The sequence below is a fragment of the Rhodococcus sp. NPDC059179 genome (assembly GCF_042754885.1).
GTDB lineage: Bacteria > Actinomycetota > Actinomycetes > Mycobacteriales > Mycobacteriaceae > Rhodococcus_G.
Genome location: NZ_JBHZBV010000002.1, coordinates 401,730 through 733,707, shown reverse-complemented (window position 1 = coordinate 733,707; position 331,978 = coordinate 401,730). Strand labels below are relative to the sequence as shown.

Genomic DNA, 331,978 nt, shown 5'->3' with positions numbered 1-331,978 from the left:
ATCCTCAACCGGAGGCCGACGGTGTGAACGCCGGCGAGATAGCTGCGGAATCAGAGGATGTCGGGTCGGCGCCCGAGAGTGATTGCGAGAGGAGCGCTTCCGCACCCGGCACGGCGCCCTGGGCGCCAACCCCGACCGACCCTTACCGCCGCCGTACCCGTCACCGGCCCGCCGGACCGGTGCCCCCTCCGCCGCCCGAACCGCCACCGAGTTGGCAGGACCCACCACTGCCCCCGCCACAACCGGTCACCGACACCACCCCGACGATCGCCGACGTGATCGCCGCGATCGAAGCCGACCCGACCCTGCTCGCCGGCGAGTTCCCCGACGGGCACGGCGGACTGGACGCCCCACCGCCCGGAGCGCTCACCTACAATCCCGGCAAGGCCGTCCGGACCGCAACGTTCGACAAGTACGCCACCTGCACCTTCCCCGGCTGCCCCGTGCCCGCCCCCAAATGCGACTGGGACCACCTCGTCGAGTACGACCCCGACAACCCCGAGGCGGGCGGCTGGACGATCGAATCCAACGGACAACCCGCCTGCGGCTGCCACCACCAGGCCAAGACCGACCGACTGTTCCGCGTCGTCCGCCTCGCCGGTGATGTGATCGTCTGGATCAGCCGCAACGGCAGCATCGGTGTCACCCTGCCGACGCCTGTGGAACAACGCCCCAGCAGACAGGACAAGGAGCCCACGCCCCGACCGGCCCCGAAACTGACACACGCGTCCCCGCCGCCGGAACCCCCGGACCTCGGAATCTACGAGCCGACCTGGTGGGAAACCCACATGCACCCGGCAGACCTACCGCCCACCCTCGCCGACCTCACCACAATCACCGACCCGAACCACCTCGCCCAATGCCAACGACTCCGCGCCCACCACGACGAACACCAGGCGATCCTGCGCGAACGCTTCCGCCACCAACCCCCGCCGTTCTGAGAGATATCCACGGGCGGGGAGGTGAGACTTTTCCGCCCCGGTGGTGATGGTCGGACGGGGCGGGGCGAAACACACTTGAGGAGCGCAATTCCTCGAGTTGAGAAATACCTGCACCCGAGGTGTAAGAAACCGCACCCTCGGGTCGATATAGCGAGTACTGGGGTTGCTGGCTCCGAATCACTGCTCGGAGCAGATTGGTATGTACCCGCAAAAGCGGGCGGACCAGGTCGAATCCGGGTATGGAGGACGCAATGTTGAGCACGCCGAGCGCACGAGACCACACCGGCCGCCGCGTCACCGTTCTCGCCGACGACGGCGTGCCGCTCGCAGTTCAGGAATTCGGTCGGGTGGATGCCCCGATCACCGCCGTGTTCGTGCACGGTCACTGCCTGCGCACGGAATCGTGGTCCTTCCTCCGCGAGTACCTGTCCTACTCCTGGGGAACCGACGTCCGCATGGTCTTCTACGACCATCGAGGGCACGGCGACTCCGGCCATGGCCCCGTCGACACCTACACGATCGACCAGCTCGGTCGAGACCTGGACGCCGTCATCCGCACGGTGGTTCCCGAGGGCCCTGTGGTGCTGATCGGTCACTCGATGGGCGGGATGACGGCCCTGGCCTATGCGCGGCAGTACCCGGACTCGATCGGCTCGAGGATCGTCGGGATGGCGCTGATCTCGTCCGCTGCGAACGGACTCACCGAGGCCGGCCTCGGTCGGCTCCTGCACTCCCCGATGGTGTCGTTCTTCCGCTCGGCCGTCCGGCGGGCGCCTCGCGTGATGCAGGGCTCGAAGCACGTCAGCCGCATGCTCTGTGCCGGCATCGTCCGGGTTGTCGGATGCGGCAGCGGTCGCGTCGATTCGCGGGTCGTCGCGCTCGCTGCAGCGATGGTCAACGACACCTCCGTGGTGACGATGTCCAGTTTCCTGGAATCGCTGATCGGTTTCGACGAATCGGCATCTCTGTCCGCGTTGGCGAGCATCCCGTCGTTGGTCCTGTGCGGCGACGCCGACGTGATGACCCCGTTCGAGCATTCCGCGTCGATGGCGTCACGGCTGCCGGCCTCGGAGCTGGTGCGTGTCAGCGGGGCGGGCCACTCGGTGATCCTCGAACGCGCGGCCGAGGTCGCACACGCGGTTGCCGCTCTCGTCGCGCGGGCGGGGCACGGCGAGCGGCTCGCAAACGTCGGCTGAGCTAGTGCCTCGTGCTCGAAGTCCATTGATGGTTGCGTGGGCCCCGGCAACCGCGGGAAGACTTCGGGCGCGGGGCACTAAAGGTCGCGCTCGTTGATGATGCCGCTCTGCATCGCCAGTTCGGCCAGCCGCACCCGCTTCTGGTTCTGCGGAAGGTCCTCGACGTCGAACTTGGCGAACAGCGCGCGCAGATGCGTCTTGATCGCGTCCACGCTGAGGAACAGCTCCGCCGCGATCTGCTGATTCGACGCCGGGTTGGCGAACGTCGCCCCGTGCTTGTAGGGCCGGCACAGTCCCGTCAGCACCGCTCGCTGGGTTTCCGTCAACGAGCGCACGTTCGGCATGTTCGCGGCGATCATGGTCGCGTCGTCGAGCGCGCCGCCGAACTCGTTGTAGGTCAACAGGGTTCCGCCGATCCTGATGCTGTCGCCCTGGCGCAGCCGCCGGCGTCCGGCGATCCGCTCGCCGTTGACGAACGTGCCGTTACGGGACATGCCGTCGTCGACGACGGTCCAGTGACTGCCCACGCATTCGATCACCGCGTGCAGTCGAGACACCTCCTCGTCGGAGGTGAGGGCCAGGCCGGAATCCGGTGAGCGCCCGACCGTCAGGCGCGGGCTATCGGGGGAGAGGTCCAGCCTGTGCTGTCGACCTTCCCTGTCCGAGTAGATCAGGCGAGACTCAGTGGCTCGGTCCACGACAACCCCAGGGCACGGTTCCATCGTGCCCTCCGGATGTGCGTGCAGCAAGATCGGAAACTCCGATAGGCCCCCTGGGGAGGGAATCTGTCATCTTGACGCCCATCTCAACCGGTCGAATACTTCTTCGGACAGGCCGAATTCGACCGAACAGCGTATCCGACTACTCGTCAGACGTTCGGCGTATCCTGATAAACCTGCGTCAAAGGTGGATTCGATGGTCGACTTCGACCCAGAGGTAACCCGGGCAGCTGGCCGCGGCATCGCGGCAGAGTTGGCCGCTGCCGGGTTCGAGGGGGCCACGGAGGTCGGCCGCGGCGGATTCGGCGTTGTGTACCGCTGCCTGCAGCCTGCGCTTGGGCGGATCGTCGCCATCAAGGTGCTGACCTCCGATCTGGACGCGGAGAATCGGGAACGCTTCCTGCGTGAGGGTTACGCGATGGGCGGCCTGTCCGGTCACCCGAACATCGTCAACGTCCTTCAGGTCGGCGTGACCACCACCGGTCGGCCGTACATCGTGATGCACTATCACCCGCGCGACTCGCTCGCGATCCAGGTGCGCCGGGAGGGCCCGCTGCCCTGGCCTGAGGCGATAGGCATCGGGGTGAAACTGGCCGGGGCACTGGAGACCGCGCACCGGGCGGGCACGCTGCACCGCGACGTCAAGCCGGCGAACATCCTGCTCACCGACTACGGCGAGCCCCAGCTGACGGACTTCGGCATCGCCCACATCGCAGGCGGCTACGAGACGGCGACGGGCGGCTTCACCGGCTCGCTGGCGTTCACCGCCCCCGAGGTGCTCAAAGGCGAATCGCCCACCGCGAGATCGGACGTCTACGGACTCGGGGCGACGATCTTCGCGCTCATCACGGGCCGTGCGGCGTTCGAACGCAAGACCGGCGAGGCCCTGGTCGCACAGTTCCTGAGAATCGGTACCCAGCCGGTGCCCGACCTGCGTCCTCAGGGCATCCCGAACGACGTGTGCGCCGTGATCGAGAAGGCGGTGGCCACGGATCCCGCCGACCGGTACGCATCGGCGGCGGACTTCGGCCACGAACTCCAGGTCGCCCAGCGCCGGCTGGGCCTGCGATCGGACCAGATGGCCCTGGCCGCGGAAGTCCAGACCGGGCAGGTCACCGAGGCGCATCCTCCGGGGTTCGTCGTGCACTCGGATCCCCCGTATCTGCCCCGGCTCGAACCCCATCCCTCCGGCCCTCCGGCGTGGCCGCCGACCGGCCCGCCGCCATGGCCGGGCCCAGGGCCACCCGGTGGACCGCCCGCAGGCAGTCGCAGGCGCGGGGTCCTGATCGCCCTCGCCTTGATCACGGTGGTGGCCGCGGTCGTGGGCGGCGGCTACCTGTTGGTCCGGCAGACATCCGGCGGGAACGGCGCAGGCCCCGAGGGCGGCACCGTCGCGGCACACGTCGACCCGACCGCCGCCTGGCGTCCGGTCAAGGACGCCCGTGTCGCGCGCCAGCAGACCGCGACGACGGAGGCCGACGGCACGATCTGGGTGTTCGGCGGGCTGGACAACGACGGGGTCTCCGCGAAACAGGAGGGCTACGACCCGGCCATCGACACCTGGAAGGCCGGGCCCGACCTCCCGGTGCCGCTCAATCATGCGATGGCCGTCACCTTCAACGAGGAGCCCGTGGTGCTCGGCGGGTGGCAGGCGGACGGTCAGAACCTGACCGCGGTCGCCTCCGATCGGGTGATGGCGATGCGGGACGGACGTTGGGTCGATCTCCCGCCGATGAACCGGCCACGCGCGGCGGGGGCCGCGGCCGTCGTCGGGGGCAAGATCGTGGTGACGGGTGGGCAGGCCGACGGCGCGCTGGTGCCGACGACCGAGGTGTTCGACGGGGTGGCGTGGACCGCCGCCCGAGACCTGCCGACCCCGAGAGAGCATCTGGCCGCGGTGTCCGACGGCAAATTCGTGTATGCGCTCGGTGGCCGAGACCTGTCCTCGGACAAGAACTCCGGAGCGTTCGAGCGGTTCGACCCGGCGACAGGGACGTGGTCACCGATGCCGGACCTGCCCACCCCGCGAGGCGGACTCGGCGCCACCTTCGTCGACGGTCGGATCATGGCGGTCGGCGGCGAGGAACCGACCCGGGTTCTCTCGACCGTCGAGGCCTTCGACGTCGTGGCCGGGACGTGGATGCAGATGCCTGCCCTGCGTACCCCTCGTCACGGCATGTCGGTCGCGTCGGTCGGCAACACCGTCTACGCGATCGGCGGTGCCACCGAGGCAACCCACGCCGAGTCCACCGCGGTCTCCGAGGCCCTGCAGCTCGCGCCGCGCAAGACCCAGTGGGCGCCTGCGTGGCGGCCGTTGCGGGACGCGCCGATCGCCCGCCAGCAGGCACCGGCGGCGATGTCGGACGGGACGATCTGGGTGTTCGGCGGCCTCGATGCGACGGGTTCGACCCCCAAGGTCGAGGGCTACGACCCGGCCATCGACACCTGGAAGTCGGGCCCCGACCTCCCGCTGCCGCTCAACCACGCGATGGCCGTCGACTACCGGGGCGAGCTGGTGGTCCTCGGCGGCTGGGTGCCGGAGGGGCCGAATCAGACCGCGAAGGCCTCGGACCGCGTGTTCGCGCTGCGCGACGGGGCCTGGGTGGACCTTCCCCGCCTCGACAGGCCCCGCGCGGCGGGTGCCGCGGCGGTGGCGGACGACAAGATCGTCGTGGCGGGTGGTCAGGCGGATGGCGAGCTGTTGTCGTCGACGGAGGTGTTCGACGGCAACACGTGGGCGAACGGCGCGGACATCCCCACCCCGCGCGAGCATCTGGGCATGGTGTCCGACGGCCGGTACGTGTACGCCGTCGGAGGCCGGAATCTGGCTTCGGACAAGAACACTGGAGCCTTCGAGCGGTTTGACCCGGCGAGCGGGGACTGGACGGCACTGCCGTCGATGCCGACACCGCGAGGCGGGCTCGGCGCGGCGTTCATCGACGGGCGAATCGTGGTGATCGGCGGCGAGGAACCGACCCGCGTGCTGTCGACGGTCGAGGCCTACGACGTGTCCACCGGTACCTGGTCGACGCTGCCGGCCATGCCGACGGTGCGGCACGGGATGGCCGTCGCGGTGGTCGGCCATACCGTCTACGCCATCGGCGGCGCGATGCGCCCCACGCACGCCGAATCCACCGCAAACGCACAAGCATTGGACTTCTGGTGATGATCGAGGGTGGCTTGTCGCCACCCCTTGGGTTGGTTTCGGCGCCGGCGTCGATGAATCAGGGTTGTAGGTGTTCACAGATCGGGAGTTCCGCACAACGGAGAAACCTTCCCGGAACCCAAGCAACAATCAGGAGGAATCATGCTCGGACTCATCATCGGACTCGGCGGCGCCGCGGTCGGAATCGGACTCAGCCTCGGACTCTCGGCACTCGGTCTCGGATTCGGACTCTTGCTCAGCGACGTCAGGATCAAGCACGACGTCACGGAACTCGCGGACTGACCCGGCGGACGATTCGGTGTCCGAAGCCATGAACGTGAGCACGGAGAGCGCGCAGCACGCCCCTGGCCGGTGGGTGACCACCGGCCAGGGGCGTGCGCGAGCACGCTTGTCTGCCCGCACCCGTCACCCGGTGGCCTGGCTCAATTCGGCATTGAGCCAGCGACGCGGGGTCGAGACCGAACGGCCGATACCGGCCGGAGCCGACGAGGTGCTTCAGCGCCTCGCCGAGATGCCGCTCAGCGTGTGGACCTACGGGTTCGATCATCCGTCGGTGCGCCACATGGGACCGATGGCACAGGATTTCGCCGCAGCCTTCGGGTTGGGATCGACCGACCAACGGATCGCCGCGGTCGACGCGAACGGGGTGTGCATGGTCGCCGTTCAGGCCCTGCATCGACGCCTCATCGAACTCGAGACCGAGGTCGCCCAGTTGCGCTCGGCCCGTGAGGAACTCTGAAAGGAGCCCGCCGTGGCTTCCCCCATTCCCGCCGGAGCCATTCCTCTCTCGGCTGCGCAGCGCGCGATGTGGTTCGCTCAGCAGCTCACCCCCACGGTCCCGATCACCATCGCGCAGTACATCGAGCTGCACGGGGACATCGACTTCGAGTTGCTCCATGAGGCGGCGAAGACGGCTGCGCACGAGTTCCAGTCGCCGTACCTCCGGGTGATCGAGGTCGACGGCGAGCCATTCCAGCTCGTCGACGAATCCATCGGCCTACCGCTCGGTTTCATCGACTTCCGGGGAGAGTCCGACCCCGCCGCCTCGGCCGACGCCTGGATGCATCGGGACTACGCGACCCCGGTGAACCTCGCCACCGACCGCCTGTTCGACATCACGATCCTTCAGGTCGGCGATCGGGACTACCTCTGGTACAGCAGGATTCATCACGTCGCACTCGACGGTTACGGCGGGGCGACGCTGATGAACCGGATCGCCGCGCTGTACACCGCCGCGGCCATGGGACGGGACCCCGAACCGCCCAAATCGTCTCCGCTGACGGATCTGTACGAGCTCGACGTGAAGTATCGCGCGTCGAGCAGGTTCGAGTCGGATCGCGCGTACTGGGCGGACCGTGTCGGCGGCGTCGACGAGGGCGTGAGCCTGGCGTCGGGCGCCGCGCCCGCCGCCGCTCGAAGCGGACTCGAGAGCACCCCGCTGTCGGGCGAGGCCGTCCGGCGACTCGAGGACGCCGATTTCCGGCGCGGAGCGACGTCGGCCGCCGTGGTGATCGCGGGATTCGCCTGCTACCTGTCCCAGATGACCGGCTCCGAGGAGGTGCTGGTCAACATTCCCGTTTCGGCGAGGACCACCTCGGTCCTGCACCGTTCCGGCGGCATGCTGGTCAATGTCGCGCCGCTGCGGCTGAGCGTGCGGCCGACCGACACCGTCGCCGAGTTGGTGCAGCGGGTCAACCTCGAGTTGATGGGCGCGCTGCGGCATCAGCGGTGCAGCCTCGAGGACATCCGCAGGGACGCCGGGCGCAGCGGCGCTCGAGCGCTGCACGCCCCGATGGTCAACGTGATGCTGTTCCACCAACAGATCACGCTCGGATCCGTCGTCGGCGAGAACCACATCGTGACCTCGGGGCCGGTCGAAGATCTGCTGGTCAACGTCTATCAGAGCGGCAGCCCGCCGAACACCGTCATCGACTTCCGGGGCAACCCGAACCTGTACGAGGACGACGACCTGCGATCACACCACCATGCCTTTGTCGAACTGTTCGAGGGGTTCGTCGCCGCCGACCCCGACACCAGGCTGATGGAGATCCACGCGCGAAGCTTCCGGATGGGTGGGCGAAAGCACAAGGCGGCGTCGTTGCTGGCGCACTGGTCGCGGGTGCTGTCCGGGATGCCCGACGTGCTGTCGCTGCCCGCCGACCGACCGCGGCCGATCGTGTTGTCGGCGCGACGAGATCGCGTGGAATTCGACATCGGCACCGACATCGCCGACCGGTTGATCTCGCTGACCCGGGATCGGAGCTCGAGCGTGTTCGCCGCGGCGCACGCGGCACTGGGGGTGTTGCTGAGCAGGCTCGGCGACACCGACGATGTCGCGATCGGGACCCCGGTCGCGGTGCACGTGGCGGCGGAGAACGGCGCCGCCGAGTCCTTCGAGAACACGGTGGTCCTGCGTACCCGGGTCGACGGCGGGGCATCGTTCGGCACGCTCCTGCACGAGGTGTGCCTCGGCGAGCTCGGCGCGTTCAGTCATGCCGAGCAGTCGTTCGAGCGACTGGTCGAGACGGTCTGCCCGGTCCGATCGACCGCATACGCACCGCTGGTCCAGGTGCTGCTGGAGGTGCGGAACGCGTCGCGTCCGCACCTCGAACTGCCCGGGCTCACAGTGGAATCGGTCGACGCGGACGGTATTGCCGCCGAGGTGGATCTGCGACTGACCATCGCCGAGCGGCACGACGCGGACGGCGCCCTGGCGGGCATGTCGGCGGCGTTCACCTTTGCCACCGACCTGTTCGATCCGGACACCGTCGCGGGCTTCGCGACCCGCTTCGTCCGGATCCTCGATGCCGCAACCCGGGATCCGGCGGTCGCGGTGGGGGACATCGAACTGCTCGACGAGGCCGAACGTGCGGCCCTGGCACCGGTGCGCGGGGGCGCGGAGGTGCCACCGCGCACGCTGCCGGAGCTGTTGACCGACGCTGCGGGGATCGATCCCGAATCGGTGGCGCTGGTGTACCAGGACGTGAGCCTGACGTACCGCGAACTGGACCAACGATCGAATCGCCTGGCGCGGATGCTGATCGACCGGGGAGTCGGTCCGGAATCCATAGTGGCGCTGGGGATGGCCCGGTCCATCGAGTCCGTGCTGTCGGTGTGGGGAGTGGCCAAGTCGGGTGCAGCGTTCGTGCCGGTCGACCCGAACTATCCGGCCGAGCGAATCGAGCACATGCTCACCGATTCCGGAGCCGCGCTCGGCCTGACCGTCGCGGATCGCAGGCCCCGGCTTCCGGACGCGGTGCCGTGGCTGGTCCTCGGAGATCCGGTGTTGCAGGCGGAACTCGACGGTTACTCCCCTTCGCCGGTCACCGACGCGGATCGGCGCGCCCCGCTGCAGCTGGCGCATCCGGCCTACCTGATCTACACCTCCGGCTCGACCGGCGTGCCCAAGGGGGTGAGCCTGACCCACAGCGGCATCGCCAGCCTCGCAGCCGAAGAACGAGACCATTTCGCCGTCACGCCTGCGTCGCGGACCCTGCACTTCTCGTCGCCGAGTTTCGACGCGTCGGTGCTCGAGCTGCTGATGGCGTTCGGTGCGGGCGCCACGATGGTGGTCGCACCGCCGACCGTCTACGGCGGCGCGGAACTGGCCGAACTGCTCGGCCGTCGTCGCGTCACCCATGCCTTTGTCACCCCGGCCGCGCTGGCCTCCGTCGACCCCGCCGGCCTCGACGATATCGAGTGCCTGATCACCGGCGGCGACACCTGCCCGCCGGAATTGGTGCAGCAGTGGGCGCCCGGGCATCGGATGTTCAACGCGTACGGACCGACCGAGACCACGATCGTCTCGTCGATCAGCCCCCGGATGACCCCGGGCGAACAGATCACCATCGGCAGGCCACCGCTCGGGTGTGGTGAGGTCGTCCTCGACGGACGGCTGCACCCGGTACCCGCGGGGGTGCCAGGCGAGCTCTATGTCACCGGCGCGGGCCTGGCCCGCGGCTATCACCGCCGACCGGTGCCCACCGCGGACCGCTTCCTGGCCAGTCCGTTCGGGGAGCCTGGCACCCGGATGTACCGCACAGGGGACCTGGCCCGCTGGACGAAGACCGAGGACGGGCTCGGCTACACCCTGGAGTACCTCGGACGCAGCGACTTCCAGGTGAAGATACGTGGCTTCCGGATCGAGCTCGGCGAGATCGACGCGACCCTCACCATGCATCCCGACGTCAGCTTCGCCGCCACCGTCGGTCACCCCGGACCCTTCGGTGACACCGTGCTGGTGTCGTACGTGCACCCGACCAACGACGCCGCGATCGCCGCAAACGAGTTGACCGCGCACCTGGCCGCCCGGTTGCCCGGACACATGGTGCCCTCGACCATCGTGCTGCTCGACGAGATCCCGCTGACACCCGCGGGAAAGTTCGATCGAAAGGCGCTGCCCGCACCGGAGTTCGTCACCTCGACCACCGAGTTCCGCGCGCCGGCCACCCCGAGCGAGGATGCGGTCGCCGGGGTGTTCGCCACGGTGCTCAGCGTGGAGCGAATCAGTACCAGGGACAGCTTCTTCGACCTCGGCGGGAACTCGCTGATCGCGACCCGGGTGGTCGCGCGCATCAACGCGGTCCTCGGCAGTGAGATCGGGGTGCTCGACCTGTTCGAGGCGCCGACGGTCGAGATGCTCGCCGAGCGTATCGACCGGACCGGCCGCCGGGAGTCGGGCAGGCCCGTGCTGGTGGCGGGGGAGCGGCCGTCGCGCGTTCCGGTCTCCCTTGCGCAGCAACGGATGTGGTTCATCAATCAGTTCGACCCGTCCTCGCCTGCCTACAACATCCCGATCGCCGTGCGCATCGCGGGCGAACTGGACCCCGATGCGCTCGCACGGGCGATGGCCGACGTGCTCGAACGGCACGAGTCGCTGCGCACCATCTTCCCCGACTCTCCGGACGGTCCGCTGCAGCAGATCCGGCCCGCGTCCGAGGTGGTGCCGGATCTCACGCCGGTACCCGTCTCCGAGACCGGCCTGCGGGAACGGATCACCGGGTTGGCCTCCGCCGGCTTCGATGTGACCACGGAGGTGCCGGTGCGGACCGAGCTGCTCCGGGTCGGTCCGACCGAGCACGTGTTCGTCCTGGTGGTCCACCACATCGCGGCCGACGGATTCTCGATGGCGCCGCTCGCGCGGGATGTGATGACCGCCTACAACTCCCGCCGGTCCGGCACCGCCCCGGACTGGACGCCGCTCGAGGTTCAGTACGCGGACTATTCCCTGTGGCAACGCGAACTGCTGGGGGAGGTTCGCGATCCCGACAGCCTGATCTCCGGCCAGCTCGACTACTGGACGACTTCGCTCTCGGGTGCCCCCGACGTGCTCGAGCTGCCCGCCGATCGGCCCCGGCCCCCGGAGCAGTCGTTCCGGGGTGCGATCGAGGAGTTCACCATCTCACCCGAGCTGCACAACAAGCTCATCTCGCGGGCGGGGCAGATGGATTCGAGCCTGTTCATGGTGCTGCACTCGGCGTTGGCGGTGCTGCTGGCGCGGCTGAGCGGCTCGGCGGACATCTCCGTCGGCACGCCGATCGCGGGCCGTGGTGAGGCAGCGCTCGACGACCTGGTCGGCATGTTCGTCAACACGCTGGTGCTGCGCACGCCCGTCGACGTCGGCGTGACGTTCTCGGAACTGCTCAAGCAGACCCGCGGGGTTGACCTGTTGGCGTTCAGCCACACCGACGTCCCGTTCGAACAGGTCGTGGAGGTGCTCAACCCGACGAGATCCACCGCCTACTCCCCGCTGTTCCAGGTGATGCTGGTGCTCCAGAACACCGGCCACACGCGACTCGAGCTACCCGACCTGATCGTCGACGTGGATGCGCTGGACAACGGGACCGCCAAGTTCGACCTGCAGCTCACGCTGACCGAGACCTACGACGACCAGGGAACGCCGGGCCGGATCGCGGCGGCGTTCTCCTACGCGACGGACCTGTTCGACGCGCCGAGCATCCGCCGGTTCGCGCAGCGCTTCGTCCGGGTGCTCGAAGCGGTCACCGACGACGTCGCGGTGACGATCGGCGACATCGACCTGCTCGACCGGAGCGAGCGCGAACACGTGCTGACCGAGTGGAACGCCACCGGACGGGAGTTGCCTGCCCTCACGCTCGGCGACCTGTTCGACGAGCAGGTCGCGCGCACGCCGGACGCCGTTGCCCTCGTGTACGGTCCGGACCGGCGCAGCTACGCCGAACTCGACGCCGAGGCGAATCGCCTGGCCCGTCACCTGATCTCGCTGGGGGTCGCCCCGGAGTCGACCGTCGGCCTGGCCATGCGGCGCAGTATGGACCTGGTCGTCGGCATGTACGCGATCGTCAAGGCGGGCGCCGCCTACCTGCCGATCGATCCGGATCACCCCGCGGACCGCACCGCGTACGTGCTCGGCAGCGCCCGGCCGGTGTGCGTGCTCACCACCCACGCGGATCGCGCGCTGCTCCCGGACCCGTTGGAGGCGGTGGAGATCGACCGCCTCGACCTCGCCGGGCAGGATCCGTCCCCGATCACCGACGCCGACCGACTGGGTCGGGTGCGGCCCGATGGCGTCGCGTACGTGATCTACACCTCCGGCTCGACGGGGAGGCCGAAGGGCGTCGCGGTCACCCACGCAGGCATCGCCAACAGGTTGTCGTGGATGCAGCACCGGTATCCGCTCACGCCCGCGGATGCGGTGCTGCAGAAGACCCCGGCCACCTTCGACGTCTCGGTGTGGGAGTTCTTCTGGCCGCTGCAGACCGGCGCCCGACTGGTGGTCGCCGCCCCCGACGGGCATCGCGACCCGGCCTACCTGTCCCGGCTGATCGACGAGGAAGCGGTCACCACGGTTCACTTCGTGCCGTCGATGCTGGCGAACTTCACCGCCGGTGCGCAGCCGGACCGATGCCGGTCGCTGCGGCGGGTGTTCTGCAGCGGTGAGGCCCTGGCGCCGTCGACCGCCGAGTCGTTCCGGCAGATCAATGACGCCGAACTGCACAACCTTTACGGACCGACCGAAGCCTCGGTGGACGTGACGTCCTGGGCGTGCAGCGCGGCCGACGAGGTGAGCGTGCCGATCGGTGCCCCGGTGTGGAACACCGAGGTGTACGTGCTCGACGGCCGGTTGAACCCGGTCCCGGTCGGCGTGGCGGGCGAGCTGTACCTGGCGGGCGTCCAACTGGCGCGGGGCTACTTCGGTCGCGGCGACCTCACCGCGGACCGCTTCGTGGCCAACCCGTTCGCGGCAGGCGAACGGATGTACCGCACCGGGGACCTGGTGCGGTGGAACGAAACCGGCAACATCGAGTACATCGGTCGCACCGACTTCCAGGTCAAGCTGCGGGGCCTGCGAATCGAGCTGTCCGAGATCGAGCTGGCATTGCTCGACCACCCGGCGGTGGCGCAGGCCGCGGTGACGCTGCACACCGACGCGCTCACCGGCGAATCACTGATCGGGTATGTGGTCGCCGAGCGGGGCCTCGAGATCGACCCCGACGGGGTGATCAAGCAGGCGGCCGTGCGGTTGCCCGGCTACATGGTCCCCGCGCAGCTGATGGTGCTCGAGGACTTCCCACTCGGGTCGACCGGCAAGCTGGACCGGTCCGGATTGCCGGAACCGGACTTCTCCGTACGCTCGTCCGAGTTCGTGGCCGCGCGGAACCCGATCGAGGAGATCATCGCATCGATCTTCGCGGACCTGTTGGGCCTGAGCCGGATCGGGGTGTACGACAACTTCTTCGACCTCGGCGGGAACTCGCTGGTGGCGACGAGGCTGGTGGCCAGGGTCAACGCCGGAGTCGACACCCGGATCGGGGTGCGGGATCTCTTCGACTCTCCGACGGTGGCGGCGCTGGCGGTCCGTGCCGAGACGCAGAGCGCACGCGCGTTGCCGCGTCCCGCGCTCCTCGCGGCCGATCGGCCTGCGCTGGTGCCGGTTTCGCTGGCGCAGCGACGAATGTGGTTCATGAACCAGTTCGACACGTCATCAGCTGCCTACAACGTGGCGTTGCCGGTCCGGCTGTCCGGCAGCATCGACGTACACGCGATGCGTGCGGCCCTGCTCGACGTCGTCGACAGGCACGAGGCGCTGCGCACGAGGTTCCCGCTGGTCGGCGGGGAGCCGACGCAGGTGGTCGTCGACGCAACCGACGTGATCGGGGATCTGACGCCGGTCGCCGTGTCGGGGAATGCGCTGCCCGAGCAGCTCGCCCGGTTCGTCTCGGCAGGCTTCGATGTGACCGCACAGGTCCCGCTGCGGGCGGCGCTGCTGCGGCTGGGCGAGACCGAGCACGTGCTCGTCGTCGTCGTGCACCATATTTCGGCGGACGGCTTCTCGATGGTCCCGCTGGCCCGGGATGTCATGGCAGCGTACAGCTCCCGGATGGTCGGGGAGTCCCCGCAATGGGCGCCGCTCGCGGTGCAGTACGCCGACTACGCGCTCTGGCAGCGCGAGATGCTCGGGTCCGAGGACGACCCAGAATCAGTGATCGCGCAGCAGTTGCGATACTGGACCGCGACACTGTCCGACCTTCCGGAGGTGCTGGCACTGCCGGTCGATCGGCCGCGGCCGATCGAGCGCTCGCTGCGCGGTGACCGGGTGGAGTTCTCCATCGACCCGGACTCCCACCGCAGGCTCGTCGCGCTGGCACGCGAAACCAGCTCGAGCGTGTTCATGGCGATGCACGCCGTCCTGGCGGTGCTGCTGAGCAGGCTCGCGGACACCGATGACGTCGCGGTCGGGACGCCGATCGCGGGCAGGGGCGAGGCCGCCCTCGACGACCTCGTCGGCATGTTCGTCAACACCCTCGTCCTGCGAACCCGCGTCCCGCGCTCGGCCTCGTTCGGTGAGCTGCTCGACGCGGTGCGCGAGAGTGACCTCGGTGCGTTCGGCCGCGCCGATGTCCCGTTCGAGCGGCTGGTGGACGTGCTGGCCCCGCACCGCTCGACCGCGCATTCCCCGCTGTTCCAGGTGATGCTCGAGTTCAAGAACACCGAACGGGCCCGGCTGGAGCTGCCTTCGCTCACCGTCGAACCTGTCGAACTCGGCTCCGTCACAGCGAATTTCGACCTCCAGCTGACCCTCGATGAGCGCTACGGCGGGGACGGCGCCCCGGACGGGGTTGCGGCCGCGTTCACCTTCGCCACCGACGTCTTCGACGCCGCGACGGTCGAACACCTGGCGGCGCGGTTCGTCCGGGTACTCGAGGCCGCGACCGCCGATCCGTCGATCGCCATCGGGGACATCGACCTGCTCGGCGCCGACGAACGCCTGGCGCTGACGCCGGTCACCGGCCCCGCTGAGGTGCCGCCGCGCACCCTGCCGCAGCTGCTCGCGGCCGCCGCAGAGATCGATCCCGACGCCGTCGCGGTGAGGTACGGGGACGCGGCGCTGACCTATGGCGAGCTCGACCGACGCTCGAACCAGTTGGCCCGGTTGCTCATCGGACGCGGAATCGGTCCGGAATCGATCGTGGCGCTGGGGATGGCGCGGTCGATCGAATCGGTGCTGGCGGTGTGGGCGGTGGCCAAGGCGGGCGGCGCGTATGTACCGGTCGATCCGAGCTACCCGGCCGAGCGGATCGAACACATGCTCACCGATTCCGGGGCCGAGCTCGGCCTCACGGTCTCGCGGTGGCGCGGCCACCTGTCGGACACGGCGGCGTGGATTGTCCTCGACGATCCGGGATTCGGGGCCGAGGTCGACGGATACCCCGGAGCCGCGGTCACCGACGCCGACCGGCGTGCGCCCCTGCTGCTCGGGCACCCTGCCTACCTGATCTACACCTCCGGCTCGACCGGCGTCCCGAAGGGCGTCGTGCTCACCCACCGCGGCATCGCGAACCTCGCCGCCGACGAGCGCACCCGGTTCGCCGTCAGCCCGACGTCGCGGACCCTGCACTTCTCGTCGCCGAGCTTCGACGCGTCCGTGCTCGAGCTGCTGCTGGCGTTCGGTGCGGGCGCCACGATGGTGATCGCCCCGCCCACCGTCTACGGCGGCGCGGAACTGGCAGATCTGCTCGCCCGCGATCGCGTCACGCACGCGTTCATCACCCCGGCCGCGCTGGCCTCCGTCGACCCCGCCGGTCTCGAGTCCGTCGAATGCGTGGTGACCGGTGGTGACACCTGCCCGCCGGAACTGGTGGCGCAGTGGGCAGCTGAGGCAAGAATGTTCAACGCGTACGGGCCGACCGAGGCCACCGTCGTCGCGAGCGTCAGCGATCCGATGCTCCCGGGTGCCGCGGTCGCGATCGGCCGACCCCCGGTCGGCTGCGGGGTCGCTGTCCTCGACGAGCGCCTGCACCCGGTGCCCGCAGGCGTCGCGGGTGAGCTCTATGTCACCGGGCCCGGGCTGGCCCGCGGGTACCACCGCAGGCCGACGGCGACCGCGGACCGGTTCCTGGCGAACCCGTTCGGCGGCCCCGGATCCCGGATGTACCGCACCGGGGACCTGGTGCGGTGGAATTCCGATGGGCAACTCGCCTATCTCGGGCGCAGCGACTTCCAGGTCAAGGTCCGCGGATTCCGAATCGAACTCGGCGAGGTCGAATCGGCGTTGCGGGGCTGCGCAGGCGTCGCGGGCGCGGTGGCCGCCGTCCGGGATGACGGTCGCGGGGTGGGACGGCTGGTCGGCTACGTGGTGCCCGAGGAGGGGGCGGAGCTCGGCGCGACGGAGATCCTGGCGTCGGTCGGGGAGGTGTTGGCCCCGCACATGGTGCCTGCCGCGCTGGTGGTGCTCGGTGGGCTGCCCCTGACGCCGGCGGGAAAGGTCGACAGGAAGGCGTTGCCCGCACCGGATTTCGGTGCGCGCACGACCGCGAGTCGGGCGCCGGTCACCGAAGCGGAGCACGTGCTGGCCGGGCTGTTCGCCGAGGTCCTCGGGGTGGAGTCGGTCGGCGTCGGCGATTCGTTCTTCGCGCTCGGCGGGGACAGCATCATGTCGATCCAGTTGGTCTCCCGAGCGAAGGCGGCGGGTGTGGTCCTGTCGCCGCGGGATGTCTTCGAACACAAGACCGTCGCGGCGCTCGCCGAGGTGGCCGTCGTCGGAGAGACGGCGAGCGTGCCCGCGCTCGAGGAATTGCCGGGCGGCGGAGTGGGCGAGGTTCCGTTGACGCCGATCGTGGCATGGCTGCTCGGCCGCGAGGGCAACTTCGATCGCTACTCCCAGGCCGTGTTGCTGACCCTGCCCCCTGGCATCGACCTGCCGGGACTCGAGGGTGCCCTGCAGGCCGTCCTGGAGCGCCACGACATGCTCCGGTCCCGATTGCACGGCGGGGCGCTGGAGGTGCTGCCCGCCGCAGCGGCGACGGCCGAGACGGTGCTGCGCCGGATCCTGGTCGATGCCGTCAGCGGACCGGACTTCACCGCCACGGTCGGCGACGCGCTGGCGCAGGCCCAGGGACGACTCGACCCGGCCGGGGGAGTCATGCTGCAGGCGGTGTGGTTCGAGACCGCCGCCGGGGTCGGACGCCTGCTGATGGTCGTGCACCACCTCGCGGTCGACGGGGTGTCCTGGCGGGTGCTGATCCCCGACCTCGCGACCGCATGGGCGCAGCTGGAGGCGGGTGAGCGGCCGGAGCTCGCGGCCGTCGGCACCTCGATGCGACGCTGGGCGCACGCGCTGGTCGACGCCGCGCACGACCGGTCGGGCGAGCTCGCCCTGTGGCGCCGGATGCTGGCGGAGCCGGACCCGCTGCTCGGGGCGCGGCCACTCGATCCCGCCGTCGACGTGAACGCCACGGTGGCCAAGGTCCAGGTCGAGTTGCCGCCCTCGGTGACCGAGTCGGTGCTCACGACGCTGCCCTCGGCTTTTCACGGCAGTGTGAACGACGGACTTCTCACGGCGCTCGCGCTGGCGCTGACCCGGTGGCGAGAGAACCGGGGCGTGCGCGCGAGCGGCGCACTCGTCAACCTCGAGGGCCACGGCCGCGAGGCGCAGGTGGTGCCGGGAGCGGACCTGACCCGCACAGTCGGCTGGTTCACCGCCGTGTTCCCGGTGCGCCTCGACCTGTCCGGCATCGACCTCGACGATGCCTTTGCAGGCGGCCCGGCGGCAGGGGCGGCGGTCAAGTCCGTGAAGGAGCAGCTGCTGGCGATCCCGGATCACGGGATCGGGTACGGCATGCTGCGCCACCTCGATCCGGCCGCCGCCGCGGAACTCGGCGAACTTGCGGCACCCCAGATCAGCTTCAACTACCTCGGCCGGTTCGCCACGGCCGGCTCCGATCACGGTGACACCGGCTGGATGCCGGTCGATGACGCGGGGGACCTGGCAGGCGTCGCGGATCCGCGGCTGCCGGTAGCAGCGGCCGTGGACGTGAACGCGGTCACCGCGACGACCGCTGACGGCCCACAACTGAAGGCCACCTGGGCATTTCCCACCGGCGTGCTCGCCGAGGACGCGGTCGCGGAGCTCGCCGAGCTGTGGGTGGCGGCCCTGACCGCGCTCGCCGACCACGCCTCGGCGCCGGGGGCGGGTGGCCTGACGCCCTCGGACCTCGGCCTGGTGTCGATGGATCAGGCCGCGATCGACCGGCTCGAGAGCCGGTACCCGAGCCTGTCGGATGTGTGGTCGATGGCCCCGCTGCAGCAGGGCCTGCTGTTCCATGCGCTGCTGTCGGACCGGTCCGTGGACACCTACCTCGTTCAGCTCGGCCTGGAACTGGACGGCGTCGTTGACCCGGAGCGGATGCGACGAGCAGCGCAGGCACTGCTCGACCGGCACCCGAACCTGCGTGCCGCCTTCCACCAGGACGGCGACGCCGCGCCGGTCCAGGTGATCGCCGCGCACGTCCCGGTGCCGTGGGTGGAATTCGATCTGTCCGAGCGGGATCCGGCCGCGGCGGAGGCGGAGCTCAGGGCGATCCTCGCGGCGGACCGTGCCACCCGCTTCGACATGGCTGCGCCCCCGCTGATGCGGTTCATGCTGATCAAGACGGCGCCGAACCGGTACGGACTGATGATGACCAACCATCACATCCTGCTCGACGGCTGGTCCACGCCGCTGCTGCTCAAGGAGTTGCTCGTCTGCTACGCCACCGATGGCGACACCGGCGTGCTACCGCGGGTAGCGCCGTATCAGAACTACCTGGAATGGCTGGCGCGGCGGGACACCGCGGATTCGACGGATGCCTGGGTGCGCGCCTTCGCCGACGTCGACGAGCCGACGCTGCTCGTCCCAGCAGATCCGGGACGTGAGGTGAGCACCATCCCTGGCGAGGTGCTCGTCTCGCTGAGCGAGGAGCAGACCGACGCCCTGCGCGAGGTGGCCCGAACGGGCGGGTTCACGCTGAACACGATGGTGCAGACGGCCTGGGGGATCGTGCTGGGGCTGCTGACCCGTCGCGGCGACGTGGTGTTCGGGGCAACCGTCTCCGGCAGGCCACCACAGATCTCGGGCGTCGAGTCGATGATCGGACTGTTCATCAACACCCTGCCGGTTCGAATCACGCTGGACCCCAACGAGACTCTCGGTCAGCTGTTGACGCGAACCCAGTCCGAACAGGCCGCCCTGCTCGATCACCACCACCTCGGCCTGCCGGAGATCGCCCAGGCGGTCGGATCGGGGCTTGGCTTCGACACCCTCACGGTGTTCGAGTCGTATCCCGTCGACCGCGCCGGGCTGTCCCAGGTCACCGACATCGCCGGGATGCGGATCGCGGGCGTGCTCGAGGGCGGCGACGCGACGCACTACCCGCTGACGGTCATCGCCTCCGCCGACGCCGAATTGCGGCTGAGGCTCACGTACCTGCCCGAGCTGCTGGAGCGGGATCGGGTGGAATCGATCGCCGACCGGGTGGTCCGCGTGTTGGCGGCCGTGGCCGCCGATCCCGACACGGCGCTGGCAGGCCTTGACCTGCTCAGCCCGGCGGAGCGCGCGCGGCTCGCGCCCGTGCGTGGGCCGCAGGGATTCTCGATCCGGCTGTTGCCGCAGCTGCTCTCCGATGCGGCCGCGCGCCGACCCGACGCGGTTGCCGCGATCTGTGCGGGCGACTCGCTGACCTACCGCGAACTCGACGAACGCTCGAACCGGTTGGCTCGAGTCCTGATCGAACGTGGAGCAGGTGCGGAAAGCTTTGTGGCGGTGGCCATGTCCCGGTCGCTCGAATCGGTGCTCGCGGTGTGGGCTGTCGCCAAGAGCGGTGCGGCGTTCGTGCCGGTGGACCCGAGCTACCCTGACGAACGCATCGTGCACATGCTCACCGACGCGGGCGTCTCCGAAGGCCTGACCGTCGCGGCCGAGCGCGACTCGCTGCCGGACCTGGTCGACTGGATGGCGATCGACGATCCCGAGTTCGATCGGGACTGCGCGCGGATGTCCGCGGCGCCGGTCACCGACGCCGACCGGCGCACGGCGATGCGCTTCGAACACCCGGCCTACCTGATCTACACCTCCGGATCGACGGGCGTGCCGAAGGGTGTCGTGGTCACGCATCTGGGGCTGGACAACTTCTCGGCCGAGCAGCGGGCCCGGTACACGACCGATTCGACGTCGCGGGTGCTGCACTTCTCCTCGCCCAGCTTCGACGCCTCGGTTCTCGAGTACCTGCTGGCCTTCGGGGCGGGCGCGACGATGGTGATCGCGCCGCCCACCGTCTACGGCGGCACGGAACTCGCGGACCTGCTGCGCACCCACCGCGTCACGCACGGCTTCCTCACCCCGTCCACCCTCGCCTCGATCGACCCCGACGGACTGGACGCGTTCGCCTCCGTCGTCGTCGGCGGGGAGGCCGTTCCGCGCGAGCTGGTTGGCGCCTGGGCGGCTCCTCCGCGGCGGCTGTTCAACGCGTACGGACCCACCGAGGCCACCGTCGCGCCGAACATCAGCGACCCGATGAGCGTGGGTGAGCCCGTCACCATCGGCGGTCCGATCCGCGGCGTGGCCGAGGTCGTCCTCGACTCGCGGTTGCAGCCCGTGCCAGCGGGCGTGCCAGGCGAGTTGTACGTCAGCGGTGTCGGTCTGGCCCGGGGCTACCATCGCCGTGGTCCGCTGACCGCGGAGCGGTTCGTCGCGAATCCGTACGGCGAACCCGGCTCGCGGATGTACCGGACCGGCGACCTCGCCAGGTGGACAGACGACGGGCGGCTCGAGTATCTGGGGCGCGGCGACTCGCAGGTGAAGGTCCGCGGGTTCCGGATCGAACTCGGTGAGATCGACGCCGTCCTCACCGACCATCCGGACGTCGGCTTCGCCACCACGGTCGGGCACACCGGGCCCTCCGGGGACACCCGGCTGGTCGCCTACGTGATGCCGGTATCGGATGCGGCCGACCTCGCGCCCCGGCTAACCGCGCACGCCGCCACCCGCCTGCCCGCGCACATGGTCCCGTCCTCGGTCGTCATCATCGAGGAGATCCCCCTGACCCCGGTCGGCAAACTCGATCGGAAGGCGCTACCCGCACCGGACTACGTGCTGTCTTCCGCGGAGTTCCGCGCGCCGGGGACCCCCGCGGAGGAGGCCATCGCGGAGATCTTCTCCGCAGTCCTCGGTGCCGACCGGATCGGTGTCGACGACGACTTCTTCGACCTCGGCGGCAACTCCCTGATCGCCACCCGCGTCATCGCCCGGGTCAACGCCACGCTCGGCTCCGAGATCGGGGTGCGCGTGCTGTTCGAGGCACCGACCGTGCACCGGCTGGCCGCCGTGATCGAGCATCACACCGCGGACCGGCCGAAGGGCCCCGGCCTGCGGCCCATCCCGCGCCCCGACCGAATCCCGCTCTCGCTGGCGCAGCAGCGGATGTGGTTCATCAACCAGTTCGACACCGACTCGTCCGCCTACAACATCCCGCTCGCGATCCGGCTCACCGGACGGCTGGATGTCGGCGCCATGCGAGCGGCGATCCGCGACGTGCTGACCAGGCACGAGTCGCTGCGCACCGAGTTCCCGACGATCGACGGTCAGCCGGTCCAACGGATCGTGGACGCGGCCGAGGCCGGACCCGATCTGGTTCCGGTGACGGTCGCCGAGGCGGACCTCGCCGACCGGATAGCGTCCTTCGTATCGGCCGGATTCGACGTCACCCGTGCGGTTCCGCTGCGCGCAGGCCTCTTCGAACTCACCGAGACCGAGCACGTCCTCGCGGTCGTCGTGCACCACATCGCCGCGGACGGCTTCTCGATGGCGCCGCTGGCGCGCGACGTCATGACCGCGTACAGCTCCCGCGTCGCGGGGCGCAGCCCCGAGTGGGCCCCGCTGGCGGTGCAGTACGCCGACTTCACGCTCTGGCAGCACGAATTGCTCGGCTCGGAGGACGATCCGGATTCGGTGATCTCGCGGCAGCTGGCGTACTGGACGGCGAACCTGGCCGGGCTGCCGGACCTGCTGCAGCTGCCGACGGACCGGCCGCGCCCGCTCGCGCGCTCGTTCCGCGGGGACGCTGTCGACTTCGACATCGGCCCGCGACTCCACCGGGAGCTGGCGACGGTTGCCCGGCAGAACAACTCGACGATGTTCATGGTGGCGCACGCCGCGCTCGCGGTGCTGCTCGCCCGGCTGTCCGGCAGCACCGACATCGCGGTCGGCACCCCGGTGGCCGGGCGCGGCGAGGCGGAGCTCGACGAGATGGTCGGGATGTTCGTCAACACCCTCGTCCTGCGCAGCGAGGTCGATTCCGCGACGACGTTCACCGACCTGCTCGCACAGGTGCGCGAGACCGACCTGGCCGCGTTCGGCAACGCCGACCTGCCGTTCGAGCGGCTGGTCGACGTGTTGGCGCCGGAACGCTCGACCGCCCACTCGCCGTTGTTCCAGGTGCTGATCGAGTACCAGAACAATCTGTCGGCGCACCTCGAACTGCCGGGACTGACCGTCGACGCGATCGACCACGACCTGGGTGTGTCGAAGTTCGACCTGCAGCTCACGCTCGGCGAGCATCACGACGACCACGGTGAGCCCGCCGGCATGCGCGCCGGGTTCACTTTCGCCACAGAACTTTTCGACCGGGACACGGCGGCGAGCTTCTCGTCCCGCTACCTGCGTGTCCTGGAGGCGGTCGCGGCGGACCCGGACTGGGTGATCGGGGACATCGACATCGTCGATCCCGCCGAACTGGTCCGGGTGCTCGTCGGTGAAGAGGGCGCCCCGGTCCCGGCGGCGACGCTGGCCGACCTGTTCGCCGACGTCGCCGCGGATCATCCCGCCGCCGTCGCGGTCACCTTCGAGAACACCTCGCTGACCTATGCGGAGCTGGACGGGCGCGCCAACCGCCTGGCCCGCCACCTGATCTCGCTTGGCGTGGGGCCGGAAGACCTGGTGGCCGTGGCGATGCCGCGGTCCGCCGATCTGGTCGTCGCGCTCCTCGCGGTGATCAAGGCTGGCGGTGGCTACCTGCCGGTGGACGTGACGTACCCCGCGGAACGGCTCGCGTTCATGCTCGAGGACTCGCACCCGGTGTGTGTGCTGACCACCGTCACCGAGGCGGAGTCGGTACCCGCGTCGGCCATCCCGACCGTCATGCTCGACGCGGCGGAGGTCGTAGACCGACTGGACGCCCTGCCCTCCTCGCCGATCACCGACGCCGATCGGATCGGCGCGCTGGAACCGTCGGCCTTGGCGTACGTGATCTACACGTCGGGGTCGACGGGCAGGCCCAAGGGCGTCCTCGTCTCCCATCGGAACGTGGTGACGCTGATGGCGAACACCGTGGGCAAGTTCGGCTTCGACCACACCGACGTGTGGACGATGTTCCACTCCTACGCATTCGACTTCTCGGTGTGGGAGCTGTGGGGGCCGTTGCTCCACGGCGGCACCCTGGTCGTGGTCGACTACTTCACGGCGCGGGCGCCCGAGATGTTCCTCGAACTGTTGCGGCGCGAACGGGTCACCGTGCTGAACCAGACGCCGACCGCCTTCTACCAGCTCGCCGAGGCCGACCGGGTGGCGTCCGAGCGGGGCGACCCGGCGGGGCTGCACCTGCGGTACGTGATCTTCGGCGGCGAGGCCCTCGACCTGGGTCAGCTCTCGCGCTGGTACGGCCGCCATGGTGACACGGCGCCCGCCCTGGTCAACATGTACGGGATCACCGAGACGACCGTCCACGTCAGCCACATCCCGCTCGACCGGGAGTTCGCGGCCGCCGCGTCCGCCTCGGTCATCGGCCGCGGCCTGCCGGGCCTGCGCGTGTACGTCCTCGACGAGCGCCTGCACCCGGTTCCGCCCGGCGTGGCCGGCGAGATGTACGTCTCCGGCGCGCAGGCGGCACGCGGCTATCTCGGTCGGGCCGGGCTCACCGCCGGTCGTTTCGTGGCCGACCCTTGGGGTTCGGCCGGCGCGCGGATGTACCGGTCCGGCGACGTGGCCAGGTGGAACGCCGACGGAGAGCTGGAGTACCTGGGCCGCAGCGATTTCCAGGTGAAGGTCCGCGGGTTCCGGATCGAACTCGGCGAGATCGAATCGGCGCTGCTGCGTTGCCCCGGCGTCGCACAGACCGTGGTGGTCGCGCGCGACGACGAGCACGGCGGTGTCCGACTGGTCGGGTACCTCGTGCCGGAGTCCGGTACCGGACTCGACGTCGACACGGTTTCGGACTTCGCGGGGGAGGTCCTGGCCGCGCACATGGTGCCAGCCGCGTTGGTGGTCCTCGGCGAGTTGCCGCTGACGGCGAACGGCAAGCTCGACCGGAAGGCGCTGCCCGCGCCGGACTTCGGGGCGCGTGTGACGGCAAGCCGGGCTCCGGTCAGCGAGGCGGAACAGGTACTCGCCGGATTGTTCGCGGATGCGCTCGGCCTCGAGTCCGTCGGCGTCGAGGATTCGTTCTTCGCCCTCGGCGGCGACAGCATCATGTCGATCCAGCTGGTGGCGAGGGCAAAATCCGCCGGGGTCATCATCACGCCTCGAGATGTCTTCGAGCGCAAGACGGTTGCCGCGCTCGCCGAGGTCGCCCGCGTCGCTGAGGCGGCGGAGGTACTGGAGGAACTCCCCGATGGCGGCGTCGGATCGGTTCCGCTCACACCCATCGTGGCCTGGATGCTCGAGCGCGGCGGCGAGTTCCACCGCTACGCCCAGGCGGCGATGCTGGCCCTGCCGTCCGGGGTCGACGAGGTCGCGTTGCAGCGCACCGTGCAGGCCGTCGTCGACCAGCACGACGCGCTGCGCGCGCGGCTTCGCGCCGACCGGGGCGGCTGGTGTCTGGAGGTGCAGCCCGTCGGGTCGGAGCGCGCGGATCGCCTGGTCCGGCGGGTCGCAGTGCCGTCGGTGTCGGGGGACGAGTTCACCGAGATCGCGGCGGCCGAGCTGGACGCGGCCGCGGACCGGCTCGACCCCGGGGCCGGAATCATGCTGCAGGCGGTGTGGTTCGACCCGCCAGAGGGGCAGGGCAGGCTGCTGGTGCTCGCCCACCACGTGGCGATCGATGGGGTGTCCTGGCGGATCCTGGTCCCGGACCTGGCCACCGCGTGGGCACAGATCGCGGCGGGCGGTGAGCCCGAGCTCACGCCCGTCGGGACATCCATGCGCCGGTGGTCGCACGGGCTGACCGAGGCCGCGCACCGCGAGGATCGCCGCGCCGAACTGGACCTGTGGCAGGCGATGCTGGCTGCCGACGACCCGGTGCTCGGCAGCCGACCGCGCGACCGAGCGGTGGATCTGAACTCGACGGTGCGGAAGGTTCAGGTCACGGTGCCGACCGAGGTGACCGAGTCGGTCCTGACCTCGCTGCCACAGGCCTTCCACGGCAGCGTCAACGACGCACTGCTGACCGCGCTGGCGATGGCCCTGACCCGGTGGCGGCGCGGCAGGGGAGTGCCCGCCGACGGCGCGCTGGTCAACCTCGAGGGCCACGGCCGCGAGGAGCAGGTGGTTCCGGGTGCGGACCTCGCGCGCACCCTCGGCTGGTTCACCACGATCTTCCCTGTCCGCCTTGATCTCGCGGGCCTCGATCTCGACGACGCGTTCGCGGGCGGGCCCGCGGCGGGTGCGGCGGTGAAGGCGGTCAAGGAGCAAATGCTGGCGATCCCGGACCACGGCATCGGCTTCGGCATGCTGCGGTACCTCGATGCGGATTCGGCGGCCGTGCTCCGCGAACTGCCTGTCCCGCAGGTGAGTTTCAACTACCTGGGTCGGTTCGAGACCGCCGCGGCCGACGACACCGGCGACGCGGCGTGGCTGCCGGTCGACTACGCAGGGCTGGGCGACCCGAACAACCCGGGGATGCCGGTCGCGGCGGTGCTGGACATCAACGCCATGACCAGGGCCACCGAGACCGGCCCACAGTTGCGGGCGACCTGGTCGTACGCCAGCGGCGTGCTCACCGAAGCCGATGTCGAGGAGATGGCGGCGCTGTGGACCGGCGCGCTGCAGGCGCTCGCGACGCATGCCGCAGGCCCGCGGGTTGGCGGGCTGACCCCGTCGGACCTGAACCTGGTGGACCTCGATCAGTCCGCGATCGACCGGCTCGAGCAGCGGTACCCCGCGCTGACCGACGTCTGGTCGATGTCGCCGCTGCAGTCCGGAATGCTGTTCCACGCCTTGCTGTCGGACGAGTCCGTCGACTCCTATCTGGTGCAGCTCGCCCTTGACCTGCGTGGGGCCGTCGATCCGGAGCGGATGCGCCGGGCCGGGCAGGCGCTGCTGGACCGGCACGCGAACCTCCGTGCCGCCTTCGTCTACGACGAGCAGGGCCGGTCGGTGCAGGTCGTCCAGGACCGGGTGACGTTGCCGTGGACCGAGATCGACCTCTTCGACCTGGATCCGGTGGTGCGGGAGGCCGAGCTGACCGCGCGCCTCGCCGCGGATCGCGTCACCCGATTCGACATGGCGCAGGCGCCGCTGATGCGGTTCACCCTGATCACGACGGCGCCGGGGGAGTACCGACTGGTGATGACCAACCATCACATCCTGCTCGACGGCTGGTCCACCCCGCTGCTGCTGCGGGAACTGCTCGTCCTCTACGCGACGGACGGCGACCCGGCCGTCCTGCCGCGTACCCGCTCGTACCGTGACTACCTGGAATGGCTGTCGGAGCGCGACGCCGCCGAGTCCACCGCGGCGTGGACCTCGGCCCTCGCCGGGGTCACCGAGCCAACCCTGCTCGTCCCCGCCGATCCCGGACGGGAGATGTCCACGGTGTCGAACGAGGTGGGGCTGTCGCTGACCGAGCAGCAGACCGACCGGCTCAAGGCCGTTGCCCGCGAGCGCGGGTTGACCCTCAACACCGTCGTGCAGGCCGCCTGGGCGATCGTGCTCGGTGCGCTGACCGGCCGCACCGACGTGGTGTTCGGCGCCACCGTCTCCGGGCGCCCGCCGCAGATCTCCGGCATCGAGTCGATGATCGGATTGTTCATCAACACGATCCCGGTCCGGGTTCGGCTGGTGGCAGGAGAGACGCTCGGCGAGTTGCTCGACCGGGTTCAGACCGAACAGGCGGCCGTACTCGATCACCACTACATGGGCCTGCCCGAGATCCAGCGCGCGGTCGGCGCCGGAATCGGTTTCGACACCCTCGCGGTGTTCGAGTCCTACCCGGTGGACCGGTCCGGCCTGTCCGAGGAGACGGACATCGCGGGGATGCGGGTGGTCGACGTGTCCGGGAGCGATTCCGCGCACTACCCGCTGTGCCTGGTCGCGTCCGTGGATTCCCGCATTCACCTCAAGCTCGAATACCTCCCAGACCTGTTCGACCGCGCCGGTGTCGAGTCCATCGCCGGTCGGGTGGCCCGCGTGCTCGACCTTTCAGACCTCGACAGCCCGCTGGCGCGGGTGCAGGTGCTCGACGAGCAGGAGCGGCGCGAGCTGTCTCCGGTGCGCGGACGGCCCGGCGGCTCGAACCGCACACTGCCGCAGATCTTCTCGGACGCGGCGGCGGCAGATCCCGAGGCGATCGCGGTCAGCTTCCGAGGCTCCCAGGTCAGCTACCGCGACCTCGACGAACGCTCGAACCGGATCGCCCGACGGCTGATCGCGCACGGCGCCGGACCGGAGACCTTCGTCGCGCTCGGCATTCCGCGATCCGTCGAATCGGTGCTCGCGGTCTGGGCGGTGGCCAAGACCGGGGCCGCGTTCGTGCCGGTCGACCCGAACTATCCGGCCGAGCGGATCGAGCACATGCTCACCGACTCCGGCGCCACGCTCGGTCTGACGACGGCGGCCGAGCGGGATCGACTTCCTGCCGCCGCGCAGTGGATCGTGCTGGACGACCCCGCGTTCGAGTTCGACTGTGCGGCACAGTCCTGCGCCGACCTGGCCGACGCCGACCGGACCTCGCCGATCACCCTGGACACCGCCGCGTACGTGGTCTACACGTCGGGCTCGACCGGTGTGCCGAAGGGGGTCGTCGTCACCCACCTCGGGCTGGACAACTTCGCGGCGATGCAGACCGAGCGGTTCCACGCGACCCCCGAATCTCGGACGCTGCACTTCTCGTCGCCCAGTTTCGACGGGTCCATCTACGAGTACCTGCTTGCCTGCGGCGCGGGCGCGACGATGGTGGTCGTGCCCCCGACCGTCTACGGCGGCACCGAGCTGACGCGCCTGCTGGCGGAGGAGCGGGTCACGCACGGGTTCATCACCACCGCTGCGTTCTCCACCATGGACCCCGAGGGTCTCGATGACTTCCAGTTCGTGGTGTTCGGCGGCGAGGCCTGCCCGCCGGACCTGGTGGCACGGTGGGCGCCGGGACGCCGCCTGTTCAACGCTTACGGCCCGACCGAGACCACTGTCATGTCCAACATCAGCCCGGCGCTGACCCCTGGCGAGCCGATCTCCATCGGCGGGCCGCTCCGCGGCGTCGCGGAGACGGTGCTGGACTCGAGGCTGCAACCGGTGCCCGTCGGCGTCGCGGGCGAGCTGTACCTCGCCGGGGCCGGGCTGGCGCGCGGCTACCACCGTCGGGCGGCGCTGACCGCCGGGCGTTTCGTGGCGAACCCGTTCGAGCCGGGCGGCCGGATGTACCGGACCGGGGACATCGTCCGGTGGGTGCGGGACGCCGAGAGCGGCGACCTCCTGATCGAGTACGTGGGGCGCAGCGACTTCCAGGTCAAGGTCCGCGGGTTCCGCGTCGAGCTCGGCGAGATCGACACGGTGCTCACCGATCATCCCGAGGTCGGCTTCGCCGCGACCATCGGACACACCGGCCGCTCGGGCGACACCGTGCTGGTCTCGTACGTACTGCCGGTCGGCGGCTCGGGGGTTCAGACCCGCGAGCTCACCGAGCACCTCGCCAGCCGGTTGCCCGCGCACATGGTGCCATCGGCGATCACGTTGCTCGACGAGATCCCGTTGAACCCGGTCGGCAAGCTCGACCGAAAGGCGTTGCCGGAACCCGACTTCGTATTCGCAGCCACCGATTTCCGGGCGCCGACGACGCCGATCGAGGAGACCATCGCTGACGTCTTCACCGCGGTCATCGGATGCGATCGCACCGGCCTCGACGACAACTTCTTCGATCTGGGCGGCAACTCCCTGACCGCGACCCGTGTGATGGCCCGGCTGAACACCGCGCTGCACACCGAGATCGGCGTGCGCGCGCTGTTCGAGGCACCCACCGTGCGCGCACTGGCCTACCGCGTCGAGGAACACACCGCGGTCGGCAGCACCCGGCCCGCGCTCACCGCCCGCCCGCGCCCCGCGATGATCCCGCTCTCCCTTGCCCAGCAGCGGATGTGGTTCATCAACCAGTTCGACCCGTCGTCACCCGCGTACAACATCCCGCTCGCGGTCCGGCTCACCGGATCCCTCGACCGGCAGGCGCTGCAGACCGCCCTGTCCGACGTCCTGGCCAGGCACGAGTCGTTGCGTACCACCTTCCCGGAGTCGACAGAGGGTCCACGCCAGGTGGTCCATCCGGTGGCGCGGGTCGTTCCCGACCTCACCCCCATCGACCTCGGCGCCGAAACCGATCTGCCGGGTCGCCTCGGCCGATTCATGGCGACCGGCTTCGACGTGACCACGGCGGTGCCGCACCGGATCGCCCTGTACCGGCTTGCCCCGGACGAGCACGTGCTCGCGATCGTCGTCCACCACATCTGCGCCGACGGCTTCTCGATGGCGCCGCTCGCGCGGGATGTGATGACCGCGTACACCTGCCGAATCGACGGTCGCGCGCCGGACTGGGCGCCGCTGGAGGTCCAGTACGCCGACTACGCGCTGTGGCAGCACGAGTTGCTCGGCTCCGCGGACGATCCGGGCAGTCTCGTGTCGCGTCAGCTCGACTACTGGACCGAGGCACTGGCAGGCCTGCCCGACGTGTTGGCGCTGCCCGCGGATCGGCCCCGACCCGCGCAACAGTCGTTCCACGGTGACCGAGTCGACTTCACCGTCGACCCGGAGCTGCACCGACGGGTGGTGGCGCTGGCGCGGGAGAACAACGCGAGCGTGTTCATGGTCGTGCACACCGTGCTGGCCCTGCTGCTCAGCAGGCTCGGCGGCACCGAGGACGTCGCGATCGGCACGCCGGTCGCGGGCCGGGGGGAGGCGGAACTCGACGACCTCGTCGGGATGTTCGTCAACACGATGGTGCTCCGCAGTCGCGTCGATCCGGCCGCGTCGTTCACCGAACTGCTCGCCCGTGCCCGCGAGATCGACCTCGCCGCGTTCGGTAATGCCGACGTCCCGTTCGAGCGGGTCGTCGAGGCGCTCAACCCGATCCGCTCCACCTCCTACTCGCCGATCTTCCAGGTGTCACTGGAGTTCCAGAACAACCTCCGTCCCCGCCTGGAACTGCCGGGTCTGACCGCGGCGGGCGTCGAGCTCGAGGTGAACGTGGCGAAGGAGGACCTGGAACTGCTGCTGTCCGAGGAGTTCGGAACCGATGGCACGCCCGCGGGGATGACGGCAGGCTTCGACTTCGCCACCGACCTGTTCGACCCCGGCACGGTGCGCGGATTCGCGGAGCGGTTCCTGCGCATCCTCGAGGCCGTCACCGCCGACCCGACCGGGCCGGTCGGCGACATCGAGATCCTCGATCGCAGCGAACGTGAGGCGCTGGCCCCCGCGCTGGGGCGGCCTGGCGAGCGGTCGCGGACCTGGCCGGAGCTGCTGGCCGACGCCGTCGCGGCGAGGCCCGATTCGGTGGCGCTGACGTACCAGGGGTCCTCGATGACCTACCGAGAACTGGACGAGCGCTCGAACCGGTTGGCGCGGGCCCTCATCGATCGTGGTGTCGGACCCGAATCGGTGGTCGCACTCGGCCTGACGCGGTCCATCGAATCGGTCCTGTCGGTCTGGGCGGTGACCAAGGCGGGCGGCGCGTTCGTTCCGGTGGACCCGAACCATCCCGCGATGCGGATCGGCCACATGCTCACCGATTCCGGGGCTCGGTTGGGGCTCACCGTGACCGGCAGGAGGGCGGACCTGCCGGACCTGGTGCCGTGGCTCGCGCTCGACGCGGCCGAGGTGAAGGCCTGGGTGCACGGGTACTCGTCCGCCCCGATCACCGATCTGGACCGGACCGCACCCCTCCACCGCGAGCACCCCGCCTACCTGATCTACACCTCGGGCTCGACCGGCGTTCCCAAGGGCGTCGTTGTCACCCACGGCGGGCTGGCGAACCTCGCGCGGCAGGAACGCGAGCTCTTCGAGGTGACACACGAGTCGCGGGTATCGCACCTGGCGTCGCCCAGTTTCGATGCGTCGGTGTACGAGCTGCTGATGGCGTTCGGGGCTGCGGCCCGCCTGGTGATCGTCCCGCCCACCGTATTCGGCGGGCCCGAGCTGGCCGACCTCCTTCGCGAGGAGGGCGTCACGCACGCACTGGTCACGCCGACGGCGCTCGGGTCGATCGACCCCCGCGGACTCGACGGGGTGCAGGTCCTGGTCGTCGCGGGGGAGGCGTGCCCACCGGAGTTGGTGGCGCGCTGGGCCCCTGGAAGGCGGATGTACAACGGTTACGGTCCGACCGAGACGACGGTGCAGGCCAGCGTCGGTGGGCCGATGCTGTCCGGGAAGGCGGTGGACATCGGCGGGCCCGCGATCGGTTTCGGTGTGGCGGTTCTCGATTCGAGGATGCAGCCGGTGCCGATGGGTGTGCCGGGCGAGCTGTATGTGTTCGGTCCAGCCCTCGCGCGCGGCTACCACGGCAAGGGCGGGTTGACCGCACAGCGGTTCGTGGCAAACCCCTTCCAACCGAACGGGTCTCGGATGTACCGGACGGGGGATCTCGTGCGTTGGCTGCCCGACCACACTCTCGACTACCTCGGCCGCAGTGACTTCCAGGTAAAGGTGCGCGGGTTCCGGATCGAGCTGGGCGAGATCGACGCCGCCCTGATGGGGCACCTGGGGGTCAGCTTCGCGACCACGATCGGGCATGCCGGGCCCACCGGCGACACCGTGCTGGTGTCCTATGTGCTGCCGCATCACGGCATCACCCTCGAGCCGGGGGAGGTCAAGGCGCATGCCGCGGCGTTCCTGCCCGCGTACATGGTGCCCTCGTCCATCCGCGTGCTGAGCGAGGTCCCGCTGACCCCGGTCGGAAAGCTCGACCGAAATGCCTTGCCCGCACCGGAATTCGGGTCGCACACGGAGGAATACCGCGCCCCGGGCAGCCCGCTCGAGGAGGCCGTCGCCGGAGCCTTCGAGGCGGTGCTCGGCATCGAGCGGGTCGGTGTCGACGACAGCTTCTTCGACCTCGGCGGGAACTCGCTGGTCGCCACCCGGGTGATGGCGGATCTCCACGAGCGGCTCGGGCGGCCGATTCCGCTACAGCTGATGTTCCTCGACCCGACTCCCGCGGGCCTTGCCAGGCGCATCGCCGAGCTGGACGGCGCGGTGACCGGGGTCGGCGCGACGGGAATCGAGGAGGCGCTCTCGGTGGTGATCGGGCTACGCGCGACCGGCAGCAAGGCGCCGTTGTTCTGCGTGCATCCCGGGATCGGCCTCTCCTGGGGGTACGCAGGCCTGGCGGCGCATCTCCCGGTAGACCGGCCCGTCTACGGACTGCAGCTGCCGACGATCAGCGAGGGGGTGCACTTCGGCTCCGTCGAACAGCTCGCGCACCGCTACGTCGAGGAGCTGCGGTCGATTCAGCCACAGGGGCCATACCACCTGTTGGGGTGGTCGCTGGGCGGGGCGATCGCGCACGCGATGGCGGTCGAGCTGCGCGGCGCAGGCAACGAGGTGGCGACCCTGGCCCTCATGGACACCTACGCGGTGACCGGGGAGCCTGTCGTGTCGAGGCTGAGCGCCTCGGAGCTGCTCGCCGGCCTCGGCCTCGGCGACGAGGGTGCGGGCGACGCCGCGCTGACCTATGAGCGTGCCGCCGATCTGCTGAACGAATCGCTTGGCACCGGCACCGGTCTGACCGCGGCGCACCTCGAGCGGATCGCAGACGGCTTTGCCGATTCCGCGGAGAACATGCACCGGTTCGCACCGGCGGTCTTCGACGGTGACCTGCTCTTCTTCTCCGCCCGAGCGGAGGGCGGGCGCTCCGCCCAGGAATGGCAGCAGGCGATCACCGGCGAGATCCGGGAGGTCGAGGTGGACTGCGAGCACAACCAGATGATCGAGCCCGATGCGCTCGCGGTGATCGGCCCGGTGCTGGCGGCACATCTCGAGTCGCAGGGCCAACCCGAAAGCGTATCCTAAGAGGGGCCGTGCTGGCGGCGATTTCGAAAAATTGCTTGTGGCCACCGGCCTGGCGACTGCCAATCTAGGAGGAGATCCATCATGCTTGGACTCATAGTGGGCCTCGGCGGTGCTGTGCTCGGACTCGGACTCGGTCTCGGCGGAGCCGCGCTCGGCCTCGCGTTCGGACTCGGTGGCGCCGTGCTCGGGCTTGGGCTCGGTGCGCTCAGTCTCGGATTCGGACTGTTGATCAGTGACAGAAGCATCAAGTACGACATCGAAAGACTCGCAGGCTGAGTCGCCTGCGATGAACGGGCGCGGCCGGGCGCGGCTGACCGCATGTACCCGGCACCCGGTGGCGTGGCTGCAGTCGACGATCACCCACCGGCGGGGCGTCGCCGCCGATCGTCCGATTCCCGCCGGTGCCACGGAAGTACTCGAACGAATGAACGAGCTGCCGGTCAGTGTGTGGACCTACGGCTTCGATCATCGATCGGTGCGGCACATGGGGCCGATGGCCCAGGACTTCGCGGCCGCGTTCGGCCTCGGATCCTCCGACCGACGGATCGCGATGGTCGACGCGAACGGCGTGTGCATGGCGGGGATACAGGCGCTGTATCGCCGTGTGCTCGCGCTCGAGGCGGAGGTCGCCGAGCTACGAGCGCACCCCCGGTAGGGGACTGTCCGCGTCCGCGGCGACGAAGCCCTCGACGAACACCAGGAACCGCTCGTGCAGCTGCCTGGTCTCCGTCTCGGAGTACAGGTTCGGGTTGGCCAGGAAGTCGATGCGGGTGGCGCCGTCGATCGCCCCGGGATGGACCCGAACGGTCAGGTCCTCGACTCGGCCCGAGCACAGCACATGGAGGTTGCCGTCCAGCGGCCCGAGCGGGATCGCGCTGTCGGCGAGCATCAGCTCGATGGTGGGGCCGAAGGACGCAGCCCGCTCGCCGACCACGCCGGCCTCGCGCGCAATATCTTCCCGGCGGTAGCGCTGGCGGCTCAGCGCGCCCGCGAGCTCCCGGCCGGCGGCACTGCTCGCGTCGCCGACCGTCATGTCCGCGCCCGACGACAGCCGAAGCGGTACCGCGTTGGCGAGGGATCCGCCCGAACGGCGCAGCCCGGCGGTTCCCCGCGCCGGGGTCGGGAGGGTGACCGTGACCTCGTCGCGGCCGGTGTACTGGGCCAGAAAAGCGCCGAACGCGGCGACGATCGTCGGCGCCGAGATGACGGCGTCCTCGCCTGCGGGGGCCAGTTCGCCGCGCACAACGACGGGCTCGGACTGCGCCGGCGCGGCCCTGCCCGCGAACGTGACCGCCTCCGCGACGCCTGCGAGGTGCCCGGCCCACGAGTCGCGGTCCCGCTCGAAGCGGGCAGACTCGCGGTAGGCGGCGTCGGACGCCACGACGGCCTCGAGGTCGAGTGCCTCGGACGGGCAGGCGGCGGCGCCGACGAACGCGTGGGTGTACAGCTCGGCGGAGCGTTCGATCAGCATGCGCAGTCCGTTGGCGTCGAGGGCCACCTGGTGGGCGCGCGCATACCAGTAGGTGTGGTCGTCGCTGATCCGCAGCACGGCAGCGGTGACGAGCTGGTCGGCCGACATGTCGACCGGGCGCGAGTGCTCGTCGCGCATCCATTCCTGCGCGGCTGCGGCCGGATTCGCCTCGCCGCGGAAGTCGACCTGCTCGACGAAGTCGTCGTCGGCCGCGGCGAGGGTCAGGTACGGGTACCCGTCGACCTCGTGCACGTGCAGCCGTCCAGCCCCGAATTCCCGTCCCGCCCAACGGATCGAGTCCATGAGCAGATCGACGTCGAACGTGCCCCGGATATCGACGTACTGCGCAACGGCGATGGGTGCGTCACCGGAGACCCGCTGGGAGAACCAGACCGAGTGCGCTGCGGCGGAAAGGGCGAGTACCCGCGGCCGGGCGCCGCAACCGGAGAACCTGGTGGGCTGCACTGGCTGATTCACGAAACTCTCCCTCGACTCGGGCTTGGTGACCGGGAACTGCTCTGGTCTCAAAGTCTGGTCGGAGGGGGAGGTCGCGGACAGGCACCCAAGCGGTGGTGGGACGAGCCCCGAGGGTGATGGATCTGCCACCCTGGGTGAGGCCCGTCCCGTCCGCGTCAGTACAGCGGGCCGCCGCCGAACGCCGCGCGATGCGAGGTCGGCTGGGCGCCGTCCACGTCGGTGATCCCGTACTCGAGCGCGGTCTCCGCGGTGATCTGGGTGCGTCCGCTGCGCTCGCCGACGTCCGGGTCGCCTGCAAGCGCGACGATCACCCGGCCGATGAACTCCGGCGATTCCGCCTCGGAGAGCGGGAAGCCGGCGAAGCTCTCCATCCCGCTCGCCAGCATGCGCTCGTTGCGCACCAGACCGGGCCAGAAGGACAGCGCCGTGACGCCGGTGCCCTTGAGTTCGACCGCCATGTCCGCCGCCATCTTGTCCAGTGCGGCCTTGGACATCCCGTACAGGACCGAGTGCAGGTAGCCGCGGGTGCCGAACGACGAGATGTTGCCGATCACGCCGGACCCGCGCGGGACCATCAGCTTGGCGGCCTCGACGCTGGCCACGTAGTGCGCCCGGAGCCCGACGCCGATCAGCGAGTCCCAGTCGCTGATCGGGCGCTTCCAGAACGGCTCGGAGAAGCCCGCGAATCCCTTGGGGTGCGCCCAGACGTTGTTCACCAGCAGGTCGAGCCTGCCGTCCTGCTCGTCGGCGATGCGGGCGAACAGCGCCTCGATCTGGGCGTCGTCGGTGTGGTCGCACTGCACCGCGATCCCGGTGCCGCCGCGCCCGGTGACCTCCGCGGCGGCCGCGTCGAGCGGGCCACCGGTGCCGACCTCGCCGCGGGCGGTGACGTACACGGTCCAGCCGTCCGAACCGAGCGCGAGCGCGATTCCCTTGCCGACGCTGCGGCTCGCCCCGGTGACCAGGGCAACCTTCTTGTCGCTCACTGCGCCGACCCCGCGAACTGCCCCTCGCGGACGACGGCGTCAGCGGACAGCGGGCGCGTCAGCGACCAGGTCTCCGTGAAGTGGCACTTCGACATCTTCCACTCACCATCCTCGATCAAGTACTCGTCGTCGTATTCGCCGGTCGTGACGGATTCGGTGTTGTCGAGCAGGTTCACCTGCCGAAAACGGAGCGTCCAGCGGCCGGTGGCGGTGTTCTCCCCTGTGAGGGTGATGTCCGGATGCAGCCCGTGGTGCATGTCGAGGATGACGTGCTTCCCGTCGACCTTGTGCAGCGCGATCTTCTCGAAGATCGCGGCCAGCGGGGCTGCGTCGTCGAACGCGCCGATCCGGCCGTAGTCGATGTCCGCGCCCGAGCGGATGAAGCAGGCGCGGAAGGTCTGCGGGTCCTTGGCGTCGCAGGCCCGCCAGTACCGGTGCTTGAGTTTCTTGATCGCCTCGATCTGTTCGAGGGCGTCGATCCGTTGCGCGAGGTCCAAGGTGCGTCCCGTTCTCTTGTCACTGATCGGTTGTGACCTGGACGATAGGTGGCCGGGGTCACGCCCGCAGCAACGCCTCCCACCCTGCGGGCTGCGGCACACACCTTTTGCCGGGATCACACACGCATTGGGGGTCCAGAACGTGTGTGATCCCGTCAGCGGGTGTGTGATGTGCGAGTGGCCTAACCCCGCGCGGCAGCGGCGGCCTTCAGGATGGCCGCCGACCCCGAGATCGCGGCCTCCAGGGTCTGGCCGAAGGCGCATTCCGAGAGTTCGGCGAGCGCCGGGTCCTCGTCGAAATGCTCGGGTGCCTGCATGGCGAGCAGGATGTTGAGCAGCATTCCCTTCGCGATGAACTCCCGCGCCTTCTCCGGCGTGCACCCCGTTCGGGTGCGGATCTGGGTGTAGATCTCCGACATCGCGGCCCGTGCCTGCGAGCCGATCTCGGGGGTTCCGCCTGCGGAGAAGCCATGCATCATCACCAGCAGCAGGTCGCCGTCGGAGACGAGTTCGCCATAGGACGCTCCGAGGGTGGACCAGAAGTCCTCGCTCTCGGGGTCGATGCCCCCCGGCAGGGCCGCGATCCGGTCGAGTTCCTGGTCGAACGTCGCCACGATGCTCTGCAGCGCCCTGGTGAACACCTCGCGGAAGAGTTCGGCCTTGGTGCCGAACATCCGCACCACGTACGGCTGGGACACCCCGGCTTCCCTGGCCACCGCGTCCGTACTGGTGCCCGCGTAGCCGCCGCGCGCGAATGCCCGTGAGGCCGCGGCCAGTACGAGCTCGCGACGCTCCGGTGCGCTCATCCGGGTCGCGGGGCGGGGAACCGCCGGGTCGCCTTGAACAGACATGTTGACAGGTTATCACTCGATACCTTAGCTTTTAGTAATCATTCGATGCTTACAAGGGGGAGTACTGATGACCGCGACAACCGATCAACTCGACATCCCGACCGAAGGCCAGGGGAGGGCGCCAGCAGGGCGCCGGGTACCGATCTGGCTGGCGATGCTCGCGGCCTCGCTGCCGATGTTCATGGCCACCCTGGACAACCTGGTGATGACAAGCGCGCTGCCCGTGATCCAGGCGGATCTCGGCGCCTCGGTTGGGCAGCTGCAGTGGTTCATGAACGCGTACACCCTGTGCTTCGCGACGTTGATGCTCTCGGCCGCCACCCTCGGCGACCGGTGGGGCAGGCGGCGCATGTTCCTGTACGGCATCGGGCTGTTCACGCTGGCCTCGATCGCCTCCGCGCTGTCCACGACGCCGGAGCTGCTGATCGCGTCGCGGGCAGTGCAGGGGGCTGGCGCGGCGGCGATCATGCCGCTGTCGCTGACCCTGCTGGCGGGCGCGGTGCCCGCATCCAAGCGGGCACTCGCCATCGGCGTGTGGGGCGGCGTGTCCGGACTCGGTGTTGCGCTCGGACCGGTGGTCGGCGGGGCCGTCGTCGACGGCGTCTCCTGGCAGGCGATCTTCTGGCTCAACGTCCCGGTCGCACTGGTCGCGGTGCCGCTGGCCCTGTATGCGCTCAGCGAATCCCACGGTCGGCGCGAGCGACTGGACGTGCTCGGGGTGGTGCTGGCGGGTGCCGGCGTGTTCCTGGGCGTCTGGGGAATCGTGCACGGCAACGACGACGGCTGGACCTCCGCGAGCGTGTTGGGCGCGCTGGTCGCCTCCGCGGTCGCGCTCGGCGCGTTCGTGTTCCGCGAGTCGCGCACCTCGAACCCCGTGATGCCGCTGCGGCTGTTCCGTTCGCGCAGCTTCTCGATGGCCAACATCATCGGGCTCGCGTTCACCCTCGGCATGTTCGGGGCGGTGTTCCTGCTGGCCCAGTACCTGCAGATCGTGATGGGGTACAGCCCCTTCGAGGCGGGACTGCGCACCCTGCCGTGGACGGCCGCGCCCATGGTGGTCGCGCCCATCGCGGGCATCCTGGCGCCGAGGGTGGGCCTGCGGCCGCTGCTGATCGCCGGTCTGACCCTGCAGGCGGCGTCCCTGGTCTGGATGGCACTCCTGCTCGAGCCCGGCGCCGCCTACGGCGAGATGATCCCGGCCTTCGTGATGGCAGGGGTCGGCATGGGCCTGACCTTCGCCCCGAGCGCGACCGCGGTGCTCGTGGACATGGCGGAGGTGGACCACGCGACGGCCAGTTCCGCGAACTCCACCATCAGGGAGATCGGCGTCGCCCTCGGCATCGCGATCCTCACCGCGGTGTTCCTCGGCAACGGCGGCAGCCTCACCCCGACCGGCTACGCGGAGGGGCTGCAGCCGGCCCTGTTCGTCGGCGCGGCCGCTGTCGGGGTGGCCATCATCGCGGCCCTGTTCATGCCCCGCCGAAACCTCTGAAACTCGTCGCCGGAAATGTGTCGCATTCTCGGCCTCGGGAACGACATATGAGTAGAAGCACGAAGGGTCACGAGGAGGTGAGAGCGATGCTGTTGACGCACATGTTGAGCGACCTGACCGAGGACGAGGTCGACATGGTGGTCGCCGACGAACTGCGCCTGCTCGACACCGCCTCGTCTATCTCCTAGGGCTGACCTGGGAATGGCACCGTTGGTGGTGCCATTCCCAGGATCGCCCGCCAATTCGCTGCGCGCAGAGCGGTTTCCGTCAGCGCGTCGACCGCAGCTCCGCGGGTGTGCTCGGATTCGGCCCGCTCGATCACCGATCGCCAGGCGACCGCGGTGTCGGCCTCGACCTGTACCGCCAACCGGATCGCGGTGATCGGATCGACGACCGGGAACGGCACGGTGTAGCCCGAATCGGCCGCGGGCGCGCGCACCCCGGCTGCGGTGAGCGCGTCGATCGTGGCGTCGCGCCTGGCCCGGTGCGCGGCGGCGTCGGCTGAGATGTCTCCGATCCGGGCGGGGTTCGAGAAGGCGGCGATGAGGCCGTAGGCGTAGACGGCGGCGTGTTCGGCGGTCAACGCGTCGACCAGGGCCTGCTGCTCCGGCCCGAGTGACTGGTTGGGGCTGGGGGAAGTCACAGCAGCAACACCGCCTGCTGCGTCGCGACGGCAGCGCTGACCGAGCCCAGCAGCCCGGCACGGTAGCCGGACAGGCGACGGGCCAGGCCCGCGGCCTCGCGCTGTGAGTCGGCGAGTTGGGTGCGCAGCTGGTCGATGGTCGGCGGAGGCGGGGCCGGTTCGGTGGGGGCACCGGTCGGGCTGGGCGAGGGCATCGATGACGGATCGACTCCGGCGGCTCGCGCGACCTCGGCCGAGAGTGCGTCCGCATGGGCCCCGCGCTCGCCTGCGATCACGCTCAGCGCCCCTGCCCGCTCGGGTGCGAGCGCGGCAGCGGCGGTCGCGGTGGCCGCGTCCCGACGCGCCGATTCCGCCGCCGAGATCAGCGGATCCGGTTCGTCGGAGTCGCGGTCGGTGGAGCCGGTCGCGCAGCCGACGGACAGCGAGAGCGCGGTCAGGCCGACCGTCGCGGCACCCGCGATCCGAAAGGCCGAACGCCGGGAGATCGGTGACGGGGTGACGGCTACAGGCACCGGACCATCTTGTCAGGTGCCCCGTCGATCGCGGGCACCCAGGCTGGTCACGAAGCCGTCGAATGCGCGATATCCTTGGTCATCGCGCTGACCACAACTTCAACGAGGAGCTCCACTGATGCCGGTTCCGCCGAAGGAGAGGGTGATCGAGCTTCTCTCCGATCTGGTTCATCGCCAGGGATACGACCTGGAGGATGTGGTCGTCACCCTCGCGGGCAAGCACAGCGTCGTCCGCGTGATGGTCGACAGTGACACCGGACTCGACCTCGATGATGTCGCAGAGCTCAGCCGGGCGATCTCCGAGACCTTCGATGCCACACCCGAATTCGGGGAGGCGCCGTACACGCTCGAGGTCACCTCGCCCGGGATCGACCGACCGTTGACCCAGGACCGGCACTGGCGCCGGGCACGCGGCCGCAAGGTCCGCATCGACCTCGCGGACGAGAGCCTGACCGGTCGCATCGGCGCGCTCGGCGACGGTGTGATCGCGATCGTGCTGCCCGGCAAGGGCGGTCCGTCGGTGCGCGAGATCGCGCTCGCCGACATCGGTTCGGCGGTCGTGCAGGTGGAGTTCTCGCCGCCGAACGAGCGCGAGCTCGAACTGGCGGGTGGCGTCGCCGAGGGTCGTGTGGCTTCGGCGCAGCTCGACGAAACAGATTTTCAGGTTGATGAAGATGAAGAGGTAGAGGGGTAGACAAGTGAATATCGACATTGCTGCGCTGCGCGCGATCGAGGTGGAGAAGGGCATTTCCGCCGGCACCATCATCGCGGCGATCCAGACGGCGTTGCTGACCGCGTATCGCCACACGGAGGGCCACCGCGCGCATGCGCGGATCGACGTGGACACCAAGACCGGTGTCGTCCGGGTCATGACCCACGAGGCCGACGCCGACGGAAACATGATCGGTGAAGAGGTCGACGACACCCCGGAGGGTTTCGGCCGGATCGCCGCGACCACCGCCCGCCAGGTGATCCTGCAGCGCCTGCGTGACGCAGAGCACGAGCGCAGCTTCGGCGAATTCTCCACGCACGAAGGCGAAATCGTCGGCGGCATCATCCAGCGCGACACCCGGGCCAATGCCCGCGGCATGGTCGTCGTGCACATCGGCAGCGAGGCCAGCGGCGCGGAGGGCATCATCCCGGCGGCCGAGCAGGTGCCGGGGGAGAGCTACGAGCACGGCGAGCGGATCAAGTGCTACGTCGTCGGGGTCACCCGCGGCCAGCGCGGCCCGCAGATCACCCTGTCCAGGACCCACCCGAACCTGGTCCGCAAGTTGTTCGCGCTCGAGGTCCCGGAGATCGCGGACGGTTCGGTCGAGATCATCGCCGTCGCCCGTGAGTCCGGTCACCGCTCGAAGATCGCCGTCCAGTCACGGGTTCAGGGCCTCAATGCCAAGGGCGCGTGCATCGGTCCGATGGGCCAGCGGGTGCGCAATGTGATGAGCGAACTCGCGGGCGAGAAGATCGACATCATCGACTACGACCCCGATCCGGCCCGGTTCGTCGGAAACGCACTCTCCCCGTCGAAAGTGGTGTCGGTCACAGTCGTGGACGCGGATGCACGTGCCGCCCGGGTGGTCGTCCCCGATTTCCAGTTGTCCCTTGCCATCGGCAAGGAAGGGCAAAATGCCCGCCTGGCAGCGCGGTTGACGGGATGGCGAATCGACATCCGCAGCGACGCCGAACCCGCCGCGGATCGGCCCGCCGGACCCGCTCCCACGCGTGTCTAGGGGCGCTATGCGCGAAACTGGCCCGAACAGCGGTAGAGTGGTCAATGGCTCAGCATGAGTTGTCGGCACAGGCGCGTGCGCAATCCGGTGAACCGGTCCGTACGTGCATCGGGTGCCGTAAACAATCGCTGGCCGCTGATCTGCTGAGGATCGTCGCGCAAGAGGTGCAGCCGCAGGGCTGGACGCTGGTGCCCGACCCGCGACGCAGACTCCCGGGGCGAGGTGCCTGGTTGCACCCCGACCCGCAGTGTCTGAGTCAGGCCGAGAAGCGCCGAGCATTCGGCAGAGCACTGCGAGTGTCCGGAGGTCTGGACACGGCGGCCCTCGATCACATGATCGAATCGCTCCCACAACAGAGCAGTACCTCTCGAGAAGTCAGGCAAACACAAACATGAGCACACCGTGAAGCACCAGCGATGATCGTCCATCGGAGATAACCCGAGGTCGTGCGGGCACCCAGCCGCGCTCGACCTCTCAGTGAGGAGAGCAGTGGCAGGCAAGGCCCGCGTGCACGAGTTGGCAAAAGAACTCGGTGTCACAAGCAAGGAACTACTCGCGCGGCTCAAGGAGCAGGGCGAATTCGTGAAGTCGGCGTCCTCGACCGTTGAGGCCCCGGTTGCACGGCGCATCAGGGAGTCATTCCCCGGCGCAAAGTCGGCGGATGCCGAAGCAGCGAAGCCCCAGGCCCCGTCGCCAAGCGCGGCGAAGCCCGGTGCGCCGCGCCCCGGCCCGAAGCCGGCGCCGCCCGCTCCGGCGGCCCCGGCCCAGCCGGTCGCCCCCGTGGCCCCGGCCGCGCCCGCCCCCGTCGCCGCCCAGCCGGCGCCGCGTCCGGCCGCACCCGCGGCACCGGTCCCGGCGGCTCCCGCAGCACCGGCGCCCGCGGCTCCGGCCGCACCCGTCGCTCCGGCGGCGAGCGCGGCACCTGCGGCTCCCGCAGGTCCGAAGCCCGGACCGAAGGCGCCGCGCGTCGGTAACAACCCGTACTCCTCGGCACCGGCGGAGCGCCCCGCGCCCCGTCCGGCGCCCGGCGCACCCCGCCCCGGCGGACCGCGTCCCGCACCCGGCCAGGGCGGTCCCCGCCCCGCGCCCGGCGCCCCGCGCCCGGCCGCAGGTCAGGGCGGTCCCCGTCCGGCTCCCGGCCAGGGCGGACCGCGTCCGAGCCCCGGCTCGATGCCTCCGCGCCCGAACCCGGGTGCCATGCCGTCTCGTTCGGCTCGTCCCGCTCCCGGTGCCGGTCGGCCCGGTGGTCCGGGTGGTCGTCCCGGTGGTCCGGGCGGTCGTCCGCCCGGTGGCGGCGGCTACCGCGGTGGCGGAGCTCCCGGTGCAGGTGCAGGCGCGGGCGCTCCCGCCGGTGGCGCTCCCGCCGGTGGCTTCCGCGGTCGTCCCGGTGGCGGCGGTGGCCGTCCCGGCCAGCGCGGTGCCGCGGCCGGTGCGTTCGGTCGTCCCGGTGGCGCGGTCCGTCGTGGTCGTAAGTCGAAGCGGGCGAAGCGCGCCGAGTACGAAAGCATGCAGGCGCCCGCCGTCGGCGGCGTCCGTCTGCCCCGCGGCAACGGCGAGACCATCCGTCTGGCCCGCGGCGCATCGCTCTCCGACTTCGCGGACAAGATCGACGCGAACCCGGCAGCACTCGTGCAGGCGCTGTTCAACCTCGGCGAGATGGTCACGGCCACCCAGTCGGTGAACGACGAGACCCTTGAGCTGCTCGGCGGCGAGATGAACTACGTCGTGCAGGTCGTCAGCCCGGAGGACGAGGACCGCGAGCTGCTCGACTCGTTCGACCTCACCTACGGCGAGGATGCAGGCGGCGAGGAGGACCTCGAGTCCCGTCCGCCGGTGGTCACCGTCATGGGCCACGTCGACCACGGTAAGACCCGACTGCTCGACACGATCCGTAAGGCCAACGTCCGCGAGGGCGAGGCAGGCGGCATCACCCAGCACATCGGCGCCTACCAGGTGCTGACCGAGCTGGACGGCAACGAGCGTCTGGTCACCTTCATCGACACCCCCGGTCACGAGGCCTTCACGGCCATGCGTGCCCGTGGCGCGAAGGCCACCGACATCGCGATCCTCGTGGTCGCGGCCGACGACGGCGTCATGCCGCAGACGGTGGAGGCGATCAACCACGCCCAGGCGGCCGACGTGCCGATCGTGGTCGCGGTGAACAAGATCGACAAGGAGGGGGCAAACCCCGACAAGATCCGCCAGCAGCTCACCGAGTACGGCCTCGTCACCGAGGAGTACGGCGGAGACACCATGTTCGTCAACATCTCGGCCAAGCAGGGCACCAACATCGATGCCCTCCTGGAAGCGGTGCTGCTGACCGCGGATGCCTCCCTGGATCTGCGCGCCAACCCGGACATGGACGCACAGGGTGTCGCCATCGAGGCGCACCTCGACCGTGGCCGTGGCCCCGTCGCGACCGTGCTCATCCAGCGCGGAACCCTGCGGGTCGGCGACTCGATCGTGGCGGGCGACGCCTACGGACGCGTTCGCCGCATGGTCGACGAGCACGGCGAGGACGTCCTGGAGGCGCTCCCGTCGCGTCCCGTCCAGGTGGTCGGTTTCACCTCCGTGCCCGGTGCAGGCGACAACCTGCTCGTGGTCGACGAGGACCGGATCGCCCGGCAGATCGCGGATCGTCGTAATGCGCGCAAGCGCAACGCTCTGGCCGCGCGCAGCCGCAAGCGGATCAGCCTCGACGATCTCGATGCAGCGCTGAAGGAGACCTCGCAGCTCAACCTGATCCTCAAGGGCGACAACTCGGGCACCGTGGAGGCACTCGAGGAGGCCCTGCTGGGCATCCAGATCGACGACGAGGTGCAGTTGCGCGTCATCGACCGTGGTGTCGGCGGCGTGACCGAGACGAACGTGAACCTGGCCTCGGCCTCGAACGCGATCATCATCGGCTTCAACGTCCGCGCCGAGGGCAAGGCCACCGAGCTGGCGAACCGCGAGGGCGTCGACATCCGGTACTACTCGGTGATCTACCAGGCCATCGACGAGATCGAGAAGGCCCTCAAGGGCATGCTCAAGCCGATCTACGAAGAGGTCGAGCTGGGTACGGCCGAGATCCGTGCCATGTTCCGGTCCTCCAAGGTCGGTAACATCGCCGGCTGCCTGGTCACCTCGGGCGTCGTCAAGCGCAACGCCAAGGCCCGCCTCATCCGCGACAGCGTCGTGGTGGCGGAGACGGTCACCATCTCCTCGCTCAAGCGGGAGAAGGAGGACGTCACCGAGGTCCGCGACGGTTACGAGTGCGGCCTGACCGTGACGTACAACGACATCAAGGTCGGTGACGTGATCGCTGCGTACGAGCTCCGCGAGAAGCCGCGCGACTAGTAGCGCGACACGTGGTGTCCCGCGGGCCGATTCGGCCCCCGGGACACCCTTGAGCACGGGAGGCCTCGTTGTATCTCGGCGCTCTTGAGCTGGACATCCTGCTCGGCGACGTGCGGTCGCTCAAGGAGAAGCGGTCGGTGGTCAAACCGGTGATCGCGGCCCTGGCCCGATACGGGGTGTCCGTCGCGGAGACAGGTGAACACGACCGATACCGGCGATCGATGCTCGGTGTTGCGGTCGCGAGCGCGGACGTCGGCCACCTCAACGAGGTGCTCGACACATGTGAACGTCACGTCGCGGGCCGACCCGAGTTGCAGTTGCTCGCGGTACGGCGAAGGATCTTCGGACCCGAGGACTGACCCGGGATCCACGTGAAATCGGACCGGAGGTCCGTGTGAAACTGAATGGCTTTTACTGACGGCATCGCCGTTGTGAAGAAGGGACCACTGTCATGGCAGATCCGGCGAGGGCGCGCAAGCTGGCCAAGCGCATCGCGACGATCGTCGCGTCGGCGATCGGGGGCGAGATCAAGGACCCGCGCCTGGACTACGTCACGATCACAGACGCCAAGGTGACCGCGGACCTGCACGACGCGACGGTCTACTACACGGTGCGGGGCGTCGACCTCGAGACCGAACCCGACTACGAAGGCGCCGCGGCCGGCCTGGCGAAGGCCACCGGATCGCTGCGGTCGAAGGTGGGCGCGGGCACAGGCGTCCGGTTCACCCCGACGTTGACGTTCGTCGCCGACACCGTGCCCGATGCGGCCCGGCACATGGAGGAGCTCCTCGCCAAGGCCCGCGCGGCCGACGACGAGGTCGCCCGTGCCAGGGAGAACGCCACGCATGCTGGCGAGGCGGATCCGTACAAGGAGCCGCGGTCCGTGGATGACGAGGACGACGACCGGATCGGCGAGGACGACTAGGGTCCGGGGAATGACCGTGACCGAGCAGAACTCTGACGTGGACCTGGCCGGTGCGATCGGACTGCTGTCCGCCGCCGCCTCGGTGACCGTGCTGTGCCACATCCAGCCGGACGCGGACACCGTCGGGAGCGGGCTCGCGCTGGCAATCGTCCTCGAGCGCAAGGGCATTCCCGTTCAGGTTGCCTTCGCCCGGCCGGAGAAGCTGCCCGACTCGATGGGCGGTCTGCCAGGAGTGCATCTGTTGGTGCCGGCCGCACAGGTCAACGCGGAGGTGGACCTGCTGGTGACCGTGGACTGCGGTAGCCGTGGTCGGCTCGGGCACCTGGCCGATCGATTCGACGGTGCCCGCACCAGCCTGGTCATCGACCACCACCGCTCCAACACCCGGTACGCCGAGCACAACCTGGTCGACGATTCCGCCGAGTCGACCACCGCGATCATCGCCCGCCTGCTCGACGGGTGGGGCGTCGAGATCGACGAGGACATCGCGCACTGCCTGTACGCGGGCCTGGTCACCGACACCGGGTCCTTCCGGTGGGTCCAGCCGGGTACCCACCTGCTCGCCGAGCGGCTCATCGACACCGGTATCGACTCGACGGCGATCGCCCGTCGGTTGCTCGACACCCACCCGTTCGGCTGGCTGCCGATGCTGTCCTCGGTGCTCGGGTCGGCGCAGCTGGTCCCCGAATCCGCGGACGGACTCGGTCTCGTGTACGCCCTGCTCCGGTTCGAGGACACCGTCGGCATGCGCTCGGAGGAGATCGAGAGCGTCATCGACATCGTGCGCACCACCTCCGAGGCGGAGGTCGCGGCGGTGCTCAAGGAGACCGCACCCGGTCAGTGGTCGGTGTCGCTGCGGTCGAAGGCCGCCGTCGACGTGTCTGCCGTCGCGGGTCGGCTCGGCGGCGGCGGGCACCGCTTCGCCTCCGGGTACACCGCCGAGGGAGACAGCGAGTACGTGGTGGCCGGGCTACTCGGTGCACTGTCCGACTGACTGTGTATGAACCGTCCGCCCGCCGGATTCTTGGTCTCGCGCTGCCCGCGCTTGGCGTGCTGGCCGCGGAACCGCTGTACCTGCTCTTCGACATCGCGGTGGTCGGGCGGCTCGGGGCCCTGCCCCTCGCCGGGCTCGCCGTCGGCGGGCTGATCCTGGCTCAGGTCAGCACCCAGCTCACCTTCCTGTCCTACGGCACGACCGCCCGCGCGGCCCGGATGCATGGGTCCGGCGACGAGCCCGGTGCGGTCCGTGAGGGCGTGCAGGCCACCTACCTCGCAGCGGGCATCGGGCTCGCGATCGTCGCGGTGGTCCAACTTCTCGCCGAGCCCGTCACGTCACTGATCGCCGGCGGCGGCGACATCGCCGCGGAGGCACTCTCGTGGCTGCGCATCGCGGTGTTCGGTGCGCCGCTGATCCTGGTGGCGATGGCGGGCAACGGCTGGATGCGTGGGGTCCAGAACACGCTGCGACCGTTGCGCTTCGTCCTGGTGGGGCTCGGGCTGTCCGCGGCCGCGTGCCCGATCCTGGTGCACGGCCTGCTCGGTGCACCGCGCTGGGAATTGGTCGGCTCCGCGGTCGCCAATGTCGTCGGGCAGGCGGTCACCGCGGGGTTCTTCGCCGCGGCGCTCATCCGGTCCGGGGTGCCGCTGCGGCCTGACCTTGCGGTGATGCGGGCCCAGGTGGTGCTCGGCCGGGACCTGATTCTGCGGAGCCTCGCGTTCCAGGCCTGCTTCCTCTCCGCCGCGGCGGTCGCGGCGCGCTTCGGCGCGGCCGCCGTCGCCGCGCATCAGGTGGTGCTGCAGCTGTGGAACCTGGTCGCGCTGACCCTGGACTCGCTCGCGATCGCCGCCCAGACGCTGGTCGGGGCGGCGCTCGGCGCGGGACGGGCGGCGCAGGCGAGGGGGCTCGCGCGCCGGCTCACCGAGTGGTCCACGGTGTTCGCGGTGGCGCTGGCCGCGGCGTTCGCCCTCGGGCACACCGTGCTCCCGGCGTTGTTCACCGACGATGCCGCCGTGATCGACCAGATCGACGTGATCTGGTGGTTCTTCGTCGCGATCATGCCGGTCGCCGGGGTGGTCTTCGCATTGGACGGGGTGCTGCTCGGTGCGGGTGACGCGCCGTTCCTCAGGAACGCGACGCTCGGCTGTGCGATCGTCGGGTTCCTGCCACTCATCTGGCTGTCGCTGGTGCAGGACTGGGGTCTGGCGGGAATCTGGACGGGGCTTACGGTGTTCATGGTGCTGCGGATGCTGGCCGTCGTGTGGCGGGTTGCTTCCGGGCGATGGGCTGTGACCGGCGCCGACATTCAGGCGGGAAGGTAGGGCACGTGACACGGAAGCTGTGGGCGGTCAGCGACACCCATGTGGGGCATCGCGGGAATCGCCCGATCACCGAGGAGCTGTACCCGGAATCGCCGGAGGACTGGCTGATCCTGGCCGGCGACGTCTCGGAGAAGACCGATGACATCGCCTGGGCGCTGAAACTGCTGCGCAGCCGGTTCGAGAAGGTGATCTGGGTGCCCGGTAACCACGAGCTGTGGACCACGGCGAAGGATCCCGTCCAGATCCATGGCGCGGCCCGGTACGACTATCTGGTCGCCATGTGCCGTGAGCTCGACGTGATCACCCCCGAGGACCCCTACCCGGTGTGGGAGGGCGAGGGCGGCCCGGCCACGCTGGTGCCGATGTTCCTGCTCTACGACTACACGTTCCGGCCGCCGGGCTCGATCTCCAAGTCGCACGCGCTGAAGATCGCGCGGGACAAGAACGTGGTCGCCACCGACGAGTTCCTGCTCTCGTGCGAGCCGTACAGCACCAGGGAGGCCTGGTGTCACGCCCGGGTTGAGTCGACCAGGGCCCGGCTCGATGCGTTGGACCCCACCATCCCGACGGTCCTGATCAATCACTTCCCACTGGTCCGCGAGCCCACCTCGGTGCTGTTCTATCCGGAGTTCTCGCTGTGGTGCGGAACCGTGCTGACCGCCGACTGGCACACCCGGTACAACGCCATCTGCAGCGTCTACGGCCACCTGCACATCCCACGCACCACCTACTACGACGGCGTCCGCTTCGAGGAGGTGTCGCTCGGCTATCCGCGCGAGTGGCAGCGTCGCGGGATGCCCGAGCGGTTGTTGCGGCAGATCCTGCCGGTACCCGAGTACGCGCCCGGCACGCTGAACAAGTGGGGCGGTCACTTCAAGGTCACCCCGGAGCAGGAAGCCGAGTTCGATGCGATGAGGGCGGGGCGCGCATGATCGAGAAGATTCTGCCGAGTGGAGTCGCCTACGCCGAGCTGTTCGAGGATCCGCCGGGACTGGTCCCGCACCCGCAGGAGGAGGCGCTGGTCGCCAGGGCGGTGGACAAGCGCCGACGCGAGTTCACCAGCGCGCGACACTGCGCGCGGGTCGCGATGGGCAAGCTCGGCATGGAGCCGGCCCCGATCCTGAAGGGGGAGCGGGGCGTTCCGCTGTTCCCGCGCGGGGTCGTCGGCAGCCTGACGCATTGCGACGGCTACCGCGGCGCGGTGCTGGGCTACTCGATGCAGGTGCGGTCGGTCGGCATCGACGCGGAACCGCACGGCCCGCTGCCGGACGGCGTCCTCGATGCGGTGAGCCTGCCGGAGGAGCGCACCGCGATCGCGGCGTCCGACGAGGGCGCCGTGCACTGGGACCGGCTGCTCTTCTGCGCCAAGGAGGCCACCTACAAGGCCTGGTTCCCGCTGACCGGGCGCTGGCTCGGCTTCGAGGACGCGCACATCACCTTCACATTGGCCGACGCCGCGGCCGGTGCCGCGTCGGGCACATTCCACTCGAAGCTGCTGGTACCGGGGGAGACGGTGTCGGGCCCGCCGTTGGCGTCGTTCGACGGTCGCTGGATGGTCGCCGATGGCCTGGCGATCACCGCGATCACCGTCCAGTAGTCTCGAAACCCGTGTCTTCCCACCGCAAACCGTCCTCCGGCCTCGTTGGCGCCGGGCTGCTGATCGTCGACAAGGACGCGGGGATGACCAGCCACGACGTCGTGGCGCGGTGTCGCAAGATCCTGAACACGCGCAAGGTCGGGCACGCGGGCACCCTCGATCCGATGGCCACCGGCGTGCTGGTGCTCGGCATCGAGCGGGCCACCAAGATGCTCGGGCTGCTGGCCCTGACCACCAAGGCGTACACCGCGACCATCCGGCTGGGCCAGGCGATGACCACCGACGACGCCGAGGGCGAGCTGATCTCGCAGGCCGACGCGGCCGCCGTCACCGACGCCGAGATCGCGGCCGTGATGGGCACGCTGACCGGTGACATCTCGCAGGTGCCTGCCAGCGTCAGCGCGATCAAGGTGGACGGGCAGCGGGCGCACAAGCTGATCCGGGCAGGCGAGGAGTTCGAGCTCAAGGCCAGGCCCGTCACGGTGGACCGGTTCGAGCTGACCGCGACCCGGCGCGAGGGAATGTTCATCGATCTCGACGTGGAGGTCGAGTGCTCGTCCGGCACCTACGTCCGGGCGTTGGCCCGCGATCTGGGCGCCGCGCTTGGCGTCGGCGGCCACCTGACCGTCCTGCGGCGCACCCGAGTCGGGCCGTTCACCCTGGAACACGCGCGCACCCTCGAGCAGCTGGCCGAGGATCCGGCGGTCAGCCTCGACATCGACCAGGCCGCTCAGACCGCGTTCGCGCACCGGCAGATCGACGCCGCCCAGGCGGAGTCGATCAGCCAGGGGCGCTGGCTCGAGCCGGTCGGGATCCCGGGCACCTACGCGGCGATCGACCCGAGCGGGCACACCATTGCGCTGCTGCAGGAGCGCGGCAGGCGGGCGAGCTCGGTGATGGTGGTGCGTCCGGCGACGCTACGCGGGCACTGACGTAACCCGGTCAGCCCTCGACGAGCCAGATCGCCTCGGCCGCGGGATTGCCCAGGTCGACGGTCTCGTCGCCGGCGTCCCCGAGCCGGACGGAGACGGTGCCCGCGAAGTCGCGCCGCTCGATCACGGTGATCCTCAGGTCGAGGGCGATCCCCACCGAGTCGAAGTAACGCAACATCGCCGGATCGGCGTCGGAGATCCGCGCCACCGTGCCGCTCTGGCCGTCCGTGAAATCGCTGAGCTGACGAGCGGGAGGGGTCGGGATGGCGCCGTCGGCCGTCGGGATCGGGTCGCCGTGCGGGTCCCGTTCCGGGTGGCCCAGCTTGGCGTCGATCCGGGCGATCATCAGCTCCGAGACCGCGTGCTCGAGCACCTCGGCCTCGTCGTGCACCTCGTCCCAGCCGTAGCCGAGCTCATTGACCAGGAAGGTCTCGATCAGGCGATGCCTGCGGACCATGCCGATCGCTGCCGCCCGTCCCCGGTCGGTCAACGCGATCGAGCCGTACCGGGCGTGGTCGACCAGGCCCTGTCCCGCGAGCTTGCGGATGGCCTCGGACACCGTCGACGCCGACACCCCGATCTTCTCGGAGAGCATTTTCGTCGAGACGTGCTCGCCGGACCATTCGCCCGCCGTCCAGATCACCTTGAGGTAGTCCTGTGCGACGGTGGTCAGGGATTCCGGTGCCGCCGCATTCCCCGTCTCGATCGGTCCACTCTTACTCTCGGCCACGATCATGAGCTTAGGCAATGCACGTCTGCGGGCATACGCCGACACTCTCGGGACCCGCAGTCGGGGGATCGGACCAGGGGGGTGGCCGGCGCATAGGGGGTGGTGACCCCGGCCGGCCCCTAATCTCCCCCTAACGTGGGAGCGCCATCTCGGAACCGTTCGTTTCCGCTGGTATCAATATGCGATGACCTCCACGATGACGACCGACACGCTGATTGTCTCGGGTTGCTCCGCAGATACCGCGCAGGCACCGACCGCCCGGCTGACCGCCGAGCAGCGGCGCACGCAACTGCTCGAGTGTGCGCTCGACCTTGCCGAGCGCGGCGGTATCGGCGCCGTCACCGTGCGCGCGATCGCACGGGAGGCGGGCATCTCGCTCGGCATGGTGCATTACTGCTTCGCGAGCAAGGAAGTGATGCTGACGGAGATGGCCGAGCGGCTGGTGCTCGAGTTGAGCACGGCCTCGCAGATGGTCCTCGCGGCCGTCGGTGATGCGCCGCAAGCGCCCGGCCGTGCGGGCCTACGCGATCTGGTGCTGGTCGGGCTGAACGCCATGTGGTCGATCGTCGAGGCGAACCCGAACCGCCGGTTGCTGACCTACGAGATCGCCACGCACGCCCTCCGCCTGCGTGCGGCCGGGTCGTCGGTGGCCGGCGACATCGCAGGCGACCAGTACCGGATCATGGACAACGAGGTCAGGGCGTTTCTCGACGAGTGCGCGGTCCGCACCGGGATGACGTGGGCGGAGCCGGTCGCGAGGATCGCGCACCGGAGCCTGTCCATTGTCGACGGCCTGGTCCTGCGCTGGTTGGTCGACCGGGACACCGATGCGATCGCCGCGGAACTCGGCCAGGTCGCGACCGCCATCGCCGCGAAGGCCGTCGAGTCCTGAGCCAAACGTGACGCACATCGGCGGGGGCCGTAGGCTGCCACTCGTGCAGAGATGGCGTGGTCTCGACGAAGTACCTGCGGACTGGGGTCGTTGCGTTCTCACGATCGGCGTTTTCGATGGCGTGCACCGTGGGCACGCGCAACTGATCAGCAGGGCGGTCAAGGCGGCCAGCGAGCGCGGAATCGCAAGTGTGCTCATGACTTTCGATCCGCATCCGGCCGAGGTCGTGCGTGCGGGCAGTCACCCGGCGCAGCTGACGACGCTCGCGCGCAGGGCGGAACTGGCCGAGGAACTCGGTATCGACGTCTTCTGCGTGATGCCGTTCACCCCGGAGTTCATGAAGCTGACTCCCGAGCGCTACGTGCACGAGATCCTCGTGGAGCGATTGCACGTTGCCGAGGTCGTGGTCGGTGAGAACTTCACCTTCGGGCGCAAGGCGGCAGGCAACGTCGACCTGTTGCGCAAGACCGGGGAACGGTTCGGCTTCGCGGTTGACGGGGTCAGCCTGCTGGCCGAACACGCGGTGACCTTCTCGTCCACGTACATCCGGTCCTGCGTGGACGCGGGCGACGTCGCGGCCGCATCCGAGGCGCTCGGTCGCCCGCACCGGGTCGAGGGCGTGGTGGTGCACGGTGACGGGCGCGGTCGGAAGCTCGGCTACCCGACGGCGAACATCGCACCCCCGATGTACTCGGCCATCCCGGCGGACGGCGTGTACGCGGCCTGGTTCACGGTCCTTGGCCCTGGCCCGCTGATCGGAACCGTTGCGCCGGGCGAGCGGCACCAGGCGGCGGTGTCGGTGGGCACGAACCCGACGTTCTCCGGCCGGACCCGCACGGTCGAGGCCTTCGTGCTCGACGGCGAGGCCGACCTGTACGGCCAGCACGTGGCGGTCGACTTCGTCGAGCGTCTGCGCGGCATGGAGAAGTTCGACTCGGTCGATGCGCTCGTCGAGGAGATGGGCCGGGACGCACAGCGCGCGCGAGAGATCCTGCTCGAGGCGGACCTGCGCCACGGCGAGTAGTTCACCCCATCTGTGCTGGTAGTATCTCCTCTCGGTGTGTGCTGCGGTGCGCGGTGGCCGCACCAACGTGGACCCCGGTCCTCGTTCCAATCACGCGGACGTCAGTTACAGGAGATTCACAGTGGCGTTGACCACCGAAGAGAAGAAGGCCGTGCTCGGCGAGTACGGACTGCACGAGACCGACACCGGTTCGCCGGAGGCGCAGGTGGCGATGCTCACCAAGCGCATCGTCGACCTCACCGAGCACCTGAAGAAGCACAAGCACGACCACCACTCCCGCCGCGGCCTGCTGCTGCTGGTCGGACGCCGTCGTCGTCTGCTCAAGTACGTTCAGAAGGTGGACATCGCGCGTTACCGTTCGCTGATCGAGCGTCTGGGCCTGCGTCGATAGTTCGGAGCGCACGGTGACCCGCGACACGTTGCGGGCCACTTGGACGTGAACTTCCCGGTAGCCAGCGAGGCGAGTGCATAGACTTGGTCTCGCTGGCTACCGGCGTTTTTTGCACCACCCCGGATCCACGGGATCCAGCCGTACGTACCTGAAGCCGCGATGTTCCCGCCCGCCTCGGGCGCAGGACCGTCGTGAAGGTGCGCGTCGCAGCCAGGAGGGCTGCGCCGCCCACGCGGATACGGCAAAGACGAGAGGACGAGAAGAGAAAAGATGACAGAGAATTCCGCAGTAGAGGTCGACGAGGGCGTGTTCGAATCCACCGCCGTGATCGACAACGGGAGCTACGGCACCCGCACCATCCGTTTCGAGACCGGTCGTCTCGCGCAGCAGGCGGCAGGCGCCGTCGTCGCCTACCTGGACGACGAGACCATGCTGCTGTCGGCCACCACGGCCAGCAAGCACCCCAAGGAGCACTTCGACTTCTTCCCCCTGACGGTGGATGTCGAGGAGCGCATGTACGCCGCGGGCCGCATCCCCGGCTCGTTCTTCCGTCGCGAGGGTCGTCCCTCCACCGACGCGATCCTGACCTGCCGTCTGATCGACCGGCCGCTGCGCCCGTCCTTCGTCGACGGCCTGCGCAACGAGATCCAGGTCGTCGTCACGGTCCTGAGCCTCGACCCGAAGGACCTCTACGACGTGGTGGCGATCAACGCCGCGTCCGCGTCCACCCAGATCGCCGGCCTGCCGTTCTCCGGCCCCGTCGGTGGCGTGCGGGTTGCGCTGATCACCTCGGACGAGAACAAGGCCGGCCAGTGGGTCGCGTTCCCGACCGTCGAGCAGCTCGAGAACGCCGTCTTCGACATGGTCGTCGCCGGCCGCATCGTCTCCGGTTCCGGTGACGACGCCGACGTCGCGATCATGATGGTCGAGGCCGAGGCCCCCTCGCATGTCATCAGCCTGATCGACGGCGGCGCGCAGGCACCGACCGAGGCGATCGTGGCCGAGGGCCTCGAGGCCGCCAAGCCGTTCATCGCGCGGCTGTGCACCGCTCAGCAGGCGCTCGCCGCCAAGGCCGCCAAGCCGACCGGCGATTACCCGGTGTTCCCGGCCTACCAGGACGACGTCTTCGCCGCAGTGGAGAAGGCCGCCGCCGAGAAGCTCACCGCCGCACTCACCATCGCGGGCAAGCAGGAGCGCGACGACAAGACCGACGAGGTCAAGGTCGAGGTGCTCGAGCTGGTGGCCCCGAACTTCGAGGGTCGCGAGAAGGAGATCGGCGCGGCGTTCCGCTCGCTGACCAAGAAGCTCGTGCGCCAGCGGATCCTCAAGGACCACTTCCGCATCGACGGCCGCGGCATCACGGACATCCGTTCGCTGTCGGCCGAGGTCGCGGTCATCCCGCGGGCCCACGGCTCCGCCCTGTTCGAGCGTGGCGAGACCCAGATCATGGGCGTCACCACCCTCGACATGGTCAAGATGGCGCAGCAGATCGACTCGCTGGGACCCGAGACCAGCAAGCGGTACATGCACCACTACAACTTCCCGCCGTACTCCACCGGTGAGACCGGTCGTGTCGGGTCGCCGAAGCGTCGCGAGATCGGCCACGGCGCGCTCGCCGAGCGCGCCCTGATGCCGGTGCTGCCGAGCCAGGACGAGTTCCCGTACGCGATCCGTCAGGTCTCCGAGGCGCTCAGCTCCAACGGGTCCACCTCGATGGGCTCCGTCTGCGCCTCGACGCTGTCGCTGCTCAACGCCGGTGTGCCGCTGAAGGCCCCGGTCGCGGGCATCGCCATGGGTCTGGTTTCCGACCAGGTCGACGGTGAGACCCGGTACGTGGCGCTGACCGACATCCTCGGCGCCGAGGACGCGTTCGGCGACATGGACTTCAAGGTCGCGGGCACCAAGGACTTCGTCACGGCGCTGCAGCTGGACACGAAGCTCGACGGCATCCCGTCCAAGGTCCTGGCGGGCGCGCTCTCGCAGGCGCACGACGCCCGCACCACCATCCTGGAGGTCATGGCCGAGGCCATCGACACCCCGGACGAGATGAGCCCGTTCGCCCCGCGCGTCACGGCCATCAAGGTGCCCGTCGACAAGATCGGCGAGGTCATCGGGCCCAAGGGCAAGATGATCAACTCGATCACCGAGCAGACCGGTGCGAACATCTCCATCGAGGACGACGGCACCGTGTTCGTCGGCGCCACCGATGGACCGTCTGCGCAGGCCGCGATCGACATGATCAACGCCATCGCCAACCCGCAGCTGCCCAAGGTGGGCGAGCGTTTCCTCGGCACGGTCGTCAAGACCACCGCCTTCGGCGCGTTCGTCTCGCTGCTCCCGGGCCGCGACGGACTGGTGCACATCTCGAAGCTGGGCAACGGCAAGCGGATCGCCAAGGTCGAGGACGTCGTGAACGTCGGCTCCAAGATCCGGGTCGAGATCGCGGACATCGACAACCGCGGCAAGATCTCGCTGGTCCCCGTCGAGGACGAGGCCGCCGAGGCCCCGGCCGAGACGGAAACCGACGCCTAGTTCGTCGAGTTCGAACACGAGGTGCCCTCGACCCAACGGGTCGGGGGCACCTCGTGTTTCGGGGCCGTGACGGGAAAGTTGCGCCTCAAATGCGTGTTTCGCACTGCGAAGAACGATCACAAGTGCTTTCCTGGACAGGTGAACTCAGGGACTCCTGTATTCGACAAATCGGCCCAGGTTCGGAACTTGGTTCTGGCGACCTGGACGTCGACAATCTGCTTCTGGGCCTGGAACATGATCGGGCCGATGTCCACCACGTACGCCGACCGCCTGGATCTGAGCAGTTCGCAGGCGTCGATGCTGGTGGCGACGCCCATCCTGGTCGGTTCGCTCGGCCGGATCGTGACCGGACCGCTCACCGACCGATACGGCGGCCGGGTTCTGTTCATCTTCGTCGCCCTCGCGTCGATCGTGCCGGTGCTCGCCGTCGGGTTCGCCGCCGAGGCCGATTCGTATGTGATGCTGCTCGTTTCGGGGTTCGTGCTTGGCGTCGCGGGCACGGTGTTCGCCATCGGCATCCCGTTCGCGAAATCCTGGTACGAGTCGAGTCGCCACGGCTTCGCGACCGGCGTGTTCGGTGCAGGCATGGTGGGCACCGCACTGTCGGCGTTCTTCACCCCGCGCTTCGTCCGCTGGTTCGGGTTGGTCCCGACTCACATCATCATCGCCGTCGCGCTTGCGGCCACCGCCGGCCTGTGTGTGGCGTTCATGAGGGAGTCTCCTGGCTTTGCCCCCAACTCGGAGCCGGTGGTGCCCAAACTCGTCGCGGCCGCGAAACTCGGTGTGACATGGGAGATGTCGTTCCTGTACGCCATCGTGTTCGGCGGCTTCGTGGCGTTCAGCAACTACCTGCCGACCTACATCAAGACGATCTACGACTTCTCGGCGGTTGACGCAGGCACCAGGACCGCTGCGTTCGCTCTTGCCGCGGTGATCGCCCGGCCGATCGGCGGATCGCTCTCGGACCGCATCTCGCCGAAGTGGGTCGTGCTTGCCTCGCTGGCCGGTACCGGGGCGCTCGCGGTGGTAGCGGCGTTCCAGCCGCCGCCGGACTTCTGGTCGGCGGTCACGTTCACCGCGCTCGCGATCTTCCTCGGCATCGGCACCGGCGGTGTCTTCGCCTGGGTGGCGCGCCGGTCGCCCGCCAAGAGTGTCGGCAGCGTGACCGGAATCGTCGCTGCCGCAGGCGGACTCGGCGGTTACTTCCCCCCGCTCATCATGGGCGCGACCTACGACGAAGCCGACAACGACTACACCGTCGGCCTGCTCCTGCTGGCCCTGACCGCGGCTGTCGCGCTGGTGTACACCGCGGTCAAGCTCTCCAGCCGTGAACCAGAGGCTGTGACAGCGCACCAGAAATCCTGACGTATCCGACGCGAAGGAGATCACGTGGCAGCCAGCACCGGTACCGGAGGTTCGGCGGAGGAACTGCTACTGCGGAGCGGGCGGTTCTTCGCCCCGGGGAAATTCTCCTCGGACCTGCGCACGGTGACCCGCGAGGGCGGCCGCGAGGGCGATGTCTTCTACCGGGACAGGTGGAGTCACGACAAGGTGGTGCGGTCCACGCACGGCGTCAACTGCACCGGGTCCTGCTCGTGGAAGATCTACGTCAAGGACGGGATCATCACCTGGGAGACCCAGGAAACCGACTACCCCTCGGTCGGCCCGGACCGTCCCGAGTACGAGCCGCGCGGGTGCCCGCGCGGGGCGGCCTTCTCCTGGTACACGTATTCGCCCACGCGCGTGCGGTATCCGTATGGCCGCGGGGTGCTCGTCGAGATGTACCGCGAGGCCAAGGCGCGTCTCGGCGACCCGGTGGACGCCTGGGCTGACATCCAGGCCGACCCGGAGCGCCGCCGCCGCTACCAGCGGGCCCGCGGCAAGGGCGGACTGGTGCGGATCACCTGGGAGGAGGCCACCGAGATGGTGGCCGCCGCGCACGTACACACCATCAAGACCTACGGCCCGGATCGGGTGGCGGGCTTCTCGCCGATCCCCGCGATGTCGATGGTCTCGCATGCGGCGGGCGCGCGGTTCGTGGAGTTGCTCGGCGGCGTCATGACCTCGTTCTACGACTGGTACGCGGACCTGCCCGTCGCGTCGCCGCAGGTGTTCGGCGACCAGACCGACGTGCCCGAGTCCGGCGACTGGTGGGACGCGTCATACCTGCTGATGTGGGGGTCCAACGTCCCGGTCACCCGGACCCCGGACGCGCACTGGATGACCGAGGTTCGGTACCGCGGCTCCAAGGTGGTCTCGATCAGCCCGGACTACGCGGACAACACGAAGTTCGCCGACGAGTGGATGCCGTGCGCGGCGGGCACCGACGGCGCGATGGCGATGGCCATGGGTCACGTCATCTTGAAGGACTACTTCATCGAGCGGCGGGTGCCGTTCTTCGTGGACTTCGCGCAGAAGTTCACCGACCTGCCGTTCCTGGTCAAGCTCGAGGAGCGCGACGGGGCCTATGTCGCGGGAAAGCACCTGATGGCCTCCGACCTGGGACAGACGGTGGAGGGGGCGAATCTCAAGCCGGTGCTCATCGACGGCAGCACCGGGGAGGCAGCCGTCCCGAACGGCTCCCTTGGTCACCGGTACACGGAATCCGGCATGGGCAAGTGGAACCTGGACCTGGAGGGGATCGTCCCGCATCTGACCATGGCGGATTCGGCTGGGGAGTCCGTCGAACTGCTCATGACCGGCTTCGACAGCGTGGACGGCACGGCCGGGGTCTTGCGCAGGGGAGTGCCGATCCGCCGGGTGGGCGGGCACCTGGTGTGCACCATCTTCGACCTGCTGCTGGCCCAGTACGGCGTCGCGCGCCCGGGTCTGCCGGGGTTGTGGCCCACCGGGTTCGACGACCCCTCCCAGCCGTACACGCCCGCATGGCAGGAGGCGATCACCGGCGTCAGTGCCGAGCAGGTCGTCCGCGTCGCGCGGGAGATGGCCGACAACTCCGAGGAGTCGGGCGGCCGCACCATGATCATCATGGGCGCAGGCATCTGCCAGTGGTTCCACGGCGATGCCACCTACCGTGCGGTGCTCTCACTGCTGCTGCTCACGGGGTCGATGGGCCGCAACGGCGGCGGCTGGGCGCACTACGTGGGCCAGGAGAAGGTCCGCCCGATCACCGGATACAGCACGCTCGCGATGGGCCTGGACTGGAGCAGGCCCCCGCGCACCATGACCGGCACGTCGTACTGGTACACCCACACGAACCAGTGGAGCTACGACGGCTACCGGGCCGACGCGCTGTCCACGCCGCTGGGGCGCGGCCGGTTCAAGGGCAAGCACACGATGGACGTGCTCACCGCCGCGACCGCGATGGGCTGGTCCCCGTTTTTCCCGCAGTTCGACCGCTCCAGCCTCGACCTGGCGGATGAGGCGGAGAAGGCCGGTGTGGACGCCGCGGAGTACGTGGCAGGCAGGCTCGGCTCCGGCGAGCTGAAGCTCTCGGTGACGGACCCGGATGCGCCGGAGAACTGGCCGCGGGTGCTCAGCGTGTGGCGCTCGAACCTGCTGGGCTCGTCGAGCAAGGGCAACGAGTACTTCCTCAAGCACCTTCTCGGCACGTCGTCGAACCTGCGGGCCGAACGGACCCCCGGGGGGCTGCGACCGCAGAGCGTGGTCACCCGCGACGAGGTCCCCGAGGGCAAGCTCGACCTGGTGATGTCGATCGACTTCCGGATGACCTCGACCACCCTGCTCTCGGACATCGTGCTGCCCGCCGCGACCTGGTACGAGAAGTCGGACCTGTCCAGCACGGACATGCATCCGTACGTGCACGCGTTCACCCCGGCGATCGACCCGCCGTGGGAGTCCCGCTCGGACTACGAGGCGTTCGAGGCCATCGCGAAGGCGTTTTCCGTGATGGCCGCCAGGCACCTCGGGGTTCGCAGGGATGTCGTGCTCGGCACTCTGCAGCACGACACCCCCGGCGAGACGGCCTACCCGGGCGGGGTCGAGAACAACTGGCTCGAGACCGGCGCGACGCCGGTCCCCGGCAAGACGATGGGCCCGATCGCGGTGGTCGAACGCAATTACCCGGCGATCGCGGAGATGTGGGGCTCGCTCGGCCCGCTGGTGGACACGCTCGGCATGACGACCAAGGCCATCACCTTCCGCCCCGACGAGGAGGTCCGGCAGCTGGCGGAGCGCCACGGCGTGATGAGCCACGGTGTCGCGGCGGGCAGGCCCGCGCTGGATACCGACGTGAAGATGTGCGAGGCGATCCTGCTGCTCTCGGGCACCACGAATGGACGGCTCGCGGTGCAGGGCTTCCGCCAGTTGGAGCAGCGTACAGGTCAGCGACTCGCGGACCTCGCGGAGGGGGAGGAGGGCAAACGGATCACGTACGCGGACACCCAGGCGCGCCCCGTGCCGGTGATCACCAGCCCCGAGTGGTCCGGGAGTGAGCACGGCGGCCGCCGATACGCCCCGTTCACGCAGAACATCGAGCACCTCAAGCCGTTCCACACGGTCACCGGCCGGATGCACTTCTTCCAGGACCACGACTGGCTCGAGGAGATGGGCGAGCAGTTGCCGGTGTACCGGCCGCCGCTGGACCTGCACAAGCTGTTCGGCGAGCCGCAGCTCGGCGACACCGGCGAGCTGGGCCTGGCGGTGCGCTACCTGACGCCGCACTCCAAGTGGTCGATCCACTCCGAGTACCAGGACAACCTGCTGATGCTCTCGCTCTCCCGCGGCGGCCCGACCATGTGGATGAGCCCGGTCGACGCGGCCAAGATCGGTGTCGCGGACAACGACTGGATCGAGGCGGTCAACCGGAACGGCGTGCTGGTGTGCCGCGCGATCGTCTCGCACCGCATGCCCGAGGGCGTCGTGTACGTCTACCACGTCCAGGAGCGCACCATCGACGTCCCGCTGACGGAGACCACCGGCACCCGCGGCGGCATCCACAACTCGCTGACCCGGGTGCTGGTCAAACCCTCGCACCTGGCGGGTGGGTACGCCCAGAACAGCTACGCCTTCAACTATCTCGGCCCCACCGGCAATCAGCGCGACGAGGTCACGATCGTCCGCCGCCGGTCCCAGGATGTGACCTACTGATGCACCCGAGCGAAGCGAGGCATTCATGAAAGTCATGGCTCAGATGGCAATGGTGATGAACCTCGACAAGTGCATCGGCTGCCACACGTGCTCGGTCACGTGCAAGCAGGCGTGGACCAACCGCTCCGGCGTCGAGTACGTGTGGTTCAACAACGTGGAGACCCGGCCCGGCCAGGGATATCCGCGCACCTACGAGGATCAGGACAAGTGGCAGGGCGGGTGGGTCAGGGACAAGAACGGACGGCTGCGTCTGCGGGCCGGTGGCCGGGCGCGCAAGCTCATGTCGATCTTCTCGAATCCGAAGCTGCCCACGATGGACGAGTACTACGAACCCTGGACCTATGACTACGAGAACCTGACCACCGCCCCGCTCGGCGAGCACATTCCGGTGGCCCGCCCACACAGCCTCATCAGCGGCAAGCCGATGAAGATCGAGTGGTCCGCCAACTGGGACGACGACCTCGCGGGCAGCCCCGGGATCGTGCCTGGCGATCCGATCCTGGCGAAGGTGAGCGAGCAGGTCAAGCTCGAACTCGAAGAGACCTTCATGTTCTACCTGCCGCGGATCTGCGAGCACTGCCTCAACCCATCGTGTGCCGCCTCCTGCCCCTCGGGCGCGATCTACAAGCGCAGCGAGGACGGCATCGTGCTGGTGGACCAGGACAAGTGCCGCGGCTGGCGGATGTGCGTCTCCGGCTGCCCGTACAAGAAGGTGTACTTCAACCACAAGACGGGCAAGGCCGAGAAGTGCACGTTCTGCTACCCGCGCATCGAGGTCGGGCTGCCGACCGTGTGCGCCGAGACGTGTGTGGGCCGGCTGCGTTACATCGGGCTGGTGCTCTACGACGCCGACGCGGTGCTCGCGGCCGCCTCGGTCGAGGACGAGAAGGATCTCTACCAGGCGCAGATGGACGTCATCCTCGATCCGGGCGACCCGGCCGTCATCGCGGGGGCCCGCGAATCCGGCATCGCCGACGAGTGGCTGGACGCCGCCCGCAGGTCACCGATCTACGCGCTGATCAAGACGTACAAGGTGGCGCTCCCGCTGCACCCGGAGTACCGGACGATGCCGATGGTCTGGTACATCCCGCCGCTCTCGCCCGTGGTCGACGCCGTCGCCAGGGACGGGCACGACGCGGAGGATGTCGGGAATCTGTTCGGCGCCATCGACGCGCTGCGCATCCCCAAGGAGTACCTCGCCGAGATGTTCACCGCAGGCGACGTCGGGCCGATCGACGACGTGCTGCACAAGCTCGCCGCGATGCGCTCCTACATGCGCGACATCAACATGGGGCGCGAGCCGCAGGAGCACATTCCGCACGCCGTCGGCCTGACCGAGGAACAGATCTACGAGATGTACCGGCTGCTCGCGCTGGCCAAATACGACGAGCGCTATGTCATTCCCACCGCGTACGCGGCCGACGGCCACAAGCTGGAAGAGACCGCCACCGAGTGCGCACTGGACTTCGAGGGTGGACCCGGAATGTACGAGGGCTCCGGACCCTTCGGCGAGACCAGCGGCGGCCCGACCCCGGTCGCCGTCGAGACCTACCAGGCGCTGAAGAACCGGCAGACCAGCGAATCCTCGGTGCGCCCGGGCGGTTCCCGGGTGAACCTGCTGAACTGGGACGGGCAGGGCTCGCCGCAGGGGATCTTTCCCACTCGCGACGGCGGCGGCCAGAAGGGCGCAGGCCAGTGAGGATGTTCGGCAGGGCGCCACGGGTCACGGACCGGCACCGGAAACTGGTCTGGCAGGCGTCCTCGCTGCTGCTGGCCTACCCGGATGAGGAGCACGAGGCGCGGCTGGCGCTGGTCTCGCGCGTCCTCGGCGAGCTGCCCGCCGGCCTGGCCGCGCCGCTCGCGGAGGCCGTCACCGGGCTCGAATTGCTGAGCGCGCACGAGGCGGCCGCGGACTATGTGGAGACCTTCGACCTGCGGCGCAAACGGTCGCTGTTCCTCACCTACTGGACCGACGGGGACACCCGCAACCGCGGCAACTCGATGCTGCTGTTCGCGAACACCTACCGGGACTGCGGCGTCGAGCCGCCGGAGGGCGAGCTGCCGGATCACCTTGCGGTCGTGCTGGAGTTCGGCGCGACCGTCGACGTGGCAGGCGGGCTGGCGCTGCTGGCCAGGCACCGCGCGCCGCTGGAACTGCTGCGGCTGGCGCTCGCGGAGATGCCGTCCCCCTACGTCGGGGCAGTCGCCGCGGTGCTCGCCACGGTGCCAGAGCCGCACCCGGACGCGACCCGCCTCGAGGCACAGCGCCTGGCGGAGCAGGGACCGCCAGCGGAATCCGTCGGCCTGCGCCCGTACGCGGTGACCATCCCCGTGGAGAACGTGACCGCGTCGCTGCGCGGGCCGGGATCTCGCACCATGAACGAGGCAGGAGCGGTCCGATGAGCGTGTTCGAGAGCGAGATCTTCTGGGACGTCGTCCCGTACGTGAGCCTGGCGATCCTCATCGTCGGGCTGATCTGGCGATATCGCTACGACAAGTTCGGCTGGACCACGCGGTCCTCGGAGCTGTACGAGTCGAAGCTGTTGAGCGTCGCCAGTCCGATGTTCCACTTCGGCATCCTGGTCGTCGTCATCGGCCACTTCGTCGGACTGGTCATCCCGCAGAGCTGGACGTCGGCCATCGGCATCGACGAGCACATGTACCACTGGAGCGCGCTGGTGCTCGGCGGCATCGCGGGCCTGGCCACACTGGTCGGCATCGTGCTGTTGATCTATCGGCGCCGCACCGTCGGTCCGGTGTTCATCGCGACCACCAAGAACGACAAGCTCATGTACGTGGCGCTCGTCGCGGCGATTGTCGCGGGCCTGTCGACCACGGTCATCGGCATGATGCCTGCCGGTCAGACCCCCGAGGCGAACTACCGCGACACCGTCGCACCCTGGTTCCGCTCCATCTGGATCCTCCAGCCCGACGGCGCGGCGATGGCCGCGGCGCCGCTGCAGTTCCACATCCACGTCGCGATCGCGCTTGTGCTGTTCGCGCTGTGGCCGTTCACGCGGCTGGTGCACGTCTTCAGCGCGCCCATCGGATACCTGTTCCGGCCATACGTGGTCTACCGCAGCCGGGACACCGCGCGCCGGGACGAGCTGCTCGGCTCCGCTCCGCACCGTCGAGGGTGGTGACCGCGCCCCGGGGCCGGCCCCGCCGCGGTGTGTACTGTTTGGTCCTCATGCCCGTACAGCTCTGACGAGGACCGCTGACCCACTGATATGGCCGCCCACACACGCAGTCGCACGTCCGCACGGACGACCAGAACCACGGAATTCGGCGTCCGGCGCACCGTGTTACCCGGTGGCCTGCGGGTGGTCACCGAGCACATGCCGGGGGTCCGGTCCGCCTCGGTCGGCGTGTGGGTCGGCGTCGGGTCCCGCGACGAGAAGCCGTCGGTGGCAGGCGCGGCGCATTTCCTCGAACATCTGCTCTTCAAGTCGACCCCGACCCGAAGCGCGCTGGAGATCGCCCAGGTGGTCGACGGTATCGGCGGCGAGCTCAACGCGTTCACCTCCCGCGAGCACACCTGCTTCTACGCGCACGTGCTCGACGACGACCTGCCGCTGGCCATCGATCTCGTCAGCGACGTGGTGCTGCGCGGGCGCTGTCGATCCGACGACGTCGACATCGAGCGGCAGGTGGTCCTCGAGGAGATCTCGATGCGGGACGACGACCCGGAGGACCTGCTCGGTGACGACTTCCTGACCGCGCTGTTCGGCGACCACCCGGTGGGCCGGCCCGTGATCGGCAGCGTCGAGTCGATCGAGTCGATGACCCGAACGCAGCTGCACTCGTTCCACGTCCGCCGGTACACGCCGCAGCGGATGGTCGTCGCGGTGGCGGGCAATGTCGACCACGACAAGACCGTCGAGCTGGTCCGGCGCAGCTTCAAGGGACACCTGCAGCGCGGTGCGAAGCCGGCCGCCCGCCGCGAGGGGAAGCTGCGGCTGCGCACGGTCCCGGAGCTGACGCTGCGGGGGCGCGACAGCGAGCAGGCGCACCTGTGCATGGGAGTGCGTGCCTTCGGGCGGCACGAGGGACATCGGTGGGCGTTGTCCGTGCTCAACACGGCGGTCGGAGGGGGACTGAGTTCCCGTCTGTTCCAAGAGATCCGGGAGTCGCGCGGCCTTGCCTACTCGGTGTACTCGAGCATCGACACCTTCGCCGACAACGGGGCCTTCTCGGTGTACGCGGGCTGCCAGCCGGAGAACCTGGGCGAGGTCACCACGGTGATCCGCGAGGTGCTGTCCCAGGTTGCGAGCAACGGCATCACCGACGCCGAATGCGCTCGGGCCAAGGGCTCGATCCGCGGCGGACTGGTGCTCGGGCTGGAGGATTCCGGCTCCCGGATGCACCGGATCGGTCGCAGCGAGCTGAATTACGGGAACCACCGCAGCATCTCGGAGACGCTCGCCCGGATCGACGAGGTGACCACCGAGGAGGTGCGCGAGGTCGCCGCGATGTTGCTGAACCGGCCGTTCGGCGCGTCGATCGTCGGCCCCTACAAGCGCAAGAGGGACCTGCCCGCCTCCGTCCGCGGGATCGTCTGACCGGTGTCTTTGTCCGGCTACAGGCCGGCGAAGAAGGAGCGGATATCGTCGATCAGCAGGTCAGGGACCTCGAGGGCGGGGAAGTGACCGCCCTTGTAGAACTCTGACCAGTGCGTGATGTTGTGGGCCTTCTCGGCGAAGCGGCGGATGGCGTAGTCGCCGTCCTTGAACACCGCCACGCCGGTGGGCACGGTGCCGCGCGGCTTGGGCGCGAACATTGCCGCGTCGTGGAAGCGCTCGTAGTAGTAGTTGGCAACGCTGCCGGCGGTGTCGGTGAGCCAGTAGATGCTGACAATGGTGAGCAGCCGATCCCGGTCCACGGCGAGTTCCGGCAGTTCGTGCGACTGGTCGGTCCACTCCCTGAACTTCTCCACGATCCAGCCCAGCTGCCCGGCAGGCGAATCGGCCAGCAGCTGCGCGATCGTGTTCGGGCGGGTGCCGTTCAGCTGCATGTACGCCGAACCGTCGTCCTGGAAGTTCTTCATTGCACCCAGGCGCTGCTTCTCAGCATCGGTCAACGCCGCCATATCGGCCGGATCGCCGGTCGGGAAGGTGACCAGGGCATTGGCGTGCACGCCGATCACGCGGTCGGCGAAGTCGCGGCCGATCCGCGGGCCGATGAAGGCGCCGTGGTCACCGCCCTGCACGCCGAAACGCTCATAGCCGAGGCGGGTCATGAGTTCGGTGAGGGCCGCCGCCACCCGGCCGTCGTCCCAGCCGGTGTCGGTGAGGGGACCCGAGAACCCGTGGCCGGGGAGGGAAGGGATGACCAGGTGGAAGGCGGGGGCATCGCCGGACGGGTTGGTGAGCGGGTCGATCAGGTCGAGGAAGTCGACTACCGAGCTGGGCCAGCCGTGAATGAGCAGCAGCGGGGTGGCATCCTCACGGGCTGAGCGGATGTGCAGGAAGTGGATGTTCTGCCCGTCGATGAGGGTGGTGAACTGTGGCTGCTCATTGAGCTCGGACTCGGCTGCGCGCCAATCGAACTTATCGGCCCAGTAGTTGGCCAGCTCCTTCAGGTAGGAGGTGGGTACGCCGCGCTCCCAGCCGACGCCGGGGACTTCGTCGATCCAGCGGGTGCGAGTCAGGCGGTCATGCAGATCGTCGAGGTCGGCCTGCTGGATGTCGACGCGGAAGGGGCGAATCTCTGTGTTTGTCATGGCATTCATGGTTCCGGGAACGAGGGGGTCTGCGAATCATGAATATTCGTTATTTCTGGCCGGCGTCGCTCTGCCCGGCTCTTTACGGCATGATCGGTTCGGTGGTGAACCTCCCGGTCAGCAGCACCTTCGTCGGTCGGGGCGGTGAGCTGGCCACATTGCTCGACGGCCAGCGGGATCCATTGGTGCACGCCGTGCTGGTGGCGGGTGAGGCCGGTATCGGGAAGTCTCGGCTGATACGCGAGTTCACCGATCGGCTTCCAGCGGAGACGCCTGTACTGATCGGTCGGTGCCCGGAATTCGGTAACGAGGGTGTGCCGTTCGCGCCGTTCATCGCCATCATGCGCACGCTGATTCGTCGGTTGGGCGCCGAGCGGCTGGCAGCACTACTCCCGGTGCGCCCGGCGCTGGGCCGGTGGCTTCCCGAGCTGCCACCGGATTGGAGTTCGGACCCAGCGGAATCTGATCGCATCCGGCTGTTCGGGGAGATTCTCACGCTGTTCGAACGACTCGCCGCCGCTGAGCCCGCAGTGGTGGTGATCGAGGACCTGCACTGGGCCGATGACTCCAGCCGGGAGTTGCTCGCCTTCCTGGTCGCCAATCTGGCTGCCACCCCGGTGCTGTTGGTGGGCACCTATCGGCCGGTCGGCGCGCCTGAACTGCGGCAGATGCTCGCCGAACTCGCGCGCAATCCGGGGGTGCGGACCATTGCGCCGACCCCGTTCACCAAGCATGAAGTGGGCCGCCAGCTTGCGGCGATAATGGGGAATGAGCCCGAATCTAATTTGGTGGCAAGGGTTTTCGAACGCAGTGCTGGCAATCCACTGTTCGTCGCGGCACTGAGCCTGTCCGCGGAGGACACGCCGGCGGAGCTGAGCGAACTGTTGCTGGCCTGCCGATCAGGGCTCTCCGACGACGCTCTCGTGGTGTTGCAGGTATCCGCTGTGGCCGGATCGCCGGTGGGACACGAGCTGGTGGAGGCCGCCGCCGAACTGCCAGAGCGGGCGTTGAATGCCGCGGTGCGAGAGCTCATCGACCATCGGCTGTTGGTCACGGTGGATACCGGCTACGAGTTCCATCACGTACTGCTGAAGCGGGCGGTGTACGCGGATCTGCTGCCGATCGAACGGAACCGCCTGCACGCACGGCTGGCGCGACTGTTGCAGGCGTATCCGAATCTTGTTCCGGTGGAAAGTCGCAGCGCCGAACTCGCCGAGCACGCACGGGCGGCGGGGGACCTGGCGCTCGCGCTGGAGGCATCCTGGGCGGCGTCCGGAATCGCCGAACATGCGGGCGCGCAATCGGAGCGACTGCGGCACCTCGAACGAGTCCTGGAGTTGTGGGACAAAGTCCCGGCGAGCGCCGAACGCTCCGTGGCCGATCGACTCGACGTACTCGAGCAGATCATCGACGCCTGCTTTTGCGGAGCGACGGGCAAGCGTGGAATCGAGGCGGCGGACGAGGCCATCGAGGCCCTTGATGCACGGTTGTATCCACACCGGGCCGCGCTGTTGCGGCACCGGCGGGCGTTTCTGCGGACCAGGGCCGGTCAGGGTGGTCGCGACGATCTGTTGCGGGCACTGGAACTGCTGCCCAGCGAAGCACCGACGCAATTGCGCGGGGAGGTTCAGGCGGACCTGGCCGGGACCCTGGCCTTCGGTGGCCGATCGGAGGACGCCGCACGCCATGCGGCAGCCGCACTGGAGGTGGGCGAGCAGCTCGCCGTACCTTCGCTCATCGCGCGAGCGAATGCCTACCTCGGCTTGACGGCAACCGATACCGAGATGGCGATGGCGTATTTCGCCGATGCGAACGCGGCGGCCGATGATCCGAGGACCTTGCTCGATGTGGTGACCTGGGAGTCGGCCATGCTGGTCGCGATCGGTGACTACGACAAGGCGATTCACGCTATCCAGCAGGGACTTCGGGCCGCTCACGAGACCTTCCGATTCACCGAGCAGGGTCCGCTGTTGACGGTGAAGTGGGTGCAGGCGTTGCACGCGCTTGGGCGTTGGGACGAGGCGGTGAACCTCGTGGACGAAAGCCTGGCGGAATCCGTGCCACCGCTCAGTGCTGCGGTGCTGCGGTTGAACCGCGCCGGAATCTCCTTGACGCGTGGACACCTGGACAAGGCGGGGGCGGATGCGGATACGGCCGGGGAATTGCTCGGCGGTAGCCCCTGGGCCGGACAATATCGGCTCGAGTTGGCCGGTGTGCGTAGCCGGCTCGCGCTCGCGCGGGGTTCCGACGATCAGGCCGCGGCCATTCTGGCCGAGGCGCTGGTCGGTGACGAGCTCATGAGGCATCCGCGTGAAGCCTGGATGCTGCTCGTGCTCGGTGCTCGGATCCCGGATCTACCGGTGGATCTCACCGAGTTCGCGGCCGCGTTGTCGTCACCGACCCCGGTCGGGGCCGCGTATCGCACCGTCTATACCGCTGTGGCGAGCGGTGATCCGACCATCTGGGCCGACGCGGTGCGCCGGTGGCGAGCGCTGGGGCAGCGCGAAGAGGAGGCGAGGAGCCTGCTCGGCGCTGCCGAAGCCGCATTGGTGCACGGGAATCGGTCCGAGGCAGAGGCGTCGCTGCGGGATGCGTCGACCATCGCAACGGAACTCGGTGCGGCGCCGTTGCTGGAAGAGGCGCAGAGTGTCGCCTCCCGTGCCCGGTTGGGCCTCGACACGCTGCCGGGCGTCGCTGCGTCGAGCCGTCAGGTTGCCGGCCCCTTTGGCCTGACCCCACGCGAACTCGAGGTGTTGCGTCTCGTCGCAGAGGGGTTGACCAATCGACGCGTTGCGGAGGAACTGTTCATCAGTCCCAACACTGCCGGCGTGCACGTCTCGCGCATTCTCACCAAACTCGGTGCGGCGTCCCGCACCGAGGCCGCCGCCGCGGCGCATCGGCACCGGTTGCTCGCCGACTGAGCAGGACACCCCGGTTTCGGGGCGGTGCGCTGTGGAAGGCTGGGAGCGTGAATCACGTGCTTCCGCATGGGCGGCGGGCGGTGCCGCTGGTCATCGTCGCCCTCATCACCCTGGCGATGCTGTTCTCGCCTGGTTCGACGGTGCCCAGCGGTCCGCCGAACATCGACAAGGTCACTCACCTGTTGATGTTCGCGGCACTGGCCTACAGCGCGCGTTTCGCGGGGGTGGCGGTCACCGCGGTGATCGTCTGGGCGGGTCTGTACGCGGCCGTCTCGGAGGTCCTTCAGGGGCTGTTGCCGATCCACCGCAGCGCGTCCGTCTGGGACTGGGCCGCCGACATCGTCGGTGTGGCCGTCGGGCTGCTCGCCTTCCGAGCGTGGCAGGGTGGCCGTAAGGACGACGAAGGGTAGCGGCATGCGGATTCGCGGTGCGGTGCTGGAGGAGATCGGCCGGGAGCGCCCGTACGCGCAGTCGCGGCCCATCTCCATCGCGGAACTCGAGCTCGACGCGCCGGGTCCTGGCGAGCTGCTGGTCCGCATCGAGGCGGCCGGGCTGTGCCACTCGGACCTGTCGGTGGTCGACGGAAACCGGGTGCGTCCGGTGCCGATGCTGCTCGGACACGAGGCGGCGGGCCTCGTAGAGCACGTCGGCGAGGGCGTCAGCGACATCCGGATCGGTGATCGGGTGGTGATGACCTTCCTGCCGCGGTGCGGCGCATGCGCGGGCTGCGCGACCGACGGCCGGATGCCGTGCAGCGCAGGCGGCGCGGCGAACAACGCAGGCACCCTGCTCGGCGGCGGGGAGCGCCTGCACCGCGACGGCGAGCCGGTGCACCACCATCTCGGCGTGTCGGGCTTCGCGACACACACGGTGGTCGACCGGCGCTCGGTCGTCCCGGTGGGCGACGACGTGCCGCCCGCGGTCGCCGCCGTGCTCGGCTGCGCGGTCCTGACCGGCGGCGGCGCGGTGCTCAACGCGGCACGGACGGCGCCGGGGGACTCGATCATGGTGGTGGGGCTCGGCGGGGTCGGGATGGCCGCGGTGCTCACCGCCCTGTCACTCGGCCTCGGTGAGGTGATCGGTGTCGACGCGATGCCCGAGAAGCTCGCGGTGGCAACCGAACTCGGCGCCACCGCGGTGTACACCCCGGCCGAGCTGGCAGAGCGCGGGGTGCGGGCGGACCTCGTGGTGGAGGCGGCGGGCAACGTGCGGGCCTTCGAGACGGCGGTGGCGGCGACGGCACCCGGCGGCACCACCGTCACCGTCGGACTGCCGAACCCGGAGGCCAGGTCCTCGATCTCGCCGCTGCTCCTGGTCGCCGAGGCCAGGACCATCGTCGGCAGCTACCTCGGGTCGGCGGTGCCGGAGCGGGACATCCCGAAGTACGCGCAGATGTGGCGCGAGGGCAGGCTGCCGGTCGAGAAGCTGATCTCCTCGACGATCGCGCTCGAGGACATCAACAGGGGCATGGACGAGCTGGCCGAGGGTCGGGCGATTCGCCAGGTGATCGTGTTCGAGTGAGGGGCTAGAGGGTGATGGTGGTTGTGTCCTGAACCTTCAGGGCGGTATTGGAACCGGTGAAGTCGATCTTGAGGGTGTAGTCGCCCTGGGCTGGCGCGTCGATGAGGAATACAGCCCATTCACCTTCGGTGTTGGTGGTCGAGCTGACCCGGCTGTAACTCCACGGGCTTCTTGCGTCCGCGGGCAGCGTCTGGCCGTTGGGGGCTGTCAGGGTGAGGGACCCGCGTTCCATCGTGTAGCTGAGGATGCTCGGGCAGTCCACGCAGTCAGCCTTGAGTTCGACCCAGAGTTCGTATTTGCCCTTCTCCCCGGGCTGGTAGCTCGGCCAGAGGAACGCCTTGGTCAGTTGGACCTTGACCGCACCGCCGATCGTTTGGCCGACCGTGATGCCCCGCGGCTCGATGCTCTCGACCTTGCCGTCCTCGGCGAACGGGATCGTGGTCTGGTTGGCGTCGGACTCGCCGTAGACGAGCGCCGCGTTGTCGAGCAGCTTCTCGGGGTCGGCCTTGTTCCCCGTCGCCTTGACCGAGGCCGTCGCGGTTCCCGACGCCTCACCGAATCCCGCGATCGTCTGTTCCTCGAACTCGATGTCGACGACCGAGCCGTCGACGTCGAGGTAGGCCTCGTCGGGTGGGGGAGCCTTCACCCCGACCAGGTTCTTGTAGCTCAGTTCGAGATCCACGTCCGTCGCCGCGCCCGCCGGCGTCGCCGTCGCCTTGTCGACGGTGATCTCGAACCCACCGAACCAGCCGGTCTTGTCGACCGCGAGGTCCACGGTCTCGCCCGACGCCGTGGTTGTGCCCGAGGTCGCCGCTGTGGTGGTTCGGGTGCTTGCAGTGGTCGTATCGGCAGCTTCCGGTGTGCCCGAGTCGCCATCGCCGGAACATCCGGCAATCGCGAGGACGCAGGCCGCGGCCACATAGGTGAGCTTCCACGAAGGTCTCATGTCGATCCCTCTCGGTTTCGATCCGGGGCTCGCACTGAAACAGACCGCCGCGTGCGACAACGCCTGACGAAGGAAGGTGGTTGTGGCCCTGACGACGCACAGAGCGCGGACACCAAGGTTGAGAAGGGCGGAATCAATCCGCATCGTCGAATTATCGCCGTCGGCGGCGGCGTTGTCACGGGTGGTCGGGCACCTGTCCCTCGGGTCGGGGCGTCCGCGCGGCCGCCTCCTCGATCAGCGCCCGCAGCTCGGGGAGGGCGAGGCGCTGGGCGTCTCGGATCTTCACATGGCGGGCCCGCTTCCCGGTGCCCTCCAGCAGCCCGGCTGGATCGTGCCCGGCGGCGAGCTCGACGCCCCGGCTGAAATTGATGTTGACGTAGCTCTTCTGCGGCGCGACCGCGACGATGAGTCCCTTGTACGTGCCAGGGATGAAGGTGAACCCGATCAGTCTCGCCGAGGTGTCGATCTCCTCGATCGCATCAGGCGCGATCCGTCGGACGAGATTCCGTGTCGCCAAGACGAGGTCGCGCACCTCCTGGTCGTACGGCGCCAGCAGGTCGGCGACGGACGGTGTGGGCATCATCTGACTCTAGGACCTGGGACGACCTTGGCGATCGAGGTCCGGTGCGCCCCGCGTAGGCTTCCCTTCGAGAGTCAACGCGATCAGACGGAGAGTGAATCAAGTGACGTCAGCGCCAATCCGGGTCGGAGTCCTGGGTGCCAACGGCAAGGTCGGCCGCGCAATCTGCGAGGCCGTCGAGCAGGCGGCGGACCTCGAACTGGTCGCCACGGTCGATCAGGGTGACCGGATCGAGACGTTCGTCGACACCCGGACGCAGGTCGTCGTGGACTTCACCCATCCCGATGTCGTGATGGGCAACCTGGAGTTCCTCGTCGCCAACCGCATCCACGCGGTCGTCGGGACCACCGGCTTCGATGACGCGCGGCTGACGACGGTGCAGTCCTGGCTCGCGGCGAACCCCGAGGTGGGCGTCCTGATCGCGCCGAATTTCGCGATCGGTGCGGTGCTGTCGATGCGGTTCGCCGAGCAGGCCGCGCGCTTCTTCGACTCGGTAGAGGTCATCGAGCTGCACCACCCGAACAAGGCCGACGCCCCCTCCGGCACCGCCTACCGCACCGCCGCGCTGATCGCTGCCGCCCGCGCGAAGGCGGGCAGGGGACCGAGCCCGGACGCGACCACCACCGAGCTCGAGGGCGCCCGAGGCGCCGACGTGGACGGTGTCAGGGTGCATTCGGTCCGTCTCGCGGGACTCGTTGCGCACCAAGAGGTTCTGCTCGGAACCCAGGGCGAGACGCTGACGATCCGGCACGACTCGATCGACCGCAACTCCTTCGCGCCTGGTGTGTTGCTCGGCGTCCGGGAGATCGCAGGCCGGCCCGGGCTCACCGTCGGCATCGACCCCCTGCTCGACCTGTGACCAAGGATTGGTCGCTCCGCGGGCTCCGCTCCGGTCCGTCGACCAAGGTCGTCGTCACCATCGCGGCGATCGTCCTCGCGCTCGGCTTCTACTTCGTGCTCCTCGGACAGCGTGGCGTCGAGCTGATCCGGGAGGGCGGGGTGGCCCCGGTCGGGCTCGGTATCGGTGTGCTGCTGCTTCCGGTGCTCGGGATCTGGATCGTGGTGGTGACCCTGCGCGCCGGATTCGCGCATCAGCACCTCGCGCAGCGGATCGCGGACGAGGGCCTCGAGCTCGACGTGTCGGAGCTGCCGAAGCGGCCCTCCGGACGGATCGACCGGGATGCCGCGGATCAGCTTTTCGCACAGGTGAAGTCGGAGTGGGAGGCGGACCCCGACAACTGGCGCAACTCCTACCGGCTCGCACGGGCGTACGACTACGCGGGCGATCGCGGCCGCGCCCGCGACACCATGCGCCGGGCGGTCGCGCTGGAGGAGCGTGAGCGCAGGAGCTGAAATGCCGCGGCGGGTCTAGGCTGACGCAATGACCGCGCACACCGGTCGCGACCGCACGGGTGTGATGCTCGGCGGCGTGTACCGGGATGAGTCGAGAACCCAGCACGACGCGGCGGCCGTCGGCTACCCGCTGATCGGTCGGGCGCTCGCGCACCTGCCGCCGCCGGACGGCTTTCCGGTGCTGATCGCGGATTTCGGTGCGGCACAGGGCACCAACAGCCAGTGGCCGATCGCGCTCGCGCTGGACCGGGTGCGGGAACTCGCGCCGTCGGTCCCCGTGCTTGTGGTGCACACGGACCTGCCCGGCAACGACTTCGCCGGCCTCTTCGACGCCGTCGAGCACGGCGCCGACAGCTACCTGGTCGGTCGCCCGCAGGTGTTCCCGTTGGTGGCGGGCAGGTCCTTCTACCGGCGGATCCTGCCCGACGCGCGGCTCGCGTTCGGCTGGAGCTCGTCGAGCCTGCACTGGCTCAGTGCGACGCCGGCTCCGATTCCCGACCACTTCTTCGTGCACCTGTCGCGGGACGCCGCTGCGCGCGAGGCCTACCAACGTCGCTCCCGGCGTGACTGGATCGACTTCCTCGAGCACCGGGCAGCGGAGCTGTGTCCTGGCGGCGGTGTGGTCGTCGTCGACGTGCTGCGCGGCGACGACGACCTGATGGGCGCGGAGGCGCTGTTCGGGCGGCTGTCCGACGCGCTCGCGCGGGCGCGGGAGTCCAACGAACTGAGCGAGGCCGAGTACGTCGACATCGTGTACCCGACCTGGTTCCGCTCGCTCGACGACGTGCGTGCACCGTTTGACAGCGTGTTCACCGGTCGTGGCGGGCACCAACTGGTGTTGGCCGAGGCGGTGACCGCGGTGCTGCCCGACCCGTTCGCCGGGCTGCTGGCGGCGGGCCGAGTCGACGACTACGCCGCTCGGCAGGCGGGCTTCCTCCGCGCGTTCCTCGAACCGAGCTTCGCGGCGGCGCTGAGCCGGTCCCGGTCCGACGACGAGCGCATGCGGATGCTCGATGGCATCTGGCGGCGCACCGCTGAGCTCATCGCAGCCGACCCGCACGCCGTCGCGCCGGCCTACCGGCTCGCGGCGGTTCGGATCCAGCGAGTCTGATCGACGACAGTAGCCTGAACCGCGTGACGGACGACAGGGATCTGCCCACCCTGCTGGTGGTGCACCACACGCCTTCGCCGGCGACGCGCGAGCTGCTCGAGTCTGTGCTCGCGGGCGCGGGCGACCCGGAGATCGAGGGGGTGCGGGTGCGGGCGGTGCCGGCCCTCGGCGCCACCATCCCGGACGTGCTGGCCGCGGACGGCTACGTCTTCGGCACCTCGGCGAACTTCGGCTACATGTCGGGGGCGCTCAAGCACTTCTTCGACACCGTCTACTACCCGTGCCTCGACGCCGTCGCGGGTCGGCCGTACGGGCTGTGGGTGCACGGCAACAACGACACCGCCGGGGCGGTGCGGTCGGTCGACAAGATCGTCACTGGACTCGCACTGACGAAGGTGGCGGAGACGGTGGAGATCATCGACGGGATCGACGCCCGCGCCCGCGAGCGCTGCTATGAGCTGGGGGCGACCGTCGCGGTCACACTGGCGGAGTCCGGATAGATTCGGCTCTCTACCAGGAAAGATAGCTACCCTTCGCAAGTTTCGAATCTCACCATTTGGACCCAAGTGGGCGCTCGCTCTGGTCGAATGTGGCCGGGGGGAGCGTCGAAAACTGTTCGCCCCACCGATCGATCCGAGGAATTTCCGACGAGCGAAGGGTGAGCTGGATGACGTTTTCGAAGAGTGAGTTGGGCGGGGTTCGGGGGACTGTGGCCCGCAGAGTCGGCGCGGTGGTGTTCGGCACCGGGCTGGCCGTGGCGGGCCTGGTGGCGGTGGCTCCGGTTGCGAGTGCCGACATCGTCATCGGCACGTGCACGATCACGGATCCCAATCCGCCAGCGACGAATTGTCCCGGCGCAAGCCTGGCTGGTGCCGATCTGAGCGGGCTCGACCTGCAGAATGCCGACTTTTCGGGCGCGGATTTTTCGGCTGCCGATCTGTCCGGTGCGGATCTGTCCGGTGCGAATCTGACCAACGCCTTCATTTGGGGTGCGAATCTGTCCGGTGCGAATCTGACTGGCGCGTTCCTGAGTTTCGCGACAGTCGAATTCTCGAATCTGTCCAACGTGGACCTGACCGGCGCCACCCTCGTCGATGCGTCCTTTGAGGGGTCGGACCTCGCAGGTGCCGACCTCGCTGGAGCCAACGTCGATGGTGCAACGGGCATCAACTGGACCGGCGCGACCGGGCCCGGCACACCGGGGCCGCAGGGGCCTGCCGGCCCCGCCGGGCCTGCGGGGCCTGCCGGTCCTCCCGGGGAGGGCTCGCTGGAGAACCTCTTCGGTTCCTAGGTTGAATGCGTGAAACCCGGTGGCCGGCAGGGAGTTCGACCGCCGGCCACCGGGAGCGGGGGGCTAGCTGAGTAGCTTGTCCTTGAGGTCGGCGATGGTGCCGCCGTCGAGGCCGAGGCCGTCCTTCAGGTAGTTCTCGACCGATCCGTGGATGGCGTCGAGTTCGGCGATGCCGGCACCGAGGTAGCTCGCCTCGACCCCGAGCAGCGGGGTGTAGATGGCGGCGATCTGCTCACCGGAGGCCGCCGCCATCTGCGCCCTGGTGGCGGCGATGAAGGCCGCCGAGTACTCGTTGGTGAGCAGGTAGTCCGACATGATCGTCTCGCGCGAGACCCCGGCGATGCTCAGCAACAGGAAGGACGTCCAGCCGGTGCGGTCCTTGCCAGCGGTGCAGTGGAAGACCTGCGGCCCGTCGGTGTTCGCGAGGTCGGTCAGCAGCTGCTTGAACCCGGCCCGCTCGCCTGCGCCGGTGACGAAGCCGCGATTCAGGTTCTGCATGAACGCACGGGCCTCGTCGGGGGAGCGCAGCTGCGTCGCCGCGCCGGTCAGGTCGCCCGACCGGATCGGGATGTTGACGTAGGACGCACCGGCCGGGACGCGGTCCGGCTTCGCCGCGACCTCGTCAGGGGTGCGCAGGTCGTACACCTGGGTCGGGTGCAGCCCCTCCAGGCTCACCAGGTCGGCGTCGTCGGGAACGACCGCGTTGGACCGGTAGAACACGCCCTTGCGGACGTGGTCGCCGCCGCTGCCCGCGTACCCGGCGCCGGTTCCGGCCACGTCGCGGAAGTTGTCCACGCTGGCGAGCCGGGGCGCGTCGGCGGCCGGGGCGGTGTGGGAGGTGCCGGGCGACGAGCCGGAGAACAGCGGAGCGAACAGTCCGTCCAAGGGATTCGCGAATGCGGTGCCCATGAGCGGGCTGGCCAGGAGGACCCCGCACATGGCGGAGGTGGCGGCGGCGCGTCTGAGGTGAAGTGTCACGGAGGAACTCCTGTTCAGCGAAACCTCGACCGGTTACGTTCGAGTTCGTAACACAATAGGGACGGGGGTTCCGGGTCCGTGGCCGTTTAACGGAATCGGATGTCGGACCCCCGTGGCAGGGTGGTGAGATGCTCGAGATGACGGCGGCCGCCGCCAGACGAACGGCGCTCGCCGCGCAGGGGTTCGGCGATCCACGGCCCGCCGGCGCGCCCACGCGCAGGCACCTGCTCAAGGCGGTGGGCCGCACCTCGCTCCTGCAGATCGATTCGGTCTCGGTGGCCGTGCGGGCGCACTACATGCCGGTGTTCAGTCGGGTCGGCGCCTACGACCGGACCCTGCTGGACGCCGCCGCGTGGCAACACACAGCCGCGAAACCCCGTGCACTGGTGGAGTATTGGGCGCACGAGGCGGCACTGATCCCGGTGCAGGACTGGCCGCTGCTGCGGTGGCGGATGCACGCCTACACCGGCGGGCGCTGGGCAGGCGAACGCAAGGTGCTCGAGCGCAACCCCACGCTCAGCCGCGACGTGCTCGACGTGATCTCCGCGGTCGGGGCGGCCAGCGCGGGCGACGTCGAGCGGCACCTGGAGCTCGACGGGGGCGGCAGGGGTGGGCCGTGGTGGGACCGCAGCGACACGAAGGTCGTCTGCGAGCAACTCTTCGCGGCAGGCGCGCTGTCGGTGGACAGGCGGGTGGGATTCGTCCGGCACTACGACCTCGCGGATCGGGTGCTGCCGGCGGGCGTCGTGTCCGCCTCGATCGACGAGCCGGACGCGGTGCGGGAGCTGATTCGCCGGGCGGCGCGGTCACTCGGCGTCGGAACGGAACCGGACCTGCGCGACTACTACCGGCTCTCGCGCGCACAGGCCGCCGCCGCGATCGCGGACCTGGTGGACGAGGGCACCCTGGTCCCGGTGGCCGTGCGCGGCTGGCAGGCGCCCGCCTACCTGTATGCGCAGGCAAAGACGCCGCGCCGGATCACCGGCGCGGCGTTGCTGTGCCCGTTCGATCCGCTGGTGTTCTTCCGGCCGCGGACGGAACGAATTTTCGACTTCCACTACCGACTGGAGATCTACACGCCACAACACAAGCGCGTGCACGGCTACTACGTGTTCCCATTCCTGCTCGACGGCGAGTTGGTCGCCAGGGTGGACCTCAAGGCCGATCGCGCGGCCGACGTCCTGCGGGTGCTCGGGACCTTCGCGGAGGGTGAGCACGCGCACGGGCGCGTGGTGGAGTCGCTCGCCTCGTCGCTGCGCGAGATGGCGCAGTGGTTGGGCCTGTCCGGGGTGGCGGTCGGCGACCGCGGCGACCTCTCCGCGGAACTCGCCGCCGCCGTCGCGTCCTCGTCGTAGCTACTGGCTCTCGACGAACTTCGTCAGGCCCTTGGACGCGGTCTCGAGCGCGTGCTTCTGTGCCTTCTTTACGATGAACCCGGGCAGGGGAATGGTCGGGTCCACGGTCAGATCGAAGACCACGTGGGTGCTGCCGTCGGCGTTCGCGCTGAGCACGTAGCTACCGTCCTGCTGGCGCTGCTGAGAACTGGAGACGAGCGTCCAGGACAGCTTCTCGTCGCCCTCGAAGGAGTAGTCGACGACCTGCTCGTCGCTGATCCCGACGACGGACACGGTCATCCGGACGCGGTTGGGCCGACCGTCGTCGTGCGTCGACTCCACGGTCACCGACTTGTGGGACGAGGACCATTCGCCGAGCCGGTCGACCGCGGCGAGCGCCGCCATCACCGTCGCCGGATCGGCCTTGATATCGAATTCCTTGGTTCCGGACACGGCCATGACCCACCCCTTGTTGCTTGTGACTACACGTGATCGGTCATTAGATCACTACTGGCACAAGGTCGGTCGGCCTCGGGTGTCACTTCGCGTCCGGGTCGTTTGTCCAGTTGCTCCTGCGCATCTGATCGCGCAGCGCGCCCTGCACGGCCTGCGATACCCACGAGTTGAGCGACACCCCATTCTGCGATGCGGCCTCCTCCGCGCGGGACTTGACCTGCTCGACCAGTCGCAGCGTGACCCGCGAGATGTCGCCACTGAGGTCGTCGAAACTCTGGCCGGCGCTCGGCGGTTCCTCGCCCGCGCCCGCGCCGCGCGGGGTAGGGGTGATCTCGACGGCGGCCTCGGTGCCAGCGAGGCGCACGTGCACCGTGCGGTCGCCGAGCGCCGTCGACACCTCGGCGGCCAGGTCGGAGAGCGCGGACAGCAGCATCAGCCGCGCCGAGTTCTCGGCCGCGACAGCCAGCGCCCCGGCGATCCTCCTGGTGTTCTCGTCGCCGAGGGCGGCCGCCGCGATCAGGTCGTCGCGCAGGGTGGTGGTGTACTCCGACAGTTCCATGACGTCAGTGTGACGCCTTGGACGGCGTCGGTCAAGGCGTCATTGGCGTCAGGCGGGCGGTGGGGGAACCCGCGCCGATAGGGTGCGGAGACTCCCAGCAGGACCCAGCAGGACCAGGAAGGAACGCAGTGCGGCAAGCGGTGTCTCTGAATGTGCAACTCATCGCGAAGACGGAGTTCGCCCCGCCGGCGGACGTGCCGTGGGAGACCGATGCAGACGGCGGTGAAGCGCTGGTCGAGTTCGCCGGGCGGGCCTGCTATCAGAGCTGGTCGAAGCCGAACCCGCGGACCGCGACGAACGCCAGTTATCTGCGCCACCTGCTCGAGGTCGGGCACCTGTCGGTCCTCGAGCACGGAAGCGTCAGCTTCTACATCACCGGGATCTCGCGCTCCTGCACGCACGAGCTGATCCGGCACCGGCACCTGTCCTACTCGCAGCTCTCGCAGCGATCGGTCACCGAGCGGGATGCCAATGTCGTGGTGCCGCCCGCCGTCGTCGGTGACCCCGAGCTCGAGGCCCTCTTCGTCGCGGCGACCGACGCCAGCCGCGGCGCCTACGCGGAGTTGCTCGAGGCGCTCGAAATCAAGCTCGCGCACGTACCGAACGGATCGCTGCGGGCGCGTCAGGCTCGGCAGGCAGCCCGCTCCGTGCTGCCCAACGCCACAGAGACCCGGGTGGTCGTCACCGGTAACTACCGCGCCTGGCGGCATTTCATCGCGATGCGTGCCTCCGAGCACGCCGATGTGGAGATCCGCAGCCTGGCCATCGAGTGCCTGCGTCAGCTGAGTGCGGCGGCGCCGAATGTGTTCGGAGACTTCGAGATCGCGACCCTCGCGGACGGAACCGAAGTCGCGGTGAGCGAGTTCGACGGCCGCGACTGAGTGGGGCGATCCGGCACCGGTGCCGCTGTGTTCAATCTTCACCTGCGCACCGGGTAACCTTCTGACCATGACCAACGGTGAATCCGCCCCCGTCGAGCATCCGTTCGGCACCATCCTGACCGCGATGGTGACCCCGTTTACCGGCGACGGGAAGCTGGACGTCGAGGCAGGCGTGCAGCTGGCGACGCACCTCGTCGACGGCGGCTGCGACGGACTGGTGCTCGCGGGCACCACCGGTGAATCTCCCACAACCACGGAGAACGAGAAGCTCGAGCTGATGCGCGCGGTCATCGACGCCGTCGGCAGCCGGGCCAAGATCATCGCGGGCGCGGGCAGCAACGACACCGCGCACAGCGTCGAGCTGGCGCGTGATGCCGCTCGGGCCGGTGCGCACGGACTGCTCGTCGTCACGCCGTACTACTCGAAGCCGCCGCAGTCGGGCCTGCTGGCACATTTCACCGCCGTGGCCGACGCCACGGACCTGCCGGTGATGCTGTACGACATTCCGCCGCGCTCGGTCGTGCCGATCGAGACCGAGACGATCTACCGGCTCGCGGAGCACCCGCGGATCCTCGCGGTCAAGGACGCGAAGGGCGACCTGAACGCGGGCGCCGAGCTGATCGCGAACACCGACCTGCAGTTCTTTTCCGGTGACGACCCGTTGAACCTGCCGTGGCTCTCCGTCGGCGCCACCGGCTTCGTCAGCGTCGTCGGCCACCTCGCGCCCGGCCGCCTGCGCGAGCTGCGCGACGCGTTCCTGGCCGGCGACCACGACCGGGCGCGCGAGATCAACGTCAGCCTGTTGCCCCTGATCCGTTCGCTGAGCCGGCTCGGCGGCGTCTCGGCCTCGAAGGCGGGCCTGCGACTGCAGGGCATCGACGTCGGGGACCCACGATTGCCGCAAGTGCCACCGGGCCCGGAGCAGGTCGAGGTCCTGGCTGCTGACCTGCGCGCGGCAGGGGTGCTGTCATGACTCGCCCGCCGCGTCGTCGTAGCGCCAGCCGTCAGGCCGGACCCCCGGCTCCGGCCGCGGCTCCCGAGGCCGCACCTCAGCCGCAGCAGGCGCAGGCCCCGGTGACCGAACCGGCACCGCAGCAGCAGGCGCCCGCCGAGCAAGCCCCGGCCCAGGAGAAGGCGCCCAGGCGTCGCCGCGGTGGCGCCAAGTCGCAGGGTGGCGACGCCCCCAAGTCGCAGGGTGGCAACGCAGGCAGGTCGCAGGCCGGCTCCGGACGTCCGCAGCGGCAGCCGAAGAACGCGGGCGGCTCGAGGCGTCCCGACGGCCGCGTCGGCGTCGACCCGACCGAACGGCTCGGCCTCCCGCCGAAGGCGCCGCGCAACGGTCTGCGCGTCGTCGCGCTCGGCGGCATCGGCGAGATCGGTCGCAACATGACCACGTTCGAGCATCAGGGCAAGATCCTGATCGTCGACTGTGGGGTGCTGTTCCCGGAGGACCAGCAGCCGGGTGTCGACCTGATCCTGCCCGACTTCAACTACATCGAGGACCGGATGGCGGACGTCGAGGCCGTGGTGCTCACGCACGGCCACGAGGACCACATCGGCGCGATCCCGTTCCTGCTGCGCCTGCGTCCCGACCTGCCGGTGATCGGGTCGAAGTTCACCCTCGCCCTGGTCGCGGCCAAGTGCCGCGAACACCGGCTGCGGCCGAACCTGGTCGAGGTCATCGAGGGCCAGCGCACCACTCACGGACCGTTCGAGTGCGAGTACTTCGCCGTCAACCACTCGATCCCCGATGCGATCGCCGTCGCGATCCGCACCTCCGCGGGCATCGTGCTGCACACCGGTGACATCAAGCTGGACCAGTTGCCGCTCGACGGCAGGCTGACCGACCTCGCAGGGTTCTCGCGGCTCGGCGACGAGGGCGTCGACCTGTTCCTGGTGGATTCGACGAACGCCGAGGTTCCGGGCTTCGTCACCCCCGAGCGCGAGATCGGCGGCGTGCTCGACAACGTCATCGGCAAGGCGAAGCAGCGCGTCATCGTGGCGTCGTTCGCCAGCCACGTGCACCGCATCCAGCAGGTCGTGGACGTCGCGGTGCGCTACAACCGCCGGATCGCGTTCGTGGGCCGGTCGATGGTCCGCAACATGCAGATCGCGCAGGACCTGGGCTACCTGTCGGTGCCGGACGGCGTCGTGGTGGACATCGACACCGCGGCGAACCTGCCCGACGATCGGCTGGTGCTGATCTCGACCGGGTCGCAGGGCGAGCCGCTCTCGGCGCTGTCGCGGATGGCGCGCGGTGAGCACCGGCAGATCAACATCCGCGCCAACGACCTGGTGGTGCTGGCGTCCTCGCTGATCCCCGGCAACGAGAACTCGGTGTTCGCGGTGGTCAACGGGCTCGCCAAGCGCGGCGCCACGGTGGTCACCCAGCAGAGCGCCAAGGTGCACGTCTCCGGCCACGCCTCGGCGGGCGAGCTGCTGTACCTGTACAACGCGGTCCGCCCGACCAACGCGATGCCGGTGCACGGCGAGTGGCGACACCTGCGGGCCAACGCGGCGCTGGCGAAGGCCACCGGCGTGCCCGAGGACCGGGTGGTGCTGGCCGAGGACGGCGTCGTGGTCGACATGGTCGACGGCCTCGCGGAGATCGTCGGCCGGGTTCCGGTCGGAATGGTCTACGTCGACGGCCTGTCGGTCGGCGACGTCGGCGAATCGACGCTCTCCGATCGCCTGGTGCTCGGCGAGGGCGGGTTCATCTCGATCTCGCTGGCCGTGGACACGCGCACCGGCAAGGCCGTCAGCACCCCAGCGGTGCACGGGCGCGGCTTCTCCGACGATCCGGCGGCGCTCAAGGAGGCCGCGGTGCTCGTCGAGTCGGAGCTCGCCCGGCTCTCAGGCGAGGGCATCACCGACACCCACCAGATCGCACAGGCCGTGCGGCGGGTGGTCGGTCGCTGGGTGGCGGACAAGTACCGTCGCCGGCCGATGATCATCCCCACCGTCATCGGCGTCTGATCACACCTGGCCGGTCGGTCTCTGGCGTCTTCTCTAGGCGAGAAGACGCCAGAGACCGATCAGGCCGAGCACGACGATGATCGCGCGCAGCGCGTTGGGGGACAGGCGCCTGCCGTACCTGGCGCCGACGGATCCGCCGATCAGTGAGCCCGCGGCGATGAGTCCCGCTGCGGCCCAGCTGATTCGGTCGAACGCGACTAGGGTGTAGGTCGTCGCGGCCACGACGTTGACCAGCAGGGCAAGCAGGTTCTTCGCGGCGTTCATTCGCTGCATCGACTCCGGCAGCAGGGCGCCCATCACGCCGATCAGCAGGATGCCCTGGGCGGCGGTGAAGTAGCCGCCGTACACCCCGACCGCGAAGGTGCCCGCGGTGAGCGCGGCCATCCGGGCCGGTCCGACGTGCGAGGGCGCGCGCCCCGCCTCCTCCGCCCGGCGTCGCGCCCAGGACTGGATCTTCGGTCCGGCGACGACCAGGACCAGCGCGAGCACCAGCAGCACCGGGACGATCTGGATGAAGACCTTCTCCGGCAGACGCAGCAGCAGCCACGCGCCGACGGCCGCGCCGAGCAGCGATGCCGGGATCTGCCAGCGCAGCCGGTCCCATTGCCCGCGCAGTTCGCGGCGGTAGCCCCAGGTGCCCGACACGCCACCCGCGACCAGGCCAACCGCATTCGACATGGTCGCAACGACCGGCGGATAGCCGAATGCGACCAGGGTGGGGAAGGTGATCAGGGTGCCCGAGCCGACGAGGGCGTTGATCGCACCAGCGCCGAAGCCGGCGACGGCGATGACGATCATCTCGGTGATGGGCACCGGAAGGACGGTACTGCTGCCCGAGCGGCAGTACCGTGACGGGCATGAGACTTGCCCACGACGAACGCCTTGCGCTGGTGGTCACGATGGCGGAGTTCGGGCCCGACGCGCCGACGCTGTGCGGTCAGTGGACCGTCCGGGACCTGGCCGCGCACCTGGTGCTGCGCGAACGACGACCCGACGCGGCCGCGGGCATCATGATCTCCGCCCTGGCCGGGTACACGGAACGGGTGCAGGCGTCGATCGCCCGCGGGTCGTTCGAGGACCTGCTCGAGCAGATCCGGACCGGTCCGCCTGCGTGGTCGCCGATGCGGCCGTTCGACGAGCAGCTCAACCTCGCCGAGATGTTCGTGCACCACGAGGACGTGCGCCGCGGCGGCGCGGACTGGCAGCCCCGGGAACTCGATCCGGCGTGGCAGGGCCCGCTGTGGGCGCTGGCCCGGCGGATGGGCGGGCGGGCCTACCGAAAGGCGTCGTGCACTGTGGTGCTGGAGCGTCCGGACGGCGAGCGTGCGACGGTCCGCGCCACCGGCGGCGAGACCGTGGTGCTGGTCGGCGATCCCGCGGAGCTCGCGTTGCACGCCTTCGGGCGCGACGCGGTTCGACTGGAGACGCACGGGCCTGAGCAGGCCGTCCAGGGTCTGCTGGCGCTCGATCGCGGCATCTAGGACCCCTGTTGCGGGTGTTGCGGATGGTCCTGATGGTGCCTCAGCGACTAACCTCACGTGCATGGCAGGTAAGACCGGGACCCGAACTACCAAGAGCGCGCCCGGAAGTTCGAAGGCGCGGTCTGGTGGTCGGACGACCAAGACGGTGACCACCCCGCGCAAGCCGACGGCGCCGCGAACCAACGCGCAGGCGGCCAGGCGCAAGCCGGCCAAGCCGCCGACGAGTCCCCTCAAGGCCGTTGGCAGGGGAGTGGGCCGTGGCTGGTCGATGGTGGCGCGCGGCGTCGGGGCGACGACCAGGACGGTCGGCAAGGCCGCCGACATCGAGCCCGGTCACCGTCGGGACGGGATCGCGCTCGGCCTCGTCGCGGCCAGCGTGATCGTCGCCGCGGCGATGTGGTTCGCCGCCGGTGGTCCGGTCGGGGAGTGGCTCGAGACCGGGGTGCGGGCGCTGTTCGGCGGTGCGGGCGCGGTCCTGCCGGTGCTCGCCGGGGCGATCGCGGTGGTGCTGATGCGTTCGGAACCACACCCGGAGGTGCGCCCGCGGCTGATCCTCGGTTCGCTGCTCATCGGGTTGCCCGCCCTTGGCCTGTGGCACGTCATCAACGGGGCGCCGGTCGATGCCGACGGACGCGCAGGGGCTGCCGGGTTCATCGGGTACGTCGTCGGTGGTCCGCTGACCGACGGTCTCACGATGTGGCTCTCCATTCCGCTGCTGATCCTCGCGATGGGGTTCGGGGTGCTGTTGGTCACCGGCACCACCGTCAGGGAGGTGCCAGGGCGCCTGCGGACGCTGTTCGGCGTGCACGGTCACGGCGACGAGTACGAGCCGTACGAGCCGGGCGACGGCTACGACTACGAACACGACGACGCGGGCCACGACGACCTCGAGGACCTGCGAAACCTGCGGCCCGCGCGCCGATCGCGTCGGTCGGCTCACGATCCCGCGGACTTCGACCCGACGCTGTTCGACGCCGACGGGTACCCGGTGGACGATCGGGTCGGGCCTGCCGCCAACTATCCGGTCGAGGAGACATCGGCGGAGGCGGTCACCGAGGTCATCGCGGCGCCGCCTGCCCCGCCGGTGCCCGCGGCGCGCCCGCGACCGAAGCCGAAGGCGACGCCCGCCCCGGCCGAGTCCGACGACGCGACGCCCGCGATGCTGATCCCGGACCGCGTCATCGAGGGCGACTACACGCTGCCGCCGACCTCGCTGCTGATCGACGGCGATCCGCCGAAGACGCGCAGCTCGGCCAACGACTCCATGATCGAGGCCATCACCGAGGTGCTCGAGCAGTTCAAGATCGACGCCGCGGTCACCGGCTTCACCCGCGGCCCGACGGTCACCCGGTACGAGGTGGAGCTCGGACCCGGCGTCAAGGTCGAGAAGATCACCGCCCTGGCCCGCAACATCGCGTACGCGGTCGCGACCGATAACGTCCGACTGCTGGCGCCGATCCCCGGCAAGTCCGCGGTGGGCATCGAGGTACCGAACTCGGACCGCGAGATGGTGCGGCTGGCGGATGTGCTCTCGGCGCCGTCGACCCGAAAGGATCACCACCCGTTGGTGATCGGCCTCGGCAAGGACATCGAGGGCAACTTCGTCAGCGCCAACCTCGCGAAGATGCCGCACCTGTTGGTGGCGGGCTCGACCGGTTCCGGTAAGTCCAGCTTCGTGAACTCGATGTTGGTCTCGCTGCTCGCCCGGGCCACCCCGGACGAGGTGCGGATGATCCTGATCGACCCGAAGATGGTGGAGCTGACGCCGTACGAGGGCATCCCGCACCTGATCACCCCGATCATCACCCAGCCGAAGAAGGCCGCGGCGGCCCTGGCCTGGCTGGTCGAGGAGATGGAGCAGCGGTACCAGGACATGCAGGCCAACAAGGTCCGGCACGTCGACGACTTCAACAAGAAGGTCCGGTCCGGCGAGATCACGGCGCCGCTCGGCAGCGAGCGCGTGTACCGGCCGTACCCGTACATCCTCGCGATCGTCGACGAGCTGGCGGACCTGATGATGACCGCGCCGAGGGACGTGGAGGAGGCGATCGTCCGGATCACCCAGAAGGCGCGTGCCGCAGGCATCCACCTCGTGTTGGCCACCCAGCGCCCGTCGGTGGACGTGGTCACCGGCCTGATCAAGACCAACGTGCCCTCGCGGCTGGCGTTCGCGACCTCCTCGCTCACCGACTCGCGGGTCATCCTCGACCAGCCGGGCGCGGAGAAGCTGATCGGTATGGGCGACGCGTTGTTCCTGCCGATGGGCGCGGGCAAGCCGACGCGCCTGCAGGGCGCCTTCATCACCGACGAAGAGATCTCCGCGATCGTCGACTTCTCCAAGAACCAGGCCGAGCCCGAGTACACCGAGGGCGTCACGGCATCGAAGGCGGCGGAGAAGAAGGACGTCGACCCCGACATCGGCGACGACATGGACGTGCTGCTGCAGGCGGTCGAGCTGGTGGTCACGAGCCAGTTCGGCTCCACCTCCATGCTGCAGCGCAAGCTCCGGGTCGGCTTCGCCAAGGCGGGGCGCCTGATGGACCTGATGGAGACCAGGGGAGTGGTAGGCCCGAGCGAGGGCTCCAAGGCCCGCGACGTGCTGATCAAGCCGGACGAGCTCGACGGGCTGCTCTGGTCGATCCGTGGTGGGGACCCGGAAGGCGCCGACGCCGACGAGTGAACCTTCGCGCGGGAATCGGGGCACCCGGTCCTGTGGTTGAATAGGTGAGCCTTGGAGGGGAGTATCCCCGTTCCTGTGGCAACCTCGTCAACACGAACGGCACCGCTGCCGCTCCGGGGTTGCCGGTCGACGGTGACGTCGGCGGGAGAGACCTCCGGTGCCCTAACTATCGGCAACCGGAGGTCGCTGGCTGATGCACGTCTCACCGCTGATCTGGGCGGTCACCATCGTGGTGATCCTCGGACTCTTCGTATTCGACTTCTTCGCGCACGTGCGGACCCCGCACGAGCCCACCTTCCGCGAATCCGCCTTCTGGTCGGCCGTCTACATCGGATTGGCCATCGTCTTCGGCCTCATCGTGGTCTGGGTCTGGGGCGGCACCTATGGCGGCGAGTACTTCGCCGGATACGTCACCGAGAAGGCGCTGTCCGTCGACAACCTGTTCGTCTTCGTGATCATCATGTCGACCTTTGCGATCCCGCGTCAGTACCAGCAGAAGGTGCTGCTGATCGGCATCGTGATGGCCCTCGTTATGCGCGGCGCCTTCATTGCGGTCGGTGCCGCGGCGATCAACGCGTACAGCTGGGTGTTCTACCTGTTCGGCATCTTCCTGGTCTACACGGCGATCAAGCTGGTCAAGGAGGCCGGGCACGAGGCCGAGATCGAAGAGGAACGCGACAGCAAGATCATCGCGCTCGCCAAGCGGTTCCTGCCCACCACCGAGGAGTTCGACGGCGACCGGCTGACCACCCGCGTCAACGGCAAGCGACTGGTGACGCCGCTACTGCTCGCACTGGTCGCGATCGGGTTCACCGACATCCTCTTCGCGCTCGACTCCATCCCCGCGATCTACGGCCTCACCAATGAGGCGTACATCGTGTTCACCGCCAATGCCTTCGCGCTGATGGGTCTGCGTCAGCTGTACTTCCTGATCGGTGGGCTGCTCGAGCGGCTGGTGTACCTGTCCTACGGGTTGTCGATCATCCTCGCGTTCATCGGCGTGAAGCTGGTGCTGCACGCGCTGCACGAGAACACCTTGCCGTTCATCAACGGCGGCGAGCACGTGGCCGTGCCCGAGATCTCCACGGGAGTCTCGCTGCTGGTGATCCTCGGCGTGCTGGTGGTAACGACGGTGGCGAGCCTGCTCAAGACCCGTAAGACCGCGGCCGAGTCCTGACGACCTAGTTTCGCGAGTGAGCCGTGGAGGCGACAGCCCTCACGGCTCACTCGGGACCTCGTCCCCCGCAGTGCGGTCGTGGTTGAATGGGGATGCTATGGAGGGGAGTATCCCCTGATCCTGTGGCAGCCTCGTCAGCACGAACGGCGTCATGTCCGGTCTGGGGTTGCCGGTCGGCTTCTGGGCCGGCGGGAGAGACCTCCGGTGCCCTGCTAGGCAACCGGAGGTCATCGGCTGATGTACGTAACGCCAATTGTCTGGATCGTCACCTGCGCGGTGATCCTCGGGCTGTTCGTTTTCGACTTCTATGCGCATGTGCGCACTCCCCACGAACCCACCCTGAGTGAGTCCGCGTCCTGGTCTGCCGTCTACATCGGGATCGCGATCGCCTTTGGGCTGGTGGTGATCTGGGCCTGGGGAGGTACCTACGGCGGCGAGTACTACGCCGGATACATCACCGAGAAGGCGCTGTCCGTCGACAACCTGTTCGTCTTCGTGATCATCATGTCGACCTTCGCGATCCCGCGTCGGTACCAGCAGAAGGTGCTGCTCATCGGCATCGTGATGGCGCTCGTCATGCGCGGCGCCTTCATCGCGGTCGGCGCCGCGGCGATCAACGCCTACAGCTGGGTCTTCTACCTGTTCGGCATCTTCCTCGTCTACACCGCGTACCGGCTGATCAAGGAGGCTGGGCACGAGGAGGAGAGAGAGGTCGCGCGCGAGAACAAGATCATCAACCGCGCGAAGCGTTTCCTGCCCACCACCGAGCAGTTCGACGGCGACAAGTTGATCACCAAGATCGACGGCAAGCGCCTGGTGACGCCGCTGATGCTGGCGCTGGTCGCGATCGGGTTCGCCGACATCCTCTTCGCGCTCGACTCGATCCCCGCGATCTACGGACTCACCGAGGAGCCGTACATCGTGTTCACCGCGAACGCCTTCGCCCTGATGGGCCTGCGTCAGCTGTTCTTCCTGATCGGTGGGCTGCTCGAGCGGCTGGTGTACCTGTCCTACGGGTTGTCGATCATCCTCGCGTTCATCGGCGTGAAGCTGGTGCTGCACGCGCTGCACGAGAACACCTTGCCGTTCATCAACGGCGGCGAGCACGTCGACGTGCCCGAGATCTCCACGGGACTCTCGCTGCTGGTGATCCTTGCCGTACTGGTGGTGACCACGGTGGCGAGCCTGCTCAAGACCCGGAACGCCGCCGCCAAGTCCTGACTGTCAGGCGAAGGCGCCCATCACCGGAACCCATTCGGTGAAGCGCGCGGCGTCGACCAGCTCGGCCTTCGCGAACGGGTCGTTCGTGAAGAGGGAGCGCGCGGCCGCGACGTCGTCGGCCATCACCAGGATCAGTGCGCCGCTGCCGTCCGCGAACGGTCCGGTGCTCAGGACGACGCCGCGATCGACGAGATCGGAGAGCCACCCGCGGTGGTCGGGCCGAACCTCGTCCCTTGCGGCGGCGGTGGCCGCGCTGTAGGTGTACTCGACGGCGATGATGGGCATCGGTGCTCGCTTTCGGAAGTGGTGAGAAGTTCTACAGGGTGAGGAGCATTCGGGTGTTGCCGAGGGTGTTCGGCTTCACGTAGCTCAGGTCGAGGAATTCGGCCACGCCGGTGTCGTAGGAACGGCACATCTCGCCGTACACCTCCGCCGTCACCGGGGTGCCCTCGATCTCGACGAATCCGTGCTTGCCGAAGAAGTCGACCTCGAAGGTGAGTACGAACACCCGCCCGAGTTCGAGCTCGCGCGCGACCTGGATCAGGTGTGCGACGACGAGGTGCCCCACGCCGCGGCCCTTGACCTTCGGATCGACCGCGACCGTCCGCACCTCGCCGAGGTCAGCCCACAGGACATGCAGTGCGCCACAACCGATTACCTCGCCCGCGAGCTCGACGATCCAGAACTCCTGCACGGCCTCGTAGAGGGTCACCAGGTTCTTCTCGAGCAGAATTCGGCCCGCGTAGATGTCGATCAGGCGCTTGATCTGCGGTACGTCCGAGGTTCGCGCACGGCGGACAGTCGGCGTGTCCGGATCGGAGGTCGTGGGCCCAGAGGTCATGTGGTGCAGAGTAGTCATGGATGGAACCGATATTCTTAGCCGTGTGCCGGTCCGACTCGACTTTCCCCGTGACGACGCCCCCTCTGTCGGGGTGGCGTCGTTCGCCGTTCGGGTGGGGTCCCGGTGACCGCGCATTCGCACGACGCGACGGCGTCCGGCGGACATCCGGACGCGGGGCCTGAGATGGCGCCGGTGCGGGACGGGGTGGCGCACGACAAGCCCGTGCCCGTCGTCAACATCGCCAACATCCTGACGGTGCTCCGCATCGTCCTGGTCCCGGTATTCCTGGTCACGCTGTTCGTCGACGACGGGCATTCGACCTTCTGGCGGATCATCGCGACGATCGTGTTCGCGGTCGCCGCGATCACCGACCGGATCGACGGCCAGCTCGCCCGCAAGTACGGACTGGTCACCGACTTCGGCAAGCTCGCCGATCCGATCGCGGACAAGGCCCTCATCGGTGCCGCGCTGGTCGGGCTGTCGGTGCTCGGCGACCTCAGCTGGTGGGTGACCGCGATCATCGCGGTCCGCGAGCTCGGGATCACCCTGATGCGGTTCGCGGTCCTTCGACACGGGGTGATCCCCGCCGGGCGCGGCGGCAAGCTCAAGACCCTTGTGCAGTCCCTCGCGATCGGGATGTACCTGCTGCCGCTGCCCGCCGGCTGGGCGACCGCGAGCGCGATCGTGATGGGCCTGGCGGTCTTCCTGACGGTCGTCACCGGCCTGGACTACGTGGTCCAGGCGATCCGGCTCCGGGCGGGCGTGCACCCGCACGAACCCGGGCAATGACCGACCCGCTGGTCGCGGGGACCGAGGCGGCGGAGCTGGTGTCCGTCCTCACCGCGCGGGGCCAGACTGTTGCCACGGCCGAGTCGCTGACCGCGGGACTGCTCGCCGCCACGATCGCCGGGATTCCGGGAGCGAGCGTGGTGCTGCGCGGCGGACTCGTTGTCTACGCGACCGATCTGAAGTCCGGCCTCGCCGGCGTCGATCCCCTGGTGTTGGAGTCTGACGGTCCGGTGGCGCCGAGCACGGCCAGGGCCCTGGCGGTGGGCGCGGCCCTGCGGTGCGGCGCCGACTGGGGAGTGGCGCTGACGGGGGTCGCGGGCCCTGACCCGCAGGACGGGTGCCGGGTCGGGACGGTGTACCTCGGAATCGCGGGCCCGGACGGTGTCTCGGTGGAGCGGCTCGAACTGGGCGGCGATCGGTGGGCGATTCGCAGCGGCGCCGTCCGATCTGCCGTGTCGGCACTCCTTGTTCGCATGCGGGCAGCGGCGGCGGGATAGGCTCGGTCTGCTCGAGTCGCGGCCGCCGGGAACCATTTCGGAACCCCCGGGCGTTGAACAAGCTGTTGGGCGGAGATGAAGGAGGAGCCACATGGCGGTGCTGTTGCGTGAAGCAATCGGTGACAGTCTGCGGCGTGCGAGGGTCTCGCAGAGCCGAACCCTGCGTGAGGTCTCGGGCACCGCGCGGGTGAGCCTCGGCTACCTCTCCGAGGTGGAACGCGGGCGCAAGGAGGCCTCCAGCGAGCTGCTGGCGGCAATCTGCGATGCCCTTGACGTGCCCCTGTCCGAGGTCCTGTACGACGTCAGCGAGTCGCTGTCGGACGGTTCCGTCAGTCGTGGCGCCCCCGCCGATGCGAAGGTCGCCCCCACCAACGCGAGCCCCGCCGCGGCGGGCGGGTCGCCACGGATCGCCGAGGACACCCGGATGGTCATCCCCGCGCCGAACGCCACGGCGCTCGCTGCCGCGTAAGTTTTCGACAATTGGGCCGTGGCAGGGATGTCAGCGGCCGTCCGAACCGATAGATTCGACCAGCAGGTAGGGCAGTGCCCTTGTTCCGGTGCGTGACGGTCGCGCATCGGGTCGCGTATCGCGGCGCATCATATGGAGGCAGGATCAACCCATGGCTAATCCGTTCGTCAAGGCATGGAAGTACCTGATGGCGCTCTTCAATGCGAAGATCGACGAGAAGGCCGACCCCAAGGTTCAGATTCAGCAGGCGATCGAGGACGCGCAGCGCCAGCACCAGGCGCTCTCCCAGCAGGCCGCGTCGGTGATCGGCAACCAGCGCCAGTTGGAGATGAAGCTTAACCGCCAGCTCGACGAGGTGGAGAAGCTCAACGCCAATGCCCGCCAGGCCGTCACGCTCGCGGATCAGGCCGCCACAGCTGGTGACGTCGAGAAGGCCACCCAGTACACCAACGCCGCCGAGGCGTTCGCCGCGCAGCTCGTCACCGCGGAGCAGGGCGTCGAGGACCTCAAGGCGCTGCACGACCAGTCGCTGCAGGCAGCCACCCAGGCCAAGAAGGCCGTCGAGCAGAACGCGATGGCCCTGCAGGCCAAGGTCGCTGAGCGGACCAAGCTGCTCAGCCAGCTCGAGCAGGCCAAGATGCAGGAGAAGGTCAGCGACTCGCTGCGCTCCATGGACAGCACGCTTTCCGCGCCCGGCAACACCCCGAACCTGGACGAGGTCCGCGACAAGATCGAGCGCCGCTACGCCGATGCGCTCGGATCGGCCGAGCTGGCGCAGAACTCGGTGCAGGGTCGCATGATGGAGGTCCAGCAGGCCAGCGTCCAGTTGGCAGGGCACAGCCGGCTGGAGCAGATCCGGGCCTCGATGAAGGGCGACGCGCTGCCCACCGGCGGCACGGCGGCCCCGGCGGCCGCGCCCGCCACCCCGGCCGCCCCGGCGGCGAAGCCGGATGCCGCGGGACCTGCCGCGCAGTAGTGCGCGGTTCGATGAGTGTGAGATGACGAGTTCGAGGCGCGGCCGACCGGGAAGTGATTCCCGGTCGGCCGCTTCTTTTTTCGCCGCCACCGAGGTGGCCCGCAGCGTGGGCGGATCGGTGGCGTCTGCCGTGCGGAAATGGTCCGATCCCCGGGAGAAGCTGCTGCGCAGGCGACGCCGGGCGAACCGGCGCCGGATGCGGTACGGCACGGTCTCGGGTGTCTCCGCGGTGGGGACGGTCGGGCTGGTCGCGGCGTCGGCGCCGGAATGGTCGCTGATCGCGGGCGGAGGCGCGGCGGCGCTGTTCGCGGTTCCGACCGTCGCGGCGTGGCGAACCTATCGGAGGCTGGGCCGGATTCCGTTGCCTTCCCCGAGGCCTGCCCGCCGGGTACTCCCGCCGGTCGGTTCGGCGGCACGCGAGCCGGTCGCCCGGCTGCTGGGTGCGCAGACGAGCCTGCATCAGTTGCTCGGGGTGCTCACCAGGTCCGCGGTGGTGCCGGAGGAGGACATCGAGCAGATCGGCGAGACCGCCGCGGCGGCAGCCGCGGCGCTGCACGCCGTTGCCGACGACGTGGTCGCGATGGAGCGGGCGGGATCGACCGCCGCGGGGCTGCGGCTGGGGGACACGATCGATGTGACCGCGGCTCGACTGTCGGCGGGGGTGGAGCAGTACGAGGAACTGCTCGCATCGGTGGCGACGATGACCGTGCCCGCCGCGGCCGATTCGCTCGGCAGTCTCGAAAGGCAGCGGTCCGAGATGCTTTCGGCGTCGGACCGACTCGAGGGCTGGGCGTCCGCGCTCGAAGAGATCGCGTCGATCAGGCGCAGGCACTCGGTTTAGTCGTCGACTCCGCGCGCGGCCAGCGCCTCGCCCATGGCGTCGGCGGTTCGCAGCGCCCCCACCACGACAGGGACGGCGAGGGCCCGCAGCGAAAACCCCAGGCCCCTGGCCTTTCTCGCCTCCGTCACGTCCGACACCAGGCCGCTGAGCAGGGGGATGCACCGGAGGGTCATGGCGAGGACAAGCCCCACCCGATCCGGGTTGACGCCGAACCGCCGCAGCGGGGCCAGGATTCGCTGAAGGGAGTCCAGCATGTCCATGACCTTGGTGGTGAGCGTGATCAGCGCGGCGAGCGCCAGGGACAGCAACAGCACCCCGCACACCACCAGTGCGCGTCGCCAACCCGTGAAGATCACCTGAAACGCGCCGATGAAGAGCAGCATCCACAAGGCCGGACGCAGCTGCCCGAGCGCGAGCCGCGGTGGGATCCGCGCCAGCACGAATCCCGCGGCGACGAGCAGCGCGGCCGGGATCAGCTGCCAGGGCGCCCGGACCGCGACAGTCAGCGCGATGAGCGCGACGACGAGCCCGGCGAGCTTGGCGCCTGCGGGCGCACGATGCAGCAGCGACGTCCCCGGGTGGTAGATGCCGAGCGTGGTCACTGGACCAGTCGCCGGTAGAAACCGATCGCCTCGCCAGGGGCGCCGTCGGCGACGACCCGACCCGAATCGATCACCAGCACCCGATCGAAGTCGGCGAGCAGGTCGAGCTGGTGGGTCACCGCGATCACCTGCTGCCGGAGCGCGGCGATGGTGGCGGCCACCAGTCGGGTGTTACGCAGGTCGAGCAGCGTGGTCGGCTCGTCGGCGACGATCAGTTCGGGATCGGTCACCATGATCGCCGCGAGGGCCAGCAGCTGCTTCTGGCCGCCGGAGAGCAGATGCGTGGGATGCTCGGCGTGCCCGGCCAGGCCGAACGTCTCGAGCACCGTCGCGACGCGGTCATCGCGTTCCGCGGCGGGAAGCGGGCTGCGGCGCAACGAGAACGCGATGTCCTCCGCGACCGTCGGCATGATGATCTGGTGGTCCGGGTCGGTGAACACGAAGCCGACCTTTCGGCGCACCTTGCGGCCCTCGCGCGCGGTGTCGAGACCGTCCACCGTGACCCGCCCGCTACTGGGTGTCACCAGTCCGTTGATCATCCGGGCCAGGGTGGACTTGCCGCTGCCGTTCGCGCCGACGATCCCGATCCGCGCCTCGGTCAGCGTGAGTTCGACGTCGGCGAGGACCGCGCGCTCACCGTAGTGATGCGCGACGGACTCGAAGCGGATCTCGGGCATCGGATGGTCAGGCGGGATCGGCGGCAGGCGTGCGCGCCGGCGCCGCGCCGGTGAGCAATGCCGGGTAGGCACGGTGCACCTGGGCGGCGACGACCGCGGCCACGACGGCCTTGACGAGATCGCCGGGCACGAAGGTGCCGTTGGCGCTCAGCGCGGCCCACAAGGTGAGGTCGGTGCGGAGCATCATGCCCGCGATACCGAAGGCGTAGATCACCACGATCCCGCCGAGCGCGTTGATGACGATGCCGGCGAAGACGTTGTAGCGGGGCAGCATCTTGACGGTGAGCCAGCCGATCAGCGCGACGGCGGGGATCCAGCCGATCAGGAACCCACCGGTGACGCTGGAGAGGGAGGTGAGCGAGGTGCGGCCGCCTGCGAGCACGGGCAGGGCCAGGCCGAGCGCGATCACGGTGAGTACCGTCAGGACGCCCTTGCGGGGGCCGAGGAGCGCGCCCGCCACCATCACGCCGAGCGTCTGCAGCGTGATCGGGACGCCGGACGAGCCGATGGTGATCGTGCCGGGGAGCCCGAGCGCGATGATCAGCGCGGCGAACACCGCGATCTGGGCGAGATCGCGGGCAGTGGTGCGGGGGGCACCCGCGGTACGTGTAGACACGAGCGGTCGAGCTCCTTGCGAGTTCGGGGACAACCCGGTGAGCCTACCTCCTCAGGGATCACCCTGATCTTTCCCTGATCTTGCCTCTGAGCTGGTGCTTTTGTCGCCGGGGCGTGTCAGGCTGGACGCATGTTCTGGAAAATCGTAGGAATCGTGGCCGTGGTCTGGATCGCGCTCGCCGTGGTCGGCGCGCTGGTCAAGGGGCTGTTCTGGGTTCTGGTCGTCGGTGCGGTGGTGTTCGGGCTGTACCTGCTCTTCAAGGCGATGTCGGGCAGCGAGGCGAAGGACGTCACCAGGCTCTAGCGTGGCGTCGCGCAGTGCCGCCCCCGGCCGGGCATGCTGAGCGCATGGAGCCGATTCCCGAGGACTGGCAGCGGGGCGTCGTCATCGTCGCCCACCCCGACGACATCGAGTACGGGGCCGCCGCCGCGGTGGCCCGCTGGACCCGTCAGGGCAAGGACATCCGGTACGTCCTGGCGACCAGCGGTGAGGCGGGCATCGCGGGCCTGCCGCCAGCCGAGTGCGGGCCGCTGCGCGAGGAGGAGGAACGCCGCTCGGCGGCCGTCGTCGGCGTCAGCGAGGTCGAGTTCCTCCGGCACCCCGATGGCATGCTGCAGGAGGGGCTTGACCTGCGGCGCGACCTGGCGGCGGCGATCCGGCGGCATCGGCCGGAGTTCGTGCTCACCATGAACCATCGCGAGACCTGGGGGCCGGGCTTCCTCAACAGCGCCGACCATCGGGCGCTCGGGCAGAGCGCGCTCGACGCGGTGTCCGACGCCGCCAACGAATGGATCTTCCCGGAGCTGACCGAGCCCGCGTGGACCGGCGTTCGGTGGGTCGCGGTCAATGCCATGGTCGGCACGACCCACGCCGTCGATGTCGGTGACACGGTCGAGGTGGCGGTGGCCTCGCTTGCCGAACACAGCCGGTACCTCCAGGCGCTCAGCGATGTGCCGGCGGCGGAGCAGGCGCGCGCGCAGATCGAGATGGCCACCGGACCGAAGGAGGGTTTCGAGGCGGCTCGTGCCGTCGGGTTCGAGCTGTACCGGTTCTGACGGCCGGGCCGCTACCGGATCGGCGCCCCGACGATGACGGAGCCGGCCCCGGCAACCGCCTCGATGTCGATCGGCAGCGGGGCGACCCGCTCGCCGTCGGCGTACGCGGTGATGCCAGGCGCTTCGAGCCGGACGTGGCGGGACCGGAACGTCTGCACCTCGTCCAACTCGATGTGGGTGCCCTTGTAGACAGTCGGGAACAGGCGCACCAGTCGCAACCGGCTGCCCGCCGTCACCACGGTGACGTCCAGCAGCCCGTCGGTGACCTCGGCGTTCGGCGCGATCAGCATCCCGCCGCCGTACGAGGTGCCGTTGCCGACCGAGACCATCGCCGCATCCAGTTCGATGGTCTGGTCGTCGAGCACGATCCGGTAGGGGATCGAGCGCAGGCTCGCCAGTTCGACGAGCATCGCGACGTTGTAGCGCATCGGCCCGCGCGGCCAGCGCATCCGGTTCGCCCGGTCGGTGACCAGCGAGTCGAAGCCACTCGACAGGACGGTGCCGAACCAGCGTTCCCCGACCCGGGCGAGGTCGATCGCGGCGACGTCGCCGCGGGCGATGATGTCCGCCGCGGCGGCCGGGTCGTCCACCGGGATGTGGAACAGTCGGGCGTGGTCGTTGCCGGTGCCGCCCGGGATGATGCCGAGCGGGATGCCGCTCTGCGCCAACGCCTGCCAGGCGATGCTGATCAGTCCGTCGCCGCCTGCCGCGATCAGCGCGTCGGTGCCCTCGGCGACCGCCCTGCGGGCCAGCTCGAGCGCCTCGGCAGGGGAGTCGCCCTCGATCTCGGAGACCTGCACGCCGAGCTCGCGGAGCCGGGCGATCGCGGCCGCGGCGGCCTCGGGGGCGTGGCCGTTACCCGCGGCCGGATTGGTCAGAACCGTGACGGATCTCATGGAATTAGCTTGCCAGGGTTGAGGATTCCGGTGGGATCAACGGCATCCTTGACCGCCTGCAGCACCCGTCCGCCCAGCTCGCCGATCTCGTCGGTCATCCACGGGCGGTGGTCGCGCCCGACGGCGTGGTGGTGGGTGATGGTGGCGCCGACGGAGACGATCGCGTCGCCCGCGGCCTTCTTCGCGGCGGCCCACTGGGTCAGCGGATCGGCGGTCTGCGCGCAGACCACGGTGAAGTAGAGCGAGGCACCGGTCGGGTAGGTGTGCGAGATGTGGCACATCACCATGGCCGGGGTGCCCTGGGCGGTAAGCGATTCGGTGAGCGCGGCGGTGACGGCGGAGCGCAGGTTCGACAGGTTCGACCACGTCGTGGCCGTCTCCAGGGTCTCCACGATGGCACCGGCGTTGAGCAGCGCATCGCGCATGTACGGCGCGTCGAATCGGCCGTGCTCCCAGGACCTGGCGGGCTGCTGCCCCAGGTCGGTGCCGCCTGCCGCGGCGAGCAGGGCGCTCGCCTCCGCGTGCCGCGACTCCACGTGCGCCGCGCTGCCCTCGAAGGTGGTGATCGCGAGGCAGCCCGCCGCCGCGGGGCTCTCGCCGCCGATGTCGCCTGCCAGTGCCAGGTTGAGACCGGTCTCGGCCTCGTCCGACAGGCGCATGACGGTCGGTGTGGCGCCGGTTTGGATCACCGTGCGCAGGGCCGCGGCGCCGGTCTCGAAATCGGGGAACGACCACGCCTGGTAGGCGGTGGTCTCGGGGATCGGGTGTACCCGGACGGCGACCTCGGTGATGATCCCGAAGGCGCCCTCCGAGCCGACGAACAGCTCGCGCAGGTCGGGTCCGGCGGCGGACGCGGGCGCCCGGCCGAGGTCGAGGCTGCCTGCGGGGGTCGCCACCCGGATCTTCTGGACCATGTCGTCGAAGCGGCCGTAGCCGGCGGAGGCCTGGCCGGAGGACCTGGTCGCGGCGAAGCCGCCGATGGTGGCGAACTGGAAGCTCTGAGGGAAGTGTCCGAGCGAGAAGCCGTGGCTGCCAAGGAGCTGCTCGGCCTGCGGGCCGGTGACCCCGGCCTGCAGGGTCGCGATGCCGGATGTGGTGTCGAGGTCCAGCAGGGCGTCCAGTCGGCGCAGGTCGAGGGCGATCACCTCGGCGAATTCGCCTCGCGCCGGGTCGACTCCGCCGACCACGCTGGTGCCGCCGCCGAAGGGCACCGCCGCAATGGCCTCGGCCGCGCAGTACTGCAGCAGTGCCACCACCTCGTCGTGGGAACCGGGTCGCAGCACCGCGTCGGGTGCATCCTGAGGCTCGGCGTCCTTGCGGCGCAACAGGTCCGGCGTGCTCTTGCCGCCCGCGTGGCGGAGCCTGGTTGCGTCGTCGGTGCGTAGGTGTTCGGCGCCGATCAGGTCACCCAGCCCGGACCGGTGGCCCTCGGTCAGATTGGTCGGACGCAGCACCGCAGCGGATTCCTCGGGTGGCGGCGACTGTTCGCCGCTGACGCCGAGCGCCGCGCCGAGCAGGGCGAGTACCTGCGGCGAGAGCTGCTTGCGGAACTCGGCGACACCCCAGGCGTCCCACTCCATGGTGGGTGCCTCGGTGTCGGGGAACTGCGGACCGGTGGTCGGTTGCGGAGCTGCGGTGTCGGACATGCGTTACAGTGTTACACACGATGTCTATCCGTAACGCAGATAACCTGATTCTCGACGCGGCCCGCGCCTGCGTGCTCGAGTTCGGTCTGCGGCGAACCACCCTCGCGGAGATCGCCCGCCGCGCCGGAGTGAGCCGGCCGACCGTGTACCGACGCTGGCCGGATACCCAGGCCGTGGTCGCGGACCTGCTGACCAGGGAGATTCGGCAGGCGCTGCCCCAGATGTCCGGCTCGGGCGTGGCACGCGAGCTGATGGTGCGGGGCGTCGCCGAGACCGCCGAGACGGTGCGGACCCACCCGCTGTTCGTCAAGATCCTGCGCTCGGACCCCGAACTGCTCATCACCTACATCGTCGATCGGCTCGGCGCGAGCCAGCGGGCGATCGTCGAGGCACTCGCCCCGGTGGTCCGGATCGGTCAACACGACGGCTCGATCCGTGCGGGCGATCCCGTCGGCATCGCCACCATGATCCTGCTGATGGCGCAGTCCGCCGTGCAATCCGCGGGGATGGTCGCCGAGATCCTGCCCCCGGAGGCGCTGATCGCGGAACTCGCGCTCGCTGTCGACGCGTACCTCACTCCACGAGCACCCATCACAGAGGAGCAACGGTGAACCAGCAATCTCAGTCGGCGCTGAACGCGGACCGACGCGGCCGGGAACTGTCCGCGCTCGGCGACGGCGCCACGGTGGACGTGCTCGTGATCGGCGGCGGCATCACCGGTGTCGGCACCGCGCTCGACGCGGCGTCGCGCGGCCTGAAGGTGGTGCTCGTAGACAAGCACGACCTGGCGTTCGGGACGAGCCGATGGAGCTCGAAGCTCGCGCACGGCGGCCTGCGTTACCTAGCATCGGGAAACGTCGGTATCGCGCGGGAGAGCGCCGTCGAGCGCGGGATCCTGATGACCCGCACGGCCCCGCACCTGATCCGGGCGATGCCGCAGCTCGTGCCGCTGTTGCCGTCGGTCGGATTCTTCGAGAAGTCCCTGGTGCGAACGGGATTCCTGGCGGGCGACGTCCTGCGCGCCACCGCGAGGACGTCGGCGAAGGTGTTGCCTCGCTCGCGCCGGGTGTCCGCTGGCCGGGCCGCGGAGCTCGCGCCCGCGGTCCGGCGTGACGGCCTGCGCGGCGGACTGCTCGCGTTCGACGGCCAGCTCATCGACGACGCCCGGCTGGTGGTGGCCATCGCGCGCACCGCGGCGCAGCACGGGGCCACCGTCCTGACCCGGGTCGGCGCGTACGACGTGACCGGCACCTCGGCGCGGCTGCGTGACGAGATCACCGGCGAGGAGCTGACGATCCGGGCGCGCTCCGTGGTCAACGCGGCGGGCGTGTGGGCCGGGCAGGTTGACCCAGACATCCGGCTCAAGCCGAGCCGGGGAACCCACCTGGTGCTACCCGCGCAGGCGCTGGGCAATCCGACCGCGGCGCTGACGGTGCCGATCCCGGGGGAGACCAACCGCTTCGTCTTCGCGCTGCCCGCGCAGCTCGGTCGGGTCTACCTCGGCCTGACCGACGAGGCGATCGAGGGCGAGATCCCCGACGTGCCGCAGGCCGCGGGCTTCGAGATCGACTTCCTGCTCGACACGGTGAACACGGCGCTTGGGACGCCGCTGACCCGGGCGGACGTGCTGGCCACCTATTCGGGCCTACGTCCGCTGCTGGACACCGGTGAGGGCAAGACCGCCGATCTCTCGCGCAACCACGCGGTGCTCCGCTCGTCCAACGGTGTCATCAGCGTGGTCGGCGGCAAGCTCACCACCTATCGGAAGATGGCGCAGGATGCGGTCGACGCGGCCGTCCGCGCGGGCGGGCTCGCGGCGGGGCCGTGCGTGACGACGCGCCTTCCTGTGGTCGGCGCCGGACCGGTCGCGGGCGACCTGCCCGCCTCGCTGGTCGCCCGCTACGGCAGTGAGTCGGCTCAGGTAGCGGCGGCCGGTGCGCTGACCCCGATCGCCGAGGGCATCGACGTCACGCATGCCGAGCTGGCGTTCGCGGTCAGCCACGAGGGCGCCCTCGACGTCGAGGACCTGCTGGACCGTCGCACCCGTGTCGGGCTGGTGCCCGCGGATCGCGAACGGGCAACGGCGGCAGCCGAAGCCGCACTGGGCGGCCGCTGACTGTCCGCGAGCTAGTCGTTTTCGCGGTGGTATCCACCGAAACAGTGTGAAAATGACTAACTCGCGGGGATTTCTGACCGGGTCGCTTGAATTAGGACCGTTTCTGACCGCAATGGCTCGTAGCGTCATCCCTACCAACAACACGGGAAGGCCGAATCACATGAGCACCTCTCAGAACTCCGCCGCACAGTCCACCGTCACCGGCGAGCGCGCCGACATCCTGGCGATGCTCGCCGACCAGCGGCAGACCTTCCTCATCACCGTCCGCGGACTCGACGACGCGCAGGCGCGGACCCGGTCCACGGCAAGCGAACTCACCCTGATGGCGCTCGTCAAGCACGTTGCCGGCACCGAACGGGACTGGGTCGAGACGATGCTCGAGCGCGACGAGAACGCCGAGTTCGACATGGCGACCGCTACCGAGTCGTGGACCGTGGGCGAGGACGCGACGCTGGCCTCGCTGCTCGAGGACTACGCCGCCGTCGCCCGCGCCACCGAGGCGGCGGTGGCCGGGCTGCCGGACCTGGACCTGCCCATCCCGATGCCGACCGCGCCGTGGGCCCCCGAGCGCCAGTGGTGGACGGCCCGAAAGGTTCTGCTGCACATCCTCCGGGAGACCGCGCAGCACTCGGGTCACGCCGACATCCTCCGCGAATCGCTCGACGGCGGGAACACCACCATGCAGATGGGGGCGGACGCAGGCATGGAGTTCTGACCCGGCGCACCCCGTCGATCCGCGGAGTAGCGTCGGGCGCGTCTAGGGAGGCGAGAAGATGGAGCGCAGGAGCGATGCGTCGCGGACCCGTCGGCTCGGGGATCGGCGCTCAGCGTTCGAGCGGTTCGTCGAGCAGGCGGAACTGAGGGTCAGTCAGGCCCCATTCTTCTTCGTGTGTGCCGGGATCGTCGCCCTCTGGTTGATCAGCCTGCCGCTGTGGGCCGATCTCAAGGCCTGGCAGGTGGCCATCCATACGGTCGCGAGCGTCTTCACCTTGCTGCTTGTGGTGCTGCTGGAGAACTCGAGCCGTCGGGCCGACGAGGCCTCGCAGGAGAAGCTCAACGTCATCGCCGAGGCGGTGGCCGCGCTGATGGATTCATCCGCGGCCGATGACCCCGCCCTGCGTGAGGCGGCGGCGCGGCTCCGCGATGCCGTCGGCCTGGAGGAGCGTCACTGAGATTCTCCGCTCTCGGATGGACCGCCGCCCTTGCGGCTGTGGCACGCTGATCGGATGCGAGTCGCCGTCGTCGCCGGACCGGATCCGGGTCATGCCATTCCCGCTATTGCGCTTTGCCTCAAATTCATTGCGGCGGGGGATGATCCGGTTCTCTTCACCGGGGTTCGCTGGTTGGAGGCGGCGCGGGCGGCCGGCATCACCGCGCGCAAGCTGAAGGGGCTGGCCCCCCGGCCCGAAGACGACGACATGGACGCGGGCCAGCGGATCCACTCACGGGCGGCGCACATCTCCACCGAGGTGCTGCCCGACCTGAGCGTCATGCTGCCGGACCTGGTGGTCTCCGACATCCTCACCGCGGGCGGCGGGATGGCAGCCGAGCGTCTCGACGTGCCATGGGTGGAGCTGTCGCCGCACCCGCTGTACGCGGCCTCGAAGGGGCTGCCGCCCATCGGCAGCGGGCTCGCGCCGGGGGAGGGTCTACGCGGCCAGGCCAGGGACGCGCTGATGCGGGCCGCCACAGGGCGGTCGATCCGGCAGGGCGAGCGTCAGCGATCCGCCGCCCGGGTCGGCGTCGGGCTGCCGGCCACGGACCCAGGCCCGGTCGCGCGGCTGATCGCGACCCTGCCAGCGCTGGAGGTGCCGCGGCCGGACTGGCCGGAGAACGCGCACGTGATCGGTCCACTGCTGTGGGAGCCGACGGCGGAACTGCTGACGCCGCCCCCTGGCGACGAGCCGCTGGTGATGATCGCGCCGTCGACCGCGTTCACCGGAGCCGACGGGATGCTGGAGACCGCGCTGGAGGCGCTCGACGGCGCGGGCGTGCGGGTGGTCGCCTCGATGCTCGACGCGCCGCCGACCGAGCTGCCGGACTGGGCGCGTGCCGGGCTGGGCCGACAGGACGCGTTGCTCGCGCAGTCCGCCGCGGTCGTGTGCGGCGGCGGTCACGGCATGCTGGCCAAGACCCTGCTTGCCGGGGTCCCGGCCGTCACGGTGCCGGGCGGCGGGGACCAGTGGGAGCTGGCGAACCGCGCATCCAGGCAGGGCAGCGCCGTGGTGGTGCGCCCGCTCGGGGTGGACGCCCTGCGTGAGGCGGTCCTGCGGGTCCTCGCCGAGCCTGGGTTCGGGGAAGCCGCCGCGCGTGCGGCCGCGGGGCTGACGGAGGTGGCCGATCCGGTGGCGGTGTGCAGGGCGGCGGCCCGGTGACGGTGCGCGCTACGGTTGTCTGGTGCGTCTGACCGAGTTCAACGAGATGGTCCACGGCGAGTTCGGCCGACTGTACGGCGAATCGCTGCTGGTGGACCACGTCTTGATCAGCCTGGGTGGCAAGACCGCGGCCGAGGCCATCGAGGCAGGTCGCGACCCCCGTGAGGTCTGGCGGGCGCTGTGCGCCGAGTTCGAGGTCCCGCGCGCACGCTGGTGACCGGAATCGATCGATCCCGCGCCACGCCGCCACGGTTAGTTGACTCGAACAGGTGTTCCCCTATGCTGGGTTCTGTTCGGTGATCTCGCGAATCGGCGGCGTTGTTCGATCGACACAGTCGGCTGATCGACGAACTTGTCGGTACCCCGCTCTAACGTGACGGCATCGCTGAAACAGATCGCTGATGAAGCCCAGATCGCTGGACGAGTCGTTGACTTAAGGAGAACCGAAGATGGCACCACAGGCACACGATCGCGACAAGGCGCTCGAGCTCGCACTGGCGCAGATCGACAAGAACTTCGGCAAGGGTTCGGTGATGCGGCTCGGGGACGAGTCTCGTCAGCCCATCGCGGTGATCCCGACCGGGTCGATCGCGCTGGACGTCGCCCTCGGGATCGGCGGTCTGCCGCGCGGTCGCGTCATCGAGATCTACGGTCCGGAATCCTCCGGTAAGACCACCGTCGCTCTGCATGCGGTCGCCAACGCGCAGGCCAACGGCGGTATCGCGGCCTTCATCGACGCCGAGCACGCGCTCGATCCGGACTATGCCAAGAAGCTCGGCGTCGACACCGATGCGCTGCTGGTCTCCCAGCCGGACACCGGCGAGCAGGCGCTGGAGATCGCGGACATGCTGATCCGCTCCGGCGCGCTCGACATCCTGGTCGTCGACTCGGTTGCGGCGCTGGTGCCCCGCGCCGAGATCGAGGGCGAGATGGGTGACAGCCACGTCGGTCTGCAGGCGCGCCTGATGAGCCAGGCGCTGCGCAAGATCACGGGAGCGATGAGCAATTCCGGCACCACCGTCATCTTCATCAACCAGTTGCGCGAGAAGATCGGTGTCATGTTCGGCTCGCCGGAGACCACCACCGGCGGTAAGGCGCTGAAGTTCTATGCGTCGGTTCGGATGGACATCCGGCGAATCGAGACGTTGAAGGACGGCTCGGATGCGGTCGGTAACCGCACCCGCATCAAGGTGGTCAAGAACAAGATGGCGCCGCCGTTCAAGCAGGCCGAGTTCGACATCCTCTACGGCCACGGAATCAGCAAGGAAGGCTCGCTGATCGACATGGGCGTCGAGCACGGCTTCATCCGGAAGTCGGGTTCCTGGTTCACCTATGAGGGTGACCAGCTGGGTCAGGGTAAGGAGAATGCCCGCAAGTTCCTGCTGGAGAACACCGACATCCGTGACGAGATCGAGAAGAAGATCAAGGAGAAGCTGGGCATCGGCGCCGACGTGACGGCGGACGAGGCGCCCGCGGCCCCCGTCGACTTCTAGGACCGGCAATGCGTTCCGGTGACGCCGAAGCCCGGAGCCCGGCCGCCAAGGAGGCGCAGGCGAAGGACGTGTGCCTGCGCCTCCTGACGGATCGGGCGCGCAGCCGGGCGGAACTGGCGAAGAAGCTGGCGGACAAGGGCTTCGACGAGGACGTCGCCGGGCGGGTGCTCGACCGGCTCACCGCGGTCGGCCTGGTCGACGATGCGTCCTTCGCGGCCCAGTGGGTGCATTCGCGGCACACCTACTCCGGCAAGGGAAAGCGTGCGCTGGCGATGGAGTTGCGCACCAAGGGTGTCGCACCGGAGATCGCGGCGCAGGCGCTGGACCAGATCGACGGCGACGACGAGCGGGTCCGCGCCACCGCACTGGTCCACCGGAAGCTGCGCACCATGTCGCTGGACTTCGAGGTGGACGGGCCGGGTGGGCGTAGCAGCGAACGTGACCGGGCCGTGCGTCGGCTGGTCTCGATGCTGGCCCGGCGGGGATTTCCGCAGGGAATGGCCTTCGACATCGTGAAAACCGAACTCGCGCAGGCGGGTGCGGAGACGGACGGGTTGTAGCATTCCGGCATGCGCAGCGACCTGATGAAGAATGCCGAACGCAGCGGTGAGCCGGGAACTTTCGTCCTACAGAACCCCCGAATGCTCAAGGTGGACCTGGCAGGGGCCGGTGGACACTTCCTTGCCCGCCAGGGATCCATGGTCGCGTACCAGGGCGACGTCGACTTCGCGTACCAGGGCAGCGGCGGACTCGGCAAGCTGTTCAAGAAGGCGCTCACCGGCGAGGGCATGTCGCTGATGAAGGTGTCCGGCAGCGGCGACGTCTTCCTCGCCCGCGACGCCGACGAGATCTTCCTGCTCGAACTCGAAGACGAATCGGTGACCGTCAACGGAGCGAACGTGCTCGCGTTCGAGAGCTCGCTGAGCTGGGACATCAATCGAGTCGAGGGTGCGTCGATGCTCAGCGGCGGGTTGTTCAACACCACGTTCACCGGTCGCGGCGTGCTCGCGATCAACATTCACGGCACCCCCGTCGTGCTGAACGTGGACACCCCCACGTATGTCGACATGCAGAGCGCGGTGCTGTGGTCGACCGGTCTGCAGTCGACCATCCGCAAGACGGCGAAGATGGCCGCCGCCATCGGCCGCGGCTCCGGCGAGGCTTACCAGTTGTGCCTCACCGGTAGCGGACTGGTCGTCGTCCAGGCCTCCGAGGGACATCCTGTCCCGCAACACTGATCGGTGGCCCGAGGCGCGATGAGCACCAACGGTCTGTACCCCGCGATCGAGCCATTCGACCAGGGGATGCTCGAGGTCGGCGACGGTCACCGCCTCTACTGGGAGGTCAGCGGCAACCCCGACGGCAAGCCGGTGGTCGCGTTGCACGGCGGCCCGGGCTCCGGTGCCACACCCGGGATGCGTCGCTATTTCGACCCAGCGGCGTATCGCGTCGTGCTGTTCGACCAACGCGGGTGCGGCCGCAGCACCCCGCACGCGAGCGACCCCGGGGTCGACCTGTCCACAAACACGACCGACCACCTGGTCGCGGACCTCGAGGCCCTGCGCCGCCACCTGGGAATCGACCAGTCGATGGTGTTCGGCTGGTCTTGGGGTTCGACCCTCGGGTTGGCGTACTCGCAGCAGTACACGGAGCGCGTCACCGAGATCGTCCTCGCCTCAGTGGTCACCACCGGACGGCGCGAGGTGGAGTGGGTGACCCGCGACATGGGCCGGATCTTTCCCGCGCAGTGGCGCCGTTTCCGTGACGGCGTGCCCGAGGAGGAGCGTGAGGGATCGCTTCCCGCGGCCTACGCGCGGTTGCTCTCGCACCCGGACCCAGCGGTCCGGGAGAAGGCCGCGGTGGATTGGTGTGACTGGGAGGACTGGCATGTAGCCGTGCACCGGCCGTACCGCCGCAGTCCCCGGTACGACGACCCGATATTCCGAATGTGCTTCGCGCGACTGGTCACGCATTACTGGAGTCATGCCGCGTGGCGGTCCGACGGTGCACTGCTGCGCGGGGTCGAACGGATAGCGCACGTGCCGGCCGTCCTGGTCCACGGTCGGCTCGACATCAGCGGCCCTGTGGACATCGCCTGGGAGCTGGCCGCGGACTGGACGGCCTGCGAGCTGATCGTGATCGACGACGCCGGCCACTCGCCGGGGGATCGCGGCATGCTGGAGGCCCTTGTCGCGGCGACGGATCGATTCGCGCTCACCGGCGCCCTGTCCTGAGCCAGGGGATCAGTCGCCGGTGATGTCGATGCCAGGCGCGGCGGCGGCCGCGCCACCCACCGGGGTCACCTTGCCGCGCTTGCCCGTTCGCAGTCGCTTCTCGATCCGGGTGGCGAGCATTGTCAGCGCCGAGTTCAGCACGATCATGATGGCGGCGACCACCAGCAGCGCCGGCAGGTAGTTGCCGTAGAACGAGCCGAGCTGCTGCCCCGAGCGGACCACCTCGATGTAGCCGATCAGGTAGCCGAGCGCGGAGTCCTTCAACGCGACCACCATCTGGGAGATGATCGCGGGCAACATCGCCGTCACCGCCTGAGGCAGCAGGATCGTCCGCATGACCATGCTCTTGCGCATGCCGAGCGCCTTCGCGGCCTCGGTCTGGCCCTTCGGGAGCGACCGGATGCCTGCGCGGACGATCTCGGCGATCACCGATCCGTTGTAGAGCGTCAGTCCGGTGACCACGGCGGCGAGCGCCAGGTATTTCGACTTGAAGATCTGGTAGTCGGCGAACAGCTGGTAGGCGAAGATCATCAGGATCAGCACCGGGATCGCGCGGAACAGCTCGACGAAGAATCCGGCGACGCTCCGGACGATCCGGTGATCGGACAGCCGTGCGATGCCGAGCACGGCGCCGAGGATCAGCGCGAGCACGATCGAGATCGCCGCGGCGATCAGGGTGCCCCGAATGCCGGGGATCAGGTACGTCGTCCAGGACGTGGACTCGGTGAACGGGCTCCACTTGTCGGAGGTGAGCTGACCCTTCGAGTCCAGCGCGCGGTAGACGAGGTAACCGAGGACACCCAGGGCCACCGCCACCGCCACCGACAGCAGCCGGTAGAGATTGCGCGCCTTGGGTCCGGGGACGTCGTAGAGGACGGTCGGTTCGGCTCTCATCGGGCCACCTCCAGTCGCTTGCCGAGATACCCGAACAGCAGGCCCATCGGAAGCGTCAGGATCACGAACCCGAGCGCGAAGATGCCGCCGACCACGAAGATGGCGGCCTCGTTCTCGATCATCGTCTTCATCAGCAGCGACGCCTCGGCGACGCCGATCACCGAGGCGATCGTCGAGTTCTTGGTCAGCGCGATCAGGACGCTGCCCAGGGGCGCGATCACGGACCGGAACGCCTGCGGCAGCACGATCAGGCGGAGGTTCTGCGCAAAGGTCAGGCCGAGCGAGCGTCCCGCCTCCGCCTGACCGACATGCACGGTGTTGATCCCGGCGCGCAGTGACTCGCAGACGAAGGCCGCCGTGTACACGCTCAATCCCAGAACCGCGAGTCGAATGTTGTTGTCCACCAGCGACGTCGGTGAGCTTTCCGGTGCCAGTCGGACGCCCATCGTCTGGTAGAGGCCGAACGAGCAGAAGATGATGATCAGCGTGAGCGGGGTGTTGCGGAAGATGGTCACGTACGCGGTGCCGATCCACCGGGCCACCGGGATGGGGGAGACCCGCATCGCGGCCAACACGGTGCCGATGACGAGCGCGCCGCCCGCAGACAGCGCGGTCAGCTTGATCGTCATCCAGAACGCGGAGATCAGTTGATCCCAATACTCACTGAGCAGGTCCACGTGGCCTCTCCCGGGGTGATGATGCGGATACGCCGCAGTTGCGCGGTCACGGACTGCCCGCAGCCCGTGACCGCACCACTGGCGCGCAGCGCCTGCTAGTAGCGGTCGACGGTGGGCGGTGCCGGGATCTGGTAGCCGGCCCCGACGTTCTTCTCCAGCGAGGCCTGCCAGGAGCCGTCCTCGATCATCGCCTCGATCGCGTCGTTGATCTTGCCGCGGGTCTCGGTGTCGCCCTTGGAGAGTCCGATGCCGTATCGCTCGGTGCTGAACGTCTGGCCCACGACCTTGAGCTCACCCGGGTACTGGGCCGCGTAACCCGCCAGAATGATGTCGTCGGTGGTCACCGCGTCCACGGCGCCGTTGCGCAGGGCTTCGACGCAGGCCGAGTACGTGTCGAACTCCTGCAGCTGAACCTGCGGATCCTCCTTGATCCGCTGCGCAGGCGTCGAGCCGGTCACCGAGCACACCCGCTTACCGCCAAGCGACTCGCGACCGGTGATGTCGGTGTTGTCGGACTTGACCAGCAGGGACTGGCCGGCGACGAAGTACGGCCCGGCGAAGTCCACCTTCTCCTTGCGGGCGTCGGTGATCGAGTAGGTTGCGACGACGTAGTCGACCTCGCCGTTCTGGATCAGCGTCTCGCGCTGGGCCGACGGCGACTCCTTGAACGTGATGCCCGAGGCGGGCACACCGAGCTTGTCGGCCACATACGTGGCGACGTCGACGTCGAAGCCGCTGAACGTGCCGTCCGGGTTGCGCACCCCGAGCCCGGGCTGGTCGAACTTGATGCCGACGGTGAGTTCGCCGGACTCCGCACTCTGGGTGGCGCTCTTCTGCTCGTCGCCCCCGCAGGCCGTGGCGACGACGGCGATGGCGACCAGGCCGACGCCGAGGCGTAGCGCGCGATTGATCCTCATGGTGTTCCTCTCTGTGGTCAGAACATTGGTGAAGCGTGGTGGCTCAGCGACTCAGTGGCCCAGGATCTTGCCCAGAAAGTCCTTGGCGCGGTCGGTCTTCGGTGTGGTGAAGAACGTCTCCGGATCGGTGTCCTCGACGATCAGGCCATCGGCCATGAACAGGACACGGTTGCCCGCCTTGCGGGCGAACCCCATCTCGTGGGTGACCACGAGCATCGTCATGCCCTCCTTCGCCAGCGAGACCATCACGTCGAGAACCTCGCTGACCATCTCCGGGTCCAGCGCGGAGGTCGGCTCGTCGAACAGCATCACCTTCGGGTTCATCGCCAGCGCCCGCGCGATCGCGACCCGCTGCTGCTGCCCGCCGGAGAGCTGCGCCGGGTACTTGTCCGCCTGGTCGGCGATGCCGACACGTTCGAGCAGTTCCGTCGCCCGCTGCTTGGCTTCGCTCTTGGTCTTCTTGCGCACCTTGACCGGCCCGAGCATCACGTTCTCGAGAATCGTCTTGTGCGCGAACAGGTTGAAGGACTGGAACACCATTCCGACGTCCGCCCGCAGCGCCGCGAGGGCCCGACCCTCGGCGGGCAACTCCTTGCCGTCGACCGCGATGGTTCCGGAGTCGATCGGTTCGAGCCGGTTGATCGTGCGGCACAGCGTGGACTTGCCGGACCCGGACGGCCCGAGCACGATCACGACCTGGCCGGTCGGAACCTCGAGGTCGATATCGCGAAGCACGTGCAGATCACCGAAGTGCTTCTGCACCGACTTCATCGAGATCATGGTGGGGGAGTCGGCCACCGACGTGGCTGCCCCCGATTCACCCGCGTTCGTCATAGCCCAAGACCCTAGGTGTTGGAGCGGGCCCACCGCATCCTTTGCGCGCCGCGCCGCGCCTTCGGAAATCGAGGTGATCGCCGATGGTGTGCGCTGTTTCGGTGTCCCGGTAGGTTGGCCTGGCCGAACGCGACGGGAAGTAAAGGGGAGCGCGATGACCGGGGACCTGACCTGCCGGGCGGACGTCGAGGCCCTGCTGCGCCGGTTCTACGGCCGCGCCCTGGTCGACGATCTGCTCGCGGAGCCGTTCACTGAGGTGCGCGAGCAGGGCCTCGAGTCCCACCTGCCGGTGATGTGCGACTTCTGGGAGACGGTGCTGTTCGGCGCCGGGACATACCGGGGCAGCGCGCTGCGGGTGCACCAGCGCGTCCGCGCACAGCACCCGTTCGGTGCCCGGCACTTCGACCGCTGGCTCACGCTCTGGCACCAGACCGTCGACGAGATGTACGCAGGCCCGCACGCGGACCGGGCCAAGGTCCAGGGCGCGGGGATCGCGACGTCGATGAATCGACGGTTGTCCGGGCTGCCCAGTGTCGCGGCCGAAGCCCTCCGCCTCGGCGCGGCGGGGCAGGCGCCGCTGACCTGAGTCACCGGCAACGTGGGCGTGCAAGCGGCCACGGCGGGGGCCGTACCCTTGTTGACGTGGACACGATCGACCGACCGACCCCCCCGGCCCGTAGCTATGAAGTACGCACCTTCGGCTGCCAGATGAACGTGCACGACTCCGAGCGGTTGTCCGGCCTGCTCGAGGACGCCGGGTACACCAAGGCGGCACCGGGGTCCGATCCCGACCTGCTCGTGTTCAACACCTGCGCAGTCCGCGAGAACGCCGACAACAAGCTGTACGGCACCCTCGGCATGCTCCGCCCGACCAAGGCGTCGCACCCCGGCATGCAGATCGCCGTCGGCGGATGCCTCGCGCAGAAGGACCGCGACACCGTGGTCAAGAAGGCGCCCTGGGTCGATGTGGTGTTCGGCACCCACAACATCGGGTCGCTGCCGACCCTGCTCGACCGGGCCCGGCACAACCAGCGAGCCGAGGTGGAGATCCTCGAGTCGCTCGAGGCCTTCCCCTCCACCCTGCCCGCCAAGCGCGAGTCCGCGTACGCGGGCTGGGTGTCCATCTCGGTCGGCTGCAACAACACCTGCACGTTCTGCATCGTGCCCGCGCTGCGCGGCAAGGAGGTGGATCGCCGTCCCGGCGACATCCTCGCCGAGGTGCAGGCCCTGGTCGACGAGGGTGTCCTCGAGGTGACCCTGCTCGGCCAGAACGTGAACTCCTACGGCGTCTCCTTCGCCGACCCCGACGCCCCCCGGGACCGGGGCGCCTTCGCGGCGCTGCTCAGCGCCTGCGGGCACATCGAGGGACTCGAGCGGGTCCGCTTCACCTCCCCGCACCCCGCCGAGTTCACCGACGACGTGATCGAGGCGATGGCCGCCACCCCCAACGTGTGCCCACAGCTGCACATGCCGCTGCAGTCCGGCTCCGACCGCGTGCTCAAGGCCATGCGCCGCTCGTACCGCAAGGCCAAGTTCCTCGGCATCATCGAGAAGGTCCGCGCTGCCATGCCGCACGCGGCCATCACCACCGACATCATCGTGGGCTTCCCCGGCGAGACCGAGGAGGACTTCCAGGAGACCCTCGACGTCGTCCGGAAGGCGCGCTTCACCAGTGCCTTCACCTTCCAGTACTCCAAGCGGCCCGGTACCCCGGCCGCGGAGATGGAGGGTCAGCTGCCGAAGGCGGTGGTCCAGGAACGCTACGAACGGCTGATCGAGCTGCAGGAACAGATCACCCTCGAGGAGAACCAGAAGCTGCTCGGCGCCGAGGTGGAGCTGCTCGTCGCGGCGGGCGAGGGCCGCAAGAACGAGGCGACGCAGCGGATGAGTGGCCGCGCCCGCGACGGCAGGCTCGTGCACTTCCGCCCGGAGGGCAGGCTCGACGGCGACATCCGCCCCGGCGATGTGATCACCGCGACGATCACCGGCGCCGCGCCGCACCACCTGATCGCCGACGGCCCGGTGCTCACCCACCGCCGCACCAGGGCCGGCGACTCTCACGAACGTGGCATCACCCCCAAGACGCCGCCCATCGGCGTGGGGCTGGGCCTACCGCAGATCGGCGCGCCCGCGCCGCTGCCCACCGCGACGGAATGTGGAGCATGAGCAAAGACGCGCACGAGGACCCGATCGAGCAGTACCGCAAGGACATCGACGCCGCCGAGCGGAAGGTCGCCGGGGAGATCGACCCCGGCATGCGCGCGGTCGTCGTCGCGGTGGCCGTGCTGGTGCTGCTGCTCTCGTTCATGCTGCCGCACGCCGGATCCGCGAACGGGTGGGACGTGCTCGCCGGGGACGACACCGCGATCGCGGAGTCCATCGCGCTGCCGTCGCGCGTGTTCGTGTGGCTGGCAATGGTGTTCGGCGTCGGGGTGAGCGTGCTGGCCCTGGTCACCCGGCGCTGGGCGCTGGCCTGGATCGCGTCGGCCGGCTGCGCGGTGGCCTCGGTGTTCGGCATGCTGGCCATCTGGTCCAGGCAGACGCTCCCCGCCACGGATCCGGGTGGTGGCCCCGGCATCGGCCTGATCCTCGGTTGGATCGCGGTCATAGTGCTGACCTTCCACTGGCTGAAGGTGGTCTGGAGCCGTACCTCCGTGCAGTTGGCCGCGGAGCAGGAGCGCAGGCAGCGGACCGCCGAGGCCGAGCAGCGCTCGATCTGGGACGACAAGAAGGACTGAGGCCCGCCGTCGGATCTGCTCGACGCAGGGGAGCCGCGCCCTTCATGCTGTGTGCATGCTCGGTCGCCAACGCGGGGTCATCGACGTGGGCCGTGCCCTCGGCGCGGTGCCGCCTGCGGCCGGCGCGGCGGCCATGGCCAGCGGGATCGTGTCGGTCGCGTTGCACCTGGCCGGCATCGAGTGGTTCTCGATATTCTGGCTGGTCATCGGCGTCGTCATCTGGACGATGCTCGTCGGCATCTTTTTTGCCAGGCTGATCGGCGATCGAGCCCGCTGGGTCGGCGAGGCAGATACCCCGGCGGCGCTGACCGCTGTCGCGGCGACCACCGTGCTCGGCACCAGGGTCGCCCTGCTGGGCGGGGACACGATCGCGGTGGTCGCGCTTGGTGTCGCGGTCATCGTGTGGGTGGTGCTGATGCCCGCGGTGATCAGCTACTGGACCGGACCGACCGCCGGGGCTTATTTCCTGCTGTGCGTGGCGACCGAGGGACTGGCCGTGCTGGGCGCCACCCTTGCGGTGGAGTTGCCCGCGCCGGGCCTGACCGCGGTGGCGGTGGCGGTGTCCGTCCTCGGACTGATCGCCTATGGCCTGGTGCTTTCGCGATTCTCGTTCGCACAGTTCAAGACCGGCGCGGGCGACCAGTGGGTGTGTACCGGCGCGCTCGCCATCAGCGGCCTCGCGGCGGGCAGGCTCATCACGGCGACGGAATCGGCGGGCTGGAGTGGCTGGCCGACCACCGCCATCCGGATCGCCGCGATCGTGATCGTCGTCCTGGACCTGACCGGATACCTGGCGCTGGCGGTCTGTGAGGTGCGCTGGCCCCGCCCCGGATTCGACATCCGACGGTGGTCGACGGCGTTCCCGATGGGGATGACCGCCGCGGCCACGATCACCGTCGGCACCGCGATCGGCCAGCCGTGGCTGAGGACGGTCGGGCTCGTGCTGATCTGGCCCGCCGTGGCGGTGTGCCTGATCCTGCTGATCGCCTCCGCCAGGCAGCTGGTGTCCGCGGGAGCCGCGGACACCAGTTCCGGCTAGAGCCCGTTGACCGCGCCCTCGGCGGCCTCGGCCCACTCCCGCCACTGCTGCGCCTGTGCGAGGGCCTTCTCGGCGTCCTTGGTCTTGCCCGCGGCGGTCGCCTTCGCGGCCTGGTCCTCGAACTGGGCGACCCGCTCCCGGAACTGGGCTGCACGGGCCATTGCCTCGGGATCGGTTCGGCGCCACTGGGAATCGACGGCGTCGCGCACCCGCTTCTCGATCGAGCGCAGCTTGCCCTCGAGATCGTGCATCCGCTCGCGGGGCACCTTGCCGATGGCGTCCCACTTGTCCTGCAGGTCCCGCAACGCGGCGCGGGCGGCCTCGAGGTCCTGGTCCGGATCGATGTCGCCTGCCTCGCGCAGCAACGCCTCCTTGGCGACGGCGTTGTCGTCGAACTCCGCATCGCGCTCGGACGCCGCGGCGTTGCGGGCGGCGAAGAACACGTCCTGGGCGCCCTTGAACCGCTTCCACAGTGCGTCGTCGGCGTCCCGCGGCGCCCGCCCGGCGGCCTTCCACTCGGTCAGCAGGTCACGGAAGGCACCCGCCGTCGGACCCCAATCGGTGGAGTCGGACAGCGCCTCCGCGCGGACCACGAGCTCCTCCTTGACGACCTTCGCGGACGCGCGGTCCCGGTCGAGCTCGGCGAAATGCGCGCCGCGACGCCGGTTGAACGCCTCGCGGGCCTTCGAATACCGCTTCCACAGCGCGTCGTCGACCTTGCGGTCCACCCCGCGGATCGTCTTCCACTCGTCGAGGATCTCGCGCAGCCGGTCGCCCGCGGCCTTCCACTGGGTGGACTCGGCGCCGATCTGCTCGGCCTCCGTGGCGAGCTCCTCCTTGCGGTGGGTGTGCTCTTCGCGCTCGTGCTCGCGTTCGGCCTTCGCGGCCACCGCGGCCTGCTCGGATTCCGCGACGATCACGTCCAGCCTGCGGGCGAGCGCATCGATGTCGCCGATCACGGCGGCGGTCGGCAGCGACTCCGACAGTGCGGCGGCGGCGGTCTTGGTCTTCTTCGCGTCGCCGGCACCGGAGACGAGCCGGGCCTCCAGCAGCGCGACCTCGGTGGCCAGGTCGTCGTAGCGGCGACCGAAGTGGGCCAGGCCCTCGGCCGCGTCACCGGCCTGCCAGGAGCCGATCTGACGTTCGCCGTCGGGGGTCTTGACCCAGGCGGTGCCGTCCTCGTCGACCCGGCCGAAGAGGCTGGGGTCGCTCGGCGGAGCCACGGTCGGCGCGTGCGCTGCTGCGGGGGTGGGCCCGGTGGCCGACGGCCTGACCGCGCCGGGCTTGGGTGCGCCGGGCTTGGGTGCTCCGGGCTTCGGGGCGCCTGGCTTGGGTGCGCTGCTGTCGGTCATGACTCCTCATCTCTGCCGCGCGTCACGGCTGCCGGTGCATGTTCGTCTCAGGCCGCAGGCAAATCCGGGTTCTATTCAACCCGGTGCAAGCGGCCACGACTATTGAAACAGGTCAGACCCCGAAGTCGGGGATTCTGGCGTCGACTACCGTGGCCCAGTGTGTTCACCGCCGCGGCCCTCGTCTCCTCGCCACCCCTGCTGATACCCGAGTTGGCGGGCAGCGCGGCGGCGGAGACGGAAGAGCTGCGCCTGGCCTCGACGGAGGTGGCCGCCCGGCTCGGCGGCCTCGCGACGCACTGGACCGCGATCGGGGTCGGCCGCACCGAATGCGAGATCCCGGCGACGGCGGCCGGCACCTTCCGCGGATTCGGCGCCGACGTGCGGGTCGCGTTGTCCGATGCAGCGACCGGGGCCGCCGACCCGGACCTGCCGCTGGCCGCGCTGATCGCCGGCTGGCTGCGCGCCGCCGTGCCTGCCGAGACCGTCGTGGACGCGATCATCGTGGCCGAGGACACCTCCCCGGTGTACTGCGCCGAGCTCGGGGCACGGCTGCGTGAACGCCTCGACGCGGATCCGCAACCTCACGGCGTCCTCCTGATCGCCGACGGCGCCCGAACGCTGACCGCCAAGGCGCCGGGCGCGTTCGATGATCGGGCACCCGCCGCACAGGAAGAACTCGACCGGGCACTGGATTCCGGGGACGCCGAGTACCTGGCCGAACTCGACCCGGTCGCCTGCCTCGACATCGGGATCGAGGGGCGCGCGGCCTGGCAGGTGCTGGCCGGGCTGTTCGGCGGACCCCCGAGCGAGAGCCGGACCCACTACCGCGGCGCCCCCTACGGCGTCGGCTATCACGTCGGCATGTGGTTGCCGTGACGTCGCGCACGCCAACCCCGATCGCCGTCGTCGGCCCGACCGCGACCGGCAAGTCGGACCTCGGACTCGACCTCGCCCAGCGGCTCGGCGGCGAGATCGTCAACATCGACGCGATGCAGCAGTACCGCGGAATGGACATCGGCACCGCCAAGTTGCCGACGGATCAGCGCCGCGGCGTTCCGCACCACCAACTCGACGTGCTCGATGTCACCGAGACGGCCACCGTCGCGAACTATCAGAGTTCGGCCAGGGCCGATGTGGAGGCAATCGCCGCCCGCGGCGCGGTGCCGATCATCGTCGGCGGTTCGATGATGTACGTGCAGTCCCTGCTCGACGACTGGTCGTTCCCCGCTACCGATCCCACCGTGCGGGCGCGCTGGGAGGCGGTGCTGGCCGAGCGCGGTGTCGCGGGAGTGCACGCGGAACTGGTCAAGGCGGACCCCGAGGCCGCAGCCACGATCCTGCCGACCGACGGCAGGCGGATGGTGCGGGCCCTCGAGGTCGTCGAACTCACCGGACGGCCGTTCGCCGCGTCCGCGCCCGCCATCGGCGAACCGCGTTGGGGGACCGTTGTTCTCGGCGTCGACCGCGACACCACCGAACTCGACGAACGGATCGGCCTGCGCACCCGGTCGATGTTCGACGGCGGGCTCGTCGAGGAGGTGCTCGGCCTGATCGAGGTGGGCCTGCGCGACGGCGTCACCGCGCCGCGCGCCATCGGCTACGCCCAGGTGCTGGCCGCCCTCGACGGCGAGTACGACATGGCCCAGGCCCAGGAACGGACGCTGATCGGGACGAGGCGATACGTCCGCAGGCAGCGTTCCTGGTTCCGGCGCGACCAGCGGGTGCGCTGGCTCGACGGCGGCGACCGCGATGTGATTTCGAAAGCTATGACGATTGTGGGGAGCCAGTGAGCAAGAAGCCGGTCAGCAAGTTCGGGGCCCGCGACGCCAGGGTGACGGTGCGCAATGCGCGCTTCCAGCAGTGGGAGTCGTACCTGAACACCCGCGCCAAGCGGACGAAGGCGGCGCGGTTCCTGATCCAGGGGGTGCGCCCGCTGACCCTCGCGATCGAGCACGACTGGCCGCTGGAGACGCTGCTGTACCGGATCGACGGACCGCCGCTCTCGGCGTGGGCCCGCGAGATCCTCGACGGCTGGAAGCACGAGAAGGTCGGCGTCAGCGGTGAACTGATGGCGGAGCTGGGGGAGAAGGACGCCTCGCCCGAGCTCATCGCCATCGCCAAGCAGCGGCACCGCGGGCCCGGATCGCTCGCCCTCGCCGGTCCGGCGCCGCTGCTCGTGGTGGTCGACCGGCCCTCGTCGCCTGGGAACCTGGGCACCCTCATCCGGTCCGCCAACGCGTTCGGGGCGGACGCGGTGATCGTCGCCGGCCACGCCGCCGACCCGTACGACCCGCAGTGCGTGCGCGCCTCGACCGGATCGCTGTTCGCGGTGCCGGTGCTGACCGTCGCCGACGCGGACGAGGTGCTGGCGTACCGGGCCAGGGCCCGCGACGGCGGCACCGAGCTGCGGATCGTCGGCACCGACGAGGACGGCGACATGGCGATCTTCCAACACGACTTCACCGGCGGCACGATCCTGGTGATCGGCAACGAGACCCGCGGGATGAGCGCGTCCTGGCGCGCGGCCTGCGATGTCACCGTGAGCATCCCGATCGGCGGCGCGGCCAGCTCCCTCGGCGCGCCCAGCGCGGGCGCGGTCTGCCTCTACGAGATCGCGAGGCAGCGCGGATGAGCGACGAGTGGGACTCGGACTGGCAGTCGCACCCCGATCTGTCGGCGTCGGCCCTCGCCAACCGGCTCGCCGGGCGGATGGCCCTGTTCGCCGGTGTCGGCGAGCCGTACCCGCCGCTCGGTAGCATGATCGGCATGGAATTCAGCAAGGGCCACGGCACCGAGAACGATTTCGTGGTGCTGCCGGACCTCGACGTGCGCCTCGATCTGCGTGCCGATCGGGTGGCCGCGCTGTGCGACCGACGGCGCGGACTCGGCGCCGACGGGGTGCTGCGGGTGGCCAGGGCGGGCGCGCTGCGCCGCGCGGGCGTGCTCGAGGCGCTGCCGGACGGCGTCGGCGACGACGACTGGTTCATGGACTACCGCAACGGCGACGGTTCGATCGCCGAGATGTGCGGCAACGGGGTCCGGGTGTTCGCGCACTACCTCCGGGCCACCGGCCTCGAGGGCGCAACCGAGTTCGTCGTCGGCAGCCGCGCGGGTGCCCGTCCCGTGGTCGTGCACGGCTGCGACGGATGGACCGCCGACGTGACCGTCGGCATGGGGACGGTCACCGATCTCGGGACCTCCACCGCCACCGTCGGCGGTCAGACGTTCACCGGGCTCGGCATCGACGTGGGCAATCCGCACCTGGCCTGTGTCGACGACTCGCTCACCGCGGACAAGCTGGCGGCGCTCGACCTGACGTCGCCGCCCGCGTTCGACACGGCCTTCTTCCCGCACGGGGTGAACGTCGAGATCCTCACCCCGTTGGTCGACGGCGTCGTCGACATGCGCGTCTACGAGCGCGGGGTCGGCGAGACGAGGTCATGCGGAACCGGTACGGTCGCGGCCGCCGCGGCGGCGCTGCGGGCCGACGGACGCGCGGAGGGCGAGGTCCGGGTGCGGGTGCCGGGCGGCGAGGTGCTGGTCGCCGTGCGCGACGGCGCCGCCGAGCTGCGGGGGCCGTCGGTTCTGGTCGGTTCCGGGCGCATCGACGACGACTGGTGGAACGCGCTCGCGTAATTGCGCGTGCACCACGGGGGTCGGTCGTGGGACCATGGGTCCTGTATGACGAAAACACCGCGTATCACGAAGACACCGAGCCTCGATCACCTCGACGCCGACGACCACGACACCACCGATCACGACACCGACCGGGCGGGTCACGACCCGTCGGTCGGCGAGATGCAGTTGGACGAGCGCGCTGCGCTGCGGCGGGTCGCCGGGCTGTCCACCGAACTCACCGACGTCACCGAGGTCGAGTACCGCCAGCTGCGCCTCGAGCGGGTGGTGCTGGTCGGCGTCTGGACCCACGGCACCGCCGCCCAGGCCGAGGCCAGCATGGCCGAACTGGCCGCGCTCGCCGAGACCGCGGGGTCGGAGGTCCTCGAGGGGTTGGTGCAGCGCCGCGACAAGCCCGACGCCGCCACCTACATCGGCTCCGGCAAGGCCAACGAACTGCGTGAGGTGGTGCTCGCCACCGGCGCCGACACCGTCATCGCCGACGGCGAGCTGACCCCCGCGCAGCTCACCGCGCTGGAGAAGGTGGTGAAGGTCAAGGTCATCGACCGGACCGCGCTGATCCTCGACATCTTCGCCCAGCACGCCACCTCCAGCGAGGGCAAGGCGCAGGTTGCGCTCGCGCAGATGCAGTACATGCTGCCGCGGCTGCGCGGCTGGGGTGAGTCGATGTCGCGGCAGGCAGGCGGCCGCGCAGGCAAGGACGGCGGCGTGGGAACGCGCGGACCGGGCGAGACCAAGATCGAGACCGACCGCCGCCGGATCCGCGAGCGGATGGCGAAGCTGCGCCGCGAGATCAAGGAGATGAAGGGCGCCCGCGACACCAAGCGCACCCAGCGGCTGCGCAACGAGGTGCCGTCGGTGGCGATCATCGGATACACCAACGCGGGCAAGTCCAGCCTGCTCAACTCGCTCACCGGTGCAGGCGTGCTGGTGCAGAACGCGCTCTTCGCCACCCTCGACCCGACCACCCGCAAGGCGGAGTTCGAGGACGGCCGCCAGTACGTGCTGACCGACACCGTCGGCTTCGTCCGGCACCTGCCGACCCAGCTGGTCGAGGCGTTCCGCTCGACGCTGGAGGAGGTTGCCGACGCCGACCTGCTGCTGCATGTCGTGGACGGGTCGGACCCGCTCCCGACCGATCAGATCAAGGCGGTGCGCGAGGTGGTCACCGAGGTGCTCCGCGAGACCGATAGGCCTGGCAACGGAGACATGGGTCGCTCCGCAGGCTCCGCTCCTGCGGAGTTGTTGGTGGTCAACAAGATCGACGCCGCGGATCCGGTGACGCTCACCCAGCTCCGCGGCCTGCTGACCGGGGCGGTATTCGTCTCCGCACGGACCGGTGAGGGGATCGCCGAGCTGCGCGACCGGCTCGCCGAGATCGTGAAGGCGCCGGAGGTGGAGGTCACCGTGCTGGTGCCGTACACCCGTGGCGACCTGGTGGCCCGCATTCACGCGGATGGGCGAATTCTCGGGTCCTCGCACGAGCCGGAGGGCACACTGGTCCGCGCGAAGGTGCCGGAGGCGCTGGCCTCAGTCCTGCGGGACTACCGCCACAGTGCGTAGGCGCCTGGCAGCGGCGGTCGCCACCGTCCTGGGTTCGGCCGCCCTCAGCGTGCTGCCCGCGTCGGCCCAGCCGAGCTCGGCCCCCGGTCCGATCGAGGTGGTCGATGCCGAGTTTGAGAACCTCTGCACTCCAACGGATTCCGCATTGGCGGAGTTGTCCGGTCTGGCGGTCACCGATGACGGGATCTACGCGGCCGCCGACAGCGGGACAGATGATGCGGTCCTGGTCCTCGACGATCGATGCCGGGTGACCGGCACGTTGCCGCTGCCCGTCGACCCGTTCGACGTGGAGGACCTCGCGCAGGCCGACGTGCGGTTGTGGCTCTCGGACACCGGCGACAACGCCGGTGCGCGGACCACCGTCGCGCTGACCGACATGGACACCGGCACCGGTGCGGGCACGCTGCGCCGGCTCACCTACCCGGACGGCGCCCACGACGCGGAGGCGATCCTCCTGGGCAGCGACGGGGTCCCGGTGCTCGTGACGAAGGAGCTGTTCGGCGCGAGCGGCATCTATCGGCCCGCCGGGGCACTGCGCGCCGAGCAGTTGCCGAGCCCTGGACCCACCGCGCTCGAGCGGGTGGGGCAGATCGGATTCGAGCCCACCGAGACGCCGGGTGGCCCGGTCCCGTTCGCGGGCGGGGTCATGATCACCGGCGGTGCGGTCAGCGAGGACGGCACGGTGGTGGCGCTGCGCACCTACACCGACATCTACCTGTACCCGGCGCCGCACGGCGACGTGGTGGCGGCGCTGACCGGTGCCCAACCGATCCGGGTGCCGATGCCGGACCAGCCGCAGGGCGAGGCCATCGCCTTCACCCCGGCAGGGGATCTGCTCAGTGCGTCCGAGGCGAACGGCGGACCGCTGCCGCCGATACGGGTCCTGTACGGGGCGACGGCGCTGGTCACCCCCACGGCCGGGGGAGTGGGGGTCGCACTGCAGGTGGACCAGGGGGCGTTGATCGCCGCGGGCGCCGGCGCCGGGCTCGTGGTCACCCTCGGCGGTGTGCTGTGGTGGCGGATCCGCTCGCGGCGTCGTCGGAACTGACCAGTTGTCGGGTTCGGGTCGGTAGGCTCCATGCCGATTCCACTGCGGCGAAGGGCTTGGATTGATGTTCAGCATTGCGGTCAAGAAGGGGCACGACAACGTGTCGCTGCTCGGGATCGGCGCCTACCGGCCCGAGCGGATCGTCAGCAACGCCGAAGTGTGCGAGGTGCTCGACTCGAACGACGAGTGGATCTATGAGCGCAGCGGGATCCGCAACCGCCGTTGGATCAGCGGCGACGAGACCGCCAAGTCGATGGCCGTGGCCGCGGCCGAGCGCGCGATCCGCAACAGCGGCATCGACAGGGAGCAGATCGGCGCGGTCATCCTGGCGACCGGGAGCTGGAAGACGAAGATTCCGCACGGCGCCCCGCAGGTGGCGCACGAACTCGGCATCAACGGCATCGCGGCGTTCGACATCGCCTCCGGCTGCGGTGGCTTCGGCTACGGACTCGGCGTGGCCACGGACATGATCCGGTCAGGATCCGCCGAGTACATCCTGGTCATCGGCGTCGAGACCATGTCCGTGGTGATGGAACCCACCGATCGCAACACCGCCTTCATCTTCGGTGACGGCGCGGGCGCGGTAGTGGTCGGTCCCAGTGAGACGAACGGCATCTCGCCGACGGTGTGGGGCAGCGACGGCGAGAACGCAGGCGCGATCAGCCAGAACTACGACATCCCCGCGTACATGGACCGGGCGCAGGCCCTGCAGGGTGAGGGCCCGGACGGCGAGCCGGTCGGTCGCATGGTGGTCAACATGGAAGGGTCCCGCGTCTTCCGGTGGGCGGCGATCACGCTGCCGAAGGCACTCGGCGGCATTCTGGAGGAATCCGGCGTCGCGATCGAGGACATCGAGGTGTTTGTCCCGCACCAGGCCAACGCCAGGATCAACGACCTCATGAAGAAGAACCTGGGCCTCGGAGACGACGTCCCGGTCGCAAATGACATCGAGAACACCGGCAACACGTCGGCGGCGTCGATTCCGCTCGCCATCGAGGAAATGCTGGTGACCGGCAAGGCGAAGGGCGGGCAGCTCGCCCTGCTGCTCGGCTTCGGCGCCGGACTGAGCTACGCAGGCCAGGTCGTGACATTGCCGCCGGTGCCCGTCGAAACGAGCTTCTGACTCGCCGGATAGCGCATCATGGGCAGATGGACCCTGTCGAGGCGCTGCGGGAGATCGCCTACTGGCTCGAGCGTTCGCGGGCCGAGACGCACCGCGTCAAGGCATACCGCAGGGCCGCCGACATCGTCGAGGCGCTGACCACCGACCAGCGGGATCGGTTGGGCCGCACGGGTACCTGGTCGGCGTTGAGCGGGATCGGGCCGAAGACAGCGGCGGTGATCTCGGAGGCCTACGCAGGCGGGGTGCCCGCCTATCTGACCGAGGTGAAGTCGAAGGCCGGCCAGATCGGGGAGGGCGGGCGGGCGTTGCTCGCGGCGCTGCGTGGCGACCTGCACACCCACTCCGACTGGTCCGACGGCGGCAGCCCGATCGGGGAGATGATGCGGCGCGCCGCCATGATCGGTCACGAGTACTGCGCGCTGACCGACCATTCGCCGCGGCTGACGGTGGCGAACGGGCTCTCCGCGGACCGACTGCGCAGGCAACTCGAGGTGATCGCGGAGCTGAACTCGGAGCTGGCGCCGTTCCGGATCCTGACCGGGATCGAGGTGGACATCCTGGATGACGGTTCCCTCGATCAGGAGGAGGACCTGCTGGCCCAACTCGACATCGTGGTCGCGAGCGTGCATTCGAAGCTCGCGATGGAGGCCGACGCGATGACCAGGCGGATGGTGCGGGCCGTCGCGAACCCGCACGTGGACGTGCTCGGGCACTGCACCGGCAGGCTCGTCGAGGGCACCCGCGGGAACAGGCCGGAGTCGAAGTTCAACGCGGAGGTGGTGTTCGAGGCCTGCCGTCAGTTCGGCACCGCGGTCGAGATCAACAGCAGGCCCGAGCGTCGTGATCCGCCCGCGAGGCTGATCGCGCTCGCCCTCGAACGGGACTGCCTGTTCTCGATCGACACCGACGCGCATGCCCCGGGACAGCTCGACTTCCAGGGCTATGGCTGCGAGCGTGCCCAGGCCAGCGGCGTCGAGGCGGAACGGGTGATCAACACCTGGCCGGTCGACGACCTGGTCGCCTGGACCCGGCAGTAGGCCCCTCGCTCTACTCGTCGACCGTCGGCTCGGACGGCGTTGCCCGCTTGGCCGGAGTGCGTGCGGCCGTTGTCTTCTGGGCCACGCTCTTCTTGACCGGGGTCCGGGCCGCGGCGGTCGTCGCGGCGACGGCCTTCCGCGCTGGGGTCCGCTTGGCGGGCGCCTTCTTTGCCGCGGGCTTCTTCGCCGGTGCCTTCCTGGCAGGTGCGGGGGCGGGCGGCGCGGACTCCTCGAGCTCGTGCGGGGTGGCCTTCGCGTCGAAGTAGTCGCCGCCCTTCCTGCGCACGTCGTCGGTGCCCCAGGACCGGGTCCGCTCGACCGGGGCCATCTGCGGAATGTGCTTGCGGCAGTGAATGTATGCCTCTTCGACGTCCACGACCACCCAGCGTTCGGGGGTGCGGCCCTTCGCATGGTCGGACGGCAGATCCGGCGTCTCGGCCCGAAGGTCGGCGTCCTCGACAATCCGTGCCGAGCCGTTGACGTGCAGGCCGATCAGGTCTCGGACGAAGTCCATCATCAGGATCCCGACGTGCGGGTTCTCCCTGATGTTTCCGAGGCTGGCCATCACGCCGTTGCCGCGGTACTCGGGATAGGCGACGGTGCGCGGGTCGATGACGTGAATGAAGCCGGGTTCGCCCGCCCGGAAGGTGGAATCGCATTCGCCCTTCGCGTCGGCGGTGGCGATGAACGCCATCTCCTGCCGGGCGACGAACTCGACCATTGTCGGATTCAGGTGATTGAGCACTTGATCGGAGTAGAACCGGTCGGCGCGGTCGGTGGTACCGAGCTCGCTCTGCAGTTCATGTTCGCCGACACTCCCCAAAGTGGGACGAATGGACATGGAACTCCTCAGAGAAGGCAACCACGGACCAGATGGTCCGTAGTACGGGCCGTAACGCTAGCCGAGGGGCCTATTCATCGCACCATTTCGTTGCACGCAATCGCCGCGAATCCCATTGCGCGCCCTAGAATTGTCCACCGTGACTGAGCAAGAGACGACGACCTCCGCGCGCTCGCGATTCGGCTGGAAGCTGCACGGCGACGGCAAACGGATCGCGGACGGTGCCGTGGTGGCCCCCGACGAGCGGCTGTCGTGGCCCCGCACGGTCGGCATCGGTATGCAGCACGTGATCGCGATGTTCGGCGCGACGCTGCTGGTGCCGACGATCACGGGATTCCCGGTCACGACCACGCTGTTGTTCTCCGGCATCGGCACCGCGCTGTTCCTCGTGATCACCAGGGGCCGGATCCCGAGCTATCTCGGTTCGTCGTTCGCCTTCATCGCCCCGCTCACCGCGTCCGCGGCCGAGGGTCCGGCCGCTCAGCTCGGTGCGGTGCTGTCGGTCGGTGTCGCGCTGATGCTGGTCGGCGTCGTGGTCAAGCTCGCGGGCGCCCGGGTGCTCGACGCGGTGATGCCGCCGGTGGTCACCGGTGCCGTGGTGATGCTGATCGGACTGAACCTGGCGCCCGCGGCGGTCGGATCGTTTCAGGCGCAGCCCCTGATCGCGGCCGTCACCCTGATCTCGATCCTGGTGGTCACCGCGGCCGGACCGGGACTGCTCGGCAGGCTCGGCATCCTCGTCGGCGTCGTGATCGGGTGGGTGTTCGCGGCGGTGACCGGGGGATTGTCGGCCGAGCGGGTCGACGCGCTGCGCGAGGCGGCCTGGGTTGGCCTGCCGCACCTGCGGGGGCCGAGCTTCCAGTGGTCGGTGATCGCGCTCGCGTTGCCGGTGGTGATCGTATTGGTCGCGGAGAACGTGGGTCACGTCAAGGCGGTCGCGGCGATGACCGGCCGGTCACTCGACGACGTCGCGGGCGATGCGCTCTTCGCGGACGGGCTGGCCACGACCTTGGCGGGCGCGGGCGGTGGTTCGGGAACGACCACCTACGCGGAGAACATCGGCGTGATGGCGGCGACCCGGGTGTACTCCACCGCCGCCTACTGGGTGGCGGCGGCGACCGCGATCGTGCTCGCGTTCTCGCCGAAGTTCGGTGCCCTCGTGTTCACCGTGCCCGACGGCGTGATCGGCGGCGCCACCCTGGTGCTCTACGGGCTGATCGGCATCCTCGGTGTGCGGATCTGGATGGAGGCCAAGGTCGATTTCACCGATCCGGTGAATCTGACGGTGGTCGCGGCGGCGCTGGTGGCGGGCATCGGCAACCTCACCCTGATGGTCGGTTCGGTCGAACTCGGCGGCATCGCATGGGGTTCGGTGGGGATCCTCGTCGGCTACCCGCTGATGCGGGCGCTGGCCCGGCTGCGCAGGTAGCCGCGGGGCGTGGCGTCCCATTCGATCTGGAGCGCGCGCGGACCGGAGAGCCCCACCATCGGCTTCCACGGCACGGGCCCGGCCAGGCGTGGGTTGCACATTCGCTGTGTGAGCACCCGCAGTGCCTCGGCGAGTTCCAGCCTGGCCAGGTGCGATCCGAGGCAGTAATGCACCCCACCGCCGAAGGTGAGCATCGCGGGCGGGCCGTGCCGGGTGATGTCGAGTCGCTCCGGTTGGTCGTAGACGGCCGGGTCACGGTTGGCGGCGGCAGTGTTCGCGACGACGAAGGTGCCTGCCGGGATCCGAACACCGCCGAGATCGACATCCTCACGGGTAACCCGCAGGCAACCGAAGACAACCGGCGACCAGCGCATCAGCTCCTCCACCGCAGCCGGGGCGAGTTCCGGGTCGCGGGCGAGTAGATCCCATTGGTCTGGGTGCTCGGACAGCGCCTGGACCGCGGCAGCCAACTGGTTTCTGGTCGTGTCGGTGCCTGCGGTCAGCAGGATGGCCGCGAGGTCGATCAGTTCGTCGACCGTCAGGTGGCCGCCGTCGGCCTCTGCACGGATCAGATCGGAGATCAGGTCGTCGGTCAGCGACCGGCGCCGTTCGGTGATCATGGCCTCGACGTATCCGGCGAGGCCGTCCCACGCCCTGACGATGTCGGGCGCGTCGGCGGCGACGTTCATCCCGAACGCCCTGGTGATGTCGGCGGCCCAGTCCGCGAACCTCGGCCAGTCCTCGCGGGGCGCTCCGAGCAGCGCGCAGATGATCGGGACCGGGTAGGCCTTGGCGATGTCGGCGACGACGTCACAGTCACCCCGGTCGGCGACCCGGTCGACCAGCTCGGTGACGACCTCGACGGCCAGCCCCTTCAGTCGCGCGACCGCCGAGGGGGTGAACACCTTCGACACCAGGCGCCGCAGGCGCGCATGGTCGGCACCGTCGAGACTCACGATCACCTTGCTGACCCGATCCCAGACCGGGCCGCTGGTGATTCCCTGCACCTGAAGCGTGACCCCCTTCGGCATGGCGAACCTCGGGTCGCGCAGCACGGTGCGGACCAGGTCGTAGGCCAGCACCTCGGGCCCGTAGGGGCCCATCGCGATCGGCCCCTGCGCCGCCGCCCCGGCAATGATCCGGTGGGCTTCGAGCGGGTCCGTCGTGTTCTGGTAGGCGACCGTAGGCAGGTCGACGTCGAGAATGCTCGGACTGTACGTGTCGGCGGTCATGGCGACTTGCCTCCTCGAATCGGTGACACTTCGACTGTGCCGCGGCGACGCCGCGCAACCATCGGCCACAACGCGTAGCCGAGCAGGGAGGGTTGCCGGTGCCTGACACTGCGCGTAAGCGGCGGGTACGCCAATGCGCGGATGTCCTGTGATTCAACTCACTGCACGCCGACTACGATGATTGGGGGCGATGCCGCGGCTTGGACGCCGCCCACGCCTCGGAGCGAGTTGGACATGACCAACCTGCCGACTGGAACAGTGACGCTGTTGCTCGCCGACGTCGAGGGGTCCACGCGACTGTGGGAGACCCGCGCCGACGAGATGACCGCTGCCGTGGCACGCCTCGATCGCACCGTCACCGAACTCGTCGCCACCCACCGCGGCGTGCGCCCGGTCGAGCAGGGCGAGGGCGACAGCTTCGTGATCGCGTTCGCCCGCGCTGGCGACGCCGTCGCCTGCGCCCTCGACCTGCAACGCGCAACACCGACCCCGATCACGCTGCGCATCGGCGTCCACACCGGCGATGTGCAACTGCGCGACGAGGGCAACTACATCGGCCCCACGATCAACCGCACCGCACGGCTGCGCGATCTGGCGCACGGCGGCCAGACGGTGCTGTCGGGGGCGACCGAAGAACTGGTCACCGATCAGCTCCCGGACGGCGTCTCGTTCACCGACCTGGGCACGTACCCGTTGCGAGATCTGCCGCGCCCCGAGCGGGTGCTGCAGCTGTGCGACCCCGACCTGCGCACCGAGTTCCCGCCGCTGCGCGTGTACGGCACAGCCGGGGTTCACCATCTCCCGATTCAGCTCACGAATTTCGTGGGGCGCGACACGGAAACTCGACACCTACGTGAGGCCCTGATGGCCAACCGGCTCGTCACCCTGACGGGAACCGGCGGGGTCGGCAAGACGCGACTGGCGGTGCAGGTGGCCACGGAGCTGGCGGGCGAGTTCAGCGACGGGGTGTGCTACGTGGACTTGGCGCCGATCACCCATCGCGCCGCCGTACCGGTCACCGCGGCCCGCGCACTCGGTCTGCCCGATCAGCCAGGCCGTTCGACGATGGACACGCTGCTGAAGTTCGTTCGCGACCGGCAGATGCTGGTGGTGCTGGACAACTGCGAACACCTGCTCGATGCCAGCGCAACTTTGGTCGTCGGACTCCTGGGTGGCGCGGCACGGATCACGGTCCTCGCGACGAGCCGTGAACAACTCGGAGTGGCCGGGGAAGCGACGTGGCAGGTTCCCTCATTGTCACTTGTGGACGAGGCCGTCGAGTTGTTCGCCGATCGCGCCCGCCTGGCCCGGACCGACTTCACGATCACCGACGACAACGCGGCCACCGTTGCGGAGATCTGCCGTCGCCTCGACGGGATACCGCTGGCGATCGAACTGGCGGCGGCGCGGGTGCGCTCGCTGACGCCGGCGGACATCGTAGGAGGCCTTCACGACCGCTTCCGCCTCCTGACCGGTGGTTCCCGCACGGCGATGCGGCGCCAGCAGACATTGCGCGCCTCGGTGGAGTGGTCGCACGCGTTGCTGACCGAGACCGAACGGGTGTTGTTCCGCCGGGTGGCCGTCTTCCTCGGCGGATTCGATCTCGATGCGGCCCAGGCGGTCGACGGCGGCGACCTCGATCGGTACCAGATGCTCGATCAGCTCAGCCTGCTCGTCGACAAGTCCCTGGTGGTGGCAGAGGAGCATCGCGGGCGCACCCGGTACCGACTGTTGGAAACGGTGCGCCAGTACGCGCTGGAGAAACTCGCCGCGTCCGGCGAAGCCGATGCCGTCCGGTCACGCCACCGTGACCACTACACCTCCTCCGTCGCGGCCCGACTCGACGCGCCGGCACGCGCCGACTACGAGCAGTACATCGAGCGGGCCGAGATCGAGATGGACAACCTCCGGGGCGCACTGGGGTGGAACCTGGAGAACCACGAGACCGAATTCGCCCTGGCACTGGGATCGTCGCTGCAACCGTTGTGGCTGACGAGGGGCCGCGTCCTGGAAGGCCGCGCGTGGTTCAACGCCGTTCCCGACAACTTTGACGAGGTCGACGTGGCGGCGGCGGTGCGGGCGAGGGCACTTGCCGACAGGGCAGTGCTAGACATCATGGTCGCCAGTGCCGCGAGTTTGGACGAGGCGCGCCGGGCCCTGGCGATCGCCCGCGAGCTCGACGACCCGGCGCTGCTGGCCCGGGCACTGACCGCCTGTGGCTGTACGGCTGGCTACAGCGACGACGCCGAAGCGGCCAGCACGTTCCTTGCCGAGGCAGCGGGCCTGGCTCGATCTTCGGACGACCGGTGGCAGCTGAGCCAGATCCTCGCTTGGCAAGGCAGTACCGCGGCGACTGCGGGCTACCCGATCGCGGCGGCCGAGGCAGCCGAGGAAGGACTCGCACTCGCCGACGCGACCGGGAACCTGTCCGGCTCGAGGCTGTGTCGTCAGACCCTCGGGTGGGCAAAACTGATGCTGGGCAATGTCCCAGAGGCGATCGCGCAGTTCGGAGCCGTGGTGTCTGCGGCCGAGGCGGCGCACGACAACCTCATGGCGGGCGCGAGCCTCCTGGGCCTGAGTTTTGCCCACGCCTACCGGGGAGAGGTGAGCGCGGCGCGCAGCGCCGCCGGCGCGTGCCTCGAGGTCGCCACTGGGATCGGCGAGTACTTCGTGGGAATGGCCTGCGGGGCTGCGGCGGTGACGGCCCTGGCTGCGGGAGCTGTTGCGGCGGCGCGTGAGTCGAGCGAGGCGGGCACAGAACACCTGAGCGCGACCCACCCGGAGTTGGCGGCCATACAACAGGCCCACAGTGGCATTGAGGCAGTCCTCGCGGGCGGTGATCTCGTCGCGGCCCGCCGGTCGGCTGACGATACGGTCGCGATGGTGACAGGCTGGAGCCTTGCGGCAGCACTGCTGGCCCGCGCGCGGGTAGCGGTTGCGGAGGGTGAGCCGGTGGCAGCCGAACACGACGCCCTCGATGCGCTCGCCTGCGCGGCCGGCAGCGGGGTGTACCTACCGCTCCCGGACATCCTCGAATGCCTCGCCGATTTGGCAGGACGCGCCGGCAGTCGACAACGAGCCGCGCGACTGTTCGGCGCGGCCGAGTCGTTCCGACAACGCACGGGTGTGGTGCGGTTCGAGGTCCACCAGGCCAGCTACGAGGCCTCCGTCGACGGACTACGAGAAACATTGGGCGGCAACGCCTTCAATGCAGCCTGGACCGAAGGTGCCGCACTGTCCACCGAGGAGGCGATCGCCTACGCCCGCCGCGGCCACGCCGAACGCGGACGGCCGGCCAGCGGCTGGGACTCCCTCACCCCGGCCGAACACGACGTCGTCCGCCTCGTCGGTGACGGCCTCGGCAACAAGGAGATCGCCGCCCGGCTGTTCGTCTCGCCGCGCACCGTGCAGAGCCACCTCACCCATGTCTTCGCCAAACTCGACTTGACGTCCCGCGTGCAACTCGTCCGGGAGGCGTCCCGACATGAGCAATAGCAACTCCGAGCTGCCGACCGGAACGGTGACGCTGCTGCTCGCCGACGTCGAGGGGTCCACTCGGCTCTGGGAGACCCGCCCCGGCGAGATGGCGGCCGCGGTGGCGCTGCTCGACCGCACGGTCACCGAACTGGTCACCGCTCACGGCGGTGTCCGCCCGGTCGAGCAGGGCGAGGGGGACAGCTTCGTCGTCGCGTTCGCCCGGGCCAGCGACGCCGTCGCGTGTGCCCTGGACCTGCAACGCGCACCGCTGGCTCCGATCGCGCTGCGCATCGGTGTACACACCGGCGAGGTGCAGCTGCGCGACGAGGGAAACTACATGGGCCCGACCGTCAACCGGACGGCACGCCTGCGCGACCTGGCGCACGGGGGCCAGACGGTGCTGTCAGGTGCCACGGAGGAACTGGTTGCCGATCAGCTTCCGGCCGATACCTCGCTGACGGACCTGGGCACACATCCATTACGAGATCTTCCGCGCCCGGAACGGGTCCTGCAGCTGTGCCACCCCGACCTGCGCACGGAGTTCCCGCCGCTGCGGACCGCGCGGGCGTACGGTGCCCGGCATCTGCCGGTGCAACTCACCAGTTTCGTGGGCCGAGGCGCCGAGACCGCCGAGGTGTGCGGCCACCTCGCCCGCAGTCGGCTGGTGACCCTCGTCGGAGCGGGTGGCGTCGGCAAGACCCGCCTCGCGATGCGTGTCGCCGAACGGTGGGCGGACCGGCACCACGAGTCCGTCTGCTACGTCGACCTGGCACCGATCACCGATCCGCCGGTGGTGCCGGTGGTGACTGCCCGTGCACTGGGCCTGCCCGACCAGCCCGGCCGGTCGACCGAGGACACCCTGGTCCGATTTATCGCCGACACACCGATGCTCGTGGTCGTCGACAACTGCGAACACCTCCTCGACGCCTGTGCCTCGCTGATGGACACGTTGCTCGGGGCCTGTCCAGAGCTGACGGTCCTCGCAACCAGCCGCGAACCGATCGGAGTCCCGGGCGAGGTCAGCTGGCGGGTGCCGTCACTCTCGCCCGACGGCGAGGCGATTGAACTCTTCGCCGACCGCGCTCGTCGGGTACGGCCCGACTTCGCCCTCACCGACTACGACGCCACATCCGTTGCCGAGATCTGCCGGCGCCTTGACGGACTGCCACTGGCCATCGAACTCGCCGCGGCCCGGGTGCGGGCGATGTCCCCCGCGGAGATCGTCAACGGCCTCAACGACCGCTTCCAGTTGCTGACCGGCGGCGCCCGCACCGCGGTGCCCCGCCAGCAGACGCTCCGTGCCTCCGTCGACTGGTCCCACACCCTGCTCACCGAACCCGAACGGACCCTGTTCCGGCGGCTGGCCGTCTTCCGCGGCGGCTTCGACGTCGATGCCGCCCACGCCGTCTGCGGGGACGAGTCCGAAGCCTTCGAAACGCTCGACGGGCTGGCCCAACTCGTCGACAAGTCCCTGGTGACAGCAGACGATCACTGTCGGGCTACCCGCTACCGACTGCTCGAAACAGTCCGGCAGTACGCCCTCGAGAAGCTCGGAGAATCAGGCGAGGCCGATGCCGTGCGAGCACGCCACCGCGACTACTACACAGCCATGGCCGTCCTCTTGGACGCTCCCGGCCGCGACGACTACAAGCGGCGCCTCGAACAAGCTGAGACCGAGATCGACAACCTGCGCGGCGCCTTCACCTCGAGCCGGGACGATGCCGATCCCGCCACCGCAATGACGCTCGCGTCATCCCTACAACCATTGTGGCTGGCCCGGCGCGTGCGGGAGGGTCATTCGTGGCTCGAAGCCGCGCTCGCCGGTGCCGGATCGGAGGATTTGCGGATCCCGGCCGCGGTGCGGGCGCGTGCGCTCGCCGACCTCGCGACCCTCGACGTGTGGTTCGACATCGTCGGGGGCCTCGCGCGGGCGCGGGAGGCCCTCGCCATCGCCCGCGATCTCGACGATCCGACACTCGTCGTGCGGGCACTGACCGCCTGCCTGTTCGTTGCCGGATACGGCTACAACGCGGAAATGGCCGAACCGTACTTCACCGAGGCCATCGGGCTCGCGCGCTCCCTGGACGACCGCCGCCGCCTGTGTCACGTCCTCACCCGGCAGGCGGAGACCGCGATCGTCCAGGGCAACCCGTCCCCCGCCCGAATGGCCGCCGAGGAGGGACTCGACCTGGCCGAGGTGATCGGCGACGTCGCTTCCGCCCGCGAGTGCCGGATCAACCTTGCATGGGCACTGTTGATCCAGGGCGACCTCCGCGGGGCACTCGCTCAGGCCGGAATGCTGCTGGCCTCGGCCTACGCGGACCACGACCAGTTCCTCCTACCGAGCGGCCACCAGTGCCGGAGCACCGCACTCGTCGGTATCGGGGATCTGGATGCTGCTCGCGTGGCTGCCGACGCGGCACTCGACTCCGCTGCCGACATCGGCGGCTTCTTCCTCGGGCTCGGACATTCAGCGGTGGCGTATGTCGCGGTGGCATCCGGTGACTTGACCGAGGCCGGTGCCGCGGGCGAGGCGGCGTGGGGGTACCTGAAGTTCCTGCCTCAGCTCGGCGCCGCGCAGCGGGCCTTCAACGGTGTCGAGGTCGTGCTCGCCTCCGGAGACCTCGACACCGCCCGCACCTGGGCCGATGAAGCGGTGTCTGTTGCGGCCGGCTGGCAGTTGATCGTCGCCCTGACGGTCCGGGCCCGAATCGAGCGCGCCGCCGCCGACCCGACTCGTGCAGCCGGCGATGCCCACGCGGCCCTCGACCTCGCCGCCGAGATCGGTGCGTTCCTGACCGTCCCCAATATCGTCGAAGTCCTCGCAGAACTCGGCGTCGACGCCGGCGACGACCCCCGCCGTGCCGCACGACTGTTCGGCGCTGCCGACGCGATGCGAGAGCGTTCGGGCCCGGTCAGGTTCGCCGTCCACCAGACCGACTACGACGATGCGGCGACGGCATTGCGCAACATGATGAGCGACAGCGACTTCGACACCGCCTGGACCGAGGGCGCCGCGCTGTCCACCGACGAGGCGATCGCCTACGCGCGACGCGGTCGCGGTGACCGCGGACGACCGGCGACCGGATGGGACGCCCTGACCCCAGCAGAACGTGACGTCGTCCGCCTCGTAGGTGAGGGCCTCACCAACAGGGCCATCGCCGCGCGACTGTTCGTTTCGCCGCGCACCGTGCAGAGCCACCTCACCCATGTCTTCACCAAGCTGGGCCTGAGCTCCCGTGTGCAACTCGCCCAGGAGGCGACCCGGCACGCCTGACCTGTGCGTCGGGTCACAGATTGCGCTCGTTCGAGTCATCGACCGCCGCGTCCACCGCCGCCTAGCCTGGCAGGCAGGTACGTCGATCAACACAGGAGCCTTGATGGAACGCACGCTTTTCGAGCCCGAGCACCTCCTCTTCCGGGAGTCCTACCAGAAATTCCTCGCCCAGGAGATCGCTCCGAACCACGACAAGTGGGAAGAGCAGAACATCGTCGACCGCGAGGTCTGGAAGAAGGCGGGCGAGCAGGGCTTCCTCGGCATGGATGTGCCCGAGGAGTACGGCGGCGGCGGCGTCGAGGACTTCCGCTACAACGCGATCATCACCGAGGAGACCACCCGCGGCGGGTTCAGCGGTGTCGGCTTCATGCTGCACAACGACGTGGTGGCGCCCTACCTGCTCAAGCTGGCCAACGAGGAGCAGAAGCAGCGCTGGCTGCCCGGCTTCTGCTCCGGTGAGATCATCACCGCCATCGCGATGACCGAGCCCGGCACCGGCAGCGACCTGCAGAACATCAAGACCCGCGCGGTTCGCGACGGCGACGACTGGGTCCTCAACGGATCCAAGACCTTCATCACCAACGGCATCAACGCCGACCTGGTGGTCGTGGTCGCCTGCACTGATCCTGAGAAGGGGGCGCAGGGCTTCTCGCTGTTCGTCGTCGAGCGCGGCATGGAAGGCTTCGAGCGCGGCCGGAACCTGGACAAGATCGGCCTCAAGGCGCAGGACACCGCGGAGCTCAGCTTCACCGACGTGCGGGTCCCGGCGGCCAACCTGCTCGGCGAGGAGGGCATGGGCTTCATCTACCTGATGCAGAACCTGCCGCAGGAGCGCATGTCGATCGCAGTGGTCGCCGCGGCCGCGATGGAGTCCTGCCTCGAGATGACGATGCAGTACGTGCGCGATCGCAAGGCGTTCGGCAAGCCGATCGGCAGCTTCCAGAACACCCGGTTCGTGCTGGCCGAGCTCGCCACCGAGACGACCGCCGTGCGCGTTCTGGTCGACAAGTTCATCGAGCAGCTCAACGAGGGCAAGCTGACCATCCAGGAGGCCGCGATGGCCAAGTGGTGGACCACCGAGGCCCAGGTCAAGCTGATCGACCGCTGCCTGCAGCTGCACGGCGGCTACGGCTACATGCGCGAGTACCCGATCGCCAAGGCGTACATGGATTCTCGCGTGCAGACGATCTACGGCGGCACCACCGAGATCATGAAGGAGATCATCGGACGGGGCCTGAACCTGTCCTGATCGCGCTCACCCACGAGAAAGGCCGCGGCACCATGTGCCGCGGCCTTTCTTGCGATCAGATCTTGCGGATCACCGTGACGACCTTGCCGAGGATCGCCGCGCTGTTGCCGGGGATCGGTTCGAACAGCGGGTTGTGCGGCATCAGCCACACCGTGCCCTTGGTTCGCTTGAACGTCTTGACCGTCGCCTCGCCGTCGATCATCGCGGCCACGATGTCGCCGTTGTCGGCCACGCTCTGCTGCCTGACGACCACCCAGTCGCCGTCGCAGATCGCGGCATCGATCATCGACTCGCCGACCACCTTCAGCAGGAACAGCGATCCCTGGCCGACCAGCTCGCGGGGGAGTGGGAAGACGTCCTCGACGGCCTCCTCGGCGAGGATCGGGCCGCCTGCGGCAATTCTCCCGAGCACCGGCACGAAGGTCGGCTTGGGCAGCTGGGTCTCGGTGCCCGAGCCCGCCGGCAGCGCCGCGTGCTCGAAGCCCGCCTCGGTGTCGGAGGCCGCCACGCCGTCGTCCAGCCCGCGCACGTCGACGGCGCGCGGACGGTTCGGGTCGCGGCGCAGGAAGCCCTTGCGCTCGAGGGTGCGGAGCTGGTGTGCGACCGACGAGGTCGAGGTGAGTCCGACCGCGTCGCCGATCTCGCGGATGCTCGGCGGGTAGCCGCGTTCGCTGACCGAGGCGCGGATCACCTCGAGCACCCGGCGCTGTCGATCCGTGAGCCCCGCCGCGAGGTCGGTTCCGCCTGAGGTGGCGGCCGAGCCGTCGTTGGAGCTGTCGTCCTTCATGGAGGGCCTCCCGTGTCGATGTGGGTTCTGACACGAATCTAGACCGGATTCCTGCATGTTTCAAACATCTGTTCGACACGTGTCGCGCCAAATCGAGACTTTGTCGGACCGGCGTGGTAGAAATCGAACATGCGTTCCCTCGAACGTGTGAACGAACAACAGCGATCCGATCACTGGCGGAGGTTCCGATGAGCATGGCAGTCCCCATGAACGGCACGGTCCCGAAGAAGGCGCTCCCGAAGAACGTGGTCCCGAAGAACGCGGTCCCGAACGGTGGGAGGTCGCGACAGCTCGCCGCGCGCCGCCGCCGGGTCGACGGGCCCGTCGAGTACGGCCGGGCGCGGGTGCCGGTGTCGCGTGCGGCCCACGGCAAGCGCGGCCACGAGAACGGGATCGGGTCGTTGCTGGTGGGGATGCTGCTCTCGGCCGTGGCCGTCGCAGGCCTGTTGGGGATCGCGCAGGTCAGGTCGAATCCGCAGCTCGCCCTCGGCGAGACCGCGGTGGTGCAGGTACAGGGCGGGGAGACGATCAGCGACGTCGCCTCCCGGGTCGCACCGGGGGCCCGGGTCGAGCAGGTGGTGGCGCGGATCCTCGATCTGAACGCCATGGCGGGGGCCTCGGTCCAGGCGGGTCAGTCCCTGGTGGTGCCCGTCCGATTGGCGGACTGAACGCCGATGCGCGCCCCCGGGTGCCCGGCGGCGGTATCCTCGAACCCTGTCAGCCCCACCACATCCAGTGGTAGTACCGGGCTCCTCGGTTCCGACGAAGGATTCGCCATGCACTGCCCGTTCTGTAGGCATCCCGATTCGCGCGTGGTCGATTCGCGTGAAGCCGACGAGGGCAACGCAATTCGCAGGCGCCGGTCGTGCCCGGAATGCGGTCGACGGTTCACCACCGTCGAGACCGCGGTGCTCTCGGTGGTCAAGCGCAGCGGGGTCACCGAGCCGTTCAGCCGCGAGAAGGTGGTGCTCGGCGTGCGGCGGGCCTGCCAGGGCAGGGCGGTGGACGAGGACGCGCTCTACAAACTCGCGCAGAAGGTCGAGGAGGCCGTGCGCGCGGCCGGATCTGCCGAGATTCCGAGCAACGAGGTGGGGTTGGCGATCCTCGGCCCGCTGCGGGATCTCGACGAGGTCGCGTACCTGAGGTTCGCCTCGGTGTACCGCTCGTTCAGCTCCGCCGAGGACTTCGAGCGCGAGATCAAGGACCTGCGCGTGCACCGCGAGGAATCCGAGCGCGGCTGACCACGGTCACCTCGTGATCGCGCCGATCGCCTTCCGGATCCGCTTCTCGGACACGGGGTACGGGGTGCCGAGTGACTGCGCGAACAGGCTGATCCTCAGCTCCTCGATCATCCAACGGATCGCGTCGACGTCCGGATCGTGATGCCTGCGCTCATCCAGGCGCGCGAGCAGGCGGCCGTACTCCTCGAACACCGAATCGAGCACGATCAAACCCTGGCCGTCGCGGCCCGCGCCCGCGGGCAGCGCCTCGAGGCGGCGAACGGCACCCTCCAGGTACCGCGGCACCTCCCGGAGCCGCTGGCTGCCGGTGTCGGCGACGAAACCGGGAAACACCAGCGCCTCGAGCTGTTCGCGGACATCGTCGGCGGCCTCACCCGTCGCATGGTCCAGGATCACGCGCAGCTCCTGGGCGCGGGTCAGCGCCGGGACCACCAGCCGGACCAGGACCGCCACTCGATTCGCGAGCTGAGCGCGCACCGCGGCCTGCAGCTTCTCGAAGGCCTCCGGCGTCCGGGTAGGCCCGCCGTTCGCGTCCATCAGCTCGTTCACCGCGCAGGTTCGGCAATCCTCGACGAGCGCCTCCACGCTGCCGTGCGGATTCTGGCTCAGTGCCAGCCGGTCCCGGGTTCCGAGTCCGGAGACGGCGGTCTTGACCGGGGTGACGATCGCGCTCAGCAGCAGGGCCCTGGTTCCCTCGCGCATCGCCTGGCGTTGCGCGAGCGGTGTGCTCAGCACGCGGACAGCGACGCCCTCCTTCTCGGGCACGAGTGCCGGATAGCCGACGACCTTCTGGCCCGCGATCGTGCGGGTGACGCTGTCGGGCAGGGTGCCGAGGGTCTCCGACGTCCACACCGCGGCAGCTGCGCGCTCGGCGGCAGAGGCGGCCTTGGCGACCTCGACGTCGACGCGGGGCGAAAGCGACGCGGAGAGCCCGGTCAGGCTCTTGCCCCGGCCGAGCACCTTGCCCGACCCGTCGACGGCGGCGAAGGTCATCCGAAGGTGGTCCGGGACCGCACTCAGGTCGAAGTCGCGTGGCGAGATCGGGGCACCGGCCATTCGCGACAGCTCGCGCGCGATCGCCACCGTCAGCGTCTCCGAGCGCGGCTTGACGACGGACAGCGCCGCCCTGGCGTAGTCGGGGGCGGGAACCACGGTGCGGCGCAGAGCCTTCGGCAGCGTCTTGATCAGCGCGGTGACCAGGTCCTCACGCATGCCGGGCACCAGCCAGTCGAAGCCGACCGGACGAACCTGGGCGAGCAGCGCGACCGGGATGCGTGCGGTGACGCCGTCGTCCTCGGTGCCCGGCTCGAACTGGTAGGTCAGCGGGAACGAGATCTCGCCCTGGCGCCAGGTGTTCGGATAGTCGCCGCCGAGCACCCCGGCGGCGTCGGCGTTGACCACGGTCGACGCCGTGAAGTTCAGCAGATCGGGGTTCTTGCGCCTGGCCTGCTTCCACCACGTGTCGAAATGCCTGGCGGAGACCGCTTCCTGGCCCACGCGCTGGTCGTAGAACTCGTAGAGCGTCTCGTCGTCGACCAGGATGTCCCGGCGACGGGCCCTGGTCTCCATCTCCTCGACGTCCTCGAGCAGCGCCCGGTTCTGATGGAAGAACTTGTGCTGGGTCTGCCATTCGCCCTGGACCAGCGCGTGCCGGATGAACAGCTCCCGCGACGCCTCCTGATCGATCGAGCTGAAGGTGACCGCCCGCTTGGCGACCAGCGGGATGCCGTAGAGCGTCACCCGCTCGTAGGCCATCGCGCACGCGCGCTTGGTGGACCAGTGCGGTTCCGAGTAGGTCCGCTTCACCAGGTGCGGCGCCAGCTTCTCAGCCCATTCCGGCTCGATGCCTGCGGCCATGCGGCCCCAGAGCCGGGAGGTCTCGACAAGTTCGGCCGCCATCACCCACCGCGGCGGCTTCTTGAACAGCGAGGATCCGGGGAACACCGCGAACCGGGCCCCCCGGGCCCCGAGGAAGTCGCGCTTGTCGCCCTCGCGCAGGCCGATGTGGGAGAGCAGGCCGGACAGCAGCGCCTGGTGGACCGCGGCCTCGCTCGCGGGCTGGTCGTTGCCGGTCCAGCCGAGCCCGCGGGTGATCTGGGCGAGCTGGCCGTGCAGGTCCTGCCACTCCCTGATCCGCAGCCAGTGCAGGAACTCGCTCTTGCACATCTTCCGGAACTGGTTGGAGGACAGTTCCTTCCGCTGCTCGCGCAGGTACTCCCATAGCTTCAGGTAGGCGAGGAAGTCGGAGCCGGCGACGTTGAACCGGGCGTGCTTCTCGTCGGCGGCCTGCTGGTGTTCGGCTGGCCGCTCGCGCACGTCCTGGATCGACAGCGCGGCGACGATGATCAGCGTCTCGCGCAGGCATCCGGTGTTGTGGGCCTGGGCGAGCATCCGCGCCATCCGCGGGTCCACCGGCAGCTGTGCCAGCTCGCGACCGACCGGGGTCAGTTGGGCGTGCCCGTCCTTGCCTGGCGCCTTGATCGCGCCGAGCTCCTCGAGCAGTGCGACACCGTCGCGGACCGCGCGCGGGTCCGGTGCCTCGACGAACGGGAACGCGGCGATGTCGCCGAGCCCGAGGGCGGTCATCTGCAGCACCACCGACGCCAGGTTGGTGCGCAGGATCTCGGGTTCGGTGAACGCGGGACGCGCCTCGAAGTCGTCCTCGGAGTAGAGGCGAATGCAGATGCCGTCGGCGACACGCCCGCATCGGCCCGCGCGCTGTCGGGCTGAGGCCTGCGAGATCTCCTCGATGGGCAGCCGCTGGACCTTGGTCCGCACGGAGTACCGGGAGATGCGGGCGGTGCCCGGGTCGATCACGTACCGGATGCCTGGCACCGTCAGCGAGGTCTCCGCGACGTTGGTCGAGAGCACCACCCGGCGCCCGGTGTGCCGCTCGAAGACCCGGTGCTGCTCGGCCGCGGACAGCCGCGCGTACAGCGGCAGGATCTCGGTGCCGCGCAGCTTGCGGTCCCGCAGCGCGTCGGCGGTGTCGCGGATCTCGCGTTCGCCGGACAGGAACACCAGGATGTCGCCGTCACCCTCGCCGAGCAGTTCCTCGACGGCCTCGCCGACGGCGTCGACGGGGTCGCGGTCGATGGTCTGCTCACCGACCTCGACGCTCAGCGGGCGGTACCGGATCTCCACCGGGAAGGTGCGGCCGGAGACCTCCACGATCGGAGCCGGCACCCCGTTCACGGCGAAGTGCTGCGCGAAGCGCTCCGGGTCGATGGTGGCGGAGGTGATGATCACCTTCAGGTCGGGCCGCCGCGGCAGCAGTTCCCTGAGGTAGCCGAGGATGAAGTCGATGTTGAGGCTGCGCTCGTGCGCCTCGTCGATGATGAGCGTGTCGTACCGGCGCAGCATCCGGTCGCGCTGGATCTCGGCGAGCAGGATGCCGTCGGTCATCAGCTTGATCAGCGTGCCGTCCGACACCTGGTCGGTGAAGCGGACCGTGTAGCCGACGGCCTCGCCGAGCGGGCTGTCGAGCTCCTCGGCGATCCGCTCGGCCACGGTGCGCGCGGCGAGCCTGCGCGGCTGGGTGTGCCCGATCAGGCCGCGGACCCCGCGCCCGAGGTCGAGGCAGATCTTCGGGATCTGGGTGGTCTTGCCGGAGCCGGTCTCGCCGGCGACGATGACCACCTGGTTCGCCTCGATCGCTGCCGCGATGTCGTCGCGGCGCAGGCTGACGGGCAGGTTGTCCGGATAACTCGTCTTCGGGGAACTCGCGCGCCGGGAGGCGATCCTGGCCTCGGCCTGCGACACCTCGCGGAGCGCCCCCGCGATGGCCTCCGGGCTCGTGGCGCGGTCGAGGCGTCGTCTGAGGCGGTGCTCGTCTCGGAGGGTGAGGTGGGCCAGGCGGCGCTTGAGCTCGCGCCGGTCGACGTCGGGCAGCTCGGGCGATGGTGTGGTGGACATGCTCGGACCAGCCTATCGAAAGGCCGCCAGTCAAATACCGCTGCCTGTGGTTGCTCTGTGCGAACATCGGCGGGTGACCCTCACCTCGGAGGCATCGGTCCTCCCACACACGAACCCGGTCTTTCGTGCCCTGCGCCTCGTCTTCGCCGTGTTCGGCATCGTCGCGTTGGCCTGGATTCCGCTGCGCAACATCGATGTGGCCGAATTCTCGATCTCGAACTACTTCAGCTACTTCACGGTGCTGAGCAATGTGCTGGGTGTGGTCGCGCTGTTGGTCGGCGCGATAGCGGACCCGCAGTCTCGGGGGTGGCAGCTGTTCCGGGGCGCCGCCACGCTGTACATGGTCATCACCGGCATCATCTTCGCGGTCCTGCTCTCGAACATCGACGTGTCCATGAACGACAAGTGGATCGACGACACCATGCACCGCTACCTGCCGCTCGTGCTCCTGCTGGACTGGGTGATCAACCCGCCGCGGGTCCGGATCACGGATAAGCAGTCGGTCAGCTGGCTCTGGTTCCCGGCCGTCTACGGGGTGTACACCCTCGTCCGCGGACCGTTCGTCGACTGGTACCCGTACCCGTTCATCGACCCCCGCACCCAGGGCTACCTGCAGATGGCGATTGGGCTCGTCGTACTGCTCTTGGCGTTCGTGCTGATGGCGCTGGCGGTGAACGCGGCCGGACGCCTGGCCCGGCGCTGGCGTTACGGCAACGACGAGGAGTCGGCGTGACGTGCCTGTGAGCGACATCGCCGATAAGTCGACCAGCCCCCGCACCCATCCACTGGTCCGCGCGCTGCGGTTGGCCTTCGCCGTACTCGGTGGCGTGGCGCTGCTGTGGTTGCCGGTGCGCGAGGCAGGCGAGCCCGACTTCAACCTCGTCAGCTACTTCAGCTACTTCACCGTGCTGAGCAACGTGCTGGCGGCACTCGTTCTCGTGGTCGGTGCGATCGCCGACCCACAGAGCGAGCGCTGGCAGCTGTTCCGCGGTGCGGTGACCACCTACATGGTCATCACCGGCATCGTGTACGCGGTGCTGCTGGCGAACGTGGACGTCGGGGGGCAGGGCACGTGGACGAACGAGGTGGTGCACCGGATCATGCCGCTCGTGATCGTCCTGGACTGGGTTCTGATGCCTGCGCGGATGCGGATCGGTGATGCCAAGGCCCTGACGTGGCTGTGGTTCCCGGTCGTCTACGGCGTGTACACCCTGATCCGCGGCCCGATCGTGGACTGGTACCCCTACCCGTTCATCGACCCCCGCGAGCAGGGCTACCTGCAGATGGCGATCGGACTGGTCGTCCTGGTGATCGCGTTCCTGCTCATCTGCCTCGCCGTCAACGTCGCCGGGCGCCTCGGCAGGCGGTGGCGATAGGTCGGCTCGGCCGACGGTGGCGATACGGTGAGGACACTGCCGCGGCGTCCGGCGCGGGAGTCGACAAGGAGGTCGAGTAATGGGTTCGAGCGGTTCGCTCTGGCACGGGTTCGCCGACATGGGCGCGGTCACACGCGACGGCGCGTTCGTCGTCAGCCGCGGCGAGGGCGCCTACATCTGGGACGACAAGGGCAACCGCTACCTCGACGCGACGGCGGGCCTGTGGTTCACCAACGTCGGGCACGGTCGCGCCGAGATCGCGGACGCGGTGGCCACGCAGCTGTCGACGGTCGCGCACTTCTCGAACTTCGGGGACTTCGCCCCCGAGACCACCATTGCCCTGGCTGAGCGGCTGGCGGCGATCGCCCCGGTGCCCGGCAGCAAGATCTTCTTCACCTCGGGTGGATCGGACTCGGTGGACACCGCGGCGAAGCTGGCCCGGCGCTACTGGCACGAGATGGGCAAGCCCGGCAAGAAGATCGTGGTCGGCAGGCAGAAGGCCTACCACGGCATGCACGTGGCCGGCACCGCGCTGGCAGGCATCCCGGTGAACCGCGAGGGCTACGGCGAGCTGATGCCGGACGCCAGGACGGTGGAGTGGGACAACGGCAAGAGCCTGCTCGAACTCATCGAGCGCGAGGGCGCGGACACCATCGCGGCCTTCTTCGTCGAGCCGATCATCGGCGCGGGCGGGATCTACCTGCCGCCGGAGGGCTATCTCGCCGAGGTCCGCCAGATCTGCCGCGAGCACGACATCCTGTTCGTGGTCGACGAGGTGGTCACGGGCTTCGGCCGGATCGGTGGCTCCTGGTTCGCGTCAACGCGTTTCGACCTGCAGCCGGACATGGTGACCACCGCGAAGGGACTGACCTCCGGCTACGTGCCGATGGGTGCGGTGTTCATCGCGCCGCGTGTCGCGGAGCCGTTCTTCGCCGGCGGGGTGTGGTGGCGGCACGGCTACACCTACGGCGGTCACGCAGGCGCGGCCGCCGCGGCGATGGCCAACCTCGACATCCTCGAGCGGGAGAACCTGCTCGAGGACTCTGCGCGACTGGAGCGTTCGCTGCACGAGCACCTGTCGCCGCTGGCCGAGCACCCGCGGGTCGCGGAGGTGCGCAGCGGCCTCGGTGCGGTCGCGGCCGTGCAGCTCGCGGACCCGGCCGAGGCGTTGCCGTTCGTCAAGACCCTTCGGGAGCACGGCATCTCGGGTCGCGCGGCGGGCGTCGGCGCCATGCAGTTCTCGCCGTCGTTCGTGATGACCGACGACGAGGTGGCCGAGATGGCGGCGGGCGTCCTGAAGGCGTTGGGCTAGTTTCGGCGGAGTACTCGCGACAGCCGTTCCCGCAGGGTGGGTTTCACCTCGACGAGATCCACCCGCGGGAGGTCCGCGGCGGCGGTGGCCTGCGCGAAGCGGGCGTGCAGCTGGGACCGGACCTCGTCGGGGGTGTAGGCGCGGCGCTTGCGTTCGGCCCGCGCGGCCAGTGCCCCCGTGGCCGCGACCCCGACGACTCCCGCGAGGCCGAGGAGCTTCCACACGTGTCTGCCGTCCATTCGCATCGCTCTAGGCTAGGTGCATGAGTCGCCGGATGCACGAATCGCAGGTGAGCCTCGACGAGGCCGTGGAAGCCACCCGGACAGGGGACATCTGGATCTTTCGCGGCCAGTCCGGCGCCGATCGGGCGATCCAGACGCTGACCAACAGCCCGGTGAACCACGTTGGGATGTCGGTGGTGCTCGACGACATGCCGCCGCTGATGTGGCATGCGGAGCTCGGACATTCCTTGCAGGACATGTGGACCGGGCGGTTTCAGCGTGGCGTGCAGCTGCACGACCTGAGGCAGGCGGTGCAGGTGTGGGGCGCCAAGTACGGCCAACGCGGCTGGCTGCGGCAGCTCGAGGAGCCGGTCACCCGCGGGCAGGAGGACGCGCTGATGCGGACCATCGCGAGGCTCGACGGCACCCCGTTCCCGTCGACGGCCAAGCTGGTCACGCGTTGGTTCGGCGGCAGGCTGCCGTCGCTTCGGCGCCGCGCGACCCCGGATTCCGAGGTTGCGGCGGCGGGCCTCGAAAGCGCGTACTGCGCCGAGGTGGTCGCGCAGACCTACGAGTCGATGGGCCTGCTCACGGAGCGGCGCAAGACGAATTGGTATGACCCGGGACGGTTCTGGAGCGGGGATCGGCTGCCGCTCACTCCGGGGGTGTCGCTGGGCGGGGAGATCGAGGTGCTGCTCAGCGCGGCCGATCTCGCGGCCGGCCGGTCGCCGCAACACCTCGGGCGGAGCCTCGGGCAGGGTGACAGCTGACGGCGACCGGCCCCCCGCGTCGGGTCAGGCCGCCGTGGTCCGGGAGAACCAGGTGACCGAGGCGCCGCTGTCGAAGGACTCGGTGCGGGTCGGCGTGAACCGCGTCGGCTGGAATGCCCCGTCGAACGCCGGGATGCCAGCCCCCGCGACCACGGGGTAGCGCTTGATGATCAGCTCGTCGATCTCGGGCAGCAGCGCGCCGGCCAGCTTGCCGCCGCCCGCGAGCCAGACATCCATCCCCTCCTGGGCCTTGAGCTCGCGGACGAGGCCGAGCGGGTCGCCGGAGACCAGCTCGACCGCCGGGTCGGCGATCTCGCCGAGGGTGGTGGAGACGACGTATTGGTGCAGGTGCGAATACGGGCTGGTGATACCGGCGGCCAACGCGGGCTGATAGGTCCCGAGGCCCATCACCACCGCTCCGAAGGTCTGGTTGGCGGTGCCTTCGAGGCCGACGTGCGGGCGGATGTGGGTGGGGACGGTGTCCGGGTATCGCTGGGTGATCCAGGTGGTCACCTCGTCCGAGAGCATGAATTCCCATTCGCCGCCCGGGCCGGCGATGTAACCGTCGAGCGAGGTTCCCACGTAGTACACAAGCTTGCGCATACAGATACTCCGTCCGTAGTACTCTGTTTGAAGTGGTCTGAACGTAGTACTACAGATGGAGTGGTGTCAAGTGCGGAGCAATCCGGAGCGACGAGCGGCGTTGGTCGACGCCGCGATCGAGGTCCTGGCGGAACTGGGTGCGCGCGGGCTCACCTTCCGGGCCGTCGATTCGCAGGCGGGGGTGCCGCCGGGTACGGCGTCGAACTACTTCGCGAACCGTGACGACCTGCTGGCGCAGGCGGGTGGCCGGGTCTACGAGCGGCTGACCCCCGATGGCGAGTCGTTGGCGCAGAGCCTCGGGGGACCGCACGATCGTGATCGCCTGGTCGAGCTGATGCGCGAGGTCGTCGGCCGGATCACGGCATTTCGCACCGGCTTCCTCGCCCTGCTCGAGCTGAGGCTCGAGGCGACCCGGAGGCCCGAACTCCGCGGCGTGCTGACCGAACGCATCCGGGCCGACCTGGACTTCAACGTCACGAACCACCTGCGGTCGGGCATGCCGGGCGACGCCACCACGGTCCGCCTGCTCTATTTCACGCTGAACTGGTTGATCGTCGATCAGCTGACGCTGCCGGACCTGCTGTCCGAGAACGAGATCCACGAGCTCATCGGCGCGGCGGTGGATCGCGCGCTGCCCCGGTAGTCGCTTGGTCTAGACGCTCAGTGTCCGGTCGGGGTGCACCCGTCCGCCGACCTCCACCCAGCCGTCCGCTGAGTAGTGGGTATGGATGTGCGAGCCGCGGCCCTGCGTGATGTGCAGGCTGCGGCGCAGGTGCTCGGTGATCCGGACCGCCGCCGCGCCGGTGGCCTCATCCTCCGGTATCCCCATGAGCGGGGCGAACATTCGGGATCTGATCGCGCCCTCGCCTGCCCATGCCCAGACGTAGTGGTGCCCCGAGTCGAAGGAATCGGCCCGGGTCGAGACGACCGCGGCGGAGTCGGGCTTCGGGTGCAGCGTGAACTCGGGCGCCCAGTCGGGCTTGGCGCGCACCCAGGTCATCGCGTGGTCGACGTACGTCGTGACCGGGCCCGCCGGGACCTCGAGAATGCCGACGTCCGCGCCGCGTTGGCGTAGCCACCAGGACAGGCCGACCGTCGGGTGCCCGGCGAAGGGCAGTTCGGTGGTCGGGGTGAAGATCTGCGCCCGCGCGCGGTCGGAGCCCGGCGCGGGGAGCTCTACGAAAACCGTCTCGCTGAACCCGAGTTCGGCGGCAATGCCCTGCCTGCGCTCCGCGGGTGCAAGCGCCGCGTCCACGATGCCCAATGCGTTGCCGTAGTGGCCGTTCGCATCGGTGAATACCCTGACGACGTCAACCTCGATACTCATTGTTAAACGATACCGCCGGTAACGACCGAAGGTGCCCTTTGTGCGATCGGATCGCACAAAGGGCACCTTCGGGTGTAGCGGGTGGAGCCGGACTAGACGCTCGCGCCCGCGAGGGTCTCGTTGGCCTCCACGGCCTGGCCGACGCCCGCGACGATGGATGCCGCCCGGATGGCCTCGAAGATCGCCTCGCGGGAGATGCCCTCCTGGCGGAGGGTGTTCTCGTGCGCCTCGAGGCAGTGGTTGCAGCCGTTGACTGCGGACACGGCCAGCGACCACAGCTCGAAGTCGGCCTTCTCGACGCCCGGGTTGCCGATGATGTTCATCCGCAGGCCGGCGCGCAGGTCGTCGTACTTGCCGTCCAGGTAGCCCTTGGTGCGGTAGAAGACGTTGTTCATGCCCATGATCGACGCCGCGCCGAGGGCCGCGTTGTAGGCCTCTGCGGAGAGGTTGTCCGCGGCCTCCTCGGCGATCTCGCGCAGGGTGGTCGCCGACTTCGACGCTGCCGCCGTCGCGAGCAGGGTGCCCCAGAGCTGCTGCTCGGTGAGGACGGTGGTGCGCGCGATGGAACTCAGGTTGAGCTTGAGGTCCTTGGCGTACTCGGGCAGGGAGTTCTTCAGGGTCTCGACACTCATGACTAGACGCTCTCCGCCAGGAGCTCGCCGGCGTTGATGGTCGGGTCGCCCTTCTTCCAGTTGCAGGCGCACAGCTCGTCGGACTGGAGTGCGTCCAGCACGCGCAGCACCTCGTCGACGTTGCGGCCGACGGAACCGGCGGTCACGGAGACGAACTGGATCTCGTTGTTCGGGTCCACGATGAAGGTGGCGCGGTCCGCGACGCCGTCGGCGTTGAGGACGCCGGTGGCCTCGGCCAGCTCACGCTTGAGGTCCGAGAGCATCGGGAAGGGGAGGGTCTTGAGCTCGTCGTGCTGTGCACGCCACTGGAAGTGCACGAACTCGTTGTCGACCGAGGCGCCGAGCACCTGGGCGTCGCGGTCCGCGAACTCCTCGTTCAGCTTGCCGAACGCGGCGATCTCGGTGGGGCACACGAAGGTGAAGTCCTTGGGCCAGAAGAACACGATCCGCCACTTGCCGGCGTAGTCGTCGCTGGTGACCTGGGTGAAGTAGTCGTCGGGCTGCTGGGCGTCGACCTTGGACAGGTCCCCGCCGATGACGGCCTTGAGGTTGTACGCCGGGAACTGGTCGCCGATGGTCAGCAGAGCCATATGTCTCGTCCTCCTACTTGTGGTGAATCGTCAGGGCACGCGCAGCCACGCACGTGGCTGCGTCGGGGTGTTTTCGATACCGGGAGCGGGTCTCTCGGTTCCCCGCTGACCTGCGCTCTTTGGTATGAGTCCATAGTGCCCGAAACCTTTCAAAAGGTAAAGGCGATATATGCCACTACACTGATAGGCATGGCTGATCAGACTTATCAACCGACACTGTCGCAGCTGCGTGCCTTCGTCGCGGTGGCGGAATACCGCCACTTCGGTACCGCGGCAGCGCGATTGAATGTGAGCCAGCCCACGTTGTCGCAGGCGCTCGCGGCGTTGGAGAACGGGCTGGGGGTGCAGCTGATCGAACGCAGCACCCGGCGCGTGCTGGTGACCGACGCAGGCACCCAACTGCTCGCGCAGGCGAAGCTCATCCTCGAGGCCGCGGACGGGTTCGTCGCGACCGCGGCCGGCGTCGGAGACCGGCTCGGGGGACCGCTCCGGATGGGGCTGATCCCGACCGTCGCGCCGTACGTGCTGCCGGTCCTGCTGCCCGCGATGCGCGCGGAGCTGCCCGCCGTCGTGCCGCAGGTGATCGAGGACCAGACCGCGCGGCTGCTCGAATCGCTGCGTGCGGGCGCGCTGGACGTGGCGGTGCTCGCGCTGCCGTCGGACGCGCCGGGTTTGGTGGAGATCCCGCTCTACACAGAGGATTTCGTCCTGGTTGTGCCGGGGGAGCACGAGCTGGCCGGCCGCGTGGACCTGTCCCTGCAGGTGCTCGACGACCTGCCGCTGCTGCTGCTCGACGAGGGGCACTGCCTGCGTGACCAGACGCTGGACCTGTGCCGCTCGGTGGATGCGCATCCGGTCTCCGGGGACACGCGCGCCACCTCCCTCGCCACCGTCGTGCAGTGCGTCGCGGGTGGGCTCGGCGTGACGCTGGTGCCGGACTCGGCGGTGTCGGTGGAGACCCGTCGCGGCGACCTCGCCACCGCGCGGTTCGCGGCGCCGGCACCCGGGCGAACGATCGGGTTGGTGTTCCGCGCCTCGAGCGGACGCGCCGACGGCTACCGCAGGCTGGCCGAGTTGGTGCGATCGGTGGCGCCGGGCGTCGCGGTGTAGCGGGTCAGCGGCGGCCGCGGCCGCCGGAGCCTTTGCCGCCGCGCTTGGCCGCGGCCTTGCCCGCAGAGCCCTTGGCCGGAGCCTTCCCTGCAGAACCCTTGCCTGCCAAGCTCTTTCCGGACGGTGTCTTGCCTGCGGCAGCCCTGGCCGCAGCCTTGGCCGCGGTCTTCTCGGACGCCTTGCGCTTCGGCGGCGGTGCTGCCTCGTTGGCGCCCCCGCTGCGGGAACTGTTCGCGGTGCGGCCCCGCACGATGCCGATGAACTCCTCGACGAGCTCGGTTGTGGCGTCCTCCGGCCAGGCCAGTGCGATCCTGGACTCCGGTGCGTCGGTCACGGTTCGGTAGGTGAGGTCCTTGCGGTGGTGCAGCCGCGCCAGCGACTGCGGCACGACCAGTACCCCGATGCCCGCGGCCACCAGTTCGACGGCGTCGGCGGTGCACGCGGGCCGCTCGGCGGCGGGCTCGCCGGGCAGCGCCTCCCATTCGAGCATGTCGTCGAGGGGGTGCAGCACGATCTCCCCGGCCAGGTCCGACGTGGCGACCTCGTCGACGGCGGAGATCACGTGGTCCTTGGGCACCACGACGACCGGGGTCTCGGCGTACATCGCGATCACGCTGAGCCGCTGCTCACCCTCGCGGTCGATCGGTAGCCGCACGAGTCCGGCTTCGGCAGCGCCGGAGCGCAGCAGGTCCGCGGCCTCCAGTTCGGGCACCGCGACGAGCTCGAGAGGGACCTCGGGCAGGCGCTCCTTCCAGATCCGCACCCACTTGGTCGGCGTCACCCCGGGCACGTACGCGAGCCGGAAGGGGACGGGATCGGTCGGCTCGGTCATTGGGCCAGGCTACCGGGGCGCGGGCACCTGTCATCGCCACGTCGCGGGCGCTCGTTAGGCTTGACCCCATGACGTCGCACAAAACGCCCCAGACGATGAAGCCCGCGACCGCGGCGAAGAAGCTGGGCGTGTACCTCGAGGCCACACCCGCCGAGTTCCAGGCGGGTGCCGTCTCACGCGACGAGCTCGCGCAGCTGCTGGCCGATCCGCCGCAGTGGCTGGCGACGCTGCGCGCCGAGGGTCCGCACCCGCGCCCGGTGGTGGCCGCCAAGCTCGGCGTCTCCATCGCAGGCCTGGCCAGGGGCGGGGTCGAGGAGGCGCTCACCACCGCCCAGATCGATGCGCTGCTCGGCGACCAGCCGGACTGGCTGCAGGCCGAGCGCAAGTCCCTGGTGGAGGTCCGCAAGGACGAGAAGCGGATCAAGGAGCAGCAGGCGACCCGGCGCGAGCAGTCGAACCGGCGTGAGCGGTTTGCGAAGCCGATCCATCACCCGAACGAGGGGTAGGCCCGGCGGCCGCGTGCAACCAGTAGGTGCGGTTCGCGCCGCTTACTTCCGCGCGAGCGGGCTGTAGAACACCAGGCCGTTGCCGTTGTTGTCGTAGACCACGACACGACGCTCGTGCGCGTCGTCGTACGGGCCCTTCACGATCGCCCCGCCCCCGTCCTCGATGGCCTTCGCGGCCGCGTCGACGTCGGCAGTCTTGATTCCGACGACGACCCTCCCTGGTATCGGGTGGTCGACCGCGGTGGCAAGCGCGATGGTTACTGAGCCGCCGTCGAGGGCGGCGAAGTGGGCGCCGTCGCGGAACTTGAGCGTCATCCCTAGGGTCTGGGTGTAGAACTCGATCGACTCGTCCAGGTTCTCCGTTGACAACATGATCATCTTCGCGTCGTAGTCGCTCACAACTGCCTCCTGTGGTCGGTGGACTTCACCATAGGGATGAAAACGTGCAGATGCGCTGGTTTGCAGCGGGTCCGGTGGATCAGTCGGCCAGGCCGAGGAACACGATGAGCGCTCGGTCGAGTCGGACCAGGTCGTCGTCGGAGATCCGGCCTAGGCGCTCTCCGAGACTGGTTCGGGGCACAGTGCTGACCTTGTCGACCATGATCCGGCTCGGCAGGTCGATTCCGGTTGTAGGTGTGGGATCGACGGCGATGCGGATCAGCGGAGCGTCGACCGGATTGGTAGTCATCGGGCAGATGGTGACCGAGGCAGTCGCGTCGAAGCGGCCGTCCTGGATGATGACGACTGGTCTGGGCTTTCCGGTGTAGGCGCCGCGAGCGGCTGCGGTGTAGATGTCCCCGCGCCTCATTCGGCGGGATCCCACTCCACGGAGATCGCGTCGATGAAGGCCTGGTCGTCGGCGTCACGTTCACTGGCCGCGATCGCGGCCGACTGCAGGTGTGCCTGTTCGATGAACTCCGCGGCGCGAACGTCGGGAACCCAGATCTGCACAGGTCGCAGCCCCTGGGCTCGGAGTCGTCGGCGGTGCTCAGCCACCCGATCTCGAGTGCTTGCCATGAAGCAATGTTACATGTAACGGACAATATTGCGTCGGCTCAGCCCTCCACCACCTCGAACTCGTCGAAGACCACCTCGCCGGCGGCGTCGGACTCGGCGAGGTTCACCTCGCCGACCAGCGCCCAGCCGTGATCGCCCTGCGGGTCCGCGATGGTCTGGCGCACCCGCCACAGCTCCGGCTCCATCTGCACGGAGAACAGTTGCGGGCCACGGGCATCGGGTCCGGTGCCGATCTCGTCGTACTCGTCGAAGTACAGCTCCATCAGCTCCGACCAGTCCTGCGACTCCAGCCCGTCGCCGAGCTCGGCGAGGGTGTCCCAGCGCCTGCGTGAGGCCAGCTCGATCCGCTTGAACATCGCGTTGCGGACCATCACCTTGAAGGCCCGGGTGTTCGCGGAGACCGGACGCGGGATGTCGGCGCCGAACGCGATCTGCTGATCGTCGGACTCCACGCCGGGATTGGTGAGCTGCTCCCACTCGTCCAGCAGCGACGAGTCGACCTGACGGATCAGCTCGCCGAGCCACTCGGTGATGTCCTCGAGTTCCTCGGTGCGGGCCGCGTCGGGCACGGTCTGGCGCAGCGCCCGGTAGGCGTCGGCGAGGTAGCGCAGCACCAGGCCCTCGGAGCGGGCCAGGCCGTAGTGGCTGACCAGTTCGGCGAACGTCATCACGTTCTCCACCATGTCCCGCACCACCGACTTGGGGGAGAGAGCGAACTCCGACACCCATGGGTGCCCGCCGCGGTACGTCTCGAACGCGGGAACGAGCAGTTCCTCCAAAGGCTTCGGCCAGGTGATCTCCTCGAGCAGCTCCATCCGCTCGTCGTATTCGATGCCGTCGGCCTTCATCTGCGCGACCGCCTCGCCGCGGGCATGGTGCTGCTGGCCCATCAGGATCTGGCGCGGGTCGTCCAGGGTGGACTCGATCACCGACACCACGTCGACGGCGTACGTGACCGATTCCTGGTCGAGCAGCTCGATCGCGGCCAGCGCGAACGGGGACAGCGGCTGGTTGAGCGCGAAATCGCGCTGCAGGTCCACGGTCAGCTGCGCCCACGAGCCGTCCTCGTCCGGTTCGTCGAGCTGCTCGACGATGCCGGCCTGGACGAGGCCGCGGTACAGCGCGATCGCCCGGAGGATGTGCTTGCGCTGCTGCGGACGGGTCTCGTGGCTGTCCTCGAGCAGGTGCCGCATCGCGTCGAAGCAGTTGCCCGGGCGGGCGATCACGTTGAGCAGCATCGAGTTCGAGACCCGGAACCGGGACGTGAGCTGCTCGGGGGAGGCGGAGACGAGGCGCTCGAACGTCGGCTCGCCCCAGGACACGAAGCCCTCCGGCGGCTTCTTGCGCTGAATCTTCTTGAGCTTCTTCGGATCGTCGCCCGCCCTCGCCACGAGACGGTGGTTCTCGATCTCGTACTCCGGGGCCTGCACCACGACGGTGCCCATGGTGTCGTAGCCGGCCCGGCCCGCGCGGCCCGCGATCTGGTGGAACTCGCGGGCCCGCAGGTGCCGGGTGCGGACGCCGTCGTACTTGGTGAGGCCGGTGAGCAGCACGGTCCGGATCGGCACGTTGATGCCGACGCCGAGGGTGTCGGTGCCGCAGATGACCTTGAGCAGCCCGTCCTGGGCGAGCTTCTCGATGAGCCGGCGGTACTTGGGCAGCATGCCCGCGTGGTGCACGCCGATGCCGTGCCGGACCAAGCGGGACAACGTCTTTCCGAACCCGGTGCTGAACCGGAAGCTGCCGATCGCCTCCGCGATCGCGTCCTTCTCCTCACGGCTGCTCATGTTGACGCTGGTCAGCGCCTGCGCCCGCTCGAGTGCCGCGGCCTGGGTGAAGTGCACCACGTAGACGGGTGCCTGGTTGGTGGTGGCGAGTTCCTCGATGGTCTCGCCGATGGGGGTGCGCGCGTACGAGAAGGACAGCGGCACCGGGCGTTCGGTGCCCCCGACCACCGTCGTCGGGCGGCCGGTGCGGCGGGTCAGGTCCTCCTGGAAGAACGAGACGTCGCCGAGCGTCGCGGACATCAGTAGGAACTGGGCGTGCGGGAGTTCGATCAGCGGGACCTGCCAGGCCCACCCGCGGTCCGGCTCGGAGTAGTAGTGGAACTCGTCCATCACCACCTGGCCGATGTCCGAGGCGGCGCCCTGTCGCAGCGCCAGGTTCGCCACGATCTCCGCGGTGGCGCAGATGATCGGTGCACCGGAGTTGACCGAGGCGTCGCCGGTCATCATGCCCACGTTTTCCGCGCCGAACACCTCGCAGAGCGCGAAGAACTTCTCGCTCACCAGCGCCTTGATCGGTGCGGTGTAGTAGGTGCGCCTGCCCTCCGCCAGCGCCGCGAAATGCGCGCCGATCGCCACCATCGACTTGCCGGACCCGGTCGGCGTCGAGAGGATCACGTTCGCGCCCGAGACCACCTCGATCAGCGACTCCTCCTGCGCCGGATAGAGGGTCAGGCCACGCCCGGCCGTCCACCCGGAGAAGGCGTCGAAGAGCGAGTCGGCGTCGGGACGCGCGGGGACCAGGTCGGAGAGCAGCACCGACCCAGGTTACGGCCTGCGCGAGGTCAGGTCGCGCTGCGCTCGTCCGAGCCCATTGCCTCCAGCACCGCCTCGCGGGTCGAATCGGTGCCGGTGATCTGCGATTCGCCGACGCCGTCGACGAGCAACTGCCGCCATTTGGTCGGATCGAACTCCAGCGGCGCGGTGCTCGCGATGAAATTCTCGACGACCCGAAGGAAACGGATCGGGTCGTCGTGGAACGGGAAATGGCCGCTGCCGCGGAAGATCTCCAGGCGCGAGCCCGGCATCGCGGCGTGCGCCAGGTGGGCGTGGCTGACCGGGATCACCGAGTCGACATCGCCCCAGATGATCTGCACCGGCAGTTCGGCGGTCAGGTAACACCGGTCCAGCATGGTGATCGACTGCCCACGCCAGTCCACCGCCGCACGCAGGGTGCGCAGGAACGCCTCCCGCGCGGTGGGGTCGGGCAGGTCGCTGAGCACCCGGACCAGGTCGGGCGCGTCGTGGAAGACCCTCACCGCCTTGAAGGGGCCGCTGTAGAGATGGTCCGCGACCTTGCCCAGCATGCCGAGGGCGGTGATCGTGCCGGGGATCTGCAGCAGGCGCAGCGACTGGTTCGCGATCGGCAGCGAGGCGAATCGCAGCGCCGGGTTGACGTCCTTGGTCACGCCTCCTGTGGACACCACGACGAGCCGTTCGACCATCTGCGGGAACTGGTAGGCGAACTGCATCGCGACGCCGCCGCCGAGCGAATGGCCGATGACCGTGACGCGGTCGAAACCGAGCACCGTGAGCAGGTCCCGCATCCCGTTCGCGTAGGCCGCGATCGAGTAGTCGGCCCGCGGCTTGTCGGAACGGCCGTGCCCGAGCAGATCGGGTGCGATCACGGTGAAGTGCTTCGCGAGGTGCGGGATGACCTCATTCCAGGTGGACGAGTTGTCGCCGATGCCGTGGATCAGCAGCAGCGGTGGTCCCTCGCCCGCCATCCGGAATGCCCGCCGGTAGCCGTGAACGGTCCGGAAGACGAGGCGTGGTTCGGTGTCCGGTACCGGCCGCAACGCGCGGCCTTGGCGTGCACTCATGTCGCCTCCTGTCGCCGGCTATGCCGACCCCTGAGTCATGGACTTGGGCGATCGTATAGTTCGAGGGGGCGGCCCGCCAGGTAACTGTGGAACCGAGTTACAGATCAGGCTCGTCCCTGTCGGTCTTCCCATCCAGTCCTGCCTGCTCGGCGAGGAATTTCTCGAACTCCGCGCCGAGTTCGTCACCGCTGGGCAGGTCGGCCTCCCCGGCGAGCAGGGTGGACCGGCGTTCCTGCGCCGCGACGAACGTGTCGTACTGCCGTTCCAGGGCCGTCACCACGGACTGGACCTCGTCGTTGCCGGTGATCTGCGCGTCGACCTGCTCGCGAACCCGGGCGGCCGCCTCGCCGAGCGCGGCCAGCGGCAGTTCCAGGTCCGCGATTTCGCTGAGGTTCTCCAGCAGCGTCTCGGCCGCCGCCGGATAGTCGGTCTGCGCCAGGTAGTGCGGCACGTGCACCGAGTACCCCATCGACTCGTGACCGTGCTGGGCCATCCGCAGCTCCAACAGCGCGGAGGCGCTGCCCGGGATCTGGAGCTCCCCGGACCAGCTCTGGTTCTCGCCGATCAGGTCCTTGTTCGTCGAATGTGCGGTCAGACCCAGGGGGCGGGTGTGCGGGATCGCCATCGGGATGGCGCCGAGCGAGATCGTGCGGCGCACCCCGAGCTGCTCGGCGAGCAGTCGCACCGCGGTGGTGAAGCGCTCCCACTTCAGGTCGGGCTCCAGGCCCGCGAGCAGCAGGAACGGCGTCCCGGCGGTGTCGCGCAGCGCATACAGGTTGAGCTCGGGCTCGTCGTAGTCGGAGAAGTGGTCCGACTTGAAGGTCATCGTGGGTCGGCGCGATCGGTAGTCGATCAGCTCGTCCACGGAGAACGACGCGACGAGTTCGGTCTCCAGGCTCTCGCGCAGGTGAGTGGTGGCGATCTTCACCGCGTGCCCCGCATCGGAGAATCCCTCGAGACCATGCACGAGCACCGGCCCTCGACCGTCGCCCGCGGACACCTGGGGCGCCGGGAATTCCAGCTCGTACATCCTCGACTGATCGTCCATCAGTGATCCCTTCGCGTCTCGTTCACTATCAGTGTCCCCCACGGGGCCGCGCCTACCCACACCCGATATCGAGAAAACGTGCCGCGACGTCACATTCATTCCCGAACTCCATGATTGCGCTCACAGCGAACTGAAATCTGACACCGCAGTCAGCCTGCGACTTCCCGGGTGGCGGAGGTGGCACAGTGGTGGGCGGCAGTATCCCGCGAGTACTGGAGGACTTTCCGTTGAAGCGCCGCATCTTGTTCGCGGGTCTTGCCGTTGGCGCATGCCTGGGTGTCGCAGGCTGTTCATCCACGGTGGACGGACTGGCGGGTCCGGTGTCCGCGGCAGGCCCCTCGTCCGCGGCCGCAGCCGACGGGTCAGGCGAGGGCGGCCGGGTGAACGCGAGCCTGGAGTCGATGTTGTTGACCCCCACCGACTTTCCTGCCCCGTACCAGGCGATCGTGCTGCCACCCCAGGCTGTGTCGCAGGCCGCCGCTGACCTCGACGGTATCCCCCCGGGCGCGAAGGTCGACCCGCCCGGCTGCAAGCCGCCGACCCAGGACTACGGCCCGGACGGCACCGCGATGATCGTCGGCACCGACAATGCGAACAGGTCCACCATCTCGGTGGAACTGATGCGGTCGGATCTGTCCCTCGACAAGCGCATCGGCGAGATCGAGCGTTGCCTCGAGGTGACCACCACCAAGGACGGTGCCACCGCGGTCGTGAAGACCGAGATCCTGCCGCCGCCACCGCTGAACGCGGACCGAACGTTCGCCATGCGGCAGACCGTGACGTCCGGCCAGGGCGCGGGGAAGGTGACCCAGTCGATGCTCACCCTGGTCGCGCAGGTCAAGGACGTGCGGGTGTCGGCGACCTACATGTCGTTCGGCGACGGAAAGCCGGATACGGCGGTGCTCGACCAGGTATTCACCGAGGCCGTGCAGAGGGTCAACGCGGCCTGACCCGGCGAGGCTGTGGATAGCCGGGAATTCATCCACAGGTTCGGCAAATCCGCAGGTCGCGACGGCGGCCCCGACGGCGGTGCGGGGCATGGTCCTGGGCATGGCAACCATGCATCCCGAACAGCCCGAGCGCCGCAATCCGATGGTGCTGCCCGACGTCGGCCCGGTGCGGATCTCCGACCCCGGCGACCTCATCGCGGCGATTCCGGCAATGTTGGGCTTTCGGCCCGCACGCTCACTCGTCCTCGTCTGTCTCGACGGCGGCGACGGGCCGTCCATGGTGCGGGCGGTCATGCGACACGACCTGCCGGACGGCGCCGTCGGCCCCGTCGACCGGGAGGCCATCGAACGGATGTCCCTGGTCTGCGCGCGGGAGGACATCGACGCGGTCATTGCGGTTGTCGTCGACGAGGCGCAGGCGATCGGCATGTACAACGCCGTGATCGACGTGCTCGATCTGCACCTGAGCGACTACGGCGTCGACCTGATGGGCGCGCACGTGGTCCCCGAGATCGCCGAGGGACGGCCGTGGTGCGGTCTGTTCGGGGACCGTCGGCGCGGACTTCTCCCGGATCCCGCGTCGTCCAGCGTCGCGGTCGCGCAGGTGCTGGGCGGCCGGGCGATCCGGTCTTCCCGCGAGGAGCTGGAGGCGATCGTCGCCCCGCATCCCGACCGGGAACGCGCCCGTCTCGTGGCACTGCTTCGCGATGGGCCTGTGCGTCGCGTCGGCGCGCGCGACTCCCTGGAGTTGGTGCTCACCTGGATCGCGGAGCTGGCGTCGGGGGAGCCGCCGCACGGGCAGGAGATCGCGGACCTGGCCCGGGCGCTGTCGAATTCGACGGTGCGGGACGCGCTGCTCTCGCTCGCAGTGAGCGCCGACGCCGATGCGGCCGAGCAGCTGTGGATCCTGTTGACCCGGGCGCTGCCCGACCCGGAGCGGGCCGAGCCCGCGACCCTACTCGGCTACAGCGCGTACGCCCGCGGTGACGGGCCGATGGCGGGGGTGGCCCTCGTGGCGGCGCTCGAGGCGGATCCGCAGCACCGGCTGGCGGGCATGCTCGATTCCGCGCTGCAGACCGGTGTCCGGCCGGACGCCATCTCGAAGCTCGCCTTCACCGGATTCGACGAGGCCGCGAAGATCGGGGTGCGGATGCCGCCGCCGGTCGACGGTGGTTGAGGGTCGGGCAGGATCGGTCGACCGCTCGGCGGTGCCGGGCGGCATCAAACAGCATGAACTCGAGACCGCTGAGCGCGCGGCCGCACTGGGGCACGCGGTGGCCTTCGTCCCTGCGACAGGGCGAGGGCGGACCCCGGATGTGAAGATCGACGGCGTCCGCTGGGAACTGAAGTCCCCCTCGGGAAGCGGCAAGTCGACGATCACTGACATCCTGCGGAGTGCGTGCGGTCAGGGTGAGCGGGTGGTGCTCGATCTCGCCAGGACGCCCCTACCCATCGCCGAGGTAAATGCCCAGATCAGCGCGTTCTTCGAGCGGTACACTTTCGTCTACGAGGTGTGGGTGTTCCCACGAAAGGATGAGCCCTACAGGAGGTCGCGATGAATGCCGCAGAGCTTTGCGTCGACGCAGAGCGTTCCGCCGTGGAAGCGATCGTGTCGTCCGCACCGACTGTCCTGTGGTCAGAGACCGACAAGGGAGTAACCCGCGTCGACCTCGGCTCGAATGCGACCGCGAACGTCGTGGACGATGAGCAGGACGGGTACAGAGTCTCGATTTTCGTGTTCGACCCTGCAGACACCGGAGCGGCAGGGCGTCTGTACCAATGGCTCGTAGCGAGCACCCCTTGGTCCGTTGCGCTTCGCGACGAAGGCACTGCTGAAGTCGTTGAATCTCGAGCAGCGTGGAGCGCCGCCTGATCTCAGCTCAGCGGAAGTTGTGCGCGATGATCTCCGCCACCAGTTCCGCCGTGGGAAAGTCGGTCATCACGGTGCCGGTGCGGTCGACGTTGCCCGCCCGCAGGTAGTCCAGCGCCCGCTGGTTCATCCCGGTGACGCCGGGCGCGCCCTGCGCGATCGTGATGGGCAGCGCGCCCTGCGCGATCGCGCCCGGATCGGGGACCCCGGTGGCGCTGAGGTGGTTCACGTACAGGGTGCCCGGCGAACCCTGGTCGGTCCGTTCGAAATGGGCACGCGCCCTGTCCCATTTGAGTGGCACCTCGGCGAGACCGGCGATCCTGTAGAAGTCCTGGATGTCCGTCCTGGCACCACCCCACTGCGGGCCGTAGACGACGGAGGCGGCGAAGTTCTGCAGGATCACGACCTTGCCCCTGGTCTCGCCCAGGGTGGGAATGCGCCCGTCGTTGCCGGCGGGTGGGACCCACAGGTGCTCGCGCAGCAGATCCCGGGTGTCGGGATTGCCGTGGATGTACCAGTCGAGGGTCTCCTCGAAGGACCGGGTGTTCTCGGCCTCGGTGTGCTCGCTCTGAATCCGCATCAGCACGGTCTCGGTGGGGTTGTCGCGGAGGAAGCCGGTGGTGTCGCGGACCACGTCGGTGAAATTGGCGTTCAGGTACTCGGGCCCGTGGTGGATCGGGAAGGCGTCCCTGAAGTGCCGGGTCCTGATGTCGAGCGCCCGGATGCCCGCGTGCAGTTGCACGGGCAGCGCGCTGTCCTGGGTTTCCGACACGATCGTCGCGTCGACGGCCATGGTGTCGTGGGTACCGGGAAGGGACAGGTCGGCCAGGCTCGTCCCGTCGGGAACCCGTCCCATCCAGTCCGGGTCCGCGGCCTGTGCGAGCCCGCTGCCGGCAAGCGACCCGCTCGACGAGCCGGACGAGCCGGTGGGCGCGGCTACGGCGCCGGGGGCCGGGCCCAGAAGGAGCAGCGTCGCGAGCGGGAACGCGAGGACGGCTCGCGTGGCCGCGCGTCTGCGCAGCGCGGGAGACAACGCCATGGTGATGCCTTTGCCGGAAGAGGGACGGTGCGCCGCCGAGGGCGATACGCTCCGCTGACGGCGTGCAGCATGACATGCGGCACGCCGCCAGGGACCCTTTTCGGAAAGGCTCGATCAGGAACGGGTCGCCGCGTGTGAGCGGTCGCCGAGCTCCTGCAGGAAGATCCAGGCGTCAGACACGATCTCGTCGAGGTCAGTGTGCTCGGGCCGCCAACCGAGCTCGGCGATGGCCCGCTCGCTGGAGGCGATCAGCACCGCCGGATCGCCTGCGCGGCGCGGCGCGTCCTCCGCGTTGATCGGCAGCCCGGTGACCCGCCTGCAGGCCGAGATCACCTCGCGGACACTGAATCCGGCCCCGCTGCCGAGGTTGTAGATGCTGTGGGTTCCCGCGGTCGCGGCCTCCAGTGCCAGCAGGTGCGCCTCGGCGAGGTCCAGAACGTGGATGTAGTCGCGGACCGCGGTGCCGTCCTGGGTTGGCCAGTCGGTGCCGAAAACCGAGATCTTGTCTCGCTGCCCGAGGGCGACCTGCAACACCAGCGGGATGAGATGTGTTTCCACAACCCGGTTCTCGCCCGCGCCGCGGTACGCGCCCGCCACGTTGAAGTAGCGCAGGCTGGTCGCGGCGAGGCCGTAGGCGTTGGCGTAGGAGGTGATCGCGTGGTCGATCGCCAGCTTCGTCGCGCCGTACGGGTTCGTCGGTCTGGTCGGATCGGTCTCCGTGATGGGGGACCGATCCGGCTCGCCGTAGGTCGCCGCCGTCGAGGAGAAGACCAGGCGCGGTGTCCGCGAGATCCGGATCGCCTCGAGGAGCTCGATCGTGGTGACCACGTTTCCGCGCCAGTACTTTTCGGGCGCGACGACGGACTCGCCGACCAGCGACTGCGCCGCGAAGTGCAGCACGCCGTCGAAGCGCGGCGCGGCCGCGCCGTCGCCGAGAACCGAGCTCGCGACCCGGGCGATGTCGCCCTCGACGAACTCGGCGCCCTCCGGAACCGCGTCCGCGTTGCCGGTCGAGAGATCGTCGACGACGACCACTTCGTGGCCGCGTTCGAGCAGGACCGTGGCGCACACGCTGCCGACATAGCCGGCGCCACCGGTGACCAGGAGTCGCACGCCGCTAGACCTGCTTGACCTGGACTGCGTGGGCCATTTCCTCGGACAGGTCGAAACCCTCGTGACCCGGCACGGTGATCGTCACCGAACCCGGCTTGGTCTCCACCGTCACGCGCGCATCGGGGACGACACCCGCCTCCCGCAACCGGCCGATCACCTCGGGGTCGGACTGCACGTGCTCGGCGAGTCTGCGCACCACCACGGCGGTGGGCTTTCCATGCGGCACATCGGTCAGCCGGATCAGTGTCTCGCCGTTGTCCGCCGGGCGGGTCAGGCCGAGCTCGGCCAGCCCCGGAATCGGGTTGCCATAGGGCGAGGTGGTGGGGTTGTTGAGCACCTCGACCAGACGGCGCTCGACCTCCTCGCTCATCACATGCTCCCAGCGGCACGCCTCGGCGTGCACCTGATCCCAGTCGAGTCCGATCACGTCGACGAGCAGTCGCTCGGCGAGCCGGTGCTTGCGCATCACCGAGATCGCGAGTCCGCGACCCTTGTCGGTGAGCTCGAGATGGCGGTCACCGGCCACCAGTAGGAGACCGTCGCGCTCCATCCTGGCGACCGTCTGGCTCACCGTGGGACCGCTCTGCTCCAGCCGCTCGGCAATTCGTGCCCGCAGCGGCACCACGCCTTCCTCTTCAAGGTCGTAGATGGTACGGAGGTACATCTCCGTCGTGTCGACAAGATCCTTCACGCGCACGCCCCTTCGTCTACGGCCGATTCTACCGGCACGCATGCGGGAATCGATGTTGCACTCTCTCCGGCTCAACACCACCCGCCGCTCGCCTCTTCCCCAGCAGCGCAAGTAGCGTGGCTCTCATGGCCGCGATCTCCAGCCCCCAGGTGGGGCGTGCGCACCCGAATTCGGACCGGGCCGTCGTCTGGAGTCCGGACTACCTCGGCTACCGGTGGAGTGAAGACCACCCGATGAACCCGACCCGACTCGAGCTGACGATGAACCTCGCGCGGAGCATCGGGCTGATCGAGGGCGCCGAACTGGTCCGGCCCGAGGCGGCGACCGACGCGGATCTGCTGCGGATCCACACGCCCGCTTACGTCGCCGCGGTCAAGGCGGCGGGTGCCGGACCGCTGCAGGGACTCGCGGACGCTCGCGCGGACGGCGAGGTGGCCCCGCACGGACTGGGCACCGAGGACAACCCGATCTTTCCCCGGATGCACGAGGCCAGCGCGATTCTCGCGGGAGGAACACTCACCGCGGCGAAGGAGATCGCGGCGGGCCGGGCCCGCCGCGCCGTGAGCATCGGCGGCGGCATGCATCACGCGATGTCCGACTGGGCCTCTGGATTCTGTGTCTACAACGACGCGGCGATCGCGATCTCCTGGTTGCTCGACAACGGTTTCGACCGCATCGCGTACATCGACGTGGACGCCCATCACGGCGATGGCGTCCAGCACGCCTTCCTCGGTGATCCCCGGGTCCTGACCGTGTCCATTCATCAGCACCCGGCAACGCTCTGGCCGAACACCGGATGGTCGAGCGAGGTCGGGTCGGGGGCGGCCGAGGGTGCGACGATCAATCTGCCGGTGCTGCCCGGCACCGTGGATTCGGTGTGGCTGAGGGGTTTTCATGCGGTGGTGCCCGCGGCGCTGGCGGCGTTCAAGCCCCAGATCGTGATCAGCCAGTGCGGGGTGGACAGTCACAGGGAGGACCCGCTGGCGGACCTCGCGCTCACCGTCGACGGGCAGCGGGCGGCGTTCCTGGCGATGCGTCAGCTCGCGGATCGGTACGCGGAGGGTCGCTGGCTCGCCGTCGGTGGCGGCGGCTACGGGCTGGTGCGGGTGGTCCCGCGGGCCTGGACGCACCTGATCGCCGCGGCCCTGGACCGCGACATCGACCCCGCACTGGCGGTCCCGCAATCCTGGCGCGCTCGCGCGGCCGCGCTCGCGCCGAGCGTCGAGTTGCCCGAGACCATGGGCGACGGCGGCGAGGCGACGTACCTGTCGTGGGACGGACCTGGGGGCACGCCGGAGACCGGTGTCGAGTCGATGGACCGCGCTCTCGTCCGGGTGGATTCGGCGATCGCCGCCACCCGCCGGGCGGCCTTCCCGCTGCTCGGCCTGGACCCGGAGGATCCCCGTGACTGACGCCGGTGCCGGCCAGACCGACGCCGCGCCGCAGGCGCCGTTCCCGAAGCACTGGCTGGCGGACGTGCTGCTGACCGACGGCGGCGTCGCGGCCCTGCGGCCGATCGCGCCGGATGACGCCGATCGGTTGATCGCGTTCCACGCCAAGCTGTCCGAGCGAACCCGATATCTGCGCTATTTCGGCCCGTACCCGACGATGTCGCCGCGCGACCTCAAGCGGTTCACCACCGTCGACCACAAGGATCGGGTCGCGTTCGTGGCCGTGCTCGGCGACGAGATCATCGCGGTCGGCCGGTACGAGAGGCTGCTCGACGTCGGCGACGGCCGGTCCGCTGAGGTCGCGTTCGTGGTCGCCGACGCGCATCAGGGGCGCGGGTTCGGGCCTATCCTGCTCGAGCACCTGGCCGCGGCCGCGGCTGAGAACGGCCTGACCATGTTCGTGGCGGAGGTGCTCGCCGAGAACCGGAACATGGTCACCGTCTTCCGTGAGGCCGGGTACCAGGTCAGCAGGACCTACGAGGGCGGAGTGCTCCGGCTCGAGTTCGCCATCGACCCGACCGAAACTCTTGTGGCGGTTCGCAATTCTCGCGAGCGGGCCGCAGAAGCGCGCAGCGTCCGAAACCTGCTCAGCCCACAGTCGGTCGCCCTGATCGGCGCGTCCACCGACGCGGCGAAGGTCGGCAACGCGGTCCTGCGCAACCTGCTCGGCGCCGGGTTCACCGGACCGGTGTACCCGGTCAACGCCGAGAACCGGTCCGTACGCGGTGTCCGGGCCTACCCGAGCGTGCACGACATTCCCGACGATGTGGACCTCGCGGTGGTGGCGGTGCCTGCCGAGGCCATCGACGCCGTCCTCGACGACTGCCTGGCGAAGGGCGTCAAGGCGCTGGTCGTGGTGTCCAGCGGGTTCAGCGACGCGGGCCCGGACGGCCGCCAGTCCGAGCGACGGCTGGTGCACGCCGCTCGGGCGCACGGAATGCGGCTGGTCGGTCCCAACGCTCTCGGCGTCGCGAACACCAACGCCGCGGTTCGGCTCAACGCCACTCTCGCGCCCGCGCTGCCGCCGCCGGGCCGGGTCGGCTTCTTCTGCCAGTCCGGTGCGTTGGGCATCGCGATCCTCCACGAGGCAGCGCGACGTCAGCTCGGGCTCTCCACGTTCGTCTCGGCGGGCAACCGCGCCGACGTCTCCGGCAATGACCTGCTGCAGTACTGGGACTCGGACCCCGAGACCGATGTGGTGTTGCTCTACCTGGAGAGCTTCGGCAACCCGCGCAAGTTCTCCCGGATCGCGCGCCGGGTCGGCCGGAACAAGCCGATCGTGGCGGTGAAGTCCGGCAGGCACGCCGTGCCGGAGGCGCTCGCGGCGAACGGGGTGGAGATCGACGACTCCGTCGTGTCAGCACTGTTCGAGCAGGCGGGAGTGGTGCAGGTCGGGTCGATCGCCCAACTCTTCGACTGTGCGGTGCTGTTCGGTTACCAACCGCTGCCTGCGGGGCCACGGGTCGCGGTCGTCGGCAATTCGTCGGCGCTCGGCGTGCTGGCCGCGGGCGCGGCCCGGGGCGAGGGGCTCGAGCCCGCGAAGCCCGTCGACCTGGCCGCGCAGTCCACTCCCGCGGAATTCGCGGGCGCGGTGAGCTCGGCGCTGGACTCGGCCGACGTGGACGCGGTCATCGCGGTGTTCGTGCCGCCGGTGAGCGTGGACGTCGAGCCCTACGCGAAGGCGCTGCGCGACGCGGCCCGAGACACCAGCAAGCCGATCGTGACGACATTCCTTGCCGCGGAGGGCATTCCGGACGTGCTCGCGGTCCGCGGCGAGGACGGGCATCCCGTCCGGGGATCGGTTCCCTCGTATCCGGGGCCCGAGCGGGCGGCCCTGGCGCTGTCGCGGGCCTGGCGGTACGCCCAGTGGAAGACCAGGCCCGCCTCGAAGGTGGTGCGCCCGGACGGCATCGAGTCCGAACGCGCGGCCACGCTGGTGGAGTCGTGGCTCGGCGAGGGCGAGGGGCGCTGGCTGACGGACTTCGAGGCCGCGCAGCTGCTCGCCTGCTACGGCCTGCGGGTGGTGGAGTTCACGCCAGCGCGGTCCGAGGACGAGGCGGTCGCGGCGGCGCAGGCACTGGGCTTTCCTGTCGCCGTCAAGGCGACCCGCGAAGGGTGGCGTCACCGTCCGGACCTCAGCGGGGTGCGGCTGGACGTGAGTACCCCGGACGCGGTGCGGGACGCCTATCGGGCGCTCGCCGCGGCGTCAGCGGAACCGCTACTGCACGTGCAGAAGATGGCGGACAAGGGCATCGGCTGTGTGGTCGGGGTACAGGACGACCCGTCCTTCGGTTCGCTGATCTCGTTCGGGCTGGCGGGGGTGATCTCGGATCTGCTCGGCGACCGTGCCTATCGGGTGCTGCCGCTGACCGAGGACGAGGCGACCGAACTGATCGACGCCCCGAAGGCCGCCCCACTGCTGTCCGGCTACCGGAGCGCGGTCCCGGTCGACAAGGCCGCCCTGGTGGACCTGGTGCAGCGGATCTCCGCGCTCGGCGACGACCTGCCCGAGGTCAGGGAACTGGTCTGCGAGCCGGTGCTGGCCAGCGAGACGGGGGCCGCGATCACCGACACGCGGGTGCGGATCGGGCCCGAACCGAGCCGGGCCGATCTGGGTCCGCGCAGGCTGCGGTAGCGACACAGTCGCGCCGGCCGATCCGGCTCCTGAGGGGGGGAGAAGCCTGGCGGATCGACCGGCGCGCCAGATGGACCGCGGACAGGGGGGCGTCCGCGGTCCACCGGTTCGTGGGGGTGTCAGCTCGCGTACGAGCGCAGCCGCTCGGCGCGGTCACCCTCGCGGAGCTTGCCCATCACCTCACGCTCGATCTGCCGGACGCGCTCGCGGGAGAGCCCGAAGAACTTGCCGATCTGGTCGAGGGTGCGGGGCTGGCCGTCGTCGAGGCCGTAGCGCAGCCGGATCACCTGCTGCTCGCGCTCGTCGAGCGTGCCGAGGACGGACCGGATGTCGCTGTGCAGCAGCCCGGCGATCACCGCGCTCTCGGCGGAGGTGGCCTCCGCGTCCTCGATGAAGTCGCCGAGCGGCGCCTCCTCGTCGCTGCCGACCGGCATGTCGAGGCTGACCGGGTCGCGGCTGTGGTCGAGCAGGTCGGCGATCTTGGCGACCGCGATGCCCGATTCGCTCGAGAGCTCCTCGTCGGTGGCCTCGCGGCCGAGCTGCTGATGCAGCTCGCGCTTGATCCTGGCCAGCTTGTTGACCTGCTCCACGAGGTGCACTGGCAGCCGGATCGTGCGGCTCTGGTCGGCCATGCCGCGGGTGATGGCCTGGCGGATCCACCAGGTCGCATAGGTGGAGAACTTGAAGCCCTTGGCGTAGTCGAACTTCTCCATGGCGCGGATCAGGCCCAGGTTGCCCTCCTGGATCAGGTCCAGCAGGGGCATCCCGCGCCCGGTGTACCGCTTGGCCAGCGACACCACGAGCCGCAGGTTCGCCTCGAGCAGGTGACTGCGCGCCGACTGGCCCTCCCGGACGACGGTGGCGAGGTCGCGCTTCTTCGCGGCGGTCAGCCGCTTGCCGGTCTCGAGCACGTGCGTGGCGTACAGACCCGCCTCGATCCGCTTGGCCAGCTCGACCTCATCCGCGGCGGTCAGCAGCGCGGTGCGTCCGATCCCGTTCAGATAGACGCGAACGAGGTCCGCAGCGGGGCTCTGGGCGTCCAGATCCTCGGCGCTGGGCCGCAAGCGGGTGGTGGTGGGGCTCGTCATGACCTGCCTCCTCATCGGTGGTGTCTCATAAGGCTCAACGCCGCGACACCGTGCAAAGTTCCCGGGTGTGATCCACGGAATCGCGTCTGACCTGCGTTTTCGAGGAGGTGGTCCTGAGAAGTTGCTGAGAAGATGAGCCTGGGGAACTACCCCGGGAACTCGGCGGGCAGCACCATCCCGTGCCGCACCAGCGAGTGCACCAGCGGGACGGCGGCGGCGGCCAGTTCGTCGGGGTCCTCGCCGTTCGCGGCCGCCAGCAGTTCGAGCAGCTCGTTCAACGCCATCGAGTCCGGCCGCATTCCGCCGAGCAGCGCGGCGGTCAGATCGTCCACCTCGTGCTGCCAGTTCGGTCCGCTACCGCGGTGCACCCGCGCCACCACCTGCTGCCAGCCCTCGTCGCCCGGCAGCGACACTCGTTCGAGGGCGGTCGTGGGCTCGAGCATGAAGCGCTGCTCGAGCACGTCGCGCTCGCGCAGCCACGCCAGCCGGTCGAAGTAGCCGAGCGCCTCGCCGCCGAGCGGATCGGAGAAACCGTGCCGCAGGTCCTCGGCGAGGACGTCGCTTGGCTCGTCGGTGCGGCGTAGGTACACGAAGCCGAAGCCCACGCCCTCGACGTCGGCGGCCTCGAAATGGGACAGCCAGGCCTCGGCCTGCGCCGCGGTCGCCGGGTCGCGCGGGTCGAGGCCGCCGTCGCGCATCCAGGTGCCCACGTACAGCGCGGGATCGGCCACGTCGCGCTGCACGATCCAGGCGTCGACGCCGTGCCCGGGCAACCAGGACGCGATCCGGGACCGCCAGTCCTCGCCGCGCACGTGCACCCAGGACGCCAGCATCGATGCGGTGCCGCCCGGCTCGAGGTGGTCGAGCACGGTCGAGATCATCAGCTCGCTGGCGCCGTCGAGGTCGAGTCCGGAGTCGCGGTAGGTGTGCTCGACCCGCCCGCGGCCGACGACGAACGGCGGGTTGGCGACGACCCGGTCGAAGCGGCGGCCGTCGACCGGCTCGAACCACGGGCCCCCGAGCAGCTCGACGTCGATCTCGTTGAGCGCGAAGGTCGCCGCCGACAGGTCGAGGGCGCGCAGGTTGATGTCGGTGGCCGTGACCGAGCGCGCGTACCCGGCCGCGTGCAGGGCCTGGATGCCGCAGCCGGTACCCAGGTCCAGCACCGATCCGGTCGGGGTGATCGGGGTGGCCCGCAGCAGCGACAGGGACGCGTGCCCCACGCCGAGTACGTGGTCGGGCGCCGTGGTCCGCGGCCCCATGCTGCCGTCCAGGTCGGACAGCACCCACCGGTTGCCCGCCCCGAGGTCCAACGGCCTCAGGTCGAGAGCTGCGCGAACCTCGTCGCCCGCGCGCTCGAGGAGTCCGACGGCGACTGCCCGGTCGAGGTCGAGCGGGCGCAGCGCCTGCGCGACCTCCGCCGCCTGGCACGGGTCGCCGAGCAGGAACAGCCTGGTCAGAACCCCGAGATCGCCCGCGGTCCTGCTGGCCCGCCGAACCGGGACGGGCTCGTGGCGGCCGAGCGCATCGTGCGCGTCGGCGCCGAGCATCTCCAGCAGGGCATCGGCGGTGTACTCGGTGCGGTGCAGGGCCTCGCGGAGCGGGCCGCAGGCGGAGAGCAGTTCTCGGTTCACCGCCCCAGTTTGTCAGCCTTCGATGGTGGGGTGCTGCCGGGATTCGATCGCGGGCGGCGTCGGGGTCTGGTGGTCGTAGCGGCGGGGCTCGTCGGACTTGCGCGGCGGGCGATCGTTCGCGACGAGCACCGCGATCCACGGCAACGGGACGGAGACGCCGATGATCGCCAGGCTGATCCAGGGGTTGGCCCATTCGCTGTATGCCAGCGCGGCCAGCACCAGCGCGGGGATCCGGATCGCCATCAGGATCGTGTACTTGCGGACCCGGGCGTGCTGCTCGTCGTAGAACGACTGGGCCGCATCGGTGATGAGAACCGGGTTCCCCGACGCGTCGTCGTCGCTCTTCGCGCGGTCGAAATCCGAACTCGATGCCATGCATCAACCTTCCCACTCTCGGCCGCCGATTGCATCACCCGGGGGCTCGCCCGGTGGGCGGGCGTGCGTCATCATGGACAGGTGAGCACTCAGACCAAGGAACGTCCCGACACCACAACCGACGAATCCACCGATGACGACCGCCCCAAGTTCTTCCACTACGTGAAGAAGAACAAGATCGCCGAGAGCGCGGTGATGGGGACGCACGTCGTCGCGCTGTGTGGCGAGGTCTTCCCGGTGACGAAGTCGGCCAAGCCCGGTTCGCCGGTGTGCCCGGAATGCAAGAAGATCTACGACGGGTTGCGCGCGGGCGACTGAGCCGTCGCGACCGGCCGCAGGTCGACCGCGGTCTCGTCGGCAGGCTCCTCGGCGGCCTCGTGCCTGCCCCGATCCGGTCCGGTGATCCGCATCGGACCGGTCGCCAACCGCCTGGTCAGATTCGTGACGGGCCCGACGGGAGCGCCGTCGGGCGCCCGAGCGGCCGCCGCGGCCTGCGCGGCCAGCCACTCCCGCATCTGCTCCATCCGGGTCGCCCGCGCGGGCCAGAACTCCTGGATGGTCGCGTTGAACTCGGCGCCGAGGACGACCGCGAAGCCGAGGAAGAACGTGAACAGCAGGAAGGCGATCGGCGCCGCCAGCGCGCCGTACGTGTACCCGGTCTCCGTGATCCAGGAGAGGTACCAGCGCAGGACGGTGCTCGCCCCCATGAAGAAGACGCCTGCCAGCAGCGATCCGAAGAGCAGTCGGTGCCAGGGCAGCGACTTGGCCAGCGCCACCTTGTACAGGGTGGTCAGGCCGATGATCAGGAGCAGGCCAACGGCCGGGTAGTAGAAGGTGTCCACCGCCTGCGATCCGAACGCGTACCAGGATTGCGGTAGCGCCCGCCCGATCAGGGTCGGCCCCAGCGCGACGAGCGGCAGCACGAACACCGCGACGATGAGAAACATCACATAGAGCAGCAGTGCGAAGATCCGTTGCCAGACGGGATGCCGGACGTCCTTCTGGCCGTGCGCCTCGACGATCGAGTCGACGAAGGTGGAGATCGCCGAGGATCCCGCCCACAGCGACAGCAGGAAGCCGGCCGAGACGATCTCCGGCCTTCCCCGGCCGAGGACGTCACTGACCGTCGGGCTGATGAGCTGATCGACGACGCTCTCGCTGAAGGCCGTGCGGCTGAAGGTGATGATCTTCGACTCGATGATGTCGACGGTGTCCGGGCCGAACCAGCCACCGATGTAGCCGATGCTGCCGAGCAGTCCGAGCAGCAGGGGAGGCAGCGACAGGGTCTGCCAGAACGCGGCGGTTGCGGCCTTGCCGAAGATCGAGTCGCCCCACGCCTTCCTCGATGTCCTCGCGATGACCTGCCAGGCGCGGCGGAGCGGATGAAACCCCGAGGGCGGCGCGACGGCTGGCGCGGCGGGCTGGTCGCCGCCGCGCTCTCCGATGATCGGCTCGTCCATGATGGTTCCAGCATTCCCGACGTTGCCGAGTCACCCCGCATTGAGGTCCCTCGTGTCGGGGGAAATCTGCCGCTACCAGAGATCGCGTCCGGTCCGCGACATCGCCGCGTCGGTCCGCGACGCGCTGCCGTCGGAGATGTGGGGAACGTCGGTCGTCGGGGTTAGGCTCCTCCAGGATCGAATCACGGCGAACGATCGCATCACGGACGCAGCACAGAAGGAGCGGCAGCGACAGTGCTCACGGGTAGTACCGAATCGACACCACCCGCACCCGTCGCCACCCTCCGAGCGTGGCAGCGTCGCGCGCTGACCAAGTACCTGGCCACGAAGCCGCAGGACTTTCTCGCGGTCGCGACCCCGGGCGCAGGCAAGACCACCTTCGCGCTGCGCGTCGCCGCGGAACTGCTCGGCGACCGCACCGTCGACCAGGTGACGGTGGTCGCCCCGACCGAGCACCTCAAGCATCAGTGGGCCGAGTCCGCGGCGCGGTTGGGCATCGCGCTTGACTCGAACTTCTCGAACTCCACCGGCCAGACCTCCGCCGACTATCACGGCGTCGTGGTGACCTACGCCCAGGTGGCCTCGCATCCCGCCCGGCACCGGGTGCGCACCGAGAACCGGCGCACCCTGGTGATTCTCGACGAGATCCACCACGGTGGCGACGCCAAGAGTTGGGGCGAGGCGATCCGCGAGGCGTACGACCCGGCCACCCGCAGGCTCGCGCTGACCGGGACCCCGTTCCGCAGCGACGACAGCGCCATCCCGTTCATCCAGTACGAGCCCGACCACGAGGGCCTGCTGCGGTCCAAGGCGGATCACGCCTACGGCTACTCCGACGCGCTCGCCGACGGCGTCGTGCGGCCCGTGGTGTTCCTGGCCTACTCGGGCGAGGCCCGGTGGAGGAACAGCGCAGGCGAGGAATTCGCCGCGCGCCTCGGCGAGCCGCTGTCCGCCGAACAGACCGCGCGGGCATGGCGGACCGCGCTCGACCCGAACGGCGACTGGATCCCCGCGGTCCTCGCCGCCGCGAACACCCGGCTCCAGCAGCTGCGGGCCGGCGGCATGCCCGACGCAGGCGGACTCGTCATCGCCACCGATCAGACCGTCGCCCGTGCCTACGCGAAGATCCTGGAGTCGCTGACCGGGCGGGCGCCGACCGTCGTGCTCTCCGACGATCCGTCCGCCTCGAAGCGGATCGCCGAGTTCAGCGGCAACACCGATCCGTGGATGATCGCGGTTCGGATGGTGTCCGAGGGCGTCGACGTGCCGCGCCTGGCGGTCGGCGTGTACGCCACCAGTGCCTCGACGCCGCTGTACTTCGCGCAGGCCATCGGCCGATTCGTGCGTATGCGCGCGAAGGGGGAGACGGCGAGCGTCTTCGTGCCCTCGGTGCCGGTGCTGCTCGACCTCGCCAGCCAGCTCGAGGTGCAGCGCGATCACGTGCTCGGCAAGCCGCACCGTGAGAAGGACGGGCTCGACGACGAGCTGCTGGTCGACGCGAACAAGCAGAAGGACGAACCGGGCGAGGAGGAGAAGGCGTTCACCTCGCTCGGCGCCGACGCCGAGCTCGATCAGGTGATCTACGACGGATCCTCATTCGGTACGGCGACGTTCGCGGGCAGCGACGAGGAGGCGGACTACCTGGGCCTGCCCGGGCTGCTCGACGCGGACCAGATGCGAGCGCTGCTGCGCGAACGTCAGGCAGGCCAATTGGACAAGGCCTCCCGTGAGGCCGAGCCGGTCCGGGCGCCTGCCGCGGTGGCCGACCGGGTGTCGTCCGCGAACAAGCTGGCCGAACTGCGCAAGGAACTCAACGGGCTGGTCGCGATGCAGCACCACCGAACCGGCAAGCCGCACGGATGGATTCACGGCGAGCTGCGCCGGGTGTGTGGCGGCCCGCCGACCGCGATCGCGACGGTCGAGCAGCTCACCGAGCGGATCGCGATGCTGCGGCAGTGGTGAGAACGAGACAGTGGTGAGAACGAGACAGAGCCCGCACCTTTCAGGTGCGGGCTCTGTCTGTGACTGGGGTGCCCCGAACGGGCGCCCGGTGTTGCTGACGGCCTAGATCGTCGCCTCGTCGAGTACGGCATCGGAGACGATGGTGGCGTTCATCGCGCGGAGTCGATCGTCGTGCTCGTTGGCGTGGTGCTGGCAGAAGAGAAGCTCTCCGCCTGTTGAGAGGACCGCGCGGACGCGGGCTCCCGCACCACACCGGTCGCACCGGTCGGCAGCGGTCAATGGGGGGCTGGTCAGTGTTCCGGGCATGACTCCTCCGTACTGGCGTTCGGCCGAAGCCGGGTTGCCTGGGGCCTGGTCCGCCGCACCGGGATGGCGCGGTGGATCCACTCTGTCAGACGTTTGGGCTTCAGGAGTTGTTCCCGTCGGCGTTTCTTTGTGGTTTCACTAACAGGGAACATGGGGGACGTCAGTGATGGAGATCACTTCCAGGACGGTCCGGATAGCCTGCGGGGGTGACTGTTCCGGACAAGACCTTGGTTCACATCTGCACCGCCGAGCAGTGGCAGCAGGCGCAGCGCTCGGGGGAGCGGCTGCCCGAGACCTTCGGCGCCGACGGGTTCGTTCACCTGTCGACCACCGAGCAGGTGCACCTGCCTGCCAACCGACTGTTCGCCGGTCGCACCGACCTCGTGCTGCTGTACCTGGAACCGGAGAGGTTCGGCGCCGAGGTCCGCTGGGAACCCGGCGTGCCGACGGACCCGGAGTCGATGCGGTTCCCGCACCTGTACGGGCCGCTGCCGGTCGCGGCGGTCGCCGAGGTGCGCGCCTACCTGCCCGGGCCGGACGGCGTGTTCGGGCCGCCCGAGCGCTGACGGTGCACTTTCGCGCGTTGCGGGTCGAAACCCGCGCGCAGCGCTACCGTTGAGACATGAACGTGGAAGTGACCCCTCTTCCCGGGATCGGCATCCGGAAGGACTTCGAGCTCTCGACGGGCAGGCGCATCGGTGTGGTCACCCATCGGGACGGTGGGACGGACCTGATCGTCTCCAAGAAGGACGATCCCGATGCCTGCGCCGCGTCGGTGCCGCTGACCGACGAGGAGGCCGCGGTACTGGGCAATCTGCTCGGCGCACCGCAGCTGGTGTCGCAGCTGCGAGAAGAGCACCGCGACCTGCCGGGGATCAACACCAGGCAACTGCCGATCACCGAGGATTCGCCGTTCGACGGCAGGACGCTGGGGGAGACGGCGATGCGAACGCGAACCGGCGTCTCGGTGGTCGCGGTGATGCGGGCCGGACAGGTGTACCCGTCGCCGAACCCGGATTTCAACCTCACCGAGGGTGACCTGCTGGTCGCCGTGGGTACCTCCGACGGGCTCGACGGTGCGGCCAAGATCCTGCACCACGGATGAGCCGAGTCGTTCGAGGGTGTCATGACTAGCACCGCGCTCGCGCTGATCCAGCTCGGCGCGGTGTTCTTCCTCTTGGGGGTTCTCGGACGTCTCGCGGGCCGGGTCGGGATGTCACCGATCCCGCTGTACCTGGTCGGCGGGCTCTGTTTCGGCGAGGGCGGGTTCTTCACGCTCGACGGTATCGACGACTTCGGTCACCTGGCGAGCGAGATCGGCGTGGTTCTGCTGCTTTTGCTGCTCGGCCTCGAGTACACCGCCGACGAGCTGGTCACGGGCCTGCGGAAGTCGTGGATGGCGGGCGTGCTGGACATCGTGCTCAACGCCGTTCCCGGCGCGGTGGTCGCGCTGATGCTCGGGTGGGGTCCGGTCGGCGCCCTCGTGATGGGCGGTGTCACGTACATCTCGTCGTCCGGCATCATCGCGAAGATCCTCGGCGACCTCGGTCGGCTCGGCAACCGCGAGACGCCCGTCGTGCTCGCGATCCTCGTGTTCGAGGACCTGACGATGGCCATCTACCTGCCGATCCTGACCGCGATCCTGGCAGGCGTCGGATTCTTCGGCGGCGTGCAGGCGCTGGCGATCTCGCTGTGCGTGGTGACCCTGGTGCTGGTGATCGCGCTGCGCTACGGCCATTACGTGTCCGCGATCGTCGACAGCAAGGACAAGGAGGTGTTCCTCCTCAAGCTGCTGGGCGCCGCGCTCCTGGTGGCCGGGATCGCCTCGGCCATGCAGGTGTCGGCGGCGGTGGGGGCATTCCTGCTCGGCATCGCGATCTCGGGGTCGACCGCCCGCAACGCTGCCAAGGTGCTCGAGCCGCTGCGGGACCTGTTCGCGGCGATGTTCTTCGTGGTGTTCGGCCTCAACACCGATCCGGGCACCATTCCGCCGGTCCTCGGCTGGGCCATCGTGCTGGCCGTCATGACGACCGCCACCAAGGTCGCCACGGGGTGGTGGGCGGCCCGAAGGCAGGGCGTCGCCCCGATGGGCCGGGCGAGGGCGGGTGCGGCGCTGGTCGCCCGCGGCGAGTTCTCGATCGTCATTGCCGGGCTCGCGGTGGCGGCGGGCGCCGTCGAGGGTGAGCTCGCGGCGCTTGCGACGGCCTACGTGCTCTTGATGGCGATCCTCGGTCCGGTGGCGGCGCGGGTGGTCGAGCCGCTCGTCGGTGTCCTGCGGCGCCCGCAGAAACCGTCGGGCGGGCCAGAGCGGGCTCCGAGCGACCCGTACCTCACGACCTGACGGTCCGCCGCGATCACCGCTTGTGCCGCGCGCTGCGGAACCTCTCGACGACGTCGCTGATGTTCGCGACCTCGTCCGGGCAGCACGGGCAGCGCAGCATCACCGCGCCGTCGAGCGAGTCGACCCAGTGCGGCTCGGTTCCGTCGGCGGGGACGAACAGGTACCGGCCGATGCCGAGTTCCGGGTTGTAGAGGTTGTGGAAGATCTGCAACCTCGGCCTGCCATGCGGGCAGCGGTCCTTGGCGACCGTGAGCGCGCGCAGCACCCGATCGGGCATCGCCGCAATGCGTTCGGCGATCTCCCGCGCGTCGCCGAAAACCGCCGTGTGCTCGTTCGTCATCTCGGATCACCTCCGGATAGACAACGACCCCCCGTCGCCGTACTCGGGCGATGGGGGGTCGTCATTGCTCTCACATCGGAGCTTTCTAGTCCAGGTAGTCGCGCAGCACCTGGGAACGCGACGGGTGGCGCAGCTTCGACATCGTCTTCGACTCGATCTGACGGATCCGCTCGCGCGTGACGCCGTACACCTGACCGATCTCGTCGAGGGTGCGGGGCTGTCCGTCGGTCAGGCCGAAACGCAGTCGGACCACGCCCGCCTCGCGCTCGGACAGGGTCTCCAGCACGGACTGCAGCTGATCCTGCAGCAGGGTGAACGACACCGCGTCGACGGCCACCACGGCCTCGGAGTCCTCGATGAAGTCGCCGAGCTGGCTGTCGCCCTCATCACCGATCGTCTGATCGAGGGAGATCGGCTCACGCGCGTACTGCTGGATCTCCAGCACCTTCTCCGGCGTGATGTCCATTTCCTTGGCGAGCTCCTCAGGGGTGGGCTCGCGGCCCAGGTCCTGGAGCAGTTCGCGCTGGATGCGGCCGAGCTTGTTGATGACCTCGACCATGTGCACCGGGATACGGATGGTGCGGGCCTGGTCGGCCATGGCGCGGGTGATGGCCTGACGGATCCACCAGGTGGCGTACGTGGAGAACTTGTAGCCCTTGGTGTAGTCGAACTTCTCGACCGCGCGGATCAGACCGAGGTTGCCCTCCTGGATCAGGTCGAGGAACGCCATGCCGCGGCCGGTGTAGCGCTTGGCCAGCGAGACGACCAGTCGCAGGTTGGCCTCGAGCAGGTGGTTCTTCGCGCGGTTTCCGTCGCGGCAGATCCAGTTCATGTCGCGGCGCTGCGCGACGGGGAGCTTCTCGCCCTTCTCGGCGTGCTCGGCCATCAGCTGCACCGCGTACAGGCCGGCCTCGATGCGCTTGGCCAGCTCGACCTCTTCCTCAGCGTTGAGGAGGGCGACCTTGCCGATCTGCTTGAGGTACGCGCGGACCGAGTCGGCGGAGGCGGTGAGCTCGGCGTCCTTGCGTGCCTGCCGGAGCGCCTCTGACTCCTCCTCGTCCCAGACGAAGTCGCCGGATGCCTTGTCCTTCTCGGACGGCTCCTCGTCCTTGGTCTCTTCTTCGTCCTCGCCGACGGCGACGACCTCGACCACCTCGTCGGTCAGGTCACCTTCCGGTACCTCGAGGTCGGCGATGTCGGCCTCGTCGGGTGCGTCTTCGAGCTCGGAGCCGGGGTCGGCCTTGCTCGTCGCCTTCTTGGCGGGGGACTTCTTTGCGGCAGCCTTCTTGGCGGGAGCCTTGGCGGCGGCCTTCTTGGCAGGGGCCTTCTTAGCCGCGGCCTTCTTGGCAGGAGCCTTCTTCGCCGCGACCTTCTTCGCGGGGGCGGTGCCGTTGGTCGCCGCGGCGGACGCCGATTCGGTGCTCGGTTCGGCGGTCTGACTTGTATCGGAGGCGGCCACGTACGCCCTTTCGTGACGGTGTCGTGCGGCGTCACGCCAGAGGGGAATTCCGGCGGAGAGGTCAGTTGAGTTCGGCCGGCTTCGAGCCGGACCTCTCCATTGTAACTATCGCCACGGGGGTTACGACGCGATGCTGGTCTGCGCGGCGAGTGCGGCGCCAACGATGCCCGCCGTGTTCAGCAGCGCGGCGGGCACGACGGGGGTGCGATTGGTCAGCAGCGGGATCCATTTCTCGCCCTTGCGGCTGATGCCGCCGCCCGCGATGAACAGGTCGGGCCACAGCAAATCCTCGAACCTGGTGAGTACCCGCGAAACCTCCGCCGACCAGTGTTTGTAGGACAGGCCCTTGGTCTCCTTCACCGAGGATGCGGCGCGGTGTTCGGCCTCCTTGCCGTCGACCTCCATGTGCCCGAACTCGGTGTTGGGCAGCAATACCCCGCGGTGCAGGATCGCCGATCCGATCCCGGTGCCGAAGGTCAACAGCACGACCACACCGTCGACGTCCTTGCCCGCGCCGTAGGTGTCCTCCGCCACCCCCGCCGCGTCGGCGTCGTTGAGCACGGTCACGGGGCGGCCGCCGAGGGCCTGCCCGAACAGGGTGGCCGCGTCCGTTCCGATCCAGGACTTGTCGATGTTGGCCGCCGTCCTGGCCACCCCGCCCGTGACCACGGCGGGCAGCGTGAGTCCGACAGCGCCGTCCCATCCGGCCCGCGCGACGATCTCCGCGACGGTGCCCGCGATGGCGTCGGGGGTGGACGGCTGCGGGGTCCCGATCTTGATCCGCTCGCCGATCAGGTCACCGGTCTCCAGGTCGACCAGGCCGCCCTTGACGCCGCTCCCGCCGACGTCGATGCCGAACCCGCGTCGGCCGCTGCCCTGGCTGTCGTCAGATGACCGCGAGTGAGTCGATTCAGTCATGGCGCAACCCTAATCGCCAGGGCGAACTCCGGCGCGGGAGTCGGGTGATGAGGCACCATGGGGCGTGCCTTCTTTGCAGTCCCATGCCGCTGTCCCGACAACGTCCGAATCCGATGCAGTCGGTGGTCCCGACGACCCGCGCACGCTGCGCGAAGTGGCGGTTCGGGTGGCCGTCGCCGCCGCCAGGCACGTGCGGGCCCGTCGGCCGGAGGTGTTCGCTGTGACAGGGGTTCTCGCCGAGGACAGTTCGGTTGCCACCAAGAGTCACCCGACCGATCCGGTCACGGTCGTGGACACCGAGACCGAGGAATTGATCCGCGGACTGCTCGCGGGCCTGCGGCCGGACGACGCCATCCTCGGCGAGGAGGGCGGGGGAGAGGCCGAGCAGATCCAGGGCGTCCGCTGGGTGCTCGATCCCATCGACGGCACCGTGAACTTCCTCTACGGCATCCCGGCCTTCGCGGTGTCGGTCGCCGCGCAGATCGACGGTGTCTCCGTGGCAGGCGCCGTGGTGGACGTCCCCGCGGACGTCGTGTACTCGGCTGCGCTCGGCCACGGCGCGACGCTGCTCGAGGCCGATGGCACCGAGCACACGTTGCGGTGCAATCCGGTGTCGGAGGTGTCGGTGGCGCTGCTCGCGACCGGGTTCGGTTACGGCCGGGCCCGCAGGCAGGCGCAGGGCGCGCTGATCGGGCGGGTGCTGCCCCAGGTCCGCGACATCCGCAGGGTCGGCTCAGCCGCCCTCGACCTGTGCATGGTGGCCTCGGGGCGTGTCGACGCGCATTTCGAGCACGGGCTCAGCCCGTGGGACTGGGCGGCGGGATCGCTCATCGCGAGCGAGGCGGGCGCGCAGGTGCGGACGCCTGCGCCGCACACGATGAGCGCCGCGGGCGAGGTGGTGGTCGCGGCGGCGCCGGGGATCGCGGCGGAATTGGACGCGGTCTTCGCGGAGGCCGGGGTGTTCGACCCGATTCCGGACTGAGCCGTCAGCAGCGGGCGGTGCGGGCGGCCTTGAGCAGGCTGATGTCGACCGGCGCGGCCGCCATGCCGCCGGGCGCCGGCTCCTTCAACGCGGCCAGCACCTCCTCGGCGTCGGTGTTCGGCGCGAGGTCGTTGAAGTAGCTGCCGAGGGCCAGATCGACGGTGTCGTCCTGACGCGCGTCCTCGATCAGCTCCGCGCACGGCGCGACCAGCCACAGCGCGCTGGCCGCCGCGAGGCCGTTGGCGCCGAAGCGGATCTGTCCGTGGCACTGCATGTTCTGGTCGACGTAGACGGGGTCGTTGCCGACCTGGACGTCGGGGGCGCTGGCGTAGCCGTACCCGCTGAGCTGCGCCGCCACCTGCGCGGCCTGGCCCCGCTCGCCGTTGGCGTTGAAGACGCGAACCCTGGTCGCGGCGAGCGTGGTGGGTTCCACGTCCAGCAGTGTGTTCGGATCCATCTTCTTGCCGAGCGGCTGCGGGGCCGGGGCGTTCGGGTCGGCGGGCTGCGCGGCCGCCTGTGGGAGGTTGCACGTCACCGCGGCGGAGACCTCCTCGTCCTTGGTGAGGATGCGAACCCACATCGCGGAGCCGAGCAGGGCGAGGATGCTGATCAACACGACGACGGGCATGACCCGTCGCTTCCGGAACGGACGGCCTTGATCGTCGGTGGAGTGACCCTGTGTGATCAGTGAAACCACGATTCGTCCCGACCTCTCCGCTGCGCCAGCAGATCGGCGCCACAGTGGCGCCGGTGCGCACTCACTCTAGAGGGCGACACCGGGATCCCTGTCGACGCGGTCGCGGCTCGGAATGTCGCGGAAATGTCACGGTCTGTCGGTCGTTTGTGTCGATTTTCCGACAGTTTCCGACCCGTGGTGAATGGCCCGCGACATTTCCCCGGAGTTCGGCTATTGTCTGGCGGCCGCAGTCGTACACGACGGGCGTTTCGAGGACCGGACGGAAGGGTGAAATGTGGTGCAGATCATATTACCTGCGCTAACTTTCGGGCACTATTCGGCGTTCCCGAGCGTTATGCAGCCACACGGGTTGATTCGTGTATTCGGCTGTGGTGTGTGGCCGGGGGAATCGATGACGAGAGAAGACGAGGGGAAGACGAGATGGCAACCGACTACGACGCACCGAGGCGTTCGGAATCCGACGAGGTTTCGGAGGATTCGCTCGAGGAGTTGAAGGCCAGGCGCAACGAGGCGCAGTCCGCGGTCGTCGACGTCGACGAGTCCGACACCGCGGAGTCGTTCGAGCTGCCCGGTGCGGATCTGTCCGGCGAGGAACTGTCGGTCCGGGTCGTTCCGAAGCAGGCCGATGAGTTCACGTGTTCGAGCTGCTTCCTGGTGCATCACCGGAGCAGGCTCGCCAGCGACGCCGGTGGCGTGCTCATCTGCATGGATTGCGCAGCCTGAGCGAGCTGCTTCCGGTAGCTGATCCGACCGGGGCGCGGGGGCGCCACGGTCAGGTGAAAAGAAGTCGTGCCCGGCCTGTTCGCAGGCCGGGCACAGTGGTGTCCGGGGTCGGAGGGGCCTGTGGCCCCAGGAATTACACCTAGGGCTTGAGCAGGGCCGCCAGCTCGGCGGGCCTGCGGGTGCTGACCAGCCAGTACGGTGTGGGGTCCTCTGGATCATCGAGAACGATCAGGACCATCGTCTTGATCCAGGTTCGGTGCTGCACGTACGCGGCCGGGTCCAGCTGCCTGCCGAGCGCCGCGGATTTGGCGGTGGCGGGCACAACGGCGACCCGGGCGATCGCGTCCAGTGGCAGGTTCGCCCGGCCGACGCGCAACTGGCCGGGGCCGGCGACGACCTCGATCCGCAGCCGGCTCAGCCACAGCAGGACCCACACCGGGAACGGCAACAGCAGCACGTACGGCAACCAGGCCAGCAGGCCGGGGTTTCCCATGTGCACCTCCGCGGCGAGCAGACCGGCGACGGCCAGGCCCGCGGCCCACCACCACAGCGGTACCCACAGCCGCTCCGAGTAGATCGGGGCGGTGTGGTCGGTCTTGCCGACGGCGGCGGTGCCGCCGGTGTCGGCGGCGGCGGTGCCGCCCATGTCGGTTGTCGAGGCAGGGTGAGGGTTCTCGGGCACGTATCCAGAGTAGTCTCGGTGCGCGTGAGCGATCTTCCAGCCATCGAGCTGCTGCGCCTTGATCCCGACATGCCGATCCCGCAGCGTGCCCACGCGGGCGACGCGGGCGTCGATCTGTGTTCCACGGTCGACGTGACCATCGAGCCGGGGGAGCGGACCCTGGTGGGTACCGGAATCGCCGTTGCGCTGCCGGTCGGCACCGTCGGACTGATACATCCGAGGTCGGGTCTGGCCGCCAAATCCGGCCTGTCGGTGGTGAACACGCCGGGGACGGTGGACGCGGGCTACCGAGGCGAGATCAAGGTGTGTCTGATCAATCACGATCCGCGCACGCCGATCGCGATCAGTCGCGGAGACCGGATCGCGCAGCTGCTGGTGCAGCGCGTGGAGCTGGTGTCCTTCGTGGAGGTCGACTCGCTCGACGAGACGACGCGCGGCGCGGGCGGATACGGATCCAGCGGTGGTCATGCCAGCCTGCACGCGGTGTCGGCGCTGGCGGAGGAAGGTGCACGATGATTTTCGGACGCAAGAAGAAGGTCGACGACGAGGACCTCGAGCAGTTCGAGGATGTCCGCGGAGACGAGCAGGCCGAGCGTGACGAGTTCGACATGACGGACGGGCACGAGGGCGGGCCGTACGACCTGGGCGAACTCGACGAAGCCGAGGGCGCAGCCGCGTCGCGGCTCGACCTCGGATCGGTGCAGGTCCCGCTCCCCGAGGGTGGTCAGATCCAGGTGGAGATGGCGCCGGACGGCACCCCGCAGGCGGTGCACCTCGTCACCGAGCACGGCCGGATCACGATCGCGGCGTACGCCGCGCCGAAGTCGCCGGGGCAGTGGCGCGAGGTCGCGGGCGACCTGACCGAGTCGCTGCGCGCCGACCAGGCGGAGATCAGCGTGCAGAGCGGTCCGTGGGGCCGCGAACTGCATGCGGTCACCCCGAACGCCGACCTCCGCTTCATCGGCGTCGACGGGCCGCGCTGGATGATCCGGTGTGTGGTGGCCGGTCCGGTCGGGTCGGCCGGCCTTGGCGACCCGCTGACCGCGATCGCCAGGGAGATCCTCGCCGGCACGGTGGTCAACCGTGGCGCGGAACCGTACCCCGTGCGGACCCCGCTCCCGGTGGTGCTCCCGCAGATGCTGGCCGAACAGCTGATCGCCGCCCAGGAACAGCAGATGCAGGCCCAGCAGCAGGCCGCGCAGGCCCAGCAATCGGCCGAGGTGCAGGAGGCTGCGGTCGCTCAGGCCGCCGCCGCTGCCGAGGCAGCCGCAGCAGCGGCCCAGAACCACGCCTTGCCCCCGGAGGAGCGTCCGGGTGGCTCCGGGTCCGCCATGCAGCAGATGCACAAGGGCCGCAACTGATCAGGACGCAGGCAAGGCGGCCAGGCAGGACCGGCCGAGGATTCCGGGGTCGGCGCCGATCTCGTCGAGGGTGACGGTCGTCAGCGCGGCCGACGGCAGCGCATTCACCCAGCGCCGGGCGACCGCGATCGGGTGCACCGGGTCGTCGGTGGCGGCGCAGATGCCCACGGGCACCGTGATCCGTGCGAGGTGCTCCTCGACGAGGCCGTGGTAGGCGGCGGCCTCCTCGAGGGCATTGGGCAGGTGTGGCCACTGCGATCGCCAGGATCGCTCGAGTTCGCCGCCGAGCCAGGCGGGGCTGGTCTCGATCATCGCGCTGGTCACTGCGTCGAGTCCGTCCGCTCGAAGCATGCGGGCCGTCATGGTGGCGCTCAGTGCGGCGGGGGCGTCCGCCGGATCGCCGATCCAGGCAGGCAGCGCGGAGAGCACCCCGGCGGCGCGGGAGCCGTTTCGCGCGGCCCATTGCGCGGCCACAGCTGCGCCGATCGACACCCCGCCGACGAGGATTCGGCCGTGCCGGTCCGCGGCCGCGTCGAGCGCCTCGAGGTAGCTGTCGACCACCCGCCGCGGGTCGGGTTCGACGGCGATGACCTCCACCCCGATCTGCGTCAACGCACCGGAGAACGCCTTCTCCGCGAAGTGTGCGTCGGACCCGGTTCCTGGCAGCACCACCGCAGCCGGTGGCCATGTCATCTCGTGCATCAGTCGATGGTCGCACCGAGGGTGTCGGCGGTCGCCAGACGGGTGCCGTCGGGGCCGTGATCGGGGATTCGCCCGGCGACAGCGACACTCCTCACAGCGGTGTGGTTACCGGTTCGGGATGGGTCTACAGTGGCGATCACACAGACCTACAAGCGGGGCGATCGTCGCACCGCACCTGCTCCAGGAGCGCGCTATGGCACTCGCGGCCACAGGCTATTTCCGTCGGCTCACCCGCCGGCTCACCGAGGACCTCGATCAGCTCGATGCCGAGGCAATGGTGGAATCGTCGCAGGCGTCAGGCGCACAGCGCGCCTGCGACTGTAGCCGCGGTGACGAGGTCACCATGCTCGGGCGGCTACGCAGCGTGGAGACGTGCCCCAAGGCCTCCACCGCGAGCATGGAGGCCGAGTTCTTCGACGGAACCGAGGCCGTGACCCTGGTGTGGATCGGCAGGCGCCGGATCGCCGGGATCGAACCGGGCAAGACGCTTCTGGTGCGAGGACGCGTCGGCGAACGCAACGGCCAGAAGGTCATCTACAACCCGTACTACGAGCTACGAGGCGATTCGTAGTCATCGTGGGCAAATGTGGCAGTCTCGTCGGGTGACCGACAGGCAGCAGCAGTCCATTCTCGAACAGCTCGGCGGAGTCAGCGGGCTGGTCTACTCGACCCTGCCGATCCTGGTCTTCGTCCCGATCAACAGCTTCTGGGGCCTGACGGCGGCCATCTGGGCGGCGCTCGGTGTCGCGGCCGGGGTCCTGGTGTGGCGAATGATCGCCCGCGGCGCCATCCAGCCCGCGATCTCGGGCTTCCTTGGCGTGGGTGTGTGCGCCTTCATCGCCTACCGGACCGGGGATGCCAAGGGCTACTTCCTGTTCGGGATCTACACGAGCCTCGCCTATGCGGGTGTCTTCCTGCTCTCGATCCTGTTCCGGTGGCCGCTGGTCGGTGTGCTCTGGGGCTTCCTCAACGGCCACGGCAATTCGTGGCGGAGCAGCAAGGCCGCGGTCCGCGCGTACGACCTCGCCACCGCCGCGTGGGCGCTCGTCTTCGGGTCCCGCTACCTGGTGCAGTCGCAGCTCTACGACACCGATCACACCGGCTGGCTCGCGGTCTCACGCGTCGCGATGGGTTGGCCGCTGACCGCGCTGGTGCTGGTGACAACCGTGTGGTTGGTGCGACGCGCCGACCGGGCCGCGGAGGCGCAGGAAGAGGCAGACGCACAGGAAGACACAGAGGCCTCACAGGACCGCGGAGCCGAGCCGAACGGTTCAGGCGACGAGCGTTCCTAGATTTGACCTCACGGTCAGCGTTTGACGCCGACCGCCCTCCGCAGGTCGTCCTCGACCTCGACGGAGGCGACGAAGAGCAGCTCGTCACCGCCCTCGATCGGGTCATCCTGCTGGGGGACGATCACCCGGCCGCCGCGGAGGATGGTGACCAGCGCGGCGTCCCGGGGAAGCTGGATCTTGCGGACCGGCTTGCCCGCGAGTTCGGTGTCCGCGGGCAGGGTGATCTCCACGAGGTTCGCCTGCCCCTGCCGGAAGGTCATCAATCGCACCAGGTCACCGACCGAGACCGCCTCCTCGACCAGCGAGGCGAGCATGCGAGGGGTGGAAACCGCCACGTCGACGCCCCAGGAGTCGTCGAAGAGCCACTCGTTGCGCGGGTCGTTGACCCGGGCGACCACCCGCTTGACCGCAAACTCCGTCTTGGCCAGCAGGCTCACCACGATGTTGACCTTGTCGTCGCCGGTCGCTGCGATGACGACGTCGTAGGACTCGAGCGCGGACGACTCGAGCAGGGCCAGCTCACAGGCATCGGCGTGCACCCACACCGCCTCGGGGATCGACTCGGTGTCGACGTGTTCGAGATTGCGCTCGATCAGCATCACGTGGTGGTCGCCTCGGATCAGCTCGCGGGCGATCGATCGACCAACCGCGCCTGCGCCTGCGATTGCGACTCTCATCGGGTCCATCCGTTCGGGTCAGTGGTCATGACGTGTGCAGCGGTGGGCGACGTCGTGCCGCCATCCCACCGCCCAGGGATGCTCATCAATTGTCCGAGGGCGGTGCGGTGGCGGCCAGCGCAACGGCCTCGGCGACCGTCCCGGAGACCGCGGCGACGTACACCTGGTCGTCCGCCTGGATCACCGTGCGACGGTCGGGCAGCACCCCGGTGCCGAAACGAATGAGGAACGCGACTCTGGAGTTGGTGTGCTCCTCGAGTTCGGTGATGTTGTGACCGACCCAGTCCTCGTGCAGTTCGAGCTCCGCGACCGCGACGGTGCCGGACGGATCGCGCCACTTGGTGGTGTGACTCTCGCGGGTGAGGTGGTGCAGGAAGCGGTCGGTGGTCCACGGCACGGTCGCCACCGTCGGGATGCCCAGCCGTTCGTACACCGCCGCGCGCTTGGCGTCGTAGATCCGCGCGACGACCCGGCTGACGCCGAAGTTCTCCCTCGCCACCCGGGCGGAGATGATGTTCGAGTTGTCGCCGGACGAGACCGCAGCGAACGCCTCGGCCCGTTCGATGCCCGCCTTGAGCAGCACATCGCGGTCGAAACCCATGCCCACGACCCGGTGTCCGGTGAATTCGGGGTCGAGGCGCCGGAAGGCGTCGGGGTCCCGGTCGATGATCGCGACCTCGTGGCCGATCCGGTTCAGTCCGGCCGCGAGGGCCGATCCGACCCGGCCGCACCCCATCACGACTACATACACCGCTGGCCTCCGCTCGTCGGTTCTCCGACGCTGTGCTGCGGTCGCCACGGCGGCGGCGACCATCGATTCGAACGGTACCGTCCCCGGTGCGGCGGCGTCCGCACAGATCGGACTTCGCCGGGCCGCCTGCGGCGGATCGCGGCTACTTGGTGGCGGATAGCACTGGATCGGTTCGGACGGATTACGCTTTCCCGGTGTCAAAGCTCTCGACCGCTGCCAAGCGGCTGCTGGTGGGTAGACCGTTCCGTAGCGACAAGCTGGGGCACACACTGCTGCCCAAGCGAATCGCGCTGCCGGTCTTCGCCTCCGATGCGATGTCCTCGGTCGCCTACGCGCCGGAGGAGATCTTCCTCGTCCTGTCCGTGGCAGGCATCTCGGCGTACATGTACACGCCGTGGATCGGGCTGGCCGTCTGCGCGGTGATGGCGGTCGTGGTGGCCAGCTACCGCCAGAACGTGCACGCGTATCCCTCGGGCGGCGGCGACTACGAGGTGGCCACCACGAACCTCGGGCCGACGGCCGGACTGACGGTCGGCAGCGCGCTGATGGTCGATTACGTGCTCACGGTGGCGGTCTCGATCTCCTCGGCCGCATCGAACATCGGCTCCGCGGTGCCCTTTGTCGCCACCCACAAGGTGCTGTTCGCGGTCGCGGCGATCGTGCTGCTCACCGCGATCAACCTGCGCGGCATCCGAGAGTCCGGAACCGCGTTCGCCATCCCCACCTACGCGTTCATCGTCGGGATGGTCCTCATGCTGGCGTGGGGCCTCTTCCGCATCTACGTGCTCGGCGACGACGTCAGGGCCGAGTCGGCCGGCTTCGAGTTGCACGCGGAGAACACCCAGCTCTACGGGATCGCGTTCGCGTTCCTGATCGCCCGCGCGTTCTCCTCGGGCTGCGCGGCGCTGACCGGTGTCGAGGCGATCAGCAACGGGGTGCCCGCTTTCCAGAAGCCCAAGTCCCGCAACGCCGCCACCACTCTGTTCCTGCTGGGGGCGATCGCTATCGTCCTCCTGATGGGCATCATCACCCTGGCCCAGAAGATCGGGATCGTGTACGCGCACAATCCGGCCGAGCAGCTCGTGGACGCGCCCGAGGGCTACCAGCAGAAGACGCTGATCGCCCAGATCGCGGAGGCCGTCTTCTCGGGCTTCCCGGTCGGCTTCTATTTCATCGCGATCGTCACCGCGCTGATCCTGGTGCTCGCGGCGAACACCGCCTTCAACGGGTTCCCGGTGCTCGGCTCGATCCTCGCCCAGGATCGCTACCTGCCTCGGCAGCTGCACACCCGAGGGGACCGGTTGGCCTTCAGCAACGGCATCCTGTTCCTGTCCGGCGCCGCGATCGCCTTCGTCGTGGTCTTCGAGGCCGAGGTCACCAAGCTGATCCAGCTCTACATCGTCGGGGTGTTCGTCTCGTTCGTGCTCAGCCAGACGGGCATGATCAAGCACTGGACCAGGCATCTGCAGTCAGAGACGGATCCGGCGGCGCGCCGCCGCATGCATCGCTCGCGGATCATCAACTCGATCGGCCTCGCGATGACCGCCACCGTCCTGATCATCGTGTTGATCACCAAGTTCGCGGCGGGCGCCTGGATCGCGATCGTCGCGATGGTCGCGATATTCGCCGTCATGAAGTCGATCCGCAGGCATTACGACAGCGTCGCGGCGGAACTGGACGAGCAGGAGTGGGACGGCGTGCTGCCGAGCCGGACCCACTCGATCGTGCTGGTGTCGAAGCTGCACATGCCGACGATGCGCGCGATCGCCTACGCCCGTGCCACCCGGCCGGACACCCTGGAGGCCGTGACGGTCAACGTCGACGAGGCGGACACCCGGTCGTTGGTGCGGGAATGGCAGAACAGCGATATCACCGTGCCGCTCAAGGTGATCGAGTCGCCGTACCGCGAGATCACCAAGCCGGTCCTCGACTACGTCAAGCGGGTGCGACGCGATTCGCCCCGCGAGGTGGTCACGGTGTTCATCCCCGAGTACGTGGTCGGTCACTGGTGGGAGCAGATCCTGCACAACCAGAGCGCGTTGCGCCTGAAGAGCCGTCTGCTGTTCCAGCCAGGGGTGATGGTCACGAGCGTGCCGTGGCAGCTCAGTTCCTCGGAGCGGGCCAAGCGTGAACGCGTCCAGGCGGTGCCCGGCGGGACCAGACGCGGATTCGACGCCGCGGAGGACAACAGCCGGTGAGCGAGAGCTGGTTCGGCCGCAGCATCGAGGTTCGGCTCGGGAATCCGGGCCACGGCGGCTTCTGCGTCGCCAGGCACGAGGGCCGGGTGGTGTTCGTCCGGCACGGGTTGCCGGGCGAGCTCGTCCTGGCCGAGATCACCGAGGACCGCGGCGGGTCGTTCTGCCGCGCGGACGCCGTGCAGATCGTGGAGGCCTCACCGGATCGGGTGGCGGCGACATGCCCGATCTCCGGGCCAGGCGGGGCGGGCTGTTGCGACTTCTCGCACGCAGGCCTGGACGCCCAGCGGGCGATGAAGGCGTCGGTGGTCGCCGAGCAGCTCCGCAGGCTCGCAAGCGTCGAGCGCGAGATCGAGGTCGAGGAGCTGCCCGGCACCGGGGACGGCACCGGCTGGCGAACCAGGCTCCGGCTCGCGGTCGACGGCCAGGGCCGGGCCGGTTTCCACGGCTACCGCAGCGCGAAGGTGATCACCGAACTGCTGTGCCCGCAGCCGGTGCTGGGGACCTACCAGGGTCTGGACGAGCGGGACTGGCGGCCCGGGGGCGAGATCCAGGTGACGGTGGACGGGGACGGGACCCGGCACGTGGTGGAGATCGAGCCCGCGAAGGTGTCGAGCATCGGCCGCCGCAGCCCGGGTCGGCGCGGTGCCACCGCACGGCGCGCCGCGCAGGCGGGCCCGCGCCGCGAGCACGTGGTGGAGGGCAGCGGCCGCGCGGTGGAGCGGGTCGGCGGGCGGGAGTGGGAGCTCTCGGCGACCGGTTTCTGGCAGTCGCATCGCGGTGCCGCACAGGCCTATTCGACGGTCGTCGGGCAGTGGGCGGATGCCGCCCCCGATTCGATCGCCTGGGACCTGTACGGCGGGGTCGGCGTGTTCGCCGCGGCGCTGGCCGGCCAGGTGGGGCCGAGCGGCGAGGTGGTCTCGGTGGAGTCCGGCCGCGGCGCGGTCGAGGACGGCAGGCGCGCGCTGGCGGACCTCGGCCAGGTGCGGTTGCGCGCGGCCCGGGTGGAGAAGGTGGTGGGGGAGTTGCCGGGGCCGGTGGGCGCGGTGGTGCTCGATCCGCCGCGCTCCGGTGCGGGCCGCGAGGTCATCGAGGCGCTCGCGCAGGCGTCACCCGCTCGGGTGGTGCACATCGGCTGCGATCCGGCGGCCTTCGGTCGGGACATGGGGCTCTATCTCGCGCAGGGTTACCGGCTCGAGCAGGTGCGCGCGTTCGACGCGTTCCCGATGACCCATCACGTGGAGTGTCTCGCGCTGCTGACGCGGTAGCGGGTCCAGCATTTCTTGCCACACGCCTTCGGGAGTCCCGCGCCCTGATCTAACTTGCTTGGCCAATGCAACTAATATATAGTTGCATACCGCAAGCATTAATCAGACGTGCAGGGGACGCCATGGCCGTGCAAACCGCGACAGCGGAGGACCTCGTCGAGGAGGTATTTCTCTTCGGCAGGGCGTTGCGTCATCTTCTGGGCAGCGGCGACGGGACGGGTCTGCCGCCCGCGCTGCTCGGGGTGCTGGGCGGGCTCGCCACGGTCGGCAAGTGCAGGCAGACCGAGCTCGCCGCGATCCTGTGCCTCAGTCAGTCGTCGCTCAGCCGTCAGATCGCGGAGCTGGTCGATGCCGGGCTCGTGGAACGGCACGCGGACCCGGAGGACGGACGGGCCTCGCTCGTCCGGCTGACGGAATCCGGGGCCGAGTTGCTGCGCACCAACCGGAAACTCCGGGCGGATCGCTTGCACGACCTGCTGGGCGACTGGAGTCAGGACGAGGCCATTGCCGCGCTGTCCTCCCTCCGCCGACTCAAGGACACCTTCATGACCCCGCCGGGACGGAGAGCCGTGTCCGACGCTGATTCTCACAACCAGGGGAGCCCATCCGCATGACCGAAACCGAATACCAGCCGCGCCAGGCGGCGCCGGCCGGCGTCGAGGTGCTCATGACGCACAAGGAGATCCTCCGGGTCCTCGCCGGACTGCTCGCCGCGCTGTTCACCGCGATGATCAGCTCGACGATCGTCTCGACCGCGCTGCCCACCATCATCGGTGACCTCGACGGCACGCAGACGCAGTACGCCTGGGTGATCACCACCGCGTTGCTCGCCACCGCGGCGTCGACACCGATCTGGGGGAAGCTCTCCGACCTCTACAACAAGAAGCTCCTGGTCCAGACCTCGATCGTGATCTTCGTCGTGGGCTCGGTCATCGCCGGGTTCGCGCCGGACGTACCGGTCCTGTTGGGCGCCCGCGTAATCCAGGGCATCGGGATGGGCGGGCTGACGGCCCTGGTCGTCGCCATCATCGGCAGCATCATTCCGCCCCGCGATCGCGGCCGCTACTCCGGATACATGGGCGGGGTCATGGCCGTGTCGATGGCGGGCGGACCGGTGCTCGGCGGCGTCATCGCGGACGGCCTCGGATGGCGCTGGTGCTTCTTCGTGAGCGTCCCGCTCGCGGTCATCGCCCTCTTCCTGCTGCAGAAGACCCTGCACATCGAGACCGACCGCAAGGACGGCGTGTCCATCGACTGGCTAGGAGCGACGCTGCTGACGGCCGGGGTGTCGGTGTTGCTGATCTGGGTGTCCTTCGCGGGCAAGGCCACCTACTACGACTGGGTCTCGACCGAATCCGCCGTCCTCGTCGGAGTCGGACTGCTGCTGCTGATCGCGACAATCATCGTCGAGAGCAAGGCGAAGTCGCCGATCATCCCGCTCAAGATCGTCACCGAGCGCACCACCGCGCTCGCGATCATCTCCTCGGTCGCAGTCGGCGTCGGGCTCTTCGGCGCCACCACGTTCCTCGGCCAGTACTTCCAGACCGCACGGGGGCACACCCCGACCGAGGCCGGCCTGCTGACCATCCCGATGGTCTTCGGCATGCTCGTCGGCACCGTCGGCTCCGGCCTTCTGATCACCAAGTTCGGCAAGTGGAAGGCCTTCGTCGTGACGGGCTCCATCCTGCAGCTCGTCGGGTTCCTACTCCTGAGCACGATCGACCACGAGACGCAGATGTGGCTGATCGGCCTGATGATCGCGCTGCTCGGACTCGGCACCGGCATGCTGATGCAGAACGTCGTGCTCGCTGTGCAGAACACGGTCAGCGTTCACGACATCGGTGCGGCCAGTTCGGTGGTCGCCTTCTTCCGGACCTTCGGCGGCGCCATCGGTGTCTCGGTGCTCGGCTCGGTGCTCGCGACCCGCGTCACCGACCTCACCGCGGAGGGTTTCGCGAAGCTGGGGATCGACACGCACACGCCGGGGGGCGGCGGCAATCTGAACCTGACGGCGCTGCCCGCCCCCGTGCAGGACGTGATCCGCGTGGCCTATGGCGACGCGACAGGACGGATCTTCTTGATCGCGGCCGCCGTCGCGGTGGTCACCGTGATCGCGGTGGTCTTCCTACCGAACAAGCCGCTGCGAACCACGATCGACATCAAGCCCTCCGAGGCGGACGTCGAGTACGAGAGGGTATGAGCACCCTCCGGGGGTAGCGTCCCGACCGAATGAGTGTGGCCCGTCCTCATGGACGGGCCACACTCGTGTCAGGTCCAGGTCAGGAGAGGGTCCAGCGCACCAGCACCGAGGCGGACAGTTCCGTCTCGCCGCGCTCGATGGGCATGGCGTCGGCTGCGGCCTTCATGGCCCGGACCATCGGGCGAGGAACGGCCGAGGGCTCGGTGTTCTCGGAGACCTCGACCACCTTGCCCAGTTCGCGACCCGACAGCCGGGCATACTGCTCCGCCTTGGCGCGGGCATCGGCGAACGCCGCGTCCCTGGCCTGGCTCAGCAGACCGGACTGGTCCGCGATCGCGAGTTCGAGTCCACCGAGGCGGACGTCGTCGCCGCCCGCGCTGACGCAATCCGCGATGACCCGGCCCGGTGCGGAGAGGTCGCGCAGCGTCACCGACAGCGCGGTGGTCGCGATGTACCCGACCAACTTCTGCCCCTTGTTCTCCTGCCACACGGTGTCGGCGTGAACGGACAGCCCCGTGGTCGAGACGTCGGTGGGGGAGACCCCGGACGCCCGCAGCGCCTCGGACACGGCCTGCGCGGCGTGCCCCGCCCGCTCGAACGCGCTCGTCACGTCGGGTCTGCGCACCTCGACCGACACCGTGATCCGCATGATGTCGGGCGCAACGGCAGCCGCGCCGTGGCCGATCACGGTCACCGAGGACTTCATCCGTGCGCTCACGACTTCCGGTTGTACAGACGCATGGTGATGGGCCCGAAGATCAGGATGAAGCCGGCGCACCAGCCGAACACGACCATCAGGTCCGCGACGTCGAGGGCGCCCGCCATCAGTCCCCGGATCGCGCTCACCAGCTTGCTGATCGGGTTCACGTTCACGAAGGCCTGCAGCCAGCCGGGCATGGTGGCGGGGTCGACGAAGATGTTGCTGGCGAAGGTCAGCGGGAACAGGATGAACATCGACACCCCCATCACAGCGGTTTCGGTGCGCATCATCATCGCGAACATCGTCCAGATCCAGGACATGCTGAACGAGAAAAGCAGCAGCAGCGCGATCGAGGCGACCACGCCGACGAACCCGCCCTGGGGCCGGAACCCGAGGATCAGGCCGAGGATCATCACGATCACCGAGGCGATCGTGTAGCGGACCACGTCGCCGAAGAGGGCGCCGACCAGCGGCGCAGGCCGCCAGATCGGCAGGGACCGGAACCGGTCGAAGACGCCCTTCTCGATGTCCTTGTTCAGCGTCAGCCCGGTGTACATGGTGATCATGACCACCGTCTGGACCAGGATGCCGGGAATCAGGAACTGCACGTACGCCTCGGTGGAGCCCGCGAGGGCTCCGCCGAACAGGTAGGTGAACATCAGCGTGAACATGATCGGGAACATGGTCACGTCGAACAACTGCTCGGGGACGTGCTTGATCTTGAGCAGCGCCCGCCAGCCGAACGACAGCGACGCCGACAGCGCGTTCGGGCGCGCAGGTCGCGGCCCGGAGAGCGCAAGCACGTCGCCCACCGCTGAGGCGGTGGACGGGGATTGCACGGACGTCGAGGTCATGATGCCGGCTCCTTCACGAATTCCTGGTCGTCTTCTGCTTCGGCTGGCCGCCCGGTGAGCGCGAGGAACACCTCGTCGAGGCTGGGCTGTCCCAGCGCGAAGGTGGTCACCGCGATGCCCGCGTCGTCCAGCGCGGGCAGCGCGCGAGCGACTCGCTGCGGGTCGTCGATCCGCGCGGTGACGGCCGCGGGATCCGATTCCCGACTGATCTCGACGCCGAGGACGTCGCCGAGCAGGAGGGCGGCATCCTCGCGCCTGGACTGATCGGCGACCCGCACGTGCAGGGCGCCGGAGCCAACGGAGGCCTTCAGCTCGCCGGTGGTGCCTTCCGCGATGACCTTGCCGTGATCGATGACCGCGACCCGGTCCGCGAGCTGGTCGGCCTCGTCGAGGTACTGGGTGGTGAGCAGCACCGTGGTGCCGCCGGCGACGAGGGCCCTGACGATCTCCCAGACCTGGTTGCGGCTACGCGGGTCGAGTCCGGTGGTGGGCTCGTCGAGGAAGATGAGCTCCGGGGTGACGATGATGCTGGCCGCGATGTCCAGCCGCCTCCGCATGCCGCCGGAGAACGTCTTGACCTGCCGCGGTCCCGCCTCGGTGAGGTCAAAGGCCGCCAGCAGCTGTTCCGACCTGGCCCTGGCCGCGGACCTCGAGAAGCCGAACAGCCTGGCCAACAGCATCAGGTTCTCGGTGCCGGACAGGTCCTCGTCCAGCGACGCGAACTGACCGGTCAGCGCGACCTTGCTGCGGACCGTATCCGCTTCCTTGGAGACGTCGTGTCCGAGCACCCTGGCGCTGCCGCCGTCGATCTCGAGCAGCGTCGCGAGCATGCGGATCGTGGTGGTCTTGCCCGCCCCGTTCGGTCCGAGGACGCCGTAAACACCGCCGGTGGGAACCGCGAGGTCGACACCGTCGACCGCGACGTTGGATCCGAACCGTTTGACCAGTCCGTGGGTTTCGATCGCGAGTCCTGCGTTCAAGGTCATTTGAATACCTTCTCCGATCGGTCGGTCGAGGGCAATGCAATTTCGCCCGAGCCTAGGCGTGGGTACCGACAGACTTCATCCGAGACGCCCCCGCGGCGCCAACGACCGGATCGCCGCCTCCATCTGGGCGTAGGCACCGGCGGCCAACCCCTCCAGCAGCGCCACCTTGAGCCCGGGCGCCTCGGCGGTGAGCCGGGCGAACCGATCCGGTGGCAACACCGCCAACCGGACATCGCTGTCCGCGTGCACGTCGTTCAGGAACCGGTCGTCGACCAGCATCGGCATCTCGCCGAACGTCATTCCCGGTGCGAGGGTGGTGATCCGATGGACGGCGCCGTCGGAGCCCTGCAGGGTGCTGCTGACCCGCCCGGCGAGGATCAGAAAGATCCCGGCAGCCCGGTCCCCTCGGCGCACGATCGTCTCGCCACGGTTCACGGTCCGGATCTCCAGCCCGTGCGCGAAACCGTCGAACTGCTCGGCGGTCAACGCCGACAGCAGCGGGTGCTCGGCGAGCGTGATCGACTCCGGTAGCCGGTCGCCCGCGCAGTGTCGCTCGAGGAGGGTGTCCTCGCACCACTCGATGGCCGCGTCGAGATCGACGAAGACCCGGCCACCAGCGGCGGGGACGAGCTCCGAGGTGGTGTGACCCAGCAGGCCCTCGGGATCGACGAGCGCGAGCTGGCAGCCCTGCCGGTCCAGGTCGTCGTGCAGGTCCGCCAGCATCCTGCCCGCGATCCCGCTGACGTCGTCCACCCGCCGGATGTCGACGACCACCGCTTCGAGTTCGCCGCTCTGGTCGGTGATCTCGCGGACCGCGGTCTCGGTGCCCGCGAACAGGAGGTCGCCGTGCAGCTCGTAGATCCGGGCCCGCCGCCCGACCTTCTCGAGCGAGTCGCGTTCCGCGGGCCCGCGGCGCTGCCTCGACGGCGCCTCCGAGACCGCGTAACTGGACCGGATCGCCGACCTGGCGGCCCGTGTCACGTGCAGGAAGTGCAGCTCGAGGCGCTTGGAGAGCTCCCGGCAGGCCTGCACGCCGCGCACACTGTTGCCGTGCGCGTCGAGCCGAGGGGAGTACACCGCGATGCCGATCTGGCCTGGCAGCACCGCGAGCACGCCGCCGCCGACGCCGCTCTTGGCTGGCAGGCCCACCTGCGTCACCCAGTCGCCAGCGGCGTCGTACATCCCGCAGGTGGTCATCACGCTCAACACCCGTTCGACGAGCTCCGGCGCCAGCGCCCGCTGGTGGGTGACCGGATTGACCCCGTTGTTGGCCAGGGTCGCCGCCATCAGCGACAGGTCGCGGCAGGTGACCCCGATCGCGCATTGCCGGAAGTACATGTCGACGGCGGCGTCGGGGTCCCCCGAGATGATGCCGAAGGAGCGCAGCATGTGGCCGATCGCCCTGTTGCGATGGCCGGTCCGCGCTTCGGATCGGTAGACCGCATCGTCGAGCGTGAGCTCGCGGCCCGCGTACCGGGAGTAGCACCGGCGCAGTCGTTCGAATCGCTGCGCCGGATCGTCCCCGCTGATCAGCGAGGCGGCCGCGATGGCGCCCGCGTTGATCATCGGGTTGCGGGGCCGTTCGGTGACGGGGTCGAGACTGATCTCGTTGAACGGCTCCCCGGACGGTTCGACATCGATCTTCTCGGCGACCGCGGTCAGGCCGCGGTCGGCCAGCGCGAGACCGTACGTCAGCGGCTTCGAGATGGACTGGATCGTGAACGTGGTGTCCGCGTCGCCTGACTCGTAGACGTAGCCGTCGGAAGTGGCGATGCAGAGCGAGAACGAGTCGGGATCGACAGCCGCGAGTTCGGGGATGTAGTCGGCGAGCTCGCCCGCGCGGTTCTCCCGACACAGCGCGAACACCTCCCCGATGAGGCCGTCGACGACGTTGCGCATGGGGTCAGCGTAGGGCCACGGCGGTGAGCTGGGTCACCGAAGTGCGGCAGAAGGGGCAGGCAGCCGCGCCGCGCCGCGCGGGCGGACGGGACGTCGGGTCGTTGTCGCGTGCGGACTCCGTAGACTGAGTCGGTCGGCACGGTGTCGACGCCGTGTTCACGCAGTGTTTCGCTGTGTCTCTGGAGGGAGCGATCTCGTTGGGTGTCCTTTCTCGAATCCAGGCGCCCACCGATCTGCGCGCGCTCAGCCCCGCCGAGATGCGGGAGCTCGCCACGGAGATCCGTGAATTTCTCGTGCACAAGGTGTCCGCCACCGGCGGGCATCTCGGGCCGAACCTGGGCGTCGTCGAGCTCACCCTGGCGCTCCACCGGGTCTTCGACTCGCCGTCTGATCCGATCATCTTCGACACCGGCCATCAGGCATACGTGCACAAAATGGTCACCGGCCGGATGGATCGCTTCGACTCGCTACGCAAGCAGGGCGGACTCTCCGGCTACCCGTGCCGCGCCGAGAGCGAGCACGACTGGGTGGAGTCCTCCCACGCCTCCGCGGCACTGTCCTACGCGGACGGACTGGCGAAGGCCTTCGAGCTGACGGGCCAGAACCGGCATGTGGTCGCCGTGGTCGGTGACGGCGCGCTCACGGGCGGAATGTGTTGGGAGGCACTCAACAACATCGCTGCGGGCCGGAATCGCTCGGTCGTCATCGTGGTCAATGACAACGGACGCTCCTATGCCCCGACCATCGGCGGCCTGGCCGACCATCTCGCGGCGCTGCGGTTGCAGCCGGGCTACGAGAAAGTCCTCGACAACAGTCGACGGATGGTCAAGAAGATGCCGTGGGTCGGGCGCGCCGCGTACCAACTCCTGCACGGCATGAAGGCCGGGATCAAGGACATGGTGAGCCCCCAGGTCATGTTCACCGACCTGGGCATCAAGTACCTGGGTCCGGTCGACGGCCACGACGAGGCGGCGCTCGAGTCGGCGATGCGCCGGGCAAAGTCCTTCGGCGGCCCGGTGATCGTGCACGCGGTGACCCGCAAGGGCATGGGATACGCGCACGCGGAGAACCACGAAGCCGATCAGATGCACGCCACCGGAGTCATCGACCCGCTCACCGGTCGCTCCACCTCCGTGCCTGCCGCGGACTGGACCTCGGTGTTCTCCGACGAGCTCATCGCCCAGGCCGAGCGCCGCAAGGACATCGTCGCGATCACCGCGGCCATGCCGGGCCCGACGGGCTTGGCGGCCTTCGGCGAACGGTTCCCGGAGCGGATGTTCGACGTCGGTATCGCCGAGCAGCACGCGCTCACCTCCGCGGCAGGTCTCGCGCTCGGCGGACTGCATCCGGTGGTCGCCGTGTACTCGACGTTCCTCAACCGTGCGTTCGACCAGTTGCTGATGGATGTCGCGCTGCTCGACCAGCCCGTGACCCTGGTGCTGGACCGGGCCGGGATCACCGGTGCTGACGGCGCGAGCCACAACGGCATGTGGGACTTCTCGCTGCTCGGGATCGTGCCGGGCATCCGCGTCGCGGCGCCAAGGGATGCGGCCACGCTGCGCGAGGAGCTCGCCGAGGCGCTCGCGGTCAATGACGGCCCGACCGCGCTGCGGTTCCCGAAGGGTGCTGTCGCCGAGGACATCCCGGCAATCGAGCGCCTCGGCGGGACGGTCGACGTGCTGCGCATGCCGGAGGGCACGGGCGACGTGCTGATCGTCGCAGTCGGCCCCTTCGCCGAGGTGGCGCTCGAGACCGCCGCCCGGCTCGAGCAGCAGGGAATCCGCGCCGCGGTCGTCGACCCGCGCTGGGTGCTGCCGGTGCCCGAGGCCCTGGTCGCGCTCGCCGGGGACTTCCGGATGGTTGTCACGGTCGAGGACAGCGGCCTGCACGGCGGTATCGGTTCCAGCGTGTCCGCGGCCCTGCGCCGCGCGGGGGTGGACACGCCCTCGAGGGATGTCGGTGTGCCGCAACGGTTCCTCGACCACGCTTCGCGCGATCAGATCCTCAAGGAACTCGGTCTCACGGCTCAGGATCTGGCTCGCCAGATCACCGGCTGGGTCGTCGGCATCCGGTCCGAGGTGGCAGAGTCCTCGGACCTGGGCACCGCCGGTCCCGGAGTGGGATAGCCCGCGCCGATTCGGCTCAGCCGGCGGCCTCGAGGGTGCGCCCGCGGGTCTCCTTGACGAACCGCAGGACCACGAAGAACGAAATCGCGGACATGGCGGCGTACCCGGCATAGGTGAACGAGAGGTTCCAGTCCGCGAGCGTCGGGAAGGTCGACGACACCAGGAAGTTCGCCACCCAGTTCGACGCCGTGGCGATGCCGACCGCGGCCGCGCGGATCCGGTTCGGGAAGAGTTCGCTGATCAGCACCCAGACCACGGGCCCCCACGAGAAGGCGAAGAAGAAGACGAAGGAATTGGCGGCCAGGAGCGCGATCGTGCCGTTCGTGTCGCTGAGGGTCGCGACCGAGTCGCCGTCCGCGTCGGTGGTGATCGTGGCGGTGTGGAAGCACACCGCCGTGACGGCCAGTGAGACGGCCATGCCCACCGAGCCGATCAGGAGCAGCGGTCTGCGGCCGATCCGGTCGATGACCGCGATCGCGACGAAAGTGCCGAGGATGTTGACCAGCGCGCTGACGACGCTGATGAACAGGGACCTGTCCTCGCCGTAGCCGACGGCCTGCCACAGGGTGCTGGAATAGTAGAAGATCACGTTGATCCCGACGAACTGCTGCAGGGCGGCGAGCGCGATACCGACCCAGACCAGTGGCGCCACCCCGAGCCGCTTCGAGAACAGTTCGCGGATCGTGGTCTTGGTGCGGTGTTCACTCAGCGAGGCACGGATCTCGTTCATCCGCCGCGTGACCGCGTCGTCGTCGCCGCCCTCCAACCGGGAGATGATCTTGCGGGCATCCTCGTCGCGTGAGCGGGCGACCAGGAACCGAGGCGACTCGGGGATGGTGAAGGTCATGATCAGGTAGAGGACGGCCGGGACCGCCTCGAGCGCCAGCATCCACTGCCAGGCCTCGACACCCGCCACGATGCCCCTCGCCCCGCCCGCCGCCTCGGACAGCGCGTAGTTGACGAGCTGGGAGATGGCGATGCCGAGGACGATGGCGAGCTGGTACATCGAGCCGAGGCGCCCCCTGATGGCGGCGGGGGAGATCTCCGCGATGTAGGCGGGCGCGATCACGGAGGCGAAGCCGACCGCCACACCGCCGAGCACCCGCCATGCGGTGAGGTCGTAAACGCTGAACGGGAAAGCGGACCCGATCGCGCCGAGGATGAACAGCACCGCCGCGATCTGCATCACCCGGATCCGGCCCAGACGATCGGCGAACTCGCCCGCGATCCAGGCGCCGAGCGCCGCCCCGAGCAGAGTGAGCGAGACGGTGAGTCCCGTTCCGGCCGCGCCGATGTCGTACCGGTCGCGGATGGCGCCGACGGCTCCGTTGATGACGGCGGTGTCGTAGCCGAAGAGGAAGCCGCCGAGCGCCGCGGCGCCCGCGAACATCACGGCATGGGCGACGTCCGCTTTCGCCGCGCCCGACCCGGTGCCGCCGAAGGCGGTGTCGCTCTGTGCCATCCCTGACCCCCAGCGCGCCCCGCGGTCGACGCCCCATTGCGCCGTGCAACACCCAGGACACTGTGGACGCTACGCCGATGCTCGGGCGATGTGGTCGATAACACGGCTCGCGGGGCTCTTCCGCGCGACCTGCAGACAACTCGTGCTTGCCTTGCCTCGATCTACGATCCGGGCCGAAAGGTCGCGGCCATCATGGAGTTTGCCGCTCAGAGATCAACCGGCCCGCTTCGCGGCCTCTGCCAGCTCGGGGACGATCTTGTCGAGCACCCAGGGGATGCTCAGCACGTTCACGTTGCTGAGCCCGGCGATGACCTGCTGGTCGTCGAACAGGACCGCCGAGCCACGCTGCACCGCCCCCAGCGACGCGATCGCCGGATTACCGAGCGGATCGGTCGCGCCGTCGGTGAAGGCGACGACGACATCGGCGTCGATGTCGCGGACGTTCTCCAACGAGATGTCCCGGTAGAACTTGCCGCTCGGGTTGTCCGCGGCCAGCGCCTCGACGCCCGGTGCGTTGACGAAACCGAGCTCGGTGAGGACCTGGACCCGCGGATCCGTCGGAAGGTAGACGTTGGCCTCGCCCGCGCCGGTGTCGAAGTTCACCACCGCGAGCGTCTTCCCCGCGAACTCGGGGTGCTCGGATGCGGTGTCGGCGAGGGTCTTTCCCAGGCCGTCTATCAGGCCCTGCGCCTCGTTCGGCTTGCCGACGGCCTCGCCGATGATGCTGGTCTGGTCCTGCCAGGTGGTCTGCCAGGCCTCACCCGGGTAGGCGACGGTGGGCGCGAGCTGGCTGAGCTTGTTGTAGTAGGCCTCGTCGAAGCCCTCGTAGGGCGCCAGGATCGCGTCCGGGGCCAACGCGGCCAGTGCCTCGATGGAGGGCTCTCCGGCCTGCGGGTCGTCGAACAGCGTGGTCTTGTCCGCGTCGTAATGCTGTTCGGCCCACGGCATCACGCCGTTCGGGTTCGCGCCGTACACGTACTTCGGCTGGCCGACCGGGGTGAGGCCGAGCGCGTAGAGCACGTCCTGGGCGTTCCAGCCCATGGTGACGAGCCGGTCCGGGCCGGTCTCGAGTGTGGTGGTGCCGAAGGTGTTGTCGATGCTGACCGGGAACCCGGCCGCCGGTTCGGTGGACCCTCCATCGGCGACCGTGGCGGATGAGCATCCGGCCAGGGTGGCGGCGGCGAGGGCGGCGAGACCGAGACGCAGGGGGAGTTTCACATAGGGCAGCCTAACCTATGTCGCAGTGTCCCTGGAATGGGTCCGCGCCCCGGGCGAGGTGCCAGGGGCGCGGATCTTCGGGAAATGCCTAACCGATGTTGCCCGACAGGTCGGGGATCATGCGGTGGACCTGATCCTCCCAGAGCTTCCAGTTGTGTACCCCGGTGGCCGGGTAGTCGTAGTGGACGTTGTTGGCACCGATACTGCTCATCCGGACCTCGAACGCGCGGGTGTTCGCCAGTGCCAGCGCCTCCAGCGGCACCGCCTGCACGACGCCGAGCGCGCTGGAGACGTCACCCGGGCCGGGGATCGCGCTACCGGAGGAGACCCACAGTCGGGTGTTGTTCGCCTTGAGCCGCGGCGCGAACACGAACGGGTCCATCCGCAGCCACTGGGGTCCCCACGGCGGGGCCATCGCGTCGATGTTGAAGCCGCCTGCCGAGACCATCGCGACGCGCAGGGCCTCGCGCATGCCTGGTGCCGAGTTGTTGAGGAAGCCGGAGAAGGAGCCGGCGAAGCTGAACTGCTGCGGGTAGTAGGCGGCCAGGGTCAGCGCGGCGCTGCCGCCCATCGACAGGCCGAACACGCCGTTGCGGGTGTTGCTGAACCTGAACCTGGGGTCATTCTTGAGGGCCTCCGGCAGTTGCCGACTCAGGAACGTCTCCCACTTGTAGGTGTTCCGCTTACCCGCCACATCCTCGCCCGCCACGGACGACCCGACGGCCGACGAGCCGGCTGTGCTACCGCTGGCACTGCCCGACGAAGACCCGAGCTCGCCCGGGCCCCAGGTGCTCGGCGCATTCCAGTCCGCGTAGAAGCTCGACTGCCCGCCGACCGGCATCACGACATTGATGTTGGCCGAGGTCAGCGCGTGGGCGACATTGGTATCGAGCTCCCAACCGTTCAGGTCGTCGCGGGCGCGCATGCCGTCGAGCGCGTACACCACCCGATCCCTGTTGCCGTTCGCGGCGCGGAAGACGCGGGTCTTGATCGGCCCCATCTCGGTGTCGTGGACCCAGAGGTCCTGTCCGCTGGGGTTGAACGCGGCGTTCGCGGTGCCGACGGGACCTGCTACCGACACCCCGAGCGGTAGCACGATCGCCAACGACACCAACATCGAGCGTTTGAGCCTCGAGACGGCCCTCCCACCCCTGAGACGTCTGAAACGCATTCTGTTATGGCCTTTCGTCGGTGCGGCCATCCGCGGCCGCCGTTCACGGGCACATGCACCATAACGCTGTATCGGTGCAGGAACCCTACGAAACGGGCGCGGCACGGGAAATTCCCGTGCCGCGGCCGTTTCGTGATGTGTCGTCTCGGCTAGACGCTGGCCACGCCCTCGGCCAGGAAGCGCTTGCCGTTCACGGCCTCCGAGGTGCCGGTCCGGTCCAGGTACGGCGTGATGCCGCCGTTCCAGAAGCCGAAGCCGCCACCGAGGATCAGGCAGAGGTCGATGTCCTCGGCCGCCGCGACGACGCCCTCGTCGAGCATGATCGCGATCTCCTCAGCGAACGCGCGGCGCGTGCGCTCGAGGACCTCCTCGGAGGTGGACGCCTTGTCGCCCTGCGGCCACAGCGCGGCCACCTCGGGGTCGACGACCTGGCCCTCGGGGCCGTAGGTCCACACGCCGGGCTTGCGGGCCTCGACGAGCGCCTCGAGCCCGGGCGAGCTCTTGAACCGCTCGGGGTACGCCGCCTGCAGCGTCTCGCCGGTGTGCAGCGCGACAGCGGGGCCGACGAGGGCCAGCAGCGTGAACGGCGACATCGGCATGCCGAGCTCGGCGATGGCGTTGTCCGCCACGTCGAACGGGGTGCCCTCGTCCACCGCGGTCATGACCTCGCCGAGGGTGCGCGTCACGAGCCGGTTGAAGACGAAGCCGGGCAGATCGCCGCAGAGCACGGCGGACTTCTTCAGCGACTTGGCGGTGGCGAATGCCGTTGCCAGCGTTGCGTCGTCGGTCTTGGCGCCCTTGATGATCTCGAGCAGCGGCAGTACCGCGACGGGGTTGAAGAAGTGGAAGCCGACAACCCGCTCGGGATGCTTGAGCTCGGACGCCATGTCGGTGATCGACAGCGACGAGGTGTTGGTCGCCAGGATCGTCTCCGGCGCGATGAACTCCTCGAGCTCGGCGAAGATCTTCTTCTTCAGGTCCAGGTTCTCGAAGACGGCCTCGATGACGAAGTCAGTCTTGGCGAACGCGGACTTGTCCAGCGAGCCGGACACCAGTGCCTTGAGACGGTTGGCGGCGTCGGCGGACAGCCGGCCCTTGCCCGCCAGCTTGTCGATCTCCGCGTGGACGTAGCCGACACCCTTGTCGATGCGCTCCTGGTCGATGTCGGTGAGGATCACCGGCACCTTGAGCTGCTTGACGAACAGCAGCGCGAGCTGGCTGGCCATCAGGCCTGCGCCGACGATGCCGACACCGGTCACCTTGCGCGCCAACGACTTGTCCGGTGCGCCCGCGGGACGCTTGGCCCGCTTGTTCACCAGGTCGAAGGCGTACAGGCCCGCGCGCAGCTCGTCGGTCATCAGCAGGTCGGCGAGCGCCTCGTCCTCGGCCGCGAAGCCTGCGTCCAGCGAGGCCGGATCGGTGAGGTCGGTGGACCGGGCCAGCTCGAGCAGCTCGATGGCGCGGACCGCGCCGAGCGCGTTGTTCTTGGTCTTGCCTGCCACGAGCGCCTTGGCGCGGGCGATGGCGTCGTCCCAGCCCTGGCCGCGGTCGATCTCCGGGCGGGCGGGGGTGACCGTGCCCGCCAGGACCTGTGCCGCCCAGGCGAGTGACTGCTCGATGAAGTCGGCCGAACCGAACACCGCGTCGACGACGCCGAGCGCGAGGGCCTGCTTCGGGTTGATGACCCGGCCGTTGTTGAGCGGGTTCTCGAGGACGAGGGTGACCGCCTTGTCGGCGCCGATCAGGTTCGGCAGCAGCTGGGTGCCGCCCCAGCCGGGGACCAGTCCGAGCATGGTCTCGGGCAGGCCGAGCGCGCCCGCGCTCTCGGATGCGGTGCGGTAGTGGCTGTGCAGCGCGACCTCGAGGCCGCCGCCGAGCGCGACGCCGTTGACGAAGGCGAAGGTCGGGACGGTCGACTCGCGCAGGCGGCGGAACACCTTGTGGCCAAGGCGGCCCAGCTCGAGGCCCTGCTCACGGCTGGTGATGCTCGGCACGCCCTTGAGGTCCGCGCCTGCCGCGAAGATGAACGGCTTGCCGGTGACGGCGATCGCGGCGGGGCCCGCGGCGAAGGCCTCGTCCAGCGCGGCGTCCAGTGCGGTGAGCCCGCCGGGGCCGAAGGACGACGGCTTGGTGTGGTCGAAGCCGTTGTCGAGGGTGATCAGGGCGATCGGGCCGTCGATTCCGGGGACGGACACGAGCTTGGTGTACGCGTTCGTCACGACCTCGTCGGCGAATGCGGTTGCGATAACAGACATGGTTACTTGGCTCCGTCGAAGTTCGGGTTCTCCCAGATCACGGTTCCGCCCATGCCAAGACCGATGCACATGCTGGTCAGGCCGTAGCGGACGTCGGGACGCTGGGCGAACTGGCGGGAGAGCTGCGTCATCAGACGCACGCCCGAGGAGGCGAGGGGGTGACCACAGGCGATGGCGCCGCCCCACTGGTTGACGCGCGGGTCGTCGTCGGCGATGCCGTAGTGCTCGAGGAAGGCGATGACCTGGACGGCGAACGCCTCATTGAGCTCGAAGAGGCCGATGTCCTCGATCTTCAGGCCGGTACGGGCCAGCAGCTTCTCGGTCGCCGGGACCGGTCCGTAGCCCATCACGGCCGGGTCGACGCCCTGGTAGGCGAAGCCGACCATGCGCATGCCGATCGGCAGGCCGAGCTCCTTCGCGGTGTCCTCGCCCGCCAGGATCGCGGCGGTCGCGCCGTCGTTCAGGCCCGCGGCGTTGCCTGCGGTGATCCGGCCCGCGGGCCGGAACGGGGTCTTGAGGCTCGCGAGATCCTCGACGGTGGTGCCGGGACGCGGCGGCTCGTCCTCGGTGGCCAGGCCCCAGCCCGCGGCGGAGCGGGTGGCGACGGGCACCAGGGTGTCGGCGATGTAGCCGGCCTCCTTCGCCGCCTGGTACTTGTTCTGCGACGCGACGGCGTAGGCGTCGGTGCGCTCCTTGGTGATGCTCGGGAACCGGTCGTGCAGGTTCTCGGCGGTGTTGCCCATGACCAGCGCGCTCGGGTCGACCAGGCGGTCGGCCAGGAAGCGCGGGTTGGGGTCGGCGCCCTCGCCCATCGGGTGGTGGCCCATGTGCTCGACGCCGCCGGCGATCACGACGTCGTACTGGCCGAAGCCGATGCCGGACGCGGTGGTGGTGACAGCGGTCATCGCGCCCGCACACATGCGGTCGATGGCGAAGCCGGGCACGGTCTCCGGCAGGCCGGCGAGGATTCCGGCGGTGCGGCCGATGGTCAGGCCCTGATCGCCGGTCTGGGTGGTCGCGGCGATGGCGACCTCGTCGATCCGGGCGGGGTCGAGCTGCGGGTTGCGGCGGAGCAGCTCGCGGATGGCCTTGACGACGAGGTCGTCGGCCCGGGTCTCCGCGTACATGCCCTTGGGCCCGGCCTTGCCGAACGGGGTACGGATGCCGTCGACGAAGACGACGCTGCGCTGTGATGCGGGAGCAGCCACGCTGGATTCCTCCTGGCTGGAGTGGACGAACGGCCGGACTGGGGCGCCCGGCGCTGTCCACTCTAGCGCGTATTACTCGCCAGTAACATGGGAGGGGGCCGAGTGCAGTGCCCCCGCGAGCAGGGGTGCGGTCAACTCGCGCTGCCATCGCCTTGCGCGGCCGGACGCCAGGATCTCGTCGATCTCCGTGGTCACCTGCGCGGGCGTGCCGGGGTGTTCGGCTGGGTCGAAGTCCCAGCACAGCCTCCGGACGAGTTCCGGTGTGAGCAGGTTCTCGACCGGCACCCGCACCCGCTCGGAGAGTTCGGTGATGGCCGCACGCGCCGCGGTGAGCCGGTCGGCGGCCTCCGGGTTGCGGCGGGACCAGCGGTTGATCGGCGGGGGACCGGTGAAGGGCTGGGTCACCGGGGGCAGGTCCTCGGTCGGCAGTGCCCTGGCCCGCTCGAGTGCCTGCATCCACAGCTCCGACGATCGACGCTGGCGAGGGCCGCCGAACACCGGCAGTGCCCGCAGGGCATCGATGGTCCTGGGGTCGGCGGACGCCGCCGCGATGATCGCCGAGTCGGGCAGGACCCGGCCGGGCGCGACGTCCCGCTTGCGCGCCAAGTCGTCCCTGGCGGTCCACAGTTCGCGGACCGCGGCCAGTTGGCGGGCGGACTTGAGTGAGTGGATCTGCGACGTGCGGCGCCAGCGGTCGGGCTTGGGCTTCGGCGGTCCCGCGAGTCGGACGTGCTCGAATTCCTGTGCGGCCCAGTCGGTCTTGCCCTGTGACTCGAGGTCTTCGGCGACGGCCTCGCGCAGTTCCAGGAGCACCTCGACGTCGAGGGCCGCATAGTTCAGCCAGGTTTCCGGCAGCGGGCGGTTGGACCAGTCGTCCGCGCCGTGCCCCTTCTTCAGTCCGAAGCCGAGCTTGCTCTCGACGATCGCGGCCAGCCCCACCCGCTCGTATCCGGCCAGCCGGCCCGCGAGCTCGGTGTCGTAGAGCGCGGCGGGGCGCATGCCGAGCTCGTCGAGCCCTGGCAGGTCCTGGTCAGCCGAGTGCAGTACCCACTCGAGCGGATTGATCACCTCGGCCAGCGGGGCCAGGTCGCCCGAGATCGGGATGGGGTCGATCAGGACGGTGCCCGCGCCCGCCCGCCGGAACTGCAGCAGGTACGCGCGGTTCGAGTACCGGAATCCGGAGGCCCGCTCGGCGTCGACCGCGAGCGGCCCGGTGCCCCCGGCGAGCCGGTCCACGGCCGCGGCCAGCAACCGGGTCGAGTCGACGAGCTCGGGAAGCCCGTCGGCGGGGGTCAGGAGCGGCACGGCGGTGCGCTCGGGGGCCTGGTCGCTGGCATCGGACATGAACAGTGACTTTACGGCGCGGTCGGATGGGGCGGTCGGACCACGAGGCGGCAGGCGCGCCATGCAGCTAGTTGGACGAATGTTCAGCAGTGTTTGCGCACGCAGACGGCTCGGATACTGTGGAACAAGTTTCAGTTTTGGTTCGCACGGGACAGGGAGGTGATCCGCGATGAGGCTCGCGACGGTCGGCGAGGTACCCGCCGGTTCGATGGTGGAACTGCCCGGCAGGGGGAGTACCTACGTCATCGACACCGGGCCACCCTCCGCACCGGGCAGCGCGGGCACGAGCGCGCCGACGGTGATCCTGCTGCATGCGCTCGCCTGCACGGGCGCGCTCACCTGGTACCCGGCCATCGAACGGCTCGCCAGCAAGATGCGGGTGGTGGTCCTCGACCAGCGCTGGCACGGCCGCGGTATCCGCTCGGAGCGCTTCACCCTCGAGGACTGCGCGGACGACGTCGCTGCGCTCGCCGACGTGCTGGAACTGGATCGGTTCGTCGTGGTCGGGTACTCGATGGGGTCGCTGGTCGCCCAGCTCGCCGCCCGCGCGCACCCCGACCGGGTCGCGGGCATGGTGCTGTGCGCGGGGACCACGGCTTTCAAGCGCACGCCCCGTGAGCGGCTCGCCCTGGAACTGCTCAACGCGTCGATGGGCACGCTCAAGCCCGGTGCGGGGCCGGTGCCCGGCGACCGCGACCGCGACCGTGGCGGGTCCGACGGTCGCGACCGCGCGTGGGCGCTGAGCCAGTTCCGCAGCACAGCGCCAGGCGCGGTCGGACGCGCGGTGGCCGAGGTCGGCAAGTTCGACTCGTCGTCGTGGATCGCCGACCTCAGCCTCCCGACCGCGGTCGTGGTCACCGCACGGGATCAGATCATTCCGCCACGCAGGCAGCGCTGGATGGCACGGCAGATTGCAGGCGCATCGACCTACGAGGTGGAATGCGGACACGCCTCCTGCGTACTGGAGGCGGACACGTTCATTTCTGGGCTGCTGCCCGCGTGCGCTTCCGTGATTTCGCGCGTGCGGCCTTGACCAGTTCCTCGAGTGCCGGGCCGAAGGCATCGGCGAGATCCCACAGCTCGGGGGCGAGTTCGCGGCAGGACATCAGGCCCACGTTGAGCTGATCGTCCAGGGACATCACCGTGACGTTCAGTCCGGCGCCGTGGAAGATCGGGCCGAGCGGGTACATCGCGGTGATATGGGCGCCGAGGAAGTACAGCGGCACCGGCGGTCCTGGCACGTTGGACACGACGAGGTTGTGCACCACAGGATGGCGCTCGGCCAGTTTCAGTGACCCGTAGGCCCGCATCGCCGGACCGAAGGCCGACGGCGCCGCGAACTGGGACAGATCCTGAAGCAGGCTCGCGCTGAGGGTGGCGTTGTGCGACTTGACCATCGTGTTGTGCGCGTTGGACTGGGCGAGCCGCTCGACCGGGTCCGCGATCTGGGTGCCCAGTTGAGTGAACATGCCCGAGATCTGGTTGGTGCCCGGCCGGTCGGAGGTGTCGTGCACCGAGACGGGAACCATTGCGACAAGCGAGGACTCGGGCAGTTCGTCGCGGTCGGCGAGATACTGCCGCAGCGCCCCGCCGACCAGCGCCAGCACCACGTCGTTGACCTTGATGCCGAAGGCATTCTTGACCAGCTTGACCTTCGCGAGGTCGAGCTGCGCGTAGGCGAGGTTGCGGTGACCGGTGATGGCGCCGTTGAGCGAGGTGCGCGGCGCCGAGAACGGCGCGGGCATCGCCTCGCCGCGGCGGGCTCGCTGAATCCACCTGGGTAGCATCGCGACACTGCTCGGCAGCATCTGGACCAACTTCAGGGGCCGGCTGACGAATCCGATCAGGCCGCCGACCGCCAGGTCCAGTGTGTTCGCGCCGCCGACCTCGCGTTGGTCCTGGTCCGGCTCGGGCCGCGGGGCATCGGGCGTCAGGCCGCACAGCTGGGACATCATGCCCGCGCCGGTGACGCCGTCGACGTTCGCGTGGTGCATCTTCGACATGACGGCGACCGAACCGTCCTCGACGCCCTCGATCACCCACATCTCCCACAGCGGGATCGTGCGGTCCATCTGCTGACTGGCAATGTGCCCGCAGAGGTCGGCGAGCTCCTTCCGGCCGCCGGGGGCGGGCACCGCGATGCGATGCAGGTGCCGGTCGATGTCGAACGTGCTGTCCTCGACCCACGCCGGATGGTCGAGATTCAGGATCGAATCGTGCAGCTTCCGGCGGAACCCGGGCATGCCCCGTACGCGTGCGGCGAGTTCGGACTTGAAGGACTCGAAGTCGTAGCCGCCCGGGATGGTGGAGACGTCGAGCATTATCAGCCCGCAGACGTGCAACAGCTGGGTAGGAGTTTCGAGGTACAGGAACGTTGAATCAAGACCGCTTAGTCTCTCCATGGCGCAACTTTAGAACGTGTTCTAGATTTACTGTCGAGTAACCCGAATCTAGTGACGGAGGCCACGTGACAAGCAGATTCCTGCTCAGGCAGGCGGTGAACGCGGCGCTGACGGCGAACGCGCTGCGGCCCGTTCCCGGCATGTGGGCGTCCGTGCCCGCCTTCTTCGCGGGCTGGCTGACGTCGGAACTCGCGCCCCAGCAGCTCGGCGCGACCGTCCTCGACGCCGCCGTCCACCTGGGGCGCCACGGCGCCTCCACCCGCACCGACCGGGCCGGTCTCGCCCTCGCGGCGCTGTCCGCGGCAGGCCTGACGGCGACGATGGTCTCCTCCCGCCGGGCGGGTCGCGAGATGGCCGACGCGCTGCGCGAGATCGGCGTGGACGATCCCGGTGCGGGCAGCCCGATCGACTGGCGTTCGAGCGCGCGGCCGTTCCGGATGCGCCGCGACGATGTCGTCAGGGTCAGCAACCTCGAGTACGCGCCAGGCGGTGCTCGATTCCGGGTGGACATCTACCACCACCGCGACACGCCGCCGAATGCCCCGATGCTGCTCCAGATCCACGGCGGCGGCTGGGTCGTCGGCAGCAAGGACCACCAGGGCCTGCCGCTGATGGTGGACCTGGCCTCGCGCGGCTGGGTGTGCGCGGCCGTGAACTATCCGCTCTCACCGAAGGCCACCTGGCCCGCGCACCTGATCGCGATCAAGCGTGCCGTCGGCTGGCTGAAGGAGAACGGCGGGCGCTTCGGCGGCGACCCCGACTTCCTCGCGGTCACCGGCGGATCGGCGGGCGGCCACCTCGCGGCGATGGTGGCGCTCACCGCAAACGACCCCGGGCTCCAGCCCGGCTTCGAGGACGTGGACACCTCGGTCGCGGCCGGTGTGCCGATGTACGGCGCGTACGACTTCGCCGCCGAGACCGGGATCAGGGAGGTCCGCGCCCGGGTCGAATCCAAGATCAGCGAGATGATCCTCGGCAAGGGTGCGCGTTTCCCCGAGGACTACCTGGCCGCGTCGCCGCTGGCAAAGCTGCGTGCCGACGCGCCGCCGTTCCTGGTCGTGCACGGATCGAACGACTCGCTGCTGCCGGTGACGGAGGCCAGGGAGTTCGTGCGGAGACTTCGGGAGGTCTCGTCGAATCCGGTGGGCTACGCCGAACTGCGCGGCGCGCAACATGCTTTCGACATCTTCCACTCGATCCGAACCGACCAGGTGATCCGCGCGATCGGGGCCTTCCTCGAGTCCGTCCGGGCGAGTGCGGCCTCCGGCGCAGAGCCCGCGGAGCGCCCACGTACCGAGTTCAGCCCTTCGACGGACTCCCGAGCTGGGTGACACCCACTGGGGGCAGGCCCGCCGCGTAGGCGAGCACCTCGCAGAACGCCTCCACATGCGATCCGAGCTCGAGGGAGGTCGCGGTCCAGGAGGCGCGCAGCTCGAGCTGGTGCGCGTGCGGTGGTCCCGCGATGTCGCCGTACCGCACCGAACTGGTCGCGGTCACGGTCCCGCCGAGCGCGGTCATCGGCTCCCCGCGGGCCTCGAGCGCGTCGACCAGCCAGCTCCAGGCGACCTCCGGCAGCAGCGGGTCCGCGGCGAGATCGGCGTCGAGGTCGGCCTGGATGTAGGCGACCAGGCGCATGGTGCCGTTCCAGGCCTCGTCGCCGTCGGGGTCGTACAGCAGGATCAGCCGTCCGAAGGCGTCGCCCTCGGACTGTTCGGCCACGATGTCGGCCTCGGGATGTCGGACCTCGGCGCCGAGCGCGTAGCTGAACGGCGCCAACCGCTGGGGCGGCCGGATCGGGCCGACCTCGATCTGCGGGTGAACCGAGGCGGTCTGCATCGCATCTATGGCGGTGCGAAACTGAGCAGGCTCGGCAGGGGATCCCGACGTGGTCACAGTGCGGACGGTAGACCGGCGCCGATGGTCGCCGGTGGAGGCGCGCCGGTTCTAGGGGCATCGGCTCCGGCCACTACTTCTTCGCGCGTTGGTCTCACCCCAGGCATCATGAAGTGTGTGGACCAGATCCTGGAGTTTCTCTCGCACTACTGGTGGTTGCTCTTCGTCTTCGGCGGGAGCATCGGTGGGGCGGTGAAAGCGGTCGGCGCGGCCAATCAGCGACGCGCCGATCGGCGACTGGAGCGCTACCGGCTGAAGCAGCAGACCAAGATCGAAGTCGCTCGAGCCAAGGCGCAGAACCACACCGACGAGCAGACCCAGCGACGCGACATCGCCAAGATCGTCGACGAGCACGACCAGACCGATGCGCGTTGGTTCGGGTACGAGTTGAGCCTCGTGACGTTGCTCGACTTCCCGATGATGACCGACATGCGCGAACCCCTGACGGTCGATTTCCACAAGGCGAAGCGGCGGGCGGACCTGCTCAGGCCGGAGGACCCCGAATCCATGGTGGGCAACCACGGGGCACAGGTCGAGTACCGCGACGCCGTGCACGCCTACGCGATTGCTTTCGATGTCTGCGAAGCGGAGGCGAAGCGACGGCGTCGCAGCGGATTCACCGCTCGCGAGCAGGAGCGGCTGGTGCGTGCCCAGCGGCTGCTGCGGCTGGCCATGGACGACGCGGCCACGCCGGAAGAGCGGCAGAGCGCGTACGGGAAGGCGCGCCAGGACCTCGACGGGCTGATCGTGATTCCGGCAGGCGCACGAGCACAGCTCGAGCACCGGATTGCCGGCCAGATCGGGGCATGAGTTGCCCGGACGGGTTCCCGGTCGCGGATCTGGCAGCATGACCGGGGAAGGAACTTGGCGGGCGACGAGCGTTGGGACATATGAGCGACCTGGAAGACACGAATGCGGCCATGACCACCGGCGCGCAGTACCCGTACCGGCGGCTGCTCCCGCAGGCACCGCTGCTGGCGGCCGCGACCGGACGCACACCGGCACACCGGCCGGTGTGGTTCATGCGGCAGGCCGGCCGATCGCTGCCCGAGTACCGCGAGATCCGGGCCGGGATCGGGATGCTCGAATCCTGCTTCAACCCCGAACTGGTCTGCGAGATCACCATGCAGCCGGTGCGCAGGCACGGGGTGGACGCGGCGATCCTGTTCTCCGACATCGTCGTTCCGCTCAAGGCGGCAGGCATCGACCTGGACATCGTGGCGGGAACCGGTCCGGTGGTGGCCAACCCGATCCACTCCGCGGCCGACGTCGCCGCCCTGCCGCGGCTGCGCACCGAGGAGGTCGGCGCGGTCACCGCGGCGATCTCGCTGCTCACCAGGGAACTGGGCGACACCCCGCTGATCGGGTTCGCGGGGGCGCCGTTCACCCTGGCCTCCTACCTGGTCGAGGGCGGCCCCAGCCGTAACCACGAGCGCACCAAGGCGCTGATGCACTCGGATCCGCAGACCTGGCACGCGCTGCTCGGATCGCTCGCGGACACCACCATCACCTTCCTCAAGGCGCAGCTGCACGCAGGCGTCGACGCCGTGCAGCTGTTCGATTCCTGGGCGGGCGCGCTGTCGCTGGCGGAGTACCGCACGTTCGTGCTGCCGCACTCGGAGCGGGTCTTCGCAGAGGTCGCCGAGGCGGGGGTGCCGCGCATCCACTTCGGTGTCGGCACCGGCGAACTGCTCGGAGCCATGGGCGAGGCGGGCGCCGACGTGGTCGGCGTCGACTGGCGGATCCCGCTCGACGAGGCCGCCCGCCGCGTCGGGCCCGGCAAGGCGTTGCAGGGCAACCTCGACCCCGCGGTGCTGTTCGCCGGCTGGGACGCCGTCGAGCGCGAGGTCCGCAGGATCGCCGCCGAGGGCGACCGGGCGCTCGCCGCCGGTGCGATCGGCCACATCTTCAACCTCGGTCACGGGGTGCTCCCGGACACCGATCCGGGCGTGCTGACCGCGGCGGTGGAGCTGGTGCACTCGCTGTGAGCTCGGTCGCCGTCGTCGGTGGGGGCATCTCGGGGCTGGTCGCCGCGTACCGGCTGCGGCAACGCCTCGGACCCGACGCCACCATCACGGTGGTCGAGGCGTCCGGGCGGCTCGGAGGCAAGCTGCGCACCACCGAGCTGGCGGGCGGCGCCGTCGACGTCGGCGCGGAGGCCTTCATCGCCAGGCGGCCCGAGGTGCCCGCGTTGCTCGCCGAGCTCGGCCTGGCCGATCAGCTGGTCGCCCCCGCCGGTGTCCGCCCGCTGATCTGGTCCGGGCACGCGCTGCACCCGCTGCCGGGCGGCACGCTGATGGGCATCCCCGCCGGGTCTGCGTCGGTCTCACGACTGGTCGACGACGCGACCCTGGCCCGGATCGACGCGGAGTCGACGGTGGCGATGGACTGGCGGCCCGGCTCCGACACCGACGTCGCGACCCTGGTCGGATCGCGGTTCGGCGAACAGGTGGTGCGTCGCTCGGTTGACCCGCTGCTCGGCGGGGTGTACTCGGGACTGTCGGATTCGATCGGCGTGCGCGCCGCGCTGCCGACCCTGGCCGCGGCGCTGGACCGGGGTGCGGCCAGTCTGTCCGCCGCGGTCGCCCTTGCGCTGCCCGAGCCGAGGCCGGGCCCGGTGTTCGGCGGCCTGCGTGACGGCTACGGCGTGCTGCTCGACGCGCTGACGGCACGGGCCGGGGCGACCGTGCTGCGCGCCGACGCGTCGGGGCTGCGCCGGTCGGGCGAGGGCTGGTGGATCGATCCGGTCGGCCAGGTCGACGGCGTGGTCCTGGCCGTGCCGGCGCCGTCGCTCGCCGCGCTGCTGTCCGGCGTCGCGCCGGAGGCGAGTGCCGCGGCCGGCCGGATCCCCTTGGCCTCGTCGGTGGTGGTCGCGCTCGCGCTCGCCGATGGCACGCCGCTGCCGGAGAATTCCGGCATCCTCGTCGCAACCGGGGAAGCCGTGCGCGCCAAGGCATTCACGCTGTCGAGTCGCAAGTGGCCACATCTCGCCGAGCGCGGCGGGGCGTTGCTGCGGGCGTCCTTCGGGCGGTTCGGCGACGCCGACATCGTCGACGCTCCCGATGCGGAACTCGTCGCGACCGCGTGCGGGGACCTCGAGACGGTCACCGGACTGCGCGTCGATCCGGTGGATGCGGTCGTGCAGCGCTGGCACGGCGGGCTGCCCCAGTACGGGCCAGGCCACCTCGATCGGGTGCAGGTCATCGAGGACTCGGTCGCCGCGCTGCCCGGGCTCGCCGTCGCCGGGGCGCTGCTGCACGGAGTCGGCGTACCGGCGTGCGTGGCCGCGGCGACGACGGCGGCGACCACGGTCGCGGAACAGATGGCACGATAGAGCCATGGCACGCCTCGATTACGACAAGCTCAATTCCACGCTCCGGTACGCGATGTTCTCCGTGTTCCAGGTGCAGCCGGGTGTCCTCGAAGAGGACCGCACCAAGGCGATCGACGACGCGAAGGCGTTCTTCGGCTCCTTCGAGGAGACCGACGCGACCGTCCGCGGCATCTACGACATCGCCGGGATGCGCGCCGACGCGGACTTCATGATCTGGACGCACGCGGAGCGGCTGGAGGATCTGCAGAAGCTCTACGCCGACTTCCGGCGCACCACGATCCTCGGTCGCGCGAGCGACCCGGTGTGGAGCAATGTCGCGCTGCACCGTCCCGCCGAGTTCAACAAGAGTCACCTGCCCGCCTTCGTCGCGGGTGAGGAGCCGGGCAACTACATCTGCGTGTACCCGTTCGTCCGGTCGTACGAGTGGTACCTGCTCCCCGACGAGGATCGTCGCAAGATGCTCGCCGACCACGGCAAGGCCGGTCGCGGCTACCCGGACGTGCGGGCCAACACGGTCCCGGCCTTCGCGCTCGGCGACTACGAGTGGATCCTCGCCTTCGAGGCCCCCGAGCTCGACCGCATCGTCGACCTGATGCGTGACCTGCGCGCCACCGAGGCCCGCATGCACGTGCGTGAAGAGGTCCCGTTCTTCACCGGACCGCGCGTCGACGTCGACAAGCTCATCGCGTCCCTGCCCTGAGGTCCTGACAGCGCGTAGCCTGCCAGGGTGGCTCCCGAACGGGCACCGGAAGGTGTTCGGCTGGCAGAACTGTTGGGTGTGCTGTCCCTCGGTACCGACCTCGGTATGGGGCAGCCGATGGAGCATGTGCTTCGGCAGTGCCTGATCGCGCTGCGCCTGGCGGGGCGGATGGGACTGAGCGAGTCGGAGCAGTTGGTCGTCTACTACGCCTCGATGCTCGCGTGGGTCGGTTGTCACGTCGACGCCTACGAGCAGGCCAAGTGGTTCGGTGACGACCTGGCGCTGAAGTCGGACGCGCGGGAGGTGGACCTCGCCGGTCCGGCATCCCAGCGGTTGTTCATGCTCCGCCACCTCGGTACGGGTCAGCCGGTTCTGAAGCGAACCGGCCTCTGCGTCGACTTCGCCCTTCGCGGCGGAAGGCGTGACGCCGAGCAGATGATCAGAAACCACTGGCGAGCCACCGCCGAGCTCGCCGAACGTCTGGGCCTGGGTGCTCCGGTGCGCGACAGCGTGGCGCAGACCTTCGAGCGCTGGGACGGCAAGGGAGTGCCCAACGGCGCCAAGGGCGCCGACATCCTGACGACCTCGCAGCTGGTGAACCTGGCCGATGTCGTGGAGGTCTTCCATCGGGCAGGCGGCGTCGATTCCGCGATCGCGGTGGCCCGTCAGCGAAGCGGAACCCAGTTCGCGCCGGAGCTGGTGGACCTGTTCTGCCGGGAGGCGCCTGCGCTGTTCGTCTCGCTGGACGGATCCACCAGCTGGGAGGCGGTGATCGCCGCGGAGCCCGCGTCGGGCATCTGGCTCTCCGACGCGGAGGTCGTGGTGGCGTTGGAGTCGATCGCGGATTTCGTCGACCTCAAGTCGCCGTTCACGATCGGCCACTCGCGGGCGGTCGCGGATCTCGCGGAGGCCGCAGCCCGTCATTACGGGCTCTCGGCGGCGGAGTCGCACACCATCCGAAAGGCCGGCCTCGTGCATGACCTCGGGCGGCTCGGTGTCCCCAACACGATCTGGGACAAGCCCGGTCCGCTCACCGACGTCGAGGCAGAACGGGTTCGGATGCACCCGTACCTGACCGAACGGATGCTGGCCTTCTCCAGTGCGCTCGCGCCGCTGGGGGAGATCGCGGTGCAGCATCACGAGCGGCTGGACGGTTCCGGGTATCCGCGCGGACTGGTCGGGGACGCGTTGAGCCCGGCCGGTCGAATCCTGGCCGCCGCCGACACCTTTCACGCGTGGCTCGAACCACGTCCGCACCGCCGCGCGGGAAACGCCCCGCAGGTGGCCACGAATCTGCGTGCCGAGGTCCGCGCCGGTCGGCTCGACGGCGCCGCCGTGGACGCCGTGCTGCGCGCTGCCGGCCACCGCGTCACCGTTCGGAAGTCCTGGCCTGCGGGGCTCACCGCGAGAGAGGTGCAGGTGCTCCAGCTGTTGGCCAGGGGGTTCTCGAACCGGAACATCGCTGACGAGCTGGTGATCTCCCGCAAGACCGTTGGTGCGCACGTCGAGCACATCTACACCAAGATCGGCGTCTCCAATCGTGCACTGGCCAGCCTGTTCGCGTCCAAACACGGACTCATGAGTGGGGTCACGGCTGATCCGACCTGACCGAAGGAACTCTCCCGCCGAAGATCGGGTCAACGCCCCATGTCCGGGCAGGTGTTCCCGCCTAGCGTCGAGTACGTGAGCCGGACCCCCGGTTCCGCTCAACGAGAGGGTGATTTCCGATGACCGATGTGAAGCAGCCCGCAGAGGTGGACTTGGACAAGCTGATGGCATTCGTCTTCCGGTCGGTCGGCGAGGTCGGGGCAACTCTGAACACCGCTCTGGTAGTGATGGGCGACAAGCTCGGCTACTACCGAGCCATGGCAGCGTCCGGGCCGACCACGCCCCGCCGACTCGCAGACGACACCGGCACCACCGTGCCGTACGCGCGCGAGTGGCTCAACGCCCAGGCGGCAGGCTCGCTCGTCGAGTACGACGCGGCCACCGGGGAGTACACGCTTCCGCCCGAGCAGGTCGTTGCGTTCACGGACGAATCCAGCCCGGCGTATCTGCCCGGACTCTTTCAGCTCGCCCTCGGCACGGTGCAGAGTTCTTCGAAGATCGTCGAGCTGGCTCCCAGCGGGGCCGGGTTCGGGTGGGGCGAGCACAACCACGACGTACACGAGGGCTGCGAGCGCTTCTTCCGGCCCGGCTACAACACCCATCTGGTCGACGAGTGGTTGCCTGCGCTCGACGGAGTGGTCGCGAAGCTCGAGGCAGGCATTCGGGTGGCCGACATCGGCTGCGGTTACGGCGCGTCGACGATCATCATGGCCCAGGCGTTCCCGAACTCGATATTCGTCGGCCACGACTACCACGCCCCCTCCATCGACGAGGCGCGCACTCGAGCCCAGGCGGCCGGTGTCGGCGATCGGGTGCGGTTCGACGTGGCGTCCGCGGATTCGTTCGGTGGAACCGACTTCGAGCTGGTGACGACGTTCGACGCATTGCACGACATGGGCGACCCGGTGGGCGCGGCGCGGCACGTTCGCGACAGCATCTCCGACACCGGCACGTGGATGATCGTCGAGCCGCTGGCAGGCGACCACGTGCAGGACAACCTCAACCCGGTCGGGCGTGTCTACTACGGGTTCTCGACCCTGCTCTGCACCCCCGGGTCGCTCTCGCAGGAGGTCGGGCTGGCGCTCGGCACCCAGGCAGGTCCGGCCCGAATCCGGGACGTCGTCACCGAGGGCGGGTTCACCCGCTTCGCCAAGGTCGCGGAGACGCCGTTCAACCAAATCCTGGAGGTCAGGCCGTGACCGTCCGAGGGGGAGCCGAGTGACCCCCCACCGGTGGCAGACTGGCCGCCATGAGTTCGGGATCGACGCGGCACCAGCAGATGGCGCACTGGGGGATGTTCGAGGCCGAGACCATGGGCGGCGAGGTCACCGCGGTGCACCCGTTCTCCGGCGACGCCGACCCCTCGCCCATCCTGGCCAACGCGGTCGGTTCGGTGCGGCACCGCTCGCGGATCACCGGGCCCGCGGTCCGGCGCGGCTGGCTCGAGAACGGGCCCGGCCCGTCCGATGCGCGCGGCGCCGACGAATTCGTCGCGGTCGGCTGGGACGAGTTGACCGAACTGCTGGCCACCGAACTGCGTCGCGTCGTCGACCGGCACGGCAACCGCGCGATCTACGGCGGCTCCTACGGGTGGTCCTCGCCCGGCCGCTTCCATCATGCGCAGAGCCAGGTGCACCGCTTCCTGAAGATGCTCGGCGGCTACACCCGTTCCGAACACAGCTACTCGCTCGGCGCGACAGGCGTGATCATGCCGCGGGTGGTCGGCACGCATTGGAAGATGTTCGCGCGCTCCACGAACTGGGAGGTCATCGCCCGCGAGACGGACCTGATGGTGTGCTTCGGCGGCGTGCCGCTCAAGAACACCGCCGTCAACGACGGCGGCACCAGCGATCACCCGACCAGGGGCGCGCTCGACGCGCTGCGGGCGCGCGGCGGCAAGGTCGTCTCGATCAGCCCGCTGCGCGACGACCTGCACGGTGAGGCCGAGCGGCTCGCGCCGCGTCCAGGCACGGACGTGGCGATCATGCTCGCCTGCGCCTATGTCCTCGCCGACGAGGGGCTCGCGGACCGGGCCTTCCTGGACCGCTACTGCACCGGCTACGAGGTGTTCGAGGACTACCTGCTGGGTAAGGCGGACGGGGTCGCGAAGACCCCGGAGTGGGCGGGGGCGCTGTCCGGCCTGCCCGCGGACACCATCGCGGGCCTGGCCCGCCGGATGACCAAGGGCCGCACCCTGATCTCCGTCACCTGGTCGCTGCAGCGGGTCCGGCACGGGGAACAGGCGCCGTGGGCCGGCATCACCCTCGCCGCGATGCTCGGCCAGATCGGTTTGCCCGGAGGCGGTTTCGGGCACGGGTACGGGTCGATGAACGAACCAGGCCTGGCGCCGGTGCCGTACCCGTTACCGACCCTGTTCCAGGGGCAGAATCCGGTGTCGGATTCCATTCCGGTGGCCGCGATCTCGGACCTGCTGCTGAATCCGGGGCAGGAGTACGACTTCGACGGCGAGCGCCGCACCTTCCCCGACATCCGCCTGGTGTACTGGGCGGGCGGCAATCCGTTCCATCATCACCAGGATCTGGGCAGGCTGCAGCGCGCCCTGGCCCGGCCGGACACGATCGTCGTGCACGACCCGTACTGGACGCCGATGGCTCGCCGCGCGGACATCGTCGTTCCATCGACGACGTCCCTCGAACGCGAGGACCTGTCCTGCACGCGCAACGACCCGTTGATGGTGGCGATGCACGCCGCCACAGCGAGATTCGCCGACGCCCGTGACGACTACGACACCTTCTCCGCACTCGCGCACCGGCTCGGGTTCGGGGAGCGTTTCACCGAGGGCCGCACGGCAGGGCAATGGATCGAGCACCTCTACGGCCAGTGGCGCGGGTACGTTCTCGCCGACGGCGGGGAGGCGCCCGAGTTCGACGAGTTCTGGCGGCGCGGTCACGTGCGGATGCGCACCGAGGACCAGTTGACCCTCTTCGAGGATTTCCGGGCCGATCCGGTGGCCAACGCGTTGCGCACCCCGAGCGGCAAGATCGAGATCTTCTCCGCCGACATCGCCGGCTTCGGCTATCACGACTGCGCCGGCCACCCCACCTGGTACGAGCCGGAGGAATGGCTCGGCGGCCGCAGGGCCGAGACGTTCCCGCTGCACCTGATCGCGAACCAGCCGAAGACCCGACTGCACAGCCAACTCGACCACGGCGCGACCAGCCAGGGCTCGAAAGTGCGGGGCCGCGAACCGATCCGGCTGCACCCCGACGACGCCGCCGGACGCGGGGTCGCCGACGGCGACGTGGTGCGGGTGTTCAACGACCGCGGCGCCTGCCTGGCCGGGGCGGTGCTCGACGACGGGCTGATGCCGGGCGTGGTGCAGCTCGCCACCGGCGCCTGGTACGACCCGCTCGACCCCGCCGACCCGAATTCCCTGTGCGTGCACGGCAATCCGAACGTGCTCACCGCCGACGTCGGCACGTCGAGCCTGGCGCGCGGATGCACCGGCCAGCATGTGTTGGTGCAGGTGGAGCGGTTCGAGGGCGAGCTGCCGCCGATCCGCGCCTACGACCCGCCGGTGGTGCGGTTGCGCTGACGGTCTCGATTTCGCCGCGACACTCCGGACCTGCGGAGTAGCGTGACCGGGCATGGACCGTCGTGCGGTGACCTGTCGACCACGCCATCTTCGAGCGGCCGGCGCCGCATTCGCCCTGACCCTGCTGCTCGGTGCCTGTTCCTCGGACACCGGGTCGGACTCGGGTCCCAGCTCCGCGGCCGCCTCGCCAGGAGCGCCCGCCCCCGCGATCGACGATGCGACCCTGCAGTCGACCGTGCAGGAGGCCGCCAAGGAGTTCCTGCTGCCCGGCGCGGTGGTGTTGCTGCGCACGCCGGAGGGTGAGCAGACCGTCACCTACGGCACGACCGAACACGGCGGCGGTGCTCCGGTCACCCTCGACGACCACGTCCGGGTCGGCTCGAACACCAAGACCTGGACGGGAACGGTGATCCTGCAACTGGTGCAGGAGGGCAGGCTCGCCCTCGAGGACCCGGTCTCGAAATACAGGCCAGACGTCCCCGGCGGCGACGGCATCACGATCGAGCAGCTGCTGAACATGCGCAGCGGGCTGTTCAACTACAGCGAGACCCTCGAGCTGAACGAGGCCCTCGACAAGGACCCGCAAAAGGTATGGGCGCCTGAGGAGTTGCTGTCGCTGGCATTCGCGCATCCGCCGTATTTCCCGCCCGGGCAGGGTTACCACTACTCGAACACCAACTTCGTCCTGCTCGGCCTGATCGCCGAGCAACTCGACGGCAAGCCGTTGCAGGAGATCTTCCGGGACCGGCTGTTCACCCCGGTCGGCCTGGCGCACACCGAATTCCCCGCGCTGACCTCGAACGCCATCCCCACCCCGTACTCACGCGGCTACATGTTCGGTGACAACGTGCTGACGCTGACCGACCCCGCGATACCGCCGGACATGCAGGCCGCGGCGACGGCAGGCACCCTCGCGCCGAAAGACGTGACCGACGGCAACCCGTCCTGGGCATGGTCGGCCGGATCGGGCATCTCCACCGCGCACGACCTCGCGACCTGGGTGGAGGCCCTGGCCGACGGCAAGGTGCTCGACGCCGACATGCAGGCACGCCGCCTCGCGAGCGTGCAGCCGGTCGACCCGAGCAAGCCGGGCGGACCCGAGTACGGCTGGGCGATCGCGAAGCTGGGCCCGCTCTACGGCCACACCGGCGAACTGCCCGGCTACAACTCGTTCATGGGTTCCGACGCCGAGAGCGGCGTGACGCTCGTCGTCTGGGCGAACCTGGCGCCCGGCGCCAACGGTCAGGACCCGGCCAGCACCATCGCCAAGACGATCATCGAGAAGATGTTCGCCCCGAAGTGAGGTCTCGTCAGGCGGTCCTGTCGAACTCGAAGTATCCGAGTGGGGCCACGACGAGCGCGGTCATGAGGACGGATCGGGCGGCTACTCCGTCGGTGTCAGCCGCAGTGAGATCGAGTTGATGCAGTACCGCTGATCGGTCGGCGTCGGGTAGCCCTCGCCCTCGAAGACGTGGCCGAGGTGGCTGTGGCAGTTCGCGCACACCACTTCCACGCGGCGCATGCCCAGCGACACGTCCGGGCGCAGGATCACCGCGTCGGAGTCGGCCGGGTCGAAGAAGGACGGCCACCCGCAATGGGATTCGAACTTCTCGGTGCTGGTGAACAGCAGCGCGTCGCAGGCCCGGCAGTGGTACTCGCCCGCCGTCGTCGTGTCGGTGTACTCGCCGACGCCCGGGCGTTCGGTGCCGGCCTGCCGGAGCACCGCGAACTCCTCGGGGGTCAGCCGCTCGCGCCACTGCGCATCGGTGAGCTGGACGCGGGGGGCGGGTTCGGAACTCATGGGTCCACCGTACTCAGACGGTCACAGCAGCCCGCTCGACCTTCGCGCGCTCGTCGACCAGGAACGCCGGGTCGATGCCGCCGTCCAACCGGTTCTCGCGCTTCGCGGTGAGATACCGGGTGAGCAGCACCGCGAAGATCACCACGAGCAGCAGGCTCCAGCCGAGGGTGGTCTTCATGTATTCGGCGGCGCGGCCGGAGGCAGGGAACCGCACCGACAGCCAGCTGTCGTAGCTCATGAACCCGTAGACGGCCAGCCAGGCCGGCCAGTTCCGCATCACCGAGTTCCGCAGCACCACGCTCATCAGCAGCGGGAACAGCATCATCGAGTAGTACATCTGGCCGAGCGAGCCCAGCAGGAACGACGCGGTCAGCAGCACGCCGGAGGCGGTGGTGACGAAGAACAGCTGGTCGTCCCGGTAGTAGCGGTACAGCAGCCACAGCGACACGAGGACCATCACGGCGAACATCGCGCGCATGCCCAGGACCAGCAGGTCCGGCAGGCCGTAGTAGGCGCCGTTGCCGACGATCGCGCTGTTGAAGTAGTCGCGGGACTCCAGCAGGTACGGCAGTGTGCGGTGCACGAAGTCCATCGGATCGGCCGACAGCGGCCAGGCGACGGCGGTGAGGATCAGCGGGATGCCTGCCGCGGTGACGAAGACCTTCCACTGCTTGCTCACCAGCGGCAGCAGCAGCAGCGGGGCCAGGATCGGTTTGACGGCGAACGTGAGGCCGAGCGCGACGCCGGACCACGCGTCCTTCCTGCGCAGCAGCAGGAACATGAACGCCACCTCGCCGAGCAGGACGAGGCCGTTGATGTTGGTGAAGACCAGCGTGTTGGTGACCGTCTCGGTCGCGAACATCGCGAACAGCAGGATCGGCGCCGCGATGGAGTCGAGCGCCAGGTTGAACATCTTCAGCAGCAGGTAGCCGGCGATGATCACGGCCGCCGCATTGACCAGGATGAACAGCCAGCGCGAGCGCTCCGGGTCGACGATCGCGAGCGGGGCGATCAGCAGGGTGCCGCTGGGTGGGTACAGGTAGTGCGGGTCCACCCAGTTGAAGTTCGCGGTGTACACCGGCCGGTGGTTGAGGAACTCGAGCGCTGCCTTGTATACCGGCGCGAAGTCGTCGGTCCGGAACCCGTTCACCGCCTTGACCAGCACTCGATGCAGCACCGTCATGATGGCGATCGGCCACAACGCGAACTTGACGACCTCAGCGGTCGTCCGTCCGGTGCGCGGTTCGAGCTGTCGAAGGAACACCGTGGCACGGTACACCGGACGGGCACCCTGACGTTCGGGTGACACTCCGCGGAGCCGCCTCAGCCGGGGCAGGCGCCGCCGTCCGGGGGCAGCACGCCGGTACGGGCGTACACGGCGATCGCGAGCTGCCCGCAGCCCGAATGGGTGGACACCGGGTGCCCGCTACCGAGCCAGGCGACGGTCGCGTTGGCGGCGCCCGCGGCGGCGACGGTGCCGGTGACGGAGCCGGCCCCGGCGCTGCCCACGATCGGGTCCGCGACGCCGCTGAGCACCAGCACGGTGGCGTCGAGGCTCGAGGGCAGGTCCTGCGGCGGCGTGGTCGGCCAGGCCGTGCACAGCAGCAGCGCCAGCGCGGCGTCGGGCCCGAACACCGGGTACTGCTCGGCCCAGGCGGCGCGCAGCTCGCGCACGCGGCCCGGCGTCGGCCACTGGCGCCCGTCGGAGCAGCGCGCGATGAACTGGCCGTCCGAGTCGGTGGCGGCCGCGGTGTGTCCGACGAGGGACTCGAGCGGGCCGATGTCGCCGCGACCGGCCGCGGACAGCAGGTCCGCGAACTCACGGACGCGCGCCTGCTGGTCGCCGCGGGGTGCGCCGAGGAAGCCGGTGAGGGCGGTCAGCAGCCCGTTCGACGAGACCGGGGCGAGTTCGCCTGCGGACGCGCGGCGGACCAGGTCGGCCACCGCGGAGCGGGGATCGGGACCAAGCGAGCAGGCCAGCGCGGCACACTGCCGGGCGAAGGCGGCCAGCGCCGCCTCCTGCCCCGCCACCCGGGACTCGGCCGCGGTCACGGCATCGGCGCGGACCGAGCCGGGGGCGTCGAGCACGAGCCGGGACAGGCCGTCCGGATGTTTCGTCGCATAGGCCAGCGCGACCGCCGAACCGTTTCCGGTGGCGAGCAGGCCCAACCGCTCGACGCCCCAGGCCGTCCGCAGCTGCTCGAGGTCGTCGGCGGCGTGCGCGGCGTCGAAGGCCAGTTCCTGCGGCTGCAGGAAGTCGGTGCAGGCGACGGTGGCGTCGCGGCTGAGCGCCATCACCTTGTCCGCTGCGTCTCCGCCGTCGGCGTCCGGCGGCGAGAACTGTCCGAGATCGAGCATCTCCTGGCGCAGGCCAGGGGACTCGATGGAGTCGATGCACTCGATGAGGGTCGAGGTGCCGATCCCGCGGCGGTCGACCGCGACCACCGGCCGGGCGGCCAGCAGGTCGGTGATCGGTCCCGCGGCCAGCGCGGCGAGGGTGGCGGTCGAGGACCGGTCCGAGCCCGAGGTGAGGACCAGGGGACCGGCGTCGACCGGGGTGTTGCCGATCCTGGCCCGGGACACGCCGAGGCTGAACGTGCCGGGGATCGTCGCGGCCGCGTCGATGGGGGCGGCGAGCTGCGCGCACTCGATGATCAGCCCCTCCGGTCCCGGACCGAGGCCGAGGGTGTCCAGCGTGATCCGGGTGCAGTCGGTCCAGTCGAGCTCCGTGCGGGGGATCTCGAGCGGCGGCGGCTCCACCTCGGTGTCGTCCGGTTGGGCCGCCATCTCGCCCGGACGCTGCGCGACGGCGACGTCGGGACGCACGCTCGGACCGGCGCCGCAGGCGCAGCAGAGGGCGAGTACCACGGCGAGCGGCCACGTCCTGCGCAGTGGGGAGGTCACGACGCACAGCCTGCCAGGTCGCTCAGCCGTTCTGCTTGCGTACCCAGCGCGTGAGCAGCGTGCCGTCCGCGTCCCCGAGCAGATGCGCGCGCCGCATCGGCGTCGCCGCGGGAGCGGGAGAGACCGCGATTCGGGGTGCTGGGCCGCCGACCAGCAGCGGGGAGGTGGTCAGGCACAGCTCGTCGACGGCGTCGTCGGCCAGCAGCTGCCCGAACAGGGCGGGCCCGCCCTCGCACAGCACCCGGTGCAGGCCGAGCCCGTCGAGGGTATCGATGATCGCCGCCGACGTCACGGTGGTCTCGCCGATCTCGAGCACGCGCGCGCCCGCCGCGGAGAGCGCGGCCTTCCGATCCGCTGGTGCGGCGGTGGCGGTGAGGATCACCGGCGCCACGGCGGTGTCGGTCAGCAGTCGGGACGCCGGATCGATGTGGGCGCTCGCGGTGACGACGGCGATGGGCGGGGCGTCGGACTGTCCGCGGTCGCGCCTGCGTGCCCGCTGCTCCGCGGTGACCCGGGCGCCGCCGTAGTTCTCCGCCCGAACGGTCCCGGCCCCGACCAGGATCACGTCGGCGAGTTCGCGCAGGACGCCGAACAGTCGTTTGTCGGCGGGAGTGCCGAGTCCCCCGGAGGTGCCGTCGGCGCTCACCGCTCCGTCGATGCTCGAGACGAAGTTGACCCGGACCCACGGCCCGGACGCCGTCCCCGGATAGACGTGCAGGTCACGAAGTCCGGCGTCGTCGAGTGGTGTGAGGTGGGTCGCATTATCGAGGCGGTGCATATGGGAGATAACAGCACGTAGATAACCTCCTTGCATGCACGAGCGTCTTGTTGATCGCAGTCCGGTGGTTCAAGCCGACCAGTTGATCGCGCAAATGGTCCCGCCTGCGATGTTCGACGACGTCAGTTTCGCCTCGTACATCCCCGATCCGAACGAGCCGAGCCAGGCCGCTGCGGTGCGCAAGGCCGAGGAGTTCGCGGCCAAGGTGGCGAAGATCCGCTCCGGCGGACGGCGGGGGTTGTTCGGCAAGAAGGCCCAGGCCAGCGGCGCGGGTCTGTACCTCGACGGCGGCTTCGGTGTCGGCAAGACCCACCTGCTGGCGTCGATCTTCCACAGCGTGCCGTCGCCCAAGGCCTTCGGGACGTTCGTCGAACTCACCCATGTGGTCGGCGCGCTCGGCTTCAACAACGCGGTGGAGCAGCTCTCCGGCCACAGCGTGCTGTGCATCGACGAGTTCGAGCTCGATGATCCGGGCGACACCATGCTTGTCTCGCGCCTGCTCACCGAGCTGTCGGCGCGTGGCGTCTCGATCGTGGCCACCTCGAACACCCTGCCGGGGCAGCTGGGCGAGGGCAGGTTCGCGGCCCAGGACTTCCTCCGCGAGATCAAGAAGCTCGGTTCGATCTTCGAGACGATCCGGGTCGACGGGCCCGACTACCGCCACCGCGACCTGCCGCCAGCACCGGAGCCGATCTCGGACGCGGAGCTGGCCGAGCGCGCCGACTCGATCGCCGGTGCGACGCTCGACGACTTCGACGCGCTGTGCAAGCACCTGAGCACGCTGCACCCCTCGCGCTACAACAAGCTGATCGCGGATGTGCCCGCGGTGTTCCTGCGGGGCGTGCACCCGGCGGAGGACCAGTCGGTGGCGCTGCGGCTGGTGGTGCTCGCCGACCGCCTCTACGACGCGAGCATCCCGGTCACCGTGTCCGGCGCCAAGCTGGACGAGATCTTCACCCCGGAGATGCTCGCGGGCGGCTACCGGAAGAAGTACCTGCGCGCGACCTCCCGACTGCTCGCGCTGTCCCGCTTCGAGGTCGCGGCGTAATTCGGCTACGCCGACTGTGAGTGATTTGTACCCCGACCTGGGTATGAATCACGCACATGCGCGAAGCGCGATTACGATCGATCCCCGTGACCGAGATCGACGATCCCCGTGACCTCATCGCCGACGCCGCGATGGACATCCTCCGCGACCGCGGGGCGCTGACCACCGAGGAGTGGGGTCGGCTGCTCGCCGAGGCCGGACACGGGTCGGCCAGCGAGATGGAGCAGCTGGTCGAGCTGTTCGACGAGCACGGTCTCGGATTCCTGCCCGACGGCCGCAACCTCGCCCTCGAGCCACTGCTCGAGGGGCGGATGCTCACCCACCGGCTCACCGCCACGGAGATCGCGGCCGACATCCTCGACGCCAACCCCGACCTCACCCCGCTGACGGGGTTCGCGCTCGACCCCGAGCGCGACCAGGGCGGTGAATTCAGCGTCGTCTTCGGCGATTTCGACGATGACCGGCTCGCCGAGCGCGGGGTGAGCGACCCGGACTTCCTGTATGACGAGGGCCTGTTGCTCGCACCCGCCGCGTTGGCCGGGTGCGCGGCGGGGGACCTCGTCGCGATCACGGTCGCCGACGGCCGGCTGGCGCTGCGGCGGGTCACCGGGGAACTGGCGCAGGCTCCGGACCTCACGGAGGCGCTCGCCCGAATCGTGCCTGCCGGCACCCTGGACAACCTGGACTCCGTCGTCTGGCAGCTGATGGTCGAGGATGCGGCGCTGTTCCGCGGCGCGACCGCCCCGCTCGGTGAGCTGATCGAGGCCGCCGGCTACGTCCGCGACGGGGACTACCTCGCGGCGGCGGGCTTCGATTTCGCCGAGCACCACCTGCAGACCCGGGTCGGGATCGTGGCCCGCGAGTACGAACTGCATCCCGACGAGGCACGCGCGGTGGTGGAATTCCTCGGCCTGGTGCGCCGGACTCACGACCAGGCCGCTGCCGGTATCGACCCGGCCGACTATGTGCGCGAACAGGTTTCGGGACACGCCGATACCTACGCGGCGCTCGGGGATCAGGTGGTGGCCGCCGCGGCGCTCGACGTGGTGACCGGCTACGCGGACACCGAACACGCCCTGCACGCGGCCGCGGTCGGACTGGCCGAGCTGGGCTCACGCAGGCTCAGGGCGCCTGCCGGTTGGCTGGCGGGCAAGGCCGCCGACCAGCTCGGCGACGTCACCGCCGCGATCGAGTACTACGAGGAGTGCCTCGACCGCGACCCCGAGTGGGTCCCGGCGATCTTCGACCTCGCGTTGCTCGCCGCGGACGCGGGAGACGTGACGCGGGCGCAGTCGCTGCTCGGTCGGATCGAGGACGGCGAGTCCGAGCCCCTGCACGACGTGCTGGCCCGATTCCAGCCCCGCGAGCACCCCGGGCTCGGCCGCAACGACCGCTGTTGGTGCGGGTCGGGCCGCAAGTACAAGGCCTGCCATCTCGGCAAGTCCGAGCTGTCCCCGGACGATCGCGCCGCGTGGCTGTACAGCAAGGCGCTGCTGTTCATGCGGACGCCGGAACTGTTCGACGGGCTCTACGAGCTCGCGGAGGCACGCACCGCGTACTGGGACGAGGTCGACGCGGAGACGATGGGCAGGGCGCTCGAGGGCGGGCTCGTGGTCGACGTGGGCCTGTTCGAGGGCGGCGTCCTCGCGCTGTATGTCGCCCGGCGCGCGGTGCTGCTGCCGCCCGAGGACTTCGAGCTGGCCCGGCAGTGGCTGGGCACGCAACGGTCCGTGTTCGAGGTGATCGCGACCGCTGCCGACGTGCTGACGCTGCGGGACCTGCGCGGGGGTGCGACCGTCGAGGTCCGCGGCGAGTGGGGGAGCAGCGGCATCGACGTCGGCTCGGTGGTCTGCGCGCGACCGCTGCCGACAGGACCGGCGACGCTGTGGGCGCCCGGCGGCGTGGAACCGGTCGCGGCGTCGGACGTGGACGAGCTGCTCGCACTGCTCGATGCCGAGGACGCCGATCCGGTCGAGCTGGTCGAGTTCCTCAGCACCCCGCTTGCGCTGGACTAGTTTCGCCTCGTCATCGTGCTCAGACCGCCCGCTGCATGACGAAATCGTGGTGTAGCTGCTCGCCGACCAGGAACGTCTTCGTGCCGACCCGTTCGAAGCCGTTCTTTGCGTAGAAGCGCTGTGCCCGCGCGTTTTCCTGGTTCACCCCGAGCCAGACCCCCGCGGCGCCCAGTGCGCGCGCGTGGTCGAGCGCGGCGGTCATCAGCGCCGTGGACACCCCGTCGCCGTGCCGGTCCGGCAGCACGTACAGCTTGCTGATCTCCACCGTTGGCAGCAGCGACACCGCTGCCCGGACGTCGGGATCGTCGGGGGTGCCGTCGACGAGCATCGCGTAGCCGATGATGCCGTCCACGCCGACGGCCTTGAGGACGGTCCTGTCCGGTGCGGCGAGGTACTCGCTGAAGCGGGCCTCGGACAGCACGGCGCCGACGAAGTCCGCGACGTCGGCCTCGGTCGCGGACGGCGGGCACGCCAGCGGGAACGTCACCGCGGCCACCGCGGCCAGCTCGGCGGCGTCGGAGGCGAGGGCACGGATGACGGCGACGCTCATGCGCTCAGTCAATCACGTGCGCTCAGTCAACCACCCGCGACAGTCCCGATGAATCCGGCTCTGCGACTACCCGTTCCGGCCGGAACGCGGGGGCGAGCAGGAACAACGCCACCGCGAACACCAGGGGCAGGACGAAGCCGATCCGCAGATCGGAGACCGCCGCGACGGCCCCGACGATGGCGCCGCCGATCAGCGTGCCCGCGTAGTTGAACAGGTTGAGCCGGGCGATCACGGCGTCCGTCTGGTCCGGCGGGGCGAGCCGGCCTGCGGCGCTGAAACAGAGTGGGGCGACGACGGGGGCGCCGAGGCCGACGATCAGGAAGCCGACGATCGCGACGGCGGGGCTCTGCGCGGCGACCACCACGACCAGCCCGAGCGCGGCGATCGCCGTGCCGACCCGGACCACCGCGATCTCGCCGTGGCGACGCACCCAGAAGTCGCCGGTCAGGCGGGAGACCAGGCCCGCGGTCTGATAGGCGGCCACACCGAGCGCGGCGGTGCTGGCGCTGGAGAGCAACAGGTCCTTGAGGTACAGCGCGGACCAGTTGCCGACGCTGAAGTCGATGGCGAAGAACAGGGCCATCGCCGCACCGAGGGCGAGGAAGGGCCGCATCGGGATCGTCAGCGGCGCGGCGGACGTGGCGGCCTCGGACTCCGGTCCGACCGCCAGCAGCCGGGGTCCGATCAGCAGGGTTCCGGCGGCGACCGCGAGGGCGGCGAGGAAGATCGAGACCGGCAGGCTCACCCCGACCTCCGAGCAGATCGCGACGAACAGGGCACCGACGATGGCGCCGACGCTCCACACCGCGTGGAACGAGGACAGGATCGACCTGCCGTACCGGTGCTGGATCGCCACGGCCTGCATGTTGGCTGCGGCGTCGACCATGCCGAGGCCGATGCCGTAGACGGCGAACCCGATGAAGAACAGGGCGGTCGAGGGTGCGACCGCGATGCCGACGCCCGCACCGGCGATGACGAACAGTCCCGCCCGCAGCGTCGTCTTGCTGGAGGTCCTGGTCGCCACGTACTCGGCGAGCACGCTGCCGACGCCCGCGACCAGCGAGACCAGCACCACGGCGATCACGATGGTGGTGTCGTCGAAACCGAAGCGTTCCTTGAACTGGGGGAGCTGCGTCAGCAGCGCGGCGAGGAACATGCCCTGCAGGCCGAAGGCCACGGCGGTCGTCACGCGAGCGGCCCGCAGTGTCGGGGTGGGGAGCGTCATAGGGGACAGTGTGCTTTCGCCGAGCCCGTTCGGGCGGTGTGTTGATGAATTCAAGCACCGAGACTGGACGTGCGTCCAACATTTCGGCAAACTCGGGTGATGACTGCTGTCGAATCCAATCCGGTGTTCCCTCAGGGGTTTCTGTGGGGCGTGGCCGCCGCCGCCTACCAGATCGAGGGTGCGGTGAATGAGGGCGGACGCGGCCGCTCCATCTGGGACGAGTACTGCGAGCGACCCGGCGTCATCGTCGGGGGCGAGACAGGGGCGGTCGCCATCGACCACTATCACCGGTACCGCGAGGACGTCGCGCTGATGCGCGACCTCGGTGTCGACTCCTATCGGCTGTCGGTGTCCTGGTCCCGGGTGCAGCCCACCGGCAGCGGCAGCGTCAACGGCGAGGGGCTGGACTTCTACGACCGGCTGGTCGACGAGCTCGTCGAGGCAGGCGTCAAGCCCGCGGTGACCCTTTTCCACTGGGACCTGCCGCAGGCGTTGCAGGAGGCGGGCGGGTGGCTCAACCGCGAGACCTCGTACCGGCTCGCCGAGTACGCCGACATCATCGGCCGCCGCCTCGGCGACCGCGTGCACATGTGGATGCCGCTGAACGAGCCGGTGGTGCACACCTTCTACGGACACGCGTTCGGCGTGCACGCCCCCGGCGAGGAGCTCGGGTTCGGGGCGCTGCAGGCCGCCCACCACCAGCTGCTGGGCCACGGGCTCTCGGTGCAGGCGCTGCGCGCGGCGGGCGCTGCGAACATCGGTATCGCCTCCAATCACGCACCGGTCCGCCCGGCCAGTGAGTCCGATGCGGACACCACTGCTGCGGAGATCTACGACCACCTCGTGAACTGGACCTTCGCCGATCCGATCCTGCGCGGCAGCTACCCGGCCGAGGAGATCGGGGCGATGCTGCAGGGCCCAGTCGCCGAGGACCTCGAGGTGATCTCCCAGCCGCTGGACTGGTTCGGCATCAACTACTACGAGCCGACGGTGATCGCCGCCCCCACCGACGACGACGGCGGCGCAGGCGTGCTCGAGGTGGACCTGCCGCCGGGGATGCCGTTCCAGCCGGTGGCGCTGGAGGGCTACCCGAGGACGGACTTCGGGTGGCCGATCGTGCCTGCGGGGCTGCGGGAGATCCTGGGGATCTTCGCCGACCGGTACGGCGACGCGCTGCCGCCGATCTACATCACCGAGAGCGGCGCCTCGTTCCACGACGACGACCCCGACGCCGACGGCCGGGTCGACGACCAGCGCCGGATCGACTACCACCGGGAGCACCTGCACGCCGTGCGGGAGGCGATCGAGGACGGTGTCGACGTGCGGGGCTACTTCGCCTGGTCCATCTTCGACAACTTCGAATGGGCGGCGGGCTACAAGGAGCGGTTCGGTCTGGTCCACATCGACTACGAGACCCTGGCCCGCACCCCGAAGGACTCTTATTTCTGGTACCGCGACCTGATCGCCGGACACGCGGCCGCGAACCGATGACCAGCCTGGCGAACCGGTTGATGCCCGCCGCGCTGGCCCTGCGGGGTAGCAGGCGGGTTGGCGCCGTGGCCACCCGCCGGGAGATGGCAGGCCGGGCGTTGCGGCCACGTTCGTTCAGTCCGCCTCGTGGCCTCGATCGGCGGGTCGACATCCGGTTGGAACGCTCGGCCGCCGGTTGGCCGGTGTACTCGCTTGCCGCACACGGGGCGTCACGGCGGGATCTGGACAGCGTGCTGTACCTGCACGGTGGGTCCTATTTTCGGGAGATCACCCGTCAGCACTGGCAGTTGGTCGCCGCCATGGCCCGGTCCTTGCCGGTGGAGGTCGTCGTCCCGATCTACCCGCTGGCCCCGGTGTCGACCGCGGACGCGGTGGTCCCGGCGGCCGCCGACCTCGCCGAGGTGCTGATCGCGGAGCGCGGCGCCGATCGGTTCTGTCTGCTCGGTGATTCCGCGGGCGGGGGTATGGCGCTGGCCGTCGCGGTGGCGCTGCGGGAGCGCACGCTGGCGCCGCCGCGACGCACGGTGCTCATCTCGCCCTGGCTCGACATCACCGTCAGCGACCCCGCGATCTCGGTCCTCGCCCCGCAGGACCCGTGGCTGTGTCCCGACGGGCTGCGGGTCGCCGGTGACGCCTATCGCGGCGCGCTGGACCCCGCGGACTCCAGGGTGAGTCCGATCGAGGCCGACCTCGACGACCTGGGGCACGTCACGGTCTTCACCGGCACCCGCGACATCCTCAACGCCGACGCGCGGCGGCTGCGCGAACGAATGGCGCTCGGCAACACCGGGTTCGAGTTCCACGAGGAGCCGGGAATGCTGCACGTCTACCCGCTGCTGCCGACCCCGGAGGGCCGGATCGCGCGCCGGACCCTGCGCGCCGTCATCGACCCGCGGGCAGCGGTCAGCTCGGCGCGGTGATCTGGACCCGGGCCCGGCGCGGTCGCCTCCGGCGGACGACGTAACCGGTCCAGGAGGCGAGGACGACGAGCCCGGCGAGTGCCTGCAGCTGCGAGGTGTAGCGCTCCGGATAGACGACGCCGGTCAGGTAGGTGTCGATGAAGCCGGTGCTCAGACCCTGCTCGCCCGCTTCGCGCCTGGCCCAGTTCTCGATGTGGGTGAGCGGGCAGTCGAGCCCGAACGCAATGGTGGAGAAGCCCCAGCCCGCGAGGATCAGATGCGGCCAGATCATCCGGGGCCAGCGCCAGGCCAGGAACCCACCCGCGATGACATACACCAGGAACGCGAAGTGCACGGTCATCGTCGCCTCGGCCAGTACCCGAAAGACCATGTCGTCATTGTCCCTCGGCGCCGATCCGGAAGGCTACAAGCGCCGGTCGAACACCTGCTTCGCCCGCGCCGTCGGGATGTCGACCGTGTACACGCGGATCGCGGCGCGCTCGGCCGAGAGGTCCATCACCATGAACCCGACATCGGTGAAGTTCTGGAAGAGGTTGCGGCGATCGCCGTGTTTACCGGCCTTGCCGTGGCTGTTCTTCCCTGCGGCGCCGGAGACGATCTGACGGGTGCCCTTCGACTCGAGGGTCGGTTCGAGGACCTGAAGCGCGTGATCGTGTCCCGAGAGGATGAACTGGCACCGCCCGACGACGTGCTCCTCGTAGAACCGCTTCGCGTGCATGCCGTTCATGGGTTCGAATGGGATCCCGTCGTACTCGCCCGCGTCGCCGTGGGAGCCGTTGCTCAGGTAGGGGTGGTGGGTGCACGCGACCTTCCACTTCGCAGGCGAGGAGGCGATCGCCGCATCCAGCCACGCGCGTTGTTCGTTCATGAACTGCCCGTCCGGCGCCCAGTAGGGTGCGAGCACCGGCGGCAGGTAGGCGGCGAGCGGGTTCAGGTCGAGGACGAAGAACTCGACGACCGGGTTCTGCTCGGGCACGCGGACCGAGTAGTAGCGGGACGGCATCCACCACCGCCGGGACCGCCGGTGGTAGGCGACCTCGTCGTCGCCGCGCAGCAACCAGCCGCCGTCGCCGGGGAAGATCGCGCTGTTGTCGTGGTTTCCCAGGGCCATCACCCATGGGAAGTCGAGTCCGTGGTTGGGGTCCTCGAACTTCGTGGCGAACTGGAAGTCCTGATCGCCGTTTGGCCCGAGTTCGTAGATGTTGTCGCCGAGCCCGAGCGCCATCGACAGGGGTTCTCGGCGATGCAGGTCCCGGATCGCGTCGGCCACCGCCCATTGCGCCTTGGTTCCGGTCCCCGCGTCGCCGGTGATCAGCACCCGCAGGTCGGGGCCGGTGGGGAAGGCGAACCTGTCCGTGGCTGCGGCCGCGGCCGACGGCGCCGTTGCGGCCAGTGGAGCGGCGGCGGCCGCGGCGGCAGCGCCGGCCAGGAACCGACGGCGATCGATGCGGTTGAACTCCATCACGGGTCCTCGGGGTCGTATCGGTACGGGATCCGCAGAAGCAAACCCGACTGTGGACAGGCGTTCAACTCGACATGCCGGACCCGAGACGGAGTTCATCCGGTGTTCAGCCTGGGTGTGCGCCGCTGCCCCGATACGACGAAAGCCCCGGCCTACCCGGCCGGGGCTTTCGATTTGGTGCGCGATACTGGGATTGAACCAGTGACCTCTTCCGTGTCAGGGAAGCGCTCTCCCGCTGAGCTAATCGCGCGGGATGCCGGATCTGTCCGGCCTATCTCGAGCGGATGACGGGATTCGAACCCGCGACCCTCACCTTGGCAAGGTGATGCGCTACCACTGCGCTACATCCGCATTGTGCATGCCCTTCCGGACCCATTGTGCAGGTCCGAGAGTGCGAACAGAAAAGGCACCCGACCGGGTGCCTTTTCTTCGTGCGCGATACTGGGATTGAACCAGTGACCTCTTCCGTGTCAGGGAAGCGCTCTCCCGCTGAGCTAATCGCGCGAGGTGGAGACGGGAATCGAACCCGTGTGCACGGCTTTGCAGGCCGTTGCCTCACCACTCGGCCACTCCACCGTCAAGGTCGAGTCCAACCTCGAGAGCGGATGACGGGATTCGAACCCGCGACCCTCACCTTGGCAAGGTGATGCGCTACCACTGCGCTACATCCGCATTGCACTTCCGGGGGCTGCGTTGCTGCCTCCGTGGTGCGAGATGAAACATTAGCCCACGGGGTGTGTAGTCACAAATCGCCAGCTCAGTGGCGGAAACGTCGATCGGGTGGTGGGCTTTGCCTGGGCCGGAGGGCCTTCTCGAGTCGCTCGCAGGCCAGGCGCAGCGGGCGGCGGGGGCGGGTACATAGGCGGTTTTTCACTTCCGCGGAAGTCGTGTTAATGTTCCATCCCGTCCGGCCGCGAGAGTTCAGCGCGCGGCTGAGGTCCCGTGGCTCAGTGGGAGAGCGTCCGCTTCACACGCGGAAGGTCGCTGGTTCGATCCCAGCCGGGACCACAAAGACAAGGGTCGTCGCGAGAGTTTCGCGGCGGCCCTTTTTCTTGTGCCTGTGTGTGTGGGGCTTCTGGCCGTCGAGGCCTGGCGGGCAGTGGTTCGGCCTCCGGCGCCTGGGGCCGGCCCTCGGTAGTGTTGGCCGCGTGCCGACGACTGAGAATCGATGGATGCGCCTGCGGCGACGCATCGCGGGCAGTCCCGGACTGAACCTGGCCTACCGGATCTGCGTCGGAGTGATCGGTGGTCTCGTCCTCGCCGTCGGCATCATCGCGATCCCGTATCCGGGCCCGGGCTGGCTGATCGTGTTCGCCGGGCTCGGCATTCTCGCCTCGGAGTTCGCCTGGGCGCACCGGCTGCTGCGGTTCGCCCGGGAGCGCTACGACCGGTTCATGGCCTGGTTCGCCCGCCAGTCGGTGGTGGTCAAGGCGCTGTCCGCGTTCCTGACGTTCGCCATCGTGATCGGAACCCTGTGGGTGCTCGGCACTCTCGGGCTGATCGGCGGCTGGATCGGCATCGAGCACCCGTTGCTGGAGAGCCCGCTCTGAGCTCCGCCGGTGCTCGTGCATACTGCAGGAGCACTACTGACCTTCGCGCAGGGGAAGTCCGGTCAAAATCCGGCGCTGACCCGCAACGGTAGATCGCATACGCGACAAGCCCGATTACCTGCCGATCGTCATGAGACTCCCATTCGTCGTGGTCTACGAAACGGAAAGTCCAGTGGGGCGGCACCCGACATTGCGCGGGGCCCTTCGCGCTGGAACCGTCTTCGGCGACCCAAGAACCAGAGGTCTGCCTTGAATCCCACCTGTAAGCGACGCGGAATCGCTTCGGTCGCACTCGTTCTCACCCTCGCGCTCACCGGCTGCTCAAAGGGTGACGCCGGCGCCGAGCGTGCGGAGGCCTCGGCCTTCGCGCAACCCGTGCACATCACCAACTGTGAGCGCCCCGCCACGTTCGACGCACCGCCGCAACGGATCGTCTCCATGAACGACCACGTCACCGAGACGCTCATCCTGATGGGCGTCGGTGACCGGATCGTCGGAATGGGGTACGGCGAGTCGAACCCGTTGCCGGAGACCGCGGAACAGTTCCGGAAGATCCCGAGCCTTGCCAGGGAGTACCCCTCGGCCGAACAGATTCGCGATCTCGAACCCGATCTCGTCGTCGGCGGGATGCGCAGCGCCTTCGACCCCAAGGAGGGGCGCGACAGGGACGAGCTGGAGAAGGAGGGCATCGCGACGTTCCTGTTCTCCGAGTATTGCGGTAACGGCTTCCCGTCGATCGGCTTGCTGGAGAACGACTTCGCTCAGCTCGGTGAGCTGCTCGGCGCTCAAACGGAGGCCGCGGCGCTCACCGGTCGCGTCACCGAGCCCCTCGAACGGGTCCGGTCGGCCCTCGCCGCAGCTGGCGCCCAGCCGGTACCCACGTTCTTCTACGACGGCGGCGAGGCGGAACCGCTGTCGATCGGCGGGGTGGGGATCGGCAATCTCATCGCCGAGTACGCCGGTGCCAGAAACATCACGTCCGAGGGTCGCAAGCCCTACACGACGACGACGTGGGAGACGGTCGGTGAGCGCGCACCGGAGGCCATTGTCGTGCTCGACTACGGCAACGCTCCCGTGGCGCAGAAGCTGGCGTACCTGCGCAGCCAGCCCATCGCGTCGGCGACGCCCGCGGTCCGCAACGACCGGATCATCGTGGTGCCGCTCGACGACTTCTTCGAGAGCCCGCGGATGGTCACCTCGGTCGAGACGATCGCCAGGGCGTTGCACCCTGATGTGTTCGGCGGCAAGGGATGACGACCGCGGTCCGCGTCGAACCCCGGCTGACGCTGCCGTTGCTCCTGGCCGGGCTCGTCGCGGCCCTGCTGATGTCGATCGCCCTCGCCGTCTCGTTCGGTTCGGTCCGGATACCGGTCGGCGACGTGTGGGCGATCGTCGGGCACCGGCTCAGCGGCGGGGTCTTCGTGTCCTGGTGGTCCGAGGCGCGTGAGCGGATCGTGATCGACTCCCGGCTGCCGCGGGCGCTCACCGCGGCGGTCGTCGGGGCCGCCCTCGCGGTCGGCGGCGCGCTCGCCCAGGCGGTCACGCGCAATCCGCTCGCGGACCCCTATCTGCTCGGCGTGTCCGCCGGTGCAGGCTTCGGGGTGGTGCTGGTCACCGTGCTCGGGATCGGTGCGGGCCTGGCGGGCGTGTTCACGACCCCGCTGGCGGCGTTTCTCGGTGCGATGGTGCCGCTGTTCGCCGCGCTGGTGATCGGCGGTCGCTACCAGAACGTCACCGGGGTCATCCTCGTCGGTGTCGCGCTCGCGCAGGTCTTCTCCGCGCTGACCATGTTCGTGCTCCTCGTCATCGCCGACGAGCACCAGCTGTCCGCGGTGCTCCGCTGGCTCGCAGGCGGTTTCGGTGACGCCCGCTGGTCGAGCCTGATCTATCCCGCGGTCACCCTCGCCGTGGTCGGCACCGTGGCGGGGTTCTCCGCCCGACGGCTGAACCTGCTGCACGCGGGCGACGACGGCGCGACGGCGCTCGGCATGAACGTTCGGCGATTCCGGGTCCTCACCCTGCTCGGGGTCTCGGTGCTGGCGGGCGCCGCGGTGGCCGTCTCGGGGGGAATCGGTTTCGTCGGTCTGCTGGTCCCGCACGTGGCGGGGTTCCTGGTCGGTGTCAGTGCGGTCCGGCTGCTGCCGGTCGCGGCCCTGCTGGGGGCGGTGACGCTGGTGCTGGCCGATCTCGCCGCCAGGGCGGTCAGTTCCGGGACGGAGCTGCCGGTCGGGGTGGTGACGGCGCTCGTGGGTGCCCCCATCTTCATCGCCATGTTGTACCGGCAGTACAGGGGGACCCAATCGTGAACGCGCCGTTGCAGATCCAGCAGGTCCGAGCCGAGCTCGGCAGGCGCGAGGTGCTCTCCGGAGTCGACCTCGAGGCCAGGGCGGGCGAGGTCCTCGCCCTGGTCGGCCCCAACGGCAGCGGCAAGACCACCGTGCTGCGCTGCTGCTACCGGGCGTTGTCCCCGAGCGCGGGCCGGATCACGTTGGCAGGGGCGGAACTCTCCTCGCTCTCCCGACGCGCGGTGGCGCGGCAACTCGCGGCCAGCGCCCAGGAGCCGCCCCCGTCCGGTGGGCTCACCGTCCGCGAATCGGTCCAGCTCGGCAGGGCGGCGCACCTGGGTTGGCTGCAGAGCGCGGGCGGCACGGATCGAGCCGTCGTGGACCGGGTGCTCGCGCAGGTCGGACTCGAGGGCCTGGCAGGTCGCGACGTCAAGGAGTTGTCCGGCGGCGAACGGCAGCGGATGTCGATCGCGCGGGCACTGGCGCAGGAACCCCGGGTGTTGCTGCTCGACGAGCCGACCAACCATCTCGACCTCAAGCATCAGCTCACCGTGATGAACCTGCTGGTGAGCCTGGCGGCGGACGGGATCGCGGTGGTGGTGACGCTGCACGACCTCCGACTCGCCGTCGAGTACTGCGACCGTATCGCCGTCGTGTCGGGCGGCGTGATCGTCGGGACCGGCGCGCCTGCCGATGTGCTCACCGGCTCGCTGTTGGCCGACGTCTTCGGGATCATGGGTGAGGTGGGAGCGGACCCGCGCACCGGCAGACCCGCGCTGTCGGTGCACGGCTTGTCGTCGGACGAAATGGTGGTCGTGTGAGGGATCCGGAGCCAGAGCCAGGCGACGCGTACGCCCGGGCGATCGCCGCCGTCCCCTCACTCCGGGAGGCGGTCACCCCCGCGGCGGGCGCCACCGAGTTCCCCGGCGCGCTCCTCACGGACCGGGACTGGCTCGCCGCCAGGACCGCCGACGCGGCGCGCCGCTGGAACTGCGACGACCGCCGGGTCGCCGCGACGCTGTGGTGGTACTCGGCGAGCTCAACCCTGCTGTCGATCCCGGCCACGATGCTGCTGACGACGGGGCTCGCGCCCGACCCGGCGCCCGGCCGCCTCACCTGCACGCTCCGCCCGGACGGCTACCTGGGAACCGTCCGCTCCGATCGGCTCGTGCGCGGGCCCGAGGCGCTGGCCGCGCGGCTACGCGCCGCGATCGGCCCGACCGTCGCGGCGCTCGCCGACCTCGGCGGGGCTGGCACGCGTTCGCTGTGGGCGATCGCCGCCGACTCGCTGGGGAACCGCGCCCTCGACGCGGGCACCGCGCTCGGTGCTCCGGTGCTCGGCAGCGCGCTCGCCGTCGACCTCGCCGAACTGATCGGACACCCGATGCCGCCGCCGCGTTTCGTCGACGTGGGCCGCGGGGGACCGGTCGCCGCTGATCCGCGCTCCGCCCCTGCGCCTGGCTCGCGCCGGGTGGTCCGCAGGTTGTCCTGCTGCCTGATCTACGAAACGGAGCCCGATCCGGTCGCCGCCGAGCGCGCCAAGTGCACCAGCTGCCCGCGTCAGCAGCCGTCGGTCCGCGCGGCGCGGCTCGGCGCGCTGCTCGGGTGAGCGGCCCATCCGATCCGCCTGCCGATAGCATGAGGGCTCACCGAGCTCGACGTCTTCGCGTCGGCGCAGAACATCTGAGGAGCACATCGTCGTGACCACGCCCGCATCCGCAGTCCCAGCCGCCCACGTCCGGGTGCCCGCGGGGACTACCGCAGGGACGGCGGTTCGGGAGGCGGGGCTCTCCGGCAAGGGTTCGGACGCCATCGTCGTCGTTCGCGACGCCGAGGGCCAGCTCAGGGACCTGTCCTGGATCCCCGAGCAGGACGTGGAGGTCGAGGCGGTCGCCGCCGACACCGAGGACGGCCGCAGCGTGATCCGGCACTCCTGCGCGCACGTGCTCGCCCAGGCCGTGCAGTCGGAGTTCCCGAACGCCAAGCTCGGCATCGGCCCGCCGATCAAGGACGGCTTCTACTACGACTTCCGGGTCGACGCGCCGTTCACCCCCGAGGACCTGACCCGCCTCGAGAAGAAGATGAAGCAGATCATCAAGGGCTCGCAACGCTTTTCGCGCCGTGTCGTCGACTCCATCGAGGACGCCCGCCTCGAACTGGCGAAGGAGCCTTTCAAGCTCGAGCTCATCGACGACAAGTCGGGCATCGACGACCCCGAGGTGATGGAGGTCGGCGGCAACGAGCTGACCATCTACGACAACCTCGACCCGCGCACCGGCGAGAAGGTGTGGAGCGACCTGTGCCGCGGCCCGCACATCCCCACCACCAAGCACATTCCCGCGTTCAAGCTCACCCGCAGCTCCGCGGCCTACTGGCGCGGCGACCAGAACCGTGAGGACCTGCAGCGCGTCTACGGCACCGCCTGGGAGTCGCCGGAGGCGCTCGACAAGCACATGGAGCTGATCGCCGAGGCCGAGCGCCGCGACCACCGCAAGGTCGGCGCCGAACTGGACCTGTTCAGCTTCCCCGACGAGCTCGGCTCCGGACTGCCGGTCTTCCATCCCAAGGGCGGCATCATCCGTCAGGAGATGGAGAACTACTCGCGGCAGCGGCATGTCGAGGAGGGCTACGAGTTCGTCTACTCGCCGCACATCACCAAGGGCCACCTGTACGAGGTCTCCGGTCACCTGGACTGGTACCGAGACGGCATGTTCCCGGCGATGCACATCGACGAGGAACTGAACGAGGACGGCACGGTGCGCAAGCCCGGCCAGGAGTACTTCCTCAAGCCGATGAACTGCCCGATGCACAACCTGATCTTCCGCACCCGCGGGCGCTCGTACCGGGAGCTGCCGCTGCGCCTGTTCGAGTTCGGGTCCGTCTACCGCTACGAGAAGTCCGGCGTCGTGCACGGCCTGACCCGGGTGCGCGGCATGACGCAGGACGACGCGCACATCTACACCACCCGCGAGGACATGCGCGACGAGCTGACCCGCACGCTGAACTTCGTGCTCGGACTGCTCAAGGACTACGGCCTCGACGACTACCACCTCGAGCTGTCGACCAAGAACCCCGACAAGTACGTCGGCGACGACGCGACCTGGGAAGAGGCCACCAACACCCTCGCCGAGGTCGCCGAGGCCTCCGGACTGGTCCTGGTCCCGGATCCGGGCGGCGCCGCGTTCTACGGCCCGAAGATCTCGGTTCAGGTGCAGGACGCGCTCGGCCGGAGCTGGCAGATGTCGACCATTCAGCTCGACTTCAACCAGCCGGAGCGGTTCGAGCTCGAGTACACCGGATCCGACGGCGCCAAGCACCAGCCGGTGATGATCCACCGTGCCCTGTTCGGTTCCATCGAGCGGTTCTTCGGCGTGCTCACCGAGCACTATGCCGGCGCCTTCCCGGCCTGGCTGGCGCCGGTGCAGGTCGTCGGAATCCCCGTCGCCGAGGCGTTCGAGGGCCACCTGTTCGACGTCGTCGGCAAGCTCAAGGCCGCGGGCGTCCGCGCCGAGGTGGACGTCAGCGACGACCGGATGCAGAAGAAGATCCGCAACCACACCACGCAGAAGGTGCCGTTCATGTTGCTCGCGGGCGAGCGGGACGTGGAGGCGGGTGCGGTCAGCTTCCGGTTCCGCGACGGCACCCAGATCAACGGCATCCCGGTCGCGGACGCGGTCGAGGCGATCAGCGGCTGGATCGCGAGGCGCGAGAACGCCTCGCCCACATCCGAACTGCTCGGAGGCCTCGGATGAGCGACGATGGCTCGGTCGTCGACACGGGACCCGGCGATCCGGACCGGCTGCAACGGCTGTGGTCGCCGCACCGGATGTCGTACATCGCCGAGGCGCCGAAGGTCTCGACTCCCGGCGAGGGACCGTTCACCGACATCCCGAAGATGAGCGACGAGGAAGGACTGATCGTCGCCCGCGGCGAGCATGTCTACGCGGTGCTCAACCTGTACCCGTACAACCCCGGTCACATGATGGTGGTGCCGTACCGCCGGGTGGCCGCGCTCGAGGATCTCACCTCGGACGAGTCGGGCGAGCTGATGGCGTTCACGCAGCAGGCGATCCGTGTGATCAAGCGGGTCTCGCGTCCGGACGGGTTCAACGTCGGGCTGAATCTGGGTGCCGCGGCGGGTGGTTCGCTTGCCGAGCACCTGCATCAGCACATCGTTCCGCGCTGGGGCGGCGACGCGAACTTCATCACCGTCGTCGGCGGGGCGAAGGTGATGCCCCAGCTCCTGCGCGAAACCAGGGCGCTGCTGTCCGCAGCCTGGAACGCGTGAGCCGGACCGCCTGCGACATGGCAGGATCGTTGACCAGCACAGGAACGGGGGACGACAGGTGTTGAGCGTTCTCGGGCGCGCCGCGGTGTCGAAGGTGATCGCACCGGTCGGCAAGGCCTTGGTCGGTGCCGGCCTGTCGCCGGATGTCGTGACGGTGTTCGGCACGGCGGCCAGCGTGGCCGCCGCGGTCACCCTGTTCCCCTCGGGTCACCTGTTCTGGGGTGCGATCGTGATCGCCTCGTTCGTCCTGTTCGACCTGGTGGACGGCGCGATGGCGCGGGTACGCGGGGGCGGTACCCGGTACGGCGCGGTGCTCGACGCAACCTGTGACCGGATCGCGGACGGCGCGATCTTCGCCGGTCTGGCGTGGTGGGCGGTGTATCACGAGAACAGCCGGTCGTTGCTGGTCGCGACGCTGATCTGCCTGGTCACCTCGCAGGTCATCTCCTATGCCAAGGCGCGGGCCGAGGCGAGCGGGCTGTCCGCGGAGGGCGGTCTCATCGAACGCTCGGACCGCCTGGTGATCGTGCTCCTCGGCTCGGGCCTGACCGGCCTCGCCGGGCACTACGGCATCAACTGGCTCGAATGGGCCGTCTACGTGGCGATGTGGCTGCTCGCGGTGGCCAGCATCATCACCGTGTTCCAGCGGGTATTGCACGTGCGCAATGCCCCCGGTGCCCGGGAACCGCTGCAGGCGAAGGCCGCTGCCACGGAGGGTGGCGAGGCGCCATCGTGAGCTGGACCGAACGGGCGAGCGACCTCGGCTACGCGGCCGGGTGGCGGCTGGTCCGCGCGCTACCCGCCGGGGTGGCGGAGTCGCTGTTCAACCGGGGCGCGGACCTGGCGGCCAAGAGGGGTGGCGGTCCGGATCAGCTGCGCCGCAACCTGGCCCGCGTGCTCGGCGTGCCCCCGGCCGAGGTGCCTGACGAACTGATCAGGGACTCGTTGCGGTCCTATGCCCGCTACTGGCGTGAGGCATTCCGGCTGCCCGCGATGGATCAACGTGAGCTCGGCAGGCGACTCGACTCCCAGGTGTACGGCCAGGAACACCTCGAGAAGGCGATGGCCGACGGCCGCGGCGCGGTGCTGGCCCTGCCGCACAGCGGCAACTGGGACATGGCGGGCGTGTGGGGCGTGCAGCGCTGGGGCAGGCTGACCACGGTCGCCGAGCGACTCAAGCCGGAGTCGTTGTACTTGCGGTTCGTCGAGTACCGCGAGAGCCTCGGCTTCGAGATCTTCCCGCTCAGCGGAGGCGAGCGCCCGCCCTTCGAGCAGCTCGCGAACCGCCTCCGTGAGAACGGGCTTGTGTGCCTGCTGGGGGAGCGCGACCTCGCCAAACAAGGTGTGCCGGTGACGTTTTTCGGCGAACCCACTCGGATGCCCGCGGGCCCGGCGAAGCTCGCGATCGACACTGGCGCGGCGTTGCTGCCGGTGCACTGCTACTTCGACGGCGACGGTTGGGGCTTCCAGATCGATCCACCGGTGGACACGACCGGCGGGGTCGCCGCCGCCACCCAGGCCCTCGCCGACCGCTTCGCCGTCAACATCGCCGACCATCCGGCCGACTGGCACATGCTCCAACCGCTCTGGCTCGCCGACCTGTCCGAGGGCCGGCTGGCCCGGATGGAATCGCCGTGAGGATCGGGATGATCTGCCCGTATTCGTTCGACGTGCCGGGCGGGGTGCAGGCCCACGTCGTCGAGTTGGCGTCGGTGCTCATCGAGCGTGGACACAAGGTTAGCGTGCTGGCCCCCGCGTCGGAGGAGACGGAGCTGCCGGACTTCGTGGTGTCTGCAGGCCGTGCCATCGCGATCCCGTACAACGGCTCGGTGGCCCGGTTGAGCTTCGGGCCCGTCTCCTATGCGCGGGTTCGGCGGTGGATCGTCGACAACGACTTCGACGTGCTGCACATTCACGAGCCGAACGCGCCGAGCCTGTCGATGCTCGCGATGAAGATCGCCGAGGGTCCGATCGTCGCGACGTTCCACACCTCGACCACGAAGTCGTTGGTGCTGAGCACCTTTCAGGGTGTGCTCGCGCCCTACCTGGAGAAGATCAGCGGCCGCATCGCCGTCTCCGAGCTGGCGCGACGCTGGCAGATGGAGTCGCTCGGCTCGGACGCCGTCGAGATCCCCAACGGCGTCGACGTGCCCGCCTTCGCGAATGCGGCCCCGTTGGCCGGGTATCCGCGAGCGGGCGGCACCGTGCTGTTCCTCGGTCGCTACGACGAGCCGCGCAAGGGCATGGCGGTGCTGCTCGAGGCGCTCCCGGAACTCGTCGCGAAGCATCCAGAACTGGAGGTCCTGGTGGTCGGCCGCGGCGACGAGGACCGGCTGCGCAAGGATGCGGGCGAGTACGCGAAACACCTGCGCCTGCTGGGCCAGGTCACCGACGCGGAGAAGGCCTCGGCCCTGCGCAGTGTGGACGTCTACTGCGCGCCGAACCTCGGCGGCGAGAGCTTCGGGATCGTGCTCGTCGAGGCGATGGCCGCGGGGACGGCGGTGGTGGCCAGCGAGCTGGACGCCTTCCGGCGGGTGCTCCGCGACGGCACAGCCGGGATGCTGGTGCCGGTCGGCGACTCGGCCGCGCTGGCCACCGCGATCGACTCGGTGCTCAGCGACCAGGACCGGCGTCGCGCGCTGATCGGCACGGCCGCCGAGGTCGTGGCCGAGTACGACTGGCCGGTGGTCGCGGAACAGATCCTGCGCGTCTACGAGACGGTGACCGTCGGCGGCACCGGCGTCGGCGTCGAGGTCCGGTCGTGACCTTTTCTGCAACAACGATCCTCGTTCTCGCGCTGATCGCGGCGGTGATCATCACGGTCGGGGTGTGGGCCTACGGCACCGCCAACCGGCTCGACCGACTGCACGTGCGGTCCGACCTGTCCTGGCAGGCGCTCGACGCCTCGCTCGCACGCCGTTCGGTGGTGGCCCGCGCGGTCGCCGCGGCGCTCGCGCCCGACGGACGGGGCCAGGCGCCGGACGGAAAAGCGCTGGCGGTGTTGGCGATCAAGGCCGAGCGGGCCGACCGGGGACACCGGGAGACCGAAGAGAACGCGCTGTCCGTCGCCCTCGCCTCGGTGCCGGTGGACGCGCTGCCGCCGCAACTGGTCGCCGAGCTGGCCGACGCCGAGGCTCGGGTGCTGATCGCCAGGCGCTTCCACAACGACGCGGTCCGCGACACGTTGGCGCTGCGAACCCGTCGGCCGGTGCGCTGGCTGCACCTCGGCGGCACCGCGCCACTGCCCACCTACTTCGAGATCGCGGAGCGAACCGCGCCTGTGGTGGGCGCCGGGCTGAACGTCGACGAGACGCGGATCTCCTCCCGGGTGGTACTGCTCGACGAGAGCGGGCGGGTGCTGCTGCTGCGTGGACACGACCCGCAGGTGCCCGACGTGTACTTCTGGTTCACCATCGGCGGCGCGGTCGAGCGGGGGGAGACCCTGCGCGCGGCCGCGGTCCGGGAGATCGCCGAGGAGACCGGGCTGTCGGCGACCGAATCGGCGCTGCGCGGGCCGATGTGGCGCCGGGTCGCGGTGTTCCCGTACGACGGCGACCTGATCCGCTCGGAGGAGCTGTTCTTCGCGTTGCAGACCAGCGAGTTCACCCCGACCCGCAATGGCTTCACCGACCTCGAACGCCGCGCGATCACCGGCCATCGCTGGTGCAGCCCGGCGGACATCCGGGCGATCGCCGCCACCGGCGAGGTGGTGTACCCGGAGGAGCTGCCGGACCTGCTGGAAGAGGCGAAGGTCGTGGTCGCGAGGTTGGTCGAACCCGAGGTCCGCTCGATTCGCTGACCGGGCGACCGGGAGAAAGCCGCATCGTCATAGAATTGGGGGAGTTCCCCTGACAGGTCACTACCGATGGAGTATGCCGTGAGCACCCCCGATACCGCCCCGACCACCGGCACGGCCCGCGTCAAGCGCGGCATGGCCGAGATGCTCAAGGGCGGGGTCATCATGGACGTCGTCAACGCTGAGCAGGCGAAGATCGCCGAGGACGCAGGCGCGGTGGCGGTCATGGCCCTCGAGCGTGTGCCCGCGGACATCCGCGCGCAGGGCGGCGTTTCCCGGATGAGCGACCCCGACATGATCGACGGCATCATCGCCGCGGTGTCCATCCCCGTGATGGCGAAGGCCCGCATCGGCCACTTCGTCGAGGCGCAGATCCTGCAGTCCCTCGGCGTCGACTACATCGACGAGTCCGAGGTGCTCACCCCGGCCGACTACGCCAACCACATCGACAAGTGGAAGTTCACCGTGCCGTTCGTGTGCGGCGCCACCAACCTGGGTGAGGCGCTGCGTCGAATCACCGAGGGCGCGGCCATGATCCGCTCGAAGGGTGAGGCCGGCACGGGCGACGTCTCCAACGCCACCACCCACATGCGCACCATCCTCGGTGAGATCCGTCGTCTCGGTTCGCTGAGCGAGGACGAGCTCTACGTGGCGGCCAAGGAGCTGCAGGCGCCCTACGACCTGGTCGTCGAGGTCGCCAAGGAGGGCAAGCTCCCCGTCACCATGTTCACCGCGGGCGGCATCGCCACCCCGGCCGACGCCGCGATGATGATGCAGCTCGGCGCGGAGGGCGTGTTCGTCGGCTCGGGCATCTTCAAGTCCGGCAACCCGGCCGAGCGCGCGGCCGCGATCGTGAAGGCCACCACCTTCTTCGACGACCCGGACGTGCTCGCGAAGGTCTCCCGCGGACTCGGCGAGGCCATGGTCGGCATCAACGTCGACGACCTGCCGGTCGCGCACCGACTCGCCGAGCGCGGCTGGTGACCTCCGGCACCCCGAACTGCTGAATCTCTCGACGCGGCCCCGCATCCCGGATGCGGGGCCGCGTCGTTGCTAGCGTGAGCACCTGCCGAAAGGGGAGCACGCCATATGTCGTCCATCGAAGAGATCCTGGAACTCGAACGGCTGGAGAAGGACATCTTCCGCGGCATCGTCGCGGACACGATGCTCACGCGGACGTTCGGCGGGCAGGTGGCGGGCCAGGCCCTCGTCTCGGCGGTGCGGACGGTCGACGAGCGCTACAGCGTGCACTCGCTGCACGGGTACTTCCTGCGGCCGGGAAACCCGACCATCCCCACCGTCTTCCTCGTCGACCGGATCCGGGACGGGCGCTCGTTCTGCACCCGGCGGGTGACCGGGGTCCAGGACGGGCAGGCGATCTTCACCATGTCCGCCTCGTTCCACGTCGGGGACGTCGGCATCGAGCACGAGGACCAGATGCCGCCGGTCCCGAACCCGGAGGACCTGCCCGACACCTCGGAGTTGATGGGCGAGGAACTGTCGTGGGAGTTCCGGGAGTGGGCGGACTGGGATCTGCGGTTCGTCCCCGAGGACAAGGTGACTCGGCGCAAGGGCGTCCCGGCGCAGCAGCAGGTCTGGTTCCGCTACCGCGGCACCCTGCCGGAGGATCCCGTCTTCCACGTCTGCACGCTGGCCTACATGAGCGACATGACGTTGCTCGGCTCGGCGAAGGTGCCGCATCCCGACGAGGACATCCAGCAGGCCTCCCTCGACCACGCCCTGTGGTTCATGCGCCCGTTCCGGGCCGACGAGTGGCTGCTCTACGACCAGTCCTCGCCGTCAGCGGGCTTCGGCCGGGCCCTCACCCAGGGCCGGATCTTCGACCGGAGCGGGAACCTGGTCGCCGCGGTCGTCCAGGAGGGGCTTACCCGGCTGCAGCGGGACTGATCGTCCGACCTCGGCCGACGATCAGACCACGTGCGCGATCAGTTCGGCGCGACGAAGCAGTAGAACGGTCGGTTCGAGAGTCAGCCGAGGGCGGCGACATCGTCGAGTGTCCAGCCGCCGTCGAATGCGGCGACGGTAGGTCCGTAGATGCGGAAGTATGCGAACCAGCCCCGTCCGGGGATTGTCTGCACCCATGCGGCGGCGTCTGTCTCGGCGTGCTGCGGGCCGAATGCGATATCGACATGGTTGCCATCGAGTTTGCCGTCGAGTTCGAACAGGGATCGGACGGCGGCTGCTCCCTGGTCGGTGTCGATCTGCGAGCGGGTTTCGGCGTCGTAGACGGTCAGCGACCAGAACAAACCAGCGGGGACGGGTAGGGGCACACGGAGCCGGTAGCAGCGGCCGCCGTCGAGGTAGGCGCCAGTGGCGTCTCGGGCGACGAACCAATACAGCGATCCGGTCCCGGCTTGTCGTCGAAACATCACCGGGGACGAGGCGATCGCCTGATAGAACCATGTCTCGCGAGCGTCGACGTCGATGTGTCCGTCGACCTCGAAGTTCGCATTCTCGGGACGCAGCGTCACCCATTCCCATTGCCGGTCGGACCACACGACCCGGTCCGGGCGGCGGTCGGCGAGCGACTGCACCCGCAGCTGAGCGTCCGCTTCCCGGGAGGCGGTGGTGAGGATCCGGGTGAGTCGGTCATCCGGTGCGAACGGGGCGTCGCCGCGGATGCCGAGGACGGCGAGTTCGCCTATGTAGGCGCGGTCGTCGGGGTGGATGGGTTCGCTGGCGACGTAGTCGTGGACGAGTTTCCAGTAGTCGAATGTCCCCTGCACGGACATCGGGGTGGTGTCTTGCGGTTTGCCGGTCAGGTCCACCCAGGTCGGCTGCTCCCATGCGCTGTCGTCCCGTAGCGGGCTGACACGGACCGAGCGGAGCAGGTCGACGGCGGCGGTGACGTCGCCGTGCTGAGGGATCGCACGGAGACCGACGACGACACGGTCGCCGAGGGGGTGGTGCACGAACCCGTCGTCGGGCACAACGCCGTCGAATCCGGGACCGACGAAGATGTGCCGGCCGCCGTGGCCGGCGTCCGCCCCGGGAATACCGATATCTGCGATCCAGCTCTGATCGGCGTTCAACGACGCGCCCACGATCGGACCCGGTGGGACGGTGACGACCAGAGGTCCGGCAGCAAGATCCAACAGAACCGGGGCGTAGGGCGTGTCCGAGTTCAGGGTGAACCCGACCTGTCCGGGGCGGGTGTCCATCGTCCCGAACACGCGATTCGGCTCGATACCGACAGCTGTCGTGCCCGACAAGATGGCCATGCCGGAAACGGCGGGGAAGAAGTGCTTGTAGCAGGTGATGGCTCGGACCAGATCCGCCGCGTCATACGCAGCCGTGATCGTCTCGTCGGTGGGGAAACCGCCCGGGAACTCGTATGAGATGTCAGGTGTCATTGCGAGAGCCTCCAAGGTGAGTGAGTGCCGCGCGGTTACCAGCGAACCGCCACTCTCTCACGGCTTTCGGGACCTTGCCAGGTTCCCTCGCGGACAATCGCGGACGATGTCCAGGCGGGTCATCGGGTGACCTTGTTGCCTCGGCCGACCCTGAGCCGGACCCGACACACCAGGGCGTCGGTGTCGCGGCGTAGCGCGCGGTCCAGTTCGTCGCCGCGGTGGTTGGGCAGGATCCGCTGCCAGGCCGAACCCGGCTCCACCTCGCCGATCACGACGACCACGCGCTTGTCCGCGAGCTTGTCGCTGATGTAGCGGATCAGGGTCGGCGCGAGGCCGTCGTCGGCGCCGTCGAGCAGGACCAGGCGAACGCCAGGGTGCCACGCCTCCCACGCCTTGGTGAAGGCGCGCGGCGATTCGCCGGCCGGGCAGACCCGGACCGCGACAACGTCGGAGCCCATCGACAGTCCCGCGCAGATCGCCTCGCGGCTCAGTTCGGACACCTCGGCGACCGGGACGACCACGACCGTGCCTTGTGCGGACGGCGCGGCAGGCACCTCACCGAGGTGCAGTCGGTCGCCGATGGCCGCGTAGGCGGTGCGCACCCGCTCCATCAGGAACACGATCAGGGGAAGGGCCACCACGATCAGCCAGGCGCCCTCGGTGAACTTCATCGCGGTCGTGACGAGCGCGGCGATGGCCGTCAGCGTGGCGCCGAATCCGTTGAGGGCGGCGCGCCACCGCCAGCCGGGGGAGCGGGTCAGTGTCCAGTGCCGGACCAAACCGACCTGGGCGATGGTGAATCCGACGAAGACGCCGATCGCGAACAGCGGCACCAGGGCGTTCATGCTGCCGCGGGACCCGATCAGCAGCACGGCCGCGAACAGTCCGAGCGTGAGCACGCCGTACCGGTAGACCTCGCGGGCGGATCGCAACGCGAAGCGGTGCGGCAGGCAGTTGTCGTCGGCGAGCAGGCGCATCAGCGTCGGCAGTCCGCCGTAAGAGGTGTTCGCGGCCAGGGCGAGGAGGAGCACCGTCGCGAATTGCACCACGTAGTAACCGATCCCGTGCCCGAGCGAGGCCTCGGTGAGCTGGGAGAGCACGGTGGTGCCCTCGACGGGGTGCAGTGCGAACTTGCCGATGAGGACGGCGAGTCCGATCAGCATGACGCCCAGCAGGATTCCGAGGGCAACCTCGGCGCGCTGGGCGTTTTTGACACGGGGCTCGCGGAAGCTGGGCACCGCGTTGGCGATGGCCTCCACGCCGGTGAGGGCGGCGCAGCCGCTGGAGAACGCCTTGAGCAGCAACAGAACCCCGACCGTCTGCACGTTGGCGGCCACGGCGGTGCCCTCGGTGACGCTGAGCGGTTCCGACCGCAGCAGGCCGGCGATGATCACGGTGAAGATGCTGACCACGAAGATCGCGGTCGGGATCATGAAAGCCCTGGCGCTGTCCGCGATCCCGCGCAGATTGAGCGCCGTGATCCCGACCAGCACGGCCAGGCAGATCCACACCGTGTGGGGGAGCAGGGCCGGGAACGCGGAGGTGAGGGCGGCGACGCCCGCCGCGATGGAGACCGCCACGTTGAGGATGTAGTCGATCACCAGCGAGGCGGCCGCGACGAGTCCGGTGCGGTGGCCCAACCGGGCCCGCGCCACGGCGTACGCGCCGCCGCCGTTCGGGAACGCCGCGATCAGCTGGCGGTAGGACGCGACCAGGACCGCGAGCAGCGCCGCGATGGCCAGGGTGACGGGCAGGGTGAACCCCAGCCCGGCTCCGCCCGCGACGGCGAGCACGAGCACGATCGCCTCGGGCCCGTAGGACACCGACGCCATCGCGTCGAGGGACAGCCCGGCCAGGCCGGTGGAGACCGAGAGCTTGTGTCGATCGGTCTTGCGCTTGGGGCGTCCGGTGCGGGGTGCCCGTATGAGCAGTGCGTTGGTCACCGAGCGAGTGTGGTCCCGGATCGGATGGGTGCCCGCGGTCTTGATACTTCCCTGATGGGGACGACCGCTGTCTTGACGCGCCGTGGGTAACGTCGGCAACGATTGCGACGAAATGGACATGGCGAGGCGAGCTCGCGGACTGGGGGCATCTGTGGGCAGGCGTGGCGGGGGAGTCGGCGTCGACGTCGTGGTGATCGGGACGGTGATCGCGCTCGGGGTGGTGGTGGCCGGGCTGCTGAACGACGGCGGTGGGGAGTATTCGGCGCAGATTCCAGGCTGCGACGTGGTGAAACCGCCGGCTGAGTCCCGGCGGATCAACATCGGGTGGGCCGGTTATCCGAGCTACGACAACCCGCGGTATCAGTGGTTCTCAGGGCCGAAGGCGACCGCGATGACGGCGGCACTCGCGGACGCACTGCCCGGGGACGCCGAGGTCGAGTTCGCGCCGCTGTCGCAGTCGCTCCTCTTCCAGCCGATCCTGGACCTCAGCGACGCTGTCGTCGAGCCCGAGGGGGTCAACGCGGAAGACTTCGGCGGGTCGACCTCCGCGCAGGGAGTGCTCACGAGCGGCGAAGAGTCCGGTTCGCTGATGATCGACGTGCGCCAAGCCAGGTCGACGGTGCCCCCGCCCTGCGTTGCGGGTGAACTCGACCGCCGCTCGACGCTCCCTGACGGGACGGTCATCGACATCCGGGAACGGGCGAACGGACTGGCGCGCTCCGTCATGGCGTACCTGCCAGACGGCACCGGCATGTGGGTGCGCGCCAAGGCCGAGGAGTCGGGACCGTCGCCGCTGACGATCGAGGAACTCACCGCCATCGTGACCACGCCCGGCCTTCGGGTGACCACGCCGGTGCCGGCCGGGACCCCGTCGCCCCCGGAGCCCTGCTCCGCGAAAGAGGACGAGCCTGCCACCTACGAGTTCGACAGGGCGACGGTGGATCGGCTGAACAGGGTGCTCGATGACCAGTGGCAACGCCGACCGGATGGTCCGGCGACCCTCGACCGTCCACTCGGCTCGCTGTGGCTCTCCGATTTGGATGCCGGTCGCAGCGGTGTCTGTGAAGTGTTGACGGTGACCACACCGGAGGCCGAAAGCCGCTTGCGGGTGTCGATTACCGCCGAAGCGCCCCCTCGAATGGAGCAGCCGGAGGACCCCGACGGTCCGCGACGGTCCACCTCGACGCTTCCTGATGGGACGGTGGTCGAGCGGGTCGAGGCGTCACCCGCGGCGGTGACGGAGACGATCCGATCGGTCACGGTGACCAAGCCGTCGGGTGTGCAGATCCAGGTGAGTTCGTCGGCGCAGGCTCCGGCCGCCCCGTTGAGATTGGACGAGCTCGAATCCATCGCCACCGCACCAGGACTCGAGCTGTAGCCCTCCGCGTCACGCGGTTTCGGCGCCCGACCCCAGCCGGGGGAAGGGGTCGGTGGAGAACACGACCTCCACCGCCACCTCGAAGTACGCCGCGATCCGCAACGCCAGATGCAGGCTGGGGCTGTACTCGCCGCGTTCGAGGTAGCCCACGGTCTGATAGTGGACCCCCAGTGCCTCGGCCAGCTCCCGCCGCGAGATGCCGCGCTCGGCGCGCAGCATCGCGATGCGGTTGTAGATGACCTCAGAAGGCACGCTGCATCGCCTTGTCCCTCCGTGCCGCCATCGTGGCCCCGGACTCATGGCGGGCCATGCGCCGCAACACGATCGGCGCGATCAGCAGGCCGGCGACGGCCCACGTGCCGAGCGCCGCAGCTGTTTCGAGGTGCCGCCACGACTGGTCGATCTCGATGGTGACCGCCTCGGAGGGCAGCAGCGCCGAGCGCATGCCGAGGCCGAGCCAGTACATCGGGAACACCTGGGCGAGCGCCTGCAGCCAGCCCGGCAGCGCGGTGATCGGATAGAAGATGCCAGAGATGGCGATCAACCCCATCAGCGGCATCGTCAGCAGGAAGGCCGAGCGGGTGTCCAGCGCACTGCCCAGGATCGCGCCGACCGGCAGCACGGCCAGCAGACCGAGCGCCACCACCCACGCGAAGGTCACCCACGCGCCGAGTCCGCTCAGCGAGGAGCCACCGATGATCATCATGCCCACACCGAGCACGATAACGACCTGCGCGAGCACCGATCCCGCGGTGGACACGATCTTTCCGACGAAGTAGCCGGCCATGCCCTTCGGTATCGCCTTGGCCCGCAGCAGTGTGCCGTCCTCCCGGTCCAGCACCAGCACGTTGAGCAGCGCGTACATGCCGTTGAACGCGATGATGCTGCCGAGGAGGCCGGGGACCGCCAGCTCGGCGACCGACAGTCCGGAGTCGCCGTACATGCGGTTGCGCAGCAGGAACAGTACGCCGAGGCTGATGGCGGGCGTGAGGAACTGGCCGATCAGATCGGGGGCGTTGGTGTAGAGCTGCCGCAGCTCGATCAGGCCGCGGGTGATGCCGATCCGGATGGTATTCAACGGGTGACCTCCGCGAGAGTGTGGACGGCGGCGGTGTCCTCACCGGATTCCGCGCGCCGGACCAGGGTCATGTAGGTGTCCTCGAGCGAGGCGCGGCGCACCTCGAGATCGGCGATCGCCTCGCCGTGCTGCTTGAACAGCTCGTGCACGTACTTGGTTGACTCGGTGGTGGTGTGCACGAATCGCTGACCGTCGACGGTCCAGCTCACTTGAGCTTCGCCCGCGATCGAGCGGGACAGTTCGTCCGGTGATCCGTCGGCGATGATGCGGCCACCGGCCAGGATGAGGATCCGGTCGGCGAGCTTTTCCGCCTCGTCCAGATCGTGCGTGGTGAGCAGGACGGTGGTGTCCTCCAGGTCGGCCAGCCGGTGCACCAGATCGTGGAAGTCGCGGCGCGCCGCCGGATCGAAGCCTGCTGTCGGTTCGTCCATGAACAGCAGGTCGGGCTTGCCGACGATGCCGATCGCCACGTCCAGCCTGCGGCGCTGGCCGCCGGAGAGGGTGGAGATCTTGGCGCCCGCCTGTTCGGTCAGGCCGACCAGCTCGATGAGTTGATCGGTGTCCCAAGGGCGTTCGGTGCGGTGGGTCGAATACGGTGCGTAGAACGAGCCGAGATGCTGCAGCAGCTCACGCACTCGCCATTTGGCGTGGTCGCGCCAGGACTGCAGCACGACGCCGATGCGGGCGCGCCACTGTTCGTCGCCATGTTCGGGATCGGTCCCCAGCACATCGACACGACCGGCCGACCTCCCGCGAAACCCCTCGAGGATCTCGATCGTGGTGGTCTTGCCCGCCCCGTTGGGGCCCAGCATGACCAGCACCTCGCCGCGCCGTGCCTGGAACGTCACGTCGCGCAGAACGTCGGCGGTGTCATACCGCATCTGCAGTGAGTCGACGTCGAGAACAACCCCGTTGCTCGAAGTCATGAGTCCTCCCCTCTCAATCATCAATGTTCGATAATTTGTAGCATACCTACTACATTTCGACGTGGCAATGCTTCGCCAATGCTCTCGTGGACCTCCCCATCCGTATCCTCGACCCGTGCAGACGAGACGAATTCTGGAACTGGTCCTTGGTGGGGCGGCGCTGATCGCCGTCGTCGCCGCGGTGGTGGTCTCCCTCGGGTCGACGCCCGAGGCGGCGCAGGCCGAGAGCGTCGACGACACGCTCACCGTGCGCGGGAACGTCCTGTACCGCGAGCGCATCGCCTTCCCCGAGAACGCCGTCGTGACCGTGCGGCTCGAGGACGTCTCGCGGGCCGACGCGCCATCGACGGTGCTCGCCGAGCAGCGGATCGAGGACGCCACCGGCGTGCCGGTCCCGTTCGAGGTCGCTGCCTACCGCGGCGCCATCGACCCGCGGGCGCGGCTGGCCGTCCGCGCGCAGATCGAGGTCGACGGTGCGCTGCGCTGGACCACCGACACCGTCCACCCGATCCCGGTCGAGGGCGACGTCCCCGCGCAGGAGCTCCTGCTCGTGGCGGTCCCGCGGTGAGCGTCGACATCATCGAACGGACACGTGTCACCATGAAGCCCACCATCGGCGTGCTCGCTCTGCAGGGCGACGTGCGCGAACACCTTGCGGCGCTGGAGGCGTCGGGTGCCCGCGGCATCGGAGTGCGTCGCGTCGCCGAGCTCGACGCGGTGGACGGCCTCGTCATCCCTGGCGGCGAGTCCACCACCATGAGCCGGCTGCTCACGGTGTTCGAACTGCTCGAACCCCTTCGGGCCAGGTTGCGGGACGGGATGCCCGCGTACGGGTCGTGTGCGGGGATGATCCTGCTGGCGAGCGAGGTGCTCGACACCCGCCCGGACGCGCAATGCCTGGGCGGAATCGACATCACCGTGCGGCGCAACGCATTCGGCCGTCAGGTCGATTCCTTCGAGGAGGACCTCGACTTCACCGGCATCGAGGGTGCCCCGATGCGGGCGGTGTTCATCCGTGCGCCCTGGGTGGAGCGGGTCGGCCCCGGCGTCGAGGTGCTGGCCACGGTGCCCGAGGGTCCGGCGGCAGGCCGCGTGGTCGCGGTCCGCGAAGGCAACGTCCTCGCGACGTCGTTCCATCCCGAGGTGACCGGCGACAGGCGCGTCCATCAGCTGTTTGTCGACATGGTGCGCGAAGTCGCGTCCACGCGCGCGTAAACTGGCGCTACTGTGTGCTCCCCGCGCCGGCGTGCTCTGCTGTCGCGTGCGCATCTACGAACGGGAAGAGGGAACTACGCATGAGCGGCCACTCCAAATGGGCCACCACCAAGCACAAGAAGGCTGCGATCGACGCCAAGCGCGGCAAGTCCTTCGCGAAGCTGATCAAGAACATCGAGGTGGCGGCACGGACCGGTGGTGGTGACCCCACGGGTAACCCGACCCTGTACGACGCCATCCAGAAGGCGAAGAAGACCTCCGTCCCGAACGACAACATCGAGCGCGCCCGCAAGCGCGGCGCGGGCGAAGAGGCCGGCGGCGCGGACTGGCAGACCATCATGTACGAGGGCTACGGCCCCAACGGCGTGGCGCTGCTCGTCGAGTGCCTGACCGACAACCGCAACCGCGCGGCGGGCGAGGTTCGCACCGCCATGACGCGCAACGGCGGCAACCTCGCGGATCCGGGTTCGGTGTCGTACCTGTTCACCCGCAAGGGCGTGGTGGTGCTCGAGAAGAACGGCCGCACCGAGGACGAGATCCTCGAGGTGGTGCTCGAGGCGGGCGCCGAGGAGATCAACGACCTCGGGGACAGCTTCGAGATCGTGTCCGAGGCGGGCGATCTCATCGCCGTGCGGACCGCGCTCGTCGATGCGGGCATCGACTACGAGTCGGCCGACCCCGACCTGCGCGCCTCGGTGGAGGTGCCCGTGGACGTCGACGGCGCCCGCAAGGTGTTCAAGCTCGTCGACGCGCTCGAGGATTCGGACGACGTGCAGAACGTGTACACGAACGTCGACCTGTCCGACGAGGTCCTCGCGCAGCTCGAGGACTGAACTGAAGCACTGACATCGGGCCGGACCACCTGTGGTCCGGCCCGAAGTTCGTTGTCCACCGCGTGTTGGTCGGCCACCGCGGCGGCAAGCCACCTATACTCTCGAACAGCTGTTCGTAGTGGCGAGAGGTGATCGAGTGCGCGTGTTCGGGGTGGATCCCGGCCTGACCCGATGCGGGTTCGGGGTGGTGGACTCCGGCCGAGGCCGGACGGTGACGCCCATCGCCGTCGACGTCATCCGCACGCCGCCGGAGATGGACCTCGCCCAGCGGCTCCTGCGCATCTCGAACGCCGCGGAGGAGTGGCTGGACCTGCACAGCCCCACCGTGGTCGCCGTCGAACGGGTCTTCTCGCAGCACAACGTCCGCACCGCGATGGGCACCGCGCAGGCAGGCGGGGTCGTCGCGCTGGCCGCCGCCCGGCGCGGCATCGACGTCTGCTTCCACACGCCGAGCCAGGTCAAATCGGCGGTGACGGGGAACGGTGCGGCCGACAAGAAGCAGGTCACCGCGATGGTCACCAAGATCCTCGGGCTGACCGAGGCCCCGAAACCCGCCGACGCGGCCGACGCGCTCGCGCTGGCGATCTGTCATTGCTGGCGGGCCCCGATGCTGTCGAGGATGGCGCAGGCCGAACTCGCCGCCGCCGAGCAGAAGCGGCGCTACGAGGCCAAGCTCGCGGAACTGAACAAGATCCGGCTCAAGAAGGCAGGTACCCCATGATCGCCTCCATTCGCGGCGAGGTGCTCGAGATCGCGCTCGATCACGTGGTGCTCGAGGCGGCGGGGGTCGGCTACCGGCTCAACGCCACCCCGGCCACGCTCGGCACCCTGCAACGCGGGACCGACGTCCGGCTGGTCACGGCGATGATCGTCCGCGAGGACTCGATGACCCTGTACGGGTTCCACGACGCCGAATCGCGGGAGTTGTTCGGGCTGCTGCAGACCGTCTCCGGGGTCGGTCCGCGGCTGGCGATGGCGACGCTGGCGGTCCTCGAGCCGGAGGCGCTGCGCAAGGCGCTCGCCGAGGGCAACGTGACGGCGTTGACCCGGGTGCCCGGCATCGGCAAGCGCGGCGCCGAGCGGATGGTCGTCGAGCTCCGGGACAAGGTGGAGGCCGTCGCCGTCTCGTCCGATCCCGGTGCGGACGGCGCGCCCGCGGCGGTGCCGGGCCTGGTCCGCGAACAGATCGTGGAGGCACTGGTCGGTCTCGGCTTCCCGGCGAAGTCCGCCGAGCAGGCCACCGACACCGTGCTGGCCGCGGATCCGGAGGCGGGGACGTCGACGGCCCTGCGCTCGGCGCTGTCCCTGCTGGGTAAGACGCGGTGACCGAGGAGGTGGGGGATTCGGCCGGGGTGGAATCCTCCGTCACCGCGAACTTCGTCGCGGGCGACGGCGACATCGAGGCCAGCCTTCGGCCGACCAGCCTGACCGACTTCATCGGCCAGCCGCGAGTGCGTGAACAGCTCCAGCTCGTGCTCACCGGCGCCAAGCTGCGCGGCGGCACCCCGGACCACATCCTGATGTCAGGGCCTCCCGGCCTCGGCAAGACCAGCATGGCGATGATCATCGCCTCGGAACTGGGCACCTCCCTGCGGCTCACGTCCGGACCGGCACTCGAGCGGGCCGGCGACCTCGCGGCCATGCTGAGCAACCTCGTCGAGGGCGACGTGCTGTTCATCGACGAGATTCACCGGATCGCCCGGCCCGCGGAGGAGATGCTCTACCTCGCCATGGAGGACTTCCGCGTCGACGTCGTCGTCGGCAAGGGTCCGGGCGCGACGTCGATTCCGTTGGAGGTGGCGCCGTTCACCCTCGTCGGCGCCACCACCAGGTCCGGTGCGTTGACCGGGCCGCTGCGGGACCGGTTCGGCTTCACCGCCCACATGGACTTCTACGATCCGCCGGAGCTGCAGCGGATCCTGCTCCGGTCGGCGGGCATTCTCGGCGTCGACCTGGGGGAGGAGGCCAGCGCGGAGATCGCCGGCCGATCCCGTGGCACGCCGCGGATCGCGAACCGGCTGCTTCGCCGGGTGCGTGACTACGCCGACGTGCGGGCGGACGGCGTGATCACCCGCGACATCGCCAGGGCCGCGCTCGCGGTGTACGACGTCGACCAGCTCGGCCTTGACCGCCTCGACCGGTCGGTCCTCAGCGCGCTGGTACGCAGCTTCGGCGGCGGACCCGTCGGCGTGTCCACCCTCGCCGTCGCGGTCGGCGAGGAGCCGGGCACCGTCGAGGAGGTCTGCGAGCCGTTTCTCGTGCGTGCGGGCATGATCGCCCGGACCCCACGCGGCCGGGTCGCCACCGCCGCGGCGTGGGAGCAGCTCGGTCTGACTCCGCCGCCGGAGGCCGCGGCGGGCGGCATCGACGTGCGGGTCAACGAACCGCCACAAGGTCTGTTTGACTAGTGGCACACTGGAGTACTGCGCCGGTCTGTTCCGGATCGTGCGCGTCGACGACCCTCGAGGACTGAATTCAACGATGGAACTGCTGTTTCCGCTCCTGATTCTCGCCCTGCTCGTGCCCATGTTCCTGGGCATCCGCCGCCAGAAGAAGGAGATGGCGAAGACTGCCGAGCTGCAGGATTCGCTCACCGTCGGTGACCGCGTGCTGACGACCTCCGGACTGCACGCCACCGTGGTGGAGCTCGGGGACGGCACCGTCGACCTGGAGATCGCACCCGGCGTGGTGACCACCTGGTCGCGGATGGTCATCCGCGAGCTGCTCGTCGAGAACGACGAGGAGTTCGAGGAGGACGACGTCGACGAGATCGTCGACGAGACCACCGCGACCGAGGAGACTCCCGAGGAGACCAAGCGTCGCCTGGACAACGAATGAGTTGACTTCCGGACCGCTGCCGAGCATTCCGCTCGGCAGCGGTCGCGTGTAGGGCCTGAGAACCCGACCATCGCACGACACACGTACTAGGAGAACTACGGATCGTGGCACCTTCGACTGGAGCCGTACGACCAGCGCGCTCGCTCGTGATCTTCGGGCTGATCGTCGCGGCGCTGTACGCGCTCGTCTTCTTCACCGGGGACAAGTCCCCGACGCCGAAGCTCGGCATCGACCTGCAGGGCGGCACCCGTGTCACCCTGACCGCGCGCACCCCGGACGGCAGCCAGCCCAGCCAGGACAGCCTTCGCCGCGCGCAGGAGATCATCGAGACCCGAGTGAACGGCCTCGGTGTCTCCGGCTCCGAGGTGGTCATCGACGGCGACAACCTGGTGATCACGGTCCCGGGCGACGACAGCTCGCAGGCCCGCACGCTCGGCCAGACGGCGCGGCTCTACATCCGTCCCGTCCAGAGCTCGATCGCGTCCTCGAACTCGCAGGCGCAGGCCCCGCAGGCCGAGAACCCGGCTCCGGCGCCCGCGCCGCAGAACCGGCCGTTCCCGGCCCAGGACCCGGGCACCCCCGCGCCGCCGACCGAGACCCCCGCGCCCGCCGCGGACCAGGGCGACGTGTCGACCGCGGACCAGGCGGCCGCCGAGATCGCCGAGGCGAAGAGGACCAGGCAGAGCACGGACCCGGCGGTGCAGCAGCAGGCCATGGCCGCGCTGAACTGCGACGCCAGCGATCCGCTGCAGGGCAACGACGATCCGACGCTGCCGCTGGTGGCGTGCTCCACCGACGGCACCACGGTGTACCTGCTCGGCCCCAGCATCATCGACGGCCAGGAGATCGCGGACGCGACGTCCGCGTTCAACACGCAGCAATCCCGCAACGAGGTCTCGCTGACCTTCAAGTCGAGCGGTAGCACGACCTGGGCGCAGTTCACTTCCGCCAACATCGGCAAGCAGGCCGCGTTCACGCTCGACTCCAAGGTCGTCAGCGCGCCCGTCGTTCAGGGTGCCACCCCCGCCGGCAGCGCCACCTCCATCACCGGCGACTTCACCACGGCGTCCGCGAAGGAACTCGCGAACACCCTGAAGTACGGCTCGCTGCCGCTTTCCTTCCAGGCATCCGAGGCCGAAACCGTTTCCGCGACACTGGGTCTCGCGTCGCTCGAGGCCGGACTCATCGCAGGCGCGATCGGCCTGGCTCTGGTGCTGCTGTACTGCCTCATCTACTACCGGATGCTGGGCGTGCTCACCGCGCTCTCGCTCGTGCTGTCCGGGTTGATGGTGTACGCGATCATGGTGCTGCTCGGCCGGTACATCGGCTTCACCCTCGACCTGGCGGGCATCGCCGGTCTGATCATCGGTATCGGCATGACGGCCGACTCGTTCGTCGTGTACTTCGAACGCATCAAGGACGAGATCCGCGAGGGCCGCAGCTTCCGTTCGGCCGTGCCGCGCGGTTGGGCCCGTGCCAAGCGGACCATCCTGTCCGGCAACGCCGTGAGCTTCATCGCGGCCGCCGTGCTGTACGTCCTCGCGGTCGGCCAGGTGCGCGGCTTCGCGTTCACCCTCGGCCTGACCACCATCCTCGACGTGGTCGTGGTGTTCCTGGTGACGCATCCGCTGGTCCACCTGGCATCGAAGTCCGACTTCTGGTCGAAGCCGAGCATCAACGGGCTCGGCGCGGTGCAGCAGGTCGCCCGTGAACGCAAGACCGCCGCGTCCACGCGCACCAGCGTCGGCGCGCAGGCGAAGGAGGCCTGACTGTGACCACATCTGAAGATCTGTCGATGTCCGATTCCGCCGCCGATCAGGCGAAGCTGCCCAAGCACAGCCTGCTCTCGCGGCTCTACACCGGTACCGGCGCGTTCGAGGTCGTCGGCAGGCGCAAGTTCTACTACGGCCTCGTCGGCGTCATCCTGCTGATCTCGATCGCCAGCATCCTGATTCGCGGGTTCACCCTCGGCATCGATTTCGAGGGCGGCAGCCGGATCCAGTTCCCGGCCAGCGACAACGTCACGACCGAGCAGGTCGAGCAGGTCTACACGGACACCCTCGGCGAGGCTCCGGTGTCGGTGCAGACCGTCGGCACCGGTAGCAGCGCGACGATCCAGATCCGGTCGGAGGCGCTCGACGCACGCCAGGTCGTGCTGGTGCAGGACGCGCTGTACGAGTCCTTCCAGCCGCAGGACAAGGACGGCAATCCCAGCAAGAACGCGATCAGCGTCGCGGACGTGAGCGAGACCTGGGGCGGCCAGATCACCAAGAAGGCGCTGATCGCGCTGGCGGTGTTCCTGGTCATCGTGAGCATCTACATCGGCATCCGGTTCGAACGGGACATGGCGATCGCGGCAATCGTGGCGCTCTTCTTCGACATGATCGTCACGGCAGGCGTCTACGCGCTGGTCGGTCTCGAGGTCACGCCCGCGACGGTGATCGGCTTCCTCACGATTCTCGGCTTCTCGCTGTACGACACCGTGGTGGTGTTCGACAAGGTGGAGGAGAACACCCGAGGGGTGCTGCACCTGAGCAAGCGGACCTACGCGGAACAGGCGAACCTGGCCGTGAACCAGACGCTGATGCGCTCGATCAACACCACCCTCATCAGCGTGCTGCCGGTGATCGGTCTGCTCGTCGTCGCGGTCGGGCTGCTCGGCGTGGGCACCCTGAAGGACCTCGCCGTCGTCCAGTTGGTCGGCATCATCGTCGGCGCCTTCTCCTCGATCTTCTTCGCGACGCCGCTCCTGGTCTCGATCAAGGAGCGTTGGGGCCCCGTGGCGGCGCACACCAAGAAGGTGCTCGGCCGCCGGGAGGCTCGATCGGAGACCACGGGCGCGATGGCGTCCGCCGCTGCGGACGCGGCTCCCGCCGCGTCTCGCGTCGCCGCCTCGGGTCCGCAGCCCGGTGCCCGACCGACGGGGAAGCGCGACAAGAAGAGGCGATGACATGGGTACCGGCGCGCGCAGGGCTGGCAAACGAAGGGCCGGTGCGGCCCGCGGGTTGAGGGCCGGGACCGTCGGCGTGATCGCACTGATCGCGGCGGCGGCCGGCGGCTGCTCGGCAGCCGAGGATCCGGTCCCATCGATCGGGTACGCCATCGACAACGCGCTGACCACCTACAACGCCAACACCGTTGATGGTGCGGCATCTGGAGCGCGACAGGCGTTTTCGCGGGTACTCACCGGCCTGAGCTACATCGGTCCGGAGGGTAGCGCCCTGTCCGACGGCGATGTGGGCACCGCGGCAACCGTGCCTGCCGATGTGCTCACCGTCGCGGTCAAGCTGAATCCGAAGGCGGTGTACTCGGACGGTGTGCCGATGGTCTGCGACGATCTCGTGCTCGCCTGGGCGGCAGGCAGCGGGCGCTTCCCGATGTTCCGTGCGGCGGGCAACGCAGGCTACGCGGACATCGAACGCGTCGACTGCCTGCCGGGCTCCAAGGACGCGACAGTCGTGTTCCGGCCCGGTCGTGGGTTCGCTGAGTGGCGGGCGTTGTTCGGCGCCACCGCCCTGATGCCCTCCCATGTGGCGGCCAGGGTCGCGGGCGTGCCGGACCTCGTGGGCGCCGTTGCGTCGAACGACGTCCCGGCGCTGGAGCGGGTCGCCGAGTTCTGGAACAACGGGTGGAAGCTCGTTCCGGATCAGCTCGATCTCACGCTGTTCCCCTCCTCGGGTCCGTACCGCGTCGAATCCTTCACCACCGACGGCGGACTGGTGCTGGTCGCCAACGAGCGGTGGTGGGGCAACAAGCCCGCGACCCCGCAGATCGTGGTGTGGCCGAAGGGAACCGACCTCGAGTCCAAGACCGCATCCGGTGAGGTCGACGTGATCGACGCGGGCGCGGGTTCGACGGCCGGGCTGGCCCCTGGCGACGGATTCACCACGGTCACCGCGCCGTCCAGGAGCAGCGAGCAGCTGGTCCTCGCGACGTCGGGGGTCCTCGAATCCACCGATGCCCGCCGGGCGCTCGCGCTGTGCGTGCCTCGCCAGCAACTCTTCGATCGGCTCGGGCACCCGGACTTCGACAAGCAATCGGGCCTCGGCTCGGGCGTGCTCAACTCGCGGATCGTGCAGCCGGACATGCTGATCTATCCGTCGGTCGCCGCGACCGAGGGCGGCCGATACCTGCACCCCGACGTGCCTGCCGCCGTCGCCGCGCGGAACGCGTCCGGTCAGGGCCCGATCACCGTCAGGGTCGGCTACCTCGCCCCGGACACCCGACGTGCCGAGACGGTCAAGGCGATCGCCGAGGCCTGCGCCCCGGCCGACATCACCGTCGAGGACGCCGGTTCGCCGGAGTTCACCCCGACGGCGCTCGGTGCAGGCGGCCTGGACGCCATCCTCGGCGGGACCGCCTCGGCGCAGGGCGCGGCGGGCACGGACTCGGAGGTACCGCCCGCGTACTCACTGGTCGCGGGCAACGGGACGAACTTCGGCGGTTATCGCAACGACCGCATCACCGCGATCGCGGAGCAGTTGGCCGTCGACACCGCGGAGGGCAGCAGGCTGAACCTGTCGACGGAGGCCGAGGGCATCTTGTGGAACGAGTTGCCGTCGATCCCGCTGTTCAACGAGCCGAGGACCACCGTGTTCGCGGACGGGCTGCACGCCGCCGTGCCGAACCCGACGGTCTCCGGTGTGGGATGGAACATGGACAGGTGGATACTTCTCCGGTGAGTGCATTGAGTACGGCGTCCGCCGATGTGGCCCGGCTGACCCGCTGGGCCGACGACTTCCCCGAGCCGGGCGTGAAGTTCGCCGACCTCACCCCGGTGTTCGCCGACGCCAAGGCCTTTCGCGACGTCATCGAGGCGTTGGTGCAGGTCGAGCGGAGCCTGCGGAGCGAGCATCGTAACGGCGGGGACGCCGATCTGGTGGCGGGCATCGACGCCAGGGGATTCCTGCTCGGCGCGGGCGTGGCGCTCGCCCTGGATGCGGGCGTGCTCGCGGTCCGGAAGGCGGGCAAGCTGCCGCCGCCGGTGCTCGCCCGCGAGTACCAGCTCGAGTACGGCACGGCGTCCCTGGAGATCCCGGCCGACGGGATCGAGCTCGCCGGCCGCAAGGTGCTGGTGATCGACGACGTGCTGGCCACCGGCGGGACCCTTGGCGCGGCGGCCGAGCTGCTGATCGCGGCGGGCGCCGAGGTGGTCGGGATCGCGGTGGTGCTCGAGATCGAGGCGCTGGAGGGGCGGTCGCGGCTCGCGGGCCACCCGGTCACCTCGCTGCTTCGGGTCTGAGGACTAAAGTTTCCGGTGAGATGACCGATACCGCGGGAGGTGACGCTATGACCCAGAACCTCGATCGGTCGCAGTCCGAGACCGGGGGCCAGGCAAAGGGTCGCTCCGCGGGCTCCGCTCCTGCGGCCCCGACGGAGAATGCCGCGCCCGCGGTGCCCACCTCGGCCTCTCGGCGGGTGCGGGCCAGGCTCGCGCGCCGGATGACCGGGCAGCGTAACGCCGCGATCAAGCCGGTGCTGGAGCCGCTGGTCAGCGTGCACAGGGAGCTGTACCCCAAGGCGAACCTGGCGCCGCTGCAGCGTGCCTACGACGTCGCCGAGGAGCGGCACGCCAGTCAGAAGCGCAAGTCGGGCGATCCCTACATCACCCATCCGCTGGCGGTGGCGAACATCCTGGCCGAGCTCGGCATGGACACCACCACCCTCGTCGCGGCGCTGCTGCACGACACGGTGGAGGACACCGGCTACTCCCTCGAGCAGCTCACCGACGAGTTCGGCGAGGAGGTCGCGCACCTTGTCGACGGCGTCACCAAGCTCGACAAGGTGGTGCTCGGCAGCGCCGCGGAGGGCGAGACCATCCGCAAGATGATCATCGCGATGGCGCGCGATCCGCGGGTGCTGGTGATCAAGGTCGCCGACCGGCTGCACAACATGCGCACCATGCGGTTCCTGCCGCCCGAGAAGCAGGCGCGCAAGGCCAAGGAAACCCTGGAAGTGATTGCGCCGCTTGCGCATCGCCTGGGTATGGCCACCGTCAAGTGGGAGCTGGAGGATCTGTCGTTCGCGATCCTGCATCCGAAGAAGTACGAGGAGATCGTCCGCCTGGTCGCGGACCGGGCGCCCTCGCGCGACACCTACCTGGCGAAGGTGCGGGCCGAGATCAACGCCACCCTCGCCGCCTCACGGATCAACGCGGTCGTCGAGGGCAGGCCCAAGCACTACTGGTCGATCTACCAGAAGATGATCGTCAAGGGTCGCGACTTCGACGACATCCACGACCTGGTCGGGGTGCGGATCCTGTGCGACGAGATCCGGGACTGCTACGCCGCGGTCGGCGTCGTGCACTCGCTGTGGCAGCCGATGGCCGGTCGATTCAAGGACTACATCGCGCAGCCGCGGTACGGGGTCTACCAGTCCCTGCACACGACGGTGGTCGGCCCGGAGGGCAAGCCGCTCGAGGTGCAGATCCGCACCAGGGACATGCACCGCACCGCGGAGTTCGGCATCGCCGCGCACTGGCGCTACAAGGAGACCAAGGGCAGGCACTCCGGTGACGCCGCCGAGGTCGACGACATGGCGTGGATGCGTCAGCTGCTCGACTGGCAGCGGGAGGCGGCGGACCCGGGGGAGTTCCTCGAGTCGCTGCGCTACGACCTTGCGGTCAAGGAGATCTTCGTCTTCACCCCGAAGGGCGACGTCGTGACGCTGCCCGCGGGGTCGACGCCGGTGGACTTCGCGTACGCCGTGCACACCGAGGTCGGGCACCGCTGTATCGGCGCCCGCGTCAACGGCCGACTCGTCGCGCTGGAACGCACCCTCGAGAACGGCGAGGTCGTGGAGGTGTTCACCTCCAAGGCGCAGAACGCCGGTCCGAGCCGCGACTGGCAGGGCTTCGTCGTGTCGCCGCGCGCGAAGGCGAAGATCCGACAGTGGTTCGCGAAGGAGCGGCGCGAGGAGGCCCTCGAGTCCGGCAAGGACGCGATCGCGAAGGAGGTCCGCCGCGGCGGCCTGCCGTTGCAGCGCCTGCTCAGCGCCGAGTCGATGTCGGCCATCGCGCACGAGCTGCGCTACGTGGACGTGTCCGCGCTGTACACGGCGGTCGGCGAGCACAATGTGTCGGCGCAGCACGTGGTGCAGCGGTTGGTCGCGAACCTCGGCGGCGTGGAGTCCGCGGAGGAGGAGCTGGCCGAGCGGTCGACGCCGTCGAACATCCCGATGCGGCCGCGCCGCACCACGGACGCGGGCGTGCTGGTGCCGGGCGCGACGGGGACGGTGGCCAAGCTCGCGAAGTGCTGCACCCCGGTGCCGGGCGACGAGATCATGGGCTTCGTCACCCGCGGTGGCGCGGTGAGCGTGCACCGGACCGACTGCACCAATGCCGGGTCGCTGCGCGAGCAGTCCGAGCGGATCATCGAGGTGCAGTGGGCGCCGTCGCCGTCCTCGGTGTTCCTGGTCGCCATCCAGATCGAGGCGCTCGACCGGCACCGGCTGCTGTCCGACGTGACGAAGGCGTTGGCGGACGAGAAGGTCAACATCCTGTCCGCCTCGGTGACCACCTCGGGGGACCGGGTTGCGATCAGCCGCTTCACCTTTGAGATGGGCGACCCCAAGCACCTCGGCCACGTGCTCAACGTCGTCCGCAACGTGGAGGGCGTGTACGACGTCTACCGGGTGACGAGTGCAGCGTAGGCGGCTTCGCCGCCCGTGAGTCCTTCTGGTCCCCATGCGGGCCAGAAGGACTCACGGGCAGCGCGGCTGCCTACTTGACAGTCTCGATCTCCACGGGGGTGTTCGGCTTGCCGCCGCCCGCGGACATGGATCCGTCGTCGCCGTCTGCCGCGATCTTCTCGATGGTCGCCAGGCCCTCGTCCGAGATGGTGCCGAACACGGTGTACTGCGGCGGCAGCACGGAGTCCGCGTAGACGAGGAAGAACTGACTGCCGTTGGTGCCGCCGGGGCCCGAGTTGGCCATCGCGATGGTGCCGCGGGGGTAGACCATGCCCTGCTGCGCGGCCGGGTCGTCCTCGGCGAAGGCCGTGGTCGGGTACTCGTTGGCGAAGCGGTAGCCGGGGCCGCCCGATCCGGCGCCCGAGGGATCGCCGCACTGCAGCACCTGCAGGCCAGGGCTGGTCACCAGCCGATGACAGGGGGTGCCGTCGAAGTAGCCCTGCTGAGCCAGGCTGACGAAGCTGTTGACGGTGCACGGCGCCTCGGCGCGGTCGAGGGTGAGCCCGATCGGGCCCTGTGAGGTGGTCATTGCGACGTCAACGGTGCCTGCGGTGGAGACGGCGTCTGTGCTCGGCGGCGTGACCTCCTTGGCAGCCCGGTTGGCCTGCGGGTACTCGCAGGACACGGTCGCCGATGCCTGCGCGGCCGGGGCGGGCAGCGCCGGGTATCCGGACAGGTCGGGCGCGGCGCTGGGCTGGCTCGCCAGGGTGCGGGTGGTCGGCGGGGCCTGGGACGTGTCGTCGCCCGAGCAGGCGGTCGAGACCAGCGCCAGCCCGATCCCGGCCGCGACGAGAGCGAGGCGCCGGACGTTCACCGGGGCCCTCATGCCGCCACGCTCGCGGTGGTGATCTTCACCGGGAGGTTCGGCTTGCCGCCGCCCGCTGACATGGAGCCGTCGTCGCCCGCGGCCGCCACCTTCTCGATCGTGGCGAGGCCCTCGTCCGAGATGGTGCCGAACACCGTGTACATGGGGGGCAGCGGCGAATCGTCGTAGACCAGGAAGAACTGGCTGCCGTTGCTGCCCGGCTGGCCGGTGTTCGCCATCGCGATGGTGCCGCGCGGGTAGGTGACGGGCTCTCCGAGGTTCGGGTCGTCCGGGTTGTACTGATCGGTCGGGAACTCGTTGACGAAGCCGTAGCCCGGGCCGCCGGTACCCAAGCCGGTCGGGTCGCCGCACTGCAGGATCTTCAGCCCGGTGGTGCTCAGCCGGTGGCACGGGGTGTCGTTGAGGTAGCCCTGCTGCACGAGGCTGACCATGCTGTTGACGGTGCACGGCGACTGCGCGCGGTCGAGCGTGAGTCCGATCGGACCCTGGTCGCTGTCGAGGTTCACCGTGACGGTGCCCTCGGCCTGCACGCCGGTGGCGGCCGGGAGGTTCGCGGGCTTGGCGGCGGGTGTGCCGTCCGGCATGTAGGTGCAGTCGACCGTCGCGGGCAGGGCCTCGGTCCGGCTCACGGGCATCACGCCGGGGGTCTGCGCATCGGATGCTTCCGTCGAGGTGTCGGTCGAGGCCTCGGTGGCGTCGTCCTCGTTGCTGGTCAGCGAGTAGATGAAGGCGCCTGCGGCGACCACGAGTACGACTCCGAGGGCGGACGCCCCGATCGTCATCTGCTTGCGCTTGCGGGCCCGCTCGGCGCGGTGCTCGAGCTGCCGCTCCAGCTTGCGCTTGGCGGCTTGGCGTCGCTGCTCATTGGTCGGCACTGCTGCATACCTCTTTCTCCTCGGGCGAAGCCTCGGGCTATCGTCGCGGCCGTTTTGGTCGGTGAGTGAGTCTGCCATCTGATCCTGAGAAGAGGCCGCATAGGCTGTATCCGGTCCTTCACCGCCGGACCGCACCCACGTCATTAGGAGCGAACGCCGTGCTCGTCACCGGATTCCCGGCCGGAGCCTTTCAGACGAACTGCTACATCCTCGCGCAGGACGGCGCGAGCGAGTGCGTTGTCGTCGATCCCGGTCAGAACGCGGCCGAGCCGCTCATCGAGTTCCTCGCGCAGTCGTCGCTGACCCCGACGGCCGTGCTGCTCACCCACGGCCACCTCGACCACACCTGGTCGGTGGAGCCGGTCTGCGAGAAGTTCGGCATCCCCGCCTACATCCATCCCGAGGACCGCTACATGCTCAGCGATCCGCTGCGCGGCACCGGTCCCGCGCTGGCCGCGATGATCGGCGACGTCGAGTTCCATGAGCCGTCCGAGGTGATCGAACTGGCCGACGGTGACGTCCTCGATCTGGCCGGAATGTCGCTGACGGTCGATCACACCCCCGGGCACACCCAGGGGTCGGTGGTACTGCGGACGATGGCGAGCACCGATGACGGCCCGGTTCAGATCGCGCTGACCGGCGACACGCTGTTCACCGGCTCCATCGGTCGCACCGACCTGCCGGGCGGCGATCACGAGCAGTTGCTCCGGTCGATCGCCGCGAAGCTGCTGGTGCTCGCCGACGACACCGCGGTGCTGCCCGGGCACGGCGGGTCGACCTCGATCGGGCAGGAGCGGGCGTCCAACCCGTTCCTGGTGGGACTGGCCGGATCCAGGTAGGCGCTCGTGTTTTCGACTAGGAGAAACTGGTAACCGTGAGCAAGCCCAGCAACAGCGCATTCTCGGCCCCCAAGGGCGTTCCCGACTACGTGCCGCCGGCCTCCGCGGAGTTCGTCGCGGTCCGCGACGGACTGACCCGCGCGGCCCGGCTCGCCGGCTACGGCCACATCGAACTGCCGATCTTCGAGGACACCGGGCTGTTCGCCCGGGGCGTCGGCGAGTCGACCGATGTGGTGAGCAAGGAGATGTACACCTTCGCCGACCGAGGTGACCGGTCGGTGACCCTGCGACCGGAGGGCACTGCGGGTGTGATGCGCGCGGTGATCGAGCACGGCCTCGACCGCGGGCAGCTGCCGGTCAAGCTCAGCTATTCGGGACCGTTCTTCCGCTACGAGCGACCACAGGCAGGCCGGTACCGCCAGCTGCAGCAGGTGGGCGTCGAGGCGATCGGCGTCGACGACCCGGCGCTGGACGCCGAGGTCATCGCGATCGCCGACGCAGGCTTCCGGAGCCTCGGCCTCGAGGGTTTCCGGCTGGAGATCACCTCGCTCGGCGACGACAGCTGCCGCCCGCAGTATCGGGAGCTGTTGCAGGAGTTCCTGTTCGCCCTCGACCTGGACGAGGACACCAAGAGGCGCGCGGAGATCAACCCGCTGCGGGTGCTCGACGACAAGCGGCCGCACGTCAAGGAGATGACCGCGAACGCGCCGCTGATGCTCGACCACCTGTCCGAGGAGGCCAAGGCGCACTTCGACCAGGTGCTCGCGCACCTGGACGCGCTCGGGGTCCCGTACGTCGTCAATCCGCGGATGGTGCGCGGGCTGGACTACTACACGAAGACCACCTTCGAGTTCGTGCACGACGGTCTCGGCGCGCAGTCGGGCATCGGCGGCGGCGGCCGGTACGACGGGCTGATGGAGCAGCTCGGCGGGCAGCCGTTGTCGGGCATCGGTTTCGGGCTCGGTGTGGACCGCACGGTGCTGGCCCTGGCCGCCGAGGGCAAGACCGCGGGCAGCCCGGCGCGCTGCGAGGTGTTCGGCGTGCCGCTGGGCGACGAGGCGACGGGGCAGATGGTCGTGATCGCGTCGCGGTTGCGTGCGGCGGGAATCCGGATCGACATGGCCTACGGGGGACGAGGCGTCAAGGGCGCGATGAAGGCCGCGGACCGCTCCGGCGCCAAGCTCGCGCTCGTCCTCGGCGAGCGGGACATCGCGGACGGTGTGATCGGCGTCAAGGATCTCTCGACCGGCGATCAGCGGCAGGTGCAACTGGACGACGTGGTCGCCGAGGTCGGGGCGATCCTTGCCGCCGGGTGACCCCGCCGGGTCGGTGCCGCTCGACCTCATTCCGTCGTCGCTGATCGCGCCGCGGCTGCGCAAGGTGGCACTGGTCGCCGTGGTGCTCGGTGTGGTCGTCGCCGTCGTCGTCGGGTTCTTCGCCTCGACCGGGGTGGCCGTGCTGGTCGGCGCGATCATCGCGGTGCCGACCGCTCTGTCGGCGCTGCTCACCCTGCGTCGTCGGATCTGGTTGACGGGCACCACGATTCATGCCCGTCACGGTCTCCGTACCAGGTCGGTTGACGCGGGCCGGGCGGTGAGTGCCGAGGTGGTGGTGCGCACCGCTCGGGTCAGTCAGGTCGGGGTCCGGATCGGTGACGGCAGGTCGCTGGTCTCGATCCCGCTCGCGTTGTACACCGACGACGGTGGACGCGAACTCGATCTGCTCGGACTTCGATCGTTGGCCGACGCGCTCAACGCGGGCGACCTGGCGCCCGCGGTGGCCGTCGCCTCCGTCCTGATCGGTCAGCTCCGTGCCGAGGCCCGCGGCGCCGGCCTGGAGGAACGGCCCCTGTACCGGGCAGTGCAGACCGCGCGCGGGGCGAGCCGGGTCCCGCAGACCGTGCTCACCGACCACGAAGTTGCCGAGCTGGCAGACTGATTCGATGATCGCGACTCCGTCTACCGGCCGTCGACGCCGCACGATCTGGGCGGTTGCCGCCCTCGCGGCTGTCGCCGCGATCGTTGGTGGGGTGCTCTGGGCTGTGCCGAGCCGGTATCTGCCCTGGGACACTGTCGACTTCCCCGCTGTCGACATGGCAGCACTCTCGCCCCCACAGTCGCGGGTCGTCACGCTCCTCGAGGCCGAGTACCGGGCCCAGCGCCCGGGGACCTTCTACTCCGAGGGCGTCAAAGAGCCCTGGTGTGCGGACTTCGTGAGCTGGATCATGCGGGAGGCGGACCGGCCGCTGTCCAACCCGAACTCGGGCCACTGGCGGATTCCCGGCGTGTACACGTTGCAGGAGTACTACGAATCTCAGGGTCGGTTCGAGCCGGCCGCAGGCGGCTATCGGCCGACGGTGGGTGACGTGGTGCTCTACAACAACCGTAGCTGGGTCGGCCAGCACACCAATTTCGTGGTCGCGGTCGACGGGGACACCGCAACGACCGTCGGCGGCAACGAGTTCGGCCGCATCCGCGTGCACACCCTAGATTTTGCGGGCGACTCCGCTGTGGTCGGATTCGGCCGGCTCGATCCCTGACGTGTGAAGCGCAGCCTAGGTGAGGGTCGCGACCGTGCTGTCGCCCGCGCGGTCGGCCGGTTCGATGCTCCGCCGCTTGACGAGCAGAATGATCGCGATGATCGGGTAGGCCAACAGCGGCGCGAAAGTACCGACGTACGCCTGCTGGTCAAGCAGGATGACGGCCCCGGTGAGCAGCGAGAAGTCGAAGAGTCCGTGCATGACCGAGTTGAGCGCGTTGCTGCCCGAGACACGCCGGGTGAGGTAGAGGAAGTACCCCGCGATGCTGACGATGATTGCCTGCGGGATCGCGGAGGCGCCACCGCCCGTGAACGCGTCGCCTAGGTGTAGTTCCCAGGCAGTTGCGTACGGCGTGCCGTGACGAGGTGGCGAGAACTGAACGGTCCCGGGTTCAGCTAACTGCACATCTGTCAGATGACCGAGGACTCGAGGGACAGGAGTCGACGTCTGCTCGGACTTCAGGTTTGGTATGGCGCCGCCAGGGTCGGGGGTCATGGCGGCGCCACACGTCATTGGTACCGCAGTGCCGCGCGAATCGAAAGTGTTTCCACTCGAATTGGGGGAACGTTTAGGGGGATCGCGGTGACTAGGGGAAGTTTCACCGGGCGGCGGGGCGTGCGCCGGGGCGTCAGAGGCAGTGCAGACCGGCTACGGCCGAGTGTGTTTCGGCCGCAACCGGTCTGGTGTGTGTTCGGGTCTTGTGGGTTGAGTGGGGTGATGTGGCCGCGCCTGCGGGTCAGGCCACGGGGTGGAGATCGCGCCGGTTGTGGGCCGGCCGGGGTCTTCGCAGCGGGTCCAGCCATGCGGGTGGGGTGAACCATGGGTGGCCGTCGTCGCCGATTGTCACGTCCCAGTGGTTTTTGTGGATGAGGGTGTGGTGCTTGCGGCACAGGAGCACGAGGTTCGACAGGGCGGTGGGTCCGCCTTTCGCCCAGTGCCAAATGTGGTGTGCGTCGGTCCATTCGGCGGGTCGGCCGCAGCCGGGGAAGGCGCATCCGCAGTCTCGTGTGACGAGTGCTTTGCGGATTTTCGTTGGGATGATGCGGGTGGTGGTGCCGACGTCGAGTGGGGTCCCGTTGCTGTCGGTGATGATTGCGGTGACCATGGCGTCGCAGGACAGGCGGGCGGCGACTGTGGGGGAGATCGGTCCGAGCCAGGGCATGGAGGCGTGTGCTCGGCGGTGTTGCGGTTGTGGGGGCCTGCAGTGGGTGCAGTCCTTGCGACCATTCCAGTCCTTGCGGTCGGTGCAGTCCTTGTGGTGGTTCCAGTCCTCGCAGGCGGTGCCGTGTTTGGCGGGTCTGGTGTGGCCGGGCCCGGATGCGGTGCCGTGTCCGTCGGGTCCGGTGTGGCCGGGCCCGGATGTGGTGGTGGAGTGGTAGTCCCAGCCGTTTTTGCCCCGGGGTCCGGTCGCGGGGGCCTGTGTTGACGCGGATACTGCCGCTACGAGGGCGTCGAAGTCGATGGTGATGGTGATGTGGGGGCGTTCGCCGTTTTCGGTGGGGCCGCGTCCGGCGTTGAGGTGTCCGCGGACGATGTCTTCGAGGGCGTCGGCGCGCCGCTTGGGTGCGTGGCGGGGGTCGCGGGTGGGGTTGCCGTTGTCGTCGGTGGTGGGGCGGGGCTTGGACAGTCCGGAGAGGGCGGTGGTGATCGCTTCGCCGGTTTCGGCGTCGAAGGTGCCTTTGAGGTGGAGGCGTCCGCCGAGGGTGGTGGAGGCGTAGAGCTCGTTGAGCTCGGGGTTTTCTCCGTCGGGTGGGGTGTCGCCGTCTCGTTCGAAGAGTATTTCCAGGGCGCGGGCTCGTTGGCGTAGCTGGTGGGGGTCTTCGAGTTGCGCGGCGATCAGGAGGTAGGCCTCGCAGTCGTCGGGGCGTGCGCTCATCGGGTCGGGGTGGTCCCAGTCGGTGGGGGTGTCGTCGGGGTGGAGGTCTTTGGTGAGGGTGGCGAGTCGGGTGAGGAACTTGGTGATGACCTGGGCGTGGCCGAGGGCGATGTTGCCGGAGTTCAGCAGGGCTGTCATCTGTGGGTGTTGGGGCAGTTCGCGTCCGATGTGGACGATCCTGCGTGCCTGTGCGGGGAGCATCCGGGTGGTTCCGGCGAGCCAGGCGGGGGTGTCTGCTGCGCCGACGTGTTCGGGTAGGGCTCGCTGGTCGGCTTCGTGGACGAGGCGCAGTCGTAGTGCTTCGAGTTTGAGGATTGCGGTGGAGAGTTGGGGGACGGCCGCGAGGAGGTCGGTTTCGTCGAGTCGCCATGCGTCGACCGTGTCGGGGTCGGTGAGCATGGCGTCGAGGTCCATGCCTTGATTCTACTCGAACTGACGTTCGAGTGTCTAGGGTTTCTGCTGGTAGAAAAGGTGTGTGATCCCGAGTCACCCGCGCACTGCTGCGGTGATCCGGGCGGCATGGTCGGCGGCCTCGGCCTCGTCGGTGTACCTGGTGCGCGGCCAGAAGAAGCCGCGCAGGCCGTCGCCCCTGGTGTGCGGCACGATGTGCACGTGCAGGTGCGCGACGGACTGCGAGACAACATTGTTCACCGCCACGAACGATCCCTGCGCGCCGAGGCCGTCCACCATTGCGGCGGAAAGCCGTTGTGCGACAGCGAACAGCGGGGCGATCAGCTCCGCTGGGAGGTCCGCAAGGGTCACGACGTGGCGGCGCGGCACCAGCAGGGTGTGGCCTTTGAAGACCGGCCGCCGATCAAGGAAAGCGACCGTGTCGGCATCGTCGTGGACCACGTGCGCCGGGTCGGCGCGGCTGACGACCGCACAGAACGGACAGGCGCCGGCCACGACCTCAGCCCTCCGCGGCGGTGCCGCGTTCCTGTTCCGTGGCGGTGCCGCGTTCCTGTTCTGCGGCGGTGCCGCGTTCCTGTTCAGCGGCGGCATCGAGGATCTCGGCCTGCGCGGTCGGGCCGGGTCGACGCCGTTTGGTCGGGCGGGGTCGTCCCGGGCCGGCGTTCGTCACCCCTCCATCCTGTCAGCAGGCGTGGGTGGGCGCGACCATATGCGGATGCGGCCGGGCATCCAAGCGGGCTCGGCCGTAGTATCCATGTGCTTAGCATTTGCAAGGATCAGTTCTTGGGGGGGACCAGATCAACTCGCGGGAGTTTCCACGCAGCACGTCGGCAATCGTCATACTCGCGGTGTCGGCGGTCGCGGCAGTCGTCCTGGTGATGACGACTGTCGATCCACGGCTGAACGGTGCAGGCATCCTTTCCGGTGGTGCGGATCTGCATGTATATCGGGACGGCGCATTCCGGATCCTGCGCGGACTGCCCCTGTACACCGAGCCCGTTCTGTTCGGCCTTCAGTACACCTATACGCCGTTCTCCACTATCGCCTTCATTCCCATCGAGCAGATTCCTTGGGGGTACGTCAACAACATCTGGATGGGGATCAACCTCGCTGTGCTCCTGGCCTGCATCCTGCTGTCCTGGCAGATGCTCGGATATCGGATCAGCGCTCGGCTCGTGGGTGTCAGCGCGCTGCTGACGCTGACGTCCACCTTTCTCGAACCGGTGCGGACCACGCTGTTCTACGGCCAGATCAACCTCGTGCTGATGCTCCTGATCCTGTGGGACTTCTCCCGTTCGGATCGAAGCCGGCTGCGCGGGATCGGTGTCGGGTTGGCCGCCGGCATCAAACTCACCCCCGTCTACTTCGTCGCACTCTTCGTCGCGCTGCGTCAATGGCGCTCGGCGGCAGTCGCATCGGCCGTCATCGTCGCGTCCATCGTGCTCGCGTGGATGGTCCTGCCGACTGACTCGCGACAGTACTGGACCTCGACGTTCTTCCAGTCCACGCGGATCGCCGACGACACGCACCCCTCGAATCAGTCGATTCGGGGTGTCATCGCGCACCTGTCCGGTCAGGCGACTCCGACGTGGTTGTGGATTCTGGTCGCGGGCGGCGTCGCGGCCGTGAGCCTGCTGGTCGTGGTCCGCCTGTACGGCAACGGGGATCGGCTCCTCGCCGTGGTGCTCTCCGGGCTGACGGCGTCCGCGGTGTCGCCGTATTCATGGAGTCACCATTGGGTGTGGTTCGTGCCGCTGCTCGTCTACCTCGTGCATCTGGCGCTGTCGCGGCGGTGGTGGTGGATCGTTGCCGCGGCGTTGGTCGTGTCAGCGGGGGCCTGGCCGTATTTCTGGGATGACCGCAACGTCGTCATCGGGGTCTTTCTCTTTCCGCCGTCATGGCCGGTCACCAAGATTCTGGTCAACATGTACGTCATCGGGTTTGTGTGCGTGCTGGTCGGCGCGATCGCGAAGGTGCGGCGAACACGCGACGAGCGCGCGGTCGAAGATCGGGATCGTCGGCCGCGGCGTCGGGGCACCCGCCCGGCGGAACGGAGCCGAGTTTCGTGACGCCGCAACCCACTCCGCGGCGCTGACCCCGGAGAGGACCAGCCGGTAGCCGGTCGAGCCGGTTCGCGGGCACGGTGCCTGCGGGCGGTCATCACAGCAGATCCCGGCGGCCACCACCCTCTGCCGCTTCGAGTGCAATGGTCTCGGGGGCGCCGGTCCGCGGAGCAGGTCGCCCACCTGGCGCATGGCCGGATCGCGCACGACCTGCGAGGTGGCGGGTGCACTGCGGTGAGGGCCCTCGACGGGCCGCCGTGCGCCTGCGATCGTTGAGGTGTGACTCGAGGAGGCGACCATGACGAACGAAAAGAACTGGTCGGTGAACATCGTCATCGACGAGCACGACGGGAAGACGAGGGCCAAGGCGCGGTTGCGCGCAGGCGACAAGGCTGAACTGGCAGGGGTCGGGCTGGCCCGACTGAATCCGGAGGACACCGATGTCCCCAGGATCGGCGACGAGCTGGCGACCGCACGCGCGCTGGCGGACCTGGCGCATCAGCTGATCGAGGTGACCGCGGCCGACATCGAGGAGGTGACCAAGCAGCCCACCGATCTCTACAGCTAGGTGTACCCGGCTAGGGCGTCTCGGTTGCGGGACCGTGTCCGTCGCGGATCGACGACCCGAGTCCGCGGCTGAGTGTTCGCGCCAGGCTCCGGGCGAGTTCGTCCGGGGCCGCCGTGGCGTCCGGGCCGGCCTCGTAGAACCGCAGGAATGCCTGATGGAAGCAGGTGCCGTCGAGCATCGCGGCGACGGTGTCGGTGTCGGTGTCGGTGTCGACCCGCCCGAGCTCCTGCTCGGCACGCAGATAACGGGCGATCCCGGCGATGGCATGACCGGGTCCGGCGCCGTGGCGGCGCATCGAGTCACGATGTGCCGCCATCCGTTTCGGCTGTGCGAGCAGTCCGCCGAGTAGTGGCAACGACTGTTGGTAGAAGGTCAGTGCTATGCGGGCGAAAGCGGCAAGATTGTCTTCCACGGTGTCCGTGCCCGGCTCGGGACGGGCGGAATCCTGTCCAGGCATGCGATGCCGGAGGACGTTAAGGATCAGGTCTTCCTTGTCGCTGAAGTGTTTGTAGAGCGCGGCTTCGGAGTAGCCGGCCGCCTTGGCGATCTCCTTGGTCGTCGCCTGGGCCACGCCGCGGTTGCGCATGATCTCGGCGGCGGCGTCGAGGATCTGGTCGCGCGTTCCCATTCGGCCTCCCTTGACAGGTTGGTAAGTGTTCACTCATCCTAGGTGAGTAAGCGCTCACTAACCGAAGGGCTCGACATGCGACTCACGATTTTCGGGGCCACAGGCCGCACGGGTGGACGTCTCGTGCAGCAGGCGCTCGCGGCCGGACATCAGGTGACCGCGGTGGTCCGCGGTCCGCACTCGATCCCGGGTGGTCCCGGGCTGCGGGTCGTCACGGCCGACGTCATGAACCCCAACGACATCGCCGACGCCATCCGGGGCGCCGACGCCGTGGTCGACACGATCGGGTCGCGTGACGCGGGGCCCACGTCGGTGGCCACCGAAGCCGCGCTCTCGATCACCAAGGCGATGGAATCGGTGGGTGTCCGGCGGCTGATCCTGATCAGCAACAGTGCGCGAATCGCCGGGCCGGGCGACGACTGGTTCACCCGATTCGTGGTGAAGCCACTCATCCTGCGACGACTGCTACGGAACAGCCTGGCCGACATGGCTGCGGCCGAGCAGTCGACGCGTGACACCGCGCTCGACTGGACCATCGTCCGTGCGCCTCAGCTCACCGACGCGCCGGGGAAGGGTTCGTATCGACTGGCCGTCGAGCGCAACGTGACATTCGGCATCCGGATCAGCCGGGACGACCTGGCCACCTGCCTGCTCGACCTGGTGGCCGATCCGCAGTCGATCCGCACGCACGTCAACGTCGCGAGTTGACCGGGCCCGACCGTCTGTGACGAAACCCGCGTGTTCAGCGGGCTGCGTGGGCGAACGGCGGGAGGTCAGCGCAGGGTGCGGGCGAGGTTCTCGGCGAGACCGGCGAAGGTGATCGCGTCCGAGCGGTACCCGACGTAACCGTCCGGCCGGATGAGATATCCGGTCCGGTCGGCGGCGGCGTAGCCGGCGGCGAAGCTGCCGTCGGCGTCGCGCAACGTGACCCCCGAGACGCCGGGCAGGTCGGCGTCCGCGGCGACGATCACGTGGCTGCGCACCGACGGTCCGAACCGCTCGGCCACCTCGGCCGCGAGCGCGTCCTGCGTGGTGGCGTCCTTCGCGTCGGATGCCCACAGCAGCAGCGTGTGACCGGGATGACGCAGCAGCTCGTGCAGGCGGATCGGGAACGCGACGCTGTCCTGGCGCAGGCCCGCCGCGTCGGGGGCACGGTCGCCCGGGCGGGGGACACTGTCGGCCGCACCGGAACCGTCGGAGACCAGTGCGCTCGAGGGGTATCCGACGAGAAGCTGCGCCTCCCTTGCGATCACGGTGGCGGGGTCGCTGACCCCCGCGCCGATGCCCTCGCGCGCGCTCTTGACGGTGCGCCCCACCACCTCCTCGCCGATGGGGTGCCGCTCGTCGTGATAGCTGTCGAGCAGCCCGGGCGCGGCCTTCCCCTGTACCGCCAGCGCCAGCTTCCAGCCGAGGTTGTACGCGTCCTGGATGCCGGTGTTCATGCCCTGGGCGCCGGTGGGCGGGTGGATGTGCGCGGCGTCGCCCGCCAGGAAGACCCGGCCGTTGCGGTACCGGCCCGCCAGCCGGTGGCTGATGCGGAAGACGGAGGACCATCGCATGGCGGTGGCGGTAGTCGGCTGGGGTGAGAGCCGGTCGAGTACCGCCTGGACGTGACGCAACTCGGGCCGTCGCCCGCCCTCGAGTCCGTGCGCGACCTCACCGGAACCAGGTGGAGGACCGGCGAGTTCGTCGGGAACGAGCATCGAGATCCGGTAGCGGCCCTGGCCGGGCAGCGGGATGCAGACCATCAGGTCGTCGGTGACGCCGTCGGTCTGGTGCATGGACCGGACGCCGTAGCCGGCGGGCATGTTCCAGTCCACCTCGACGTCCGCGAGCATGTACTCCTCCGCGAATGCGCCGCCGTCGAAGGAGATACCCAAACCCTTGCGGACCAGGCTGTGCGCGCCGTCGCAGCCGACCAGGTATCGGGCGCGGACCGTGAACTCCCCGGATCCGTCCCGCACGGTGGCGCGCACACCGGACGAATCCTGTTCGAACCCGGTGAGTTCGGCGCCCCTGGTGACCCGGCCGCCGTGACCCTCGAGCGCCTCGCCGAGTACCCGTTCGGTCTCGCACTGCGGCAGCGCGGTGAATCCGTACGGGATCACCTCGGGCAGGGTGAGGTCCAGCTGTGCGACGTTGTCGCCGTTGACGTAGACGAGCTGTCCGCGCAGGGTTGTCGCCGCGTCCAGCGCCGGCCGGACCACTCCCATCGCGTCCCAGACCTCGAGGGTGCGCGGCTGGATGCCGACGGCTTTCGCGAAGGGTGCACGCTCGGTCAGGCGGTCGATGACGATGACCTCGACCCCTCGCCGCCGCAGCTCGATCGCGAGCGTCAGCCCGACCGGACCCGCCCCCACGACCAGGACGTCGGTCGTTGCGGTTGGTGCCTTCGGTGCGATTCCCGAGGTCATGCCGGGATTGTTTCAGAGCCCGCCGAGCCGCGTGAGCAATTCGATCGCACCGTCCGCGGTGGCCCAGAGCGCCTCCATCTCGGCGGTCGCGGCAGGCGCGGTCAGTGGGTTCTGCAGGGCGAAGCCGTTGGCGAGGGTGAGCGTGCTGTAGCCGCTGTCGGCGGCGCGCAACAGCAGTTCGGAGGCGACACCCTCACCCGCGAGCCGGTCGAGTCCCTCGCCGACGAAGTAGAACCGCCACAGGGGTCCGAGGTCGGCGCGGTACACGGCCTTCGTCCTCGTGACGATCGCGTCACCGTCGGTGGCGATGGAGTCGACGATCTTGTAGTAGTCCGGCACGTTCCGTTCCGTGGTGCCGGTCGCGGCGACTGCCCGTGCGAGGTCGACCGTCAGGTGGGCGTTGTATCCGATCATGGCGACGCGGGCGGGGGACAGGGTGCAGTCACGGGTCAGGTCGAAGTAGCGTTGCCAGACGGGTTCGGCTGGCGCGCGGGTGAATTCGGCGTGCACGTTGTCCAGGTAGCGACGCAGGAGGTCTGCGCTGATCGCGTGCGCCCACTCGGGGGTGGCGAAGGCGGACTCGGCGCGCTGAAGCGGCATGACGGCCTCTTGTGCGAGGGCCGAGAGGGCGTGCAGGCGCAGAATCATCGCCTGAGTCCAGCGAGAGGACTCCGTTCCCGAGTAGATGATCTTGGGGGGCGATATGGTCAGAGGCAACCGCGGGGGAGATCAGGGCGGAGGCGGCTGATGATGGATTCAGCAGCTCACTACGTGAGTCCGGAAGAGTATCGACATCTGCTGGCGCGCACACAAATTGCGATGATGATGCACGATCAGAACTCCCGAATGCTCGAAGTGAATCAAGCCTTCGCCGACCTGCTGGGGTATAGCCTTGCCGAGGTGGAGCGACTGGACGCTCGCGATGTGGTTCATCCCGATGATCATGCCGACCGAGCCCGTGAGACCGACGCGCTCACTTCGGGCGCCGTCGATTGCGTGACAGTTCCGGGTCGGAAGCTGCGCCGCAAGGATGGAACGGCCGTGTGGGTTCGCGTCCACAAATCGGTGGTGCGACGGGACGGCACCGTGAAGATCATGGCCTTCTACGAGAACAGTTGGGTTTTCGAACTGTGGCGGGAACCGGGCGCCACCGACCCGGAATAGATCCCCGTTCAGGCTTGACTAAATCTAGAACACGTGTTCGACTCTGTGTATGCGATGGCAGGGGCAGACTCTCGACGCCGTGCAGTCCGAGATCGACGACGGCGCCCTTCCCGGACTCGCCCGTGCCGGGCTGGTCCGCACGGTACAGACCCCCGAGTTCGAGGGCATCACCTTCCACGAGGTGCTGTGCAAGTCCGCGCTGAACAGGATGCCAGACGGGTCCACCCTGCCATTCCGCTTCACCGTCAACGCCTTTCGCGGCTGTTCGCACGCGTGCCGGTACTGCTTCGCGCGGCCGAGTCATGAGTATCTCGACCTGGACGCCGGCCGCGACTTCGACAGTCAGGTGGTGGTGAAGATGAACGTGGCGGCGGTGCTGCGCAGGGAGGTGGGCCGCCGTTCGTGGAAGCGCGAGCACGTCGCGCTCGGCACCAATACGGACCCCTACCAGCGGGCGGAGGGCCGCTATCGGCTGATGCCGGGGATTATCGGCGCCCTCGCGGAGTCGGGCACGCCGTTCTCGATCCTCACCAAGGGCACGCTGCTGCGCCGGGACCTGCCGCTGCTCACGATGGCGGCTCAGCAGGTTCCGGTGGGCATCGGCGTCTCGCTCGCGATCGGCGACCCGGACCTGCAGAAGGCCATCGAACCGGGCACGCCCTCGCCGAAGGCGCGCCTCGACCTGATTCGGGCGATCACCGATGCGGGATTCGACTGCAACGTGATGGTGGCCCCGGTGATTCCGTACCTCACCGACTCGACACGGCACCTCGACGCCCTGCTCGGGGCGATCGCCGAGGCAGGCGCGACCGGTGTGACGGTGTTCCCGATGCACCTGAAGGGCAGCACCAGGGGCTGGTTCCTGAACTGGCTGGCGGAGGAACACCCCGCGCTGATCCGGCGGTACCGCCAGTTGTACGGCCGCGGGGCCTACGTGACCCCGGAGTACCAGGCGTGGCTACGAGACCGGGTGCGCCCACTCGTCGAGAAGTACGGGCTCGGCGGGAGGTCCGACCACCGACGCCGCGACCAACCCGAGCCGGCTCGCGAGCTGGTCGGGTCGGGCGCGGCGCCTGCGTTGACCCTGTTCTGAGGAAACGCCGAAACCTATAGTTGGTGCACAGAAGTACTCCGTGCCGAGGGTCGGAAGATGTCGATTCCGTCCGGGTCCGTGCACCCGGGATTCGTCCGCGCAGCACTCGCAGGCGCGCTCACCATTCTGGTCCTCGTGGGTGTCGTATCCGGTGAGCCTGCGATGAGTTCCGTCGCGGCGCCCGCCGTCCCCGCGTCCCGTTCCGGCATCGGCGCTTCGTGTGTGTCGCTTGCGGACCGGATGGCAATCGCCGTCGCCGACGCCGCCGCGGAGGGGGACGTTGTCGGAATCGCCTTCATCGACAGGGAGTCCGGGGTCTATCTGGGGGCGGGGGACAGCGACGTCACATTTCCTGCGGCGTCGGTGGCGAAGCTGTTCATCGCCGACGACTATCTGTATCGCAACGCCGCAGCCGCGGGGCCTGGAGGCGCCGTGCTCGGCGGGGTGGTGACGATGCTGGCGAGCTCCGACGACGGACCGGCCGAACTGCTGTGGATGTCGGGTGGAGGGCCGGAGGTGATCGCGCGGGTCGCGGGCAGGTACGCGTTGTCCGCGACATCGGCGGTCGGTGCGTGGTGGGACACCGCCGTCACCGCGGCCGACGTCGCCCGTTACTACGACGGCCTCCTCAGCGGGGACGGCGGTCTTCCCGAGTCCGCGCGGCGGCTGATGATCGCCGGCCTCCAGGCATCCGGGCCCGTCGCCGCCGACGGCTTCGAACAGGATTTCGGGGTATGGGCGATGCTCGAGCGGTTGGGCGGACCCGGGATCAAGCAGGGCTGGATGGCGACGAGGGACAGGACGATCCGGCATTCGACGGGGTTCGCCGGGCATGACCACAGATACGTCCTCGTGGAGCTCACGGACCTGGACGTCGGGTCGCCGTCCGTCGCCGACGACATCGCCAATGCCGACGCGGGTGACCGGGCAACCGCGATCTTCGAGGCCGCATTTCCCGCGGACATCACCGAGAGCGCGGCCTGCGCCAGCACGTCGTGACGGTTGCTTTAGCCCTCGCGCGACCGTGCTCGGCAAGTACATTTCGGCTGTAGGCGTCCGCGACCATCCGACCACGGAGTGTGCGATGACCGACGACAGCGAATCGATGGGGCAGCCGGGTTCCGGGTCCACCGCAGATGCAGGACACCGTGCCAACATTCGATGGCTCCGGATCGCGATCTTGTACGTGCTCCTCGCGGTCGCCGCCTACCAGATGTCCGGCTGGCTGTTCCACAACCTGCGCGGATTCCTCGGCATGCTCTTCCTGGCCTGGCTCTTCAGCATCACCATCGAGCCGGTTGTCGACTGGTTCGAGCGTCGCGGATGGCGGCGCGGCGCGGGCACCGGACTGGTGCTGTTCTCCATGATGGTGTTCGCGGTCGCGTTCGTCGCGGTGTTCGGTGCGCTGCTGGCCGAGCAACTCGCCCAGCTGCTGACCGCGCTGCCTGGCGCGATCTCGCGGGTGACCGAGTGGGCCAACCGGACGTTCGACACCAATTTCTCGACGGGGGAGGACCTGCTCAAGCTCACCCCGGACACCATCCGAGACCTCGCGCAGCGCTTTACGCCGGGAGTGCTCGGGGTGGTGTCGTCACTACTGGGGGTCGTGTTCCAGGCGATGACGCTGTTGCTGTTCGTGTTCTACATGTCGGCGCAGGGGCCGGCGATGCGCCGAACCATCTCGAGCTGGTTCCCTGCGCGGCAGCAGCAGATCATCGGGGCGGTGTGGGAGATCTCCGTCGAGAAGGCGGGCGGCTACGTGGTGTCCCGGCTGATCCTGGCGGCGGTCAGTACCGTCGCGACCGGGATCTTCCTCTTGGTGATCGGAGTGCCGTACTGGCTGCCGCTGGCGATCTGGACCGGTGTGGTCTCGCAGTTCATCCCGACGCTCGGCACCTACCTGGCGATCGCGCTGCCCGCGATCATCGCCGCGGCGTCGCAGCCGATGGACGGGGTGTGGGTGGTGGCGTTCGGGACGGCCTACCAGCAGGTGGAGAACTACCTGCTGCATCCGCGCATCACGTCCAAGACCGTGTCCATCCACCCTGCCGTCGCCTTCGGATCGGTGATCGTCGGGGCGTCGCTGTTCGGGGCGATCGGTGCGCTGGTGTCCGTCCCGGTCGTCGCAGTCATCCAGGCCCTCGTCGAAACCTACGGTCGCCGTTACGAACTCGTGCACGACCGACAGATAGAACCCGACGCGCCAGCCGCCGAATAGGCGGCGGACGCGTCGGGACTCACTACTGAGCCAGGGCGGCCGGGTTGTTCAGGTCGCGGGCCGCGTAGGTGTTGCAGTCGCTGACCTGGCCGGTCTTGTATCCGGTGGCGAACCACTTCTGCCGCTGCAACGAGGAACCGTGCGTCCAGCCCTCAGGATTGATCCGGCCGCTCGAGGCCTGCTGGATCCGGTCGTCGCCCACCGACGAGGCGGCCGACAGGGCGTCCCGGATGTCGTTCTCGCTCAGCTTCTTCAGGAACGGTGCACCGCCGCCGGGGGCTGGCTTGGTGTCCGCGTAGTGCGCCCAGATGCCCGCGTAGCAGTCGGCCTGCAGCTCGGTGCGCACCGCGCCCGACTCGGCACCCTTCGGGTCCGCCTGCGCCCGGCCGATGTCGCCGAGCTGATTCTGGATGTGGTGGCCGACCTCGTGCGCGACCACATACTCCTGCGCCAGCGGTCCAGCGCTCGAACCGAACTGGTCCACCAGCAGCTGGAAGAAGCTGGTGTCGAAGTAGCCGGTCGAATCGGCCGGGCAGTAGAACGGGCCGACATCGCTGGTGGCGTTGCCGCAGCCGGTGTTCACCGCGCCCGAGAAGAGCATGATGCCGGGCGGGGCGTAGCGGACACCGGTCTGCTTCTGCAGTTCCTCGCCCCACACCGAATCCAGGCTCGCGGCGGTGAACGCGACCCGGCAGTTCACGTCGCGGTTCGCGTCCGCGCCGGTCTCGCAGTTCTCCAGCTCCGAGACCGAACCGGTCCCCAGCTGGGCGGTGTCGGACGCGCCGGTGAGCCCGCCGAGCAGTGAGCCGGGGTTGCCGCCGAGCAGCAGCGCCAACACGAGCACGATCAGACCGCCTGCGCCGCCGCCGAGGGCGAATTTGCCGCCCCGTCCGCCGCCGCCGCGGTGTCCGCCGCCGACTGTGACGCGGCCCGAGTCCATCCGCGCACCCTCATTGAAGGTCATCGTCATCGCTTTCGTTCGAAGTCGGGGGTACTGCGGATACAGCTTTACACGCGACCGCGCGCAAAGTTTCGACTGCGCCGTTATGTCTTCCGAGTGTCTCTCCGTAGGATCGCAGCAACTGAGAAGTCGCTGGAAATCTGTGAAAGGAAACCCGTGCTGCGCACCCACCTCGCCGGCTCGCTGCGAGCCGAGCACGCCGATCAAACCGTCACCCTCACCGGATGGGTTGCCAGGCGTCGCGATCACGGCGGGGTGATTTTCATCGATCTGCGCGACGCCTCCGGCGTCTCCCAGGTGGTCTTCCGTGAGGGCGACGTCGCCGAGCAGGCCCATCGCCTGCGCGCCGAGTACTGCGTCAAGATCACCGGTCGCGTCGAGGTCCGGCCCACGGGCAACCAGAACTTCGAGATCCAGACCGGTGCGATCGAGGTCAACGCGATCGCGCTCGAGGTGCTCAACGAGAGTGCGCCGCTCCCGTTCCAGCTCGACGACCAGGTCGGCGAGGAGGCGCGGCTCAAGCACCGCTACCTCGACCTGCGCCGCGAGGGCCCGGGTCAGGCGATCCGGCTCCGGTCCAAGGTGAACGCGGCGGCTCGCGAGGTGCTGGCGCACCACGAGTTCATCGAGGTCGAGACCCCGACCCTGACCCGCTCCACCCCCGAGGGTGCCCGCGACTTCCTGGTGCCCGCGCGGCTGCAGCCGGGTAGCTTCTACGCGCTGCCGCAGAGCCCCCAGCTGTTCAAGCAGTTGCTGATGGTCGGCGGCATCGAGCGCTACTACCAGATCGCGCGCTGCTACCGGGACGAGGATTTCCGCGCCGACCGGCAGCCGGAGTTCACCCAGCTCGACATCGAGATGAGCTTCGTCGACCAGGACGACGTCATCCACCTCGCCGAAGAGATCCTCACCAACGTGTGGAAGCTGATCGGCCACCAGATCAGCACCCCGATCAAGCGGATGACCTACGCGGAGGCGATGCGCCGCTTCGGTTCCGACAAGCCGGACCTGCGCTTCGGGCTCGAGCTGGTCGAGTGCATGTCCTTCTTCAAGGACACGACCTTCCGGGTGTTCCAGGCCGAGTATGTCGGCGCCGTGGTGATGCCCGGCGGTGCGAGCCAGCCGCGTAAGCAGCTCGACGCCTGGCAGGAGTGGGCGAAGCAACGCGGCGCCAAGGGCCTGGCGTACGTCCTCGTCGGCGAGGACGGCACGCTCGGTGGCCCGGTGGCCAAGAACCTGACCGACGCCGAACGCGACGGCCTCGCCGCGCACGTCGGCGCGAAGCCGGGCGACTGCATCTTCTTCGCGGCAGGCTCGACCAAGCAGATGCGCGCGCTGCTGGGTGCCGCACGCGGCGAGATCGCCCGCAAGCAGGAACTCATCGACCCGAACGCGTGGGCCTTCGTGTGGGTCGTCGACGCGCCGATGTTCGAGCCGACCGCCGACGCCACCGCCAGCGGCGACGTCGCGCTCGGTTACAGCGCGTGGACCGCCGTGCACCATGCCTTCACCTCGCCCAAGCCCGAGTCGATCGACACCTTCGACACCAACCCGGGCGAGGCGCTGGCCTACGCGTACGACATCGTCTGCAACGGCAACGAGATCGGTGGCGGCAGTATCCGTATCCACCGCAAGGACATTCAGGAGCGCGTCTTCAAGGTGATGGGGATCGACCACGAGGAGGCGGAGGACAAGTTCGGGTTCCTCATCGACGCCTTCTCGTACGGCGCGCCCCCGCACGGCGGCATCGCGTTCGGGTGGGACCGCATCACCGCACTGCTCGCGGGCGTGGATTCGATCCGTGAGGTCATCGCGTTCCCGAAGTCCGGCGGCGGCGTCGACCCGCTCACCGATGCGCCTGCCGCGATCACCGCGCAGCAGCGCAAGGAGTCGGGCATCGACGCGAAGCCGGAGCCCAAGGGCAAGCCGCAGGAGCCACAGGCGAGCGCGCCGGACGCCTGATCGGCAGGCCCGACGCGGACGCGATGCCGAGGGCGGAGCCCGGGGGACGACCCAGATGGTCGTCCCCCGGTGCGCCGCCGAGGCGAAGATTCGGTAAAAATTTCGTACGGTCCGGTCTGTTTCTGCAGGTCGTTATCGCGGGTACTTCGCCTGCCGTCCGGGTCGATGCCCGAGCGCACCCGTGCCGGTGTGCGGACGGGTACGTTGGACGGCGATGACCGCACTATTGGCCGACCCCGTTTCAGAGGTAGTCTCCGCAGCCGAGCAGCTGCTGGAACGACGCACCGGAGCTCCGGTCACCCTCGTTGACCCCATCGATCTGGGCGGCAGCGGCCGCACGGTCGTGCTGCGCGTCCGTTGCGCGGAGAACCCCTTCTCGTTGCCCCGCACGTTGGTGATCAAGCAGGTCCGCGAGCTGTCGGCGGGAGCCGAGGCGAGGCGCCTGGCCGCCTACGCCGCGCAGCTCGGCGATGAGCCGCACGTGGTGGACACCGCCTTCCTCCGCGAAGCCGTCTCGTACCAGTTCGCGACCGCTCTGGCCACCGACAGCCGGCCGGGGCCGGAGCTGATCGCCTACGACCTCGACGCGCGACTGCTGGTCCTCACCGACCTCGGCGACGCCACCCCGATCGCCGAACTGCTGCAGCAGTCCGACGAGGCCGCGGTCACCAACTCGCTGATGGCGTTGGCACAGGCCATCGGCCGCATGCACGCCGCGACCGTGGGTCGCGAGGAAGACTTCACCGCACTGCTGCGCCGTGCCGACGTCCCGCACGTCGGCAACAGCGTTGCCGAGCAGGTGGTGGCCGCCGTCCCCAAGCTGCCCGCGATGCTGCGCCGCGACCTCGGCGTCGAGGTAGGCCAGGACGTCATCGACATCGTCGACCGGGCGGCCCGGCTCTTCGACGGTGGCCGGTATCGCGCGTTCAGCCCGTCCGACCTGTGCCCGGACAACATCATCGTCAACGACGCCGGGGTGCGGTTCCTCGACTACGAGTGGGGCGGATTCCGCGACGCGACCCTCGATATCGCCTACGCCCTGGTGTCGTTTCCGGGGTGCCTGTGCGGCGTCGAGCTGTCGCCGGAACGCTCCAAGGCGATGGTCGAGGCCTGGCGCGCCGAGGTGGTGGGCATGTGGCCGCAGCTCGCGGACGACGAGGTCCTCTGCGCCCGAATGCTCGAAGCCCAGTTGATCTGGGTCTGGCTCTCGACGTACTGGTTCCTGCCGGACGATCACGAGCGGATCGCCGCCGCCCGCGAGCATCACCTGTCGGTGCCGCGATCGAAGGCATTGATCTCGCGGTGGAACGCGCTCGCGTACTGCGCCGACCACGCGGCGGCGCCGAATGTCGCCGCGCATGCCCGCGAGGTCGCGGGCCGGCTCGCGACGTACTGGGCGTGACTCAGCTGATCCCGGTTGTGCCCGCTCCTGGCCGGTAGGACGTGGGGTCGAGCGGCGCACCGACCGGAAGCGCGCGCTGGGCGCCGTCCGCGACGCGATAGCTGGTGGCGTGGCGCGCGCCTGCTCGGGGGTCGGTGGGGTCGGTGACGTAGTACCAGTCCATCTGCGCGCCGGACCGGGCCACCTCGAACACCCCGTACCCGTGCGAATCGAGCTCGACGTACCGGACGTGCCGGTTGACCGCCTTGAACGCCTCCTCGGCGGCGACCGTGGCGGTGCGCGGCGGAACCTGCAGCATGTCGTCGATGTTCGGCGAGGTCACCGACGGCACCACGAACTCCGTGCCGACGGTTGCGCCCGCGGGGTAGCTCGCCGCGTCCACCGGCAGGTCGCAGGCCCAGGAGGTGTGGATGTCGCCGGTGAGGAAGACGGTGTTGGTGACGCCGCGCGAGGCGATCGCGTCGAACAGCCTGCGTCGGTCGGCGGTGTAGCCGTCCCACTGGTCGGTGTTGAACGGGATCCCCGAATCGGGCACTCCGATCACCTCGGTGACGGCCGCCGTCGTCCTGGTGTCCAGTGGTGGGAACACACACGGGGCGATCATCACCGGGTTGCCGACCAGCTTCCAGCGCGTGGGCGAGGACACCACTCCGTTTGTCAGCCAGTCCATCTGGGCCCGTCCGGCGATGCTGCGCTCCGGTGCGTCGACGTGGCGCCAGCCGGCCCCCGCGGAGGGTTGCTCGTCGCGGTAGGTCCGCAGGTCGAGCATCGAGAGTTCGGCGAGGGTGCCGAACCGGAATCGCCGGTAGAGTTGGATGTCGCTGCCGGATCCCGTGACCCGGACCGGCATCCACTCGAAGTAGGCGCGGACGGAACTGGCCTTGCGGGTGGCCCAGTCGCCTTCGGTCGCCGGGTTGTGGTTCTCGGCGCCTGCGTTGTACGAGTTGTCGGCGGACTCGTGGTCGTCCCAGGTCGCGATGAACGGTAGCCGTGCGTGCAGGGCCATCAGGTCCTGGTCGGTCTTGTACTGCGCGTGCCTGATCCGGTAGTCGGCGAGGGAGACGATCTCGTGCGCGGGCTCGTGCAGTCGGACGGAGCCGCCGCGGGCGCCGTACTCGCCGCGCCCGTATTCGTAGATGTAGTCGCCGAGGTGGATGATCGCGTCGAGATCGTCGCGGCCGGCGAGGTGGCGGTAGGAGCCGAAGTACCCGGCCTCCCAGTTCGAGCAGGACACCACGCCGAACCGCAGCCGCTCCAGGTCCGCGTCGGCGGCGGGGGCGGTGCGGGTGCGACCGATGGGCGAGGACTTGCCTGCGACGGCGCCGCCGCGGGCGGTGAAGCGGTAGTGATAGGCGGTCGCGGGGCTCAAGCCGGTGACGTCGACCTTGACGGTGTGGTCGGCGCCGACGTCGGCGATCGCGGTGCCGCTGCGCACGACGGAGGCGAACCCGGGATCGGTTGCGACCTCCCAGTCGAGAGGGACCGCCTCTCCGGCACCGGAGCCGGGTGATGCGTCGGCGGTCGGGGTCACGCGGGTCCAGATGATGACGCGGTCGGGGAGCGGGTCGCCGGACGCGACGCCGTGCGCGAAACCGGGGGCGGTCGCGGTGGGTGCGGCGGCGGCGCCTCCGACGGCCGCGACGCTCAGGCCCACGCCTGCGAACGCGGCGGAACTCCTCAGCAGGGTCCTCCTGCTCAGGCTCGGCAGAGTGGTGCGGTCGGGAAGCCAGTTATCGGACACCCGAGGATCACAACCGAACCTGGACGCGTGTTCAATCTGCAACGGCCCTGATCGCCCGATGTTCACCCGAAGTTCGTGGCCGCGTCGTCTGCCGCGGTCGGGGGCGGCCGCGTCGGTGCCCTTTAGTAGCGTCGACCCGTGAGCGATTGGTTGGGACCATCCGACGGTGGCGCGGACACGGGGCTGTTCGCGGCGCCAGGGGAACCCGCCGAACTGGCGGGATCGGTGACCGCGGGCCTGCCGCCGGTGCGACCCGACGCGCCGCTGGCGGTCCGGATGCGTCCGGTCACCCTCGACGAGGTGCTCGGGCAGGGGCATCTGCTCGGCCCCGGCGCGCCGCTGCGCAGGCTCGTCGAGGGCTCGGGCGCGGCGTCGGTGATGCTCTACGGTCCGCCCGGCACCGGCAAGACCACCCTGGCGTCGCTGATCTCGCGCGCGACCGGCCGCAGGTTCGAGGCGCTGTCCGCGCTGTCGGCGGGGGTGAAGGACGTGCGCGCGGTCATCGACCTGGCCCGCAGGCGGCTGACCGCGGGGGAGCAGACCGTGCTCTTCATCGACGAGGTGCACCGGTTCTCCAAGACGCAGCAGGACGCGTTGCTCGCCGCGGTGGAGAACCGGATCGTGCTGCTGGTCGCCGCCACCACCGAGAACCCCTCGTTCTCGGTGGTGTCGCCGCTGCTGTCCCGGTCGCTGGTGTTGCAGTTGCAGTCGCTCACCGAGGCCGACGTCCGCGCGCTGATCGAGCGGGCCGTCGCCGATCCACGCGGGCTGGGCGGATCCGTGAGCCTGACGGACGAGGCGCTCGACCATCTGGTCCGGCTGGCAGCGGGCGATGCCAGGCGCGCACTCACCGCTCTGGAGGCGGCGGCGGGATCGGCGCTCGATTCACCCGGCGAGGACGGGTCAGCCGTCGTGGACCTCGAGACGGTCGAGGCCAGCGTCGACAAGGCCGCGGTGCGCTACGACCGCGACGGCGACCAGCATTACGACGTGATCAGCGCGTTCATCAAGTCGATCCGCGGCTCGGACGTGGATGCCGCACTGCACTACCTGGCCCGGATGATCACCGCGGGCGAGGATCCGCGGTTCATCGCCCGCCGCCTCGTGGTGCACGCGAGCGAGGACATCGGCATGGCCGACCCGACCGCGCTGCAGACCGCGGCCGCGGCCGCGCAGGCCGTTCAGCTGATCGGCATGCCCGAGGCCCGGCTCGCGTTGGCGCAGGCCACGATCCACCTGGCGACCGCGCCGAAGTCCGGAGCGGTGATCGCCGCGCTCGGCGCCGCGATGGCCGACGTCGCGGCGGGAAAGTCGGGCCTGGTGCCGCCGCACCTGCGGGATGGGCACTATGCGGGTGCCGAGAAGCTGGGCAATGCGGTCGGGTACCGCTACCCGCACAACGCCGCGGACGGCGTGCTGGCGCAGCAGTACCCGCCGGACGAACTGATCGGCGTCGACTACTACCAGCCGACCGGGCACGGCGCCGAGCGCGAGATCTCGGCGCGGGTGGGCAAGTTGCGCCGGATCGTGCGGGGCTGACCCGCGGCGTCGCCGCCGGTGCGTGATTTTTACCCCCATCGGGGTGAGAATCACTCACAGTGCGCGACCCGCGCAGGGCAGGGGAACAGTGATGACCCGAACTCGTGAACCGGATTGGCAGCCGCGATCCGACCACGTGCAGGCCGACCAGATCGCGTCCTATGACGCGATGCGCGAGCGTTGCCCGGTCGCCTACGACGGGCACGACAGCTGGACGGTGTTCCGGCACGCCGACACCGTCGCGATCGTCGACGACACCGGGACCTACTCGAACAGGGTGTCCCGGCACTTGCAGATCCCCAACGGCTTCGACGGTGATCCGCACCGCGGCTACCGCCGGATCATCGACCGCTACTTCACCCGAGAACGGCTGGCCGAGTTCGAGCCCACCCTGCGGGAGGTATGTGCTCGGCTGGTCGCCGGACTGCCGCGGGGCGTCGACGTCGAGGCGATGTCGACGCTGGCCGAACCGTTCGCAAACGACGCCACCTGCGCGTTCATGGGCTGGCCAGATTCGTTGCGAGGTCCGCTGCGGGCGTGGACGGACAAGAACCGTCGGGCCACGTTCGAGGAGGACCGTGAGGCAATGGCCGCGATCGCGGTCGAGTTCGACGGGCACATCCGCCGGCAGCTCGACGCCAGGCGGGGAGTGCCTGCGACCGACCCGACCGGGCACCTGCTGGCCGAGGCCGTCGACGGTCGCGCACTGTCCGACGACGAACTCGTCTCGATCATCCGTAACTGGACGGTGGGGGAGCTGTCCACCATCGCCGCGAGCGCGGGGGTGGTGGCCGGTTTCCTGGCCGGGAACCAGGACGTGCAGACCCGGCTGCGGACCGACCCCACGCTACTGGACGCCGCGACCGACGAGATCCAGCGGATCAACTCGCCGTTCGTCGCCAGCAGACGCCGGGTCACCACGCCGACCCGCGTCGCCGGTACTGATCTGGCCGAGGGTGACCGGGTCTACGTCGTCTGGGCGTCGGCGAATCGCGACCCCCGGGTGTTCGACGACCCCGACGAGTTTCGGCTCGACCGGGACCAGGGGGCGAACCTCGTTTACGGCCGCGGGGTCCACTACTGTCCGGGGGCGCCGCTCGCCCGGCTGGAGCTGAGGGTGCTGTTCGAGGAGTTGTTCGCCGCGACCACCACGGTGCGGCCTGGCGGCGGCGAGACCGTCACCGCGCACTATCCGACCGGGGGATTCGAGCGGCTGTCGCTGCGGTTCAGCTGACCACGCCACTGCCCGGGCAATCCGATCCGATGCGGACGTTAAGCTTGTCCAGGGTCGATTTCGCCGTGCGCGGCGAAACCGACGGGCAGATTCTGGACACACGCGAAGGGCAACTCAGGTGCAGACCCACGAGATCCGCAGGCGATTCCTCGACCACTTCGTCAAGGCGGGTCACACCGAGGTGGCCAGCGCCTCACTGATCTTCGACGACCCGAACCTGCTGTTCGTCAACGCCGGCATGGTGCAGTTCAAGCCGTACTTCCTCGGCCAGCAGGCCCCGTCGTACACGCGGGCGACCAGCGTGCAGAAGTGTGTGCGTACCGGCGACATCGAGGAGGTGGGTGTCACCACCCGCCACAACACGTTCTTCCAGATGGCGGGCAACTTCTCGTTCGGCGACTACTTCAAGGAAGGCGCGATCGCGCTCGCCTGGGAACTGATCACCAAGCCGCAGGACCAGGGCGGGTACGGAATCGATCCCGAACGCATCTGGGTGACCGCCTACGAGAAGGATCCGGAGGCCGCAGAGATCTGGCGTCGCGTCGCCGGAATTCCCGAGGAGCGGATCCAGTTCCGGGACGGTAAGGACAATTACTGGGACATGGGCGTGCCCGGCCCCGGCGGACCTTGCTCGGAGATCTACTACGACCGCGGCCCCGAATTCGGCAAGGAGGGTGGCCCTGTCGTCGACGAGGACCGCTATCTCGAGATCTGGAATCTGGTCTTCATGCAGGACGTTCGCGGTGAGCTCAGCCCGAAGCTCGGTCACGCGCCGGTCGGCGAGCTCCCGAAGAAGAACATCGACACCGGTATGGGCGTCGAGCGCGTCGCGCTGCTGCTCCAGGGCGTCGACAACGTGTACGAAACCGACCTGGTGCGACCGGTCATCGCCAAGGCCGAGGAACTGACCGGGCGCCCGTACGCGGCGGGCAACCACGAGGACGACGTCCGTTTCCGCGTCATCGCCGACCACGCGCGCACCGCCGCCATGCTGATCGGCGACGGCGTCAACCCCGGCAACGACGGCCGCGGCTATGTGTTGCGCCGACTGCTGCGTCGCATCGTCCGCTCCGCGAAGCTGCTGGGCGCGGACAAGCCCAGCATGCGCGAGTTCATCACCGTCGTGCGCGACACCATGGCGCCGTCGTACCCGGTGCTCGGCACCGACTTCGACCGGATCCTGAATGTCGCCGTCGGTGAAGAGGCGGCGTTCCTGCGCACCCTCGAGTCTGGCACCAAGCGGTTCGAGACCGCCGCCGACGAGCTCGTGTCGTCCGGCAAGAAGGTCATCGCCGGCGGCGAGGCGTTCGCCCTGCACGACACCTACGGCTTCCCGATTGACCTGACCCTGGAGATGGCGTCCGAGGCCGGCCTGTCCGTCGACGAGGACGGCTTCCGCGCCCTGATGGCCGAGCAGCGACAGCGGGCCAAGGACGACGCGCAGTCCCGCAAGCACGCGCACGCCGACCTGACCGTCTACAAGGAGTTCGTCGACCGCGGCGAGACCGAGTTCACCGGCTTCGCCGAGCTGACCTCGGAGGCCACCGTGCTGGCGCTGATCTCCGACGGCGTGCGGATTCCCACCGCGACCGCAGGCCAGGACGTGGAAGTGATCCTCGACCGCAGCCCGCTGTACGCGGAGGCGGGCGGTCAAATCGCGGACATCGGTGTCATCACCGGCCCCGGGCTGCGGGTGCGGGTGCGCGACGTGCAGAAGATCGCGAAGAAGCTGTGGGTGCACAAGGTCACCGTCGAGGAGGGGCAGATCACCGAGGGTGACGCCATCCTCGCGCAGGTCGACGCGAACTGGCGGGCAGGCGCGACCCAGGGTCACTCCGGTACCCACATGGTTCACGCCGCGCTGCGACAGGTGCTGGGCCCCAATGCCGTTCAGGCCGGGTCGTTGAACAAGCCCGGCTACCTGCGGTTCGACTTCTCCTGGCAGGGCCAGCTCTCGGAGGCGCAGAAGCAGGACATCGAGGCGGTCGCCAACGAGGCCGTCACGGCCAACCATCCGGTCAACACCTTCGTCACCGACCTGGCGAAGGCCAAGTCGATGGGTGCGATGGCGCTGTTCGGGGAGAACTACGGGGACGAGGTCCGCGTCGTCGAGATCGGCGGACCCTTCTCGATGGAGCTGTGCGGTGGCACCCACGTCGCGCATTCGTCTCAGATCGGGCCGGTCACGCTGCTCGGCGAGTCGTCCGTCGGTTCCGGCATCCGACGCGTGGAGGCCTTCGTCGGCCTCGACTCGTACCGGTACCTGGCCAAGGAGCGCGCGCTGCTGGCAGGCGTCGCGACGGCACTGAAGGTTCCCTCCGACGAGGTGCCGGGACGCGTCGAGCAGTTGGTGGAGCGACTCAAGGTGGCCGAGCGTCAGCTCGAGCAGACCAAGGCCGCGGCGGTGCTCGCGTCGGCGGGGACGTTCGTCGACCGCGCCGAGCGGATCGGCGGGCTACTGCTGGTGGCCGAGCAGGCGCCCGACGGCGTCGCGGGCAACGACCTGCGCACCCTGGCCACCGACATCCGCGGCCGCTTCGGCAGCGAGCCGGCGATCGTCGTGCTGATCGGTTCGGCCGACGGCAAGGTGCCGTTCGTGGTGAGCGCCAACAAGGCGGCGCAGGACCTCGGCGCGAAGGCGGGCGACCTGGTCGCGGCGTTCGGTCCGAGCATCGGCGGCCGCGGCGGCGGCAAGCCGGAGATGGCGCAGGGCTCGGGCACCGACGCGACCGGCATCGCGGCCGCGCTCTCGGCGGTGCGTGCACGCGTCGCCGAGCTCGCCGGGTGAGCGACGAACAGCAGCCCGGCGACCAGGGGCGGGGGCGCCGCATCGGGGTGGACGTCGGCAGCGTCCGCATCGGCGTCGCCGCCAGTGATCCGGACGGGATCCTGGCCACCCCGGTGGAGACCGTGCCGAGGGCCAAGACCCGTGCCGACAGGTCCGACATCGAGCGACTCGCCGCGATTGTCGCGGAATATGAGGCGGTCGAGGTTATCGTCGGATTGCCGCAAACCCTCAGGGGGGAGAGCGGCACCGCGGCCGGACTCGCATCGAAGTTCGCCGCGCAGCTCCGGGATCGGCTGGCGCCCATCCCGGTTCGTATGACCGATGAACGCTTCACGACGGTCACCGCGTCCAGGGCCCTGCGGGAGAGCGGGGTCAAGGCCAAGGGACAGCGGTCGGTGATCGACCAGGCCGCGGCCGTCGCGATCTTGCAGGGATGGTTGGACCAGCGCAGCAGGGCACTGCAATCGGAGCAGTCCCTGCCCTCACAGATGGAGGACGGCCAGTGACCGATACCCGGTCGAGAGGGCCCCAGTTGCAGCCGAGCCGTGCGGACGAACGCCGCGCGCGGGAGGCAGCGGCGGGACGCAAGGGCAGGGGCAAGGTCGTGGTCGCGATCGCCGGACTCGGCGCGCTCGCCCTGATCGTCGGGGTCGGGTACGTCGGCGGCAAGAAGCTTCTCGGCGGCGTCGAGGTGCCCGACGACTACGCGGCCGGTGGGTCGGGGGTCGATGTCGTCGTGCAGGTGCACCCCGGTGACACCGCCGACCAGATCGCCACCGAGATGGTGGAGCAGGATGTCGTGGCGAGCGCGTCGGCCTTCTTCAATGCGGCCGTCCAGAACGACGCCATGTCCTCGGTGCAGCCCGGCTTCTATTACCTCGAGTCCCAGGTCCCGGCCGCGGAGGCCGTTGCGGGCCTGGTCGACCCGAACTCCCGCGTCGGCGCGCTGGTCATCTCCGAGGGCCGTCAGCTGCACGACACCAAGGACGTGAACACCGGGGCCACCAAGCGCGGCATCTACACCCTCATCTCCGAGGCCAGCTGCCTGCCGGTCTCCTCGGGCGGAGCCTCGGGCAATGTCACCGCCTCGGGGCAGCAGTGCGTGAGCGTCGAGGACCTCGAGGCCGCCGGTGCCAACCCGAACTTCGCGGCGCTCGGCGTGCCCGACTGGGCGGCCGACAGGGTCAAGTCCGTCCCGGACCGCAGCCGTCAGCTCGAGGGGCTGATCGCCGCGGGCAAGTGGGACTTCGACCCGAGGGCGTCGGCCGCGGAGATCCTGACGACCCTGGTCAGCGGGAGCGCAGCCAAGTACGAGGCGACGGGGATCAACACCGCGGGGAACGCGGTCGGTCTGAGCCCCTACGACCTGCTCGTGGCCGCGTCGCTGGTCGAGCGGGAGTCGCTGCCCGGCGACTTCGGCAAGGTCGCCCGCGTCATCGTCAACCGGCTGGCCGCGCCGCAGCGGCTCGAGTTCGACTCGACCGTCAACTACGCGCTCGACACCACCGAGCTGGCGACCACCGACGGCGACCGCGCGAAGGTCACCCCGTGGAACACCTACGCGATGGACGGACTGCCCGCGACCCCGATCTCGTCGCCGAGCATCGGCGCCGTGGAGGCCGTCGAGAAGGCGCCGGTGGGGGACTGGCTGTACTTCGTCACCATCGACAGCAAGGGCACCACGCTGTTCACCAAGAGCTACACGGAGCACCTCTCGAACAGCAAGAAGGCATTGGACAGCGGGATTCTCGACAGTGGGCGCTGACCTGCCACGCAAGGCGGCGGTCCTGGGCAAGCCGATCGGGCACTCCAAGTCGCCGTTGCTGCACCTGGCGGCGTACCGCGCGCTCGGCCTGACCGACTGGACCTACGACCGCATCGAGTGCACCGGCGAGCAGTTGCCCGGGCTGGTCGACGGGCTCGGCCCGGAGTGGGTCGGACTTTCGGTGACGATGCCAGGCAAGCTCGCCGCGCTCGAGTTCGCGACCGAACGGACCGAACGCGCCGTGCAGGTCGGTTCGGCCAACACCCTGGTCCGGGTCGCGGGCGGCTGGCGGGCCGACTGCACCGACGTGGACGGCGTCACCGGAGCCCTCGCCGAGGTCGGGGTCACCGACCTCGGCGGCGCGAACGCGGTGGTGATCGGCGCGGGCGGCACCTCACGCCCGGCGCTGCGGGCGCTGGCGGACCTCGGCGTCACCGCGGTGACCGTCGTCGCCCGCTCCGCCGACCGGGCGGCGGACACGCTCGCCTGCGCGGCGGACATGGGTCTGCGGGCCGGCCACCTTGGCTTCGACGCCGACGCGCTGGCCGCGGCGTGCGCCGATGCCGCGACGGTGGTCAGCACGGTGCCCGCGGACGCGATCGCCCCGTTCGCGAGCGCGGTGGCCCGGGCCCCCGTGGTGTTCGACGCGATCTACGACCCGTGGCCGACGCCGCTCGCCGCCGCGGTCCAGGCCGCGGGCGGCACCGTCGTCGACGGCCTGCGGATGCTGCTCAACCAGGCGTTCGGGCAGGTCGAGCAGTTCACCGGCCGCCCGGCGCCCCGCGAGGCGATGGCCGCCGTCGTCGCGCGCTGACGGGTTTTCCACAGGCTCGAATTCATCCACAGGACGACCGGATTCGACCGATCTGGGGGCCATTGCGGCGCCGTCCGGTGACACCGTCGGGGCATGGAGATCGGATTGCTCGGCCTGCTCGGTGCGCTCGTCGGGGTGGCGACGCGGCGGTTCTTGCGCCGCTTCACGCGGGCGGCGCCGTGGTGGTGCGAGGCGGTGCTCGCGGTCGGGTTCGTCGCGGCCGGATCCGCTTGGCCGCCGATGACGGCCGCCGCGGCCTGCGCGTTGCTCTGGTGGTGCCTCTGCCTCTCCGTCGTCGACCTGGGGGTGCGCAGGCTGCCGAACGAGCTCACCCTGCCCGGCGCGAGCGCGGTGTTCCTGGCGTCGGTGCTGGTGGGCCGGGGGATGGCGGCCCTCGTCGGGGCGGCGATGCTGGCCGGGTTCTACCTGCTCGTGCACCTGGCGGCCCCGCGCGCTATGGGCGGTGGGGACGTGAAACTGGCACTTGGGCTCGGCGCCGCGACGGGCGCGGCAGGCGCTCAGGCGTGGCTGGCCGCAGCGGTCGGGGCGGTGGCGCTGACCGCCGTGGTCGGGGGGTGTGCGCTGGCCAGGGGCCGGGGCGGTCGGGCCCTCGCGCACGGGCCGTCGATGTGCCTGGCGACGCTGCTGGCGTTGGGCCTGGCAGGCGGCGGCTAGCGGGGACCGGGCCGGTGTGCGGAACGGATGATCTTCCGTGGAAAGATGGTCGGCGTGCTGCGCTGGATAACTGCCGGAGAATCCCATGGTCCTGCCCTTGTCGCCCTCCTTGACGGGATGGTCGCCGGGGTCGAGGTGACCTCCGAGGACATAGCTGACCAACTCGCCCGCCGTCGCCTTGGCTATGGCCGCGGCGCCCGCATGAGCTTCGAGAAGGATGTCGTGACCGTGGTCGGCGGCGTCCGGCACGGCCGGACGATGGGCGGCCCCGTCGCCATCGAGGTCGCGAACAGCGAATGGCCCAAGTGGGAGACAGTCATGTCCTCCGACCCGGTCGACGAGGCGCTGCTCAAGGATCTCGCGCGCAACGCGCCGCTGACCCGCCCGCGCCCGGGGCACGCCGACTTCTCCGGCATGCTCAAGTACGGATTCGACGATGCCCGCCCCGTCCTGGAACGGGCCAGCGCCCGCGAGACGGCGGCCCGCGTCGCGGCCGGAACCGTGGCCCGCGCCTTCCTGCGTCAGGTCTTCGGCGTCGAGGTGATCTCCCATGTGATCTCCATCGGCACCGCCTCGGGTCCCGCCGAGTCTCCGGTCCCGGGCCCCGACGACCTCGCGGCCATCGACGCCAGTCCGGTGCGTGCATTCGGCGCCGAGGCCGAGGCCGCGATGATCGCGGAGATCGACGAGGCCAAGCGCGAGGGCGACACGCTCGGCGGCGTCGTCGAGGTCGTCGTGCACGGCCTGCCGGTCGGACTCGGCTCGTTCATCAGCGGCGAGAACCGGCTCGATTCCCGGCTCGCGGCCGCGCTGATGGGCATCCAGGCCATCAAGGGTGTCGAGGTCGGCGACGGCTTCGAGACCTCCCGCCGCCGCGGCAGCGCCGCGCACGACGAGATGCGGCCCGGCCCCGACGGCGTGCTGCGGTCGACGAACCGCGCAGGCGGGCTCGAGGGCGGCATGACCAACGGCGAGGCACTGCGGGTGCGTGCCGCGATGAAGCCGATCTCCACCGTGCCGCGCGCGCTCGCGACCGTCGACATGTCCACCGGCGAAGAGGCCGTCGCGATCCATCAGCGCAGCGATGTCTGCGCGGTGCCAGCGGCAGGTGTGGTCGCCGAGTCGATGGTGGCGCTCGTGGTGGCGCAGGCGGCGCTCGAGAAGTTCGGCGGCGACTCGGTCGACGAGACGATGCGCAACATCGGCGGATACCTCGCCTCGGTGCAGGAACGCCTCGCGAGGTGACTCCGAGGGCTGTCCTGATCGGGCCGCCTGGCGCCGGTAAGTCCACCATCGGGCGTCGGCTGGCGCGGGCGCTGGATGTCGAGATATTCGACACCGACGCCGCCATCGAGCGTGAGTCCGGCAAGACGATCCCGGAAATCTTCGCCCAGGACGGGGAACCGGCGTTTCGTGCGCTGGAGGAGGACATGGTCCGGCGCGCGCTGATCGAGCAGGACGGCATCGTCTCGCTCGGCGGCGGGGCGATCCTCTCCGACGTCACCCGCACCCGGCTGGCCGGGCATACGGTTGTCTACCTGGAGATCAGCGTGGCGGAGGGACTCAAGCGGACGGGCACGAACGCCTCCCGCCCCCTTCTCAACGGCGGCGACCCCCGCCAGAAGTACCGGGACCTGATGCGGCGACGGCGACCGCTGTACCGCAAGGTGGCCACCATTCGGGTCCGCACCGACGGGCGCAGCCCCGCCCGGGTGGTGCAGCAGCTCGTCACCAAACTGGGGTAGGGCACCGTGGCAGTGACAACCCAGGCAGTAGCGATCCAGCAGCAGCGCACAGAAGCGGAGAAGCAGACAGTGACCGAACCCGTACGCGTCGAGGTCAAGACGGCCAGTCCCTACCCGGTGATCATCGGCCGTGGGCTGCTCGGCGAGCTGGTGGACGAACTGGTCGGCACCAGGACCGTCGCGATCTTCCATCAGCCGCCGCTGGCGCAGACCGCGGAGGCGGTGCGCGCCGCGCTGGCCGCGAAGGGAATCGACGCGCATCGCGTCGAGATCCCGGACGCGGAGGACGGCAAGGACCTCGCCGTCGCGGGCTTCTGCTGGGAGGTGCTCGGCCGTATCGGGCTGACCCGTAGCGACGCCGTGGTGAGCCTCGGCGGCGGCGCGGCCACCGACCTGGCCGGGTTCGTCGCGGCGACCTGGATGCGCGGCGTGCGGATCGTCCACGTGCCGACCACCCTGCTCGCGATGGTCGACGCGGCCGTCGGCGGCAAGACCGGCATCAACACCGATGCGGGCAAGAACCTGGTCGGATCGTTCCACGAGCCGTCCGCGGTGCTGATCGACCTGGCCACGCTCGAGACGGTGCCGCGCAACGAGATCGTCGCGGGCATGGCCGAGGTGATCAAGACCGGGTTCATCGCCGACCCGACGATCCTCGACCTCATCGAGCGCGATCCCGAGGCCGCCCTCGACCCGACAGGGGAGGTGCTGCCCGAGCTGATCCGCCGATCCGTGGAGGTGAAGGCGAAGGTCGTCGCCGCCGACCTCAAGGAGTCGGACCTGCGCGAGATCCTCAACTACGGACACACCCTCGGCCACGCCATCGAGCGCCGCGAGAAGTACCGGTGGCGCCACGGTGCGGCGGTGTCGGTCGGACTGGTGTTCGCCGCCGAGCTCGGTCGGCTCGCGGGTCGCCTCGACGACGCCACCGCCGAGCGCCACCGCACGATCCTCGAGAGCGTCGGCCTACCCACGACCTACGACGCGGCCGCGTTCGCGGACCTGGTCAAGGGCATGCAGACCGACAAGAAGAACCGCGCCGGGATGTTGCGGTTCGTCGTCCTGGACGGACTGGCGAAGCCGGGAAGGCTCGAGGGCCCGGACCCGACGCTGCTCGCCGCCGCCTACTCCGCGGTGGCCCGAGAGGACGAGCCGGGCACCAGCGGCACGGTGCTGCTGTGAGGGTCCAGGTCCTCAACGGACCGAACCTCGGCCGGCTCGGCAAGCGGCAGCCGGAGGTGTACGGCGCCACCACCTACGCCGATCTCGTCGCGCTCTGCGAGACGGCCGCGGCGGAACTGGGCATCGAGGTGACGGTCCGCCAGTCCGACAGCGAGGCCGAGCTGCTCGGCTGGATCCACGACGCGGCGGACGCGGGCGAACCGGTGGTGCTCAACGCAGGCGCGCTCACCCACACCTCGATCGCGCTGCGCGACGCCTGCGCGGAGCTCCAGGCAGGCCTTGTCGAGGTGCACATCTCGAATGTGCATGCCCGCGAGGACTTTCGGCATCACTCGTACCTGAGCGCGATCGCGACCGGCGTCATCGTCGGGTGCGGCGTCGCGGGGTACCCGCTCGCGCTGAGGTTCCTCGCCGAAAGGTAATCAGGGGGACACCGAACTGTGCGCGCGTCTTACCCCAATCGGGGTGAGACGCGCGCACAGGCGGCGAAGCGCTATTTCCCGTTCTCGGGCCGGATGGCCTCGAACACCTCGGTGGGTGCGTCGTCGTGGGCCGGGCGCTGGAAGACCTGGGTGGCGTCGTCGTAGCCGGTGCCCTCGGCATCGGTGCCGTGCTCGTACGCCCACTCGGAGGACTCGTAGTTCTCCTCCGCTGCCTCGACCACGTCGTAGTCCTGCTCGCTCGCGTACCCGCCGACGGCGGCAGCGCCTGCTGCGGCCGGCGAGACGTGGGCGGGCGTCGCCGGAGACTTGCGCCGAACGAGGAACCGTCCGACCGCGACGGCGAGCATGGCGGGCAGGAAGACGAGCAGGACGGTGAACGCGGCCCCGGAGGTGAGCTCGAAGAACAGCGTGTTGTCGCCGAGCGCGATGTCGGTGATCACCCCGAGTAGCCAGCACACCGCACCGGCGAGCAGTCCAGCCACGGCGGCCGCCTTGAGCCACATCATGGTGAGGTCGGCGCCCGACTCCTCGTCCACCGCGCTGCGCGCGTCCCTGATGCCGTCGAGGCCGCCCCACACCAGCGCCACTATCACCACCAGCGCCAGCGAGAGCCAGCGCAGGGCCGACCCGTGCAGGGGCCACTGCGTCACCGCGAGTCCGAGCACCACCCTCGTCCCGACATGTACCGACGCCATACCCAGACCACGAAGAAGCCACGAGTTCATGCCGACAGCGTAACGACCGCTCAGTGGGACCTGTGGCCTAACCCACACCTGAGGCCTCGACGGCCCCCGCGACCGGCCGGCGCTGCCGTAGGTTGAACGAATGTCGACCGTCGATCACGGGTCCCGCCGGGCCGCGCTGCGCACTCTGCTCACCGAGCGCGGCGTCGAGGCGCTGGTGGTGACCGATCTGCTCAACATCAGGTACCTCACCGGATTCACCGGGTCGAACGCCGCGCTGCTAGTCGACGCGCGTGACGAGCCGGGCGCCGAATCGCGGACCGTCATCTGCACCGACGGCAGGTACCTGATCCAGGTCGGCGAGCAGGTGCCGGACCTGGACGCGGTGATCGATCGGGCCAGCGCCGCCCACCTGATCGGCCGGTGCGCGGACTCCGGCGGCAGGCGGATCGGCTTCGAGAGCCACGTGGTGACCGTCGACGAGCATGCGGACTGGCAGGAGTCGGCGCCGTCGCTCGAGCTGATCCGGGCGCCGAGGCTGGTCGAGCGGCTCCGAATGGTCAAGGACGAGCATGAGGTGGGGCTGCTGCGGCGCGCGTGCGCGGCGGCCGACCTCGCTCTCGCCGTGCTGATCGAGCGCGGCGGGCTGCGGCCGGGCCGCACCGAGCGGGAGGTCGGGCGGGAGCTGGAGTTCCTGATGCTCGAGCACGGTGCGGACGGCATCTCGTTCGAGACGATCGTCGCGGCCGGCGCGAACTCGGCGATCCCGCACCACCGTCCGACCGACGCCGTGCTCGCCACCGGCGACTTCGTCAAACTCGACTTCGGCGCGACGGTGGAGGGGTACCACTCGGACATGACGCGCACGTTCGTGCTCGGCGCCGTCGCCGACTGGCAGCGCGAGGTGTACGAGCTCGTGGCGACCGCGCAGGCGGCGGGCCGGGCCGCGCTGGCGCCCGGCGTTGACGTCGCCGCGGTTGACGCCGCGGCCCGCTCGGTGATCGAGCAGGCGGGCTACGGGGATCTGTTCCTGCACGGTCTCGGGCACGGCGTCGGGCTGGAGATCCACGAAGCACCGGGGATCGGCAAGCTCGGCACCGGTACACTGCTAGCCGGTGCTGCGGTGACGGTCGAGCCCGGTGTGTACATCTCCGGTCGCGGAGGCGTCAGGATCGAGGACACGCTCGTTGTTCGCGAGCGGGAGCCCGAGCTCCTCACCCTCACCACAAAAGATCTCGTAATCGTCTGAAGGAGACGCGAAGTAAGTGGCTGACACCAGTGATTTCAAGAACGGGCTCGTGCTGAAGATCGAGGGCCAGCTCTGGCAGATCATCGAGTTCCAGCACGTGAAGCCGGGCAAGGGCCCCGCGTTCGTGCGGACCAAGCTCAAGAACGTGCTCTCCGGCAAGAACGTGGACAAGACCTTCAACGCGGGCGTCAAGGTGGAGACCGCGACGGTCGACCGTCGCGACATGACGTACCTCTACCACGACGGCAGTGACTACGTCTTCATGGACGGCGACACCTACGACCAGATCTCGATCAACGAGGCCACCGTCGGCGACGGCGCGCGCTTCCTGCTCGAGAACATGCAGGTGCAGGTCGCGACCCACGAGGATGCGCCGCTGTTCGTCGAGCTGCCCGTAACCGTCGAGCTCGTCGTCAAGCACACCGATCCGGGCCTGCAGGGTGACCGTTCGACCGGCGGCACCAAGCCCGCCACCCTCGAGACCGACGCCGAGGTGCAGGTCCCGCTGTTCATCAACACCGGTGACAAGCTGAAGATCGACTCGCGGGACGGCAACTACCTGGGCCGCGTGACTTCGTAGCGTGTCCGGTAGCCAGAAGAAGCTCGGGGCCAGGCACAAGGCCCGCAAGCGCGCCGTCGATTTCCTCTTCGAGGCGGAGGCGCGCGACCTCGACCCGGTCGACCTCGCCACCGAGCGGGCGGAGCTCGCAGGCAAGGACGACGCCGTTGCCCCGGTGAGCCCGTACACGGTCACCCTGGTGACCGGGGTCGCGGAGAATCTCGACCGACTGGACCGGGTCATCGCCGATCACCTGCAGGACTGGACGCTCGAGCGTCTGCCCGCGGTGGACCGTGCGGTCCTGCGGATCGCCGTGTGGGAGCTCTTCCACGCCACCGACGTGCCGCCGGTGGTCGCGGTCGACGAGGCGGTGGAGCTGGCCAAGGAGCTGTCCACCGACGACTCGCCCGGCTTCATCAACGGCGTGCTCGGCCAGGTGGTGCTCGTCGCGCCGCAGGTGCGGGCCGCGGCGGCCGCCACCTCGCAGCGCGCGGAGCAGTCACCAGAGGCGGGCACCGAGGCCTGACCGAACGGCTCGACACGACACGCGAACGCCGCGGACCGATCACGGTCCGCGGCGTTCGTCGTCGGGGCGGGCGAGCGGGTGGTCGACGGCCTGATTGTGGCTCAGCACACCCCGAACCGCTTCGGGATTCGGGTCGCCGCGCTGATAGGCTGGCTGGCGTCAGACATCCTTTAACGATCCGTCCAGAGAGGCGGAGAAGGAGGTCCAGCTTGCTCACGCCCGAGCCATCCTCCGCCGATTCTTCGGCCCAGGATCACCCTGTCACCAGGGAGCTGCTCTCTTCTGCCGACGTTGGTCGGACGATCGCGCGGATCGCGCACCAGATCATCGAGAAGACCGCGCTCGACGCCGAGACCGACCCGCCCCGAGTGGTGTTGATCGGTATCCCGACGCGCGGCACCACGCTGGCCAACCGGCTGGCGAACAAGATTGAGGAGTTCTCGGGTGTCCGCCCCCCGACCGGCTCGCTCGACATCACCCTCTACCGCGACGATCTGCGGACCAAGCCGCACCGCCCCCTCGAGCGCACCTCGGTGCCCGAAGGTGGGGTGGACAACGCGCTCGTGGTGCTCGTCGACGACGTGCTGTTCTCCGGGCGGACCGTGCGCTCGGCCCTCGACGCGCTCCGGGACCTGGGCAGGCCCAAGGCAGTGCAGCTCGCGGTCCTGGTCGACCGGGGTCACCGTGAGCTGCCGCTGCGCGCCGATTTCGTCGGCAAGAACGTGCCGACCGCGCGCACCGAGGACGTCAAGGTCCAGCTGGTCGAGCACGACGGGGTCGACAGCGTCACGCTGAGCGGTGGAGCGAGTACGTCGCCGCGCGGTGAATTCAAGGAGCCGAATCTGTGAAGCATCTGTTGTCGGTCTCCGACCTGACCCTGGAGAGCGCGACCGGGCTGCTCGACGAGGCCGAACGGTTCGAACAGGCCCTGCTGGGGCGCGAGGTCCGCAAGCTCCCGACGCTGCGGGGCCGCACCGTGATGACGGTGTTCTTCGAGAACTCGACCAGGACCCGGGTGTCCTTCGAGGTCGCGGGCAAGTGGATGAGCGCCGACGTGATCAATGTCAGCGCCAGCAGCTCCTCGGTGTCGAAGGGGGAGTCGTTGCGGGACACCGCGATGACGCTGCGGGCCGCGGGCGCCGACGCGCTGATCGTGCGTCATCCCGCCTCCGGCGCCGCGCACCGGATCGCGGAGTGGACCGCGGACGGCGACGACGGCCCGGCGGTGATCAACGCGGGCGACGGCACCCACGAGCACCCCACCCAGGCGCTGCTGGACGCGTTGACCCTGCGGCAGCGGCTCGGATCCATCGCGGGCAAGCGGATCGCGATCGTCGGCGACATCCTGCACAGCCGGGTGGCCCGCTCGAACGCCTTCCTGCTCTCGAAGCTCGGCGCCGAGGTGGTGCTGGTGGCGCCGCCAACGCTGTTGCCGGTGGGGGTGTCGAGCTGGCCGGTCACCGTGTCGCATTCGCTGGACGCGGAGTTGCCTGGCGTCGACGCGGTGCTGATGCTGCGGGTGCAGGCCGAGCGGATGAACGGCGGGTTCTTCCCGTCGCCGCGCGAGTACTCGATCACCTACGGACTGTCCGAGAAGCGCCTCGGCATGCTCGCCGATCATGCCGTTGTCCTGCATCCCGGCCCGATGCTGCGCGGCATGGAGATCGCGTCGGCTGTCGCTGATTCACCGAAAGCTGCAGTGTTGCAGCAGGTTACGAACGGAGTTCACATTCGCATGGCGGTCCTGTTCGGGTTGTTGGTCGGAACCGAGGAAGGTGCGGCGCTGTGACATCTCCAAACACGAGTGACATCCTGATCCGCGGCGCGCGGATCTACGGCGAGGGCGAACCGCAGGACGTGCTGGTCGCGGGCGGTGAGATCCGCGAGATCGGAGCCGGACTGGCCGCGCCTGCCGGCGCCGAGATCGTCGAGGCCGCAGGCCAGGTGCTGCTGCCCGGTTTCGTCGACATGCACACGCACCTGCGGGAACCCGGCCGCGAGGACACCGAGACCATCGAGTCCGGCTCGGCCGCGGCGGCGCTCGGCGGCTACACCGCGGTGTTCGCGATGGCCAACACCAGCCCGGTCGCCGACTCCGTCGTGATCACCGACCACGTGTGGCGCCGCGGCCAGGAGGTCGGCCTGGTCGATGTGCACCCGGTCGGCGCGGTCACCGTCGGGCTCGAGGGCAAGCAGCTCGCCGAGATGGCCACGATGGCGTCGGGCATCGGCAAGGTCAAGATGTTCTCCGACGACGGCCACTGCGTATACGACCCGCTGATCATGCGGCGGGCGCTCGAGTACTCGAGCGCGCTCGGTGTCCTGATCGCCCAGCACGCCGAGGAGCCGCGGCTGACCGTCGGCGCCGTCGCGCACGAGGGTCCGACCGCAGCCCGGCTCGGTCTGGCCGGCTGGCCGCGGGCCGCGGAGGAGTCCATCGTCGCGCGCGACGCGCTGCTGGCGCGGGACGCCGGTGCCCGCGTGCACATCTGCCACGCCTCCACCGCAGGCACCGTCGAGCTGATGAAGTGGGCGCGCGGACAGGGCATTTCGATCACCGCCGAGGTCACCCCGCACCACCTGCTGCTCGACGACTCGCGGTTGGAGACGTACGACGCGGTGAACAGGGTGAACCCGCCGCTGCGTGAGCCCAGCGACATCGCCGCGCTGCGGCAGGGTCTGGCCGAGGGCGTCATCGACTGCGTCGCCACCGACCATGCCCCGCACGCCGAGCAGGACAAGTGCTGCGAGTTCTCGGCGGCGCGGCCCGGCATGCTCGGCCTGGAGACGGCGCTGGCGATCGTGGCGCAGACGATGGTCGAGACCGGTCTGCTGGATTGGCGCGGCGTCGCCCGCGTCATGAGTGAGCGGCCCGCGGAGATCGTCGGCCTGAGCGATCAGGGCAGGCCGATCGCGGTCGGCGAGCCGGCCAACCTGACCCTGGTCGACCCGGACCGCGAATGGACGGTGCGGGCGCCCGAGCTGGCGTCCATCGCCCGGAACAGCCCGTTCGACGCCATGACGTTCGGTGCCAGGGTGACCACCACCCTGCTGCGTGGCCGGGTCACCGTCCGGGACGGGAAGGTGCAGGCATGAGCACGGACCGGATCCTGCTGACGCTCGGCTTCTTCGCGTTCTGGGTGGCGATGGCTGCGTTGATGTACTGGGGCTGGAAGGGGCGGTCCCGTCGCCAGGCCGACGCGATCGGGGATCTGCCAACGGTGCCTGCCGATCTGGGCGCCCAGCTGATCCCCCCGAGCAGCGGCCTGTATGTGGGCAGCACCCTGGCGCCCAGCTGGCAGGACCGGATCGCGGTCGGCGACATCGGCTTCCGCGCGACCGGCGACCTCAGCCGTCATGAGAAGGGTGTGCTGCTCGAACGCGACGGCGCTTCGGCGATCTGGATCCCGCAGGCCTCGATCCGGGCGATCCGGACCGAGCGCGGACTCGCGGGCAAGGTCATGAGCAAGGACGGGGTCCTGGTGATCCGGTGGGTGCTGCCCACCGGAACGGAGATCGACACCGGATTCCGTGGAGACGACAAGAGTGTGTACCCGGCATGGGTGAACGGAGAGAACGCGTGAGCGACAGCTTTGAATCAGTGACCGGCACAGGACCCGCGGTCCTGGTCCTCGAGGACGGCCGGATCTTCCGCGGCACCAGCTTCGGTGCTGTCGGTCAGACCCTCGGTGAGGCGGTGTTCAGCACCGGCATGACCGGATACCAGGAGACGCTCACCGATCCCAGCTACCACCGCCAGATCGTGGTCGCCACCGCCCCGCAGATCGGCAACACGGGCTGGAACGGCGAGGACGGCGAGGCGCTGAGCGCGGGCCGCCAGGCATCCGGCGATTCCAACAAGATCTGGGTGGCCGGCTACGTGGTCCGCGATCCCGCGCGCCGCACCTCCAGCTGGCGCGCCACCGGGTCGTTGCAGGACGAGCTCGTCCGCCAGGGCGTCGTCGGCATCGCCGGGATCGACACCCGCGCGCTGGTCCGGCACCTGCGCACCCGCGGTTCGATGCGCGCGGGCGTCTTCTCCGGTCCGGCGCTGACCGACGACGCCTCGATGCTGCAGGCCGTCAAGGATCAGCCGTCCATGCTCGGCGCCGACCTCGCGGGCGAGGTCAGCACCGACAGCGGCTACATCATCGAGCCGACCGGAGGCGAGACCCGGTTCACGGTCGCGGCCATCGACCTGGGCATCAAGACCAACACCCCGCGGATGTTCGCGCAGCGCGGCATCCGGGTGCACGTGCTGCCCTCGAACGCGAGCCTCGAGCAGATCCTCGACCTCGGCGCGGACGGGGTGTTCCTGTCCAACGGTCCCGGCGACCCGGCCACCGCCGACGGCGCGGTGCACCTGACCAAGGAGGTGCTCGGCCAGGGCCTGCCGCTGTTCGGCATCTGCTTCGGCAACCAGATCCTCGGCCGCGCGCTCGGCCTGAGCACCTACAAGATGAAGTTCGGCCACCGGGGCATCAACATCCCGGTGATCGAGCACGGCACCGGCCGGATCGCCATCACCGCGCAGAACCACGGGTTCGCGCTCGAGGGCGAGGCCGGCCAGGAGTTCGACACCCCGTTCGGCCGGGCCGTGATCAGCCACACCTGCGCCAACGACGGCGCCGTCGAGGGCGTCCGACTGCTCGACGACTCGGCCTTCTCGGTGCAGTACCACCCCGAGGCCGCGGCGGGCCCACACGACGCCGCCTACCTGTTCGACCGCTTCACCAGCCTGCTCGAGGGAGTCAAGAAGTAATGCCACGTCGCACAGATCTCAAGCACATCCTGGTGATCGGTTCCGGACCGATCGTCATCGGTCAGGCCTGCGAGTTCGACTACTCGGGCACCCAGGCGTGTCGCGTGCTGCGCGAGGAGGGCCTGCGCGTGAGCCTGGTCAACTCCAACCCGGCCACGATCATGACCGACCCCGAGTTCGCCGACGCCACCTACGTCGAGCCGATCACCGCGGAGTTCGTCGAGAAGGTGATCGCCCGCGAGGCCGAGCAGGGCCACAAGATCGACGCCGTGCTCGCCACCCTTGGCGGCCAGACCGCGCTGAACACCGCGGTCGCGCTGCACGAGCAGGGCATCCTCACCAAGTACGACGTGGAGCTGATCGGCGCCGACTTCGACGCCATCCAGCGCGGCGAGGATCGGCAGAAGTTCAAGGACATCGTCGCCAAGGTCGGCGGCGAGTCCGCGAAGTCGGCCGTCTGCTACACGATGGACGAAGTCCATGCCACGGTCGCCGAGCTCGGCTACCCGGTGGTCGTGCGCCCGTCCTTCACCATGGGCGGGCTCGGTTCCGGCATGGCGTACAACGTCGACGACCTGAACCGCATCGCCGGCGGCGGCCTGGCCGCGTCGCCGACCGCGAACGTGCTCATTGAGGAGTCCATCCTCGGTTGGAAGGAGTACGAGCTCGAGCTGATGCGCGACGGGCGCGACAACGTCGTCATCATCTGCTCGATCGAGAACGTCGACCCGGTCGGCGTGCACACCGGCGACTCGGTGACCGTGGCCCCGGCCATGACGCTGACCGACCGCGAGTACCAGAAGATGCGCGACCTCTCGATCGACATCCTGCGCGAGGTCGGCGTCGACACCGGTGGCTGCAACATCCAGTTCGCGATGGACCCGACCGACGGCCGCCTCGTCGTCATCGAGATGAACCCCCGCGTGTCGCGCTCGTCGGCGCTGGCGTCGAAGGCGACCGGCTACCCGATCGCGAAGATGGCCGCGAAGCTGGCGATCGGCTACACCCTCGACGAGATCATCAACGACATCACCGGCGAGACCCCGGCCTGCTTCGAGCCGACACTCGACTACGTCGTGGTCAAGGCGCCGCGGTTCGCGTTCGAGAAGTTCCCCGGTGCGGACGGCACGCTGACGACCACCATGAAGTCCGTCGGCGAGGCCATGTCGATCGGCCGCAACTTCACCGAGGCCTTCGGCAAGGTGATGCGCTCGCTCGAGACCAAGCGGGCCGGCTACTGGACCGGTCCCGAGGTCGAGGCGCAGGACCTGGAAAGCCTGCTGGCGGACCTGAGTGTCCCGCAGGACGGCCGGATGTACGGCATCGAGAAGGCCTTCGCGCTCGGCGCGACCGTCGAGCAGCTCTTCGACGCCACCAAGATCGACCCGTGGTTCCTCGACCAGTTCCAGCAGATCCACGAGCTGGGGGAGCAGATCCGCGGCGCCGAGGTGCTCGACGAGGCGACGCTGCGCCAGGCCAAGTACCACGGCCTGTCCGACCGGCAGATCGCGGCGCTGCGCCCGGGACTCGGCGGGGACAGTCAGGAGGGTGAGGACGCGGTCCGCACGCTGCGTGACGCGCTGAAGATCCGCCCGGTCTACAAGACCGTCGACACCTGCGCCGCCGAGTTCGAGGCCAAGACCCCGTACCACTACTCGACCTACGAACTCGACCCGAACGCCGAGTCCGAGGTCGCCCCGCAGACCGAGCGGCCCAAGGTGCTGATCCTCGGCTCGGGCCCGAACCGCATCGGCCAGGGCATCGAGTTCGACTACTCCTGCGTGCATGCCGCGCTGACGCTGTCCGAGGCCGGTTACGAGACCGTCATGGTCAACTGCAACCCGGAGACCGTCTCGACGGACTACGACACCGCCGACCGGCTGTACTTCGAGCCGCTGACCTTCGAGGACGTGCTCGAGGTGTACCGGGCCGAGTCGGCATCGGGCACCGTCGCGGGCGTCATCGTCCAGCTCGGCGGCCAGACGCCGCTCGGCCTGGCCAAGCGGCTCAAGGCGGCCGGTGTGCCGATCGTGGGCACCAGCCCCGAGGCCATCGACCTCGCCGAGGACCGCGGCGAGTTCGGCCGGGTGCTCACCGAGGCCGGCCTGCCCGCGCCGAAGTTCGGCACCGCCACCACCTTCGACGGCGCCCGCGAGATCGCGTCTGGCATCGGCTACCCGGTGCTGGTGCGCCCGTCCTACGTGCTCGGCGGCCGCGGCATGGAGATCGTTTACGACGAGAAGTCGTTGCAGGACTACATCTCTCGCGCCACCGAGATCTCCGACGACCGCCCGGTGCTCGTCGACCGGTTCCTGGAGGACGCGGTCGAGATCGACGTCGACGCGCTGTGCGACGGCACCGAGGTGTACCTCGGCGGCGTGATGGAGCACATCGAGGAGGCAGGCATCCACTCCGGCGACTCGGCGTGCGCGCTGCCGCCGATCACCCTGGGCCGGGCGGACCTGGAGAATGTGCGCCGGTCCACCGAGGCGCTGGCCAGGGGCATCGGGGTCAAGGGCCTGCTGAACGTGCAGTACGCGCTCAAGGACGACATCCTCTACGTGCTCGAGGCGAACCCGCGGGCGTCGCGGACGGTGCCGTTCGTGTCCAAGGCGACCGCGGTGCAGCTGGCGAAGGCCTGCGCCCGGGTGATGCTCGGCGAGTCCATCGCGGAGCTGCGGACCAAGGGCATCCTGCCCGCGGCCGGGGACGGCGGCGACACCCCGGCGGGCGCGCCGATCGCGGTCAAGGAGGCGGTGCTGCCGTTCAACCGGTTCCGTCGCGCCGACGGCACCGGCGTCGACACGCTGCTGAGCCCGGAGATGAAGTCCACCGGCGAGGTGATGGGCATCGACGCCGACTTCGGCACCGCGTTCGCCAAGAGCCAGACCGCCGCGTACGGCTCGCTGCCCACCTCCGGTTCGGTGTTCGTCTCGGTCGCGAACAAGGACAAGCGGTCGCTGATCTTCCCGGTCAAGCGGCTCGCGGACCTCGGCTTCACCATCCTGGCCACCGAGGGCACCGCGGATGTGCTGCGCCGCAACGGCATCACCTGCGAGCAGGTGCACAAGCAGTCCGGTGAGGACCTGCCGGAGGGTGGGCGCACGATCGTCGAGCAGATCAAGGCAGGCGAGGTGGACATGGTGATCAACACCCCGTACGGCAACTCGGGTCCCCGCGTGGACGGCTACGAGATCCGTAGCGCGGCGGTGTCGGTGAACATCCCGTGCATCACCACCGTGCAGGGCGCCTCCGCCGCGGTGCAGGGCATCGAGGCGGGTATCCGGGGCGACATCGGGGTGCGCTCGCTGCAGGATCTGCACGCCAGCCTGCGCGAGCCCACCGCGGAAGAGAAGTGAGCCAACACAGCTGGGGCCACCGGCTCCGGGCCGCGATCGCGGCCCGGGGCAGGCTCTGCGTTGGCATCGACCCGCACCCCTCGCTGCTGCGGGCGTGGGGGCTCCCAGAGACCGCTGGGGGCGTCGAGACCTTCTCGGAGATCTGCGTGGAGGCCTTTGTCGGTGACGTGGCGCTGGTGAAGCCTCAGGTGGCCTTCTTCGAGGCCTACGGCGCCGCCGGGTATGCGGTGCTCGAGCGGACGATCTCGGTGGTGCGCGCGGCGGGCACCCTGGTCGTCGCCGATGCCAAGCGCGGTGACATCGGTTCCACCATGGCGGCCTACTCGCAGGCGTGGTTGGGCCGGGACGCGCCGTTGGCGTCCGACGCGGTGACGGTCTCGCCGTATCTCGGGTTCGGCGCGCTCGAGCCCGCGGTCGAGCTGGCCACCGAGCACGGCCGCGGGCTCTTCGTGCTGGCCCGCACCTCCAATCCGGAGGGTGGGCAGTTGCAGGGCGCTCGGTTGTTGGGTGATGACCTCGACGCTACCGAGCGTTCGGGCGTTTCGGCAGGTCAGGGTGTGTCGGTGGCGCAGTCGATCGTCGACGCGGCCGTCGCGCAGAACCGGGACGGCCGGGACACGGTCGGCCTGGTCGTGGGTGCGACACGCGGACACGGATTGGATTTATCGGAATTTTCCGGGCCGATTCTCGCGCCAGGTCTCGGCGCGCAGGGCGCCACCGTGGCCGATCTGGCGGAGATCTTCCGCGATTCGCGAGAATTGTTGCTGCCCAACACTTCTCGCGACATTTTGCGGCACGGACCGTCCGTTTCCGCGCTTCGTGAGGCGGCGGAGCGGGCCCGGGACGACGTCGAGAACGGGCTCGCATAACCCACCGGAATTGCGCGCTGACCTGGGGGGTGGGTTCGCAATCGGCGCTCGGCGTGAGTACGGTCGCTATCGCTGCTGGTTAACCGGTGGCAGAAGACTATTTGCACACGACGAGACGGAGGAACCGTGGCCCTTCCCCAGTTGACTGATGAGCAGCGCGCCGCTGCTTTGGAGAAGGCGGCTGCAGCCCGTAAGGCCAGGGCTGAGCTCAAGGAGCGCCTCAAGCGCGGCGGCACCGACCTGAAGCAGGTCCTCAAGGATGCCGAAGAGAACGAGATCCTCGGCAAGATGAAGGTGTCCGCACTGCTCGAGGCCCTGCCCAAGGTGGGCAAGGTCAAGGCGCAGGAAATCATGACCGAGCTGGAGATCGCTCCGACCCGTCGCCTGCGTGGCCTCGGCGATCGGCAGCGTAAGGCCCTGCTCACCAGGTTCGATTTCGACGCTGAGTAGGAGTCTGGTGGCTGACACACACAACGTGTCAGACAACAGCAAGACCACCCCGGCTTCGGACAGCGGGGATAGCACAGCGCAGAGGGGCCGGCTGGTTGTACTGGCCGGCCCCTCAGCCGTGGGTAAGTCGAGCGTGGTCCGCAAACTGCACGAGCGACTGCCCGACCTGGTCTTCAGCGTGTCTGCCACGACGAGAGACCCGAGGCCCGGCGAGGTCGACGGCAAGGACTACCGGTTCGTCACCGCCGCCGAGTTCGAGCGGATGATCGGCGCCGGTGAGCTGCTCGAGTGGGCGGAGATCCACGGCGGACTGCAACGGTCGGGCACGCCCGCCGCGCCCGTGATCGCGGCCCTCGAGGCCGGACATCCCGTGCTGGTGGAGGTCGACCTGGCGGGCGCGCGCGCCGTGCGGGCCGCCATGCCGGAGGCGATTCTGGTCTTCCTGGCGCCGCCGAGCTGGGAGGAACTGGTATCCCGGCTGACCGGTCGCGGGACCGAATCCGAGGACGTCGTCGCCCGCCGACTGGAGACCGCGAAGGTCGAATTGGCGGCCAAGGACGAGTTCGACACGGTGGTGGTGAACGTCGACGTCGACCGTGCGTGCGAAGAGTTGGTATCCTTGCTAGTCGGTAGTCCGCAGTAGCAGGTCCGCAGCAGCGGCACGGTGTCTTAGCAGTACATCGTCTTAGCAGTACATCGAACTTCAGGAGATTCGCCAGTGAGCGCCACTCAGACAGTCACGTCCGAAGCCGATCGCCACGGCGTCCCGGCATACGACACCCCGCTGGGTATCACCAACCCGCCGATCGACGAGCTGCTCGCCCGCACCTCCTCGAAGTACGCCCTGGTGATCTACTCGGCGAAGCGTGCCCGCCAGATCAACGACTACTACAACCAGCTCGGTGACGGCATCCTCGAGTACGTCGGCCCGCTGGTCGAGCCCGGCCTCCAGGAGAAGCCGCTCTCCATCGCGCTGCGCGAGATCCACTCCGACCTGCTCGAGCACACCGAGGGCGAGTGACCGAGAGCCTGTGAGCCAGAGCCTGTGAGCGAGCTCCTGTCGGATTCCGCCGACCGACCCCGACGCATCGTCGTCGGGGTGGGCGGCGGAATTGCCGCATACAAGGCCTGTTCGATCATCCGCAGCTTCACCGAGAGCGGACACCACGTGCGGGTGATCCCCACCGAGTCGGCGCTGGAGTTCGTCGGCCGCGCGACGTTCGAGGCGCTGTCCGGCAACCCGGTGCAGACCGGCGTGTTCGCCGATGTCCCGCAGGTGCCGCACGTGCGGCTCGGCCAGGAGGCCGACCTGGTGGTGATCGCGCCCGCGACGGCCGACCTGATGGCCAGGGCCGCGCACGGACGCGCGGACGACCTGCTCACCGCCACCCTGCTCACGGCCCGCTGCCCGGTGGTGTTCGCACCCGCGATGCACACCGAGATGTGGGAGCACCCCGCGACGGTGGCGAACGTGGCAACCCTGCGCGAACGCGGTGCCTGCGTGATCGAACCCGCTTCCGGGCGGCTGACCGGCAAGGACACCGGCGCCGGACGGCTGCCCGAGCCGGACGAGATCGTCGGCCTGGCCACGCTGCTGCTCGAGCGTCCGGACGCGCTGCGTCGCGACCTAGTCGGTCGCAAGATCCTGGTGTCCGCCGGTGGCACCCGGGAGCCCCTCGACCCGGTCCGGTTCCTCGGCAATCGCAGCTCCGGCAAGCAGGGCTACGCCATCGCCCGGCTCGCCGCCCAGCGCGGCGCCGAGGTGACGCTGATCGCCGGCTACACCGCCGACCTGGCTGATCCGGCCGCGCTCGACGTGGTCAGGGTCCGCACGGCAGGCGAGTTGAAAGAGGCCGTGGACAAGGCCGCGGTCGGCGCGGAGGCGGTCGTGATGGCCGCGGCGGTCGCGGACTTCCGCCCGTCCACGGTCGCCGACAGCAAGATCAAGAAGGGCGCCGACGAGCCGGACACGATCCCGCTGACCCGCAACGAGGACATCCTGGCCGGTCTCGTCCAGGCTCGCCGGGACGGCGACCTGCCGAACACGTCCGTGATCGTCGGCTTCGCGGCGGAGACAGGGGACGCACACGGCGACGTGCTCACCCATGCCCGCTCGAAGCTGGCCCGCAAGGGCTGCGACCTGCTCGTGGTCAACGCGGTCGGGGAGGGCAAGGCGTTCGAGGTCGACCACAACGACGGTTGGCTGCTCGGCGCCGACGGCTCCGAGGTCGCGCTGGAGTACGGCTCCAAGGCACTGATGGCCAGCCGGGTGCTCGATGCGCTGGTGTCCCTGCTGGAGGGCGGCGGGGGCGCGCAGGCGCCGACCGGTCCGGCCTCGTAGTCTGAAGGTCAGACCCTTCGCGCCGTCCCCGGCGCGGAGGGAACACATTTCCGCTGAATTCATACTTCTGCTGATTTCAATGGTTCATATCCGTCGTACCCCGCACTAGGGTCTGTGGGGCAATACCAACGCTGTGGCGAGAGGGAGATCTGTGAGCAAGTCCGGCAGTCGGCTATTCACCAGTGAGTCCGTGACCGAGGGACACCCGGACAAGATCTGTGATGCGATCAGCGACTCCATCCTCGACGCCCTGCTCGAGCAGGACCCGCGCAGCCGGGTCGCCGTCGAGACGCTGGTGACCACCGGCCAGGTGCACGTGGCGGGCGAGGTCACCACCTCCGCATACGCCGACATCCCCAAGATCGTCCGCGACAAGGTCCTCGAGATCGGCTACGACTCGTCAGCCAAGGGCTTCGACGGCAACTCGTGCGGCGTGAACATCGCGATCGGTGCGCAGTCCCCGGAGATCGCCCAGGGCGTCGATCACTCGCACGAGGCCAGGGTCGACGGCGTCACCGACGACGAGATCGACCGCCAGGGCGCCGGTGACCAGGGCCTGATGTTCGGCTACGCCTGCACCGACACCCCCGAACTGATGCCGCTGCCGATCGCGCTCGCGCACCGGCTCTCGCGCCGGCTGACCGAGGTCCGCAAGACCGGAGTGCTGCCGTACCTGCGTCCGGACGGCAAGACCCAGGTCACCATCGAGTACGACGGCGACCGCGCCGTTCGCCTCGACACCGTCGTCATCTCCACCCAGCACGCCGCCGACATCGACCTCGACAACCTGCTGACCCCGGACATCCGCGAGAAGGTGCTCGGGTCGGTGCTCGCCGAGCTGGGCGTGCCCACCCTCGATACCTCCGACGTCCGGCTGCTGGTCAACCCGACCGGCAAGTTCGTGCTCGGCGGGCCGATGGGCGACGCGGGCCTGACCGGCCGCAAGATCATCGTCGACACCTACGGCGGCATGGCCCGCCACGGCGGCGGCGCCTTCTCCGGCAAGGATCCGTCAAAGGTGGACCGGTCCGCCGCGTACGCGATGCGCTGGGTGGCGAAGAACGCGATCGCCGCAGGCCTCGCGGACCGCATCGAGGTGCAGGTCGCGTACGCGATCGGCAAGGCAGCCCCCGTCGGGCTGTTCGTGGAGACCTTCGGCACCGAGAAGACCGACCCGGCGCGCATCCAGTCGGCGATCACCGAGATCTTCGACCTGCGTCCCGGCGCGATCATCCGCGACCTCGACCTGTTGCGTCCGATCTACGCGCCGACCGCGGCGTACGGGCACTTCGGCCGCACCGACATCGACCTCCCCTGGGAGCGCACGGACCGGGCCGAGAAGCTGCGCGCGGCCGCCGGCCTCTAGATGGAGTCAGCGGCGAGCCGCTTATCCCATGCAGCTCCGAGCCGCTCACCGAAATCGGTGGGCGGCTCGTGCTGTCGGTACGGCTCGCGCCGGTGAGCGCCGAACGGGAACCGGCGGCGGACCTGCCCGTGGCCAGGGTGATCCCGATGCTGCCGCTCGCGCACCTCGACCGGGAGTTCGACTACCGGGTGCCGCACGAGCTGGACGAACAGGCGCAGCCGGGGGTGCGGGTGCGGGTCCGGTTCGCCGGTCGGCTGGTGGATGGCTTCCTCGTCGAGCGCGTCGCGTCCAGCGAGCACCCCGGCAAGCTGGGCTGGCTGGACAAGGTGGTCAGCGGCGAGCGGGTGCTGACCCCGGAGGTCGCCGCGCTGGTCGACGCCGTCGCCCAGCGGTACGCGGGCACCAGGGCCGACGTGCTGCGGCTGGCGATACCGCCCCGGCATGCCCGCGTCGAGGCGGAGCCGTGCGGCGAGCGGGCGCCGGCCCCGGCGTCGCCCGACTGCGAGGGGTGGTCGAGCTACGTCCACGGCGAGGCTTTCGTGTCCGCGGTGCGGTCCGGTCGCGGCCCGCGGGCGGTCTGGCAAGCGTTGCCGGGGGAGGACTGGCCTGCCCGGCTGGCGGAACTGGCGGCCGTGGTTGTGTCGCGCGGTCAGACAGCGGTGCTGGTGGTGCCCGACCAGAAGGACCTGGATCGGGTGGCGGCCGCGTGTGTCGGCCTGGTCGGTGACGATCTGGTGGTCCCGCTGGCCGCGGGGCTCGGTCCGGCGATGCGGTACCGCCGCTGGCTCGCGGCGCTGCGCGGCACCGCACGGGTCGTCGTCGGAACCCGCAGTTCGGTGTTCGCGCCGGTGCCGGACCTGGGCCTGGTCGTGGTCTGGGACGACGGCGACGACAGCCATTCCGAGCCGCGCTCGCCGTACCCGCACGCCCGTGAGGTGGCGCTGCTGCGCGCGCACGCGAGCGGGTGCGCGCTGGTCCTCGGCGGGCACGCCCGCACGGCCGAGGCGCAGTCGCTGGTCGAGTCGGGCTGGGCGCACGACCTGGTGGCCGCGCGTGCCGAGGTGCGCGCGCGGGCGCCGCAGATCACTGCTCTCGCGGACAGCGACCATGCGCTCGCCCGGGATCCAGGGGCGCGGGCGGCGCGACTGCCCGCGATCGCGTTCGCCGCGGCAAGGGAGGCGCTGGGGGCGGGTGCGGGCGTGCTCGTCCAGGTGCCCCGCCGCGGCTACGTCCCGTCCCTGGCCTGCGGGAAGTGCCGGGCCCCTGCGCGGTGTCGTCGCTGCAACGGGCCGATGTCGCTCTCGTCGGCGGTCGGCCCGGATGGCGCGGGCACCCCCACGTGCCGATGGTGCGGCGTCGCCGATGCCACCCACCGCTGCAATGCGTGCGGGTCGCGGTCGCTGCGTGCGGTGGTCGTCGGGGCGGGCAGGACCGCGGAGGAACTCGGCCGGGCGTTCCCCGGTGTCGCCGTATTGCATTCGGGCGGAAGCGAAGTCACGGCGACGGTCAAGCCGGGTCCGCGGTTGGTGGTGGCGACAGTCGGCGCGGAGCCGGTCATGCCGGGCGGCTACGGAGCCGCCCTTCTGCTCGACGGCTGGGCGTTGCTGGGACGGGCGGACCTGCGGGCGGAGGAGGAGACGCTGCGCCGGTGGATGACGGCGGGCTCGCTGGTGCGGCCCGCGGGCGAGGGCGGTCGGGTCGTGGTGGTCGCCGATTCGGGCCTGCCGACGGTCCAGGCCCTCGTTCGCTGGGACCCGGTCGGAGCGGCCCAGGTTCAGCTCGAGGAGCGGGCCGAGGTCAGGTTCCCGCCGACCGTACACATGGCGGCGGTCGACGGTTCACGCGCCGCGATCGAGGCGCTGTTGGAGAACGCGAAGCTGCCCGACGTCGTCGAACAGCTCGGTCCGGTGCCCCTTCCCGCCGGTGAACGGCTTCCGCTGCACGGCGACGGACCCGAGCCAGCCGACGTCGAGCGGATGCTGCTGCGGGTTCCGCGCGGTGCGGGCGCGGCCTTGGCCAACGCGCTCGCCCAGGCGCAGGCGGTCCGCGGAGCACGCCGCGAGTCGGGCTCGGTTCGGGTGCAGATGGACCCGGTCCGGATCGGCTGAGACCGCAGGGACTGTCGGTTGTGTCCCGCACCGGGTGGGCGTTCACTGGAAGTGGATGAACGGTCGACCACACGCCTTGGGAGGCTCGTCATGAAGCGAGCGACGCCATCGACACCGCAGCGGACCTACGACGTGCTGCCCCACGAGGGCGACGCGGCGCACTGCTGGGAGGTGCACCAGTACGGTTCGCGCGAGCACCGCTACTTCGGTTCCGAGCGGGAAGCGATCGCCACCGCCAGGGAGCTGGCGCACGCGCATCACCCGGCGAGGGTGGTGCTGCACGGGCGCGACGGATTCGCCTACCGTGAATTCATCTGCTAGCTCAGGTGTTTCATACTCTCGGGTTTGGCGGTGAGCAACGGTCATGGGCGCTCGGCCGGAGGAGTGGGCGAGCGGCGAGGACTATCAGCTCTACATGGGGCGGTGGAGCCGCCTGGTTGCCGCCGTGTTCCTTCGCCGGTTGCCGCCCCTGCCCGCGGCCGCCTGGTGCGACGTAGGGTGCGGGACGGGTGCGCTGACCCGGGCGATCCTGGCCGCCGAGCGCCCGGCCCGGGTCCTCGGGGTCGACCCATCGGCCGGATACCTCGCCGTCGCCGGCGCCTGCGGCGCTGACGAGCGGGTCGCGTTCCGGGTGGGTACCGCATCGGCGATCCCGGCTGCCGACGGCGAGTTCGATCGGGTGGTCTCGGCGCTGGTGCTCAACTTCGTCCCCGATCCGCGGGCGGCCCTGGCCGAGATGGTCCGGATCGCCCGGCCGGCTGGTCTGGTCGCTTCCTACCTGTGGGACTACGCGGGCGGCATGGACATGATCCGCCTGTTCTGGGACGCCGCCGTCGAGCTGGATCCGGCTGCGGCCACGCTTGACGAGGGGCGCCGGTTTCCGCTGTGTCAACCCGAGCCCCTGCGCGAACTGTTCGCGTCGGCGGGATTGGCCGAGGTCCGGGTCGGGCAGGTGGGCGTGGACACCGTGTTCACGGACTTCGAGGATTTCTGGCGCCCGTTCCTCGGCGGTCAAGGGCCAGCCCCCGGGTACTGCTCGAGCCTTCCCGAGGACCATCGGGCGGCCCTGCGGGAGAAGCTGTGCGCCACCACCCCGCGGAACGCATCCGGTGCCGTCCCGCTCCGGGCCCGTGCGTGGACGGTCCGCGGTCGTCGGCCGTGAGTCGCGTTCATTTGAAGTGTGACGACCAACTCCCTTGCCGTCGACCGATTGTCGATATATCGTTGAACACGTAATTGATACAGACAGTCTGAGGAGGCTGACGTGGAAGACATTCAACGAGAGCATGGACTCGGCAGGCGCAGGCCCGGCCGCGAGGGACGGGATCGTCGTCGTGACGGATTCGGGCCCGGATTCGGGCCCGGCTTCGGACCCGGACAGGGTTTCGGTCCCGGCCACGGTCCCGGCGGCCAGCGGCTCGGTCTCGGTCTCGGTCGAGGGCGCGGCGGACGCGGACGGCGCGGCGACGTGCGTGCCGCGGTGCTGCTGCTGCTCACCGAGGCGCCGATGCACGGATACGAACTGATCCAGCGGATCGTCGAGCGCAGCAACGGTGTGTGGCGGCCCAGCCCGGGCTCGATCTACCCCGCGCTGGCGCAGCTCGAGGACGAGGGCCTGGTGCTGATCGAGAAGGTGGCCGGCCGCAAGACCGCGCGCCTGACCGAGTCGGGCACCGCGTACGTGGAAGAGAACAGGGCCGACCTGGGGAATCCCTGGGACGAGGTCAGCGCGGGCGTCGGCCAGGAGGCCCAGGACCTGCGCGGACTGATCGGACAGCTGATGGGCGCAGCCGGGCAGGTCGCCGCGGTCGGGACGCCGGACCAGGTGCGCAAGGCCGGGGAGGTGCTCGTCGAGTCGCGGCGCGCGCTGTATCGGATCCTCGCCGACGATCCGGCGCCGGCGTCCACCCCGAACCCGGCGCCGGACCAGCCCGAGCCCGAGTCGAACGAGTAGACAGCAACAGGCTGGCGGACCGTGTTGAAATCGTGACCCGCGGTTGATGTCGCGGCCGTCGCGGCCGAGTGCATGATGTGGGGCGTGAAAAGGATCGATGCGAGATTGTCAGGGGGGCGAGCGAGCCGCAGGGCCGTGGCGACGGTGTCGCTCGCACTCGCGGCGACGGTGCTCCCGCTCGGGACGGCGCAGGCGCAATCCAGTTCGGCCCAGGGCGGGGGATCGATCTCGGAGGTTCCCGAGAATCCCGGGCCCGAGCAGTCCACCCACGCCGCCGCGGCCGCCTACGCGCGTACGCATCCCGGTGCGGCCCCACCCGGATCAAACGACTTCTCCTGCAAGCCTTCTGCGGCACATCCGCGCCCGGTGATCCTGGCGCACGGCACCGATGCCAGCGCCTACTCGGACTGGTCCGCGATCTCGCCCGCACTCAAGGCCGCGGGCTACTGCGTGTTCGCCCTGAACTACGGCGGCAAGCCCGGCGGCGACGCGTTCGGGACCGAGGACATGCGGGTCAGCGGGGAACAGACCGCGGACTTCGTACAGCGGGTGCGCACCGCGACCGGCGCCGAGAAGGTCGACCTGATCGGATTCTCGCAGGGCGCCACCGTGACCAGGTACTTCGTCAACCGGCTCGGCGGGGCCGCGGTGGTCGACAGGTGGATCGGAGTGGCGTCGCCGTCGTACGGCGGGGTGTTCTACGGACTGGCACCGGTCGTCGACGGGATCCCCGGCGGTGCGGAGGCGATCGAGGCCGTGCTGGGCCAGGCGGTCGGCCAACAGATCCAGGGATCGCCGTTCCTGGACGCGTTGAACCTGCCCGAGGACACCGTCCCCGGCGTGAGGTACACCACCATCGGCACCCGCTACGACGAGATGATCCAGCCGGCGTCGAACGTCGCCCTGCGTGGCGAGGGCGCGACGAACATCAGCATCCAGGACCTCTGCCCGCAGGATCAGACCGGGCACATGAACATGGTGTACGACCCGTTCACGATCGGTGTCGTGCTTCGTGCGCTCGATCCCGCTGCGCCGGAACCGCGTTGCGTGCCGGTCCCGCTCGGGACCGGGATCCCGGGGATGGTGCTGGAGAGCAACTTCGGCGGCGGCAGCAGCGACGGCAGCTGACGTGCGTCGCCATTCCTAGGCAACCGGGAAAACTCCGACCCCCGGATTGACGGGTACCTGAGGCCAGAGCAGGTACGGGGGCCAATGGACCGACGCGTTGACGTCGGCCACCGCGGCGACCGTGCCGCTGCCGGTGGCCGCTGCCGCGGGGGTGTATCGGCACCACTCGTCCTGCGGGGTGCGATGGCTGTAGTCGATGGTCCACGTGGCACGGAGCGCGGTGGTTCCGGCGGCGCCGGTGGACAGGTTCCGCCAGTTCACCGACACGTCGATACAGTCGAGGTCGATCGCGGTCGTCGTCGGAGGAACGGCCGAAAAGGTCACCAGGCCGGGTGTATTCGTCGTTGCCGACGGAGTCACGATTGCCACCTGGTGCGGCACCCAGCACCTGAACCCAACGCCGCTGCATGCCGAGACGAACGTCACCGGGACCTGAAATGCCGTGGTCGCCGAGATCGGCGCGGGCGGTGGGTTCGCGGTCGCGGCGGCGGACGAGCCGAGCGGCAGTGCCAGGATGGTCGCGGCCGTCACGGTACGGGCCACGAACTGACGATGGGGTGCTACACGGCGCATGGCGTGACCCTCCAGCGTGGGACCAGCCCCGACCCGGCTGCAGTGTCAGCGTACTGCGCGGTGGCAACCGGGTACGAGCTGTTGTGGCAGGGCGGGCGTCGGCGATCGTGTGGCGGCTCAGCCTGCGGGCAGTACCTCGGCCATCACCCGCAGCGTGTTGCCGCCCATGATCGCCCGGATCTCGTCGTCGCTGTGCCCGCGGTCGCGGAGCTCCTGGGTGATCACCGCGATCTCGCTGGTGTCCCAGGCGACGGTCGTCGCCCCGTCGTAGTCGCTACCGAGCGCCGCCGTCTGGAGGCCGCCGACCTTGATCACGTGCTCGATCGCGTCGACCACCGCGGCCGGGGTCAACTCGCACACGGCCGCATCCCAGTAGCCGATGCCGATCACGCCGCCGGTCGCGGCCACGCCGCGGATCTCGTCGTCGGTCAGGTTGCGGTTGACGTCGCACGTCGCCTGCACGCCGCCGTGGCTCGCCACGACCGGCCGCGTCGCCAGCGCGAGCATCTCCTCGATGGCGGGGTGGCTCGCGTGGGCGATGTCGACGATGACGCCGCGTCGCTCCATCTCCGCGAACACCGTCCGCCCGAGGTCGGTCATGCCGCCCTTCTCTTCTCCGTGCATCGATCCGGATGTCTCGTTGTCGAAGAAGTGGGTGAACCCCGCCATCCGCAGGCCGGCGTCGTAGAGCCTGTCGAAGTTCTCGGCCTTGCCCTCGAGGTTCTGCAGGCCCTCGACAGAGAACACCGCGCCCGTCACGTTCTGCCCGGCCGCACGGTCCTCGAGCAGTGCCGCCAGGTCGCCCCTGGTACGAACGAATCGCAGCTGACCGTCCGAGTCCGCGGCCGCGTTCTCGAGCTTCTCCGCGTGGTACAGCGACCGCTCCAGGAGCGAGCCCCAGGTCCGCGGCGGCTGCAGCTGGGCAATCGTCAGGAGCTCGATGTTGTCGGTCTCGGCGGAGTTGGAGTCGTAGTTCTGGCCCTTCGGCGACTTCGAGACCGACGAGAAGACCTGCAACGCGACGTTGCCGTCCTGCAGGCGAGGCAGGTCCATGTGTCCGCGGTCGGACCGCTTCAAGATGTTGCGGTCCCACATCAGGGTGTCCGAGTGCATGTCGGCGATCTGGAGACTGTCGTGCAACTCCTGCGTCTGCGCGGTGACCTCGGGCAGATCGGCGGACACGACCTTGTTCATGCTTCGCTCGACAACGCCGGGCGCGATCGTGAAGAACCCGATCAAGGCCACGACGACCAGGACCAGGGAACCAAGCAGGATGCGACGCAGCCATCTGCGCTTCGGGGACGACATGCCGCGAATCCTAGGGTGTCGGCGGTACCGGGTGGTCCGTCGCGGTCCCGTGGGTTCCCTAGACTGTTCGAGACATCGGTCCAGACCCGTGGGAGCAGCTTCGTGAGTATTCAGCCCGTTCGCCTCTTCGGCGATCCCGTTCTGCGAACCCGCGCGGACGAGGTGGTCGACTTCGGCCGGGAGCTGCACACGCTGGTCGAGGACCTGACCGACACCATGCACGACCGGGGCGGCGCAGGCATCGCGGCGCCGCAGATCGGCGTCGGCCTCCGTGTGTTCGCCTACAACTGTGGCGGGATGTCCGGACACCTGGTGAACCCGACTTACGAGGTAGTCGGGCCGGGGGAGCAGATCGGTCCGGAGGGATGCCTGTCGATCCCCGGGGTGCGCGCGGACTGCACGCGTGCGCTGACCGTCCGGGCCAGTGGCTTCAACATGCACGGCGAGCCGGTGGATTTCGAATGCGAGGGGATCATGGCCCGCTGCGTGCAGCACGAGACCGATCACCTCGACGGAGTCCTGTTCCTGGCGCGCCTCGCGCCCGCCGACCGCAAGGACGCGATGCGGGTGATCCGCGAATCGGACTGGTTCCGCGCGGGCATCACCGTCTCGGCGCAGTCCCCGTCTCCGGCGGGGGGACGCTGACATGCGGATCGTCTTCGCAGGCACCCCCGAGCCCGCCGTCCCGTCACTGGCCCGGCTGCTGAAGTCGTCCCGTCACGAGGTGGTCGCGGTCGTGACCAGGCCGGACGCCGTCGCGGGTCGCGGCAGGAAGGTGACGCGGTCACCGATCGGCCAACTCGCCGACGAACACGGCATCGAGGTACTCACCCCTGCCCGCGCGTCCGACCCGGACTTCCTCGAGCGCCTGCGCGCCCTCGAACCCGACTGCTGCCCGGTGGTCGCCTACGGCGCACTGCTGCCGCGCCCGGTGCTCGACGTCCCGCGGCACGGCTGGGTGAACCTGCACTTCTCACTGCTGCCCGCCTGGCGCGGGGCGGCGCCCGTGCAGGCGGCGATCGCCGCAGGCGACGACATGACCGGTGCGAGCGCCTTCCTGTTGGAGGAAGGGCTCGACACCGGACCGGTGTTCGGGGTGATGACAGAGCGGATCCGCGCCGACGACACCGCGGGCGCCCTGCTGGGCCGGCTCGCGGACGGCGGCGCGGTGCTGCTCGACTCCGTGCTCGACGGCATCGAGGACGGCGCGTTGATCCCCACACCGCAGCCGGCGGAGGGCGTGTCGCACGCGCCGAAGGTGACCGTGGAGTCCGCCCGGATCCGGTGGGACCGGTCGGCGCAGGCGGTCGATCGGCTGGTTCGATCGGTCACCCCGGCGCCCGGGGCGTGGACGCAGGTGGGGGAGCTGCGGCTCAAGGTCGGTCCGGTACAGGTCACCGACGAGGCGCTGGAACCGGGACAGTTCCTGGTCCGCAAGGACGGCTGCTACGTCGGAACCGCGACGACCGCGGTGCGGCTGAGTCAGGTTCAGCCACAAGGTAAGAAGGCCATGGCGGCCGCCGATTGGGCGCGGGGAGCGCGCCTCGACCCCGAGGTGCGTGCACAGTGACCGAATCCCGTAGGCCCGCACGAGGAAAGCGTGATCAGGCGCGCGGCGGCGACAAGCCGGGCGCGAAGGGTGGCTCGAACACCAGGCCGCGACAGGTCGGCAGGCCGAATCCGTCCGCGGCCGCGGGGGATCAGCCCCGGATCGCGGCCCGCGACGTCCTGCGGGCCGTGCGCGAACGCGACGCCTACGCGAACCTGGTGCTGCCCGGGCTGCTTCGCGACCGGAAGATGGACGGCCGGGACGCGGCTCTGGCAACCGAGCTCGCCTACGGGGCGTGCCGGGCCCAGGGTCTGCTGGACTCCGTCATCGCCAGGGGCGCGGGCCGGCAGATCGACGAGATCGACGGCCCGCTGCTGGACGTGCTGCGCCTGGGCACCTACCAGCTGCTGCGTACCCGCGTCGCCCCGCACGCGGCGGTGGCCACCTCCGTGGACCTGGTCCGCAGCGAGTTCGGAGGCGGCAAGGCCGGATTCGTCAACGCGGTGCTCCGCCGGGTGGCCGAGAAGAACGAGGAGCAGTGGGTGGCCGAGCTCGCGCCGGACGCGGTCGCGAATCCGGTGGGGCACCTTGCTTTTCAGTACGCGCACCCGGTCTGGATCGCGCAGGCGTTCGCGGACGCGCTCGGCCCCGACGCCGGTGAGCTCGAACGGGTGCTGGAGGCGGACGACGCCCGCCCGTCGGTGCACCTGGTGGCGCGACCGGGTGAGATCTCGGCGGAGGAGCTGGCGCTGGTGACCGGAGGCGAGATCGGCCCCTACTCGCCGTACGCGGTGCACCTCGACGGCGGCGACCCCGGCCAGCTCGACGCGGTCCGCGAGGGTCTCGCGGCCGTGCAGGACGAGGGCAGCCAGCTCGTGGCCCGGGCGCTGGCGCTGGCGCCGCTGATCGGAGCCGACGGCGGACGCTGGCTCGACCTGTGCGCCGGCCCCGGCGGCAAGGCGGCCCTGCTGGGAGCGCTCGCCGATATCGAGGGCGCCCGTCTCGACGCCGTCGAGCCCGCGGAGCACCGGGCCGAGCTGGTCCGCAAGACCGCCAAGGGCCTGCCCGTCGACGTGCACGTCGCGGACGGCCGGGACCCGGGACTGGCTGCCGGATTCGACAGGGTACTGGTGGACGCGCCGTGCACCGGCCTCGGCGCGCTGCGTCGGCGCCCCGAGGCGCGCTGGCGTCGCCAGCCGACCGACGTCGCGGCGCTGGTGAAGCTGCAGCGTGAGCTGCTGGCGTCGGCGATCGAGCTGGTCCGCCCCGGCGGGGTGGTCCTGTACTCGACGTGTTCCCCGCACCTGTCGGAGACCGTCGCGGTGGTGTCCGACGCGGTGCGCAGGCACGGCGTCGTCCCGCTGGATACCCGGGAACTGGTGCCCGGTGTGCCCGAGCTCGGTGACGGTCCGGGCGTGCAGCTCTGGCCGCACCGGCACGGCACCGACGCGATGTTCATGGCGGCGCTGCGCAAGCCGGAGTAGGGATACCGCCCCGAACGGGTGGTTGTCGAGACGTCCGTCGAGAGGTGACGTCGATAACCGCCCGTTCGAGGCGGGGCCCGCGGCGATCTTGTGCTGAAGTGATGCCCGCGTCCAGCAGCCGTTCGATACGACCATGCCCGCCTTCTTCAGCTGGGCGAGGTGATGGCTGGCGGTGGACTCGGTTGGC

The 331,978-nt window shown here is 69.4% G+C and carries 292 protein-coding genes, 6 tRNA genes, 3 pseudogenes and 1 riboswitch; of the genes and pseudogenes, 198 read left to right on the top strand and 103 right to left on the bottom strand.

The window, feature by feature from the left end:
• The first annotated feature begins 275 nt into the window (after window positions 1-275).
• A complete protein-coding gene (locus ACFXMV_RS08315; RefSeq protein ID WP_378502861.1) occupies window positions 276-941 on the top strand; it encodes a hypothetical protein in 666 nt (221 codons plus the stop codon).
• A 251-nt stretch (window positions 942-1,192) separates the two neighbouring features.
• A complete protein-coding gene (locus ACFXMV_RS08310) occupies window positions 1,193-2,137 on the top strand; it encodes an alpha/beta fold hydrolase (protein ID WP_378502860.1) in 945 nt (314 codons plus the stop codon).
• 77 nt (window positions 2,138-2,214) lie between these two features.
• On the opposite strand, the gene ACFXMV_RS08305 is transcribed toward ACFXMV_RS08310, so the two are convergent.
• Window positions 2,215-2,859: an FHA domain-containing protein gene (locus ACFXMV_RS08305; protein WP_378502438.1), complete on the bottom strand. Its 645-nt coding sequence runs from the start codon at window positions 2,857-2,859 to the stop codon at window positions 2,215-2,217.
• A gap of 193 nt (window positions 2,860-3,052) precedes the next feature.
• Here ACFXMV_RS08305 and ACFXMV_RS08300 point away from each other — a divergent pair, with 193 nt between their 5' ends.
• The 6 genes from ACFXMV_RS08300 to ACFXMV_RS08275 all read left to right on the top strand — a co-directional run bounded on the left by ACFXMV_RS08300 (window position 3,053) and on the right by ACFXMV_RS08275 (window position 34,170).
• A complete protein-coding gene (locus ACFXMV_RS08300) occupies window positions 3,053-6,022 on the top strand; it encodes a kelch repeat-containing protein (RefSeq protein ID WP_378502859.1) in 2,970 nt (989 codons plus the stop codon).
• Window positions 6,023-6,163: 141 nt separating this feature from the next.
• Complete coding sequence (locus ACFXMV_RS08295) at window positions 6,164-6,304, top strand: hypothetical protein (protein WP_378498235.1); 141 nt, start codon at window positions 6,164-6,166, stop codon at window positions 6,302-6,304.
• 16 nt (window positions 6,305-6,320) lie between these two features.
• A complete protein-coding gene (locus ACFXMV_RS08290) occupies window positions 6,321-6,761 on the top strand; it encodes a tail fiber domain-containing protein (protein ID WP_378498236.1) in 441 nt (146 codons plus the stop codon).
• A gap of 66 nt (window positions 6,762-6,827) precedes the next feature.
• Complete coding sequence (locus tag ACFXMV_RS08285; RefSeq protein ID WP_378502870.1) at window positions 6,828-33,515, top strand: non-ribosomal peptide synthase/polyketide synthase; 26,688 nt, start codon at window positions 6,828-6,830, stop codon at window positions 33,513-33,515.
• Between the two features lie 81 nt (window positions 33,516-33,596).
• The gene (locus ACFXMV_RS08280; RefSeq protein ID WP_378499670.1) at window positions 33,597-33,791 is read left to right on the top strand and encodes a hypothetical protein; all 195 of its coding nucleotides are present in this window, start codon (window positions 33,597-33,599) and stop codon (window positions 33,789-33,791) included.
• Between the two features lie 10 nt (window positions 33,792-33,801).
• A complete protein-coding gene (locus tag ACFXMV_RS08275) occupies window positions 33,802-34,170 on the top strand; it encodes a tail fiber domain-containing protein (RefSeq protein WP_378499671.1) in 369 nt (122 codons plus the stop codon).
• Here ACFXMV_RS08275 and ACFXMV_RS08270 read toward each other — a convergent pair.
• The 4 genes from ACFXMV_RS08270 to ACFXMV_RS08255 form a co-directional block, all read right to left on the bottom strand.
• Window positions 34,150-35,463 carry a condensation domain-containing protein gene (locus tag ACFXMV_RS08270; protein WP_378499672.1) on the bottom strand — a complete coding sequence of 438 codons (1,314 nt, stop codon included), beginning with the start codon at window positions 35,461-35,463 and terminating at the stop codon, window positions 34,150-34,152. The genes ACFXMV_RS08275 and ACFXMV_RS08270 overlap by 21 nt on opposite strands.
• Before the next feature lie 155 nt (window positions 35,464-35,618).
• Window positions 35,619-36,449 carry an SDR family NAD(P)-dependent oxidoreductase gene (locus ACFXMV_RS08265; protein WP_378499673.1) on the bottom strand — a complete coding sequence of 277 codons (831 nt, stop codon included), beginning with the start codon at window positions 36,447-36,449 and terminating at the stop codon, window positions 35,619-35,621.
• Window positions 36,446-36,946 (bottom strand): nuclear transport factor 2 family protein, encoded by a 501-nt coding sequence (locus tag ACFXMV_RS08260; protein ID WP_378499674.1) that lies wholly within the window; start codon window positions 36,944-36,946, stop codon window positions 36,446-36,448. Before ACFXMV_RS08260 ends, ACFXMV_RS08265 begins: the two co-directional genes overlap by 4 nt.
• A gap of 182 nt (window positions 36,947-37,128) precedes the next feature.
• A complete protein-coding gene (locus tag ACFXMV_RS08255) occupies window positions 37,129-37,797 on the bottom strand; it encodes a TetR/AcrR family transcriptional regulator (RefSeq protein WP_378499675.1) in 669 nt (222 codons plus the stop codon).
• A gap of 67 nt (window positions 37,798-37,864) precedes the next feature.
• Between ACFXMV_RS08255 and ACFXMV_RS08250 the strand changes: the two genes are divergently transcribed.
• Window positions 37,865-39,289, top strand: a complete 1,425-nt coding sequence (locus ACFXMV_RS08250; RefSeq protein ID WP_378499676.1) for a DHA2 family efflux MFS transporter permease subunit — start codon at window positions 37,865-37,867, stop codon at window positions 39,287-39,289.
• Between the two features lie 184 nt (window positions 39,290-39,473).
• On the opposite strand, the gene ACFXMV_RS08245 is transcribed toward ACFXMV_RS08250, so the two are convergent.
• Window positions 39,474-39,932, bottom strand: coding sequence for a ferritin-like domain-containing protein (locus tag ACFXMV_RS08245; RefSeq protein WP_378502858.1), 459 nt, complete (start codon window positions 39,930-39,932; stop codon window positions 39,474-39,476).
• Complete coding sequence (locus ACFXMV_RS08240) at window positions 39,929-40,444, bottom strand: hypothetical protein (RefSeq protein ID WP_378501952.1); 516 nt, start codon at window positions 40,442-40,444, stop codon at window positions 39,929-39,931. The genes ACFXMV_RS08245 and ACFXMV_RS08240 overlap by 4 nt, the downstream gene beginning before the upstream one ends.
• A 118-nt stretch (window positions 40,445-40,562) precedes the next feature.
• On the opposite strand from ACFXMV_RS08240, the gene rimP reads away from it, so the two are divergent.
• The 11 genes from rimP to truB all read left to right on the top strand — a co-directional run bounded on the left by rimP (window position 40,563) and on the right by truB (window position 51,286).
• Window positions 40,563-41,138 (top strand): ribosome maturation factor RimP, encoded by a 576-nt coding sequence (gene rimP / locus ACFXMV_RS08235; RefSeq protein ID WP_378501951.1) that lies wholly within the window; start codon window positions 40,563-40,565, stop codon window positions 41,136-41,138.
• 4 nt (window positions 41,139-41,142) lie between these two features.
• A complete protein-coding gene (gene nusA, locus ACFXMV_RS08230) occupies window positions 41,143-42,174 on the top strand; it encodes a transcription termination factor NusA (protein WP_378501950.1) in 1,032 nt (343 codons plus the stop codon).
• Complete coding sequence (locus tag ACFXMV_RS08225; RefSeq protein ID WP_378501949.1) at window positions 42,099-42,569, top strand: YlxR family protein; 471 nt, start codon at window positions 42,099-42,101, stop codon at window positions 42,567-42,569. Before nusA ends, ACFXMV_RS08225 begins: the two co-directional genes overlap by 76 nt.
• A 94-nt stretch (window positions 42,570-42,663) precedes the next feature.
• Window positions 42,664-45,513: a translation initiation factor IF-2 gene (infB, locus tag ACFXMV_RS08220; protein WP_378502857.1), complete on the top strand. Its 2,850-nt coding sequence runs from the start codon at window positions 42,664-42,666 to the stop codon at window positions 45,511-45,513.
• Window positions 45,514-45,581: 68 nt separating this feature from the next.
• Window positions 45,582-45,872 carry a DUF503 domain-containing protein gene (locus ACFXMV_RS08215; RefSeq protein WP_378499304.1) on the top strand — a complete coding sequence of 97 codons (291 nt, stop codon included), beginning with the start codon at window positions 45,582-45,584 and terminating at the stop codon, window positions 45,870-45,872.
• A gap of 92 nt (window positions 45,873-45,964) precedes the next feature.
• Window positions 45,965-46,438, top strand: coding sequence for a 30S ribosome-binding factor RbfA (gene rbfA / locus ACFXMV_RS08210; protein ID WP_378499303.1), 474 nt, complete (start codon window positions 45,965-45,967; stop codon window positions 46,436-46,438).
• A 10-nt stretch (window positions 46,439-46,448) separates the two neighbouring features.
• Window positions 46,449-47,432 carry a bifunctional oligoribonuclease/PAP phosphatase NrnA gene (locus ACFXMV_RS08205; protein ID WP_378499302.1) on the top strand — a complete coding sequence of 328 codons (984 nt, stop codon included), beginning with the start codon at window positions 46,449-46,451 and terminating at the stop codon, window positions 47,430-47,432.
• Window positions 47,433-47,434: 2 nt separating this feature from the next.
• Window positions 47,435-48,757 (top strand): MATE family efflux transporter, encoded by a 1,323-nt coding sequence (locus tag ACFXMV_RS08200; RefSeq protein ID WP_378499301.1) that lies wholly within the window; start codon window positions 47,435-47,437, stop codon window positions 48,755-48,757.
• 5 nt (window positions 48,758-48,762) lie between these two features.
• A complete protein-coding gene (locus ACFXMV_RS08195; protein ID WP_378499300.1) occupies window positions 48,763-49,689 on the top strand; it encodes a metallophosphoesterase family protein in 927 nt (308 codons plus the stop codon).
• The gene (gene npt / locus ACFXMV_RS08190) at window positions 49,686-50,354 is read left to right on the top strand and encodes a 4'-phosphopantetheinyl transferase Npt (RefSeq protein WP_378499299.1); all 669 of its coding nucleotides are present in this window, start codon (window positions 49,686-49,688) and stop codon (window positions 50,352-50,354) included. The genes ACFXMV_RS08195 and npt overlap by 4 nt, the downstream gene beginning before the upstream one ends.
• A gap of 11 nt (window positions 50,355-50,365) precedes the next feature.
• Window positions 50,366-51,286 carry a tRNA pseudouridine(55) synthase TruB gene (gene truB / locus ACFXMV_RS08185; RefSeq protein WP_378499298.1) on the top strand — a complete coding sequence of 307 codons (921 nt, stop codon included), beginning with the start codon at window positions 50,366-50,368 and terminating at the stop codon, window positions 51,284-51,286.
• Window positions 51,287-51,296: 10 nt separating this feature from the next.
• Here the strand turns inward: truB and ACFXMV_RS08180 are convergent, their stop codons facing one another.
• Window positions 51,297-52,022 carry a metal-dependent transcriptional regulator gene (locus ACFXMV_RS08180; RefSeq protein WP_378499297.1) on the bottom strand — a complete coding sequence of 242 codons (726 nt, stop codon included), beginning with the start codon at window positions 52,020-52,022 and terminating at the stop codon, window positions 51,297-51,299.
• Window positions 52,023-52,200: 178 nt separating this feature from the next.
• Here ACFXMV_RS08180 and ACFXMV_RS08175 point away from each other — a divergent pair, with 178 nt between their 5' ends.
• The 10 genes from ACFXMV_RS08175 to ACFXMV_RS08130 all read left to right on the top strand — a co-directional run bounded on the left by ACFXMV_RS08175 (window position 52,201) and on the right by ACFXMV_RS08130 (window position 66,487).
• Window positions 52,201-52,908 carry a TetR/AcrR family transcriptional regulator gene (locus ACFXMV_RS08175; RefSeq protein WP_378499296.1) on the top strand — a complete coding sequence of 236 codons (708 nt, stop codon included), beginning with the start codon at window positions 52,201-52,203 and terminating at the stop codon, window positions 52,906-52,908.
• 43 nt (window positions 52,909-52,951) lie between these two features.
• A complete protein-coding gene (locus ACFXMV_RS08170) occupies window positions 52,952-53,932 on the top strand; it encodes a bifunctional riboflavin kinase/FAD synthetase (protein ID WP_378499295.1) in 981 nt (326 codons plus the stop codon).
• Window positions 53,933-54,053: 121 nt separating this feature from the next.
• Window positions 54,054-54,323 carry a 30S ribosomal protein S15 gene (gene rpsO / locus ACFXMV_RS08165; protein WP_097211165.1) on the top strand — a complete coding sequence of 90 codons (270 nt, stop codon included), beginning with the start codon at window positions 54,054-54,056 and terminating at the stop codon, window positions 54,321-54,323.
• A gap of 270 nt (window positions 54,324-54,593) precedes the next feature.
• Window positions 54,594-56,855: a polyribonucleotide nucleotidyltransferase gene (locus tag ACFXMV_RS08160; protein ID WP_378502856.1), complete on the top strand. Its 2,262-nt coding sequence runs from the start codon at window positions 54,594-54,596 to the stop codon at window positions 56,853-56,855.
• 138 nt (window positions 56,856-56,993) lie between these two features.
• Window positions 56,994-58,220, top strand: coding sequence for a nitrate/nitrite transporter (locus ACFXMV_RS08155; protein ID WP_378502855.1), 1,227 nt, complete (start codon window positions 56,994-56,996; stop codon window positions 58,218-58,220).
• Between the two features lie 24 nt (window positions 58,221-58,244).
• Complete coding sequence (locus ACFXMV_RS08150; RefSeq protein WP_378502854.1) at window positions 58,245-61,925, top strand: nitrate reductase subunit alpha; 3,681 nt, start codon at window positions 58,245-58,247, stop codon at window positions 61,923-61,925.
• A 25-nt stretch (window positions 61,926-61,950) separates the two neighbouring features.
• Window positions 61,951-63,624 (top strand): nitrate reductase subunit beta, encoded by a 1,674-nt coding sequence (gene narH / locus ACFXMV_RS08145; protein ID WP_378502853.1) that lies wholly within the window; start codon window positions 61,951-61,953, stop codon window positions 63,622-63,624.
• Window positions 63,625-63,626: 2 nt separating this feature from the next.
• Window positions 63,627-64,328: a nitrate reductase molybdenum cofactor assembly chaperone gene (narJ, locus tag ACFXMV_RS08140; RefSeq protein ID WP_378500337.1), complete on the top strand. Its 702-nt coding sequence runs from the start codon at window positions 63,627-63,629 to the stop codon at window positions 64,326-64,328.
• Window positions 64,325-65,068, top strand: a complete 744-nt coding sequence (gene narI / locus ACFXMV_RS08135) for a respiratory nitrate reductase subunit gamma (RefSeq protein WP_378500336.1) — start codon at window positions 64,325-64,327, stop codon at window positions 65,066-65,068. Before narJ ends, narI begins: the two co-directional genes overlap by 4 nt.
• An 87-nt stretch (window positions 65,069-65,155) precedes the next feature.
• A complete protein-coding gene (locus ACFXMV_RS08130) occupies window positions 65,156-66,487 on the top strand; it encodes a M16 family metallopeptidase (RefSeq protein WP_378500335.1) in 1,332 nt (443 codons plus the stop codon).
• 17 nt (window positions 66,488-66,504) lie between these two features.
• Here ACFXMV_RS08130 and ACFXMV_RS08125 read toward each other — a convergent pair whose 3' ends face one another.
• The gene (locus ACFXMV_RS08125; protein WP_378500334.1) at window positions 66,505-67,647 is read right to left on the bottom strand and encodes an epoxide hydrolase family protein; all 1,143 of its coding nucleotides are present in this window, start codon (window positions 67,645-67,647) and stop codon (window positions 66,505-66,507) included.
• A 38-nt stretch (window positions 67,648-67,685) separates the two neighbouring features.
• Between ACFXMV_RS08125 and ACFXMV_RS08120 the strand changes: the two genes are divergently transcribed.
• Genes ACFXMV_RS08120 through ACFXMV_RS08110 form a run of 3 tightly spaced genes read left to right on the top strand, consistent with a single transcriptional unit; the run spans window position 67,686 to window position 72,089 of the window.
• Entirely contained in the window at window positions 67,686-70,568 is a 2,883-nt protein-coding gene (locus tag ACFXMV_RS08120; protein WP_378500333.1) for an ATP-binding protein, read from the top strand.
• 47 nt (window positions 70,569-70,615) lie between these two features.
• Window positions 70,616-70,978 carry a VanZ family protein gene (locus tag ACFXMV_RS08115; protein WP_378500332.1) on the top strand — a complete coding sequence of 121 codons (363 nt, stop codon included), beginning with the start codon at window positions 70,616-70,618 and terminating at the stop codon, window positions 70,976-70,978.
• A 4-nt stretch (window positions 70,979-70,982) separates the two neighbouring features.
• Window positions 70,983-72,089: an alcohol dehydrogenase catalytic domain-containing protein gene (locus ACFXMV_RS08110; protein WP_378502852.1), complete on the top strand. Its 1,107-nt coding sequence runs from the start codon at window positions 70,983-70,985 to the stop codon at window positions 72,087-72,089.
• Window positions 72,090-72,093: 4 nt separating this feature from the next.
• Here the strand turns inward: ACFXMV_RS08110 and ACFXMV_RS08105 are convergent, their stop codons facing one another.
• Window positions 72,094-73,035 (bottom strand): hypothetical protein, encoded by a 942-nt coding sequence (locus ACFXMV_RS08105; protein WP_378501561.1) that lies wholly within the window; start codon window positions 73,033-73,035, stop codon window positions 72,094-72,096.
• Window positions 73,036-73,210: 175 nt separating this feature from the next.
• Window positions 73,211-73,615 (bottom strand): DUF1801 domain-containing protein, encoded by a 405-nt coding sequence (locus ACFXMV_RS08100; RefSeq protein ID WP_378501560.1) that lies wholly within the window; start codon window positions 73,613-73,615, stop codon window positions 73,211-73,213.
• Window positions 73,616-73,718: 103 nt separating this feature from the next.
• On the opposite strand from ACFXMV_RS08100, the gene dapB reads away from it, so the two are divergent.
• The 5 genes from dapB (at window position 73,719) to ACFXMV_RS08075 (ending at window position 77,370) form a co-directional block, all read left to right on the top strand.
• Window positions 73,719-74,474: a 4-hydroxy-tetrahydrodipicolinate reductase gene (gene dapB / locus ACFXMV_RS08095; RefSeq protein WP_378501559.1), complete on the top strand. Its 756-nt coding sequence runs from the start codon at window positions 73,719-73,721 to the stop codon at window positions 74,472-74,474.
• On the top strand, window positions 74,471-74,968 hold the full coding sequence (locus ACFXMV_RS08090; protein ID WP_378501558.1) for a hypothetical protein: 498 nt from the start codon (window positions 74,471-74,473) through the stop codon (window positions 74,966-74,968). The genes dapB and ACFXMV_RS08090 overlap by 4 nt, the downstream gene beginning before the upstream one ends.
• Window positions 74,969-74,996: 28 nt before the next feature.
• Window positions 74,997-76,079 (top strand): hypothetical protein, encoded by a 1,083-nt coding sequence (locus ACFXMV_RS08085; RefSeq protein ID WP_378502851.1) that lies wholly within the window; start codon window positions 74,997-74,999, stop codon window positions 76,077-76,079.
• Between the two features lie 41 nt (window positions 76,080-76,120).
• Window positions 76,121-76,579: a flavodoxin family protein gene (locus tag ACFXMV_RS08080; RefSeq protein WP_378502388.1), complete on the top strand. Its 459-nt coding sequence runs from the start codon at window positions 76,121-76,123 to the stop codon at window positions 76,577-76,579.
• Window positions 76,580-76,809: 230 nt separating this feature from the next.
• Complete coding sequence (locus ACFXMV_RS08075; protein WP_378502850.1) at window positions 76,810-77,370, top strand: pentapeptide repeat-containing protein; 561 nt, start codon at window positions 76,810-76,812, stop codon at window positions 77,368-77,370.
• 63 nt (window positions 77,371-77,433) lie between these two features.
• Here ACFXMV_RS08075 and ACFXMV_RS08070 read toward each other — a convergent pair whose 3' ends face one another.
• Window positions 77,434-78,348: a tyrosine-protein phosphatase gene (locus tag ACFXMV_RS08070; RefSeq protein WP_378501975.1), complete on the bottom strand. Its 915-nt coding sequence runs from the start codon at window positions 78,346-78,348 to the stop codon at window positions 77,434-77,436.
• A 128-nt stretch (window positions 78,349-78,476) separates the two neighbouring features.
• Between ACFXMV_RS08070 and ACFXMV_RS08065 the strand changes: the two genes are divergently transcribed.
• Window positions 78,477-79,703: a winged helix-turn-helix domain-containing protein gene (locus ACFXMV_RS08065; protein WP_378501976.1), complete on the top strand. Its 1,227-nt coding sequence runs from the start codon at window positions 78,477-78,479 to the stop codon at window positions 79,701-79,703.
• Here the strand turns inward: ACFXMV_RS08065 and ACFXMV_RS08060 are convergent, their stop codons facing one another.
• Complete coding sequence (locus ACFXMV_RS08060; protein WP_378501977.1) at window positions 79,704-80,141, bottom strand: SRPBCC family protein; 438 nt, start codon at window positions 80,139-80,141, stop codon at window positions 79,704-79,706. It lies immediately after the preceding gene.
• Between the two features lie 79 nt (window positions 80,142-80,220).
• Entirely contained in the window at window positions 80,221-80,697 is a 477-nt protein-coding gene (locus tag ACFXMV_RS08055) for a toxin-antitoxin system HicB family antitoxin (RefSeq protein WP_378502849.1), read from the bottom strand.
• 128 nt (window positions 80,698-80,825) lie between these two features.
• Between ACFXMV_RS08055 and thyX the strand changes: the two genes are divergently transcribed.
• The 3 genes from thyX (at window position 80,826) to ACFXMV_RS08040 (ending at window position 84,554) form a co-directional block, all read left to right on the top strand.
• Window positions 80,826-81,578 carry an FAD-dependent thymidylate synthase gene (gene thyX, locus ACFXMV_RS08050; protein WP_378501498.1) on the top strand — a complete coding sequence of 251 codons (753 nt, stop codon included), beginning with the start codon at window positions 80,826-80,828 and terminating at the stop codon, window positions 81,576-81,578.
• 67 nt (window positions 81,579-81,645) lie between these two features.
• Window positions 81,646-82,551, top strand: a complete 906-nt coding sequence (dapA, locus tag ACFXMV_RS08045) for a 4-hydroxy-tetrahydrodipicolinate synthase (protein WP_378501499.1) — start codon at window positions 81,646-81,648, stop codon at window positions 82,549-82,551.
• The gene (locus ACFXMV_RS08040) at window positions 82,548-84,554 is read left to right on the top strand and encodes an RNase J family beta-CASP ribonuclease (protein ID WP_378501500.1); all 2,007 of its coding nucleotides are present in this window, start codon (window positions 82,548-82,550) and stop codon (window positions 84,552-84,554) included. The genes dapA and ACFXMV_RS08040 overlap by 4 nt, the downstream gene beginning before the upstream one ends.
• 33 nt (window positions 84,555-84,587) lie before the next feature.
• Here the strand turns inward: ACFXMV_RS08040 and ACFXMV_RS08035 are convergent, their stop codons facing one another.
• The gene (locus ACFXMV_RS08035; RefSeq protein WP_378502869.1) at window positions 84,588-85,352 is read right to left on the bottom strand and encodes a sulfite exporter TauE/SafE family protein; all 765 of its coding nucleotides are present in this window, start codon (window positions 85,350-85,352) and stop codon (window positions 84,588-84,590) included.
• A gap of 59 nt (window positions 85,353-85,411) precedes the next feature.
• On the opposite strand from ACFXMV_RS08035, the gene ACFXMV_RS08030 reads away from it, so the two are divergent.
• The 4 genes from ACFXMV_RS08030 to ACFXMV_RS08015 all read left to right on the top strand — a co-directional run bounded on the left by ACFXMV_RS08030 (window position 85,412) and on the right by ACFXMV_RS08015 (window position 91,113).
• A complete protein-coding gene (locus ACFXMV_RS08030; protein WP_378501586.1) occupies window positions 85,412-86,035 on the top strand; it encodes a TIGR03085 family metal-binding protein in 624 nt (207 codons plus the stop codon).
• A 61-nt stretch (window positions 86,036-86,096) separates the two neighbouring features.
• The gene (locus ACFXMV_RS08025; protein ID WP_378502848.1) at window positions 86,097-88,715 is read left to right on the top strand and encodes a DNA translocase FtsK; all 2,619 of its coding nucleotides are present in this window, start codon (window positions 86,097-86,099) and stop codon (window positions 88,713-88,715) included.
• 193 nt (window positions 88,716-88,908) lie between these two features.
• On the top strand, window positions 88,909-89,892 hold the full coding sequence (locus ACFXMV_RS08020; protein WP_378502847.1) for a TerC family protein: 984 nt from the start codon (window positions 88,909-88,911) through the stop codon (window positions 89,890-89,892).
• A 237-nt stretch (window positions 89,893-90,129) separates the two neighbouring features.
• Window positions 90,130-91,113 (top strand): TerC family protein, encoded by a 984-nt coding sequence (locus ACFXMV_RS08015; RefSeq protein ID WP_378502846.1) that lies wholly within the window; start codon window positions 90,130-90,132, stop codon window positions 91,111-91,113.
• A 3-nt stretch (window positions 91,114-91,116) separates the two neighbouring features.
• Here ACFXMV_RS08015 and ACFXMV_RS08010 read toward each other — a convergent pair whose 3' ends face one another.
• Entirely contained in the window at window positions 91,117-91,398 is a 282-nt protein-coding gene (locus ACFXMV_RS08010) for a YciI family protein (RefSeq protein WP_378501837.1), read from the bottom strand.
• 31 nt (window positions 91,399-91,429) lie between these two features.
• Window positions 91,430-91,954, bottom strand: coding sequence for an amino-acid N-acetyltransferase (locus tag ACFXMV_RS08005; RefSeq protein WP_378501836.1), 525 nt, complete (start codon window positions 91,952-91,954; stop codon window positions 91,430-91,432).
• Between the two features lie 183 nt (window positions 91,955-92,137).
• Here ACFXMV_RS08005 and pgsA (ACFXMV_RS08000) point away from each other — a divergent pair, with 183 nt between their 5' ends.
• The 5 genes from pgsA (ACFXMV_RS08000) to ACFXMV_RS07980 all read left to right on the top strand — a co-directional run bounded on the left by pgsA (ACFXMV_RS08000) (window position 92,138) and on the right by ACFXMV_RS07980 (window position 95,526).
• Window positions 92,138-92,743 carry a CDP-diacylglycerol--glycerol-3-phosphate 3-phosphatidyltransferase gene (gene pgsA, locus ACFXMV_RS08000; RefSeq protein WP_378501838.1) on the top strand — a complete coding sequence of 202 codons (606 nt, stop codon included), beginning with the start codon at window positions 92,138-92,140 and terminating at the stop codon, window positions 92,741-92,743.
• The gene (locus ACFXMV_RS07995; RefSeq protein WP_378501835.1) at window positions 92,740-93,240 is read left to right on the top strand and encodes a CinA family protein; all 501 of its coding nucleotides are present in this window, start codon (window positions 92,740-92,742) and stop codon (window positions 93,238-93,240) included. The genes pgsA (ACFXMV_RS08000) and ACFXMV_RS07995 overlap by 4 nt, the downstream gene beginning before the upstream one ends.
• Before the next feature lie 91 nt (window positions 93,241-93,331).
• The gene (locus ACFXMV_RS07990) at window positions 93,332-93,709 is read left to right on the top strand and encodes a helix-turn-helix domain-containing protein (RefSeq protein ID WP_378501834.1); all 378 of its coding nucleotides are present in this window, start codon (window positions 93,332-93,334) and stop codon (window positions 93,707-93,709) included.
• 151 nt (window positions 93,710-93,860) lie between these two features.
• Window positions 93,861-94,685, top strand: coding sequence for a PspA/IM30 family protein (locus ACFXMV_RS07985; RefSeq protein ID WP_378502845.1), 825 nt, complete (start codon window positions 93,861-93,863; stop codon window positions 94,683-94,685).
• Between the two features lie 22 nt (window positions 94,686-94,707).
• Window positions 94,708-95,526: a hypothetical protein gene (locus ACFXMV_RS07980; protein WP_378613105.1), complete on the top strand. Its 819-nt coding sequence runs from the start codon at window positions 94,708-94,710 to the stop codon at window positions 95,524-95,526.
• On the opposite strand, the gene ACFXMV_RS07975 is transcribed toward ACFXMV_RS07980, so the two are convergent.
• Genes ACFXMV_RS07975 through ACFXMV_RS07965 form a run of 3 tightly spaced genes read right to left on the bottom strand, consistent with a single transcriptional unit; the run spans window position 95,523 to window position 97,421 of the window.
• Window positions 95,523-96,128 carry an energy-coupling factor transporter transmembrane component T family protein gene (locus ACFXMV_RS07975; protein WP_378501281.1) on the bottom strand — a complete coding sequence of 202 codons (606 nt, stop codon included), beginning with the start codon at window positions 96,126-96,128 and terminating at the stop codon, window positions 95,523-95,525. The two genes, ACFXMV_RS07980 and ACFXMV_RS07975, sit on opposite strands and share 4 nt — an antisense overlap.
• Window positions 96,125-96,805, bottom strand: coding sequence for an energy-coupling factor ABC transporter ATP-binding protein (locus tag ACFXMV_RS07970; protein ID WP_378501282.1), 681 nt, complete (start codon window positions 96,803-96,805; stop codon window positions 96,125-96,127). The genes ACFXMV_RS07975 and ACFXMV_RS07970 overlap by 4 nt, the downstream gene beginning before the upstream one ends.
• 7 nt (window positions 96,806-96,812) lie before the next feature.
• The gene (locus tag ACFXMV_RS07965) at window positions 96,813-97,421 is read right to left on the bottom strand and encodes a biotin transporter BioY (protein WP_378501283.1); all 609 of its coding nucleotides are present in this window, start codon (window positions 97,419-97,421) and stop codon (window positions 96,813-96,815) included.
• A gap of 129 nt (window positions 97,422-97,550) precedes the next feature.
• Here ACFXMV_RS07965 and ACFXMV_RS07960 point away from each other — a divergent pair, with 129 nt between their 5' ends.
• Together ACFXMV_RS07960 and ACFXMV_RS07955 are read left to right on the top strand one after the other, a co-directional pair.
• Window positions 97,551-97,724, top strand: coding sequence for a hypothetical protein (locus ACFXMV_RS07960; protein ID WP_378501284.1), 174 nt, complete (start codon window positions 97,551-97,553; stop codon window positions 97,722-97,724).
• Between the two features lie 44 nt (window positions 97,725-97,768).
• Entirely contained in the window at window positions 97,769-98,476 is a 708-nt protein-coding gene (locus ACFXMV_RS07955; RefSeq protein WP_378501285.1) for a PIG-L deacetylase family protein, read from the top strand.
• 11 nt (window positions 98,477-98,487) lie between these two features.
• Here the strand turns inward: ACFXMV_RS07955 and ACFXMV_RS07950 are convergent, their stop codons facing one another.
• Together ACFXMV_RS07950 and ACFXMV_RS07945 are read right to left on the bottom strand one after the other, a co-directional pair.
• The gene (locus ACFXMV_RS07950) at window positions 98,488-99,372 is read right to left on the bottom strand and encodes a diacylglycerol kinase (RefSeq protein ID WP_378501286.1); all 885 of its coding nucleotides are present in this window, start codon (window positions 99,370-99,372) and stop codon (window positions 98,488-98,490) included.
• Window positions 99,369-100,952 carry an FAD-binding oxidoreductase gene (locus tag ACFXMV_RS07945; protein ID WP_378502868.1) on the bottom strand — a complete coding sequence of 528 codons (1,584 nt, stop codon included), beginning with the start codon at window positions 100,950-100,952 and terminating at the stop codon, window positions 99,369-99,371. Before ACFXMV_RS07945 ends, ACFXMV_RS07950 begins: the two co-directional genes overlap by 4 nt.
• A gap of 86 nt (window positions 100,953-101,038) precedes the next feature.
• Here ACFXMV_RS07945 and ACFXMV_RS07940 point away from each other — a divergent pair, with 86 nt between their 5' ends.
• The 10 genes from ACFXMV_RS07940 to pip all read left to right on the top strand — a co-directional run bounded on the left by ACFXMV_RS07940 (window position 101,039) and on the right by pip (window position 109,236).
• Window positions 101,039-101,629 carry a TetR/AcrR family transcriptional regulator gene (locus ACFXMV_RS07940; protein ID WP_378501077.1) on the top strand — a complete coding sequence of 197 codons (591 nt, stop codon included), beginning with the start codon at window positions 101,039-101,041 and terminating at the stop codon, window positions 101,627-101,629.
• On the top strand, window positions 101,626-103,134 hold the full coding sequence (locus ACFXMV_RS07935) for a glycerol-3-phosphate dehydrogenase/oxidase (RefSeq protein ID WP_378502844.1): 1,509 nt from the start codon (window positions 101,626-101,628) through the stop codon (window positions 103,132-103,134). Before ACFXMV_RS07940 ends, ACFXMV_RS07935 begins: the two co-directional genes overlap by 4 nt.
• Window positions 103,135-103,294: 160 nt before the next feature.
• Window positions 103,295-103,849, top strand: a complete 555-nt coding sequence (locus ACFXMV_RS07930) for a DinB family protein (protein WP_378501075.1) — start codon at window positions 103,295-103,297, stop codon at window positions 103,847-103,849.
• Between the two features lie 58 nt (window positions 103,850-103,907).
• Window positions 103,908-104,306 (top strand): low affinity iron permease family protein, encoded by a 399-nt coding sequence (locus tag ACFXMV_RS07925; RefSeq protein ID WP_378501074.1) that lies wholly within the window; start codon window positions 103,908-103,910, stop codon window positions 104,304-104,306.
• A 54-nt stretch (window positions 104,307-104,360) separates the two neighbouring features.
• Window positions 104,361-105,509, top strand: a complete 1,149-nt coding sequence (locus tag ACFXMV_RS07920) for a glycosyltransferase (RefSeq protein ID WP_378502843.1) — start codon at window positions 104,361-104,363, stop codon at window positions 105,507-105,509.
• Window positions 105,510-105,531: 22 nt separating this feature from the next.
• The gene (locus ACFXMV_RS07915) at window positions 105,532-105,726 is read left to right on the top strand and encodes a DUF3046 domain-containing protein (protein ID WP_378502842.1); all 195 of its coding nucleotides are present in this window, start codon (window positions 105,532-105,534) and stop codon (window positions 105,724-105,726) included.
• Between the two features lie 232 nt (window positions 105,727-105,958).
• Window positions 105,959-107,002 carry a recombinase RecA gene (gene recA, locus ACFXMV_RS07910; protein ID WP_378502841.1) on the top strand — a complete coding sequence of 348 codons (1,044 nt, stop codon included), beginning with the start codon at window positions 105,959-105,961 and terminating at the stop codon, window positions 107,000-107,002.
• Window positions 107,003-107,010: 8 nt separating this feature from the next.
• Window positions 107,011-107,562 carry a recombination regulator RecX gene (gene recX / locus ACFXMV_RS07905; RefSeq protein WP_378502439.1) on the top strand — a complete coding sequence of 184 codons (552 nt, stop codon included), beginning with the start codon at window positions 107,011-107,013 and terminating at the stop codon, window positions 107,560-107,562.
• Between the two features lie 9 nt (window positions 107,563-107,571).
• Window positions 107,572-108,240, top strand: a complete 669-nt coding sequence (locus ACFXMV_RS07900) for an AIM24 family protein (protein WP_378502840.1) — start codon at window positions 107,572-107,574, stop codon at window positions 108,238-108,240.
• 18 nt (window positions 108,241-108,258) lie between these two features.
• Entirely contained in the window at window positions 108,259-109,236 is a 978-nt protein-coding gene (gene pip, locus ACFXMV_RS07895; protein WP_378500866.1) for a prolyl aminopeptidase, read from the top strand.
• 9 nt (window positions 109,237-109,245) lie between these two features.
• Here the strand turns inward: pip and ACFXMV_RS07890 are convergent, their stop codons facing one another.
• From ACFXMV_RS07890 to gluA, 4 genes are all read right to left on the bottom strand, one after another.
• Window positions 109,246-110,130: an amino acid ABC transporter permease gene (locus ACFXMV_RS07890; protein WP_378502839.1), complete on the bottom strand. Its 885-nt coding sequence runs from the start codon at window positions 110,128-110,130 to the stop codon at window positions 109,246-109,248.
• Window positions 110,127-110,807: an amino acid ABC transporter permease gene (locus ACFXMV_RS07885; RefSeq protein WP_378502838.1), complete on the bottom strand. Its 681-nt coding sequence runs from the start codon at window positions 110,805-110,807 to the stop codon at window positions 110,127-110,129. The genes ACFXMV_RS07890 and ACFXMV_RS07885 overlap by 4 nt, the downstream gene beginning before the upstream one ends.
• 95 nt (window positions 110,808-110,902) lie before the next feature.
• Entirely contained in the window at window positions 110,903-111,724 is an 822-nt protein-coding gene (locus ACFXMV_RS07880) for a glutamate ABC transporter substrate-binding protein (RefSeq protein ID WP_378500869.1), read from the bottom strand.
• 51 nt (window positions 111,725-111,775) lie between these two features.
• Window positions 111,776-112,504, bottom strand: coding sequence for a glutamate ABC transporter ATP-binding protein GluA (gene gluA, locus ACFXMV_RS07875; protein WP_378500872.1), 729 nt, complete (start codon window positions 112,502-112,504; stop codon window positions 111,776-111,778).
• Window positions 112,505-112,712: 208 nt separating this feature from the next.
• On the opposite strand from gluA, the gene ACFXMV_RS07870 reads away from it, so the two are divergent.
• From ACFXMV_RS07870 to ACFXMV_RS07855, 4 genes are read left to right on the top strand one after another with little or no spacing between them, the layout of a single operon-like run.
• Window positions 112,713-113,144 (top strand): group III truncated hemoglobin, encoded by a 432-nt coding sequence (locus ACFXMV_RS07870; protein ID WP_378500870.1) that lies wholly within the window; start codon window positions 112,713-112,715, stop codon window positions 113,142-113,144.
• A gap of 56 nt (window positions 113,145-113,200) precedes the next feature.
• A complete protein-coding gene (gene miaB, locus ACFXMV_RS07865; RefSeq protein ID WP_378502837.1) occupies window positions 113,201-114,724 on the top strand; it encodes a tRNA (N6-isopentenyl adenosine(37)-C2)-methylthiotransferase MiaB in 1,524 nt (507 codons plus the stop codon).
• Window positions 114,721-115,296: a hypothetical protein gene (locus tag ACFXMV_RS07860; protein ID WP_378502282.1), complete on the top strand. Its 576-nt coding sequence runs from the start codon at window positions 114,721-114,723 to the stop codon at window positions 115,294-115,296. The genes miaB and ACFXMV_RS07860 overlap by 4 nt, the downstream gene beginning before the upstream one ends.
• Window positions 115,297-115,351: 55 nt before the next feature.
• Window positions 115,352-116,335, top strand: coding sequence for a tellurite resistance/C4-dicarboxylate transporter family protein (locus tag ACFXMV_RS07855; protein ID WP_378502281.1), 984 nt, complete (start codon window positions 115,352-115,354; stop codon window positions 116,333-116,335).
• Here the strand turns inward: ACFXMV_RS07855 and ACFXMV_RS07850 are convergent.
• Window positions 116,332-117,687, bottom strand: a complete 1,356-nt coding sequence (locus ACFXMV_RS07850; RefSeq protein ID WP_378502836.1) for a DUF349 domain-containing protein — start codon at window positions 117,685-117,687, stop codon at window positions 116,332-116,334. The two genes, ACFXMV_RS07855 and ACFXMV_RS07850, sit on opposite strands and share 4 nt — an antisense overlap.
• Before the next feature lie 159 nt (window positions 117,688-117,846).
• On the opposite strand from ACFXMV_RS07850, the gene ACFXMV_RS07845 reads away from it, so the two are divergent.
• The 8 genes from ACFXMV_RS07845 to ACFXMV_RS07810 all read left to right on the top strand — a co-directional run bounded on the left by ACFXMV_RS07845 (window position 117,847) and on the right by ACFXMV_RS07810 (window position 126,094).
• Window positions 117,847-118,563 carry a hypothetical protein gene (locus tag ACFXMV_RS07845; protein ID WP_378501638.1) on the top strand — a complete coding sequence of 239 codons (717 nt, stop codon included), beginning with the start codon at window positions 117,847-117,849 and terminating at the stop codon, window positions 118,561-118,563.
• Entirely contained in the window at window positions 118,551-119,477 is a 927-nt protein-coding gene (miaA, locus tag ACFXMV_RS07840) for a tRNA (adenosine(37)-N6)-dimethylallyltransferase MiaA (RefSeq protein WP_378501639.1), read from the top strand. Before ACFXMV_RS07845 ends, miaA begins: the two co-directional genes overlap by 13 nt.
• A complete protein-coding gene (locus ACFXMV_RS07835) occupies window positions 119,474-120,319 on the top strand; it encodes a TrmH family RNA methyltransferase (RefSeq protein ID WP_378501640.1) in 846 nt (281 codons plus the stop codon). Before miaA ends, ACFXMV_RS07835 begins: the two co-directional genes overlap by 4 nt.
• 134 nt (window positions 120,320-120,453) lie before the next feature.
• Window positions 120,454-121,323 carry a diaminopimelate epimerase gene (gene dapF, locus ACFXMV_RS07830; protein WP_378501641.1) on the top strand — a complete coding sequence of 290 codons (870 nt, stop codon included), beginning with the start codon at window positions 120,454-120,456 and terminating at the stop codon, window positions 121,321-121,323.
• Window positions 121,324-121,368: 45 nt separating this feature from the next.
• On the top strand, window positions 121,369-122,886 hold the full coding sequence (gene hflX / locus ACFXMV_RS07825) for a GTPase HflX (RefSeq protein ID WP_378502835.1): 1,518 nt from the start codon (window positions 121,369-121,371) through the stop codon (window positions 122,884-122,886).
• Entirely contained in the window at window positions 122,879-123,934 is a 1,056-nt protein-coding gene (locus ACFXMV_RS07820; RefSeq protein WP_378499347.1) for a hypothetical protein, read from the top strand. Before hflX ends, ACFXMV_RS07820 begins: the two co-directional genes overlap by 8 nt.
• 64 nt (window positions 123,935-123,998) lie before the next feature.
• Window positions 123,999-125,057: a beta-ketoacyl-ACP synthase 3 gene (locus ACFXMV_RS07815; protein WP_378499346.1), complete on the top strand. Its 1,059-nt coding sequence runs from the start codon at window positions 123,999-124,001 to the stop codon at window positions 125,055-125,057.
• A gap of 26 nt (window positions 125,058-125,083) precedes the next feature.
• Complete coding sequence (locus ACFXMV_RS07810; RefSeq protein WP_378499345.1) at window positions 125,084-126,094, top strand: PHP domain-containing protein; 1,011 nt, start codon at window positions 125,084-125,086, stop codon at window positions 126,092-126,094.
• Between the two features lie 237 nt (window positions 126,095-126,331).
• On the opposite strand, the pseudogene ACFXMV_RS07805 reads toward ACFXMV_RS07810, so the two are convergent.
• A pseudogene (locus ACFXMV_RS07805) lies at window positions 126,332-126,935 on the bottom strand (pyridoxamine 5'-phosphate oxidase family protein); the annotation flags it as partial.
• A gap of 139 nt (window positions 126,936-127,074) precedes the next feature.
• Between ACFXMV_RS07805 and ACFXMV_RS07800 the strand changes: the two are divergent.
• On the top strand, window positions 127,075-128,364 hold the full coding sequence (locus ACFXMV_RS07800) for a uracil-xanthine permease family protein (protein WP_378499344.1): 1,290 nt from the start codon (window positions 127,075-127,077) through the stop codon (window positions 128,362-128,364).
• Here the strand turns inward: ACFXMV_RS07800 and ACFXMV_RS07795 are convergent.
• Complete coding sequence (locus ACFXMV_RS07795) at window positions 128,325-129,596, bottom strand: cytochrome P450 (RefSeq protein WP_378499343.1); 1,272 nt, start codon at window positions 129,594-129,596, stop codon at window positions 128,325-128,327. The genes ACFXMV_RS07800 and ACFXMV_RS07795 overlap by 40 nt on opposite strands.
• Before the next feature lie 234 nt (window positions 129,597-129,830).
• Here ACFXMV_RS07795 and ACFXMV_RS07790 point away from each other — a divergent pair, with 234 nt between their 5' ends.
• The 3 genes from ACFXMV_RS07790 to ACFXMV_RS07780 all read left to right on the top strand — a co-directional run bounded on the left by ACFXMV_RS07790 (window position 129,831) and on the right by ACFXMV_RS07780 (window position 137,599).
• Window positions 129,831-133,091 carry a LuxR C-terminal-related transcriptional regulator gene (locus ACFXMV_RS07790; RefSeq protein ID WP_378502834.1) on the top strand — a complete coding sequence of 1,087 codons (3,261 nt, stop codon included), beginning with the start codon at window positions 129,831-129,833 and terminating at the stop codon, window positions 133,089-133,091.
• Entirely contained in the window at window positions 133,081-136,350 is a 3,270-nt protein-coding gene (locus tag ACFXMV_RS07785) for a LuxR C-terminal-related transcriptional regulator (protein ID WP_378502833.1), read from the top strand. The genes ACFXMV_RS07790 and ACFXMV_RS07785 overlap by 11 nt, the downstream gene beginning before the upstream one ends.
• Window positions 136,351-136,453: 103 nt before the next feature.
• Window positions 136,454-137,599 carry an acyl-CoA dehydrogenase family protein gene (locus ACFXMV_RS07780; RefSeq protein WP_378499178.1) on the top strand — a complete coding sequence of 382 codons (1,146 nt, stop codon included), beginning with the start codon at window positions 136,454-136,456 and terminating at the stop codon, window positions 137,597-137,599.
• A 55-nt stretch (window positions 137,600-137,654) separates the two neighbouring features.
• On the opposite strand, the gene lexA is transcribed toward ACFXMV_RS07780, so the two are convergent.
• On the bottom strand, window positions 137,655-138,386 hold the full coding sequence (gene lexA / locus ACFXMV_RS07775) for a transcriptional repressor LexA (protein ID WP_378499179.1): 732 nt from the start codon (window positions 138,384-138,386) through the stop codon (window positions 137,655-137,657).
• 188 nt (window positions 138,387-138,574) lie between these two features.
• Here lexA and ACFXMV_RS07770 point away from each other — a divergent pair, with 188 nt between their 5' ends.
• A complete protein-coding gene (locus tag ACFXMV_RS07770; RefSeq protein WP_378499180.1) occupies window positions 138,575-139,054 on the top strand; it encodes a LysM peptidoglycan-binding domain-containing protein in 480 nt (159 codons plus the stop codon).
• Window positions 139,055-139,162: 108 nt separating this feature from the next.
• Window positions 139,163-139,627 carry a transcriptional regulator NrdR gene (gene nrdR, locus ACFXMV_RS07765; RefSeq protein ID WP_378499181.1) on the top strand — a complete coding sequence of 155 codons (465 nt, stop codon included), beginning with the start codon at window positions 139,163-139,165 and terminating at the stop codon, window positions 139,625-139,627.
• A gap of 6 nt (window positions 139,628-139,633) precedes the next feature.
• Here nrdR and hrpA read toward each other — a convergent pair whose 3' ends face one another.
• Window positions 139,634-143,542, bottom strand: coding sequence for an ATP-dependent RNA helicase HrpA (gene hrpA, locus ACFXMV_RS07760; protein ID WP_378499182.1), 3,909 nt, complete (start codon window positions 143,540-143,542; stop codon window positions 139,634-139,636).
• 73 nt (window positions 143,543-143,615) lie between these two features.
• Here hrpA and ACFXMV_RS07755 point away from each other — a divergent pair, with 73 nt between their 5' ends.
• From ACFXMV_RS07755 to ACFXMV_RS07745, 3 genes are all read left to right on the top strand, one after another.
• Complete coding sequence (locus ACFXMV_RS07755) at window positions 143,616-144,275, top strand: Pr6Pr family membrane protein (RefSeq protein ID WP_378499183.1); 660 nt, start codon at window positions 143,616-143,618, stop codon at window positions 144,273-144,275.
• A gap of 7 nt (window positions 144,276-144,282) precedes the next feature.
• Complete coding sequence (locus tag ACFXMV_RS07750) at window positions 144,283-144,918, top strand: Pr6Pr family membrane protein (protein ID WP_378499187.1); 636 nt, start codon at window positions 144,283-144,285, stop codon at window positions 144,916-144,918.
• Window positions 144,919-144,997: 79 nt separating this feature from the next.
• The gene (locus ACFXMV_RS07745; RefSeq protein ID WP_378499184.1) at window positions 144,998-146,230 is read left to right on the top strand and encodes an aspartate aminotransferase family protein; all 1,233 of its coding nucleotides are present in this window, start codon (window positions 144,998-145,000) and stop codon (window positions 146,228-146,230) included.
• Here the strand turns inward: ACFXMV_RS07745 and ACFXMV_RS07740 are convergent.
• Entirely contained in the window at window positions 146,227-146,475 is a 249-nt protein-coding gene (locus ACFXMV_RS07740) for a hypothetical protein (RefSeq protein WP_378499185.1), read from the bottom strand. The genes ACFXMV_RS07745 and ACFXMV_RS07740 overlap by 4 nt on opposite strands.
• A 17-nt stretch (window positions 146,476-146,492) precedes the next feature.
• Here ACFXMV_RS07740 and ACFXMV_RS07735 point away from each other — a divergent pair, with 17 nt between their 5' ends.
• Window positions 146,493-147,221, top strand: a complete 729-nt coding sequence (locus ACFXMV_RS07735) for a hypothetical protein (RefSeq protein WP_378499186.1) — start codon at window positions 146,493-146,495, stop codon at window positions 147,219-147,221.
• Between the two features lie 24 nt (window positions 147,222-147,245).
• Here ACFXMV_RS07735 and ACFXMV_RS07730 read toward each other — a convergent pair whose 3' ends face one another.
• Complete coding sequence (locus ACFXMV_RS07730) at window positions 147,246-147,824, bottom strand: dihydrofolate reductase family protein (protein ID WP_378499188.1); 579 nt, start codon at window positions 147,822-147,824, stop codon at window positions 147,246-147,248.
• Between the two features lie 70 nt (window positions 147,825-147,894).
• Here ACFXMV_RS07730 and ACFXMV_RS07725 point away from each other — a divergent pair, with 70 nt between their 5' ends.
• A complete protein-coding gene (locus tag ACFXMV_RS07725) occupies window positions 147,895-148,467 on the top strand; it encodes a TetR/AcrR family transcriptional regulator (protein WP_378502832.1) in 573 nt (190 codons plus the stop codon).
• 9 nt (window positions 148,468-148,476) lie between these two features.
• Here the strand turns inward: ACFXMV_RS07725 and ACFXMV_RS07720 are convergent, their stop codons facing one another.
• From ACFXMV_RS07720 to ACFXMV_RS07710, 3 genes are all read right to left on the bottom strand, one after another.
• Window positions 148,477-149,151, bottom strand: coding sequence for a PhzF family phenazine biosynthesis protein (locus ACFXMV_RS07720; protein WP_378502831.1), 675 nt, complete (start codon window positions 149,149-149,151; stop codon window positions 148,477-148,479).
• Window positions 149,152-149,243: 92 nt separating this feature from the next.
• Entirely contained in the window at window positions 149,244-149,783 is a 540-nt protein-coding gene (locus ACFXMV_RS07715) for a carboxymuconolactone decarboxylase family protein (RefSeq protein ID WP_378501474.1), read from the bottom strand.
• A 2-nt stretch (window positions 149,784-149,785) separates the two neighbouring features.
• Window positions 149,786-150,373, bottom strand: a complete 588-nt coding sequence (locus ACFXMV_RS07710) for a peroxiredoxin (protein ID WP_077041398.1) — start codon at window positions 150,371-150,373, stop codon at window positions 149,786-149,788.
• Between the two features lie 189 nt (window positions 150,374-150,562).
• On the opposite strand from ACFXMV_RS07710, the gene ACFXMV_RS07705 reads away from it, so the two are divergent.
• Window positions 150,563-151,483: a LysR substrate-binding domain-containing protein gene (locus ACFXMV_RS07705; RefSeq protein ID WP_378502830.1), complete on the top strand. Its 921-nt coding sequence runs from the start codon at window positions 150,563-150,565 to the stop codon at window positions 151,481-151,483.
• A 4-nt stretch (window positions 151,484-151,487) separates the two neighbouring features.
• On the opposite strand, the gene ACFXMV_RS07700 is transcribed toward ACFXMV_RS07705, so the two are convergent.
• Complete coding sequence (locus tag ACFXMV_RS07700) at window positions 151,488-152,315, bottom strand: LysR substrate-binding domain-containing protein (protein WP_378501472.1); 828 nt, start codon at window positions 152,313-152,315, stop codon at window positions 151,488-151,490.
• Between the two features lie 68 nt (window positions 152,316-152,383).
• On the opposite strand from ACFXMV_RS07700, the gene ACFXMV_RS07695 reads away from it, so the two are divergent.
• Window positions 152,384-152,821 carry a DUF5997 family protein gene (locus ACFXMV_RS07695; protein WP_378501471.1) on the top strand — a complete coding sequence of 146 codons (438 nt, stop codon included), beginning with the start codon at window positions 152,384-152,386 and terminating at the stop codon, window positions 152,819-152,821.
• A 42-nt stretch (window positions 152,822-152,863) separates the two neighbouring features.
• Here the strand turns inward: ACFXMV_RS07695 and ACFXMV_RS07690 are convergent, their stop codons facing one another.
• The 6 genes from ACFXMV_RS07690 to ACFXMV_RS07665 form a co-directional block, all read right to left on the bottom strand.
• Window positions 152,864-153,220, bottom strand: a complete 357-nt coding sequence (locus tag ACFXMV_RS07690) for a VOC family protein (RefSeq protein ID WP_378501470.1) — start codon at window positions 153,218-153,220, stop codon at window positions 152,864-152,866.
• Between the two features lie 79 nt (window positions 153,221-153,299).
• The gene (locus tag ACFXMV_RS07685) at window positions 153,300-153,629 is read right to left on the bottom strand and encodes a type II toxin-antitoxin system PemK/MazF family toxin (protein WP_378502829.1); all 330 of its coding nucleotides are present in this window, start codon (window positions 153,627-153,629) and stop codon (window positions 153,300-153,302) included.
• Window positions 153,626-153,838, bottom strand: a complete 213-nt coding sequence (locus ACFXMV_RS07680) for an antitoxin MazE family protein (RefSeq protein ID WP_378502828.1) — start codon at window positions 153,836-153,838, stop codon at window positions 153,626-153,628. The genes ACFXMV_RS07685 and ACFXMV_RS07680 overlap by 4 nt, the downstream gene beginning before the upstream one ends.
• A 38-nt stretch (window positions 153,839-153,876) precedes the next feature.
• Window positions 153,877-156,381: a DEAD/DEAH box helicase gene (locus tag ACFXMV_RS07675; RefSeq protein ID WP_378502827.1), complete on the bottom strand. Its 2,505-nt coding sequence runs from the start codon at window positions 156,379-156,381 to the stop codon at window positions 153,877-153,879.
• A gap of 26 nt (window positions 156,382-156,407) precedes the next feature.
• A complete protein-coding gene (locus ACFXMV_RS07670; RefSeq protein WP_378499281.1) occupies window positions 156,408-157,445 on the bottom strand; it encodes an alpha/beta fold hydrolase in 1,038 nt (345 codons plus the stop codon).
• A 97-nt stretch (window positions 157,446-157,542) separates the two neighbouring features.
• Complete coding sequence (locus ACFXMV_RS07665) at window positions 157,543-158,493, bottom strand: proteasome assembly chaperone family protein (protein ID WP_378499282.1); 951 nt, start codon at window positions 158,491-158,493, stop codon at window positions 157,543-157,545.
• Between the two features lie 299 nt (window positions 158,494-158,792).
• Here ACFXMV_RS07665 and ACFXMV_RS07660 point away from each other — a divergent pair, with 299 nt between their 5' ends.
• From ACFXMV_RS07660 to ACFXMV_RS07645, 4 genes are all read left to right on the top strand, one after another.
• Window positions 158,793-159,443: a DUF5642 family protein gene (locus tag ACFXMV_RS07660; RefSeq protein ID WP_378502826.1), complete on the top strand. Its 651-nt coding sequence runs from the start codon at window positions 158,793-158,795 to the stop codon at window positions 159,441-159,443.
• Between the two features lie 100 nt (window positions 159,444-159,543).
• Window positions 159,544-160,620 (top strand): DUF4192 domain-containing protein, encoded by a 1,077-nt coding sequence (locus ACFXMV_RS07655; protein WP_378499284.1) that lies wholly within the window; start codon window positions 159,544-159,546, stop codon window positions 160,618-160,620.
• A gap of 31 nt (window positions 160,621-160,651) precedes the next feature.
• A complete protein-coding gene (locus tag ACFXMV_RS07650) occupies window positions 160,652-161,002 on the top strand; it encodes a hypothetical protein (protein WP_378499285.1) in 351 nt (116 codons plus the stop codon).
• Window positions 160,999-161,316 (top strand): hypothetical protein, encoded by a 318-nt coding sequence (locus tag ACFXMV_RS07645; RefSeq protein WP_378499286.1) that lies wholly within the window; start codon window positions 160,999-161,001, stop codon window positions 161,314-161,316. Before ACFXMV_RS07650 ends, ACFXMV_RS07645 begins: the two co-directional genes overlap by 4 nt.
• Before the next feature lie 7 nt (window positions 161,317-161,323).
• Here ACFXMV_RS07645 and ACFXMV_RS07640 read toward each other — a convergent pair whose 3' ends face one another.
• The 3 genes from ACFXMV_RS07640 to ACFXMV_RS07630 all read right to left on the bottom strand — a co-directional run bounded on the left by ACFXMV_RS07640 (window position 161,324) and on the right by ACFXMV_RS07630 (window position 164,156).
• The gene (locus ACFXMV_RS07640) at window positions 161,324-162,352 is read right to left on the bottom strand and encodes a phosphatidylinositol-specific phospholipase C (RefSeq protein ID WP_378499287.1); all 1,029 of its coding nucleotides are present in this window, start codon (window positions 162,350-162,352) and stop codon (window positions 161,324-161,326) included.
• 114 nt (window positions 162,353-162,466) lie between these two features.
• On the bottom strand, window positions 162,467-163,465 hold the full coding sequence (gene galE, locus ACFXMV_RS07635; RefSeq protein ID WP_378499288.1) for a UDP-glucose 4-epimerase GalE: 999 nt from the start codon (window positions 163,463-163,465) through the stop codon (window positions 162,467-162,469).
• 4 nt (window positions 163,466-163,469) lie between these two features.
• The gene (locus tag ACFXMV_RS07630) at window positions 163,470-164,156 is read right to left on the bottom strand and encodes an iron dependent repressor, metal binding and dimerization domain protein (RefSeq protein WP_378499289.1); all 687 of its coding nucleotides are present in this window, start codon (window positions 164,154-164,156) and stop codon (window positions 163,470-163,472) included.
• A gap of 125 nt (window positions 164,157-164,281) precedes the next feature.
• Between ACFXMV_RS07630 and ACFXMV_RS07625 the strand changes: the two genes are divergently transcribed.
• Window positions 164,282-165,568, top strand: a complete 1,287-nt coding sequence (locus ACFXMV_RS07625; protein WP_378499290.1) for an acetoin utilization protein AcuC — start codon at window positions 164,282-164,284, stop codon at window positions 165,566-165,568.
• Window positions 165,561-168,242, top strand: coding sequence for a GNAT family N-acetyltransferase (locus ACFXMV_RS07620; protein ID WP_378499291.1), 2,682 nt, complete (start codon window positions 165,561-165,563; stop codon window positions 168,240-168,242). The genes ACFXMV_RS07625 and ACFXMV_RS07620 overlap by 8 nt, the downstream gene beginning before the upstream one ends.
• Before the next feature lie 119 nt (window positions 168,243-168,361).
• Here the strand turns inward: ACFXMV_RS07620 and ACFXMV_RS07615 are convergent, their stop codons facing one another.
• The 3 genes from ACFXMV_RS07615 to ACFXMV_RS07605 form a co-directional block, all read right to left on the bottom strand.
• Window positions 168,362-169,330: a sigma-70 family RNA polymerase sigma factor gene (locus ACFXMV_RS07615; protein WP_378501844.1), complete on the bottom strand. Its 969-nt coding sequence runs from the start codon at window positions 169,328-169,330 to the stop codon at window positions 168,362-168,364.
• A 146-nt stretch (window positions 169,331-169,476) separates the two neighbouring features.
• Window positions 169,477-170,964 carry a methyltransferase gene (locus tag ACFXMV_RS07610; RefSeq protein WP_378501845.1) on the bottom strand — a complete coding sequence of 496 codons (1,488 nt, stop codon included), beginning with the start codon at window positions 170,962-170,964 and terminating at the stop codon, window positions 169,477-169,479.
• A 12-nt stretch (window positions 170,965-170,976) separates the two neighbouring features.
• Window positions 170,977-171,339 (bottom strand): DUF3099 domain-containing protein, encoded by a 363-nt coding sequence (locus ACFXMV_RS07605; RefSeq protein ID WP_378501846.1) that lies wholly within the window; start codon window positions 171,337-171,339, stop codon window positions 170,977-170,979.
• An 81-nt stretch (window positions 171,340-171,420) separates the two neighbouring features.
• Between ACFXMV_RS07605 and ACFXMV_RS07600 the strand changes: the two genes are divergently transcribed.
• Entirely contained in the window at window positions 171,421-171,657 is a 237-nt protein-coding gene (locus ACFXMV_RS07600; protein ID WP_077041408.1) for a DUF3039 domain-containing protein, read from the top strand.
• Here ACFXMV_RS07600 and ACFXMV_RS07595 read toward each other — a convergent pair.
• Window positions 171,630-172,799, bottom strand: coding sequence for a YihY/virulence factor BrkB family protein (locus ACFXMV_RS07595; RefSeq protein WP_378502825.1), 1,170 nt, complete (start codon window positions 172,797-172,799; stop codon window positions 171,630-171,632). The genes ACFXMV_RS07600 and ACFXMV_RS07595 overlap by 28 nt on opposite strands.
• A gap of 234 nt (window positions 172,800-173,033) precedes the next feature.
• Between ACFXMV_RS07595 and ACFXMV_RS07590 the strand changes: the two genes are divergently transcribed.
• Window positions 173,034-174,761, top strand: a complete 1,728-nt coding sequence (locus tag ACFXMV_RS07590; RefSeq protein WP_378501635.1) for a DEAD/DEAH box helicase — start codon at window positions 173,034-173,036, stop codon at window positions 174,759-174,761.
• Window positions 174,762-174,863: 102 nt separating this feature from the next.
• Here ACFXMV_RS07590 and ACFXMV_RS07585 read toward each other — a convergent pair whose 3' ends face one another.
• Window positions 174,864-175,067: a hypothetical protein gene (locus ACFXMV_RS07585; RefSeq protein ID WP_378501636.1), complete on the bottom strand. Its 204-nt coding sequence runs from the start codon at window positions 175,065-175,067 to the stop codon at window positions 174,864-174,866.
• Window positions 175,068-175,273: 206 nt separating this feature from the next.
• Between ACFXMV_RS07585 and ACFXMV_RS07580 the strand changes: the two genes are divergently transcribed.
• The 3 genes from ACFXMV_RS07580 to ACFXMV_RS07570 are packed head-to-tail and all read left to right on the top strand — an operon-like array spanning window position 175,274 to window position 177,408.
• Complete coding sequence (locus tag ACFXMV_RS07580; RefSeq protein WP_378501637.1) at window positions 175,274-175,633, top strand: DUF952 domain-containing protein; 360 nt, start codon at window positions 175,274-175,276, stop codon at window positions 175,631-175,633.
• Between the two features lie 56 nt (window positions 175,634-175,689).
• A complete protein-coding gene (locus ACFXMV_RS07575; protein WP_077041413.1) occupies window positions 175,690-176,172 on the top strand; it encodes a cation:proton antiporter regulatory subunit in 483 nt (160 codons plus the stop codon).
• Between the two features lie 21 nt (window positions 176,173-176,193).
• Window positions 176,194-177,408, top strand: a complete 1,215-nt coding sequence (locus ACFXMV_RS07570; protein WP_378500783.1) for a cation:proton antiporter — start codon at window positions 176,194-176,196, stop codon at window positions 177,406-177,408.
• A 13-nt stretch (window positions 177,409-177,421) separates the two neighbouring features.
• Here ACFXMV_RS07570 and ACFXMV_RS07565 read toward each other — a convergent pair whose 3' ends face one another.
• The 3 genes from ACFXMV_RS07565 to ppgK form a co-directional block, all read right to left on the bottom strand.
• On the bottom strand, window positions 177,422-177,748 hold the full coding sequence (locus tag ACFXMV_RS07565; protein WP_378502824.1) for a hypothetical protein: 327 nt from the start codon (window positions 177,746-177,748) through the stop codon (window positions 177,422-177,424).
• Window positions 177,749-177,833: 85 nt separating this feature from the next.
• The gene (locus tag ACFXMV_RS07560) at window positions 177,834-179,255 is read right to left on the bottom strand and encodes an RNA polymerase sigma factor (RefSeq protein ID WP_378500787.1); all 1,422 of its coding nucleotides are present in this window, start codon (window positions 179,253-179,255) and stop codon (window positions 177,834-177,836) included.
• A 72-nt stretch (window positions 179,256-179,327) separates the two neighbouring features.
• Window positions 179,328-180,125, bottom strand: a complete 798-nt coding sequence (gene ppgK, locus ACFXMV_RS07555) for a polyphosphate--glucose phosphotransferase (RefSeq protein WP_378502823.1) — start codon at window positions 180,123-180,125, stop codon at window positions 179,328-179,330.
• A gap of 145 nt (window positions 180,126-180,270) precedes the next feature.
• Between ppgK and ACFXMV_RS07550 the strand changes: the two genes are divergently transcribed.
• A complete protein-coding gene (locus ACFXMV_RS07550; RefSeq protein ID WP_378500788.1) occupies window positions 180,271-181,107 on the top strand; it encodes an inositol monophosphatase family protein in 837 nt (278 codons plus the stop codon).
• 4 nt (window positions 181,108-181,111) lie between these two features.
• Here ACFXMV_RS07550 and cei read toward each other — a convergent pair whose 3' ends face one another.
• On the bottom strand, window positions 181,112-181,804 hold the full coding sequence (gene cei, locus ACFXMV_RS07545) for an envelope integrity protein Cei (protein WP_378500786.1): 693 nt from the start codon (window positions 181,802-181,804) through the stop codon (window positions 181,112-181,114).
• A 420-nt stretch (window positions 181,805-182,224) separates the two neighbouring features.
• Here cei and ACFXMV_RS07540 point away from each other — a divergent pair, with 420 nt between their 5' ends.
• Window positions 182,225-182,527 (top strand): DUF4193 domain-containing protein, encoded by a 303-nt coding sequence (locus tag ACFXMV_RS07540; protein ID WP_027499550.1) that lies wholly within the window; start codon window positions 182,225-182,227, stop codon window positions 182,525-182,527.
• A 139-nt stretch (window positions 182,528-182,666) separates the two neighbouring features.
• Here the strand turns inward: ACFXMV_RS07540 and ACFXMV_RS07535 are convergent, their stop codons facing one another.
• A complete protein-coding gene (locus ACFXMV_RS07535) occupies window positions 182,667-183,209 on the bottom strand; it encodes a DUF3093 domain-containing protein (RefSeq protein ID WP_378501800.1) in 543 nt (180 codons plus the stop codon).
• 24 nt (window positions 183,210-183,233) lie between these two features.
• Between ACFXMV_RS07535 and dut the strand changes: the two genes are divergently transcribed.
• Entirely contained in the window at window positions 183,234-183,725 is a 492-nt protein-coding gene (gene dut, locus ACFXMV_RS07530; RefSeq protein WP_378501799.1) for a dUTP diphosphatase, read from the top strand.
• Entirely contained in the window at window positions 183,725-184,570 is an 846-nt protein-coding gene (locus ACFXMV_RS07525; RefSeq protein WP_378501801.1) for a DUF3710 domain-containing protein, read from the top strand. Before dut ends, ACFXMV_RS07525 begins: the two co-directional genes overlap by 1 nt.
• Here ACFXMV_RS07525 and ACFXMV_RS07520 read toward each other — a convergent pair whose 3' ends face one another.
• Entirely contained in the window at window positions 184,571-185,272 is a 702-nt protein-coding gene (locus ACFXMV_RS07520) for a serine aminopeptidase domain-containing protein (protein WP_378501798.1), read from the bottom strand.
• A gap of 193 nt (window positions 185,273-185,465) precedes the next feature.
• Between ACFXMV_RS07520 and ACFXMV_RS07515 the strand changes: the two genes are divergently transcribed.
• The gene (locus tag ACFXMV_RS07515; RefSeq protein ID WP_378501797.1) at window positions 185,466-185,843 is read left to right on the top strand and encodes an OB-fold nucleic acid binding domain-containing protein; all 378 of its coding nucleotides are present in this window, start codon (window positions 185,466-185,468) and stop codon (window positions 185,841-185,843) included.
• A 31-nt stretch (window positions 185,844-185,874) separates the two neighbouring features.
• Entirely contained in the window at window positions 185,875-186,564 is a 690-nt protein-coding gene (locus tag ACFXMV_RS07510; protein WP_378502822.1) for a DUF3159 domain-containing protein, read from the top strand.
• Between the two features lie 14 nt (window positions 186,565-186,578).
• On the opposite strand, the gene ACFXMV_RS07505 is transcribed toward ACFXMV_RS07510, so the two are convergent.
• Both ACFXMV_RS07505 and ACFXMV_RS07500 read right to left on the bottom strand, forming a co-directional pair.
• Entirely contained in the window at window positions 186,579-187,241 is a 663-nt protein-coding gene (locus tag ACFXMV_RS07505) for a potassium channel family protein (RefSeq protein ID WP_378502821.1), read from the bottom strand.
• A gap of 85 nt (window positions 187,242-187,326) precedes the next feature.
• Entirely contained in the window at window positions 187,327-187,992 is a 666-nt protein-coding gene (locus ACFXMV_RS07500; RefSeq protein WP_378501888.1) for a potassium channel family protein, read from the bottom strand.
• Window positions 187,993-188,186: 194 nt separating this feature from the next.
• Between ACFXMV_RS07500 and ACFXMV_RS07495 the strand changes: the two genes are divergently transcribed.
• From ACFXMV_RS07495 to ACFXMV_RS07480, 4 genes are all read left to right on the top strand, one after another.
• Complete coding sequence (locus ACFXMV_RS07495; RefSeq protein ID WP_378501887.1) at window positions 188,187-190,190, top strand: APC family permease; 2,004 nt, start codon at window positions 188,187-188,189, stop codon at window positions 190,188-190,190.
• Entirely contained in the window at window positions 190,187-191,455 is a 1,269-nt protein-coding gene (locus ACFXMV_RS07490) for a class I SAM-dependent RNA methyltransferase (protein WP_378502820.1), read from the top strand. Before ACFXMV_RS07495 ends, ACFXMV_RS07490 begins: the two co-directional genes overlap by 4 nt.
• Window positions 191,456-191,577: 122 nt before the next feature.
• Window positions 191,578-192,069: a MarR family winged helix-turn-helix transcriptional regulator gene (locus ACFXMV_RS07485; protein ID WP_378501923.1), complete on the top strand. Its 492-nt coding sequence runs from the start codon at window positions 191,578-191,580 to the stop codon at window positions 192,067-192,069.
• On the top strand, window positions 192,066-193,655 hold the full coding sequence (locus tag ACFXMV_RS07480) for an MDR family MFS transporter (protein ID WP_378501924.1): 1,590 nt from the start codon (window positions 192,066-192,068) through the stop codon (window positions 193,653-193,655). The genes ACFXMV_RS07485 and ACFXMV_RS07480 overlap by 4 nt, the downstream gene beginning before the upstream one ends.
• A gap of 79 nt (window positions 193,656-193,734) precedes the next feature.
• Here the strand turns inward: ACFXMV_RS07480 and ACFXMV_RS07475 are convergent, their stop codons facing one another.
• From ACFXMV_RS07475 to glsA, 4 genes are all read right to left on the bottom strand, one after another.
• Entirely contained in the window at window positions 193,735-194,373 is a 639-nt protein-coding gene (locus ACFXMV_RS07475; protein WP_378502819.1) for an SIMPL domain-containing protein, read from the bottom strand.
• Window positions 194,370-195,209: an ABC transporter permease gene (locus ACFXMV_RS07470; RefSeq protein WP_378502818.1), complete on the bottom strand. Its 840-nt coding sequence runs from the start codon at window positions 195,207-195,209 to the stop codon at window positions 194,370-194,372. Before ACFXMV_RS07470 ends, ACFXMV_RS07475 begins: the two co-directional genes overlap by 4 nt.
• Window positions 195,206-196,195: an ATP-binding cassette domain-containing protein gene (locus tag ACFXMV_RS07465; protein ID WP_378501610.1), complete on the bottom strand. Its 990-nt coding sequence runs from the start codon at window positions 196,193-196,195 to the stop codon at window positions 195,206-195,208. Before ACFXMV_RS07465 ends, ACFXMV_RS07470 begins: the two co-directional genes overlap by 4 nt.
• 75 nt (window positions 196,196-196,270) lie before the next feature.
• On the bottom strand, window positions 196,271-198,094 hold the full coding sequence (gene glsA, locus ACFXMV_RS07460; protein WP_378502817.1) for a glutaminase A: 1,824 nt from the start codon (window positions 198,092-198,094) through the stop codon (window positions 196,271-196,273).
• Window positions 198,095-198,291: 197 nt separating this feature from the next.
• On the opposite strand from glsA, the gene dxs reads away from it, so the two are divergent.
• Window positions 198,292-200,220, top strand: coding sequence for a 1-deoxy-D-xylulose-5-phosphate synthase (gene dxs, locus ACFXMV_RS07455; RefSeq protein WP_378502867.1), 1,929 nt, complete (start codon window positions 198,292-198,294; stop codon window positions 200,218-200,220).
• 16 nt (window positions 200,221-200,236) lie between these two features.
• Here the strand turns inward: dxs and ACFXMV_RS07450 are convergent, their stop codons facing one another.
• The 6 genes from ACFXMV_RS07450 to ACFXMV_RS07425 all read right to left on the bottom strand — a co-directional run bounded on the left by ACFXMV_RS07450 (window position 200,237) and on the right by ACFXMV_RS07425 (window position 208,878).
• The gene (locus tag ACFXMV_RS07450; RefSeq protein ID WP_378502816.1) at window positions 200,237-201,682 is read right to left on the bottom strand and encodes a sugar porter family MFS transporter; all 1,446 of its coding nucleotides are present in this window, start codon (window positions 201,680-201,682) and stop codon (window positions 200,237-200,239) included.
• 213 nt (window positions 201,683-201,895) lie between these two features.
• Complete coding sequence (locus tag ACFXMV_RS07445; RefSeq protein WP_378502815.1) at window positions 201,896-202,900, bottom strand: iron-siderophore ABC transporter substrate-binding protein; 1,005 nt, start codon at window positions 202,898-202,900, stop codon at window positions 201,896-201,898.
• A gap of 88 nt (window positions 202,901-202,988) precedes the next feature.
• A complete protein-coding gene (locus ACFXMV_RS07440; protein ID WP_378502814.1) occupies window positions 202,989-204,071 on the bottom strand; it encodes an alpha/beta hydrolase in 1,083 nt (360 codons plus the stop codon).
• A gap of 149 nt (window positions 204,072-204,220) precedes the next feature.
• On the bottom strand, window positions 204,221-206,326 hold the full coding sequence (locus ACFXMV_RS07435; protein WP_378502813.1) for a 3-hydroxyacyl-CoA dehydrogenase NAD-binding domain-containing protein: 2,106 nt from the start codon (window positions 206,324-206,326) through the stop codon (window positions 204,221-204,223).
• Between the two features lie 2 nt (window positions 206,327-206,328).
• A complete protein-coding gene (locus tag ACFXMV_RS07430) occupies window positions 206,329-207,534 on the bottom strand; it encodes a thiolase family protein (protein ID WP_378499591.1) in 1,206 nt (401 codons plus the stop codon).
• Window positions 207,535-207,606: 72 nt separating this feature from the next.
• Window positions 207,607-208,878: an HRDC domain-containing protein gene (locus tag ACFXMV_RS07425; RefSeq protein WP_378499590.1), complete on the bottom strand. Its 1,272-nt coding sequence runs from the start codon at window positions 208,876-208,878 to the stop codon at window positions 207,607-207,609.
• Between the two features lie 169 nt (window positions 208,879-209,047).
• On the opposite strand from ACFXMV_RS07425, the gene ACFXMV_RS07420 reads away from it, so the two are divergent.
• On the top strand, window positions 209,048-209,911 hold the full coding sequence (locus tag ACFXMV_RS07420) for an alpha/beta fold hydrolase (RefSeq protein WP_378499589.1): 864 nt from the start codon (window positions 209,048-209,050) through the stop codon (window positions 209,909-209,911).
• Here the strand turns inward: ACFXMV_RS07420 and ACFXMV_RS07415 are convergent.
• Window positions 209,856-211,280, bottom strand: coding sequence for a wax ester/triacylglycerol synthase family O-acyltransferase (locus ACFXMV_RS07415; RefSeq protein WP_378499588.1), 1,425 nt, complete (start codon window positions 211,278-211,280; stop codon window positions 209,856-209,858). The two genes, ACFXMV_RS07420 and ACFXMV_RS07415, sit on opposite strands and share 56 nt — an antisense overlap.
• Before the next feature lie 65 nt (window positions 211,281-211,345).
• Between ACFXMV_RS07415 and ACFXMV_RS07410 the strand changes: the two genes are divergently transcribed.
• The gene (locus ACFXMV_RS07410) at window positions 211,346-212,611 is read left to right on the top strand and encodes an alpha/beta hydrolase (RefSeq protein ID WP_378502812.1); all 1,266 of its coding nucleotides are present in this window, start codon (window positions 211,346-211,348) and stop codon (window positions 212,609-212,611) included.
• Here the strand turns inward: ACFXMV_RS07410 and ACFXMV_RS07405 are convergent.
• A complete protein-coding gene (locus ACFXMV_RS07405; RefSeq protein WP_378499586.1) occupies window positions 212,580-213,173 on the bottom strand; it encodes a DUF3000 domain-containing protein in 594 nt (197 codons plus the stop codon). The two genes, ACFXMV_RS07410 and ACFXMV_RS07405, sit on opposite strands and share 32 nt — an antisense overlap.
• A 108-nt stretch (window positions 213,174-213,281) precedes the next feature.
• Between ACFXMV_RS07405 and ACFXMV_RS07400 the strand changes: the two genes are divergently transcribed.
• The 8 genes from ACFXMV_RS07400 to ACFXMV_RS07365 all read left to right on the top strand — a co-directional run bounded on the left by ACFXMV_RS07400 (window position 213,282) and on the right by ACFXMV_RS07365 (window position 223,674).
• The gene (locus ACFXMV_RS07400) at window positions 213,282-213,983 is read left to right on the top strand and encodes a hypothetical protein (protein WP_378499585.1); all 702 of its coding nucleotides are present in this window, start codon (window positions 213,282-213,284) and stop codon (window positions 213,981-213,983) included.
• 80 nt (window positions 213,984-214,063) lie between these two features.
• On the top strand, window positions 214,064-215,161 hold the full coding sequence (gene hemE / locus ACFXMV_RS07395; protein WP_378499584.1) for a uroporphyrinogen decarboxylase: 1,098 nt from the start codon (window positions 214,064-214,066) through the stop codon (window positions 215,159-215,161).
• Window positions 215,158-216,507: a protoporphyrinogen oxidase gene (locus ACFXMV_RS07390; protein ID WP_378502811.1), complete on the top strand. Its 1,350-nt coding sequence runs from the start codon at window positions 215,158-215,160 to the stop codon at window positions 216,505-216,507. Before hemE ends, ACFXMV_RS07390 begins: the two co-directional genes overlap by 4 nt.
• A gap of 4 nt (window positions 216,508-216,511) precedes the next feature.
• Window positions 216,512-217,207: a hydrogen peroxide-dependent heme synthase gene (hemQ, locus tag ACFXMV_RS07385; protein ID WP_378501260.1), complete on the top strand. Its 696-nt coding sequence runs from the start codon at window positions 216,512-216,514 to the stop codon at window positions 217,205-217,207.
• Between the two features lie 27 nt (window positions 217,208-217,234).
• Complete coding sequence (locus tag ACFXMV_RS07380) at window positions 217,235-218,815, top strand: HD domain-containing phosphohydrolase (protein ID WP_378501261.1); 1,581 nt, start codon at window positions 217,235-217,237, stop codon at window positions 218,813-218,815.
• Window positions 218,816-218,934: 119 nt separating this feature from the next.
• A complete protein-coding gene (locus tag ACFXMV_RS07375) occupies window positions 218,935-220,014 on the top strand; it encodes a class I SAM-dependent methyltransferase (protein ID WP_378501262.1) in 1,080 nt (359 codons plus the stop codon).
• Between the two features lie 80 nt (window positions 220,015-220,094).
• On the top strand, window positions 220,095-222,371 hold the full coding sequence (locus tag ACFXMV_RS07370; protein WP_378502866.1) for a molybdopterin-dependent oxidoreductase: 2,277 nt from the start codon (window positions 220,095-220,097) through the stop codon (window positions 222,369-222,371).
• A 52-nt stretch (window positions 222,372-222,423) separates the two neighbouring features.
• The gene (locus ACFXMV_RS07365; protein ID WP_378500686.1) at window positions 222,424-223,674 is read left to right on the top strand and encodes a serine hydrolase domain-containing protein; all 1,251 of its coding nucleotides are present in this window, start codon (window positions 222,424-222,426) and stop codon (window positions 223,672-223,674) included.
• Window positions 223,675-223,755: 81 nt separating this feature from the next.
• On the opposite strand, the gene msrB is transcribed toward ACFXMV_RS07365, so the two are convergent.
• The 4 genes from msrB to ACFXMV_RS07345 are packed head-to-tail and all read right to left on the bottom strand — an operon-like array spanning window position 223,756 to window position 227,854.
• On the bottom strand, window positions 223,756-224,172 hold the full coding sequence (msrB, locus tag ACFXMV_RS07360; protein ID WP_378500687.1) for a peptide-methionine (R)-S-oxide reductase MsrB: 417 nt from the start codon (window positions 224,170-224,172) through the stop codon (window positions 223,756-223,758).
• Window positions 224,173-224,185: 13 nt separating this feature from the next.
• Window positions 224,186-225,451 carry a glycosyltransferase family 87 protein gene (locus ACFXMV_RS07355; protein WP_378500688.1) on the bottom strand — a complete coding sequence of 422 codons (1,266 nt, stop codon included), beginning with the start codon at window positions 225,449-225,451 and terminating at the stop codon, window positions 224,186-224,188.
• Window positions 225,452-225,495: 44 nt separating this feature from the next.
• Complete coding sequence (locus tag ACFXMV_RS07350) at window positions 225,496-227,076, bottom strand: alpha/beta hydrolase (RefSeq protein ID WP_378500689.1); 1,581 nt, start codon at window positions 227,074-227,076, stop codon at window positions 225,496-225,498.
• Window positions 227,077-227,098: 22 nt separating this feature from the next.
• Window positions 227,099-227,854 (bottom strand): pyrimidine reductase family protein, encoded by a 756-nt coding sequence (locus ACFXMV_RS07345; RefSeq protein WP_378502810.1) that lies wholly within the window; start codon window positions 227,852-227,854, stop codon window positions 227,099-227,101.
• A 34-nt stretch (window positions 227,855-227,888) separates the two neighbouring features.
• Between ACFXMV_RS07345 and zapE the strand changes: the two genes are divergently transcribed.
• Both zapE and ACFXMV_RS07335 read left to right on the top strand, forming a co-directional pair.
• Window positions 227,889-228,902, top strand: coding sequence for a cell division protein ZapE (gene zapE / locus ACFXMV_RS07340; RefSeq protein ID WP_378502390.1), 1,014 nt, complete (start codon window positions 227,889-227,891; stop codon window positions 228,900-228,902).
• Between the two features lie 86 nt (window positions 228,903-228,988).
• Entirely contained in the window at window positions 228,989-230,917 is a 1,929-nt protein-coding gene (locus ACFXMV_RS07335; protein ID WP_378502809.1) for an SEC-C metal-binding domain-containing protein, read from the top strand.
• Window positions 230,918-230,936: 19 nt separating this feature from the next.
• On the opposite strand, the gene ACFXMV_RS07330 is transcribed toward ACFXMV_RS07335, so the two are convergent.
• Both ACFXMV_RS07330 and ACFXMV_RS07325 read right to left on the bottom strand, forming a co-directional pair.
• The gene (locus ACFXMV_RS07330; RefSeq protein WP_378500611.1) at window positions 230,937-231,467 is read right to left on the bottom strand and encodes a GNAT family N-acetyltransferase; all 531 of its coding nucleotides are present in this window, start codon (window positions 231,465-231,467) and stop codon (window positions 230,937-230,939) included.
• 22 nt (window positions 231,468-231,489) lie between these two features.
• A complete protein-coding gene (locus ACFXMV_RS07325) occupies window positions 231,490-232,692 on the bottom strand; it encodes an MFS transporter (RefSeq protein ID WP_378500612.1) in 1,203 nt (400 codons plus the stop codon).
• Window positions 232,693-232,791: 99 nt separating this feature from the next.
• Between ACFXMV_RS07325 and ACFXMV_RS07320 the strand changes: the two genes are divergently transcribed.
• Together ACFXMV_RS07320 and ACFXMV_RS07315 are read left to right on the top strand one after the other, a co-directional pair.
• Window positions 232,792-234,183, top strand: coding sequence for a GH1 family beta-glucosidase (locus ACFXMV_RS07320; protein WP_378500613.1), 1,392 nt, complete (start codon window positions 232,792-232,794; stop codon window positions 234,181-234,183).
• The gene (locus tag ACFXMV_RS07315; protein ID WP_378500614.1) at window positions 234,180-235,103 is read left to right on the top strand and encodes an alpha/beta hydrolase fold domain-containing protein; all 924 of its coding nucleotides are present in this window, start codon (window positions 234,180-234,182) and stop codon (window positions 235,101-235,103) included. The genes ACFXMV_RS07320 and ACFXMV_RS07315 overlap by 4 nt, the downstream gene beginning before the upstream one ends.
• Here the strand turns inward: ACFXMV_RS07315 and ACFXMV_RS07310 are convergent.
• The 7 genes from ACFXMV_RS07310 to ACFXMV_RS07280 form a co-directional block, all read right to left on the bottom strand.
• Window positions 235,087-235,473, bottom strand: a complete 387-nt coding sequence (locus ACFXMV_RS07310) for a DUF2784 domain-containing protein (RefSeq protein ID WP_378500615.1) — start codon at window positions 235,471-235,473, stop codon at window positions 235,087-235,089. The two genes, ACFXMV_RS07315 and ACFXMV_RS07310, sit on opposite strands and share 17 nt — an antisense overlap.
• A gap of 33 nt (window positions 235,474-235,506) precedes the next feature.
• The gene (locus ACFXMV_RS07305; RefSeq protein ID WP_378502808.1) at window positions 235,507-236,568 is read right to left on the bottom strand and encodes a metallophosphoesterase; all 1,062 of its coding nucleotides are present in this window, start codon (window positions 236,566-236,568) and stop codon (window positions 235,507-235,509) included.
• A gap of 172 nt (window positions 236,569-236,740) precedes the next feature.
• A tRNA-Val gene (locus ACFXMV_RS07300) sits at window positions 236,741-236,815 on the bottom strand.
• Window positions 236,816-236,844: 29 nt separating this feature from the next.
• A tRNA-Gly gene (locus ACFXMV_RS07295) sits at window positions 236,845-236,916 on the bottom strand.
• Window positions 236,917-236,997: 81 nt separating this feature from the next.
• A tRNA-Val gene (locus ACFXMV_RS07290) sits at window positions 236,998-237,069 on the bottom strand.
• A gap of 1 nt (window position 237,070) precedes the next feature.
• Window positions 237,071-237,141, bottom strand: a tRNA-Cys gene (locus tag ACFXMV_RS07285).
• A 24-nt stretch (window positions 237,142-237,165) separates the two neighbouring features.
• Window positions 237,166-237,237 (bottom strand) — tRNA-Gly (locus ACFXMV_RS07280).
• A gap of 264 nt (window positions 237,238-237,501) precedes the next feature.
• On the opposite strand from ACFXMV_RS07280, the gene ACFXMV_RS07275 reads away from it, so the two are divergent.
• The 14 genes from ACFXMV_RS07275 (at window position 237,502) to ACFXMV_RS07210 (ending at window position 250,392) form a co-directional block, all read left to right on the top strand.
• Window positions 237,502-237,573, top strand: a tRNA-Val gene (locus tag ACFXMV_RS07275).
• A 164-nt stretch (window positions 237,574-237,737) separates the two neighbouring features.
• A complete protein-coding gene (locus ACFXMV_RS07270; protein WP_378501935.1) occupies window positions 237,738-238,115 on the top strand; it encodes a TIGR02611 family protein in 378 nt (125 codons plus the stop codon).
• Window positions 238,106-238,256, top strand: a riboswitch (cobalamin riboswitch). Its footprint overlaps the gene before it by 10 nt.
• Before the next feature lie 108 nt (window positions 238,257-238,364).
• The gene (locus tag ACFXMV_RS07265; protein WP_378501934.1) at window positions 238,365-239,369 is read left to right on the top strand and encodes an ABC transporter substrate-binding protein; all 1,005 of its coding nucleotides are present in this window, start codon (window positions 238,365-238,367) and stop codon (window positions 239,367-239,369) included.
• 71 nt (window positions 239,370-239,440) lie between these two features.
• The gene (locus ACFXMV_RS07260; RefSeq protein ID WP_378502865.1) at window positions 239,441-240,421 is read left to right on the top strand and encodes a FecCD family ABC transporter permease; all 981 of its coding nucleotides are present in this window, start codon (window positions 239,441-239,443) and stop codon (window positions 240,419-240,421) included.
• A complete protein-coding gene (locus ACFXMV_RS07255; RefSeq protein ID WP_378502807.1) occupies window positions 240,418-241,221 on the top strand; it encodes an ABC transporter ATP-binding protein in 804 nt (267 codons plus the stop codon). The genes ACFXMV_RS07260 and ACFXMV_RS07255 overlap by 4 nt, the downstream gene beginning before the upstream one ends.
• On the top strand, window positions 241,218-242,009 hold the full coding sequence (locus ACFXMV_RS07250) for a hypothetical protein (RefSeq protein ID WP_378500091.1): 792 nt from the start codon (window positions 241,218-241,220) through the stop codon (window positions 242,007-242,009). The genes ACFXMV_RS07255 and ACFXMV_RS07250 overlap by 4 nt, the downstream gene beginning before the upstream one ends.
• Window positions 242,010-242,100: 91 nt before the next feature.
• Window positions 242,101-244,152: a threonine--tRNA ligase gene (gene thrS / locus ACFXMV_RS07245; RefSeq protein WP_378500092.1), complete on the top strand. Its 2,052-nt coding sequence runs from the start codon at window positions 242,101-242,103 to the stop codon at window positions 244,150-244,152.
• Window positions 244,149-244,688 carry an HIT family protein gene (locus tag ACFXMV_RS07240; RefSeq protein WP_378500093.1) on the top strand — a complete coding sequence of 180 codons (540 nt, stop codon included), beginning with the start codon at window positions 244,149-244,151 and terminating at the stop codon, window positions 244,686-244,688. The genes thrS and ACFXMV_RS07240 overlap by 4 nt, the downstream gene beginning before the upstream one ends.
• A gap of 58 nt (window positions 244,689-244,746) precedes the next feature.
• Window positions 244,747-245,424 (top strand): phosphatidylinositol phosphate synthase, encoded by a 678-nt coding sequence (pgsA, locus tag ACFXMV_RS07235; protein ID WP_378500094.1) that lies wholly within the window; start codon window positions 244,747-244,749, stop codon window positions 245,422-245,424.
• The gene (locus ACFXMV_RS07230) at window positions 245,421-246,326 is read left to right on the top strand and encodes a phosphatidylinositol mannoside acyltransferase (protein WP_378500095.1); all 906 of its coding nucleotides are present in this window, start codon (window positions 245,421-245,423) and stop codon (window positions 246,324-246,326) included. The genes pgsA (ACFXMV_RS07235) and ACFXMV_RS07230 overlap by 4 nt, the downstream gene beginning before the upstream one ends.
• The gene (locus tag ACFXMV_RS07225) at window positions 246,323-247,453 is read left to right on the top strand and encodes a glycosyltransferase family 4 protein (RefSeq protein WP_378500096.1); all 1,131 of its coding nucleotides are present in this window, start codon (window positions 246,323-246,325) and stop codon (window positions 247,451-247,453) included. Before ACFXMV_RS07230 ends, ACFXMV_RS07225 begins: the two co-directional genes overlap by 4 nt.
• A complete protein-coding gene (locus ACFXMV_RS07220) occupies window positions 247,450-248,487 on the top strand; it encodes an NUDIX hydrolase (protein ID WP_378500097.1) in 1,038 nt (345 codons plus the stop codon). Before ACFXMV_RS07225 ends, ACFXMV_RS07220 begins: the two co-directional genes overlap by 4 nt.
• 78 nt (window positions 248,488-248,565) lie before the next feature.
• Entirely contained in the window at window positions 248,566-249,468 is a 903-nt protein-coding gene (gene pdxS, locus ACFXMV_RS07215; RefSeq protein WP_378500098.1) for a pyridoxal 5'-phosphate synthase lyase subunit PdxS, read from the top strand.
• A 105-nt stretch (window positions 249,469-249,573) separates the two neighbouring features.
• Window positions 249,574-250,392 (top strand): acyl-CoA thioesterase, encoded by an 819-nt coding sequence (locus ACFXMV_RS07210; RefSeq protein ID WP_378499844.1) that lies wholly within the window; start codon window positions 249,574-249,576, stop codon window positions 250,390-250,392.
• Between the two features lie 80 nt (window positions 250,393-250,472).
• Here the strand turns inward: ACFXMV_RS07210 and ACFXMV_RS07205 are convergent, their stop codons facing one another.
• Complete coding sequence (locus ACFXMV_RS07205; RefSeq protein ID WP_378499845.1) at window positions 250,473-251,858, bottom strand: DUF1214 domain-containing protein; 1,386 nt, start codon at window positions 251,856-251,858, stop codon at window positions 250,473-250,475.
• Between the two features lie 119 nt (window positions 251,859-251,977).
• Window positions 251,978-253,690: an APC family permease gene (locus ACFXMV_RS07200; RefSeq protein WP_378499851.1), complete on the bottom strand. Its 1,713-nt coding sequence runs from the start codon at window positions 253,688-253,690 to the stop codon at window positions 251,978-251,980.
• Window positions 253,691-253,919: 229 nt separating this feature from the next.
• Between ACFXMV_RS07200 and ACFXMV_RS07195 the strand changes: the two genes are divergently transcribed.
• Complete coding sequence (locus ACFXMV_RS07195) at window positions 253,920-255,179, top strand: hypothetical protein (protein ID WP_378502806.1); 1,260 nt, start codon at window positions 253,920-253,922, stop codon at window positions 255,177-255,179.
• A 9-nt stretch (window positions 255,180-255,188) separates the two neighbouring features.
• Here ACFXMV_RS07195 and ACFXMV_RS07190 read toward each other — a convergent pair whose 3' ends face one another.
• The 3 genes from ACFXMV_RS07190 to ACFXMV_RS07180 are packed head-to-tail and all read right to left on the bottom strand — an operon-like array spanning window position 255,189 to window position 257,183.
• Window positions 255,189-255,431, bottom strand: coding sequence for a helix-turn-helix transcriptional regulator (locus tag ACFXMV_RS07190; protein ID WP_378499847.1), 243 nt, complete (start codon window positions 255,429-255,431; stop codon window positions 255,189-255,191).
• On the bottom strand, window positions 255,421-256,257 hold the full coding sequence (locus ACFXMV_RS07185) for an ABC transporter permease (protein ID WP_378499848.1): 837 nt from the start codon (window positions 256,255-256,257) through the stop codon (window positions 255,421-255,423). The genes ACFXMV_RS07190 and ACFXMV_RS07185 overlap by 11 nt, the downstream gene beginning before the upstream one ends.
• Window positions 256,254-257,183 carry an ABC transporter ATP-binding protein gene (locus ACFXMV_RS07180; protein ID WP_378502805.1) on the bottom strand — a complete coding sequence of 310 codons (930 nt, stop codon included), beginning with the start codon at window positions 257,181-257,183 and terminating at the stop codon, window positions 256,254-256,256. The genes ACFXMV_RS07185 and ACFXMV_RS07180 overlap by 4 nt, the downstream gene beginning before the upstream one ends.
• A gap of 115 nt (window positions 257,184-257,298) precedes the next feature.
• Between ACFXMV_RS07180 and ACFXMV_RS07175 the strand changes: the two genes are divergently transcribed.
• From ACFXMV_RS07175 to ACFXMV_RS07120, 12 genes are all read left to right on the top strand, one after another.
• A complete protein-coding gene (locus ACFXMV_RS07175) occupies window positions 257,299-257,751 on the top strand; it encodes a YbaY family lipoprotein (protein WP_378499850.1) in 453 nt (150 codons plus the stop codon).
• A gap of 32 nt (window positions 257,752-257,783) precedes the next feature.
• On the top strand, window positions 257,784-258,398 hold the full coding sequence (pdxT, locus tag ACFXMV_RS07170) for a pyridoxal 5'-phosphate synthase glutaminase subunit PdxT (RefSeq protein ID WP_378502864.1): 615 nt from the start codon (window positions 257,784-257,786) through the stop codon (window positions 258,396-258,398).
• Between the two features lie 80 nt (window positions 258,399-258,478).
• Window positions 258,479-259,231, top strand: a complete 753-nt coding sequence (locus ACFXMV_RS07165; RefSeq protein WP_378502804.1) for a YebC/PmpR family DNA-binding transcriptional regulator — start codon at window positions 258,479-258,481, stop codon at window positions 259,229-259,231.
• A gap of 136 nt (window positions 259,232-259,367) precedes the next feature.
• Window positions 259,368-259,952, top strand: a complete 585-nt coding sequence (gene ruvC / locus ACFXMV_RS07160; protein WP_378502046.1) for a crossover junction endodeoxyribonuclease RuvC — start codon at window positions 259,368-259,370, stop codon at window positions 259,950-259,952.
• Window positions 259,949-260,557: a Holliday junction branch migration protein RuvA gene (gene ruvA, locus ACFXMV_RS07155; protein WP_378502045.1), complete on the top strand. Its 609-nt coding sequence runs from the start codon at window positions 259,949-259,951 to the stop codon at window positions 260,555-260,557. Before ruvC ends, ruvA begins: the two co-directional genes overlap by 4 nt.
• Window positions 260,554-261,639 (top strand): Holliday junction branch migration DNA helicase RuvB, encoded by a 1,086-nt coding sequence (ruvB, locus tag ACFXMV_RS07150; RefSeq protein ID WP_378502044.1) that lies wholly within the window; start codon window positions 260,554-260,556, stop codon window positions 261,637-261,639. Before ruvA ends, ruvB begins: the two co-directional genes overlap by 4 nt.
• Window positions 261,640-261,712: 73 nt before the next feature.
• Window positions 261,713-262,069 (top strand): preprotein translocase subunit YajC, encoded by a 357-nt coding sequence (yajC, locus tag ACFXMV_RS07145; protein WP_378502043.1) that lies wholly within the window; start codon window positions 261,713-261,715, stop codon window positions 262,067-262,069.
• Window positions 262,070-262,173: 104 nt separating this feature from the next.
• On the top strand, window positions 262,174-263,838 hold the full coding sequence (gene secD, locus ACFXMV_RS07140) for a protein translocase subunit SecD (RefSeq protein ID WP_378501940.1): 1,665 nt from the start codon (window positions 262,174-262,176) through the stop codon (window positions 263,836-263,838).
• A gap of 26 nt (window positions 263,839-263,864) precedes the next feature.
• Window positions 263,865-265,019, top strand: coding sequence for a protein translocase subunit SecF (secF, locus tag ACFXMV_RS07135; RefSeq protein WP_378501941.1), 1,155 nt, complete (start codon window positions 263,865-263,867; stop codon window positions 265,017-265,019).
• A gap of 1 nt (window position 265,020) precedes the next feature.
• Window positions 265,021-266,751, top strand: a complete 1,731-nt coding sequence (locus ACFXMV_RS07130) for an ABC transporter substrate-binding protein (protein ID WP_378502803.1) — start codon at window positions 265,021-265,023, stop codon at window positions 266,749-266,751.
• Entirely contained in the window at window positions 266,718-267,311 is a 594-nt protein-coding gene (locus ACFXMV_RS07125; protein WP_378501938.1) for an adenine phosphoribosyltransferase, read from the top strand. Before ACFXMV_RS07130 ends, ACFXMV_RS07125 begins: the two co-directional genes overlap by 34 nt.
• Before the next feature lie 47 nt (window positions 267,312-267,358).
• Window positions 267,359-269,719 (top strand): RelA/SpoT family protein, encoded by a 2,361-nt coding sequence (locus tag ACFXMV_RS07120; protein ID WP_378502802.1) that lies wholly within the window; start codon window positions 267,359-267,361, stop codon window positions 269,717-269,719.
• A gap of 70 nt (window positions 269,720-269,789) precedes the next feature.
• Here ACFXMV_RS07120 and ACFXMV_RS07115 read toward each other — a convergent pair whose 3' ends face one another.
• Both ACFXMV_RS07115 and ACFXMV_RS07110 read right to left on the bottom strand, forming a co-directional pair.
• A complete protein-coding gene (locus tag ACFXMV_RS07115) occupies window positions 269,790-270,584 on the bottom strand; it encodes a peptidylprolyl isomerase (RefSeq protein WP_378500373.1) in 795 nt (264 codons plus the stop codon).
• Window positions 270,581-271,459 carry a peptidylprolyl isomerase gene (locus ACFXMV_RS07110; RefSeq protein ID WP_378500372.1) on the bottom strand — a complete coding sequence of 293 codons (879 nt, stop codon included), beginning with the start codon at window positions 271,457-271,459 and terminating at the stop codon, window positions 270,581-270,583. Before ACFXMV_RS07110 ends, ACFXMV_RS07115 begins: the two co-directional genes overlap by 4 nt.
• 158 nt (window positions 271,460-271,617) lie before the next feature.
• Here ACFXMV_RS07110 and ACFXMV_RS07105 point away from each other — a divergent pair, with 158 nt between their 5' ends.
• Genes ACFXMV_RS07105 through ACFXMV_RS07090 form a run of 4 tightly spaced genes read left to right on the top strand, consistent with a single transcriptional unit; the run spans window position 271,618 to window position 274,837 of the window.
• Window positions 271,618-272,298 (top strand): MBL fold metallo-hydrolase, encoded by a 681-nt coding sequence (locus ACFXMV_RS07105; protein ID WP_378500371.1) that lies wholly within the window; start codon window positions 271,618-271,620, stop codon window positions 272,296-272,298.
• 35 nt (window positions 272,299-272,333) lie between these two features.
• Window positions 272,334-273,614 carry a histidine--tRNA ligase gene (gene hisS, locus ACFXMV_RS07100; protein WP_378500370.1) on the top strand — a complete coding sequence of 427 codons (1,281 nt, stop codon included), beginning with the start codon at window positions 272,334-272,336 and terminating at the stop codon, window positions 273,612-273,614.
• The gene (locus ACFXMV_RS07095) at window positions 273,601-274,236 is read left to right on the top strand and encodes a hypothetical protein (RefSeq protein WP_378500369.1); all 636 of its coding nucleotides are present in this window, start codon (window positions 273,601-273,603) and stop codon (window positions 274,234-274,236) included. The genes hisS and ACFXMV_RS07095 overlap by 14 nt, the downstream gene beginning before the upstream one ends.
• A gap of 4 nt (window positions 274,237-274,240) precedes the next feature.
• On the top strand, window positions 274,241-274,837 hold the full coding sequence (locus ACFXMV_RS07090) for a CHAP domain-containing protein (protein ID WP_378500368.1): 597 nt from the start codon (window positions 274,241-274,243) through the stop codon (window positions 274,835-274,837).
• 15 nt (window positions 274,838-274,852) lie between these two features.
• Here ACFXMV_RS07090 and ACFXMV_RS07085 read toward each other — a convergent pair whose 3' ends face one another.
• The 4 genes and pseudogenes from ACFXMV_RS07085 to ACFXMV_RS07070 form a co-directional block, all read right to left on the bottom strand.
• Complete coding sequence (locus ACFXMV_RS07085) at window positions 274,853-275,242, bottom strand: hypothetical protein (protein ID WP_378500367.1); 390 nt, start codon at window positions 275,240-275,242, stop codon at window positions 274,853-274,855.
• Between the two features lie 331 nt (window positions 275,243-275,573).
• Complete coding sequence (locus tag ACFXMV_RS07080; RefSeq protein ID WP_378502801.1) at window positions 275,574-277,127, bottom strand: DUF222 domain-containing protein; 1,554 nt, start codon at window positions 277,125-277,127, stop codon at window positions 275,574-275,576.
• 72 nt (window positions 277,128-277,199) lie between these two features.
• Window positions 277,200-277,619, bottom strand: a complete 420-nt coding sequence (locus ACFXMV_RS07075; protein ID WP_378502800.1) for an HIT family protein — start codon at window positions 277,617-277,619, stop codon at window positions 277,200-277,202.
• Window positions 277,620-277,668: 49 nt separating this feature from the next.
• Window positions 277,669-277,794, bottom strand: a pseudogene (locus ACFXMV_RS07070) (TetR/AcrR family transcriptional regulator); the annotation flags it as partial.
• A 208-nt stretch (window positions 277,795-278,002) separates the two neighbouring features.
• On the opposite strand from ACFXMV_RS07070, the gene ACFXMV_RS07065 reads away from it, so the two are divergent.
• Window positions 278,003-279,193, top strand: coding sequence for a glycosyltransferase 87 family protein (locus tag ACFXMV_RS07065; protein ID WP_378502799.1), 1,191 nt, complete (start codon window positions 278,003-278,005; stop codon window positions 279,191-279,193).
• A 292-nt stretch (window positions 279,194-279,485) separates the two neighbouring features.
• Window positions 279,486-279,755, top strand: a complete 270-nt coding sequence (locus ACFXMV_RS07060; RefSeq protein ID WP_378502049.1) for a DUF1876 domain-containing protein — start codon at window positions 279,486-279,488, stop codon at window positions 279,753-279,755.
• A gap of 10 nt (window positions 279,756-279,765) precedes the next feature.
• Here ACFXMV_RS07060 and ACFXMV_RS07055 read toward each other — a convergent pair whose 3' ends face one another.
• A complete protein-coding gene (locus ACFXMV_RS07055) occupies window positions 279,766-280,383 on the bottom strand; it encodes a TetR/AcrR family transcriptional regulator (protein ID WP_378502798.1) in 618 nt (205 codons plus the stop codon).
• Between the two features lie 75 nt (window positions 280,384-280,458).
• On the opposite strand from ACFXMV_RS07055, the gene ACFXMV_RS07050 reads away from it, so the two are divergent.
• Entirely contained in the window at window positions 280,459-281,091 is a 633-nt protein-coding gene (locus tag ACFXMV_RS07050; protein WP_378501094.1) for an NAD(P)-dependent oxidoreductase, read from the top strand.
• Window positions 281,092-281,156: 65 nt separating this feature from the next.
• On the opposite strand, the gene ACFXMV_RS07045 is transcribed toward ACFXMV_RS07050, so the two are convergent.
• A complete protein-coding gene (locus ACFXMV_RS07045) occupies window positions 281,157-282,797 on the bottom strand; it encodes an FAD-dependent monooxygenase (protein WP_378501095.1) in 1,641 nt (546 codons plus the stop codon).
• A 12-nt stretch (window positions 282,798-282,809) separates the two neighbouring features.
• Window positions 282,810-283,445: a DUF5995 family protein gene (locus ACFXMV_RS07040; protein ID WP_378501096.1), complete on the bottom strand. Its 636-nt coding sequence runs from the start codon at window positions 283,443-283,445 to the stop codon at window positions 282,810-282,812.
• Window positions 283,446-283,544: 99 nt separating this feature from the next.
• On the opposite strand from ACFXMV_RS07040, the gene ACFXMV_RS07035 reads away from it, so the two are divergent.
• From ACFXMV_RS07035 to ACFXMV_RS07020, 4 genes are all read left to right on the top strand, one after another.
• Window positions 283,545-283,961: a PAS domain S-box protein gene (locus ACFXMV_RS07035; RefSeq protein ID WP_378501097.1), complete on the top strand. Its 417-nt coding sequence runs from the start codon at window positions 283,545-283,547 to the stop codon at window positions 283,959-283,961.
• A gap of 49 nt (window positions 283,962-284,010) precedes the next feature.
• A complete protein-coding gene (locus tag ACFXMV_RS07030; protein ID WP_378501098.1) occupies window positions 284,011-285,054 on the top strand; it encodes an Rv2578c family radical SAM protein in 1,044 nt (347 codons plus the stop codon).
• A gap of 57 nt (window positions 285,055-285,111) precedes the next feature.
• Window positions 285,112-286,053 carry a hypothetical protein gene (locus ACFXMV_RS07025; protein WP_378502797.1) on the top strand — a complete coding sequence of 314 codons (942 nt, stop codon included), beginning with the start codon at window positions 285,112-285,114 and terminating at the stop codon, window positions 286,051-286,053.
• Between the two features lie 106 nt (window positions 286,054-286,159).
• Window positions 286,160-287,272 (top strand): AI-2E family transporter, encoded by a 1,113-nt coding sequence (locus tag ACFXMV_RS07020; RefSeq protein ID WP_378502428.1) that lies wholly within the window; start codon window positions 286,160-286,162, stop codon window positions 287,270-287,272.
• Window positions 287,273-287,294: 22 nt separating this feature from the next.
• Here ACFXMV_RS07020 and ACFXMV_RS07015 read toward each other — a convergent pair whose 3' ends face one another.
• Window positions 287,295-288,236 (bottom strand): neutral zinc metallopeptidase, encoded by a 942-nt coding sequence (locus tag ACFXMV_RS07015; protein WP_378502796.1) that lies wholly within the window; start codon window positions 288,234-288,236, stop codon window positions 287,295-287,297.
• Window positions 288,237-288,389: 153 nt separating this feature from the next.
• Here ACFXMV_RS07015 and aspS point away from each other — a divergent pair, with 153 nt between their 5' ends.
• The gene (gene aspS, locus ACFXMV_RS07010) at window positions 288,390-290,195 is read left to right on the top strand and encodes an aspartate--tRNA ligase (RefSeq protein WP_378499430.1); all 1,806 of its coding nucleotides are present in this window, start codon (window positions 288,390-288,392) and stop codon (window positions 290,193-290,195) included.
• A gap of 214 nt (window positions 290,196-290,409) precedes the next feature.
• On the top strand, window positions 290,410-291,597 hold the full coding sequence (locus ACFXMV_RS07005; RefSeq protein WP_378499429.1) for a phosphotransferase family protein: 1,188 nt from the start codon (window positions 290,410-290,412) through the stop codon (window positions 291,595-291,597).
• Window position 291,598: 1 nt separating this feature from the next.
• Here the strand turns inward: ACFXMV_RS07005 and ACFXMV_RS07000 are convergent, their stop codons facing one another.
• Entirely contained in the window at window positions 291,599-293,338 is a 1,740-nt protein-coding gene (locus tag ACFXMV_RS07000; protein ID WP_378502795.1) for an alkaline phosphatase D family protein, read from the bottom strand.
• Between the two features lie 138 nt (window positions 293,339-293,476).
• On the opposite strand from ACFXMV_RS07000, the gene ACFXMV_RS06995 reads away from it, so the two are divergent.
• The 11 genes and pseudogenes from ACFXMV_RS06995 (at window position 293,477) to aroQ (ending at window position 305,502) form a co-directional block, all read left to right on the top strand.
• Window positions 293,477-294,877, top strand: coding sequence for a replication-associated recombination protein A (locus tag ACFXMV_RS06995; protein WP_378502794.1), 1,401 nt, complete (start codon window positions 293,477-293,479; stop codon window positions 294,875-294,877).
• Window positions 294,878-294,968: 91 nt separating this feature from the next.
• The gene (locus ACFXMV_RS06990; protein WP_378499425.1) at window positions 294,969-296,111 is read left to right on the top strand and encodes a cytochrome P450; all 1,143 of its coding nucleotides are present in this window, start codon (window positions 294,969-294,971) and stop codon (window positions 296,109-296,111) included.
• A 118-nt stretch (window positions 296,112-296,229) separates the two neighbouring features.
• The gene (gene alaS / locus ACFXMV_RS06985) at window positions 296,230-298,899 is read left to right on the top strand and encodes an alanine--tRNA ligase (RefSeq protein ID WP_378499424.1); all 2,670 of its coding nucleotides are present in this window, start codon (window positions 296,230-296,232) and stop codon (window positions 298,897-298,899) included.
• Window positions 298,896-299,405, top strand: a complete 510-nt coding sequence (ruvX, locus tag ACFXMV_RS06980) for a Holliday junction resolvase RuvX (RefSeq protein WP_378502793.1) — start codon at window positions 298,896-298,898, stop codon at window positions 299,403-299,405. The genes alaS and ruvX overlap by 4 nt, the downstream gene beginning before the upstream one ends.
• Before the next feature lie 23 nt (window positions 299,406-299,428).
• Window positions 299,429-300,664: pseudogene (gene mltG, locus ACFXMV_RS06975) on the top strand (endolytic transglycosylase MltG); the annotation flags it as partial.
• Entirely contained in the window at window positions 300,654-301,478 is an 825-nt protein-coding gene (locus ACFXMV_RS06970) for a shikimate dehydrogenase (RefSeq protein ID WP_378502792.1), read from the top strand. The pseudogene mltG and the gene ACFXMV_RS06970, both read left to right, overlap by 11 nt.
• Before the next feature lie 93 nt (window positions 301,479-301,571).
• Complete coding sequence (locus tag ACFXMV_RS06965) at window positions 301,572-302,153, top strand: prepilin peptidase (protein ID WP_378500463.1); 582 nt, start codon at window positions 301,572-301,574, stop codon at window positions 302,151-302,153.
• Between the two features lie 45 nt (window positions 302,154-302,198).
• A complete protein-coding gene (aroC, locus tag ACFXMV_RS06960; RefSeq protein ID WP_378500465.1) occupies window positions 302,199-303,398 on the top strand; it encodes a chorismate synthase in 1,200 nt (399 codons plus the stop codon).
• A complete protein-coding gene (locus ACFXMV_RS06955; protein WP_378500462.1) occupies window positions 303,395-303,898 on the top strand; it encodes a shikimate kinase in 504 nt (167 codons plus the stop codon). The genes aroC and ACFXMV_RS06955 overlap by 4 nt, the downstream gene beginning before the upstream one ends.
• 69 nt (window positions 303,899-303,967) lie before the next feature.
• The gene (aroB, locus tag ACFXMV_RS06950; RefSeq protein WP_378500461.1) at window positions 303,968-305,080 is read left to right on the top strand and encodes a 3-dehydroquinate synthase; all 1,113 of its coding nucleotides are present in this window, start codon (window positions 303,968-303,970) and stop codon (window positions 305,078-305,080) included.
• Window positions 305,077-305,502 carry a type II 3-dehydroquinate dehydratase gene (gene aroQ, locus ACFXMV_RS06945; RefSeq protein ID WP_378500460.1) on the top strand — a complete coding sequence of 142 codons (426 nt, stop codon included), beginning with the start codon at window positions 305,077-305,079 and terminating at the stop codon, window positions 305,500-305,502. The genes aroB and aroQ overlap by 4 nt, the downstream gene beginning before the upstream one ends.
• A gap of 71 nt (window positions 305,503-305,573) precedes the next feature.
• On the opposite strand, the gene ACFXMV_RS06940 is transcribed toward aroQ, so the two are convergent.
• Window positions 305,574-306,248, bottom strand: a complete 675-nt coding sequence (locus ACFXMV_RS06940; protein ID WP_378500459.1) for a B-4DMT family transporter — start codon at window positions 306,246-306,248, stop codon at window positions 305,574-305,576.
• A 100-nt stretch (window positions 306,249-306,348) separates the two neighbouring features.
• Between ACFXMV_RS06940 and ACFXMV_RS06935 the strand changes: the two genes are divergently transcribed.
• From ACFXMV_RS06935 to ACFXMV_RS06840, 20 genes are all read left to right on the top strand, one after another.
• Window positions 306,349-307,455: a M24 family metallopeptidase gene (locus tag ACFXMV_RS06935; RefSeq protein ID WP_378500458.1), complete on the top strand. Its 1,107-nt coding sequence runs from the start codon at window positions 306,349-306,351 to the stop codon at window positions 307,453-307,455.
• Between the two features lie 16 nt (window positions 307,456-307,471).
• Window positions 307,472-308,035, top strand: a complete 564-nt coding sequence (gene efp, locus ACFXMV_RS06930) for an elongation factor P (RefSeq protein ID WP_378500457.1) — start codon at window positions 307,472-307,474, stop codon at window positions 308,033-308,035.
• Window position 308,036: 1 nt separating this feature from the next.
• A complete protein-coding gene (nusB, locus tag ACFXMV_RS06925; protein ID WP_378500456.1) occupies window positions 308,037-308,540 on the top strand; it encodes a transcription antitermination factor NusB in 504 nt (167 codons plus the stop codon).
• Window positions 308,541-308,749: 209 nt separating this feature from the next.
• Window positions 308,750-309,388, top strand: a complete 639-nt coding sequence (gene pyrR, locus ACFXMV_RS06920) for a bifunctional pyr operon transcriptional regulator/uracil phosphoribosyltransferase PyrR (protein ID WP_378501599.1) — start codon at window positions 308,750-308,752, stop codon at window positions 309,386-309,388.
• Window positions 309,385-310,329, top strand: a complete 945-nt coding sequence (locus ACFXMV_RS06915) for an aspartate carbamoyltransferase catalytic subunit (RefSeq protein ID WP_378501600.1) — start codon at window positions 309,385-309,387, stop codon at window positions 310,327-310,329. The genes pyrR and ACFXMV_RS06915 overlap by 4 nt, the downstream gene beginning before the upstream one ends.
• Window positions 310,326-311,636, top strand: a complete 1,311-nt coding sequence (locus tag ACFXMV_RS06910) for a dihydroorotase (protein WP_378502791.1) — start codon at window positions 310,326-310,328, stop codon at window positions 311,634-311,636. Before ACFXMV_RS06915 ends, ACFXMV_RS06910 begins: the two co-directional genes overlap by 4 nt.
• A complete protein-coding gene (locus tag ACFXMV_RS06905) occupies window positions 311,633-312,124 on the top strand; it encodes a transporter (protein ID WP_378501601.1) in 492 nt (163 codons plus the stop codon). The genes ACFXMV_RS06910 and ACFXMV_RS06905 overlap by 4 nt, the downstream gene beginning before the upstream one ends.
• The gene (carA, locus tag ACFXMV_RS06900; RefSeq protein WP_378502790.1) at window positions 312,100-313,302 is read left to right on the top strand and encodes a glutamine-hydrolyzing carbamoyl-phosphate synthase small subunit; all 1,203 of its coding nucleotides are present in this window, start codon (window positions 312,100-312,102) and stop codon (window positions 313,300-313,302) included. Before ACFXMV_RS06905 ends, carA begins: the two co-directional genes overlap by 25 nt.
• Window positions 313,302-316,661: a carbamoyl-phosphate synthase large subunit gene (gene carB / locus ACFXMV_RS06895; protein ID WP_378500728.1), complete on the top strand. Its 3,360-nt coding sequence runs from the start codon at window positions 313,302-313,304 to the stop codon at window positions 316,659-316,661. Before carA ends, carB begins: the two co-directional genes overlap by 1 nt.
• Window positions 316,658-317,530, top strand: a complete 873-nt coding sequence (gene pyrF, locus ACFXMV_RS06890) for an orotidine-5'-phosphate decarboxylase (protein WP_378502789.1) — start codon at window positions 316,658-316,660, stop codon at window positions 317,528-317,530. The genes carB and pyrF overlap by 4 nt, the downstream gene beginning before the upstream one ends.
• 126 nt (window positions 317,531-317,656) lie before the next feature.
• Window positions 317,657-317,980 (top strand): integration host factor, actinobacterial type, encoded by a 324-nt coding sequence (mihF, locus tag ACFXMV_RS06885; protein WP_027499670.1) that lies wholly within the window; start codon window positions 317,657-317,659, stop codon window positions 317,978-317,980.
• Between the two features lie 91 nt (window positions 317,981-318,071).
• Complete coding sequence (gmk, locus tag ACFXMV_RS06880; protein ID WP_378500730.1) at window positions 318,072-318,623, top strand: guanylate kinase; 552 nt, start codon at window positions 318,072-318,074, stop codon at window positions 318,621-318,623.
• 75 nt (window positions 318,624-318,698) lie between these two features.
• Complete coding sequence (gene rpoZ / locus ACFXMV_RS06875) at window positions 318,699-319,001, top strand: DNA-directed RNA polymerase subunit omega (protein WP_142101780.1); 303 nt, start codon at window positions 318,699-318,701, stop codon at window positions 318,999-319,001.
• 24 nt (window positions 319,002-319,025) lie between these two features.
• Window positions 319,026-320,321, top strand: coding sequence for a bifunctional phosphopantothenoylcysteine decarboxylase/phosphopantothenate--cysteine ligase CoaBC (gene coaBC, locus ACFXMV_RS06870; protein ID WP_378502788.1), 1,296 nt, complete (start codon window positions 319,026-319,028; stop codon window positions 320,319-320,321).
• A gap of 151 nt (window positions 320,322-320,472) precedes the next feature.
• Window positions 320,473-321,687 carry a methionine adenosyltransferase gene (gene metK, locus ACFXMV_RS06865; protein WP_378499749.1) on the top strand — a complete coding sequence of 405 codons (1,215 nt, stop codon included), beginning with the start codon at window positions 320,473-320,475 and terminating at the stop codon, window positions 321,685-321,687.
• Window positions 321,688-321,833: 146 nt separating this feature from the next.
• A complete protein-coding gene (locus ACFXMV_RS06860) occupies window positions 321,834-323,795 on the top strand; it encodes a primosomal protein N' (RefSeq protein ID WP_378499750.1) in 1,962 nt (653 codons plus the stop codon).
• 90 nt (window positions 323,796-323,885) lie between these two features.
• Entirely contained in the window at window positions 323,886-324,116 is a 231-nt protein-coding gene (locus ACFXMV_RS06855) for a DUF2188 domain-containing protein (protein ID WP_378499748.1), read from the top strand.
• Window positions 324,117-324,159: 43 nt separating this feature from the next.
• Window positions 324,160-324,957, top strand: a complete 798-nt coding sequence (locus tag ACFXMV_RS06850) for a class I SAM-dependent methyltransferase (RefSeq protein WP_378499747.1) — start codon at window positions 324,160-324,162, stop codon at window positions 324,955-324,957.
• A gap of 102 nt (window positions 324,958-325,059) precedes the next feature.
• On the top strand, window positions 325,060-325,749 hold the full coding sequence (locus ACFXMV_RS06845; RefSeq protein ID WP_378499746.1) for a PadR family transcriptional regulator: 690 nt from the start codon (window positions 325,060-325,062) through the stop codon (window positions 325,747-325,749).
• Window positions 325,750-325,893: 144 nt separating this feature from the next.
• Complete coding sequence (locus tag ACFXMV_RS06840) at window positions 325,894-326,877, top strand: esterase/lipase family protein (RefSeq protein WP_378499745.1); 984 nt, start codon at window positions 325,894-325,896, stop codon at window positions 326,875-326,877.
• A gap of 15 nt (window positions 326,878-326,892) precedes the next feature.
• Here the strand turns inward: ACFXMV_RS06840 and ACFXMV_RS06835 are convergent, their stop codons facing one another.
• Window positions 326,893-327,420, bottom strand: coding sequence for a hypothetical protein (locus ACFXMV_RS06835; protein WP_378499744.1), 528 nt, complete (start codon window positions 327,418-327,420; stop codon window positions 326,893-326,895).
• Between the two features lie 147 nt (window positions 327,421-327,567).
• Window positions 327,568-328,758, bottom strand: coding sequence for a dipeptidase (locus ACFXMV_RS06830; RefSeq protein WP_378499743.1), 1,191 nt, complete (start codon window positions 328,756-328,758; stop codon window positions 327,568-327,570).
• A 102-nt stretch (window positions 328,759-328,860) separates the two neighbouring features.
• Here ACFXMV_RS06830 and def point away from each other — a divergent pair, with 102 nt between their 5' ends.
• The 3 genes from def to ACFXMV_RS06815 are packed head-to-tail and all read left to right on the top strand — an operon-like array spanning window position 328,861 to window position 331,791.
• Window positions 328,861-329,403, top strand: coding sequence for a peptide deformylase (def, locus tag ACFXMV_RS06825; RefSeq protein ID WP_378499742.1), 543 nt, complete (start codon window positions 328,861-328,863; stop codon window positions 329,401-329,403).
• Between the two features lies 1 nt (window position 329,404).
• Window positions 329,405-330,328, top strand: a complete 924-nt coding sequence (gene fmt, locus ACFXMV_RS06820) for a methionyl-tRNA formyltransferase (RefSeq protein ID WP_378502787.1) — start codon at window positions 329,405-329,407, stop codon at window positions 330,326-330,328.
• Window positions 330,325-331,791, top strand: coding sequence for an RsmB/NOP family class I SAM-dependent RNA methyltransferase (locus tag ACFXMV_RS06815; RefSeq protein WP_378501699.1), 1,467 nt, complete (start codon window positions 330,325-330,327; stop codon window positions 331,789-331,791). Before fmt ends, ACFXMV_RS06815 begins: the two co-directional genes overlap by 4 nt.
• The last annotated feature ends 187 nt before the right edge of the window (window positions 331,792-331,978 follow it).

What these genes read in the sequence shown, in the direction of transcription:
- ACFXMV_RS08310 (WP_378502860.1), top strand. Translation starts at nt 1,193, where the DNA reads ATGTTGAGCACGCCGAGCGCACGAGACCACACCGGCCGCCGCGTCACC.
- ACFXMV_RS08305 (WP_378502438.1), bottom strand. Translation starts at nt 2,859, where the DNA reads ATGGAACCGTGCCCTGGGGTTGTCGTGGACCGAGCCACTGAGTCTCGC.
- ACFXMV_RS08300 (WP_378502859.1), top strand. Translation starts at nt 3,053, where the DNA reads ATGGTCGACTTCGACCCAGAGGTAACCCGGGCAGCTGGCCGCGGCATC.
- ACFXMV_RS08295 (WP_378498235.1), top strand. Translation starts at nt 6,164, where the DNA reads ATGCTCGGACTCATCATCGGACTCGGCGGCGCCGCGGTCGGAATCGGA.
- ACFXMV_RS08285 (WP_378502870.1), top strand. Translation starts at nt 6,828, where the DNA reads ATGTGGTTCGCTCAGCAGCTCACCCCCACGGTCCCGATCACCATCGCG.
- ACFXMV_RS08280 (WP_378499670.1), top strand. Translation starts at nt 33,597, where the DNA reads ATGCTTGGACTCATAGTGGGCCTCGGCGGTGCTGTGCTCGGACTCGGA.
- ACFXMV_RS08275 (WP_378499671.1), top strand. Translation starts at nt 33,802, where the DNA reads ATGAACGGGCGCGGCCGGGCGCGGCTGACCGCATGTACCCGGCACCCG.
- ACFXMV_RS08255 (WP_378499675.1), bottom strand. Translation starts at nt 37,797, where the DNA reads ATGTCTGTTCAAGGCGACCCGGCGGTTCCCCGCCCCGCGACCCGGATG.
- ACFXMV_RS08250 (WP_378499676.1), top strand. Translation starts at nt 37,865, where the DNA reads ATGACCGCGACAACCGATCAACTCGACATCCCGACCGAAGGCCAGGGG.
- rimP (WP_378501951.1), top strand. Translation starts at nt 40,563, where the DNA reads ATGCCGGTTCCGCCGAAGGAGAGGGTGATCGAGCTTCTCTCCGATCTG.
- ACFXMV_RS08225 (WP_378501949.1), top strand. Translation starts at nt 42,099, where the DNA reads ATGGCGAATCGACATCCGCAGCGACGCCGAACCCGCCGCGGATCGGCC.
- rbfA (WP_378499303.1), top strand. Translation starts at nt 45,965, where the DNA reads ATGGCAGATCCGGCGAGGGCGCGCAAGCTGGCCAAGCGCATCGCGACG.
- ACFXMV_RS08205 (WP_378499302.1), top strand. Translation starts at nt 46,449, where the DNA reads ATGACCGTGACCGAGCAGAACTCTGACGTGGACCTGGCCGGTGCGATC.
- npt (WP_378499299.1), top strand. Translation starts at nt 49,686, where the DNA reads ATGATCGAGAAGATTCTGCCGAGTGGAGTCGCCTACGCCGAGCTGTTC.
- ACFXMV_RS08180 (WP_378499297.1), bottom strand. Translation starts at nt 52,022, where the DNA reads ATGATCGTGGCCGAGAGTAAGAGTGGACCGATCGAGACGGGGAATGCG.
- ACFXMV_RS08175 (WP_378499296.1), top strand. Translation starts at nt 52,201, where the DNA reads ATGACCTCCACGATGACGACCGACACGCTGATTGTCTCGGGTTGCTCC.
- ACFXMV_RS08160 (WP_378502856.1), top strand. Translation starts at nt 54,594, where the DNA reads ATGACAGAGAATTCCGCAGTAGAGGTCGACGAGGGCGTGTTCGAATCC.
- narH (WP_378502853.1), top strand. Translation starts at nt 61,951, where the DNA reads ATGAAAGTCATGGCTCAGATGGCAATGGTGATGAACCTCGACAAGTGC.
- narJ (WP_378500337.1), top strand. Translation starts at nt 63,627, where the DNA reads ATGTTCGGCAGGGCGCCACGGGTCACGGACCGGCACCGGAAACTGGTC.
- narI (WP_378500336.1), top strand. Translation starts at nt 64,325, where the DNA reads ATGAGCGTGTTCGAGAGCGAGATCTTCTGGGACGTCGTCCCGTACGTG.
- ACFXMV_RS08130 (WP_378500335.1), top strand. Translation starts at nt 65,156, where the DNA reads ATGGCCGCCCACACACGCAGTCGCACGTCCGCACGGACGACCAGAACC.
- ACFXMV_RS08125 (WP_378500334.1), bottom strand. Translation starts at nt 67,647, where the DNA reads ATGACAAACACAGAGATTCGCCCCTTCCGCGTCGACATCCAGCAGGCC.
- ACFXMV_RS08120 (WP_378500333.1), top strand. Translation starts at nt 67,686, where the DNA reads ATGAATATTCGTTATTTCTGGCCGGCGTCGCTCTGCCCGGCTCTTTAC.
- ACFXMV_RS08110 (WP_378502852.1), top strand. Translation starts at nt 70,983, where the DNA reads ATGCGGATTCGCGGTGCGGTGCTGGAGGAGATCGGCCGGGAGCGCCCG.
- ACFXMV_RS08105 (WP_378501561.1), bottom strand. Translation starts at nt 73,035, where the DNA reads ATGAGACCTTCGTGGAAGCTCACCTATGTGGCCGCGGCCTGCGTCCTC.
- ACFXMV_RS08100 (WP_378501560.1), bottom strand. Translation starts at nt 73,615, where the DNA reads ATGCCCACACCGTCCGTCGCCGACCTGCTGGCGCCGTACGACCAGGAG.
- ACFXMV_RS08085 (WP_378502851.1), top strand. Translation starts at nt 74,997, where the DNA reads ATGACCGCGCACACCGGTCGCGACCGCACGGGTGTGATGCTCGGCGGC.
- ACFXMV_RS08065 (WP_378501976.1), top strand. Translation starts at nt 78,477, where the DNA reads ATGCTCGAGATGACGGCGGCCGCCGCCAGACGAACGGCGCTCGCCGCG.
- ACFXMV_RS08060 (WP_378501977.1), bottom strand. Translation starts at nt 80,141, where the DNA reads ATGGCCGTGTCCGGAACCAAGGAATTCGATATCAAGGCCGATCCGGCG.
- ACFXMV_RS08055 (WP_378502849.1), bottom strand. Translation starts at nt 80,697, where the DNA reads ATGGAACTGTCGGAGTACACCACCACCCTGCGCGACGACCTGATCGCG.
- dapA (WP_378501499.1), top strand. Translation starts at nt 81,646, where the DNA reads ATGACCAACGGTGAATCCGCCCCCGTCGAGCATCCGTTCGGCACCATC.
- ACFXMV_RS08040 (WP_378501500.1), top strand. Translation starts at nt 82,548, where the DNA reads ATGACTCGCCCGCCGCGTCGTCGTAGCGCCAGCCGTCAGGCCGGACCC.
- ACFXMV_RS08035 (WP_378502869.1), bottom strand. Translation starts at nt 85,352, where the DNA reads ATGATCGTCATCGCCGTCGCCGGCTTCGGCGCTGGTGCGATCAACGCC.
- ACFXMV_RS08030 (WP_378501586.1), top strand. Translation starts at nt 85,412, where the DNA reads ATGAGACTTGCCCACGACGAACGCCTTGCGCTGGTGGTCACGATGGCG.
- ACFXMV_RS08025 (WP_378502848.1), top strand. Translation starts at nt 86,097, where the DNA reads ATGGCAGGTAAGACCGGGACCCGAACTACCAAGAGCGCGCCCGGAAGT.
- ACFXMV_RS08020 (WP_378502847.1), top strand. Translation starts at nt 88,909, where the DNA reads ATGCACGTCTCACCGCTGATCTGGGCGGTCACCATCGTGGTGATCCTC.
- ACFXMV_RS08015 (WP_378502846.1), top strand. Translation starts at nt 90,130, where the DNA reads ATGTACGTAACGCCAATTGTCTGGATCGTCACCTGCGCGGTGATCCTC.
- ACFXMV_RS08010 (WP_378501837.1), bottom strand. Translation starts at nt 91,398, where the DNA reads ATGCCCATCATCGCCGTCGAGTACACCTACAGCGCGGCCACCGCCGCC.
- ACFXMV_RS08005 (WP_378501836.1), bottom strand. Translation starts at nt 91,954, where the DNA reads ATGACCTCTGGGCCCACGACCTCCGATCCGGACACGCCGACTGTCCGC.
- pgsA (WP_378501838.1), top strand. Translation starts at nt 92,138, where the DNA reads ATGGCGCCGGTGCGGGACGGGGTGGCGCACGACAAGCCCGTGCCCGTC.
- ACFXMV_RS07995 (WP_378501835.1), top strand. Translation starts at nt 92,740, where the DNA reads ATGACCGACCCGCTGGTCGCGGGGACCGAGGCGGCGGAGCTGGTGTCC.
- ACFXMV_RS07990 (WP_378501834.1), top strand. Translation starts at nt 93,332, where the DNA reads ATGGCGGTGCTGTTGCGTGAAGCAATCGGTGACAGTCTGCGGCGTGCG.
- ACFXMV_RS07985 (WP_378502845.1), top strand. Translation starts at nt 93,861, where the DNA reads ATGGCTAATCCGTTCGTCAAGGCATGGAAGTACCTGATGGCGCTCTTC.
- ACFXMV_RS07980 (WP_378613105.1), top strand. Translation starts at nt 94,708, where the DNA reads ATGACGAGTTCGAGGCGCGGCCGACCGGGAAGTGATTCCCGGTCGGCC.
- ACFXMV_RS07970 (WP_378501282.1), bottom strand. Translation starts at nt 96,805, where the DNA reads ATGCCCGAGATCCGCTTCGAGTCCGTCGCGCATCACTACGGTGAGCGC.
- ACFXMV_RS07960 (WP_378501284.1), top strand. Translation starts at nt 97,551, where the DNA reads ATGTTCTGGAAAATCGTAGGAATCGTGGCCGTGGTCTGGATCGCGCTC.
- ACFXMV_RS07955 (WP_378501285.1), top strand. Translation starts at nt 97,769, where the DNA reads ATGGAGCCGATTCCCGAGGACTGGCAGCGGGGCGTCGTCATCGTCGCC.
- ACFXMV_RS07950 (WP_378501286.1), bottom strand. Translation starts at nt 99,372, where the DNA reads ATGAGATCCGTCACGGTTCTGACCAATCCGGCCGCGGGTAACGGCCAC.
- ACFXMV_RS07945 (WP_378502868.1), bottom strand. Translation starts at nt 100,952, where the DNA reads ATGGAGTGGGACGCCTGGGGTGTCGCCGAGTTCCGCAAGCAGCTCTCG.
- ACFXMV_RS07940 (WP_378501077.1), top strand. Translation starts at nt 101,039, where the DNA reads ATGTCTATCCGTAACGCAGATAACCTGATTCTCGACGCGGCCCGCGCC.
- ACFXMV_RS07930 (WP_378501075.1), top strand. Translation starts at nt 103,295, where the DNA reads ATGAGCACCTCTCAGAACTCCGCCGCACAGTCCACCGTCACCGGCGAG.
- ACFXMV_RS07925 (WP_378501074.1), top strand. Translation starts at nt 103,908, where the DNA reads ATGGAGCGCAGGAGCGATGCGTCGCGGACCCGTCGGCTCGGGGATCGG.
- ACFXMV_RS07920 (WP_378502843.1), top strand. Translation starts at nt 104,361, where the DNA reads ATGCGAGTCGCCGTCGTCGCCGGACCGGATCCGGGTCATGCCATTCCC.
- recA (WP_378502841.1), top strand. Translation starts at nt 105,959, where the DNA reads ATGGCACCACAGGCACACGATCGCGACAAGGCGCTCGAGCTCGCACTG.
- recX (WP_378502439.1), top strand. Translation starts at nt 107,011, where the DNA reads ATGCGTTCCGGTGACGCCGAAGCCCGGAGCCCGGCCGCCAAGGAGGCG.
- ACFXMV_RS07900 (WP_378502840.1), top strand. Translation starts at nt 107,572, where the DNA reads ATGCGCAGCGACCTGATGAAGAATGCCGAACGCAGCGGTGAGCCGGGA.
- pip (WP_378500866.1), top strand. Translation starts at nt 108,259, where the DNA reads ATGAGCACCAACGGTCTGTACCCCGCGATCGAGCCATTCGACCAGGGG.
- ACFXMV_RS07890 (WP_378502839.1), bottom strand. Translation starts at nt 110,130, where the DNA reads ATGAGAGCCGAACCGACCGTCCTCTACGACGTCCCCGGACCCAAGGCG.
- ACFXMV_RS07880 (WP_378500869.1), bottom strand. Translation starts at nt 111,724, where the DNA reads ATGAGGATCAATCGCGCGCTACGCCTCGGCGTCGGCCTGGTCGCCATC.
- gluA (WP_378500872.1), bottom strand. Translation starts at nt 112,504, where the DNA reads ATGATCTCGATGAAGTCGGTGCAGAAGCACTTCGGTGATCTGCACGTG.
- ACFXMV_RS07870 (WP_378500870.1), top strand. Translation starts at nt 112,713, where the DNA reads ATGACCGGGGACCTGACCTGCCGGGCGGACGTCGAGGCCCTGCTGCGC.
- ACFXMV_RS07860 (WP_378502282.1), top strand. Translation starts at nt 114,721, where the DNA reads ATGAGCAAAGACGCGCACGAGGACCCGATCGAGCAGTACCGCAAGGAC.
- ACFXMV_RS07855 (WP_378502281.1), top strand. Translation starts at nt 115,352, where the DNA reads ATGCTCGGTCGCCAACGCGGGGTCATCGACGTGGGCCGTGCCCTCGGC.
- ACFXMV_RS07850 (WP_378502836.1), bottom strand. Translation starts at nt 117,687, where the DNA reads ATGACCGACAGCAGCGCACCCAAGCCAGGCGCCCCGAAGCCCGGAGCA.
- dapF (WP_378501641.1), top strand. Translation starts at nt 120,454, where the DNA reads ATGGAATTCAGCAAGGGCCACGGCACCGAGAACGATTTCGTGGTGCTG.
- hflX (WP_378502835.1), top strand. Translation starts at nt 121,369, where the DNA reads ATGACGAAAACACCGCGTATCACGAAGACACCGAGCCTCGATCACCTC.
- ACFXMV_RS07815 (WP_378499346.1), top strand. Translation starts at nt 123,999, where the DNA reads ATGTTCAGCATTGCGGTCAAGAAGGGGCACGACAACGTGTCGCTGCTC.
- ACFXMV_RS07810 (WP_378499345.1), top strand. Translation starts at nt 125,084, where the DNA reads ATGGACCCTGTCGAGGCGCTGCGGGAGATCGCCTACTGGCTCGAGCGT.
- ACFXMV_RS07795 (WP_378499343.1), bottom strand. Translation starts at nt 129,596, where the DNA reads ATGACCGCCGACACGTACAGTCCGAGCATTCTCGACGTCGACCTGCCT.
- ACFXMV_RS07790 (WP_378502834.1), top strand. Translation starts at nt 129,831, where the DNA reads ATGACCAACCTGCCGACTGGAACAGTGACGCTGTTGCTCGCCGACGTC.
- ACFXMV_RS07785 (WP_378502833.1), top strand. Translation starts at nt 133,081, where the DNA reads ATGAGCAATAGCAACTCCGAGCTGCCGACCGGAACGGTGACGCTGCTG.
- ACFXMV_RS07780 (WP_378499178.1), top strand. Translation starts at nt 136,454, where the DNA reads ATGGAACGCACGCTTTTCGAGCCCGAGCACCTCCTCTTCCGGGAGTCC.
- lexA (WP_378499179.1), bottom strand. Translation starts at nt 138,386, where the DNA reads ATGAAGGACGACAGCTCCAACGACGGCTCGGCCGCCACCTCAGGCGGA.
- ACFXMV_RS07770 (WP_378499180.1), top strand. Translation starts at nt 138,575, where the DNA reads ATGAGCATGGCAGTCCCCATGAACGGCACGGTCCCGAAGAAGGCGCTC.
- nrdR (WP_378499181.1), top strand. Translation starts at nt 139,163, where the DNA reads ATGCACTGCCCGTTCTGTAGGCATCCCGATTCGCGCGTGGTCGATTCG.
- hrpA (WP_378499182.1), bottom strand. Translation starts at nt 143,542, where the DNA reads ATGTCCACCACACCATCGCCCGAGCTGCCCGACGTCGACCGGCGCGAG.
- ACFXMV_RS07745 (WP_378499184.1), top strand. Translation starts at nt 144,998, where the DNA reads ATGGGTTCGAGCGGTTCGCTCTGGCACGGGTTCGCCGACATGGGCGCG.
- ACFXMV_RS07740 (WP_378499185.1), bottom strand. Translation starts at nt 146,475, where the DNA reads ATGCGAATGGACGGCAGACACGTGTGGAAGCTCCTCGGCCTCGCGGGA.
- ACFXMV_RS07735 (WP_378499186.1), top strand. Translation starts at nt 146,493, where the DNA reads ATGAGTCGCCGGATGCACGAATCGCAGGTGAGCCTCGACGAGGCCGTG.
- ACFXMV_RS07730 (WP_378499188.1), bottom strand. Translation starts at nt 147,824, where the DNA reads ATGCGCAAGCTTGTGTACTACGTGGGAACCTCGCTCGACGGTTACATC.
- ACFXMV_RS07720 (WP_378502831.1), bottom strand. Translation starts at nt 149,151, where the DNA reads ATGAGTATCGAGGTTGACGTCGTCAGGGTATTCACCGATGCGAACGGC.
- ACFXMV_RS07715 (WP_378501474.1), bottom strand. Translation starts at nt 149,783, where the DNA reads ATGAGTGTCGAGACCCTGAAGAACTCCCTGCCCGAGTACGCCAAGGAC.
- ACFXMV_RS07710 (WP_077041398.1), bottom strand. Translation starts at nt 150,373, where the DNA reads ATGGCTCTGCTGACCATCGGCGACCAGTTCCCGGCGTACAACCTCAAG.
- ACFXMV_RS07705 (WP_378502830.1), top strand. Translation starts at nt 150,563, where the DNA reads ATGGCTGATCAGACTTATCAACCGACACTGTCGCAGCTGCGTGCCTTC.
- ACFXMV_RS07700 (WP_378501472.1), bottom strand. Translation starts at nt 152,315, where the DNA reads ATGACCGAGCCGACCGATCCCGTCCCCTTCCGGCTCGCGTACGTGCCC.
- ACFXMV_RS07695 (WP_378501471.1), top strand. Translation starts at nt 152,384, where the DNA reads ATGACGTCGCACAAAACGCCCCAGACGATGAAGCCCGCGACCGCGGCG.
- ACFXMV_RS07685 (WP_378502829.1), bottom strand. Translation starts at nt 153,629, where the DNA reads ATGAGGCGCGGGGACATCTACACCGCAGCCGCTCGCGGCGCCTACACC.
- ACFXMV_RS07680 (WP_378502828.1), bottom strand. Translation starts at nt 153,838, where the DNA reads ATGGCAAGCACTCGAGATCGGGTGGCTGAGCACCGCCGACGACTCCGA.
- ACFXMV_RS07670 (WP_378499281.1), bottom strand. Translation starts at nt 157,445, where the DNA reads ATGAGTGCACGCCAAGGCCGCGCGTTGCGGCCGGTACCGGACACCGAA.
- ACFXMV_RS07665 (WP_378499282.1), bottom strand. Translation starts at nt 158,493, where the DNA reads ATGGACGATCAGTCGAGGATGTACGAGCTGGAATTCCCGGCGCCCCAG.
- ACFXMV_RS07655 (WP_378499284.1), top strand. Translation starts at nt 159,544, where the DNA reads ATGGCAACCATGCATCCCGAACAGCCCGAGCGCCGCAATCCGATGGTG.
- ACFXMV_RS07645 (WP_378499286.1), top strand. Translation starts at nt 160,999, where the DNA reads ATGAATGCCGCAGAGCTTTGCGTCGACGCAGAGCGTTCCGCCGTGGAA.
- ACFXMV_RS07640 (WP_378499287.1), bottom strand. Translation starts at nt 162,352, where the DNA reads ATGGCGTTGTCTCCCGCGCTGCGCAGACGCGCGGCCACGCGAGCCGTC.
- ACFXMV_RS07625 (WP_378499290.1), top strand. Translation starts at nt 164,282, where the DNA reads ATGGCCGCGATCTCCAGCCCCCAGGTGGGGCGTGCGCACCCGAATTCG.
- ACFXMV_RS07615 (WP_378501844.1), bottom strand. Translation starts at nt 169,330, where the DNA reads ATGACGAGCCCCACCACCACCCGCTTGCGGCCCAGCGCCGAGGATCTG.
- ACFXMV_RS07605 (WP_378501846.1), bottom strand. Translation starts at nt 171,339, where the DNA reads ATGGCATCGAGTTCGGATTTCGACCGCGCGAAGAGCGACGACGACGCG.
- ACFXMV_RS07595 (WP_378502825.1), bottom strand. Translation starts at nt 172,799, where the DNA reads ATGGACGAGCCGATCATCGGAGAGCGCGGCGGCGACCAGCCCGCCGCG.
- ACFXMV_RS07585 (WP_378501636.1), bottom strand. Translation starts at nt 175,067, where the DNA reads ATGCCCGGAACACTGACCAGCCCCCCATTGACCGCTGCCGACCGGTGC.
- ACFXMV_RS07575 (WP_077041413.1), top strand. Translation starts at nt 175,690, where the DNA reads ATGAACGTGGAAGTGACCCCTCTTCCCGGGATCGGCATCCGGAAGGAC.
- ACFXMV_RS07570 (WP_378500783.1), top strand. Translation starts at nt 176,194, where the DNA reads ATGACTAGCACCGCGCTCGCGCTGATCCAGCTCGGCGCGGTGTTCTTC.
- ACFXMV_RS07565 (WP_378502824.1), bottom strand. Translation starts at nt 177,748, where the DNA reads ATGACGAACGAGCACACGGCGGTTTTCGGCGACGCGCGGGAGATCGCC.
- ppgK (WP_378502823.1), bottom strand. Translation starts at nt 180,125, where the DNA reads ATGACTGAATCGACTCACTCGCGGTCATCTGACGACAGCCAGGGCAGC.
- ACFXMV_RS07540 (WP_027499550.1), top strand. Translation starts at nt 182,225, where the DNA reads ATGGCAACCGACTACGACGCACCGAGGCGTTCGGAATCCGACGAGGTT.
- ACFXMV_RS07520 (WP_378501798.1), bottom strand. Translation starts at nt 185,272, where the DNA reads ATGCACGAGATGACATGGCCACCGGCTGCGGTGGTGCTGCCAGGAACC.
- ACFXMV_RS07515 (WP_378501797.1), top strand. Translation starts at nt 185,466, where the DNA reads ATGGCACTCGCGGCCACAGGCTATTTCCGTCGGCTCACCCGCCGGCTC.
- ACFXMV_RS07505 (WP_378502821.1), bottom strand. Translation starts at nt 187,241, where the DNA reads ATGAGAGTCGCAATCGCAGGCGCAGGCGCGGTTGGTCGATCGATCGCC.
- ACFXMV_RS07485 (WP_378501923.1), top strand. Translation starts at nt 191,578, where the DNA reads ATGGCCGTGCAAACCGCGACAGCGGAGGACCTCGTCGAGGAGGTATTT.
- ACFXMV_RS07480 (WP_378501924.1), top strand. Translation starts at nt 192,066, where the DNA reads ATGACCGAAACCGAATACCAGCCGCGCCAGGCGGCGCCGGCCGGCGTC.
- ACFXMV_RS07470 (WP_378502818.1), bottom strand. Translation starts at nt 195,209, where the DNA reads ATGACCTCGACGTCCGTGCAATCCCCGTCCACCGCCTCAGCGGTGGGC.
- ACFXMV_RS07465 (WP_378501610.1), bottom strand. Translation starts at nt 196,195, where the DNA reads ATGACCTTGAACGCAGGACTCGCGATCGAAACCCACGGACTGGTCAAA.
- glsA (WP_378502817.1), bottom strand. Translation starts at nt 198,094, where the DNA reads ATGCGCAACGTCGTCGACGGCCTCATCGGGGAGGTGTTCGCGCTGTGT.
- ACFXMV_RS07450 (WP_378502816.1), bottom strand. Translation starts at nt 201,682, where the DNA reads ATGGCACAGAGCGACACCGCCTTCGGCGGCACCGGGTCGGGCGCGGCG.
- ACFXMV_RS07440 (WP_378502814.1), bottom strand. Translation starts at nt 204,071, where the DNA reads ATGCGTTTCAGACGTCTCAGGGGTGGGAGGGCCGTCTCGAGGCTCAAA.
- ACFXMV_RS07435 (WP_378502813.1), bottom strand. Translation starts at nt 206,326, where the DNA reads ATGTCTGTTATCGCAACCGCATTCGCCGACGAGGTCGTGACGAACGCG.
- ACFXMV_RS07425 (WP_378499590.1), bottom strand. Translation starts at nt 208,878, where the DNA reads ATGTCCGATGCCAGCGACCAGGCCCCCGAGCGCACCGCCGTGCCGCTC.
- ACFXMV_RS07420 (WP_378499589.1), top strand. Translation starts at nt 209,048, where the DNA reads ATGAGGCTCGCGACGGTCGGCGAGGTACCCGCCGGTTCGATGGTGGAA.
- ACFXMV_RS07415 (WP_378499588.1), bottom strand. Translation starts at nt 211,280, where the DNA reads ATGGAGAGACTAAGCGGTCTTGATTCAACGTTCCTGTACCTCGAAACT.
- ACFXMV_RS07400 (WP_378499585.1), top strand. Translation starts at nt 213,282, where the DNA reads ATGAAGTGTGTGGACCAGATCCTGGAGTTTCTCTCGCACTACTGGTGG.
- hemE (WP_378499584.1), top strand. Translation starts at nt 214,064, where the DNA reads ATGAGCGACCTGGAAGACACGAATGCGGCCATGACCACCGGCGCGCAG.
- hemQ (WP_378501260.1), top strand. Translation starts at nt 216,512, where the DNA reads ATGGCACGCCTCGATTACGACAAGCTCAATTCCACGCTCCGGTACGCG.
- ACFXMV_RS07375 (WP_378501262.1), top strand. Translation starts at nt 218,935, where the DNA reads ATGACCGATGTGAAGCAGCCCGCAGAGGTGGACTTGGACAAGCTGATG.
- ACFXMV_RS07370 (WP_378502866.1), top strand. Translation starts at nt 220,095, where the DNA reads ATGGCGCACTGGGGGATGTTCGAGGCCGAGACCATGGGCGGCGAGGTC.
- ACFXMV_RS07365 (WP_378500686.1), top strand. Translation starts at nt 222,424, where the DNA reads ATGGACCGTCGTGCGGTGACCTGTCGACCACGCCATCTTCGAGCGGCC.
- msrB (WP_378500687.1), bottom strand. Translation starts at nt 224,172, where the DNA reads ATGAGTTCCGAACCCGCCCCCCGCGTCCAGCTCACCGATGCGCAGTGG.
- ACFXMV_RS07345 (WP_378502810.1), bottom strand. Translation starts at nt 227,854, where the DNA reads ATGCACCGCCTCGATAATGCGACCCACCTCACACCACTCGACGACGCC.
- zapE (WP_378502390.1), top strand. Translation starts at nt 227,889, where the DNA reads ATGCACGAGCGTCTTGTTGATCGCAGTCCGGTGGTTCAAGCCGACCAG.
- ACFXMV_RS07330 (WP_378500611.1), bottom strand. Translation starts at nt 231,467, where the DNA reads ATGAGCGTCGCCGTCATCCGTGCCCTCGCCTCCGACGCCGCCGAGCTG.
- ACFXMV_RS07325 (WP_378500612.1), bottom strand. Translation starts at nt 232,692, where the DNA reads ATGACGCTCCCCACCCCGACACTGCGGGCCGCTCGCGTGACGACCGCC.
- ACFXMV_RS07320 (WP_378500613.1), top strand. Translation starts at nt 232,792, where the DNA reads ATGACTGCTGTCGAATCCAATCCGGTGTTCCCTCAGGGGTTTCTGTGG.
- ACFXMV_RS07315 (WP_378500614.1), top strand. Translation starts at nt 234,180, where the DNA reads ATGACCAGCCTGGCGAACCGGTTGATGCCCGCCGCGCTGGCCCTGCGG.
- ACFXMV_RS07310 (WP_378500615.1), bottom strand. Translation starts at nt 235,473, where the DNA reads ATGGTCTTTCGGGTACTGGCCGAGGCGACGATGACCGTGCACTTCGCG.
- ACFXMV_RS07270 (WP_378501935.1), top strand. Translation starts at nt 237,738, where the DNA reads ATGCGCCTGCGGCGACGCATCGCGGGCAGTCCCGGACTGAACCTGGCC.
- ACFXMV_RS07260 (WP_378502865.1), top strand. Translation starts at nt 239,441, where the DNA reads ATGTCGATCGCCCTCGCCGTCTCGTTCGGTTCGGTCCGGATACCGGTC.
- ACFXMV_RS07240 (WP_378500093.1), top strand. Translation starts at nt 244,149, where the DNA reads ATGAGCGACGATGGCTCGGTCGTCGACACGGGACCCGGCGATCCGGAC.
- ACFXMV_RS07210 (WP_378499844.1), top strand. Translation starts at nt 249,574, where the DNA reads ATGTCGTCCATCGAAGAGATCCTGGAACTCGAACGGCTGGAGAAGGAC.
- ACFXMV_RS07205 (WP_378499845.1), bottom strand. Translation starts at nt 251,858, where the DNA reads ATGACACCTGACATCTCATACGAGTTCCCGGGCGGTTTCCCCACCGAC.
- ACFXMV_RS07200 (WP_378499851.1), bottom strand. Translation starts at nt 253,690, where the DNA reads ATGGCGTCGGTGTCCTACGGGCCCGAGGCGATCGTGCTCGTGCTCGCC.
- ACFXMV_RS07195 (WP_378502806.1), top strand. Translation starts at nt 253,920, where the DNA reads ATGGCGAGGCGAGCTCGCGGACTGGGGGCATCTGTGGGCAGGCGTGGC.
- ACFXMV_RS07180 (WP_378502805.1), bottom strand. Translation starts at nt 257,183, where the DNA reads ATGACTTCGAGCAACGGGGTTGTTCTCGACGTCGACTCACTGCAGATG.
- pdxT (WP_378502864.1), top strand. Translation starts at nt 257,784, where the DNA reads ATGAAGCCCACCATCGGCGTGCTCGCTCTGCAGGGCGACGTGCGCGAA.
- ACFXMV_RS07165 (WP_378502804.1), top strand. Translation starts at nt 258,479, where the DNA reads ATGAGCGGCCACTCCAAATGGGCCACCACCAAGCACAAGAAGGCTGCG.
- ruvA (WP_378502045.1), top strand. Translation starts at nt 259,949, where the DNA reads ATGATCGCCTCCATTCGCGGCGAGGTGCTCGAGATCGCGCTCGATCAC.
- yajC (WP_378502043.1), top strand. Translation starts at nt 261,713, where the DNA reads ATGGAACTGCTGTTTCCGCTCCTGATTCTCGCCCTGCTCGTGCCCATG.
- secF (WP_378501941.1), top strand. Translation starts at nt 263,865, where the DNA reads ATGTCCGATTCCGCCGCCGATCAGGCGAAGCTGCCCAAGCACAGCCTG.
- ACFXMV_RS07130 (WP_378502803.1), top strand. Translation starts at nt 265,021, where the DNA reads ATGGGTACCGGCGCGCGCAGGGCTGGCAAACGAAGGGCCGGTGCGGCC.
- ACFXMV_RS07125 (WP_378501938.1), top strand. Translation starts at nt 266,718, where the DNA reads ATGGAACATGGACAGGTGGATACTTCTCCGGTGAGTGCATTGAGTACG.
- ACFXMV_RS07120 (WP_378502802.1), top strand. Translation starts at nt 267,359, where the DNA reads ATGACCCAGAACCTCGATCGGTCGCAGTCCGAGACCGGGGGCCAGGCA.
- ACFXMV_RS07115 (WP_378500373.1), bottom strand. Translation starts at nt 270,584, where the DNA reads ATGAGGGCCCCGGTGAACGTCCGGCGCCTCGCTCTCGTCGCGGCCGGG.
- ACFXMV_RS07090 (WP_378500368.1), top strand. Translation starts at nt 274,241, where the DNA reads ATGATCGCGACTCCGTCTACCGGCCGTCGACGCCGCACGATCTGGGCG.
- ACFXMV_RS07080 (WP_378502801.1), bottom strand. Translation starts at nt 277,127, where the DNA reads ATGGACCTCGACGCCATGCTCACCGACCCCGACACGGTCGACGCATGG.
- ACFXMV_RS07065 (WP_378502799.1), top strand. Translation starts at nt 278,003, where the DNA reads ATGACGACTGTCGATCCACGGCTGAACGGTGCAGGCATCCTTTCCGGT.
- ACFXMV_RS07060 (WP_378502049.1), top strand. Translation starts at nt 279,486, where the DNA reads ATGACGAACGAAAAGAACTGGTCGGTGAACATCGTCATCGACGAGCAC.
- ACFXMV_RS07055 (WP_378502798.1), bottom strand. Translation starts at nt 280,383, where the DNA reads ATGGGAACGCGCGACCAGATCCTCGACGCCGCCGCCGAGATCATGCGC.
- ACFXMV_RS07050 (WP_378501094.1), top strand. Translation starts at nt 280,459, where the DNA reads ATGCGACTCACGATTTTCGGGGCCACAGGCCGCACGGGTGGACGTCTC.
- ACFXMV_RS07045 (WP_378501095.1), bottom strand. Translation starts at nt 282,797, where the DNA reads ATGACCTCGGGAATCGCACCGAAGGCACCAACCGCAACGACCGACGTC.
- ACFXMV_RS07040 (WP_378501096.1), bottom strand. Translation starts at nt 283,445, where the DNA reads ATGATTCTGCGCCTGCACGCCCTCTCGGCCCTCGCACAAGAGGCCGTC.
- ACFXMV_RS07035 (WP_378501097.1), top strand. Translation starts at nt 283,545, where the DNA reads ATGATGGATTCAGCAGCTCACTACGTGAGTCCGGAAGAGTATCGACAT.
- ACFXMV_RS07030 (WP_378501098.1), top strand. Translation starts at nt 284,011, where the DNA reads ATGCGATGGCAGGGGCAGACTCTCGACGCCGTGCAGTCCGAGATCGAC.
- ACFXMV_RS07025 (WP_378502797.1), top strand. Translation starts at nt 285,112, where the DNA reads ATGTCGATTCCGTCCGGGTCCGTGCACCCGGGATTCGTCCGCGCAGCA.
- ACFXMV_RS07020 (WP_378502428.1), top strand. Translation starts at nt 286,160, where the DNA reads ATGGGGCAGCCGGGTTCCGGGTCCACCGCAGATGCAGGACACCGTGCC.
- ACFXMV_RS07015 (WP_378502796.1), bottom strand. Translation starts at nt 288,236, where the DNA reads ATGACCTTCAATGAGGGTGCGCGGATGGACTCGGGCCGCGTCACAGTC.
- ACFXMV_RS07005 (WP_378499429.1), top strand. Translation starts at nt 290,410, where the DNA reads ATGACCGCACTATTGGCCGACCCCGTTTCAGAGGTAGTCTCCGCAGCC.
- ACFXMV_RS06990 (WP_378499425.1), top strand. Translation starts at nt 294,969, where the DNA reads ATGACCCGAACTCGTGAACCGGATTGGCAGCCGCGATCCGACCACGTG.
- ACFXMV_RS06965 (WP_378500463.1), top strand. Translation starts at nt 301,572, where the DNA reads ATGGAGATCGGATTGCTCGGCCTGCTCGGTGCGCTCGTCGGGGTGGCG.
- aroC (WP_378500465.1), top strand. Translation starts at nt 302,199, where the DNA reads ATGGTCGGCGTGCTGCGCTGGATAACTGCCGGAGAATCCCATGGTCCT.
- ACFXMV_RS06940 (WP_378500459.1), bottom strand. Translation starts at nt 306,248, where the DNA reads ATGAACTCGTGGCTTCTTCGTGGTCTGGGTATGGCGTCGGTACATGTC.
- ACFXMV_RS06935 (WP_378500458.1), top strand. Translation starts at nt 306,349, where the DNA reads ATGTCGACCGTCGATCACGGGTCCCGCCGGGCCGCGCTGCGCACTCTG.
- ACFXMV_RS06905 (WP_378501601.1), top strand. Translation starts at nt 311,633, where the DNA reads ATGAGCACGGACCGGATCCTGCTGACGCTCGGCTTCTTCGCGTTCTGG.
- carA (WP_378502790.1), top strand. Translation starts at nt 312,100, where the DNA reads ATGGGTGAACGGAGAGAACGCGTGAGCGACAGCTTTGAATCAGTGACC.
- carB (WP_378500728.1), top strand. Translation starts at nt 313,302, where the DNA reads ATGCCACGTCGCACAGATCTCAAGCACATCCTGGTGATCGGTTCCGGA.
- ACFXMV_RS06860 (WP_378499750.1), top strand. Translation starts at nt 321,834, where the DNA reads ATGCTGCCGCTCGCGCACCTCGACCGGGAGTTCGACTACCGGGTGCCG.
- ACFXMV_RS06855 (WP_378499748.1), top strand. Translation starts at nt 323,886, where the DNA reads ATGAAGCGAGCGACGCCATCGACACCGCAGCGGACCTACGACGTGCTG.
- ACFXMV_RS06850 (WP_378499747.1), top strand. Translation starts at nt 324,160, where the DNA reads ATGGGCGCTCGGCCGGAGGAGTGGGCGAGCGGCGAGGACTATCAGCTC.
- ACFXMV_RS06830 (WP_378499743.1), bottom strand. Translation starts at nt 328,758, where the DNA reads ATGTCGTCCCCGAAGCGCAGATGGCTGCGTCGCATCCTGCTTGGTTCC.
- fmt (WP_378502787.1), top strand. Translation starts at nt 329,405, where the DNA reads ATGCGGATCGTCTTCGCAGGCACCCCCGAGCCCGCCGTCCCGTCACTG.